This window comes from Streptomyces argenteolus (assembly GCF_042902585.1).
Taxonomy (GTDB): Bacteria; Actinomycetota; Actinomycetes; order Streptomycetales; family Streptomycetaceae; genus Streptomyces; species Streptomyces argenteolus.
Window position 1 is genome coordinate 1 of sequence record NZ_JBIBEG010000006.1, and the last position, 459295, is coordinate 459295.

A 459295-nucleotide genomic window follows, 5' to 3' on the forward strand; every position below is an offset into this window, starting at 1 on the left:
CGTGGCCCCCGTCGTGATGACGACCGTCCCGGTGGCTTCCGCCGTGACGACAGCCGTGGCAGCAGCGGTGGCGGCGGCTTCCGCCGCGACGACCGCAGCCGTGACCGGGACCGTGGGCCGCGTCGTGACGACCACCGGGGCGGCGAGCGCGGTGGCTACCGTGGGCGCGACGACCGTGGCGGTTACCAGGGACGCGACGACCGCGACCGCGAGCCCGTCAAGCGGCTTCCGATCCCCGAGGACGTCACCGGCGACGAGATCGACAAGGACGTACGCCAGGAGCTGTTGAGCCTGCCGAAGACCCTGGCCGAGGATGTCGCCCGGAACCTCGTCATGGTCGCCCGCCTGATCGACGAGGACCCCGAGCAGGCCTACGCGTACTCGCGGATCGCCCTGCGTCTGGCATCCAGGGTCGCTGCGGTGCGTGAGGCCGCCGGCTTCGCCGCGTACGCCACGCAGAAGTACGGAGAGGCACTGGCGGAGTTCCGCGCTTCGCGCCGGATGACCGGTTCCGTGGAGCTGTGGCCCGTTATGGCCGACTGCGAGCGTGGGCTGGGCCGTCCCGAGCGCGCCATGGCGATGGCCGGTGAGCCCGAGGTGCAGAAGCTGGACAAGGCCGGCCAGGTCGAGATGCGTCTGGTCGCCGCCGGTGCACGCCGGGACATGGGGCAGATCGACGCCGCCATCGTCACGCTCCAGAGCCCCGAGCTCGCCTCCAGCGCCGTGCACTCGTGGACGCCGCGTCTGCGGTACGCCTACGCGGACGCGCTTCTCGAGGCCGGCCGCGAGGACGAGGCACGTGAGTGGTTCGGGAAGGCCCTGGAGGCGGACAAGGACGGCGCGACCGATGCGTCCGACCGCCTCGCCGCACTGGACGGCGTCGAGTTCGTCGACGCGCTCGGCGACGACGAGGAGCCGGCCGACGAGCACATCGCCGTACCGGCCGACGAGCACGACGACGAGCGGACGGACGAGCACGACGACGCACCGGCCGACGAGCCGACGGACGAGCACGACGACGCTCCGTCAGACGAGCAGGCCGACGCCGACGCCGACGACGAGCAGGACGACGCGGACGGCCCCGCCAAGGCCTGAGCGCTGATGTGACGGAACACGGCAGAGGGCGGCACCCACCACGGGTGCCGCCCTCTGCCGTTCCGGACCGGACGCCGGACTCCCGCGCCGGCCGCGACGGTTGCGCGTCCGCCGGGGCCCCGTCGGGCGCGCCGTCACCTCACCACCCCCACGGGCCGGGGAAAGCCCTCAGCCGATGTCGAGGCTGCGCAGCACCAGGCCCGTCGCCGGCTTCGGGCCGAACGAGGTCGACTTGCGGGGCATCGTGACGCCCTGCCGGGCCAGGTCCCGGACGACGTCCTCGCGTACCGGGTGCATCAGCACCGCCGTGGCGCCGTGCCGTTCCGCCTGCTCGACCGCCGCGGACGCGTCGTGGATGTAGGCGATGTGCTCCGGTGCGTCGGGGATCTCCCAGACGTCGTCGAGCAGGGTGGAGTGCAGGACGGTCGCGTCGAGCCCGCGCCACGCCGCCGGCCGGTCGGACCGGATCGTGCGTGCCAGCAGTTCCTCGTCCGGCCGGTCGATCAGATGGAAAGAGCCGTCACCGGCGAGCAGGAAGGCGTTGCCCTCAGCGGAGGCCTCCGCGAGTACGCCGAGGGCCGTGGCCACAGGCCCCTCGACGGTCCGGACGCGGAAGCGGCCGTCGAGGGCGCTCAGCGCCCGGCTCACCGGCAGCCGGTGCAGCAGACGGTGGATGGCGCGTACCTGGAGCGGATGGCGGACGGTGTCGACGAGCAGGACGAGGCCGAAGTCCCAGGGGCCCGGGCCCGACCGTTCCCCCTGGAGCCGGAGATAGGTGGCCCAGCGGTGGTGGCCGTCCGCGATCAGCGCCTGCCGGCCGGAGAGGTCCGACTGGATCTCCGCGTGCTCGGCGGGGTCGGTGACCGCCCAGAGGCGATGGCCCACGCCGTCCTCGGTGGTCGTGGTGAGCAGCGGGATGCGTTCCACCACCCGGTCGATCACGGCTGTCGCGCCGCTGCGTCCACCGTCTCCCGCGTAGCTCAGGAGCAGCGGTTCGAGGTGGGCGCCCGCGGCGCGCATGAGATCGGCGCGGTCCGCCACGACGTCCGCCATGACGTCCTCGTGCGGCAGGACGACGCCCTCCGAAGCGGGGGAGAGGGCCAGGGCGCCGATCACCCCGCGCTGGAGGGTGTCGGCGGTCCGCTGCTCGTAGACGTAGAGCGCCGGCACCGGGTCCGGGGCGAGGACGCCCTCCGCGAGCCAGCGCTTCAGGGTGTCGGCGGCCTGCCGGTTGCGTGCGCCGGGGGTGCCCGCCTGCGGGAGGATCAGCCGCACGATGTTGTGCGGGTCCGAGGACTCGAGGTGGTGCAGCCCGTCGGGCCGCACGACCACGTCGTACGGAGGCGAGGTCACCGCCGCCAGGCTGCCGACCCGCTCGGGGACGTACCGCAGTCCGCGGAAGGGGATCAGCCGCAGTCCCCGGCCGACGGCGTGCCCGGTTGTGTTCATCAGGGCATCGTATGTGCGCTTCCGCGATGCGCGATGATCGGGGGAGAGGCTTGGAAAGAGGAGCGCACGCATATGAGTCAGCAGTACAGGTCCCGGCCGCTCGGCAGCGCCGCGGCGCTGAGCGAGGCCTACGACACGGCCCTGCTCGATCTCGACGGGGTGGTGTACGCGGGCGGGCATGCGATCGTCCACGCCGTCGACTCGCTGGTCGCCGCGCGGGAGGGCGGCATGCACCTGGCCTACGTGACGAACAACGCCCTGCGGACCCCGGACGCGGTGGCCGAACACCTGACGGAGCTGGGGGTGCCGGCCGAGCCGTCCGACGTGATCACGTCCGCGCAGGCGGTGGCCCGGCTGATGTCCGATCAGCTGCCGGCCGGGGCCAAGGTGCTCGTGGTGGGCGGGGAGGGCCTGCGGGTCGCCCTGCGCGAGCGTGGTCTGGTTCCGGTGGAGTCGGCCGACGACGAGCCCGTCGCGGTGGCCCAGGGGTACGGGGGGCCCGACCTCCCCTGGGGCCGCTTCGCCGAGGCCGCGTACGCCATCGCGCGCGGCGCCGTGTGGTTCGCGTCGAACACGGACCTGACGATTCCGGGAGCACGGGGCATCGCGCCGGGCAACGGCGCGGCGGTGGAGGTCGTACGGATCGCGACCGGTGCCGAACCCCAGGTCGCGGGCAAGCCGTTGCCGCCGATGCACCGTGAGACGGTCATCCGGACCGGGGCCGAGAGGCCGCTGGTCGTGGGGGACCGGCTGGACACCGACATCGAGGGTGCCTTCAACGGGGGCGTGGACTCGCTGCTCGTGCTCACCGGGGTGACCGATGCCGCGCAGCTGCTCGCGGCCGAGCCCAAGTACCGCCCCACCTTCGTCGACCGGGATCTGCGGGGCCTGCTCACCGGCCAGCCCGAGGTCACGGCGGAGGGCGGTGCCTTCCGCTGCGGTGGCTGGAGCGCCGAGGTGCGCGAGGACGCTCTCGTCGTCGAAGGGGAGGGGGACGCGATCGACGGGCTGCGCGCCCTGTGCGGGGCGGCGTGGACACACGCCGGGGAAGGTTCGTCCGGCCTGGACTCGGGGAAGGCGGTCGCCAGGCTGGGGCTGTAGGCCCCGGCAACCGAGGAGCCGACGGGTGGGGCCAAGCGGAGGATAGGCTAGCCTAACCTGGTGTTGACCGAGAGTCCCCCCGAATCGAGTTCCGGCCCCGTGGCCAGGCCCGGCGAGCCCGCGCGCGCCAGGCGTCACGCGATGCGCGCCGCGGGCCTGCTGGTCGCCGTCGGCCTGCTGGTGCTGGTGTGTCTGGCGAGCATCGCGGTCGGCGCCAAGGCCCTTCCGCTCTCCGAGGTCTGGCACGGCCTGTTCCACCCCTCGGGGACCAACGGTGACGTCCTCGTCCGCGATGTGCGCATACCGCGCACCGTGCTCGGCCTGATCGTGGGAGCCGCGCTGGGTCTCGCGGGCGCGGTGATGCAGGCACTGACCCGCAATCCGCTCGCCGAGCCCGGACTGCTGGGCGTCAACGCCGGGGCGTCCGCGGCCGTCGTGTCGGCCATCAGCTTCTTCGGCGTCACCTCGCTCACGGGATACGTCTGGTTCGCGTTCGCGGGGGCCGCGATCGTGTCCGTGGCGGTGTACCTGCTCGGCGGCAGCCGGTCCGCGAATCCGGTGCGGCTCGCGCTCGCCGGCACGGCGGTCACCGCCGCGCTGTACGGCTACGTCAACGCCGTACAACTGCTGGACGCCGCCGCGCTCGACCGGCTGCGCTTCTGGACCGTCGGCTCGCTGGCGTCCGCGAACCCGGAGACCGTCGGCAAGGTGTGGCCGTTCATCGCGCTCGGGGTGGTGCTGTCGCTCCTCATCGCCCGTCCGCTCAACGCGCTGGAGATGGGCGACGACACGGCCAGGGCGCTCGGCGCCCGGCTGACCCGCACCCGGGTCCTCGCGATGGTGGCCGTCACCCTGCTCTGCGGGGCCGCGACCGCCGCCTGCGGGCCGATCGTCTTCATCGGGCTGATGATCCCGCACCTGGTCCGCACCATCACCGGGCCCGACATGCGGTGGATCATGCCGTACGCCGCCGTGCTCGCACCCGTGCTGCTCCTCGGGGCGGACGTGGTGGGCAGGGTCGCCGCCCGCCCCTCCGAGCTCCAGGTCGGCATCGTCACCGCGCTGCTGGGCGGACCCGTCTTCATCCATCTCGTACGACGCAAGAGGATGGCCCAGCTGTGAAGGCCACGCAGGACACCACCAGGACGGTCCGTGCCGTGCGGACGGCCGGGGGGCTCTCCTTCCGCGTCGAGGCCCGTGCGCTCGTCGTGATCGTTCTGCTCCTCGCGGCGGCGGCCTTCGCGGCCGTGGTGCTCATCGGCAGCGGCGACTTCGCGATGTCCCCCGGCCAGGTCGTCACCACCCTGACCGGCAACGGCACCTTCCAGCAGGAGTTCATCGTCACCGAGCTGCGGCTGCCCCGCGTCCTGGTCGGGCTCCTCGTCGGCGCGGCCCTCGGCATCGGCGGCGCCGTCTTCCAGAGCGTCTCCCGCAACCCGCTCGGCAGTCCCGACGTGCTCGGTTTCGGCCAGGGTTCAGCGGTCGGCGCCCTGATCGTGATCGTCCTGTTCCACGGCGACCCCACCACGGTCGCCGCGGGCGCCGTCGGGGGAGGCCTGCTGACCGGTGCGGCCGTCTACCTGCTCGCCTGGAAGCGCGGGGTGCACGGCTACCGGCTCGTCCTCGTCGGCATTGGCGCGGCGGCGATGCTCACCGCCGCGACCCACTACCTGATCACCAAGGCCAACCTCGTCGACGCCACCCGGGCCGTCGTCTGGATGACCGGCTCCCTGGACGGCAGGGACTGGGCGCAGGTCTGGCCCCTGCTGGCTGTCTGCTGCGTCCTGATCCCCCTGGTCCTGGCGTACGGGCGACCGCTGCGCATGATCGAGATGGGTGACGACGCGGCCCACGCCCTGGGCGTACGCGTGGAACGCACCCGGCTCGTCCTGCTGAGCTGCGCCGTGCTCCTCGTGGCCGTCGCGACCGCCGCCGCCGGCCCCATCGTCTTCGTCTCCCTCAGCGCCCCGCAGGTCGCCCGCAGGCTCACCCGCGCACCCGGCCCCAACCTGGCCGCCGCGGCGGGCACCGGCGCGGCGCTGCTGCTCGTCGCCGACTGGACCGCGATGAACGCCTTCGGCGACCGCCAGCTCCCCGTCGGCGTGGTCACCGGGGTGCTCGGTGGCTGCTACCTGCTCTGGCTGCTGGTGACCGAGCGCAGGGCGGGACGCATATGAGACCGGGTACGCCCCACACCCCGCCGACCCACCCCCTCGAATCCGGGAGTACGACCATGCAGCGCCTCACCGCGGAATCGGTGACCCTCGGCTACGACCAGCGGACCATCGCCGAGAACCTGTCGGTCGCGATACCCGACCACTCCTTCACGGTCATCGTCGGGCCCAACGCCTGCGGCAAGTCCACCCTGCTGCGCGCCCTCTCCCGGATGCTGCGGCCGAGCCGCGGCGACGTGCTGCTGGACGGGCAGTCCATCCACCGGATGCCCGCGAAGAAGGTCGCCAGGACCCTGGGCCTGCTGCCCCAGTCCTCCATCGCCCCCGACGGCATCACCGTCGCCGACCTGGTGGCGCGAGGCCGCTACCCCCACCAGGGTTTGCTGCGCCAGTGGTCGCCCGAGGACGAGCGGATCGTGAAGGAGTCCATGGAGTCGACCGGCGTCGGCGAGCTCGCCGACCGCTACGTCGACGAACTCTCCGGCGGCCAGCGCCAGCGCGTCTGGATCGCCATGGCACTCGCCCAGCAGACCCCGCTGCTGCTGCTCGACGAGCCGACGACGTATCTGGACATCCAGCACCAGATCGACGTCCTCGACCTCTGCGCCGACCTGCACGAGAGCCAGGGGCGCACCCTCGTGGCCGTGCTGCACGACCTCAACCACGCCGCGCGGTACGCCACGCACCTCGTCGCCATGCGCGAGGGCACGATCGTCGCCGAGGGCGCCCCCGGTGACGTCGTCACCGCGGAACTCGTGGAGGAGGTGTTCGGGATGCGGTGCCAGATCATCGAGGACCCCGAGACGGGAACGCCGCTGGTGATCCCGGCCGCCCGCAGGAAGCGCGCCGAGGTCTCCGCCTGAGCGCCCACGGGCCCGGGAAGCCGCGTCACGCCGAGGGAGAGCGCACCCGGAGCCGGGCCCGGCGGCCTACAGCAGCGACTTGAGTTTGAGCAGGTCGCGAAAGCCGGCCTCCAGCCGGACCCGCCCGGACCCCCAGGCCTTCGCGAAGTTCAGCTCGCCGCCGACCAGGGCCACCAGGTCGTCACCCGTCATCGCGAGCCGGATCTCGGCCTTCTCGCGGGGCGGGCCCTCCAGCGTGTCCAGCACCGTGATCCTGCCGTCCGACAGCCGCCCCGTGAACGTGACGTCCAGATCCTTGATGTGGCAGCTCAACGAGCGGTCGAGGGCGGCGGCGCCGCGAACGTCGCCGTCCGCGCCCGCCAGATTGTCGGAAAGTGTGTCGAGTGCGCTGCGGCACTCCGCCATGGTCGCCATCGTCACCGACGGTACACCGGCCCTTCGGGGTAGCGTTCCCGCATGAGCGACTGGATGCCGGGGCCGGACACGGGGCAGCAGGGTGAGGCGGCCGAAGCCGCCGCGGCACCGCCCGCCGCGCCACCCGCGCCCTCCTTCGACCCCGCGCCGCCCGCACCTCTCGGCGTCGCGCGCACCCCCACCGGACACGCCGGTGTCGACGCCCGGCTGGAGCGGCTGGCCGATGCGGACCACCTCGCGGCGGACGGCCACCACGCGGTGTACGAGGATGTACACCGTGGGCTGCGCGACGAGCTGACCGCGCTGGACGCCCGGCCCGCACCCGCACCGACGCCCGCGCACGACAACAGGAGCTGAACCGAACGTGGCAGGAGTGGCACGTCGCCGCCTCGACGCCGAGCTGGTACGCCGCAAGCTCGCCCGCTCGCGCGAACACGCGAGCCAGCTGATCGCAGCGGGGCGGGTGACCGTCGGCGGCAACACCGCGACCAAACCCGCCACCCAGGTCGAGACGAGCGCCGCCGTCGTCGTCGTCAAGGACGACAGCGACCCGGAGTACGTCTCGCGCGGCGGGCACAAACTCGCCGGTGCCCTCGCCGCGTTCGTCCCCCTCGGGCTGAGGGTGGAGGGGCGGCGGGCGCTGGACGCCGGGGCCTCCACGGGCGGCTTCACCGATGTGCTGCTGCGGGCCGGAGCCGGCCATGTCGTGGCCGTGGACGTCGGCTACGGCCAGCTCGCCTGGTCCTTGCAGTCGGATGAACGCGTCACCGTCAAGGACCGTACCAACGTACGGGAGCTGACGCTGGAGCAGATCGACGGGAAGGCGGTGGACCTGGTGGTCGGAGACCTGTCCTTCATCCCGCTCGGTCTGGTGCTGCCCGCCCTCGCGCGCTGCGCGGCGCCCGACGCCGACCTGGTGCTCATGGTCAAGCCGCAGTTCGAGGTGGGCAAGGAGCGCCTCGGCAGCGGCGGTGTGGTCCGCAGTCCCGAACTGCGGGCGGAAGCGGTACGGGAAGTGGCGCGCCGGGCCGGTCTGCTGGGCCTCGGCGTCCAGGGAGTGACGGCGAGCCCGCTGCCCGGGCCGTCGGGAAACGTCGAGTACTTTCTGTGGCTGCGGGCCGGAGCACCTGAACTGGATCCCGCGGATGTCGACCGTGCAGTGGCGGAGGGGCCCCGTTGACGACGCATGCGGCACAACCAGGAAACGCGGAACGCACCGTCTTCCTGCTCGCGCACACCGGCCGCCCGGCCGCGATCCGCAGTGCCGAGCTCGTCGTGCAGGGGCTGCTGCGCAACGGCCTCGGCGTCCGGGTGCTGGCCGCGGAGGCGCAGGACCTGCCGCTGCCGCCCTCCGTGGAGACGGTCACGGACGCGACCCCCGCCGCCGTGGACGGCTGCGAGCTGCTGATCGTGCTCGGCGGGGACGGGACGCTGCTGCGCGGTGCCGAGATCTCGCGCGCTTCAGGGGTGCCGATGCTCGGCGTCAACCTCGGACGGGTGGGATTCCTCGCGGAGGCCGAGCGTGACGACCTGGACCAGGTCGTCGAGCGGGTCGTGACCCGGGCGTACCAGGTCGAGGAGCGGATGACCCTCGACGTCGTCGTGCGCAGCAACGGCGACGTCGTGCACACCGACTGGGCGCTCAACGAGGCCGCCGTGCAGAAGGTCTCGCCCGAGCGGATGCTGGAGGTCGTCCTGGAGATCGACGGACGTCCGGTGACCGGCTTCGGCTGTGACGGGATCGTCTGCGCCACGCCGACCGGCTCCACCGCCTACGCCTTCTCCGCCGGCGGCCCCGTCGTGTGGCCCGAGGTCGAGGCCCTGCTGATGGTGCCGATCAGCGCCCACGCGCTCTTCGCCAAGCCGCTCGTGACCTCGCCCACCTCGGTCCTGGCCGTGGAGGTCCAGCCGCACACCCCGCACGGGGTGCTGTGGTGCGACGGGCGCCGGACCGTGGAGCTGCCCGCCGGGGGGAGGGTCGAGGTGCGGCGCGGCGCCGTGCCCGTACGCCTCGCGCGGCTGCACCGTGCCTCGTTCACCGACCGTCTCGTGGCCAAGTTCGCCCTGCCCGTGCAGGGCTGGCGGGGCGCTCCGCACTGACGCGCGGGGCGGGCGTCCGGGGCCGTGTCCACACCCGCGGGAGTGAATCGGTCACCGGGGTCCGTCGCACACCGGCCGCCGGACCTCGTAAGGTCATGTCCGTGTTGGAGGAGATGCGGATACGGTCGCTCGGAGTCATCGACGACGCGGTGGTGGAGCTGTCACCCGGTTTCACCGCCGTGACGGGTGAGACCGGCGCGGGCAAGACCATGGTCGTCACCAGCCTCGGGCTGCTGCTCGGCGGGCGCGCCGATCCCGCCCTGGTGCGGATCGGTGCCAAGGCCGCGGTCGTCGAGGGGCGTATCACGGTGTCCCCGGGCGACGCGGCCTCGCTGCGCGCCGAGGAGGCCGGGGGCGAGATCGAGGACGGTGCGCTGCTCGTCAGCCGTACGGTCTCGGCGGAAGGGCGTTCGCGTGCCCACCTCGGGGGCAGATCCGTGCCCGTGGGTGTGCTGGCCGAGCTCGCCGACGAGCTCGTCGCCGTGCACGGCCAGACCGATCAGCAGGGACTGCTCAAGCCCGCGAGGCAGCGGCAGGCCCTGGACCGCTACGCCGGTGCGGCTGTCGACGTACCCCACACCAAGTACGCCGCCGCCTACCGCCGGCTGCGTGCGGTCGTCACCGAACTCGACGAACTGACCACCCGGGCCAGGGAGCGGGCCCAGGAAGCGGACCTGCTGCGGTTCGGCCTCGACGAGGTCGCCGCCGTGGAGCCGCTCCCGGGGGAGGACGCCGAGCTCGCGGCCGAGGCCGAGCGGCTCGGCCACGCGGAGGCGCTCGCCTCCGCCGCCGCCCTCGCGCACACGGCCCTGGCGGGCGATCCGGAGGACCAGGAGGGCGTGGACGCCACCACCGTGGTGGCCGCCGCCGGACGGTCCCTGGACGCCGTACGGGCGCACGACCCCGCGCTGGCGGCCCTCGCGGACCGGATCGGCGAGATCTCGATCCTGCTCGGGGACGTGGCCGGGGAACTCGCCGGTTACGCCGACCAGCTGGACGCCGACCCGCTGCGCCTGGCCGCGGTGGAGGAACGCCGCGCCGCGCTCACCGCCCTCACCCGCAAGTACGGCGAGGACATCACGGCCGTGCTCGCGTGGGCCGAGGAGGGGGCCGCCCGGCTCACCGAGCTGGAGGGCGACGACGACCGGATCGGTGAGCTCACCGCGGAGCGCGACGCGCTGCGCGCGGAACTCTCCGCACTCGGGCAGGACCTGACCGACGCCCGGACCGAGGCGGCGGCGCGCTTCGCGACGGCCGTCACGGAGGAGCTGGCCTCACTCGCCATGCCCCACGCCCGGGTCTCCTTCGCCATCGGCCAGACGGAAGCCCCCGACGAGGCCTCCGGCATCGACATCGGCGGCCGGAGCGTCCTCTACGGGCCCTCCGGCGCGGACGAGGTCGAGCTCCTGCTGGCGCCGCACCCCGGCGCCCAGCCCCGGCCTATCGCCAAGGGCGCCTCCGGCGGTGAACTGTCCCGGGTGATGCTCGCCGTCGAGGTGGTCTTCGCGGGCTCCGATCCCGTGCCGACGTATCTCTTCGACGAGGTCGACGCGGGGGTCGGCGGCAAGGCGGCCGTCGAGGTCGGCCGGCGGCTCGCCAAGCTCGCCAGGTCCGCGCAGGTGGTCGTGGTCACCCACCTCCCGCAGGTGGCGGCCTTCGCCGACCGGCAGTTGCTGGTCGAGAAGACGGTGGACGGCTCGGTCACCAGGAGCGGTGTCACGGTCCTGGAGGGCGAGGACCGGGTGCGCGAGCTCTCCCGGATGCTGGCCGGCCAGGAGGACTCCGAGACCGCCCGGGCACACGCCGAGGAACTGCTGGAGACCGCACGGGCCGACGGATAGTTCGCACCGGGCGTCAATTCTGCGCCGCGCCGATCACTCGTACGAGTGGGGTGGCTCCTCCCGCTGTCGCCTGACGGCCGGAAGAACGTTTCGTCGGTGCCGGAACGTGCGTACGGACTGGCATCCTTGGCGCTGTACACAAGCCTTCAGGGAGCCGATCAACGTGCCACAGCTGCGTACGGTCCAAGTACTGGGCGGCGGTGCCGGAAGCAGCGCTCACGTCAGTTCGCTCGCGGCGGGACTCATCGCCAGGGGGGTGCAGGTCACCGTCTGCGCCCCGGCCGGGACGGGCCGCGCCCACGGCCTGCCCGCGACCGGGGCCCGCTTCGTCGCGGTGCCCCACCGCAGTGACCCCGCGGCCGTCGCCGCGCTGCGTACGGCGTGCACCGGCGCGGACGTCGTCCACGCCCACGGGCTGCACGCGGCTCTGCGCGCCGGTCTCGCGCTCAGCGGCCGGGCCACCCCGCTCGTCGTCACCTGGCACACCCGCACCCACGTCGAGGGCGCCCGGGCCAGGCTCCAGCGGCTGCTGGAGCGCAGGGCCGCCCGCGCCGCGGCCGTCGTGCTCGGCACCTCGTGGGACATGGTCGACCGGGCCCGCCGCCGGGGAGCCCGGGATGCCAGGCTCGCCCCGGCGGCGGTCCCGGCCGGCCGCTTCCCCGGCACCGTGGACGACGGCAAACTGCGTGCCGAACTGGGAGCGGTGGGGCGGCCGTTGCTGGTGACGGCGACTCAGCGGGGCCACGACACGCTGCTGGACGCCGCACGCGTGTGGCGCGCGCTGGACCCGGCGCCCCTGCTGGTCGTCGTGGGGGAGGGGCCCGGGACCACGGCCCTGTGGAGCCGCGTCGCCGAGGAAGAGCTGCCCGTCGTCCTCGCCGAGGGCCAGGACGGCTTCGCCGAACTCCTCTCCACCGCCGACCTCGCCGTCGTGGCCGGCCGGGGCGAAGGAGGGCCCGCGCTCGCCCAGGAGGCGCTGCGGCTGGGTGTCCCCCTGGTCGCGGCCCGGTCCGACGGCCTGCCGGAGCTCGTGGGTGACGCCGCGGACACCGTGCCCCACGGCGACGCCACGGCCCTGGCCGACGCCGTCACCCGGCTCCTCGCCGACCCCGTGCGGCGGACGCGGCTCGCCGACGCGGGCCGCGCCCAGGCCGCCGGCTGGCCCACCGAGGAGGACACGATCGCCCATGTGCTCTCCGTCTACGACGAGCTGGCGCAGCCCCTCACGAGCGCCCGCGCCTGAGCCGGGTCCGCAAGGCCCGCCCGGCACCCAGGTCGGGGACCCGAGCGGCCGGAGTCACACGCCGCAGCGCTTTGGCCCGAACGCTCCGTCGTAGCCGTCGTCCTCACCGGGAGGCCGTGCCCGGGAGCGGCGTCGGCGGCCGTGCCTGCGCGCTGTCGCCGCGCCAGGTCGGACATCGCGTGACGATCGCCGTGACGGAGAGCTTCGCCACCACCGGCAGATGGGCGACGTGTGCACCGGCGCAAGGGAAGGGCCGGTGGAGAGTCAGAGCGGCACCGTCCGTTCCTCCCTCGGGGCGGTGCCATCCGGCGGTTTCCGAGGAGCACCGGTGCTTCGCCCCGGCCGAGGAGGGAGACGAGAGCTTGTCCCGGGCCGGGTGGCGAGTGGGGCACGGCGCTCGGCAGCGCCCAAGAAGCGGCACTCCACGGCACTCCAGCTTCTGGTCACGGCTGCCGTTCCCGGGCACGAGCAGCATCCTCAGCCGTCCGCTCACGCGGGCCGGGTCAGGGCCGGGCCCTGGAACGTGCGGGCGGGTCAGGGCCGGACGTGCCGCGTCGGGCCCGCGTGGGCCGGTCCGAGGCGGGGCCTGGGCCCGCGGGGATGCCCGTCCGGGACCGGGCCCTCAGACCGTGTGGCGGCGGGCCCGCAGGGCCAGGCTGAGCGCGAGCACCGACTGCGGGTCGTCCAGATCGGTGCCGAGCAGCTCCCCGATCCGGGCCAGCCTGTTGTAGAGCGTCTGCCGGTTCAGATGCAGATCACGCGCGGCCTCCGCCTTGCGGCCCGCATGGGCGAGATACGACTCCAGCGTCGGCAGCAGTTCGGGACGCGAGGTCCTGTCGTGCTCACGCAGCGGTCCGATCGCGCGGTCCACGAACGACGCCAGGTCCGGGTGGTCCCGCAGCCGCCACAGCAACAGGTCGATGTCCAGACTCCGCGCGTCGTACCACGGGCGCTCGCCGAGCCCCTGCGCCGCCGTCGCCGCCTCCGCCGCGTGCCGAAGGCCCGCTCCCGCGGCTGCCCATCCACCCGGCGCCCCGACCACCACCACGACCGGCGTCCGGCTGCCGGCACCCTCCAGCCCCGCCCGGTGCGCACCGGCCCGCAGCGCCGCGGCCACCCGGTCCGCGACCGCCGGCCGCGCGGTCCCGGGGCGCAGTGCGAGCAGCAGCGGGACCCTGCCCTCCACCGGCCTGACCCCCACCAGCACCGGCACGCCCACCGCCGCGAGCTCCTCCGTCACGGCCCGGGCCAGCAGCGCCCAGCTGCCCGAGGGCGCCGAATCGGGGGAGAGCCGCATCACCACCGGCAGCAGCGGATCCGCGCCCGGCCTGAAGCCCAGCACTCCCGCCTGCGCGGGCGCGTCACCAGGGGCGACCCGTCCCTCGGCGAGATCGGTGAGGAAGTCCCCGCGCCCCCGTGCCGCCACCTCTTCCTCCTGGCGGGCCTGCATCAGCACGACGGCGATGATGCCCGCCGCCCGTTCCGCGGCCATCCGGTGCACCGCGTCCAGCGATCCCGACACCGGGAGCAGCACGAGCCGGGCCCGTACGGCGCCCGGCCCGCCTCCCGGCACCTCCACCAGGACCGCACCGGCCGGAGGCGTCTCGCGGGCCTCGCGCGCCCCGCGCAGCCCCTCCCAGACCTGGAGCGGATCGGCGCCCACCGGCCCGGTCCCGGTGCCCGCCGCGAACAGCAGCCTGCCGTCCGGGGTCTCCAGGAAGACCGGGTTGGCGGCGAAGTCCGCCAGGATCCCCAGTACCTGCGGCACCCCCCCGCCGCCCAGCACCGCCTGTGTGCACCTGCGGTGGACCTCCTCGGCCCGCTGGAGCAACGCGTAGTGGCCGTTGACGATCTCGGTGTGGATGGCCTCGGTCACCGCCACGAACGGCACCTCACGGTGCAGCTGCACGAGCGGCAGTCCCGCCGTCCGCGCCGCGTCCACGATCGCCGCGGGGAGCCGGCTGAAGCGCGGGCCGAGCTCCACCACCAGGGCCGCGATGCCGCTGTCGGCCAGCCTGCGGACGAACGCCCGCTGCTCGGCGGGCCTGGACCCGATCCCGAGCCCGGTCGTGAGCAGCAGCTCCCCGCCCTTGAGCAGGGCGGGGAGATTGGGAGCCTCACCGGCGTGCACCCAGCGCACCGCGCGGTCCAGGCGGTTCTCGCAGGTCAGTACCTCCGGGAGGCCGGCGCGCAGTCCCGGCAGGTCGAGTGCCCGCCGTACGGTGATTCCGCCCTCTGTGCCCACTGATCCGGCCTCGTGTTCCCGCTCGCCCGTGACGGGGCGAACGCCCCGGTCAGGAAGCTACCGGGCCCGGCGCGGCACGTCACACCAGGGCGACGGCGGGCTTCACGTTGTGGTTCAGGTGGAACACGTTGCCGGGGTCGTAGCGGGCCTTGACGCGCGAGAGCCTCTCGTAGGCCTGCTCGCCGTAGCCGGCGACGACGCGCTCCTGGCCTTCGCGCCCGATGAAGTTGAGGTACACGTCCCCGCTCGCCCACGGCATGACCGCGGCCCGCACCTCGCGCACCCACCGCATGGCCCGCTCGTCGTCGGCCGCGCTCTCCCACACACCGAACGGATGGACGGCCCACGGCGAGGAGCGCCAGGGCAGCGGATGGTCCGCGGGTCCCCGGGCCACCGCGCCGCCCATCGGGAACAGCACGTGCTGCGTGCCGGTGGGGACGGGCATGGTCTCGGCGCCGGCGCAGAAGGCAGATGCAGCCTCGTCGGGCAGGCCGCGCAGATACTCGGCCGACCAATAGTTCCGCATCCCGGGCGGGTCGTCGAGCATGCACTGAAGGTCCGCGTACGCGACCGCGTCGATCACCTGGGCGTCGGGCCCCAGCGCGAGCAGGGGCGCCGCCACGTCGCGCGCCTCCGCCTCCGGGCCCGCGTAGGTGAGCAGCACCGCGCACGCGAGACGGCCCACCAGGGCCTCCGGAACCCATTCCTCCGGGGGCCCGGTGAGATAGATGCAGCCGCCGCCGGCCGCGTCCGGGGCGGACTCCATCACGTCGCGGTAGGTCCGGACCACCTCGGGCCCCTTCTCCGGGCGGAAGAGGAGCAGCGCCATCGTCAGCGCGGGCAGGTCGTGCAGCCGCAGCGTCAGCGAGGTGACCACACCGAAGTTGCCGCCCCCGCCGTGCAGGGCCCAGAACAGCTCCGGATTCTCCTCGGCGCTCGCGCGTACGGTGGCGCCGTCCGCCGTCACGACCTCGGCGGCCAGCAGATTGTCGCTGGCCAGGCCCCACGCGCGCTCCATCCAGCCGGAGCCGCCGCCCAGGGTGAAGCCGCCGACCCCGGTGGTCGACACCCGCCCCCCGGTGGTCGCCAGGGCGAAGGGCTGGGTGGCACGGTCCAGGTCGCTCATGACGGCGCCGCCACCGACGCGGGCGGACATGGCGTCCCGGTCCACGGCGACCCCGTGCATCCGGCGCAGATCGATCACCAGGCCGCCCTCGCTCAGGGCCATGCCGGCCACGCTGTGGCCGCCGCCGCGCACGGCGACCTCCAGCTCGTGGTCGCGCGCGAAGCGCAGTGCCCGCGCGACATCCGGCTCGTCCGCGCATCCGGCGACCACCGCGGGTCTGCGGTCGATCATGCTGTTGAAGACGGTGCGCGCCTCGTCGTACCCCGGATCGCCGGGCACGTGGACCTCACCGGTGAATCCGGAACGCAGGCCGGTCAGGGCGGCGTCCGTCACAGGGGCGGGGGGTGTCATGTGGTGCCCCCTTCACAGGGCCTGAACAGGACCTTCCCATCGTAGGCCCGGCCGCGGACATCGGCCGTTCCACAGGGTCGGTCCTGTCACACCCTCCGGGGTCAGCCGGCGTACGCCCCGCTCGCCGTGAGCCGCAGCGCCGTGTCGATCAGCGGCACGTGGCTGAACGCCTGCGGGAAGTTCCCCACCTGGCGCTGGAGCCGCGAGTCCCACTCCTCGGCCAGCAGGCCGAGGTCGTTGCGGAGGGACAGCAGCTTCTCGAAGAGCCGGCGGGCCTCGTCGACCCGGCCGATCATCGCCAGGTCGTCCGCGAGCCAGAACGAGCAGGCCAGGAAGGCACCCTCGTCGCCCTCCAGACCGTCCACGCCCGCGTCCTCACCCTCGGTCGGGTAACGCAGGACGAAGCCGTCCTCCGTGGACAGCTCGCGCTGGATCGCCTCGATCGTGCCGATGACCCGCTTGTCGTCCGGAGGCAGGAAGCCCATCTGCGGGATCAGCAGCAGCGAGGCGTCCAGCTCCTTGGAGCCGTAGGACTGCGTGAAGGTGTTGCGCTCCGGGTCGTAGCCCCGCTCGCAGACATCGCGGTGGATGTCGTCACGCAGCTGGTACCACCGCTCCAGCGGGCCGTCCGTGTCCCCGGACTCGATCAGCTTGATCGTCCGGTCCACCGCGACCCAGGCCATGACCTTGGAGTGCACGAAATGCCGGCGCGGGCCGCGCACCTCCCAGATGCCCTCGTCGGGCTCGTCCCAGTGCTTCTCCAGGTAGCTGATCAGCTTGAGCTGGAGGCCCATGGCGTAGTCGTTGCGGGTCAGACCCGTCATGTGCGCCAGGTGCAGGGCCTCGGTGACCTCGCCGTACACGTCGAGCTGGAGCTGGTTCGCCGCGCCGTTCCCGACCCTGACCGGGCCGGAGTTCTCGTAACCGGGCAGCCAGTCCAGCTCCGCCTCGCCGAGCTCCCGCTCGCCCGCGATGCCGTACATGATCTGGAGGTTCTCCGGGTCGCCTGCGACGGCCCGCAGCAGCCACTCGCGCCAGGCACGGGCCTCCTCGCGGTAGCCCGTGCGCAGCAGGGACGAGAGGGTGATCGCCGCGTCGCGCAGCCAGGTGTAGCGGTAGTCCCAGTTGCGCGAGCCGCCGATGTCCTCGGGGAGCGAGGTGGTCGGGGCGGCCACGATGCCGCCGGTCGGGGCGTAGGTGAGGGCCTTCAGGGTGATCAGCGAGCGGACGACCGCCTCGCGGTAGGGCCCGTGGTACGTGCAGTGCTCGACCCACTCGCGCCAGAAGTTCTCGGTCGCCTCCAGGGAGCTCTCCGGCTCCGGCATGGCGGGCGGCTCGTGGTGCGAGGGCTGCCAGCTGATCGTGAAGGCGATCCGGTCGCCCGGCGACACGGCGAAGTCGGAGTAGGTGGTCAGATTCTGGCCGTACGTCTCCACGTCGGTGTCCAGCCACACCGAGTCGGGGCCCGCGACGGCCACCGTGCGGCCGTCGACCTTGTGGACCCACGGCGTGACGCGCCCGTAGCTGAAGCGCATCCGGAGCTCGGAGCGCATCGGAACCCGGCCGCTCACACCCTCCACGATGCGGATGAGCTGCGGCGCGCCGTCACGCGGCGGCATGAAATCGGTCACGCGGACCGTGCCCCGGTCGGTGTCCCACTCCGATTCCAGGACGAGCGAATCCCCGCGATAGCGGCGGCGATCCGCCGGCAAGGGCTGCGCCCCCTCGGGTCGGGCGGGCCCGATCCGCCAGAAACCGTTCTCCTCGGTACCGAGAAGTCCGGCGAAAATTGCATGGGAATCGAAGCGGGGGAGACACAGCCAGTCCGCTGTGCCGTCCCGGCAGACCAGGGCAGCGGTCTGCATGTCTCCGATGAGTGCGTAATCCTCGATGCGCCCGGCCACGTGCGTCTCCAGTCGAACGGCCATGTCGCCCCGCAGGGCGCTTACTGCTGGTCAAGGGGTCGTTGTAATAGAACCGACGAGCTCTTGCACGGGTGAGCGGGCTGGGGTGGAGCCGCTGGGCCGGCCAACTCGGCAGCGAGTGTCCGAGCAGGATACGACGCACCTGGAAGATCCGCGCGACTGTCTGCAGGTTGTCCGCTCCCTGTCACCTGGAATGGGTGGGAGATGCGAGGAGTGTGGTGATCTTGTGCCGGGGTGGGTGGGGCATGGCCGGAAGCAGCCTCCCTTCGTCGCTGTTACCCTGGTAGCCCGTGGACCGGTGGTCGTCCCGACAGTGGACGAGGCCCCCGAACCGCAGCGACGGCGCCTCCGGAACCCTCCGGACGGCACGCCGGCACGCACCTCACGATCGCGACCACGGGAGCCCCCTTTGGCTATGCAGCCCACATCCACGACGACCAAGCACATCTTCGTCACCGGGGGTGTCGCCTCCTCCCTCGGCAAGGGTCTGACTGCCTCCAGCCTGGGTGCCCTGCTCAAGGCGCGTGGCCTGCGGGTCACCATGCAGAAGCTCGACCCCTACCTCAACGTCGACCCCGGCACGATGAACCCCTTCCAGCACGGTGAGGTGTTCGTCACCAACGACGGCGCGGAGACCGACCTGGACATCGGCCACTACGAGCGCTTCCTCGACGTCGACCTCGACGGCTCGGCCAACGTCACCACCGGCCAGGTCTACTCCCAGGTCATCGCCAAGGAGCGGCGCGGCGAGTACCTCGGCGACACCGTCCAGGTCATCCCCCACATCACCAACGAGATCAAGCACCGCATCCGCCGCATGGCGACCGACGACGTCGACGTCGTCATCACCGAGGTCGGCGGCACGGTGGGCGACATCGAGTCGCTGCCCTTCCTGGAGACGGTCCGCCAGGTCCGCCACGAGGTCGGCCGGGACAACGTCTTCGTGGTGCACATCTCGCTGCTGCCCTACATCGGCCCGTCCGGCGAGCTGAAGACCAAGCCCACCCAGCACTCCGTCGCCGCCCTGCGCAACATCGGCATCCAGCCGGACGCCATCGTGCTCCGCGCCGACCGTGACGTCCCGACCGCCATCAAGCGCAAGATCTCGCTGATGTGCGACGTCGACGAGGCCGCGGTGGTGGCCTGTGTGGACGCCAAGTCGATCTACGACATCCCCAAGGTGCTGCACACCGAGGGCCTGGACGCCTACGTCGTGCGCAAGCTCGACCTGCCGTTCCGCGATGTCGACTGGACCACCTGGGACGACCTGCTGGACCGCGTCCACAACCCCGACCACGAGGTCACCGTCGCCCTGGTCGGCAAGTACATCGACCTGCCCGACGCCTACCTCTCGGTCACCGAGGCCATCCGGGCCGGCGGCTTCGCCAACAAGGCCCGCGTCAAGGTCAAGTGGGTCGCCTCCGACGACTGCAAGACCCCGGCGGGCGCCGCGAAGCAGCTGGGTGACGTCGACGCCGTCTGCATCCCGGGCGGCTTCGGCGAGCGCGGCGTGGTCGGCAAGGTCGGCGCGATCCAGTACGCCCGCGAGAACAAGGTGCCGCTGCTCGGCCTCTGCCTCGGCCTCCAGTGCATCGTGATCGAGGCTGCCCGGAACCTCGCGGGCATCCCCGACGCCAACTCCACCGAGTTCGACGCCGCCACGGGCCACCCCGTCATCTCGACGATGGAGGAGCAGCTCGCCTACGTCGAGGGCGCCGGCGACCTGGGCGGCACCATGCGGCTCGGCCTCTACCCGGCCAAGCTCGCCGAGGGCTCCCTGGTCCGTGAGGCCTACGCGGGTGAGCCGTACGTCGAGGAGCGCCACCGCCACCGTTACGAGGTCAACAACGGCTACCGCGCGGAGCTGGAGAAGAAGGCCGGACTGGTCTTCTCCGGCACCTCCCCGGACAACAAGCTCGTCGAGTACGTCGAGTACCCGCGCGAGGCGCACCCCTACCTGGTCGCCACCCAGGCGCACCCGGAGCTGCGCTCCCGCCCGACGCGCCCCCACCCGCTCTTCGCCGGTCTGGTGAAGGCCGCCGTGGAGCGCAAGGTCGCGGCGCAGGGGACGGGCACCGACGCGTAAGGCGTTACGGTTGACCGGGGTACGGATCCTTCACGGGATGCGTGCCCCGGTTTCTGTTTGTTCGTGGGAGGACGTAGATGGGTTTCCAGGACACGCCCGAGGAGTGGCAGGTCACCGAGACGGTGACGCCGTTCACCGGTAACAAGACCAGCGTCCGCACCGACCACGTCGTGATGCCCGACGGCAGCGTCCACAGCCGCGACTACCAGGTCCACCCCGGCTCCGTCGCCGTCCTCGCGCTCGACGAGGACGGCCGCGTCCTCGTCCTGCGGCAGTACCGCCACCCGGTGCGCCACAAGCTCTGGGAGATCCCGGCCGGGCTGCTGGACGTCCCCGGCGAGAACCCGCTGCACGCCGCACAGCGCGAGCTGTACGAGGAGGCCCACGTCAAGGCCGAGGACTGGCGGGTGCTGACCGACGTCTACACCACGCCGGGCGGCTGCGACGAGGCCGTGCGCATCTTCCTGGCCCGGAACCTCTCCGAGGCCGAGGGCGATCGCTTCGCGGTCGCCGAGGAGGAGGCCGACATGGAGCAGGCCAGGGTGCCCCTGGAGGAGCTCGTCCGGGGGGTCATCGCCGGAGACCTGCACAACAACTGCCTGGTCGTGGGCGTCCTCTCGCTCACGGCGGTGCTCGCGGGCGACGGGCTGGACTCGCTGCGTCCGGCCGATGCGCCGTGGCCGGCGCGGCCGTTCGAGGCCTGAAGGGCCGCTCCGCCCCGCCGGAGCCTGCCCTCCTCCGGGCAGGCCGGCGCGGGGCCGATCGGGGGCCGTACGTCGCAGGATCGTACGAAATGCTGATCCGATCGGGGGACGTACCCGCCGTGCTCGGCCGTGATCGTCCGCACCACTGAACTACGCTCGAAAGGCCCCGTCCGGAGTTCCGGCGGGCAACCGCGTGCAGCGAAGTGGAGCGTGGCCCGTGACCGATCAGGCGGTGGACACCAGCGGCCCGGCCGGAGCGGCGGGGACAGCGGGAGCCAAGGAACCGCCCGACCTGACCTCCTCTCAGTTCTTCGGACGCGAACGCGAGTTGAAGGCGCTTCAGGAGGACATCGAGCGCGCGGGCCTGGACACCCTGGCCGGCCGGAAGGCGGCACGCGCCAGGGTCCTGCTGATCGCCGGCCGGGCCGGATCCGGACGCACCGCCCTCGCCGCCGAGCTCACCCGGCGGCTCGCCGAGCCAGGTGACCAGCCCGACGGAGTCTTCCGGGTCTCGCTCACGGAGCCGGGAGGCGAGCGCGTCCCCGCCGAACGCACCGCACGCGAACTGCTCGACCTGCTCGACGTCGCCGCCCCGCCCGGCGCCGACGAGGACGAACTCTCCGAGATGGTCCGTGAGGCGTTCGCCGTACGCCGCGCCCTGATCCTGCTCGACGACGCGGTGGACGCCGAACAGGTCGATCCGCTGCTGCCGGACAATCCGGACTGCCTGGTCGTCGCCACCTCCACCGGCCCGCTCACCGGCATCCCCGGGGTCCGCCCGTGCACCCTCGGCGGGCTGGACGCGGGCTCCGCGGTGCAGATGCTCGCCCGCAGCATCGGCCAGGTCCGCGTCACCGTCGACCCCCGCGCCGCCGAGACGCTCGCGGAGGAGTGCGGGGGGCTGCCCGCGGCGCTGACCCTGGTCGCCGGCTGGCTCGCCGCCCGTCCCGGCGCCTCGGTCGCGGACGTCACCAAGCAGCTGCGCGAGCAGCAGGAGGATCTCGACCAGCCGACCGGGGCGCGGCCGTTGGCCCGCGCGTTCCGGCTGGTCCACGAGTCGCTGCCCCCCACCGCCGCCCGGATACTGCGACTGCTCGCGCTGGCGCCCGCCGGGCTGGCCGACGCCCACACCGCCTCCGCCCTCGCCGGCTGCTCCGTGTCGGCCGCCCAGACGACCCTGGACGACTTCGTCCGCCTCGGGCTGCTGCGGACGAACGGCGCGCAGCAGCCGCAGTACGAGGTGCCCGGGTGCCTGGCCCCGCTGGTCCGCGCCGCGCTGGAGGAGCGGGAGAGGCCCGCCGAGATCCAGCTCGCGCGCGCCAGGATGCTGGAGCGGACCGTGCGCAGGCTCCAGGCGTGCCGTGCGGTCACCGACCCCGAGGACTCCCCGGCCCGCCGCCGGCTCGCCGGGCTGCCGCGCTCGCTGCGCTTCCCCGATCCGGGGTCCGCCGCCGAGTGGCTGCGGATCCGGGAGCCCGCCCTGCTGGCCTCCGCCCGGCTCGCGGTGCGGGACGGCGAGCTGGACACCCTCGCCCGCCGGCTGGTGGCGGCGCTCGTCCGTGCCCTCGCCGTGCACCGGGGCACCGAGGACGCCGCTCCCGTGCTGTACGGGCTGCACGGGCTGGTCCTGGATGTGGCCGAGCGCCGCGACCTGCCCCGGGAGAAGGCCGCGGCGCTGCTCAACCTCGCCGACCTGGACGCCAGGACCGGCCGTACGCGGGAGGCGCTGGACCGCTACCGGGCCGCGCTCGACGCCGGACGCGCGGCGAACGACCTCTACGCGACCGGCCGGGCGATGGAATCCGCAGGCGGGGCCTACGCGGAGCTGGGCGACTTCAACCGGGCCTCGGACTGGTACGGCCGGGCCCTCGCGCAGCGGCTGACCCAGGGCGAGGCGGCCGACGCGGCACGGCTGTACGGGCGTCTCGGGGCCGTCCACACGTACACCGGCCGGTACGGCGAGGCGCTGCGCAACTGGCGGGCCGCGGCGGCGGGCCACCGCAGGCTCGGCGACCTGCCCGCCCAGGCGCGGGCGCTCAGCGAGGCCGCCCGGGTCCAGGAGTACGCGGGCCGTCCCCAGGAGTGCCTGCACACCTGCCGCGAGGCCGTCGACCTGGCGCGCAGGGCGGGTGACGTACGTCTCCAGGCCGCGCTGGAGCTCAGACTGGCCGACACCCTGGACCGGCTGGGAGACCCGGCGGCGGCCAGGCTGCACCGCTCGACGGCCGACAGATTGCTGGGTGATGAGGCCCCGGCCTACGAAATCCGTAGTGGTTCGATCAAAAGTTAATGCTTTGTAAGGCTGGACAGTGGGAAGTCCTTCATTAATGATGGCTCTGCCGCAGATCTCTGCGGTCTCTCCCTTTATGCTTGGTTCATACGGGTATGACCCGCTATGCACCGGCCAGCCTCCGAGTCAAGGACCGTGATCGACGTGAAGGTCGGCATCCCCCGCGAAGTCAAGAACAACGAGTTCCGGGTGGCGATCACCCCTGCCGGAGTGCATGAGCTCGTACGCCACGGACACCAGGTCGTCGTCGAGCAGCACGCGGGCGAGGGGTCCTCCATCCCCGACGCGGAGTACGTCGCCGCGGGCGCGCGGATCCTGCCCACCGCCGACGAGGTCTGGGCGGAGGCCGATCTGCTGCTCAAGGTGAAGGAGCCGGTCGCCGAGGAGTACCACCGCCTCCGCAAGGGCCAGACGCTCTTCACCTACCTCCACCTCGCCGCCTCCCGCGAGTGCACGGACGCCCTGCTCGCGTCGGGCACGACCGCGATCGCTTACGAGACCGTCGAGACCGCCAACCGCGCGCTGCCGCTGCTCGCCCCGATGTCCGAGGTCGCCGGCCGCCTCGCCCCGCAGGTCGGCGCGTACCACCTGATGCGCTCGGTCGGCGGTCGCGGTGTGCTCCCCGGCGGCGTTCCCGGTACGGGCTCGGCCCGGGCCGTCGTCATCGGCGGCGGGGTCTCCGGCTGGAACGCCACGCAGATCGCCGTCGGGCTCGGCTTCCACGTCACGCTGCTCGACAAGGACATCAACAAGCTCCGCGAGGCCGACAAGATCTTCGGCACCAAGGTGCGGACGGTGGTCTCCAACGCGCTGGAGCTCGAGAAGGCCGTCGTCGAGGCCGACCTCGTCGTGGGTGCCGTGCTGATCCCCGGCGCCAAGGCGCCGAAGCTGGTCACCAACGAGCTGGTCGCCAAGATGAAGCCCGGAAGTGTTCTTGTCGACATCGCGATCGACCAGGGAGGCTGCTTCGAGGACTCGCATCCCACGACGCACGCCGAGCCGACCTTCACCGTCCACAACTCGGTCTTCTACTGTGTCGCGAACATGCCGGGTGCGGTGCCGAACACCTCCACCTACGCGCTGACGAACGCCACGCTGCCGTACATCCTGGAGCTCGCGAACCGTGGCTGGGCCGACGCCCTGCGCCGTGACGCCGCACTGGCCAAGGGTCTCAACACCCATGACGGCCAGGTGGTTTACCGCGAGGTGGCCGAGGCGCACGGGCTCGACCACGTGGAACTGAGCACGCTCGTCGGCTGAGCGGTCAACCCTCTCCGTCAACCTCATGCGTCCGGCCGGACCTTGCCCAGCAAGGTCCGGCCGGACGCATGAGGGGCCCCGGCTCAACTCGCCGGAGACGTAACCCTCTACCCTTTTTGCACCCTGGCGAAAGGTGCGCCCCGGGTGCTCCACACCCTTGACAGCGGGGTGTTCGATTGCCGACACATCGGGCCGGGTCCGGCGGATTGTGTTGCTGCGAACCGGTGACACGCCATAGAGTCGCCAATCGTCGGCATGGTGCCACGCTGACCTATCGATAAGTTTCCTGGTCACATCCAAGGAGGTAAGACGACTTGTGAATGAGTCGACAATTACTCCCGGGGGTGGTCAACCAGGGATGCCTGCACGGGGTCTGAGCCCGATCGGGCTCGAAGCTGTCGGCTCCGTCGCTGTCCGCACCTTCGCCACCCACCAGCACATGACGACAGCCCCCCAGATGATGGACGGCCTACACGTGAACGCCATGGCCGGCAACGAGAGTGGCCGAGAGACCGCCCACTTCGCCGACTTCGCCGAGGTGCCCGAGGGGCACTTCTACGACCCCGATGCCGAATACGAGCCCGATCCGGAGTACGCGGCCACCCTCGCGCCCGACGCCGCTCGCCAGCGCCGCGAGCGGATCGGCCCCACGGGCCGGCCGCTGCCGTACTTCCCGATTCCCGGGCCGCTGACCGATCACGGCCCCGCGAAGATCATCGCGATGTGCAACCAGAAGGGCGGCGTGGGCAAGACCACGTCGACCATCAACCTGGGTGCCGCGCTCGCCGAGTACGGCCGCCGCGTCCTGCTCGTCGACTTCGACCCGCAGGGAGCCCTGTCGGTCGGCCTCGGGGTCAACCCGATGGAGCTCGACCTCACCGTCTACAACCTGCTCATGGAGCGGGGCATGGCCGCGGACGAGGTCCTGCTCAAGACCGCCGTGCCCAACATGGACCTGCTCCCCAGCAACATCGACCTCTCGGCCGCCGAGGTGCAGCTGGTGAGCGAGGTGGCCCGGGAGTCGACGCTCCAGCGTGCCCTCAAGCCGCTGATGGCCGACTACGACTACATCGTGATCGACTGTCAGCCCTCGCTCGGTCTGCTCACCGTGAACGCCCTGACGGCGGCTCACAAGGTGATAGTCCCGCTCGAGTGCGAGTTCTTCGCGCTGCGCGGTGTGGCACTGCTCACCGAGACCATCGAGAAGGTCCAGGAGCGGCTCAACCCCGAGCTGGAGCTGGACGGCATCCTCGCCACCATGTACGACTCCCGCACGGTCCACAGCCGTGAGGTGCTCGCGCGCGTCGTCGAGGCCTTCGACGACCACGTCTACCACACGGTCATCGGACGTACGGTGCGCTTCCCGGAGACCACGGTCGCCGGAGAGCCCATTACCACGTACGCGTCCAACTCGGTCGGTGCCGCGGCCTATCGTCAGCTCGCCAGGGAGGTGCTCGCCCGGTGTCACGCCGAGTGAGTCTGCCGGGGGCCGACGAGTTGTTCCGTACCACCGGGGGCATGGGCCTTCAGGCCTCGTCCCCCGCCGAGAGGCGGCGCAAGGCGAACGGCGAGCCGCGGGTGCCCGCGCCGGCCGGGGCGAACGGTCCGGCGGAGCAGGGCGGTGCGGCCGGGGGTGGCGGTGAGGCGCCCGCCGGGGCGTCCCGGGAGGAGCACTCCGCGGCGGACGCCGACGGCGGCGGCTCACGCAGCCGCGCCGAGGGGGAGGAGCGCGGTGCGCCCGCCCCGCCCCGCACGGCACCGCCCCAGGAGGCGGCAGCCCCCACCGTCCAGCCGCAGCGGTCACGCGGGCAGGGCCGGGGAGCCAACCGGCGGCCCAGCGGCCGGGAGCGGCACGACGAGAAGATCACCGTCTACGTCTCGGCCGAGGAACTGATGGACCTCGAACACGCGCGGCTCGTGCTGCGCGGTGAGCACGGCCTGGCGGTCGACAGGGGGCGCATCGTCCGCGAGGCGGTCGCCGTGGTCCTCGCCGACCTGGAGTCGAGGGGCGACGCGAGCATCCTCGTACGGCGGCTGCGGGGCCGCTGACCGGCGCAGCGCCGGTAGCCTGCCGGGGGAGGGGCGCCGCCGCAGAGGCGGCCCCGCCCCAGGGCCACCGCCCGACCCCCCGCCGGACATCTGGACCCCCGCACATGCCGACAGCCGACGACCCGCCCCGCCCGACCCGCCGTGTTCTCGGCCGCGGGCCGGGGATACGGCCTGCGACGGCCCCCGCGGACCCCGCGGACTCTCCCCGCGGCCCGGCACCGGCGGCCGGTGCGGTTCCTGCGGCGCCCGGGGTTTCCGCAGCGCCTGTGGTCGAGGCGGAGCCCGCAGCCGCCTCGGCGCCCCCTGAGGCGCCTGGAGCCCCGTACGGGCCGTCGGCGGCGGAGGAGCCCCCGCAAGTCCTCCAGGGCCCGCTGGAGCCCGCCGAGAGCCCTCCCGGAGCGGACGGGGGCACGCTCGCGGCCGTAAGGGGGCCAGCCTCCGCAGAGACGGCCCGCACAGAGACCGGCACCGCCGGGACGGCCTCCGCAGAGACGGGCCCCGCCGAAACCGGCGACGACCGCAGGTTCACCGTGCGTCTGGTCAACTTCGAGGGTCCCTTCGACCTGCTCCTCCAGCTGATCTCCAAGCACAAGCTCGACGTGACCGAGGTGGCACTGTCGAAGGTCACCGACGAGTTCATGGCGCACATCCGCGCCATGGGCCCGGACTGGGATCTCGACCAGACCACCGAGTTCCTCGTCGTCGCCGCGACCCTCCTCGACCTGAAGGCCGCCCGGCTGCTCCCCACCGCCGAGGTGGAGGACGAGGCCGACCTCGCCCTCCTGGAGGCGCGGGACCTGCTCTTCGCGCGGCTGCTCCAGTACCGCGCGTACAAGCGGATCGCGGAGATCTTCAGCGACCGCCTGGAGTCCGAGTCCCGCCGCTACCCCCGCACCGTGGGGCTGGAACCCCAGCACGCCGAGCTGCTGCCCGAGGTCGTGATCAGCATCGGCCCCGAGGGGTTCGCCCGGCTCGCGGTGAAGGCGATGCAGCCCAGGCCGAAGCCGCAGGTGTACGTCGACCACATCCACGCCCCGCTGGTCAGCGTGCGCGAACAGGCCGAGATCGTCGTGGCCCGGCTGCGCGCGGAGGGGGAGGTCAGCTTCCAGGACCTCACCGTGGACGCGGCGGACACCCTCACGGTCGTGGCCCGGTTCCTGGCGCTTCTGGAGCTCTACCGGGAGAAGGCGGTCGCCCTCGACCAGGAGGAGGCGCTCGGCGACCTCATGGTCCGCTGGGCCGGGGGAGAGGGAGCCGAGCCCGTGGTCACGGACGAGTTCGACCAAGAGGTGCCCGAGCCGCAGGAGGACGTACAGGCATGAGAACGGACGACGACGGGCACGACGGCACGGTTGCCGGGCTCGACCTCAAGCCCGCACTGGAGGCGGTCCTCATGGTCGTCGACGAGCCCGCCACCGAGGAGCACCTCGCCAAGGTCCTCCAGCGGCCCCGCAGAGCCGTGGCGGACGCCCTGCGCGCCCTGGCCGACGAGTACACGGTCCAGCGCCGCGGATTCGACCTGAGGCTCGTCGCCGGGGGCTGGCGCTTCTACACCCGGCCGGAGTACGCGCCGGCCGTCGAGGGCTTCGTCCTGGACGGCCAGCACGCCCGCCTCACCCAGGCGGCGCTGGAGACCCTCGCGGTGGTCGCGTACCGCCAGCCGGTGAGCCGGTCGAGGGTCTCGGCGGTACGCGGAGTGAACTGCGACGGCGTCATGCGGACCCTGCTCCAGAGGGGTCTGGTCGAGGAGGCGGGCGCGGAACCCGAAACAGGTGCGATCCTGTACAGGACGACGAACTACTTTCTGGAGCGCATGGGCCTGCGAGGCCTGGACGAGCTCCCGGAGCTCGCGCCCTTCCTCCCGGAGGCGGACGCGATCGAGGCTGAGACGCTAGAGGGTGTGCCGTCGTTCGATCCGGACGCACCGGACACCCCGGAAACTCACGCAGACGACAAGACGGATTTTTGATGCGAAGCAGTGGCAGGAACAGCGGAAGCGGCAGCGGCGGCAGCGGCGGTGGCGGCCGGAGCGGCGGTGGCGGCCGGAGCAGCAGTGGCGGCCGGAGCAGCAGGAACAACACCGGCACCGGCAGGAACAGCAACCCGAACCCCCGGGTCTCCGGCTCCGCGCGTGACGACGGTCAGGAGCAGCGCCCCCGCCGTCCCCGTCCCGAGGAGCGCCGCTACGACGTGGGCTCCGACAAGCCGGGCGGCGACGGCGGCCCCCGCAAGGGCCGCGGCGCTGCGGCCCGCGGTGGCGCGAAGGGCGGCCCGAAGCCCGCACAGAACGTGAGCAAGGGCGGACGCCGCCAGGGCGCCCCCTCCCGCCCCCGGGAGCTCGACGCCAAGATCGAGCAGCGCAACCGCGACCGGTACGCCGAGAAGCCCGACATCAAGCTGCCCAAGACCCACCCGGGAGCCGAGCAGGAGGGCGAGCGCCTGCAGAAGATCCTCGCCCGGGCCGGCATGGGCTCGCGCCGCGCGTGCGAGGAGCTGATCGAGCAGGCCAGGGTCGAGGTCAACGGCGAGATCGTCCTCGAACAGGGCATGCGCGTGGACCCGCAGAAGGACGAGATCAAGGTCGACGGCCTGACGGTCGCGACCCAGTCGTACCTCTTCTTCGCGCTGAACAAGCCCGCCGGTGTCGTCTCCACCATGGGGGACCCGGACGGCCGCCAGAACCTCGGGGACTACGTCACCAACCGCGAGACGCGGCTGTTCCACGTCGGGCGGCTCGACACCGAGACCGAGGGCATCATCCTGCTCACCAACCACGGCGAGCTGGCCCACCGGCTGACCCACCCCAAGTACGGCGTGAAGAAGACCTACCTGGCCGCCATCCAGGGCCCTCTGCCGCGTGACCTCGGCAAGCGCCTCAAGGACGGCATCCAGCTGGAGGACGGCTACGCCCGCGCCGACCACTTCCGGGTCGTCGAGAACACCGGCAAGAACTACCTCGTCGAGGTGACCCTCCACGAGGGCCGCAAGCACATCGTCCGCCGGATGCTGGCCGAGGCGGGCTTCCCGGTCGAGCGTCTCGTGCGCACCTCCTTCGGGCCCATCCCGCTGGGTGACCAGAAGTCCGGCTGGCTGCGCCGGCTGACCAACACCGAGGTGGGCATGCTGATGCGCGAGGTCGGCCTGTAGCCCTCGCCCCCTCCGAAAGGCCCGCGGCCGGTTCCTCGTTCAGTTTTTCGAACAGGAACCGGCCGCGGGCCTTTTGCCGTCGCCTTTTCTTCTTTATAGTCAGAGTGACCATTAAGAAGGAGGCGAGGCGCCGTGACGCTCGCGGACATACTCGATCCCCTGCAACAGCCCCTGGTGACCGTCCTCGACACCCCGGTCAGCTGGACCGAGGTGCTCGGGTTCGGCAGCGGTGCGCTGTGCGTCTGGCTCGTGGCCCGCCAGCACCTCGCCAACTGGCCCATCGGTATCGCGAACAACCTGTTCTTCATCCTGTTGTTCGCCCAGTCCGGTCTGTACGCCGACGCCGGCCTGCAGATCGTCTTCATCGCCCTCGCCGCGTACGGCTGGTGGACCTGGACCCACGGGGGTGGACCTGGTACATCCGTCCTGCCGGTGCGCAGCACCACCCGCACCGAATGGGCCTGGCTGCTCGCGGCGGGGGCGGTGGGGACACTCGGGCTCACGCTCCTGCTGTCCCGGGCCACGGACTCGACCGTGCCGTTCTGGGACGCCCTGACCACCTCGCTGTCGCTCATGGCGACGTACGGGCAGTGCCGCAAGCGGGTCGAGTCCTGGTGGCTGTGGATCGCCGCCGACGTGGTCTACATCCCGCTGTACGCCTACAAGGAGCTCTACCTCACCTCCCTGCTGTACGTCGGCTTCCTCACGCTCTGCCTCATCGGGCTGCGCAACTGGAGCGGGGACCTCGACCGGGCCCGCCGGGCCGCAGCGGGGGTGGCGGCGTGAAGCGTCACGGACACGGCCTGGTCCTCGGCAAGTTCTATCCGCCGCACGCCGGCCACCACCATCTCGTCCGCACCGCCCGGGACCGCTGCGAGCGGCTCACCGTGCTGGTCTGTGCCGCGTCCGTCGAATCCGTCCCGCTCGCCGACCGGGTCGCCTGGATGCGGGAAGTCCACCCGGACGTAAGGGTGGTGGGCACGGTCGACGACATACCGATGGACCTCACCGACCCCGCCGTCTGGGACGCGCACATGGCCGTCTTCACCGGAGCCGTGCCCGAACGCGTCGACGCCGTGTTCAGCTCGGAGGAGTACGGCGACGAACTGGCCCGGCGCTTCGGGGCCGAATCCGTCCTCGTCGATCCCGGCCGCACCGTCTTCCCCGTCTCCGGCACGGCGGTCCGCGCCGACCCGGCCGGCTGCTGGGACTTCCTCGAACCGCCGGTCCGGGCGGCCCTCACCCGCCGGGTCGTCGTCCTCGGCGCAGAGTCCACCGGCACCACGACCCTGGCCCGGGCGCTGACCGACCACTACCGCGCGCGCGGTGGGGTGTGGGCGCGGACGCGGTACGTCGCCGAATACGGCCGGGAGTTCAGCGAGGAGAAGCTCGCCTCGCTGCGGGCGCGGTGGCCCGGTGCCCAGTGGGAGGACGTCACCTTCACCACCGACGACTTCCCGCTCATCGCCGAGACCCAGAACGCCAGGGAGGACGCCGCCGCACGGCTCGGCTCCCCGGTGCTCTTCTGCGACACCGACTCCTTCGCCACCACGGTCTGGCACGAACGCTACGTCGGCGGACGCAACCCGCTCGTCGAGAAGACCGCCGACCGCACCGCCCATCACCTGTGGCTGCTCACCGACCACGAGGGCGTCGCCTTCGAGGACGACGGCCTGCGTGACGGTGAGGAGCTCCGGCCCTGGATGACGGACCGCTTCCGCGCCGAACTCTCGCGCACGGGGCGGGAGTTCATCGAGGTCACCGGCGACCGGCAGGAGCGGCTCGCCACCGCGGTCGCCGCCGTGGACACCCTCCTGGCCGCGGGCCCGCACTTCACCGCACCCCTTCCGGAGCGCCGATGAGCACCGTCCCCGACGGCTACGACCCGTACGCCTTCACCCCCTTCGCCGTCACCGTGGACCTGGCCGTGTTCACCGTCCGCGAGGGCCGGCTCCACGTCCTGCTCGTGACGCGCGGCGAAGACCCGTACAAGGGCCGCTGGGCGCTGCCCGGCGGGTTCGTCCTGCCCCGCGAGTCCGCGGAGGAGGCCGCGCGCCGCGAGCTCGCCGAGGAGACCGGCCTGGCCCAGGACACCGTGTGCGGCTTCCACCTGGAGCAGCTGCGCACCTACAGCGATCCGGACCGCGACCCCAGGATGCGGGTCGTCTCCGTCGCCTACGCCGCACTCGTCCCCGACCTGCCGGAACCGCGGGGCGGCGGGGACGCGGCGCACGCCCAGTGGTGGGAGGCGGGCGCCACGGAGCCGCTCGCCTTCGACCATGACCGCATCCTCGCCGACGCGCACGACCGGATCGGGGCCAGGCTGGAGTACTCCTGCCTGGCCACCGCGTTCTGCCCCGCCGAGTTCACCCTCGGCGAGCTCCAGCAGGTCTACGAGACCGTCTGGGGCGTCGAGCTCGACCGGCCCAACTTCAGGCGCAAGGTCCTCACCACGCCCGGCTTCGTCCAGGCCGTGGAAGGGCCGCCGCGCCGCACCGGCGGACGGGGGAAACCGGCCGCCCTCTACCGGGCGGGTGCCGCCAACGCCTTGCACCCACCCCTGCTGCGCCCGGAAGGACGCCCGGAAGGACGGACATCATGATCCCCACGAGGATTCTCACCAAACAGGCGGCCACGGGCGCGCTGACCGGGCTGGCGCTCGGCGACGCGCTGGGCTTCCCCACGGAGTTCAACAACGTCCCCGCGATCCTCGCCACATGCGGACCGTGGCGGCAGATGCGGCTGCCCGAGCCCGCCTTCGTCACCGACGACACCCAGATGACGCTCGCGCTGGGACGCGGCATACGCACCGCGATGGACCGGGGGCTGCTCACCCCCTCGCGGCTGCTGCGCCCGCTGCGGGAGGAGTTCGTCGACTGGTACCACTCCCCGGACAACAACCGTGCCCCCGGCCGCACCTGTATGACCGCCTGCCGGCTGCTCGACAGCGAACGCCCCTGGCAGGAGGCCAGCCAGACCGGGTCGAAGGGCTGCGGCGCCAACATGCGGGTCGCGCCTGTCGGCCTCGTACCCGGCCTCAGCGAGGAACAGCGCGCGGGGGCGGCCCAGCTCCAGGCCGCCCTCACCCACGGCCACCCCACCGCACTGGCCGCGTCCGACCTGATGGCCCGCGCCGTCCTCCTGCTCGCCCAGGGAGCGGAACCGATGGGACTGGTCGGCCAGTTGCGCAGCTACGCGTACGAGAACGGCAGCCGCTACCACGAACGCTGGCTCGGAGACCTGTGGCGCTACGCGGGCGCCTCCTCGCCCGAGGCGTACATCCGGCACGGCTGGGACGAGTGCCTCACCGCCCTTGCCCGGGTCCAGGACGCCCTGCGCGCCCCGTCCCCGGAGACCGACCCATGCGAGGTCACCGGGGACGGGTGGATCGCGGAGGAGGCCCTCGCCACGGCCCTGCACTGCTTCCTGCTCTTCCCGGAGGAACCGGTCACCGCCCTGCGCCGCGCCGCCTGCACCCAAGGCGACTCCGACTCGCTGGGCTGCCTGACGGGCGCGCTGGCGGGGGCCCATCTCGGAGCGGGGGCCTGGCCCAAGGAGTGGTCGGAGCGCATCGAGTACCGCAGCGACCTGCTGTCGCTGGCCGCGCTCTGGGACGCCTGACCCGGGCACACCGACACGGCGCTCCTCGCGCGGTCCGGGCCGCCGGTCGCCGACCCGGCCATCCGCTCTCCCGGCTCGCGGCGCACACCACCGCCCTGCACGCGGAACTCGCGGCGCCGGCAGCGGTGGTGGTGACCCGCAACCGCGAAGAGGGAGGCCGAGCCCGGTGCTGCGCACCGGGTCGCCGGCCTGTCGGCCGCGCGTGAGGTCACATCGCTCCACGGCGTGCCCGACGAGGCGCGGGGCCGCCCCACGGCCCGCGGACGGACCCGCCGGGTACGGCGCCCCGCACGACCTCGTCGCCCGGGGGAGCGCGTCACGTCCTGACGGCCCCGGAACCGCCCTCCTACTCGTTGTCGCGCAGGTGGGAGCGGCGGCCCTCGCGGTCGAAGATGCCGAGGACCTCGGCCGGTCCGCCGACCGCGCCCAGGGCGTGCGGGAGCATCGTGGTGAACTCCGCCGCCTGGCCCTCTTCCACCCGCAGCCGCCGGTCACCCAGCAGCAGCACGACCGTGCCCGACAGCACCGTGAACCACTCCCGGCCGGGGTGCGCCTTCAGCGCCGAAGGACCCTCCGGCGGTGGTTCGGTCAGCCGCATCCGGGCCACGGTGACCCCGGGTTCGCCGCGCATCGCCCATTGGGTCAGACCGCGGGCCGGGATGAGGGTGGGGTTCGTCACCACGTCGTCGGGCGCCGACTCCACGAGCTGGTCCAGCGAGGTGCCGAGGGCCCGGGCGATCGCGGTGAGCTGGTCCAGCGCGATCCTGCGGTGGCCGGTCTCGATCCGGCTCAGTGTGGAAGGGCTGAGGTGGCAGCGGGCTGCGAGGTCGTCGAGCGACCAGCCGTGCGCGGTCCGCAGGGCGCGTACCCGTTTGCGTACGAGGCTGTCGAGATCACTGCCGTCTTGCGTCATGGGCAAGACAGTATGCGCTGCGAGCAATGGTTCGTAAGCTCGGTCCCATGACTCCCACCCCTTCCCACCCCCACGCCCCGGGACCGCACGGCGCCGCCCCGCACGCCCACGGCGCACAGCACGGCCACGACGAGCACGACGGTCACGGCCACGCCCACCCCCATGACCACGGGACCGCCGCCGCGCAGGACGCCCTCGCCACGGTGCTCGACCTCGACGCGGAGCTGTTCGCCGGGTACCTCACCTCGGTGACGGCCCGGGTCGCCGGTGCGGCGGGGGACGGGATCACCCACGTCGTGGACCTCGGCGCGGGCACCGGCACCGGCACCTTCGCCCTGCTGGAGCGGTTTCCCGGCGCCCGGGTGACCGCCGTCGACAACTCCCCGGAGATGCTCGCCCTGATCGCGGAGAGCGCCCGCGCCAAGGGCCTGGACGACCGGGTGAGCACCCTGGAGACGGACGCGGGCGCCGGGCTCGGCGGCATCGAGGGCGCCGACCTCGTCTGGGCCTCGGCCTCCCTGCACCACGTGGACGACCCGGCCGCCGCACTCGCCGGGATCCGTGCCGCGCTGCGCCCCGGCGGCCTGCTGGCCGTCGCGGAGATGGACGGGATGCCGCACTTCCTGCCCGAGGACGCCGCGCCCGGCCGCCCGGGACTGGAGGAGCGCTGCCGTGAGGCGCTGGACGGGCTGCACGCGCGGCAGGTGCCGCACCTGGGCGCCGACTGGGCTGCCCTGCTGGCCGGCGCGGGCCTGACCGTCGAGCAGGAGCACGTGGAGCCGCTGGAGGTGCGCGCCCCGCTCCCGCCCTCCGCGGGCCGGTACGCCTACGTCGTGCTCGACCGCATCCGGGGGGCCCTGGACGGCGTGGCCGACCCCGCTGACCTCGCCGCGCTCGGCGTCCTCCTCGACGGCGGCCCGCACGACGTGCGCCACCGCGACGACCTCGTCGTCCGCTCCACGCGCCGGCTCTGGGTGGCCCGCCGCCCGGCGGACGAGGGCTGAGCTACCCCGCCGACGCCCTCCGGGCCCGGACCAGGAAGGCCTCCACGCGCTCCCGGTCCGGCTCCGGGGGCAGCGGGGAGCGGGTGGCCGCCCGGTCGCTCTCCTCGGCGAGCCGCGCCATCGTGCGCTCCACCTCGTCCCACGGGACCTCGCCCCGCCTGACCGCCAGCAGCCCCTCCCGCCGGTCGCCCACGGCGATCACCAGCTCGCCCGTACGCAGCAGGTTCCGGCAGCTCTCCAGCAGCCGCAGCAGGTGCATCGCGTGTTTCCAGCGCGGGGCGCCGTGCAGCCGGACGTCCGCCTCCAGCTTCCGCCGCTGGCCCCGCGCGTAGCGCACGAAGGTGCTGTGGGCCTGACGGGACAGGAAGGCCTCGCGCAGGGAGACGAGCTCGCGGCCCGTGGCGTCGGCGTGCTCCACCAGTGGCGAGTGCAGGCACTCCAGCACGTTGGGATTCGCCCGCAACGCGAGCTCGCAGAAGCGCTCCAGCTCCCAGGAGAACTGCTCGTCCCCCGGCCCCTCGACATGGGTCGGCGGTTTCGTGAAGCCCCAGAAGAGCGGCGTGGGCGCGAGGAAGACCCCGCGCCGGTCCGTGTCGCTGTCCTCGGTCGCCAGCCCGAAGGCACGGGAGCCCGTCACGCACGAGTAGACGGTGTGATCCCGCACGAGCTGTGTGCCGTCAGGAGTGATCATCCCGGGAGCGTACGCGCGCGCGGCGCGTGCGGGGAAAGGATTTCAGGCCTGACGGATGCTGTCCCCCTCGACCGTGATCCGCTCGGCGGGCAGCGGGCGCGTGGCCGGGCCCGCCTCCACCGCCCCGTCCTCGATGCTGAACCTGCTGCCGTGGCACGCGCAGTTGATGGTGCCGTCGCCGACCGTGGCGACGATGCAGCCCGCATGGGTGCACACCGCGGAGAAGGCCTTGAACTCGCCCTCGGACGGCTGGGTCACCACGATCTTCCGGTCCTCGAAGATCGTGCCGCCGCCGGCCGGCACCTCGGAGGTCCTGGTCAGCTCCCCGCCGGAGGCCGGCGCGGAACTCTCCTCGCTCCCGCCCCCGTCGCCCTCCGACGAGCCGCAGGCGGTCGCCAGCGCCGCGGCTCCCGCCGCCCCCGCGGTCAGGACCGTCCTTCGTCGTGCGTCCATGGCTCTCCTCGCGTGGTCGTCGCTCAGAGGCATCGTGGCGCCGCCGGCCGTCCCGGCGAAGCAACCGCGCCCAAGCCACAAGGACAGCGCCCGCAGGGACGCCCCGCGTGGCCGATGGGCGGCTCTCCGGCACCGGGCCCGACGCCGGCGCGGACCCCGGTGTCTCACGGACAGAGCAGCGGTCACCACCGGCCCCGGCGCCCCTCTAGGCTGAGAAGGCACGCAGCACGAGGCGACGAGAGGTACGACGTGGCGGTACGAGCGGTCCGTGGAGCCGTCCAGCTGGAGCGGGACGAGGCCGGGCACATGGACGAGCGGGTGAGCGAACTGCTCACCGCCGTCCTGGAGCGCAATCAGCTCGTCGCCGACGACCTGATCAGCGTCTGGTTCACCGCCACCCCCGACCTGCACAGCGACTTCCCCGCAGCCGCCGCCCGCGGCCTCGGCATCGTCGACGTACCGCTGATCTGCGCCCAGGAACTCGACATCACCGGGGCCATGCCCCGCGTCGTCCGCGTCCTGGCCCACGTGGAGACGTATCTCTCCAAGTCCGAGATCAGTCACGTCTACCTCGGCGCCACCGGTGCCCTCCGCAAGGACATCGCCCAGTGAGAACAGCCCTCGTCATCGGAACCGGCCTGGTCGGGACCTCCGCGGCCCTCGCCCTGGCCGGGCGCGGCATCCAGGTGCACCTCGCCGACCGCGACCCCTCGTCGGCGCACACCGCCGCCGCGCTCGGCGCCGGCACCGCCGAGGCGCCGGAAGGCCCCGTCGACCTGGCGATCGTCGCCGTGCCGCCCGCCCACACCGCGTCCGTGCTGGCCACGGCCCTGCGGGACGGTGTCGCCCGCGCCTGTCTCGACGTCGCCAGCGTCAAGGGCGGCCCGCGCCGCGAGCTGGAGGCGCTCGGCGTGGACCTCGCGCCGTACATCGGCACGCACCCCATGGCCGGGAAGGAGCGCTCCGGCCCCCTCGCCGCCACCGCCGACCTCTTCGAGGGACGGCCCTGGGTCCTCACCCCCACCCGGGAGACCGACACCGAGGTGCTCAACCTGGCGCTGGAGCTCGTCGCGCTCTGCCGGGCCGTCCCCGTGGTCATGGACGCCGACGCCCACGACCGCGCCGTCGCCCTGGTCTCCCACACCCCGCAGCTGATCTCCTCCATGGTCGCGGCCCGGCTGGAGGAGGCCGACGAGACCGCCGTACGCCTGTGCGGACAGGGGATCAGGGACGTCACCCGCATCGCGGCGTCCGACCCCCGGATGTGGGTGGAGATCCTGTCCGCCAACCCGGGCCCCGTCGCCGACGTGCTGGCGGGCGTCGCCGCCGACCTGGACGAGACGGTACGGGCGCTGCGCGGCCTGGAGTCCGCGGACGAGGACAAGCGCCGGACGGGCACCGAAGGCATCGAGGACGTCCTGCGCCGCGGCAACGCGGGCCGCGTCCGGGTGCCCGGCAAGCACGGGGCGGCCCCGGCGGCGTACGAGGTCGTGGCGGTGCTCATCAGCGACCGGCCGGGCGAGCTGGCCGCGATCTTCGCCGACGCCGGGCGGGCCGGGGTCAACATCGAGGACGTCCGCATCGAGCACGCCACCGGCCAGCAGGCCGGACTCGTCCAGCTGATGGTCGAGCCGAGCGCCGCACCCGCGCTGGGCGCGTCCCTCAAGGAGCGCGGCTGGTCGATCCGCCCGTAACGGCGGCCGGGGTGGCGTGGGGGCGGCCGGGACAGGGGTACAAAGGCGCTTCGCGCACTCGGTAACCTTGGGGGAGGCCGTTCCCTGGCCCCGCTCCGCCCGCCCCCGTGTACCAGGAAGGTGTCCACCACCGTGGAAACCGTAAGCGCCGCCGCCCGGACCGCTCCGGCCGCAGTGATCGTCGCCATCGACGGCCCCTCCGGCACGGGCAAGTCGAGCACCTCCAAGGCCGTCGCCGCCCAGCTCGGCCTCAGCTACCTGGACACCGGCGCCCAGTACCGCGCGATCACCTGGTGGATGCTGAACAACGGCATCGACGTGCAGAACCCGGCGGAGATCGCGACCGCCGCGGGCAAGCCGGTCATCGTCTCGGGCACGGACCCGTCGGCCCCGACCATCACCGTCGACGGCGAGGACGCCTCCGGACCGATCCGCACCCAGGAGGTCACCTCCAAGGTCAGCGCCGTGAGCGCGGTGCCCGAGGTGCGCGCCCTGATCACCGAGCTGCAGCGTTCGATCGCCAAGGAGGCCGAGCGGGGCATCGTCGTCGAGGGCCGGGACATCGGCACGACCGTGCTGCCGGACGCCGACATCAAGATCTTCCTGACCGCCTCCCCGGAGGCGCGTGCCGCCCGGCGCAGCGGTGAGGTCAAGGGCTCCGATCTCGCCGCCACCAAGGAGGCGCTGATCAAGCGGGACGCCGCCGACTCCGGCCGCAAGACCTCCCCCCTGGCCAAGGCCGGCGACGCCGTCGAGGTGGACACCACCGAGCTGACCCTCGCGCAGGTCATCGAGTGCGTGGTGACCCTCGTCGGGGAGAAGCAGGCCGCGAAGTGACCCGAGCCACCGCCGCGCCCACGCTGCGCGGAGCGGCCGTCGGGCGCGGCATCGGCATCGGGCTCATGTACGGGCTCTTCAGGCCCCGTGTGCTCGGCGCGTGGCGGGTCCCCGCCTCGGGACCCGTCATACTCGCGGTGAACCACGCGCACAACATCGACGGGCCGATGCTGATGGGCACCGCGCCCCGGCCCGTCCACTTCCTGATCAAGAAGGAGGCGTTCGTCGGACCTCTCGACCCGTTCCTGCGCGGAATCGGGCAATTGAAGGTGGACCGTACGACCGTCGACCGCACCGCCATCACGCAGGCACTCGGCGTGCTGGAGAACGGCGGGGCCCTCGGGATCTTCCCCGAGGGAACCAGGGGCGAGGGAGACTTCGCCTCGTTGCGCGCGGGGCTCGCGTACTTCGCCGTGCGCGGCGGGGCGCCGATCGTCCCCGTCGCGGTCCTGGGAAGCACCGAGCGGCGCGGACGGTTGATATCAGCACTGCCTCCGCTGCGCAGCCGGGTGGACGTCGTCTTCGGCGAGGCCTTCCAGGCCGGTGACGGCAGCGGCCGGCGGACCAGGAAGGCGCTGGACGAGGCGACACTGCTGATCCAGGGCAGGCTGACCGCGCACCTGGAAGACGCCAGGCGCCTCACCGGGCGCCCGGTCAAGACCTGAGTAGTGGGCCGCGCGATCGTGGCCCATCGATGATGATGCAAAGAGGAACGGACTTCATGAACGACCAGATTCACTCCGACGGCTCGGACCACGAGCACGGAGCACTTGGCGACGCCGAGTACGCGGAGTTCATGGAGCTCGCCGCGCAGGAAGGCTTCGACCCCGAGGACGTCGAGGGCGCGATCGGTGAGGCCGGTCACGGACCGCTTCCCGTGCTCGCCGTCGTCGGCCGCCCGAATGTCGGCAAGTCGACGCTGGTGAACCGGATCATCGGCCGTCGCGAGGCCGTCGTCCAGGACAAGCCCGGCGTCACCCGTGACCGCGTCAGCTACGAGGCCGAGTGGGCCGGGCGCCGCTTCAAGGTCGTCGACACCGGCGGCTGGGAGCAGGACGTACTGGGCCTCGACGCCTCCGTCGCCGCCCAGGCCGAGTACGCCATCGAGACGGCCGACGCGGTCGTCTTCGTCGTCGACGCCACCGTCGGCGCCACCGACACCGACGAGGCCGTCGTCAAGCTGCTGCGCCGGGCCGGCAAGCCCGTCGTCCTGTGCGCCAACAAGGTCGACGGGCAGAGCGGCGAGGCCGATGCCACCGCGCTCTGGTCGCTGGGCCTCGGTGAGCCCTACCCGGTCTCCTCCCTGCACGGCCGTGGCACCGGTGACATGCTCGACGCCGTGCTGGAGGCGCTGCCCGAGGCCCCCGCGCAGACCTTCGGCACCGCGCTCGGCGGCCCGCGCCGCATCGCGCTCATCGGCCGCCCCAACGTCGGCAAGTCCTCCCTGCTGAACAAGGTCGCCGGGGAGGACCGCGTCGTCGTCAACGCCCTCGCGGGCACCACGCGCGACCCGGTCGACGAGCTGATCCAGCTCGGCGGCACCACCTGGAAGTTCATCGATACGGCGGGTATCCGCCGCAAGGTCCACCTCCAGGAGGGCGCGGACTACTACGCCTCGCTGCGTACCGCCGCCGCCGTCGAGAAGGCGGAGGTCGCCGTCATCCTGATCGACGCGAGTGAGTCGATCAGCGTGCAGGACCAGCGCATCGTCACCATGGCGGTCGAGGCCGGCCGCGCCGTCGTCGTCGCCTTCAACAAGTGGGACACCCTCGACGAGGAGCGCCGCTACTACCTCGAGCGTGAGATCGAGACGGAGCTCGCCCAGATCGCCTGGGCCCCGCGCGTCAACGTCTCCGCGGTCACCGGCCGGCACATGGAGAAGCTCGTCCCGGCGATCGAGACCGCCATCGAGGGCTGGGAGACCCGCGTCCCCACCGGCAGGCTCAACGCCTTCCTCGGTGAGATCGTCGCGTCCCACCCCCACCCCGTGCGCGGCGGCAAGCAGCCCCGCATCCTCTTCGGCACACAGGCGGGCATCAAGCCCCCGCGGTTCGTGCTCTTCGCCTCCGGCTTCCTGGAGCACGGATACCGGCGCTTCGTCGAGCGCCGCCTGCGCGAGGAGTTCGGCTTCGAGGGCACACCGCTGCACATCTCGGTCCGGGTGCGCGAGAAGCGCGGCCGCAAGAAGTGACCTGAGGGCATACGGCGAAGCCCCGGACCACCCGCACCGAGCGGGGGGTCCGGGGCTTCGCCGTATGCCCTCAGGCGTCCGTCGATCCGGGCGGCAGCGCCGCCGGCCTGGCACGTCCCGCATGCCGGCCGACCCGCTGCCAGGAACCGGGGTTGCTGCCGCCCGAGGCGCTGTTGCTGCCCTGGGCGTTCGCCGCCGCACGGCCGCTCAGAGGTGCACGGCTGCCGAACATCCCGATGCCGAACGTTCTGAAGCCGAGATTCTCCTCGCCGGTTCGGTCGCCCGGAAGCGCCCGGAACGATCGGCGGTACTCGGCGTACAGCGCGTCGTAGATCGGGGTGGCGGACCTGCCGCCCGACGGGTCCCGCGACGGGCGCATGGCCGGGATCGGGGTCTGCTGCTGGCGGGAAGGGTCGTATGAGTGCACGTAGGTGCCAACGACCTCGCCGCCCGTCGGATGCGGGCCGGACGGAGAAAACGATGTCCGGGGGGCGGGGGAGGGCCTGGCCGGCACGGTCAGGTCCCGGCCAGCGGCATCGTCGCGGCGACCAGCAGACCGTTGACCGCGGCCTTGTCTAGCGCGTCACGGAGCAGGTCCTCCCGCGGCTGCTGGCCGATGGAGCCCGCGGGCGCCGCGAAGACGAGTACGCTCTGTGACTTGTTCGCCGCCGTACGCCAGCCGTCGGTGACCTGGAGCGGCTGATGGGCCTGCCACCAGGCGACCGGGCTGCCGCCGCCCGCACCGGGCTGCAGCACCGCGTGCAGCTGTCCCATGGCGAGGAGGACGGACCAGCCGGGAAGCACACCGGGCAGCCGGTTCAGGTGCGGGGTGGGCTGGAAACCCTGCTCCAGCAGCAGCTGGAGGAACTGGTCCCCGCCGCTGCCGTCCGTGCCGGGCCGCGCGATCGGCCCGGTCGGTTCGACGACCAGGGCCGGGCGCAGGTCGTCCTCGATCAGGACGAGACCGCTGGTGATGCCGAGGACAGCCTGTTCGGGCATGAGGCCTTCCGGATTCTCCGGCTCGCTGCCGGTGATGGACCGCACGGCGCCCTGGAGCTGGTCCTCCGCGACCTGGACGACCTGCGAGGGGATGCAGGTCGCGTGGGCGAAGGCGAGCACGGCGGTCTCCTCGCCCACGAACAGCACCGTGCTGGTGCGTTCCTGGTCGGAGTCGCCGGGCGTGCGGCAGGAGGTGCAGTCGTAACTGCCTGGGGCACTGTCGCCGACGAGCAGCCGGTCGGCTTCGGCATCGCCGATCTCGGCGCGTACGTCCTCGCTGACGTCGAGCATGCGCGGCACGGGTGGCTCCTCGAACTCGGTGCGTGGGCCGGGCGGTTCCCGGCTCATGCAGAGACAACGGGCGACCCGGGGCCGGGGTCACGCGTGAATCGGGAGATTGCGCGGGGAAGTCGGCGATGCGAACGTGCCGTCCGATCGGCGGAGAAATACGGAGCAATGCATTCCGTCTCCAGGGCTCCTCCGCGTGTGCGCCAGTTCGAATTGTCACGACTCTGTGCGACTCCTGCGGGATACCGGTGGCCCCATCTGACGCCGCGTAGGGTCCGTTGCGGACCAGTCGAACAGGGGAAACGACTACGTAATGCACATTTCATTTCTGCTCCACAACGCGTACGGCATCGGGGGAACGATCCGTACCACCTTCACGCTCGCGAGCACCCTGGCGGAACAGCACGACGTGGAGATCGTCTCCGTCTTCCGGCACCGCGAGACCCCGGCACTCGGCGCGCCCGCCGGTGTGAGGATGAGTCACCTCGTGGACCTGCGCAGGTCCACCCCGGGATTCGAGGGGGACGAGGCGGCGCACGCGAGGCCCGCTTCGGTGTTCCCGCGCGGCGACACCAGGTACCGGCAGTACAGCAGGCTCACCGACAGCCGCCTCGCGGCCCATCTGGGAGCCCTGGAGGCCGATGTCGTCGTCGGTACGCGCCCGGGCCTCAACGTCCACATCAGCAGGCAGGCCCGCCGCGGACCGGTGCGCGTGGGCCAGGAGCACCTCACCCTGGAGAGCCACAGCTACCGTCTCCGCCGGGAGATGGGCCACCGGTACGCGCTGCTCGACGCCGTCACGACGGTCACCGAGGCCGACGCCCGGGACTACCGGAGCGGTATGCGGCTGCCCGGGGTACGCGTCGAGGCCATCCCGAACAGCGTGCCCGAGCCGAGCGGACCACCGGCCGACTGCGACGCCCGGTGGATCGTGGCGGCGGGCCGGCTGCACCGGGTCAAGCGGTACGACGTACTGATCCGGGCCTTCGCCGAGATCGCGGCGGCGCGCCCGGAATGGCGGCTCAGGATCTACGGCGCGGGCGACGCGTCCGGCAACGAGCAGCGACCGCTGCGCGCCCTGGTCGAGGAGCTCGGGCTCCGGGAACGGGTGCGGCTCATGGGGTCCGCCGATCCGATGGAGAAGGAGTGGCCCAAGGGCTCCATCGCCGCCGTGACGTCCGAGCGGGAGGCGTTCGGCATGACCATCGTGGAGGCCATGCGCTGCGGAGTGCCGGTGGTGGCCACCGACTGCCCGCACGGGCCCGCGGAGATCATCCGTGACGGGGAGGACGGCCGGCTGGTGCCGCTCGGGGACACGGGGGCGTTCGCCAAGGCCCTGCTCGGCCTGATCGACGACGACGGCCTGCGGCACAGGATGGGCCACGCGGCACGGGTCTCCGCGGCGCGGTTCGATCCGGCGCCGATCGCGGAGCAGCACGAGAGGCTCTTCCGGGAGCTGCTCGCGCGGGGCTCCGGGGGCCGGTCGCAGAGCGCGCTGCGCAACGCCGTGCACCGGTCCCGGGGCGGAGTGCTGGACGGGGTGTACGCGCTGCGTCACATGGCGTCGTCGGCGGTCCGGCGGGGACGGGGCTGAGCGCCGGCGCCCGGACGGCCCGTCCGGGCGCCGCCGCACCTTGCCCGGTGGCATCGGGCCGCCGTATCCCGGACCGTTCCATTCCGGATGGCGGGCCGGTGCGGACGCCCGGCGACCTGGACGCGGCGGGGGCCCGCGACGGGAAAGTAAGGCTGCCGTAAGGGGGAGTGAATTCCAGGTGGCGTGGTCGCGTATTCCTTATTCCGCAGCGGTGGGAAACGCTGGACGCGGGCGGTCTGTGCATTTCCTCCTGAACGCTGATCCGGAGGCTATTCCGTGCGTGCGTGAAATGCAGGTGACGCCGTCCGACTGCGTGTTCGGGCGGCGGGGGGCCAGGTAAACGGGCGTGGGGATCCTGTGACACAAGCGTGACCGCCGGGGTACATACGGTTGCTCCCGGCCACTCCCGCACCACGGCTTCCGCCCCGCCGCGTGACGGCCTACGGTGAGAGGTATGGCACCTGTACCGACCCCTCCCGCTCAGCCGGACGACGCTCCCGACGCGTACGTCGGCCTCGACGCCGAGTCCGCCGAACGCCGGGCCAGAGCGCGCGGCTGGAGCACGGTCCGGGCTCTCCCGCCGGGCACCGTCATCACCATGGAGTTCCGCGGCGGGCGCATCAACTTCGAGGTGGACGCCGCGAAGGTGACCCGCTGCTGGGTCGGCTGAGGCCGGGCCCGGCATGACGAAGGCCCCGACGTCCGTCGGGGCCTTCGTCATGCGCGCAGGCGGGGGAGTGCGCTGTCCCACCGCAGGTCAGGGTGCTACCGAGCCGCCCGTCACCGGACGGACGGGAGACCCGTTGCTCCGCGGGGCGCGGTCCGCGTGCGGCGGGCGGCGTGAGCCCGCCGGGGTGACGGGTGTCCGCTCCGACCGGACGGGGTGCGCCGGGTGGGCGCGGGCGCGCGTGGACGCCCCCGGATGGCCCGCCGCTGCCGGGGAGTCGGGCACCGGCACCATGCCCGCAGCTTCCTGGGCGCCCTCGGCGCCCGACCCGCCGCCCAGCGACTGCGGCAGCAGCACGGGCTCCGGCGCCGTGGGGGCGGCCGGGGCCGAGGCACGCTGCCTCCGGCGGGCCCGCCACTGCTCCCGCACCGAGAGGATCAGGACCTCGGCGCGGGTGATGAGCGGTTCGAACCACGGCAGGGCCAGCAGGATCAGCAGACCGGCCGCCCAGCCCAGCAGGACGTCGCTGAGCCAGTGGGTGCCGATGTAGACGGTGGTGAGCCCCACGCCGAGCGAGACGAACGCCGACAGGGCCGACAGATAGCGCCGCGCGCGGGGGGTGGTGGCCAGGTAGGCGAGGATTCCCCAGGTCACCACGGCGTTGGCGGTGTGCCCGGAGGGAAATATATCGCCGCCGGCGAAGAGCTCGGCCGAGCCGATCTGGGTGGCGTAGTGCGGGCCCAGCCGCCCGAGGCCGAGCTTGACGGCGCCCACCGACACGTTGAGCAGCAGCAGCGAGGTGCCCAGCGTGAGGAGAGGCCGCAGCGTGTGCTGGCGCCAGGAGCGCCAGCCGAGCCAGGAGGCGACCATTACGGCCGTGGGGCCACGCTGGCCGAGCACGACGTAGTAGTCGAGGAAGGCGTGGAGTCCGGGCCACTGCTGATAGGGCCGGAACAGCATGACCTTCCAGTCGAGAGCCACCAGCCAGGACGAGACGAGCACGGCAACGACGATGGCGACATAGAACGCCAAAGTCCCGCCGAAGAGAGCGATGCGGTGACGGCTCATCCGCGGGGTCTCTATCTTCGGCGGTTCCGGCTCCCGGTCCAGACGGGCAAAGATGTCGGTACGCACGCAATGGACGTTACAGCGAGTGAGTGTGCGATCCGGCCGATCCCGCGTCTTTGTGATGACGATGTGATGTGGACTTTGTCTCAGACAGGTATCCATTCCCGGTGCGCCGATGAATGGGTCCGGGCTCCCCGGCTATTCGGTCCCGGCGTTATTCGCAGAAATGTTTGACCGCCGAAAAAAGTGATGCGGCGTGACCGTGGCGCGTATGCGCGGGGCCATTCGGGGCAGTCGCGGCCCGGGGCCGGTGCGGGCGGCCGGGTGCTCCGGCGCGGCGGCGGAGCCGTGCCCCCCCTGCGGCGGGTGAAGTGGTGTACGCCACACTCGGTGGCCGCTGAACGTATGAGCTGCACCACGCGTGACCACCTGGAACTCGCGTACGCTGACGGCTCACTCGCCCGTCGATGCCGGGCCCGGGGGATGCCGAAGCCGGATCCCCAGCAGGTCTGCCGAGCGCGAGGGACTCATTGTGGGAGGTACGTACATGACTGGGACGTCCACGGCCGTGAGCAGGCTGCGCGCGGCAGCCGACGGTGCCAACCGCTGGGTCGTCCTGGTCGTCCTCTGCCTCAGTCTTCTGCTGGTCGCGCTCGACGCGACCGTGCTCCACGTCGCCGTTCCCGCCGTCACCGAGGATCTGCGGCCCAGCGCCGTCGGCCTCCTGTGGATCGTGGACGCCTACCCGCTGGTCTGCGCCTCCCTCCTGATCCTCTTCGGCACGCTCGGTGACCGGATCGGCAGACGGCGGGTCCTCCTCCTCGGGTACGCGCTCTTCGGGATCGCCTCGGCGCTCGCCGCGGCGGCCGACAGCCCGGGCATGCTGATCGCGGCGCGCGCGCTGCTCGGCGTGGGCGGCGCGATGATCATGCCGGCCACGCTGTCGATACTCCGGCAGGTCTTCCCCGACCGGCGCGAGCGGGCCCTGGCCATCGGGGTCTGGACCGCGGTGGCCGCGGTGGGCGCCGCCACCGGCCCGGTCATCGGCGGCTTCCTCGTCGAGCACTACTGGTGGGGATCGGTCTTCCTGATCAACATCCCGCTCATGGCCGTGATCCTCCCGGTCGCGCGCTGGCTGCTGCCCGAGTCGCGCGGCGAGGCCGACGGCCCCTGGGACGTGCTCGGCGCGCTGACGGCGGCGGCCGGTGTGCTCGGACTCGTCCTCGGCGTCAAGCGGATCGGCGGCGACGGGGGAGTGCTGACCCTCGCCACCCTGGGGCCGCTCCTCGCCGGGGTCCTCCTGCTCGTCCTCTTCGTACGCAGACAGCGGCGGCGCGCGCATCCGCTGATCGACATCGCGATGTTCTCCCGGCCCGCCTTCACCACGGCCGTCGGCTGCATCGTGCTGGCCATGCTCGCCCTGGTCGGCCTGGAGCTGATCGCCGTCCAGTACCTCCAGCTGGTCCTGGGCCTGAGTCCGCTGGAGACCGGTCTGCGACTGCTGCCGCTCACCTTCGCGGCGATGGCGGCCGGCGCCACGGGCTCGTACACCCTCAGCCGGACGGGGCCCCGCCGGATGGTCGGCTGGGGCTTCGTGCTCACGGCGGCCTCCGTGCTCCTGCTGACCCTCATGGGCCAGCACGACCGGCCGGTCCTGCTCACCGTCGGCTTCGTGCTGCTGGGCTTCGGGCTCCAGTCCACGCTGTTCGGGGCCTACGAGTCGATGCTGAGCGAGGTTCCCGCCGAGCGTGCCGGTGGCGCCGCGGCGATCGGCGAGACCTCCTACCAGCTGGGCGCGGGCCTGGGGATCGCGCTGCTGGGCAGCGTCATGAACGCGGCCTACGCCCCCGGGCTCTCCCGGCTGCACGAGGAGGGGGTGCCCGCCGCCGCCGGTTCGGCCGCCGCGCACTCCCTGGGCGAGGCCTACCAGGTCGCGGGCAGGCTCGGCGGCCCCATGGGGGATCTGCTGCGCGACACGGCGCGTCACGCCTTCGTCGACGGCCTCCACATCACGCTGCTGGTCAGCGCGGGGCTGCTGCTGCTCGGTGCGCTGGCGGCGCTGCGCCTGCCACGGGTCATGGACTGCCCGCCGGCCGCGAAGGGCTGCCGCGAGCCGGCCGTCGAGCTGCCGGAGCAGGCGAGCGGGCCGGGCTCCCCCGCCGTGCCCGCGACCCGTGCCGGGTCCCGTCCGCCGGGCGTCCCCGAGGCCCGGGGCAGGCGGCTGCCGCGCCCGGCCCGGCGCGAACCCGCCGAGGCAACCGGCTCTGGACGGGCCGCACGCTGAGCCGTAACGTCGGCGGGGCGCCATAACTATCACTGCTAGTTTTAGTACGGAGGCGCGTTTCCGTACCGTGCGAGCCGCCGGAGGCACCCATGTCCACCACCGAGTCCGCGACGCCCTCGAAGCTCCCGCCCTTCGATCCGCGCGACCCCCTCGGCATCGACGATCTCCTCGGCCCGGAGGACCTCGCGATCCGCGACACCGTGCGCTCCTGGGCCACCGACCGCGTACTCCCGTACATCGCCGGGTGGTACGAGAAGGGCGAACTTCCCGGCATCCGCGAGCTTGCCCGCGAACTGGGATCGCTCGGGGCGCTGGGCATGTCCCTGAAGGGTTACGGCTGCGCGGGAGCGAGCGCCGTGCAGTACGGCCTGGCCTGTCTGGAGCTGGAGGCCGCCGACTCCGGAATCCGCTCCCTCGTCTCGGTCCAGGGCTCCCTCGCGATGTACGCCATCCACCGCTTCGGCTCCGAGGAGCAGAAGCAGCGGTGGCTGCCCGGCATGGCGGCGGGCGAGACCATCGGCTGCTTCGGCCTCACCGAGCCCGACCACGGCTCGGACCCCGCCGGGATGCGGACGTACGCCGAGCGGGACGGCGACGACTGGATCCTCACCGGCCGCAAGATGTGGATCACCAACGGCTCGGTCGCCGGGGTCGCCGTCGTCTGGGCGCAGACCGGCGAGGCGGGCGACGGCTCAGGCATCCGCGGCTTCGTCGTGCCGACGGACAGCCCCGGATTCTCCGCGCCGGAGATCAGGCACAAGTGGTCGCTGCGCGCCTCGGTCACCAGCGAGCTGGTCATGGACGGCGTGCGGCTGCCCGCCGACGCCGTCCTGCCCGGGGGCACCGGGCTGCGCGGCCCGCTCAGCTGCCTGAACCACGCCCGTTACGGCATCGTCTGGGGAGCCATGGGCGCCGCCCGCTCCAGCTTCGAGGCGGCGCTCGACTACGCGCGGTCCCGGGAGCAGTTCGGCAGGCCGATCGGGGGGTTCCAGCTCACCCAGGCCAAGCTCGCCGACATGGCCCTGGAGCTCCACAAGGGCGTCCTGCTCGCCCATCACCTGGGCCGGCGGCTGGACGCGGGGAGGCTCCGGCCGGAACAGGTCAGTTTCGGCAAGCTCAACAACGTGCGTGAGGCGATCGAGATCTGCCGCACCTCGCGGACGATCCTCGGTGCCAACGGGATCTCGCTGGAGTACCCGGTGATGCGGCACGCGACGAATCTGGAGTCGGTGCTCACCTACGAGGGAACCGTGGAGATGCACCAGCTGGTGCTGGGCAAGGCGCTCACCGGCCTGGACGCTTTCCGGTAGGACTCCGCGGCGAGCGCCCTGCTCAGCTCTGGTTGAAGAAGCCGTCGGCGGGCCGGCCGGCGGCTTCGCCGTTCACCACCTGCGTGTGGGCGGGGGTCAGCAGGAAGACTCTGGTCGCCACGCGCTCGATGGAGCCGCGCAGGCCGAAGGTCAGTCCCGCGGCGAAGTCCACGACGCGCTTCGCGTCGGAGGGATCCATCGCCGTGAGGTTGACGATCACCGGAACACCGTCCCGGAAGAGCTCGCCGATCCCCCGCGCGTCCCGGAAGCTGTCCGGGGTGACGGTGGCGATCCTGCGTCCCGTGTCCTCGGCCTTCTCGGAGGCCACCTGCACGCGGGGGTCGGTCACCCAGGGCTGGCCAGTGCCGGTCTCCGCATCCTCGGAGTACTCGTCGTCGTAGTACCGCTCGTCGCTGTCGTTGTCCTCCACGAGGCCCAGCCAGGCACTTGCCTTGCGCACCGATCCCATGGACGCCTCCTCTCACCGCGGTTCGTTGGTGTTCCGCATCTCTTTCCTATCCCTATGGTCGTCCATGATGCGGATACAGCGCCAAGGGGATAGTCGGCGCGCAGGCGATTCGTGACGCTACTGGTGCAGAGCATGTGGCGATTCGTCAGGGTTCCTCCCGTATAAGGGGGGTTGCAAAAGGAAAATATGATGCTCCGGCCGTCCGGGTGACATGGCGTGCGTACGGGTGAACGGGACGCTCGGTACGATGCACGCCGCGCGGGCGCACGAGTGCGGCGCATCAGGTGAACGACTCCCGGGGGATCGTCGTGTTCGGAATCGTCAGGCCCTGTACCCATCGGCTGTCCGAGGGTCTCAAGGCCGAGTGGATGGCCCACCTCTGCGGGCTCTGTCTCGCGCTGCGCGCGGACCACGGGCAGTTCGCCCGGGTCGTGACGAACTACGACGGCCTGATCGTCTCCGTCCTGACGGAGGCTCAGTCCGAGCGCACCGACGCCGCGCGCCGCACCGCCGGCCCCTGCCCGCTCCGCTCGATGCGGACGGCTCCGGTCGCCCGCGGCGAGGGCGCCAGGCTGGCAGCCGCCGTGTCGCTCGTCCTGGCCTCCGCGAAGGTCCGCGACCATGTGGCGGACCGGGACGGCCTGTTGAAGCGGCGCCCGGTCGCCGCAGCGGCACGCAGGGTCGCGGCCGGCTGGGACAGGGCCGGGGCGCGCACCGGGGCCGAGCTCGGCTTCGACACGGCGGTCCTGGTCGACGCCGTCGACCGGCAGACCGGGATCGAGTCCCTCGCCGGGCCCGGCACCCCGCTGCTGACGGTCACCGAGCCCACCGAGACCGCCACGGCCGCTGCCTTCGCCCACACCGCCGTCCTCGCGGGCAAGCCGCAGAACGCCGAGGCGCTCGCCGAGGCGGGACGGCTCTTCGGCAGGCTCGCCCACCTCCTGGACGCCGTCGAGGACAGGGAGGCTGACGCCGCGTCGGGTGCCTGGAACCCCCTCACCGCCACCGGTACGCCCCTCGCCGAGGCCCGCCGGCTCTGCGACGACGCGCTGCACGGCGTGCGCCTCGCGCTGCGGGACGCGGAATTCACCGACGGCACGCTGGCGCACGTGCTCCTCGTGCACGAGCTGCGGCGGTCCGTGGACCGGGCCTTCGGCTCCTCGTCCTGCTCGCACCAGCAGGACGGGCAGCCCTCGGGGGCCTTCGGCCCGCCGCCCGGCAACCCCTACGCCCCGGGCGGTCCCTCCTTCCCGCCGGGGCCGCCCCTGCCGCCCGAGCCGCCCCGCAACCGGCGCGGCCTCCTCGCCGGCTGCCTGGTCTGGGCCGGACTCGCCTGCACCTGCCAGATGTGCTGTGCCAGCAACTTCAACGACCCCTGGAGCGGTCAGGAGCGCGAAGGGCTCTGCCACAAGTGTGACTGCGGTGACTGCTGCGAAGGCTGCGACTGCTGCAGCAACTGCTGCGGCGGTGACGACGGCGGCTGCTGCGACTGCGACTGCGGGTGCGACTGCTGAGAGGGCGGTGCGCTGTGCGGCGCGCAGGGGTGCGGCGGCGCACCCCTGCGCTCCGCACCGGCCTCACCTGATCTCGGGCGGGGAGATCCGCGAGGCCGCGATCGCCGACTTGGTGGTGCCCCACTTCCTCAGGATCCGGTCGTAGGTCCCGTCCGCGACGAGACCGTTGACCGCGGCCTGGAAGGCCGGCGCCAGCGGGGTGCCCTTCTTGAAGGCGAAACCGACGTCGAGCCGCTTGTACTCGTTGAGGAAGCGCAGTCCGTCCAGCTGGGTGACGGCGTAGCGCAGGCCGTTGATGGTGGACATCAGGACATCGCTGCGCCCCTGCTGGAGGGAGCTCCAGACCGCGGCCTGATCGGCGTACGTCCTGATCTCGTACGGCTTCTCGCCGGCGTCGCCGCACCGATGCCTGTTCTCCTCCAGGGTCGCCTCGAACGTGGTCCCGGCGGCGGTGCCGACGGTCAGGCCGCAGAGCTGCGTGAGGTCGGTGACCTTCTTCAGGTCGCTGTCGTCGCGGACCGCGAAGCCCTGCCCGTCGTTGATGTACGTCACGAAGTCGATCGTCCTGCGGCGCTCGTCGGTCACGCCGAAATTGCCGGTGCCCACGTCGTACTTCCCGCTGCCGAGCGCGGGCAGGATCGCCTCGAAGGAGGCGACCTCCCGCTTCAGCCTCAGCCCGAGCGCCCTGGCCACCGCGTCGGCGAAGTCGATGTCCGCGCCCGCCAGTGTCTTTCCGTCCTCCTCGTAGAACGCCCCGGGAGGCGCGCCCACGCTGGAGGCGAGGGTGAGTGTCCCGGAGGTGCGGACCGCCGCGGGCAGCAGCTTCGCCGCGGCCTCGTTCTTCTTCACCGAGGAGACCACGTCGGTCTTCGGCGTCTTCCCCCTGACGGCGGAACCGGCCCCGGCCGGGGCGGTGGCGGGATCACCCGACCCGCAGGCGGTCAGCGTGAGCGCGGCGACGGTGATCAGTGCGAAGGCAGCGGTGTGCCGGGTTCGGGGCATGACGGAATTTCTCCGGATTCGTCGACCGCGCTCGCGTGCCGGGGCGGCACGGAGCGGCGGGGCGGGAGATCAGCGGTGCGAGGGGAGGGCCGAGCGGTGTCGTGTACGCGAAGGAACGCTGAGGAAGGTGCTCGAGCGCCGGAAGGGACGCGAGCGGGTGGAGAGAGAACGCAGGGGGGTCAGCTCAACAGGAAGAGGACCACACACGACCGAAGTCGATGTGGGAGCGGGTGACCAGCCACTGCTGCGCATGCATGGCCCAAGTGGAACAGGCATCCGGTGGTACGTCAACCGACGTGAGACGTACGGCTCACACTGTGGACAGGCTTGACAACCCTGCCCAGTTGGGGCTTTTCTCAGGACCGGACCGGCGCTGAGGGGCCCGGTCCACGTCGTGTTCCGCGTCGAAGGCACGCCCCGTGTTCGATCTCTGCATCCACGGAGCCTTCGCATGTCCGCGCAGACAGACAGCCCTTCACCCATCCTCCTCACACCACCCCGCAAGGACGCCGGCGACCCGGTTCCACGCATCGTTCCCGTACGCCGCACCGGCCGGTGGGCTGCGGCCCTCGCCGTCCTGCTGCTCCTGGCGGGGGCGCTCGTGTCCGTCGTACGCAACGACGCCTTCCAGTGGGACGTCGTGGGCGCCTACCTCACGACCGGCTCCGTGCTGCGGGGGCTCGGCCTGACGCTGTGGCTCACCGGCCTCGTCATGGTGCTCGGGTTCGCCCTCGGTACCCTCCTCGCCGTCTTCAGGCTCTCGGGCAACCCCGTGCTCCAGGCGGTCGGCTGGGGATACATCTGGCTGTTCAGGTCCACGCCGATCCTGGTCCAGCTGCTCTTCTGGTTCAACATCGGCGCCCTCTACCCCCAGATCCTCGGCGTCCGGACGGTCGACCTCCTCAGCCCCGTCGCCGTCGCCGTCATCGGGCTGACGCTCCACGAGGCCGCGTACGCCGCCGAGGTGGTCCGCGGCGGAATCCTCTCCGTCGAACGCGGACAGCTGGAGGCGGCCCAGTCCCTGGGCCTCGGGCCCTGGCGGCGGCTGCGCAGGATCGTGCTGCCGCAGGCCATGCGCTCCATCGTCCCGCCGGCCGGGAACATGCTGATCGGGACGCTGAAGGGCACCTCGATCGTCAGCATCATCGCCGTGCAGGACCTCCTGTACTCGGTGCAGCTCGTCTACCACCGCACCTACGAGGTCATCCCGCTCCTGCTGGTCGCCACGCTCTGGTACGTGGGCGTCACCTCGCTCCTGTCCATCGGCCAGCACTACGTCGAGCGCCACTACGCGCGCGGCACGGCGGACACCCGATGAGCCTCACGCCGGCACTCGTCGTCATAGGCGCCGGACCGCGCGGCACCGGCGTCCTCGAACGCATCGCCGCCAACGCCGCCGAGCTGTACGAAGGCCTGCCCCTGGACATCCACCTCGTCGACCCCTACCCGCCGGGCGGCGGCCGGATCTGGCGGCAGGACCAGTCCCCGCTGCTCTGGATGAACTCCATGGCGGAGGACGTCACCATGTTCACCGACGAGACGGTCCTGATGGACGGGCCCGTCCGCCCCGGGCCCGCGCTGCACACCTGGGCCGCGGACGTCCGCCAGGGGCGCGTCCGTGTCCTCGGTGACCCGGCGGTCCTGGAGGAGATCCACGCCCTGGGAGACCAGGACTTCCCCAGCCGGCGGCTGCAGAGCGCCTATCTGCGCTGGGTGTACGAGCGGACGCTCGCGGCGCTCCCGCCCGGCATCACCGTCCACGAGCACACCGGCCACGCCCTGCGGGTCTCCGGGCCCCGCGACGGCCGCCAGCGTGTCCGGATCGAGGGCCGTGCCGATCCGCTCGTCGCCGACCTCGTCGTCCTCACCGTCGGCCACCTCGACGCCGAACCGGACGCCGAGCAGGAGGAACTCACCGCCTTCGCCGCACGTCACGGACTGGTCCACCTCCCGCCCGACTTCACCGCGGACACCGACCTGTCCGCGCTCCCGGCCGGCGAACCCGTCCTCGTCCGCGGCTTCGGGCTGGCCTTCATCGACCTGATGGTGCTGCTCACCGAGGGGCGGGGCGGTCGCCACGAGGACGGGGTCTACATCCCCTCCGGCAGGGAGCCGGTCCTGCACGTGGGCTCGCGGCGCGGCGTCCCGTACCACTCGAAGATCGGCTACACCTGGCAGGGCGAACGCCCCCCGCTGCCACGCCACTTCGGCGCGGCGCAGGCCGAGGAGATCCTGGAGCGCCCCGGCCCCGTGGACTTCCGGCGCGATCTGTGGCCGCTGGTCGCCGAGGAGCTGGGCCACGCCCACTACCACCGGCTCTTCACCGCCCATCCGGAACGCACCGCCGTCGGGTGGGGTGACTTCGAGGAGAAGTACGCCGTCGCCGAGTACGGCAGCCCGGAGCTCGCGGCCCTCGTCGCCTCGGCCGTCCCCGACCCGGCTGACCGGCTGGACCTCGACGCCCTGGACCGGCCGCTCGACGGGGTGCGCCACGCCTCGTACGACGCGCTGCAGGACGGGCTGCGCGCCTATATCTCCGCCGACCTCGAACGACGGCACGACCCCCGTCACAGCCCTGACCTGGCCGTGTTCCTCGGACTGCTCTCCGTGTACGGGCAGTTGACCCGCTTCGGTGACATCGGGGAGCAGTGGCACGGCTTCTTCAGCCATCTCGCCTCCGGCCCGCCCGGCCCCCGGCTGCGCCAGCTGCTCGCCCTCTCGCGCGCCGGGATCGTCCGCTTCGCCGGAGCCGGCATGACCGTGGAGACCGACGAGGCCGAGGGCGTCTTCAGGGCCCGCAGTGTCACCGTGCCGGGCGCGTCCACCGAAGCCCGCGCGCTGGTCGAGGCCCGGCTGCCGGATCCCTCGCTGCGCAGGACGCGGAGCGCGCTGCTGACCGCACTGCACGAGGACGGCGCGGCCGGCACCGGGACCGGGCTGCTCTCCGTCGACCCCGCCGACGGCCGGGTCCTGTACCGCGACGGCAGCCCCCACCCGCGCCGCTTCGCGCTCGGCCCCTACACCACCGCGCGTTCCAGCGGTGCGTTCACCCGGCCCCGCACCGGCGGTCCCGCCTTCCGCCAGAACGACGCCACCGCGCGCACGGCACTCGCGTTCCTGCGCGACCTCTCCTGTCGGGACCGCGTCACCGCCTGAGCACGGCACCCCGTTCCGCACCCCGTCGCAGAAGGAACCCCCTCATGTCGCTGACCAGCGATCCACCCCTCAGTCCACCGGCCGGAGCCGGCCCCCGCCAGGTGACGGCCGACGAGTACGCGGCCCTCACCGTCGTCCCCGTACGCCACCCGTGGCGCTGGGTGGCCGTCGCCGCCACCGCGGTCCTGCTCGCCCAGTTCCTGAACGGCCTGATCACCAACCCGGGCTGGGAATGGGACGTCTTCGCCCGGTTCGTCACCACCGAGACCGTCCTGCACGCCGTCTGGGTCACCCTCCAGCTGACCTTCTACGGCACGGTCCTCGGCTTCGCCCTCGGTATCGTCCTGGCCTTCATGCGGCTGTCCGCCAGCCCGTTCCTCCGGGCCGTCTCGTACGCCTACATCTGGGCGTTCCGCTCGATCCCGCTCATCGTGCAACTGCTGTTCTGGTTCAACCTGGCCTACCTCTACAAGGAGGTGGAGTTCGGCATCCCCTTCGGGCCCGGCTTCGTCTCCTTCGACACGATGAACCTCGTCGGCGCGATGAGCGCCGCCGTCCTCGGCCTCGCCCTGCACCAGGCGGCCTACGCGGCGGAGATCGTGCGTGGCGGCGTACTGGCCGTGGACGGCGGGCAGGTGGAGGCCGCGGCGGCCCTCGGCATCCCCCGGCTGCGGCAACTGCGCCGCATCGTGCTGCCGCAGGCCATGCGCTCCATCCTGCCGAACGCCGCCAACGAGATCATCTCCCTCTTCAAGGGCACCTCGATCGTCTCGGTGATGGCGATCGGCGAACTCTTCTACCAGGTGCAGGTCGTCTACGGACGCAACGGCCGGGTCGTGCCCCTGCTGATGGTCGCCACGGTCTGGTACATCCTCCTGACCACCGCGCTCTCCGTCCTCCAGCACTACGTCGAACGTCACTACGCCAAGGGAGCGGTGCGATGAGCGCAGCCACGGAAGAAGCCACCGGGACCGACGCCATGGTCGAGATCCGGGCCGTGCACAAAAGCTTCGGTCCACTGGAGGTACTGCGCGGGATCGACCTGTCCGTACGCCCCGGAGAGGTGACCGTGATCATCGGCCCCTCCGGGTCGGGGAAGTCCACCCTGCTGCGCACCATCAACCACCTGGAGAAGGTCGACCGGGGCTGGATCAGCGTCGACGGCACCCTGGTCGGCTACCGCAGGTCCGGGAACAAGCTGTACGAGCTGCGCGAACGCGAGGTCCTGCGCCAGCGCACCCGGATCGGCTTCGTCTTCCAGAACTTCAACCTCTTCCCGCACCTCACCGTGCTCGACAACATCGTCGAAGCCCCCGTCGCCGCCCTCGGCCGCCCCCGCAAGGACGCCGTCGCCGCCGCCGGGAAGCTCCTCGCCCGTGTCGGTCTCGCGGACAAGGCAGGGGCCTACCCCAGGCAGCTGTCCGGCGGCCAGCAGCAGCGCGTCGCGATCGCCCGCGCCCTCGCCCTGGAGCCGAAACTGCTGCTCTTCGATGAGCCGACCTCGGCCCTCGACCCCGAACTCGTCGGGGAGGTCCTCGACGTCGTCAAGGACCTGGCGCAGGGCGGCACCACGATGATCGTCGTCACGCATGAGATCGGCTTCGCCCGGGAGGTCGCCGACACCGTCGTCTTCATGGACGAGGGACGGATCGTCGAGCAGGGGCCGCCCGCCGACGTACTCGACCACCCGGTCCAGGAGCGCACCCGCGCCTTTCTCTCCAAGGTCCTCTGACATGTCCCCGCGCTCAAGGAGCAGTCACGTGCCCGTACGCCGCACCCTCACCACCGCCCTCGCCGCCCTCACCACCGCAGGGCTGCTCGCCGCCTGCGGCACCAGCGACGCCACCGAGGACGTGATCCGTCCCGAGGGCCGGAAGGACACCGGCATCAACATCGGCCCCGACCAGAACCGGATCAGAGGCGAGAAGGTGGAGGAGATCGCCGCGGAGGTGCCGGCCGCGGTCCGCGAGCGCGGCACCCTCCGGTTCGGCGCGAGCGCCGACGCCTCACCACCGCTCGGGTTCTACGCGACCGACGACAGGACCCGGATCGGCAGCGAGATCGACATCGCCACCCTCATCGCGGACACCCTCGGCCTGAAGCCCGAGTTCGAGGAGGTCTCCTGGGAGAACCTCTTCGTCGGCCTGGACAGCTCGAAGTTCGACGGGGTCCTGTCCAACGTCACGGTGACCGAGGAGCGCAAGGAGAAGTACGACTTCGCCACCTACCGGCTCGACAACATCGCCTTCGAGGCGAAGAAGGGCTCCGGCTGGAAGGTGAAGGGCCCGGCGGACGTCGCGGGGAAGACCGTGTCCGTCGCCTCCGGCACCAACCAGGAGAAGATCCTCGTCGACTGGAGCGAGGAGAACGTCAAGGCCGGGCGGAAGCCGGTGGACATCACGTACTTCCAGAAGGACACCGACTACTACCTGGCCCTCCAGTCGGGCCGCATCGACGCCTACCTGGGCCCGAGCCCCTCGGCCAACTACCACGTCGCGTCGGCCGGCCAGTCCGAGATCATCGGCACGCTCTCGGGCGGCGGCGACGGCGTCCAGGGCAAGATCGCCGCCACCACCAGGAAGGGCAGCGGCCTGGTCGAGGCGTACGGCGCCGCGATCGACCACATCATCCAGGACGGTTCGTACGCCGAGGTGCTCGAGCGCTGGGGGCTGTCCAGCGAGGCCGTCGAGAAGTCCGAGATCAACCCGCCCGGCCTCCCCAAGACCGAGAACTGACCCGAGAGGTCCGCATGTCCCCCACCAGGCCACTCCACCTCGCCGCCGAGATCGGCGGCCCGCCGCGCTACGACGCCGCGTCCCACGTCACGCTGGCCCGCCTCGCCGAAGGAGGGGCGCTCGACTACGTCACCCTGCACGACTCCTTCGCGCGCCCCGGTCCCGACGCGCTCGCCGTCCTGGCCCGGGTCGCCCCGGCCACCACCCGCATCGGCCTCGTGCCGACCGTCACCACTACCCACACCGAGCCCTTCCACGTCTCCTCCGCCGTCGCCACCCTCGACTGGGTCAGCAAGGGCCGGGCCGGCTGGCAGGCCGACGTGTCGAGCACCGAGGCCGAGGCCCGGCTGTTCGGCCGGCGCCCTGCCGCGCCCGCCACCGCGTTGTGGCGGGAAGCCGGAGAGGCCGCCGACGCGGGGGCGCGGCTGTGGGACAGCTGGGAGGACGACGCGGAGATCAGGGACGCCGCCACCGGCCGTTTCATCGACCGCGACAAGCTGCACCACATCGACTTCGAGGGCAGCACCTTCTCCGTCCGCGGCCCGGCCATCGTGCCCCGGCCCCCGCAAGGCAGGCCCGTCACGGTCGTCGACGGCACGAGCGGCCCGGCCCGTGAGCCCGCCGCCCGGCACGCCGACGTCGTCCACATACGGGCCACTTCCCCCGAACAGGCGGCCTCGCTCGCCGGTGACCTGCGCCGCCGCGCCACCGCCCACGGCCGGGACCCCGAGAGCCTGCGGATCCTGGTCGCCCTCACCGTCGACCTGGGGGACGCCGAGACGGCCCCCGAACCCGGGCTGGAGAGCGGCCCGCAGCTCGCCGGGCGGGGGACCTACTTCCGGGGCGGTCCGGTGGACCTCGCCGAACTCGTCATCCAGTGGCACCGGGGCGGGGCCGTCGACGGCTTCCACCTCACCCCCATCGCCCCGGAGCGCGACCTCGAACGGATCGTCAACGGCACCGTGGCCCTGCTCCAGCACCGCAGCCTGTTCCGGACCTTCTACCCGGGCGGCACCCTGCGCGAGCACCTGGGCCTCGGTCGGCCGGCCAACCGCTACGCGCTCGCAGACACCTCAGGGGCCCAGTCATGAGACAGATGCACCTCGCCGCCCACTTCCCCGGCGTCAACAGCACCACCGTGTGGACCGACCCCCGGTCCGGCAGCCAGATCGACTTCACCTCCTTCGAGCACCTGGCCAGGACGGCCGAGCGGGGGAAGTTCGACTTCTTCTTCCTCGCGGAAGGGCTGCGGCTGCGCGAGCACAACGGCCGCATCCACGACCTGGACGTGGTGGGCCGCCCCGAGTCCCTCACCGTGCTGAACGCCCTGGCCGCCGTCACCGACCGCCTCGGACTCGCCGCCACGGTCAACGCCACCTTCAACGAGCCCTACGAACTCGCCCGCCGTCTCGCCACGCTCGACCACCTCAGCGCGGGCCGGGCCGCATGGAACGTGGTCACCTCCTCGGACGCCTTCACCGGTGAGAACTTCCGCCGCGGCGGCTACCTCGACAGGGCCGACCGCTACACCCGGGCCGCGGAATTCGTCGCCACGGCCCGTGAGCTCTGGGACTCCTGGACACCGGACGGTGAAGCGCGGCCCTTCGCGCACTCCGGCCGGCACTTCGAGATCTCGGGAGAGTTCACCGTCCCCCGCTCGCCCCAGGGGCACCCGGTGGTCATCCAGGCCGGCGACTCCGACGAGGGCCGGGAGTTCGCGGCGTCCGCCGCCGACGTCATCTTCACCCGGCACGGCACCCTGGAGGCGGGCCGTACCTTCTACGCCGACGTGAAGGCGCGCCTGGAGAAGTACGGCAGACAGCCCGGGGACCTGAAGATCATGCCCGGTGTCACGGTCGTCGTCGGCGACACGGACGCGGAGGCACAGGAGTACGCCGCCGAGATCCGCCGGCAGCAGGTCTCCCCGCAGAACGCCATCCTCGCCCTCGAACAGGTCTGGGGCCGCGACCTCTCCTCGTACGACCCCGACGGGCCGCTGCCCGACATCGACCCGGACCCCGGATCGGACCTGGTCCAGGGGCGCGTGCGGGTCGCGGACCCGCTCGCCGTCGCCGCGCAGTGGCGGGCCGTCTCCGAGGCCAAGGGGCTGTCCATCCGCCAGACCGTCATCGAGTCCACGGCCCGCCAGTCCTTCATCGGCTCCCCGGCGACGGTGGCGGCGCAACTGGAGACGTTCGTCGAGGAGGACGCCGCCGACGGTTTCATCCTCGTACCGCACCTCACCCCCGGCGGCCTGGACGACTTCGTGGACCGGGTCGTCCCGCTGCTCCAGGAGCACGGAGCCTTCCGCTCCGAATACGCCGGTCCGACGCTGAGGTCGCACCTCGGCCTGGCCGAGCCGGTATGGAAAGGTTGACCGCATGAGCACGGACGCACAGCAGGACAGCGAGGAGTTCCACGCCTGGCAGCGCTGGCACGAGGGACGCATCGTCGCCGTGGCCGCGCCGCACGGTCCCCTCTCCCTCACCGGCACCCACTGGCTCGCCGATCATCCCGAGGGTCGAATTCCGGCCGTACCGGGGCTGTGGCGCGAGGAGGACGGGGAGGTGGTGCTCGTCGCCGGCCTCGAGGACGGGCTGACGGTCGACGGGAAACCGCTGGCCGGCGAGGTCCGTCTGGGCGCCGACCGGGGCCCCGTCGACACCTCCCGGGTGGCGCGGGGAGAGCGCCGGCTGGTCGTGCTGAGCCGTGAAGGCCTGTGGGCGGTACGGGACTTCGACCCGCAGTCCCCGGCCCGGCACGCCTTCAGGACCATCGACGCCACCCCGTACGACCCGCGCTGGGCGCTGGAAGGCACCTTCCGGCCGTACGGGAGCGACCGCACCATCCGTGTCGCGAACGCGGACGGCCGCGAACGCGGTCTGGGACTCTCCGGCGAGCTCGCCTTCACCGTGGACGGAGCGGAGCACACGCTCCAGGCGGCCGTCGAGCCGGACGGTTCCCTCTGGGCCGTCTTCGCCGACGCCACCAGCGGGAACAGCAGTTACCGCTTCCGCTTCCTGCGGCCCGGGGCGCCCGACGCCGAGGGCAGGGTCCGGGTCGACTTCAACCGCGCGCTGCTGCCCCCCTGCGCCTTCGCCGATCACTTCATCTGCCCCTTCCCGCCGCCCGGGAACACCCTCACGGTGGCCGTCCCGGCGGGGGAGCGGAACCGGATCGACGGCTGACCCGTCCCACCGCCGGACGCCCGCCCCTCCTGGACGCCCGCGCCACCCCGGGGGCCGGGTCCACCGGGGAGCAGGACCGCCACACCGTTTCCGGCAGCCCCACCAGCACCAGGGCTGCCGGGAGCGGTGCCGCCGCTGTGCCCACGCGGCCGAAAGGCGCCCTTGTGCGGCCGGTTGACGGCCCGAATACTCCCGAGCAGCGCCCGTCAGGACCACGACGCATCCGGAATTCGAACACCTTTCGGTACGCGGCGTGCCCCCGACCGCGCCTCACGGGTCCGGCCACCCCACAGGCGGGCCCCCGATTCCCCTCGGGAGGAACGAAAAGTGAGGATCAAGCGCACCAACCCCCGCACCGGTGGCACGGCGAGACGTAGCCGTGTCACAGCCGTCACCGCGGGCCTCGTCGCCGTCGCGGCCCTCGCGGTCCCCGCGGCCAGCGCCGATCAGGCCGCGACCTTCAGCACGGACCAGCTCAGCGCGGCGGGAGAGGCCGTGCTCGAGGCCGATGTCGCCGGCACCGCCTGGAACGTCGATCCGTCGACCGGGCGGCTCCTGGTCACGGTGGACAGCACCGTCTCCCAGGCCGAGATCAAGGAGATCAAGGAGTCCGCGGGAGCCAACGCGGGCGCCCTGCGCATCGAACGCACCCCCGGAAAGTTCAGCAAACTGATCTCCGGCGGAGACGCGATCTACGCCGACAGCTGGCGCTGTTCCCTCGGCTTCAACGTCCGCAGCGGCAGCACCTACTACTTCCTGACCGCCGGTCACTGCACCGACGGAGCCGGTACCTGGTGGTCCAACTCGGGCCGCACCACGGTCCTCGGCACCACCACGGGCTCCAGCTTCCCGACCAACGACTACGGCATCGTCCGCTACACCAACACCTCCGTCACCAAGTCCGGCACGGTCGGCAGCCAGGACATCACCAGCGCGGCCAACGCCACCGTCGGCATGTCCGTCACCCGCAGGGGCTCCACCACGGGCACCCACAGCGGCTCCGTCACCGGCCTCAACGCCACGGTCAACTACGGCGGCGGGGACATCGTGTACGGCATGATCCGCACCAACGTGTGCGCCGAGCCCGGCGACTCCGGCGGCCCGCTCTACTCCGGCACCCGGGCGATCGGTCTCACCTCGGGCGGCAGCGGCAACTGCAGCACCGGAGGGACGACCTTCTTCCAGCCGGTCACCGAAGCACTGAGCGCGTACGGGGTCAGCGTGTTCTGACCCGACCGGGTACCGCCGCACTCCCGTGAGCCCCCGCCGATCCCCGGCGGGGGCTCCCTTCGGACCACGGCTCTTGAGAGAATGCCAGGACGGTCGGTCGCAGAGGCATCACGGGGGCGGACGCTGCGCCGGTCCGGAGGGACGCCCTCCGGAGCCCCCGTCGACACCAGGGGGTTCCAGGTCCGTGAAACGCATCGGAGTGACCGGTCACCGTTCCATCCCCCAGGAAGCCCAGGCCCACGTACGGGAAGGGCTGAGGGCCGCCCTGTGCGGCCACGAAGGCTCCCTGGAGGCACTCTCCAGCCTCGCGGTCGGCGCCGACCAGCTCTTCGCCGACCTCGCGCTCGCCCACGGCGCCGAGCTGACCGTGGTCATTCCCAGCGGTGACTACGAGGCGGGCTTCGACGAGACGGAGCTCGTCCACTACCGGAAGCTCAAGGCCCGGGCCGCCCGTGAGGTCCAGCTGAACTTCCCGTACTCCACCGACGAGGCGTACTACGCGGCGGGCACCTACATCGCCGACCACTGCGACCGGCTGCTCGCGGTGTGGGACGGCCGGCCGGCGCGGGGCCTCGGCGGCACGGGCGACATCGTGACGTACGCCCGCGGCCTCGGACGGCCCGTCACCGTCATCTGGCTCGACGGCGTGGAGCGTGACTGAACCCGCGGGCGCTTCCCTCACATCCGGTGCCTGACCAGCCAGTCCGTGTGCTCCGGCGACACGATCCGCTCGGTCTCGAACACGGCGGCGGCCCACTGACGCTCGGTCAGCGTGGTCTCCATCGCGGCCTGCATGTTCTCCAGGTCGTCCTCCACCAGGGAGTGGGCGGTCACCAGGGGGTGATGACGGCGCATCTCGTTCCAGGCGAGGCAGGCTGCCGCCGCGGCGGAGAGCGTGCCCGTCAGCCCGAACGATCCGGCGCTGCCGAAGGTCTGCAACACGGCGAGGACGAGTGCGGGCAGCGTCAGCGCGGCGATCGTGCTCGACCACACGAGCGCCCCTCGGCGTGACACCAGCCTGCGCCTGCGGTACCACCGCCGCTGCTCGATCAGCCGGTCCCGGATGTAGGTCTCCTTGCGTACGGTGAAGGCCTTGTCCCGTAACTCCCGCATGGACGCGGTGATGAGGCCTCCGCCCGAGTCCGCCATGCCCTCCCGGGGGTCGTCCCACCCCACCTTCCGTAACTCCTGGAGCCCTTCCTCCAGCCGGCTGGCGAACACCGCCTCCGGATGCTGCGTGCCGGTGTCGAAGGGGGAGCCGTGGACGGCGTAGCGCCAGCAGTTGGACTTGATGAACTCCGCTGCGGAGCGGTTGAGTTGCCAATGCGACTTTGCTTTGCGCCGGGAGGCCAGGTAGGTCGTGATCAGGACACCCAGGTAGGCCAACACCGCGATGAGGTCCAGGAGTTGGACCCCCGCGCCGACCGTGACATGCCACGGCAGGGCGGCGGGCACGGTGCCCAGGACGAGCAGGGCCAGCTGGCCGCGGGTGGTGTTCACCGCCTCCCGCTGACGCGCGACGGCGACGGCGTCCGTGTGGTGGAAGAGTGCGGGCAGATCAGCGCTCCTGAAGACCATGCTCTGCAGAGGTCCTGGAATCGCCGTCATTTTTCTCCCCCGTCTGCAGTTGTGGTCGTCGCCGGTCCGGCCCTCGGCGCGGTGGTCCTCGGGTGCGCCGCCCGGGCGCAGGAGTGCGCGTGGGGGGCCTGCCGGGGCCACGAGAGTAGGTCGCGCCCTCGTGTACGGCAATGGTGCCTCCCGGGCGCCGCTGCACTTCCTGCCCGAAAAGCACCCTCGTGCGACCGGGGGCGCCGTGGAAGGATCGTCCACAACATCGTTGTGCCGCACGGAAGTTGATACTTCCCGGACAGCGCACCCTGTGGGGGAGGGGGAACCACATGGCCGACGCGGGTCCTGGAAGCGGCGCTCCGTTCCCTCGGGCCCAGCGCAGGATCCGCCGGAGTCCGTTGCTGTTCACGGCGCCCCTGGTGATGCTGGGGCTGCTGATGCTTGTCCTCGTGTGGGAGTCGATCCGCGGAAACCTCACACCCGAGGCGCGCGAGCACTGGCCCTGGCGCCTGCAACTGCTCGACATGGAGGCGCTCGGCAGCCTGCTGGCCGTAGCGGTCGGTGCCGTCCTCGCGCGGGCCCAGTACGCCCGTACCGTCCGGCCCTACCTGGGGTGGCGGGGCTCGTGGGCCAGAGGCCATCTGCGCGGGGACACACAGGCCTGGGCCGTGGGCATCCTGAACGGCGGTCAGCACATCGCGACCGTCGAGTCCTACGACTGCCAGGTCGTCCTGGCGGGCCGGGAGCGCCGCGCCGGCACCCGATGGACCGACATCACGGTGGCGGTGGAGGAACTGACGGGGGCGGGGCTGGTGGTCGCGGAGGACTTCCAGCTCGCCGAGCTCGGGCCCGGCTTCCCCCTCGTGGGGACCGGCAGCTACGAAACGGTGCTGGTCGGGGCCTTTTCCAAGGAGTTCGTCGACCGTGTCGAAGCGCTCCATGTGCGCATCCGGGTCACCGATCTCGTGGGCGACAGTCATGAGCGCATCGGTGACTGCATGAGGGGTGCGAGGGCGAACACGTTTGCTCCGCCGGACTGATGCGGTCGTCTGCGCGGGGCGGGCCGGCCGCCCGTGAGGATCCCGGCCGGCGCCGAACGGGTGAAAACCGCGCGCGGGAGGGCTCCACGGCCTCCCGTCGAGGCGGGTGGACACCGGCTTCCGGCCCGGTGGTCCACGAGCGCCGGGACCCCGGAGGGTGTACACGGGCGGGCCATCCCGTTCACGACCAGAATCGTGGCCGGATGTGACGGGCCCGGTGAGCAGGGCGCTCCCGGGCTTCCGGACCTCCTGATCCCCCGTCACCCGAGCGGCTCAAAGGGCGCGGTGATTTCCATCTCCACAATTCGGCGTAAACACAGGATTTCCTCTCACGTCGCGTTTGCGAGGGGCCGACGGCAGAGTAAAGTCATGCCGCCGGACACTGTGAATATGCAGATGCCGGCTGTGATCCAGTGTCCGGAAACAATCTCCCAAGGACGGCCGTGAAGACCTACGAAACCTCCCCCTCCTTCGCTATCGCGAAGAAGAGCCGTGTGCCGCTCGCCAAGATCGACGCCCGTGGCGCCGACGCCTCCAGGAAGATCGGGCGGGTATTCGGTACCTCCACGGGTCGTTCCCTGCAGACCTCGACCTTCAGTTCGGCACTCTGAGTTGAGTGCCGAGGTGGCTAGACTGGGGGGATGACAGGACCCCTGGTCCCCTTTCGTGAAGTTGTGCTCAAGGTGCACAGCAGATGCGATCTTGCCTGCGACCATTGCTATATCTATGAACACGCAGATCAGAGCTGGCGCACCCGCCCTAAGTCCATCTCTGACGAGGCCATTTCATGGACTGCTCGACGATTGGCCGAGCATGCCTCGGAGCATGCACTCGATTCGATGTCAGTGATCCTGCATGGAGGCGAGCCGCTCCTGGCCGGTCCGGCGCGACTGCGCCGTGTCTGCGAGGAGCTGACTTCGGCGTTGGACGGTATCGCTGAGCTGGACCTCAGGATCCATACGAACGGCGTCCAGCTCAGCCCCCGCTACCTCGACCTCTTCGCGGAGTTCGACGTCAAGGTCGGAATCTCGCTCGACGGCGACCGCGCGGCGAACGACCGGCACCGCCTCTTCGCCAACGGCCGGTCCAGTCACCCCCTGGTCCTCAGGGCCGTGCAACTGCTGCGTGAGGACCGCTACCGGCACCTCGACCTCGGGCTGCTGTGCACCATCGACATCAGGAACGATCCGGTCGCGGTCTTCGACGCCCTCGCCGAGCTCGATCCACCGCAGGTGGACTTCCTCCTTCCGCACGCCACGTGGGACGACCCTCCGGCGCGGCCCGACGGATCCCCCACCGCCTACGCCGACTGGCTCCTCGCGGTCTTCGACCGCTGGACGGAGCAGGGGCGGACGCTGCCCGTGCGCCTCTTCTCCTCGGTCCTGTCCACCTTGAGCGGCGGTCCGAGCCTCACCGAATCCCTCGGACTCGCCCCCACGGACCTGGTCGTCATCGAGACGGACGGGCAGCTGGAACAGGTCGACTCCCTCAAGAGCGCGTACGAGGGGGCCGCGGCCACCGGGTTCGACGTCTTCTCGCACAGCTTCGACGACGTCGCCGCCCACCCCGGCGTCCGGGCGCGGCAACTGGGCCTGGCCGGTGTCAGCGAGACGTGCCGGACGTGCCCCGTCGTACGCTCGTGCGGAGGAGGCCTCTACACGCATCGCTACCGCTCGTCCAACGGGTTCGACAACCCTTCGGTGTACTGCTCGGACCTCGTGACGCTGGTGCGCGCCGTCGAGGAGCGCGCCGCCGCCTCCCTCGGCTCTCCCGTCGTGAACGAACCCGCCGAACTCGTCAGGGCCGGGCAGGATCTGAACCGCACCCTCCTCGCCGCACTGCACGCAGGAGCCGGCGCACGCGAGCGTGCCCCCTGGGACGAGGCTTGGGAACTGGCTGTCGGCATCGAAGAGAGCGAGCGGGGTGCCGGCGCTCTGGACGAGGTGCTGGGTCATCCGTACACCCGCACCTGGCTGCTCGACGCGCAGGACCGGGTGGACGACAGGGCCGCCGGCCGGCTGGCCGCATCCGTCGCTGCGGCGGCCGTCCGCGCACGCCTCGAGCTGACGGTGCCCGTGCCGTACGACGACGGCAGGCTCTTCCTTCCGACGCTGGGTGAAGTGCGCGTCGGCGAACCCGGAGAGCGGGGGCGGGCCCTGGTACGAGCTGCCGGGGAAGGGTTCCAGGTCCGCTGGGACGGTCCGGGCGGAGCGGTCGACATCGCCGACACCACCGTGGAGGCCGGGGGCTGGAGTCCGTTGCGTCGGGTCGGTGGTGACGGCGGGCCCCGATTCACCCTCGACGATCTGGACCCGTACCGCGCCTGCTTCGACGCCCCGGTGGCCCCGCGGCTCACCCCGCGGGAGGCGCGGGTGTGGGGTACGCGCCTGGACGCGGCGTGGGAGTCGCTGCGGCGGAAGGTGCCTGTACAGGCGGCCGAGGCGGCGGAGGTGCTGGTGGCCCTGACCCCTCTTGCGGCAGGGGCGACCCATGCCGGAACGCACGGGTACGGTGCGCTGGGTCTCGGTGCCGACGGTACGGACGAGGAGCTCGCCCTCGCACTGCTGCGCGGATTCAGACGGACGAAGTTCCGGGCACTCGTGGGTGTCACGGATCTCTACGCGGCAGACGGCGAATGGGAGCACAAAGCTCCGTGGAGTCAGGAAACCGTGCCGTTTTCGAAGCTGCTCTCGGAGACTTTCGAACGGGTGGGAGCGGGGCTGTTCGAACCCCGGATTCTGGACGGTGTCCGGCACGCACTCGACATGATCGAAATGGCTCCTGAACTGACCGTCGACGGAGCCAGGGTCGTGGCCGGACTCCGAAAAGAGCTCGCCGGAAGCACACATGGAACATCTGGGGAAGAAAAGGCGCAAGAGCGTTCCTGATCATGAGCGGGGGTGGTCCGACGTGTGAGTGGATGACCGAAAAGAAGCGGTGAATGACCGAACCTCAGGGGGGTGGAGTTCGGTCCGTTCCGTAATGATGAATTCGCTCGCATCCTTCTTTCCACTCTCTCGATGCGAGTGCCACACAGGACGGGGGTCGTGTGCACGCATCGACGCAGCAGCGAGCGGCGGACCATCGGCCGTACTTCTTTCTCAGCTACGCGCACACACCGGGGTACGGCGGTGGATCGGACCCAGACATGTGGGTCGAACGGCTTTTCCAAGATCTCTGCGGTCATGTGATGGCCATGACCAATCTCCCCGCAGGAGCGCCGGCCGGCTTCATGGACCGCGAGATACGCTCCGGTGAGGGCTGGTCGGAGCGGCTGGGCAGCGTGCTCGCCAACTGCCGGGTCTTCGTCCCGCTGTTCTCGCCCCGCTATTTCGCGAGCGAGATGTGCGGCAAGGAGTGGTATGCCTTCGAACAGCGCGCCATCCATCACCGAGCCCGGTCGAACCAGCCCGCCGAGGCGATCGTGCCCGCGCTCTGGGTTCCGGTACCACCGAGCCAACTGCCAGGGCCCGCCGAGCGGTTACAGTTCAATCACCGTGACTTCGGCGACCGTTACGTCAGTGACGGGCTCTACGGACTGATCAAACTCACGCTGTTCGCCCAGGACTACGAACAAGCCGTCTATCACCTGGCCAAACGCATCGTCCACGTGGCTGACACCGTACGGATCAGCTCGGGCAGACCACTCGACTTCCGCCTCGTTCCCAGTGCTTTCGGAGCGCCGGGCAGCGGAGCGGGTGCCCCGAGGCCCATGCGGATCACCATTGCCGCGCCGACGCGTCACGACCTGCCGGAGGGCAGGAACCCCGAGTACTACGGCGACAATCCGCAGGAATGGAACCCTTACCACCCGGCCTCCGCCAGACCGCTCGCCTATGTGGCGGAAGAGCTGGTCCGCTCGCTCAACTACCAGGCTCACATCACGTCGTTCGACGAGGAGCCCGGACAGCGTGAGGGAAAACAGCCGCCCACCACCCCCGAGATCCTCCTCGTCGACCGCTGGGCCCTGCGGGACGAGGACCTCAGGCGCAGGCTCGCCGCGTTCGACGCGGAGAACCGGCCCTGGGTGACCATGGTCGTGCCGTGGTGCAGGGACGACCACCAGAGCAGGGCGGCCGAAGCCGAACTGACCGAGAAGCTCGAGCAGACGATGCCGGTCAAGATGCGACAGGGGCGGGCCTTCTGCCGCGTCGCGGCCAAGGGGGTACCCAGTATGGAGGCGTTCGGTCAGGTGCTGCCCCAGGTGGTCGAGGTGGCGGCCCAGCAGTATCTGAGGCATGCCACGGTCTATCCACCGGCTGGTGGACGGCAGAGTGAACGGACGCGGCTGATGGGGCCCATGGGCAACACGCAGTTCATACCCGACATGCACGACCCTGCGACGGATGCGGAGGACGTATGACAGCCGGTCGTGACGGGCGCATCGTCACCTTCTACTCGTACAAGGGCGGGACGGGGCGCACCATGGCCCTGGCCAACACCGCCTGGATCCTGGCAGCCAACGGCAAGAGGGTGCTGGCCGTCGACTGGGACCTCGAAGCGCCCGGGCTCCACCGGTTCTTCCACCCGTTCCTCGACCCCTCGACGCTCGGGGCCACCACCGGCGTGATCGACCTGATCACCGAATTCGCCTGGGCCGCCACCAACCCCGCCCAGCGGGCCGACGACTGGCACCGGGACTACGCCCGCATCCAGCCGCACGCGGTCTCGCTCACCCCGGAAGCACTGGGCTGGGAGTTCCCGCGGGGCGGCACCCTCGACTTCGTCTCGGCGGGGCGTCAGAACCGGGAGTACTCCGCCACCGTCTCCACCTTCGACTGGGACAACTTCTACGACCGTCTCGGCGGCGGGCACTTCTTCGACGCCCTGCGGGACGACATGAAGGCCAACTACGACTACGTCCTCATCGACAGCCGTACGGGCCTCAGCGACATCGCCGACATCTGCACCGTCCACCTCCCGGACGTGCTCGTCGACTGCTTCACCCTCAGCGACCAGTCCATCGACGGCGCGGCCTCCGTCGCCCGGCAGATCGCCGAGCGCTACACCGGCCGGCCCATCTCGATCTTCCCCGTGCCGATGCGCATAGACGAAGGGGAGAAGGAGAAGGCGGACGCCGGACGCGCGCTGGCCCGGCTCAAGTTCGACCGGCTGCCGCGGGACCTCTCCGGGGACGAACTCACCGCCTACTGGGGTGCGGTGGAGATCCCCTACCGTCCCTACTACGCCTACGAGGAGACCCTCGCCACCTTCGGCGACGAGGCGGGACTCAGCAATTCGCTCCTGTCGGCCTTCGAACGTCTCACCGCGGTGATCACCCAGCAGGAGGTCACCGCGATGCCTCCCGTGGGGGAGGAGGCGCGGCTGCGCATCCGCGACGCGTTCACCCGGCGCAGGCCCGCGCTCCCCGCCGATCTCTTCCTCAGCTATGTGGCGGAGAACCGCATGTGGGCCGACTGGATCGAGTCGGTACTCACGCGCGCGGGGTTCCGGGTGGTCCCCCGCGACGTCTCCGCCGACCCGGACGCCGCGCACGCTCCGGCCGAGACGGCGGCCCGCACCGTCGTGCTCCTCTCCAGCGCCTACCTCAAGTCCCAGCGGGCCGTCGATCTCTGGGAGCGAGCGGTCTCCGAGGACCCCGGTGGCGGGCGACGGCAACTGCTGCCGCTCAGGATCAGTGACGTCCGGCTCTCCGCGCCGTACATCGACCGCAACCCGGTCGACCTGTTCCGGCTGGACGAGGTGCATGCCACGACCGCCCTCATGCGGGCCCTGGACCGGCCGGTCCAGCTCGGCGACGGGGTGTCACCAGGTCCCCGCTTCCCCGGTACCGTGCCCCGGATCTGGAACGCACCGCCACGCAACCCCGGCTTCACCGGCCGCTCCCTGGTGCTGGAGCGGATGCGTGACCAGCTCGGCGGTGGCATGGCCGTCGTACTGCCGCAGCCCCAGACGCTGTACGGCCTCGGCGGGGTCGGCAAGACCCAGGTGGCCCTGGAGTACGTCCACCGTTTCATGGCCGACTACGACCTGGTGTGGTGGATATCGTCCGAGCAGACCGACGACGTGATCGCGGGTCTCGCGGAGCTGGCCGTCCGGCTCGGCGCTCAGGGGGGCGACGACATGGCCGCGGCCTCGCAGGAGGCTGTCGATCTGCTGCGGCGTGGGGTGCCGTCGGACCGCTGGCTCCTCGTGTTCGACAACGCCGACGACCCGGAACGACTGCGGCGCTACTTCCCCCAGGGCGGTTCCGGCCACATCCTCGTCACCTCACGGAACCAGGCGTGGTCCCAGCACGGTGACGCGCTGCCGGTCGACGTCTTCCTGCGGGAGGAGTCGATCGAACACCTGCAGCGTCGGGCTCCCGGACTCAGCGCGGAGGACGCGGCCCAGGTGGCGACCGCCGTCGGTGACCTCCCGCTCGCCGTCGAGCAGGCGGCAGCCTGGATCGCGGAGACGGCCACGCCCATCGACACCTATCTGGAGCAGCTGGCCCAGCAGGCCCCGGAGGTGCTGGCCCTGAACCAGCCCGCCGGATATCCGAGGCCGGTCGCCGCCACGTGGAACATCTCGATCGAGCGCCTCAAGGAGCGCTCGCCGGCCGCGGTGCGGCTGCTGCAGCTCTGTGCCTTCTTCGCACCTGAGCCGATCTCCGCGAACCTCCTCTACAGCAAGGAAATGATCGAGGCCCTGAAGCCGTACGACTCCTCGTTGCAGGAGAAGCTGGTTCTGGGCCGTGTCATCCGGGAGATCGGCCGGTTCGCCCTGGCCAAGGTCGACCAGGTGTCGAACTCGATCCAGGTGCACCGCCTGGTCCAGGCGGTCATCAGGGCGCAGCTCAGCGAAGAGGAGCAGGCCGAGGCCAGGCACGTCGTCCACCGCATCCTGGCGGGGGCCCGGCCCGACGACACCGAGCCGATCGACAACCCGGAGACCTGGCCGCGCTTCGCCGCGATATGGCCGCACCTCGGCCCGTCCGACGCCCGTAACTGCAGGGACCACGAGACCCGCAGGTTACTGATCGACCGCGTGCGCTATCTCTGGAAGCGCGGCGACGTCAGGACGGCGGCCACCCTGGGGGAGGAGCTGCGTGAGGTCTGGCTCGGCATGCTCGGAGAACGGGACATCCAGTACCTGTACCTCTGCTTCCACCTCTCCAACATCCTGCGCACCCGGGGCCGTTACGTGGAGGCCAAGGAGCTCGACGAGTTCACCCTGCGGCTGCAGCGCGAGGTGCTCGGGCCGGAGCACCCGCACACGTACATGACCACCAGCAGCCTGGCCATCGACCTGGGTCTGCTCGGCGACTACGGGCGGGCGATCGAGCTGGCGACCGAGGCCCATGACGGCTTCAACCAGATCTTCCACGAAAGGCACGCCCGCACGCTCGCCGCGGCCAACAACCTCGCGCTGAACCTGCGCAGCATCGGGCAGTACGCCAGGGCTCGGGAGATCGACCAGGACTGCTACGACCTGCGGTCGGAGGTGCTGGGCCAGGAACACCCGCACAGCCTGTCCTCCGCACTCAACCTGGCCCGTGACCTGCGCGAGGTAGGGCGGTACGAGGACTCCGTCGGGCTGCTCAGCCGCACGTACGACAGTCTGAAGGCCACCCTGGGCCGGACCTACCCGACCACGCTCAGCGCCGCCAAGAGCCTGGCGGTCTCGCTGCGCAGGGCGGGGCAGCTGGAGGACGCGCGGAGGCTGACGGTCGCCACCCGGGCCAGGTACCGGGCCAAGTACACCTCGGCCAACCCGGAATCGCTCGCCTGCGACCTCAACATGGCGGCCGACCTGTTCGCGGCGGGGGAGGCCACCGAGGCCAGGGACACCGCGCAAGAGGTGGTGGACCAGTACATGAAGGTGCCGGGGGAGCAGCATCCGTACACCCTGGCCGCGCAGAACAATCTCGGTGTCTACCTCGCGGGGGCCGGGGCCGCCATGGAGGCGGAGAAGCTCCTGACCCGGGTGGTCGCCTCGATGCGCGACGTGTTCGGGCGCGAGCACCCGAACACGCTGTTCTGCGTCATGAACCTGGCGAACGCGACGGCTGAGCGCGGTGATCTGGAACTCGTCCTGGAGACGGAGCGGCGCGTCGCCGGCCAGCTCAGGGAGGTTCTGGGGGCGCATCACCCGGAGACCCTGGCCATGACGTCCAACCTCGCGGTCACGCTCGACGCGATGGGGCGCAAGGACGAGGTGTTGCGGCTGAGGTCGGAGACGGGTGACGAACTCGCCAGGCAGCTCGGCGACGAGCACCCGCTGACCCGGATAGCGCGCGACGAGCGGAGGTTCTGGAGGGAGCTGGAGCCGATGTCCGTGTGAGGCGACGGGCTCCGGGCTCACCGAGCCCGGGGCCCCGGCCTCAGCAGACCGCCGCCTCCCGCTCGTCGAGCAGCCAGTTGAGCACGCCGGGAAGCACCGACAGCGCGGCGAAGTGCGCCGCCGCCGGTTCCAGCACGGCGGTGGCGCCCGGGATCTGCCCGGCCAGCCAGCGGGAGTGCCCGACGGGGGAGAACACGTCCTGCACGCCGTGCCACAGCATCACCGGACAGGTGATGCCGGCGGGGTCGAACCCCCACGGATTCGAGAAGGCGATCGCGTCGTCGATCCAGCCGTACGCCGACGTGCGCAGCCCCTCGCGGAAGTTGTCGAGGAGCATGGTGCGGATCCCGGCGTCGTTGACCACGGTCCGGTCGGAGTCGGTCAGTTCCCGGCGCAGATCGTCCAGGAGCTGGACCGGGTTCTGCCGGATCGCCGCCGAGCGGCTGATGAAGGACTCCGCCAGCCCGTCCGGGTCCGCGGCGGCCCTGGAGTAGGCGAGCACGTTCGACGCGGCCATCCCCTCGAACCAGTCCAGCCCCTCGGCGTCCCGGGGAGCCAGACTCACCAGGGCGGCGGCACGGGTCACCCGTTCGGGCATCAGCGCCGCGCAGGCCAGGGCGTGCGGGGCGCCGCCGGAGCGTCCGACCACGGCGAAGCGCTCCAGCCCGAGCGAGTCCGCGATGGTCCGTACGTCTTCGGCGACGTCCATCACCCGGCGCCCCGGCAGCCGGTCCGAGCCACCGTACCCGGGCCGGTCGTAGGAGATCAGCTGCATGTTGCGCTGGTAGAGGACCATTCCGCGGGGAGCGGGGCCCAGTCGGCTGCCCGGCATCCCATGGAGGAGGAACACCGGTCTGCCTCGTGGGTCCCCCTGACGTACGACTGTCAGATGCCGTCCGTCCGCCACGCGAACCCGATTCGGCACGCCGCCCCCTCCGCTCGGTCACCAAGTGCCCGGACCGGGCCTCACGTGCCCGGTGATTCCTGCCTGTTCGATGATGGCCTATCGCACGCGATACCGGCACTCCCTGTCGCGACCGGCCGGTGGTGCCGGGGACGTTCGGTGACGTTCGGGGGGCGCTCGCCGGGTGTTCGACTTCAGGGGCGCCCCGCACAGCATGCGGACCGGAAGAGCGATTACCGGACAGGGCCCGTCCTCACCCGCGGGCAGCACCCCGTCGCGCACGGTGTTCGCGAACGGGACCGACGTGGTCCGACACGCTGCTTGTGAACGCGTCGCGGGCGAACGGTCGCCGTCGTGTGCGCGTCCTGAACTCGACCTTGTGTGCTACGGATCGCGTCGGAATAGTGGGCGCCCCATCCTCCGTGCACCAGGCACCCCACATGCCCGGTGCGCGGCCCCACAGGAGGTCGAAGTTGAAGCACCGACGCATGTCCAGGAAGCGCGTGGCGATGGCCGGATCGGCCGTCCTCGCCCTGGTCGCAGCAGGCGTGACGTTCCAGACTGCGAACGCCAGTGAAGACGTACCCCGGTTCACCGCACGGACCCTCGACACCCACTCGGCCGGAAGTCTCGCAGCCACCCTGGACAAGGCACTGGGTGACGACACGACCGGCGCGTACTACGACGCAGGGTCAAGGAACCTCGTCGTCAACGTCGTCGACGAGGCGGCGGCCGAACAGGTCCGCCAGGCCGGCGGCAAGGCCAGACTCGTGGAGCACACGCTCGCCCAGCTGACGGACGCCCGGCAGACCCTCGCCGGGAAGGCGGCCGTCCCCGGCACCTCCTGGGCCGTCGATCCGGTCAGCAACAAGGTGGTCGTCACGGCCGACCGCACGGTCGACGGCGCGGACTGGGACAAGCTGAGCAAGGTGGTCGAAGGGCTCGGCTCCACGGCGGAACTCAAGAAGACCGCAGGGGAGTTCAAGCCTCTGATAGCCGGGGGCGACGCGATCTGGGGTGGCGGAGGACGCTGCTCGCTCGGCTTCAACGTCGTCAAGGGCGGCGAGCCGTACTTCCTGACCGCCGGCCACTGCACCGAGTCGATCACCAGCTGGTCCGACTCGCAGGGCGGCTCGGAGATCGGGGCCAACGAGGGCTCCAGCTTCCCCGACAACGACTATGGCCTGGTCAAGTACACCTCCGACGTGGCGCACCCCAGCGAGGTGGACCTCTACGACGGCTCCACCCAGGCGATCACCCGGGCGGGCGAGGCCACGGTCGGGATGTCGGTGACCCGCAGCGGCTCGACCACCCAGGTCCACGACGGGGAGGTCACCGCCCTGGACGCCACGGTCAACTACGGCAACGGCGACATCGTCAACGGCCTCATCCAGACCACGGTCTGCGCCGAGCCGGGGGACAGCGGCGGCTCGCTCTTCTCGGGCGACACCGCGATCGGTCTCACCTCGGGCGGCAGCGGCGACTGCTCCTCGGGCGGCGAGACGTTCTTCCAGCCGGTGCCCGAGGCGCTGGCGGCGTTCGGCGCCGAGATCGGCTGACGCCGGCCCGCTCCCACGAGTGAGGTGCGCGAGGGCCCGCCCGCCCCTGGAAACGGGGTGGGCGGGCCCTTTGCTGTCAGGGCGTCCGGGATGTACGTCGCGTACGGCCGCGCCGCGCGACCCGAAAGACCGAAGCGGGACGAGCGGGGTGCGCGGCAGCCGGTGGCGTCCTCACGGGAGCAGGGGGCGGGGCCCGGCGGGGGATGACTGTGTGTCAGACCTGTCAGACCCGGTTGGTGTGCTCGTCGAGGAGGGCCCGCAGCCGGTCCAGGTCCCCGGCGTCGTGGGCGCCCCGCTTGGGAAGGACGTCGAGGCACATGATGTTGGGGTCCCGGCTGAGCAGGACGAAGTGGCCGGCCGTCTCCCGGTAGCCCTGGAAGAAGACCCACTGCTGGAACAGGGTGCTGTGGTCGTTGGCGCAGGTGATCCCGGCCGGGGAGACGGAGACCCGGTACTCGCCCTGCCAGCCGACGAGCCGCTGTACGTGAGCGGCCTGGATCCGCGGGTATCCCCACAGCACCAGGACGACGAACACGAACAGGACGGTCGACACCACGTCGGCGGCACCGTGGCGCACGGTGCTGAACAGCCAGTGTCCCACCCACAGAGTGAGGAACACCCAGCGCAGCACCAGCCCTGTCCGTTTGATCCGCTCGCGGACCCGCAGGCCGGCCAGCGTGTCCGCCGGCTCGGGCCGGTATGTCAGCCGGACTTCGGTGTGCTCCTGGCCCGCGGTGCCGTCGATGTCTCTGGTGCTGCGGCCTTCGCCCATGATCTCTCCCCGTCTCCGAAAATCCCGCGGAGCCTATCGAACGTCAGTGCCGGGGCGGACGGCCGCCGTGCTGGGGGAGGCGGCGGCCGAGTATGCCGCGCAGCCGGTCGGTGGTGTCCCGGCCCAGGGCGCGCTTCGGCAGGTAGTGCACGACGAGGAGGTGCGGCGCGGGTGACAGCAGGACGAATCCGGCGACGGTCTCCACGTATCCGCCGAGGCTCCGCCAGCCCCTGCGGGTCTCCATGTCCGTGCACCCGAACCGCACGCCGTCGCCGGAGTCGGCGACGGTCACGTTCCAGGGCCCCAGGGGGGCACCCGTCTTCGTGAGCCGGTGGGCGAGGACGACCGCCCTGAGGACGAGCCCCGACGCGCAGCCGAGGAGGGCGAATCCCGCCAGGAGCGCGTTGCCGGACAGGAGCCACACCGCGCCCACCAGGAGCACCGGCGAGGCCAGTCCTCGCAGCCGGCCCTTGATCCCACGTGCCCGCCCACGGGCGCGGAGCGCGTCGGACCAGTCCGGCCGGCCCAGCTCGTACCGCAACTCGACGACGGTGTCCTCCGTGGCGCTGCTCAGCCCCTCCGTCACGGCCCTGCCCCTCCCTGAACTGCCCTGTGGTAGGCCGTGATCGTAACGGGAGGGGCCCAGGGCCCGTCTGTCCGGTCGGGACATCCGGCCGGGCGCCGGTCCACGGAAGGGCCGTCGGCGCCCGGGCCGGTCGTGCGGGCGGGGTCAGGCAGCTCGGGACAGATCGGCAGGGGTGCCCTGGGCCGGCGCGACGCCGAAGATGTCCACGGCGTGGTAGTAGGTCCAGGCCGTGCTGTTGCAGGCGGTCAGCTGGGCGCCGGTGTAGGCGGCGCAGACGCGTTTCAGGTCCGCGTAGAACGCGGAGTCGATGCGGGACTTGTTCGCCGGGAACGTCCCTGCCGCCTTGTAGTTGCGGTAGCCGAAGTCGTGGCGGGCGCAGGCCTTCTGGAAAGGGAAGCCGAACGGGTTGTCGGGCGAGGTGCTGCAGTAGTCCGTCGTCCAGTCGAAGCCGTACGCGGACCAGGCCCCCTGGTTGTTGCGGGCCGTGTTCCACGCGCTGTAGCTGGACGCGCTCGTCTGGGTCCAGGAGCTCAGGACCTGCGGCTTGTCCGACGGGACGGCCGAAGCGGACGCGGCGGGAATCAGGGCGAGCGGGAGCGACAGGGTGACTGCGGCGAGCGGGACGGTGAAGCGGCGACGCATGAGCAACCTCCGGGGGATGTGAGGGGGTTGTGCCGGCCGTGCTCCTCGCCGGTCTCGCGAGGCCGCTCCAGAATGACGCCATGTACCTGCCATGCACAGGCCTTCGGCAGGTAGCTGCCAACGGGCCGGGAGTGCGCCGCGCGTACCTGGGGCCCGGACGGCCCTTAGGCGGCCTCGGACTCCAGGTGATACGTGGTGTCGACCCAGAAGCCGTTGGTGGCCCTGGCCTTGATCTCCAGTACGTACTGGCCGGGTATCAACGGCGCCACGCCGCCCCAGATCCCCCATGCGTAGCGCTGCGTCAGCCCCGTCCTGAACGGCGCGGTGAACTCCTGCAACGGCAACGAGATGCCGTTGAGCGATGCGGTGGCCTCCGCCACCGGCATGGACCGGGGCACCCTCGAATACGAGCGGGTGTGCTGCATGTTGAGCACCGGGAAGAAGACCGGCCGGTCCGAGGGGAGCGAACAGCGCCGTACGACACGGCCACCGTAGGTGCCGGCCAGGAACCAGAGGTCGTCCGGCTGGTTCCAGGCGGCGTGCTCACCCGTCGTGTCCTCCACCGGGCTGCGGCCCTCCGGTGCGGACAAGGCCCACTGCCACCACCGGCCCGCGAGCCTCCCGCCCTCCTCACCGCTCAGCTTCCACCCGCTGTCGACCGACCCCGTACCGCTCATGACGCCCCTCCCGCGCGAGGCCCCTGACGTGGGGCCCGTTTCGAACGAGCAGACATTACCCGGGGGAACGCCCGGATGCCCGCCGGTTTTGCCGGCCGGGACAGCCCTTAGGCGGCGGGCGTGGGCGACGCCTTGACCACGGGGTCCTTGGTGAGGGGGGTGTTCTCGCAGCCGAGTGCCTCGGTGGCGCGGCGGGTCATGAGGTAGAGGAAGGTGATCTGCTGGTCGATCGTCTTCTGCTGGACCTCGGTCCCCATGAGCAGGGTGTTGGAGGCTTCGCCCTGGAGGAGGACCTGCTGCGACGCCTTTTCGAGGTCGCCGGGCATTCGGCACGACACGGTGAGTTTCGAAACGATGTCGGTGGCCTGCACGGTCGCGTCGTTCACGGTGTAGTGACGGACCGTTCCGGGGAGCGATGCGGTCTTGCTTCCGACTTCACCGCGAGGCAACCAGCCGAACTCGATGCTCAGCATCCGCGCTCCGGCTGTGGTCCCCGGACGGTAGGAGCACATGCGTAGGGGAAGTGCCGACTTCTCCGGCCCGCCCGGCTTCAGCCAAGCACGCATACCTTCGGTGAGATCAGTGGCATCGTTGGAGACATCCGTCTCCACGTCGCCCTGCCCCCACAGCTGCCGCAGCGTCCCGCTCTCGCCGGAATCCGGAGCGAGCCGACACAACTCGTCCTTGGCCTGGGGCTCGGCGGAGTCGTCGGACGTGCACCCTGATGCCGCGATCGCCAGCGCTACGGCCACACATGCAACAGCCGGACGGCGGCGTCCCCTAGCCAAGGTGAGCTTCAGCGGCTCCGCGCCCGCTGGAGTATGCATCGTTCGCCTCGTCCTTGGCCGTCTTGTGAGCCCCGGTGCCGGAGACCCCATTCTGTTCTCCCCATTTGTCCATGAGTTCGTTGGTTCCGTTCTTGCCCTTGGAGTAGTTCTCGCTGGAGTCCTGCTTGCCCTGCTCCTCGGCCGCGTCGGTCACGTCCTTCGTCCAGTCGTATTTGAGGGAGTCGATCAGCGCTCCGCCCGCGGTGCCCACGACGGGAATCTCACCTATGAGCCCGTTGGCGCCGATGGACGAATACTCGGCCATGTCCTCGGCCCACTCGACCTTGTCCTCCTCCTTGTCCTTGCACACGTCGGCGCCGATGCCGTTCATCGCCCCCATCGCCGATCCGACCTCGTGTCCGCGATGGTTCCAGTCCGCACTCATCCCATGGTCGGGATTGCCGTCGTACTTGGGTGCCTCGGCAAGAACGTCGGCCGAGTAGGCCCGCTCCGCCTCGTACAGCAGCGCGTAGGACGGTGCGTCGTCGGAGATGCCTCGCATCACCCGGATGAGGCTTCCCTGACCGACAGCGATATGAGACTTGTCGCCCGACCCGTAGATGGAGGTCTGGCCGTCCGAGCCCCCGTAATCCGACTCCTGGCCGCCGAGGATGATGTGCGTGTCGGCCACGTAGTCCGCCATCGCCTTGGCCATCGGCCGGCGCAGGTTCTCCAGGTCCTCGGGGAACTCGTCGCCGCCCATCTCGTCGTCCAGGTAACGGATGGCGTGGTGCATGACGCGTGCCTGGCCCTCGGTGTGCGGGCCCGCCTCGCCCAGCTTCTCGCCCGGCTCGTGCCCGGTGGCGGCGGCCTGGATGGCCGCGCCCAGCCCCGTGGCCTTTCCCTGGTCCTCGATGTCCATGACCGCGCCGGGGCCCGAGAAGTACTCGTCGGGCCATTCCTTGCGGTCCGTCAGCAGGTACTTCAGGTGGTCGTTCTTGTTTCCCTCGGCCTCGGGGTCGAGGAAGTACGTCGCCGCTTCCGGGTCCTTGCTCATGATGCCCAGGAGCCCGTCCAGCGGGTCGTTCTCCAGGGTGGGGCGGCTGGAGTCGACGTGGTGCAGCCAGACGTTCGGGTTGGCCTTCTCGGCGGCGATGACGTCGTTCGCGACGTCGTTGAGGAACTGCTTCCCGTAACCGTTGCCGTGCTGCATGAGGGTGACCGCGGTCTGGTAGCCGTTCACCGGCCGCAGGTTGTCGCCCATGTTGTCCGTGCCGATGTCCTTGAGCCCCTCGACGAAGGGCTTGTAGGCGTAACCCGACGGATCCTTCGTGCCCGAGGCGACGGTGTTCGCCAGGCTTGTGCTGATCGAGTCGTAGAGCTTCTGGTCCGCCTTCGAAGCGCCCCGTTCGTTGGCCGCGAGCTCCATCCTGTCGGCCAGCTCCAAGGTGCCTTTCGCGCCGAGGCCGTGGATGTAAGCCTCGCCGAAGTGCTTGTCCTCGGAGTTCTCGTTCATGATGTCCCGGTACTGCTTGAGCTCCTTCTCGGAAGCGTCGCCGGAACGCACCTTCTCCGTGAGGTTGAGTGCCTCGACGGCTTCGACGTCGTCGACCGGCTTCGCGTTGAAACCGAAGGGTCCCGGCTTGTCGGCCCCCGACGCCTGGAGCAGAGCCACCTTGATGTCGTGGTCGTACTCCGTCACGGCCTGCACGGCGTCGGCGATCTTCTGCGTGTAGGAGCGCTCCACGTCCGGGAGATCCGGGTCGTGCTGGATGCTGTACTTCGTCTTCGCGTCGACCTTGCTGAAGTCGTAGCTCGCGACGCCCTGACCCGAGACCTTCATCCCGGCCTTCTCGGCCTCGGCCACGGCGGAGGTGACCCGGCCGATCAGCTCGGTGAGCTGGCCATGGGCGTCGCGCAGGAGCGACTCCATGGCTTTGGCCTCCTTCTGCGCGGCGTCGTACTCGTTGCGCGTCACCGAGAAGTTCGTCGAGGAGATGGAGGCGCTCTCGCCCGTCCAGAGCTGACCCTTGGAGATGCTCTGTACGTCGTCCTCGTACAGGTCTTCCAGCGTCTTGAACTTGCCCGCCATCGTCTTCCAGCCGTCCGCGGCCGTGGTGAGCGTGGACAGTTTGATCTGCGTGATCTCTTCGTACGTCGGCATCGGTTCCCCCTAGATACCCGACACCCTGGACGACTTCACCGGCGCGAAGCCGGCTTCGGTCTCCAAGTCGTTGTTGCTGAAAAGGACGGCGGTGTTGCGGAGCGCCGACTTCTCCTGGCTCAGGCGCCCCATCAGCCGCTTGACCTGCTCGTCCCACTGCTCGTGGGCTTTCTTGAGCCCCGTGGCGGTCTCCCAGCCCTTGAACTCGGCGATGGCGCCGCGGACCGACTCGTCGGCGGCGTCGGCGGCGGTCCTGGTCGCCGGCTCGATGGTGTTCTCGATGCTGTTCGCCGCCTTCTTCTTCTTGGCGGGCGTGGTGGCCAGGTCCGGGGAGCTGCTGCCCAGCAAGGGCGGCTGTGTGGTTCCTCGGTCGGCGGGGAGCTGGTTCAACCGCATATGCGACGAGTGGCGCTCGGCCACCTCGCCCTTCTGCTGAGCCCACTCTTCCTCGAACGACACGGGTCCCCCTTGCTGATGCCACTCACCGCCGGACTGTTCAGGCGTGATCACTCTAGCGAGTGACCTGAGCCCTCGGCCCACGTGGCATTGCACATGTAACCGACCCCACTCGCGTTGTATCAGCCGGTCGCCGCCGTGAGGGACTCCCTGGGGTGCGGTCGTCTTCCGTGCCGCGAATTCGCAGAAGCGTCACGGGGTGGGGGATTCGTGAAGAGGGCCGGCGGCCGAGGAGGGGCCGCCGGCGGCCGGGGCGCGGTGGCGCATCGAGAGGAGCAGGGTCAGGGCCGTGCCGACGACCGCCCAGGCGGAGAGCACCAGCAGGGGCCCGGTGACCGCGTTGCCGTGGAAGTACGCGATCGAACGCGCCACCCAGGTTCCCGCGCCCGGCGGCAGGGCGGGCCCGATCGCCCGCCAGAAGTCCGGCAGCATCGGCAGCGGGAAGGCGCCGCCCGCGCTCGGGTTGCCCGCGATCACGATGAGCAGGACGGCCAGGCCGATGCCGACGATGCCGGTCAGTGCCTCCAGGGCGAGCGTGATCATGCCGACGGCGAAGACGACCAGGGCTCCCAGCCCGGCGAGGGCCCAGACGCTGCCCGGCAGCGCGCCGAGGATCGGCCCGATGATGACCGCCCCGCCGATCCCGCCCGCGATCGAGTACAGCGCCATGACCGCGGTGCGGATCAGCGCGCGCTGCCGGTTCGCGGGCTTGGTGCCCGCGCTGATCGCCAGGATCGAGGCGCAGAGGTAACCGCCGACGCACCAGCCCACCACCAGGTAGAACGAGGAGAGCCCGTCGAAGTCGTCGGGGGACGCGGGTGCCACGTCCACGGTGCGTACCGTGCGCTTCCGGGGCCCCTCCGCCTGTTCGATGATCTTGGTCAGTGACGTGGCCAGCACGGTGCCGCCGCCGGAGGCCACGAGCACCGTGTCGGTCGACCCGGTGGGGCTGACGATCAGGGCGCCGTCGATCTCCCGGTTCTGGATCTGTCGGCGGGCCTCGGCCTCGCCGGACACCGCGCGTGGATCGAGAGGGCCGCCCGGCAGTCCGTCCAGCTGGGTGACGAGCTGCCCGGACACCTGCTGCGGGGCGACCACGCCGAAGGGGACGTCCGTCGGGTCCGGCCGGTGCAGCGCGCCGACGTAGGAGGCGATGAACAGCAGCTGTAGTCCCAGCACGCCGATGACCAGCAGTGCGGCCCGTGTGGTGACGGCGTTCTTCACCTCGTCAGCGAAAGTCATGTCCCCCACGGTCCGGGGAGGGCGCTGTGCGCGCAGTCGGGGGCGGGCCGAATGGCTGAGGGGTGGCTGCCCGTCCGGTTATCGTACGAACGTTCGAAACTTGGTCTATGGTGGAGAGCGAGGGGTGGTGAGTACGGATCGGTCCAGGAGGTGCGGATGCCCGGGTTCACGCATCTGCGTACCGTTTCGGGGTTCTCCCTGCGCTACGGGGCGTCTCACCCGGAACGGCTGGTCGAGCGTGCTGTCGAGCGGGGGATGGGCGCCCTCGCGCTGACCGACCGCGACAGCCTCGCGGGCACGGTCCGCTTCGCGCGGGCCTGTGAGAAGGCCGGGATCCGGCCGCTCTTCGGGGCGGAGCTCGCGGTGGCCCGGCAGACGGGCGGCGAGGGGCGTGCGAGCCGGTCGCGCACACCGGCCCGCGGAGGTGTCTTTGTCGATGAATCCGCACCCCGGGTCACCTTTCTCGCCCGGGACGGAGCGGACGGCTGGGCCGAGCTGTGCCGGCTGGTCACCGCCGCCCACGCGGCGGGCCCCGGAGGCGCGGCCGGCGGACAGCCGCTGGTCGGCCGGGCGGCCCTGCCCGCCGAAGGGCTCACCGTGCTGCTCGGCCCCGCGTCCGAGGTGGGCGCGGCGCTGGCCGCCGGCCGGCCCGACCGCGCGGCTGCCCTGCTCGCGCCCTGGCGGGAGATCTACGGCGACGCCCTGCGTCTCGAAGCCGTCCACCACGGCCGTGAGGGCACCGGCCCCGGATCGCTGCGGCTCGCCGCCCGTACGGTCGGCTTCGCCGCCGAGCAGGGGGTGCGGGCCGTGCTGACCAATGCCGTCCGGTACGCCGACCCCGGGCAGGGCCCGGTCGCCGACGTACTCGACTCGGCCCGCAGGCTCGTCCCCGTGGACCCGCGGCGTTCCCCCCTCGACAGCGGGGAGCGCTGGCTCAAGGACGCCCGCGCGATGCGGGAGGCCGCCGGGCGCATCACCTCCGCCGCGGGGCTCGGTCAGGGGGCCGGGGAGCGGCTGCTCGCGGAGACCCGGGCCACCGCCGAAGCCTGCCGGGTCGATCCCCGGGGTGACCTGGGTCTGGGCGGGATCCACTTCCCCGAGCCGCGCCTGGTCGGGGCCGGCCGGCGTACCGCCCAGCGGGTGCTGGCCTCCCGCGCAGCCGCGGGCATGGTGCGGCACGGCTACGAGCGCAGGCGTGACTACTGGGAGCGGATGCACCACGAGCTGGACATCATCGCCCACCACGGCTTCGCCACGTACTTCCTCACGGTCTCGCAGGTCGTCGACGACGTGAAGGAGATGGGCGTACGGGTCGCGGCGCGCGGCTCCGGAGCCGGTTCCCTGGTCAACCACCTGCTCGGGATCGCCCACGCCGACCCCGTCGAGCACGGGCTGCTCATGGAGCGCTTCCTGTCCAAGCGGCGCTTCGTGCTGCCCGACATCGACATCGACGTCGAGTCGGCTCGCCGCCTGGACGTCTACCGCGCGATCATCGGCCGCTTCGGTGCCGAGCGGGTCGCGACCGTCTCCATGCCCGAGACCTACCGGGTGCGCCACGCCATCCGCGACGTCGGCGCCGCGCTCTCCATGGACCCGGCCGAGACCGACCGGCTCGCCAAGGCCTTCCCGCACATCCGGGCCAGGGACGCCCGCGCCGCGATGGAGGAACTGCCCGAACTGCGCGCCGTGGCCGGGCGCAAGGAGAGGTACGGGCGGCTCTGGGACCTGGTGGAGTCGCTGGACGCCCTGCCGCGCGGTATCGCCATGCACCCGTGCGGGGTGCTCCTCTCGGACGACTCGCTGCTGCGGCGCACGCCGGTCATGCCCACCAGCGGTGAGGGCTTCCCGATGGCGCAGTTCGACAAGGACGACGTGGAGCACCTCGGGCTGCTCAAGCTCGACGTGCTCGGCGTGCGGATGCAGTCGGCGATGGCGCACGCGGTGACCGAGGTGAAGCGGGCCTCCGGTGAGGACGTCGACCTGGACGCCGTGCCGCCGGGCGATCCGGAGACGTACCGGCTGATCAGGAGTGCCGAGACGCTGGGCTGCTTCCAGATCGAGTCCCCGGGGCAGCGCGACCTGGTCGGCCGGCTCCAGCCCTCCACCTTCCACGACCTGGTGGTCGACATCTCGCTGTTCCGGCCGGGGCCGGTCGCCGCCGACATGGTGCGGCCGTTCATCGAGGCCCGCCACGGCCGCGCGCCCGTGCGCTACCCGCATCCCGACCTGGAGGGGGCGCTGCGCGACACCTACGGGGTGGTCGTCTTCCACGAGCAGATCATCGAGATGGTGAACATCATGACCGGCTGCGGACGCGGCGAGGCCGACCGGGTCCGGCGCGGGCTCTCCGACCCCGAGTCGCAGGCCCGGATCAGGATCTGGTTCGCGCAGCGGGCGGCGGAACGGAAGTACGCCGCCGAGGTGATCGCCCGTGCCTGGGAGATCATCGAGGCGTTCGGGAGCTACGGCTTCTGCAAGGCGCACGCCGTCGCCTTCGCCGTGCCGACGTACCAGTCGGCCTGGCTCAAGGCGCACCACCCGGCGGCCTTCTACGCGGGGCTGCTCACGCACGACCCCGGGATGTACCCGAAGCGGCTGCTGCTCGCGGACGCGCGACGGCGCGGGGTGCCGGTGCTGCCGCTGGACGTGAACCGGTCGGCGGCCGTCCATCGAATCGAACTGGTGTCTGGCGAAAACGGTGACACATGGGGATTGCGTCTGGCGCTCTCGGACGTCCACGGCATCAGTGAGGCCGAGGTCGCCCGGATCGAGGCCGGGCAGCCCTATGCCTCGCTGCTGGACTTCTGGCAGCGGGCCAGGCCGGGGAAGCCGGCCGCCGAACGGCTGGCCCAGGTCGGCGCGCTGGACGCCTTCGGCGCCAACCGCCGGGACCTGCTGCTGCACCTGTCCGAACTCCACCGTGCCCAGCGCGGCTCCGGCTCCGGGGCGGCGGGCGCCCAGCTCCCGCTCGGCGGCGGGCACCGCACCGGCAGCGTCGGGCTGCCCGACCTCAACGACGCCGAACGCCTCAGCGCCGAGCTCGGCGTCCTCAGCATGGACGTGTCGCGCCACCTGATGGGCGATCACCACGCCTTCCTGGAGGAGCTGGGCGCGGTCTCCGCCAAGCGGCTGCGGGAGGCCAGGCACGGGGAGACCGTGCTGGTAGCGGGCGCCAAGGCGGCCACCCAGACGCCACCGATACGCTCCGGGCGCCGGGTCATCTTCACCACCCTGGACGACGGGACGGGCCTGGTGGACCTGGCGTTCTTCGACGACAGCCACGCCGCCTGCGCGCACACCGTCTTCCACTCCTGGCTGCTGCTGGTGCGCGGGGTGGTCCAGCGGCGCGGCCCGCGCAGCATGAGCGTGGTGGGGTCGGCGGCCTGGAACCTGGCGGAGCTGGCCGAACTGCGGCGTACCGGCGGGCTCGACGCCGTCGCGGCACGGCTCGCGGAGGCGCCCGTCCCCGAGGAGGGGAAGACCCCGGAAGCGGGGGAGACCTCCGGCGGCGGACGCCGCATCCACCTGCCCACCGGCTACGAGATGAACCCCTGGTCCGATCTCCAGCCCGCCGGCGAAGGGGCGCCCACCGGAAGGAAGCTGTGGCACCAGAGCCCGGGGAGTGCGGGATGAACGACCAGCCGGCCGTCCTGTGCCTGCGGTTCCGCCGGATCGGCGGCGGACTGCCGGACAGTGCGGAGTACGAGGGACTGCTCGCCCTGCTCGGGGCGTTCACCCCGGTCGTCGAGGCGGCCCCGCCCGGCGCCGCGCTCGCCGACGTCGGGGGCGCGCTGCGCTACTTCGGGCAGGACGCGGCGGGTCTCGCTTCCGTGATCCGGGTGCGCGCACTCGCCCTGCACGGCGTGGACTGCGCGATCGGGGCGGCCTCCAACCCCATGCTGGCCAGGATGGCCGCGCGGCAGGCGGCGACCGGAACCACCTTCGTGGTGCCCCCCGGTGAGCACGCCGGCTTCCTCGCGTCCAAGCCCGCCGCCGCACTGGACGGCGTCGGGGCGGCGACCGCGCGCACCCTGTGCGGATACGGACTCGACTCCATCGGCCGGATCGCCGCCGCCCCGCTCGCCACCCTGCAGCGGATCACCGGGGTGCGGACCGGGCGCGAACTGTGGGAGCGGGCCAACGGCATCGACCGCGCGCGGGTCGTGCCGAACGCCGCCGCCCGGTCGATCGCCGCGGAGCGGTCCTTCCCCCGGGACGAGCTGGACCCGGAGCAGCACCGCCGGGCGCTCCTCTCGCTCACCGAGGAACTGGGCACCAGGCTGCGCGCCGACGGGCAGGTGTGCCGCTCGCTCGCGGTCTCCGTGCGCTACGCCGACCGGACCGGTTACGCGACACTGACCCGTAGCCGTACGCTCCCGGAGCCCACCGCGCACTCGGCGGCGCTCACCTCGCTCGCGTACCGGATCCAGGACTCGTTCGCCCTCCAGCGGGCGCGGGTGCGGGGGATCGGGCTGCGCGCGGAAGGGCTGCACGACGCGGAACGGGCCGCGCACCAGCTCACCTTCGACCCCGTGGACGAGCGGGCGCGGCGGATCGAGGCGGTCTCCGACAAGCTGCGGGCCAGGTTCGGCCCTCAGGCGGTGAAGCCGGGACGGCTCGCGGCCTGACCCCGCGCCCGAGGGCGGCGACGACGCGAGGGACGGCCGGTGGATTTCTTTACCGACGCGTAACTTCCCCTGGTGACCTTACCCGTGCGTAACTTGGCATGGACACGTTAGGCGTACGTGTACGCCGAGGTCATCCGCTGTGGTCCGGGCCGCAGGGCGCACCGCCATCGCAACTCCCTTGAGCCGCAAGGAGAACACCCGATGCTGCCCTGGACCCGCCCCCCACGCGCACGCCGCACCCTCGCCGCGCTCCTCCTCACCGTCGCCGCGCTCCTCGCCGCCCCCACGGCGACCGCGACCGCGGCGGAAACCGCCGCCCCGTCCCGTGGCTGGAACGACTACTCCTGCAAGCCCTCCGCAGCCCACCCCCGCCCCGTCGTCCTCGTCCACGGCACCTTCGGGAACTCCGTCGACAACTGGCTGGTCCTCGCGCCCTACCTCGTGAACCGGGGGTACTGCGTCTTCTCGCTCGACTACGGACAGCTCCCGGGAGTGCCGTTCTTCCACGGCCTGGGCCCGATCGACAAGTCGGCGGGACAGCTCGCCGTCTTCGTCGACGAGGTGCTCGGCGCGACCGGCGCCCGCGAGGCCGACCTCGTCGGCCACTCCCAGGGCGGCATGATGCCGAACCACTACCTGAAGTTCCTCGGCGGGGCCGACAAGGTGAACGCCCTCATTGGGATCGCCCCCGACAACCACGGCACCACGCTCCTCGGTCTCACCGCGCTGCTCCCGTACTTCCCCGGAGCCGAGGACCTGCTCACGGCCAACACCCCGGGCCTCGCCGACCAGATCGCCGGCTCGGCCTTCCTCACGAAGCTCAACGCGGGCGGGGACACCGTGCCGGGCGTCCGCTACACCGTCATCGCGACCCGGTACGACGAGGTCGTCACCCCGTACCGCACGCAGTACCTGGACGGGCCGAACGTACGCAACGTCCTGCTCCAGGACCTGTGCCCGGTCGACCTGTCCGAGCACGTCGCCATCGGGACCGTCGACAGGATCGCCTTCCACGAGGTGGCGAACGCCCTCGACCCGGCGCGCGCCACCCCCACCAACTGCGCATCGGCCGTCGGCTGAGGAAACCCGACTGGCCCCCGGGAGCTCCCGGGGGCCAGTCGGACCCGGGATCAGGCGCGGTGCGCACCACCCGAGGCCCGGCGCCGGACCGAGACGAACAGGGCACTCGCGCCGAGGGCCAGCGCGGCGGCTCCGCCCATCGCGAGGTACGAGGTGCTGCTGCTGCCACCCGTCTCGGCGAGCACGTCACCGGCGGGGGCCCCGGACGCGGGGGACGCGGCGGCGTTGTTCGGCTCGGGGGCGTTCGCGTCGGTCTCCCCGGTCTCCCCGGCCGGGGCCGCCGCCTCGGTGACTTCCGCGTTGGTCGAGGCGTCGTCGTCGCCGTGGCCGTTGTGCTCGACGGACGACTTGTCGGCGCCCTCGTCGATCTCCTCGTCGGACGGGGCCGAGGCGACCGGCGCCGGAGCCTCCTCGGTGCCGCCCCCGGCGCTCCCACCGCCGAAGACCACGTCGGAGCAGGCGTAGAAGGCCTCGGGGGAGTCCGACCGCTGCCAGACCGTGTAGATCAACTGCCGCCCCGAGGCCTGTGGCACGGTGCCGTCGAAGACGTACGACCCGTTCTCCAGTGTCGGGTCGGTGGCCGTGGCGAACGGCTTCTCCTCCAGGTCCGACCACTTCAGGGGCTGCGTGGGGTCGTAGCCCGCCTTGGTCAGGTACAGCTCGAACGAGCCCTTGTGCGGCGCGGTGGCCCGGAACCGGAAGGTGTGGCCGCCCGCTTCCATGGGCGTGGACGGCCAGTCGGCACGCGGCAGGTCGAGCCCCTTGAACTTGTCGTTGCCGGCGCTGCACAGCTTGCCGTCCGGGATCAGCGAGCGGTGGTTGCCCGCCGCATTGGCGATGTTCACCCCGTTCCAGTCGTACAGCGCCTGGGTCCCGCCCGCCGCCACCGCCGCCTTGCACGCCGCCGACCGCGGGTTCTCCGGGCCCTCCGCGAAACAGGCCGAGACCCGGCTGACCGGATCGCTCAGCGAACCGTGGGCGGCGGCCGGGGCGGCGGAGAGCCCGGTCAGCGCGAGCGGCGCGACGCCGAGGGCCACGATGCTTCCGGCGAGCCTGCGGCGAGCGGTGGTGATGACGGCCATGGTGGTGGTTCTCCTTCGGCGGACACGTCTGGGTGATCAGCAAACTAGCCGCCGCCGAGAGGGGATTCGGGCGTGAAAAGGCGCAGGTGGGGATCGTTATGGTGGGCTTAAGGGACGGTTAGGGGAGGGCTCAGGAAGGACGGTTTCCCGGGCCGGCCGGGCCTCGATCCGCACGGTGCCTGGCGCAGCCGCGGGCCGCAGCGAGGGCCCGCGGATCGTGATCCGTCCCGGCACGAGCGGGCCGGTCCCCGCGCACGCACGGGTCCGACAGCGAGGGGGCCCGCCGGGCGGCCCGGAGGCCCGGACGCCCGGCGGCGCCGGGTCAGACCTGGACGCCCGGCGTGCCGTCCTCCACGACCACACTCGCGCGGGTGCTGATCGGCGCGTCCGGCTTCGTCACGAACGGCAGGACGCGGAAGTCACTCGTCCACCGCTCGCGGTCCACCGTGACGCGCACGTAGCCGCGCTGGCTGTTGAAGAACTTCATGTGCGGGTTCGCCGCGAGGAACGTCTGTCCCTGGGCCGTCATGTCGGCCCCGTCGCCCCCGCTCGTGATCGAGGTGCCCACGAACTCGGAACCCACGGTGGCCGATCCGGGGTCGGCGTAGTCGCGCTTGAGGTCCCACGCGTAGTTCTGGTGACGGTCGCCCGTGATGACGACCAGGTTGCGCACCCCGCGGGTGTCCGCCTCGGCCAGCAGCCGGTTGCGCTCGGCGACGTAACCGTCCCAGGGGTCCATCCAGACCGTCGTGCCGGGACCCGGGTCGTGGTCGGTCTGGCCCATCGGGGCCTGGTTGCCGAGGATCTGCCAGCGCGCCTGCGAGCGGCTGAAGCCCTTGAGCACCCAGTCGCGCTGCCGGGCCCCCAGCAGGGTCCGGTCCGTGTCGAAGCGGTCCGCGCAGTCGGCCGACACCCCGTCGCCGCAGGGCTGGTCGTCGCGGTACTGGCGGGTGTCGAGCATGGTGAAGTCGGCGAGCCGCCCGTAGGAGAGCCTGCGGTACATCTGTACGTCGGGGCCGTCCGGCAGCTGGGTGCGGCGCAGCGGCGCGTGCTCGTACAGCGCCTGGAAGGCGGCGGCGCGGCGCAGCAGGAAGGTCTCCGGGGCCTCGTTGTTCTCGGACGTCTCGTCCGCCCAGTTGTTCTCCACCTCGTGGTCGTCGAACGTCATGATCCACGGGAAGTTCGCGTGCGCCTCGCGCAGCGGTGCCTCGGACTTGTAGAGGCCGTACTGGAGGCGGTAGCGGGCCAGGTCGAGGGTCTCCGTGTGGAACTTCGGGTCGGTGCTCACGCCGCGCTTGTTCGTCTTGACGCCCGACTCGTAGAGGTAGTCACCGAGGTGCACCACCAGGTCCAGGTCCTCCTGCGCCATGTGGTGGTACGCCGTGAAGTAGCCGTCCTGCCAGGCCTGGCAGGAGGCGAAGGCGAACTTCAGCTCGCGGGGGGAGTCCGAGGGGGCCGGGGTGGTGCGGGTGCGCCCCACGGGGGAGATCGCCGAGCCGGCCCTGAAGCGGAACCAGTACGTGCGGTCGGGGGCGAGCCCGTGCACCTCGGGGTGGACGGAGTGCGCCAGTTCGGGAGTCGCCACGACACTGCCGCGGCGCACGACGCGGCGGAACCGCTCGTCGAGCGCCACCTCGTACTGCACGCGGACGGGCGTGGCGGGCATTCCGCCGAGGCCGTCCTGCGCGAAGGGCTCGGGGGCCAGCCGGGTCCACAGCACGACACCGTCCGGCTTCGGGTCGCCCGACGCGACGCCCAGGGTGAAGGGATCTCCCTTCAGGGCGGGCGCGGCGTACGCGGACCGGGTGTCCCACGCCCCCGTCCCGAGCATCAGCGCGACGGCTGCCGCACCGCCGAATCCGAACATCTGCCTGCGGGACACGGAATTCGCGATCACGGGTCCTCCTCGGTCGATCTGCGTCAACCTCGGACACGCTGCCGGGCATTGATGTCATGCTCACGCTCGGCGCATGGCCGGTGGCCGAGCGATACGTGAACAGCACAGCTGGAGCGGTGGGCCGCTCAGGACACCGCCCGGTAGCGGCGCTCGGGCCGGCCCGTGCCGCCGTAGCGCAGCGACACCTCGGCCCGCCCCGTCTCCGCGAAGTACTCGAGATAGCGGCGCGCGCTCACCCGGGACAGGGCGCCCGCCTCGGCGCACTCGGAGGCGGACAGACCCGTGGGGTGCTGACGAAGGATCCGCTCGACCAGGTCCGCGGTGTGGGCGGCCAGCCCTTTGGGGAGCTCGCGGGAGCCAGGGGGCCGGGTGCCGAAGATGCGGTCCACGTCCTCCTGACGGGCTTCCCGGTGCTCCTCGTCCAGCGCGTCCAGACGGTTGCGCAACGAGGCCACGTGCTGCACCTGCTCCTGGAGGGCCGCGCGGTGGAACGGCTTGATCAGGTAGTGCAGGGCCCCGGCCCGCAGGGCCGCCCGCACCACCCCGGCCTCACGGGCCGCCGTGATGAAGAGCGCGTCGGCGCTGTGCGTGCTCCCCTCCCGCTCCTCGGTCGCGCGCAGTTCCCGCAGGACCTGGATGCCGTCCATGTCGGGGAGGTAGATGTCGAGCAGGACCAGGTCGGGACGGAGCAGGTGGGCCGCGCGCAGGGCCTCGGCACCCGTGTGGGCCACACCGACAACCGTAAAACCGTCCATTGCGGACACATAGCGGCTGTGCAGTTTCGCGACCATGAAGTCGTCGTCCACCACCAGCACTTTCGTCACCCCGACACGCTAGGGCGCGACCACAAGGACCACAACGTCCATTGATTGCGGAACGGCGACAGCTCACCGACGCGCAGGCAACATGTGGGCCACCTCACACGCACACACGGCTCGAAAGGCGGCATCCGGTGCGACTGCGCACTCCACTCGCCCTGTTCGGGGCAGCGCTGCTGGTGGTCGTCGGCCCGCCCCTGCTCTCCACCGGCAGCGGCTCCGGCACCGGCACGCAGATCCCCGGACTGCGCTTCATGGTTCCCAACACACCCGGCGGCGGTTACGACATCACCGCGCGCACTGCGGCCAAGAACGCCGAGGACGCCGGACTCACCCACGGCATCGAGGTGTTCAACCTGCCCGGTGCGGGCGGCACCGTCGGCGTCACCCGGCTGGCGGCCGAGCACGGCAACGGCAAGCTCGCCATGTCCATGGGCCTCGGCGTCGTCGGCGCCGTCCACACCAACAACTCGCCCACGACCCTGGCCGACACCACCCCGATCGCCCGGCTCACCGAGGAGCAGGACATCGTCGTCGTCGCCAAGGACTCCCCGTACGAGACGATCGGCCAGCTGCTCACCGCCTGGAAGAAGGACCCGGGCAAGATCCCGGTCGGCGGAGGTTCCTCCCCCGGAGGGCCCGACCACCTGGCGCCGATGCTGATGGCGAAGGCCGCGGGGATCGCCCCCCAGCGGGTCAACTACGTCCCCTTCGACGGCGGCGGCGAACTGCTCGCCTCGATCCTCGGCAACAAGGTCGGCTTCGGTGTCTCGGGTGTCGGCGAGTACCTCGACCAGATCGAGGCCGGTGAGCTGCGCCTGCTCGCCGTCACCGGGCCGAAGCGGGTCCCCGGCCTCGACGCGCCCACCCTCCGCGAGGCGGGCCTCGACACCGACTTCACGAACTGGCGCGGCATCGTCGCGCCGCCCGGACTCTCCGGCGCCGAACGCGACAAGCTCATCGGCCTGGTGAGTGAGCTGCACGACTCCCCGCAGTGGCGGGACTCCATGAAGAAGAACGGCTGGGACGACGCCTTCCTCACCGGCGACGACTTCGGCGACTTCCTGGACGCCCAGGACCGCCGCGTCGCCACCGTCCTGAAGGAGCTGGGACTGTGACCGACGAGACCGGGCCCCGGCCCGCCCCGCGCGCCTGGCTGCGCGAGCACTCCGAACTCGGCGTGTGCGTCATCCTGCTCGCCCTGGGCGTCCTCGTCCTGACTGACGCCCTCACGATGGACGTGGACCTCACCCAGCGCGGGCCCGTGGGTCCCCGGACCGTCCCGGTCGCCGTCGGCATCGGGCTGCTGGCCGTCGCCGTCCTGCTGGCCGTGGACGTCCTGCGCGGCGGGCGCGGCGAGGCGGAGGCCGGCGAGGACGTCGACCTGGCCGAGCCCGCCGACCGGCGTACGGTCGCCCTGCTCACCGGCGTCTTCCTCGCCTTCGCCGCCCTCATAGGCCCGCTCGGCTTCCCGATCTCCGGCGCGCTGCTCTTCTGGGGCTCCGCGTACGCGCTGGGCAGCCGCCACATCGACCGCGATCCGCTCATCGCCGCCGGGCTCTCCCTGGTGACCTACTTCGTCTTCGACAACCTGCTCGGGGTGCCCCTCCCGGGCGGCCCGCTGATGGGGGTGCTCTGACCCGTGGATTCCCTCAACTCCCTCATGGACGGCTTCGGCACGGCGCTCACGCCGGTCAACCTGCTCTGGGCGGCGCTCGGTGTGCTGCTCGGCACGGCGATCGGCGTGCTCCCCGGCATCGGCCCCGCCATGGCCGTGGCCCTGCTCCTGCCGGTGACGTACGGACTCGAACCGACCGGCGCCTTCATCATGTTCGCCGGGATCTACTACGGCGCGATGTTCGGCGGATCCACCACCTCGATCCTCCTCAACACCCCCGGGGAGAGCGCGGCCGTGGTCGCCGCGATCGAGGGCAACCCGATGGCGAAGGCGGGCCGCGGCGCCCAGGCGCTGGCAGCCGCCGCCATCGGTCACTTCGCCGGCGGCATGATCGGCACGATCCTGCTCGTCGTCCTCGCCCCGACCGTCGCGTCGCTCGCCGTCGACATCGGCGCACCCGACTACTTCGCCATCATGGTGCTGGCCTTCATCGCCGTCACCTCGGTCCTCGGCTCCTCACGGATCCGCGGCCTCGCCTCCCTCCTCATCGGCCTCACCATCGGCCTGGTGGGCCTGGACCAGATGACGGGCCAGCAGCGCCTGACCTTCGGCTCGCTCCAGCTCGCCGACGGCATCGACGTGGTGATCGTCGCGGTCGGGCTCTTCGCCATCGGGGAGGCCCTCTGGGTCGCCGCGCACCTGCGCCGCTCCAGCGGGAAGCCGATCCCCGTCGGCCGTCCCTGGCTCGGGCGGTCCGACGTCCGGCGCACCTGGAAGTCCTGGCTGCGCGGGCCCTTCATCGGCTTCCCCTTCGGCGCGATCCCGGCCGGCGGCGCGGAGATCCCCACCTTCCTGTCGTACGTCACCGAGAAGCGGCTGTCCAAGCACCGCGACGAGTTCGGCAAGGGCGCCATCGAGGGCGTCGCGGGACCGGAGGCGGCGGCCTCCGCCTCCGCCGCCGGGACCCTGGTCTCCATGCTCACCCTCGGCCTGCCCACCACGGCGGTCGCCGCCGTGATGCTGGCCGCGTTCCAGCAGTACGGCATCCAGCCAGGACCGCTCCTGTTCGAGCGCGAGCCCGAGCTCGTCTGGGGTCTCATCGCCTCGCTCTTCGTCGGCATGGTGCTGCTGCTCGCGCTGAACCTGCCACTGGCGCCGCTGTGGGCGAAGCTGCTGCGGATTCCCCGCCCCTACCTCTACGCGGGCATCCTGTTCTTCGCCGCCGTCGGCGCCTACGCGGTCGGCGGTGAGGCGGCCGACCTCGTGATCCTGGTGGTGATCGGGCTGATCGGCTTCGGGATGCGGCGGTACGGCCTGCCGGTGCTCCCCGCGATCATCGCCGTCATCCTCGGCCCCTCCGCCGAACAGCAGCTGCGGCGCGCCCTCCAGATCAGCGACGGCAGCGTGACCGGTCTGGTCGACACCCCCTTCTCCGTGACCGTCTACGCCATCGTGGCCGTCATCCTGCTGTGGCCGCTGGTGAGCAAGGTGAGGGGCCGGAACAGGACATGACGGGCTGTCGGTGGCGGCTGCGACAATCGGAGGCATGACCACGACCGACTGGGACGCCGCCGCCGAATCGTTCGACGACGAGCCCGACCACGGACTCCTGGACCCGGTGGTCCGCAGCGCCTGGGCGCGGCGGATGGAGACCTGGCTGCCCCCCACCCGCTCCCAGGTGCTCGACCTCGGATGCGGCACGGGCAGCCTGTCCCTGCTCGTCACCGGTCAGGGGCACCGGGTCACCGCGGTCGACCGGTCACCGCGCATGGCCGAGCGGGCGCGGGACAAGCTGGCCGGCACCGGCGCCGAGGTCCTCGTCGGTGACGCGGGACGGCCGCCGGTCGGCAGGCAGCGGTTCGACGTGATCCTCGCCCGTCACGTGGTCTGGCTGCTGCCCGACCCCGCCGCCGCCCTGCGGCACTGGTTCTCGCTGCTGCGGCCGGGCGGCCGGCTGGTCCTCGTCGAAGGGGTGTGGGGCGGGACGGGCCTCTCGGCGGCCCGTCTCACCGCCCTCCTGAGCGAGCACACCGAGCGCGTCCACCACGAGCCGCTCTCCGGCGACGCCCTGCTCTGGGGCAAGGAGGTCGACGACGAGCGCTACGCCCTGGTGGCCCGAGCCGAACCCCCGCGCAGGCACTCCGAGGTCGTCGACGTCCATCTGATCCTGCGCAGGGGCCCCGATGTGCTGCTCGCCAGGCGTGCGGGCACGGGATACGCCGACGGACTGCTCCACGCCCCCTCCGGCCACGCCGAGGACGGCGAGGACGTCCGGGAGGCGATGGTCCGGGAGACGGCCGAGGAGACCGGGATCCTCCTCGATCCGGACGAGCTACGGGTCGCCCTGGTCATGCAGCACAGGGGGCCGGGCGGAAACCCCCGGATGGGCTGGTTCTTCGAGGCGCACCTCGACCCCGCGCGCCCGCCCCGCAACGCGGAGCCGGACAAGTGCTCCGAGCTCGCCTGGTACCCCCTCGACGCGCTGCCGGACGACATGGTGGCGTACTGCCGGGCCGGACTCGACGGATACCGCGCCGGGGAGCGCTTCCTGATCCACTGGCACGAGGACGGCGACACCGTCGGGTACGCCCCGCAGGGTCCGCGGCGCGCCGTCCCGCTGCCGGTGGCGACGGCCCGCACCGGACGGGTGCACCACATCGAGCTCCGGGTCCCCGACCTGGCGGAGGCCGAGGCGGAGTGGGGCTGGCTCCTCGGCGAGCTCGGCCATCTCCCGTACCAGAAATGGGCGCACGGCCGTAGCTGGCGGCGGGGAGACACCTATGTGGTGGCCGAGCACTCACCCGACCTGGCCGGCGCCGCGCACGACCGGCTGCGCCCGGGCCTCAACCACCTGGCGTTCCACGTCCAGGACCGGGCCACCCTGGACGCCCTGGCGGCCCGCGCTCCCGGACACGGCTGGCGCCCGCTCACGCCCGGCGGGCCCCCGGGCGGGGACAGCGGGCACTACGCGGCGTACCTCGTGAACACTGCGGGGTTCGAGGTGGAGCTGGTCGCCCCCTGAGCGGGTGCGCGCCGGATGCCCCGGCGCGCCCCTGCCCCGGCGGGCCGTCCCCGTGCGGGGCGCCTCAGCCCACCAGCGCGGTCAGCCCCTCGGTGCGGGCCAGGTGCTCCAGCTCGTCCAGCGCGCGCACGGCCTCCTCCGCCGCCGCGGGGTCGTGGCCGGCGAGCCCGCTCGCCTCGAACTCGTCCTCGTCCAGGCGTAGTACGGACGACCCGTCGGCCGACACCCACAGATCGAGATCCAGGTCCTCGACCAGGAGCTCGGCGCCCCTGAGCAGGGCGGGCCGGGTGATGTCGCAGTACCAGCCCTTCAGCTCGCCGTCGCCGGTGCGGACCTCCTTCACCGCGAACCACCGGTCACGCCAGTAGTGCTCGGTGAACACGTCGCCCGGCTCGAACCGGACGAAGCCGAAGTCCCGCACCCCGGGAGCCGCCCAGGGCGCCCGCACGGTGATCCGGGTCCCGTCGTCGCTCACCGTCTCGGCCGGGTAGCTGATCTTGGTGCGGCCGGCCTTGACCAGGACGACCGTCACCGTGGCCGGGTCAGGCGAGCTCGCGGACATGGCGCACCTCCGTGGCACAGATCTCGTAGCCGAACCACCGGTTGATGGCGAGCATCGGACGGTTGCCGGCGTCGTTGCCGGTGTAGGCGTCCGTGTATCCGGCGGCGCGCGACCGGCGCAGCGAGTCGCTCTTGGCGAGCTTGGCCAGACCCCGTCCGCGGAACGCGCGCAGGGTGCCGGTCATGCCCGACCAGTACCGGGTCAGGCCGTCGGTCTGCGCCACGCTGAAGGCCGCGACCTTCCCGTCCACCACGACGACCGTGGTGAGCGCGTGGTCGAAGCCGGGTTGCCGCCAGGTCGTGGCCAGCCAGTTCTCGTAGTCGGAGAACTCCACGGGGGTGTCGCTCGGCTCGTCCGCGGTCGTCTCCGCGTCCGCCTCGAAGAGCGGGCGAGGGTCGTCCTCGTAGTCGGCGGCGGTGCGCAGCTCCACCCCGGCAGGGAGCTCCGGGAGCGGGGGCAGGCTGCCGCCCGCCAGGTCCAGGTGCAGGAAGTGCGCCGGCCTGCGCGGCGCGTACCCGCGCTTCGTGGCGAACGCGCGGTTGGCCGGCTCGTCGAGCACCCAGGTGTACACGGCGCTCGCACCGACTCCCGCCAGATGCTCCTCACCGGTACGCGCCAGCAGGGACCCCGCGCCCCGCCCCGTCCTGTCCGGGCGTACGTACGGGTTGCAGAACCCCTGGCCGGGCTTCGCGCTCTCGTGGGAGATGCCGACCTGCGCGGTGCCGATCACCTCGCCGTCCTCCTCGGCGACCAGCAGCTTGTAGTGCCGGTCGGGGTGGGCGCCGGCCAGATCGCTGAGGACCTGCTCCGGAGTCGTGACCATGTACGGAAGCGCGGCGCGCCTCACCCGCACCCAGGCTTCGGCGTCGGAGGGCAGGAAGTCGCGCACGAGTACCGTCATGGGCGGCACGCTAACGCGGGGCGCGGCCCGCACGCGCGCGAATTTTCCGGGGGTGACCCGCGGTGCCGGGACGCCCGGTACGAGAGGATCGGCACGTGACCCTGAAGATCGCCGTTGACCCGGACTCCGCCACCGCCCCGTACGAACAGCTGCGCGCCCAGCTGTCGGAACAAGCCCGCTCCGGCGCGCTGCCCGTCGGCTTCCGGCTGCCGACCGTACGCGGCCTCGCCGGTGAACTGGGCCTCGCCGCCAACACCGTGGCCAAGGCCTACCGCGCACTGGAGGGCGACGGTGTGATCGAGACGCGGGGCCGCAACGGCACGTTCATCGCCGCGGCGGGCGATGCGGCGGCCCGTCACGCCGCGTCGGCGGCGCAGGAGTACGCCGAACAGGCGCGCCGGCTGGGCCTGTCACAGGCCGACGCCCTCGCGCGGGTCGAGGACGCGGTCCGGGCGGCCTACGCGAGGTGACCCCCGGCCCGGCGCGGGCGGCCCCACTCAGGTGACGTGGGCCGCGTACGCCGCTCCTCCCACGGGGAAGCCGCCCGTCCCACGCGCATCCTCTCCCGTGGGGCCGCCGGCCGGGGCGGGCCTCCCGTCGGGGTGCGCCGCTTGCCGCGCCGTGGGTTCCGCGCCCGCTGCGTCTCCCGTGCGCGCTCCGCCTCCTGCCGGGCCGCGCGTCGCGTGCGCGTCGCCGTGCCATGCGCGCCGCGCGTCCCGCCGGCTCAGAGGTACAGGCCCGCGTCGGCCCCGGCGTCCTGCTTCGGCACGGATGCCGGGCCGTTGCCGCGCCGCAGGGCGTAGAGCTCCGCCAGCGTGGCGCCCTCCCGGCCGAGACCCTCCTCCGTGCCGAGCCAGGAGACCGACTCCGCGCGGGTCAGCGCCCCCACCTCGATGCGCGCCAGGCAGCGTCCCGGCCTGACGACCGCGGGATGCAGCCGCTCCAGATCCTCGTTGGTCGTCACCCCCACCAGCACGTTGCGGCCCTGGCCCAGCAGGCCGTCCGTCAGGTTCAGCAGCCGGGAGAGTGCTTGCCCTGCCGTGTGCTTGGCCTCGCCGCGGATGAGTTCGTCGCAGTCCTCCAGGAGCAGCAGCCGCCACCGGCCCTTCGCCGAACCGTCGTCCTCACCGATGGCGATGTCCATCAGATAGCCGACGTCGTTGAAGAGCCGCTCCGGGTCCAGCACACAGTCGACCTGGCACCAGTCGCGCCAGGAACGGGCGAGGGTGCGCAGCGCGGAGGTCTTGCCGGTGCCCGGTGGGCCGTGCAGCAGGAGCAGCCGCCCCGCGATGTCGTCGGGCGTCACCTTCATCAGCCGGTCCATCGCATCGGCCACGGGAGCCGTGTAGTTGGGCCGGACCTCGTCCCAGGTCCCGGCGGCGATCTGCCGGGTGGTGCGGTGCGGACCGCGGCGCGGGGAGACGTACCAGAACCCCATGGTGACGTTCTCCGGCTGCGGTTCCGGCTCGTCCTGGGCGCCCTCGGTGGCCTCGGAGAGGACCCTCTGCGCCAGTTCGGGGCTGGTCGCCGTCACCGTGACGTCGGCTCCGCGGCTCCAGCGCGAGATCAGCAGCGTCCAGCCGTCCCCCTCGGCGAGCGTCGCACTGCGGTCGTCGTCACGTGCCGCCCTCAGCACCTTGGCCGCAGCGGGCAGCAGGGTCGCCCCCGACTTCACCCGGTCGAGGGAGGAGCTGTGCGAATAGGGCTGCTCGCCCGTCGCGAAGCGGCCCAGGAACAGCGCGTCCACGACGTCCGACGGCGAGTCGCTGTCGTCGACGTTGAGCCGGATCGGCAGGGCGGACTCGGGGTTGGCAGACATGGCGCCCATGATCCGGCACGGCGGCACACCGTGCACCCGGGTTTCGCGAGCTGCCCGTGGTGGGGGTGGCCGCCGTGGCTCCCGCCCCGGACCGGGCCGCCCGGCCCGTGGCCGGCCGCCTCCGGCTCACGCGGCGTGCGCCTGCTCTCTCCGAGCGCGGGTGCGGCCGGCGGGTGACCGCGCCCTGAAGCCCGTTGATCCGCAGGGGCGGCTCCGCCCACCGGTGCGCCGGATGCCGGGCGGTGACGTGACGTACCGCCAGAGGGCTTTCGGCAAGGCCCGATCGAAGCATCTTGGCATGAACACTTCCGAAGACCCGGTCGGTACTGCTACCACGGAGCAGGCAGAGATCCTGCCCAAGGAGGTCTCATGAAAATGTCCAGACTCGTGGCGTTCTCGTCCTCTCTCCTGCTCGGCACCGTTCTCGCTCTGACCGGTGCGGGTGTCGCCCAGGCCCAGGAATCCGTACAGGCCGTCGACTACGTCGCCCTCGGGGACTCGTACTCCTCGGGGGTCGGCGCCGGGAGCTACGACAGCGCGAGCGGCAGCTGCAAGCGCAGCACCCGCGCCTACCCCGCCCTGTGGGCCGCCGCCAACAGCCCGGCCTCGTTCGCCTTCAAGGCCTGCTCGGGCGCCACGACCGGCGATGTGACGGCCGGCCAGCTCTCCTCCCTCACCGCCTCCACCGACCTCGTCTCGATCTCCGTCGGCGGCAACGACGCGGGCTTCGCCGACGTCATGACCACCTGCGTGCTCCAGTCCGAGTCGACCTGCCTGAGCCGGATCGCCACCGCCCGCGCCTACGTCGACTCGACGCTCCCCGGAAAGCTGGACTCCGTGTACGCGGGAATCAGCGCCAAATCGCCCGCCGCCCGCGTGGTCGTGCTCGGCTACCCCCGCTTCTACAAGCTTGCCGGAAGCTGCATCACCGGTCTGAGCGAGAACGAACGTGCCGCCATCAACAGCGCCGCCGACTACCTGAACGCCGCCACCGCCAAGCGTGCCGCCGACCACGGCTTCACCTTCGGAGACGTCACCTCGACCTTCACCGGGCACGAGATCTGCTCGGGCAGCGCCTGGCTGCACAGCGTGAACTGGCTCAACATCGGTGAGTCCTACCACCCCACCGCCGCCGGTCAGTCCGGTGGCTATCTGCCGGTCCTCAGCTCGAAGGCCTGACCGCGCGGGGGTACGTCGCGCCCGGCCCTCCGCCGCCTCGCCCCCGCCGCTCCGGCCGTACGCCCGGAGGAGGCCCCGCGCTGCCGGGGTCTCCTCGCCGTACGTCCGGGCCGCGTGGGACCGGCGGCGCACGGAAGCACTTCGGATCGGCACGGTCCGGGCTCGGGCCCCGGCGTGCGCCCCGGCGCAACCGTCGCGCCGCCCCTGGCGGCAGTGGCCGGTCCGCCGGATCCCCGCCGAGTTGACCATCCCCGTACGGAACCGGCAAGGTGCTGCGACGGGCCGTCAACCCCCGTACGCGCGTGTGCAATCCTGCGGCCGGGATACACGAGTGTCGTCGCGGGACGATAGGGTTAACCTGCCCGGGCCGGGTGCCCTCGTACGGGTGGGGAGTGACATGGAACAGATAACGGTGCGCAGCAGGCCGCGTGTGCCTGCCATCACGTGTGGGAGCGGTGCGACCAGTTCGCGCCTCGACCGCCATCTCGCAGTGCTGGGCGGCCCCGTCGTCCCGCAGCGTGAGTCGGCGGAGGCGACGCTGCTGATGCTCGAACTCACATCGCGCGACGCCGCGCACAGCCGCCGGAGCAGGAGCGCGCGTGTCTCGCTCTTCGCCCCGCTGCGGCGACTGCGGCGCTCGCTCTTCGGCAGCCGCCACTGACCGACGGCTGTCACGACCGGCCCGGCCCTCCGTTCCGGGCCGCGTCCACGATCACTCCGTCCCGGCGCAGTGCTGCTGTCTGCCCGTCCGTCATCCCCAGGGCGCGCAGCGTTGCGTCGGTGTGTTCCCCCAGCGCCGGTACGGCACCCATCGGCGTCGGCGCCCCGCCCGGCAGCGTGATCGGGGGCAGCAGCGTCCGCAGCGCGCCGGCCGGCGTGCTCACCTCCCGCCATCGGTCCCGCGCGGCCAGTTGCGGGTGTGCGGCCACATCCGCGACCGTGTTCAGCCGGGCGCAGGCGATGCCCGCCGCCTCCAGCCGGGCCAGTGCCTCTTCGCCGCTGAGTGCCGCGAGCGCGCCGGCCACGACCGCGTCGGTCCGCCCCCGGTGGGCCGTCCGCGCGGTGTTCGTGGAGAAGTCGGGGTCCACGGCCAGTTCGGGCCGCTCCAGCACCTGCTCCGCGAGCCGCCGCCACTCCCGGTCGTTCTGGACGGACAGCAGCACCCGCTCCCCGTCCGCGGTGGCGTACGCGTCGTAGGGGGCGATGACCGCGTGCGCGAGCCCCGTGCGAACCGGGGGCTCGCCTCCGTGCATGCCGTGGTGCAGAGGGTGGCCCATCCACTCGGCCAGCGAGTCCAGCATCGAGATCTCGACCGGCCCCCCGCGGCCCGTGGTGGCGCGCCTCAGCAGGGCCGCCAGCACGCCGGAGAAGGCGTACATCCCCGCGGCGATGTCGGCGGCCGGAATCCCTGCCTTCACCGGCTGCTCCGGGGTACCGGTCACGGACACCAGACCCGCCTCGCACTGGACGAGCATGTCGTAGGCGCGGCGGTGGGCGTACGGACCCTCCGCCCCGTAGCCGGAGATGTCCACGGCCACCAGCCGGGGATGCGCTGCGCAGAGGGTGGCGGCGTCGAGGCCGAGCCGCCCGGCGGCCCCCTGCGCCAGGTTCTGCACGAACACGTCGGCGCCGGCCACGAGACGCCGCACCACGTCCAGGCCCCTGGGGTCCTTGAGGTCGACCGCTACCGACTCCTTGCCCCGGTTGCACCAGACGAAGTGGGAGGCGAGTCCCCGTGCCGCGGTGTCGTACCCCCGCGCGAAGTCACCTCCGTCGGGACGCTCGATCTTGACGACCCGTGCGCCGAGATCGGCCAGCTGCCGGGTCGCGAAGGGGGCGGCGACGGCCTGTTCGACGGCCACCACGGTGACGCCCTCCAGCGGGAGAGGCTGTGTGCTGCTCATGACCAGCGTGCTTACCGTCTGCGCGGCCGTCTGTCACCCCGGGGGCCGGGCGCGTGGCGTTCACAGGAGGGCGAACTGCCCCTCCGGGCCCTCCTCCTGGTGGTCCAGAACGGACGCGGGGCGCCGGGCCGGGCCGGGCACGGGCAGCACCCCGGCGGCGTACAGCCCGCTCCGGGTCAGGGTGTCCGCACCCTCCAGGGCGGCCCGCAGGGCCTCCTGCCGGGGGCCGAGCCCGTCGAGCAGGGCGAGCACGGTGATCAGTTCGAGCAGCTCCGAGGTCCGTTCGCGCGGCCAGCCGCGCGGCCCCACGGCGGCGAGGCCCTCGCCAGGAGCCGTGCGCCGCCCGAACCAGAGCTCCAGCATCCGCACCCCGCAGACCCGGAAGTCCCACGCCCCCACGGGCACGGGAGAGATGCGCCCCTCACCGATGACCAGCGCCTCGTCACCGGCGTCGTAGCTCAGCGCGTCGGGGCGGGGCGGGATCGCGGCCCGCACGTACGGACGACGGCCGCCCGGCAGCCGTGGCCGTTCCCCGCCCCGCGCCCCGCGCAGCTGGACCCGCAGCAGTTCCTCGCCCAGTGCGACGCCTTCCGCCCAGAGCGCCCCGTCCGCGGGCAGCGGCACGAGCGGCCCGGCGGGGGAGGGCCGGGCGGTGGCCAGGGACCAGGCGAGCACGGATTCGGCGGTGACCGGCTGTCCGTAGCGGGCGGCCAGCAGACCGGACAGGCCCGGGGCGAGATTGGGCTCCAGGCCGCCGGGCCGCCGGTAGAGCGGCCGTACGCGCCCGGGCCGCCCGGCGGGGGAGTGCCCGTCGGGCAGCAGGGCGGACACGGAGAGGGCGGGCCCGGCGTCCCGCGGCACGTACCCGTGCTCGACGGCGAAGAGCTGATGGCCGTCGGCGACCCGCCACAGCTCGGGGCGGGCGGCGTCCAGCAGCCGTTGGTCGGGGATCAGCCACTGTTCGTCGAAGGGGCCGTGCAGGATGCGTACGGGGTCGGGATACGGACCCGGGTCCCTGGCGAACGCGCTCGTCCCGGTGGCCCGGCCCGGCAGGGCGGCGGCCGGGGCCAGCGGCGTACGGGAGCGGCTCGGCGCGAACAGCCGCTCCTGCTCCGCCCCTTCGGCCCCGGCCAGCAGGTCCCACCGGGCCCGGAGCGAGGAGGCGTCCGGCGCGGTCACCCAGGCGCGTCCCGTCCTCAGGGGCCGGACCGACCAGGGCATGAGGTCGTCCAGCAGCGGGGGCGCTTCGTCCCCGCCGGATCCGGCCGCCACCCGTGCTGCCACCGTGTCGTCCTCCCCGTCGCCACGTCCGCCGCCTCCGGCATCGTAACGACCCCGCCCTCGCGGGCCCGCCGTCAGTGCGCCTCGACGGTCACCGAGAAGGAGAAGCGGTCGCCGCGGTAGCGGATGCGCGCCACGTCGACGACCGCGCCCTCCTCGTCGTACGTCACGCCGGTGTAGTGCAGGATCGGGCTGAGCAGAGGCACCTGGAGCAGCTCGGCCGTCACGGGGTCGGCGAGGCGGGCCTCGACGGTGTCCGTGATCCGTGAGATCCGTACGCCGACGGCGTCACGCAGCACCTTGGTCATCGGCCACCGCTCCAGGTCGGCCACGTCGATCCGGGCCGCGAGTTCCGGGCGCACGGCGTTCTCCGCCCAGTTGGTGGGCTCGTCCGTCCCCTCGTCGCAGCGCAGCCGGCGGTAGCTCATCACCTCGGGACAGCCGGGGAAGAACTCGGCCAGGTCCCCGGGGACGGGCGTGCGGCCGTGGCCGAGCACGGTCGTGCGCTCGCCCGACTGCTGCGCGACGATGGCGTCGATCGAACCGAGCAGCCGCACCGGGGAGACCCGGCGGGCGCGCGGCTCGATGAACGTCCCGCGCCTGCGGTGCCTGCTGATCAGCCCTTCGCTCTCCAGCTCCTTGAGGGCCTGGCGCATGGTGAGGACGCTGACGCCGTAGTGGACGGCGAGCTGCTCCTCGGTCGGCAGCCGCGTCGAGGCGTCCTGGGGACGGCCCAGTATGGAGGCGCGCAGCGACTGCGAGACCTGGTACCAGAGCGGCAGCTTCCGGTTCAGCACGAGGGAGTCGGGGGCGAAGCCAGGCGTCCGGCCCGCCTCGTCGACCTGGTTCATCCCGTCCACCTGACCTCCCTGGGCCGCGGCCGGCCGCGCGGTGTCACGGCCGGAAGTTGCGGCTCAGACCCTGCCACACGTCGTCGTACCCGCGCTGGAGATGGTCCGCGCCCGCGGCCTGCGCGGTCGCCGTGACCGGCCACCGCGTCTCGAACATGAACGCCAGGCCGTCGTCGATCCGCTGCGGCACCAGCTCCGCGGCGCTCGCCCGGTCGAAGGTCTCACGGTCGGGTCCGTGCGCCGACATCATGTTGTGCAGGGAACCGCCGCCCGGCACGAACCCGCCCGCCTTGGCGTCGTACGCCCCTTCGATGAGGCCCATGTACTCACTCATCACGTTGCGGTGGAAGTACGGCGGGCGGAAGGTGTCCTCGCCGACCAGCCAGCGCGGGGCGAAGACGACGAAGTCGACGCCGGCCAGCCCGGGGGTGTCGGACGGCGAGGTCAGCACCGTGAAGATCGAGGGGTCCGGGTGGTCGTAGCTGATGGTGCCGATGACGTTGAAGCGGCGCAGGTCGTAGACGTACGGCGTGTGGTTGCCGTGCCAGGCGACCACGTCGAGCGGCGAGTGGCCGTACGTCGCCGACCAGAGGTTCCCGCAGAACTTGTTGACCACCTCGACCGGGCCCTCGCGGTCCTCGTACGCGGCGACGGGCGCGAGGAAGTCGCGCGCGTTCGCCAGGCCGTTGGCGCCGATCGGGCCGAGATCGGGCAGCACGAACGGATGGCCGTAGTTCTCGCAGACGTAGCCGCGGGCCGTGGCGTCCAGCAGCTCCACGCGGAAGCGGATGCCGCGGGGGATCAGCGCGACCTGACCGGGGCCGGCCGCCAGCAGGCCCAGTTCGGTACGGAGCAGCAGGCCGCCGCTCTCCGGGACGATCAGGAGCTCGCCGTCGGAGTCGCTGAACACGCGGTCGGTCATGGAGGAGTTCGCGCTGTAGAGGTGCACGGCCATGCCGGTCCGCTGCGTGGCGTCGCCGTTGCCGCCCAGCGTCCACAGGCCGGTCAGGAAGTCGGTGCCCGGAGCGGGGTCGGGGAGCGGGTCCCAGCGCAGCCGGTTGGGGTCGGGCACCGTCTCCGTGAACGGGGCGCTGCGCAGGGTGCCGTTGTCGATGCGGACGAAGGCGGGGTGGGCCGCCGACGGCCGGATCCGGTACAGCCAGGACCGGCGGTTACGGGCGCGGGGCTCGGTGAAGGCCGAGCCGCTGAGCTGCTCCGCGTACAGCCCGAGAGGGGCGCGCTGGGGGGAGTTGCGGCCGTGCGGCAAGGCGCCTGCGACGGCCTCCGAACTGTGCTCGTTGCCGAAGCCCGAGCTGTGGGCGAGGTTCCGCGCCGTCTTCCTCGCCTGCTCGATGCCACTCATCATGCGCTCCCGGTGGACGATGCATCCCGTGGATCCCCTGACGAAGAATCCTATGCATCACCGTAGGAATCGAAACGTGGCCCGTCAACGGCATACATGCATCATGGAGCCCGTGTCCCACGCTCATACGAACCTCCGACGCGTCCCCGTGCAGCAGCGCAGCGCCGACCGGCTCGCCCGGATCCTCGACGCCGGCGCCGTCCTGCTCGACGAGACCGGCTACGAGTTGCTCTCCACCCGTGCGGTCGCCGACCGTGCCGGGGTCCCGATCGGCTCCGTCTACCGCTTCTTCCCCAACAAGAGAGCGCTGGTCGACGCCTTGGCCGAGCGCAATCTGGAGGTCTACGCGGGGCGGGTCGTCGTCCGGCTGGAGGCGATCCCCGAGCAGGAGTGGCGTGCGGCCATCGACGCCGTGCTCGACGAGTACCTCGCGATGAAGCGCTCCGTGCCGGGCTTCGCCCTCGTCGACTTCGGCCCGCCCGCTCCCGTCGACGGACCACTCGACGAGGTGAACCGGCGGGTGGCCGGGCGCCTGGCCGATCTGCTCTCGCGGCACCTGGCCCGGGGGAGGGAGGGAACGGTCTCCGACGCGGCTCTCCTGCGCACGGTCCTCGTCTGCGTGCAGGCCGCCGACGCCCTGCTCCAACTCGCCTTCCGCTCCGACCCGGACGGCGACCCGGACCTGATCGGCGAGACCCGGATCCTGCTCCAGGCCTACCTGGCGCGCGTCCTGGAATGACCTGAGCGGGGGCGGCGCGCTCCTCCGGCGAGGGCAGCCGGGGCCGCCCGGGCGCGCGCCCGCCACGGGTCCTCGGGCAGCTGAGGCCGGGCTCACACCTCCGCCTCGACCCGGCCGGGGCAGGCGGCGCGCACAACGGTCGCTCCGGCATCTCGCCAGCATCCGTACCGGTCGGTATGCTCGATCCGGCCGCAGCCCGCGCCTGCCGTACGGGGGCGGGTGGCCCGATCACGCCCGCGCGCCACCGCTGCCGCCGCCCCGGGGAGGGCCCATGTCCCACGATTCCCGCACCGCCCTGCGTGTCTGCCCGCTCTGTGAAGCCACCTGCGGACTCACCCTCACCATCGAGGGGACCACCGTGACCGGGGCCCGCGGTGACCGCGACGACGTCTTCAGCCAGGGTTTCATCTGCCCCAAGGGCGCCTCCTTCGGCGGGCTCGACGCCGACCCCGACCGGCTGCGCGCCCCGCTGGTCCGCAGGGACGGCGTCCTGCGCGAGGCGACCTGGGAGGAGGCCTTCGACGTGATCGCCGAGAAGATCCCCGCCCTGATCGCCGAACACGGCAAGCAGGCCGTAGGAGTCTTCCTCGGCAACCCCAACGTGCACACGATGGCCGGAGCGCTCCACCCGCCGCTGCTGCTGTCCACGCTCGGCACGCGCAACGTCTTCACCGCCAGCACGCTGGACCAGATGCCCAAGCACGTCTCCAGCGGGCTGCTCTTCGGCGACGCCCACGCCATCCCCGTACCCGACCTCGACCGCACCGCCCACCTGCTGCTGATCGGTGCCAACCCGCTGGAGTCCAACGGCAGTCTCTGCACCGCCCCCGACTTCCCCGGCAAGCTCAAGGCGCTGCGCCGGCGGGGCGGCACCCTCACGGTCGTCGACCCGCGCCGCACCCGCACCGCCCGCCTCGCCGACCGGCACGCCGCGATCCGGCCCGGTACCGACGCCCTCCTGCTCGCCTCGCTCACCCAGGTCCTCCTGGAGGAGAAGCTCGCCGACCCCGGAGCCCTCTCCGGCCACCTCGACGGCCTGGACGAACTGGCCGAGGCCGTCGCGGACTTCACCCCCGAGGCGGTGTCCTCCGCCTGCGACCTGGACCCGGACCTCATCCGGGAGATCGCCCGCGAACTCGCCGCCGCCCCCGCCGCCGCCGTCTACGGGCGCATCGGCAGCTGCACCGTCGAGCACGGCACCCTGGCCAGCTGGCTCGTCGACGTACTGAACATCCTCACCGGCAACCTCGACCGCCCCGGCGGCGCGCTCTTCCCGCTCTCCGCCACCGCCCGGGCGCCCCGGCCCGCCGGCCCCGGCAAGGGCTTCGCCCTCGGGCGCTGGAGGAGCAGGGTCTCCGGCCACCCCGAGGCCAAGGGGGAACTGCCCGCCGCCGCACTGGCCGAGGAGATCGAGACTCCGGGCGAGGGCCGGATCCGCGCCCTGATCGTGATCGCCGGCAACCCGGTGCTCTCCGCGCCCGACGGCGACCGCCTGGACCGGGCGCTCGCCGAGGGCCTGGACTTCATGGTCAGCGTGGACCCCTATCTCAACGAGACCGCGCGCCACGCCGACGTCGTGCTGCCCCCGCCGCCGCCCTCGCAGAGCGCCCACTTCGACTTCGCGTTCAACTCCTTCGCCGTCCGCAACCAGGTCCGCTACAGCAGGCCCGCCGTGCCGCTGGAGGAGGACAGGATGGACGAGAGCGAGATCCTCGCCCGGCTCGTCCTCGCCGTCGGCGGCAACCACGGGGCGCCGCCCGAGGCCGTCGACGACCTGGTCATCACCTCGACGCTCACCAGGGCGGGGGCGCCCGAGACGCTCGCCGCCGAACTGACCGGCCGCACCGGCGCCGAACGCCGCCTCGACCTGATGCTCCGTCTCGGACCGTACGGCCTGACCCTGGAAGAGCTCCTCGCGCACCCGCACGGCATCGACCTCGGCCCGCTGGAGCCGCGTGTCCCGCAGGTCCTCAAGACCCGATCCGGCCGCATCGAGCTCTTCCCCGAGCCGATCGCCGCCGATCTGCCCCGGCTGCGCGCCGCGCTGGACGCGCGCCCCGCCGGTCTCGTCCTGGTCGGCCGCCGCCATCTGCGGTCCAACAACAGCTGGATGCACAACGTGGCGTCGCTCCGCGGCGGCTCGAACGTCTGCACCCTGCAGATCCACCCCGAGGACGCGGCCCGCATCGGCCTGGCCGACGGGGACACGGCCCGGATCACCGCGGCGGGCGGGCAGGTCGAGGCGCCCACCGAGATCACCGACGCGGTACGGACCGGAGTCGTGAGCCTCCCGCACGGCTGGGGACACAACCGCCCGGGCACCCGGACGGCGGTCGCGGGAGCGGAGCCGGGCGTCAACGTGAACCAGCTCCTCGACGGCAGCCTCCTGGACCCGCTCTCCGGGACCTCGGTGCTCAACGCCGTGCCCGTGTCCGTGACGCCAATTCGCTGACCTGGGGTTTTGCTCGTATTGCTCACACGTCAACATCTTGTTAACGCCACTTCGGGACACCTAACGTCATCCGGACCGCGACTCCGGTCAGAGTTCAAAGGTGAACGTTAGGTATCCCATATGTTGACAATCCTCGGCTTTGCCATGATCGCGACCTTTCTGGTCCTGATCATGACGAAGAAGATGTCCCCGATCGCGGCGCTGGTCCTGATCCCCGCCCTGTTCTGCGTGGCCGTCGGGCAGGGCGCGAAGCTCGGTGACTACGTCATCGAAGGGGTCGGCAACCTGGCGCCGACCGCCGCGATGCTCATGTTCGCCATCGTCTACTTCGGCGTGATGATCGACGTCGGTCTCTTCGACCCGATCGTCCGGGGCATCCTGCGCTTCTGCAAGGCCGACCCGATGCGCATCGTCATCGGTACGGCGCTGCTCGCGGCGATCGTTTCGCTGGACGGTGACGGTTCCACCACGTTCATGATCACCGTCTCGGCCATGTATCCGCTCTACAAGCGGCTGAAGATGAGCCTGGTGGTGATGACCGGTGTCGCCGCCACCGCGAACGGGGTGATGAACACGCTGCCCTGGGGTGGGCCCACGGCCCGTGCGGCCACCGCCCTCAAGGTCGACGCGGCCGACATCTTCGTCCCGATGATCCCGGCCCTCGCCGTCGGTCTGCTCGCCGTCATCCTGCTGGCCTGGGTCCTGGGTCGCCGTGAGCGCAGGCGCCTGGGCACCCTCACGCTCGACGAGGTGCTCGTCACCGAGCCGGAGACCGTCCTCGTCGGTGCGGGCGGCGGTCCCGACCGCCTCACGAAGGCCCCGAGGGCGACCGGCGCGGGAGGCGCGGAGGCCGCTGGCGGTGCCGGCGGTGCGGAGGGCGCGGGCGGCCCCGAGGGCGGCGCGGCGGACGAGGAGTTCAAGGGGCTCGACCCCGACCGGCACACCCTTCGCCCGAAGCTCTACTGGTTCAACGCCGGGCTGACCGTCGCCCTGCTGGCAGCGATGATCCTCGAACTGATGCCGATCCCGGTGCTGTTCCTGATCGGCGCGGCCCTCGCCCTCACCGTCAACTTCCCCCACATGCCCGACCAGCGGGCCAGGATCGCGGCCCACGCCGACAACGTGCTCAACGTCTCCGGCATGGTCTTCGCCGCCGCCGTCTTCACCGGCGTGCTCACCGGCACCGGTATGGTCGAACACATGGCGGACTGGCTCGTCGGGGCCATCCCCGACGGCATGGGCCCGCACATGGCCCTCGTCACCGGTCTGCTGAGCCTCCCGCTGACCTACTTCATGTCCAACGACGGCTTCTACTTCGGAGTCCTGCCCGTGCTTGCCGAGGCCGGCGCCGCCCACGGCGTCTCCCCCCTGGAGATCGCCCGCGCCTCCATCGCGGGACAGCCGCTGCACATGTCGTCCCCGCTCGTGCCCGCCGTCTACGTCCTGGTCGGCATGGCCAAGGTCGAGTTCGGCGACCACACCCGCTTCACCGTCAAGTGGGCTGTGCTCACCTCGCTGGTGGTGCTGGCCGCGGGCATCCTGTTCGGAATCATCTGATGCCTCCGGAACCCCGGCCCGGCAGGGGCTGGCTGCTGCGCCTCGTCATCGCCTTCGCCTTCGCGCAGGGGGCGGTGTCGATGGCGCGGCCGGCCGTCTCCTACCGGGCCCTCTCGCTGGGCGCCGACGAGCGGGCGATCGGCGTCATCGCGGGTGTCTACGCGCTGCTCCCGCTCTTCGCCGCCGTACCGCTGGGCCGGCGCACGGACCACGGCCGCTGCGCGCCCCTGCTGCCCGTCGGGGTGGTCCTGATCGGCGGCGGCTGTGCGCTCAGCGGCACCTCGGACTCCCTGGCCGCGCTCGCCGCGTGGAGCGGGGTGATGGGCCTCGGCCACCTCTGCTTCGTGATCGGCGCCCAGTCGCTCGTCGCCCGGCAGTCGGCCCCCGCCGACCAGGACCGCAATTTCGGCCACTTCACCATCGGGGCCTCCCTCGGCCAGCTCGTCGGGCCGATCGCCGCGGGCTTCGTCATCTCCGAGCAGGACGGTGCGATGGCGCGCACGAGCGCCCTGGCCCTGCTCGTCTCGGCGGTCGTCGCCGCCGTCTCCTTCACCTCGCTCTGGCGCATCGAGCACCGGCGCACCGCCGTGACCACGCGCAAGGAGGCGCAGAAGGTGCCGGTGGGCGCCATCCTGCGGACCCGTGGTGTTCCGGCCGGGATCTTCATCAGCCTCGCCGTGCTCAGCGCCACCGACATCCTCACCGCCTACCTGCCGGTCGTCGGCGAGCACCGCGGCATCGCCCCCGCCACCGTCGGGCTGCTGCTCAGCCTGCGGGCCGCCGCGACCATCGCCTGCCGCCTGGTCATGACGCCGATGCTGCGCAGGGTGGGCAGGACGGCCCTGCTGTCCACGACCTGCCTGCTCGGCGGCCTCCTCTGCGCGGCGATCGCCCTGCCCGTCCCCGTGTGGGGGCTCGCCGTGATGCTGGCCGTGCTGGGCTTCTGCCTGGGGGTCGGCCAGCCGCTCTCGATGACCACCGTCGTCCAGGCCGCACCCGCGGCGGCCCGCTCCACGGCACTGGCGCTCAGGCTCACCGGCAACCGGCTCGGCCAGGTCGCCGCGCCCGCATCGGCCGGCCTGATCGCCGGAGTCGCGGGCACCGCCGCCCCGTTCGTGATGCTGGGCGTGCTGCTCCTCGGAGCGGCGGGACTCGGCCTCCGGGGCGGCGGGCGGACGGCGGTACCGGCGCCGACGGAACCGGATCCCCCGGTACCGGCACCCCGCAGGGGCGCGGCTCGCGCCGAGCGGGACGCCTCCTGACCGCTGGCTCCCGAAATCCCGCCGCGCCGCGCACCCGGACACACACCCGCCCCGCGTGGGACGGTTGCCGTGGTCCGTGCGTGACCTGTGTCTCCGGCCGTTCCCTGGCGCCCAAAAACTAACAGCGCTAGTTTGGGCCGGGGACGGCATCCGTCCGTACGCACGGCTTCGGCGGCAGGCACAGCGAGCCCGGGAGGAACAGCAATGAAGGCGCATGACGGGATGTACATCGGCGGGGAGTGGCGGCCCGCCTCCGGCCAGGACACGATCGCGGTCGTGAACCCGGCGGACGAGCAGGTCGTCGGGCACGTCCCCGCCGGCACCGCCGAGGACGTCGACGCCGCGGTACGCGCCGCGCGCGCCGCTTTCCCCGGCTGGGCGGCCACCCCGCCCGCCGAACGCGCCGCAAGGCTCGGAGCCCTGCGGGACGTGCTGGCCGCCCGTAAGGACGAGATCGCCGAGACGGTCACCGCCGAACTCGGCTCGCCGCTCCCGCTGTCCCAGATGGTGCACGCGGGCGTACCGGTGCTGGTCGCCGGTTCGTACGCCGAACTGGCCGCCTCGTACTCCTTCGAGGAGAAGCTGGGCAACTCCACCGTCCTGCTGGAGCCCGTCGGAGTCGTCGGCGCGATCACGCCCTGGAACTACCCGCTCCACCAGATCGTCGCCAAGGTGGCCCCCGCGCTCGCGGCCGGCTGCACCGTCGTCCTGAAGCCCGCCGAGGACACCCCGCTCACCGCGCAGCTCTTCGCCGAGGCGATCCAGGAGGCGGGTCTGCCCGCGGGCGTCTTCAACCTGGTCACCGGGATCGGCGCGGTCGCCGGACAGGCGCTCGCCGAGCACGAGGACGTCGACCTGGTCTCCTTCACCGGCTCCACGGCCGTCGGCAAGCAGATCGGCGCCACGGCGGGGGCGGCCGTCAAGCGCGTCGCGCTGGAGCTCGGCGGCAAGTCCGCCAACGTGATCCTCCCCGGCGCGGACCTCGCCAGGGCCGTCAACGTCGGTGTGGCCAACGTGATGTCCAACTCCGGCCAGACGTGCAGCGCCTGGACCCGGATGCTGGTCGACGCCGAGCGGTACGAGGAGGCCGTGAGCCTCGCCGCCACCGCCGTCGCCAAGTACGTGCCCGGCGAGCGGGTCGGCCCCCTCGTCAACGCCAAGCAGCAGGCCCGGGTGCGGGGTTACATCGAGAAGGGCATCGAGGAGGGCGCCCGCCTCGTCGCGGGAGGCCCCGAGGCGCCGAAGGACCAGGGCTACTACGTCAGCCCCACCGTCTTCGCCGACGTGACCCCGGACATGACCATCGCGCAGGAGGAGATCTTCGGCCCGGTGCTCTCGATCCTCCGGTACGAGGACACGGACGACGCGCTGCGGATCGCCAACGGCACCGTCTACGGACTCGCCGGGGCCGTCTGGGGAGCGGACGACGAGGAGGCCGTGGCCTTCGCCCGCCGCATGGACACCGGCCAGGTGGACATCAACGGCGGGCGCTTCAACCCGCTGGCCCCCTTCGGCGGCTACAAGCAGTCCGGCGTGGGGCGCGAGCTCGGCCCGCACGGTCTCTCCGAGTACCTCCAGACCAAGTCCCTCCAGTTCTGATCCCCGCCGATCCCACCGATCCACCGAGGAGTCTGTTCGTGGTCCGCGCCGCCGTACTGCCCGCCGTCGGAGCTCCCCTGGAGATCACCGACATCGAACTCCCGGAGCCCGGCCCCGGCCAGGTGAGCATCAGCCTCGCCGCCGCCGGTGTCTGTCACTCCGACCTGTCCCTGTCCAACGGCACGATGCGCCTGCCGGTGCCCGCGGTCCTCGGCCACGAGGGCGCGGGCACCGTGCTGGCCGTCGGCGAGGGCGTCACCCACGTCGCCGCCGGCGACCCCGTCGTCCTCAACTGGGCGCCGTCCTGCGGGGCGTGCTTCCACTGCGGGATCGGCGAGGTCTGGCTCTGCGCCGACGCGCTGAAGGGCGCGGCGAACATCCACGCCCGTACGGCCGACGGCACCGAGCTCCACCCGGGCCTGAACGTCGCCGCGTTCGCCCAGGAGACCGTCGTCGCCGCCAACTGCGTGCTGCCCGCCCCGGCCGGCATCCCGCTCGACGACGCGGCCCTGCTCGGCTGCGCGGTTCTGACCGGCTACGGCGCCGTCCATCACTCCGCCCAGGTGCGCGAGGGCGAGAGCGTCGTCGTCTTCGGGATCGGCGGCGTCGGCCTCGCGGTCCTCCAGGCCGCCCGTATCGCCGGAGCGTCGAAGATCATCGCCGTGGACGTGTCCCCGGAGAAGGAGGAGCTCGCCCGCAAGGCCGGCGCCACCGACTACGTCGTGGCCTCCGACACCACTCCGCGCGCCGTCCGCAAGCTCACCGGGGGCCAGGGCGCGGACGTCGCCGTGGAGTGCGTCGGCCGCCCCGCCACGATCCGTGGCGCCTGGGAGTCCACCCGCCGGGGCGGCCGTACGACGGTCGTCGGCATCGGCGGCAAGGACCAGCAGGTGACCTTCAACGCCCTGGAGATCTTCCACTGGGGCCGCTCCCTCACCGGTTGCGTCTACGGCAACAGCGACCCGGCCCGCGACCTGCCTGTGCTCGCCGAGCACATCCGCGCCGGACGGTTCGACCTCTCGATGATGGTCACGGAGCGGATCTCGCTGGACGGCATCCCCGCGGCCTTCGACAACATGATCGCGGGCAAGGGGGGACGCGCGCTGGTCGTGTTCTAGCGGGCTCCGCCGCCTCGGTGCCGGTCGCGGGTACGGCGGGGCTTCGCTGTCCGCGTGGGCGGGTGTGCCCCCAGGGGCCACCCGCCCGGGTCGTGCTCCGTGCGCAGGAGCACCCCGGCCGCCCGGTGGTCACACCCAGCCCCGCTCCCGCGCCTTCACCCCGGCCTGGAACCGCGTGTCCGCGTTGAGCCTCTTCAGCAACGCCGCCACGCGACGTGTGGCCGTACGCACGCTCACCCCCAACTGACGCGCTATCGCCTGGTCCTTGTATCCGGCGTGCAGCAGCCGGACGAGGACCAGCTCCTCCTCGCTGGGCCCCTCCACCGCACCGAGCCCGTCGGAGAACATGGGCTCGGCCCGTTCCCAGTACGCCTCGAACAACTCCATCAGCCCGTCCAGCAGACCTGACGGATGCACCAGCATGATGGAGTCCTGTATCCCCCCTGCCAGCGGCACCACCGCGATGCGCCGGTCCACGATCCGCGCCTTGAACGGAAGGTGCGGCAACAACCGCGACTGCTCCCCGAGCGCTGCCAGATTCAGGATCGTCTCCAGCCGCCCGGGCGGCTCGATCGACTCCAGGCAGTAGACGCCGCGGATGTCCACGCCGCGCTCCAGCCACTCCCGTGTCGTCGCCGTCTCCATCTCGCCGTGGTGAGGCTCTCCCACCGCCTCCAGATAGGGCGGCTTGTCCAGCGTCCACAGATGCGTGGTGACGGAGCGGCTCAGCTCATCGACCCTGCGCATCGTCTCCTCACGGCCCGTCAGCACCTCCACCAGGGCGCCGGGATCCGACCGCAGCTGCCCGGCCCGGTGCAGACGATGCAGATGGGCGAACTCCGTCTCCAGCCTCGCGAATGCCGTCTCCGTCTCCGACCGGCGTCGGTGCACCAGCGCCGAGAGGGCCGACTGCGGACTCACCGCCTCCCACAGGCTCCGCTCCACCCGCCGTACCAGCCCCAGAGCGGTGAGACGCTTCAGCGCCTGCCGGGTACGGGCCGCCCCGGCCCCCGCGCTCTCCGCGAGATCACGCACCGCACTCCGAGGTTCCGTCAGAACCGCTCGGTAGACCTCTTCGTCGAAACGGCTCACGCCTACTGCTTCCAGCACAACCGGCCTTCCCTGCCACACGCGTCGGGGTGCCCCGGACAGGTACGGGCGGGCAGGTGACCGGCCGAGGTCCCCTCGCAGGTGGCGCGTTTGGTCACGCGCCAAAGACGCCATCAGATTATCTGGACATCAAGTGATCGCAAAGCGTTCACTTCTGTTGAGCCGTCCGTCAATCACCCCATGTGAGAGGCGGTTCACTCACCCCGGCCCCCGGGCCCGCGCCGCAGGCGAGCACCCCCGCTCGCCTATCCGGCATGCCCGTACACCCGTGAGGAAACCCGTGACAATCCAGCCACGAAGAGCACTCCGAAACCGGCGCGGCGCCATCAGCGCCCTACTCGCCACGACCCTCGCCGTCGTCAGCCTGCCCCTCGCCACCCCCGCCGTCGCGACCGGGTCCACCACTCCCCTTGCCGCGGGCACCTACCTGATCACGCTCGCCGACCAGCCCCTCGTCACCTACGACGGCAGCGTCGACGACCTCCCCGCCACCCGGCCCGCCAAGGGCAAGAGGCTCGACGTCACCGCCCCCGGCGCCAAGCGCTACCGCACCCACCTGACCGACAAGCAGAGCCAGGTCGCCAAGAAGGTCGGCGCCACCGTCCGCCAGCACTACGCCGTCACCACCAACACCTTCAGCGCCAAGCTCAGCGCGGCCCAACTCGTCCAGCTGGCCCGCACCAAGGGCGTCACCAACATCGCCCCCGACCGGTTCCACCACGTCACCGACGACAAGACCTCCACCGACTTCCTCGGCCTCTCCGGCCGCAAGGGTCTGTGGGCCGCGCTCGGCGGCACGGCCGAGGCCGGCAAAGGCATCGTCATCGGCGACATCGACACCGGCATCTGGCCCGAGAGCGCCTCCTTCGGGGCCCCCGCGCTGACGGCCGGGAAGCCCACCGGCCCACGCGGCGGGAAACCCACCCGGGACGACCCCTACCGGCCCTACCTCGACGGCACCACCACCGTGATGCACAAGGCCGACGGCACCACGTTCACCGGCACCTGCCAGACCGGCGAGAGTTTCACCGCGACCGACTGCAACCAGAAGATCATCAGCGCCCGGTACTTCGCTGAGGGCTGGTTGCAGAACGTCCCCGCGTCCAACCGCGCCGGCTACATCTCCCCCCGCGACAGCCAGGGCCACGGCACCCACACCGCATCGACCGCGGCCGGCAACGCCGGTGTGCGCGCCACCGCCGACGGCCGCGACCTCGGCACCATCTCGGGTGTCGCGCCCGCCGCAACCATCGCCGTCTACAAGGCTCTCTGGCAGAGCAAGGACGGCAAGAAGGACGGCGGTCTGACCAGCGACCTAGTCGCCGCCATCGACCAGGCCGTCGCCGACGGCGTGGACGTCATCAACTACTCCCTCGGCAGCACGTTCGAAAGCACCTACGACGACCCGGCCCAGACCGCGCTCCGCAACGCCGCCGCCGCAGGCGTCTTCGTGGCGACCGCCGGAGGCAACGCGGGCCCGGAGGCCTCCAGCCTCGACAACACGGCGCCCTGGACCACCACCGTCGCCGCCGGAACCATCGCCCCGCACACCGGCACCGTCACCCTCGGCAACGGGAAGAGCTACACCGGTATCAGCACCAGCGTGCAGGACACCGTCGGCTCCGCACCCCTCGTCCTCGCCGACGCCGTCAGGACCGCGGGGGCCGCCGACGCCGACTACTGCGCGGCGGGCACCCTCGACGCCGCACGTACCGCCGGGAAGGTGGTCGTCTGCACCCGCGGCGTCACCGCCCGTACCGACAAGTCCGCCGAGGTCAAGAGGGCCGGTGGCGTGGGCATGGTCCTCGTCAACAACGGCAAGGAAAGCACCGACGGCGACCTGCACTCCGTGCCGACCGTCCACCTCGGCGGTCCCGCCGCAACCGCTGTACGCGACTACGCGGCAGCGGGCGACGCCACCGTGACCCTCAGCAGGGGCGGCGCGGGTGAAACGTACCCGCAGGTCGCCGGCTTCTCCTCGCGCGGTCCCTCCCTCGTGGGCAACGGCGACCTCCTCAAGCCGGACATCACCGCACCCGGGTCCACCATTCTGGCTGCCGTGGCCCCGCCCGGTAACCACGGCCATGACTTCGACTACTACTCCGGCACCTCGATGGCGACCCCGCACATCGCCGGCCTCGCAGCCCTCTACCTCTCCGAGCACCCCACCTGGTCCCCGATGAGCGTCAAGTCGGCCATGATGACCACCGCCACCCCCACCAGGACCGCCGACGGCAAGGACAGCACCGACGTCTTCGCCCAGGGCGCCGGTGAGGTCGAGGCCGAAGCGATGCTCAGTCCCGGACTCGTCTACGACTCCGGTGATCAGGACTGGCTCGGATACCTCGAAGGGGTCGGCATCGACACCCGGTCCGGTGTCGATGCCGTCGATCCGAGTGATCTCAACTACCCCTCCATAGCCATCGGTGAGCTCTTCGGCTCCCAGACCGTCACCCGTACCGTCACCGCCACCTCCGCCGGCACCTACCGGGCCAAGGTCGACCTGCCGGGCGTGAAGGCCACCGTCTCCCCGTCCGTTCTCCACTTCAGCCACCCCGGGCAGAAGCGCACCTTCACGGTCAGGTTCGACGTGACCACCGCACCGTCGGGCGTCCTCGACACCGGTTCTCTCACCTGGACCTCCGGTCGCACCACCGTCCGCAGCCCGATCGCCGTCACCCCGCAGAGCGTCCACGCGCCCGCCGAGATCAAAGGCACCGGCACCAGCGGCGAGACCACCTACTCCGTCACTCCTGCGACCAGCACCCTCACGGCCACCGCCCGTGGCCCGGTCTCCGCGCCCCCCGTCAAGGGCACACTGACCGGAACCGCCGAGACCTACTACGAGGCGGCCATCCCGGCCGGTACCAAGGCCTCCCAGATCTCCGTCCACTTCGACGTGGCCGAAGGCAATCTCGCGGGCGTCGTCTGGGGGCCGATGATCGACGGGGTCCTGCAGAGCGCCGCGTTCGCCGACCCTGACAGCAACGGCGTCTTCACCGTCAACGTGTCGCGCACGAACGCCGATGCGATCTTCGTGGCCGTGGTCGCTGTCGACTACTCCGACGGCGGCGACAGCGTCACCCCGTACACCTACCAGGTGAACCGCGTCAGCGAGGACAGCCCGGTCACCGGCAAGGCCACCGTCACACCCGGCACCTCCCGTGTCACCCCTGGCACCCCGACCGACCTGACCGCCGCCTGGTCCGGCGTTCCGGCGGGAGCCCGGTCAACCGTCTGGATCGAATACCCCAACGGCGCGGGCACCTTCCTGACGCTCAACTGACACCGGCACCGCCTGCTCCGTACGACGTAGCACAGCCTCCGTACGCGCGAAGCCCTGCCTGTCCACGGGGGACGGCAGGGCTTTCGCGTCCCCGGTACGGGAAAGGGGCCGGGCCGCGCGGAGGGGCTCAGCCCTCGGGAGAGGCGGCAGGGACAGGCGTCCGTGCCGCCCGCGCGCGGGTCCGGGAGACCGCGACCCCGGCCAGGCAGAGCAGCCCGCCCGCGACCGTGAGCAGGGCCGGGACCTCGTCGAGCAGTAGCCATGACATCAGCACCACCAGGGCGGGCACCGCGTACGTCGTCGCGCCCATCCGGCCCGCCGTGGTCCTGGCCAGGGCGTACGCCCAGGTGGTGAAGGCCAGCGCGGTCGGGAACACCCCGAGATAGACCATGTTCAGCGTGGCGGACAGCGGGGCGTCCGCCGCCTCGGAGACCAGCACACCGCTGAAGGGCAGGCAGGCGACCATACCGATCAGGCAGCCGAACGTGGTGATCTGGAGGGCCGATCCGTGCCGGAGCGCGGGCTTCTGGCTGACCACGCCGCCGGCGTACGTCACCGCGGCCACCAGGCACAGCACGACGCCCAGGACCGACGAACTCCCGTGTCCCGACATGGAGAGCCCGACCACCACCGCGCCCGCGAACGAGACGGCCATGCCGACGAGCAGCCTTCTGGGCAGCCCTTCTCCGAGGAGACCGGCGCCGAGGAGGGCGATCAGGATCGGGCCGATGTTCACCAGCATCGCGGCGGTGCCCGCGTCGACCAGCTGTTCACCCCAGTTGAGCACCACCATGTAGAGCCCGAACCAGAGCAGCCCCGAGCCGATGATGCCCGGCCACGCCGCCCGGGACGGCAGCCCCTCGCGGCGTACGAGCAGGATCGCGCCGAGCGTCAGGGTGCCGGCGAGCAGCCGGCCCAGCGCCAGCGCCCCCGGTGAGTACGCCTCGCCGGCGCTGCGGATGGAGACGAATGCGGAGGCCCAGAGGACGACGGTGGTGCATGCGGCGGCAGGGGCCCGCCAGTCGCGTCCCGCGGTGTCCGGCGCGGCGGGGCGCGCTGTAGACGTTGTCATGGCTCGACGGTAGGGCGGGAACCGTTCGGCGCCCACCGAATTGACGGCTCACGTCAAGTGTCCGGGGTCGATGTCCAGGTGCCGCGAGAGCGCCCGCAGCCCGTCAGGGGTGGCGCGCACCGCCCTCCCCGTGCCGACCCGCTCGCACCAGCCCGCGTCCAGCACGTGCCGGCACAGGGCGGCCCCGGAGACGCCCGCCAGATGGGGGCGCCGCTCGGTCCAGTCCAGGCAGCCGCGTGCCAGCGGCCTGCGTGACGCCGTGTCGAGGCGCACACCGAGGCCGCCGAACCATCCCAGGCCCTCGTCGGTCAGGGCGAAGCCGGTGTCCTGCCGCAGCAGTCCGCGTTCGGTCATCGCGTCGGTGATCCGGATGCCGAGCCGCCCGGCGAGGTGGTCGTAGCAGGTCCGGCCCCGGGCCAGCGCGTGCTGGAGGCTCGCCTCGCGCAGGGTGCGCGGGGGTTTCTCCGCGCCCGGGGCGGCGTGGGCGGCCAGCTCCTCGATCAGCTGGGCGGTCCGTCCGTCGGCCAGCCGTACGTAGCGGTGGCGGCCCTGGCGTTCCTCGGTGAGCAGGCCGCCCCCGATCAGCTTGCCCAGATGCTCACTCGCCGTGGAGGGGGCCACCCCCGCGCTCCGGGCCAGCTCACCCGCCGTCCAGGCCCGCCCGTCGAGCAGGGCGAGGCAGAAGGAGGCGCGGGTCTCGTCGGCCAGCAGGGCGGCCAGCGCCGCGAGCCGGGGCGCGGCAGGATCGTTCGGTCTCGTACGGGCCATGGGTCCAGGATGCGTCAGGCACCATGCGGCGCGGGCCGAACCGTGCGGGTGGCGACCGTTTCCTCGTACTGGAGCGCGAGGCCGTCGAGCAGGGCCCGCAGGCCCGTCTCGAAGGCTCCCTCGTCGACCTGCTGGCGCCGGTCGGCCAGCAGGTGGGCCTGGCCGAGGTGCGGATAGTCGGCGGGGTCGTACGCCGTCTCGTCGTCGACGAAGCCCCGGGCGAAGGAGCCGAGCGCGGAGCCGGTGATGAAGTAGCGCATCAGGGCGCCGATGTACGTCGCCTGCGCGGGCGGCCACCCCGCCTCGACCATCGCGCCGAAGACCGCGTCGGCGACCCGCAGACCGGCGGGGCGGCGGCCCGGGCCCTGGGCGAGCACCGGGACGATGTGCGGGTGCTCGGCCAGCGCGGCACGGTAGGAGACGGCCCAGTCGTGCAGGGCTGCGGGCCAGTCCCTGGGGTCGGACCCCTCGAACATCGACAGGTCGACCTGGGCGGACACGGCGTCGGCGACCGCGTCGAGGATCTCGTCCTTGTTCCGGAAGTGGTTGTAGAGCGAGGGCCCGCTGACGCCCAGCTCGGCGGCCAGGCGGCGGGTCGACACCGCGTCCAGTCCCTCGGCGTCCACGAGCGCGCTCGCCGCCTCGACGATGCGGTCTCTGCTGAGGAGGGGCTTGCGCGGTCGGGCCATGCGGCACATAGTAGGGCCTGCACACGAAAAACTAGCAGTGCTAATTAAAAGTGGGGTGTCGCAGGATGAACCTGGAGCTGAGCGAGGAGCAGGATGCCGTCCGGCAGCTCGCCGAGGACTTCGTCGCGCGGGAGATCACCCCGCATGTCGTCGAGTGGGACCGGGCCGAGAGTGTCGACAAGTCGATCGTGAAGAAGCTGGGCGCCCTCGGCTTCCTGGGGCTGACCATCCCCGAGGAGTACGGCGGCTCCGGCGGTGACCACCTCTCCTACTGCCTGGTGACGGAGGAGCTCGGCCGGGGCGACTCCTCGGTGCGCGGCATCGTGTCCGTCTCCCTCGGCCTGGTGGCCAAGACGATCGCTTCCTGGGGCGACGAGGAGCAGAAGCGGCAGTGGCTGCCGCGGCTCACCGCCGGTGAGGCCGTCGGCTGCTTCGGTCTCACCGAGCCCGGCACCGGCTCCGACGCCGGCAACCTCAGCACCAGGGCCGTGCGTGACGGCGACGACTACGTCATCAACGGCTCCAAGATGTTCATCACCAACGGGACCTGGGCGGATGTCGTCCTGCTGTTCGCCCGCACCAACGACACCCCGGGGCACCGGGGCGTCTCCGCCTTCCTGGTGCCCGCCGACGCCCCCGGGCTGACCCGGCGCACGGTCCACGGGAAGCTCGGGCTGCGCGGCCAGGCCACCGCCGAACTGGTGCTGGAGGACGTCCGGGTCCCCGCCTCCACCCTTCTGGGCCCCGAGGGCAAGGGGTTCTCCATCGCCATGTCCGCCCTGGCCAAGGGGCGGATGTCGGTCGCGGCGGGCTGCGTCGGCATCGCCCAGGCCGCCCTGGACGCCGCCGTGCGCTACGCGGGCGAGCGCGAGCAGTTCGGGAAGCCCATCGCGAGCTACCAGCTCGTCCAGGAGCTCATCAGCGACATCTCCGTGGACGTCGACGCCGCCCGGATGCTCACCTGGCGCGTCGCCGACCTGATCGACCGGGGCCAGGACTTCGCCACCGCCGCCTCGACGGCGAAGCTGTTCGCCTCCGAGGCCGCGGTCCGGGCCGCGAACAACGCCCTCCAGGTGTTCGGCGGCTACGGCTACATCGACGAGTACCCCGTCGGCAAGCTGGTCAGGGACGCGCGGGTGATGACCCTGTACGAGGGCACCAGCCAGATCCAGAAGCTGATCATCGGCCGGGCGCTCACGGGGGTCTCCGCCTTCTGAGCCCTGCGGGCGCCCGACTGAGTACCGGGTGAGTACGCCGGCGGATACCGGCGTGCGCCACCGCGCCGGATGCTGTGCGGCATGAGTGATTCCACATCGGTCAAGCAGCAGAGCACCGCGGCCTTCTACGGACAGGCCGTCCTCTCCTTCGGAGTGGCCATGGGCGCGGTGGCCCTCGGTATCTTCTTCCTCGACGCCGACGCCTGGGTGCGGGCCTTCCTGGCCATCGGCGTCCTCTACCTGGTCACCTCGTGCTTCACCCTCGCCAAGGTCATCCGGGACCGCCAGGAGGCGGGCCAGATCATCAGCCGGGTCGACCAGGCCAGGCTGGAGAAGATCCTCGCCGAGCACGACCCCTTCCAGAAGCTCTGACGATCTCACCCCGGTACGCTCTAAGCGCTTGCTCAGGTTCGCGGTATGGTGTTCGTCCTGCCAGCGGAAAGGGGCGCGTCGCGATGAGCACGGCGGAGGAGACCGACGGCGACAACACGCCGTGGAGCGAGGTCACACCCGAGGCGGCGAGGCGGCTGCTCGTCGCGGCCGTCGAGGCATTCGCCGAGCGCGGCTACCACGCGACCACCACCCGGGACATCGCCGGCCGCGCCGGGATGAGCCCGGCGGCGCTCTACATCCACTACAAGACCAAGGAAGAGCTGCTCCACCGGATCAGCAGGATCGGCCACGACCGGGCCCTGCTCCTGCTGGAGACGGCGGCCGACAGGGACGGCACGGCGGCCGAGCGGCTCGCCGACGCGGTCCGGGCCTTCGTCCGCTGGCACGCGGAACGGCACACCACGGCCCGGGTGGTGCAGTACGAGCTGGAGGCCCTCGGCGATGAGCACCGCGCCGAGATCGTGGCCCTGCGCAGGCGGAGCGACGCCGTCGTGCGCCGGATCATCGGCGAGGGTGTCCGGGCCGGCGAGTTCGACGTACCCGACGTGCCGGGCACCACTCTCGCCGTGCTGTCCCTCTGCATCGACGTTGCCCGCTGGTTCAGCGCGCAGGGCAGCCGGACGCCCGAGGAGGTCGGCACCCTCTACGCCGACCTCGTCCTGCGCATGGTGGGCGCCCAGAAGTGACCCAGGGCGCCCCCGGGGCGGCGGCCGGCGCTCAGAAGTAGTAGCGCGACACCGACTCCGCGACACAGGCGGGCTTGTCGCCGCCCTCGCGCTCGACGGTGACGAGGGCGGTCACCTGCACTCCGCCGCCCGCCTCCTCGACGTCCTTCAGAACGGCCGTGGCGCGCAGCCGCGAGCCCACCGGGACCGTCGAGGGGAAGCGGACCTTGTTGGTCCCGTAGTTGATGCCCATCTTCGCGCCCTCGACCCGCAGGATTTGCGGGACGAGCACCGGCAGCAGTGACAGCGTCAGATATCCGTGCGCGATCGTCGTGCCGAACGGGCCGGCGGCGGCGCGCTCCGGGTCCACGTGGATCCACTGGTGGTCGCCCGTGGCCTCGGCGAACTGGTCGATCCTCTTCTGCTCGATCTCCAGCCAGTCGCTGTGACCGAGCTCCTCGCCCACTGCGTCCCGCAGCTCCTGCGCGGACGTGAAGATCTTCGGCTCTGCCATGGTTCTGGTCCCTGCCTTCCGGCTGTCGTCCGCCCTTCCCGGGCGATGTCTAAGCGCTTGCTCAGCATGGTTGGGTCGCGCGTCCCTGTCAACGACGGACCGGCCGGGTTTTCCGGGAGGGCGGCGGGGGCCGAGGTGCGGCCACTAGGGTGGGATGAGTGCCACAGATTCCGCAGTCATACCAAGAACTCACCGTCGGTCAGCTGTCCGCCCGTAGTGGCGCCGCGGTGTCGGCGCTGCACTTCTACGAGTCCAAGGGCCTGATCAGCAGCACCCGCACGAGCGGCAACCAGCGCCGCTACACCAGGGACGCGCTGCGCCGGGTGGCCTTCGTGAGGGCCGCGCAGCGGGTGGGCATCCCGCTCGCCACGATCAGGAAGGCGCTGGCCGAGCTGCCGGAGGAGCGCACCCCGAACCACGACGACTGGGCGCGGCTCTCGCGGGCCTGGCGCTCGGAGCTGGACGAGCGCATCACGCAGCTGGGACGCCTGCGGGACCACCTCAGCGACTGCATCGGCTGCGGGTGCCTCTCGCTGGAGACCTGTGTGCTGTCCAACCCCGACGACGTGTTCGGTGACCGGCTGACCGGCTCGCGTCTGATGCCCGAGCGGGACGTGGCGGACGGCGGCTGAACGGCCGCCCCCCGCGCTCCGGCGGCCTCCCCGGCTGCCGGACGCCCAGCTCCCGCGACCGGCCGCCCGGCCTCCCCGGCTGCCGACCGGCCACCTCGTACCGCCTGAGCGCTCCGGGCGGCCGGCGCCCCCGCGCCGCCCGCGGCGGCCGGCGCCCCACTCCGCGTGGCGCGTGGGTGTTCAGGCGGCCGATGCCAGGTCCCTCGTCCGCGCTCGCCTCGCCTCGGCCAGCGCTCCCGCCGTCAGGACCGGGCGGGGGACCACGATGCCGCACCCCGTGCACACCGGGCCCGACCAGGGTTCGCGGTCCAGGTCCTGGCGCCAGACGATCCCGGCTTCCGTGCAGACCGGGCAGACGGCCCCGGGCTCGGCCCCCAGGGCCGCGATCAGCCGTCCCAGGACCTCGGCCAGCGGGGCGCTCGGGTGGACGTCCGGATCGTCGCAGTGCGCGATACCGTTGCCGCCCCAGGTGCGCCGGTGCCAGTCGTCGAAGGAGCCGGGCCGGCGCAGCCCGTCGTGCTTCTCGCGGCGCCGCCGCTCGGCGAAGCCCGACTCGTAGGCGAGCCAGACGGCCCGTGCCGCCTCCAGCTCCTCCAGCGCGCGGACCAGGCGCGCCGGATCGGGGGCCCGGTCCTCGGGTTCCAGGCCGTGCCGGGCGCACAGATGGTCCCAGGTCGCCCGGTGCCCGTACGGGGCGAATCTCTCCAGGCACTTGCGCAGCGAATACCGCCGCAAGGCAAGGTCGCCCCGCGGATCGCGGACCTGTCTCGCAAGACTCCGGAATCCGGCCATGGCACTGCCACCTCCGTCGCTCGTACTTCGGCGTCAAGGGATGGACGTACGCCTGCCCGATTCGGCTCCATCGAAAGGTGAAACGCGTCCACGGACTGAGATAGACCCTGTGAGGCCCTGCGTGAGACCGTGTATCGGCGTGTGATGATTCTGAAAAAGTGACTGATGTTCATCTTACCGGCGGGTCCTACCGCCAGTAACCTCCGGCGCATCGGCCACCCGGAGGAGCACGCATGCCCCCACGCACCCGCACGCTCAGAACCGCCGCAGCCGCGGCGGTTCTCGCTCTCGGTACGTCCCTTCTCGCCACGGTTCCCAGTGCCGGAGCCGCGGAGCCGGAACCTCTCGCCGTCACCGATCACTGCCAAGGCCGGTGCGCGGACATCCTGCCGCCCGGCGAGAACGGCAACGCCACCCTCGTCGAGATCCTCGGCAACAAGGCGTTCGGCACCCACCCCGCGCACAGCGACGACCAACTCGACCGCTACAACGGCCTGGTCGCGGGCCACACCGGCCTCACCGACCAGAAGCTGACCGACTTCTTCAACGACGCCTCCTTCGGAGTCGCCGCGGACCAGATCGAGTCCGTGACCCGACCGCGCGAGGACGTCACGATCACCCGGGACAAGAAGAGCGGCGTCCCGCACATCAAGGGCACCACGCGCTACGGCACCGAGTTCGGCGCCGGGTTCGCGGCCGGGCAGGACCGCCTGTGGCTGATGGACCTCTTCCGGCACATCGGGCGCGGCGAGCTGACGTCGTTCGCCGGGGGAGCACTGGCCAACCAGGGCCTGGAGCAGCAGTTCTGGCCGCAGGCCCCGTACACCGAGGCGGACCTCGAGGCCCAGGTCGAATGGATCAGGACCACGGAGGGCGCGCGGGGCGAGCAGGCGATGGCCGACGCACAGGCCTACGTCGACGGGATCAACGCCTACCGGGTGAAGTCGAAGGACGGCCGCTACTTCCCGGGTGAGTACGTCCTCACCGGGAAGATCGACTCGATCACGAACGTGGGCGAGATCCAGCCGTTCAAGCTCACCGACCTGATCTCGATCGCCTCGGTCGTCGGCGGCCAGTTCGGCGGGGGAGGAGGCGGCGAGGTCCAGGCCGCGCTCTCGCTGCTCGCCGCCCAGCAGAAGTACGGCGTCCAGGAGGGCACTCGCGTCTGGGAGTCCTTCCGTCAGCGCAACGACCCGGAGGCCGTCCTCACCGTCCACGACGGCACCTCCTTCCCGTATGCCGGCAAGCCCGACACCGCCCGGGGCACCGCCCTCCCCGACCCGGGCTCGGTCACCCCGGAACCCCTGATATACGACCGCACCGGCTCGGCCGGCACCGGCGTCAAGGCCCCCGTGAAGGCGCCGGCCGCCCTCGCTCCGCTCCAGGGCATGTACGACGACGGTGTGATCCCCGAGGGCTCGCTGCCCGGATCGGGTGACGGCGCCCAGAGGCGCGGCATGTCCAACGCCCTCCTGGTGTCCGGCAAGCACACCGCGAGCGGCAACCCGATCGCCGTCATGGGCCCCCAGACCGGCTACTTCGCCCCGCAGCTGATGATGCTCCAGGAGCTCCAGGGGCCCGGCATCAGCGCCCGGGGGGTCTCGTTCGCGGGTGTCGGCATGTACATCCAGATGGGCCGAGGCCAGGACTACGCCTGGAGCGCGACCTCCGCGGCCCAGGACATCACCGACACCTACGCGGTCGAGCTGTGCGAACCCGACGGTTCCGCGCCCACCAAGAACTCCACGCACTACCGGAACGACGGCGCCTGCACGGCCATGGAGAAGCTGGAGCGCAGCAACTCCTGGAAGCCCACCGTCGCCGACTCCACAGCCAAGGGCTCCTACCGCATGCAGGTGTGGCGCACCGACTACGGCATCGTCAGCCACCGCGCCACGGTGGGCGGCAAGCCGGTCGCGTACACCTCGCTGCGCACCACCTACCGGCACGAGGCCGACTCGATCATCGGCTTCCAGATGCTCAACGACCCCGCGGTCGTCACCGACGCGGCCACCTTCCAGCAGGCGGCGAGCAACATCGACTACGCCTTCAACTGGTTCTACGCCGACTCGCGCACCACGGCCTTCTACAACAGCGGGATGAACCCGGTGCGCGCGGAAGGGGTCGACGCCGCGCTGCCGGTCAAGGCCGAGAAGGCGTACGAGTGGAAGGGGTACGACCCGGCGGCGAACACCACCGACTACACCCCCTTCGCCGCGCACCCGCACTCCAGTGGTCAGGACTACTACATCTCCTGGAACAACCGGCAGGCCAAGGACTACTCCACCGCGGCCTTCGGCTTCGGAGCGGTGCACCGGGGCGACCTGCTCGACGACCGGGTCTCCGCACTCGTGGCGGCCGGCGGCGTCACCCGCGCGTCCCTCACCCGCGCCATGGCCGAGGCGGCGGTCACCGACCTGCGCGGCGAGCAGTTGCTGCCCGAACTCCTCAAGGTGCTGCGCTCCCAGCCGGTCACCGATCCCGAAGTGGACGCGGTGATCCAGAAGCTCGACTCCTGGCGGGCCGCCGGCGCCCAGCGCAAGGAGACGGCACCGGGGTCGCACACCTACACCCACGCGGAGGCGGTACGCATCATGGACGCGTGGTGGCCGAAACTGATCGAGGCGGAGTTCCGGCCCGGCCTCGGTGACGGTCTCTACTCGGCGCTGACCGCGAACCTGGCCACGGACGAGTCCCCGGCCGCCAGCCACGGGCCGAGCGGGGCGCACAGCGGATCAGCCTTCCAGTACGGCTGGTGGGGTTTCGCCGACAAGGATCTGCGCCAGGTGCTCGGACAGACCGTCAAGGGACCGCTGGCGAAGACGTACTGCGGCAACGGCGACCTCGCCGCCTGCCGTTCCGCGCTGCTGAGCACCCTGAAGGCGGCGGCGGCCGTCCCCGCGGCCACGGTCTACCCGGGCGACGACACGTGCGGCGCGGGAGACCAGTGGTGCACCGACTCCATCGTGCACCGGCCGCTGGGCGGGATCTCGCAGAAGTCGATCCACTGGCAGAACCGGCCGACGTACCAGCAGGTCGTGGAGTTCCCCTCGCACCGCTGAGGCCGGAGGCCGCGACGGTCGCGACCGCCGGGCCGGGCCCCGTGGCGGCCCGGCCCGGCGGGGCCCGTCCGGTACCGAGGCGTCATCGGCCTCGGTACCGGACGGGTGCTCACCGGTCGAGGGGGACTCCTCTACCGGCGGGTGCTCACCGGTAGAGGAGGTACTCCTTGCGCGTCGCGCGGAAGGCGGCCAGATCCTCCGACCACGCCCCCACCACCTCGTCCGTGTCCGCACCCGCGTCGATCATCGTGCGGACGCGCGTGTTGCCCGTGAGCTTGTCGATCCAGTTGTCCGCACGCCACGCGAACCCGCTCCACGACCGCTTCGCGGTCACCAGCAGCGCGATGCCGGTGCGGACCGGGTCGAAGACCTCGCGGTCCTGGACGTGCACCTGCACCCCGCCGACCGTCCTGCCCTGGAACTTGGAGAACGTCGGCGCGAAGTACGCCTCGCGGAAGGCGACCCCGGGCAGCTCCAGCGCGTTCGCCGCCGCCGCCCACCGGTGGTCGACGCCCTCCGCGCCCAGCAGCTCGAACGGCCGCGTCGTCCCGCGCCCCTCCGAGAGGTTGGTGCCCTCGAAGAGGCAGGTGCCCGGGTAGACCAGCGCGGTCTCGGGCGTCGGCATGTTCGGGCTCGGCGGCACCCACGGCAGGCCCGTCTCGTCGAAGAAGTCGGACCGCCGCCAGCCGGACATCCTCACCACGTCCAGCTCCAGCGGCCGGGCCGTCAGGAACTCCCCGTCGAAGAGCAGGGCCAGCTCCGCCACCGTCATGCCGTGCGCCTGGGAGATCTCCCGGCGCCCCACGAACGTGCCGAAGGCCGGATCGAGCACGGGCCCCAGCGCCGCCCGCCCGGTCACCGGGTTGGGCCGGTCCAGGACGACGAACCGCTTGCCCGCGAGCGCCGCCGCCTCCATGCAGTCGTACAGCGTCCAGATGTACGTGTAGAAGCGGGCGCCCGCGTCCTGGATGTCGAAGACCACGGTGTCCACACCCGAAGCGGTGAAGACGTCGGCGAGCGGCTGACCGCTCTTCAGATACGTGTCGTAGACCGGCAGCCCCGTCGCCGGGTCGTCGTAGCGCCCCTCCGAACCGCCCGCCTGCGCCGTGCCGCGGAAGCCGTGCTCCGGGCCGAAGACGGCGGTCAGGTCCACCCGGTCGTCGGGGTGCATCACATCGACGATGTGGCGGACGTCCGAGGTGATCCCGGTGGGGTTGGTGACGATGCCGACCTTCTGCCCGGCGAGCAGCCCGTAACCGTCGGCGGCCAGCCGGTCGAAGCCGGTGCGGACCCGGGTACGCGCGGAACCGGAAGCCCGGCCCGCGGCCGATGCGGTTCCGGCTCCGGCGGTCGCGGCCAGGGCCCCCATCGCACCGCCGACGGCCAGCACACCACGTCTGGACAGGGTCATTCCGCTACCTCCATGATCGCGCCGACTGTCATGGTCACGCACGCTAGCGCGGGTGCGGGCCGCGCGGAACGGCCACGACTGGGCAGATTCCCAGTCCTGCCCCGAACCCCTTCCCGGATCACATACCGACTGGTTAGTCTGCCGGGGAAGACGGCTGAGAGAGGCGGGACCGATGAGCACGGTGCAGGGCGCTGGCGTAGTGGTGACGGGAGCCGGAGGGGGCATCGGCGCCGCGCTGGCCCGGAAGTTCGCCGCGGAGGGCGCACGGGTCGTCGTCAACGACCTCGACGCCGACCGGATCACGTCCCTTGCCGAGGAGATCGGCGGCACCGTCGTGGCGGGCGACGCCTCGACGATCGTGGAGGCCGCGCGGGAGGCGCTCGGCGGCAGGATCGACGTCTACTGTGCCAACGCCGGTCTCGCCTCGGGCGGCGACGCGTTCGCCGAGGAGGACGTCTGGGCCCGGGCCTGGGACGTCAACGTGATGGCGCACGTCCGCGCGGCCAGAGCCCTGCTGCCCGAGTGGCTGGAGCGCGGCAGCGGCCGTTTCGTCTCCACGGCCTCGGCGGCCGGGCTGCTGACGATGATCGGGGCGGCCCCGTACAGCGTCACCAAGCACGGCGCCGTCGCCTTCGCCGAGTGGCTCTCGCTGACCTACCGGCACCGGGGCGTCAAGGTCCACACGATCTGCCCCCAGGGCGTGCGTACGGACATGCTCACGGCGGCGGGTTCCGCGGGGGACCTCGTCCTCGCACCCACCGCCATCGAGCCGGAGGCCGTCGCCGACGCCCTGTTCGACGCCATGGAGCAGGACCGCTTCCTGGTCCTGCCGCACCCCGAGGTGGCGGGTTACTACCGCGCCCGCGCCAAGGATCCCGACCAGTGGCTCGGCAACATGAACCACCTCCAGCAGAAGTGGGAGGGGGCCGGCGCATGAGCGACTCGATCTACGCGGCCAAGCCCTGGACGGGCCTGCTCACCGAGGCCCAGCTCGCCCCCGTCCACCCGGCCGAGACCATGGTGCACGCCTTCCGCGACGCCGTCGGCCGGGCTCCCGAGCACACCTTCCTCGCCTACTTCGACGGCCGGCTCAGCTACCGCGAGACCGACGAGCTGTCCGATTCCGTGGCCGGCCACCTCGCCGCCGCGGGACTGCGGCGCGGCGACCGGGTCGCCATCATGCTGCAGAACACCCCGCACTTCGTGCTCGCCCTGCTCGGCGCCTGGAAGGCGGGTGCCACCGTTGTCCCGCTCAACCCGATGTACAAGTCCGGCGAGGTCGGGCACGTACTGAAGGACGCCGGGGTGACCGCGCTGATCTGTTCGGACCGGGCCTGGGAGGCCTATCTGCGGGTCACCGCCGAGGCCGCCCCTGGCGTGACGATCGTCCTCACCGCCTGCGAGCTCGACCTCCAGTCGGCCGACGACCCGCGCGTGCTCGGCTTCGAGCGGCTGCCCGCGCCCGGGCCCGACGACCGGGCCTGCGATCTGGTGACCGTCGCCCGCCTCGGTCTCGCGGCGCCCGGGGGCCGGGAGCTCGCCGCGTCGGACACCGCCCTGATCAGCTACACCTCGGGGACGAGCGGTACCCCCAAGGGCGCCATGAACTCCCAGGGCAACATCATGGTCAACGCCGAGCGCCAGCGCGCCGGCCACCCCATCGAGGAGGGCTCGGCTTACTTCGCCCTCGCCCCGCTGTTCCACATCACCGGCATGGTGTGCCAGCTCGCGGCCTGCGTCGCCAACGCGGGCACCCTGGTCCTCGCCTACCGCTTCGAGGCGAGCGTCGTCCTGGAGGCCTTCGCCGAGCACCGCCCGGCCTACACCGTGGGGCCCTCGACCGCCTTCATGGCGCTCGCCGCGCACCCGGCCGCCACCCGTGAGCACTTCGCCTCCTTCCAGGTGATCTCCTCCGGGGGCGCCCCGCTGCCGCCCGCGCTGGTCGAGAAGTTCCGCGAGGGCTTCGGTCCGTACATCCGCAACGGCTACGGACTGACCGAGTGCACCGCGCCCTGCGCCTCCGTACCGCCGGAGCGCGAAGCACCCGTCGACCCGGTCTCGGGGACCCTCTCCGTCGGTGTCCCCGGTCCCGACACGCTGGTCCGGATCATCGACGAGAAGGGTGACGACGTCCCCTTCGGCGAGCAGGGCGAGATCGCCGTACGCGGGCCCCAGGTCGTCTCCGGCTACTGGAACCTCCCCGAGGCGACCGAGGCCGCCTTCCCGGACGGGGAGCTGCGCACGGGTGACATCGGCTTCATGGACACGGCGGGCTGGCTCTACGTCGTGGACCGCAAGAAGGACATGATCAACGCCTCCGGGTTCAAGGTGTGGCCCCGGGAGGTCGAGGACATCCTCTACACCCACCCGGCGGTCAGGGAAGCCGCCGTCGTCGGCGTCCCGGACGCCTACCGCGGCGAGACCGTCCGGGCCTACGTCAGCCTCCGCCCGGGCGCCGACGTGGACCCCCGCGAACTCGGCGCCTACTGCAAGGAGCGGCTGGCCGCCTACAAGTACCCGCGCGAGGTGGAGATCCTGGCCGAGCTCCCCAAGACGGCGAGTGGGAAGATCCTCAGGCGGGAACTGCGTTCCCCCCGTTAGAACAGTTCACGCGGTACGAGAGGGCAGGTGGCGGCAATGGCCAAGGCGACGGACGGGGACGGTACCCCCGTCCCCCAGAGGCTGCTGGCCGCCGCCACCCGGCTGTTCGCCGAGCGCGGCTACGACCGCACGTCGGTCCAGGAGATCGTCGAGGCGGCGGGTGTCACCAAGGGGGCGCTCTACCACTACTTCGGCTCCAAGGAGGATCTCCTCCAGGAGGTCTACGCCCGGGTGCTGCGGCTCCAGCAGGAGCGCCTCGACGCCTTCGCGGACGCCGAGGCGCCGGTCGAGCAGCGGCTGCGCGACGCGGCGGCGGACGTGGTCGTCACGACGATCGAGAACCTCGACGACGCCTCGATCTTCTTCCGCTCCATGCACCACCTGAGCCCGGAGAAGAACAAGCAGGTGCGGATCGAGCGCCGCCGCTACCACGAGCGCTTCCGCGCCCTGATCGAGGAGGGCCAGCGCCTCGGCGTCTTCTCCTCCGCGACCCCGGCGGACCTGGTCGTCGACTACCACTTCGGCTCGGTCCACCACCTGTCCACCTGGTACAGCCCGGAGGGCCCGCTCAGCCAGCAGGAGGTCGCCGACCACCTGGCGGACCTGCTGCTGCGGGCGCTGCGCCCCTGACGGCCGCCCCGGCCCCCGGGCGGCTCAGGAGGCCGGCGGGCACAGGACCAGCAGGCAGCCGCGGACCTTCACGTCGTCGACGACCGGACCGCCGGGGCCGGGACTGGTGCTCGTGAACGTCAGGGTGACGGAGCTCTTCAGCAGGTTGGTGAAGACCGCGGTCTGCCGGGTCCAGCCCATGTCGCGGAAATGACGGCCGGTGACGTCGAAGCCGAAGGTCTTCACGAGTGCCCCGTCGACCCTGAGTTCACCCGTCTTCAGGGCCGGGGCCCATGCCGGGTTGCCGGCCAGCTCGAAGCTGACGACGTACGAGGTCAGCGGGAGCGTCGGTATCACCTGCGAGACGCTGCCGGACGTACTGCCGTTGAGGTCCAGCGACTGACTGCCCTCGGCGGCGTCCCAGAGCCGGTCGGAGGTCACGTCCACGCTGTCACCGCCCACCGCCCAGGCGCCCACGGCCTGTCCGCCGAGGACGTCGGTGAACGGGGCCGGGGCGGGGACGACCGGCACCTCGAAGCCTCCGTCGGCGACGTCCGCCGGGACGGTCCGCGCGTGGGCCGAGGCGGTGGTGGTGGAGGCGGCGGTCAGCAGGAGGGCCGCGGCGAACAGGGCGGCGGAGAGCTGGAGCGGGCGCATGGAGGGCCTTTCGGTTCACGCGACGCCAGGGGCGGGGCTTCCGGCCGGGAGCCCTATCGGAGTGTGCGGCCCCCGGCCTGCCCCGCCCAAGAGGCCGGGCAGCGGCGCGTGAGGCGTGCTGAGCAGGCAGAACACCGCGAAAGCGCGCCCCCGGCGTGTGGCCCCTCACCGCGTGCTCCGGCATGCGCGGGGGTGGACCGCGTGGAGCCGGCCTGCCCGTGCGCGGGGCGAGGAGGACGGCCGGCACTCCCTGACTCCCGGACAGACCCCGTGTCCGTCCGGTGAGCGAACACGCCTGTCCGGATTCCACCTTGACGGTACTCGGTCACCTGCCCGAGCATCGGGGGCGCACGTCCAGCCCCACCGCTCCAGGCCCAGGGCCGTGCACGGCCCTGTGACCCCCCGCACGTTCCGTCAGTCCCCGAACGGAATCCGGAGCCTTCCATGAACCGTGTCCGACTCAGATCCCTTCCCGTGGCCGCGCTCGCCCTGGCGGCCCTGATGGCGACCGCGGCCCCTGCCGCACAGGCCGCTCCCGAGGCCGTCGCCGCGGCCCCCGACATCCCGCTCGCCAACGTCAAGGCGCACCTCACCCAGTTCCAGTCGATCGCCACCGCCAACGGCGGCAACCGTGCCCACGGCCGGACCGGTTACAAGGCCTCCGTCGACTACGTGAAGGCCAAGCTGGACGCCGCCGGATACACCACGGCCCTCCAGCAGTTCACCTCCGGCGGTGCCACCGGGTACAACCTGATCGCCGACTGGCCGGGCGGCGACCCGAACCAGGTCCTCATGGCCGGTTCCCACCTCGACTCGGTGACCTCCGGCGCCGGCATCAACGACAACGGCTCCGGATCGGCGGCCGTGCTGGAGACGGCCCTCGCCGTCTCACGGGCCCAGCTCACACCGGACAAGCACCTGCGCTTCGCCTGGTGGGGAGCCGAGGAGCTCGGGCTCGTCGGCTCGAAGTACTACGTCAACAACCTGGCCACCACCGAGCGCTCCAAGCTCGCCGGCTACCTCAACTTCGACATGATCGGTTCGCCCAACCCCGGCTACTTCGTCTACGACGACGACCCGGTCATCGAGCAGACCTTCAAGGACTACTACGCCGGTCTGTCGATACCCACCGAGATCGAGACCGAGGGCGACGGCCGTTCCGACCACGCCCCGTTCAAGAACGTGGGCGTGCCGGTGGGCGGACTGTTCTCCGGCGCGGACTACACGAAGACCAGTGCCCAGGCCCAGAAGTGGGGCGGAACCGCAGGCCAGGCCTTCGACCGCTGCTACCACTCGTCGTGCGACACGACGGCGAACATCAACGACACGGCCCTGGACCGCAACAGCGACGCGGTGGCCCACGCGATCTGGACCCTGTCCGCCGGCACGGTCACCCCGCCCACCGGCACCGTCTTCAGCAACGCCACCGACGTCTCCGTGCCCGACAACGGCGCCGCGGTGACCTCGTCGGTCGCCGTCACCGGCCGCACGGGCAACGCCCCGACCGCGCTCAAGGTGGGGGTCGACATCAAGCACACCTACCGCGGTGACCTCGTCGTCGACCTGCTCGCACCCGACGGGACCGCCTACCGGCTGAAGAACTCCAGCAGCAGCGACTCGGCCGACAACGTGATCGCGACGTACACCGTCAACGCGTCCGGCGAGATCGCCAACGGGACCTGGAAGCTCCAGGTCAGGGACGTCGCCGCACAGGACACCGGCTACATCGACAGCTGGCAGCTCACCTTCTGAACCGCCGGGGAGGCGCCGGAGGGGCGCCTCCCCGTACGGGTGTCAGAGGTACTTCTTGATCTCACGCCGTGCCAGCGACCTCTGGTGCACCTCGTCCGGACCGTCCGCCAGCCGGAGCGTCCGTGCGGAGGCCCAGAGTTCGGCCAGCGGGAAGTCCTGGCTGACACCCCCGGCGCCGTACAGCTGCACCGCCTGGTCGAGGATGTCCACCACCGCGCGCGGGGTGGCGATCTTGATCGACTGGATCTCGGTGTGCGCGCCCCGGTTGCCGACGGTGTCCATCAGCCAGGCCGTCTTCAGCACCAGCAGCCGCAGCTGCTCCACCGTCACCCTGGCGTCCGCGATCCAGTTCTGCACCACGCCCTGCTGGGCCAGCGGCTTGCCGAACGCCGTACGGGCCACGGCACGCCTGCACATCAGCTCGATCGCCCGCTCGGCCATGCCGATCAGGCGCATGCAGTGGTGGATCCGGCCCGGGCCCAGCCGCGCCTGGGCGATGGCGAAGCCGCCGCCCTCCTCGCCGATCAGATGCGAGGCCGGCACGCGTACGTCGGTGAAGACGACCTCGGCGTGACCGCCGTGGGAGTGGTCCTCGTAGCCGTACACCTGCATCGCCCGGCGCACCTCCAGACCGGGGGTGTCGCGCGGGACGAGGATCATGGACTGCTGACGGCGGATGTCGTCGTTGTCCGGGTCGGTCTTGCCCATCACGATGAAGACGGCACAGTCCGGGTTCATCGCCCCGGAGATGTACCACTTGCGCCCGTTGATGACGTAGTCGTCGCCGTCCCGCCTGATCCGGGTCTCGATGTTCGTCGCGTCCGACGAGGCCACCTCCGGCTCCGTCATCGCGAACGCCGAACGGATCTCACCGGCGAGCAGGGGCTCCAGCCACTGCTTCTTCTGCTCCTCGGAACCGAACTGGAAGAGCACCTCCATGTTCCCGGTGTCCGGGGCCGCGCAGTTCAGCGCCGTCGGCGCCAGATGCGGGCTGCGGCCGGTGATCTCGGCCAGGGGGGCGTACTGGAGGTTCGTCAGGCCGGCGCCGTACTCCGCGTCGGGGAGGAAGACGTTCCACAGCCCCTGCCTGCGGGCCTCGGCCTTGAGGTCCTCCACGATCTGCGGGGTGTCCCACGGCGACGCCAGCGCCGCGCGCTGCTCCTCCGCCACCTCCTCGGCCGGGTACACGTGCTCGTCCATGAAGGTGAGCAATCTCGTGCGCAGCTCTTCGGTCCGGGCGTCGAATGCGAAGTCCATAGGGGTGTTCAGCCTTCCTGGAGGGTGGTGAGGCCGTGCGCGATGAAGACCGGGACCAGGTCGCCGATGCGGTCGAAGCCGGCACCGACGGTCTGGCCCAGGGTGTAGCGGTAGTGGATGCCCTCGAGGATCACGGCGAGCTTGAACCAGGCGAAGGCGGTGTACCAGGAGATGGCGGAGGTGTCGCGGCCGGAGCGGGCGGCGTAGCGCGCGATCAGCTCGGCGGGGTCCGGGTGGCCCGGGGCGCCGCTCGTGGTCGACACGGGGGACGCGGGAAGGCCGAGGTCCGAGCTGTACATCACCAGCAGGCCCAGGTCGGTGAGCGGGTCGCCGAGGGTGGACATCTCCCAGTCCAGGACCGCCTTGATCCGGTCGTCCTGCCCGACCAGCACGTTGTCCAGGCGGTAGTCGCCGTGGACGACGGTGGGGGCGGGGGAGTCGGGCAGCTCCCTGCCGAGCGCCGCGTGCAGTTCGTCGATCCCGGCGAGCTCGCGGTTGCGTGAGGCGTCGAGCTGCTTGCCCCAGCGCCGGAGCTGCCGGTCGAGGAAGCCCTCCGGACGCCCGAAGTCGCCGAGCCCGACCGAAGCCGGATCGACCGCGTGCAGGTCCACGAGGGTGTCGACGAGTCCCAGGACGACGCCCCGGGTGCGCTCGGCGCCGAGCGGCGCGAGCTGCTCGGCGGTGCGGTACGGGGTGCCCTCGACGTACTCCATGACGTAGAAGGGCGAGCCGATGACCGAGTCGTCCTCGCAGAGCAGCAGGGTCTCCGGTACCGGGACCGCCGTCGGGTGCAGCGCGCTGATCACCCTGTGCTCGCGCTTCATGTCGTGCGCGGTGGCCAGCACGTGCCCCAGCGGGGGCCTGCGCACGACCCACCGGCCCGAACCGTCGGTGACGACATAGGTGAGGTTCGACCGTCCGCCCTCGATCACCCGAGCGTCCAGCGGTCCGTTCACCAGACCCGGCCGCTCGCGGTCGAGATGGCCGCGCAGCAGGTCGAGATCGAGACCTGGCGGATGGACTGGGCTCATGGTGGGCACCTCCGGGGCGGTGGGACGTCGGGACCATGATGCCGACCAGTCGGTATGTCGTCCAGTGCCCTTCCGGAATCCGGGAAGTGATCTCCGGCTCCCCGCCTCGGCCGTGCGTCAGTCGTCCCAGCCCTGCGCGGCCACGAACGCCTCCCCGTGCGCGGCCGACCAGCGGCCCAGCGCCTCGATCGGCTCCAGCAGCGTCCGGCCGAGCGGGGTGAGGGCGTACTCCACGCGCGGCGGTGCCTCCGCGAAGGCCCGGCGTTCCACCAGCCGCAGGCCCTCCAGCCTGCGCAGTGTCTCGGTGAGCACCTTCGCGCTGATGCCGCCGATCTCCGTCCGCAGGTCGCCCGGCCTGCGGGGCCCGGCGCCGAGCGCGTACAGCACGACGGGATTCCAGGTGTTGCCCAGCAGGTCGAAGCCGAGTCGCGCCCCGCAGTCCGCGAGCAGCCGGTCCATGAGATCCCCCTTCTCCCGTCCGTCAGGCACCGAACGGTGCGTAACGGATCCCCTAACGTCCCTCGGGCACGACGCTACGGGACGGCACTCAGGGGAGAGAGACATGCGCATCGGCATCATCGGGACCGGCAACATGGCGGAAGCACTGGGCGGACGCTGGGCGGCGGCCGGCCATCACGTGCTGTTCGGCGGGCGGTCGGCGGAACGGGCCAGGGCGCTCGCCGACCGCACCGGCCGGCGCGCCGGCACCATTCGTGAGGCGGCGGCCTACGGCGACGCCACCCTGCTCGCCCTGCCCTACGACGCCGTGGCGGGGGTGCTCACGGCACTCGGCGCGGCGGACGGGGCGCTGCGTGGCCGGCTGCTCGTCGACTGCACCAACGCCGTCGGGCCCGGCTTCCGGCTCACCACCGGCGCGGGACCGGGGGCCGCCCGTACGATCGCGGACCTCACCGGAGCACGGGTCGTCAAGGCCTTCAACCACCTGCCCGACTCCGTCTGGCGTCTCGACCCGCCCGCCTTCGCCGACGGCCCGGTCGCCGTCCCGCTGTGCGGGGACGACGCCGGAGCCCTGGAGACGGTCGGGACCCTCGTCCGGGACCTCGGCTGCGTCCCCCTGCCCGTCGGCGGGCTCGACCGGGCCGCCTACCTGGAGGCGACCACGGCGTTCCTCATCGGGCTCTGGCACACCGGCCACGACCCCCGCACCCTGCTGCCGCCCTTCGAAGCCGTCACGGCCTGAGTTGCGGGGACCCCGGCCCGCGCCGATCGTCGGAGGATGAAGGCGATCAGCTACAGCAGGTACGGCACGGCCGACGTCCTGGAGTACGGCGAGCGGCCCGACCCGAAGGTCGGCCCCGACACGGTCCTGGTGAAGGTGCGGGCCGCGGCCGTGAACCCCGTCGACTGGAAGGCGCGCGAGGGCTACCTCCAGGCCGGGCTGGAGGCCGTCTTCCCCGTGATCCCGGGCTGGGACGTCGCCGGGGTCGTCGTCCAGCCGGGCGCCGCCGTCGACGAGTTCGAGGTGGGGGACGAGGTCATCGGCTACGTCCGTGAGGACTTCCTCTCGCGCGGCACCTTCGCCGAGTACGTCGCCGCCCCCGTGCGCACCCTCGCCCGCAAGCCGCTGAGCCTGAGCTTCGAGGAAGCGGCCGGCCTGCCGCTGTGCGGACTCACCGCGCACCAGGTGCTGCACCGCACCCTGAAGATCCAGGAGGGCGAGACGGTCCTGGTCCACGCGGCGGCCGGCGGGGTCGGCTCGCTCGCCGTCCAGCTCGCCCGGCACGCGGGCTGCCGGGTCGTCGGCACCGCCGGGCCCCACAACCACGACTACGTGCGCGAGCTGGGCGGGGAGCCGGTGGAGTACGGCGACGGGCTCGCCGCCCGGCTGCGGGCCCTGGTTCCGGATGGTTTCGACGCGGCGTTCGACACGGTCGGCGGGGAAGCCCTCCGGGTCTCCGCGCAGACCCTGGCCCCCGGCGGCCGGCTCGCGTCCATCGCGGACGCCGAGGTCTTCTCCTACGGCGGGCGGTACGCGTTCGTACGGCCCGACGCCGCCGACCTCACCCATCTCGCGGAGCTGGCCGAGCAGGGGGTCGTCTCCGTCCACGTCGACCGGGTCTTCCCCCTGGAACAGGCCGGGGAGGCCTACCGGCTCAACGAGCAGGGACGGACCAGGGGCAAGATCGTCGTCACCGTGGACTGGGACGGCTGAGGGGGACGCACGGCGCCGGACGCCCGCTCCGGCCGAGCCGCCGCGGCGAGGTCAGAACAGCGTCGCCGCGGCGAACGCCGCGAGTGCGACCGTGCAGCCCGCCGCCGTGACCGCGAGGCGGGGCGACAGCGTGGCGGGCTCGGAGGGCCCGATCGCGGACACCCGTCGGTGCGCCACCGAGAGGAACCCCAGCCACGCGAGCAGGCTCAGGGCGACCGCCAGCACCCCGGCCGCGGTGGCCCCGTCGTGCAGCGCCTGCCGGATCGCGAGCAGGCCCACCACCGTGCACGCCAGGGTCGTGCGCCGCCACGCCAGCCGCGTCCGCTCGGGTTGCAGCCCCGGGTCGCGCACCGGGCCCGTCACCGGCCCTCCCAGCCGAACAGCACGACCACCACCATCACGACGGCCACCACGGCGACCACGAGGCCGATCAGCGCGGGGAAGCGCGAGACGGGCAGATCCTCGCCGCGCCGCATCGCCCGCTCGCACCGCACCCAGTGGTTGACGGCCCGCAGCGCGCAGAGCACCCCGGCGGCCAGCAGCCCGAGGGCCAGCCCCGCCCGGATGCCCCAGGCCAGGTCCGGCAGGAACTGGTCGACGGCGAAACCACCGCCGATGAGGGCCAGAGCCGTCCGGATCCAGGCGAGGAAGGTGCGCTCGTTGGCGAGGGAGAAGCGGTAGTCCGGGGTGTCGCCCTCCTCCCGTATCCGCCCGGGTGCGAACCACAGACGCAGCCCTCGCACGAAGTCGCCGCTCATGCGGTGGCCCCCGCCCCGCCGCCGGCCCGGAACTCCCGCAGCCGGTGGTACGCGGCCAGCCCGTCCGGCACCCACGCCCACGTACCGAGGCGCTCCTGGAGCTCCGCGTCGGTCAGGAAGGTGTGCCAGGCGACCTCCTCCGGCTGCGGGGCCACGGGCAGTTCGCAGCGCACCTCGTAGACGTACGACCACCAGCTGTGCCCCGGATCCTCGTAGAGGAACTTGAAGAGCGGCACCGGCCGGGGGAGGCCCAAGACCCCCAGCTCCTCCTCGGCCTCCCGCAGCGCCGCCTCGTCGTACGACTCGCCCGCGCCCACGACCCCGCCGACGAACATGTCGTAGTGGGAAGGGAAGACCAGCTTCGACGCCGTCCTGCGGTGGACGAAGAGCCGGCCCGCGGCGTCCCGCGCCTCGATGAAGACGCAGCGGTGTCGTAGGCCGCGCTCGGTCGCCTCGCCGCGGGGCACCTGCCCCACGACCTCGTCGTTCTCGTCGACCATGTCCAGGATCTCGTCAGCCGGAGTCATGGGGCCCATCCAACATCAACCGGTCGGCGGCCGTTGATCCGTGCCGGTCCCTCCCCTCCGGCATCGCGGGATGCAGCCCCAGCAGGACGATCCCGGCGACGACCGCCGCGAGCCCCACGGCCTGCCAGGCCAGGGCCGCGGGGTCGGTGCGCACCTGGTCCCCGAGGAAGCCGATCCCGCAGAGGATGCCCGACAGCGGCTGCGCGGCGGTGAGGGCGGGCAGGGACTCCCGCAGCGGACCCGCCTCGAAGGCGCTCTGGACCAGGAGCAGCCCCGTCAGCCCCATGACGAGGACGGCGTAGGGCTGCCAGCTCGTCATCAGCGCCACCCAGCCGTCCTCGGTCAGCCGCTCCCCGCTGACCCTGGTCAGGGCGTCCTGCAAGCCGTACAGCAGCCCGGCCGCCAGGCCGAGCATGACCGGGGTCCCACGGGTCCGGGGATGTCTGGCGGACGCGGTCAGGATCAGTGCGAGCCCCGCCACCACCCCGATCACCAGCCAGTGCCGCAGCGGCGAGGTCACCGCGTCCCCGCCACGCGGCTGACCCGCCAGCAGGAACGCGGCGACGCCACCCGCGAGGAGGCAGAGGCCGCCCCAGCCCTGACGGCCGAGGGACTGGCCGGTGCGGTGGCGCGACAGGGCCATCGCGAAGAGGAGGTTGGTGGCCAGGAGCGGTTCCACGACGGAGACCTCGCCCTGACCGAGCGCCAGGGCGCCGAGCACCATCCCGCAGACCATCAGGCCGATCCCGACGAGCCAGCTCGGTACCCGCATCAGGTCGAGCAGCAGCCGGGGGGAGAGGAAATCGCGCAGCGGCGCACGCCGGGCGGCGTCCTGCTGGAGGACGAAGCCGAAGCCCAGACAGCAGGCGGCACCCACCGAGAGCACGATCACCAGCACCGACACGGTCCGACGATAGCCCCGCGGCCCTCCGGGATCGGTGAGGGCGCCACCGGGCGGACGGTTGACGTGGGCGCGGCGCGTACCGAAGATCTGACCCACAAGTAACGTGCCGCCGCCGCGCGCAACCGCCCCGAAGGATGGAACCCATGGCGTACGACGCCGACGTGATCGTGATCGGGGCAGGACTCGCGGGGCTCGTGGCCACCGCCGAGCTCGTCGACGCCGGGCGCACGGTCATCCTGCTGGACCAGGAACCCGAGCAGTCCATCGGCGGCCAGGCGCACTGGTCCTTCGGCGGGCTCTTCCTGGTCGACTCGCCCGAGCAGCGCCGCATGCGGATCAAGGACAGTCACGCACTCGCCCTCCAGGACTGGTACGGCACGGCGGGCTTCGACCGCGAGGAGGACCACTGGCCACGGCAGTGGGCCGAGGCGTACGTCGACTTCGCGGCCGGGGAGAAGCGGTCCTGGCTGCACGCGCAGGGCGTGCGGTTCTTCCCCGTCGTCGGCTGGGCCGAACGCGGCGGCTACGACGCGAACGGCCACGGCAACTCCGTCCCCCGCTTCCACATCACCTGGGGCACCGGCCCCGGCGTCGTCGCGCCCTTCGAACGCCGGGTCCGCGAGGGGGTGGCGAAGGGCCTCGTCCAGCTGCGTTTCCGCCACCGGGTCACCGGCCTCGGCCGGTCGGCCGGAGCGGTGGACACGGTCACCGGCGAGATCCTGGAGGAGAGCGGTGCCGAGCGGGGCACCGCGAGCAGCCGCGAGGTCACGGGTGCCTTCGAGCTCAGGGCCCAGGCCGTGATCGTCACCTCGGGCGGCATCGGCGGCAACCACGACCTCGTCCGGGCCCAGTGGCCCGAGCGGCTCGGCACCCCGCCCGAGAAGATGCTCTCCGGCGTCCCCGCCCACGTGGACGGGCTGATGCTCGGCATCGCCGAGAAGGCGGGCGGCCACCACATCAACCGCGACCGGATGTGGCACTACACCGAGGGCATCGAGAACTGGAACCCGATCTGGGACAAGCACGGCATCCGGATCCTGCCCGGCCCCTCCTCGCTCTGGCTGGACGCCCGTGGCAAGCGGCTGCCCGTCCCGCTGTTCCCCGGGTTCGACACGCTCGGCACGCTCGACCACATCATGAAGTCCGGCTACGGCTACACCTGGTTCGTCCTCGACCAGAAGATCATCGGCAAGGAGTTCGCGCTCTCCGGTTCCGAGCAGAACCCGGACCTGACCGGGAAGTCCGTGCGCGACGTGATCGGCAGGGCGCGCGCCGAGGTCCCGGGCCCGGTGAAGGCGTTCATGGACAAGGGCGTGGACTTCGTCGTCGAGAAGGACCTCGGCGCGCTCGTGCGGGGCATGAACGCCCTCACCGGTGAAGCACTGATCGACGAGGACGCCCTGCGCCGCGAGATCACCGCCCGCGACCGGGAGATCGCCAACCCCTTCACCAAGGACCTCCAGGTCACGGCGATCAACGGGGCCCGTGCCTACCTCGGCGACAAGCTGATCCGGACGGCGAAGCCGCACCGCATCCTCGACCCGGCGGCCGGCCCTCTGATCGCCGTACGGCTGAACATCCTGACCCGGAAGTCCCTCGGGGGCCTGGAGACGGACCTGTCCTCCCGCGTCCTGGCCGGGGACGGCACCCCGCTGCCCGGGATGTACGCGGCGGGAGAGGCGGCCGGCTTCGGCGGCGGCGGCGTCCACGGCTACCGCTCGCTGGAGGGCACGTTCCTCGGCGGCTGCATCTTCTCGGGCCGGACCGCGGGCCGGGCTGCCGCGAAGGCGGTCGGCTGAGGCACCTCGGCCCGGCCCGTGAGGGCTGCCGGCGTCCTGTCAGGAGGACCGGCCCGTCGCCGTCCCGGGCACGACCCAGGGACGGCGGCGGCGGGCCGGGGGGCGGGGACCCGGGCGAGGCCGGTGATGACGACGCGCGCCGTGCTGCCGTCCTGTGCCACCGGACACCCGGACGCCTGGGCGCCCGGACGCCCGGACGACCTGTGCGGCGAGGGGCGGCTCCTCGTCGTCCGCCGGGGGCGGCAGGTCGGGCTTCCTGAAGCGCTGCCACGAGTCGCGGGCGCGTCCGGCCGAGTCGATCACGTCCGGGATCCGGTCGAGCAGTCCCCTGAGCGCGAAGAGCAGCACAGAGACAGGCTGAGACAGGTGCAACTGAGGTTGAGCCGCGCCGTGTTCAGCGCGATTCGGTCAGGTCCTGAGCGAGGCCGCCCGGGGTCGTGGCCCGTCGTCCCGGAACGCGAGCCGCGCCCGGTTCCGGCGCTTCGGCTCACGGAACCCGGCCTCGCGTTCGACGACCTCCAGCAACGCGTCGGCAGCGACGTCCGACTCCGCGATCCGGCGCTCAACAGGGCGTCAGAGGAGCCGCTCCGCCACCCGGAAGCGCTCCGCCACCACCATCGTCCCGTCGTCCACGGTGAACTCGGGGTCGCCCAGAGCCTCCCGCATCTCCTCGCTGTGCCAGAACGCCTCGTGGCCCGCCCGCCACTCGGCGACGGAGGCGTAACCCTCGCCCTCGTCGAGGGCGTGTTGCAGGCCCACCGACCCCAGGGGCATCACCCGTACCTCCGTCAGCTCCAGCACGGCGACCTCCCGTCCGTCGGAGTCGATGAGCGCCGACCGCTCGCCCACCGGCGGGAGTTCCTCGCGCTCGACCTCGTACTCCACGAGCAGCCCGGTCGTGGAGACCTTCTCGCCCGAGAGCACGGCCGCCACCAGCCGGTCGCGCAGCGGCCCGGGGAAGGCGAGGAGACAGGGCTTCAGCGGTTCACGGTTCTCCATGGCGGCAGTGTGGCACGCGTCGCGGGCCCGCCCTCCGTGGTGGACGCCGCGACGGACGACCGGCGGCTCTGGTGCAGGACGGCCGCGGGTGTTCGAATGAGCGCGTGAACAGTCGTCCCCCTTCCCCCGCGTCCGAGCCCGGACCCGGCCCCGCCGGGTCCGGGACCGCCCCACCCGAGCCCGGTGCTCCGGTGGGCCGTCGTCTCGTCCTGGCCATGCTCGGTCTCGGGGCCGTGGGCGTCGCCGCCGCTCCCGTTCTCCAGAAAGGCCTGGAGAACGGCCTGGGCGCGGTGGCCGACAAGGACCCGACCGGCCTGACCGGACTCCTGCCCAACGGCGGCGGCTTCCGCTACTACTCGGTCGTCTCCTCGGTCGCGAGGAAGAGCCCCGCCGACTACGGCCTGAAAGTGGACGGCCTGGTGGAGCGCCCGGCGACGTACACCCTGGACGCGCTGAAGGCGCTCCCGCAGACCCGCATCGTGCGGGACGTCCAGTGCGTGACGGGCTGGCGGGTGCCCGAGACGCCGTTCGAGGGGGTCCGGCTCTCCGCCCTGCTCGACGCGGCGGGAGTGAGCCCGGGGGCGAAGGCGGTCCGCTTCACCTGCTTCGACGGCGCCTACAGCGAGAGCCTCACCCTCGAACAGGCCCGCCGCGACGACGTCCTGGTCGCCCTGCGCATGCGGGACGAGCCGCTGGCGCACGCCCACGGGGGCCCGGTACGCCTGTACGTCGCCCCCATGTACTTCTACAAGTCGGCGAAATGGCTCTCCGGGATCACCGTCACCGACTCCGTGCGCCCCGGATACTGGGAGGAGCTGGGTTATGACGTCGACGCCTGGGTGGGCCGTTCCAACGGACGGGACGACGCCCCTACTGTCTGAACACGGGCCGAAGCTGCGACGCTTCAGCACCGCCGAGCGCTGGGTGCACCGCACCACCGCCTGGCTGACCCTGCTCTGCGTGGCCACGGCCGCCTGCCTCTACGTCCCCCAGCTCGCCGAACTGGTCGGGCGCCGCCGCCTCGTGGTGACCGTCCACGAATGGTCCGGGCTGCTGATCCCCGTACCGCTGCTGGCGGGGCTGCTCTCCAGGGCGCTGCGCGCGGACCTCTCCCGCCTCAACCGCTTCGGGCCGCACGACCGGCGGTGGCTGCGGGCCGCCCTGCGCCGCGACCGCACGCCGGGATCGCGGCCGGCCGGGAAGTTCAACGCGGGGCAGAAGCTGTACGCGGCGTGGATCGCGGGAGGGCTGCTCGTCATGCTCGGTACCGGCCTGTTGATGTGGTTCACCGGGCTCACCCCGCTGGTGTGGCGCACGGGGGCGACCTTCGTCCACGACTGGCTGGCACTCGCGATCGGCATCGTGCTCGCCGGGCACATGGCGAAGGCGCTCGCCGACCCGGAGGCACGCCGTGGCATGCGCACCGGGTCGGTCGAGCGCCTCTGGGCGCGTTCCGAGCACCCGCTGTGGCGGGAGCCGGAGGAGTAGCGCCGTTACAGGACCAGCGACAGCAGCAGGATGAAGATCAGCGCGAAGACGGAGATGATCGTCTCCATCACCGACCAGGTCTTGATCGTCTGCGGCACGTCCATGCCGAAGTACTCCTTCACCAGCCAGAAACCCGCGTCGTTGACGTGGCTGAAGAAGAGCGAGCCCGCGCCGACCGCGAGGACGAGCAGCGCGGCGTGCGACGTCGACATGTCGGCGGCCAGCGGGGCGACCAGGCCGGCCGCCGAGATGGTGGCCACCGTCGCCGAGCCGGTCGCCAGGCGTATCGCCACGGCGATCAGCCAGCCGAGCAGCAGGGCGGGGATCGACCAGTTCTCGGAGAAGTCCAGGATCATCTGGCCGACACCGGCGTCGATGAGGGTCTGCTTGAAGCCGCCACCCGCACCCACGATCAGCAGGATGCCCGCGATCGGGGCGAGCGACTTCTCGACGGTGCTGGAGAGACGGCCCTTGGAGAATCCGGCCGCCCGGCCCAGGGTGAACATGCCCACGATCACGGCGGCGAGCAGCGCGATCAGCGGCGAGCCGACGACGTCGGTGACGCGCTGGACCTGGTTCTCCGGGTCGTCCACCACGATGTCGACGAGCGCCTTGACCAGCATCAGCACGACGGGCAGCAGGATCGTCGCCAGGGTCGCGCCGAAGTTCGGACGGCGGTCCAGCTCCTCCGACGGGCGCTGCGGAATCATCTTCTCCGGCGCCTCGATGTCCACCCAGCGGGCGGCGTAGCGGGAGAAGACGGGGCCCGCGATGATCACCGTGGGGATGGCGACCAGGACGCCGAGGGCCAGCGTGACACCGAGGTTGGCGTCGAGGGCGTCGATCGCCACCAGCGGGCCGGGGTGCGGCGGGATCAGCCCGTGCATCACGGAGAGGCCGGCGAGCGCGGGGATGCCGATACGCATCAGCGAGTAGTTGCCCCGCTTGGCGACGAGCAGCACGACCGGAATCATCAGGACGATTCCGACCTCGAAGAACAGCGGAAGCCCGATGATCGAGGCGATGAGGACCATCGCCCACGGCATCGCCCGCCCACTCGCCTTCGCGAGGATGGTGTCGACGATCTGGTCCGCGCCGCCGGAGTCGGCGAGCAGCTTGCCCAGGATCGCGCCGAGGGCGATGAGGACACCGACACTCGCGACGGTCGAACCGAGACCCGTGGTGAAGCTGGTGATGGTCTTCGCCGGGTTGGCGCCGGCGAACGAGCCGAGGGCGAGCGAGCCGATGGTCAACGCGAGGAACGCGTGCATCTTGAACTTGGTGATGAGCAGGACGATGAGGGCGATGCCCGCCAGGACGGCGATGCCCAGCTGCGCGTTGCCGGCCGAAGTGATGGGTTCGACGGCGTCCGCTGCCAGCATCTCGACGCTGAGACTGGTCACGGTGGTGATCCTTAGGTCGCGAGCCGGCGCAGCGCGGCGACGGCCCGTTCGGTGATTTCCTCAGGGGTGCCGGACACGTCGACGGCGATGCCCGCCTCGTCCTCCTGCAAGGGCTGCAGGGTGGCGAACTGGGAGTCGAGCAGCGCGGTCGGCATGAAGTGGCCCTTGCGGTCCGCCATGCGGCGTTCGATGAGGGACCGGTCGCCGGTCAGATGCAGGAAGACGGCACCAGGGGCCTCGGCGCGCAGCCGGTCGCGGTAGGCGCGCTTGAGCGCGGAGCTGCTGACGACGCCGCCGAGCCCCTTCCGGCCGTGTGCCCACTGCCCGATCGCCTCCAGCCACGGCCAGCGGTCGTCGTCGTCCAGCGGAGTGCCGGCGGACATCTTGGCGATGTTGGCCGGCGGGTGGAAGTCGTCGCCCTCGGCGTAGGGGACGCCCAGGGCGTCGGCGAGCAGGGGGCCGATCGTGGTCTTGCCGGTCCCTGCTACGCCCATCACCACGACGACGTGGGGGGTGCTCATTGCTGCCTCGCTGTCTTCATCGACATCGGTCCGCGACATCGGTCCGTCGCGCTACTGAAACCCATTACATACGACTTATTCAAGAGGCTGTGACATAAACGTCGTACTTTTTGCTGCCGTGGCCCTGCCCGTAGGCTTGTGGCCATGACCACACCTGCCCAGGGGCTCCATACGCATGTGCTGGACGCCCTGGGTCTGGAGATCGCCGCGGGGGACTGTCCGCCCGGCCGGGTCCTGCGCACCGACGAGCTCGCGCAGCGCTTCGACGTGTCGCGCACCGTCGTACGTGAGGTCATCCGCGTCCTGGAGTCCATGCACCTGGTCGAGTCCCGCCGGCGGGTCGGGGTGACCGTGCGGCCCACCGAGGAGTGGAACGTCTACGACCCCCAGGTCATCCGCTGGCGCCTCGCCGGAGCCGACCGGCCACGGCAGCTGCGCTCGCTCACGGTGCTGCGGTCGGCGGTGGAGCCCGTCGCCGCGGGTCTCGCCGCCCGCAACGCCACCGCCGAGCAGTGCGCCGCCCTCACGGAATGCGCGCTGGGCATGGTCGCCACCTCGCGCGGCCAGCAGCTGGAGGGCTACCTCCGGCACGACATCGCCTTCCACCGCATCGTGCTCAACGCCTCGGGCAACGAGATGTTCGCGCGCCTCGGCGACGTGGTCGCCGAGGTCCTCGCCGGGCGTACGCACCACCAGGTGATGTTCGAGGATCCCGACCCCGCCGCCGTCACCCTCCACGTCCGGCTCGCCGAGGCGGTGCGGGAGGGGGATGCCGAGGGGGCGGAGCGGCTGACCAAGGAGATCGCCGTCGGCGCGCTGCACGAACTGGACGTACTGGCCCCGTGAGCGCGGGCCCGCCCGGGTACGGTGGGCGGGTTCGATCTTTGGCACGACGGGGCAGTCGGAATGGGAGACCACGGCATGGCGCAGCAGGTACAAGGGGTCATCGCACCGGGGAAGAACGAGCCGGTCCGCGTGGAGACGATCCTCGTGCCCGACCCCGGCCCCGGTGAGGCCGTGGTCAAGATCCAGGCATGCGGTGTGTGCCACACCGATCTGCACTACAAGCAGGGCGGCATCAACGACGAGTTCCCGTTCCTGCTCGGCCACGAGGCCGCGGGGGTCGTGGAGTCCGTCGGCGAGGGCGTCACCGACGTCGCGCCGGGTGACTTCGTGGTCCTCAACTGGCGTGCGGTGTGCGGTCAGTGCCGCGCCTGTCTGCGGGGCCGCCCCTGGTACTGCTTCGACACCCACAACGCCAAGCAGAAGATGACCCTGCTCGACGGCACGGAGCTCTCCCCGGCGCTCGGCATCGGCGCGTTCGCCGAGAAGACCCTGGTGGCCGCCGGCCAGTGCACCAAGGTCGACCCCGATGTCTCCCCGGCCGTCGCCGGACTGCTCGGCTGCGGCGTCATGGCGGGCATCGGCGCCGCGATCAACACCGGCCAGGTCGGCCGCGGCGACTCCGTCGCCGTGATCGGCTGCGGCGGTGTCGGCGACGCGGCGATCGCCGGAGCACGGCTCGCGGGAGCGGCGAAGATCATCGCGGTCGACATCGACGACCGCAAGCTGGAGACGGCGAAGAAGATGGGCGCCACCCACACCGTCAACTCGCGCTCCGGCGACCCCGTCGAGGCCATCCGCGCCCTCACCGACGGCAACGGCGCCGACGTCGTCATCGAGGCGGTCGGCCGCCCCGAGACGTACAAGCAGGCCTTCTACGCCCGCGACCTCGCCGGCACCGTCGTCCTCGTCGGGGTGCCCACCCCCGAGATGCAGCTCGAACTCCCGCTGCTCGACGTGTTCGGCCGCGGCGGCTCGCTCAAGTCCTCCTGGTACGGCGACTGCCTGCCCTCGCGCGACTTCCCGATGCTGATCGACCTGCACCAGCAGGGCCGCCTGGACCTCGGTGCCTTCGTCACGGAGACCATCCAGCTCGGTGAGATCGAGCAGGCGTTCGCCCGGATGCACGACGGTGACGTCCTTCGCTCGGTGGTGGTCCTCTGATGGGCGCGCGCATCGAGCATCTGGTCACCTCCGGCACCTTCGCCCTCGACGGCGGCGAGTGGGACGTCGACAACAACGTCTGGATCGTCGGCGACGACACCGAGGCCGTCGTCATCGACGCCGCACACGACGCCGCCGCGATCGAGGCCGCACTCGGCGGGCGCACGCTGCGTGCCGTCATCTGCACCCACGCGCACAACGACCACATCGACGCGGCGCCCGCCCTCGCGGACGCGGCGAACGCGCCGATCCTGCTGCACCCCGACGACCTGCCGCTCTGGGAGCAGACCCATCCGCACCGGGCCCCCGACGCCGAACTGGCCGACGGGCAGGAGCTGGAGGTCGCCGGCGTCAGGCTGACCGTGCTGCACACCCCTGGGCACGCGCCCGGCGCCGTGTGCCTGTACGCGCCCGAGCTGGGCACCGTCTTCACCGGGGACACCCTGTTCCAGGGCGGGCCGGGCGCCACCGGACGGTCCTTCTCCCACTTCCCGACGATCATCGACTCGATCAGGGACCGGCTGCTCACCCTCCCGCCGGAGACCACGGTCGCCACCGGGCACGGGGACTCCACGACGATCGGCGCCGAGGCCCCGCAGCTGGACGACTGGATCGCCAGGGGCCACTGAGGTCCGGCCCCGCCCCGCCGCCCGAGGGCCCGGGCCCCGTACCACCCTGCGGGGGACGGGCCCGGGCCGGCGGGGGTCTCAGGCCTCGCCCGGCCACGCGGCGAGCCGCAGCGCGCTCTCGAAGCGCCGCGGCCCGCCCGTGAACGGGTCGGTGAACTCCAGCACCCGGGCCAGCAGTTGCAGCGGACGTCCGTAGTCCTCGTGCTCCGGATCGGGCTCCACCACCGGATAGACCGGATCGCCGGCCAGCGGCAGCCCCAGCGCGTTCATGTGCACCCGCAGCTGATGGGTGCGGCCGGTCGCGGGCAGCAGCCGGTAGCGGCCCAGCCCGCCCCGGTGCTCCAGCAGTTCGATCCGGCTCTCGGCGTTCACCGCCCCCGGCTCCTCCCGCGCGGCGATCACCCCGCGCTCCTTCACGATCCGGCTGCGCACGGTGCGGGGGAACGCGAGCCCGGGATCGTACGGCGCCACCGCCTCGTACTCCTTGCGCACCAGCCGGTCCCGGAACAGCGTCTGGTACGCGCCGCGGTCCTCGGCCCGTACGACGCAGAGCACCAGGCCCGCCGTCAGCCGGTCCAGCCGGTGCGCGGGCTGGAGCTCCGGCAGATCCAGACGGTCCCTGAGCCGGGCCACGAGCGTCTCGGTGATGTGACGCCCGCGGGGCGTGGTGGCGAGGAAGTGCGGCTTGTCCGCGACGACCAGGCGTTCGTCGCGATGCACGACCCCCACGGGGAAGGGGACCGGATCCTCGGCGGCGAAGTCCCGGTGGAAGAAGAGGTGACGCCCGGCCGTGTACCCCTCCTCCGCCCTCACCGAGGCGCCGTCGGCGCCGACGAATCTGCCCTCCGCGAGCATGGCGTCCACCCGCTCGGCGCCGATCGCGCCGGCGAACCGGGCCAGCAGATGATCGCGGACCGTGGGCCACGTGGCCGCCGGGTCCGCCGGGAGCCGCACCCGCACCGGGTCGACGCCCGCGCGCTGGGGAAGCGGGGCGGCCGGGGGCTTCGCCCGTCCTCGCATGGCCATCGGTCCTTGTCGCAGCAGGAGCCCGGCACGGAAGGGGCCGGGGGCGCCCGGTCGGGCCGGGGCCGGCCGGTGCGGGCACCGGCCCTCCATCATCCCACCGGCGCGTACGCCGCCAGCAGCCGCTCGTACTCCTGCCGCGTGACCGGCAGTACCGTGCCGTGCCGGGCGCCGGGCGGGAGCGTGTGGCCGGTGCACACGGTCCACCGCCCCGAATCGAGATCGGTGCTCTCGAAGGGGACGTACCCCCGGCCGCCGAACTCGTCGATGAACAGGTACCACTTCCGCGTGGTGCCGGACGCGAAGACCGCGGGACCCTCCCCACGCGCGATCACACCCCTTCCGATGCCGTCGGCGAGGAAGGTGTACGGCGCCGAGATCAGCTCGGGTGACGTCTCGGCGGTGATGAACTTCGAGCCGGGGGTGTCGGACGAGGGGCTGCGCTCGTCCTTGGTGAAGCGGTAGAACCGGCCGTCGTGGCGGATCACCGTCGAGTCGATCACCGAATAGCCCGGATCGTGCCACACGGCGGGCTCACCGAAGGTCCGGAAGTCACGGGTGGTCGCGTACAGCATCCTGTTGTGGGTGCTGCCGGTGTGCTCCGGGTCCTCCTCCGGATAGATCTTCGAGGCCCAGAAGACCACGTACGCGCCGAGCGCCTCGTCGTGACACGCCTCGGGAGCCCAGGCGTTGCCCGCGCCCAGGGGCGCCACCTCGACCATGCGCTGCTCGCCCCAGTGCACCAGGTCGTGCGAATCCCACACCATCACCGACCTGCTGCCGGTGCGCTGGGCCTCGTCCCAGCAGCCCTCGCGCCCGTGCATCCGCAGGTCGGTGGCGATCAGGTGGAAGGTGTCACCCTCGGGGGAGCGGACGAGGAACGGATCGCGGAGCCCTCCGGTGCCGAGCCGGGAGGTGAGCACCGGGCGGCCCCCGTTGAGCTCCTGCCAGTGCAGCGGGTCGTCCCCCCGGCTGAGCGCCATCCGGATCTGCTCGCCGTCCGCCGTGTTCTCTCCGGTGAAGTAGGCCATGAGGTACGCGGCGTACGGCTGCCTCTCCGGCAGCTCGCGCACCGAGGCGGTGAAGACACGGGTCGCGGTCGCACCGCCCCGGGTCACGGTCGCGGTGAGCCGGACACGCGCGGAGCCCTCCCCGCGCGCGGGGCGGTGCACGGTTCCGGCCGGATCGACGACGCCGGGACCGGAGGACGCCCAGGTGACGGTGGTGCCGTGGGCTCCGGTGCCGGGCAGCGTCAGATCTCCGCGTACGTCGTCGAGCCCGTGCAGGGTGAGCTCGGCCGCGGCCCGGGCCGTGGCCCGGACGTCACCGGCGGGATGTGGAGGCATGGCTCTCCCGGCAGAACGGTGTTCGGTATATCGGGCGGCGTCCGTGAAATCGGACTGACGCTAAGGGGCCGGACCGAGGGCGTCAAGGGGTCCGGACGAACTCGTCCGTACCGTAGAAAGCGCTTGCGGGGACCGCTAGGGTTCCGCTGCGTTGAATCCATTCAACGTCCACGTCGCCGTGCCGTTCTTCAGAGGAGCCCGACATGCGCCGAGCCGGTCCCGCACTGCTGGTCACCTGTGCCGCCGTTGCCGCCGTTACCGCCCTGTCCACCCTCGCCGCCCCGCCCGCCCGGGCGCAGGGCGGTGTCCCCGGCGGGGAGGACGGCCTCGGTCACTGCACCGGCACCGCGCCCGTCGTCTGCCACTTCGACGTCACCCCCGGCACCTACCGGGTCCGGGTCCTGCTGGGCGGCGGGGCCGTCGCGGGCTCCACCTCCGTCACCGCGGAGACCCGCCGTGCCATGCTCGCCGAGACACCCAACGCCCCGGGGGAGACCGTCCGGCGCAGCTTCACCGTGGACGTCCGCGACCCGGAGGGCGAGCCCACCGGGGCCATCGGCACCCCCGGTCTCGACCTCACCTTCGGCGGCGCCGCCCCTCAGCTCGCCTCGGTGCGCGTCGAACGCGTCCGCATGCCCCAGATCCTGCTGGCGGGCGACTCCACCGTCTGCGACCAGGCGGCCGAACCGTACACGGGTTGGGGCCAGCGGCTCCCGCAGTACCTCACCGACCGGGTCTCGGTCGCCAACTACGCCGACGCCGGCGAGGGTTCGCAGTCCTTCCGGGACAACCCCGCGCTCTTCCCCGCGCTGCGCTCCCGCATCCACCACGGAGATCTCGTCCTCGTCCAGCTCGCCCACAACGACAAGCAGACCGACCGCGAGACCTACCGGGCCAACCTCACCGCGATGATCGAGGAGGTGCGTGCCGAAGGAGGCAGGCCCGTGCTCGTCACCCCGATCGTCCGCCGCTGGTTCAACGCCGACGGCACGCTCGACAACGGCACCGCCCTGCTGGTCAACGGACTGGGCGTGGACCTGCCGGCCGAGATGCGCACCCTCGCCGCCGAGCACAACACCCCCCTCGTCGACCTCACGGCCCTGACCAGGGCCCGGGTCGAGGAGCTCGGCCCCGAGGGTTCCAAGGCCCTGTACCTCTACGACGAGAAGCGCGACAACACCCACACCTCCGTGCGGGGCGCCACGGAGTACGCGGGCCTCGTCCTGGCCGAACTCCGCACCCTCGGCCTGCTGGCGCCCCGGGCGGTCCGGTGAGCCCGCTGTCCGCGCCGCCGCCCTTCCGCAATCCGCTGGCCGAACAGCGCGCCGATCCGCACATCACCCGCCACGCGGACGGCCGTTACCACTTCACGGCGAGTGTCCCCTCCTACGACCGGATCGTCCTGCGCTCCTCCCGCACCCTGGCCGGACTGGCCTCGGCGGAGGAGTCGGTCGTCTGGACCCGGCACGCCTCGGGCGACATGGGGGCGCACATCTGGGCGCCGGAGCTCCACCGCGCCGACGGCGCCTGGTACATCCACTTCGCCGCGGCACCCGCCGACGACGTGTGGAGGATACGGATGTGGGTGCTGGAGAGCACCCACCCCGACCCCCACCGGGGTGCCTGGATCGAGAAGGGCCGGATCGTCACGGCCTGGGACACCTTCTCGCTCGACGCGCACACCTTCACCCACCGGGGGGACCGCTACCTCGCCTGGGCCCAGCACGAGCCCGGCACGGACTCCGGCACCGCGATCTTCCTCTCGCGGATGGCCGACCCCTGGACCCTGACCGGTCCTCAGGTCCGCCTCAGCGCACCCGAGTACGCCTGGGAACGGGTCGGCTTCGCGGTCAACGAGGGACCCGCCGTCCTCCGGCGCAACGGCCGCGTCTTCATGACGTACTCCGCGAGCGCCACCGACGCGAACTACTGCATGGGCCTGCTTACCGCCGACGACACGAGCGATCTGATGGACCCCGCGTCCTGGGTCAAGTCTCCGGAACCCGTCTTCGCCGGCTGCGCGGAGGCCGGTCAGTACGGCCCGGGCCACAACTCCTTCACCGTCGCCGAGGACGGCCGCACCGACGTGCTGGTCTACCACGCGCGGCCGTACGAAAGGATCGAAGGCGACCCGCTGCGCGACCCCAACCGTCACACCCGTGTGCAGCCGTTCGGCTGGCGCGCGGACGGCACTCCGGACTTCGGGACCCCCGTGCGCACCTGAGGGGGCTTTCCGGCCGGTACCGGCGACGGCGTTGACGCCTGACGCGACCCTGCCTATCTTGCGTTCGAAGTTCTGGGCAACGTCCGATATCTCGAACAATGATCCCTGGAGCGTTCATGCCGCACCCGCACCTGTGGCCGAGACTCACGGTCCCGGTCGTCGCCCTCCTGCTCGGGGCGCTGGTCGCAGCGCCCACCCGCGCCGACGCCGGCGCGCCGGAGGCGGAGCCGACCGACTACACCCTCACCGTCCACCCGGACCGCACGGGCCCCGCCATCAGCGACTCGATGTACGGCGTCTTCTACGAGGACATCAACCACGCGGCCGACGGCGGCCTCTACGCCGAACTCGTCCAGAACCGGTCCTTCGAGTACGACCGCGCCGACAACCCCGCGTACTCACCCATGACCGCCTGGACCGAGACCGCGGTGGCCGGCGGCACGGGACGCGCCGAGACCGTCGACGACGGCGGGCGCCTCGGCGAACGCAACCGGCGCTACCTGCGGCTCTCCCTCGACGGGGCGGGGGAGGGTGGAGCCGGCTTCGGAGTCACCAACTCGGGCTACAACCAGGGCCTGACCCTGCGCAAGGGCGCACGCTACGACTTCTCCGTCTGGGCCCGCACCGACCGGGACACCGGCACGGCCCTGACCGTCGGAGCCACCACGGCGGACGGCACCTCGCTCGCCACACCCCTGCGGATCACCGCCCGCGGCGACCGCTGGAAGAAGTACACCGGGACGCTCACCGCCCGCGCCTCGGCGGCGGACGGCCGCCTGACCGTCACCGCGGGCGGCAGCGGCACCGTACGGCTCGACATGGTGTCGCTCTTCCCCCGCGACACCTACAAGGGCCGGGCCAACGGACTGCGCAAGGACCTCGCGGAGAAGACTGCCGCCCTGCGACCGGGCTTCCTGCGCTTCCCCGGCGGCTGCCTGGTCAACACCGGCAGCCACCAGGCGTACGAGGCACCCGGCTGGGAACGGAAGCGCTCGTACCAGTGGAAGGAGACCATCGGCCCGGTCGAACAGCGTCCGGTCAACGCCAACTTCTGGGGCTACAACCAGACGTACGGCCTCGGCTACTACGAGTACTTCCAGTTCGCCGAGGACATCGGGGCGATGGCCCTGCCGGTGGTCCCCGCCCTCGTCACCGGCTGCGGCCAGAACAAGGCGACCGACGACCCGGCCCTGCTGCGCCGGCACATCCAGGACACCCTCGACCTGATCGAGTTCGCCAACGGGCCGGTGGACTCCACCTGGGGCGCGAAGCGCGCCGCCATGGGCCACCCCGCGCCCTTCGGCCTCACCCACCTGGAGGTCGGCAACGAGGAGAACCTGCCCGACGAGTTCTTCGCCCGCTTCACCGAGTTCCGCGAGGCCGTCGAGGCCGAACACCCCGGCATCACCCTCATCAGCAACTCGGGCCCCGACGACAGCGGCGCCACCTTCGACCGCGCCTGGCAGCTCAACCGCGAAGCGGGCGTCGCCATGGTCGACGAGCACTACTACAACAGCCCGCAGTGGTTCCTGGAGAACAACGGGCGGTACGACGCCTACGACCGCCAGGGCCCGAAGGTGTTCCTGGGCGAATACGCCTCCCTCGACAACCGTTTCTCCAACGCCCTGGCCGAAGCGGCGTACATGACGGGGCTGGAACGCAACGCCGACATCGTGCGGCTCGCCTCGTACGCCCCGCTCCTCGCCGACACGAACGACGCGCAGTGGCGGCCGGACATGATCTGGTTCGACAACGAGACGTCGTGGGGGTCGGCGAACTACGAGGTGCAGAAGCTCTTCATGAACAACGTCGGGGACCGTGTCGTCCCGAGCACCGCCTCGACCACACCCGCCACCACCGCCCCGATCACCGGCGCCGTCGGGCTCTCGACCTGGGCGACCGGCGCGGCGTACGACGACGTCGAGGTCACCGCGGCGGACGGCACGGCGCTGTTCCGCGACGACTTCTCCGGCGGTGACACCCGCTGGACGAAGGCCGCGGGCCGTGGCACCTGGGCCGTCGAGGACGGGGCGTACGTCCAGTCCGACGAGAACGCCGAGAACACCCTGGTCACGGCGGGGGACACCGGCTGGCAGAACTACGACCTGCGGGTCAGGGCGACCAAGACGTCAGGCAAGGAGGGCTTCCTCGTCGCCTTCGGCGTCAAGGACACCGGGAACACCTACTGGTGGAACCTCGGGGGCTGGGCCAACACCCGCTCCGCCGTGGAGAAGACGGTGGACGGGGCCAAGCAGACGATGATCGAGGACACCACCACGATCGAGACCGGACGTGCCTACGACGTCCACGTACAGGTGCGGGGACGGCAGGTCACCCTGTTCCTCGACGGGAAGCGGTGGGGCGGCTTCAGCGACGACAAGCCGGCCGAACCCTTCCGGCAGGTCGTCACCCGGGACGACGCCACGGGCGACCTCGTCGTCAAGGTCGTGAACGCCCAGGCGGCGGACGCCAGGACCCGGATCGATCTCGGTGTGCGGCCCGGCTCGCGGACCGCCCGGCTGACCACGCTCCAGGCGGCCCCGGACGCCGCGAACACCGCCGACGACCGGGCGGTGGCCCCGAGGAGATCCACCCTCCGCGTCGACGGGCCCGTGTTCACCCACACGTTCCCGGCGCACTCCGTGACCTTCCTGCGCGTCAAGGGCTGAGTGCGTCAGGGAGTCCCCCGGGGGCCCGGGGACTCCCTGACGGGATCCCGCGCTGTCCGGAGTCTCCGCGAAGGGGCCGGCCGCCCGGCCGTGCGCGGGGGCACGCGTACGGCTGCGGCCGACGGCCGGGGAAAACAGAAAAACCCCAGATGAACTGGGGTTTTCGCTGGTGTCCGAGGGGGGACTTGAACCCCCACGCCCGATAAAGGGCACTAGCACCTCAAGCTAGCGCGTCTGCCATTCCGCCACCCGGACCGGGTGTGTCTTCCGGGGCCTTGCCCGTTCCGACGTGGAAAACCATAGCAAACATTCGGGGGTGCTCGATCACGCGCCCGGCCATGTGAAAGGCGCATGACGAGGGCCGGGCGGCCTTGGGCGCGCGGGGCGGGCGCGGGAGGATGAGGGGGAGTACGACCGCGACAGTGGAAGGAAGCAGCGTGAGCGAGACCAACCCGGCCCCGGCCGGCATCGGCACCACCGCCGAGAACGAGGTCGTGGACCTCTGTCGTGACCTCATCCGTATCGACACGAGCAACTACGGCGACCACTCGGGGCCGGGCGAGCGGGCCGCCGCCGAGTACATCGCGGAGAAGCTCGCCGAGGTCGGACTGGAGCCCCAGATCATCGAGTCCCACAAGGGGCGGGCCTCCACCGTGGCCCGGATCGAGGGCGAGGACCCCTCCAAGCCCGCGCTGCTCATCCACGGGCACACCGACGTCGTCCCCGCCAACGCGGCGGACTGGACGCACGACCCCTTCTCCGGCGAGATCGCGGACGGCTGTGTGTGGGGCCGGGGAGCGGTCGACATGAAGGACATGGACGCCATGACCCTCGCGGTCGTACGCGACCGCATGCGTTCCGGCCGCAAGCCCCCGCGCGACATCGTGCTGGCCTTCCTCGCCGACGAGGAGGCGGGCGGCACGTACGGGGCGCGCCATCTCGTGGACAACCACCGGCACCTCTTCGACGGCGTCACCGAGGCGATCGGCGAGGTCGGCGGCTTCTCCTTCACCGTGAACGAGAACCTCCGCCTCTACCTCGTGGAGACCGCGGAGAAGGGCATGCACTGGATGCGGCTCACCGTGGACGGCACCGCCGGCCACGGGTCGATGACCAACACCGACAACGCGATCACCGAGCTGTGCGAGGCCGTCGGCCGCCTCGGCCGCCACGAGTGGCCGGTCAGGGTGACCAAGACCGTGCGGTCCTTCCTCGACGAGCTGTCCGACGCGCTCGGCACCCCGCTGGACCCGGAGGACATGGAGGCGACACTCGCCAAGCTCGGCGGGATCGCCAAGATGATCGGCGCGACCCTGCGCAACTCGGCGGCGCCCACCATGCTCGGCGCCGGGTACAAGGTCAACGTCATCCCGGGGCAGGCCACGGCGCACGTCGACGGCCGCTTCCTGCCGGGCTTCGAGGACGAGTTCCTGGCGGACCTCGACCGGATCCTCGGCCCGAAGGTGCGGCGCGAGGACGTGCACGGCGACAAGGCCCTGGAGACCAGCTTCGACGGTTCCCTCGTCGATGCGATGCAGCTCGCCCTCAAGGCCGAGGACCCGATCGCCCGCGCGGTGCCCTACATGCTCTCCGGCGGCACCGACGCGAAGTCCTTCGACGACCTCGGCATCCGCTGCTTCGGCTTCGCCCCGCTGAAGCTGCCGCCCGAGCTCGACTTCGCGGGCATGTTCCACGGGGTGGACGAGCGGGTTCCGGTGGACGGGCTGAAGTTCGGCGCCCGGGTGCTCGACCGGTTCATCGACCACTCCTGACCCGGCCCGGGGGTGATCGCATTCGCCCGCTTGTGCGTGCCTCACCGGAAAGGGTGAAAGGGGTCGCCCGCTCGTAGCCCCCTCACCCCCTCCTCGTTACACGTGATGCGGTCCGCGGCTGGGACCGCACTTGTCAATCAGGAGGAATAATGATCAAGAAGGTCGTCGCAATCGCGGCTGCTACCGGTGGTCTCGTGCTCGCGGGTGCGGGTATGGCTTCCGCCGACGCCGGTGCCCAGGGTGCCGCCATCGGCAGCCCCGGCGTGCTCTCGGGCAACGTCGTCCAGGTGCCGGTCCACGTTCCGGTGAACGTGTGCGGTAACACCATCTCCGTGATCGGGCTGCTGAACCCCGCCTTCGGCAACACCTGCGTCAACGCGTGACGATGCGCGTCAACCCGTGAGGGTTTGAGTCCGGTCGGCCTCGGAGTGCGCGCCATGCACTCCGGGGCCGCTGGGCATTCGGCCCCCCGCACGGATGTGCCGGGGGCACTTCGGTAGGCAGAAGGCAGGAAAGCAACCTATGCGACAGGTCACACGCAAAGGCCTGATCACCATGGCAGCCGCGGGCGGCGTGCTCGCGCTCGGTGGCGGCTACGCGCACGCCGACGCGGGAGCGTCCGGCGGTGCGTCGAATTCACCGGGAGTGCTCTCGGGGAACTCGATCCAGGTCCCGGTCGACGTCCCCGTCAACGTGTGCGGAAACTCCGCGGACGTCGGCGGTCTGCTCAATCCCACGAGCGGAAACGAGTGCGGAAACGGGTCCTCGGAGCCCGCTCACGCGGCCGCCCCTGACGGCGGCTCCGGATCCGGTCACGGTTCCGGCAGCCACGCGTCCGGGCACCAGGACGCCCGCGAGGGCGGCGAGGGGACCGGCAGGCACCGGGCCTCCAGCACCTCCGCACAGGCGGAGACGACCGGTTCGCCCGGCATCCTCTCCGGCAACCAGGTGCAGGCGCCGGTGGAGATCCCCGTGAACCTCTGCGGCAACAGCATCACCGTCGGCGGACTGCTCAACCCGGTCTTCGGCAACGACTGCGAGAACGGCACGGAGACGGCCCCGCCCCCGGTCGTACCGCAGACTCCGCACACCCCGCGGACGCCGGTCACTCCGGGCACCCCCCACGCTCCCGAGACCCAGCTCGTGGCCGGGCCGCAGCTCGCGCACACCGGTGCGGGCGGGCTCGACCTGCTGATCCCGGCGAGCGCGGGCATGCTGCTCGCCGGTGCGGGCGCGGTCCTCTACCGGCGGTCGCGCAGCGCCGCGTAACGGCAGCGCGACCCCGGGTGACGGAGCGGGTTCCGCGCACGCGGAACCCGCTCCGTGCTACCAGGTGGCCCGGAGCTGACGGATGATCCGGCGGCGCAGCCGCACCCGGCGGCTGCCGTCGAGGCGCAGCGTCAGCCGGTCCAACTCCCAGTGCCCGTACTCGGCATGGTCGGTCAGCAGTCGGGCCGCCTCCTGGCGGGACACCCCGCGCGGCACGTACACGTCGATGAATTCGTATTCCGGCATCGCATCTATTGTGCGGGCAGACCCCCGGTACGGATAGCGTCTGTCCCATGTCTGATGCTGCGCAGCCCACCGCTGCCGAGGTACGCGCCGCCGCCGATGCGGTGAAAGCCGCCCTCGACCGCCACCTCGAGGCCGTCGAGCGCCGCACCGGGGACGACGACCCCGCCGTCTACGACGCGTTCAACGCCCTGGCCGCCGCGGCCGAGGTGTACGACGAACTGCTCTACGACCGCTACGACGAGGTCACCCCCTTCGAGATCCCGGGGGCCGAGGACTCCCTGCCGCCGTACGCGGGCCCGGAGGAGCCGCACGCCCTCAGCGTGCTGATCAGGCGCGACTACGCGGTGGCGGAGCCCGCCCGGCTGATCGCCCAGGCCCAGAGGCTCGCCGACCTCGACCCCGACGCCCACGACAGCGCCTCGGTGGCTGTCGCCGGAGCCGGGGTGCATGCCGCCCTGGGGGTGCTGTTCGGCGAGTACGAGGCGGACGAGATCGCCTCCCGGCACAAGGAGTTCGGCCTGGAGGAAGGGGACTCCACCCTGTGGGTCTCCGCCGCGGACGAGCTCCCCGAGCCGGGGGAGTGGCTGGGCGCGCCCTTCGACGACGCCGACCCCGCGCTGGTGGTCTGCCGCTTCGACGTCAGCGCGGTCTTCGACGAGGAGGACGAGCACGACGAGGAGGACACGGACGGGCGCGGGAGCGTCGCGCACCGGTCCTGACGGCCCCGGGGCATCTCGCAGCGCTGCGAGGTGCCCTGACGGGCCCCGGGGCGCTCCGCGGCGCTGCGAGGTGCCCCCGGCGGCCCAGCGTGGCTGCGGGCGGTCCCCACGGTCTCCGGGGCCTACGGGCGGTTCCCGGCACCGCGAGGTCGTCTGACGGCCTCAGGCGGCCTCTGCGGGGTCCCCCGGCGGCGTGGCCGGCGGAATCCCGGCCACGCCGCCGGGGCCCCGAGGGCTACGAGGCGTCCGGCGTCGGCAGTGCCTCCAGCAGAGGGCGCAACCGGGTCGTACGCTCCTGGGCGGGGATCTCGGTCACCGCCCGGGGCAGGGCCTGGTCGACCCCGTGCACCACGGACAGATGACGCTCCCCGCGGCTGAACGCGGTGTACACCCAGGGCCTGCTGAGCCCCTGCGCGGCGTCGCCCGGCAGGACGACGACGGCGGCCGGCCACCGCATCCCGGCCGCCTGGTGCGCACTGAGCGCCCAGCTGTGGCGCACGGAGCTCTCCACCCGGTCCGCCGGCACGACCACGGGGGTGCCCTCGCAGTCCAGGTGCAGGCCCTCCGCGTCGGCCGAGACCACCGAGCCGGGCACCGCCCTGCCGGGAGCGGGGACGTGCACCACGCGGTCGCCCGGATCGAAGCCGCCGAACCTCCCCGGCCCCGGATTGAGCCGCTGCTTCAGCGCCGTGTTCAGCGCCCTGGTGCCCGCGGAACCCCCGTGCCCGACGGTGATGACCTGGGTGTCGGCGGAGGGCACCCCGATGGCGCGCGGCACGGAGTCCGCGACCAGCTGCACGGTGCGGTGCACGGCCTCGCCCGCGTCACGGACGGGCACGATCACCACCTCCTTGCCCGGCGCCTCGACCTGCGCCAGCTCGCCGATGCCGATGCCGGAGACCAGCTCGCCGATCGGTCCGGGATCGGGCGTACGCGAGAGAACCTGAGGGCAGGCGCGCGCGGCGATCACGTCCGCGAACACCCGGCCCGCACCGGCGGACCCCAGGACCCCCGGATCACCGCTCAGCACCAGCCGCGTCCCGTCGGCGAGGGACTCCACCAGCATCGCGGCCGTCTCCACGTCGAGCTGGGGGGCGTCCAGCACGACCAGCAGATCGAGGGCGAAGGCGCCGTCCGCGTCCCGGCCGGGGCCGTCCTCCCCGGAGAGCAGGGCGGACAGGGTGACCGCGCAGCGCGGGTCACCGACGGCGGCGGCCAGCCGGCGCCGCCCGTCGACACTGTGCGTGGTGCCGAGAGCCCGCAGACCGAGAGCCCGCGCGGCGGCGATCAGCGCGGCGGGTTCGGCGCGGGCGCTCTCGCCACCGCTGTGCACGACGAGGCCCGCCGTGGCGGCCGTCCGGATCAGCTCACCCGCCGAGGCGGAGGGGGCCGAGGCCGCCGCCTCGGTCCAGTCGGCGCCCTTCTCGCAGGAGTTGACCAGCCGGCCCAGGCCGTCGGCGAGGCTCTCCTCGGCCAGCGCGTAGCGGTCGAGGCCGAGCAGGACCCGCACCGGCGCCTGCTCGCTCTCCGCCCTGCCCTCGGCGCCCTCGTGGGGCTCCTCCGTCCCGTCCGGCTCCTGCGCACCGGTGGCGTCCACGCCGTCCTGGAAGACCAGCACGACCCCCTCGGCGACGGCGTTCTCCACCGCCGCCTCCGGGTCGGCCACCGCGAACTCGGTCAGCCCCGCGCGGACCTCGTCCGCGTCGAGCGCGGTGTGCCCGCGCAGTGCGGCCCGCTCCAGCAGCCAGGCCACGAGCGCCGACGTACGTCTGCCGTCGCCGGGGCCGCACTCCGGGCCGAGCAGCGCGCGTGCGAAGCCGTCCGCCTGCTCCGGCCACACGCCGGGCACGGACAGCAGCTGCCAGGGGTCCTGGCGGAGGATGTCCGCCGCCTGCTCGCCCAGCGTCACGGCAGCCGGGGCCGCCAGGGTCTCCGGCGCCCCGCCCTCTTTGAGCACCGCCGCGACGGAGGCCGCGGCCTCGGGGGACGCCGCGCGTGCGGCGCCCGGGCGAGGTGCGGGAGAGGGCCGGTGAGGCGTGGGCGCGGCCTCGGGTGCCCGGCGGGGAGCGGGGGAGGGGGAGTCGAAGAAGGCCGTGCCCGGCTTCTCGCCGCTCTCCACGGCCCGCACGGCCGCGAGCAGATCGGCCGCCGGACCGCTCAGCTTGGCCCCCGCCTCGATGGGCCCTTCCTTCTCGGCCTTGCGCTGCTCGATCCGCCGACGCAGCTCCCGCTGCGCGGCCAGCTCCGCCTCGGCCTCCGAGAGCCCGGCCGCGGCGGACGCCTCCGTCGCCTCCTGGGCGCCGTCGGTCTCCGTGACCGTTTCCCGCGTGCCGTCCGTGTCCTGGGTGTCGTCCGCGCCGGTCTCCGCCGCGCTCAGGCCGGTCTCGTCCGTGTCCTGCGCGGTGCCGGCGTCGTCCTCCCCGGCGGGCTCGGGCGCCGCGCCGGGCGTCCGGGCGGCCGGGGCGCCGGTCTCCTCGCGGTCCTCGTCGTTCTCGGCCGCGGGGTCCGGGGCCTCTCCCCGGGGATGCGCAGTCACAGCGTGCTCCAGTCCTGGTCGGGATAGCGGTGCACGGGCGCCGACACGTCGTCGAGCGCCTGGCAGATCTCGTCAGGAAGACTAAGCGCCTCCACTGACAACGCCTCGGTCAGCTGCTGCGCGTTGCGCGCGCCGACCACCGGAGCCACCACGCCCGGCCGGTCCCGCACCCAGGCGAGGGCCACCTGGAGGGGTGTCGTGGCGAGGCCGTCGGCAGCCGTGGCCACGGCGTCCACGATGCTCCTCGCCTGTTCGTCGAGATACGGCTCGACGAACGGAGCCAGGTGTTCCGAGGCGCCGCGCGAGCCCGACGGGGTGCCCGTGCGGTACTTCCCGGTCAGCACTCCCCGGCCGAGCGGCGACGACGGCAGCAGCCCCACCCCGAGGTCCAGCGCCGCCGGGAGCACCTCCCGCTCGACGCCCCGCTGGAGCAGCGAGTACTCCATCTGGGTGCACGCGAGCCGGGTGCGCTGCCCGGGCGCGGCGAGCTGCCAGGTGGCCGCCTTGGCCAGCTGCCAGCCACTGAACTGGGAGACCCCGCCGTAGCGGACGCGTCCCGACGAGACCGCCAGGTCCAGCGCGTGCAGGGTCTCCTCCAGCGGTGTCACGGGATCGAACGCGTGGATCTGCCACAGATCCACGTGATCCGTGCCGAGCCGCCGGAGGGAGGCGTCGAGCGCGGCGAGCAGGTGCCCGCGCGATCCGTCGAAGCGGCGGTAGGGGTCGGGCACGCTGCCCGCCTTGGTCGCGATGACGAGGTCCTGCCGCGGCACCAGGGTGTCCAGAAGCCGCCCCAGCAGGCGCTCGGCCTCACCGCCGCCGTACACGTCCGCGGTGTCGACGAGAGTGCCGCCGGCGTCCCAGAAGGCCTTGAGCTGGTCGGCGGCGTCGTGTTCGTCGGTGTCCCGGCCCCACGTGAGAGTGCCCAGCCCGATCCGGGACACACGAAGACCGGTACGGCCGAGATGCCTCTGCTCCATGGGCGCTGAGATTACTGGCCAAGGCCCCACCGGGTGGAAGCCTGTGGACAACGGCCCGCCCCCGGGCGAGCCTGCCGGATTCCGGCACCCCGCGCTAGAGTCCGGGACACAGGTACGTTACTGATCAGTAGAGGGAGCGTGGGTATGCGGCTCGGCATCAATCTCGGTTACTGGGGTGCGGGCATGGACGGCGACAACCTCGCCGTCGCCCAGGAGGCCGACCGGCTCGGCTACGACGTCTGCTGGGCGGCCGAGGCCTACGGCTCCGACGTACCGACGGTGCTGGCCTGGGTCGCGGCACAGACCGAGTCCATCGACGTCGGCTCCGCCATCATGCAGATCCCGGCGCGTCAGCCCGCGATGACGGCCATGACCGCTGCCACCCTCGACTCGCTGTCCGGAGGCCGGTTCCGCCTCGGCCTCGGCGTCTCGGGACCGCAGGTCTCGGAGGGCTGGTACGGCGTCACGTTCGACAAGCCGCTGGCCCGCACCCGTGAGTACGTCGAGATCGTGCGCAAGGCGATGTCCCGCGAGCGGCTCACCTACGAGGGCGAGCACTGGACCCTGCCGCTGCCCGACGGTCCCGGCAAGCCCATCAAGCTGACCGTCCACCCGCAGCGCGAGCACATCCCGCTCTACATCGCGGCCATCGGCCCGAAGAACCTCGAGCAGACCGGCGAGATCGCCGACGGCGCCCTGCTGATCTTCCCGTCGGCGGAGCACATCGAGGAGACCGCGGTGAAGCACCTGCGGGCCGGGCGCGAGAAGGCGGGGAAGACCATGGAGGGCTTCGACGTCTGCCCCACCCTCCCGCTGGCCGTCGGCGACGACGTCAACGGGCTCGCCGACATGTTCCGCCCGTACACCGCCCTCTACGTCGGCGGCATGGGCAGCCGCAAGCAGAACTTCTACAACCAGCTCGCCCAGCGCATGGGATACGAGAAGGAAGCCGCCGAGATCCAGGACGCGTACCTCTCCGGGGACAAGGCCGGCGCCGCGGCGGCCGTGCCGCACGAGCTCATCGACCGGACCACGCTGCTCGGCCCGGTCGAGCGCATCGCCGACCGGATGCAGGCCTACGCCGCCGCGGGCGTCACGACCCTCACCCTCGCCCCGGCCGGCTTCACGCTCGACGAGCGGATCGCGGCCCTGCGCGCCGGCACCGACGCCCTGGAGCGCTCCGGCCTCGCCGCCTGACCCCGGCAGCACTACGGCCGTGGTGGGGGCTCGGGGGTCCTCCCCGCCACGGCCGTCGTACGGAACAACGCGCCGCGCCGCTCCCGGTTACGCCCCGTCCCCCTCCCGGGCAGCCCGGGGCAGGTCCGGGCGTCACGAGGCGCCCGTTCGGACCTGCCCGGTCCCGCTCGTGTTGCCTACCCACGCGTACGGATTTTGACTGTTCCTCTGCGGACACCGGCGCGAAAGGCGGCAGTGATGCTCTCGGCAAAAAGCCTGTTCCAGGAGATCCTCGACGACGACGCGTCGTTCCGGCTGTTCTGCTCGATCGCCGCCGGCGGGGAGTCGCAGGGCGGCTGGGAGAACGGGCGCATCTCCGCTCTCGTCCCCGCGGGCCTGCGCGAACTGGCCCCCAAGGTCGCCCGGCACGGTGCCGACGAGGACAAGCACGGCCGGATCTTCAACGCCCTGCTGAAGCAGCGCGGACTGGAACCCGTCGCGGTGCCGTACGAGACCGACTACACCCTCCTGCTGGAGCGCCAGGGCATCGGCCTCGCGCACGACCGGCTCAGCCGCGAGGAGCCGCTCACCGAGCGGGACATCATCGTCTACCTCGCCCACAGCCGGGTCACCGAACAGCGGGCGTCCGAGCAGATGCGGCTCCTGCTCAGGCACTTCGCCGACCACCCCACCCTCGGCCGCGCCGTGCGGATGATCTCGCGGGACGAGGACAACCACCTCGCCTACTGCCACGAGGAGCTCCTGCGCTTCGCCCGCGCCGGGCACGGCAGGACGATCCAGGCCGTGCTGCGCGAGTGCGCCCACGCCGAGATCCGGGTCTACAGGGACGTGAGCCTCGCCGTGATGAGCCACATGGGCCGCCTGCTGCGCTGGCCCCGCGCCAAGGCGGCCGTCCTCGCGGCGGGTATCCACGCCATGTACGCCTACGAGCGGCTCGTGGGCTGGCGGCGCATGGTGAGCCTCGAACAGCCCGTGCTCCGCGACGCGCTCGGCGGCCCGGCCGTCCCCGAGACCGAGTACGCCTGAGACAGGGGCGGGCGGTCCGGGAGCACCGCACCCGGACCCGGAGCACCCGGGCCCGGTCCTACAGCCAGCCGCGCCGCTTGAACAGGCGGTGCAGGCCGAATACCGCGACGGCCATCAGGGCTATCACCGCGGGGTACGTCCACACGTAGTCGAGCTCCGGCATGTGGCGGAAGTTCATGCCGTAGATCCCGGCCACCATCGTCGGCACGGCGGCCATGGCGGCCCACGCCGAGATCTTCCGCATGTCGTCGTTCTGCCGCACGCCGACCTGTGCCAGATGCGCCGACAGAATGTCCGAGAGCAGCCGGTCGAGCCCTTCCGCATGCTCGACGGCGCGGGTCAGATGGTCGTTCACGTCCCGGAAGAAGGGCTGTGAGTCCGAGTCGACGAAGGGCACGCCCGCGCTTGCCAGCCTGGCCATGGGGGCGTTCAGCGGGTTGGTCGCCCGGCGGAATTCGAGCACCTGCCGCTTGAAGGTGTAGATGGCCGCCGCGGTGTTGGAGGAGTCCGCCGAGCCGGTCGGGGCGAAGACCTGGGCCTCCAGCTCCTCCAGGTCGATCTGGAGCTCCGCGGCCACCTCGATGTAGTGGTCCACCACCGCGTCGCTGACCGCGTAGAGCACCGACGTGGGCCCGTGCCTGAGGACCTCGGGCTCGGCCTCGAGCCGCCGGCGCACCGCCGCGAGGGGCGCGCCCTCGCCGTGGCGCACCGTCACCACGAACGAGTCACCGATGAACAGCATCAGCTCACCGGCACTGACCGTGTCGTTCTCCGGCTCGTAGACCACCGGCTTGATGACCACGAACAGCGAGTCGTCGTAGATCTCCAGCTTGGGGCGCTGGTGGGCGCGCAGAGCGTCCTCCACCGCCAGCGGGTGCAGGGAGAACTCACTGGTGACGAGGTCGAACTCCTTCTCGGTCGGTTCGTGCAGCCCGATCCAGAGGAACGCGTCCCCGCTCGCGCGTGCCTCGTCGAGGGCATCGGAGAAGTCGGCGGGACCCTCGGTCCTGCGCCCGTCCCGGTAAATTCCGCAGTCGACGATCACCCAGCGCATTCTTCCCTGCCGCGCGCCGTTCACGCACCTCTACGCTGGCAGGTATGCCCACGCTCATCCTCGTACGCCACGGACGCTCGACCGCCAACACCTCCGGAGTGCTCGCCGGGCGGACCCCCGGCGTCTCCCTCGACGAACGCGGCGCCGGCCAGGCCGCCGCGCTGCCCGCGCGGCTGGCCGCCCTGGACCTCGTCGCGGCCGTCAGCAGCCCGCTGCAGCGCTGCCGCGAGACCCTCCAGCCCCTGCTCGACTCCCGCCCGGCCCTCCCCCTGCACATCGAGGAGGGGATCAGCGAGTGCGACTACGGTGACTGGTCGGGCCGCAAACTCGCCGAACTCTCCGACGAGCCGCTGATGAGCGTCGTGCAGCAGCACCCCTCCGCCGCGGAGTTCCCAGGCGGGGAGTCCATGCGGGCCATGCAGGCACGGGCCGTCGGGGCCGTCCGGGAGTGGAACGCCCGCATCGGCGCCGAGCACGGCGAGGACGCCACCTATGTGATGTGTTCGCACGGCGACATCATCAAGGCGCTCGTCGCCGACGCGCTCGGCATGCATCTCGACCTCTTCCAGCGGGTCCACGTGGACCCGTGCTCCGTCACCGCGATCCGCTACACCCGGCTTCGCCCCTTCCTCCTGCGGCTGGGCGACACCGGTGACTTCGCCTCCCTGGCACCCGGCGAACGGTCCATCGGGGCCGACGCCGACGGGGACACGGCAACCGATGCGGCCGTCGGGGGCGGCGCTGGGGCACCGTGATCTCTCCGCGCAGTAGGGTGGACGCGCCGTAGGGGCCTCGTGGGGCATCCCGTGTGGCCGCTCATCCGCCATCAGATTCGCAAGGGAGACAGGACGTGTCCCGTCAGGTGTTCCTCTACGACCCGCCGGACCGCTTCGTGGCCGGTACGGTCGGGCTGCCTGGCCGCCGTACGTTTTTCCTGCAGGCATCCTCGAGGGGACGGGTCACCAGCGTGGCCCTGGAGAAGACCCAGGTCGCCGCGCTGGCGGAACGGATCGACGAGCTCCTCGACGAGGTCGTCCGGCGTACCGGCGGCAATTCACCGGTGCCCGCCGTGGCCCCGATGGACGTCACCGACACCGCTCCGCTCGACGCCCCCGTCGAGGAGGAGTTCCGGGTCGGCACGATGGCACTCGCCTGGGACGGCGAGGAGCAGCGCATGATCGTCGAGGCGCAGGCGCTCGTCGAGCTGGACGCCGACTCCGAGGATGACCTCGCGGAGGCCGAGGAAAGGCTTCTGCAGGACGAGGAGAACGGCCCGCCGATGCTGCGTGTCCGGCTCAGCGGCGCCCAGGCGCGGGCGTTCGCCAAACGCGCCCTGGACGTCGTGAACGCCGGCCGGCCGCCCTGCCCGCTGTGCAGCCTGCCCCTGGACCCGGAAGGACACGTATGCCCGCGCCAGAACGGATACCGTCGCGGGGCCTGACGGAGGCCGGGCTGCTCACCCTGCTGGCCGAGGGCGAGCTCACGGTCCTCGGGCAGGTCAGAGGCGCGTCGAACGCCGTGCTGTACTGCACGGTCGCCCACGACGGCGAGGAGCGCACCTGCGTCTACAAGCCGGTCGCCGGCGAGCAGCCGCTCTGGGACTTCCCCGACGGCACGCTCGCCCAGCGCGAGGTCGCGGCGTACGAGATCTCCGAGGCCACCGGATGGGGCCTCGTCCCGCCGACCGTCCTGCGCGAGGGCCCCTACGGCCTGGGCATGTGCCAGCTGTGGATCGAGGCGGAGGAGAGCGCGGGCGCCCCGGAGACCGAGGGGACGCACGGGCTGCCGCCGCTCCTCGCGCTCGTCGAGGGCGAGGAGCCCGCAGACGGCTGGAAGGCGGTGGGCTTCGCCGAGGTGGGCGAGGGGAGAACCGCCCTGCTGGTGCACGCCGACGACCCTCGGCTGCGCCGTCTCGCGGTCCTGGACGCGGTGATCAACAACGGTGACCGCAAGGGCGGCCACCTGCTGCCCGCGCCCGGCGGCCGGCTGTACGGCATCGACCACGGGGTCACCTTCAACGCGGACGACAAGCTGCGCACCCTGCTGTGGGGCTGGGCGGGCGAGCCGCTTACCCCGGAGGCCGTGGCGGTGCTCGACCGGCTGGCGGCCGACCTGGAGCCAGGATCGGCGCTCGCCACCCGGTTGGGGGAACTGATCACGGCGGCGGAGCTCGACGCCCTGCGGGCCCGCGTGGCGGATCTGCGGGCCTCCGGCCGGCACCCGCAGCCGAGCGGGGAGTGGCCGGCGATCCCGTGGCCGCCGGTCTGACCCTGCCCGCCGGACGGAGGCGCACGGCAGGCCCCGGGGCAGGGATCGCCGGCGCGCAAGACCGCCTCTTCAGCCACGATCTGCCATCCGGTTCGTATCCGGAAGCATCATCCGGTTACGCTCATGACATGCATGCCTGGCCCGCTTCTGAGGTCCCCGCCCTGCCTGGCAAGGGCCGCGACCTTCGGATCCACGACACCGCGACCGGCGGACGGATCACCCTTGACCCCGGTCCCGTCGCCCGCATCTACGTCTGCGGCATCACGCCGTACGACGCGACCCACATGGGTCATGCGGCGACCTACAACGCGTTCGACCTCGTTCAGCGCGTGTGGCTCGACACCAAGCGGCAGGTCCACTACGTCCAGAACGTGACCGACGTGGACGATCCGCTGCTGGAGCGGGCCGTGCGCGACGGCGAGGACTGGACCGAGCTCGCGGAGCGCGAGACGGCTCTCTTCCGGGAGGACATGACCGCTCTGCGCATGCTCCCCCCGAAGCACTACATCGGTGCGGTGGAGGCGATACCGGGCATCGTCCCGCTCGTCGAACGCCTCCGCGACGCGGGCGCCGCCTACGAACTCGAAGGCGACGTGTACTTCTCCGTCGAGTGCGACCCGCACTTCGGCGAGGTCTCCGGCCTCGACGCCGACGCGATGCGTCTGCTCTCCGCCGAGCGCGGCGGTGACCCGGAACGCCCCGGCAAGAAGAACCCGCTCGACCCGATGCTCTGGATGGCGGCCCGTGAGGGTGAGCCGAGCTGGGACGGCGGCAGCCTGGGACGGGGCAGGCCCGGCTGGCACATCGAGTGTGTCGCCATCGCGCTGGACCACCTCGGCGTGAGTTTCGACGTGCAGGGCGGGGGCTCCGACCTCGCCTTCCCGCACCACGAGATGGGCGCCTCGCACGCTCAGGCGCTCACCGGCGAGTACCCGTTCGCCCGTGCCTACGTGCACGCGGGCATGGTCGCCCTCGACGGCGAGAAGATGTCCAAGTCCAAGGGCAACCTCGTCTTCGTGTCCGCGCTCCGCAGGGCCGACGTGGACCCCGCCGCGATCAGGCTGGCCCTGCTCGCGCACCACTACCGGGCCGACTGGGAGTGGACCGACCAGGTGCTCGCCGACGCCGTCGAGCGTCTCGCGCGGTGGCGCGCCGCTGTCTCCCGGCCCGACGGAGTGTCCGCGGACGCCCTGGTCGAAGAGGTGCGGGAGGCACTGGCGGACGACCTGGACGCCCCGGCCGCCCTGGCCGCGGTGGACCGCTGGGCCGCACGGCAGAGCGCAGCCGGCGGGACGGACGAAGGCGCGCCCGGTCTCGTCTCGCGCACGGTCGACGCCCTGCTGGGTGTCGCCCTGTAAACCCGCGTCCACGCACGGAACGGCCCCGGACCTCGCGAGCGATCGCAGGGAAGTCCGGGGCCGTCGTCCGCTCGGGGTCTCCCGGGCCGCGGGGGCTCGGGCCCTCCGGCGCGGTGGCCGGCCGCAGGTGCTGTCGTCCGCCCGTACGGAGCGGACACGGACGCCGGTGACGGGTCAGCCGTCCGAGGAGTCCTCGTCCGGCCCGGCGGCCGGCGGATCGTCCGCTGCGCCGTCGTCGTCCTTCGGCCGTCCCTTGTCGGGGCGCTGCGGCTTGGGCGGTCTGTGACGGCCGCCTGAGGTGTCCCGGAGATAGGGCACGTCCCCGCTCTCCGTGGCGTGACCGCCGGCCTGGCCGGGACCTCCGTCCCTGCGCCGCAGATACCGCTCGAACTCACGGGCGATGGCCTCGCCGGACGCCTCGGGGAGCTCGGCGGTGTCCCGCGCCTCCTCCAGCGTCTGCACGTACTCCGCGACCTCGCTGTCCTCGGCGGCCAGCTGGTCCACCCCGAGCTGCCAGGCGCGGGCGTCCTCGGGCAGCTCGCCCAGCGGGATCCGCAGACCGAGGAGGTCCTCCAGGCGGTTGAGGAGCGCCAGCGTCGCCTTCGGGTTCGGGGGCTGCGACACGTAGTGGGGCACGGCAGCCCACAGGCTCACCGCCGGCACCCCCGCATGCGTACAGGCCTCCTGGAGGATGCCGACGATGCCGGTCGGGCCCTCGTATCTCGTCTCCTCCAGGTCCATGGTCCTGGCCAGGTCGGGGTCGGATGTGACCCCGCTGACGGGCACCGGCCTGGTGTGCGGGGTGTCGCCGAGCAGCGCCCCCAGGATGACGACCATCTCGACGCCCAGCTCGTGGGCGAACCCCAGGATCTCGTTGCAGAACGAACGCCAGCGCATGGAGGGTTCGATGCCCCGGATCAGGACCAGGTCACGGGGTTTGTCGCCGCCGACCCGGACCACGGACAGCCGTGTGGTGGGCCAGGTGATCTTGCGCGTCCCGCCGTCCATCCACACCGTGGGCCGGTTGACCTGGAAGTCGTAGTAGTCCTCGGCGTCGAGCGCCGCGAAGACCTCGCCCTTCCATTCCCGGTCCAGATGCCCGACCGCTGTGGAGGCGGCGTCACCGGCGTCGTTCCAGCCTTCGAACGCGGCCACCATGACCGGGTCGATCAGCTCGGGTACCCCCTCGAGCTCGATCACCCAGGCCTCCTTCCGAAGTTCCCTTGTGTACGGACCAACCTTACGGCTTCCGCCCTGGTGTGCCGCAGCCCGTTTGCCCCGAGAGCTGAACCGTGCCATCTCTGGATTCATCCGAGCTGTATCGACCCGAAGTGATCAAATTTCGCCTGGACCCTGGACTCCAGCCCGTGAACCGGGCTATACATCGGATGACCATGCAGAGATCCGATGTTAATACTTTGGGGGCATCCACATGAGTCCGACCGTCACGGACTTCGAGGTCGACGACATCCGGTTTCCCACCTCGGAACAGCTGGACGGCTCGGACGCGATGAACCCCGACCCCGACTACTCCGCCGCCTACGTGGTGCTGCGTACGGACGGCACAGGCGAGGAGGGGCACGGTTTCTGCTTCACCATCGGCCGTGGCAACGATGTCATGGCCGCCGCCGTAGAGACGCTCCGGTCCTATGTCGTGGGGCGGCCCGCGCCGCGTACCGCCGCCGATCTCGCGGCGCTCTACCGCGCGCTCACACACGACTCCCAGCTGCGCTGGCTCGGCCCCGAGAAGGGCGTGATGCACATGGCGGCCGGAGCGGTCGTCAACGCGGCCTGGGACCTCGCCGCGAAGCTCGCGGGCAAGCCCGTGTGGCAGTTCCTCGCCGGCATGACGCCCGAGGAACTCGTCTCCCTCGTCGACTTCCGCTACCTCACGGACGCGCTCACCCCGCAGGAGGCGCTCGCCCTCCTGCGCGCGGCCGAGCCGGGCCGGGCCGAGCGCGCCGAGCGGCTGCTGGCCGAGGGCTACCCCGCGTACACGACCTCGCCCGGCTGGCTAGGGTACGACGACGACAAGCTCGTACGCCTCGCCAAGGAGGCCGTCGCCGACGGCTTCACCCAGATCAAGCTGAAGGTCGGCGCCGATCGCGGCGACGACGTCCGCCGGCTCGCGCTCGCCCGGCAGGCCGTCGGCCCCGGCATCCGGATCGCCGTCGACGCCAACCAGCGCTGGGACGTGGCGGAGGCGGTGTCCTGGATGACGGCGCTCGCCCCCTACGACCCGTACTGGATCGAGGAGCCGACGAGCCCCGACGACGTCCTCGGCCACGCCGCCGTGCGCGCGGGGCAGCCGGTCAAGGTCGCCACCGGTGAACACGTCGCCAACCGCGTCGTGTTCAAGCAGCTGCTCCAGGCCCGCGCGGTCGACTTCGTCCAGATCGACGCCGCCCGGGTGGCGGGGGTCAACGAGAACCTCGCCGTCCTGCTGCTCGCCGCCAAGTTCGGGGTCCCGGTCTGCCCGCACGCGGGAGGCGTCGGGCTGTGCGAACTGGTGCAGCACCTCTCGATGTTCGACTACGTCGCCGTGTCCGGCACCCGGGAGGACCGGGTCATCGAGTACGTCGACCACCTCCACGAACACTTCGCCGACCCGGTCGTCATCGAGGACGGCCGCTACGTCACCCCGCGCGCACCGGGCTTCTCCGCGCGGATGCTTCCCCAGTCGATCGCCGCGCACCGCTACCCGCAGGGCCCCGTCTGGCAGGCCCGGCGTACCCACGAGGAGACGGACCGATGACCCCTGCACGTGATTTCGACGGACTGTCCGCCCTGGTGACGGGAGGAGCGTCCGGTATCGGAGCCGCCGTGGCGGCCCTGCTGCTCGCCCGCGGAGCGCGCGTGGCCGTGCTCGACCGCGATCCTGAGGGCGCGCCCGGGGGAACGCTCGCCCTGGAGGCGGACGTGACGGACGACACGGCCGTACGCGAGGCGGTCGACCGGGCCGCCGCGGAACTCGGCGGGCTGCACACCCTGGTCTCCAACGCGGGGATCGGCTCGATCGGCACCGTGGAGGACAACGCCGACGACGAGTGGACCCGCGTCCTGGACGTCAACGTCCTCGGCATGGTGCGCACCGCCCGTCACGCCCTGCCCCATCTGCGCCGGGCGGCCACCGGCCGGCCCGGAGCCGTGTCGATCACCCAGACCTGCTCGATCGCCGCCACCGCCGGTCTGCCCCAGCGCGCGCTGTACAGCGCGAGCAAGGGGGCCGTGCTCTCCCTGACCCTCGCCATGGCCGCCGACCACGTGCGCGAGGGGATCAGGGTCAACTGCGTGAACCCCGGCACCGCTGACACCCCCTGGATCGGCCGGCTGCTCGGGCAGGCGGAGGACCCCGTCGCCGAGCGTGCCGCCCTCGACGCCCGTCAGCCCCTGGGACGTCTCGTGTCCGCCGAGGAGGTGGCCGCCGCCGTCGTCTACCTGGCGAGCCCGTCGGCGGCGTCCGTCACCGGGACCGCGCTGGCCGTGGACGGGGGGATGCAGGGGCTGCGTCTGCGTCCCCCCGCGCCGTCACAGGGTTGAGCGGAGCCACTGCTCCACGCTGGCCACGTGCACCGTCGCCCAGGACCGGGCCGCCTCGGCGTCACGGTCCCGCAGCGCGGCGACGATCGCCCGGTGTTCGTGCAGGGTCCGGCTGACGGCGTCCTCCTGGGTGAGCCCCCGCCACACCCTGGCCCGGGTGGTCGGCCCCGACAGGCCGTCCAGCAGGGAGCACAGCACCGAGTTGCCGGACGACTGGACGATGCCGCGGTGGAACTCCAGGTCGCAGGCGACCAGCTCCTCCACCGAGGGGGCGTCGCCCAGGGCGTCCAGCTGGGCGCTCAGCGCGTCCAGCCGGCTCTCCTCGATGCGCAGCGCCGCCATCGCCGTCGCCGCGGGTTCCAGGATGCGGCGGACCGCGAGGAACTCCAGCACGGTGTCGTCGCGGTGGAAGTCCACCACGAAACTGAGCGCCTCCAGGAGGAGTTGGGGGTCGAGGCTGGTGACGTACGTGCCGTCGCCCTGGCGGACGTCCAGGATGCGGATCAGCGACAGGGCGCGCACCGCCTCGCGCAGCGAGTTCCGGGACAGGCCCAGCTCGGCCGCGAGCTCGCTCTCCTTGGGAAGCCGGTCCCCGGGGCCCAGAGCGCCCGAGACGATCATTCCCTTGATCTTCTCGATCGCTTCGTCGGTGACGGCCATGGAGGGCCTCCTCGTACACAAGACATCCGATGTATCTGCCTCATTATGCGGCCCCTGACCGGTGGTGCGCCCCACCCCGTCCGCTTCCGGGCTCCGGGGACGCCCACGCACCGCGGACGCCGGAGCGTGGGCCGGCCCGCCCCTCGCGGCGGCACACTCGACTGCCGGTACGGGAGATGGCTAGTCTGAGCGGCATGAACGACGGACGGAATCTCACGCAGCGGCGTCATGTCGACCTCGCACGTGTGGCCAGCGCGTTCTGTTGTCGCGAAGTCTGAGGGGTTCCTCCTTCGCGCACCGCTCCGTGCCGTCGTGACCAGGGCGGGCTCTCCCACACCGGGGACCATTCCCCACGGGTGAGCGCGTCCGCGTCCGGGTGAACTGGTGCTTCAGCGCCGGGTGATCCGGCGACCTGTGCCCCTGCGCCCGGTGGCCCCCACCGGGCATGGCGCGCCCCCCCTGCGGTCGCCGGTCTGCGCCGCCGTGCGGCTCCGCCTCCCTCCGCCTCTGCTCGGCCCGTCCCGTACCCCGGCGCGCCGCCCGGCGTACGCAACAGGCCCGGCGTTCCGCTCACCCCGCACGCCTTCCCTCCGCGACTCCCCCTCCGCCCCGCCCCTGCCCGCAGTGCCACCCGAGATCGGAGACCACCGGTGACTCTCACCTTCCACTGGTTCCTGCCCACCAACGGCGACAGCCGCCACGTCGTCGGAGGCGGCCACGGTGCCCCCGTCACCGCCACCGGCGGCGACCGTCCGCCGTCCGTCCGCTACCTCGCCCAGATCGCCCGCGCCGCCGAGGACCTCGGCTTCGAAGGAGTCCTGACCCCCACCGGAGCCTGGTGCGAGGACGCCTGGCTGACCACGGCCATGGTCAGCCAGCACACCGAACGGCTGAAGTTCCTGGTCGCCTTCAGGCCCGGCTTCGTCTCGCCCACGCTCGCCGCGCAGATGGCCTCCACCTTCCAGCGCCAGTCCGGCGGACGGCTGCTGCTCAACGTGGTGACGGGCGGGGAGAGCCACGAGCAGCGGGCCTACGGGGACTTCCTCGACAAGGACGCGCGCTACGCCCGTACCGGCGAGTTCCTGGAGATCGTCCGTGACCTGTGGGACGGCAGGACGGTGGACCTGAAGGGCGAACACCTCACCGTCGAGGACGCCCGGCTCACCCGGCTCCCCGACCCGGTGCCCCAGGTGTACTTCGGCGGGTCCTCACCCGCCGCGGGGGTGGTCGCCGCGCGGCACGCGGACGTCTACCTCACCTGGGGCGAACCACCGGCCCAGGTCGCCGGGAAGATCGCCTGGATCCGCGGGCTCGCCGAGCGGGAGGGGCGCACCCCGCGCTTCGGCATCCGGCTCCACGTCATCGCCCGCGACACCTCCGAGCAGGCGTGGGCCGAGGCCGACCGCCTCCTGGCGGGCTTCGACCCGGCCACGGTGCGCGCCGTCCAGGAAGGCCTGGCCCGCAGCGAGTCCGACGGGCAGAAGCGGATGCTCGCCCTGCACGGCGGCGGCCGTGACGGGCTGGAGATCCATCCCAACCTGTGGGCGGGCATCGGGCTCGTCCGTGGCGGCGCGGGCACCGCGCTGGTCGGCAGTCACGACGAGGTCGCCGAACGCGTCGAGGAGTACCACCGCCTGGGGATCGACGAGTTCGTCCTGTCCGGCTACCCGCACCTGGAGGAGGCGTACTGGTTCGGCGAAGGCGTGCTGCCCCGCCTCGCGGCGTGCGGGCTCTGGGCACACCCGGACGCCCCGGCCGGCTCCGGCCCCGTGGAGGCCGCCTCGGCGAAAGCTCCCTGACGCCCGGTTCCGGTCCGCGCGGGGCCCGGCACCGGCTCCGCGCGGACCTGTGTCACTCCCACAGCGGCGAGGGCACCTCGCGCCGCAGGACCGGCGCGATCTCCTCGGCGAACCGCTGGAGGGTCTCCAGCTGTTCGCCGAGCGGCAGCCCGAAACCGTCCACGGTGATCGACTGCAGATCGTGCCGGTACACCGCGTGGAAGCCGAGGATCTTGTCGATGATCTGCTGAGGTGAGCCGATCAGCTGGGGCCCGTCGGCGATCGCCTCCTCGATCGTGCGGAAGGGCGTGTTGTAGCCCGCCTTCCCTTCCAGCCGCGGCCGGAAGGACTGGGCGACCTTGGCCTCGTACAGCTCCTTGTATCGCGTGACGGCCTGGCGCGGGGTGTCCGCGATCAGCAGTCCGCCGGATCCCGCCGCCACCCTCGCCCCGGCCGGATCGTGTCCGTACGCCTCGAACCGTTCCCGGTAGTACGCGATCAGCCGGGCGTAGGCGGCACGGGGCTGGATCGCGTTCGCGGTGAAGAGCGGATCGCCGTGCTTCGCCGCCAGCTCCGGGGAGTTGAGGCTGGTCGCCGAGCCGTGCCAGACGCGCGGCGCACCCGCGTACGGTCGCGGCAGGGTCGTCACGTCCTTCAGCGCCGGACGGAACTCACCCTCCCAGTCCACCCCCTCCTCGCTCCAGAGCCGCCGCAGCAGTTCGTACTTCTCCTTCTGCAGATCCCACTGCCGCTCCTCGTCCAGCCCGAACAGGTCGAAGTGGCCCGCCTCGGCGCCCTTGCCCACGACCAGCTCGATCCGGCCCCGGGAGATCTGGTCGAGGGTCGCGAAGTCCTCCGCCACCCGCACCGGATCGAGGATCGCGACGACGGTGACGCCGGTCAGCAGCCTGATCCTGGAGGTCCGCGCCGCCAGCGCGCCGAGGACCACGCCGGGACTCGACGACAGGAACGGCCCGGCGTGCCGCTCACCGACGGCGTACGCGTCGAAGCCGAGGCGCTCCGCCTCCACGCCGGTCCCGATCACCTCGTCGAACCGCTGCGCGGCCGAGGGGAGTTCGCCCGTGAGCGGATGCGGGGAGTGCCCGAGGAGGGAGAGCACGGAGAACTTCAAGGGGGGTTCCTTCCGTCGTGGCGAGCGCAGGTGGGCGGCGGCGTCAGACAGCGGCGAGGCCGAGGTGGCCGCGCAGGGTCCGGGCGGTGTAGCCGGTGCGGAAGAGCCCGCGCCGCTGCAGGACGGGCACCAGCCCGGTGACGATCACGTCCAGGTCGTCGGGGAGCACCGCGGGCCGCAGCCGGAAGCCGTCGGCGCCCCCTTCGCGGAACCACTCCTCGAGAAGGTCCGCCAGATCCTCGGGGGCGCCGGTGAACACGGTCGCGTCCGAGGTGAAGGGGGCGCCGGCGGCCTCGTCCAGCGCGGCCAGGCGTGCCTCGGCCGCCTTCGCGCTCCCGGCCAGTACGACGGCGACATCGGCGAACACCCGCAGGGCCCCGTCCGGCCGCCCCGCCTCCCGGCGCAGCGCCTCCACCTCCTCACGTACGGAGATCAGATGGGCGGTGTCCGCCGGAGTCACGAAGACGACGTCGCCGTGCGTGGCCGCCAGACGGTAGGGGACGGTGGCGTGCGCGAGCAGGGCCATCGGCGGCCTGCCCTGAGCGGTGGGCACGTCCTTCTCCCAGGCGGCCGTGGCCTCCGTGAGGAACTCCGACGCCCGTGCGAACAGTTCGGCCACCCGCGCGTCCCCCTCGGGGGTCCCCAGCAGCGCCGACAGCCGGGCGTGGTCCGGTCCGCTCGTCGTCGCCCTCGGCCGCACCCCCGCCCGCCCCCCGCTCAGGTGGTCGAGTGTCGCGACCCGCGTCGCCCAGGCGGTGGGGTCACCCGTGGTCGGCCCCAGCGGGACGAGGCCGATCCGTTCGGTGACCTGCGCGGCCAGGGCGAGCAGCAGGCCGGAGTCCAGGCGGCCGGGGCCGTCCTCCACCGTGATGAAGTCGAGCAGACCGGCCTCGGCCGTGCGCACCAGTGACGCGTACTCACCGGGCGTGAACGGCCGTGCGGAGGCCGCGGGATGGGACCCGGCACCGTTGAGCGCCGCCGACAGATGACATTCCTCTTGTACGGTCATCACTCCACTGTCCCCGCGCCGTATTGCACCGGTGTGGCGGCGGTGTGGCACGGCTCCGGAGCACGACGGAGGGGCGGCTCCTGTCAGGAGCCGCCCCTCACCTCCTTCGGGCGGTCAGCGCCTGTCGGCCAGCATGGCCTCGACGTCCGCGCGGATCTCGTCCGTCGCCAGCCCGCGGATCGTCAGCGTCGTCCGGCGGCGCAGCACGTCGTCAGCGGTCTCGGCCCACTCGCGGTCGCGGGCGTACGCCACCTGCGCCCAGATCTCAGGGGCGTCGGGGTGGACGCGCTCGGCCAGCGCCGGGTTCTCCTCCGCCATCCGCGCGATGTCGAAGGAGAGCGAACCGTAGTGCGTGGCGAGGTGCCGGGCCGTGTCGGCGGCCATCCGCGGCCCGGGAGTTCCGCCGCCGGCCAGCAGCCGGTGCGCGACCGCGTTCGGGCTGGCGATGCCCGGCAGCGGCATCTTCCTCGGCAGCCGGGCCATCGGCTCCATGTCCTCGGCGAGGGGGTGCCCGGGCAGCTCGGCCAGCTTGTTCATCACCGTGCGCCCGATGTGGCGGAACGTCGTCCACTTGCCGCCCGCGACCGACAGCATCCCGCCCCGGCCCTCGGTCACGACGGTCTCCCGCTTGGCCTTGGACGTGTCACCCGGACCGCCCGGCAGGACGCGCAGCCCCGCGAAGGAGTACGTGATCAGATCGCGGGACAGCTGCTGGTCGCGCACCGAGAAGGCGGCCTCGTCCAGGATCTGCGCCGTGTCCTTCTCGGTGACCGCCACGTCGGCCGGATCGCCCTCGTACTCCTCGTCGGTCGTACCGAGCAGCAGCATGTCCTCCCACGGCAGGGCGAACGTGATCCGGTACTTGTCGATCGGCGTCGCCAGCGCGGCCCGCCACGGGCGGGTGCGCTTGAGGACGAGGTGGGCGCCCTTGGACAGACGTATGGAGGGCGCCGCGTTCGGGTCCTCCAGCTTGCGCAGGTGATCGACCCACGGACCGGTGGCGTTCAGCACGAGCCGGGCGTCGACGCCGAACTCCGTGCCGTCCTGGCGGTCCTCCAGCTCGGCCCCGGTGACCCGGCCCCTGGTGAACCGCAGTCCGGTGACCGCGGCGTGGTTGAGCACGACGGCGCCCGCGTCCACGGCCGCCCGGACCGTCATCAGCGCCATCCGGGCGTCGTTCATCTGGTCGTCGCCGTAGACCGCGACGGCCTTCAGGTTGTCCGTACGCAGTTCCGGCACGTCGCGCCGCGCCCGGGCAGGGCTGATCACGTGGCCGACACCGTCACCGAACGCGGACAGGGCGGAGTAGGCGAAGACGCCCGCGCCGAGTTTGGCGGCGCCGTGCGGCCCGCCCTTGTAGACGGGCAGGTAGAAGGTGAGCGGATTGGCCAGGTGCGGGGCGACCTGGCGGGAGACCGCGCGCCGCTCGAAGTGGTTCTCCGCGACCAGCTTCACCGCGCCGGTCTGGAGGTAGCGCAGACCGCCGTGGAGCAGCTTGGAGGAGGCGGAGGAGGTGGCGCCGGCGAAGTCGCCGGCGTCCACCAGGGCCACCCGCAGCCCGGACTGCGCCGCATGCCAGGCGGTGGAGATGCCCAGGATGCCGCCGCCGATCACCAGGAGGTCGTACGTTGCCTCGGAAAGCCGCTCCCGGGTCTCGGCGCGGCTCGGGAGGGAGCCGGAGGCCGGATGCGTCCCGAGGGCGGGGACGCTCTGCAGGGTGGTCATGTCGATTGCTCCTCAGCTCTCTTCGTCCTCGATCCAGCCCATGGTCCGTTCGACGGCCTTGAGCCAGCTCTTGTACTCGCGGTCACGCGTGGCCGCGTCCATGCGGGGGGTCCACTCGGCGGCCCGGCGCCAGTTGGCGCGCAGCGCGTCGGTGTCCGGCCAGAAGCCGACGGCGAGACCGGCGGCGTAGGCGGCGCCGAGGCAGGTGGTCTCGGCGACCATGGGGCGCACCACGGGCGCGTCCAGGAAGTCGGAGAGGGTCTGCATCAGCAGGTTGTTGGAGGTCATGCCGCCGTCGACCTTGAGCGCGGTCAGCTCGACGCCGGAGTCCTTGGTCATGGCGTCGCTGATCTCGCGCGTCTGCCAGGCGGTCGCCTCCAGCACGGCACGGGCGATGTGCGCCTTGGTGACGTAGCGGGTGAGCCCGGCGATCACACCGCGGGCGTCGGGACGCCAGTACGGGGCGAACAGGCCGGAGAACGCGGGCACGAAGTACGCGCCGCCGTTGTCCTCGACGGAGGAGGCGAGTGTCTCGATCTCGGCCGCGGACTTGATCAGGCCCATCTGGTCGCGCATCCACTGGACCAGCGAACCGGTGACGGCGATGGACCCCTCCAGGGCGTACACCGCCTTCTGGTCGCCGATCCGGTAACCGACGGTCGTCAGCAGCCCGTTGTACGAGTTCACGGGGGTGTGGCCGGTGTTGATCAGCATGAACGTGCCGGTGCCGTACGTGGACTTGGCCTCGCCCTGGGCGAAACACGTCTGGCCGAACAGTGCGGCCTGCTGGTCACCGAGGGCGGAGGCGACCGGGACACCGTCCAGTACCCCGCCCTTGGCGGCGCCGTAGACCTCGGCGGAGGACCGGATCTCCGGCAGCACGGCGGACGGGATGCCGATGGAGTGGAGGATCTTCTCGTCCCACTGCATCGTGTGCAGGTTCATCAGCAGGGTGCGCGAGGCGTTGGTGACGTCGGTGACGTGCACGCCCCCCTCGGTGCCTCCGGTCAGATTCCAGATGACCCAGGAGTCCATGGTGCCGAAGAGGATCTCGCCCCGCTCGGCCCTCTCGCGCAGCCCCTCGACGTTGTCGAGCAGCCAGCGGACCTTGGGCCCCGCGAAGTACGACGCCAGCGGCAGCCCGGTCTCACGGCGGAAGCGGTCCTGGCCGACGTTGCGGCCGAGCTCCTTGCAGAGCGCGTCGGTGCGGGTGTCCTGCCAGACGAGCGCGTTGTGCACGGGCTCACCGGTGTTCTTGTCCCAGAGCAGGGTGGTCTCACGCTGGTTGGTGATCCCGATCGCCTTGACGTCTGCGGCGGTGATGCCCGCCTTGACGATCGCCCCGGCGACGACCTCCTGGACGTTCTCCCAGATCTCCTTGGCGTCGTGCTCGACCCATCCGGGCTTGGGGAAGATCTGCTCGTGCTCCTTCTGGTCGACCGAGACGATCCGGCCGTCCTTGTCGAAGACGATGCAGCGGCTGGACGTGGTGCCCTGGTCGATGGCCGCGATGAACGGGCCGGTGGTGTGTGCGTCGGTCACGGTGTGCTCCCGGTAAGTCTGTGTGGTGTGCGGGCTGTGGCTCAGGCGAAGGCGAGGTTGTAGAGACCGCCCGCGAGTGCGGCCCCGATGAGCGGTCCTACCACCGGTACCCAGGCGTAGCCCCAGTCCGAACCGCCCTTGTTCGGAAGCGGCAGCAACGCGTGCACGATCCGCGGACCCAGGTCGCGCACCGGGTTGATGGCGTAACCGGTCGGGCCGCCGAGCGACAGGCCGATGCCGACGACCACCAGCGAGGTGATCAGCGCACCGAGAGTGCCGAGGCCGTTGCCCTCGTTGTTGAGGCCCTGCGTGAGGATCGCCAGGATCAGCACGGCGGTGGCGATGATCTCCGTGACCATGTTCTGCACGGCGTTGCGGATCTCCGGGCCCGTGCTGAAGATGCCGAGCACGGGGCCGGCCTTCGGAGCCGCGGTCTGGTCGACCATGCCTTCCTCGCCCGGCTGGTTCCGCACGATCTCCGGATCGGTGAGGTGCGCGTGGAACTGCCCGTAGTACACGGCCCAGACCAGTACGGCGCCGATCATCGCGCCGAGCAGCTGGGAGGCGAGGTACAGGGGTACGTCGCTCCACGGCGTGCCCCCCTGGATCGCCAGGCCGAGCGTGACCGCCGGGTTGAGGTGGGCGCCGGACACTCCGGAGGCGATGTAGGCGCCGGTCAGCACGGCGAATCCCCACCCGAAGGTGATGGCCAGCCAGCCGGCGTTCTGCGCCTTGGAGCGCTTGAGCGTGACGGCGGCACAGACACCGCCGCCGAGCAGGATGAGTATGGCGGTACCGATGGTCTCGCCGATGAAGATGTCGGAGCTGGACACCCGCGACTCCTTTGTCCTTCGTCCAGGGGAAGGCGAAACACCGGGTCCCTCCGGTGGATCGCGGCCCGAGGTGGGTACCCCTCAGCAGAGGGGGACACCGCCCGTAGGGCTTGACCGGCCCTCGGCACTGTCACACCTTAACGCGTATTGCCGTTAGGTGTTCGGCAATGCCGACCGGTGAGCGGCAATGTTTCTCCCCGAGGGAGGGTGCGTCAAGAGGTGTGTGACGTGCGACTCGATCGTTACCGGCGCCGGGGGCGTCCATGGGAGCCGTCCGGCGGTACGCCGCGGCGCGGCTGTGCCCCCCGGCCGGGCGTGTCGCGACGCGGGGCAGAGGCGTCCGGTACGGCGTCGCGAAGGCGTGCGGCACCTGGTGCGGCGGGGCGTGAGGTGCCGGGGGATGCGGCACCTGGTGCGGCGGGGCGTGAGGTGCCGGGGACGCGGTACCCGGCGCGGTCAGACGTGAGGTGCCGCGGGTGCCGGCGTCGTGGCGCCGGTCAGAAGCGTCCGGCGCCCAGGTCCCGCGAGACGGCCCGCGCGCAGTCCCGCACCGCCGCGATCAGCTCGGGGCGCAGCTCGCCCCCCGTGCAGACCCGTTCCACCGCGCCCGTCACCGCCACGGCGCCGACGGGCATCCTGCGCCGGTCGTGGACGGGGGCGGCCACCGCCGCGACGCCCTCCCAGGTCTCCTCGATGTCGGCCGCCCAGCCCCGTGCCCTGATCAGGTCGAGGAGTGACTCGAACTCCGTCTCGTCCGTGACGGTGCGCGGGGTGAAGGACCGCCGTTCCACCTCGGTGACCTCGCTGTGCGCGACCGGATCGTAGGCGGACAGGACCTTGCCCAGAGCGGTGGAGTGCAGCGGCTGCATGGCCCCGACCTCCAGCACCTGGCGGCTGTCGTCCGGCCGGAAGACGTGGTGGACGATCAGGACGCCGTGCTGGTGCAGCACCCCCAGGTGCACGCTCTCGCCGCTGGAGCGGGCCAGGTCGTCGGTCCACACCAGCGCCCGTGCGCGCAGCTCGTGCACGTCCAGGTAGCTGTTGCCCAGCCGCAGCAGCTCGGCGCCCAGCTGATACCGGCCCGACGCCGTGTCCTGCTCCACGAAGCCCTCGTGCTGGAGCGTGCGCAGGATGCCGTGCGCGGTGCCTTTGGCCAGGCCGAGCGAGGACGCGATGTCGGAGAGGCCGAGCCGGCGCTCGCCGCCTGCCAGCAGACGCAGCATCGCGGCTGCCCGCTCGAGCGACTGGATGTTCTTCGCCATCGCGCCGTACTCCTCCACCTCGGTTCGACAATGCTGAACACTATCGGTCGATGCCGACTGCTGTCCGGTGGCGCGAAGATTATGCGTCACAGCCGTGAGTGGGCCCGTTCCCCGCACAGCATGCAGTCCGCCCCGTGGGACACGACGACCGCCCCGGTCTCCTCCCGGCTACGCTGGCCGCGTGCCCCCTCTGCAGAAGGGCGCAAAGCCGACAGCCGTCGCATCCCAGGGAGAACATCCATGGCCTCGTCGCCGACCCCCACAGCCGACAGCCGGAACCGAGCCGCAGCGCTCCGTGAGGCGCTCGCCACCCGGGTGGTGGTGGCCGACGGCGCCATGGGCACCATGCTCCAGGCGCAGGACCCCACCCTCGAGGACTTCCAGAACCTCGAAGGGTGCAACGAGGTCCTGAACGTCACGCGGCCCGACATCGTCCGCTCGGTGCACGAGGAGTACTTCGCGGTCGGCGTGGACTGCGTCGAGACCAACACGTTCGGAGCAAACGCCTCCGCCCTGGGGGAGTACGACATCCCCGGCCGGATCCACGAGCTCTCCGAGGCCGGCGCGCGCATCGCCCGCGAGGTCGCCGACCGGTTCACCGCGGAGACCGGGCAGCAGCGCTGGGTGCTCGGCTCCATCGGGCCCGGCACCAAGCTGCCGACGCTGGGACACGCCCCGTACACCGTCCTGCGCGACGGCTTCCAGCAGAACGCCGAGGGCCTGATCGCGGGCGGCGCGGACGCCCTCATCATCGAGACCACCCAGGACCTCCTGCAGACCAAGGCCGCCGTGCTGGGTGCGCGTCGTGCCCTGGAGGCGATGGGCAGCGACCTCCTGGTGCTGTGCTCCCTCGCCTTCGAGACGACCGGCACCATGCTGCTCGGCTCCGAGATCGGCGCCGCGCTGACCGCGCTCGAACCGCTCGGTGTCGACATGATCGGCCTGAACTGCTCAACCGGCCCCGCCGAGATGAGCGAGCACCTCCGCTACCTCACGCGCCACTCCCGTATCCCGCTGCTCTGCATGCCGAACGCAGGGCTGCCGGTGCTCACCAAGGACGGCGCGCACTTCCCCCTCGACGCGCAGGGCCTGGCCGACGCCCAGGAGACCTTCGTCCAGGAGTACGGCCTCTCCCTCGTCGGTGGCTGCTGCGGCACGACGCCGGAACACCTGCGACAGCTCGTCGAGCGGGTCCGGGGTTCCGAGCTCACCCCCCGCGACCCCCGCCCCGAGCCGGGTGCCGCCTCGCTCTACCAGAGCGTGCCGTTCCGGCAGGACACCTCGTACCTCGCGATCGGGGAGCGTACGAACGCCAACGGGTCCAAGAAGTTCCGCGATGCCATGCTCGAAGCGCGCTGGGACGACTGCGTGGAGATGGCCCGCGACCAGATCCGCGAGGGCGCGCACATGCTCGACCTCTGTGTCGACTACGTGGGCCGCGACGGCGTCGCCGACATGGAGGAACTGGCCGGCCGCTTCGCCACCGCCTCCACCCTGCCGATCGTGCTGGACTCCACCGAGGTGCCCGTCCTGCGCGCCGGTCTGGAGAAGCTGGGCGGCCGGGCCGTCCTGAACTCCGTCAACTACGAGGACGGCGACGGCCCCGAGTCCCGCTTCGCGAAGGTGGCCGGACTGGCCGCCGAGCACGGCGCCGCGCTGATCGCGCTGACCATCGACGAGGAGGGCCAGGCACGGACCGTCGAGCACAAGGTCGCCATCGCCGAACGTCTCATCGAGGACCTCACGACCAACTGGGGCATCCACGAGACGGACATCCTCATCGACTGCCTGACCTTCACGATCTGTACCGGTCAGGAGGAGTCCCGCAAGGACGGGATCGCCACGATCGGTGCCATCCGCGAGCTGAAGCGCCGCCACCCCGACGTGCAGACCACCCTCGGCCTGTCCAACATCTCCTTCGGCCTGAACCCGGCCGCCCGCGTCGTCCTGAACTCCGTGTTCCTGGACGAGTGCGTGAAGGCGGGTCTGGACTCCGCGATCGTGCACGCCTCCAAGATCCTGCCGATCGCCCGGCTGGAGGAGGAGCAGGTCAAGGTCGCCCTCGACCTGATCCACGACCGCCGGGAGGAGGGCTACGACCCCCTCCAGCGGCTCATGGAGCTCTTCGAGGGCGTCAACATGAAGTCGATGAAGGCGGGCAAGGCCGAGGAACTCCAGGCCCTGCCGCTGGAGGAGCGGCTCCAGCGCCGCATCATCGACGGCGAGAAGAACGGCCTGGAGGCCGACCTCGACGAGGCGCTGAGCACCACGCCCGCCCTCGACATCGTGAACAACACCCTCCTGGAGGGCATGAAGGTCGTCGGCGAGCTCTTCGGCTCCGGACAGATGCAGCTGCCCTTCGTGCTGCAGTCGGCCGAGGTCATGAAGAGCGCGGTGGCCTACCTCGAGCCGCACATGGAGAAGACGGACGCCGAGGGCAAGGGCACCATCGTGCTCGCCACCGTCCGGGGCGACGTCCACGACATCGGCAAGAACCTCGTCGACATCATCCTGTCCAACAACGGCTTCAACGTGGTCAACCTGGGCATCAAGCAGCCCGTCTCCGCCATCCTGGAGGCGGCCGAGGAGCACCGCGCCGACGTGATCGGGATGTCGGGCCTCCTGGTGAAGTCCACCGTGATCATGAAGGAGAACCTGGAGGAGCTGAACCAGCGCAAGCTGGCGGCCGACTACCCGGTGATCCTCGGCGGCGCCGCCCTCACCCGGGCCTACGTCGAGCAGGACCTGCACGAGATCTACGAGGGCGAGGTCCGCTACGCCCGCGACGCCTTCGAGGGCCTGCGCCTGATGGACGCCCTCGTCGCCGTCAAGCGGGGCGTGCCGGGCGCCAGTCTCCCCGAGCTGAAGCAGCGCCGCGTCCCCAAGCGGGACACCGCGCAGATCGAGGTCGTGGAGCCGGAGGAGGGGGTGCGCTCCGACGTCTCGGTCACCAATCCCGTCCCCGAACCGCCGTTCTGGGGCACCCGGGTCGTCAAGGGCATCCAGCTCAAGGAGTACGCCTCCTGGCTGGACGAGGGCGCCCTCTTCAAGGGCCAGTGGGGTCTCAAGCAGGCCCGCGCCGGCGACGGCCCCACGTACGAGGAGCTCGTGGAGCGGGAGGGCCGTCCGCACCTGCGCGGCTGGCTCGACAAGCTCCACACCGAGAACCTGCTGGAAGCCGCCGTCGTCTACGGCTACTTCCCCTGCGTCTCCAAGGGCGACGACCTGATCCTGCTGCACGAGGACGGCTCGGAGCGGACCCGCTTCACCTTCCCGCGCCAGCGCAGGGGCCGGCGCCTGTGCCTCGCGGACTTCTTCCGCCCCGAGGAGTCGGGGGAGACGGACGTGATCGGTCTCCAGGTCGTCACGGTCGGGTCGAGGATCGGCGGGGCGACGGCCGAGCTCTTCGAGTCGAACTCCTACCGCGACTACCTGGAGCTGCACGGGCTGTCCGTACAGCTGGCCGAGGCCCTGGCCGAGTACTGGCACGCGCGGGTCCGCAGCGAGCTCGGCTTCGCGGGGGAGGACCCCGCCGACGTCGAGGACATGTTCGCGCTGAAGTACCGGGGGGCGCGCTTCTCCCTCGGCTACGGGGCCTGCCCCGACCTGGAGGACCGGGCGAAGATCGCCACGCTCCTGGAGCCCGAGCGGATCGGCGTGCACCTGTCCGAGGAGTTCCAGCTGCACCCGGAGCAGTCCACGGACGCCATCGTCATCCACCACCCCGAGGCGAAGTACTTCAACGCACGGTAGGACTCCGTTCGACGCGCGGTGAGCACCGCTCCGCGCGCTGTTCGCGGACGCGTCGTAGAATGGTCGGTCCAGTGCAGGCCGGTCGCCGTTCCCACCGGGAAGGCGGCCGGCCTTCTCGTCCCTCATGGAGGTGTGCCGGATGACCAGTACGGTCCCCGCGTCCCTGACCCGTACCGCCGAAGGGTCGGCGCTGCAAGCGGTCCTTCTCGACATGGACGGCACCCTGGTCGACACCGAAGGATTCTGGTGGGACGTGGAGGTCGAGGTCTTCGCCGACCTCGGGCACCGGCTGGACGAGGCCTGGCGGGACGTGGTCGTCGGCGGGCCGATGACGCGCAGCGCCGGATACCTCATCGAGGTCACCGGCGCCTCCGTCACGCTCGAGAAGCTCACGGTGCTGCTGAACGACCGCTTCGAGGAGCGCATCGGGCACGGCGTGCCGCTCATGCCCGGCGCGGCCCGGCTGCTCGCCGAGCTCGCGGCGCACGAGGTGCCCACCGCGCTCGTCTCCGCCTCGCACCGGCGCATCATCGACCGGGTCCTGGACTCGATCGGCCGCCACCACTTCGCCCTCACGGTCGCGGGCGACGAGGTCACTCGCACCAAACCGCACCCCGACCCCTATCTCGCGGCGGCGGCGGGCTTCGGGGCGGACCCCTGGCGCTGCGCCGTCGTCGAGGACACGGCGACGGGTGTCGCCGCCGCGGAGGCGGCGGGCTGCCGCGTCGTCGCCGTGCCGTCCGTGGCGCCGATCGCCCCGGCGCCGGGAAGAGCCGTCGTGCCCTCCCTGGAGCAGGTGGACCTCGCCTTCCTGCGGGGCCTGATCACCTCCGGCTGAGAGAGCGGTTTCCTCGCGAGGGGAAGGGGGCGCGGGGCTGCCGGCCCCTGTACCACCCCGGCGCACAAAGCAGGTCCATGTCAATGAGTGCGCCGACGCGTCGGCGTGATGTTCGTCACTCCACGTGACGTCGCACGCTCCTCAAGATCGACCCGCCTGCCCGTTTTGGGCGTCCATACGTCCGGGTTGGTGGAGTCGTGCACGAAACATTCCCGGACGCGACATGGACAACCCGTGAGCGGTGATCACCGAGTGGATACGCCGGTGACGGGCACCGGTCAAGCCCCCCTGCGGCGCCTACTAATCTCAGTTTTCTCACATGCCGGAATGAGGGAGAACGTCCAGATGAACCGCAAGACGCTGGTGTTGCCGGCCGTAGTCGGCCTGCTCGCGCCTGTGCTCGCCGCCTGTGGTGGGTCGGACGACGGGGGCGATGCCATCGTGGTCGGGACGACGGACCAGTTCATCGCCTCGGCGGACAACCCCGCCCCGCTCGACCCGGCGATCGGCTACGAGGCGGGTGTCTGGAACGTGCTGCGCCAGACGGTGCAGACCCTGACCCACATACCGCGGGGCGGCGGGGAGCCGGTCCCCGAGGCGGCCGAGAGCTGCGCCTTCACGGACACGGAGAACGAGAGCTACCGCTGCACGCTGCGCGACGGCCTCACGTTCGCGGACGGCACCCCCGTCACGCCGGAGGACGTGAAGTACTCCATCCAGCGCGTCATCGACATCAAGGACGAGAGTGGCCCGGTCGGTCTGCTCGCCAACATCGACACGATCGAGACCAAGGGTGAGAACCAGGTGGTCTTCCACCTGAGCACCCCCGACGCGACCTTCCCGTACAAGCTCGCCACGCCGCCCGCCGGCATCGTCCAGAAGGACAAGTACCCGGCGAAGTCGGCCCGTGAGGGCTTCCAGGTCGACGGTTCCGGCCCTTACACGATGAAGCCCGAGGTCGAGGGCGACCAGGTCGTCAAGGTGGTCTTCACCCGGAACCCCAAGTACAAGGGCGACCTCAAGGTCAGCAACGAGAAGGTCGAGCTGGACCTCTTCCCCGACGCCGCGGCGATGGGCAAGGCGCTCGACGAGAAGAAGATCGACATGATGACACGCACCATGTCGCCCGAGCAGGCCCAGCAGATGCTGGTGAAGCCGAAGGAGGGCCAGAAGCTCACCGAGATGCCCGGCCTCGCCATCAGCTACCTCGCGTTCAACACCGAGGACCCGGCGGTGAAGGACAAGGCCGTACGCCAGGCCATGGCCCAGGTCATCGACCGCGGATCCATCGCGAGCAAGGTCTACGGCAGCACCGCCGAACCGCTGTACTCGCTCATTCCGTCCGGCATCACGAGCCACACCAACTCGTTCTACAACAAGTACGGCGAGCCCAGCGTGGAGACGGCCGCCGGGATCCTGGACAAGGCCGGCATCAGCACCCCGGTGAAGTTCACCCTGCACTACACGACGGACCACTACGGCCCCGCCACCAAGACCGAGTTCGAGGCGCTGGCCAAGCAGCTCAACGCCACGGAGCTCTTCGAGGTCGACGTCGAGGGCACCCCGTGGGCCAAGTACCGTCCCGCCCAGAAGAAGGGCGAGTACGCGGTCTACGGCATGGGCTGGTTCCCCGACTTCCCCGACGCGGACAACTACACCGCGCCCTTCCTCGACGAGAACAACTTCCTCAACTCGCCGTACAAGTCGGCCACCGCCCAGGACACGCTGATCCCGCAGTCCCGCCGCGAGGCCGACCGCAGCGCCGCGACCCCGGCCTTCGAGAAGCTTCAGGACATCGTTGCCAACGACGTTCCGATCCTCCCGGTCTGGCAGGGCAAGCAGTACGTCGCCTCGCTCGACGGGCTGACCGGTGTCGAATGGGCCGTCAACTCCTCGGCGGACCTCCAGCTCTGGGAGCTGGGCCGCGGCGAGTCCTGACGCGGACGCCCCACGAGACCGGCGCGGGGCGGGGGGGGGGGCCCGCCCCCCCCCCCCCCCGGGGGGGGGGGGGGGCGGCCCCCCGCCCCCGCCCCGCGCCGGTTCGTCGTCAGGGAGCCGTCTCACTGGGCTCCGGGGCGCACCAGGCCGCTCTCGTAGGCGTACACGGCGGCCTGCACGCGGTCGCGCAGGCTCAGCTTCGTCAGCACATGGCCCACGTGCGTCTTGACCGTCGTCTCGCTCACGAACAGATCAGCCGCGATCTCCGCGTTGGACAGGCCGCGCGCCACCAGCTTCAGCACCTCCACCTCGCGCTCGGTGAGCGTCTGCAGAGCGTCCGGGACGGGCTCCTCGCCCGAGGGCAGATGGTCGGCGTACTTGTCGAGGAGCCGGCGCGTGATGCTCGGCGCCAGCATCGCCTCTCCGGCGGCCACCACCCGGATGGCCTGCACCAGCTCGTTGGCGGGTGCGTCCTTCAGCAGGAAGCCGCTGGCTCCGGCGCGCAGCGCCTCGACCACGTACTCGTCGAGGTCGAACGTCGTCAGCACCAGGACCTTCGCCGGGCCGTCACGGCCGGGACCGGTGATCTGGCGCGTCGCCTCGACCCCGTCCATCCGCGGCATCCGGATGTCCATGAGCACGACATCGGGCTGCAGCGCCCGTACCTGGTCGATGGCCTGCAGGCCGTCACCGGCCTCGCCGACCACCGCGAGGTCCCCCTCCGCCTCCAGAATCATCCGGAAGCCCGTGCGCAGCAGCGGCTGGTCATCCACCAGCAGGACGCGGATAGCCACGTGATCTCCTTAAGGGCCTTCGAGGGCCGCCGGTCGGCCGGCCTCGGACGGCACCGGCTCCATTCTGCCCTGCACACCCTCCACCGATTCGGCAGGGCGGACCGACAGGGGATAGACCGGGGGAGTCCCACCGAACTCGGGGCAGACCGCCTGGTGATCGCACCAGCCGCACAGCTTCGTCGGCCTGGGGCGCCACTCGCCCGTCTCGGTCGCCTGGCGGATCGCGTCCCACAGCGCCAGCAGCTTGCGCTCGACCCGTTCGAGGTCGGCGGGCACGGGGTCGTACGTCAGGACGTCGCCGCTGCCGAGATAGACCAGCTGGAGCCGGCGCGGCACCACGTTCTTCAGGCGCCAGATCACCAGTGCGTAGAACTTCATCTGGAACAGTGCGCCCTCGGCGTACTCCGGCCGCGGGGCCTTGCCCGTCTTGTAGTCCACGATGCGGACCTCACCCGTGGGGGCGACGTCGATCCGGTCGATCACCCCGCGCAGCCGCAGCCCGGAATCGAGCTCCGTCTCGACGAACAGCTCCCGCTCCGCCGGCTCCAGGCGGGTCGGGTCCTCCAGCGAGAACCACCGCTCCACGAGCCGCTCCGCCTCGCCCAGCCACCCCGCGAGCCGCTCGCCCTCCGGGTCCCCCGCGAACAGCTCCGTGAGCTCGGGCTTCGACTCCAGCAGCCGGTTCCACTGCCCGGGGATGAGGGCCTTGGCCTTCGGCGCCGTACGGTCCACCGCCGGGGCGTCGAAGAGCCGCTCGAGCACCGCATGCACGAGCGTGCCCCGGGTAGCAGCCTCACTGGGCTTCTCGGGCAGTTTGTCGATGACCCGGAAGCGGTAGAGCAGAGGGCACTGCATGAAATCGCTCGCGCGCGACGGCGACAGGGACGAGGGTGGCTGAGGCGGGCGCGGTACGGACGTCATGTCGCAGACCCTACGGCCCGCCACCGACATCCAGCGGCATACCATCGACCACAGAGCTTGCGCACAGCCTGATCGTGGCACAGGCCACCGACCGAAGGGACCCCGTGGACGAGAGCGGCGACAGCGGGCGCCCGCAGCCCGGCGCAGGGGGAACGGACCCCGGCACCGGACCGGACAAGGGCAGACCGCGACGCCCGGAAGATCCCGGCGGCGGCCTCCTCATGGGCCGCCCCTTCGGCGTGCCCGTCTACGTGGCGCCCAGCTGGTTCGTCGTCGCGGCCCTGATCACCTGGGTCTTCGGAGGCCAGCTCGACCGGGTCCTGCCCGAGCTCGGCGGGGCACGCTATCTGGTGGCGCTCTTCTTCGCGATCGCGTTCTACGCCTCCGTCCTGGTCCACGAGCTCGCCCACACCGTGGCCGCGCTGCGCTACAAGCTCCCCGTGCGCCGCATCCAGCTCCAGTTCTTCGGCGGTGTCTCGGAGATCGAGAAGGAGTCCGAGACCCCGGGCCGTGAGTTCGTCCTGGCCTTCGTCGGCCCCCTGCTCTCGCTGGTCCTCGGCGGGGTCTTCTACATCCCGCTCCAGTTCGTCGAGGCGGGGACCGTGCCCGGTGTGCTCCTCGCCGGCCTGATGATCTCCAACCTCATCGTCGCCGCGTTCAACCTGCTGCCCGGTCTGCCCCTGGACGGCGGCCGGATGCTCCGCGCCGTCGTCTGGAAGATCACGGGCAAGCCGATGAGCGGCACCGTCGCCGCCGCCTGGGTCGGCAGGGGCCTGGCCGTCACGGTGCTCATCGGCCTGCCCCTCCTCACGCACACCGGCGCCCTCGGCAACGCCGCCGGCGAGGTCAGCGGCGTGGAGACCGTCACCGACGCCCTGCTCGCCGCGATCCTCGCCGGAATCATCTGGACCGGAGCCGGCAACAGCCTCCGCATGGCACGGCTGCGTGAGCACCTCCCCGACCTGCGGGCCCGCACGCTCACCCGGCGCGCCGTGCCCGTCGAGTCCGCCACCCCGCTCTCCGAGGCCCTGCGCCGCGCCAACGAGGCGGGGGCCCGCGCCCTGGTCGTCGTGGACGGACAGGGCAGCCCCAAGGGTGTCGTCCGGGAGGCGGCCATCGCCGGTGTCCCCGAACACCGCAGGCCCTGGGTGGCCGTCAGCGGCCTCGCCCAGGACCTCACCGAGGGCATGAAGGTCCCCGCCGAGCTCGCGGGCGAAGCCCTCCTGGACCGGCTGAAGGCCACCCCGGCCACCGAGTACCTGGTCGTCGAGGACACCGGTGAGATCTACGGAGTCCTGTCCACGGCCGATGTCGAGCACGCGTTCGTCAAGGCCATGGCCCGTCCCTCGGCCTGACACCCCGGGAACCGGCCCCCGAATTACCGGTAGGCTGGTCACATGTCCGAACCGACCGGTGCCGCCCGCCGTCGCGGCCCATTCAAAGTCGGGGACCAGGTCCAGCTCACCGACCCCAAGGGACGCCACTACACCTTCACGCTCGAGGCCGGAAAGAACTTCCACACCCACAAGGGTTCTTTCCCGCACGACGAGCTGATCGGTGCTCCCGAGGGCAGTGTTGTCCGTACCACGGGAAACGTCGCCTACCTCGCGCTGCGCCCCCTGCTCCCCGACTACGTCCTGTCCATGCCCCGCGGTGCCGCCGTGGTCTACCCCAAGGACGCGGGGCAGATCCTGGCCTTCGCCGACATCTTCCCCGGCGCACGCGTCGTGGAGGCGGGCGTCGGCTCCGGAGCGCTCAGCACCTTCCTGCTGCGCGCCATCGGTGAGCAGGGAATGCTGCACTCCTACGAGCGCCGCGAGGACTTCGCCGAGATCGCCCAGCAGAACGTCGAGCGCTACTTCGGCTCGCCGCACCCCGCCTGGGAGCTGACCGTCGGCGACCTCCAGGACAACCTCTCGGACACCGACGTCGACCGCGTCGTCCTGGACATGCTCGCCCCCTGGGAGTGCCTGGAGGCCGTCTCCAAGGCCCTGGTGCCCGGCGGCATCCTCTGCGCCTACGTCGCGACCACGACCCAGCTCTCACGGACCGTCGAGTCCATCCGCGAGATCGGCTGCTTCGCGGAACCGCAGCCCTGGGAGTCGATGATCCGTAACTGGCACGTCGAGGGACTGGCCGTGCGGCCCGACCACCGGATGATCGGCCACACCGGCTTCCTCGTCACCGCCCGACGTCTCGCGGACGGCGTCGAGCCGCCGCTGCGCCGCCGCCGCCCCTCCAAGGGCGCCTACGGCGAGGACTACGACGGTCCCGGCAGCCGCAGCGGATCAGCCGCCCGCGACTGACCGCACAACGCGCAGGCGCCGCCGCCGAGTTCCCCGGACCGACCCGGGGGCCCGCCGGCGGCGCCTTTTCCGTGGCATCCGGGCGGCCCCGCCGTTCCCCTCGGGTGTGAGGTGTGGCACGATGCTGGCCACCCCCCGCCCGCCGGACCCGTCCGGCATCGCCTGTCCAGGCCCTCCAGGAACCACAGGAGACATACCGCGTGCAGACCTCCGCGCTCCCGGACCTCGCGCACACGGACGCCAAGCCCGTGCACTGGCTCGCCACGGCCACCGCGATGGCCGCCGTCGTCGCCCTCGCGGGAATGCTCCAGCCGGACGCGGCCACCGCGACGGCCTCGGCGTCCGAGCACCGCGTCACCACGCAGCAGGGCGGCGCCCCGCCCGCGAAGGCACCCGACCCGGCCGACGCCGCCTTCCCGCTCGACTGCGGCGCCTCCGGGCGGACCGTGGCCGACAGCGTCCCCGGAGACCTGGACGGCGACGGCGGGCCCGAGACCGTCGCGGTCGTCCACTGCTCCGCCGGGTCCGGCACCCCGCCCCAGGGCGTCTACGTCCTGACACAGCCGAGCGGGGCCGCACCCCGGGTCGTGGCGACCCTGGTGGACCCCGCTCAGAAGCTGACGGTGACCGATCTCACCGTCCACGACGGCCTGGTCTCGGCGACCCTGCTCGGTTACTCCTCGACCGACGTGCCCCGCTGCTGCCCCGACGAGCGCGAGAGCGCGACCTGGCAGTGGAAGGGCAACGCCTTCATCAGGTCCGCCGGGAGCGCCGCGCGGGCCGCCTGAGCGCTCACTCCGCGTCCGGCCCGAAGACCTCCACGCTGTCCGCGACGCGGCGCACGTGGATGCAGTCGCCCGGGCACTCCTTGGCCGAGTCGACCACGTCCTGGAGCAGCGGCAACGGCACGGGTGTGGTGGCGCCCTTGTCCTGGAGCAGCTCGTCGTCCGCGCTCTTCACGTACGCCAGGCCGTCGATGTCCAGCTCGAACACCTCGGGCGCGTACTGCACGCAGATGCCGTCGCCCGTACAGAGGTCCTGGTCGATCCAGACCTCCAGATCCTGGGTGTCGCTGTCGCCCGGAGCGTCCTGCTGCACGGTCATGTGTCCTGCCGTTCCCTGCGTGTCTGCACCAATTGAAGCCAGCCCTGACGGGTGTTGAACGCTTCGACGATACAACCGGCGGCTTTCCGGTGCCCAAGGGTGGGTATTCCCTTGGCGTGAGGGAGGGCGCAAGGGTGAAGATCGGACAGACTCCCGGGTCTTTGTGATCTAGGGGTTTCAATCATCACCCACCCAGGTAGGGTCAGGAAGCGTCCAGCTCCCCTTGGAGGAGGTGAGGACCGTGGCAGCCCACGACGACGACATCAACCGCGGCATCCGGCCCGGGCGGGGGTCAGAAGACCCAGCCGGCCAGGTTGCCTTTCTCGAGCAGGAAATCGCCGTCCTGCGACGTAAGCTCGCCGACTCTCCGCGTCATACGAGGATTCTCGAAGAGCGGATCGTCGAGTTGCAGACCAACCTGGCAGGCGTGTCCGCACAGAACGAGCGGCTCGCCAACACACTCCGGGAGGCCCGCGACCAGATCGTGGCCCTCAAGGAGGAGGTCGACCGGCTCGCACAGCCACCGGCCGGCTTCGGTGTCTTCCTGCAGGCGAACGAGGACGACACCTGCGACATCTTCACCGGGGGCCGCAAGCTCCGGGTGAACGTCAGCCCCAGCGTCGAGCTGGAAGGCCTCCGGCGAGGCCAGGAAGTCATGCTCAACGAAGCGCTCAACGTGGTCGAGGCCATGGAATTCGAGCGGGCCGGGGACATCGTCACCCTCAAGGAGATCCTCGAGGACGGCGAGCGCGCCCTGGTCATCGGGCACACCGACGAGGAACGGGTGGTGCGGCTCGCCGAGCCCTTGCTGGACATCACCATCCGTCCCGGCGACGCCCTCCTGCTCGAACCCAGGTCCGGCTACGTCTACGAAGTGGTCCCCAAGAGCGAGGTCGAGGAGCTCGTCCTCGAAGAGGTCCCGGACATCGACTACGACAAGATCGGCGGTCTGGGCGACCAGATCGAGCTGATCCGCGACGCGGTCGAGCTCCCGTACCTCCACCCGGACCTCTTCAAGGAGCACGAACTGCGCCCGCCCAAGGGCATCCTGCTCTACGGTCCTCCGGGCTGCGGCAAGACGCTCATCGCCAAGGCGGTCGCCAACTCGCTGGCCAAGAAGGTCGCCGAGGTCACGGGGCAGCCGGCGGGGAAGAGCTACTTCCTCAACATCAAGGGGCCCGAGCTCCTCAACAAGTACGTCGGTGAGACCGAGCGGCACATCCGCCTCGTCTTCCAGCGTGCCCGGGAGAAGGCGAGCGAGGGCACCCCCGTCATCGTCTTCTTCGACGAGATGGAATCCCTCTTCCGCACCCGTGGTTCCGGTGTCAGCTCGGACGTGGAGAACACCATCGTCCCCCAGCTGCTCGCCGAGATCGACGGTGTGGAGGGCCTGGAGAACGTCATCGTCATCGGCGCCTCCAACCGTGAGGACATGATCGACCCCGCGATCCTGCGGCCCGGCCGTCTCGACGTGAAGATCAAGATCGAGCGTCCGGACGCGGAGGCGGCGAAGGACATCTTCGCGAAGTACCTCACGCCCTCGCTGCCGCTGCACGCGGACGACCTGGCCGAGCACACCGGCTCGAAGGAGGCGGCCGCCCACGCGATGATCCAGTCCGTCGTGGAGCGGATGTACACGGAATCCGAGGAGAACCGCTTCCTCGAGGTCACCTACGCGAACGGCGACAAGGAAGTCCTGTACTTCAAGGACTTCAACTCCGGAGCGATGATTCAGAACATCGTCGACCGGGCGAAGAAAATGGCCATCAAGGCATTCCTCGAGCAGGGCCAGAAGGGCCTGCGCGTCTCCCACCTCCTCCAGGCCTGCGTGGACGAGTTCAAGGAGAACGAGGACCTGCCCAACACCACGAACCCGGACGACTGGGCCAGGATTTCCGGAAAGAAGGGCGAGCGGATCGTGTTCATCCGTACGCTCGTCACCGGAAAGCAGGGCGCGGACACCGGTCGCTCCATCGACACGGTGGCAAACACCGGACAGTACCTGTAAAACGCAGACCGGCTGCGGATTCCCGGAAGGGCATCCGCAGCCGGCCGTTTTCCCGGAAGTCGGGCCACACCCGAACAATGACGTAATTGATCTCCCCACCGGCGCAGAGGCGCTCTAGGCTCTGCGGTACCGCCGAGTCGCGCAGCGCGGGTACGGACACCGCACGCGTACCGGACCAGCAGCGGTACGTGAGCGCCGCTCCCGGACGGGAGCGACGCCGGGCAAGGAGGGCCGCATGACCGTACGGCGAGTAATGGGCATCGAGACGGAGTACGGGATCTCCGTCCCCGGTCAACCCAACGCCAATGCCATGCTCACCTCGTCCCAGATCGTCAACGCCTACGCGGCGGCGATGCACCGGGCGCGCCGCGCCCGCTGGGACTTCGAGGAGGAGAATCCGCTGCGCGACGCGCGAGGCTTCGACCTCGCCCGCGAGACCGCGGACTCCAGCCAGCTCACCGACGAGGACATCGGCCTGGCCAATGTCATCCTCACCAACGGTGCGCGGCTGTACGTCGACCACGCGCACCCCGAGTACAGCTCACCCGAGATCACCAACCCGCTGGACGCCGTGCTCTGGGACAAGGCCGGCGAACGGGTGATGGCCGAGGCCGCCGAGCGGGCGGCCGCCATCCCCGGTGCCCAGCCGATCCACCTCTACAAGAACAACACCGACAACAAGGGCGCCTCCTACGGCACGCACGAGAACTACCTGATGAAGCGGGAGACCCCCTTCTCGGACATCGTGCGCCACCTGACCCCGTTCTTCGTCTCCCGCCAGGTCGTCACCGGCGCGGGCCGGGTCGGCATCGGCCAGGACGGCCACGAGCACGGCTTCCAGATCAGCCAGCGGGCCGACTACTTCGAGGTCGAGGTCGGTCTGGAGACCACGCTCAAGCGCCCCATCATCAACACGCGCGACGAACCCCACTCCGACGCGGAGAAGTACCGCAGGCTGCACGTCATCATCGGTGACGCGAACCTCTCCGAGATCTCGACCTATCTGAAGCTCGGCACCACCTCGCTGGTCCTGGCCATGATCGAGGACGGCTTCATCAAGGTCGACCTGGCGGTCGACCAGCCGGTGCGCACCCTGCACCAGGTCTCGCACGACCCGACCCTGAAGCAGCTGGTCACGCTCCGCAGCGGCCGGACACTGACCGCGGTGCAGTTGCAGATGGAGTACTTCGAGCTCGGCCGCAAGTACGTCGAGGAGCGGTACGGGGCCGACGCCGACGAACAGACCAAGGACGTCCTGGCCCGCTGGGAGGACACCCTGAACCGTCTGGAGAACGACCCGATGAGCCTGTCGGGCGAGCTGGACTGGATCGCCAAGCGGGAGGTCATGGAGGGCTACCGGCGCCGTGACGGCCTGGACTGGGACGCCCCCCGCCTGCACCTCGTGGACCTCCAGTACGCCGACGTACGGGCCGAGAAGGGCCTGTACAACCGTCTGGCGGCCCGCGGGAAGATCAAGCGCCTGCTGGACGAGGCCGACGTCGAGCGGGCCCGCACGAAGCCGCCGGAGGACACCAGGGCCTATTTCCGGGGCCGCTGCCTCGAGCAGTACGCGGACGACGTCGCCGCGGCCTCCTGGGACTCGGTGATCTTCGATCTGCCCGACCGTGACTCACTCCAGAGGGTGCCCACGATGGAACCGTTGCGGGGTACACGTAGTCACGTCAAGGACCTCCTGGACCGCTGCCGCACGGCGGAGGAGCTGGTCCGCACGCTCACGGGGGGCTGAAAGGCGCTCCGGCTGGGAATCAATGAGATGACCTCCGGACGTTGAGGAAAGTACCGGGCCAATGTCGGACCCCGTAGGTAGGGTCTGATCAAGTGCTTCGAACCGAGCGGGGTGAGCTACATGGCGACCAAGGACACCGGCGGCGGACAGCAGAAGGCCACACGTTCCACCGAGGAGACCGAGGAGCAGGCGCAGGAAGCGCAGGCGTCCGAGGACCTCGCGGAACGACAGGAGAAGCTCAGCGAGGACGTGGACGACGTCCTGGACGAGATCGACGACGTACTCGAGTCCAATGCCGAGGATTTCGTACGCTCGTTCGTCCAAAAGGGTGGCGAGTAGCAGTCGGCGATCTGACCGCCGGCCGACGGCCCGTCGCCGTCGGCCGGCGCACCCCGCCGGACGCCCTCGTCCGTACGCGGGCATCCCGCGGAGCGCGCTTCCGCACCCCGGATCATGTTGATCACCGTCACGGTGCGGGTAGGGTCCGTGGCGTAGTGCTTCAACTGCAATCCGGCCATCGGCAAGTTGGGGATGATCCTGACTCCTTGCGCAGGGCCATCGCATACCTGGAGGGAAACGCGTGGAAGCCAACACTCGTAGCACCGGGCGTCTACCAGCTGCCTTCCTGACGCCGGGTTCGTCCTCGTTCATGGACTTCCTGTCCGCCCACTCACCCGAGATCCTCCCCGGCAACCGCAGCCTTCCGCCGCTGCAGGGCGCGATCGAGGCGCCGCACGGCACCACCATCGTGGCCGCCTCGTTCCCCGGCGGAGTGGTGCTGGCCGGTGACCGGCGGGCCACCATGGGCAACATGATCGCGCAGCGGGACATCGAGAAGGTGTTCCCGGCCGACGAGTACTCGGCGGTGGGCATCGCCGGCACGGCGGGCCTGGCCGTGGAGATGGTCAAGCTGTTCCAGCTGGAGCTGGAGCACTTCGAGAAGGTCGAGGGCGCCACGCTCTCCCTGGAGGGCAAGGCCAACCGGCTCTCCACGATGATTCGCAGCAATCTGGCGATGGCCATGCAGGGCCTGGCGGTCGTCCCGCTGTTCGCGGGGTACGACCTGGACCGCGAGAAGGGCCGCATCTTCTCGTACGACGTCACGGGCGGGCGCTCCGAGGAGCACGGCTACGCGGCCACCGGTTCCGGCTCGGTGTTCGCCCGTGGATCGATGAAGAAGCTGTACCGCGACGACCTGACGGAGGAGCAGACGCTCACCCTGGTCGTGCAGGCGCTGTACGACGCGGCAGACGACGACTCGGCGACCGGCGGCCCGGACGTGGCCCGCAGGATCTACCCGATCGTCACCGTCATCACCGACGAGGGCTTCCGCAAGCTGAACGACACGGAATCCTCGGAGATCGCGCGCGCGATCCTGGAGCGCCGGCTGGAGCAGCCCGACGGCCCCCGCGCCGCGCTGCTCTGACCGGTCCGATGCTTCTCCGACGCACTCGTCACTGACAGAAAGGGACGGATAGCCGGTGTCGACGCCGTTCTATGTCTCACCCCAGCAGGCGATGGCCGACCGGGCGGAATACGCCCGCAAGGGCATCGCCCGTGGTCGCAGCCTGGTTGTGCTGCAGTACGCCGACGGCATTGTGTTCGTCGGCGAGAACCCGTCCCGCGCGCTGCACAAGTTCAGCGAGATCTACGACCGGATCGGCTTCGCCGCCGCCGGCAAGTACAACGAGTACGAGAACCTCCGGATCGGGGGTGTGCGCTATGCGGATCTGCGTGGCTACACCTACGACCGGGACGACGTGACGGCGCGTGGGCTGGCCAACGTCTACGCCCAGACGCTCGGCACCATCTTCTCCAGCGCGGCCGAGAAGCCGTACGAGGTGGAGCTGGTGGTCGCGGAGGTCGGCGCCGGCCCCGAGGGCGACCAGATCTACCGGCTGCCGCACGACGGCTCGATCGTGGATGAGCACGGCTCGGTCGCGGTCGGCGGTAACGCCGAGCAGATCAGCAGCTTCCTGGACCAGCGCCACCGTGACGGGATGTCGCTCGCCGAGGCGCTGAAGCTTGCGGTGCAGGCGCTGTCCCGCGAGGCCAACGGCAACGAGCGGGAGATTCCCGCCGAGCGGCTGGAGGTCGCGGTCCTGGACCGCACGAGGCCCCAGCAGCGCAAGTTCAAGCGGATCGTCGGACGGCAGCTGACCCGCCTCCTGGAGGCGGACGGTGCGGGAGCCACCCCGACGGACGCTCCGTCCGACACGGAGGAGCCGGAAGGCACCGCGACGCCGGAGACCGGGAGCGGCACCCCGGCGAAGGGCCCCGAGAGCCCCTCCGGGGACGCCGACGGGTCCGCCAAGGAGTAGCAGCCGACCCTCATGGCGGGTGCCCCCGGACGCGCGCCGCGTCTCCGGGGGCACCCGTCATGCGGTCGGCGGGGGCGCGGTCGAGTCGCGTACCACCAGGCGCACAGGCAGGTCGGGATGCTCCGCGGGCCGCCCCTCCAGCACGTCCAGCAGGGCCGTCATGCCCCGTTCGCCGACCTGTTCGGCCGGGAGGCGCACCGTGGTGAGCTCCGGCTCTACCGCCGTGGCGAGCGCCAGGTCGTCGAAACCGGTCACCGAGATGTCGCCGGGGACCCGCAGGCCCCGTCGGCGGACGGCCTTGCACGCGCCGGCGGCCAGGATGTCGTCGTCGCACACGATCGCCGTGGGCGGCGGGCCGGGGGCGGACAGGACGGCCTCCACCGCCTCGCGCCCTGCCCCGACGTCCAGCCGGGCCGTGACCGTGCGAAGGGTGGCGCCCGGCACGTCCCGGACGGCCTCGCGCAGCGCCCGGGCGCGCACCGCGAAGGTCCAGGTCTCCACCGCCGAGGCGAGATGGACGATCCGGCGGTGCCCGAGGCCCAGCAGATGACCGGCCACCTGGTGCATGCCGTGGGCGATGTCGAGATTCACCCGTGCGGCGGCTTCGCCGTCCTCGGGGTCGCTGTCCAGCATCACCAGCGGCAGCCCCGCGCCCCGCAGCGCCCCGAGCGCGCCGGTGGCCATCGACGAGGCGATCACCCCGTCCAGCGCGGCCCGTGCCGAGGCGAACGGGTCCCTGGCGGGGCCCGTGCCGTCGGGGGAGGGGTAGAGGACCACCCCGAAGTCGTGCTCGGCCGCCACGGCGGCGGCGCCGGTGTACACCCGGGCGAAGAACTCGTTGGTCAGCGCGGGGACGACGAGCAGAGCCGTACGGGTGCGGCCCATCCGGAGGCTTCGGGCGGCGAGGTTCGGCCGGTAGCCGAGCTCCCTCGCACTGTCGCGGACCCGGTCGGCGGTCGACGACGACACGCGGCCCCGCCACTTGTCGCCGAGCACCAGCGAGACCGTCGCTTGGGAGACGCCCGCGGCCCGTGCCACGTCACGGCTGGTGGGCCGGGGTGGGGCGGGCTGCTGCGCGCTGCTCACTCGTGCCTCCGTGCGGGCCGGTCGGTTGCGGTGGGATGGACTCGCGGACTGCCCACATGGTACGTATGAACGCTGACGTTATACGTAAAACCCCGAGGTGGTGACGCCGCGGGGGAGAGGGGCGGACATGGCCGCGGGATATCTGGACATCCTCCGGGCGCGGCACGCCGCCCGGCTGCTCGCGGGGACCCTGGTGGGGCGGCTGCCCAACGGCACCGCGCACATCGCCATCGTCCTGTTCACCCGGGCGGAGGGCGGCAGCTACACCCTGGCCGGCGTCCTCGCCGCGGCGTACGGCCTCGCCACCGCCGTGGGCCAGCCCCTGCTGGGCCGGGCCGTGGACCTGTACGGCCAGCCGCGCGTGCAGCTGCCCGCGGCCGTGGTGTCCGCGCTCGGCATGGCCGTGCTCGCCCTGGCCGGACTCGGCTCGCTCCCGGTCGCGTACACCGCGGTCGTCGTGGCCGGCCTGTTCACACCCCCGCTGGAGGGCGGTCTTCGCGCGCTGTGGCCCACGGTCCTCGGCCGTGAGGACCGGGTGCACCGCGCGTACGCCATGGACGCGGTCGCGCAGGAGATCATGTTCACCGTCGGCCCGCTGCTCGTGACCGTCCTGGTGTCGCTCCGATCCCCGGCCGCCGCTCTCCTCGTCATCAACGCCCTCGGGGTGCTGGGTGCCCTGTCCGTCGTCCTGTCCGAGCCCTCCAGGGCCTGGCGCTCCGAGCCCCGTGAGGCGCACTGGCTGGGCGCGCTGCGCTCGCCCGGACTGCTCGCCCTGCTGGGTGCCTTCTTCTTCGTGGGGCTCGCCCTCGGCTCGATCACGGTGGCGGGGGTCGCCTACGCCGACGACCGGGGCCAGGAGTCCGTGTACGGCTGGCTGATGGCCGCACTGGGCTTCGGCGCCCTGATCGGCGGGGTGGTCTACGGGGCGCGCCAGTGGGCCGGGCCTCCCGAGCGCAGGCTCCGGGGCATCGTCGCGCTGCTGGCCCTGGGCTACCTGCCGTTGACGCTGACGCCCGGCGTGCCGGCCATGACCGCGCTCGCGGCAGTGGCCGGTGTCTTCCTCGCCCCCGCCATCGCCTGTTCCTTCATCGTCGTGGACAGGCACGCGCCGCGCGGCACGGTGACCGAGGCGTTCTCCTGGCTCGTGACCACCTTCGGGGTGGGCGCCGCGGCCGGAACGGCGGTGGCCGGACCCGCCGTCGAGCTCGGCGGGACGTCGTGGAGTTTCGCCGTCGCGGGGGCCGGTGGAGTGGCGGCTCTGCTGGTTCTGCTGACCACCGGAAGGGTCCTCGCAGCTCCCGGGCATACGCCCGCGGTCGTGGCCGGTTCGGAAAATGATCGAAACGGTGCTGCCGAACCCGGTTTCAGCTCAGGCCATAAGGCGTAATGTTCAGTCATGGACCGCCGCATTTTCGGGCTGGAGAACGAGTACGGCGTCACGTGCACGTTCAGGGGACAGCGCCGACTGTCACCTGACGAAGTGGCGCGCTACCTCTTCCGCCGTGTTGTGTCATGGGGCCGCAGCAGCAATGTCTTCCTGCGGAACGGCGCCCGCCTGTACCTCGACGTGGGATCGCATCCGGAATACGCAACCCCCGAATGCGACAACGTGACCGAACTGGTCACGCACGACAAGGCAGGCGAGCGCATTCTCGAGGGCCTGCTCGTCGACGCCGAACGCCGCCTGCACGAGGAGGGAATCGCGGGCGACGTCTATCTCTTCAAGAACAACACCGACTCGGCAGGAAACTCCTACGGATGCCACGAGAACTACCTTGTGGCCCGGCACGGGGAATTCTCCCGGCTCGCGGACATCCTCATTCCGTTCCTCGTCACCCGTCAGCTGATCTGTGGCGCGGGCAAGGTGCTCCAGACGCCACGCGGCGCGGTCTACTGCGTCAGTCAGCGGGCCGAGCACATCTGGGAGGGCGTCAGCTCCGCGACGACGCGCTCCCGGCCGATCATCAACACCAGGGACGAACCGCACGCCGACGCGGAGCGCTACCGCCGTCTGCACGTCATCGTCGGTGACTCCAACATGTCCGAGACGACCATGCTCCTGAAGGTCGGCGCCACCGACCTCGTGCTGCGCATGATCGAAGCGGGCACCGTGATGCGTGACCTGACCCTGGAGAACCCGATCCGGGCCATCCGCGAGGTCAGCCACGACATCACCGGACAGCGCAAGGTGCGCCTCGCCAGCGGCCGGGAGGCCTCGGCCATCGAGGTCCAGCGCGAGTACTACGAGAAGGCCGTCGACTTCGTCGAGCGCCGGGGCATCCGGACCGGCACGGTCGACCAGGTCCTCGAGCTGTGGGGCCGCACCCTGGACGCCATCGAGGCGGAGGACCTCGACCGGATCGGCACCGAGATCGACTGGGTCATGAAGTACAAGCTCATCGAGCGGTACCGGGCGAAGCACAACATGACCATGTCGAACCCGAGGGTCGCTCAGATAGACCTCGCCTACCACGACATCCACCGGCGGCGCGGGCTCTACTACCTGCTGGAGCGCAAGGGCCAGGCCGCCCGCATCTGCAACGACCTGAAGATCTTCGAGGGCAAGTCGGTGCCCCCGCAGACGACCAGGGCGCGGCTGCGCGGCGACTTCATCCGCCGGGCCCAGGAGCAGCGACGGGACTTCACCGTCGACTGGGTCCACCTCAAGCTCAACGACCAGGCGCAGCGCACCGTCCTGTGCAAGGACCCCTTCCGTTCCGTCGACGACCGGGTGGAGAAGCTGATCGCGGGCATGTGATCCGGGACGTGCGCGTCCCGCCCCTCGCGCGACCGGGCCCCGTACGTTCCTCGTACGGGGCCCTTCGCTCGGCCTAGAGTGTCGGGGACCATTCACGTGTCGTCTGAGATCTGAGGAACCAGTGCGCCGACTTGCCGGCCTTCTCGTTGTCCCCCTTCTGCTGCTGTCCGCAGTGGCATGCGGCGACGACAAGGCCTCCGACTCCGCCTCGTCCATGAACGGCGTTCCCGCGATCACCGCGGGAGCCGAGTTCGGCGAGAAGCCCACTCTGGCGAAGGGCGAAGGTGATCCCCCCAAGGAACTGAAGACCGAGGTCATCAGTGAGGGTGACGGCGCGAAGCTCAAGAACGGCGACGCGATCCAGGTGAACTACCTCGGGCAGGCGTGGGACTCCACCAAGCCGTTCGACAACAGCTTCGACCGCAAGCAGCCCTTCGACCTGACGCTGGGCGCGGGCATGGTCATCCAGGGCTGGGACAAGGGCCTCGTGGGCCAGAAGGTCGGCAGCCGCGTCCAGCTGGTCATCCCGCCGGACCTCGGTTACGGCGAGCAGGGCCAGGGCGACATCAAGCCCAACGCCACCCTGGTCTTCGTCGTCGACATCGTGAAGGCCACGCAGATCCCCGCTTCCGCCAAGGGCACGGTGGTCGCCCAGGACAACATCGACCTGCCGAAGGTCGGGACGAACACGGACGGCAAGGCACCGACGGTCACGATCCCCAAGACCGACCCGCCGAAGAAGCTGGTCTCCACCTACGTCCTCGAGTCCAAGGGTGAGGTCATCAAGGAGACCGACAGCGTCGTCGTGAACTACGTGGGGCTGCTCTGGAAGGGCAGCAAGGCCTTCGACAGCACCTACCAGGCGGGCAAGACCCAGACCTTCCCGCTGGCCCAGGTGACCCTGAAGGGCCTGAAGAACGGCCTGGTCGGCAAGAAGGTCGGCAGCCGTGTGCTGCTCGTCATCCCGCCGGACCAGGGCTTCGGCTCCGAGGCGCAGCAGACCGTCCCCGCCAACTCCACGCTCGTCTTCGCCGTGGACCTCCTGGCAAAGATGTAAGACTGTCCCGGTTGCACAGTTCATCGTAGGAGGAGCAGTTCAGTGAGCATCGAGAAGCCCGAGATCGACTTCCCGGGTGGCGAGCCGCCGGCCGACCTGGAGATCAAGGACATCTGGGAAGGTGACGGCCCGGTGGCCCAGGCGGGCCAGACCGTCTCCGTCCACTACGTGGGCGTGGCGTTCTCCACCGGCGAGGAATTCGACGCCTCGTGGAACCGCGGCACCCCGCTGCAGTTCCAGCTCGGTGCCGGTCAGGTCATCGCGGGCTGGGACCAGGGCGTCCAGGGTATGAAGGTCGGGGGCCGTCGTCAGCTGACCATCCCCGCGCGCCTCGCCTACGGCGACCGCGGCGCGGGCGGCGGCGCCATCGCCCCGGGCGAGACGCTGATCTTCGTCTGCGACCTCGTCGGCGTCTGATCCGTCCGTCTACCGCAGTCAGGGCCCGTGCCGCAAGGCGCGGGCCCTCGCTTTGGCCCGGACACCCCGGGGCGGTACGGTCGACGGTCAAGGAGCACGTCGAGAAAGGGCGTCGATGGCGATTGCCAAGGCCGAACGGCTGATGAACCTGGCACTGTGTCTGCTGGGTACCCGGCGCCCGCTCAGCAAGCGTGAACTCCGTGGGTCGATCGAGGCCTACCTGGAGGCGGGCTCCGACGAATCCTTCAACCGGATGTTCGAGCGCGACAAGGACGATCTGCGCGAACTCGGCCTGGTCATCGAGACCGTGGAGAACCTGGACGGCGACACCGGCTACCTCGCGCGCCGCGACAGCAACCGGCTGCCCCCCATCACGCTCGACGCCGAGGAGGCCGCGGCCCTCGGGCTGGCCGCCAAGGTCTGGCAGCAGGCCCGGCTCGCCGGGGCCGCCAGCGGTGCCCTGCAGAAGCTGCGGGCCGCGGGCATGCCGGAGGCCGAGGACGCCTACGAGGTCCACAGTGCCCTCGAACCCCGGATCCCGGTCCACGAGGCCGCGTTCGAGCCGCTGATGCTCGCCTGCCGGGACCGCCGCCCGGTCACCTTCGACTACCGCAAGGGCAACGCCGCGCGGCCCGAACAGCGCCAGGTCGAACCCTGGACGCTCGAGTGCTGGCGCGGCCACTGGTACCTGGCCGGCTGGGACCGGGAGCGCGGGGCCGAGCGGGTCTTCAGGCTGTCCCGGATCTCGGGGAAGGTCCGCTCCCGCGCGGGCGCCTTCACGGCGCGGGTCCCCGACGTCGTGACCGTACGGGAGACCGTCGAGAGCTGGGCGGGAGAGACCGCCACCAGGACCGCCCGCATCAGGCTGCGCACCGGCGCCGGCTACCCCCTGCGTTCCCGCGCGATATCGGTACGGGAACTCGGTGACGGCTGGGACGAGCTGGAGATTCCGTACGGACACGGACTGGACGCCTGGCTCGTGGAGTTCGGCGCGGACGTGATCGTGAGCGAGCCCGCGGACCTGCGGGCCGATGTGATGGACCGGCTGCGCGCCGTGGCCAAGGACTGAGGGGGAGACGTACTCGTGGCCACGAACGCGATCGACCAGACCCGGCGGATGCTCTCCCTGGTGACGTATCTGCGCGAGCGCCCCGGCGCACATGTGCAGGACGTGGCCCGGGCCTTCGGTATCACCGAGGACGAGCTGATCTCCGACCTCGACGTCCTGCCCATGTGCGGCACCAGCTTCCGCGGCGGTGACCTGCTGGACATCGACACCGACGGGGACCGGATCTGGTGGCACAACCCGGACGACGTCGCCGAGCCGCTGCGGCTCGCCGCCGACGAGGCGACCGCCCTGCTCGTCGCCGCCCGGGCCGTCGCCACGCTCCCCGGCCTGCGCGAGAGCGACCGGCAGGCACTCGTGCGCGCGACCGCGAAGCTGGAGACGGCGGCGGGGGAGGTCGGGGCCGCCAGTTCGAGGCTCTCGGTCACCTTCGAGTCCGAGGGCGGCGTCTTCGCCGAGGTGGACCGGGCGATCTCCGAGCGGCGCCGGCTCTGGCTGCGCTACTACTCGCCCGCACGCGACGAGCTCACCGAGCGGGAGGTGGACCCGATCCGGCTCTTCGCCGTCGGACACACCTACATGGAGGGCTGGTGCCGGCTCACCGAGGCCCGGCGCACCTTCCGGCTCGACCGGGTGGCCGAGATCAGACTGCTGGACGCCCCCTCCGCCCCGCCCGAGCTGGAGCTGCGTGACCTGTCCGAAGGGCTGGTGCAGCCCGCCGCCGAGGACCCGGAAGTCGTGGTCGAGGTCGGCCCCGGTGGCCGGTGGGTGGCCGAGTACTACCCCCACGACAGCGCGGAGGAACTGCCCGACGGCGGCCTGCGCATCACGCTGCGCACGCCCGACCCCGCCTCCCTGCGCAGGCTCGCCCTGCGGCTGGGCGGCGAAGGACGCATCACCGCCCCCGAGGAGCTGGCCGAGAGCGCCCGGCTGGCGGCGCGTGAGGCACTGGCCGCCTACGACGGCGCGCTCTGAAGGGCGGCTGTCGGTGCACCGAGGAGACAGAGGTCACATGAGTGCGATATCGAGCACCACGACCGGGCCGGCCACGGCCCCGGTGCCCGCCGCCGTACGCTTCCGGGCCGCGTGCCCGGACTGCCGTGAACGGTTCGAGCTCCCGTCGGCCGCACTGCGCCTCGCCATAGGAGCCAGCCGGCGTACGACCTTCTACTCCTTCACCTGCCCCGTGTGCGGGTCCGCGGTCCGCAAGCCGGCCGGGGAACGCATCATCGAGCTCCTGAGCGGCGGCGGAGTGCGCACCCTGCGCCTGCACACCGCTCTGGGGTGACGAGACGACATCGAGGATCCGTCCATGTTCTGGCCCATGCTCGCCATCGCCCTGGGTTTCGCCGGCCTGGCCGTGCTCGGCGTACTGGCCGTCAAGGTCTTCGTCGAGGCACAACGGCTCGCAGGTCAGGTCGCCGAGACCACCCGCCGGATCAACCGGGCGGCCGAGGATCTCGAACGAGCGGCGACGACGCTCGCCGACACCGGTGAGGCCCTGAGATAGCGGGGCGCGCCCTCCAGATTCACTGGTTCGGGGGGTACGCTGCTGGAGCGGCCCAGGCAGGGAGGTGCGGGCCGCAAGCGGGAGTACGCACGGGCATTGCCTCGTGTTCACCCCTGCGGGTTACGATCGCTGCCAGCGCGAAGGTCGGACACGTGTCCGGTCACACGGGTAGCGAGCCCACCCTCCAGACGCCTCAGTGAGAAGGAAGTCGCACATGATCGGCAATCTGAAGCCCCTCGAGATCGTTCTGATCATCGCTGTCATCCTGCTGCTCTTCGGTGCCAAGAAGCTTCCCGACATGGCGCGTTCGCTCGGCAAGTCGGCTCGCATCCTCAAGAGCGAGGCCAAGGCCATGAAGAAGGACGACGCGGAGTCCGCGGCGCCCACCACGGAGACCGTCGCGGACCCGACCCCGCCCGCGGCCACCGCCCGCACGATCCAGGCCGCCCCGGGAGACGTCACCAGCGCCCGCCCGGTCAGCGACGCCAAGCCCACCACCCAGAGCTGACAGCCGACCCGTACCACCGGAAGCTGCCGCACGAGACGAGGGAAGTGGGTTGCTCAAGTCTGCCCGCAAGCAGGAGAAGGACGACGAGGGGCGGATGCCCCTCCTCGATCACCTGCGTGAGCTGCGCAACCGGCTGCTGAAGTCGGTCCTGGCGATCGTCGTCGCCGTGATCGTGGCAGCGTTCTTCCAGAAGGAAATCTTCGAGTTCCTGATGAAGCCGATCCTTGACTCGGTCGGCTGCAAGAACGGCGCCCTGACCATGGTCAACGGCCGGCCGTGTGCGGAGATGACCACCAACGGTCTGCTCTCGCCGTTCACCATCGCGCTGAAGGTGTCCCTGATGGCGGGCGTGCTGGTGGCCACCCCCGTGTGGCTCTACCAGCTGTGGGCGTTCGTCGCCCCCGGCCTGCACAAGCAGGAGAAGCGCTACTCGATGGCCTTCGTCGCGGCGGGGGTCCCCCTCTTCGTCGGCGGCGCCTACCTCGCCTACGCGATCCTGCCGCAGACCGCCGAGATCATGCTCGGCTTCACGCCCGACAACGTGAAGAACCTGCTGCCGCTCGACGACTTCCTGGACCTGATCACCCGCATGGTGATCGTCTTCGGGCTGGCCTTCGAACTGCCGCTGCTGCTCATCCTGCTCAACATGACCGGTGTCCTGACCGGTGCCCGCATGCTGCGCTGGTGGCGCGGGATGCTTGTCGGTCTCACCGCCTTCGCGGCCATCGCGACGCCCGGCGGCGAGCCCATCTCGATGCTGCTGCTCGCCGGTCCGCTGGCGGTCCTCTACTTCATCGCGGTCGGTATCTCCCTCCTCAACGACAAGCGCAGGCAGCGGGCGAACCCCGACGCCGAGCTCGACGACGACGAGGCCTCGCGGCTGGACCTGACTCCCGAGGCCGTCGGCGCGGTCGAGCCGGTGTCCTCCCGGCCCGCCCTGCCCGAGCAGTCCGACGGTGGCCGTTCCCACCGGCTCAACGGTTACGACGACATCACCTGAGCTTGTAGGGTCCGGCGGGTGACCAGCGAGATCACCCTCTTCGTCAATCCCACCGCGGGAAGCGGCCGGGGCGCGCGTGCCGCGCAGCCGGCCGCTTCCGCGTTGCGGGACGCCGGCTTCTCCGTACGGACGGTCCTCGGTGAGGACGCCGACGACGCCCTGAGGCGGGCGCGGGAAGCCGTGGCCGGCGGGACCGGAGCCCTCATAGCCGTGGGCGGGGACGGCATGATGTCCCTCGCCCTGCAGGCCGTGGCGGGGACGTCGACGCCGCTCGGCGCCGTGGCCGTGGGCACCGGGAACGACTTCGCCCGAGCCCTGGGCCTGCCGGTCAGGGACCCGTCGGCCGCCGGGCGGCTGGCCGCAGAGGCGCTCAAGGCCGGGGCGCTGCGCCCGATCGACCTGGGCCGGGCCGGGGAGCGCTGGTTCGGCTCCGTCCTGGCATCGGGCTTCGACTCCCGGGTCAACGACCGGGGCAACCGGATGCGCTGGATCGGCGGGCGCTTCAAGTACGACCTGGCGATCCTCGCCGAACTGGCCGCCTTCCGCCCGATCCCTTACCGCGTACGGCTGGACGGCGGCCCGGTGCGCGAGATCGAGGCGGCACTGATCGCGGTGGGCAACGGCACCACCTACGGCGGCGGCATGCGGATCTGTGCGGACGCGGTCATGGACGACGGGCTCTTCGACGTGACCGTGGTCGGGGACTGCAGCCGGACCACGCTGCTCAAGGTGTTCCCGAAGGTCTACCGGGGCACCCACCTCGCCCACCCCGCGGTGACCGTGCACCGCGTCTCCTCGATCGAACTGGCAGCCGCCGGGATCACGGCCTACGCGGACGGCGAACCGCTGGGCGCGCTGCCGCTCACCGCCACCTGCGTACCCGGTGCCGTCAGGGTCCTCGCGCCCTGAGGGGACGGGGCCCATGCACCGTGAAACAAAGATCGGGCTGACTGTCATACGAGGCGGGTAGGCTCGTATCAAGATGACAGAGGACCTCTCACCAGCTGAGCGATACCAGGCGTCCCGGGTCCGTGCGGCCGAGCAGGCCACAGCACTCGGGCCCTTCCGCGAGATGTACGAATTCGGGCTGGACCCGTTCCAGACCGAGGCCTGCCAGGCCCTGGAGGCGGGCAAGGGGGTGCTGGTCGCCGCTCCCACCGGGTCGGGCAAGACGATCGTCGGTGAGTTCGCCGTGCACCTGGCCCTGTTGCAGGGGCGCAAGTGCTTCTACACCACGCCGATCAAGGCCCTGTCCAACCAGAAGTTCACCGATCTCGTGCGGCGCTACGGCGCGGACAAGGTCGGTCTGCTGACCGGTGACAACAGCGTCAACGCGGACGCCCCGGTGGTCGTCATGACCACCGAGGTCCTGCGCAACATGCTGTACGCGGGCTCCCAGGCGCTCACCGGCCTCGGCTACGTGGTGATGGACGAGGTGCACTACCTCTCCGACCGCTTCAGGGGCGCGGTGTGGGAGGAAGTGATCATCCACCTGCCGGAGTCGGTGACCCTGGTGTCCCTGTCGGCGACGGTGTCGAACGCCGAGGAGTTCGGCGACTGGCTGGACACCGTCCGCGGAGACACCCAGGTGATCGTCTCCGAGCACCGGCCCGTGCCGCTGTGGCAGCACGTCATGGCCGGGCGGCGGATGTACGACCTCTTCGAGGAGGAGACCGACCACGGCGGCCGGGGTACAGGCCGCCGTGAGGTCAGCCCCGACCTCGTCCGCCTCGCCCGGATGGAGAACCAGCGCGGGTACAACCCGCGTGACCGCCGGCGCGGGAAGATGGTCCGCGAGGCGGACCGTGAGCGCGAGCGCCGCCAGCGCAGCCGCATCTGGACCCCCTCCCGGCCGGAGGTCATCGACCGCCTCGACGCCGAGGGGCTGCTGCCGGCCATCACGTTCATCTTCAGCCGGGCCGCGTGCGAAGCCGCCGTGCAGCAGTGCCTCCAGGCCGGGCTCCGGCTGAACGACGAGGACAAGCGCCGGCTGGTGCGGGAGATCGTCGAGGAGCGGACCGCGTCGATTCCGCCCGAGGACCTCCACGTCCTCGGCTACTACGAGTGGCTCGAAGGCCTGGAGCGGGGCATCGCCGCGCACCACGCCGGAATGCTGCCGACCTTCAAGGAGGTCGTGGAGGAGCTGTTCGTCCGGGGCCTGGTCAAGGCGGTCTTCGCGACCGAGACGCTGGCGCTCGGCATCAACATGCCGGCCCGTTCCGTGGTGCTGGAGAAGCTCGTCAAGTGGAACGGCGAGCAGCACGCCGACATCACCCCGGGCGAGTACACCCAGCTGACCGGCCGGGCGGGCCGCCGGGGCATCGACGTGGAGGGACACGCGGTCGTCCTGTGGCAGCGGGGCATGGACCCCGGCGCGCTCGCCGGGCTCGCGGGCACCCGTACGTATCCACTGCGTTCCAGCTTCCGGCCGTCGTACAACATGGCCGTGAATCTGGTGCAGCAGTTCGGGCGGCACCGTTCGCGTGAGCTGCTCGAGACCTCGTTCGCGCAGTTCCAGGCGGACCGCTCCGTCGTGGGGATCTCCCGGCAGGTGCAGCGCAACGAGGAGGGCCTCGCGGGCTACAAGGAGGGCATGACCTGCCACCTCGGGGACTTCGAGGAGTACGCCCGCCTGCGCCGCGACCTCAAGGACCGCGAGACCGAGCTGGCGAAGCAGGGCGCGGCCCAGCGCAGGGCGGCGGCGGCGTCCTCCCTGGAGAAGCTGAAGCCCGGTGACGTCATCCACGTCCCCACCGGCAAGTTCGCGGGACTCGCGCTGGTCCTCGACCCGGGGCTGCCCGCCGGGCGGACCAACGGCCATCGCGGCCTGGAGTACCACGACGGGCCGAGGCCCCTGGTGCTCACCGCCGAGCGGCAGGTCAAGCGGCTGGCCCAGATCGACTTCCCGGTGCCGGTCGAGGCGCTGGAGAGGATGCGGGTGCCCAAGTCCTTCAACCCGCGCTCGCCGCAGTCCCGCCGGGACCTGGCCTCGGCGCTGCGCAGCAAGGCCGGCCACATCGACCCGGGCCGCCACCGCAAGCAGCGGGCCGCGGCGGCGGACGACCGGGAGATCGCCCGGCTGCGCACGGAGCTGCGGGCCCACCCCTGCCACGGCTGCGACGAGCGTGAGGACCACGCCCGCTGGGCGGAGCGCTACCACCGGCTGCAGCGTGACACCCGGCAGCTGGAGCACCGCATCGAGGGGCGGACGAACACCATCGCCCGGACCTTCGACCGCATCGTCGCGCTCCTGACCGAGCTGGACTACCTGCGCGGCAACGAGGTCACCGACAACGGCCGGCGGCTGGCACGGCTCTACGGAGAGCTCGACCTGCTGGCCAGCGAGTGCCTGCGCGAACGCGTCTGGGAAGGGCTCAACCCGGCCGAGCTCGCGGCGTGCGTCTCGGCGCTGGTCTACGAGGCCCGCCAGGCGGACGACGCGGTGGCGCCCAAACTGCCCTCCGGCCCGGCGAAGGCGGCGATGGGCGAGATGGTCCGTATCTGGGGCCGGCTCGACGCCGTCGAGGAGGACTTCAAGATCAGCCAGACGGAAGGGGTCGGCCAGCGGGAACCCGACCTCGGCTTCGCCTGGGCGGTCTACATGTGGGCCTCCGGCCGGACACTGGACGAGGTGCTCCGCGAGGCGGAGATGCCCGCGGGTGACTTCGTGCGGTGGTGCAAGCAGGTCATCGACGTGCTCGGCCAGATCGCCGCAGCCGCGCCCCGGGAGGGGAGTTCGGTCGCGAAGAACGCCCACAAGGCCGTCGACGCGGTCCTGCGGGGCGTGGTGGCGTACAGCTCCGTGGGCTGAGGTCCGAGCGGTGAGGTGAGCGCGCCCCGGGGGAGCGGGACGCCATCGGCGGACGAGTGGCCACAGGCAGAACATGGACGCCTGTGGCCACTTCCGTGCGCCCTCCCGTCAGGTCTTCCTGCTGTTCTTCATCGAGAGTCCCGCACAGGCGGCCCCCAGCACGATCGCCAGACCACCGACGATGACGTTGTTGAGGATGACGCCCGTGTCAGGGCTCTGGCCCACGACCCATGTCGACACGATGAGCCACGCCCCCAGGGCGACGATGGCCATGCTCATGCCGGTCATCCGCTCCGGCATGGCGGTGAAGCAGAGGGCCAGCACGGCGATGGCGATCCCGATGACGAGGTTGTGCGTCACCAGGGAAGGCTGGCTCGCGGTGAAGTGCAGCACCCACGGCGAGACGGCGCAGTACAGGCCGAGCAGGAACACCGGTGCGTCCGCCATGGCAGTGGTCCGGCCACCGCTCATCACACGGTCGTGGCGTGCCCGCATTTCTTCGGCATCAGGATGGCCGGAGATGTCCCTTCCGGTGTGCGAGATGTTACTCATGAGGATGGTCTCCTTCGCACTTGCTGGAGCGACCGCGCTGAGGATCACGGTCATCAGCTCTCCTGACCAGTGTGCTCTTATATGTCCCTTATGTGTAGTTTTCCGGGTGGTCGGATTCTGCGGATCCCTCCAGCCGGAGAGCCAGCGTCACCAGGTCGTCCGCCCGCAGGACTCGGTCCCCGTATCCCGGCAGCGGTACGTGCAGAGGGCGCGTCCAGCGCTCCGGGACCGCGTCGATCCCGTACACCGCTCCGGCCAGTCCGCCCGTGACCGCCGCCACCGTGTCGGTGTCCCCGCCCACGTCGACCGCGGCGGCCAGGGCGGACTCGAAACCGGTGGTGGTGCGCAGCGCCCAGACCGCGGTGCCCAGACACGGCCAGACCGCCCCGTTGAACTCCGTGGCGTCGTCCGGATGCCAGTCCGGCACGAGGACGGCCGACCAGCGGGCCCGGTGGTCCTCGTGGACGGAGGCCAGCGCCTCGCCCACGGCGGCGAGCGGATCGCCGCCCTCCAGCGCCACGCGCACCAGTTCGTGGAAGAGCGCGGTGCCTTCCCAGGCCGCCCGGTCCCCGTGCGTCAGGGCCGCGATCCGGCGCGCAGCGTCCATCGTCGCCGCCCGTCCCGCGCGGGCGAAGTACACCGCCGACGTGGTGGCACGCATCAGTGAACCGTTCCCGGCGGCACGCGTGTTGACCTGGAAGTGCAGCGCTGCCGCGAGGTCCCAGGGATCGCCGCCGGTGAGGACGTCCTCGGTCTGCAGGCCGATGTCCTTCGGCTCGGAGGCCGCCCACCGCCTGAACCGGCCGAAGATGTCCGGGAGGTCCAGTCCGCCGTTCTCCAGCAGCGACTCCCCGACCAGGACGGCCATCTGCGTGTCGTCCGTCGCCTCGCCCGGGTCCCAGCCGCCGCCTCCGCACATCGCCCCCGCCCCGTCCGGGAACCGGGCGCCGTACGCACCGGGGGCGCCGAACTCGAAGGGCGCGCCGAGCGCGTCGCCCACCGCGGAGCCGACCACCGCACCCACGGCACGAGCCCCGCGGTCCGGCCCGCTCCGGTCGGGGCGGAGGGCGCGGTCCTCGGGGCTCGTCGGTGTCATTCCGTCAGCTTAGTGACGGCACGACGGGTCAGGCGGCCGGCATCAGGACGGTGTCGACGATGTAGACCGTGGCGTTGGAGGTCGGGACGTTGCCGCAGACGACCTTGGAGGAGTCGTTCACGGTGTACTGCTCGCCCGAACCCGCCGTCGTCAGCTCGGTCTTGGCCAGGGTGTCGAACGAGCCCTTCTCCAGCTGCGCCGGCGTCAGCCGCTCGCCGACCACGTGCGCGGTGAGCACCTTGGTGAGCTCGGCCTTGTTCGCGAGCAGCTTGTCCAGGTCGGCCTTCGGGATCTTGGCGAAGGCGTCGTTGGTGGGGGCGAACACGGTGATGTTCTCGGCGCTGTTCAGGGTGTCGACGAGGCCGGCCTGCTTGACGGCCGTCACCAGCGTGGACAGCGCCGGGTTGTTCGACGCGGCCGTGGCGACCGGGTCCTGCGCCATGCCCTCGAACGAGCCGGCGCCCTCCTTCGGGACCGAGGCACAGCCGGGGCCGAAGGGCTTGCTCATGGCAGCGGCGCTTTCGGGCGCCTCGGCAGGCGCGCTCGACGCGGCCTTGTCCGCACCGGCGCCGGACGAGGAGGTGCCGGAGTCGTCGGAGCAGGCGGTCAGCGCGAAGGGCAGCAGGGCCGCGGCGGAGACGGTGACGGCGACGCGACGAAGGTGACGGGTGTTCATGAGGTGCTCCTGAATTGATCGTTGTCGAGAGAGAGAAGGAAAGGAGAGGTCCGGTGGAGGCCGCGGTGGTCAGGTCACGTCGACCACCACCGAGTGCCATCCGGTCGCACCGTCGGGGACGGTGCCGACCCGCTCGTCGGTCTGTGTCGCGCCGGTGCGGTCCGTCGCGCGGACCTCGAGGGTGTGGTGGCCGGTCGTGGCGGGCCACTCCCACACCCACTGGCGCCAGGTGTCACGTCCGGTCTCCGCCGCCAGCCGCGCGGTGTGCCACGCGCCGCCGTCGACCCGGACCTCCACCCGGGCGATGCCCCGGTGCTGGGCCCAGGCGACACCGGCGACCGGGACGGTCCCCGCTCGCGGTGCGGCGAAGGGGCGGGGCGTGTCGATGCGTGACTGCGTCTTGATCGGTGCCTCGCGGGACCAGTCGCGCTCGACCCAGTAGGCGTCGTACGCGTCGAACGTCGTGAGCTCGATGTCCTCGATCCACTTGCACGCCGAGACGTAGCCGTACAGGCCGGGGACGACCATCCGGACGGGGAAGCCGTGGTCGAACGGCAGGGGTTCGCCGTTCATGCCGACCGCGAGCAGGGCGTCCCGGCCGTCCATGACGTCCTCGACCGGGGTGCCGATCGTCATCCCGTCCACGGAGCGCGACACGATCTGGTCGGCCGGTCCCCCCTTCGACGGGGGCTTCACCCCGGCCTCGCGCAGCAGATCGGCCAGACGCACGCCGATCCACCGCGCGGTGCCGACGTACGGACCGCCCACCTGGTTGGACACGCAGGTCAGCGTGATGTCGCGCTCGACGAGCTCGCGCCCCAGGAGGTCCTGGAAGGTGAGGGTGACGGGTCGCGCCACCCCCTTCCCGTGGATCCGCAGCCGCCATCTGGCGGCGTCGACGCGCGGGACCACCAGAGCGGTGTCCACCCGGTAGAAGTCCTTGTTCGGTGTGGTGAACGAGCTCAGGCCACGGATCTCCAGATCGGCCCCGCCCGGTGTCGCCGGGGCGGGTGAGGCAGGCGCGGGGAGCACGAGGTCACCCCGCGAGGCGGAGACCCCGGCCAGCCGGGACTCCTGGAGCCGTCGCCCCAGGAGCCCCGCCCCGGCCGAGGCCGCCGCCGCCGCGGTCGCCGCGAGGACGAATCCGCGGCGGTCGAAGGCGCCCTGGTCCCCGTCGCCGCCCGTCTCCCCAGCCGCGGGAGGCGGGACGGTGACGGGCGCCAGCCGTCCGGCCAGGAGATACAGCACCCCTGCGGCCGCCAGCGCGCCCACGACCGAAGGCAGTACGTCGGCCGGGCGGCCCTCGGGCCGCCCGGCCGCGGACACTGCCCCGACCACACCGAAGACCAGGACGGCTGCAGCGCCTGCCCACCGGTGCCGCAGCGCGAGGATCCCCACCGCCATGGCGAAGACCGCCAGGAGGACGAGGATCCCGAGCTGCAGGACCAGCTTGTCGGCGGTGCCGAAATTCCGTACTGCGAAGTCCTTCACGGCCGGGGGAGTGCGGTCGATGACCGCCCCGCCCACGGCCGTGACCGGACCCGCCTCGGGACGCACGGCAGCCGCGACCAGTTCGGCGACGCACAGGGCGGTGAACCCGGAGATCAGACCGCTGAGCGCGGCGCACGAGGCGCGCGCCCAGCGGGATCGCCGGGAACGGACGGCCCCTTGCTTCTGCGCAACGTCGTGGTCTGTGGTCACGTCGGGGATTCGGCGCGGATCGCCCGGCGGATTGGTCGTTCACTCGATCGAAGGAAGTCTGATCATCGGCCAATCCGCGAGGCCTGCTGCCTCGAATGACCTCTGAGGGGCACTGGAGAACGGCCCCGGCCAGTCAGGCGAGACCGGAGGGAACCCGAATGGCAGGGGAGCGGCGGCGAACAGCCGTAGTGGGCAGCGGGGTGGCGGGACTCACCGCCGCGCACGTCCTGGGGAAGGCGCACGACGTGACGCTCTTCGAGGCGGACGGGCGCCCCGGCGGACACGCCCACACCCACGACCTGACCTCCTCGGACGGCCGGACACACCGCGTCGACTCGGGGTTCATCGTGCACAACCGGCGGACCTATCCGCACCTGCTCCGGCTCTTCGGCGAACTGGGCGTGGCCACGCAGGAGTCGGAGATGAGCATGTCCGTGCGCTGCGAGGGGTGCGGACTCGAATACGCGGGCGCCAAGGGCGCCGCCGGCCTGTTCGCCCGGCCCGGCTCCGTGGTGCGCGGCCCGTACCTGCGGATGCTGACCGAGGTGCCGCGTTTCCACCGGGCGGCCAGGGCGCTGCTCGCCCTGCCGGAGGGGACAGCGGGCGTGACCCTCGGAGAGTTCGCCGTGCGGGGCCGCTTCACCCCCTACTTCCGCGCGCACTTCCTCACCCCCATGGTCTCCGCCGTCTGGTCCTGCGACCCCGTGACCGCGTTGCGCTACCCCGCCCGCTACCTGTTCCGGTTCCTGGAGCACCACGGGATGCTCTCGATCGGGGACTCGCCGGTCTGGCGGACCGTCACCGGCGGCTCGCGCGAGTACGTCGACCGCGTCGTCAAGCAGGTGCACTCCGTACGGACCTCCACCCCGGTCAGGGCCGTGCGCAGACACAGCGACGGCGTGGAGATCGTCACGGAGGACGGCGCCACCGAGGAGTACGACGCGGTCGTCCTCGCCACCCATCCCGGCCAGGCGCTCCGGCTGCTCGCCGACCCGGCCGAGGAGGAGCGGCGGACACTCGGGGCGTTCCGCTACTCCCGCAACCCGACGCTGCTGCACACCGACACCACACTGCTGCCGCACAGCCGGGGGGCCGCCGCCTCGTGGAACTACCTGATGCCCTCCTGCGCCGCCGACGCCGACCGGGTCACCGTCAGCTACGACATGAACCGCCTTCAGCGGCTGGACGCCCCCGAGCGGTTCGTCGTCACGCTGAACGGCGCCGACCGGGTCGACCCGGACCTCGTACGCGCCCGGACGGTGTACGAACACCCCGTCTTCACCCCGGAGTCGGTCGCCGCCCAGGCCCGGCTGCCCGCGCTCTCGGGACCGGTCACCGCCTACGCGGGGGCCTACCACGGGTGGGGGTTCCACGAGGACGGCTGCCGCTCGGGTGCCGAGGCCGCCGCGGCGCTCGGGGTCGCCTGGTGAGCAGCGCCCTCTACCCGTGCACCATCACCCATGTGCGGACCGCGCCCCGCAGATACGCCCTGCGGCACCGCACCTATATGTGGCTCATCGACCCGGACCGCCCGCCACGGCTGCCGGCACCGCTGCGCCCGCTGGCCGGGTTCGACGCCCGTGACCACTTCGGCGGCACGGCGCCCACCGTACGGGCCGGGCTCGAACGGTTCCTGCGCACCCGGGGCGTCGACCTCGGCGACGGCAGCGTCACCATGCTCACCCAGGCCCGGGTCCTCGGCCACGTCTTCAATCCGCTGACCGTCTACTGGTGCCACCGCCCCGACGGCAGCCCGCTCTGCGTGGTCGCCGAGGTGCACAACACCTACGGCGGGCGCCACTGCTACCTGCTCCGCCCCGACGCCGCGGACCGGGCGCAGACCCGGAAGGACTTCTACGTCTCGCCGTTCTTCCCGGTGGACGGGGAGTACCGCATGCGGCTGCCCGTGCCGGACCGCCGCCTGAGCCTGACGGTCCACCTGGAGCGCGAGGGGGCCCGCCCGTTCACGGCGACCGTGCGCGGGACCCGGCGCCCCGGTACCCCCGGTCAGCTGCTGCGGCTCTTCCTCCGGCACCCCTTCTCGACCGCGGTCGTCTCCGCCGCCATCCGGCTGCACGGCATCCGGCTGTTCCTGCGCCGGCTCCCCGTCCAGCCCCGTCCCGCTCACCACACCCAGGAAGGCATGCAGTGAAGGTGCCCACCTCTTCCACCCCTCCCTCCTCGCCCGCCCGCAGCCGCACGATTCCGGCGCAGGCACGGGGCGCGACGGCCCCCCTCACCGCCGTGGACGCGGCCCGGTGGCCCGATGTCGCCGCCCAGCCCCGCGCCGGGGAGATCAGGACCGCCGTGGCCGAACGCCTCGTACGGCACGCGCTGTCCCGACTGCCCCTGCGCGTCCGGCTCGTGGGCCGGGACAGCATCGGGCTCGGCGGACCGCTCATGGAGATCCGCCGGCCCGACGCGTTCTTCCGGCGCATCGGCGCGGGCGGGCTCGTCGGCTTCGGCGAGTCGTACATGGCGGGGGAGTGGGACTCTCCCGACCTCGTCGGGGTACTGAGCGTCCTGGCGGGGAACGCGGCGGACCTCGTCCCCGCACCGCTGCAGAAGCTGCGCGGACTGTGGGCCCTGCGGCAGCCCGCCTCGCAGGCCAACACCCCCGAGGGGTCACGCGACAACATCAGCCACCACTACGACCTGTCGAACGACCTCTTCGCCCTCTTCCTCGACGAGACGCTGACCTACTCCTCCGCGGTCTTCCGCGGTTTCCCGGCCCAGTACGACCTGCTGCCCGCCGCCCAGCACCGCAAGATCGACCTGCTGCTGGACCTGGCCCATGTGGGCCCCGGCACCGAGCTGCTGGAGATCGGCACCGGCTGGGGCGAACTCGCCCTCCGCGCCGCCGCGCGGGGCGCCCGCGTCACCACCCTCACGCTCTCCAGGGAGCAGCAGGAGCTGGCCAGGGGCAGGATCCGGGAGGCCGGTTACGAGGACCGTGTCGACGTGCGGCTCTGCGACTACCGGGACGTCACCGGGGAGTACGACGCGATCGTCAGCGTCGAGATGATCGAGGCCGTCGGCGAGGAGTTCTGGCCGGTGTACTTCCGGACGCTGGAGCGCTGCCTCGCCCCCGGTGGCCGTGTCGCGCTCCAGGCCATCACCATGCCCGACGACCGGATGCTCGCCAGCCGCCGCACCTACACCTGGATCCAGAAGTACATCTTCCCCGGCGGACTGCTCCCCTCCACCGAGGCCGTCGAACGCGTCACCACCGCCCACACCGCACTGCGGACGCGGCAGCGCAGCACCTTCGGCATGCACTACGCCGAGACGCTGAGGCTGTGGCGGGAACGCTTCGAGGAGCGGGCCCCCCAGGTCGGCGCACTCGGCTTCGACGCGACCTTCCGCCGCATGTGGACCTTCTACCTCGCCTACTCCGAGGCCGGATTCCGGTCCGGTTACCTCGATGTGCAGCAGCTTCTCCTGACCCGTGAGGACACCGCGTGAACACCTTGACCGACACCCTGGGAACCGGAGCGGCGCAGCGGATCGCGCCCGTCGTCGAGCAGTTCCTCGGCGGCCCGCCGCCGGTCAGGATCAGGATGTGGGACGGCAGCGAGACCGGCCCCGAGGACGCCCCCACGGTCCACGTGCGCTCCCGCAGGGCGCTGCGCCGGCTGCTGTGGCAGCCGGGCGAACTCGGCCTCGCCGAGGCCTACATCACCGGTGACATCGACATCGCCGACGACCTCGCCGAGGGGCTGCGCGCGATGCGCCGCGCCTCCCGGGAGCAAGGGCTGGACCTGCCCCGTCCCGGCGTCGCCGACCGCCTCCGGGCGGCCGGGACCGCGTTGCGCCTCGGTGCGGTCGGCCCCCGCCCGCCGGTTCCCGCCGCCCGGGCCGGGCTCAGCGGCGCCCTGCACAGCAAGGCACGCGACCGGGCGGCCGTCAGCCACCACTACGACTTGTCGAACGCCTTCTACTCCCTGCTGCTCGACGAGACGATGGCGTACTCCTGCGGCTACTGGACCGGCACCGGCCCGGACTACGGGCCGGCCGACGCCCAGCGCGACAAGCTGGAGCTGATCTGCCGCAAGCTGGGACTGACCCCGGGCGCCCGCCTCCTCGACATCGGCTGCGGCTGGGGATCCCTGACGCTCCACGCGGCGGCCCGGCACGGGGTCCGTGTCACGGCGGTCACCCTGGCCAGGGAGCAGGCGGCGTACGTACGCGGACAGGTGGCGGAGCGCGGGCTGGAGAACCTCGTCGAGGTGCACTGCTGCGACTACCGCGACGTCACCGGCCTGGCGGACTTCCGCGGCGGCTACGACGCGGTGTCCACCGTCGAGATGGGGGAGCACGTCGGGGACGCCGAGTACCCCGCCTTCACCGCGCTCCTGCACTCCGTGCTCCGGCCCCGGGGCCGCGCCCTGGTCCAGCAGATGTCCCGGGGCTCCACCGCTCCCGGCGGCGGAGCGTTCATCGAGTCGTACATCGCCCCGGACATGCACATGCGCCCGCTCGGTGAGACGGTCGGCCTCCTCGAAGGGGCGGGACTGGAGGTCCGCGACGTGGAGTCGTTGCGTGAGCACTACGTGCTGACCGTGGAGGCCTGGCACCGGACCCTGGAGGAGCGCTGGCCCGAGTTCGTGGCCCTGGTCGGCGAGGAGACGGCCCGGGTGTGGCGCCTGTACCTGGTGGGCGGAGCCCTCGCCTTCGAGGAGCGGCGCATGGGGGTGGACCAGATCCTGTCGGTCCGGCCCGACGCGCAGGGGTCCGTCGGCATGCCCCTCACCCGTCACGACTGGTACGAGGGCCTCGGGGTGACGGCCGGACAGGAAAGCCGGTCCCCGGCCGGACCGGTCGTCGCGGGGGCGCGCACGGGGGCGGGCCGATGAACGGCTTCGCCTGGGCGGCGTTCGCCACGAACCTGGCGGCAGCCGCGGGCGCCGCCCTCGCCGTCATGCTCGTGACGTTCCTGATCGCCCTGCGCAAGCGCGTGCACCGGATCGTGGACGTCGCGTGGGGCCTCGGCTTCGCGGCCGTCGCCCTGGTCTCGTACGCCGTGTCGGCGGGCGAGGGGGACCCTGGGCAGCGGCTCCTGGTGACCGCGCTGACCGTGGTCTGGGGTGTGCGGCTGGCCGTGCACATCGGCCGGCGGGGCAGGGGTCACGGCGAGGACCCGCGCTACGAGGCCATGCTGGCCAAGGCGCCGGGCAACCCTGACCTGTACGCCCTGCGCAAGGTGTACCTGCTCCAGGGCGCGCTGGTCTGGCTCATCTCCCTGCCGGTACAGGCCGGGTACTACCTGCCGGGGCCGCCGGGCGCCTGGGCCTGGGCAGGCGTGGTGCTGTGGGCGGTGGGGCTCGCCTTCGAAGCGGTGGGGGACGCACAGCTCGCCCGGTTCAAGCGCGATCCGGCGAACAAGGGCCGGATCATGGACCGGGGGCTGTGGTCCTGGACCCGGCACCCGAACTACTTCGGCGACTTCTGCGTCTGGTGGGGTCTCTTCCTCGTCGTCTGCGCGGAGCCCGCGGTGGCGGCGGCCACGCTCGTCTCGCCGGTGGTGATGAGCCTCCTGCTGACCAAGGGCAGTGGCAAGGCACTGCTGGAGCGGCACATGGAGGGACGGCCGGGATACGCCGAGTACACCGCCCGCACCAGCGGCTTCTTCCCCCTGCCTCCGGGCTCGCGGCGCCGGGGCTGAACCACGGCACGAAGGGCGTGCCCCCGGGGTGGGGGCACGCCCTTCGTGCCGTGGTTCAGCCCTGACGGTTTCGAACGTGCTCGGCGGGACCGGCTCAGGCCGCCTCGAACGTGCTCGCCGGGACCGCTCAGGCCGTCTCGAACTCCATCAGCGCCACCGGCGCCGAGGTCGGCCGGTCCGATCCCCCGGCCGGCTCGACGGTGATGCCCATGCCGGACGCGCGGTCCAACGGCCCGTCCATCAGCACCGCGTCGTCCGTCGCGGCCGGGTTCATCAGCCCGGCCGACCGCATCGTGCCGCCTTCGTCGAACCAGAGCTGGTAGACCTTGCCGTCCGGTGGATGCGCCATGTCCGAGGCGAGGAACACCGCCTTGTTCACGCTCCGCGAGACGACCACGGTGCCCCGGGCGCCGTCCCCGAGATCCGCGGCGGTGGTCCTCGCGTCCGGTGCGGTGAGCACCCGGGCCACCTGCTCGTTGTGCCGCTGGGCCCGGTCGGTCTCCTGCCGGGCGTCCTGAGCGACCTGGTTCTGCCACACCGCGACCCCGCCGAACGCGGCAGCGGCGGCGACACAGGCGGCGAGCGCGTACGTCGACCAGCGGCCCGCCCGCCGGGCCGATGACGTGGGCCGGGCACCGCGGCCGTGGGGAGGCGGCTCCTGGCGTACGGTCGTGATCTTCCGCAGCACCCGCTCCCGGAGAGCGGGCGGCGGGGTGGCGGACACCGCGAGCCCCAGCCGGGCGGCGGTGGCGGACAGTTCCCGCACCTCCTGGGCGCACGCCTCGCAGGCGCCCAGATGCCGTTCGAACGCGACGCGTTCGTCCTCCGGCAGTGCGTGCAGGGCGTAGGCCCCGGTCAGTGTGTGCAGCTCGGCCGTGCTCATGCGCTCACCCCCAGGCAGTCACGCAGGCGGATGAGCCCGTCGCGCAGCCGTGTCTTGATCGTCCCGAGCGGTACCGACAGCAACTCGCCGACCTCGCGGTAGGTCAGACCGCGGTAGTAAGCCAGCGTCACCGACTCCCGCTGGAGCTCGGAGAGGGTCCGCAGACAACGCCGGACCTGCTCCCGCTCCAGCCGGCTCTCGACCTGTTCGGACACCTCGTCGAAGTCCGGGGTGCGGTCGAGCAGCGCCGCCTTGTGCTCCCGCGCCGCCGTCGCCTCGGCCGACCGGACCCGGTCGACCGCACGGTGGTGGGCCAGTGTCAGCACCCAGTTCATGGCACTGCCGCGCGAGGGCTGGAAGCGGGGGGCGGTGCGCCACACCTCGACCAGAACCTCTTGGGCCACCTCCTCGGACTGGGCCGGGTCCCGGAGCACGCTCCGCACCAGGCCGAGCACGGGCCCGCTGACCTGGTCGTACACCTGGGTGAAGGCGTCCTGGTCGCCACGGGCGACCTGCACGAGCAACTCCTGCAGGCCAGGTCCCGGCGCGGGGACCCCACTGATGTGTACGGCTTCTTTCACGCGGACGATCCTCCAGGAGCACGCATCGGTTTCCTCGGTGATTCGGAGCCGGTGCCCCTCCGGATTGGTCGAACAGGCTACGGATTCGCCGACCGGACCGTACCTTCGTGCGAGGACGGTGCCGGACCCGGCCCGCGCAGCCCCGGGAAGATGAGCAGACCGGTCGCGCAGGCGATGATCCGCGCCCGGACCGCGACCGGGACCCCGGACCACGTTCCTGGTCAGGCCCCGCCGCGCTCCCCGGTGCGGAGGTCGGGCCTCCCCGGCTCCCGGGTGCGGAGGTCAGGGCCTGCCGCACCCAGGGAGGTGCCGGAGCTCCGGGGCGGAGCCGGAACGCGCGGACCCCGGTCACCGCTCGGGGCGGTGACCGGGGTCCGGGGCGGGGACGTCAGGCCGTGCTCTCCTGCTCGCGCTCCACCTGCTCGTTCCACTCGCGCTTGACCGCGCGCCAGGCGTCGTCGTTCTGGCCGAGACGCCAGTAGCCGGAGATCGACAGCTGCTGGAGCGGGATCCCGCGCTCCAGGCGCAGGTGGCGCCGGATCTCCTTCACGAAGCCCGCCTCCCCGTGAACGAAGGCCTGAACCGCCCCTTCGGGGAAGTCCAGCCCGCTCACCGCCGCGACCAGTGCCTCGCCCACCGGGCGGTCGCCGCGGTGCAGCCAGGTCACCGAGACGCCGTCCGGAGCCACGAGCTTCTGCTCCTCGGAGGCGTCGGACACCTCCACGAAAGTGTGCACCAGGGCGCCCTGCGGCATCCGCTCCAGCGACGCGGCGATCGCCGGCAGGGCGCTCTCGTCGCCCACCAGCAGGTGCCAGTCCGCCGACGCGTCGGGGGCGTACCCACCGCCGGGGCCCAGGAACGTCACCTGGTCGCCGGGCTGCGCCCGTGCCGCCCAGGGGCCCGCAAGGCCCTCGTCGCCGTGGACCACGAAGTCGATGGCGAGCTCCCCGGTGCCGGCGTCCCAGGAGCGCACGGTGTAGGTGCGGGTGGTCGGCCACAGCTCGCGCGGGTACTCCTCGCGGATCCGGGCCATGTCGAAGGGGTGGGAGTAGTCCGCGCCCTCCGGGGCGAAGCACAGCTTGACGTAGTGGTCGGTGTAGCCCTCGAGGGTGAAACCGGCCAGGCCGTCGCCACCGAGGATCACGCGCACCATGTGCGGGGTGATCTGCTCGGTGCGCAGGACCTGCGCCCCTTGCGCCTTCGGTGCCCGGCGTTGCGGCCGCTCTGCCACGACGTTCTCCCTGCTCGACATGTGTGAAGCTCTGCATACTTAGGCTTACCTAAGCTAGCACCTTCACGCCTGGAGCGTCAGGAGCAGGCGCTGCAGCGCACCGCCCAGCCCCCAGCGCGTCGCGAGCTCCTCCAGTGCGGCGGGGTCGCGCGGTTCGCGGGGGAGGGCGGCGTCGAACGCGGGCAGGGGCACGTCGTCGGCGACGCGGACCACCTTGGGGGCGACGGCCACGTAGTCGCGGGCCTCGTCCAGCCGCTTGCGCTGGGACGGGGTGAGCCGGGCGGACGGATCGTCCACCGCCGCCATGATCCCGGCCAGGTCGCCGAAGGCGTCCAGCAGCTTCGCCGCGGTCTTCTCGCCGATCCCGGGCACCCCCGGCAGGCCGTCGCTCGGGTCGCCGCGCAGCAGCGCCAGATCGACGTATCCCGCGCCGTCGACGCCGTACTTCTCACGCAGCCAGGCCTCGTCCGTCAGCTGGAGCGAGCCCACCCCCTTCAGCGGGTAGAGGACCCGCACCCCGCGGGCGTCGTCGACCAGCTGGTAGAGGTCGCGGTCCCCGGTCACGATGTCCACCGGTCCGGCGGCCCGCCGGGCCAGTGTGCCGATCACGTCGTCCGCCTCGTAGGGGGCGACGCCCACCCGGGCGATGCCCAGGGCGTCCAGCACCGCCTCGATGACGGGGACCTGGGGGGAGAGCGTGTCCGGGGTCTCCTCCACGTCGGGCACGCCGTCGGGGGTCTCGGCCGCCACCCGGTGCGCCTTGTACGTGGGGATCAGGTCCACCCGCCACTGCGGGCGCCAGTCGGCGTCCATGCAGGCCACCAGATCGTCGGGACGGTGGTCCTGCACGAGCCGGGCGATGAAGTCCAGCAGCCCGCGCACGGCGTTGACCGGGGTGCCGTCCGGTGCGCGCACCGAGTCCGGGACGCCGAAGTAGGCGCGGAAGTAGAGGGAGGCGGTGTCGAGGAGCATCAGGCGTCGCGTCACACCCCGATGATGCCGTACCCCTCCGACAGCGAGTGCGGGAGAAGCGCACGGTTCCCGCCTCGGGGCGTTCGTACGAGTGAACTGGATCACACACGTGTTTGCCTTGTGTAAGTGAGGGCAGGCGCGCCACCGGAGCGGACCACGTCCATTTTTCGACTGATGCGCGTGCCCTGCGGGCCGAATCCGCACCGCTCCACGGTCTGCCGCGGGGGTGGCAGACCGTTTCGGTTCAACGCGTGAGGTGTATGTGTCAAGGCTGCAAGCGGAACACCTGTACAAGGTGTTCGGCAGACGACCCGATCAAGCCGTGCGGAAGCTCGAGGGCGGTACCCACCGCGACGAGCTGCGCGCCGACGGAACGACCGCAGCGGTGATCGACGCCTCGTTCACCGTGGAACCGGGCCAGATCTTCGTCGTCATGGGGCTCTCCGGATCCGGTAAGTCCACCCTGCTCCGGATGCTCAACGGCCTGCTGGAGCCCACTGCCGGACGGGTGCTCTTCGACGGTCAGGACCTGACCGCCCTGAGCCCCCGTGAGCTGCGCAGCGTCCGCTCCACCAAGATCAGCATGGTCTTCCAGCACTTCGCGCTCTTCCCCCACAGGAGCGTCCTGGAGAACGCCGCCTACGGGCTGGAGGTCCAGGGCGTCCCACGCGCCGAGCGTGAGGAGCGCGCCGCCCAGGCGCTGGAGCTGACCGGTCTCGCCGGCTGGGAGAAGTCCTGGCCCGACGAGCTGTCCGGCGGTATGCAGCAGCGTGTGGGCCTGGCCCGTGCGCTCGCCACCGACGCCGACCTGCTCCTGATGGACGAGTCCTTCAGCGCCCTCGACCCGCTGATCCGCCGTGACATGCAGGACCAGCTCCTGGAACTGCAGAAGCGGCTGAAGAAGACGATCGTCTTCATCACCCACGACCTCAACGAGGCCATGCGCCTCGGCGACCGTATCGCCGTGATGCGTGACGGCGAGATCGTCCAGCAGGGCACCGCCGAGGACATCCTCGTCCGGCCGTCCAACGACTACGTCGCGTCCTTCATCCAGGACGTCGACCGGTCCCGGGTGCTCACGGCGGGTTCGATCATGGAAGCCCCCCAGGCCGGCCGCTCCGACGCCGACCTGATGGCCGAGGCCCCCGCGACGGTGACCTCCGAGACCCCGATAGCCGAGCTCTTCACCCCCTGTTCCACCAGCGGGGTGGCCGTCGCCGTCACCGGTGAGGGCGGCGGAGTCGTCGGTGTCGTGCCGCGCGACCGGCTGCTCGCCGCGCTCGGCGAGGAACCGCAGGTGGAGACCCCTGTGCCGGCCCAGCGTGAGAAGAAGGTGATCGCCGGTGCCTAGGCTCTCCTTCGGCAGCTGGGTGGAGGACGCGGTCGACTGGCTCCAGTCGAACCTCACCTTCATCTTCGACTTCATCAAGACCGTCCTCGGCGGCATGTACGACGGCGTCAACGCCGTCCTCGGGGGCGGCGAGCCGCTGCTGATGGCCGGCATCTTCGCCGTCATCGCCTTCTGGCTGCGCGGGGTGATCCCCGCCGTCCTCACCTTCGCGGGCTTCGCGCTCATCGACTCCCTCGCCTTGTGGGGCGAGGCGATGGCCACGCTCTCGCTGGTCGTCGTGGCCGCCGTCATCACCATCGTGATCGCCGTCCCCACGGGTATCTGGGCGGCCCGCAACAACCGGGTCGGCGCCGCGCTGCGGCCGGTGCTCGACGTCATGCAGACGATGCCCGCCTTCGTCTACCTGATCCCCGGCGTCATGTTCTTCGGTGTCGGCGTCACCCCCGGTGTCATCGCCACCATCGTCTTCGCGATGCCGCCCGGCGTCCGTATGACCGAGCTGGGCATCCGCCAGGTCGACAGCGAGCTGGTGGAGGCCGCCGAGGCCTTCGGCACGACGCCCGGGCACACCCTCACCCGGGTGCAGCTGCCGCTCGCGCTGCCGACGATCATGGCCGGGATCAACCAGGTCATCATGCTGGCCCTGTCGATGGTCGTCATCGGCGGCATGGCGGGCGCCGGCGGTCTGGGCGAGAAGGTCTACGCCGCGATCACCCAGCTCCAGGTCGGCCTCGCCGCCGAGAGCGGGATCGCCGTCGTCATCCTCGCCATGTACCTGGACCGGATGACCGGCGCGCTCAACGAGCGGGTCTCCCCGCTCGGCCGCCGCGCCGCCGCCAAGGCCGCTGCGGGGGCGCGCCGGCTGAAGTTCGCGCACTACAAGCCGGGGACCGCCGTCGCGATGACCGGCGTCATCGTCCTCGCGCTCGTCGCGGGAGGCCTCAACATCGCGGGTTCCGCCGACTCGAAGGCCACCGCGTCCGACAGCACCGACGTCGGCAAGGGCCAGAAGATCAACATGGGGTACATCCCGTGGGACGAGGGCATCGCCTCCACGTACCTGTGGAAGGAGATCCTGGAGCAGCGCGGTTACGAGACCGGGATCACCCAGCTCGACGCCGGCCCGCTCTACTCCGGTGTCGCCCGTGGTGACATCGACTTCCAGACCGATTCCTGGCTGCCGACCACGCACAAGGACTACTGGGACAAGTACAGCGACCAGCTGGACGACATGGGCGCCTGGTACGGCCCGACGTCCCTGGAGCTGACGGTTCCGTCCTACGTCAAGGGCATCGACTCGCTCGAGGACCTCAAGGGCCAGGGCAAGAAGTTCGACGGCAAGATCATCGGTATCGAGTCGAGCGCCGGGATGATGGGCACCCTGAACAAGAAGGTGCTCAAGGAGTACGGCCTCGACGGTGAGTACAAGGTCGTGTCCTCCAGCACCTCCTCGATGCTCGCCGAGCTGAACGCCTCCATCAAGAAGAAGGAGCCGGTCGTGGTGACCCTGTGGTCGCCGCACTGGGCCTACGGCAAGCACGACCTGAAGAAGCTCAAGGACCCGAAGGGTGCCTGGGGCAAGGGTGAAGAGGTCCACACCGTCGCGCACAAGGGCTTCGCGAAGAAGGCGCCCGCCGTCGCCGCGTGGCTCAAGGACTTCAAGCTCACCGAGAAGCAGCTCACGAGTCTCGAGAACGAGATCCAGAACGCCGGCCAGGGCAAGGAGCAGGACGGCGTCCGCGCCTGGCTGAAGAAGAACCCCGGCCTGGTCGACAAGCTCGCGCCGGTGCCGGGCGGAGGCTCGAAGCAGGGCAAGGACGCCGGCAAGACCGTCAACCTGGGGTACTTCCCGTGGGACGAGGCCATCGCCTCCACCTACCTGTGGCAGAACATGCTGGAGGACCGGGGGTACAGCACGACGGTCAAGCAGCTCGACCCGGGCCCGCTGTACACGGGCCTCGCGCAGGGGCAGCTGGACGTCCAGTTCGACTCCTGGCTGCCGACGACGCACAAGGACTACTGGGACCGGTACAAGGACAACCTGTCGGACCTCGGTTCCTGGTACGGCCCGACATCGCTGGAGCTGTCCGTTCCCTCGTACGTCAAGGGCATCGACTCGCTCGAGGACCTCAAGGGCCAGGGCAAGAAGTTCGACGGCAAGATCATCGGCATCGAGTCGAGCGCCGGGATGATGGGCACCCTGAACAAGAAGGTGCTCAAGGAGTACGGCCTCGAAGGTGAGTACAAGGTCGTGTCCTCCAGCACGTCCTCGATGCTCGCCGAGCTGAACCGGTCGATCAAGAAGAAGGAGCCGGTCGTGGTGACCCTGTGGTCGCCGCACTGGGCCTACGGCAAGCACGACCTCAAGAAGCTCGAGGACCCGAAGGGTGCCTGGGGCGAGGGCGAGCAGATCCACACGGTCGCCAAGAAGGACTTCGCGAAGGACTTCCCGGAGCTGACCGGCTGGCTGAAGGACTTCGAGCTCAGCGAGGCGCAGCTGGCCTCGCTCGAGGTGGAGATCCAGAAGGGCGGCGCCGGCAAGGAGAAGGAGTCCGCGCGCCGCTGGATGGACGCCAATCCGGACGTGGTCGAGAAGCTGACACCCGTCACCGGCTGATCCACCCGCCCGTCACGGCGACGTGACCGGCTGATCCACCCGCCCGTCACGACGAAGGGGACGGCCCCGGTAGCGAACCGGGGCCGTCCCCTTCAGGCTGGTCGGAGGGAGTCCCCGAAGGTTTCTCCGTCCGTCCCCGTCCGCCCGCTTCCCCTCCATCGCGCGAAGGACATGCGTAGGGTGCTGGCAACCGGGAGGATGGCGATCCGGGGAGGGAGCCGGACATGGACGACAAGGAAGCCCTTCGAGTGGGTGCCGCGGTCCGTCGACGCCGCAGGACGCTCGGACTCACCCTGGCCGCGGTGGCCGGGCGCAGCGGCCTGTCCGTACCGTTCCTCAGCCAGATCGAGAACGAACGGGCCAGACCGAGCCCCCGGTCCCTGGACCGGGTGGCGGAGGCGCTGGAGACCACGACCGAACGGCTGCGGGCCGCGGCGGACTCGGCGCGTGCCGTGGAGGTCGTGCGGGCGGACGACGAGGACGGTGTGCACCGGCTGGTGCGCGGACGGCACCAGATCAGCGCCCTGGAGTTCGTCGGTGAGCACGATCTCGGGCGCGAGTTCCAGCACCGCAACGACGAGGTGATGTACGTCGTGGAGGGCGCGGTCGAGGTGGAGGCCGAAGGCCGGGCCCACCGGCTCGGCCGGGGCGACACCCTCTTCCTCTCCGGCGGGGTCCGGCACCGCTGGCGGGCCACCGTGCCGAACACCCGTCTGCTGGTCGTCTCGGTCGCCGAGCACATCGACGCGACGTACGACTCGCGCCGCTGACGGGGGAGTGCCCGTGCGTGTCGTCTCCCTGGTCCCCTCGCTCACCGAGGCCGTCGCCGTCACCGCCCCCGGTCTGCTCGTCGGTGTCACCGACTGGTGCACCCGCCCCGGAGGGCTGGGCGCGGCGCGGATCGGCGGCACGAAGAACCCCGACACCGCGGCCGTCGCCGCCCTGCAGCCCGATCTGGTCCTCGCCAACGAGGAGGAGAACCGGGAGGCGGACCTGGAGGCCCTGCGCGCGGCCGGCCTGGACGTCCTGGTCACCGAGATCCGCACCCTCGACCAGGCCTTCGCCGAGCTGGAACGGGTCCTCGGCGCCTGCGGCCTGCCCGGACCGGGCTGGCTGGAGGAGTCCCGCGCGGCCTGGTCGGCGCTGCCGCCTGCGCCCGCCCCGCGCGCCGCGATCGTGCCGGTCTGGCGCAGACCCTGGATGGTCCTGGGCCGGGACACCTTCGCCGGAGACCTGCTGAGCCGTCTCGGGGTGCGGAACGTGTACGCGGACCACCCGGAGCGCTATCCCCGCGTACCGGTGGCCGAGCTGAACGCTTCCGGCGCCGAGCTGGTCGTGTTGCCCGACGAGCCGTACCGCTTCACCCCGGCCGACGGGCCCGAGGCCTTTCCCGGGCTGCCCGCAGTACTCGTCGACGGGCGTCACCTCACGTGGTACGGGCCGTCGCTGGCCGAAGCTGCCCCGGCCCTGCGAGCAGCGCTCCGCTGACCAGTCCGCCCAGCGTCCGCAGACCGGCGAACGCCCAGGCGGCCACGAGCAGTGCGTACAGCGCCGCCGCGAGCCAGGTGAACGCGTGGAGCCCGGTGTGCCGGGCCAGCCCGGCCGCGCCGGTGACGCACGTGCCGACCGGGAAGGTGAACCCCCACCACGTCATCGTGAACCGCATGCCGCGCCGCACCGCGCGCACCACCATCGCGGCGGACAGCGCGAGCCACAGCAGGGCGAACCCCATGACCGGGACGCCGTAGAGCACGGCGAACGCGCCGAGGGCGGAGGCGTACGGCGCCGCGATCGCCCCGGGGGCCACATCGGCGAGCTGGTTGACGGCGGTCGTCGACTGGCCCAGCGGACCGAGCACGAGGAAGAGTGCGGGCGTCAGCGCGAGGGGCAGCGGGCCCTCGTGGACCAGCCGGGCGAAGACCAGCGGGAGGACCACCAGGGTCGCCAGCAGGGACAGTCCGAACATCGCGTAACAGGCCAGCAGAAGCGCCTCGCGCCCCTGGCCGGGCGACAGCTCCGGGATCAGCAGCGGGCCGACCGCGGCCGAGACCATCGGGGCCACCAGCGGAAGCAGCCAGACCGGCGAAGCGGTGCCGCGCGCAGGCCGGTGGCGCACGACCATGAGGTACGGGATCACCACGGCGGTGGCGAGCCCGGCCAGCGTGCCCGCCGAGAACAGCACCGCGTCCACGGCGACGGCCGCCGGACGCCCGAGGACGTCCCGGCCGACCACCAGGGTGCCCGCGCCGACGGCGAGCAGGGCCATGGACAGGCAGCCGTGGAACGGGGCCACGGCGGGATCCAGCAGATGGGCGCGCGCCTGGTCCGGGTGGAGGATCCAGTGGCCGGCGCGGGCCGCGAGCACCAGGACGAGCAGCACCGCGGACAGGGCCCAGACCGCGAGGCAGGCGGTGCGCAGGCCCGGCACCTCCAGTGGCAGCGCGGCGCCGGCCGTGGCCACGATGGCGGTGCCCATCACCGTGGCGTACCAGTTCGGGCCCAGGTGCCGCAGGGCGGGGAGTCGGACGGCTGCGGGCCGGAGGGCGGGTGCCCCGGTCCTGGTCTGCGGGAAGATGGCCATGCCACGATTCTCCGGGGGCGAGGCCCGGCCCACCAGGGAGCACGCGGCTATGAGGCCATAGGCTGCGCTTATGACCAGCCCGGTACCCTCGTCCTCCTCCCTGCCGCACCGCGTTCCCGACCTGGGAGCGATGGTGCTGCTGCTCGCCGTCGCGCGGCACGGGAGCCTGGGTCGGGCCGCGCGGGAGGTCGGCATCAGCCAGCCCGCCGCCTCCGGCCGCATCCGGTCCATGGAGCGGCAGCTCGGGGTCGCGCTGCTGGACCGTTCGCCGAGCGGCTCCCGGCTGACCGACGCGGGAGCCCTGGTCACCGACTGGGCGCGCCGGGTCGTGGAGGCGGCCGAAGCCTTCGACGCGGGCGCCCAGGCACTCCGCGACCGGCGGGACTCCCGGCTCCGGGTGGCGGCCAGCATGACCATCGCGGAGTACCTGATGCCCGGCTGGCTGATCGCCCTGCGCGCCGGCCGCCCGGACACGGCCGTGTCCCTGCTCGCGGGGAACTCGGCCGTCGTCGCCGAGCGGCTGCTCTCCGGCGAGGCGGACCTCGGATTCGTGGAAGGCCTCTCCGTGCCGGAAGGACTCGACGGCACCGTCGTCGCGCACGACCGGCTCGTCGTCGTGGTCGCCCCGTCCCACCCGTGGGCCCGCCGGCGTACGCACCTCACGCCCGGCGAGCTCGCGGCGACCCCCCTGATCCTGCGCGAACGCGGCTCGGGCACGCGGCAGGTCCTGGACGCCGCCCTCGCCGTGCACGGCGGACTGGCGACCCCGCTGCTCGAACTCTCCTCCACCACCGCGGTGAAGGGCGCCGCGGAGAGCGGGGCGGGGCCCTGCGTGCTGAGCGAACTGGCGCTCGACGAGGAGCTCTCGGCCAGACGCCTCGTCGAGATCCCGGTCGCGGGCATCCGGCTGCGACGGCAGTTGCGCGCCGTCTGGCCCGCCGGTCACCGCCCGTCCGGCCCGGCCCGCGACCTGCTGTCCCTGACGGCTCACCCCTCGGGCCCGGCGCGCGGCTGAGAGGTGGGTGGTCGCGCCGCCGGGGCGGTTCATGTGCCGGACACCTCTGCTTGACCTCATGTCCGGGCGGTCGTCCCCAGCCGGATTCCCATGAGACGAAGGTCACTTTCGCTTTTGGGTCCGGCGTGTAGGTGTTGGGTGAATGTACCCATCTGCGCAGGTGGACGCGTTCATCCGCTGTCCCTACGGTCACTTGGCAGTCACAACATGTGATCTTTTTCTGTGGGCTCTGGGGAGGGCTGGGGGATGTTTCGTCGTGCCCGCGCACGCGGGGGAGCGGGGAGACCGGCGGCGTGGGCGCTCGCCGTCGCACTGGTGGGCGGTACGGCTTCGGTGGCGGGCGTCGCACCCGCCCGGGCGGAGGTGCCGTTCGCGGCGCCCCGCTCCGCTGCGGCCGCCGAGGGGGCGCCGGCGTCCGAGGACGAGGCGCTGGCCGAGGCCCTGCGCACCGGCAAGAAGGTGGAGGTCACCACGGCGCGCGGCGAGAGCCGCGACGTGTTCGCCACGCCCGAGGGACGTTTCGAGGCGCGCGAGTACATGCGCCCGGTCCGTACGCGTGTCGGCGGCGCCTGGGTGGCCATCGACACCACCCTCGCCGTGACCGGAGACGGGGCGGTCGAACCGAAGGCCGCATCCGCGGGCCTCACCTTCTCCGGGGGCGGGGACGGGCCACTGGTGCGCCTGGAACGTGCCGGCCGCACGCTGGAGTTCACCTGGCCCGCGGACGTGCCGAAGCCGACGCTGGAGGGCGACACCGCGACGTACACCGACATCCTGCCGGATGTGGACCTGCGGCTCGGGGCCCAGGAGGACGGCTTCACGCAGCTGCTCGTCGTCAGGACCGCCGAGGCTGCCGGGAGCCCTGAGCTCGCCGAGCTGCGGATGGGCCTGGCCGCCGACGGCATGACGGTGCGGGAGACGGTGGACGGCGGGCTGGCCGCCGTCGACGACGGAGCGGGCACACCCGTCTTCGAGGCCGCCGAGCCGATGATGTGGGACTCCAGCCCGGGCGCCACGCCGGCGGCCGGCCTCGCGCGGTCCGCCGCCGAGGAGCCCGCCGCCGCGACGGGGGAGGAGCCTGGGGCCGGGGAGTCGGGTCAGCTGGCCGCCGTGGGCGTCGAGGTGGCGGCCGGCGGAGAGGAACTGATCCTCACCCCGGACCGGGAGGTCCTGGCGGGTGAGGACACGGTCTACCCGGTGTTCATCGACCCGCAGTGGTACTCACCGAAGACGACGGCGTGGACGATGGCCTCCAAGTACTGGGCCGGTTCGCCCCAGTGGAAGTTCAACGGCGACCCGGACGCGGGCCTCGGGTACTGCGGCTGGGCCTACTGCAAGCCGTACGACACCAAGCGGCTCTTCTACCAGATCCCCACCTCGCAGTTCGCGGGCAAGTCGATCCTGTCGGCGGAGTTCGTGGTGCGCGAGACGCACGCGGCCTCCTGCGACAAGCGCGAGGTCCAGCTGTGGCGCACCAAGGGGATCAGCTCCTCCACCACCTGGAACTCGCAGAACGCGTCCGGCTTCTGGGTGGACCACATCCAGACCCGCAGCTTCGCCTACGGCTACGACGGCTGCTCGGCCGCCGACGCGGAGTTCGACGTCAAGGCAGTGGTGGCGCAGGCCGCGGCCGGGAAGTGGCCGACCCTCACCTTCGGGATGCGTGCCTCTAATGAGTCCGACATCTACACCTGGAAGCGGTTCTCCGACGACGCCTTCCTCCGGGTGAACTACAACCGTCCTCCGGCGCAGATCAAAACCTCCCAGCTTACGCAGGACCCGGGCGGCGCGTGCGGCAAGCCCGGCGCGCCCAAGCGCGTACGGACGCTGCCGACGATGCGGGCGAACGACGTGACCGACCCGGACAAGGACCGGGTCCGCGTGCAGTTCGAGGCGTCCTGGGACAGCGGGGACGGCAAGGGCTTCACCACCCGGTGGACCTCGGCCGCCTCCACCTACAAGGCGTCGGGCTCCGACTTCTCCCTGTCGCTGCCCAGTACGCTTCCGAAGAACAGGACCATCGGCTGGGCCGCCCGTTCGAACGACAGCGCCCAGTGGTCGCCCTGGTCGTGGGTCGGATCCGCGACTGCGTGCAACACCGTCTACGACACCTCCGTACCTGCCGGACCGTCCATCACGTCGGCCCAGTACCCCGCCTCCGACCCGGAGGACCCGCAGGACCCCTGGCTGGACGGTGTGGGGCGCTACGGCACGTTCACCGTCGACTCCACCTCCACGGACGTCTCGAAGTACTGGTTCGGCATCAACGGCGACCCGAGCAGCGCACACACGCTGACCACGTCCGGCGGGGGCGCCAAGGCCCTGAAGTTCATGCCGACCAGACCCGGCGTCAACTTCATCACCGCGCAGGCCTTCGACACCGCGGGCAACGGCAGTGAGATCCGCACCTACCAGTTCCGCGTCCGGGCCGGCCAGCCGGACCGGCTGACCTGGGACCTCGACGAGCCCGCGGGAGCCACCGGTGTCGCGGGCGAGGGCGGTGCCTGGCCGGCGGACCTGGCGGGCGGCGCGCAGCCGGGCGTCGAAGGCGTCACCGGCAAGGGCCTTCGTCTCGACGGGGTGGACGACGTCGGGGCGACCGTGTCCCCCGTGCTGAACACCGGCAAGAGCTTTTCCGTGTCCCTCTGGGCCAAGCTGCCCACGGACAAGCCGGACGCTGCCACCGTCGCCGTGTCCCAGGCGGGGCACAACACGAGCGGGTTCGAGATCTACCACTCCAGTGCGATGGGTGGCTGGGTCTTCCTGCGCCACTCCGTCGACTCCGCCGGTGCCACGTCGGTGCGCGCGGCCCAGCCCGCCTGCCCGGCCGGTGACACCGCGTGCGTGAGCGGGCGGCTCGGCGTCTGGACCCATCTCGTCGGGGTGTTCGACAACCCCGCTCAGCAGCTGAGACTGTACGTCGACGGAAAGCAGGTCGGCACGGCCTCCTTCACGTCCCCGTGGGACGCGCGCGGCCGCACCCTCCTGGGAGCGGCCAGGCATTACGGCACCATGAGCAACTTCTTCCAGGGCGACCTGGACGAGGTACAGCTCTTCGACTACCAGCTCTCACCGGACCAGGTGTCCGGCTTGCACTCCAAGCAGCCGGTGAGCACCAACCGCCCCGCCAAGCTGGCCTGGCCCCTGGACGAGGACGCCACCGCCACGGCGGTGACCGGCCGCGCTCAGCTGGTGGTCGCCACGCTCAAGGGCGGAGCCACGAGCGGCGCGACGGGCGTGGACGGCAAGGGCCTGCAACTCGACGGAGTCGACGACCACGCCACCAGCGGCCGTCCCCTCCTGGACACCTACCAGAGCTTCGCGCTGTCCGCCTGGGCCCGGCTCCCGAAGGACAAACCCAACAAGGCCATGGTGGTGGCCCATCAGAGCGGGGACGTCAACCGGGGCTTCGAGCTCTACCACACAGGCACCGGCTGGGTCTTCCAGCGGGCCACCGCCGACACCGGCGACGCCAGCCTGGTCCGGGCGCTGGAGAACGCCACCAGCGACCCGAAGTGTCCGATCGCCCCCCTGGGCGAGTGGGCCCACGTGGTCGGCGTGTACGACATGGACGCCCAGCAGATCCGCCTCTACGTCAACGGGTGCCTGAAGGCCACCCAGCCCTTCACCACCCCCTGGCTCGCCTCCGGTTCGCTCACTCTGGGCGCCTCCGGATACCCGAGCGGCGTCGCCAACTTCTTCCAGGGGAACCTGGACGACGTCCGCCTCTATGACCGCACCGTCACAGACGACGAGGTACGTCAGCTCTTCAAGCAACGCCCCCTGATCAAGTCCCGCTGGCTCCTCGACTCCGCCACCGGCACTCCCGCCGTCTCACCGAACGCGCTCGGTGGGGCTCCCGCCCTGACCCTGGGTGGTCAGGCGGCCGTGGGGCCGGGCTGGGTGGACGACGCGGCACTGTTCCTCGACGGCGTCGACGACTACGCGTCCACCACGGGCGTCCCGGTGGACACCGGAGCCAGCTACACCGTCACCGCCTGGGCGCAGGCCGCGGCGGCACCCGGCCGACCGGCCACCGTGATCAGCGCCGAGGGTGCCACGAGGAGCGCGTTCGCGGTCCGCTACGCGCCGGCGGCCGACGCCGAGGCGGGCACGGGAAGCTGGCAGATCCAGCTACCGGGCGCCGACTCAGCGACGGCGACCACGGTGACCGTGGAGAACCACCAGTTCTACGACCCCACCGAGTGGAACCATCTGGCCCTGGTGTACGACGGTTTCGCCGACCAGGTACTGCTCTACGTCAACGGGCAGCTCGAACAGGTCGCCTGCGCCGACGACGACGCGGACGGCAGCCAGGACGACGCCGCGTGCAGCGAACAGGTGTCCTGGGCGTCCAACACGCCCGCGTTCACCGCGACCAAGTCCCTGCAGTTCGGCCGCAACAAGGCCGGCTCCACCGTGGGCGACCACTGGTCGGGCGGGATCGACGACGTGTGGGCGTTCCAAGGGGCCCTGAGCGAGGCGCAGATCGCCCATCTGTCACTGGGCATGCCGGGTGTCGCCACCGAGGTGCCCGGCACCGACTGACCGGAAACGGTGCCGGACCGTCGCCCAGGGGCACGGTCCGGCACCGCGTCGCGGCTGCCGCCGCACCGAACCCATGCACCAGGCCAACCGCCCAGAGCCGACGGGTCCTGTCCCGCGCGGCCGGGCGCGATCGGATCCGAGGGAATCAATGAGGCATTCGTCATCAAAGGGATGGGCGGTGCGGTGGAGACACCGGGCCGCGCTGGCCTCCGCCGTCGTCATGACCGCCACGCTGCTCCAGGGCGTCGTCGCCCCCGACGGTTCGGGAGCGGTCGCCGACGACGGGCGCGGACGGCCGGCGCTTCCGAAGACGGAGCGGCCCGTGGCCGGTTCCGCCGCCCCGAAGGCGAAGGCGCGCACCGTGCAGCGTGGGCCGCGCACCCCCCGGACCGCGCCCCGCGACGCGTGGCCGGCGGCGGGCTCCGCCGAAGTGACACTCCGCCGGGCCTCGGTGGGCGCGAAGGCGGTGGCACCTGAACAGGCCGGTGGCCTGCCCGTTTACGTCGGCCGGAGCAAGGCATCATCCGCGCACGCGGCGAAGACGGACCGGAGGGCCGTGGCCGCCGAGCCCGCCTCCGGCCGGGTCCGGGTCCGGATGGCCGGCCACGAGCAGGCCCGGCGTGCCCAGGTCGACGGCCTGGTCCTCGCGCTCACCCCGAACCGGGAGGAGTTCACCGACGGTGCCGCCCTCGTCCGGGTCGACTACCGCCGCATCGCCCAGGCGTACGGCGGCGGCTACGGCGCGAGGCTGACGCTTGTCGAGCTCCCCGCCTGCGCACTGACCACGCCCGAGGCGGCCCGGTGCCGCACTCGCACGCCGGTCGAGACGGTGAACGACACGGAGAGCGGCACACTCACCGCCCCGGCCGTCCGCGTCGCCGCCTCGGGAGCCACCGTGCTGGCCGCGGTGGCCGACGACACGGCCGCCACCGGCGACTACAGGGCCACCCCGCTCTCCCCGTCCGCCACCTGGCAGACCCACCTCAACACGGGCGATTTCGCCTGGTCCTACGAGATGACCGTCCCCGACGTACCGGGCGGGCTGAAGCCGAGCATCGGTCTCGGCTACTCCTCCGGGTCCGTCGACGGCCGGACGGGGGAGACCAACAACCAGTCCTCCTGGATCGGCAGCGGCTTCGACCTGTGGCCGGGCTACATCGAGCGCCGGTACAAGCCGTGCGCGGACGACGGGGTCGAGAACAGCGACGGCATGAAGCCCGGGGACCTCTGCTGGGGCTACGACAACGCCGTCATCAGCTTCAACGGCAAGGGCGGCGAGCTGGTCCCCCTCGGCTCCGACCAGTTCAGGCTTCGCCAGGACGACGGAACCCGGATCGCGCGGCTCACCTCCACGGACCGGGGCAACGGTGACGACAGCGGCGAGTACTGGCGGCTGACCGACCCCGAAGGTGTGCAGTACTACTTCGGATACAACCGGCTGCCCGGCTGGACCGACGGGAAGAAGACCACGGAATCCACGTGGACCGCCCCCGTCTTCGGTGACGACCCGGGAGAGCCCTGCCATGCGGCGGCGTTCGCGGACTCGTGGTGCCAGCAGGCTTGGCGCTGGAACCTCGACTACGTGGTCGACCCTCGGGCCAACGCCATCTCATACACCTACGTCCAGGAGAAGAACTCCTACGGCCGCAACCTCAAGGCCGCCGACGACACGCGCTACACCCGCGGCGGTTACCTCGACGAGATCCAGTACGGCCTGAAGTCCTCTTCGATGTACACCACCCCCGCCCTCGCCAAAGTGGTCTTCGCCAACGCCGAGCGCTGCCTGCCGGACGCCCTCACCACCTGCTCGTCCATCGGCACCGACTCCGCGTACTGGTACGACACGCCCTACGACCTCAACTGCGAGCAGGGCAAGGACTGCGACCAGGGCCGTCTCTCGCCCTCGTTCTGGACGCGCAAGCGCCTCGCGGAGGTGACCACCCAGGTCCGCGACGCCTCCGGCGCCTACCAGAAGACCGACTCCTGGAAACTGGCCCACCGCTGGGGAACGGCGGACATCGACTACCAGCTGCTGCTCGACTCGATCCAGCACACCGGCCACACCACGACCCCCGCGATCACCCTGCCGAAGACCACGTTCGCCTACACACAGCTGGCGAACCGGCTGGACCGGACCGGTGACGGCTACGCGCCGTTCATCAAGGACCGGCTGTCCACGATCGCGGACGAGTACGGCGGCCAGACCGATGTCGACTACTCCGCCGCCACCTGCGACTGGTCCGCACTGCCCACCCCGCAGAGCAACTCCACGCGCTGCTTCCCGCAGTACATCGGCGGCAGCTCCACCGTCGACCCCGAGATCCACTGGTTCAACAAGTACGTCGTCACCTCCGTCACGGCGACCGACCGCACGGGCGGCTCGCCCGACCAGGTCACGGCCTACACGTACATGGGCCCGGCCGCCTGGCACTACGACGACGACGACGGCCTGACCAAGGAGAAGTCCAAGACGTGGTCCCAGTGGCGGGGCTACGGGCAGGTTCGCGTCAAGACAGGCGGCCAGGGCGGCGACGCTGCCATGAAGTCGCAGACCGACTCCTTCTTCTTGCGCGGGATGGACGGTGACCGGGAGACCCCGTCCGGGGGCACCAAGAACGTCGCTGTGACCCTCGGCGACGACGAGGGCGACCCGATCACCGACCACGAGGCCTTCGCCGGCTTCGCGTACAGGACCGTCAGTTACTCCGGCAGCGGCGGCAAGGTCCTCACCAAGACCGTCAACCGTCCCTGGCGCCACGAGACGGGCAAGAGGACCCGGGACTGGGGCACCATCACCTCCAACTTCACCGGAACCGGACGCACCACCACGTGGACGTCCCTGGACGACGGGGCGGGAGCGTCCTGGCGGACCACGTCCAGCTCCTCCACCTACGACACCGTGGCCGGGCGGGTCACCCAGACCGACGACCGCGGTGACGAGTCCACCGCGACGGACAACCGCTGCACCCGCACCAGCTACGCCACCAACGACAGCGCCAACATCCTCACGCTGCCCGCCCGGGTCGAGACCGTGTCGAAGGCGTGCGCCGACACCGTCGACCGGGCGAAGGACGTCATCGCCGACGTCCGCTCGGCGTACGACGGCGGAGCCTACGGAGCGGCTCCCACCAAGGGGGACGCCACCGCCACGGCCCTGCTGAAGAAGCACGACGGCACCACGGCCACCTACTTGGAGTCCGGTGCGACCTTCGACTCCTACGGCCGGGTCCTGACCAGCACCGACCTGACCGCGAACGTCACGGTCACGGGCACGGCAGCGCCGGTGCGCACCGCGCGCACCGACGGGCGGACGACGACCACGGTCCGCACCCCGGCCACGGGGTTCGTCACGAAGACGGCGACGACCACGCCCCCGGCCAAGGTCGGTGACGCGACCACGGCCCTGACCAGCTCGGCCACCCACGATCCACTGCGCGGGCTGCCGCTGACCCAGACCGACGCCAACGGGAAGGTCACGACCTTCACCTACGACGCGCTGGGCCGCTCCTCCAAGGTCTGGCTCGCCGACCGGCAGACCACGCTGTCGCCGAGCTACGAGTTCGGCTACCTGATCACCGAGGGGCAGCCGGTCGCGGTCGTCACGAAGGCTCTCGGCACCAACGGGAGCCAGGTCGCGGCGTACAGCCTGTACGACGGGTTCCTGCGGCAGCGGCAGACGCAGAAGCCGGGACCCGACGGAGGGCGGCTGCTCTCCGACGTGTTCTACGACGAACGCGGCCTCCAGGCGAAGACCTTCGACACCTACTACGCCACGGGCGCGCCTTCACCGGCCCTGTTCAAGCCCGCCGACGCACTCGCGGTCGAGACCCAGACCCGCACCTCGTTCGACGGCACGGGCCGCCCGACGGTCACCGAGCGGATCGCGGGCAACGGTGACGGCGGCGCGGTGCTCGCCACCACCCGCACGCTCTACGGCGGCGACCGCTTCACCGTCATCCCGCCGGAGGGCGGCACAGCGACCACCACGGTGACCGACGCCCGTGGGCAGACCACTGAACTGCGTCAGCACCTCACCCGTTCGGCGGACGCCGCCTACGACACCACCCGCTACACCTATACCCCGCGCGGTGAACTGGCGAAGCTCACCGACCCGGCCGGCAACGACTGGACGTACACCTACGACCTGCTCGGCCGCCTCACCGCGACGACCGACCCCGACAAGGGCGCGGGCTCCACGGCGTACGACGACCGTGGCCAGGCCGTCTCCGTGGCGGACGACCGGGACACCGACCTGTACTACGCCTACGACGGACTGGGGCGCCAGACGGAACTGCGCGAGAACAGCCCCACCGGTCCGCTCCGGGCCCGGTGGACCTACGACACGGTCAGCGGTGCCAAGGGACACCTCACGGAATCGACACGCTTCGCGGACGGCCACGAGTACACCAGCAAGGTCGTGGCGTACGACCGGTTGTACCGCGTGCTGCGCTCGACCGTGACGGTCCCCGAATCCGAGGGCGCGCTGGCAGGCACCTATCTGTCGGCCTCGGCCTACAACGTCGACGGCTCCGTGCGCACCACGGGATCCCCGGCGGCGGGCTCCCTGCCCGCCACCACGGTGGCGTTCACCTACGAGGAGCAGACCCAGCGGCTCGTCGCACTCAGCGGCAGCCAGGGGATCGACGCGACCACCCGCTACAGCCTCACCGGCAGCCCGCTCCAGCACGAACTCTCCGACGACGGGGGCAAGAAGGTCTGGGCGACCAGCACCTACGAGTGGGGCAGCAGGCGCCTGTCCACCGCCCGGGTCGACCGCGAGGACGTGCCCGGTGTCGACCGGATGAACACCTACCGCTACGACCAGGCGGGTAACGTCCTGTCGGTCTCGGACGTCTCCCGCTCGGGCACCGACACCCAGTGCTTCGGGTACGACCACCTGCGCAGGATGACGTCGGCCTGGACCCAGGGCACCACCACCTGTGCCGGTGCACCGGCCGGGGGGCAGGCCGGCGGCCCCGCGCCGTACTGGCACTCATACACCTACGACAAGGTGGGCAACCGGAAGACCGAGACGCTCCACGACGTCACCGGTGACGCCACGAAGAACACCGTGCGCGACTACGCCTACCCCGCACCTGGGGCACCGCGACCCCACGGCGTCACCTCCGTGACACAGAGCGGACCGGGCGGCACCGCCCGGGACTCCTACGGCTACGACGCGGTCGGCAACACCGACACGCGCACCCTGGCCGGCACGACCCAGAAGCTCGACTGGGACGCCGAAGGCCGTCTGGCCAAGGTGACCGAACCGGTGGAGGGCGGGGCGGACGAGGTCACCTCGTACGTCTACGACGCCGACGGCAACCGGCTCATCGCCCGTACGGCGAAGGAGACCACGCTCTACCTCGGTGCCACCCGCGTCACGCTGGCCAAGGGCAGCACCGCTCCCGAGGCCACACGCACCGTCGATCTCGGGGGCGGCAACCAGGCGGTGATCGAGGACGACGGTTCGGTCTCCTTCACGATCGCCGACCACCAGGGCTCAGGACAGCTGGCCGTCGACGCGGCCGGCCAGCAGCTGACCCAGCGCCGCACGCTCCCGTTCGGCGGCATCCGGGGCACCCGCCCGAGTGCCTGGCCGGGTGTCCAGGGATTCGTCGGCGGGGTCGACGACTCCGAGTCCACCGGGCTCACGCACCTGAGCGCCCGTGAGTACGACCCGGCGACCGGCCGGTTCATCTCGGTCGACCCCCTGCTGACGCCGGACGACCCGCAGGCCCTCAACGGCTACGCCTACAGCAACAACAGCCCGGTCACCTTCAGCGACCCCGACGGGCTGGGCTGCATCCACGGCGCACCCGGCGGCGGGGCCGACGGCATCTGCGCGGGTGTCGACGGTGACACCGACGGGGTCATCGGCCCCGATTCCAACAACTGCCAGCGCACCGCCGCCTGCTACGACACCGCCGTACAGATGTCCAAGAAGGCGAGGAAGAACGGCACGTACGGCAAGAAGCCGATCATCATTCAGCCCAAGGGTGACTCGATCACCATCCAGGGTGTCTACGTCCCGACCCAAGCAGAACTGGCCGAGTACTTCCCCTACTACCACGAGCGACTGGACTACCAGCACAACGTGCAGAACTGGGCACGCGCCCGCTGCTCCAATCTGGAGGCCTCCGGCTCGGAGTTCTGCAACGCCGTGGGCAAGCTCGGCTGGTTCGGTGACCAGAACGGTCCCGGCATCCTGGAGGTCCTGGGTATCGACGACTACGTCGGCTGCGTCCAGGGTTCCGGCAGCGCCTGCAAGGCGGCAGCGGTCGACGCGGCCGTCTCGGCGGGCACCGGTCTGCTCGGCAAGGGCGCCAAGGTGGTCTTCAAGGGCTTCAAGGCAGCCCTGAAGAAGGCCGACTCCGTACCTGTCCAGTGCCTCGTCGGAGGCGGTCGGCACAGTTTCACGCCCGGCACGCACGTCCTGATGGCCGACGGTTCCACCCGGCCGATCGAGGACGTCAGGATCGGCGACGAGATCGTGGTGACCGACCCGGAGAGCGGGCTCACCACGACCCGCACGGTGGTCGCCACCATCGTCACCGAGGACGACAAGGACTTCGTCGACCTCACTGTCTCCCGCGCCGGAGCCCGCAGCCCGCAGGCGCTGACCTCCACGGCCACGCACCCGTTCTGGTCCCCGTCCGAGGGCGCCTGGGTGGACGCCGGGCACCTCGATCCCGGCATGACGCTGCGCACCGTGGACGGCGGTACCGCGGCGGTCGAGAAGACCGAGGAGTTCCGTGAGCGGCAGCGCACGTACGACCTCACCATCGACGACATCCACACCTACTACGTGGTCGCCGGCACGACTCCGCTCCTCGTCCACAACGACGACGGCGGATTCGACTGGGAGAAGGGTCTGGAGGACCTCAGGAACGACTGGGACACGGGCGATCTGGATGACGACGGCTACCACGCGCCGCGCGGCAACCAGGCGGAGAACAGGGAGTTCAAGGACGCGCTGAAGGAGATCGAGCGCGGTCTCGGACGCGACGTCACCCCCGCCGAGCGTCGGATGCTGCACGACCGGATCACCGGTCAGGGCTACGGTTACCACCGCATCATCGAGGAAGGCAGGGGGTTGTTCGGTGGCTGCTGAGACACCGGCCGGTGCGATCACCGCGCTCCTGGAGGGCGCTGTGGTCCGGTCCGTCGGCAGGGCCGCGGACATGGGCGTGATCGAGTTCGCCGGCTCGGCGGGCGAGAAGGTCATGGTCCATGTGCAGTGCCCCTTCAGGATCACGCACGAGGGAAAGGCCCTTCTCGGGTCCGCCGACATGAGATACGCGCAGAAGGGAGCGGGGGCCACCGCCTTCGACGACTTCCGCACGGTGTACGACGCCCGCGCGGCCACGCTCGACGGGGTACTCGGACGACTGTGCCCCACCGTCGACGCCGTGACCGTCGGCGAGGCCGGGGAGTTCACCGTGACCTGGGCGCCCGCCTTCCGGCTCACGGTGTTCCCCGACTGCTCGGGCGCGATGGAGGCCTGGCGGGTGCTCGTACCGGGCGGCGCACACCACGGTTTCCCGCCGGACGCGGTCTGACGCGAACTGGCCCCCTGTTCCGCCACGCGCGCGGAACAGGGGGCCAGGTCGTGCGTGCGAGACGCGTGAAGCCGGAGGGCCGGGCCACCCGTGCGTGACGCGCGGAGGTCCCCTCAGCCCCGGTCCGCGACCGACCGGGACGCCCCCGCACGGGTGCGGGCCGCGTCCACCAGGGCCCGCATGAGCCGTGGGTCGTCGCCCATCTCGGGATGCCACTGCACCCCGAGCACCCACTGGGCGCCCGGCAGTTCGACCGCCTCCACCGTGCCGTCCGCGGCGTAGGCGGACGCCACCAGCCCCGGTGCGAGCCGGTCCACGGCCTGGTGGTGGTAGGTCGGGACGGACGCCTCGTCGGGCACGAGCGAGGCGTACAGCGTGCCCGGGACCGGCGTCACCGTGTGCTCGCCCAGGACCCCCGCCTTGCCGAAGGGCCCGGCGTGGCCGTCCAGATGCTGGGTCAAAGTCCCGCCCAGCGCGACGTTGAGCAGCTGCATCCCCCGGCAGATCCCGAGCACCGGGGTGCCCGCCTCGCGCGCCGCGCGCAGCAGGGCCACCTCCCAGGTGTCGCGCTCGTGTGCCGGCGGGCCTGTCCTGAAGTCGCGCTCCGCGCCGTACAGTCCGGGATCGACGTCCGCGCCGCCCGCGATCACGAGGCCGTCCAGCCGTGCCACCACCTGACCGGCCCGGGCGGGAGCGTCCGGAGGGAGCAGCGCGGCCAGGCCGCCGGACCGCTGGACCAGGCGTGGATACGCGGAGGGGAGCACCGCCGCGGGGAGTTCCCAGACGCCCCAGCGAGCCACCGGCTCCAGATAGGTCGTGACGCCGATGAGCGGTTCGTGCATGGTGCGGTCCCTCCGGCGGCCGGTCTGCGGACCGGCCCGGTGCAATGGTGTCGCGTCATACCTTTGTTCGTGGGACGCCACGGCGCAAGAGCGGGGATCCGGAAAGGCAAGATCAAGCCAGAAAGCCCCGGAGCAGCGCCGCGGTCCCCGCGCAGTGTTCACGGACCACCGCTCGCGCCGCCTCCTCGTCGCCGCCGAGCACCGCCTCCACCAGGGCCGTGTGCTGTTGCTGCGAATGCTCCAGATTGCGGACCAGCAGGGGTATGCAGTCCAGCAGGTCGTTGACCGTCGCCCGTACGGTCGCGTAACGGGCGGTGAGGGAGGGCGACCCGGACAACTCCGCGACCGTCAGGTGGAAGAGGGTGTCGAGCCTGCGGTAGTCGGGCAGAGGTGCCTCGTGTGTCGCCGCCAGAGCCGTCCGGAGCCGGTCCGCCCCCTCGTCGTCGAGGCCGCGCGACGCGCACAGTCCCGCCGCTCCCGTCTCCAGCACCTCACGGAACAGCAGGACGTCCTCGATGTCGACGCCCGCCACCCGGCGGCGCAGTTCGTCGCCGTCGGCCGGTCCGGTGCGGGGCAGCACGAACGTGCCGCCGTACCGGCCGCGCCGCGCCTCCACCAGCCCCTGGTCCTGAAGCACCCTCAGCACGTCGCGCAGGGTGACGCGGCTGATCCCGAGGAGGGCGGCGAGATCCCGCTCGGCCGGCAGCCGGCCGCCCGCGGGCACGAGACCGAGCCGGACCACCTGGAGGATCTGCTCCAGTGCCTCCTCGAAGCCGTTGCCCACGCGGACCGGCCGCAGCGCGGGCAGCAGCGGGCCGGAGGGCCCTGGTTCCCCGGTCTCCTCCGCCACGTCCCGATTCCCTTCCCCCCAATGGTTTTCTCCCATACCTTAAGCCTTCCGGCTGACCGAACGAGGAGTATCCCGTGGCAGACCGAACACCCCCGCTCCAGGTCGAGGAGCTCCGCGTGCTCGTGGAGAGCGGTGAGATCGACACCGTCGTCCTCGCCTTCCCCGACATGCAGGGCCGGCTGCAGGGCAAGCGCTTCGCCGCGCCGTTCTTCCTGGACGAGGTGCTCGAACACGGCACGGAGGGCTGCAACTACCTGCTCGCCGTCGACACGGACATGAACACCGTCGACGGATTCGCCATGTCGTCCTGGTCCAACGGCTACGGCGACTTTGCGATGCACCCCGACCTCAGCACCCTGCGCCGCATCCCCTGGCACGAGGGAACGGCCCTGGTCATGGCCGATCTCGCCTGGGAGGACGGCTCGCCGGTCGTCGCCGCGCCCCGCCAGATCCTCCGGCGGCAGCTGGAGCGGCTCGCCGCGCACGGACTGACCGCCCATGTCGGCACCGAGCTCGAATTCATCGTCTTCAAGGACACCTACGAGCAGGCGTGGGACCGCCACTACCGCGACCTCACCCCGGCCAACCAGTACAACATCGACTACTCCGTGCTCGGCACCGGCCGCGTCGAGCCGCTGCTGCGCCGCATCCGCAACGAGATGGCGGCGGCGGGCCTCACCGTCGAGTCGGCGAAGGGCGAGTGCAATCCGGGCCAGCACGAGATCGTCTTCCGCTACGACGAGGCCCTCGTCACCTGCGACCAGCACGCGGTCTACAAGACCGGTTCCAAGGAGATCGCCGCCCAGGAAGGCGTCGCCCTCACTTTCATGGCCAAGTACAACGAGCGCGAGGGCAACTCCTGCCACATCCACCTCTCGCTCCGGGACGCCGGCGGACGCAGCGTCATGGCGGGCGAGGACGGGGCCATGTCACCCGTGATGCGGCGTTTCCTCGCCGGACAGCTCGCGGCCCTGCGCGACTTCTCCCTGCTCTACGCGCCGAACGTCAACTCCTACAAGCGCTTCCAGCCCGGCTCCTTCGCCCCGACCGCCGTCGCCTGGGGACACGACAACCGCACCTGCGCCCTGCGCGTGGTCGGACACGGCCGCTCGATGCGCTTCGAGAACCGGCTGCCCGGCGGCGACGTCAATCCCTACCTCGCCGTCGCCGGACTCGTCGCCGCCGGACTGCACGGCATCGAGAACGAGCTGGAACTCCCCGAGGCCTGCGAGGGCAACGCCTACACCGCCGGATACGAACAGGTGCCCACCACCCTCCGCGAAGCCGCCGACCTCTGGGAGCACAGTGCGACGGCCCGTGCCGCCTTCGGCGACGAGATCGTGGCGCACTACCGCAACACGGCGCGCGTCGAACTGGAGGCCTTCGACGCCGCGGTGACCGACTGGGAACTCCGCCGCTCCTTCGAACGCCTGTGAGGCACCCCGTGATCCACGAACACCGCGTCCTGAATCCGGCGACCGAGCAACTCGTCGCCACCGTCCCCGCCACGAGCGCGGCCGAGGTCTCCGCCGCCGTCACCCGCGCCGCCGCGGCCCAGCGCACCTGGGCCGCGCTGGCACCGGCCGACCGCGCCCGGCTGCTGCGCCGGTTCGCCGTGCTCGTCGACGAGCAGGCCGAGCGACTCGCCCTGCTGGAGGTCACGGAGGCGGGCCACACCCTCGGCAACGCCCGCTGGGAGGCGGCCAACGTCCGGGACCTGCTGGACTACGCCGCCGGGGGAGTGGAACGCCTGACCGGGCGCCAGATCCCCGTGCCGGGCGGCATCGATCTCACCCTTCTGGAACCGCTCGGTGTCGTCGGGGTGATCGCCCCGTGGAACTTCCCCATGCCGATCGCCGCCTGGGCCACCGCCCCCGCCCTCGCCGCCGGGAACGCGGTCATCCTGAAGCCGGCCGAGACCACCCCCCTCACCGCTCTCCAGCTGGCCCGTATCGCGCTCGACGCCGGGCTGCCCGACCACCTCTTCCAGGTGCTGCCCGGCGCGGGGGACGTGACCGGCAGCGCCCTGGTCGACCACCCCGGCGTGGCCAAGATCGTCTTCACCGGGTCGACCCGCGTGGGCCGGCAGATCATGGCCAGGTGCGCGGACCGGGTGAAGCGGCTGACCCTCGAACTCGGCGGCAAGAGTCCCAACATCGTCTTCGCCGACGCCGACGTCGAGGCCGCCGCGGCCTCCGCGCCCATGTCCTTCCTCGACAACGCCGGTCAGGACTGCTGCGCCCGCACCCGCATCCTGGTCCAGCGGTCCGTGTACGAGCGCTTCCTCGAACTCCTCGTCCCGGCGGTCGCCTCCGTCGTCGTCGGAGACCCCTCCGACGAGAAGACGCAGATGGGCCCGCTGATCTCCCGGGTCCAGCGGGAGCGCGTCCGCGCCCTCGTCCCCGAGGACGCCGACGGCATCCGGGGCAGCGCGCCCTCGGGGCCCGGCTTCTGGTTCCCGCCCACCGTCCTCACCGGTGTCGCTCCGGACGCCCCCGTCGCCACCGAGGAGGTCTTCGGCCCGGTCGCCGTCGTCCTGCCCTTCGAGGACGAGGAGGACGCCGTACGCCTGGCCAACGCCACCGACTACGGCCTGGCGGGCTCGATCTGGACCCGCGACCTGGGCCGCGCCCTCCGGGTGTCGCAGGCGGTCCGGGCCGGGAACCTGTCCGTCAACTCGCACTCGGCAGTCCGCTACTGGACCCCCTTCGGCGGGTACGGGCAGTCCGGACTCGGCCGTGAACTGGGGCCCGACTCCCTCGCGGCCTTCACCGAGACCAAGAACGTCTTCATCGGCACGGAGGCCTGACCACACATGAGCACCGACACCGGAAACATCTGCCGCCGTCTCACCGGCCGCACCGCCGTCATCACCGGAGCCGGCAGCGGCATCGGCCTCGCCACCGCACGCCGGCTGGCGTCGGAGGGGGCGCACGTCGTCTGCGGTGACATCGACGAGACCGCGGGCCTGGCCGCCGCGACGGAGGTGGGAGGCACCTTCGTACGCGTCGACGTCACCGACCCCGGCCAGGTCGACGCGCTCTTCGCGGCGGCGGACGACACCTACGGCTCCGTCGACATCGCCTTCAACAACGCGGGCATCTCGCCGCCCGACGACGACTCCATCCTCACCACCGGGCTGGAGGCGTGGAAGCGTGTCCAGGACGTCAACCTCACCTCCGTCTACCTCTGCTGCAAGGCCGCCCTGCCCTACATGCGGCGCCAGGGGCGCGGCTCGATCATCAACACCGCCTCGTTCGTGGCCAGGATGGGCGCGGCCACCTCACAGATCTCCTACACCGCGTCCAAGGGCGGCGTGCTCGCCCTGTCCCGGGAACTCGGGGTGCAGTTCGCCCGCGAGGGCATCAGGGTCAACGCCCTGTGCCCGGGGCCGGTCAACACCCCCTTGCTCCAGGAGCTGTTCGCCAAGGACCCGGAACGCGCCGCCCGCAGGCTCGTGCACATCCCTCTCGGCCGGTTCGCCGAGGCGACGGAGATCGCGGCCGCCGTCGCCTTCCTGGCCAGCGACGACTCCTCCTTCGTCAACGCCACCGACTTCCTGGTCGACGGCGGGATCTCGGGGGCGTACGTGACCCCGCTCTAGGCCCCGGGCCGCCCGATCCGTGACCGCGGCCCCGGCCGCCCTCCCTACAGTGGTGGGATGAGCCATACGACCCCGCCCGGCTGGTACCCGGACGCGAACGTGCCGGGCACCGAGCGCTGGTGGGACGGCACGGCCTGGACGGCGCACACCCGCGCGGCCCCGGCGCCGCTGTCCGTCCCCCACCCGCCCGCCGGCCCCGCGCCCGCCGGTGCCCGCCGCACCACCAGGGCCGTCGTCCTCGCGACGGCCGGTCTGGCGGTCCTGGCGTCGGCCGTCGCGGGCTTCCTGGTGCTGGGCGACGACGGCGGCCGGGGCCCCGGCCCCGGATCGGGCGCGGGCGCGCCCTCGCCCACCGCCACGGCCGGGGCGAGCACGGCCGCCCCGTCACCCGCCGGCGGCCCGGACGAGAACCCCTCGGTGCTGGTCGACCAGCTCAACGGCGTCACCCTGGACGTTCCCGAGGGCTGGGAGAAGCCGGAGCACACCCTCGACGACACCTCCACGATGCGTACGGTCGGCTCCTACACCTGCCCCGGCGACTCGGGGAACTTCTGCTACCACGGCACCGTCACGGTCCGGACGGCCGGCGGCACCGATCTCACGGACATGAAGGAGCTGGCCGAGCAGGACATCGGGACGGCCGCGGACCACGCCTACGGCGAGGACTTCGCCGGCGGCCTTCCCCACGGAGGCATCAGGTCCCACGAGCAACTGGCGTCCAGGTCCGTGACCGTGGCCGGACGCACCGGCCACCTCGTGCGCTGGAAGGTCACCACGGGCAAGGGACCGGGCGGGTACGTGCAGTCGCTCGTCTTCCCCTCCGCGGTGGGCAGCGAGACCCCGGTCGTCGTGCGCTTCGCGTTCGACGCGGGCCAGGAGGATCTGCCGCTCTCCCTCATGGACACCGTCACCGAGGGCATCCAGCCGATCGGTGACGCGACGAACGGCGGTGTGGGCAGCACCGTGGCGCCCTGACCCCCGCGACGCTCACCCGGGATCGGGCCTCTAGAGGAAAGTGCGTCCCTCCCCGCGGTACGTCGGCACCGTGGCCGTGATCCGATCGCCCTCGATCAGCCGCAACTCGTCGAACCGCTCGCACAGTTCACCGGCCTTGGCGTGCCGGAACCACACCTTGTCGCCGATCAGCAGATCGTCCGCGGGGGAGCCGAGCAGGGGCGTCTGCACCTCTCCGGGGCCCTCCTGCGGGTCGAAGCGCAGGCCCTCCGGGAGGTAGGGCACCGGCAGCCGGTCCGGGCCCGCCGCCCCCGACGCCGGATAACCGCCGCCGAGCACCGTCACCACGCCCACGCCGGGACGGCGCACCACCGGCTGGGCGAACAGCGCCGCCGGACGGCCCGTGAACGACGTGTAGTTGTCGAACAGCCTCGGGACGTACAGCCCGGACCCCGCGGCGATCTCGGTCACCGCGGCCTCGGCGGCCGTGTGCTGCACACTGCCGGTACCGCCGCCGTTCACGAACTCCAGGCCGGGCGCCACCGCCCGCACCGCCCGCACGACCTCCGCCCGCCGGGCCGCCAGCTCCCTGCGCGCCGCAGCCTGCATCAGCCGCACCGCGCGCGACCGCAGCGGCCGGCCCGCCACCGAGTCGCCGACCCCGGCGACATGGCCCTCGTACGCCATCAGTCCCACCAGCCGGAATCCCGGCCTGCGCTCCACCGAGCGGGCCAGCTCCGCCAGTTGGCCGGGGGAGCGGAGCGGGGAGCGCAGCGCGCCGACCCTGACCCGGCCGCCCAGCAGCCGCAGCGACGTGTCCAGCTCCAGGCAGACCCGGATCTCCTCGGTGCCACCGGACCGCGCCGCGTCGATCAGCTCCAGCTGCGCCGGATCGTCCACCATCACGGTCACGGCCGCCGCGAGTTTGGGGTCACCCGCCAGTTCGGCGTACGCGGCGCGGTCGGCCGACGGATAGGCCAGCAGCACGTCGTCGAAGCCCGACCGGGCCAGCCACAGCGACTCCGCGAGGGTGAACGACATGATCCCGGCGAATCCGGGCCGCGCGAGCACCCGCTCCAGCAGGGCACGGCAGCGCACCGACTTGCTCGCCACCCGGATGGGCTTGCCTCCCGCCCGGCGCACCAGATCGTCGGCGTTGGAGTCGAACGCCTCCAGATCGACGACGGCCACCGGGGCGTCGAGATGGGCGGTGGCCCGGTCGTAACGGGTCCGGTCAGCGGCGCGGGCAGTCATGGCCGCAGCTTGCCAGACGGCCGTACCACTGGGTAGGGGACGTTCGGTGCAGATCGTCCCGCACCCTCCGTCCCCGTCCCACGGGGCGCCCTCCACCCCGTAGAGTGAACGCCACGCGAGCGAACGACGGGCCCGTGCGAAAGCGCCGGTCCGCGGGCGGTACGGGGACGTGGACCAGGGGGACGGATGAGTACCGAAGCGCAGCGCGCTCCAGTGCCGCCCCGCCCGGGTGTCCCGCCCGTCCCGCCGCCCCTCCCCGGACACCCCCCGGCACCACCTCTCCCGCGGACGGAACCCACGCCTCCCGCACCGCGGACGGAACCCACGCCTCCCGCACCGCGGGCGGAACCCACGCCGGCGGAGACGACCACCCGGCTGCGCGCCGTCCCGCCCGCGCCCCCCGCCGCGTCGCCACCCCCGCCTCCCGGCCACCCCGGGCCGCCCGCCGTCACCCGGCGCAGGCCGGTCGGTGCCGTGGACCTCACCCCCCGCCCCGGTGCCACTCCCGCCCCGCCCGGCGCCTACCACGCCTACGCGGAGACCCCCGCCGAGACCACCACCCGGCTCCGCCCCGTCCCGGCCGGGCGGCCGTTCAGGACCGCGGCGGCGGCGGTCTGCGCCGTGCTCGGCCTCGGGCTCATCGGCGGCGCCGTCACCGGCAGCTGGCTCACCGGCGACTCCGCCGCCGAGCCCGGCCAGGACAGCGCGTACACGGTCAGCCGCTCCGTCTGGCACAGCGTGCCCGTCGGCACCCTGTTCCCGCGCACGCTCAAGGGCGAGGGCGCGGGGCCGGGCGCCACCGACCGGATGTGGACCCGGGTCGCCGTGGCGGGCGACAGCGACTGCGCGGCCGGTCTCGACCCGCTGCTCCTGAAGGCGCTCCGCCCGGTCGGCTGCGAACGCCTGCTCCGCGCCACCTACACCGATGCCACCCGCAGCAGCGTCACCACCGTGGGGATGGTCTTCACGGAGGCGAACGCCGAGGGGATGGACGCGCTGAGCGGCCGGTTCACCGCGCAGAAGCTCGCCGTGCGCTCCGACCTGATGCCCCGTGCCTATCCGGCCCGCGACACCGTGGCGGCCCACTTCACGGACGCCACGCGCGCGAGCTGGACCGTCCACGTGCTGACCGAGGTGCCCGTCGTCGTGTTCGCCGTCTCCGGCTTCGCCGACGGCCGTGCGGTCGCCGAACCGCAGCCCGCCGCCGAGGCCATGGCCGCCGGCGCCACCACCGCCGTCGCCCAGGCGGGACTCGGCCACGAGGCGAAGGGCGTCGCCGACCGCGTGGAGCGCGCGTTGCGCAGGACCGTCACCGACCTCACGGAGAAGCCGGAGTGAGCGCAGCAGCCCGCCCGCGCCGGTCCCGCCCGCTCCGGACGCTCGCCGCAGTGACCACGGCCGCCGCCTTCGCGCTGATCCCCGCCGTCCCCGCCCGTGCGGACGCCATCCGCGACCAGCAGTGGGGCCTGGAGGCCCTGCACACCGAGCAGGCCTGGCGGACGACGAAGGGTGAGGGCGTCACCGTCGCCGTCCTGGACACCGGGGTGGACGACCAGCACCCGGACCTCGCGGGCCAGGTGCTCCCCGGCAAGGACCTCATCGGCTTCGGCGCGGGGCGCGGCGACAGCTCGTGGGCCCTGCACGGCACCGCCATGGCCGGCATCATCGCGGGCCGTGGCAACGGACCCGGGCGGGCCGACGGGGTGCTCGGCGTGGCCCCGGAGGCCAAGATCCTGCCCGTCCGGGTCATCCTGGAGTCCAACGACCCCTCCCGCGGCAAGGCCCGTGAGTCACGCGGCACCGCGCTCGCGGACGGCATCCGCTGGGCGACCGACCAGGGCGCCGACGTCATCAACCTCTCCCTGGGCGACGACAGCAAGTCCGCCCACCCGGAGCCCGGTGAGGACTCCGCCATCCAGTACGCCCTCGGCAAGGGAGTCGCCGTCGTCGCGTCGGCGGGCAACAGCGGCGACAAGGGCGACCGCGTCTCCTACCCGGCCGCCTACCCCGGTGTGATCGCCGTCGCCGCCGTCGACAGGTACGGCACGCACGCCTCGTTCTCCACCCGTCGCTGGTACGCGACCGTCAGCGCCCCCGGCGTCGACATCGTCGTCGCCAACCCGGACCAGCACTACTACATCGAGTGGGGCACCTCCGCCGCCTCGGCGTTCGTCTCCGGAGCCGTCGCCCTCGTGCGCGCCGCCCACCCGGGGCTCTCTCCCGCCCAGCTCAAGACCCTGCTCGCCGACACGGCCCGCAACGCCCCCGAGGGCGGGCGTGACGACGCCCGTGGCTACGGCCTGGTCGACCCCGCCGCCGCGATCGAGGCCGGGGCGAAGCTGTGCCCCGAGGGTGCCGAGGCCCGGTCCGCCGTGGCCGGCTACCGCAAGCAGTACTTCGGGGCGGGCCCCGAACCCGAGCGGGAGGACGAGGACCCGGCCGGCTGGCTGGCCCCGGCAGCGGGCGGCCTCGGAGCCGTACTCCTCGCCCTGGCGGTGGTGCTGTGGCGCGGCGGCAACTCCGTCAGCCGGGCCCGCTGACCGCACCCGTCACGCCGGCCGCGGTCTTCGCGACGGACTCCACCAATGCGATGCCCGCCTCCTTCGTCGTGTGCCCCCGCGAGAGCACGGCGACCAGCAGGGTGTGCCCGCCGCTCTCCACCCGCCCGATGCTGTTGACGTCCCACAGCCCGGTCGTGGTCCGGGGCATCCAGCCGTTCTTCAGCACCGCGCCGGTCCCCGCCGCGGACACCCCCCACCGCTGGCCCGCCTCGACGTCGCCCATCAACTCCGTCACATAGGCGCGGGAAGCCTCCGTCAGCACCGGCCCCGCACCGCACACCGCCTCCAGCAGCCGCACCTGGTCGGCGGCCGTGGTCTGGGTCAGCCCCCACGCGTGCACGGCCCCGGTCTCGGTCAGGCCCAGGCGCTCGTTGGCCGCGTCCAGTCCTTCGGCGCCGCCGATCACCCTGAGCAGCTGGGTCGCCGAGGTGTTGTCGCTGCGGCGGATCATGGCCTCGGCGTACGCGTGCTCCGTGCCGCTCAGCTCACGGCCCTCGTCCTGCGCGAGCAGCAGCAGCGCCGCCAGGATGTCGACCTTGACGATGCTGGCGGTGTCGTACGTCCCGTCGCCGTACGTCGCCCGCGCTCCCGTCTCCGTGTCCAGCACCGACACCGAGACGTCGGCACCGTCCGCCGGGACCGCCAGTGCCTCGGCCAGTTCCGCGTCGAGATCCACCTCGGGCTCCTCGCTCACGCCCGTCGTGGCCGGCGGGCTCGACGCGGAGGATACGGCGGCCACGGCGGCCGGAGCGTCATCCGCGGAACGACCCACCAGATACGCGCCACCCACGGCGGAACAGGCCAGGAGCAGGCCGGCGGTCACCGAGGCGGACAGCGTGGACCTGCGGGTTCTGTGACGGGGCACGGCCCGGACGCCAGGCAGCGCACCTGGCAGCAGCCTGTGCCCGACCTGTCGCCCAGGTGGGAGACGCCAACGACTACGCTCGTCGTGTGGAGCTCAAGAACATCCCGGACCCAGGTTTCTCAGACGACGACGGCACCGCCGCCCCCGAGCTGACGGCCGCCCTCGCGGCGTGGGCCGGGGACCGCACGGCTGTCGGCCCGGTCCTGACGGCGCTCCGCGACGCCCGGCTGCTCGTCCCGGTCGTCGCCGTCCTCGGCGAGGTCGAGGAGGACGAGAACGGCCTGCGCCGGGAGAAGACCAGCGACATGGCCGTGCCGACGCTTCAGGCCGGTGACCGGCGCGCGCTGCCCGCCTTCACCTCCACCGCCTCCCTGGCCCGCTGGGACCCGCAGGCGCGCCCCGTGGCCGTGCCCCTGCACCAGGCGCTACAGGCCGCCGCGCACGAGAAGGCGGACACCGTGGTGCTCGACCTCGCGGGGCCCGTCGCGTTCGAGCTGACCGGGGCCGCGCTGCGGGCCCTGGCCGAGAACCGCGTGAGCGCCGACCCGCTCGACGACCCCGCCGTCGTCACCGCTGTCCGGGACGTGGTCGCGGCCGAACCCGCCGTGCTCCGCGCCCACCTCGGCCCCGGCTCGGCCGACGGCACCCTGGCGCTGGTCCTGTCCGAGGGAGCCGTGGTCGCCGAGGCCGCCCGCCGGGTCGCCGAAGCGCTGTCGGCCAGTGAGGTGCTGCGGGCCCGGTTGGTGCGCGGCATCGATCTCGCGCTGCTGCCCGCCGGGGCCGAGGCGCCGGGCGAGCCGCTGTTCAGCCGCTGACGCGGACGAGCCCGCCGCCTGGTCGCAGGCGGCGGGCTCGGGTGCGTCAGCCGTGGACTCCGGGGTGCGCGACCCCGGCACGATCCTGACGGGGACCTAGCCGTAGACGGGGCCCGTGTACTTCTCGCCGGGACCCTTGCCGGGCTCGTCCGGGACGAGCGAGGCCTCACGGAAAGCGAGCTGGAGCGACTTCAGGCCGTCGCGCAGCGGGGAGGCGTGGAAGGTGCTGATCTCCGTGGCGCTCGCGTCGAGCAGCCCGGCGAGGGCCTGGACCAGCTTGCGGGCCTCGTCGAGGTCCTTGTGCTCCTCGCCCTCCTCGGTCAGGCCGAGCTTCACGGCCGCCGCGCTCATCAGGTTGACGGCGACGGTCACGATCACCTCGACCGCGGGAACCTCCGCGATGTCGCGGGCCATGTCGTCGAAGCCGGGGTTCTCGGTGCTGGGGGTGGTCGCGTCGCTCATGCCCCACACGATAAGGCCAGGCGGCACCCGTCCTTCCCGCGGGAGCACCCTGGACCCGCCAGGCCCCGGCGGACGGGCCGGGAGCCACGGCGAGGAGGTCGCGGGACGCAGCGGGAGCACCCCGGGACACGGGATTAGCGCCCGCGTCGGCGGGCTGCTAACCTTGTGTAACGACCGGCCGGACACCTATGTGCTCGGCCCACAAGTGGAGGCTCCGATCTCCCACCTGACCGTCCTCCGGGACGGCGGGTCACCGGTCAGGTGGCAGCCATCGTTCCGTACGGACGATGGGGCCGCCCGATGCGCCCCGCGTGACACGCGGCCGTGTTCCGGTAGTTCCTGGAGCCCCGCCTGTGTCCCGTCCGGGGCATTTTTGCTTTCCCGGCTCGGTTGGTCTTACGAAAAGACGTTACGTGGCTGTCCGCCAGGCGGTCACGTGGTGCTACCGAGGAGGATCCATCAGCGCCGAGCCCCGCATCAACGACCGGATTCGCGTTCCCGAGGTGCGACTTGTCGGTCCCAGCGGCGAGCAGGTCGGGATTGTTCCGCTTGCCAAGGCCCTGGAGCTCGCACAGGAGTACGACCTCGACCTGGTCGAGGTGGCGGCGACAGCCCGTCCCCCCGTGTGCAAGCTCATGGACTACGGGAAGTTCAAGTACGAGTCGGCCATGAAGGCCCGTGAGGCGCGCAAGAACCAGGCGCACACGGTCATCAAGGAAATGAAGCTCCGGCCGAAGATCGACCCGCACGACTACGACACCAAGAAGGGTCACGTCGTCCGGTTCCTCAAGCAGGGGGACAAGGTCAAGATCACGATCATGTTCCGCGGTCGTGAGCAGTCCCGCCCCGAGCTGGGCTTCCGGCTGCTCCAGCGTCTCGCTTCGGATGTCGAGGACCTCGGCTTCATCGAGTCCAACCCGAAGCAGGACGGCCGGAACATGATCATGGTTCTGGGCCCGCACAAGAAGAAGACCGAAGCCATGGCCGAGGCCCGCGAGGCCCAGGCCGCCCGCAAGGCGGAGCGTCAGGGACCGACCCCCGACGCCGAGTCCGCGGGTGAGACCGCTGAGGCCCCGGCCGCAGCGGACGAGGCTCCGGCCGACACACCTTCCGAGGCGTGACCTCCGGGGGCAGCCATCCAGGCGCCCCCGGGTCCCTCGGAACCACCCAAAGATCTGACGCCCCTGCAGTCCGGTGCCCGCACCGTGAGGGGCGCCACTGACGAGGAGATAACGGCGCGATGCCGAAGAACAAGACGCACAGCGGTGCCAGCAAGCGCTTCAAGATCACCGGCTCCGGCAAGGTGCTGCGCGAGAAGGCCGGCAAGCGCCACCTGCTCGAGCACAAGTCGTCCAAGAAGACCCGCTCGCTGACCGGCACGGTCGTCGTGGCTCCGGCCGACGCCAAGAAGATCAAGAAGCTTCTCGGCAAGTGAGGCGCTGCCTCCGGTGACCCCGGAGGCGCCCTCGATCCGACCGGGACCTATTCGTTTCCGGGTCAGGTGAGTCTGACTTCCGACCACCCGGCCCCGCTGCAAGGAGTTTAAAAGTGGCACGCGTCAAGCGGGCGGTAAACGCCCACAAGAAGCGCCGGGCGATCCTCGAGGCCGCCAGCGGTTACCGCGGTCAGCGTTCGCGCCTGTACCGCAAGGCCAAGGAGCAGGTCACCCACTCCCTGGTCTACAACTACAACGACCGCAAGAAGCGCAAGGGCGACTTCCGTCAGCTCTGGATCCAGCGCATCAACGCGGCCGCTCGCCAGAACGGCATGACGTACAACCGCCTCATCCAGGGTCTGAAGGCCGCCAACATCGAGGTGGACCGCAAGATCCTGGCCGAGCTCGCGGTCAACGACGCCAACGCGTTCGCCGCCCTGGTGGAGGTCGCTCAGAAGGCCCTCCCGAGCGACGTCAACGCCCCGAAGGCCGCCTGACCCAGGCAGTACTTCTGGCATCGCGTTCCGAGCCGGACCCGCAGGCGTGCGCCGTCTGCGGGTCCGGTGCGTTGCACCACGTGCCGCGTACGTAGTCAGCCGTACGCAGGCCAACGTACGCAGAGAAGCTGACTTACGCAGAGAGGCTCGCCGCCGACCATGGGCACCCCCGAACTGATCTCCGCGCGATCGCCGCGAGTCGCCGCCGCACGCCGGCTGGCCAGACGCAATTTCCGCGGCAAGGAGCGCAGGTTCATCGCCGAGGGGCCGCAGGCCGTGCGGGAGGCCGCCGCGCACCGGGGCCGCGACGGCGAGCCCACCCTGACCGAGCTCTTCGCCACGGTCGAGGCCGCCGAGCGCTACACCGGCATCATCGACGCCGCACGGGCCGCCGGAGCCCGCGTGCACCTCGCGGACGGCGACGTGCTGGCCGACGTCTCGCAGACCGTCACCCCTCAGGGGCTCATCGGGGTCTGCCGCTTCCTGGACTCCCCCTTCACGGACATCCTCGCCGCGAAGCCCACCCTGGTCGCCGTCCTCGCCCACGTACGCGACCCCGGGAACGCGGGCACCGTGCTGCGCTGCGCGGACGCGGCCGGCGCGGACGCGGTGGTGCTCACCGACGCCTCGGTGGACCTCTACAACCCAAAGTCCGTCCGGGCGTCCGTCGGCTCGCTCTTCCACCTGCCGGTGGCCGTCGGCGTACCCGTCGAGCAGGCCGTGCAAGGGCTGCGTGACGCCGGGGTGCGCATCCTGGCGGCCGACGGCGCGGGCGAGGACGACCTCGACGACGAACTCGACGCGGGCACCATGGGCGGGCCCACCGCCTGGGTCTTCGGCAACGAGGCGTGGGGCCTGCCCGAGGAGACCCGCGCCCTGGCCGACGCCGTGGTCCGGGTCCCGATCCACGGCAAGGCCGAGAGCCTCAACCTCGCGACCGCCGCCGCCGTCTGCCTCTACGCCTCCGCGCGGGCGCAGCGCCCCCGCCGCACCGGCTGACCCCCCGGGTGCCCCGCCGGTCGATACGGGCCACACCCCGCCGGAGGCCGCCCACAGGGTGTCGCCCGGCCGCCGGCGCCTAGTAGGGTGACGAACTCGGGGGCCCACTGCACCGGTTCGAGAGGTGGGGTACGGGAAGATGGCTGTCGGCACGAGCAGGCCGCGAGCGGCACACACGGCCGCCACGCGCGCCCTCTCCGACGAGGCCGGCACGAGCCCGGCCGCCGGTGACCTCGGCACGGGCATCGACCCCGACGACCTGCCCGACGGTCTCGTCGTCGCCGACGAGAACGGCAAGGTCGTCTGCTTCAACCGGGCCGCCGCCCGGATCACCGCCACCCCCCGCGCCGCCGCGCTCGGCAGCTCCCTGGAGCAGGCCCTGCCGCTGGAGGACCTCAAGGGGCGGCGCTGGTGGGAGCTGACCGACCCGTACGGCGGGCTCGCCACCCGGGTCGGCCAGCCGGAGCGGAATCTGCTGCTGCCCGGCGGCCGTGAGGTCCTCGTCTCCGCCCGGTACGTGAGGCAGACCCCGACCGGCCCCGTCCGCCGGCTCGTCGTCTCGCTGCGGGGGACCGAAGCCCGGCGCCGCACCGAGCTCAGTCACGCCGAGCTGATCGCGACCGTCGCCCACGAGCTGCGTTCCCCGCTCACCTCGGTCAAGGGGTTCACCGCGACGCTGCTGGCCAAGTGGGAACGGTTCACCGACGACCAGAAGCGGCTCATGCTGGAGACCGTCGACGCCGACGCCAACCGGGTCACCCGGCTCATCGCCGAGCTGCTCGACATCTCCCGTATCGACTCCGGCAGGCTGGAGCTGCGCCGCCAGCCCGTGGACGTCTCCGCCGCCGTCGAGCGCCACATCCAGGCCCTCATGGCCACCGGCCTGCCCCCGGACCGCTTCCTCGTGCACACCCGCCAGCCGCTGCCCGCGCTCTGGGCGGATCCGGACAAGGTCGACCAGGTCCTCGGGAACCTCCTGGAAAACGCGGTGCGCCACGGCGAGGGAACCGTCACCATCGAGGTCGCCCCTGCACCCGCACCGGGCAAGAGCGACGAGAGCGGAACGGCGGTCACCGTGAGCGACGAAGGCCCCGGCATCCCCGAGGAGTCGATGGCCCGCGTCTTCACCCGCTTCTGGCGGGGGAGCAAGCGCGGCGGGACCGGCCTGGGCCTCTACATCGTCAAGGGCATCGTCGAGGCCCACGGCGGCACCATCACCGTCGCCCGCGCCCCCGGCGGGGGCGCCGAGTTCCGATTTATCCTGCCCGTGAGCGCGCCGGCCTACCTGACATGAGGAGTGACGGGAGGGCCTGAGCAGCCCACGGGCTCCTTCGCCCCCCGGCGGCCCGTAGACTCGACTTTTGGCACCTTTGCGTCCTCAGTCGTCGAACCAGGTCGCCACCAGCCAATCGGAAGCACGGGAAGAGATGTCGGCACCGAACAAGTCGTACGACCCAGTCGAGGTCGAGGCACTGAAACCGGAAGAGATCGAGCGCATGCGGGACGAGGCGTTCGCCGCCTTCGCCGCCGCGGGCGACCTCGACGCGCTCGCCCAGGCGAAGACCGCGCACACCGGTGGAACCTCGCCCCTGTCGCTCGCCAACCGGGAGATCGGCGCCCTGCCGCCGCAGGCCAAGGCCGAGGCGGGCAAGCGCGTGGGCCAGGCCCGCGGCGCCGTCTCCAAGGCGCTGGCCGCCCGCCAGAGCGAACTGGAGGCCGAGCGTGACGCCCGGGTGCTGGTCGAGGAGGCGGTGGACGTCACGCTGCCCTACGACCGCACCCCGGCCGGTGCGCGCCACCCGCTGACGACCATCATGGAGCGCGTCGCCGACGTCTTCGTGGCCATGGGCTACGAGATCGCCGAGGGCCCCGAGGTCGAGGCGGAGTGGTTCAACTTCGACGCCCTGAACTTCGTGCCCGACCACCCGGCGCGGCAGATGCAGGACACCTTCTTCGTCCAGGGCGCCGACGGCGCCAGGAACGACGAGTCCGGTGTCGTGCTGCGCACGCACACCTCGCCGGTCCAGGCCCGCTCGCTCCTCAGCCGCAAGCCCCCCGTCTACGTGGTCTGCCCCGGCCGGGTCTACCGCACCGACGAGCTCGACGCCACGCACACCCCGGTCTTCCACCAGATCGAGCTGCTCGCCGTCGACGAGGGCCTCACCATGGCCGACCTCAAGGGCACCCTCGACCACATGGTCCAGGCGCTCTTCGGCCCGGACATGAAGACCCGGCTGCGGCCGAACTTCTTCCCGTTCACCGAGCCGTCCGCCGAGATGGACATGGTCTGCTACGTCTGCCGCGGCGAGTCCGTCGGCAACCCGGACCGCCCCTGCCGCACCTGTGGCAGCGAGGGCTGGATCGAGCTCGGCGGCTGCGGCATGGTCAACCCCAAGGTGCTCGTCGCCTGCGGTGTGGACCCCGAGAAGTACAGCGGATTCGCCTTCGGGTTCGGCATCGAGCGGATGCTGATGTTCCGCCACAACGTAGAGGACATGCGAGACATGGTCGAGGGTGACGTCCGGTTCACCCGGCCGTTCGGGATGGAGATCTGATGCGCGTCCCGCTTTCCTGGCTGCGGGAGTACGTCGACCTGCCGGTGACGGAGTCCGGCCGTGACGTACAGGCCAAGCTCGTGTCCGTGGGCCTCGAGGTCGAGACCGTCGAGCGGACCGGCGCCGGCCTCAAGGGCCCGCTGGTCGTCGGACAGGTCCTGACCATCGAGGAGCTGGAGGGCTTCAAGAAGCCCATCCGCTTCTGCACCGTCGACGTCGGCACCGCCAACGGCACCGGCGAGCCGCAGGAGATCGTCTGCGGCGCCCGCAACTTCTCCGTCGGCGACAAGGTCGTCGTGGTCCTGCCGGGCGCCGTCCTGCCCGGGGACTTCGCCATCGCCGCGCGCAAGACGTACGGCAAGACCTCCCACGGCATGATCTGCTCCACCGACGAGCTCGGCATGGGCGACGACGGCACGCACGGCATCATCGTGCTGCCGCCGGAGTACGAGCCCGGCACCGACGCGATCGAGCTCCTGGAGCTCGTCGACGAGGTCCTCGACATCGCCGTCACGCCGGACCGGGGCTACTGCCTCTCGATGCGCGGGGTCGCCCGCGAGACCGCCATCGCGTACGGGCTGCCGCTGCGCGACCCGGCGCTGCTGGACGTGCCCGCCCCCAACGCGTACGGCTACCCGGTGAAGGTGTCCGACCCGATCGGGTGCGGCACGTTCACCGCGCGTACGGTCACGGGCCTTCAGCCCGAGGCGCGCTCCCCGATCTGGATGCAGCGCAGGCTGCAGAAGGCCGGGATGCGCCCCGTCTCGCTCGCCGTCGACGTCACCAACTACGTGATGCTGGAGCTCGGCCAGCCGCTGCACGCCTACGACCGCTCCCGCGTGCAGGGCCCCATCGGGGTGCGCCGCGCGGAGCAGGGCGAGAAGCTCACCACGCTCGACGGCGTGAAGCGCGTCCTGGACGCCCAGGACCTGGTCATCACCGACGACCGCGGGCCGATCGGCCTCGCGGGCGTCATGGGCGGCGCCGACACCGAGATCGCCGACCACGCCGAGGAGGCCGGGACCACCGAGGTCGTCATCGAGGCCGCGCACTTCGACGCGATCGCCATCGCCCGGACCGCACGCCGCCACAAGCTGAGCTCGGAGGCGTCCAAGCGCTTCGAGCGCGGCGTCGACCCGCAGGCCGCGTCCGCTGCCGCGCAGCGCACCGTCGACCTGCTGGTCCTGCTCGCCGGCGGCACCGCCGAGGCCGGGGTCACGGAGATCACCGCTCCCTCCGCCCCCCACACCATCGCGATGCCGGCGGACCACCCGGACCGGGTGGCCGGTGTCGCGTACGGACGCGAGACCGTCGTCCGCCGCCTCCAGCAGGTCGGCTGCGACGTCTACGGGCAGGACGAGCTGATCGTCACCGTGCCGTCCTGGCGTCCCGACCTCGCCGAGCCGAACGACCTGGCCGAGGAGGTCATCCGGCTGGAGGGGTACGAGAACCTCCCCTCCACGCTGCCGACCCCGCCGTCCGGGCGCGGGCTCACCGACCGCCAGCGGCTGCACCGCCGCGTCGGCCGGGCGCTCGCGGGCGCCGGTTACGTCGAGGCCCTCAGCTACCCGTTCATCGGCGACGCCGTGCTCGACCAGCTCGGCCTGGAGAAGGACGACGCCCGCCGGCGTACGGTCACGCTCGTCAACCCGCTCTCCGACGAGGAGCCCGCGCTGCGCACCACGCTGCTCCCGGGCCTGCTCGGCGCGCTGCGGCGCAACGACGGCCGGGGCAGCCACGACCTGGCGCTCTTCGAGACCGGCCTGGTCTTCAGGCCGACCGGCGAGGAGACCAAGGCCGTACGGCTGCCCGTCGACCGCCGTCCCACCGACGAGGAGATCGCCGGGCTGGACGCGGCACTCCCGCGTCAGCCGCGCCGTGCCGCGGTCGTCCTCGCGGGCGCCCGGGAGCAGGCCGGCTGGTGGGGCAAGGGCCGCCCCGCGACCTGGGCGGACTCCGTCGAGGCGGCGCGGACCATCGTCCGCGAGGCGGGCGTCGAGCTGACGGTCCGTGCCGACCGGCACGCGCCGTGGCACCCCGGCCGCTGCGCCGCGCTGTACGTCACGGTCGACGGCGAGGAGACCCTGTTCGGGCACGCGGGCGAACTGCACCCGCGCGTCGTCAAGGAGCTCCACCTGCCCGAGCGGACCTGCGCCATGGAGGTCGAGCTCGACGTCCTGGAGCGGGCCGTGGACGGCGCGCTCCAGGCGCCCCGGATCTCCACCTTCCCGGTGGCGACCCAGGACGTCGCGCTCGTCGTCGACGCGGGCGTGCCCGCCGACGCGGTGGAGAAGGCCCTGCGCGAGGGCGCCGGCGACCTCCTCGAATCGCTGCGGCTGTTCGACGTCTTCACCGGCGAGCAGATCGGTGAGGGCAAGAAGTCCCTGGCGTACGCGCTGCGGTTCCGTGCCGCGGACCGCACGCTGACCGTCGACGAGGCCTCCGCGGCCCGCGACAGCGCGGTCGCCCTGGCCGCCGGGCGCACCGGCGCGGTGCTGCGCGGCGCGTAGCCTGCGAGAACGGTGAGAAGGGGCGTATCCGGCCACCGGATACGCCCCTTCTGTTCTCGCCGGACGGCCTGGGGACCGCACACGGCCCCTCTGTCATCGGGGCAGTGGGCCGCGCGATCCGGCGCCGCCCGCCCTGCCACGGAGTGTCGGGCAGGCCGGCAGGACGAACGGCGCGGGTGCGGGTCGCCGAGCTGTTACGAGGGGGAGCCGGCGACCCGGCCGCCTCTTGCGAGGCACTTATTCAACCGAGCGGGATCCCGGCCCGGCAGAGCGCACAGCAGGATGGTTCGGGCATTACGTTCACACCCCGTGTGAATCGTGCTCCACTAGGCTCATCGCGACACGCACATGGGGGGGCAATGGAGCCCAACATCCTGCTCGAATCCCTGATCGACGAGGCGGGGGTGTCCCGGGCGGGGCTCGCCGGACACGTCAACCAGGCCGGCCGGGTCCGCGGGCTGTGCCTGCGGTACGAACACACGGCGGTCTCCCGCTGGCTCAAGGGGCAGCGCCCGCGAGGTCAGGTGCCCGACCTGATCTGCGAGGTCCTCGGTGCACGGCTGCGCCGGCCCGTCACGCTCGACGACATCGGCATGGGGATCGCCGGTTCCCACCCCGCTCCGGGCGGCGCCGGTCTCTCCGGCTTCGTCGAGCACGCCACCGCCCTGTGGCGCTCCGACGACCAGCAGCGCCTGCACCTCGCCTCCGCGCCCGCGGTCACGGGCACCGGTGCGGTGGTGCCGGTCTGGGAGTGGGAGAACCCACCCGAGGACACCGATGTCTCCCGCCCCGGGCCGGCCCGCGTGAGCATGGCGGACATAGCGATGCTCCGGGCGGCCCGCGCCCACTACGAGCAGATGTACCGGAAGACGGGCGGCATCGCGACCAGGGCACGCGTCGTCGGCTTCCTCAACGCCGAGACCGCACCGCTGCTGCGCGGCGGATACAGCGACGCCACGGGCCGCCGTCTCCATCGCGCGATCGCCGGTCTGGTCGCCGTCGCGGGCATCTGCGCGTACGACTCCGACGCCCACGGCCTCGCCCAGCGCTACTTCCACCAGGCCCTTCGCCTGGCCAAGGCCAGCGGGGACCGCGGCCTCGGCGGATACGTGATCGCCCTGCTGGTGAACCAGTCGCTCCACCTGGCCGAATTCCGCAGGTCCGTCGCCTTCGCCGAGGCGGCGCTGCGGGCCGCGGGCCCGCACATCACCCCGGCGCTGGCCACGGACCTTCACGCGATGCAGGCCAAGGCCTACGCCGAACTCGGCGACCCGCGCAGCGCCCTGGAGTGCATCCGCCGCGCCGAGAGCGAGGCCGACCGCATCCACGCGCTCCGCGAGCCGGACGAGACCGGGTACGTGCAGCCGGGCCTCGTCAACGTCCAGGTGGCGGAGGCGCTGCTGAGCCTCGGCGATCTCGCCGGGGCGCGGGAGCACGCCACGGCGGCCGTACGCACCCCGGCGCACGACCGGGGGCAGGTGCACCGGCTCGGGCTGCTCACCCGTCTGCAGTTGCTCCAGGGAGAGGCGGACAAGGCGGCCCGCACCGCCTCGGAGATGGCGGAACGCGCTCGGGGCATGGAGTCCCGGCGGTTGCGTGACCGGCTGCGCTCCGTACGGGAGCCCCTGGCCGCCAGCGGCTGCGCGGACGCACGCGAGGCGGCCGGACTCATCGACGGGGCGCTGCGCGTGCCCCTGTGAGCTTCCGCCCAGGAGGTTTGCCGCGTTCCGCTTCGCGGCTGTCCCTGCTCCGATGTTGCCATCAACCAGTCGGAAGGTGGCATCACCGTGCAGTGGACGAACTTAAACGAACAGACTGTGTATGAGAACCGCTGGTTCCGCGTCAACCTGGCGGACGTCGTTCTCCCCGACGGACGGCATCTGGACCACTTCCTCATCCGGCTCCGCGCCGTGGCCGCGGCGACGGTGGTCAACGAGGCCGACGAGGTGCTGCTCCTGTGGCGGCACCGGTTCATCACCGACAGCTGGGGCTGGGAGCTCGCCGCGGGGGTGGTCGAGGACGGTGAGGACGTCGCCGTGGCCGCGGCGCGGGAGATGGAGGAGGAGACGGGCTGGCGCCCCGGCGAACTGAGCCCCCTGATGACCGTCGAGCCCGCGAACGGGCTGATCGACGCCCGGCACCACTTCTTCTGGTCCCGCGAGGCGGCGTACATGGGACATCCGGCCGACGACTTCGAGTCCTCGCGACGGGAGTGGGTCCCGCTCAAGCTCGTGCCGGACATGGTCGCGCGCGGTGAGATCCCGGCGGCCAACATGGCCGCCGCGCTGCTGATGCTCCATCACATGCGCCTGGGCTGACCGGTCACGGGTCCGGCCGGGCCTGCCGGCCGGACCCGTGACGGCACCCGGCCCGATGCCCCCGTCGGCCGGACTCGGGCAGCGGCGGACCAGGCATAGAATCGTTCGATAGTTGCAGGTCGGAGACGGTGTGGCGACATTCACCCGGCCTGACGGACAGTCGTGCGCGACAGGTGTGAGGGGGAGGGCTCCGTGGGGATCCACAGACGCCGGGCAGGGGAGTACGTCAGGCCCGCGGGCCGCGTGCTGCTGGACGACTACTGCCGGCCCGAGGGGGAGTACTACGCCTCCGGGGCGTACTACCTCCAGGATTCGCTGAGCAGGTTCGAGGCCGGACAGAAGGTCGAGGCCGAGCTCGTGCCCGAGCCGTGCAACCCCTGGGACGCGCGGGCGGTGGCCTACGACGTGGAGGGGCAGAGGGCCGCCTACCTCCCCGCGACCGCCGCCAAGATGTGGCACGACGTGGTGCGGGGGTGGAACGCCGCCGGCTTCGCGGTGTACGTGGCGGCGGAGGTGAACCGCTGGGAGACCGACGGGGAGGTCCGGTTCGGCCTCACCGTACCCAAGTGGGACTGGCAGACCCTTCTGGCGATGGCGGAGACGGTCGGCCTGAAGGAGGCCTCACGCGCCGCGCTGGAGGAGCTGACGGAGGAGCAACGGCTCCTCATGCGGGAGGACGGCGGTTACACCCCGCACGAGACCGCCCTCGAGGCGCTGTGGAGAAAGCGCGGGCAGCACCCCGCCTGCGCGTGGGGCGGGAAGCGCGACGGGGGCCTGAGCGAGCGGATGCCGTTCTGGTACGGGTACGTCGTGCGTGAGCGGATGCGCGAGGAGGAGGAGCGGCTCCGCTTCGCCAGGTCCGTGAAGTCGGCCCTGACCCGTGGGTTCAAGGACGAGATCCGCAGGCGGAAGGAGCGGGAGAGCGAGCGGGAGCGCCTGCTGCGCAGGGAGCAGGTGGAGTACGCGCTCCGGCTGCACGGCGAGGGCCGGCGCCACCAGGAGATCGCCGCCGAGCTGGACCTGACGCCCAAGCAGGTCGAGGGTCTCCTGCACCGTGCCCGCAAGGCGGCGGGAATCACGCTCCAGCGCAACGAGGACCTGCGCAAGGAGCGGTACGGCGCGGCGGCGGAGGCCCTCCGTCACAAGAGATCCGGCATGGCGCGGGCTCAGATAGCGCGGGCGATGGGCCGATCGGTCGAATCGGTGAAGGAACTGCTGCAGGACGCGGTCTTCTACGAAGCCCCCGACGCTCATCCGGAGCGACTGGAACTGGCACGGCACTGCGCCGAACTCCGGGGCGCGGGTCTGGTGAAGGACCAGGTCCTGGAGAAGCTGGGCGTCACCCGGGTGAAGGGGCTCCGGGCCTTCCGGGACGCGTCGTTCCTCGAAACCCTTGGCGCGGCACAGGGCGAGGCGGCCCCGTCAGGTCTCTGAGCGCCGGCTCCGAGCCCCCCGGCACGGCCGGGCGGAGCAAGCCGTCCGCCCACCCGCGTCAGCCTTCCGGACGCTACGTCGTGCCATCCAGCGGTGCGTCGTCCATGGACGCGATTTTGCGGAGGATGTCCGTGGCCAGAGCCCGTTCGCTCTCCGACAGGGACTCCAGGAGCTGTTCGTTGATGCGTTTCGCCGGAGGGATGAGGGTGTCGAGGAGCTCGGCGCCTCCGTCGGTGAGGCTGACCAGCGTGCGTCTGCGGTCTTCCTCGTCCCGCACCTGGTCCAGATAGCCCTGGTCCGTCAGACGCCGGACCATCTGGTTGACGGTGGACCGGTCCAGGGAGGTGCGGTGACCGAGGGTGCGCTGGTCGATGCCGGGTTCCTGGCGCAGCGCGTTGAGGACGGCGAACTGCTGCGAGGTGATCTCGCGGGACACGTGCCGGAACCACAGAGCGGTGTGCACCTGTTCAGCGCGCCGGAGCAGATGTCCTACGTAGGTGTGCAGCTCCAGCGCGCGCGCCACGGTGCTCCGTTCGTCGAGCCGGTCAGGTGGTGCCGGTGAGGAGGCCGGCCGGTCCCCGGCAGTCTACGAGCGCCCGGCACCACCTCGCGTCCCGCGCAGCCGTCAGCGGACCCTGCTCCCGGGGCGATGCGCGTAGGGGAGGGCGCGGGAGCCGTCGACGCCCACCTCCAGGCGGCCGACCTGCTCGATGTCCAGGACGATCCTGTCACCGTGGCTGAGCGGCCCCACACCGGCAGGTGTGCCCGTCGCGATCACGTCGCCGGGGTGGAGGGTCATGACGGAGGACGTGTAGGCGATCAGTTCGCGGACCCCGAAGATCAGGTCCGCGGTGGTGGTCCGCTGCCGGGTCTCACCGCCGACGTCGCACCGCAGACCGAGGGTGTCCGGGTCGGCGATGTCGTCCGCGGTGACGACCCACGGGCCGAGGGGGGTGAAGGTGTCGAACGACTTGCGGGTGGAGCGGTCCTCGCCGGAGCGGACGGTGATGTCCAGCACACAGGTGTAGCCGAAGACGTGGTCCAGGGCCTTGTCGGCGCTGACATGGCGGGCGGTGCGTCCGATGACGACGCCCAGTTCGCCCTCCTGGTCGGTGCGCTTGTCGGTGTAGGGAAGGAGGACGTCCTGGCCCGGCCCGATGACGGACGAGTTGGCCTTGAGGAAGACGCCGAGGTCGGCGATGGAGGTGGTGTACTCCATCTCGGCCTTGTGGTCGAGGTAGTTGACCGGTGCCCCGATGATCTTGCCGGGGCGCGGCAGCGGGGCTTCCAGGTCCACTTCGGTGAGGGGGACTCGCGGGAGACCGGTGAGGTCGAGGGCGACGGCCCCGTCCCGCACCGTGGTCTCGATGTAGTGGTGCAGCGCTCCGGCAGGGCCGGGCGTCCCGCGGTCGGCGAGCCGCTCGGTCACGTCCACGAGGTCGTCACCGTCGACGACTCCGAGCCGCCCTTTGTCGAACAGGGCCAGACGCATCAGGGCCTCCTTGTGAGATGTCGGATGGGGGGCGGATCAGGCGCCGGGGTCGGCGTCCTCCGTGCGGTACAGGCCGAGGGACCGCATGACGGGCTCGTCGCTGTAGGAGAAGAGGACGGCGTCGTCGGAAGCCGAGGTGTTGAGGTGCCGGTAGGAGGCCCAGCCGGGCACGGCGAAGGTGTCCTTCTCCGACCATTCGAGCCGTTTGCCGTCCACGATCGTGGCGCCTTCGCCGCGGACCACGCTGAAGACCGTGGAGGCGGTGTGCCGACGGCCGGCCCCCTGGAAGCCTGGGCGAAGCCGCTGGACACGGCAGCCGATGGTGGGCATGACCGGGCCGCCCGTCCACGGGTTGGTGTACTCCAGGACGACGCCGTCCACGTCACTGCCGTCGGCGGTGTCCGCGATGCCGTCCAGGGCGCGCTGTGTCTCCTCCCAGGTGTACCGGGTCACCGGCGAGTGGGGGCCGTCCTGGGTGAGCCAGACCGGGGTGAGCCGGCCGTGCAGGAACTGCCTGCTGCCCGCGTCGTCCGGGCGGGTCACGGGCTGGAGGCGCCGCGGGTACTTCTCGTAGAACCCTGCCTCCAGCGCGTTGACGAGAGGGTAGTCCAGCGCGTCGAGCCAGATCATCGGCGCGTCACCCTCATGGGTGTGGTCGTGCCAGTGCCAGCCGGGTGTCAGCAGCAGGTCGCCCGGCGTCATGAAGACCCGCTCTCCGTCCACCGTAGTCCAGGCGCCGCTGCCCTCCAGAACGAAGCGGAAGGCGTTGGACGTGTGCCGGTGCGCCTGGGCGGTCTCGCCGGGCAGGATGATCTGCAGGCCCGCATAGAGGGTGTTGACCGTGGCGGGGGGATCGGTCAGGCCGGGGTTGACCAGCATGAGCACCCTGCGTTCGGCCTCGTCCAGCGACAGGGTCCCGGAGAAGTGCAGGAGGTGCGGGCGCAGTTCCTGCCAGCTCCAGCGGCAGGGCACGGCCCGGCTCTTCGGCTGAGCGGGGAACAGGTTGCCGTAGAACCGCCACAGCGGCGCCGCGCCCGCCTCTTCCAGGGCCGTGTAGACCACATCGTCGGTCGTCATGATGTCCTCCTTCGGTGCCGGGTTCACCGGGCGGGGACGAAGGCGGCGGCCGGCGTCCACACCCATGACATGTCGTCGAATTCGTCGGACCCGCGAGATCTGAGGTGGAGGTTGCGGAAGGTGGCACCCATGCCCTCCAGATGGCAGATCTCGCCGAAGCGACGTGCCTGGGTCTGGATGTCCGCCGCCCGCTGCGTGCGCTGCGCGGCGTAGGCGGCGAAGGCCTCGCCCGGGTCGCCGTACCGGCCGAGAGCCTGCCCCAGGGCCACGGCGTCCTCCAGCGCCTGGCACGCCCCCTGCGCCAGGTACTGCAGCATCGGGTGGGCCGCATCGCCGAGGAGGACGATCCGGCCGTGCACCCAGGTGTCGACGGGCAGCCGGTCGTAGAGCGGCCAGCGGCGGTCGCGCGAGACGAGGGGGAGGGCGTCCCGTACGGTCCGGCAGGCGCCGGCGAAGCGTTCCTCGAGTTCTGCTTCGGTGCCCCAGTCGTCGGAGTCCGGCGTGTAGTGGTCGCTCTCGAAGACGGCGACCTGGTTGTACAGCTCGCCGCGGCGCACGGGGTACTGCACCAGGTGCATACGGGGCCCGGCCCAGACCATCACCGCCTCCGAGGCGGCGTGCTGTGACATGCGGCCGGTCATCCTCCGCGTCGGCAGCGCTCCGCGGAAGGCCACGTAGCGGGAGCAGACCGGGTCCCCGTCGCCCACCAGGGCCTGGCGCAGGCGGGAGCGGAGGCCGTCGGCGGCCACGACCGCGTCCGCTGCCAGGACCGCGGGAGACTCGGCGAAGTGCAGCCGGGCCCCTGACTCGTCCTGGTCGACGTGGGTGACGGTGTGCCCGGTGCGCAGGGTGACCGAGGGGTGCTCCTGGCACGCGGTCAGCAGTGCGGCGTGCAGATCCGTGCGGTGGGTGACGAGGTAGGGGTGGGCGAAGCGCTCGGTGTAGGCCGCACTGCGCAGGTCCAGCGAGGTGACCTCGTCGCCGGTCAGGGCGTCCATCATGACGAGTCGGGGCGGGGCGACCGCTGTGCGCCGAACGGCAGGGAGGACGCCGAGTTGCTCCAGGGCGAGGGAGGCGTTCGGCGCGAGCTGCAGGCCCGCTCCGATCTCGCCGAACCGCGAGGCGCGCTCGACAAGGGTGACGTGGTGCCCGGAGCGGGCCACGGCCAACGCCGCGGCCAGTCCACCTATGCCTCCGCCGACCACGGCGACGCGGAGAGGATCTGGGGTGACGGACATACGGCCTCCCGGCCTGTAAGGAGTGGAGGGCAGTGAAAAAGGAGACCAGCGAGGGCAAATGATCAGTAGGCCAATCATTGGTCTACTGATTATATTGGGACCGTTGTCTCCCCGATGTCAATGAGGCGGCGGGGGCGGGCTCTTCGCGTGCCGGGCACCGCCCGGTCAGCAGGCGGCGGCGACGCTGTCCAGGCGTAGGGGAGCGCTCGTCCGTGCGGTGATGTCCTCGACGGTCACTCCCGGGGCGGTCTCGACGAGAGCGAGGCCGTCGTCGGTGACGTCGAGGACGCCGAGGTCGGTGATGACCCGGTGGACGCATCGCCGGCCGGTCAGCGGCAGCGTGCACTCCTGGACGAGCTTCGGCGTGCCGTCCTTGGCGGTGTGCTCCATGAGGACGATGACCCGGCGGGCGCCGTGGACGAGGTCCATGGCGCCGCCCATGCCTTTCACCATCTTCCCGGGGACCATCCAGTTGGCGAGGTCCCCCTGGGCCGACACCTGCATGGCGCCGAGGACCGCGGTGTCGATGTGACCCCCACGAATCATCCCGAAGGAGAGCGCGGAGTCGAAGAAGCTCGCTCCGGGCAGGACGGTGACCGTCTCCTTGCCGGCGTTGATCAGGTCCGGGTCGACCTCACTCTCCGTCGGACAGGGGCCGGTGCCCAAAATGCCGTTCTCGGAGTGCAGCACGACGTCCACGCCCGGTGGGAGGTGACCGGGGATCAGGGTGGGCAGACCGATGCCCAGATTGACGTAGGAGCCGTCGGTGAGTTCGGCGGCTGCGCGGGCGGCCATCTGGTCGCGGTTCCAGCCCAGGGTGCTCATATGCGTACGGTCCTCTTCTCGATCTGCTTGCCGGCCGCCTCGGCCGGGGTCAGCTCCACCATTCGCTGCACGTAGATGCCCGGCAGGTGCACCTCGTCGGGCTGCAACTCGCCAGGTTCGACGAGGTGTTCCACCTCAGCGACCGTGATGCGGCCGGCCATCGCCGCCAGCGGGTTGAAGTTGGCGGCGGCGCGGCGAAACACGAGATTGCCGTGCCGGTCGCCGCGCACGGCCCGTACGAAGGCGAAGTCGGTGGTTATACCGTGCTCCAGCACGTACGAGCGGCCGTGGAACTCCCGGGTCTCCTTGGGCGGGGAGGCGATGGCCACTGCCCTTCCCCCGGACTCCGGCCGGGAGGCACCCCCAGGGGCGTAGCGCCAGGGCAGGCCGCCGTCGGCCACCTGGGTGCCCACGCCGGCCGGGGTGTAGAAGGCGGGGATGCCCGCGCCCCCCGCGCGCAGGCGCTCGGCGAGCGTGCCTTGGGGGGTGAGCTCGACCTCCAGTTCGCCGGCCAGGTACTGACGGGCGAACTCCTTGTTCTCCCCGACGTAGGAGCCGGTGACGCGGGTGATGCGGCCGGCGGCCAGCAGCACGCCGAGGCCGCGGTCGTCCACACCGCAGTTGTTGGAGACGACCCGCAGAGCGGCCGTGCCCTGCGCGAGCAGGGCGTCGATGAGTACGGCGGGGACCCCGGAGAGGCCGAAGCCTCCGACGGCGAGCGAGGCGCCGTCCGGTATGTCGGCGACCGCCTCGGCGGCGCTGCCGTAGACCTTGTTCACAGCACGTTCCCTTCAGGTGGAGGAGCCGCCGGGCAGGACCGTTGACCAGCCCCCGTCGAGGACCATCGGCGCCGGTGAGGTGGGCGGACTGGGTGGAGCCGGGAAAGACGGCGGTGTCACCGGGGGCGGCCCGGGGCCGGAGCCGTTCTGCCTTCGGGCCGCTTCAGGAGCCGCTGTCCGGCCGCAGTGCGTCGGAGACGGATTTCACGCCGCCGTGCGCCGTCATACCGCCGTCCACCGGGATCTCGGCGCCGCTGATGAACGACGACTCGTCCGACAGCAGGAAGACGACCAGCGGGGCGACGTCGTCGACGCCGCCGGTGCGGCCGAGGGGAGTCTCGCGGAGGTTGGCCTCCCGGAAGGCGGGTGCGGCCGATGCGGTCATCTCGGTCTCGATATAGCCCGGGTGGATGGTGTTGACGCGGATGCCACGGGGGCCGAGCTCCAGTGCCGCCGTCTTCGACAGGCCCCGCAGCGCCCATTTGCTGGTCGTGTAGGCGACCGGGTAGTGGGCGGTGAGAGCGGCCGAGGAGCCGACGTTCACGACGGAGGAGCCGACGGGCATGAGCGGCGCGAGGTGCTGCATACCGAGCAGCGGTCCGGTGACGTTGACCGCGTGGACGCGTGCCATGTCCTCGGGCCGTACGTCCCCGATCCTGGCCCGCCAGGTGATGCCCGCGTTGTTCACCAGGCCGTGCACCTCGCCGTACGTCTCGCGCAGTTCGGCGGCCAGGCCGGCCCAGTCCTCCTCGCTGCTGACGTCGAGACGGCGGCACCCGTCAGCGGATTCGACGTCGGTGGCGATGACGCGGGCGCCCTCACGGGTGAGTGCCGCGGCCTCGGCTGCTCCCTGGCCGCGTGCTGCGCCCGTGACGACGACGACCTTGCCCAGGAGCTTCCTGCCGGCCCCTTCGTTCACGGCCGCTCCCGGTCGCGGCGGCGGCCGGCGGGCAGCGGCAGCGGCTCCACACCGGGGACGACCGTGCTGGTCAGGGTGCCGATGCCCTCGACGGTGAGGCTCACTGTGTCGCCCGGCCCGAGCGGCGGCGGGGTCTTCTCGCCGCGCCGGCCCCAGAGTTCGGCGAGGCAGCCACCGTTGCCGCAGGTACCGGAGCCCAGGACGTCACCCGGCACGATCCGGGTGCCGCGTGAGGCGTAGGCGGCCATCTCCTCGAAGGTCCAGCTCATGTTGGAGAGGAGGTCCTTGCCGATCACCTCACCGTTCACCTCGGCGGTCAGCGCGAGGCGCAGCAGTCCCTCGGCGTCCCGGTACGGCTCCAGTTCGTCGGCGGTGACGAGGTAGGGGCCGAGGGTGGTGGCGGTGTCCTTGCCCTTGCAGGGGCCGAGGCCGACCTTCATCTCCGCGGACTGGAGGTCGCGGGCGGACCAGTCGTTGAAGACGGTGTAACCCACGATGTGGTCGCGGGCCCGGCCGGGGGTGAGGTCGCGTCCCTCGCGGCCGACGACCGCGCCGACCTCCAGTTCGAAGTCGAGCACCGACGAGCCGGGGGGCATCGGGACCGTGTCGTGCGGGCCGTACACGGCGTGCGGGTTGGTGAAGTAGAAGGTCGGCGCCGCGTACCACTGCTCGGGGACGCCGGCGACGCCGTCGACGGCGCGGCGAACGCCCTCCACGTGCTCCTCGAAGGTCACGAAGTCCCTTATGGACGAGGGGTGCAGGGGAGGGAGCAGCCGTACCTGCGAGACGTGCGGGCCGGGCGGTACGTCGAGGGCCGCCGCACCGGCGGCGAGCAGCCCCGGCAGCCCGTCGGTCTCCTCCAGGAGAGTGGTGAGAGAGGTGACACCGGGGAGGGGATACAGGGTGCCGTCCTCTTCCACGACGGCGACGCGGGGGCGGTGCTGATGCTCGTAGCTGGCGAAACGCATGTGCGGCTCCTGAGAGTGGGGAGGATCGGTCGAGGCGGATGCGCATCAGGTGGTGGCCCACGGTGATGCGGCAACGGCGAGTCGCCGAGCGGACGGAGGCGCGGGCGGCCGTGGCCCCCTGGTGGCCCGGGAGCTGGGGGAGGGATCGGTGGGGCCGGCGGACCGACCACGTGGCTGGTCGTGCGGCGGCGGCCTCACCGCTCCCGGTGACGCCGGTCGTGTACCCGGCGCATGTGCTCGACGACCGAAGGGGGCATGCCCTGCTCCTCGCACCACGTCGTGCCGACGACCTCAGGGAAGAGGAGAGGGCGGTCCCGGGCCGGACGACCCCGATTGTGGCCGTCGAGCCGGTCCTTCGACCGTCCTCGGCCCGGGAGTCGTGTGGGGTCCTGCGGGAGAGAGCCGGGGACGCGGCCGAGTGAGCCAGGGCATGGACACCGGCCGCGCCCCCGGGGACGAGTGCCCTTCCGGCTAGACGGGCGGGGCGATGAACACGCCGCGGTCGGGGTCGTTGAAGGACTCCTTGGCGACGATCTCGCTCATCGGGTTGGCCGTTCCCCACTGGTCGGTGACCTCAGGCTCGGAGAAGTCGTAGACATGCGGGTGCCAGGTGTCCTCGTCGAGGTTCTCCAGCTCCGTCGTGTACTCGACGGTGTTGCCGTGCGGGTCGAGGAAGTAGGTGAAGGTGTTGTCGCCCGCCATGTGCCGCCCGGGGCCCCAGATCTTGCGGAAGCCCGCCCGCATGACGCGGCCGGAGCCGCGCATGTACTCGTCGATCCCGCGCATCTCGAAGGAGACGTGGTGCAGGGCGGTGTGCGGTCCTTGCGCGATGGCCATGGAGTGGTGCTGGTTGCTGATCCGCATGAAGTGCATGACCTCGCCCATGTGCGGTGAGGACAGGGTGTCGGAGAGGGCGAAGCCGAGGTGGCGCTCGTACCACTCGCGGGTGCGGTTGAGATCGGGGGAGTTGAGCACGACGTGGGAGAGCTTGACCGGGATGGCTTCCTTCTCCTCGATCTTGCGGTGCTGCCGGACCTGGACGTCGGCGGAGACCTCGATGGTGCGGCCGTCGACGTCGAAGAAGCGGAAGCCGTACCCGCCTCCGGGGGTGTCCACGGCACCGGGGCGCGAGATCAGCTGAACGCCGCCGGCGAGGAGCCGCTCGGCCAGGGTGTCGACGTCGGCGGCGTTCGCGGCCCCGTAGGAGACGAGGTCGAGACGCTTCTCCTCGGCCTTGCGCAGCCGTACGACGTACTGTTCGGGGGAGCCCTCGGCGGCCAGGAAGGAGATCCCGGAGTCCTCGGAGACCTTGGTGAGGCCCCAGACGCCGGCGTAGAAGTCGAGCTGCTTGTCGTAGTCCGGCACCGCCAGGTCGACGTGGCGCAGATGGGTGAGCAGGCGTGCGCTCATGGTGGGTTCCTCCTCGTTGAGGTCAGGCGAGTCGCAGCAGGGGGGCGGCGTTACCGCCGCGTACGGCGTCGAAGTCGGCCACGGACAGCCGCGCGGCGCGCAGGGCACCGACCGGGTCATCGACGCCCATGTCGAAGGGGAAGTCGGAACCGAGCAGGACCCGGTCCGCTCCCGCGGCCTCGATCAGCGAGCCCAGCACCCGCGGGTCGTGGACGAGCGAGTCGAAGTAGATCCGCCTGAGATAGCTGCTGGGCAGGTGGGCGCATCCGGCACCGGCGTCGGTGCGCGCCGACCAGGCGTGGTCGGAGCGGCCGATGTGGGTGGGGAGGTAGCCACCGCCGTGGGCGGCGATCAGCTTCAGTCCGGGATGCCTGTCCAGGACGCCGGAGAAGATGAGGTGGGAGAGGGCGACGGCGTTCTCGGTGGGCTGGCCGACCGTGTTGGACAAGTACCACCGGTCCAGGCGCTCGTCGAGGGTGCACCCGAAGGGGTGCAGGAAGATGAGGGCGCCCGCTTCCTCGGCCTGCGACCAGAACGGCTCGTACGCGGGGTCGGACAGTTCCCTCCCCGGGGCGTGGCTGGAGATCTCCACACCGGCCAGCCCCTGGTCGAGGGCGTGGCCGAGGGCGCGCACGAGGAGAACGGGGTGCTGGAGGGGTACGAGTCCCAGCCCGCGCAGCCGCTCCGGCGCCCGGGCGCAGTGCGCGGCCGTCGCCTCGTTGGCGAGCCGGTACACCTTCTCCGCCGTGTTCTCGTCCGCCCAGTAGTGGTAGTGCGAGGGGGAGGGGCTGACCAGCTGGACATCCACGCCCTGGGCGTCCATCGCCGCGAGCCGTACGGCCACGTCCGTCATCCGCGGGATGCGCTCGCGGACCATGGGACCGCTGACGGCCAGGGCGTCGGGGCCGTTGCGCCGGGCGTCCAGTTCCCTGGCCGCGGCGAGCCCCGGGAGGCCGGATACGAGCGCCTCGATCTCGGGGAGCAGGACGTGCGCGTGCACGTCCACGGTAGGGATGGTCACGGCAGCTCCCTGAGCATCGTCATGGTGCGGCCCATCAGGCCCGGCACATCGGCGTCGCGTACCCCGTCGAGCTGCCACTGCCCGATCTGCACGGAGGCATCGACGACCGGGCGGACGCGAGCGATGCGGCGCTCGTAGTACGCCTGGAGCAGCGCGTCGTCCCAGGTGTCGGAGGCGCTCAGCATCCGCGCGAGGACCCAGGCGTCCTCCAGGGACAGGGCGGCGCCCTGGGCGAGGGTGGGCGGGCAGCAGTGGGCGGCGTCGCCGATGAGGACGACCCGGCCGCGGTGCCAGGAGTCCTCGACCAGCATGCGGTCGAACCAGGTGTAGTTGACCTGTGCCGGGTCGGTGATGTGCTCCGTGATCTCCGGCCAGTTGCCGCCGTAGGCCGAGACCAGGCGGCGCATCTCGTCGGCGTACGACGTGGGCGGGATGGAGGCGCGGTCGCGGTTCGCCTCCACCACGTAGGCGTAGAGGGTGGTCTCGCTGGTGGGGCAGTAGCCGGCGATGAAGGCCGGGCCCCCGTAGGCGAGGTCGGTGCGCTCCACGGCGGCCGGGCGGGGCGCGGCGATGCGCCAGATGGCCATGCCCGTCGGCTCGGGCTTCGCGGTGATGCCGATGGCGGCGCGGGTGGTGGAGCCCAGGCCGTCGGCGGCGATCACCAGGTCGTAGCGGCCTTCCGTGCCGTCGGTGAAGCGGGCGCTGACGCCGTCGCCGTCCTGGTCCAGAGCGGTGACCCTGACGCCCAGGCGGACCTGGGCTCCGCTCGCGCGGACCGCGTCGATGAGGATCCGCTGGAGCTGGGGCCGCTGCATGCCGACGGTGGCGGGGAGGTCGTCGCCTCCGCTGCGGATGTCGTCCTGGACGTGCAGCACGGTGCCGTCGGGGGCGGTGATGCCGACGGATCCGAAGCCGTAGCCGGACGTCTCCACCTGCTCCCACACCCCCAGTTCGCGAAGTACGCGCAGGGCGTTGCCCTGGAGGGTGATGCCGGAACCCGCGGTGGCGTTCCAGTCGTCCTTGGCCTCGATCAGGTCGACGCCGAGGCCGGCCCGGCGCAGCAGGACGGTGACGGCGTTGCCGGCCGCGCCGCCGCCGATCACCAGGACGGTACGGGCATTACTCATGGGAACTCCCTTGTTCCGTGTGCTACTTGACGGCGATCGGGTTGACCGGGCTGCCGACCGCACCGGTGATGGGAAGGGGAGCGGCGGTGAGGGAGAACTCGTACACCCCGTCCGTCGCACAGTCCTCGGCGAGTGCGTCGAGGTCCCACATCTCGCCGATCAGCAGGCCCATGTTGGGGATGGCGACCTGGTGCAGCGGCTGGAAGGCGTGATCGAACTCGTTGGGCCGCACCTCGAAGCCCCAGGTGTCCGTCGCGATCGCGGCGATCTCCGTGCGGTGCAGCCAGCCCGCCGCGGTGAAGGACAGCCCGGGGGCCGGTCCGCCGGCGTACTCGCCCCAGCCGTCACGGCGGGCCCGGGCGAGCTGCCCGGTACGCACCAGGACGATGTCCCCGCGTCCCACAGCCACGCCCTGGGTCTGCGCCGTCGCCGTCAGGTGCTCCCCGGTGATCGCGAACCCGTCGGGCAGCTCTCCCTCGTCGCCGATGACCCGGCCGACGTCCAGGAGCACGCCGCGGCCCGCGACGTGCGGCGCCATGTGCTCGATACCGGTGACCAGGTCGCCCTCCGAGGTGACGACCTTCTCCGCCGGGCGCCCGTTCCACGCCTTGCCGTGGTCGAAGATGTGCCCGAGCCCGTCCCACTGGGTGGAGCACTGCAACGGCATCGCGATGACGTCGTCGGCGCCGCCGAGTCCGTGCGGGAAGCCCTGTCCGGTGACGACGGCGTCCGTGCCGGTGTCGAGCATGGTGTGCACCGGATTGGTGCGCCGGCGCCAGCCCTTCTGCGGGCCGTCCATGTCGAAGCTCTGGGAGAGCGAGAAGCTGACACCCCGGCGGACGAGCGCCGCGGCCTCGCGGCGCTTGGCCGCGTCGAGGAAGTTGAGCGTGCCGAGCACGTCGTCCTCGCCCCAGCGGCCCCAGTTGGAGTACGCCCGTGCGGCCTCGGCGATCGAGCCCTCGGGGTCCGTGCGGTCCAGGGTCATGAGGTCTCCGCGACACAGCGGGTGCGCTGGACGCCGAGGCCGGTGACCGACCCCTCCATGACGTCCCCGTCGCGCAGCAGCCGGCCCCAGTGCATGCCGTTGCCGGCCGGACTGCCCGTCAGCACGAGGTCACCCGGGAGCAGACGCGCGGACTGCGACGCGTAGGAGACCATGCGCGCCACGTCGAAGATCATGTCCTTGGTGGACTCGTCCTGCATGGTCTCGCCGTTGAGCTTCAGCGTGAGCCGCAGGTCGCCGGTCTCCGGGAGCGACTCCGCCGGCACGATCCAGGGGCCGAGGGGGGTGAAGCCGGGGGCGTTCTTGCTGCGCAGCCAGTCGGTGCCGATCTGCGGCATGTCCCGCCGGAAGACGGTGGCGCGGTCGGTGAGGTCGTTGGCGATCGTGTATCCGGCTACGTGGTCGAGCGCCTGCGCCACCGGGACCTGGTGGGCGGGACGGCCGATGACGACGGCCAACTCCAGCTCCCAGTCGGGCTTCTCCGCCCAGGCGGGCAGGACCACGTCGTCGTAGGGTCCGGTGATCGCGCTCGGCAGCCCGATGAACACGTACGGCAGGTCCTCCGCGGCCCGCCGGTCCATGATCCCCGCCGCCTCCGCCCTCCGCTCCTCCTCGGGGCGGTCGTCGCCCGGGGCGCGGTGCGCGACATGCAGGTCGATCACGTGCTGCCGGTAGTTCGCCCCGGACTGGAACACCTGCCGCGGTTCGACGGGCGCGTGCACCCGGAAGCCGGCCAGCGGCCTCGTGGAGCCGGCGTCCTCGGCGAGCGCCCGCAGCCGGGGGAGCGCGGTCTCCCAGCCCTCCAGGAGATCCCGGACGGTCAGCCGATCGTCCTCGAAAGCGGCTCGCAGGTCGGCCACCTGGGCGTCGGGGGTGACGAGAGCGGGGAACGCGGGCCCGTCCGGAGCCGACAGCGTGGCGAGGGCGAACGGTCCGGCGAAGAGCGCGGACGCGGCGGATGCAGGTTTCACGAACATGTCCTCCTGATTGCGATGTGACTAATCTGGACCTGCCACCTGAGATCATGGAAATAGATTGTGTGGATGCACGCCATCCATGGTGTTTATTTCTCCTGGTCGGCGCCGCATCGCAAGGGGGAAGCCCGTGAATCTGTCCCGTCTGGACCTCAATCTCGTCGTGGCGCTGCGTGCCCTGCTGGAGGAGCGCAACGTGACGCGCGCCGGACAGCGCGTCGGGCTCAGCCAGCCCGCCATGAGCGCCGCGCTGGCCCGGCTGCGTCGCCACTTCGACGACGACCTCCTCGCCCGGGTCGGCGGCCACTACGAACTCACCGCCCTCGGCCAGGTGCTGCTCGACCGGACCTCCACCGCCTACGACGTACTGGAGCGCCTGTTCGCCAGCCAGGCCGACTTCGACCCGATGGGGGAGAGCCGGGAGTTCAAGCTCATCGCGTCCGACTACGCCGTCGCCGTGTTCGGCACCGAGCTCGCCCGGGTCATGCACGAGGAGGCTCCCGGCATCCGCCTGCGTTTCACCCAGCCCCCGACCACCGTGGTCGACGACACCGCCACGCTGCTCAGTACCACCGACGGCCTGCTCATGCCGCACGGAGTGGTCAGCGACTTCCCCGCCACCGACCTCTACCAGGACAGCTGGGTCTTCCTCGTCGCGGACGACCACCCCAGTGTGGAGGACCGGCTCACCCGCCAGGACCTGGCCCGGCTGCCATGGGTCACCTACCAGCGCACCTACGACGCCCCGGCGGTGCGCCAGCTCGGCATGCTCGGCGTCGAACCACGGGTGGAGGTCTCCGTCGACAGCTTCCAGGTGCTGCCGCTGCTGGTGGCCGGCACCCGGCGCATCGCTCTGGTCCAGGCCCGCCTCGCCCGTCTGCTGACGCCGCTCGCCGCCGTACGGGTACTGGAGCCTCCCTACGAAGCGGTGCCGTTGCAGGAAGCGATGTGGTGGCACCCGGTGCACACGCACGATGCCGCCCACATCTGGTTGCGGGAAACGGCTGCCCGGGTCGGCAGGCGCATGGCCGAGGCGAAGGAGGAGCCGGGGACCTCCTGAGGGCACTGGGGTGGCGAGCGGACCCGGATCCATCCACGGGATGGATCCGAGGCATCCGAAAATCGGATCGCAGCGGGACTGGGCAGGTCATCGAGGGGACCGCATAGTCGTGTCACATCACCGTGCCCGCGCACCGGCGTCCTGACCGAAGGACCGGGCGCCCCGCACCCCTTCACGTCTCGCGCTCCGGAGTGCCGCCATGCCTGTTCCCGCCGCCCCGCTTTCCCCTGACTGCGACTCCCCGGACGTTCAGGGCAGGCTGCCGGCCGCTCTGCTCATGGCCGGCAGCTGCCTGCCCGTCCTCGGCGCCGTCCTGCTCGCACCGGTTCTGCCCCGCATGCAGGAACACTTCGAGGGCGTCGCCGGGAGCGCGGCACTGGTCCCTCTCGTGCTGACCGTTCCCGCGCTGTCGTTGGCCCTGCTGGCTCCCTTCGCGGGCGTCATCGTCGACCGTCTCGGCCGCAAGCGCCTCCTGGTCGTGGCGACGGTCCTGTACACCCTGTTCGGTACGGTTCCGCTGTACGTGGACTCGTTGCACGGCATCCTCGTCAGCCGCGTGCTGGTCGGTGTGGCCGAAGCGGCGATCATGACGGCGTGCACGACGCTGATCGGCGACTACTACACCGGGCGCGTCCGCGACCGCTACCTCGCCCTGCAGACCATGTGCGCGTCGGCGTCCGCCACCGTCTTCTTCGTACTCGGCGGCGCTCTCGGAGGTGCGGGCTGGCAGGCACCGTTCTGGCTCTACGGAATCGGGCTCGTGCTCGCCCCCGCCATGGCCCGCATACTGCCGACGCCGCGGACCCCGGCCGCGACCCCGAGCGGACCGACGGCCTCCACGGCGGAACGGCGCCCCTTTCCGGTACGCCGCATGGCCGGGATCTGCCTGCTGACGGCGTTCGGCGCTGTCGTCTTCTACACGGTGCCCGTGGAGATGTCGTACCTCCTCGACGACCTGGACGTCGACTCCACCGGTGGAATCGGCGCCGTCACCGCCGTCGCGAGCCTGGCCACCGTCCTCGGATCCGTGCTCTTCACCCGGCTCACGGGCCGGCCACAACGCCGTCTGCCCGTCGTCCTCCTGCTGTGCGCGGCCGGATTCCTCGTCATGGGGGTGAGCGACAGCCTGCCCCTGCTGATCCTCGGCGCCGTGCTGAACTGCGTAGGCACCGGTCTGCTGCTTCCCTCCCTGCTGACCCTGGCCATGTCCCGCCTCGCATTCGCCGACCGGGGTCGCGGCACCGGCCTGTGGACCTCGGCGTTCTTCCTGGGCGAGTTCGCCTGCCCGCTGATCCTCCTGGGAGGCGAGCAGGCCCTCGGTGACCTCGGCACGGCCGTCGGAGCGCTCGGCCTGGTCACCCTGCTCGTCGCGGGTGTGCCGTTCCTCCTCGGGCGCGCGACGCCGGCTCCACTTCCGCACCGTGTTCCCGAGCAGCCCTGACCCCCGCCCGCGAGGTCACCGCGGCGGACGAGGGCAGGGTGGACCGCCGTACGGTCAGTTCCGGCCGAAGGACGACGCGGGCATGGCTCGTGACCGGCGTCCGGCGCCGTGTCCGCGATGAGGAGGCGGGCGGCTTGTCGTTCCAAGGCGACAGCCGGCCGCCACCGGACATCCGCACGGCACCGTCAGCCCGGATTCCGGTGCCCGGACCGCGTGGGACGTGGCTGCGGGCGCCTGCCGGGCCGTGCTTCAACGGCTCCCCGGGGCTGCGGTGCTGCCGCGTTGTACGAGGCGGGGGGTCATCGTCGTCCGCATCGCCCGGTCCCTCCTGCCTTCCACTCGCTCGATGAGCATGCGGGCGGCGGTGGAGCCCATGGTGTGTCCGGCCTGGTCGACGCTGCTGAGCTGCACAGGGGCCAAGGCGGCGAGGGCGGTGTTGTTGTAGCCCACCAGCGAGAGGTCCTCGGGGATGCGCAGGCCGAGTTCGTGGGCCGCGCGGTAGATGCCCAGCGCCGCGACGTCGGCGCCGGTCATGACGGCGGAGGGCCGATGGTCCCCGGTCAGCAGGGTCATTCCCGCGGTGAAACCGCCTTCGTCGGAGTACGCGGCGTGCAGCACCTGGGCGTGCGCGGACAGCCCGTGCCGTTCCATGGCCTCGAGATAGCCGGCGGTCAGGACGATCTCGGGGGTGCGCCTCCAGCGGTTGGCCTTGGTGCCCGGGGCCGAGACCAGCGCGATGTCGCGGTGGCCGAGCGAGACCAGGCGGTCCACGACCAGGCCGGCCCCGACGTCGTCGGCGTCGACCACCGAGTCGTGTGTGTCGGAGCCGTCGTGATGTCCGAGCACCACGGTCGGCGTCACCGCGGCCGTGGCGAGGACCTCGTCGCGGGAGGTACCGGGGGCGATGAGGATCAGGCCGTCCATCTGACGGTCGACCATGGAGCGGATGGTCTTGGCCTGCTCCTCCGCCGAGAATCCTGCTGCGCCGATCAGCACGGTGTACTCGCTGTCGCGGAGTTCGTCCTGGATGCCGTCGAGAATGTCGGCGAAGAAGGCGTTGCGTACGTTGTCCAGCAGCACGCCGATCGTGTAGGTCCTGCCGCGCATGCCGCGGGCCGCCGCGTGCGGCCGGTAGCCGAGATCCGCGATCGACGCCTTGACCTTCTCCTGCATGCCAGGGCTCACGCCGTAGGCGTTGCGCATCACCTTGGAGACCGCGGCGGTGGACACGCCGGCATGCCGAGCGACGTCGGTGATGGTCACACGTCTGTTCTGCCTGGGTGTCGAAGCCGGGTCCATCGTCAGTGCTCCGGATCTGTAGTCGTGAGTGTAACGGTCTACACCGAACACCCTGGGCGTCGTCAAGTGTTACGCCGGGGTGCAGCAGCGTTACGTCTCTGTGTCTTGACGGGGTGGTGGGGGAGGTGCAGGGTGTTGCCCAATCTTAGTGGAGAACGTTTTACACGCTCTCCTCGCGGCAGGGCCCGCCCGCTGCCTTTCGTGCCGCTCCATGCCCTCGCCTTCTCTCCATCCTTCTTGGGAGTCTTCCGTGTCCCCTCGTATGTCCCGTGCCCACCGCGCACGTCTGAGCCTGTTCACCGCCGGGACCGCCTCCCTGGCGCTCCTGGCCACTGCCTGCGGCGGCAGCGGCTCCGGTTCCTCCTCCGCTCCGAAGGACTTCAGCTACCTCAGCGTCACGGAGAACACCGCCGTCAAGACGGCGCTGACCACCCTGTCCAAGGGTGCGTGCACGAAGGAGAACAAGGCGCTGCCGCTGAAGACCGAGACGGTCCCTCAGGCGAGTCTCGACCAGAAGCTCCAGCTCCTGGCCGGACAGGACGCCCTGCCGGTGCAGTTCGCCGCCGGCAACGCCCCCGCCCTCACCAACCAGCTCGAAGGATCCGGGAAGATCGCCGACCTGGAGAAGGAGCTGAAGGAACTCGGCGTCCTGGACCAGATCGAACCCGCCGCCGTCTCGACGGTCAAGGCGCTGTACGACGGCAAGCTGGCGGTACTCCCGTACGAGTACAACATCGAGGGCATCTTCTACAACAAGAAGCTGTTCAGCGACAACGGCCTCTCCGAGCCCGCCACCTGGGACGCCCTGGTCGACGCCTCGGCGAAGCTGGAGAGCAAGGGCGTGCAGCCGTTCTCCGCGTCCGGGCAGCAGGGCTGGCCCCTCACTCGCCTCATCAGCGGGTACCTCTACCGCAGCCTCGGTCCCGACGCGCTCCAGAAGGTCGCTGACGGCAAGGCCGCGCTGACCGACCCCGAGTACGTCAAGGCCGCCGAGGAAGTCGCCGATCTCGGCAAGAAGGGCTACTTCGGCAAGGGCCTCGGCTCCATCGACTACGACACGGCGATGAACCAGTTCCTCAACGGCAAGGCCGCCATGTTCTACATGGGCAGCTGGGCGCTGACCAACATCTCCGACGCCGGGCAGAACAAGATCGGCGTCGAGAACGTCGGGTTCATGCCCTTCCCGGCGGTGACAGGAGGCAAGGGCGCGATCGACCAGTACCCCTCCAACGTCGGCCTGGGCATCACCCTCGCGAGGAAGTCCTTCGACGACAGGACGGCTGACTGGACCGCCTGCATCGCGAAGAACTACGGCGCGACCGTGCTGAAGGACCAGGGTGCCATCTCCGGATTCAAGGTGAACGCCGACGTCAAGGACGCCAACGCGGTCACCACGCAGGTCAGGGACACCATCGGCGCGTCCGGGCAGAACGTGCTGTGGTTCGAAGCGCTCTTCAGCACCAAGGCCACCACGATCAGCCAGACCAACGCCGCGTCCCTGGTCAGCGGCAGCATGGCCCCGCAGAAGTTCATGCAGACCGTGCAGGACGCCCTGACCGCCCGGTGACCGGTGGGGGCGGCTCACCTGGCCTCCTCGCGCACCCCGCACCCCGGGTGTGCCGCCCCGGTCCCGTACGGCAGGTCTCTTCAACGGAAACGAAGTGGACACCACTCATGCACCGCGTCCTCGGTGACCGCAGGGCCATCCTGATCCTGCTCGGTCCCGCTCTCCTCGTGTACTCCCTGATCATGCTCGTCCCGATGGTGTGGTCGCTGGGCTACTCCTTCACCAAGGGCAACACCATCGACGGCTTCACGGGCAACGGCCTGGACAACTTCCAGCGTCTGTTCTCCGACGGAGCCGCACGGGACGCTCTCTGGTTCACCCTCAAGTACGGCGCTGTCGTGACGGTGGGACAGGTCCTCGCCGGCTATCTGCTGGCCCTGCTGTACGTGTTCTTCCTGAAGAGGTCCTCGGCGCTCATCCGCACCCTGGTCTTCTTCCCCGTCGTGCTGCCCACGGTCGCCGTGGGCCTGCTGTTCCAGAAGTTCTTCCAGGTCGCCCCGCAGACCGGCCCGGTCAACTCGCTGCTCAACGCGGTCGGTATCGACTCGGTCGACTTCTTCGGAAGCGCGGGGAGCGCCTTCTGGGTGCTGATCGTCATGGACATCTGGCGTTCCATGGGCTTCTACGCCGTCCTGCTCTTCGCCGGCCTGGTCGACATCCCCGACGAGGTCCTGGAATCGGCCCGTCTGGACGGGGCCTCGGGGGTCCGGCTGATCCGCCACATCGTGCTGCCGCTCTCCCTGCCGGTGCTGATGTCGTCCCTCATCTTCAGCATCAACGGCACCCTGAAGGTCTTCGACTCGGTCGTCGCCCTCACCAACGGCGGTCCCGGCAGCGGCACCACGCCCCTGACCCTGTACATGTTCCAGACGTCGTTCACCTACAGCGACTACGGCTACGGCAGCACCATCGCCCTGCTGCTGACCGTGGTCTGCCTGCTGGTGAGCCTGGTCGTCTACCGCGTCTCGCAGCGCGACCTCACGGAGGGCTGAGCGCCATGGCCATCGACACACCTGTGAAGACCTCCGCGGGCCACCGGCGCCGGGGACCCTCGGCAGCCGCCGGCCCGGCCCGCAGGGCCCGGGCACCGCGCCGGCTGTGGGTGAAGACCGTCGTCGCCCTGCTGCTGGTCGTCGAGATCTACCCGCTGATCTGGATGTTCCTGACGTCGCTGAAATCCAACGACGACTACCTGAACAACTCCACCTGGAGCCTGCCGACGACGTGGGAGTGGGGCAACTACTCCGAGGCGTGGACCACCGGTCACCTGGGCCTCTACGTCCAGAACAGCCTGCTCGCGGTCCTGCCCGCCCTGGCGCTCATGCTGCTCCTGGGAACGGCCGCCGGATTCGCCCTCCAGATCATGGTGTGGAAGGGCCGCAGCCTCACCCTTCTCGTCTTCCTCGCGGGCATGATGGTGCCCCCGCAGATGATCCTCCTGCCGTTGTTCACCGTGTACTTCCAGACAGGCATGTCCGGCACGCTGTGGCCGCTGGTCCTCACCTACACCGGCACCGGCCTGCCGCTGACCGTCTTCATGATGGCCACGTACTACCGCACCGTGCCCCGCGAACTCTTCGAGGCCGCCACCATCGACGGCGCCGGCATCCTCCGCGCCTTCTGGACCATCAGCGTGCCCCTGGTCCGCAACGCCCTGCTGACCGTCGGTCTGGTCCAGTTCTTCTTCATCTGGAACGACCTGCTCATCGCGCTCACCTTCACCAACAACCAGGACCTGCGCACCATCCAGGTCGGCCTGCTCAACTTCACCGGTGACTTCGGCGCCACCCAGTACGGGCCGCTCTTCGCCGCCATCTGCATCAACGTGTTCGGCACCCTCCTGATCTACCTCTTCCTCAACCAGAAGGTCATGAAGGGCCTCACCTCGGGAGCGGTCAAGGGCTGACCCCCACCCCTCACCGCGCTCACTCCCGTACGTGCAAGAAAGGTCCCCTGTGCTCCCCCCTCAGCCCTCCCCGGTATCCGTCGAGCACCTTCCGGACGGTCTCGGCGTCGGAGTCGCCAGACCCCGCCTCACCTGGACACTCCCACCGGGCGCCGGTCGGCAGCGGGCCTACGAACTGGAAGTGGACCGCTCGGGCACGGTCCGCCGGACAGGACGGGTGGACGACGAAGGCCAGGTGCTGGTGCCCTGGCCCGGCGAGCCCCTCGCCTCCCGGGAAAGAGCGGCCGTCCGGGTCCGCGTCTGGACCACGGGCGCCGATGACCCGTCCGCGTGGAGCGAACCCCGGGCCGTCGAAGCCGGCCTCCTGGACCCCGCCGACTGGCAGGCGGTCCCCGTGGGCGCCGGATGGGGCGAGGACCCGGAGGCCGAACGCCGCCCGGCACGCGTCCTCAAGGACTTCCAGCTCGACCGCCCTCTCGCCCACGCCCGCCTGTACGTCTCCGCGCACGGCCTGTACGAGGTGGAGATCAACGGCCGCCGGGTCGGAGACGAGACGCTGGCCCCGGGCTGGACGGTCTACCCGCACCGGCTGCGCTACCGCACCCACGACGTCACCGGCCGGCTCACCGAGGGCGCCAACACCATCGGCGCCTGGCTCGGTGACGGGTGGTACCGCGGCAAGTACGGCTTCGACGGCGGGACCCGCAACATCTACGGCACCGACCAGGCCCTCGTCGCGCAACTGGAGGTGACGTACCGCGACGGCACCACCCACGTCGTCGCCACGGACGGCACCTGGAGCGCGGCCCCGGGACCGATCCTGACCAGCGGCCTCTACGAAGGTGAGACGTTCGACGCCCGGCTGCACGACCCGGACTGGTGCACGCCGTCGCGTACCGCGTCCGACGACTGGACCCCGGTGCGAACCGGCCGCCGCGACCCCGGAACCCTCGTCGCACCGACGGGACCACCGGTGCGCTGCACGGAGGAGATCGCACCGGTCTCCGTCACCCGCGCCGAGGACGGCCGGTATCTCCTCGACTTCGGGCAGAACCTCGTCGGCCGCCTCCGTGTGACGGCCGACGGCCTGGCAGGAACCACCATCACCCTGCGTCATGCCGAGGTGCTTCAGGACGGTGAACTCGCCACCCGCCCCCTGCGCGAGGCGTACGCCACCGACACCCTGGTCCTCTCCGGGCGTGGCCCGATCACCTGGGAACCCCGCTTCACGCTTCACGGCTTCCGCTACGCAGAAGTCACGGGCTGGTCCGGCGAACTGACCCCGGACAAGGTCACCGCGCGCGTCCACCACACGGACATGCGTCGCACCGGGTGGTTCGAATGCAGCGACGAACTCGTCAGCCGTCTGCACGAGAACGTCGTCTGGAGCATGCGCGGCAACTTCGTCGACATACCCACCGACTGTCCCCAGCGCGACGAACGCCTCGGCTGGACAGGCGACATCCAGGTCTTCGCCCCCACCGCCAGCTACCTCTACGACTGCGCGGGCATGCTCGACTCCTGGCTCACCGACGTCGGCCTCGAACAGCTTCCCGACGGCACCGTCCCCTGGTACGTACCAGTCATACCGGGCAAGCCGATGTGGACGCCCATCCAGCCCGGTGCGGCGTGGGGAGACGTTGCCACGCTCACTCCGTGGACCCTGTACCAGCGCTTCGGCGACGTCGACCTCCTCCGCCGCCACCACCCCATGGCCAAGAAGTGGGTCGACCTCGTGGAACGCCTCGCCGGACCGAGCCGCGTGTGGGACACCGGCTTCCAGCTGGGTGACTGGCTCGACCCCGCCGCTCCGCCCGAGGACCCGGCGGCCGGCCGCACCGACCGGTATCTCGTCGCCACCGCGTACTTCGCCCACTCCGCTCGCCACCTCGCGCTCTCCGCCGCCGAGTTGGGAGACGAGGCCGAGGCCGCACGGTACTTCGCCCTGGCCGATGAAGTGGGTGAAGCCTTCCGCCGCCGGTACGTCCTGCCGTCCGGCCGCATGACCAGCGACAGCCCCACCGCCCATGCCCTGGGCATCACCTTCGGCCTGCTCACCCCCGAGCAGAAGCGCGGCGCGGGAAACCGGCTCGCCGAGCTCGTCCGCGCGGACGCGGCCCGGATCGCCACCGGTTTCGTGGGGACTCCTCTGATCTGCGACGCACTCACCGACACCGGACACCTGGACGTCGCCTACCGGTTGCTCCTGCAGACCGAGTGCCCCTCATGGCTCTACACCGTGACCCAGGGCGCCACCACCGTCTGGGAGCGCTGGGACAGCCTGCGGCCCGACGGCAGCCTCAACCCCGGCGGGATGACGTCCTTCAACCACTACGCCCTCGGGGCCGTCGCCGACTGGCTGCACCGCGTCGTCGGCGGCATCACCGCCTCTGCCCCCGGCTACCGGGAGATCACCTTCCGCCCACGGCCCGGGGGCGGCATCACCTGGGCCCGCACGCGCCACGAAACCCCTTACGGGAGCGCCTCCTTGTTCTGGGAATTGACCGGCACCGGTATGACGGCCCGCTGCACGGTTCCCGAAGGGTGCCTGGCGATTGCCGAGCTGCCTGGTTGTGAGCCGATCACCCTGTATCCGGGTGAACACGTCATCGGCACCGAAAAGATTGCCGAAGCCGCTGTCTGACCATTCATCTCGTTCATCCCGGACGGCCGGGCGCAGAGATTTCCTGCGCCCGGCCGTCCGGGTTTTCGGACCATTTCTTGGGCGCTTTGTATTCCTCTCGTGGATGCGTGGCATCCAGCAGAACGATGAGAAAGAAATCTCCCTCGGTGTTCCATTGGAAATTTCGCGTCCCATTCGGCGGAGGCCGGTTGTTTCCGCTGTTCAGTGGCTTATTTGAAGAGTTGGTGCCCGAGGGTTGACCTCCGCATGGGCAGGCAATAGCTTTCCGGATGTTGGGGCGACGATTCGCGTGCCGGCGTCTGTGTGAGCCAGGGATCGCTGTCGTGGGACGCGGCAGATTTATTTCGATCCGCTGAATAATGCCACTTCGCATGTTCAGTACCCGCGCATACATGTCTCCCAGCAGCCGGGGCCGGTCAGGAACCTGACCTCCTGTCCGGCCCCCATTCCCCCTACGGCGGCGCGTCGGACAGCCGCCACTACGTATCCGGAGAGCCGCTGTGAACAGACGAAAATTTCTCTCTGCCGCCACGTCCACCGCTCTGGCCGTGAGCATGGCTCCCGTCATGCGCGCTCAGGCGGTGGCCGCGTCCGGAGCCGCTCCGCAGGACCGGGCCTCCGCCCTGCTGGCCAGGATGTCGGCGGCGGAGAAGGAAGCCCTGGTGCGCTGCGACTTCGCGGCCGTGGCCCACCTGGGTGTCCCCGCCCTGACCATGGTCGACGCGTCCGCCGGCCTCCGGGGTGAGAAGGGAGTGACGGCCTTCCCCGTGCCCGTGGCCCAGGCGGCGACCTTCGACGAGGACCTGGCACGCCGCATCGGCCGGGCCATCGGCGCGGAGGGCCGGGGCAAGGGATACAACAACATGCTCGGCCCCACCGTCGACCTGACCCGGACCTGGCACTTCGGGCGGCAGTCCGAAGGCATGGGAGAAGACCCGTTGCTCGCCGGGTACCTGGGGGCAGCCGTCACGGTGGGTATGCAGAGCCAGAAGGTGGCCGCCACCGTCAAGCACTTCGCCGCGTACACCCAGGAGACCAACCGCTTCTTCACCGACACCGAGGTCTCCGACCGAGCCCTGCACGAGATCTACGAGGCTCCATTCCGCCGTGTGGTCCTCGCCGCGCCGACCACGTCGGTGATGATGGCCTACCCGAAGATCAACGGCACCTTCGCGACCCAGGACCCCGCCCTGTTCGACGACCTGAAGAAGGGCCTCGGACTCCAGGGCTACACCGTGCCGGACTTCTGGGCCGGCGACGACCAGGTCGCAGCGGCCCGGGCAGGCATGGACCTTGCCGGACTCGGCCCCGGTGCGGTGAGGATCCCCGCGGGCGGCCTCACGGGTGGCGCGATCTCGGGCGCCCGGCTCGACGATGCCGCGCGGCGCGTCCTCGTCACGATGTTCGCCAACGGCCTTTTCGACAGCCCCGTCCCCGCTCCCGCCGACAACGTCAGCACGCAGGAACACAGGGACCTCGCCCACGAGGCCGCTGTCGCCTCCACGGTCCTGCTCGCCAACCGCTCCTCGGCCCTGCCGCTGCCTGCCTCGGTGAAGTCACTGGCTGTCATCGGCCCGGCCGGCGCGGACGTCTTCACCGGTGTCGCCGGATCGAGCTACGTCGACCCCGGCACCTGGACCACCCCCCTGGACGCCATCCGCAACCGAGCCGGAAGCTCCGCTGCGGTCACCCACTCACAGGGCACCAAGGGCGACCTGCCCCTGCCCGTGGTTCCCTGCGGAGTGCTGCGCGACAGCACGGGCGGGTCCGGCCTGAGCGCCGCCTACTTCGCGGGCGCCGATGCCACCGGGACTCCGGTCGTGACCAGGACCGATGCCACCGTGGACTTCACCACCGCGCCCGCGGCGGATCTGCCCGCGGTGTGGTCGGCGGAGTGGACCGGCACGCTCGTCCCGACCGCCACCGGGCTGCACCGCTTCTCCCTGCTGCCCGCGGGCACGGCCACACTGAAGATCAACGGTGTCACGGTCGTCTCCGGCACCCGTCAGATGCGCCGCTTCTTCCTCGGACCGTTCGACTACCCGCTCCAGGGCACGGCCCAGTTGACCGCCGGCCGCGCGGTCACCGTCGAACTGACCTACACCAACGCCACCGCCGAGACCGGCACCTGCGGCCTCACCCTGGGATGGCAGCCGGAGTCCCTCATCCCCGCCGCCGTCGCGGCGGCGGGGGCGGCCGACGCAGCCATCGTCTTCGTCAACAGGGTCGCCGGCGAGGCCATGGATCACGAGCGACTCGACCTGCCCGGCGACCAGGATCAGCTCATCACCGCCGTGGCCGCCGCGAACCCACGCACGATCGTCGTCCTCAACACCGACGGTCCCGTCGCCACTCCATGGCTCAACGACGTGGAAGCCGTGATCCAGGCATGGTATGGAGGCCGGGGAACGGGCACCGCACTCGCGGCCGTCCTCTTCGGCGACAGCGACCCCTCCGGCCGCCTCCCCGTCACCTTCCCCGCCGACGCCGGCCAGGGACCGGGCACCACCCCCGCGACCTACCCCGGGACGAACGGCGCCGTCTCCTACGAGGAGGGCATCGCCGTCGGCTACCGCTACTACGACGCCACGGGGCAACAGCCCCGCTTCCCCTTCGGACACGGCCTGTCCTACACGTCCTTCGCCCACGGCTCCCTCGAAGCGGCCTACGACCCGGCGACCAGGAACGTCACCCTCTCCGTCGGCGTCACCAACACGGGCCGACGCAAGGGCACCGAAGTGCTGCAGATCTACGTCACTCCGCCCGGCGCGGCAGCAGCGGAGCCACGGCGCCTCGTCGCCTTCCGGAAGGTCACACTCGAGGCCGCGAGCTCACAACGGCTGACCTTCACGGTGCCGGCACAGGACCTGACGGTGTGGAAGTCGGGTGCCTGGGCTCTCGTGCCCGGCTCCTACACCTTCGCCACCGCACGGTCCTCCCGGGACCTGACGGCCCAGCGCGTCCTCACCATCCGCTGACCGAGGCCGACGGCCCGGGTGCGGTCGCTCCGTGCCGAGCCGGGGAGGGAGCGACCGCCTCGACACGGGTGTGCTGCCGGCCACCGAGGCAGTCGGCCACCCCCCGGCCGCATCGCCCCTCCACCGACGTCGGCGGACGGCCGCCGGCCACCGGACGCACGAGGGCCCGGCGGCGTGCGCCGCCGGCCCTCGGACGGACGAGTCAGTCGTACGGGTAGAACCCCGACCCCGTCTTGCGGCCGAGCCGGCCCGCGTCCACCATCCGCTGGAGCAGCGGGGGAGCGGCGTACAGGGGCTCCTTGTACTCCGCGTACATCGAGTCGGCGACCGAGGCCACGGTGTCCAGGCCGATCAGGTCGGCGAGCTTGAGCGGGCCCATCGGGTGGGCGCAGCCCATCTCCATGCCGTTGTCGATGTCCTCACGGCTGGCGATGCCCGACTCGAACATCCGGATCGCCGAGAGCAGGTACGGGATGAGCAGGGCGTTCACGACGAAGCCCGACCGGTCCTGGGCGCGGATGGCGTGCTTGTCCAGCACGTCGTGCACGACGGCTTCGGCGCGCTTTATCGTCTCGTCGGACGTCGTCAGCGCGGGAATCAGTTCGACGAGCCGCTGCACCGGGGCCGGGTTGAAGAAGTGGATGCCGATGACCTGGTCGGGGCGGGAGGTCGCGACGGCCAGCTTCACCAGCGGGATGGACGAGGTGTTCGAGGCGAGGATCGCGTCCGGCCGGGTCACCACCTGATCGAGTACCTGGAAGATCTCGGTCTTGACCTGCTCGTTCTCCACGACGGCCTCGATCACCAGATCGCGGTCGGCGAACTCGCCGAGGTCGGTGGTGAAGCTGAGGCGGGCGAGCGTCTCGTCGCGCTCCTCCGCGGTGATCTTGCCGCGTTCGGCGGCCTTCGAAAGGGAGTTGTGCAGGCGGGTACGCCCTATCTCCAAGGCCTCGCCGGTGGTCTCGGCCACCTTGACCTCGAGGCCGCTGCGGGCGCAGACCTCCGCGATACCTGCGCCCATCTGGCCACAGCCGACCACTCCGACGCGTGCAATGTCGGCCATAGAGTCCGTCACCTCGTGCCTTTCGCTGATCTTCGTGCGGCGTTCCCGTTTGATTCCGGTGCCCGCCTCGACCCCACGACGTTACTCCGCGATCCGGCTCCGGTGAGCTGCGGGTCGTGCGGCGTGGGGGTGGGCATGATCTGCGTCACGCACTGCCGGCGTGGCTCACGGGAAGAGCGGAACGAAAGGTATGCACATGCGTGGTTTGGGCCGGAGATCTTTTGTGGTGGGCGCGGCGGGGACGGTCGCCGCGATGATGACCGCGGGTGACGCCGTCGCGGCGCGGCGGCCGGGCGGCCCGCCCCGGCGGCGCGGGGCCGGACAGGGAGAGCTGCGCGGCATGTGGGTCGCCACCGTCGCCAACCTCGACTGGCCCTCGGCGACCGGCCTGAGCGCCGCCGCCCAGGAGGCCGAGCTGATCGCCCATCTGGACCGTGCCGTGGAACTGCGGCTGAACGCCGTCGTCCTCCAGGTCCGGCCGACCGCCGACGCCCTGTGGCCCTCGTCGTACGAGCCCTGGGCCCAGTGCCTGACCGGCGTGCAGGGCAAGGACCCGGGCTGGGACCCGCTGGGGACGGCGGTGCGCGAGGCGCACGCGCGCGGGCTGGAGCTGCACGCGTGGTTCAACCCGTACCGGGTCGCCAACCACACGGACCCCTCCCGGCTCGTCGCCTCGCACCCCGCCCGGCTGCACCCCGACTGGGTCCTGCCGTACGGCGGGAAGCTCTACTACAACCCGGGACTGCCGGAGGTCAGGACCTTCGTCCAGGACGCCATGCTCGACGCGGTGAGCCGCTATGCCGTCGACGCGGTGCACTGGGACGACTACTTCTACCCCTATCCGGTGGCCGGCCAGGTCTTCGGCGACGACGAGACCTACGAGCGGTACGGCGGGGCCTTCGCGAACAAGGCGGCCTGGCGCCGGGACAACATCGACCGGCTGGTGCGTGAGACGGGCGAACGGATCAAGGAGGTCAGGAGCGGCGTCCGCTTCGGCATCAGTCCCTTCGCGGTCTGGCGCAACGCCGCGACCGACCCGCTGGGCTCCGCCACCTCGGCCGGCGTGCAGACGTACGACGATCTGTACGCCGACACCCGTAAGTGGGTGAAGGAGGGCTGGATCGACTACATCTGCCCGCAGATCTACTGGAACATCGGCTTCCCCGCCGCGGACTACGCGAAGCTGCTCCCGTGGTGGGCCGAGACCGTGCGGGGCACCGGCGTCGGGCTCTACGTGGGGGAGGCGCTCCACAAGGCCGGCGACCCGGCGCAGCCCGCCGCCTGGCAGGACCCGGCCGAACTCTCCCGGCACCTCGATCTCGCCGCGGACCATCCGGAGGTGGGCGGCCACGTCTACTTCTCCGCGCGGCACGTGAAGGCCGACCCCATCGGGGCCATGGCCCGGGTGGTGGCCGACCACTACCAGCTGCGGGCCCGCGTCCCCCGCTGAGCCGGACCGCCGCGCCCGGACGGCCGGAGCGCGTGCGCCGGGAACCACTCGTGCCCCCGGCGCACGCGCGCTCTACCGGTCCTGGTCCTCGGGGACGGTGTGCTGGACGACGCTGTCGGGGCCGGGGGACCTGATCGACTCGTGGCCGTCCGCGAAGCGCAGGCGGTACGGGGGGCCGCCCCGGTCGCCGAGCACTTCGATGATCTCTGCGACCCTGTCGTGCTGCCCCACGGTCCTGCCGTGCGTCAGCAGCCGGTCGCCCGCGTGTGCCTCCATCGGGAGTGACCTCCTCACGGGTGGCGGTCCATGTCGACAAGTCTATGACCGGATGCCGTCGCCGTCCTTCGTGCGGCCACTCCCGGCGCGCTGGGTGACGGCGATGCACACCAGCACCGCCACCGCCGCCGCCGGCGCGGCGGCGGAGATCTCCTCGCCGAGGGCCAGGAACGACCAGACCAGGGTGAGCAGCGGCTGCGCCAGCTGGAGCTGGCTCGCCCGGGGCACCCCGATCTCCGCCATGCCCCGGTACCAGACGTACAGCCCCAGGAAGGTCGACCCGGCGGCCACCCAGACCAGCCCGATCGCCCCGTGCGCCGTGAGACGGACGGGCTCGAAGGACAGCGCCACGGCCGCCCCCGCCACGGCGAGCGGCAGGCAGAGCACGAGGGCCCAGCCGATGACCTGCCAGCCGGGCATCACCCCGGCCAGTCTGCCGCCCTCGGTGTAGCCCGCAGCGCAGACCAGCAGCGCCCCGAAGAGGTACAGATCACCGGAGGAGAGCACCCCGCCGCTCTGCTGGACGGTGAAGGCGATCACCACGGCCGCCCCGGCGAGGGCGGCGATCCAGAAGGCGCGGGGCGGACGCGAGCCGGTGCGCATCGCGGAGAAGAGCGCGGTCGTCAGCGGGAGCAGGCCCACCACCACCGCCGCGTGCGAGCTGGTGGAGGTCTGGAGCGCCAGCGAGGTCAGCAGGGGGAATCCCACGACCACACCGCCCGCGACGACCGCGAGACCGGCCCAGTGGCGGCGCGCGGGCAGCGGTACCCGGCCCGCGAGCAGGGCGCACCCGGCGATCAGTGCCGCGAGCACGCTGCGCAGTGCCACCAGGGACCAGGGGCCGAAGCTCTCCAGCCCCCACACCGTGGAGGGGAAGGTCAGTGAGAAGGCGAGGACGCCGAGTCCGGCGAGGAGGACGCCGCTTCCGGGGCCGCGGCGCGCCACGGGCGGGGCCGCCGGGACCGCTATCGTGGTTCGTCCGATAGCGCTATTGTGTGCTCTCATGCATGAGCGTAGCAGTGTGGCGGAACTGGCCAAATCCCTGCGAGGAGAGCTCGACCGCTACTCCCCAGGTGGAAAGCTGCCGTCAAGCCGCACCCTCGTCGAGCGCTTCCGGGTCAGCCCGGTCACGGTCTCCCGGGCCATCGCGCAGCTCGCCGCCGAAGGTCTGGTGGTCACCCGCCCCGGCGCCGGGGCCTTCCGGGCCGAGGCCCGCACCCCGCTCCCCGACCCCGGTGACACCTCCTGGCAGGAGGTGACGCTGAGCAGCGACAGCGGGCCCGAGGCCGTGCCGCGCACCGTCGACGCCTCGGGAGTCCTCGTCACGCTCTCCGCGCCCCCGCCGGGCGTCATCGAGTTCAACGGCGGTTATCTCCACCCCAGCCTCCAGCCCGAGAGGGCCATGGCCGCCGCCCTGGCCCGGGCGGGGCGCCGGCCGGGCGCGTGGGACCGGCCGCCGACCTGCGGCCTCGCCGAGCTCCGCGCCTGGTTCGCCCGGGAGATCGGCGGGACCCTCACCGGACCCGACGTCCTGGTCACGGCGGGCGGGCAGAGCGCCCTGGCCACCGCGCTGCGCGCGCTCGCCCCGCCCGGCGCCCCCGTGCTCGTCGAGTCGCCCACCTATCCGGGCATGCTGGCCGTCGCCCGCGCCACCGGCCTGCGGCCCGTACCCGTGCCCATGGACGCGGACGGGGTGCGGCCCGACCTGCTGGAAGCCGCCTTCCGCGCCACCGGGGCCAAGGTCTTCGTATGCCAGCCACTCTTCCAGAACCCGACCGGCGTCGTCCTCGCCCCCGAGCGGCGCGAACGCGTCGTGCGGGCCGCCCGGAAGGCCGGGGCGTTCGTCGTCGAGGACGACTTCGCCCGCCATCTCGTCCACCACGACGCCGGGCCGCTGCCCGAGCCGCTGGCCGCCCACGACCCGGACGGCGTCGTGATCCACGTGCGCTCCCTCACCAAGGCCACCTCGCCCAGCCTCCGCGTCGGGGCGCTCGCCGCCCGGGGGCCCGTCAGGGAACGACTGCGGGCCATCCAGGTCGTCGACAGCTTCTTCGTACCGAGACCGCTCCAGGAGGCAGCGCTGGAACTCGTGGGCGCCCCGTCCTGGGACCGGCATCTGCGAGCCGTCTCCGCGGAGTTGGGCAGTCGCCGCACCGCCGTGACGGCGGCGGTGCGCACCCGGCTGCCCGAACTCACCCTGACGCACGTGCCGTCGGGGGGCGGCAGCGTCTGGCTGCGGCTCCCCGGCCCGGCGGCCGACGAACCCGCCCTGGTCTCCGCCGCCCTGCGGGCCGGCGTCGCCGTCGCCCCCGGCAGCCCCTACCACTGCGCCGAGCCCCCGGCCGGCCACATCAGGCTGAGCTACGCGGCCCTCTCCGGGCCCGCCGAGATCGCCGAAGGGGTACGCAGGCTGCGCGCCGCCTGGGACGAACTGCCACCGTCCGGGCGGTAGTCCCCGCTCGCCGCAGCCTCCTGCGGATCGCCGTGGGCCGGGCGATAGCCTCCGCCCATGACTGACACCGACACTCCCGGCCGGGGGTACGAGATCTCGCGCGACCCGGCCCGCCTGGACGCCGCCCGTATCCACCACTGGCTCTCCACGGACGCCTACTGGGCGCTCGGCCGCACCCGCGAGTACCAGGACCGTGCGATCGCGGGCTCGCTCAACTTCGGTGCGTACGACGTCGCGTCGGGCGAACAGGTGGCCTACGCCCGGGTGGTGACCGACCACGCCTCCTTCGCGTGGCTCTGCGACGTGTACGTCGACCGCGACGCCCGCGGCCACGGCCTCGGGACCCGCATCGTCACCACCGCCCGAGACCACCTGGCCTCCCTCGGCGTGCGCAGGCTCCTGCTGGCGACCGAGGACGCCCACGGCGTCTACGCGAAGATCGGGTTCGCCCCGCTCGCCGATCCCGGCATGTGGATGGCTCTCCAGCTGAACTGAGCCGAGTACACGTCGCCCCGGTCGCCCTCTTGACCGGCGCCGCGTTCGGCTCCACGATCGCGCCCATGAGTGTTCGCGTCTCACTGGTCGCCGCAGCACGCAGCTCAGCCCTGCTCGCCGAGCGATTCGACGACGACCGGCCGCTCGACGACACGGGCTGGCACGAGGTGAGGCTCGCCGCGCACTCCCTGATCCCGCTGGCCGCTGCCGAACTGCGCTACTGCTCGCCCACCCCGCGCAGCCGCGCCACCGGCGCCGCCCTCGGCTTCGCGCCGCTGGTCCAGCCCGCGCTGCGCGACTGCGACATGGGCCGGTGGCGCGGGCTGACGCTGGCCGACGTGGCCGCCCGCGAACCGGCGGGGGTGGACGCCTGGCTCGCCGATCCGCGCTCCGCCCCGCACGGCGGCGAGTCGCTGCTCGGCTTCATATCCCGCATAGGCGGCTGGCTGGACACCCGGCCGGTGCGGGAGGGCTGGATCGTCGCCGTCGCCGAACCCGCCGTCGTCCGCGCCGCCCTCGTGTACGCGCTCAACGCCCCGCCGCCGACGTACTGGAACGTCGACGTGCGCCCGCTCTCCACCGTGACGCTCATCGGGCTGCCCGGCCGCTGGAGCCTCAGCCTCGGTGTCTTCCCGGGCTGAGGCTCCGCCCTCGTACGGCCCGGTGTCTTCCCGCCAGTCCGACCAGTCGGTATGGTGCGTGCCACCGAGACGAGGAGAGACCCGTGCCGCAGATCCATGGCCACTGTGACGACCGGTTCGCGGCGGTGCGCGACGCGTTCGCGGCGAACTTCGCCGAGCGCGGCGAACTGGGCGCCGCGGTCACCGTCCTGCTCGACGGGGCCCCGGTGGTGGACCTCTGGGGCGGCTGGGCCGACGGGGACCGGACCCGCCCGTGGGAGCGCGACACCGTGGTCAACGTCTGGTCCACGACCAAGGGCCCGACCGCACTCTGCGCCCATGTCCTCGTCGACCGGGGACTCCTGGACCTGGACGCCCCGGTGTCCGCCTACTGGCCCGAATTCGCCGCCGCGGGCAAGGAGTCCGTCCGCGTGCGCCACCTCCTCTCGCACCGCTCGGGCGTCGCCGGGCTGCGCGACCCGCACACCCTGGCCGAGCTCTACGACTGGGAGCTGACCACCGCCCGGCTCGCGGCGACCGAACCCTGGTGGGAGCCCGGCACCCGCTCCGGCTACCACGCCATTTCGTACGGCTTCCTCGTCGGCGAGGTCGTCCGCAGGGTCACCGGCCTGCTGCCCGGAGAGTTCCTGCGGCAGGAGATCACCGGCCCGCTCGGCATCGACTTCACCGTCGGACTGCCCGAGAAGGACGCGGGCAGGGTGGCCGAGCTCGTCCAGCCGAAGGCCGTCTTCCGCGAACAGGCCGCTCTGTTCGCGCAGATGGAGCCGCTGGCCATCGCCTCGCTGCTCAACCCCGGCACCGGCACCGCCGCCGCCAACACCCCCGAGTGGAGGGCCGCCGAGATCCCCGCCGCCAACGGCCACGGCACCGCCCGCGCGGTCGCCGCCCTCTACGGCATCGTCGCCGGGCGGGGCAGCCTCGACGGCCGCCGCATCCTGTCCGAGGAGGCGGCCGAGCGGATCCGGGAGGGCCAGGGCAGCTGCCGGGACCTGGTGCTGGGAGCGGGCTTCGCCCACGAGACGGAGCTCGGCCTCGGTCTCTGGCTGAGCGGCCCGAACTCCTCGTACGGTCCCAACCCGCGTGCCGTAGGCCACGACGGGGCGGGCGGCTCCTGCGGTCTCGCCGACCCGGAGGCGGGGGTCGCGCTCGGTTACGTCATGAACCGCATGGGTCCCCACATCGCCGACGACCCGCGCAAGATGGCGCTGATCGACGCGGTGTACGGCGCCCTCCCGGCAGCCCGGTAACCGGCCGGCTCACCAGCCCCGCCCGTACGCGTCCTCCGCGGCTCGGGTGCGGCGCGTGGGCCCAGCTTCACACGGATCCGGCTCGCACGGATGGGTGCCGGAGGCACCCGGGCGCAGCGGGCCGGTGCCGGAACACGGCGGCGTGCTGGACGACGGCGAAAGGCCACAGCGGGTGCAGCCGGGCCGCCAGCGGGTCACCGCGGTCAGTGCCGCGAACACCGGCAGGAACCAGAAGTCCGGGAGCGGTCCGTGGGGGCCGGCGTCCCGCCGGGGAGCACACCTGGCGCGTCGCTCCGGAGCCGCACGGGTGGGGGAGCGGTCACAGGGGTGCGGGAGCACCTTCCCGCCGGGGGCTCTGCCGCCGCGGGCTTCCGTGGTGCGGCGTCCCGCTGCGCGGGCCCCCGGCGTGCGGGCCGTGCGTCACGGCCGGCGGCGGGGCTTTCCGCGCTTGGCCGCCGCCCTGGGGTTCTTCGCGCCTCCCTTGGCGCTCTTCGCCCCGCCCGCGGCCGGTTTGCGCGGGGTGCCGCTCTTCTTCGCAGCACCGCGACCTGCCTTGGGCTGCGGCGGTGTCGGGGGTCGGCCACGGGTGCTGTTCACCGTGCGCCCGCGGACGATCCCGATGAACTCCTCCACCAGGTCGGTCGTCTTCTCCTCCGGCCACGACAGCGCGATCCGCGACTCGGGAACCCCCGTCAGCGGGCGGTAGGTGAGGTCCTTGCGGTGGTGCAGACGGGCCAGCGACTGCGGTACGACGAGGAGCCCGACCCCCGCCGCCACCAGTTCGATCGCGTCCGCCGTCGTGGCGGGCCGCTCGAACGCGGGCCGGCCCGGCGGACGCTCCCAGTCGAGGACGTCGTCCAGGGGATGCAGCACGATCTCCTCGGCGAGATCCTCGGCCGTCATCTCCTCGACGGCCGTCGCGGCGTGATCCTTGGGGATCACGACCACGGTCGTCTCGGTGTAGAGCGGGATCGCGCTCAGGTCCGTACGGTCCACGGGCAGCCGCACGAAACCGGCGTCGGCACCGCTGTCACGCAGCAGACCGGCCGCCTCGGCGGCGGGCACGCCGACCAGGGTCAGGGGGGTGTCGGGCAGCCGCTCGTTCCAGATCCGCACCCACTTGGTCGGGGTCACGCCGGGAACGTAGGCGAGCCGGAACGCAGGGGGTGCTTCGGAGCCTGTCACCCCGCCAGGTTACCGGCCGTGGTCGGAGGGGGCGCACATGCTCGATACCCTGGACACCATGACGTCGCACCAGACCACCCAGACGATGAAGCCCGCCACCGCGGCGAAGAAGCTGGGTGTGTACCTCGAAGCCACCCCCGCCGAGTTCCAGGAGGGCGTCGTCTCGCGCGCCGAGCTGAACGCGCTGCAGTCGGACCCGCCCCAGTGGCTGCAGGAGCTGCGCCGCAACGGACCCCACCCCCGGCCCGTGGTCGCCTCGAAGCTGGGCATCTCCATCGCCGGCCTCGCGCGCGGCGGTGTCACGGAGCCGCTCACGACCGAGCAGATCGACGCGCTGAAGCAGGAGAGCCCGGAGTGGCTCCAGAAGGAGCGCGCCACCCAGGCCGAGGTCCGCAAGGAAGCCGTCCGTATCAAGGAGCGCAACGCCGCTCGCGCCGAGCAGGCCGACCGCGACTGACGTTCCCGCCGGGCACCCCCACGTCCGTGCCGCCGTCCCCGCGCGGGACGCCGGGGCGGTGGCGGTGGTCCTTGCCGCAAGCGCCGATCCGGACACCTCGGGGAGGACGGCCCGCCGGCCCTGAAGCGGTGGGCCTCTCCCTCCTCACACACCGGTCCCGGACGTGCGTGGCATGGTGCCCTCCACGCTGCCGTCGGCGGAGAGGCTGCCCACGACGCCCGAGGCGCTGGGGCCGAGTACCCGGGGGACACAGACGCGTGGCGGCGGCTGCGGCTGACTCCCGCAGGGCTCATCGGCGGCGGCTCCGGGGCGGCACGGGCTCGTCAGGGGCCCTGAGTGCCCCCGCTCGCACGGACGGGCGACGGACGGCCTGGGGCGGCGGTCTATTCCCCCGTGTAGAACGCGATCGTCGCCACCGTCGTGGCGGTCACGAGCTCCGGATCCGCGCCGGAGGCGGCGAAGGCGCGTCCCCACTCCTCGCCCGAGCGGGCCACGAAGGCCTTCGCCTCGGGTGAGTTCTGCCATTCGGCGGCGTCCTCCGGGTCGAGCCCGCCGCCCGTCAGGTGCCAGCCGAGCCCCAGGAGGGCCAGGTCCCAGCCGATCCCGACGGCGCCCGGCCCGTACTGACTCCGGAACTCCTCCGGGACCACGGACGCGTGCTCCAGCTCGAACAGCGTGCCACCGCCGCTCTCCGGTGTCAGGCGCACCTCGACCTCGCTGAAGCCGGGATCCGGCCCGAACTGCCAGGACACCCGGAGCCGCTCCGGGGGCACGCACTCCAGGATCTCGCCGCCCGCGTTGCCCTCCAGCTGGTAGCGTCCGCCCACCCGGAACTCCCCGGTCACCGGGAGGAACCACCGGGGGATGCGGTCCGGCGAGGTCAGCGCGTCCCAGACGTCGGGGGGCGCCACGTCGAACGTGCGCCGCAACAGGACCGTCCCGGCCTCGTCCGACCCCACCCGGCGCGTGCCGACCTTCCGGTGCACGCGCTCGATCTCCTCGAAAATCTCGCTCACGGCCGCTCCCTTCCTCCGCCTGCCGGTCCGCTCCGTGGTGCCGGGCACCGGAGCCCATGTAACCGAAGTTCGGCCGGTACCGCCTCAGCGGGCGCAGGCGCCCGCCTCGGCCCAGCGGCTGAGCGTCCCGGTCGTGTCGTCGTAGGTCAGCCAGGTGCCGTCACCCAGCGGGCGCACGTAGCTGTCGACGGCGCCCCCGGGGTACTCGACCTCTCCGCGCACCTCCAGGGTGCGGGCGTCGAGCAGCCGGTGGCGGGCATGCTCCGGACCGCCGGAGCCGGTCACGGAGGAGATGAGGGTGTGGGCGTCGACGAAGCCGCCGTCGTACTCCCAGCGGGGCGGGTCGTCCTCCTCGTCGTCGTCAGGATCGAGGCACGCCTCGGCGATCGGCGTGCCGTCAAGGGCGTGCAGCTCCAGGTCCGTCCCGTAGTGCTCGACCGTGAGGAAGCCCGGGTGCGCCGGGTGCGCGTCCAGCAGGATGCGGTCCGTGCGCCGGCCCAGGTCCCAGCCGGTCAGCTGTTCACCGTCCCAGCGCGCCCAGTGCAGCAGGACGCCGTCCTGGCCCATGCCGATGCACAGCCCCATGTGGACGCCGTCCGGGTGGGGCAGATGGCGAGAGCCCGAGGCGGCGCTGTCGAGCGGGATCCGGCCGAGCTCCCGGCCGTCCCCGGCGTCCAGGAGAACCCAGCGCTCCTGCCAGTTCCCCACCTCCGGCTCCACCACCACATGGGCCCAGACGAACCGGCCGTCCGCGGAGACCTGACAGGATCCGTGTTCGAGGCCGCGGCACACCTCCTGCTCGTCCCCGGTGTGCGGGTGGCCGATCTCGGGTCCCCAGCAGGCGTGCCGGTATTCCCACAGGAGCTCCCCCCTCCGGCCGACGGCGCGGACCGCGCGCTGACCCGAGAAGACCGCGAACGTGGCGTCGGGGCTGACCGAGTGAACACCCCTGTCCCACCCCGGCCACGGCAGGGGGAAGACGGCGGCAGGGGCCCGTTCGCCGGCGAACACCTCGTGGAGGTCGTGGACCTCCAGCTCGTGCCCGTGCCGCAGGAGCGCGCGGGGCAGGCGCTCCCCGTCGACCTCGAAGGCGTAGCCGTTGACCAGTGCGCCGCCCCCCGGCAGCGTCACCGAGTCGCGCAGTTGTGCGGTGATCGACATGGCGGCAAGGTAGCGGACCCCACTGACACCTCCCGCCCCCGCACCGGCGCCCGTGCCTCCGGCGGTCCGCGCCGTCACGCGGTGGCGGCGCCGAACCACCTGGTCAGGGGGCCGGCCAGGTCCTGCTGGTCCTCACCCACCCACGCCACATGGCCGTCCGGCCGCAGCAGCACGGCGGGCACGTCCAGTTCCTTGCTGCTGTCGACGACATGATCGACCCGGTCCGCCCAGCCCGCCACGGAGAGCTGTCCCGCCGGGTCGAGCAGCAGCCCACGTCCGCCGTGCATCAGCCCGTAGAGGCGGCCCCGCTCCAGTTCGACGTCCCGGAGCCGCCGGCCCAGCAGCTCGTGGCCCTCGCCGAAGTCGTAGCGGATGCCGATACCGATGATCTTCGAGATCACGTGCCGGTTCACGTCCTCGATCTCCATCAGCTCCGCCATCAGCCGGCGTACCGCCCGGGGGCCCGGTGCGTCGGCCATCAGCTCCATCTGCGCCCGGGTGTTGTCCAGGACGGCGGCGGCCACCGGGTGCCGTTCGGTGTGGTAGCTGTCCAGGAGCCCTTCGGGGGCCCAGCCGTTCACCTCGGCGGCCAGCTTCCAGCCCAGGTTGAACGCGTCCTGGACCCCCAGGTTGAGACCCTGGCCGCCGGTCGGCGGGTGGATGTGCGCCGCGTCGCCTGCCAGCAGCACCCGGCCGGCCCGGTAGCGCTCGGCGAGCCGGGTGGCGTCGCCGAAGCGGGAGATCCAGCGCGGGGAGTGCACACCGAAGTCGGTGCCCGCGAACGCCCTCAGCTGCACCTTGAGTTCGTCGAGCGTCGGCGGGGCCGTACGGTCCTCGGCCACGCCTTCGGCAGGCACGACCACCCGGTACACCCCGTCCTTCAGGGGCGCGAAACCGAACCGTTTCTGGGTCTTGCGGACCTCGGCCGTCGCGGCGGCCAGCGCCTCGGGTGAGGCGTCCGTCTCCACCTCGCCGAGCAGCGTCTCGACCCGGGAGGGCTCCCCGGGAAACCCGATACCGAGCAGCTTGCGCACCGTGCTGCGCCCGCCGTCGCAGCCGACAAGGTGACGGGAGCGCAGGTGTGTGCCGTCGGCCAGCTCCACGCTCACCCCCTCGTCGTCCTGGCTCAGCCCGGTCAGTTCCTGGCCCCGCCTGATTTCCACGCCCAGTTCGGCGGCGCGCTCCGCCAGCAGCCGCTCGGTGACCTGCTGCGGGATGGCGAGGACGTAGGAATGTGCCGTGTCCAGCCCGTCGGGCCACGCGTCGCTGAGCCCCGCGAAGAAGCCACCGACCTCGAACTTCCTGCCGAGGGCGAGGAACCGCTCCAGCAGGCCGCGCTGGTCCATCACCTCCACGCTGCGCGCGTGCAGGCCCTGGGCCCGCGACTGCACGGTCGGCTCGGTCTCCTTCTCCAGCACGAGCACGTGCACGCCGTGCAGCCGCAGTTCGCAGGCCAGCATCAGGCCGGTCGGTCCGCCGCCTGCAACGATCACGTCGATCATGAAAACCCGCCCCATTCATCGCACTTGCTCTTCGGCCGGCCGCTCCACGCGGTCCGCGGGCACGCATCCCCGCCGTTTTCCGCCGGTGGTTCGCCACCGCACGGAACCGGTACGCCGACAAAACGCGCGTACGGAGCGAACCCCGGATTTCCCCAGGTTCCGGCTTCGAGCGGATATTCTGCGGCACCACCCGGGCCTTGCCGCAAGGCCCCCCATGCGCTATATGTTGAGAGTGGCGAGGAGAGGGTGAGCTCCTTGCCTTTCTCTTTTTCGCGCCCTCCCCGTCACTGCTCGGCAGGGCCCCTGCTCCTGGCTGCTTCTCCTCGGCGTGACCCGGCGCCTCTCGCGTGGCCCTCGGCGGCGCAGTCCCGGACGCTCCGTCCCCGCCCGACCGCTGGTGCCCGGCCTCGCGCCGCGACGCTCGCACCGTTGCTGCGCCCGGCGGGCTCCCTCTCGCGCCGCCCAGCCCTCTCAGGGCCGTACGAGCATGCCCGAAAGTCTTTGCATAAAACTGCATAGGTGCGTATAGTCATGCCATCGACGAGGAGGATTTCCGATGGTGGTACGTGCGGCAGTGGCAGGAGCGAGCGGATACGCCGGCGGGGAACTGCTCCGCCTGCTCCTCACCCACCCCCAGGTCGAGATCGGCGCCCTCACCGCCCACTCCAACGCCGGAGAGCGGCTCGGTGCCCTGCAGCCCCATCTGAGGCCGCTCGCCGACCGTGTCCTGCAGCCGACGACGGCCGAGGTGCTCGACGGGCACGACGTCGTCTTCCTGGCGCTCCCGCACGGCCAGTCCGCGGCCGTCGCCGAGCAGCTCGGTGACGAGGTGCTGGTCGTCGACATGGGCGCGGACTTCCGGCTGAAGGACGCCGCCGACTGGGAGGCGTTCTACGGCTCCCCGCACGCGGGCACCTGGCCCTACGGACTGCCCGAGCTCCCCGGGGCCCGCGCGGCGCTCGAGGGATCCAAGCGCATCGCGGTGCCCGGCTGCTATCCGACCGCCGTCTCCCTCGCCCTCTTCCCGGCGTACGCCGCGGGGCTCGCCGAGCCCGAGGCCGTCGTCGTCGCCGCGTCCGGCACCTCAGGCGCGGGCAAGGCCCTCAAGCCGCACCTGCTCGGCTCCGAGGTCATGGGGAACATGACTCCCTACGGCGTCGGAGGGGGGCACCGGCACACACCCGAGATGATGCAGAACCTCGGGGCCGCCGCCGGCGAGCCCGTCACCGTGTCCTTCACCCCGACCCTGGCGCCCATGCCCCGCGGCATCCTCGCGACGTGCAGCGCCAAGGCGAAGCCCGGCGTGAGCGCCGAGTCGCTGCGGGCGGTGTACGAGAAGGCCTTCGCCGAGGAGCCGTTCGTCGACCTGCTGCCCGAGGGCCTGTGGCCGTCCACCGCGGCGGTGTACGGATCGAACGCCGTGCAGATCCAGGTGGCCCACGACGGGGCGGCCGGGCGGATCATCGTGATCAGCGCCATCGACAACCTCGCGAAGGGCACCGCGGGCGGCGCCCTTCAGAGCATGAACATCGCCCTCGGGCTCCCCGAGGACACGGGTCTTTCCACGATCGGGGTCGCGCCTTGAGTGCCCCGCACGCAGCCGCCGTGCTGCGGCAGACGACGAAGACCGCACCGCCGCGCCGCGCGGCCGGAGAAGCGAACGAGGAGATGCAGTGAGCGTCACGGCAGCCAAGGGATTCACGGCGGCGGGGATCGCCGCCGGGATCAAGGAGAGCGGCAACCCGGATCTGGCCCTCGTGGTCAACAACGGCCCCCGCCGCGCCGCCGCGGGCGTCTTCACCTCCAACCGGGTCAAGGCCGCGCCCGTCCTCTGGTCGGAGCAGGTGCTCAAGGGAGGCGAGGTGACCGCCGTCGTCCTCAACTCCGGGGGCGCCAACGCCTGTACGGGCCCCCAGGGCTTCCAGGACACCCACGCCACCGCCGAGAAGGCCGCCGAGGTCCTCGGTGGCCACAGCGCGGGCGAGATCGCGGTCGCCTCCACCGGGCTGATCGGGGTGCTCCTGCCCATGGACAAGCTCCTGCCCGGCATCGAGAAGGCGGCGCAGGCCCTCAGCGAGTACGGCGGCGAGAAGGCCGCCATCGCGATCAAGACCACGGACACGGTGCACAAGACCGCCGTCGCGGGCGGCGAGGGCTGGACCGTCGGCGGCATGGCGAAGGGCGCGGGCATGCTCGCCCCCGGTCTCGCCACCATGCTGGTCGTCCTCACCACCGACGCCGACGTCGAGGCACCCGCTCTGGACGCCGCGCTGCGTGCCGCCACCCGCACCACCTTCGACCGGGTCGACTCCGACGGCTGCATGTCGACCAACGACACCGTGCTGCTGCTCGCCTCGGGTGCGAGCGGAACCACCCCCGGCCGGGCCGAGTTCGAGCAGGCCGTGCAGCACGTCTGCGCCGATCTCGCGCGCCAGCTGATCGGCGACGCCGAGGGCGCCTCGAAGGACATCCGGATCGAGGTGATCAACGCGGCGACCGAGGACGACGCCGTCGAGGTCGGCCGGAGCATCGCCCGTAACAACCTCCTGAAGTGCGCCATCCACGGCGAGGACCCCAACTGGGGCCGGGTCCTGTCCGCGATCGGCACGACGCGGGCCGCCTTCGAGCCCGACCGGCTGAACGTCGCCATCAACGACGTCTGGGTGTGCAAGAACGGCGGCGTCGGCGAGGACCGCGAGCTGGTCGACATGCGCTACCGGGAGGTCCGGATCACCGCGGACCTCGCCGCCGGCGACGAGTCGGCCGTGATCTGGGCGAACGACCTCACCGCCGAGTACGTCCACGAGAACAGCGCGTACAGCTCATGAGCGCCGCGAGGAAGCACACCGCGCTGCCCAAGGCACAGATCCTCATCGAGGCGCTGCCCTGGCTCACCCGGCACAACGGCAAGAACGTCGTCATCAAGTTCGGCGGCAACGCCATGATCGACGACGAACTGAAGGCCGCCTTCGCCCAGGACGTCGTCTTCCTGCGGCACGCCGGCCTCAAGCCCGTCGTCGTGCACGGCGGCGGCCCGCAGATCAGCGCCCAGCTCGACAAGCAGGGCCTGGTCAGCGAGTTCAAGGCCGGGCTGCGGGTGACCACGCCCGAGGCCATGGACGTCGTACGGATGGTGCTCGCCGGACAGGTCCAGCGTGAGCTCGTCGGGCTGCTGAACCAGCACGGCCCGCTCGCCGTCGGCATGACCGGCGAGGACGCGCACACGATCACCGCCACCCAGCACCGCCCGGTGATCGACGGCGAGGCCGTGGACATCGGCAGGGTGGGTGAGATCACCGCCATCGACACCGGAGCGATCCAGGCGCTGCTGGACGACGGCCGCATCCCGGTCATCTCCTCCATCGCCCGCTCCGCCGAGGACAACCACGTCTACAACGTCAACGCCGACACTGCCGCCGCCGCGCTCGCCGCGGCGCTGGGCGCCGAGACGCTGATGGTCCTCACCGACGTCGAGGGCCTCTACGAGGACTGGCCGAACAGCGACGACGTCATCAGCAGGCTCACCGCCACCGAGCTGGAGAAGCTGCTGCCCGACCTCTCCAGCGGCATGGTGCCCAAGATGCAGGGCTGCCTCCACGCCGTACGCAACGGCGTCGAGACCGCCCGTGTCATCGACGGCCGGGTCCAGCACTCGATCCTGCTGGAGATCTTCACCGACGAGGGAATCGGCACGATGGTCGTGCCCGACGCGACACCCGCCGCACAGACCGGCGACGAGGGGGAGTCATGAGCAACGAGGAGATCACACAGCGCTGGCAGGACGCGCTGATGGACAACTACGGCACGCCGCAGCTCCCCCTGGTGCGCGGCGAGGGCGCCCGGGTGTGGGACGCGGACGGCACCGCCTATCTCGACTTCGTCGGCGGCATCGCGGTCAACGCGCTCGGCCACGCCCACCCCGCTGTGGTCGACGCCGTCTCCACGCAGATCGCCCGCCTCGGCCACGTCTCCAACCTCTTCACCGCCGAGCCGCCGATCGAGCTCGCCGAACGGCTCCTCCAGCTCTTCGGCCGCAAGGGCAGGGTCTACTTCTGCAACTCCGGCGCCGAGGCCAACGAGGCGGCCTTCAAGATCGGCCGGTTGACCGGGCGCACACACATGGTCGCCACTGACGGCGGCTTCCACGGCCGGACGATGGGCAGCCTCGCCCTGACCGGCCAGCCCGCCAAGCGCACCCCCTTCCTGCCGCTGCCCGGCGACGTCACCCACGTGCCGTACGGCGACATCGAGGCGCTCCGGGCCGCCGTGACGACCGACACCGCGCTGCTGATCATCGAGCCGGTGCAGGGCGAGATCGGCGTCGCCGTACCGCCTGCGGGCTACCTGGAGGCGGCCAGGGAGATCACCCGGGCCACCGGGACCCTGCTCGTGCTGGACGAGGTGCAGACCGGGATCGGACGCTGCGGCCACTGGTTCGAGCACCAGGCCCACCAGGGGGTCGAGCCCGACGTGGTCACGCTCGCCAAGGGGCTCGGCGGCGGGCTGCCGATCGGTGCCACCGTCGCGTTCGGCCCCGCCGCCGACCTGCTGAAGCCCGGTCAGCACGGCACGACGTTCGGCGGCAACCCCGTCGCCTGCGCCGCCGGCCTGGCCGTCCTGGACACGCTCGCCGCCGACGGCACCCTGGACGACGTGAAGCGCCTCGGCGAGCGGATCAGGGAGGGCGTCGAGGGCCTGGGGCACCCGTTGGTCTCCCACGTCCGCGGCTCCGGACTGCTGCTGGGTATCGTGCTCACCGGGCCCCACGCCGCGAAGGTGCAGCAGGCGGCTCAGGGAGCCGGACTCCTGGTGAACGCGCCCGCCCCCGACGTCGTACGGCTCATGCCGCCGCTGATCATCGGTGACGCCGAGGTGGACGAGTTCCTGCGGATTCTGCCGGGAGCTCTCGACGCGGCTTACGGGGAAGGACGATCCGGGGAGTGACGATCCGGAGAATGAGGCGACGACGATGACCGAGGCGCAGGACACCGATCACGGCGGGCCGTCGGTGCCGCAGACCCGCACCGCACGTCACCGCAGGATCGTGGACATCCTGAACCGGCAGCCGGTGCGCTCGCAGAGCCAGCTGGCCAGGCTCCTGTCCGACGACGGGCTGAGCGTCACCCAGGCGACGCTCTCGCGCGACCTGGACGAGCTCGGCGCGGTGAAGATCCGCAACACCGGCGGCGAGCTGATCTACGCGGTGCCGAGCGAGGGCGGCTTCCGCACCCCGCAGGCGCCGCTCGGCGGGTCGGCGAAGGAGGAGCGGATGCGCAGGCTCTCCGCGGAGCTGCTCATCTCCGCCGAGGCCTCCGCCAACCTCGTGGTGCTGCGCACGCCTCCGGGCGCCGCCCAGTTCCTCGCCTCGGCCATCGACCAGGCCGAGCTCCAGGCGATCCTCGGCACCATCGCGGGTGACGACACGCTGATGCTGATCAGCCGTGACCCGAACGGTGGCCAGGCGCTGGCCGACCATCTGCTGCGCCTGGCGCAGAACGACCGCTGACCGGTCCTCAGTAGAGGGTGATCGCGGTCGGTCCGGACGCCGTGCCGACCGCGATGTGCGGCCGGCGTGCCGGATCGGCCCAGGCCAGGATGCGTTCCATGGCGACCGCCGGCACGGACACACAGCCGGCGGTCGCGCCCTTCCCGTCGACGTGGAGAAAGATCCCGGCGCCCCTGCCCCGCTCCGGCCGGTGGTAGTTGAAGCCGATGACGAGCGCACGGGCGTACTGCGTCCGGTAGGTGATCAGGTGCTCGGCCTCGCCGGCCCGGCAGTCGGCGGGGCGCGGCTCCACCCAGCGGTTGTACGCGGCCGAGGCGTTGTCCTGGCACCACCAGGAGGCGTCGGTGACCCGGCGGTACGGGTACCGGGTTCCGGGCGCCGCCGCCTCGATCCCGAAGGCGTACGGCAGGTCGTAGAGCCCGGTGGGCGTCGTGTTCGTACCCTGCGTGCGGGTCCTGCCCTCGGTCAGGCCGGCGGCCCCGAAGCGCCCCGGCGCCGAACCCGCGGCCACCCATCCGCCCGGGCGCAGGTCCCACCAGGTGACGGTGCCCGTGGTGGAGCCCGGGCCGGGGGCCTCGGCGGTGACGAGCTGGGTGCCGCCGCCCGTGTCGGCCAGCCGCTCCGGCAGCGGCGGCGGCGCGGCGGGCCGCGCCGCGAGCGAACCGGCCAGGGCCAGCAGGACCGACGCGGTCACCAGGAATCTGCGCATGCTCGGGACCGTACGGGGTGCGGCGCCTGGCCCCCACCGCGCCTGCTCCGTACGGCCCAGCGCCTCACTCCGGCGACGGCGCGGGCAGGGCGGGGAGAGGGAGGGGGAGCCCCGGCAGGCCGTCGATGCTGGTGCCGATGTCGGGCTTCTTCTCGAAGTACTCGCTCAGGCTCTCGTCGTCCTCGCGCGCGAAGCGGTCCGCGTGGAGCGAGCGGTCCTCGTCGTAGGACATGAACGGCACCGCGAAGCCGCAGGTGTCGCGGATGAGTTCCGCGGTCACCACGATGATCGCGCGCAGCCCGTGCGGGGAGGGATCGACGCCGGTGAAGCGCCCCAGCAGGCCGGGGAACCTCGGGTCGTCGCGGAAGACCGGCTCGCCGCGGCCGTGCACCCGGACGATGTTCGGCGGGCCCTGGAAGGCACACCACATCAGCGTGATGCGGCCGTTCTCGCGGAGATGGGCGACGGTCTCGGCATTGCTGCCGGCGAAGTCGAGGTAGGCCACGGTCCGTTCGTCGAGCACGGCGAACGAGCCGCTGACCCCCTTGGGGGAGAGGTTGACCGTGCCTTCGGCGTCCAGAGGCGCGGTCGCGGTGAAGAACAGAGGCTGCTCCTCGATGAAGGTCCTGAGCCGGCCGTCGATGCGGTCGTGTGTCTTTCCCATGGCGGCATTGTCGTGCGAACAGCTGTACGCGACCGGGTGTTTCACCATCCGGGCAGGCCCCGCGCGCCGGCGAGGTCCTGCTGGGCCAGAAGCCGCCGCGCCGCTGCCCGTGTGGCCCGGAGCCGGTCCGGAGCGAGCCGTGCGCGCAGCCGGTCCCGGTCGAGCCCGGCGGCGTGCGGGCGCAGCGCGTGGGCCGCGGCGCGGACCACGGCGGGCGCCGGGTCGTCGAGCAGCGGCTCCACCCGGTCGGAACGTACGGCGTCGAGCGCGCGCAGTCCCGACACCGCCTGGGCACGCACGGCCGCCAGGGGGTGGCCTGTCAGGGCCCAGAGGATCCCCGCGTCCGCACGGGTGCCGCACTCGCCGAGTCCGGCCGCCGCGGCGGGGTGCTTCGCCGGTGCGGTGCACAGCGACCGGTACAGCGGGAGCGGATCGGTGCCGGCCTGGCGCACGACGTACCGGGCGCAGGCCCGGACGAGCGCCGACCGGTCGCAGAGGAACGGCACGGCTTCGCCGTGCCGTCCGGTCCGCCGCAGCCCCGTCACGCCGACCGACCGGACCTGGGGTGACCGGGCGGCCAGGAGATGTGCCAGGACGTCCTCCTCGCGCAGGCGGCACTCGCCCGACCGGGCGAGCACCGCCTCCGCGAGGAGGACCTGGAGGCGCACGTCGTCCGTGGCGTTCGCCGCGGTGCGGGCGAGCTCCACCGGGGTCAGCAGGTGCCGGTCGACCGCCACGCGGTACGCGAACCGGCGCACCGCCCGGTCCCGGCTGGTCAGCAGGGCCACGACATCCGCGGGCGGGCCTTCGCGCAGGACGCGCTCCAGCACGTCCCTGGCGAAGCCGCCGCGCTCGCGCCGGGCCAGGAGCAGGACGAGCCCTGCCAGCGGGGCCAGCCGCGATCCGCCGGCGTCCGCGAGGACTTCCCTGGCCCTCTCGCGCACCGGGCCGACCCAGTCGGAGCAGCGGATCACGAGCAGCGGCCACAGCGCCGGGGCGCCTGCCGCCGGGGCCAGGGCCGCCTGGCGCACCCGGCCGTCCGGGTGGCACAGGGCCAGGGCGATCATTGATTCGTCCGAGACGGAGAGCGGACCGTCCGCAACGTCTCCGATCCGGCGGCGGGCCGGCACCGGGCTCGCGCTCCGGAAGGCGAGCCGCCGCACCTCCGTGTCCAGCGCGAGCCAGGCCGCGGGGTCGGTGGTGTCCAGCGCCTCGCGCAGCGGGAGCCCCCGGGCCAGACGCCCGGCCGGACCGTCCTCGTCGTCCATCCGTCCCCCCGTGTGCCGCTTGCGCCGAGGGCCGATCGTAGAGGCGCACGGGGCTCCCAGCCCACCGGTTTCCGCTGCGCCGACCGGCAGCTTTGACAAACCATGCAGACCCTTGCATAGTTATGCCACTACGGATCGCGCGCCGTGAGGCGGACGCACACCCCTTGCACTCCCGAGGAGCACGCAGTGAGCAACGGCACCGGAAACAGCGACGTACGCCTCTGGGGCGGGCGTTTCGCCGACGGTCCGGCCGAGGCGCTGGCCAAGCTGTCCGCGTCCGTCCACTTCGACTGGCGGCTCGCGCCCTACGACATCGCCGGATCCCGCGCCCACGCGCGCGTGCTCAACAAGGCGGGGCTGCTCACCGACGACGAGCTCGCCCGCATGATCGAAGGACTGGACTCGCTGGAGGCCGCCGTCGCCGACGGCTCGTTCACCGGCACCATCGCCGACGAGGACGTCCACACCGCGCTGGAACGCGGCCTCCTGGAGCGCCTCGGCCCCGACCTCGGCGGGAAGCTGCGGGCAGGCCGGTCCCGGAACGACCAGGTCGCCACGCTCTTCCGGATGTACCTGCGCGACCACGCCCGGATCATCGGCGGACTGATCGCCGAGCTCCAGGACGCGCTGGTGGGGCTCGCCGAGGCGCACCCCGACGTGGCCATGCCCGGCCGCACCCACCTCCAGCACGCCCAGCCCGTGCTCTTCGCCCACCACATGCTGGCGCATGTACAGCCCCTCTCCCGGGACGCCGAGCGGCTGCGCCAGTGGGACGAGCGGACCGCCGTGTCCCCGTACGGCTCCGGAGCCCTGGCCGGGTCCTCCCTCGGGCTGGACCCGGAGGCGGTCGCCGCCGACCTCGGCTTCGAACGGGGCTCCGTGGGCAACTCGATCGACGGCACCGCCTCCCGTGACTTCGTCGCCGAGTTCGCCTTCATCACCGCGATGATCGGGGTCAACCTCTCCCGGATCGCCGAGGAGATCATCATCTGGAACACGAAGGAGTTCTCCTTCGTCACCCTGCACGACGCGTTCTCCACGGGCTCCTCGATCATGCCGCAGAAGAAGAACCCGGACATCGCCGAGCTCGCGCGCGGCAAGTCCGGCCGGCTCGTGGGCAACCTGACCGGTCTGATGGCGACCCTGAAGGCCCTCCCGCTCGCGTACAACCGCGACCTCCAGGAGGACAAGGAGCCCGTCTTCGACTCCTGCGACCAGCTGGAGGTCCTCCTCCCGGCCTTCACCGGGATGATGGCCACGCTCACCGTCAACCGGGAGCGCATGGAGGAGCTGGCCCCGGCGGGCTTCTCGCTCGCCACGGACATCGCCGAGTGGCTGGTCAAGCAGGGTGTGCCGTTCCGCGTGGCCCACGAGGTCGCGGGGGAGTGCGTGAAGGTCTGCGAACAGCAGGGCATCGAGCTCGAGGAGCTGACGGACGAGCAGTTCGCGAAGATCTCCGAGCACCTCACCCCGGAGGTGCGCACCGTGCTGAACGTGCCCGGCGCGCTGGCCTCCCGCAACGGGCGCGGAGGGACGGCCCCCTCTGCCGTCGCCGTCCAGCTGGCCGAGGTGAAGGCCGACCTGGTGACGCAGCACGCCTGGGCGAGCGCGCGCGGCTGATTCGCGGGCATCGCGGGCTACGTTGACGGGAAGGCGTTCGGAACCGACCCAGAGGAGCCCGCGATGCCCTTCGCCCGCCTGAACCGAGCGACCACCCCGACCTCCCACATCGGGCTCGGCCTGGCCGCCGTCGGCAGGCCCGGCTACATCACCCCGCACCGTGACCGGGATCTGCCCGGGGACCGCAGTGCCGACGCCCTGCGGGCGCACACCCACGAACTCCTGGACGCCGCCTACGCGCAGGGAGTCCGTTACGTCGACGCGGCCCGCTCCTACGGCCGCGCCGAGGAGTTCCTCGCGTCCTGGCTCACTGCCCGCCCCGACGTGACGGACGTGGTCGTCGGCAGCAAGTGGGGCTACACCTACACCGCCGACTGGCGCAGCGACGCCGAGACGCACGAGGTCAAGGACCACAGCCTCGCCGCCTTCGAGCGCCAGCACGCCGAGACGGCCGGCCTGCTCGGGGACCGGCTCGACCTGTACCAGATCCACTCCGTGACGGCCGACAGCCCCGTGCTGAGCGACAAGGACCTGCACGCCCGGCTCGCCGAACTCGCCGCGAAGGGCACCACCGTCGGCTTCTCGGTGAGCGGGCCCCGGCAGGCGGACGCCATCCGCTCCGCGCTGGCCGTGACCGTGGACGGTGAACCCCTCTTCCGGACGGTCCAGGCGACCTACAACGCCCTGGAGACCTCCGCCGGGCCCGCACTCGCGGAGGCCCACGACGCGGGCCTCACGGTGATCGTCAAGGAAGCCATGGCCAACGGCCGGCTCGCGGGGACCGAGGCCCCCGCCGTCGTCCGGGAGATCGGCGCCGAGGCGGGACTCGACGCGGACGCCGTCGCCCTGGCCCTGGTGCTGCACCAGCCGTGGGCCGGAGTCGTCCTGTCCGGCGCGGCGACGGTCACCCAGCTGGCCGCCAACCTCCACGCGCCGCTCCTGGACCTGGACGCCGACCGGCTGGACCGGCTGGCCGCACTGGTGGAGGAGCCGGAGGCGTACTGGCGTCACCGGGCCTCGCTGCCCTGGAGCTGAGCCCGGGTCGCAGGCGGCGGGCGGGACCCCTGTCGGCCCGGGCCCCGCCACGCCCCCGCGCCGCGGGTCCGGTTCACGCCCACTTCGCGAGTGCGTCGAAGTCCTCCCGCGTCAGCCCCACCCAGGGGTCGATCCGCCGCAGCAGGGCCCGCCCCGGATGGTGCGCCGCCACCCAGTCGGTGTCGGGCGCGGCGATCTCGTCGTCGACCCAGGCGAAGGGCCTGCCGTCCGCGTAGTCGACGACGTACCGCGTCTTCCAGTACGTCCCGTCCGCCGTCTGCGCGTGCATCGCGGGCCAGTCGATGTACGGCAGGGGCGGCAGCCCGAGACGCGGGCCGACCCACTCGTTCGCCTCGTCCTTCCAGGTGGTCGCCCAGACGAGCTCGTAGCGGCCGGCGAGCGCCAGCAGCTCCTGGCCGTGCTCGGGACTGAGCAGGACGGGCAGGGGCGCTCCCACCGTCCACCCCGTCGGCCGCATCCGGTGGAGGTGGTAGCCCGCCGGAGGTGCGGGGCGGGCCAGCGCCGCGTACGGGTTGAGCGGACCGTCGATGTCGAGCAGCAGCAGCGGCTTCATCCCGTCATGGTGCCCCCGATCCGCCGCGCGCCCGGGCATAGGGCAGCGGCCTGTCAAATGGGACGTGTGCGTCTCATTTGAGTTAGTGTCGTCTCATGACTCTTGATCGTGAGCAGGTGCTGCGGAGCGCCGCCGCACTGCTGTCCCGCAAGTCCACGGCGACCATGGACGAGGTGGCCCGGTCCGCGGGTATCGGCCGCGCGACCCTGCACCGGCACTTCGCCGGCCGGGACGCCCTCGTGGGAGCGCTGGAGGATCTCGGGATCCGGGAGTTCGAAGCCGCCCTGGATTCCGCCGGGCTCGACGAGGGCAGCGCCGAGGACGGCCTGCGACGGCTGATCGCGGCCGTCGAGCCCAGCGCGGGACTGCTGGCCTTCCTCGTCACGGAGAACCAGCTCTTCGAGGGGGACGACGTCAACGAGGGCTGGAACCGGCTCGACGCCCGCGTCTCCGCCCACTTCCGGCGCGGACAGGAGCGCGGCGAGTTCCGGATCGACCTCACCCCGGCCTGGCTGACCGAGGCACTGTACGGGCTGATCGGCAGCTGCGCGTGGTCCGTGCAGACGGGGCGAGTCGCCGCCCAGGACTTCCCCTACATGGTCGTCGAGTTGCTGCTCGGCGGAGCACGCCGGAGCGTGGAGAAATGAGCAGCACCTCTCAGCACGCGGGCGTCACGGGCGATCCCCACCATCCGGGCCGGTGGATCGCCCTCACCGTGCTCGTCCTGGCCGTGCTGCTCGTCGCCGTCGACGCCACGGTCCTCGGGCTCGCGACACCGTTCCTCAGCGAGGACCTCGAACCGACCGGAACCCAGTTGCTCTGGATCGGTGACGTCTACTCCTTCGTCATCGCCGGGCTCCTGGTCTCCATGGGCAGCCTCGGCGACCGCATCGGCCGTAAGAAGCTGCTGCTGACCGGTGCCACGGCCTTCGGGGCGGTCTCCGTGCTCAACGCCTACGCGACGAGCCCCGAGATGATGATCGTGGCCAGGGCGCTGCTCGGTGTCGCGGGTGCCACGCTCATGCCGTCCACGCTCGCCCTGATCCGCAACCTCTTCCACGACCCGCGCGAGCGCAGCCTCGCCGTCGGCATCTGGGGTGCGATGGCCTCCGCGGGCGCTGCCGTCGGCCCCGTCGTGGGCGGCCTCCTGCTGGAGCACTTCTGGTGGGGATCGGTCTTCCTGATCAACCTGCCCGTGATGGCGGTCCTCGTCGCCGTCGGCATCAAGATGATCCCCGAGTCGAAGAACCCCGCGCCGGGCCCCTGGGACCTGCCCAGTGTGGGGCTCTCCCTGGTCGGCATGATCGGTGTCGTGTACGCCATCAAGGAGGCCGCCGCCCACGGGGTGAGCGGGGTGACCGGGGTGGCGGCCCTCGGCGGTGCGGGAGCGCTGACCTGGTTCGTGCGCCGCCAGCTGAAGCTCCCCGCCCCGCTGCTGGACATGCGGCTCTTCCACCACCGGGGGTTCTCGGGCGCGGTCCTCGCCGACCTCCTGACCATCCTCGGCCTGTCCGGGATCGTCTTCTTCCTCTCCCAGTTCCTGCAACTCGTCCAGGGCCGCGGGCCTCTCGAAGCGGGGCTCGCCGAACTCCCCGCGGCCGTCGGCGCGGTGACCGCCGGGTTGCTGGCCGGGAGGGTCGCACGCCACTACTCCGTGCGCTCCGTGGTCGCCGTAGGGCTGGCGGCCATCGGCCTGTCGCTCGCGGTGGTCACGCTGATCCACAAGGAGACCGGCTATCCCCTGATCGGGGTCCTGCTCCTGGTGGTGGGCGTCGGCGCCGGATTCGCGTTCACCGTCACCTCCGACGTCATCCTCTCCAGCGTCCCGAAGGAACAGGCGGGCTCGGCGTCAGCGGTGTCCGAGACGGCGTACGAACTCGGAGCCGCCCTCGGTATCGCGCTGCTCGGATCCATCGTCACGGGCGTCTACCGGGGGTTCGGCACCCCCGAGGGCGTGCCTGCCGCCGCCGAGGCGGCGGCCCACGAGTCGCTGGGCGGTGCCGTGGAGACGGCGGAACACCTTCCGGCCCAGCAGGGGAGCGAACTCGTCGTCGCGGCCCAGGAGGCCTTCGTCAACGGCTTGCGGGTGTCGGCGGCGGTCGGGGCCGTCGTGCTGCTCGCGACGGCGGTGGCCGCGTGGTTCATGCTGCGCGGCCAGAAGCTGGAGGACGGCATCATCCCCGACGAGTGAGCCGCCCCGGAACAGGCGTGAGGGTGCCGCGCCGAGGGCCGGAGGGACCGGGGGTGCGCTGCCCACCGGGGCGCGACAGGCCCTGGGGGCCGGGCCCCCGGCCCCCAGGCACACGGCGCGGCCCGGCGCGCCCGGCCCTCGGAGGCCCGAGCGGCCAGGGGTCCGGTGCCCCGGTAGCGCTCAAGCCCATGGTTCCGGCGCCCCGGCCCGGATGCGCGAGCGGCCCGGGACCCTCGGACCCCACGCGCGAGCGGCCCAGGAGTGCCGGGCCCGGGCACACGAGTGGCCCGGCGCGAGCGCGCCGGGCCACTCGAAGAACACCCGTACGGCTCAGGCGGCCTTGGCCTTCGTGGCGTAGACGTCCACGTACTCCTGGCCGGAGAGCCGCATGACCTCGGCCATCACCGAGTCCGTCACCGCCCGCAGCACATAGCGGTCGCGGTCCATGCCCTCGTAGCGCGAGAACTCCATCGGCTCACCGAAACGGACCGTCACCTTGCCCGGGCGGGGCAGGCCGGCGCCGCCCGGCTGCAGCTTGTCCGTGCCGATCATCGCGAACGGCACCACCGGCGCGCCCGTCATCAGGGTCAGCCGGGCGATACCCGTACGGCCCCGGTAGAGACGGCCGTCGGGGGAGCGGGTGCCCTCCGGGTAGATCGCGAACGCCTTGCCCTCCTCCAGCACCCGGCGGCCCGTCATCAGGGCCGCGACGCCGCCGCGTCCGCCGTCCCGGTCCACGGGGATCATCCCGCAGCCCGTGAAGAACCAGGCCATCAGCCGGCCCTTGAGACCCTTGCCGGTCACGTACTCGTCCTTGCCGATGTAGAACACCGGCCGGTCGCAGCAGATCGGCATGATCATCGAGTCGATGAAGGTCAGGTGATTGCCGGCGAGGATGACCGCGCCCGTCCCCGGGATGTTCTCCGCGCCCTCCACGCGGGGCCGGAAGAGCAGCCGCAGGATCGGTCCGAGCACTGCCTTGATGACCGTGAGTCGGGACAACGCGTCCTCCGGTGTCGTGGCCGGGCGGCCGGGGCGGGAATTCGTGAGGGTCTGTGCAGGTGAGGACGATACTCGCGGGTACCGCCCTCGCGCACATCGGGTTCATCGAGCCGATACGCAGTGTTGACGTGTGTTTCCGCCATGTTCGTCCACAGGCCGCCCCACCGATGGCGTAGCTGCCTACGATCAAGCCTCCCCCGAAGGTGCCGGACATCACACGCGAGGAGCATTCATGACAGAGCGCGCGCAGACTGCACCCGGACGGCGGACACTTCTGGGGGCCGCGGTCCTCGGGACGGCCGCCCTCGGACTGTCGGGCACCGCGAACGCCGCCGGGCCCGGCGGCCGGAGCGGCAGGCACGGCTCCTACCGGGACCTGCCCGTGCCCACCGTGATCGGCCACCGCGGCGCCAGCGGCTACCGGCCGGAGCACACCCTCGGCTCCTACCAGCTGGCCCTGGACATGGGTGCGCACATCGTCGAGCAGGACCTCGTGCCGACCAAGGACGGCCACCTCGTCTGCCGCCACGAGAACGACATCACCGGCACCACGGACGTCGCCGACCACCCCGAGTTCGCGAGCCGCAGGACGACCAAGCAGGTCGACGGCGTCTCGCTCACCGGCTGGTTCACCGAGGACTTCACCCTCGCCGAGCTGAAGACCCTCCGGGCGAAGGAGCGCATCCCGGGCACCCGCCAGGAGAACACGCTGTACGACGGCCGCTGGCAGATCCCCACCTTTGAGGAGGTCCTGCGGTGGGCCGACGAGCAGGGCCGTGAGCGGGGCGAGCCCGTCTGGCTCTACGTCGAGACCAAGCACCCCTCGTACTTCCGGGGCCTCGGGCTCGGCCTGGAGGAACCGCTCGCCCGGCTGCTGCGCCGCCACGGCCGTCACCGCGCGGACTCCCCGCTGATCCTGCAGTCCTTCGAGCCGAGCTCCGTGCAGCGGCTGGCGAAGCTCGTGTCCACCCCTCGTGTCGTCCTGCTGTCCGGGCCGAAGGAGCGGCCCTGGGACTTCGTGGAGGCCGGTGACCCGCGTACGGTCGCGGACCTGGTGAAGCCCGCCGGGCTGACGTGGATCGCGTCCTTCGCCCAGGGCATCGGGCCGACGCTGGACCTGGTCGTACCCAAGGACGCGGCGGGACGGCTGACCACGCCCACCGCCCTGGTCGCGGACGCGCACGCGCGAGGCCTGGTCCTGCACCCCTACACACTGCGCAACGAGAACTCCTTCCTGCCGGCGGACTTCCGGCGCGGAACCGACCCGAACGCCTACGGCGACGCGTTCGGCGCGCTGCGGACCTACTTCGAGGCGGGCATCGACGGGATCTTCTCCGACAACCCGGACACCGCCCTGCTCGCGGCGGCCGACTTCGCCCAGGACTGAGACGGGGGTCCCCTGACGCCGCCGGCCCGGGCGGCTCGGTCCTGGGCCGGCCCCGGCGTCAGCCGCCCGGCCGCGATGCCCCGGTCGGGTGGAGCTGCTCGTGCGCGGCAACCGGGCGCGCACGGCGGCCGTTGACGGGGCATGACTCTTCTTGATCATGTTTTGCGGGTCCCCGCCGACGGGCCGGAGGACGGCGGGCGGGCCGTCGTCGACGCCCTGCACGCACTCGTGCGCGCCGAGGCCGGAGCCGAGGCGCAGGCCGCGGGTGTCGAAGCCGCGGACCTGGAACAGGCGGTGTGGCTGCGGCTGCTGGAGCGCCGGACGGGCTCGGACGGGCCCGCGGACCCGGCCCGCTGGGTGCGCTCCGCGGTGCGGGCCGAGGTCCGCGCCGCCCGCCGCAGGGCCCGGCGTGAACGCTCCTACACGGGCGGCGAGTCGCCGGGGGACTGGGCCGGCTGCCCGGAACGCCTCATCCTCGGGGCGGCCGAACGCCGGGCGCTGCGCACCGCGGTGGGCCGGCTGCCCGGGAGGTGCCCGCGCTTACTGGAGGCGATGCTGGCGCCCCACGATCCCACCTACCGGGAAATCGCAGGGGAGTTGGGTATGTCACAGGGCAGTTTGGGTCCTATGCGTTCCCGATGCCTTGGATGTCTGCGCAGAATGCTCGCGGCGGAGGTTGTAGCTCCTGAACTGCGGGGAAAGGAGCGGTAGACAACCGGCGGACCAGGTGAGCGGGAGGCATGCACACATGGGCATGAGCGTGACCATCTCGGCGGCGACAGCACAGGACGTCGAGCAGATCTTCAGACTCCAGTACCTCTGCTTCCAGAGCGAGGCGGAGCTCTACGGCAACTACCGGATCGACCCACTCGTCCAGACCCTCGACTCGGTCCGGGACGAAGTCGCCACGGACCTGGTGTTCGTGGCGCGGCTCGGCGACGAGGTCGTCGGCTCGGTGCGCGGCTTCACCGACGAGGACGGTGCGGGCCGGATCGGCAAGCTCTGCGTCCACCCGAGGCTCCGTAACCACGGGCTCGGCGGCCGGCTCCTGCGCGCCGCCGAATCGGGCCTGGCGGACGGGCGTTCGGCCACCCGCTTCCGGCTGCACACCGGCGAGCGCAGCGAGGGCAATCTGCGGCTGTACCGCAAGGCCGGCTACGCGCGGGTGGGCAACGCCACCGGAGGGGACGGGGTCAGGCTGGTCCTGCTGGAGAAGGACGCGACGGCGCCGGCCTATGTGACCAGTGCCTGAACGGTCCCTGTGAGGCCCCGCGTCACGCGGTACGCGCGCGGCGCAGCCAGATCATCCCGGTGACCGGAAGGATCACCGGGATGAGCAGGTACCCCAGGCCGAACCCGGACCACACCGTGCTGTCCGGGAAGGCGGAAGGCTCCACGAGCGTCCAGGTGCCGACGATCAGTACGCCCGCGAGCTCGGCGGCGCAGCACATCAGCGCCGCCCTGCGCGCCTTCTCCCCGCCACGCACCAGCGAGTAGGTGATGAAGCCGTACACGACGGCGGCGAGCGCCGAGAGCACGTACGCCAGGGGTGCCTTCTCGAAGTCCAGGATCATCTCGACGATCGACCGGGACGCGGCGGCCACCGTGAACACGCCGTAGAACCAGACCAGTACCCGCCCCGGCCCGCTGCCGAGCTCGAACTGCTGCTTCTGCCCCGAGGACGAGGGGCCGGCCGGTGTCCGGGTGCGTTCGGTGTCGCTCATGGTCAGTTTCCCCAGATGTCGTAGAGCCGCACTTCGAGGACGGCGAGCACGACCGCCCCGGCCGACACCGTCACCGAACCCCAGCGGGTCCGTTCCGACAGCGACAGGAAGGCCGCCGCCGGCACGGCGGCGAAGGCACCGACCAGATAGGCGATGAAGATCGTCATGCCCTGGTCCGGCCGCTCGCCCCGCGCGAGCTGCACGATTCCCACGAGCAGCTGGGCCAGTGCGAGGACGGAGACGATCGCCATCCCGATGAAGTGCCAGTCCTTCGTGGGCTGGTCCCGGTAGGCGGCGAGTCCGCACCAGGCGGCGAGGGCGAGCGCGGTCACGGCGACCGCGACCGTCAGGGCGTCGAGCATGCAGTGAGGGTATTACGGCCGGCGGGGGCACCCGCGTGCGGGCCCGGCCCCCGGTGCGAGGACCCGGGGGCCGGGGGAGGGGTGCCGGGCCGGGGGCGGAGGGAGCGAGCCGGGCCGGGGGAGCGTGGGCGAGCCGGTTCCGGGAATCGTGGCCTTTGCCACAGCATGCCCCCGGTGTGATCGTCCCGAGCCCGGTGGACACCCGGGAGTGTGCCCACGTTTCCGCAGGTCAAGGCGGCGATCGCAGGCAGTCCGGCAGGCGGTGCACACGCCCTGCGCTGTCCGCTATCCGGACAGTCCGGCTCGGCGGAACGTTACGTCTGTTTTACTTGGGCCATGACCACGACGAGCTACCGCAGCCCTGCGACCGAGGCGATCCCGACGCCCGGTGCTCGTTGTATGTGTCGAATGCGCGCCTTCTGAGGGCCCCTGCCTGAGCCTCGCGCCCCGAAGCGAGACCGAGCCCGTGCCGTCCGTGTCCAGCGGATCGAGCCTGCCCTGGCCTGTGCCACCCCCGGCCTCCGCCGGTCCGCTCACACGCCGAGACTCCCACCGGTCGACCACTGAGAACAGTCTCATCAGATGAATGCCCCGTGCCCGGCGGACACCGCGCCGTGCACTCGACAGTGACGGAAACCCCTGTGATCACCACTTCGGGCCTCACGAAGGTCTACCAGTCACGCGGCCGTGAGGTCACCGCCCTGGACGGCGTGGACCTGCACGTCCGCGAAGGCGAGGTCTACGGCGTCATCGGACAGAGCGGCGCCGGCAAGTCCTCCCTCATCCGCTGCGTCAACCTCCTCGAACGTCCCACCTCGGGCACCGTGACGGTCGCCGGTCAGGACCTCACCGCCCTCGCCGGCCGCGGCCGGCGCGCGGGCAAGGAGCTGCGCCAGGCGCGCAGCCGCATCGGCATGGTCTTCCAGCACTTCAACCTGCTGGACTCGCGCACGGTCCGGGACAACGTCGAGCTGCCCCTCGAGATCCTCGGCATCTCGGGCCAGGCCCGCACCCGCAAGGCCCTGGAGCTCCTCGACCTCGTCGGCCTCGCCGACAAGGCGAAGGCCTACCCCGGGCAGCTCTCCGGAGGCCAGAAGCAGCGCGTCGGCATCGCCCGCGCCCTGGCGGGCGACCCGAAGGTGCTGCTCTCGGACGAAGCGACCTCGGCGCTCGACCCCGAGACGACCCGTTCCATCCTCCAGCTGCTGCGCGACCTCAACCAGGAGCTCGGCCTCACCGTCCTGCTCATCACGCACGAGATGGACGTCGTCAAAACGGTCTGCGACTCCGCCGCCCTGATGCGGAAGGGCCGCATCGTCGAGGCGGGCACGGTCGGCGAGCTGCTCGCCACCCCCGGTTCCGAGCTGGCCCACACGCTGTTCCCCGTCGGCGGCTCCCCCTCCGCCCCCGACCGCACCGTCGTCGACGTCACCTTCCACGGTGAGGCCGCCGCGCGCCCGGTGATCTCGCAGCTCTCCCGTACGTACAACATCGACATCTCGATCCTCGGCGCCGCGATGGACACCGTCGGCGGGAAGCAGATCGGCCGCATGCGCATCGAGCTGCCCGGCGGCTTCGAGGAGAACGTCGTACCCATCGGCTTCCTGCGCGAGCAGGGCCTCCAGGCCGAGGTGGTCGACGGCGGCCCCGCCGACGCCACGGACATCCCCGCCCAGACCCCCGCACCGCTCACCGAGGAGGTGGCGAAGTGACCTGGTCCGAAATGCAGCCACTGCTGACCCAGGGAACCATCGACACCCTCTACATGGTGCTCTGGTCCACGCTCGTCACGGTCGTCGGCGGACTTCCGCTCGGCATCCTGCTCGTCCTCACCGACAAGGGCGGACTGCTGCAGAACACCGTGGTGAACAAGGTCATCGGCGTGATCGTGAACATCGGCCGCTCGCTGCCCTTCATCATCCTGCTGATCGCCCTGATCCCCTTCACCACCTGGGTCGTCGGCACCTTCATCGGTCCCTCCGCGATGATCGTGCCGCTCGCCGTCGGCGCCATCCCCTTCTTCGCGCGACTCGTCGAGACGGCGGTGCGCGAGGTCGACCACGGGCTCGTCGAGGCCGTCCAGTCGATGGGCGGGTCCATCCCGACGATCGTCCGCAAGGTGCTGCTTCCCCAGGCCCTCCCCTCGCTGGTCTCCGGCGTCACGACCACCGTGATCGTGCTCATCGGCTACTCCGCGATGGCCGGTGCGGTCGGCGGCGAAGGACTCGGGTCCAAGGCCATCACCTACGGATTCCAGCGCTTCGACGACCAGTTCATGCTCATCACCGTCGTGCTGCTCATCGTCATCGTGACCGTGGTCCAGCTCATCGGCGACGGCGCCGTACGGCTGCTGGCCCGCCGGGGCCGCACCGCCTCCTGAACCTCATCTCCCCCCGAGCCCGAACTCCTTGTCCGGGCGCACCACCATCACCACCGGAAAGAGGCACTCTTCGTGCGTAAGAACATCAAGATCACCGCTGCCGCAGCCGCCACCGCCGCCCTCGCCTTCGGGCTCAGCGCCTGCGGAACGGACTCCGACCCGGCCGCCAAGGGCGGGTCCGGTGCGAGTGCGGACACCTCCAAGGCACTCGTCGTCGCGGCGTCCCCGACGCCGCACGCCGACATCCTGAACTTCGTCAAGGACAACCTGGCGGACAAGGCCGGCCTGAAGCTGGAGGTCAAGGAGTTCACGGACTACGTCCTGCCCAACACCGCCACCGAGAGCGGCCAGGTCGACGCCAACTTCTTCCAGCACCGGCCCTACCTGACGGACTTCAACGAGAAGAACGACACCCACGTCGTCCCGGTCGTCGACGTCCACCTCGAGCCCCTCGGTCTCTTCTCCAAGAAGATCAAGGACGTCAAGGACATCAAGGCCGGCCAGACCGTCGCCGTCCCGAACGACACCACCAACGAGGGCCGCGCGCTCCAGCTGCTCGCCGAGAACGGCCTGATCACCGTCAAGGACGGCGTCGGCACCAACGCCAAGCTCAGCGACATCACGGACAAGAAGGGCCTGGAGTTCAAGGAGGTCGAGGCCGCGACCGTGCCCCGTGCCCTGGACGACGTCGACGCCGCCGTCATCAACGGCAACTACGCGATCGAGGCCGGGCTCCAGCCGGGCAAGGACTCCCTGGTGCTCGAGAAGGCCGAGGGCAACCCGTACGCCAACATCCTCGCCGTCAAGGAAGGCAACGAGAAGGACCCCCGGGTCCAGAAGCTCGCGAAGCTCCTGAACTCCGACGAGGTCAAGAAGTTCATCGAGGACACCTACAAGGGCTCGATCGTCCCCGCCTTCGGCGAGGACGCCAAGTCCTGACGTCCGGGCGCCACTTGCCCCAGGAGCCCCGCACACCCCCACCGGGTGTGCGGGGCTCCGCCGTGCGGCGACCCGGCCATGCACATCATCGGCCCGATGCTGCATGCTGTGTCTTTACACGGTCTTCGGCATGGAGCTGCGCATGACTTCCACCTTCCCGTCCATCTCCATCAGCACGGACAGGTTGGTGCTGCGCCCCTTCGACATGGCCGACGTCCCCGCGTACATCGAGATGATGAACGACGAGCTGGTCACCGCCTGGACCGACGCCCCGTACCCCTACACCCAGGTCGACGCGGAACGGTGGGTCCGCAGGATCGCCCCCGCCGAGCGCACCCAGGGCAACGGCATCGTCTTCGCCGTCACCGAGTTCCTCACCCAGCGGCTCGTCGGATCCGTCCGCCTCCTCAACACCGACCGGCGCACCCTGGCCACCGAGGTCCGCTACATCACCGCCCCCTGGGCGCGCGGTGAGGGATACGCGACCGAATCCGTGCTGGCCCTCGCCGAATGGCTCTTCCGCGACCAGGGCTTCGAGCGCATCGAGCTGCGCACCCCCGCGGGCAACACCGCCTCCCAGCAGGTCGCCCAGAAACTCGGCTGCATCAGCGAGGGGGTCCTGCGCAACGCCCGCATAGCGCGGACCCGCACGGAGAACGGCACGGACGGCGGCTGGACCGACATCAGGACCGATCTCATCGTGTGGGGACTGCTCCCCGAGGACCTGGAGGGCGTCGCCGAACAGCTGGCCGACGCGGGCGGCTACGGCACGTACAACGACTGGGACTGACCTCCCCGCCCCGTCCTGGGGAGCCCCCGGCAGGGCGTTGGTACGGACCGGATACGCTCACCCTTGCTCCGCCCCCCAGGAGCGCCCCGCCTGCTACACCCCCAGGAGACTGACGACGATGGCCGACCGGGTCACGGTGATCGGCTGGGACGGCTCGCCGCTGACCAGAGCGGCCACGGCCGCGCTCTCGGCCGCCACCCTTGTCGCCGGCGCCGCCCACCACCTCGAACTCCCCGAGGTGCCCGAGCGTGCGGAACGCATCCGCCTCGGCAGCGTCGACCTGGCCGCCCGCAGGATCGCCGGTCACCGCGGCAGCGCCGTGGTCCTCGCCGACGGGGACCCCGGCTTCTTCGGCGTCGTACGCACCCTGCGCGCCCGCGAGCACGGCCTCGAGGTCGAGGTCGTCCCCGCGGTCTCCTCGGTCGCCACGGCGTTCGCCCGGGCGGGCATGCCCTGGGACGACGCGCAGATCGTGGTCGCCCACCCCCGCACCCTGCGCCGCGCGGTCAACGTCATCCGCGCCCATCACAAGGTCGCCGTCCTCACCTCTCCGGGAGCCGGTCCCGCCGAACTCGCCCTGCTGCTCGAAGGCGTCCACCGCACCTTCGTGATCTGCGAGGAACTCGGCACCGCACGTGAACGGGTCACCGTCCTCACCTCCGACAAGACCGCCGACCACACCTGGCGCGACCCCAACGTCGTCATCGCCGTCGGGGGCGGCCCCGAGACCACCGCCAACGGCGCCTGGTTCGCGGGCCGTCGCCCCGCCCAGCCGGAGGGTGTCCGGGGGTGGGCGCTGCCCGCCTCGGCCTACGGCGCGGCCCCGGACGGCGCGGGGGAGTGCGGCGAGGGCGAGTCGCCCGGGCTGCGGGCCGCCCAACTGGCCCGGCTCGGACCGCGTACGGGGGACCTGGTCTGGGACATCGGCTGCGGCGGCGGAGCCCTCGCCGTGGAGGCGGCCCGGTTCGGGGCGGCCGTGCTGGCCGTGGACAGCGACCCCGGTGCCTGCGAGCGTACGGCGGCGGCCGCCCGTGACTTCCAGGTAGGCGTCCAGGTCGTCAGGGGCACGGCGCCGCACGTGCTGGAGCGCCTGCCGGAACCCGATGTCGTGCGGATCGGGGGCGGCGGTGTCAGGGTCGCGGTCGCGGTCGCCGACCGGCGGCCGGAACGTATCGTCACCCATGCCTCGAACCGTGACGAGGCGGAAGCCCTGGGCGCGGCCCTCACGGAGAACGGCTACACGGTCGAGTGCGCGCTGCTCCAGTCCGTCGAACTGGACACCTCGGACTGGGCGGAGCGCGAGCGCTCCGTCGTCTTCCTGCTCTCCGCCGTACGTTCCGACCTCGCCCCCTGAGCTGCCCGCACGCAGGCGCGAGGTAGGCTGACCGATTGTTGTACCGCAGCCGGGCGTTCGATCTTTCGTTCGTCAATGTCCGGAAAAGTGGACCGTTTTGGTCCGCGATGTGGTACAGCGCAACCGGGGGACGCGCAACGTGGCGCAGTCCACAGCGAGCCGTGGCGGAACTGTCTTTCGCGGTGGCGAACGACCGCGAGAATGTATACCTCCGCGCGCGTTTCGTGCCGCGCGGCGAGCCCGCTCGTTCTTGTTGACGAGCACCGGCGTGCCGTGGTTCGGGCATCCCGGGCGAAGGGCGAAGGAGCACTGACGATGGGCGAGGGGTACGCATGACTGACACCGGCCAGATCCCGGGCGAGGGACTGCCGGAGAACGCAGGCATGGTGGAGCAGCCGGGCATCCCCGCCCAGGACGCGTACACCTACCTCGAGCCCTCCGAGCACCCCGCCACCGAGGACGACGACCTCCTCCTGATGCCCGCGGCCCAGGGTGCGTGGAGTGACGCACCCGCCGCACCCGCGGGCCAGCCCGAGTCGCACGCGGCGCAGGTCCCGGCTGCCGCCGCTCCGGCACGCCGCCCGCTGCACCGCGGCCCCTCGGCCACGGAGGCCCCCACCTACGGTGGTTCGGCCACCGGGGGAGTGGTCCGCTCGCTCGCGGACCGAGGGCCGGCCGGTACGCCGCAGACCCCGATGCCCGTCCGGCACGCCGGACCGCCCACGACGGGTCCCGAGTACTTCGACCTCCCGGCGGACGACGCGGCCCGGCTGCCCGGGCCGCAGCTGGGCGAGATCCCGCCGCAGAGCGCACCCGCGTGGGGTGCACCGGAGCCCGCGCCCGAAGCGGTGGTCGCGCCCGAGCCGGTCGCCGTACCCGAAGCGGTGGCCGCTCCGGAGCCGCAGGCCGTCCCGGAGCCGGTCGCTGTCGAGCCCGTGGTGCCCGCCGAGGCTGCCGTGCCCGTCGAGCCCGTGGTGCCCGCCGAGGCTGCCGTGCCCGTCGAGGCCGTTGCGCCGGTCGAGGCCGCCCCTCACGTCGTACCCGTCGAGGCCGTTGCGCCGGTCGAGGCCGCCCCTCACGTCGTACCCGTCGAGGCCGTTGCGCCGGTCGAGGCCGCCGCTGAGGCCGCGCCCGTCGAGACCCTCGCGCCGGAGACCGGCCCCGCGCCCGCAGAAACGGTCGCCCTGGACGCCGCGCCTGTCGAGACCGTCGTGGAGACGGCCGAGGAACACGTCCAGGAGCCTCCGGTCCGGCTTCCGGCGCAGGGACAGGTCGCCGTACCCACCGAGGCTCCTGCCGAGGCCCCCTTCGAGCCGGGTGCGGAGACCGCCGTCGCCCCGGCCCCGCAGACAGAGCAGTTCGTGCCGGTGGAGGGCTCCGTACCGGCCCCTTCCCCCCTCGCGCCCACCCCGGCCGCGGGCACGCCGGTCGCTGAGGCGGCCGTCAGCCCGGTGGCAGCGCCCGAGCCCGATCAGCCGGTGGCCCCCACGGCGGAGCCGGTCGCAGACGTCGCGGGCGAGCCCGCGCCTGCGGAATCCGTACCCTCCGAGCCCGAGATCCTCCAGGCTCCGGAGCCGGTGGCCGCCCAGCAGCCCGCGGGTGCGCCCGAGCCGGCCGTGGAGACCGTCGCCGTCGCGGAGACCGCCCCGGCGGCCGAGCCCGCCCCTGCCGAGGAGCTGGAGCAGGCCACCGGGCCCGAGATCATCGAGACCCCGGAAGCGGAGACCCCTGAAGCAGGGATCCCGGAAGCGGAGATCCCGGCGGCGGAGTTCCAGGAGGCCCCGCAGACAGCGGCGCCCCAGGCGCAGGATCCGGAGGTCCCGCGGGCCGAGGTGCCCGCCGTGGCCGAGGAGACCCCGCTCGCCGAAGCCGAGGCGCCCGAAGCAGCCGAGGCCCCCGAGGCGGTGCCCGTCTCCCCGCCCGCGCCCGGTTACGACGACGCCGAGCGCGAAGCCGTGCTGCGCGTCATGCGTGAGCGCCGCGACATCCGTAACGGCTTCCGCAGCGACCCCATCCCGCACGAGGTCCTCCTCCGTGTCCTCGAAGCCGCACACACCGCGCCCAGCGTCGGCCACTCGCAGCCCTGGGACTTCGTCGTCATCCGTTCCGCGGAGACGCGCCGCTCCATGCACGAACTGGCACAGCGTCAGCGCGAGGCGTACGCCAAGTCGCTTCCCAAGGCGCGCGCCAAGCAGTTCAAGGAACTGAAGATCGAGGCCATCCTCGACACCCCGGTGAACATCGTCGTCACCGCCGACCCGACCCGGGGCGGCCGGCACACCCTCGGCCGGCACACCCAGCCGCAGATGGCCCCGTACTCCTCGGCCCTCGCCGTGGAGAACCTCTGGCTCGCCGCCCGCGCCGAGGGCCTCGGGGTGGGCTGGGTCAGCTTCTTCGACGAGCGTGAGATGGTCCGCGCGCTCGGCCTGCCCGAGCACCTCGAAGTCGTCGCCTACCTCTGCGTCGGTTACGTCGACGAGTTCCCGGAGGAGCCCGAACTGATGCAGGCGGGCTGGTCCAAGCGCCGCCCCCTGTCCTGGGTGGTCCACGAGGAGACGTACGGCCGCCGTGCCCTGCCCGGCGAGGAGCCGCACAACCTGCTCCAGGAGACCATCGCCACCATCCGGCCCCTGGACGCCAAGGCACTCGGCGAGGCTTGGGAACGCCAGAAGCGGATGACGAAGCCCGCCGGTGCGCTCGGCATGCTGGAGATCATCTCCGCCCAGCTGTCCGGGCTCTCGCGGCTCTGCCCGCCACCGATCCCGGAGCCCGCCGCTGTCGCGATCTTCGCCGGGGACCACGGGGTGCACGCCCAGGGCGTCACCGCCTGGCCGCAGGAGGTGACCGGCCAGATGGTCGCCAACTTCCTCGGGGGCGGCGCGGTCTGCAACGCCTTCGCCGCCCAGGTCGGCGCCGAGGTCTGCGTCGTGGACGTGGGCGTCGCCACGGAGCTCCCCGCCACCCCCGGCCTGCTGCCGAGGAAGGTCCGTCCCGGTACGGCCGACTTCACCACGGGCCCCGCCCTCACCCGCGAAGAGGTGCTCGCGGCGATCGAGGTCGGCATCGAGACCGCCCGCGACCTGGTGGCGGCGGGCAACAAGGGCCTGCTCACCGGTGAGATGGGCATCGCCAACACCACCGCGTCGGCCGCACTGATCTGCGTGTACACCGGCATGGACCCGGCGGAGGTGACCGGTCGCGGCACCGGCATCAACGACGAGATGCACGCCCGCAAGGTCGATGTGGTCCGCCGGGCCCTGGATCTGCACCAGCCCGACCCCACCGACCCGATCGGGGTGCTCGCCGCGGTCGGCGGCCTGGAGCACGCCGCCATGGCGGGCTTCCTCCTCGGCGGAGCGTCCCTCCGTACGCCGGTGATCCTCGACGGCGTGAGCGCCGGAGCCGCCGCCCTGGTCGCCCGGGCGATCGCCCCCGAGGCGCTCGCCGCGTGCATCGCGGGCCACCGCAGCGCGGAGCCCGGCCACGTCGCCGCCCTGAACAAGCTCGGACTGCGCCCGCTGGTCGATCTGGACCTCAGGCTCGGCGAGGGCACCGGCGCACTGCTCGCGCTCCCCATCGTGCAGAGCGCGGCCCGCGCGATGCACGAGGTGGCGACCTTCGACTCCGCGGGCGTCACGGAGAAGTAGCCGGCCCCCGTGCCCGGACGTGCCCACCGGCCGTCCCGGGCACGGCCCCGCGCGGGGCGGCGGACCCCGCCCCGCGCGCGTGGAACGGTTCCCGCCCCGGAGGACCTTCGGCCGTCGGGCGTACGAGAACCAGGAACCAGGGCGCGCCCCGGCCCGCCCGGTCCGCGGCGAACGCACCGCGGAACCCCCCGGCAGGGGCACCCCGTATCGTGGTCCCACGCCCCACCGCTCCACCTCACGTCACAGCCGCTCCACCGCCGCAGCGGCCCGCAGCACACCGCACCCTGCACGAGGAGCCCGCCCGACCATGGCCGAGCATGACGATCACCCTGCCTACCCCGTCGGACTGCGCCTGAACGGGCGCCGCGTCGTCGTCGTCGGCGGCGGCCAGGTCGCACAGCGCCGGCTGCCCGCCCTCATCGCGGCCGGAGCCGACATCACCCTGGTCTCCCCGTCCGCGACGCCGTCGGTCGAGGCGATGGCCGACGCGGGCGAGATCCGCTGGGAGCGCCGCAGGTACCAGGACGGGGACCTGGCCGACACGTGGTACGCCCTGGTCGCCTCGTCCGACGCCGCCGCCAACGACGCGGCGTCCGCGGAGGCCGAGCGCACCCGCACCTGGTGCGTCCGCAGTGACGACGCGGAGGCGGCCACCGCCTGGACCCCCGCGACCGGCCGCAGCGAGGGCATCACCGTCGCGGTGCTCACCACCACCTCGCAGGGCCGTGACCCCCGGCACTCCGCCGCGGTCCGCGACGCGATCGTGGAGGGCCTGCGCGACGGTACGCTCGCCGCCCCGCACCACCGCACCCGGGCCCCCGGCGTGGCCCTGGTCGGCGGCGGCCCCGGCGACCCCGACCTGATCACGGTCCGTGGCCGCCGTCTCCTCGCCGAGGCAGACGTCGTCATCGCCGACCGGCTCGGCCCGCGCGACCTGCTCGACGAGCTGCCCCCGCACGTCGAGGTCATAGACGCCGCGAAGATCCCGTACGGCCGCTACATGGCTCAGGAGGCGATCAACCAGGCGCTCATCGACCACGCCAAGGCCGGCAAGTCCGTGGTCCGCCTCAAGGGCGGTGACCCCTTCGTCTTCGGCCGGGGCATGGAGGAGGCCCAGGCGCTCGCCGCCGAGGGCATCGCCTGCACCGTCGTCCCCGGCATCTCCAGCTCCATCTCCGTGCCGGGCGCCGCCGGGATCCCCGTCACCCACCGCGGGGTCGCCCACGAGTTCACGGTGGTCAGCGGTCATGTGGCGCCCGACGACCCGCGCTCCCTGGTCGACTGGCAGGCCCTCGCGCAGCTGCGCGGAACCCTCGTCCTCCTGATGGCCGTCGACAAGATCGGCGCCATCGCGCAGGCGCTCATCAGCAACGGAAAGTCCCCGGACACGCCCGTGGCCCTGGTCCAGGAGGGCACCACCGCCGCCCAGCGCAGGGTCGACGCGACCCTCGCGACCGTCGGTGAGCGGGTCGTCTCGGAAGAGGTCCGGCCCCCGGCCGTCATCGTCATCGGCGACGTCGTCGCCGTCGGCGTGGACATACCCGCACCGCTCGAAGACTGAGCGGCGGGCCTCCGCCGCACCCCACCACCCGACAAGGCAGCAGCAGACCCGTGGCTGAACTCATCACCGTCGACGACCCGGACGACCCCCGGCTGGCCGACTACACCGGCCTGACCGACGTCGCACTCAGGCGCAGGCGGGAACCCGCAGAAGGCCTCTTCATCGCCGAGGGCGAGAAGGTGATCCGGCGCGCCGGGAACGCCGGGTACGCGATGCGGTCCATGCTGCTCTCCGCCAAGTGGATCGACGTCATGCGTGATGTGATCGACGAGGCCACCGCTCCGGTGTACGCGGTGACACCGGAGCTTGCCGAGCGCGTCACCGGCTACCACGTGCACCGGGGCGCCCTCGCCTCCATGGAGCGCAGACCGCTGCCCGACGCCCGGGTCCTGCTGGCCCCGGAGCGGGGGAGCGTGCGGCGGGTCGCCGTGTTCGAGGACATCGTCGACCACGCCAACCTGGGCGCCGCATTCCGCAACGCCGCCGCGCTCGGTGTCGACGCCGTCCTGCTCACCCCGCGCTGCGCGGACCCGCTCTACCGCAGGGCGGTGAAGGTCTCGATGGGCTCGGTCTTCCACGTCCCCTGGACCCGCCTGACCTCATGGCCCGAGGACGCCGGCCTGCTGCGCGAGGCCGGATTCACCACGGCCGCGCTCTGCCTCAGCGACCGGTCGATCACCTTGGACGAACTGGTCGCACGGCGGCACGAGAAGCTGGCGCTCGTCTTCGGCACGGAGGGCGACGGCCTCACGCCCGCGGCGCTGGCCGCCGCCGACGCCCACGTACGGATCCCGATGGACGCCGGGGTCGACTCGCTCAACGTCGCGGCGGCATCCGCCGTCGTCTTCTACGCGACCCGGCCCGACCCCTCCTGACGGGAGGGCAGCCCTCAGGACCCGTCCGCGCGCACGGACTGCGCGGCAGCGCCGTCGTACGTCCGTGCCGGTGAGTCGTCCAGTCCGCGGGCCGGCCCCTGGCATCCCTGGGCCGCCGCGATGCCCAGGGCCACCAGCAGCGTCACCACGACGAAGACGACGAGCCGCTGCCGCAGCAGCCGCGGATTGGCGGGCCGCCGCTTGCCGCCGTTGCCCGCCGAGGTCGTGCGGACACCCGGCCGGGAGGCGGGCCTGCCGTTCGTCCCGTTCGTGCCCTTCGGCGCGTGCGGCTGCTGACCCGGCCGTGTGCCGCTACGGGACCCCCGGGGCTGTGATCCGCCGGTACGGGGAGGGGCCGGACGCGAGGACGCCGGGCGCCGCCCCGGCGCGCGCGAGGGCTGAGCGGAGCCTCCGGCCGTACGCCGGGTGGACTGCTCGGTGTACGGACCCTCCAGCCGGCCGGTCGGCCGGTCCAGCTCCTGCTCGCCGCGCTGCGCGGGCGGGCGGCGCTCCTGCAGTCCTTGGGCCTCACGGGCCGCGATCTCCTTGAGCCGCATGGACAGCTGCAGCGTGCTCGGCCGCTCCTCGGGGTCCTTCGCCAGACAGGCCCGTACGAGCGGGGCGAGCGCGTCGTGCACGTCGAACAGGTGCGGTTCCTCGTGGACCACGCGGTAGAGCATCACCTCGGAACTGCCGTGCCCGAAGGGCGAGTCCGCCATGGCCGCGTAGGCCAGGGTGGCGCCCAGCGAGAACACGTCGGTCGCGGGGGTCACGGCGGCGCCGCGCACCTGCTCGGGCGCCAGGAAGCCGGGGGAGCCGACCGCCGTCCCGACATGGGTGAGCGTGCTGGCGCCGGTCGCCCAGGCGATGCCGAAGTCGATGATCCGGGGGCCCTTGGGGGATAGGAGGATGTTCGACGGCTTCAGGTCCCGGTGGACGACCCCGGCCTCGTGCACCGCCACCAGACCCTCGGACAGCGCCGCCCCGATCGAGGCGACCTCGGCGGCCGTCAGAGGGCCCTCCTCCACGACCTTGTCGTGGAGGGACGGTCCGGGTACGTACTGGGTGGCGAACCACGGGCGGTCCGCCTCCAGGTCGGCGGCCACCAGGCGCGCCGTACAGCCGCCGCGGATCCTCCGTGCGGCGGACACCTCGCGCGCGAAGCGCGAGCGGAACTCCTGATCCTCCGCCAGGTCCGGCCTGATCACCTTGAGGGCGACCCGCTGGCCCCGCCGGTCGGAACCGAGATAGACGACGCCCATGCCGCCCGCGCCGAGCCGCCGGTGCAGCCTGAACGAGCCGACGACACGCGGGTCCTCGCGCCGGAGCCGCATCATCGCCATCGTCTGCCCATCCCCGCTGCCGGTCCGCCTGACGAGGCACAGCTTACGTACCCGTGGCGCGGCGCGCTCAGAGGCCGCGCCCTCGCCGCCCCATCGATTGTCAGTCCCCGGTGGGAGAATTGAGGAGTGGTCAAGGAGCCGGAGATCCAGACTCCATGACCGGTGCGAGATCTCAAAGGTCCGTCGCTGAAGGGGGAGTTGGATCAATGAAGGGCGATCGTGTGGAAATAGTCGTGGACGCGGGTGACACGACGAGGACGTACGAAGTGGTGGCCTCCAGGGCAGGCCGCCGGGTGGAGACAGCGGTCCGCCGGGGTGTGGTGGAAGTGAGTGAAGTCACCCGAAGTGGATCAGTTGTCCGTACCGCCCGCTTCATGGCGACCAGGGTGCTCGCCCTGGTCGAACAGCCGGTCCCCAGGGAGGACGCCTCCGAGGGCCCGCCCGCAGGAGGCCCCGACCCCCGGTAGTGCCGCGTCAGGTTCTGGCCCGGGGCGGTCCCGGCCGTGAACCTCCGCGCATCGGCCCCGGCGCCGGCGACCCCACAGGGTGGCCGGCGCCGCGCCGGACAGGAATACCTCCGCGGTGCGCCTTCGGGGTGCGCCTCCGGCGTGCGGTGAGCTCGGACGCCTTCACCACACCGCGGAGGCCTGCACACGCGGCGGCCTGGGCAAGACGGCCCGCGCGCCATCCTGGGGCCAAGGGCTCCGGGCGGGCGTGCTGCCCGTCGCGCCGGGGGGACGCTCTGCGCCGACGCCGGGCCCATCTCCGGCGCCCTGTGAGCGCCCGCCCGCGCTCCGGGCCCGGGCCCGGCTGGGCTCCGATCCGCGATGCCTACCGCGACGATCTGTGCCCTCCGGGCCGCCCGTCGCGGGCCGCCTGTGCCCTCCGCCATGCCCGCGTTCTGCGCTTCCCGGACCCCGAGTTCCGCGCCCACCCCACCTGCCCCCGGACCACGGGCCGGGGTGCCGCGTCCCGCGCCCGCGTCGCCCATAGCGACCCCGACGCCCTGACGCCCGAACGCCTGCACGCCCAGGCCCTGCCTTTTCGGGCCTCGCGCGCCACCCCGCGTCGGCCCCCGAGCCGCCTGCCCAGGCCGCGCCGCCCGGGCCCCGCGCGCCACCCCGTCCCCTGCCCCGAGCCGCCTGCCCGGACCCGCGCACGGACGCCCACACCCCTGGGCGCCTCCCGCCGCGGCGCCCCGCACCCTGCGTGCCATCCGCCGCCCCGCGCCCGCCGTGATGCCCGCGCGGGCCGCCGCGCCCCGCGCCCACCGTGTTGCGCGCGTCCCGGCCCTCCGCTCCGCCTTCCGCCTCGCCCCGGGACGGAGCCGCTGGTCAGCCGTGGGGCGCGTACCCCGGAGGGCGGGGTCCGTGCAGTCGCCACGAATCTGCGGAACACCCTTGACACCCGCGCGGTGCAGCAGCATCCTTTCGCCAGAAAACGCAACGGCGTTGCGATTTCCGCACCGAACGGCTCTCCGGACACGCACCGGGGGCCCCCGGAAACCTCCCCAGGACACCGGTCGGCGCTCACGAACCACCCGCACGCGAGAAGGAGGCCGGCCCATGGCGGACCACGGCACCGACACCACCCCTGTCGCAGCCGCTTCCCAGGCACCCGGCGTCCTGCAGACCGTGGACCGGGCCCTCGTGGTCCTGCTCACCTTCACCGAGCAGCGCCCCGAGTGGGGCGTCAGCGAGCTCGCGCGCCATCACGGCTGGGACAAGGCGGTCGTCCAGCGCCTGCTCACCACCCTGACCGCCCGCTCCTTCCTGATGTGCGACGACGTCAGCCGCCGCTACCGGCCCGGCCCCGCACTCTCCCGGCTCGCCCGGGTCGGCGAACACAGCGGCGTGCTGCCGTCCCTCGCCCGCCCGATACTCGCCCGGCTGCTGCGCGAGACGGGCGAGAGCATCGTGCTGAACGTCCCGCACGGCTCCGGTTACCGCTGCGCCGCCGCCGTGGACGGCACCGGGCCCGTCCGCTACACCGCCATCATCGGAGCGGTCATGCCCGGCCACGCCGGAGCCTCCGGGCACACCATCTTCGCGTACCACCCCGAACGCGAGATCCGGCAGATGTTCGGTCCCACCGGTCTCGCCCGGTTCAACGATCGCACCATCACCGACCTGGACGCCCTGCTCACCTGCTACGCCCAGGTCCGTACCGACGGGCACTGCGTCAGCTACGGCGAGTACGACGAGGCCGTCACCGCCGTCTCCGCCCCCGTCCTCCAAGGCGGCGCCGTCGCCGCCTCCCTCACCGTGATCGGCCCCTCCCACCGTGTGGACCGGGCCGTCGACACCCTCGTACCGCTGGTGCGCGCCGGAGCCGCGGAGATCACCGCGGCACTGGGCGGCTGAACCGGCCCCGACCGCACACCGCTCGATCCCGCGGCGCTCCGCGCCGCCGGTGCGCTCCGCCCTGCCCGCGCACCGATGAGGAACGGCGTCTTCCCAGTCCTGCTCACCGAAGGGGGTGCCCCATGGCGCACCAAGCCTCCGCCCCGCACCGCGTTCCGCCGCCGTCCGGACCCCGGTCGGACGACACCGGGTCCCACCCCCGGGTCTTCGAACCCGTGCTGCTGGTCATCCTGGTCCTGCTCGCCGCCGTCGGCGCGGTGATCGGCATCGACCTCGTGTCCAAGCTGGGCATCTCCGCCAACACCTCGGTCGTCGGCGCCCTCGTCGCCATGCTGATCGGCCGCATCCCGCTGGGCTTCCTGCGCCGGATGCGGTCCGTGCACCGGCAGAACCTCGCCCAGAGCGCCATCTCCGCGGCGACCTTCGCCTCGGCCAACGCGCTGCTGACGTCCGTGGCCATCCCGTACGTCTTCGGACGGCAGGACCTGGTCTGGCCCATGCTCGCCGGATCGTTCATCGGTCTGCTCGTGGACGCCTGGGTGCTCTACCGGGCCTTCGGCTCCCGGCTGCTGCCCGCCGACGCCGCGTGGCCGCCCGGAACCGCCGCCGCCGAGACCATCAAGGCCGGCGACCGGGGAGGCCGCCGGGCGCTGATCCTGGCCGGCGGCACCGCGATCGGGCTGGCCGGGACGCTTCTCAGCCTGCCGCTGTCCGCCGCGGGCGTGGCCTTCCTGGGCAACGTCTGGGCGCTGATGATGTTCGGTGTCGGCCTGATGCTGCGCCAGTACAGTCCTGACCTCTTCGACACCGACCTCGGGGCCGGCTTCATCCCGCACGGCGTCATGGTCGGCGCGGGCGTCGTCGCCCTGGGGCAGGCGGTCCACATGCTGGTGGGCCGGCGTGCCCGCAAGAAGCAGAAGGCGGACCGGGAGCCGGCGAGCACCCGCGTGGTGACCGACCCGACCGTCGAACACACCGTCGACGAGAGGGGCCTGCGGCTCGCCCTGATCCGCGGCTACGCGCTCTTCACCGCGGGCGCCGTCGTCCTGGCCGTACTCGGAGGGCTGATCGGCGACATGAGCCCGCTGGGCATCGTCGGCTGGGTCCTGTTCGCCGCCTTCGCCGCGCTCGTCCACGAACTGATCGTCGGCCTCGCCGCCATGCAGTCCGGCTGGTTCCCGTCCTTCGCCGTCACCCTGATTTTCCTGGTCCTCGGGCTCGCGATGGGCATTCCCTCCGTACCGCTGGCCCTCCTGATCGGTTACGTCTCCGCCACCGGCCCCGCCTTCGCCGACATGGGCTACGACCTCAAGGCGGGCTGGCTGCTGCGCCGCGACCACCGCCCCTGGGACCCGTACGAGCGTGAGGGGCGCCGCCAGCAGTTCCTGGCCGCCCTGATCGGCTTCGGTGTCGCGCTGCTCGTCGTCGCCGTCGCCTGGCGCTCGTACTTCGGGCAGGGGCTCATCCCGCCCGTCGCCAAGGTGTACGCCGACACGATCAAGACCGGCCTCAGTGACCCCGACGCGGTGCGCACCATGCTCCTGTGGGCCATCCCCGGCGCGGTCATCCAGCTGATCGGCGGCACCCGCCGGCAGATGGGCGTCATGCTCGCCACCGGCCTCCTCATCCTCACCCCGCAGGCCTGCTGGCTGGTCCTCGGCGCACTGGCGGTACGCGTCGTCTACCGCAAGCTGCGCGGCCCCGCCGCGGACGAGGAACTCAACCTGGTCGGCGCCGGTGTGATCGCGGGCAGTTCGCTCGGCGACTCCGCCCAGATCCTCAAGACCTGAGCCCGCCGGCCCCCTCAAGCCACCACCCGTACCACCCCGCACCACACTGCAAGGCAAGGAGAACCCCCACCGTGGACATGTACAGCAGGCTCGAACCGCGTCCCGAGTACCTCAGCTTCGAACTGGCCCTGGCCGCACGGAAGCTCGTCGAGGAGGTCATGCTCGTCAAGCGGGGCGAGCACGTCGTCCTCACCGGTGACACGAGCAGCGACCGCCGGGTCGTCGAGGCCACCGCCCAGGCCGTCGCCGCCGCCGGCGCCCACCCCGTCATCGTCTGGTACGAGACGATGCCCGGCGCCTCGATGGAGCCGCCCCGCCCCGTGGCCGGTGCGATAGCCGACGCGGACGTGTGGATCGAGTTCGCGGTCTCCTACGTCATGCACTCCGACGCCTTCCGCGCCGCCATGGCGAACGGCTGCCGCTACACCAATCTCACCGCCATGGACGTCCAGATGCTGGTCGCCACCGTCGGGCGCCCCGACTTCCAGGGCGTCATCCGCCTGGGCAAGGCTCTCGTCGCCCTCCTGGAGGCCGCCGACGAGGTCCGTATCACCTCCGCCAACGGCACCGACCTCGTGGGGCGCAACGGCGACCGCCCGATCAACCTGCGCGGCAAGCCCGCCGAGAAGCCCGGTGAAACGGTCATGCTGTCGGGCCAGATCTCCTGGAACCCGCTGGAGGAGACCCAGGACGGCATCCTGGTGTTCGACGGCGCCCTGTGGCCGCCGGACGAGATCGGCCTGCTGCGCTCCCCGGTCCGCTGCACCGTCGAGAAGGGTGTCGTCACGAAGATCGAGGGCGGTGCCGACGCCGACACCTTCCGCCGCTGGATGGAGTCCTTCGACGACCCGAACATGTTCCGCGTCGCCCACTGGTCCCTCGGCTTCAACCCGGGCGTCCTCGCCCCGACGGGCCGCATCGTGGAGGACGAGCGGGTCTTCGGGTGCGTCGAGCTCGGCATCGGCACGAAGGGCGCCTGGATCGGCGGCGAACCGTGGGTCGCCGCCGCGCACACCGACGGCAGTGTGCTCGGGCCGTCCATCTACCTGGACGGTGTGGCGATCGAGGAGAACGGGCGCTACGTGCACCCCGAACTCGTGGAGATCTGCCGCGAACTCGGCGTCGCCGGTTACTGACCCGAGCAGCCGCGGGCCGGGCACCCACCGTCCGCCCGGCCCGCGTCCCCCGCAGGGTGCGCCCTGTTCACCCCGGCCCCCGGAGCACACGTGCCCGGCGGGCCCTACGCCCGTGCGTCGGATCCGTCCGGCCCGTGCCCCACGTCCCGCCACCCCGCCCGTGCGGCCCGTCCGTCCCGCGCACCCCGCCCGGCCCCATGCCCGTGCGACCGTCCGCAGCCCCGCGCCCCTCTCGCGCAGGCCGCCGGAACCGCCTCGCACCGGTGGCACCCGACGCCGGCCCCGTCCCCTGCCCCCTCCCCGCGACAAGGAGCGCCCATGTCCTCGCCCGTACCCGTCTCCTACCGCCACGGCGGTCTGGTCTGCACCGACCACACCATCGACGTACCGCTGGACCACGGTGATCCCGGCGGTCCGTCCCTCAGCCTGTTCGCCCGCGAAGTGGTGGCCGAAGGCCGGGAGCACGAGAAGCTGCCCCGGCTGCTCTGGCTCCAGGGCGGCCCGGGCGGCCGGGCGGAACGGCCGAACGCCGCGGGTGCCTGGCTCCGGCGTGCCCTCGCCGGTCACCGCGTCGTCCTGATGGACCAGCGCGGGACCGGGCGCTCCACCCCCGCCGACCGGCTCACCCTCGCCCGGTTCGGCACGGACCACCATGCCGCCGCCGGGTTCCTCGGCCACTTCCGCGCGGACTCGATCGTCCGGGACGCCGAACAGCTGCGCCGCCACTTCCAGGGCGAACAGCCGTGGAGCGTCCTGGGACAGAGCTTCGGTGGCTTCGCGACCCTCACCTACCTCAGCCTCGCGCCCGAGGGACTGAGCCAGGCCTACATCACCGGGGGCCTGCCCACGCTGACCGGCCACGCCGACGACGTGTACCGGGCGGCCTACGCTCGCACCCTCACCCACAACGAGCGCTATTTCGCGCGCTATCCGGACGACCAGCGCCTCGCCGACGCCGTCGCCGCGCACCTGGAGACGCACGACGTACGCATGCCGACCGGCGAACGCCTCACCGTGCGCCGCTTCCAGACGCTGGGCATCACCTTCGGCACCTCTGCGAAGTTCGACTCGCTCCACTACCTCCTGGAGACCGCCTTCACCGACGGCGTCCGCGGCCCCGAGCTCACCGACACCTTCCTGCGGGGCGTCGACGCCGCGGTGTCCTTCGCCGAGCGCCCCCTCTACGCGGCGCTCCACGAGCCGATATACGCCCAAGGAACGCGCCCCACCGCCTGGTCCGCGCACCGGGTCCGCCAGGAGTTCCCCGCGTTCGACGCCGAACAGGGCGGCCCGGTCCGCTTCACCGGGGAGATGGTCTACCCCTGGCAGTTCGAGGAGGACCCGGCCCTCGTCCCGCTGAAGGGCGCGGCGGAAGCCCTCGCCGCGCGCACCGACTGGCCCGCGCTCTACGACCTCGACAGGCTTGCGGCCAACAAGGTCCCCGTGGTGGCCGCCGTCTACCACGACGACATGTACGTGGACCGCGAGCACGCGCTCGCCACCGCCGGAGCCGTGCGCGGGCTGCGCACCTGGGTCAGCCACGACCACGCCCACGACGGTGTCCGGGCCGACCCGGCCGTCCTCGACCGGCTGCTCGCGATGGCGGACGGCCGGGACTGACGAGGCACGGAGAGGACCGCCCCTGCCCGACGACCACCGTCCCCGCCCCGGCCGTCGTCCCCACTCCCGTTCCGCGTCCGGACGGGGAGTCCACGCCGGACCCCTAGGTGCCCGGTACCGCAACCAGCCCCGTTTCTCCACCCAGGGGAGTACACGGGAGGACACCGGCTCATCCTCCGGGAGGCCCGGTATTCGGTACGCGGGCATGACGCCGCGTGGCTCCCGCCTGCCTAATGTTGCAGTCATGCGGCGGGCGAGGAACTCGTCCCCCGAGGCCACACGCCCGCCGCTCCGGAACAGGTCAGGAGAGGAACCATGGCGGACGCCGCCACGCGGACGATGATCCGCACGCAGGGACGCAAGGCCTACGCCGCGTTCGGCGCACGCCCGTCCGGCCGTCGTCACCCGCTGGTGGCGACGGCGATGGTTCTTCCTCTGGCGGCCCTGCTCGTGGTCGTCTTCGGCGGCTGGGACGCGGTGGTCACACAGGCGTCGTCCGTGGGCGTGATGCTGGGGCGCTGAGCGGCGCCCCGGGTCCGGAAGAGCGGTCCGGGCCGGGGCATCCGGCCAACAGCCCCGTGGGGACGGGGGTGCGGCGGGCGGCAGCGTTTGTCCGGCCAGCTGGGGAGCTGGCCGGGCATCGCGCTGTCCGGGGCCTTTCCACCGGCTCCCGCCGGCCCGCGTACGATCGCCGGGGCCGGCCGCGCGGCCGGCGGATCACCGTCGGGGGAGCCGAGCAGATGACCACCACCCCTGTCGTACGCGTGCTGGGCGGCCTCGCGCACGACGCCGCCCACCCCCTCACCACCGCGTGCGTCTGCGCTCCGCCCGAGGTACTCGCGGACCGGCCGGACGGCACGGTGGTCCGCAGCGGCTCCGTCGTCGCGAAGGCCCACGCCCCCGGAACCGAGGTCCCGGCCCTGGCCGAGCGCCTCTCCCTGGCCGCGGCTCCCCGGCTCGCGGGCATCCTGCTCCCGCCGCTCCCCGGCCCGGACGCGCCACCCCGCGGTGCGGCAGACCGGGTGGTGAGCCTGTGGCCGTACGGCGAGCCCGTCGACCCCTCCGACCCGGACGCGGCCCCCTGGGAAGACGCGGCCGTCCTGCTGGCCCGGCTGCACAGCACCCCGCCTCCCCTTCCGCTCCCCGCGATGCGCGGACCCGCCAAGGCCGCCCGGGCCGTCGCGCGGATGCGCGCGGCCCTCCCCGGGGCCCCGGCCACCGCGCCGGTGCTCGCGGCGTGGCACGGGCTTCCCCGCTGGGCCCGCGCCGAGGACCGAACGCCCGAGGACAGGGCCGGCTTCCTCTGCCACGGGGACCTCCATCTCGGCCAGCTCGTCCGTCATCCCGCGCCGCACGGCCCCTGGCTGCTCATCGACGTCGACGACAGCGGTCTCGGCGACCCCGCGTGGGACCTCGCGCGCCCCGCCGCCTGGTACGCGGCCGGGCTGCTGCCCTCCGAGGTCTGGACGCGATTCCTGGACGCCTATCGCGCAGCGGGCGGTCCCGCCGTGCGTGCCGAAGGGGACCCCTGGCCCGACCTCGACGTGCCGGCCCGTGCGCTCACAGTGCAGACCGCCGCCCTCGCCCTCGCCAAGTCCGCGGCGGAGCAACGCAGTCCGGATGAGGTGGAACAGTTGATGATCGACGCATGTGTCCGTATTGCCTCCCTCCCGCCCGAGTTGGTGTCCGAACCCTCGTCGTAGGGTGAAGCGATCGCCGCCGGGCATGCATCCGGCGACGTCTCTCGACTGAGGAGCCGATTCGATGATCCAGTGCCCCAAGTGTCACGCCCAGATGCACACCTACAACCGCAACGGTGTCCAGATCGAGCAGTGCAGCGGCTGCCGGGGGATATTCCTGGACTACGGCGAGCTGGAGTCCCTGACCCGCCTGGAGTCCCAGTGGGCCCAGCAGGCGCCGCCCGCCCCGCCCGCCCCGCAGGCCTACCCGTCCGCCCCCGCGCCCGCCTGGGGGGCGCCGCACCAGGGCGGCCACTACGGCGGCCACCACCGGCAGAAGAGCTTCGGCCGGATGCTGTTCTCCTCCTGACCGGTCTGCCGCGCGGCCGACGCCGCCGGACGGGTCCGGGCCCCGCGCCCGGACCCGCATTGCATACGGTCGACGGACTTCCGCCGGTGATCTAGTCATGACCATGACTGATGCCTAGAGTGCGGGATCATGAACTTCCTCGACAGGTCCCGGACTGTCGCGCCCCCGGGGTGGAGCCGCTGGCTCGTACCACCCGCCGCGCTCGCCGTACATCTCTCCATCGGACAGGCCTACGCCTGGAGCGTGTTCAAGCCGCCGCTCGAATCCGCGCTCGGCCTCTCGGGCACCGCGAGCGCCCTGCCGTTCCAGCTGGGCATCGTCATGCTCGGGCTCTCCGCGGCGTTCGGCGGGACGCTCGTCGAACGCAACGGTCCCCGCTGGGCGATGTTCGTCTCGCTCGTCTGCTTCTCCTCCGGCTTCCTCGTCGCCTCGCTCGGCGCCGCGACCGGCCACTACTGGCTGGTCGTCCTCGGATACGGCTTCATCGGCGGAATCGGGCTCGGCATCGGCTACATCTCCCCGGTCTCCACCCTCATCAAGTGGTTCCCCGACCGCCCGGGCATGGCCACCGGCATCGCCATCATGGGATTCGGCGGCGGAGCCCTCATCGCGTCGCCCTGGTCCACCGGGATGCTGGAGAGCTTCGGTACGGACCGCTCCGGCATCGCCACCGCCTTCCTCGTCCACGGGGTCGTCTACGCCGCCTTCATGGCGCTCGGCGTACTCCTCGTGCGGGTGCCGCCGGAGGGCTGGCTCCCCGACGGCTGGGAGCCCAGGCAGGAGACGCGCCGGCTCGTCACCAACGCCCAGGTGTCCGCGCGCAACGCCCTGCGCACACCGCAGTTCTGGTGCCTGTGGGTGGTCCTGTGCATGAACGTCACCGCGGGCATCGGCATCCTGGAGAAGGCCGTGCCCATGATCCAGGACTTCTTCGCCGGCACCTCCGCCCCGGTCTCGGTCCCCGCCGCGGCGGGCTTCGTCGCCCTGCTCTCGCTGGCCAACATGGGCGGCAGGCTCCTGTGGTCCTCCACGTCGGACCTGATCGGCCGCAAGAACATGTACCGCGTATACCTCGGCGTCGGCGCGCTCATGTACGTCGTCATCGCGCAGCTCGGCAACGACTCCAAGCCGCTCTTCATCTGCTGCGCGCTGGTGATCCTCTCCTTCTACGGAGGGGGCTTCGCGACCGCGCCCGCCTATCTGCGGGACCTCTTCGGCACGTACCAGGTCGGGGCCATCCACGGCCGTCTGCTGACCGCCTGGTCCACCGCCGGCGTGCTCGGCCCGCTGATCGTCAACCGCGTCGCCGACGCGGGGGAGAAGGCCGGTCACAGCGGCCCCAGCCTCTACACGACCTCGCTGACCATCATGATCGGCCTGCTGGTCGTCGGCTTCGTCGCCAACGAGTGCATCCGCCCCGTCCACGCACGCTTCCACGAGGCACCGGAAGGGAGCCCCCGTGTCCACCAGCAGTCGTAAGCCGCTCATGGTGTTCGTCTGGCTCTGGGTCGCCGTGCCGTTCGCCTACGGGCTGTACGAGCTCGCCCGCAAGGCCACCCAGCTCTTCACCGGCTGACCCGCCCCCACCCACGACGAAACCCCCGGTCGTCGAGACGACCGGGGGTTTCGGCTGGTGCGCGATACTGGGATTGAACCAGTGACCTCTTCCGTGTCAGGGAAGCGCTCTCCCGCTGAGCTAATCGCGCAGGGTGACCCTGCGTGTACTGCGTGCGCGATACTGGGATTGAACCAGTGACCTCTTCCGTGTCAGGGAAGCGCTCTCCCGCTGAGCTAATCGCGCGGGGATCCTTGCGGATCGGTGGACGATACTGGGATTGAACCAGTGACCCCTTCCGTGTCAGGGAAGTGCTCTCCCGCTGAGCTAATCGTCCTTGGAGGTGGAGACGGGATTTGAACCCGTGTAGACGGCTTTGCAGGCCGTTGCCTCGCCTCTCGGCCACTCCACCAGGGGTGGGGGTTCGGGAAGATCCCCCACCTTCTGCGAGCGGACGACCAGGTTCGAACTGGCGACCTCAACCTTGGCAAGGTTGCGCTCTACCAACTGAGCTACGTCCGCTTGTCTTTCCCGGTCCGCTTGCGCGTCCCGGCGACGTGTTGAACTCTAGCGGATTCCCGGGCCAGCACAAAAACGCGTTTGCGCAGCGTGCTGCGCCGCCGTCGCGCCACCACGGGCCGACGCCCGCCGTCCTAGACTCGACGGCGTGCACGACCTCACCCCCCTCGCCCGCTTCAGCGGCCTCGTCGCCACCGGTCTGCAGGACGTGACCAGCGATCCGGCCGCTCTCGGATCGTCCGGTTTCTGGGCCGTGTCCGCCGACTTCGAAGGCCGTCTCGTCTGCGCGCGCTTCGCCACCGTACGGTCCGAGCCGGTCCCCCTCCCCGTGCCCGGAGCCTGGCGCGGCCCCGCCCCCGACGACTGGACGACATCACTCGACGAGGACGCCTACACGGCGGGCGTGCGGCGGATCCGTGAACACATCGCGGCAGGTGAGGTCTACCAGGCCAACCTCTGCCGGGTCCTCTCCGCCCCGCTGCCCGACCCGGGCGCCGACGTGGACGCCCTCACCGCGCTGCTCGCACGGGGCAACCCGGCACCGTACGCGGGGACGGTCCGGCTGCCCGCGCACGGCGTGGAGATCGCCACCGCGTCCCCCGAACTCTTCCTCGCCCTCGACGGCCGGACCGTCGAGTCCGGTCCGATCAAGGGGACGGGACGCACCGAGGACGACCTGCTGGAGAAGGACCACGCGGAGAACGTCATGATCGTGGACCTGGTCCGCAACGATCTCGGCCGCGTCTGCGCGACCGGCAGCGTGAGCGTCCCCGACCTCTGCGTGGTCGAGAAGCACCCCGGGCTCGTCCACCTCGTCTCCACCGTGCGCGGGCGGCTCGCCGACGACGCCGGCTGGCCCGACCTGCTCTCCGCCGCGTTCCCGCCCGGTTCCGTCACCGGTGCGCCCAAGTCCAGCGCGCTGCGGATCATCGACGCCCTGGAGACCGCGCCCCGCGGCCCCTACTGCGGAGCGGTCGGCTGGGTGAACGCCGACCGCGGCGCCGCCGAACTGGCCGTCGGCATAAGGACCTTCTGGATCGACCGCACCGGGCCCGAGCCGCTCCTGCGCTTCGGTACGGGCGCCGGCATCACCTGGGGTTCCGACCCCGCCCGGGAATGGGCGGAGACCGAGCTCAAGGCCTCCCGGCTGCTCGCTGTAGCGTCAGGCGCCTACGAGTAGACAGGAAGGACCGCGTCATGAGGATCTGGGTCAACGGCGGGCTGCGCGATGCCGATGACGCACGGCTGTCCGTGCTCGATCACGGGCTGACCGTCGGGGACGGCGTCTTCGAGACCGTCAGGGTGGCGCAGGGCCGCCCCTTCGCCCTCACCCGGCACCTCGACCGGCTGACCCGCTCCGCCACGGGCCTGGGCCTGGCCGAGCCCGACCAGGACGAGGTCCGCCGTGCGGTGGCGGCCGTCGTCGAGGCCAACCCCATGGAGCTCGGCCGGCTGCGCATCACCTACACGGGCGGTCTCTCCCCGCTCGGCTCCGACCGGGGTGACGCGGGCCCCAGCCTGATCGTGGCCCAGAGCGAGGTGGCCCGCCGCCCCGACAGCACGGCCGTGGTCACCGTCCCCTGGACGCGCAACGAACGCGGCGCGGTGACGGGTCTCAAGACCACCTCGTACGCCGAGAACGTCATCGCCCTCGCGCGCGCCCACGAGCAGGGCGCGTCGGAGGCGCTCTTCGCCAACACCGTCGGCCGGCTCTGCGAGGGCACCGGTTCCAACGTCTTCGTCGTCCTGGACGGCCGCGTCCACACGCCCCCCGTCACCTCCGGATGCCTGGCCGGAATCACCCGCGCCCTGGCCGTCGAGTGGACGGGCGCCCAGGAGACCGACCTCCCCCTGGACGTGCTGGAGCGGGCCGACGAGATCTTCCTGACCTCGACACTGCGCGACATCCAGGCCGTCCACCGCGTCGACGGCCGGCAGCTCCCCGGCGCCCCCGGGCCGGTGACGGCGAAGGCCATGCGGATCTTCGACGAGCGCGCCGCCGACGACCTCGATCCGTGACCCGGCCGGCGGCCCGGCTTCCGTAATCGGGGTGACGGGCCGCCCTCCAGCGGATAGAACACCCTGATGACCACCACGCTCCGGCCGGCCGGGCCGATCCAGCAAGGCGCCGACGGCGCGCGGGCACGTACGTACGACGTCTGTGACAACGGACGCCCCGTGGGGAGCGTCGCCATCTCCACCGACCCCGCGTTCGGGCCGACGGCGGGGATACTCCACTCGCTCACCGTCGAGGAGCCGGACCGCAGGCGCGGCCGGGGCACGATCGCCGCGCTGGCGGCGGAGGAGGCGCTGCGGAGCTGGGGCTGCACCCAGGTCCGTACGGTCGCCCCCGCCGGCAACGAGGCCGCCCGGGCGCTGGCGTCCGTGCTCGGCTACACCGAGCGCAGCCGGAACATGCTGAAGACGCTCCGGCGGACGGCCCCCGCGCTCCCGGCCGACGTCACCAGCCGTCCCATGACCGAGGGGGAGTACGGCGAGTGGGCGGCCCACGGCGTCGAGGCGTACGCGCGGAACTGGGTGGAACGCGGGGTCCCCGAGGAGCAGGCCAGGCTCAAGTCCGAGGCCGACCACGCGACGAACCTGCCGGACGGGCAGCACACCCCGGGCATGTACTTCCACGTCCTCGTCCACGAGGGAGACGTCGTCGGCCACGTCTGGGTCGCGCGGCGCGAGACCCCCGACGCGGAGGACCTCGGCTACGTGTTCGACGTGGAGGTGCGCGAGGGGCACAGGGGCCGCGGGTACGGCCGGGCACTGATGCACCTGGCGGAGGACATCACGCTCGACGCGGGCCTCGGGCTGCTGGGCCTGCACGTCTTCGCCTCCAACACGCCGGCCCTGCGGCTGTACGAGTCGCTCGGCTACGAGGTCACCCAGTACAACCTGGCCAAGGCGCTGTAGGGAACACGGCGACCCGGCCGGCGCGCGACGGACACACGCCGGGCGGCCACGGCCGGGAGGCCGCGCGCGGCCCGGCGGACGGGGAGGGCCCTGGCCGGCAAGGGCTCACAAACCCTGCCCGGCTCGCGGCCGGGACGGCCCGCCGCCCACCGGCCGGCGGGCGGCTCAGCCCTCGGCGGCGAGCAGCCGGTCGGCGATCTCCTCGATCCGCGCGCGCAGGCCTTCCTGGCTCTTCCCGCCGTCCAGCCGCTCGTCGCCGATCACGTACGTCGGTGTCCCGGTGACCCCGATCGCCTTGCCCTCGGCCTGGTCCGCGTCCACGATCAGCAGGTGCCGGCCGTCGATCAGTGCCGTGTCGAACTCCTCGGCGTCCAGCCCCAGTTCGCGGGCCACCTCCAGCAGCACGGGCTCCCCGCCGCGCGCGAGGTCGGCGGTGCGGGCCAGGACGGCCTCGATGTACGGCCACCCCTTGCCCTGGACGACGGCCTCCTCGGCCGCCTGGGCCGCCGCGTACGCGTGCTTGTGCTTCTCCAGCGGGAAGTGGCGCAGCCGGATCTCCAGCCGGTCGCCGTAGCGGGCGCGCAGGGCGTGGACGTCGGAGAGAGCCTGGTGGCAGTCGGGGCACTCGAGCTCGCACCAGAGGTCGAGGACGACGGGCGCTGCGGAGGGGGAATCGCTCATGGAATCAGTCTTCCAGGCCGGGCCCACGCGTCCCAATCGGGACCTGGGGAGGAGCGCGGCCCTGAAATGTCCCTGATGTGGTCCTGAACCGTGGCCCCGTGGACGGCGACCGGTGCAGGATGGAAGAACAGATTTCCGATCGCTGGAGGCCCCGATGCTTGCCGAGACCATCTGTTCCGCGGTGTCGGCGGCCGGCCTGGGCATCGCCGCGATCACCGCGTACCGCAAGCGCTTCCTCACGGCGACCAGGATCGCCGCCTATGCGCTGGTGCCCGTCGGCCTGGTCATGACCGGCGTCGTCGAGTGGCTGTCCGGCATCGTCTTCAAGCCGAGCGTCTGGATCGGCTTCGGTCTCCTGGGTGTGGCCTGGCTGCTCTTCATGACCACGCGTGCCGTGGAGCGCCGCGCCGGATCGACGCGCAAGGAGCGCAAGGCCGCGAGGAACGCGGAGAGGGGCGCCGCCGTCGCCCCGGCGGCCTCGTCGTCCGCGCTGACCTCCGGAACCGGTGCGACGGCCCCGCAGGGGCGGCCCGAACCGGGCGGCAAGCGGCGGGAGACCGCGCCGGGCGACGACTTCAGCGACATCGAGGCCATCCTGAAGAAGCACGGCATCTGAGAGCCGTCTCTGGCGTCCACGGGATATGAATCGATTCACCCCGGAGCGAGACGCTGCGAGAGCCGCGTAAGCGCCGCACGTCGGTATATTTGGGAGAGGCCGTCGGGATCTTGACGGTGTCCCGGGGATATGGTTACCGTCCCGAGCGGATTGAAACAATTCAAACGGCGGGTGCGGCAGGGTGACGGTGCGACGGATCGGGCCGGAGGCCCGCCCGCGGCCCAGGAGACCCGGCGCCGACCCGCGGCGGCCGAACGCATCAGTGGGGCAGGACAAGTGGGGCGTGTGGCAGGCATCAAGGACGTGGCCCGGCAGGCCGGAGTCTCGGTGGGCACGGTCTCCAACGTGATCAACCGTCCCGAGGCGGTGCTCCCCGACACCCGTGCCCGGGTGCTGGCGGCGATCGAGGAGCTCGGCTACGTACGCAGCGAGTCGGCCAGGCAGCTCAGGGCCGGCCGGAGCCGCATCATGGCTCTGCTCGTGCTGGACATGGGCAACCCCTTCTTCGTGGACATCGCTCGTGGTGCCGAGCGCGCGGCCCGGGAGGCCGGTCTCGGCGTGATGGTCTGCAACAGTGGCCAGAGCCAGGAGGAGGAGGCCGAATACCTCGGGCTCTTCGCCGAGCAGCGGGTCTGCGGCGTGCTCGTCACGCCGGCCGACGCCACCGGTGGCAACCTCGAGGCCTTCGCCCGCCACCGCATCCCCCATGTGCTGGTCGACCGGGTCGCGTCGTCCACCGACGTCTGCGCCGTCTCGGTGGACGACGTGCGCGGAGGCATGCTCGCGGTCGGGCACCTCGTGTCGGCGGGTCACCGCTCCGTCGCCTACGTCAGCGGGCCGGGAGATCTCCACCAGATCCGGGACCGCCGTCAGGGAGCCCTCACCGCGCTCACCGAGGCCGGGCTGGGCCCCGAGGCCCTGGTCGAGATTCCCTCCGAACGCCTGGACGTGGCGGCGGGCCGCGACGCGGGAGCCCGGCTGCTCGGCCTCGTACCCCGGCCCACGGCCGTCTTCTGTGCCAACGACCTGCTGGCGCTCGGTGTCCTGCAGTCGCTGTACGCCGCCGGTGTGCGGGTCCCGCAGGACGTCGCCATCGTCGGCTACGACGACATCGAGTTCGCGGCGGCGGCCGCGGTGCCGCTCACCTCGGTCAGGCAGCCCGCCGTGGTCATGGGCCGTATGGCGGCGGAGCTGCTCCTGGAGGAGGCGGACGACGAGGACCGCAGCCACCGGCACCGCTCCGTGGTCCTCCAGCCGGAACTGGTGGTGCGCGCGTCCAGCGCGGCCCCGCGCTGAGCTGCGGGGGCGGGGGCGCGGATCCGCGAGGCGCCGGTGGTGCGAACACCTGGGTGGCGTTCGCGCGCGGGAGCGATTTCACGGGTCCTGGAGAGGGTGAACCAGCCCTGGAAAAGGGTCTGTTGATCGCCAACGGGGTCCGCTCTGCGTCATGATCACTGCGAGATGGTGGACACATCCCGGGGCGAGGCCCCCGCACCCCCTGCCGAAGAGCCGCGTGGCTGCCTCTTCGCGCTTTCCCAGCCGCCCCTGATGATCTTCCTGACGGTGGTCGGCGGCCTGCTGCTGATGGCCGCCCTGCACGATCTCTTCCTGCTGTGAGGCCGGGTGATCAGCCGGCGGCCTCACGGCGCCGCGCGCGGTACGCGGCGACATGGAGCCGGTTACCGCAGGTGCGGCTGGAGCAGTAGCGGCGCGAGCGGTTGCGCGACAGGTCGACGAAGGCGTCCAGGCAGTCCGGCGCCTCGCAGCGACGCAGCCGCTCCTGCTCGCCCGCCACCACGATGAAGGCCAGAGCCATGCCGCAGTCGGCCGCTAGGTGGTCCGCGACGGAGGCGTCCGGTGCGAAGTAGTGGACGTGCCAGTCGTAGCCGTCGTGGTTCGTGAGCTGCGGAGTGGTGCCGGCGGCGGCGACCAGGCCGTTGACGAGGTCCGCTGCCGTACGGGCGTCGGGCGCCGCGAATATCTCGGCGAAGCGGCTCCGCACGTCCTGCACGGCGCGCAGGTCCTTCTCGCCGAGGGTGCCGACGCCGCTGATGTGGTGGCGCTCCGCGAAGTCGTAGAGCGCCGCGAGGTCGGCGAGCCCTTCGCCCGTGCCGCTCTCCGGTGAGGTGTTCACCAGATCGACCACCGTGTCGAGGGCGATCCGGGTGTCGTGGGGGATCAGCACGCTTCGCTCCCTGGCCTCCGGCGGGCGGGCGCCCGCCGATGCGGGCTGACTCTACTGGCTCGGCGGAGGCGCTCAGGGTCCGGTGTGGCTTACGGGCGCCCGGGAGGCCGTTCGATGGCCGTGGAGCGGCTCTCGGAGGCCCTGGGGCGCCCTGAGGCCCTCCGGGTAGCCCGGAGGGCCGTCGTGGGGCGTGTGGGGCGCGTGGTGCGGAGGGTGCCCGCGCGACCCGCGCGACGGGAGTGCCGTGACCGGCCGCCGGCCGGGGCGGGTCCGGCGGCCCGGCCCCCAGCCGCCGAAAGGCCGCCTGGCGGCTTCCCGACCGCCCGGCGGGCGCCCCCGCCCCACGACGCGCGCCGCTCGAAGGCCGCCCGACGCCGTCCTGGCAGCCCGCGGGGCGTCGGGCCGCCGACGCTGCCCGGCCGTCAGGGCGCGGTCCGATCCGGGCGCATGGCCGTACCGCCACGCTCCTCCCCGGGGCAGCCCCGGGGAGGGGGCTACGCCCCGCCGCGCGCGCCGGCGCCGCCGCCGCGGTGGGTTCCGCGGCGACGGCGCCGGTGTCCGCCCTATGAGGTTGTCCGCGCGACGCCGTCTCCCCGAGTCGGACGGCGTCCCGCAGCTCTCGACCTGGCTCAGCTCTCGGCCAGGATGTGTGAGAGCTCCGTATCGAGGTCGAAGTGACGATGCTCGGTGCCCGGCGGGACCGCGGCGTCGGTCCTTTTCAGGAACGACTCCAGGGCCCGTGCCGGGGCTTCCAGCAGGGCTTCGCCCTCCGGGGAGCTCAGCGCGATGCAGACGACGCCTTGGCCGTGACTACGAGATGGCCAGACGCGGACGTCTCCGGTGCCGGTGGGCCGGTGCAGCCCCTCGGCGAGGAGGTCACGGGCGAAAACCCACTCGACCGTCTCCTCCGCTCCGGTGTGAAAGGTGGCGTGCACGGCATAGGGATCGGCCGTGTCATACCGCAGGCCCGCGGGTACAGGCAGTGAGGACTCGCTCGACACAACGAGGCGCAGGTGCAGCTCGCAGCTGACCGTGGTGTTCATAAGCGCCAGGGCCTTTCGCTCAGTGTGCGCTCGGGGATTCGCACGTCGGCGAAATCGACATGCCACCTACGGTGGCGTTGTAAACCCCTCTGACCTATTTGTGATGCTTCGGGTCCCTCGTGCGGCGGTGTGTAACTTTGGGTCATGCGTCCATTCCGGTGACGATCGCCGTTCGGGTAAGTTGGCTCCATGAACGCGGAGAGTGACGAGCGGAAAGTGGTCGCCGCGACGTCGGCGTCCGACTCCGCCACGGGGGACGAGCAGGCGTCGGAGCGGGAGCTGGGGTCCCGGGCACCTCGGTACATCCAGGCGTCGCGGGTGCTTCACCTGAGCTGGCAGGTCGGGATCTTCGTCGTCGGTCTGGCCGTGGTCGGGGCGGGCATCGTGATGCTGCCGTTGCCGGGCCCCGGCTGGCTGGTGATCTTCGGTGGCATGGCGATCTGGGCGACCGAGTTCGTCTGGGCGCAGCTCGTCCTGCGCTGGACCCGCCGCAAGGTCACGGAGGCCGCCCAGCGTGCCCTCGACCCCAAGGTCCGGCGGCGCAACGTCATCCTCACCACGCTGGGCCTGCTGATCGTCGCGGTGCTGGTCGGGATCTACGTCTGGAAGTTCGGCATCGTGATGCCGTGGAAGATCGACCAGTGATCCCGTGGTGGTCTCAGGGCGCCGCTGACATGGGGTAATGTATGCCGTGCGCCGGGGCGATTAGCTCAGTGGGAGAGCGCTTCGTTCACACCGAAGAGGTCACTGGTTCGAACCCAGTATCGCCCACCCCGGATCGATGGCCCGGAAGCTTCCGAGAAGCTTCCGGGCCATCGGCGTTTCCAGGGGCGCCCGTCGCGGCGCCCGGCCCCGGGGCTGTTCGGCCCGCCGACAGCCGACCGAATTTTCGTCCGAACCGTTGACGTGCTGGGTGCGGCTCCTTACTTTGACCCAGCAAGCGCTTTCTAAAACGATTCAATGCGAATGGATGGGGGCGAGCCATGTCTCGGAACAGCGGCATCGACCGTCGGCAGATGCTGAAGCTGGCCGGCTTCTCGGCGGCCGGTCTCGGATTGACAGCGGCCGGTTGCGGCTCGGGCGGAGGCAGCGGCTCCGGAGGTCCGGTCACCATCCGGCACTCGTGGTGGGGCGCCGACGACCGGGCCAAGAAGGTCCAGCAGTGCGTCACCCTCTTCGAGAAGAAGCACCCGAAGATCAAGGTGAAGACCGACTTCCAGCAGTACCCGGACTTCTGGAAGAAGTTCAACACCCAGGCGGCAGGCGGCAACCCGCCCGACGTCATCCAGAACGCCGTGACCTTCCTGCGCAAGTACGAGGCGAAGAACGTCCTCCTCGACCTCAACCCCCAGGCGAAGGCAGGCAACCTCGACCTCACCGGCTTCCGCTCCGGGCTCGAGAAGTTCGCCGAGATCGACGGCAAACTGCTCGGGGTGCCGGTCGGCAGCAACTCGATGGCCCTGGTCATCGACGAGAAGGTCTACGAGAAGGCCGGCATCGTCCCCGAGATCGGCTGGACCTGGGACGACTGGTACGCCGGTCTCCAGAAGATCAAGAACGGCCAGAAGATCGCCGGCGACGCCGGGCCGCACGGGGTCATGTACCTCTACGACCTGATACTCCGCCAGAACGGCAAGGCCTTCTTCACCGAGGACGGCATGGGCTTCGGCGAGGCCGAACTGCTGCCGTACTGGACCGAGGCGCTGGAGCGGGTCAAGGCGGGCATCTACGCCGACCCGAAGAAGGTCGAGCAGCTCAAGCCGGCCTCCGCGACGGCCAAGGGCCTGTCCGCCGGTGAGTTCACCTGGGACAACTTCTCGGTGCGCTACAGCGCGGAGGGCAAGAGCAGCTACGGCCTCGCGCCCATCCCCAGCACCGACGGCAAGAAGACCGGCCAGTACCTCGGCTCGCTGATGCTGAGCGGTACCGCCCGCACCAAGCACCCCGCCGAGGTGGCGACCTTCATCAGCTTCATGACGCACGACCCCGAGGTCGCCCGGATCATGGGATACGACCGGGGAGTGCCCGCGACCACCGCGCAGTTCGAGGCATACGAGCCCACCGACGCCCCCAGCAAGGCCATCGGCGCGTACGAGACCGCGATCGCCGAGGCGGGCGTGCTGGAGCCCATCACCCCGCACCCGGCCGGCGCGGACGTCGTCGAGGCGGCCTTCCTGCGCATCGGTGCCGACCTGGCCCTGGGCAAGACCTCGCCGAAGGACTCCGTGCAGCAGTTCTTCTCCGAGGCGAAGACCGCCCTCGCCTCGAACTGAGAGGACCGTGGTGACTCACATCCACATCTCCCCGGGCGTCGTCGCCCCCGGGGACGACCGTCCCGTCACCGAGCGGGCCGGTCCCGGAGGAAGCGCGCCGCCCGCCGCCCCCGTGCGGCGGGACCGCGGGGAGAACCTGGCCGGCTATCTGCTCATGTCGCCCTGGATCGCGGGCTTCCTGTTCCTGATCGCCGGGCCCATGGTCTTCTCGCTGTACCTCTCGTTCACCGAGTACAACCTGTTCGAAGCGCCGCGCTGGATCGGTCTGCAGAACTTCACCGACATGTTCGCCGACCCGCGCTGGCGCCAGTCGGTCAAGGTGACCTCCTGGTACGTGCTGATCGGCACCCCGATCAAGCTGGCCGCCGCACTCGCCGTGGCCATGCTGCTCGCGCAGAAGCGGTGGGGCCAGTCCTTCTACCGGGCCGCCTTCTACGCGCCCTCGCTGATCGGGGCGAGCGTCTCGGCGGCCATCGTCTGGCGTGCGCTCTTCTCGGACGACGCGATCGTCGACCGTACGCAGAAGGCGTTCGGGGTCGAGACCGGCGGCTGGATCGGTGACCCGTCGATGATCATCTACGCGCTGATCGCCCTCACCGTCTGGCAGTTCGGCGCGCCGATGGTCATCTTCCTGGCCGGCCTCAAGCAGGTCCCGCAGGAGCTGTACGAGGCGGCCGACATGGACGGAGCGGGCCGCTGGCGGAAGTTCTTCAACATCACCCTGCCGATGATCTCGCCGGTGCTGTTCTTCAACGTGCTGCTGGAGACCATCCACTCGTTCCAGATCTTCGGGTCGGCCTACATCGTCAGCAACGGAAGCTGCGGCCCGGCCGACGCGACGCTCGTCTACACCTGTTACCTGTACGAACAAGGCTTCGTGAACAGCCGCATGGGCTTCGCCTCCGCCATGGGGTGGCTGCTGCTCGTCGCGGTCGGCCTGGTCACCGCCGTGCTGTTCTGGTCCCAGAGGCGCTGGGTGCACTACGAGGAGGGCGGCCGATGAGTCTCCTGACAGCTGCGGTACGCCGCAGGGGTCCCGGTGCGCTCGCCTGGCACCTCGGCGCGCTCGTCATCCTCGCCGTGGTCCTGTACCCCGTGGTGTGGACCATCGGCGCCTCGTTCAAGCCGAGCGCCGAGATCATCGGCGCCCTGGACCTGCTTCCGGCCGACCCCATCGGTGACAACTACACCCGGCTCACCGAGGGCATCGCCGACATCCCGATCTCGACCTTCTTCCTGAACTCGGCGTACATCGCCGTCGGTTCCGTGATCGGTGTCGTGCTGTCCTGCTCGCTGACCGCCTACGCCTTCGCCAAGGTGCGGTTCGCGGGGCGCAACGCGATGTTCGCCATCATGATCGGCACGCTGCTGCTGCCGTACCACGTGCTGATCATCCCGCAGTACGTGATGTTCCAGAAGCTGGAGCTGATCAACACCTTCACCCCGCTGCTGATCGGCAAGTACCTGGCCACCGACGCCTTCTTCGTCTTCCTGATGGTGCAGTTCATGCGCGGGCTGCCCAAGGAGCTCGACGAGGCGGCACGGCTGGACGGCTGCGGGCACCTGCGGATCTACTGGTCGATCGTCATGCCGCTGTGCCGGCCCGCGCTCGTCACCAGTGCGATCTTCACCTTCATCAACGCCTGGAACGACTTCATGGGCCCGCTGCTCTACCTCAACGAGCCGGACAAGTACACCGTCTCCATGGGCCTGAAGATGTTCATCGACCAGGACGCGGTGGCGGACTACGGCGGCATGATCGCCATGTCCCTGGTGGCCCTGCTGCCGGTACTGGCCTTCTTCGTGGCCTTCCAGCGCTATCTCATCGACGGCATGGCCACCTCGGGCCTGAAGGGCTGACGGCATGGCGACGAAGGCCCGCACCCAGGCACGGCGCACGCGCGCCATGGACCGCTTCGCCCTGTTCTCCGAATGTCTGCTCGTCGGTGTGTGGATCGCCGTCGCCGCCCTGCCGCTGTTCACCTTCCCCGCGGCGTTCGCCGCGGGGACCCGGCACCTGCGCCGCCATCTCGACGGCGAACAGGGCGGCCTGCGCGCATTCGCCGCCGATGCCCTGTCCGCCGCCCGCGGCGGGTGGCTCGTCGGCGCGGCCGTGTGGGCCGCCGGAGCCCTGCTCTGGCTCGACCTCGCCGCCGTGCGCGCCGGGCTGCCCGGCGGTCCCCTCGTGGGCGCCGTCGGCATCCTCGCCCTGATCGGCTTCCTGGTGGACGTGCTCCGCGCCGCCACCTGCTGGCAGCCCGGCGCCCTCTGGCGCACCCTCCTGGCCGAAGCCGGCCGCGAGACGGTCCGCGACCCGGCGGGTTCCCTCCTGCTGGTCTGCGGGATGGCCGTCGTCGCGCTGTCCGGCGCCATGATCCTGCCGCTGGCCGTCCCCGTCGTCGGGGCCGTCGCCGCAGCGGCCACCGCGGTGCACGCGCGCCGACTCTCGCGCTGACCCGCACCCACACCCGTACGTCTCCTGTCCCGATCCCCGCACGGAGAGAGGCACCACCACCATGTCCAGGATGCCCCGCAGAACGCTCCTGAAGGCCGCAGCGGCGGCCGGCGCGGCCGCACAGCTCAGCTGGTCCCTCGGCACCACTTCCGCATCCGCCGCTCAGAGCGCGGATCAGGCCGCCGCACCGGTGGACCTGACCTGGCTGGAGTCCGGCGGCCTCGGAGCCGCCCCCGGTTCCACGCTCGGCGTGCCCTGGCCCAAGGGGCAGTACGCCAAGGACCAGACCTTCGCGCTGACCACCGAGGACGGCAAGGACGTCCCCGTCCAGACCTGGCCGATCGGCTACTGGCCGGACGGCTCGCTCAAGTGGACCGCGCACGCCGTCGGCCCCGAGGTCACCGCCAAGAAGTACTCCCTCACCGCCGGCGCCCCCGCGGCCCCGTCCAAGAAGGTCACCGCCGTGCGCAGCGGCGGCACCATCACGGTCTCCACCGGGGTGATCACGGCCCGGCTCGGCACCAACGGCTCCGCCCTCGTCAAGAGCGTCACCCGGGGCTCCACCGAGATCGCGCGGAACGGCCGCCTCGTCCTCGTACGCCAGGGAGAGATCGAGGACGGCGACCAGGGCAGCGAGAAGTTCGAGCGCTTCGAGAGCGTCGTCGAGGAGGCCGTGGTCGAACAGGACGGTCCCGTACGGGCCGTCGTGCGCATCGACGGCAAGCACCGCAAGGGCTCGCGCTCCTGGATGCCCTTCTCCGTGCGCTTCTACTTCTACGCCGGCGCCGAATCCTTCCGGATGGTGCACACCATCACCTACGACGGCACCGTGGAGCCCGGCAAGGCCTCGGGCGACTTCGTCCGGGGCCTCGGGGTCCGCTTCGGCGTGCCGATGCGCGACGCCGCCTACGACCGTCACATCCGCATCGGCGGCGAGGGGACCGGGCTCCTGCGCGAGGCCGTACAGGGCATCACCGGACTGCGCCGCGACCCGGGGGCGGCCGTACGCGAGGCGCAGTTCGCCGGCCGGAAGCTCCCCGACCCCGCCACCTGGGACCAGCGGGTCACCAGTCGGCTCCAGTACATCCCCGAATGGGGCGACTACACCCTCTCCCAGCTCTCCGCCGACGGCTTCGGCCTGCGCAAGCGCACCAAGAAGGGGCACGGCTGGATCGGGGCGGGCGGCGGCAGGAGGGCCTCCGGATTCGGCTACGTCGGCGGCCCCAGCGGGGGATTCTCCTTCGGCCTGCGGGACTTCTGGGAGAAGCACCCCGCCCAGCTCGACATCCGTGACGCGCACACCGACGAGGCCGAGGTCACCCTCTGGCTCTGGTCGCCCGAGGCCCAGCCCATGGACCTGCGCTTCTACCACGACGGCATGGGACAGGACACCTACCCCGAGCAGGTCGAAGGCCTCAACATCACCTACGAGGACTACGAACCCGGTTTCGGCACCCCGTACGGCATCGCCAGGACCAGCGAACTCCTCTTCTGGGCCAACGAATCCACCCCGGCCCCCGAGAAGCTCGCCCAGCAGGTCGACGCCGTACGCACACCGCCCCAGCTCGCCGCCCCGCCCAAGCAGCTCGTCGAGGCGAAGGTCTTCGGCGGTCTCTTCGCCGAACCCGACCGCTCCACCGCCGCCAAGTCGAAGATCGAGGACCACCTGGACTTCCTCTTCACGTACTACAAGGACCAGGTGGAGATGCGCCGTTGGTACGGCTTCTGGGACTACGGCGACATCATGCACACCTACGACCCCACCCGCCACCAGTGGTGCTACGACGTCGGCGGCTACGCCTGGGACAACTCCGAGCTCTCGCCCGACCTCTGGCTCTGGTACGCCTACATGCGCTCCGGCCGGGCGGACATCTACCGCTTCGCCGAGGCCATGACCCGGCACACCGGCGAGGTGGACGTCTACCACCTCGGCAAATGGGCCGGCCTGGGCACCCGTCACGGCGTCCAGCACTACGCCGACAGCGCCAAGCAGCAGCGCATCGCCAACACCACCTACCGCCGCATGTTCTACTTCCTCACCGCGGACGAGCGGGTCGGCGACCTCATGCACGCCAACGTCGACTCCGACGAGACCTTCCTGGCCCTCGACCCCATCCGCAAGATCCGCACCGAGCCGTACACCCCGGACCGCCACGCCCTGTCCATCGGCTTCGGCACCGACTGGAGCGGGCTCGTCTCCGCCTGGCTCACCGAGTGGGAGCGGCGCGGGCCCAAGTGGGAGAAGGCAAGGGACCGCGTCCTGTCCACCATGGAGACCATCGCCGCCCAGCCCAACGGCTTCGTCCAGGGCACCGGCCTCTACGACCTCGACACCGGGAAGTTCGCGATAGCCGAGAAGCCCGCGGTCGGCGTCTCGCACCTGTCGGCCATGTTCGGACTGGTCGAACTCAACGCCGAACTCATCGACATGATCGACATGCCGGCGTTCGAGGCCGCCTGGATCGACTACTGCCGCTACTTCAACGCCACCAAGGCCGAACAGACCGCCCGCTACGGCAGCAACTTCGGCACCCTCCTGCTGTTCCAGGGCCACTCACGGCAGGACGCCTACGCCGCTGTACGGACCGGCGACGTCACCCTGGCGACCCGGGCGTGGAAGCAGTTCTACAGCAGCGCCGACGCCTGGGACTACAAGGAGAGCACCGACTGGAGCACCAAGAAGGTCGAGGGCCCGACCGGTCCGGTCCCGGGGAGTGAGGCGTCCTGGGTCAGCACCAACACGACGGCCCTGTACGGCCTGGCGGCCATCCAGAACCTCGCGCTGGTCGGCGACAAGATGCCCTAACGCATCCGGCCGAAGCTCTCCCGCACCCGGCGCGCGTCGCGCAGCCGCTGTTCGTACGTCGCACCGACGGCGAGCAGCAGCAGCCCGGCGAGCGCCGGGGGAGCCCAGCGCGGGAGCGCGTCGAAGACCTGGACCACATGCGGTGCCAGCTCGTGCAGCCCGTCCAGCGCGAGGACCGCACCACCGATCACCAGGGGCGCCCGCAGCCGCAGGCGGGCGCCCGCCAGGGTGACGGCCAGCGCCGCGATCCCCAGCAGCAGAGGCCGCAGCCAGTGCGGATCGCCCCAGGCCACGAGAAGGCTCGGCACCATCGTCATGGACAGGGCCGGACCGTAGGCCACCCACGAGGAGGCGGACGGATCCCTGCGCAGACGCAGATGTCCCACCACGAACGCGGCCACCGAGACCGGCAGCGTGTAGGCCTCAGGATCCGTCACCCCCGAGGCCGCGAGCCGCACCCAGGCCGCCGCCAGGAACAGCGCCGCCGCCGGGTATCCCGCCGCCCGGCGGCGCTCCGGCCGCAGCGCCGAAGCGGCGGCCAGCACTCCGCACAGGGCCAGGACCAGGGAGAGGAACGGCGCGTCGGCCACCGCGAGCAGCACGGCCACCAGAGCGGCGAACGCCCCCGTGAGCTCCACCGCGACCGCCACGGCGGGCACCCGCGACCGCGCCCCCAGCAGCACCGTCGCCGCGGTCACCACCAGCACCAGCGGGGCCGTGTGCGGGGCGCTCCAGCCCAGCGAGGCCCCGGCGGCCACGGCGATCACCGTGGCGCACAGGACCGAGCCGCAGACGAGCAGCGACCGTACCGTGGTCACCCCCGACCGGGCGGCGGCACCGCCGGACAGCACCGCCAGGGTCCCGAAGACCGCGTACGTCGCGGGCTCGGCGGCCAGGCCGAGCACCCCCACGCTCGCCGCCCCGGCGAGCGCGCAGACCAGCCCGGTCACCGCGAGAGCGTCGCCGCCCCGCCGTACGGAGGCCGCCAGCAGCGCCGCCACCAGCAGCAGTTCGGCACCCACCGCCACCGCGTACGGCGCGTCGGTCACCGCGAGCAGGGCGGGTACCGCGCCCCAGCCCAGGACCGTGGCCACGGACCCCGCCACCGCACGTCCGCTCCCCTCCGCGAGGGTGCGCGGCCATCTGACGTACACCACGGCGGTCAGGCCGGCCGCCACCGCCAGCACGACGGGCTCGGAGGCCGAGGCCGACCAGGGCAGCGCGATCCCCAGGGCCTCGCGCAGAGCCTCCGGAGCGCCTGACCACACGCCCGCCGACAGGGAGACCGGGCCCAGCAGCGCCGCCGCCGCCACCGGCGCCGCCCACAGCACCGCGGCCCCCACCACGGCGGCCGAGGCCGCCAGTAGGCCCCGGCTCACCGGCCGGGGGACCCGGAGCCGCAGCACGGCCGACAGCCCCGCACCGCAGAGCAGATACACGACGACCGCCCAGCTCCACGGCAGGGCCGCCGCCGGCACACCGCCCACCGAGGCCACCGCCGCCAGACCCGCCACCACGCCCCCGAACACAGCAGCTTCCGTGCGTGCCCGCCACGCCCCGGCCAGCGCCAGCGCCCCGCCGGCCAGCAGCAGGGCCCCGGGGCCCACGGCCCCGAGCGCGTCACGCGCCGACACGGACAGCCCGAGCCCGAGACCCAGGGCGGTCAGTCCCGTCAGCACCGCCCCGGCGCACGCGGTGACCCGCACCGCGAGCCCCCGGCCCCACAGCGCCACCGCCACATCCGCCGCCGCCGTCACCAGGAGCGCCCAGCCGAAGCCCGCCACCGGCGCCTCGACGGCCCACGCCGCGAACACCAGCGGGAACTGCCCCGCCACCACGGCCGAGGGCAGCGGGACCCGCAGCCGGCCCAGCGAGAGGCCGTACGCGGTCCAGATCACCACCAGCACCGCGGCGGCCACCGCCGAGAACGCGAAGCCGTCCGTGCCGGGCGCCGCCACCGCGTGCAGGGCGACCGCGTCCAGCACCGTCAGCACCAGGGCGAGCGCGGCCACCGCCTCCGCAGTCGAGGGAAGCCGGCGGCCGAGGAGCGGAGCGGGCACCACCAGAGCGCCGGCCGTCACCACAGCGAGCACAGCCGAACGGCCCGCGATGCCCATCTCGCCCCAGCTGAACAGGGTGAACGCGATCGCCGCCACCGTGAGCAGCAGCCCGCCGAGGACCAGCAGCACGTTCTGCGTGCCGTGCGCCGGTGCCGCCGGCGCGAACGGCCGGGTGGAGGGCGCCGGGGCGAACGGCCGGGCGGGCGGCGGAGGAGGCGGCACGACCGGCGTACGCAGCACGCCGAGCAGCCAGGCGCGGCGGTCGAGCAGCTGGACGCGGCGCGCGTCGAGCCAGGCCAGTTCACGGTCGAGGAGGGCCAATTCCTCTGCGGGCGGCGGCACATGTTCCATGAACGGGAGTGTGGCGGGGACCACACCGGCGTACATGCGTTCTCCTACTCAGTTCCGTGTCTGAGTAGCGATCCGGTGTCGCGGACGCTCGAAGCGGAGACGAGCGGTGACCTCGACGGCTGGGCGCGCTGGACCGTCGTCCCCCACCGGGGCGGCAGCCGGGTGGTCCAGGAGCAGGAGGCCGTCGTACGCAAGGCGCTGCTGCGCAGGCTCGCCGTGCCCGGGCGGCTCGTCTTCCGGGCCGACCACGCGCTGATGATGCGGGCCGGACGCCGCGGACCGAGGGCGTGGCTCGAAGCGGTTTGAACGCAGACCGCCGAGCCCTGTATGGTTCAACCCGTTCCCGGGCGATTAGCTCAGTGGGAGAGCGCTTCGTTCACACCGAAGAGGTCACTGGTTCGAAACCAGTATCGCCCACCCGGGGAGAGCCGGTCCGTCAGCATCACCGACGGACCGGCTCTCGCGTACCCGGACCGGATCAGGCCGCCGCGGGAAGCTCCGGGCGCAGCGGCCAGGCCGGGTCGACCACCTCCGGCGTGCCGCTCTTCTCGAACCACGCCTGCAGCCCACGCGCCTGCGCCGCGTGCCACACCGCCTGGAGCGAGTGCACCTCGGCCGGCGACAGCCGCTCCAGCCGGGCGGAGAACCGCCGCCCCACCGCGCGCACCAGCTCCAGGGACGCCGCCGCGTCCGCCGCCGCGTCGTGCGCGCCGTCCAGCGTCACCCCGTACAGCTCGCACAGGTCCGTCAGCGTGCGGCGGCCCTTGCGATAGCGGTCCAGGTGCTTGTCCAGGACTCGCGGGTCCAGCACGCACAGCGGTTTGTTCCGCAGATACCCCGCCAGCGACGACGCCCGGTGCCGCCTCAGCTCCCGGTCCAGCAGCGTCAGATCGAACGGAGCGTTCATCACGACCAGCGGCCGTCCGGTCGCGCACTGCTCCGCCAGCGCCCGGGCTATCTCCTCGACCACGGGAGCGGGCCAGCGGCCGTTGCGCTGCAGATGGTCGTCGGTCAGACCGTGGATCTCGGTGGCGCCCGGCGGCACCGGAATCCCCGGATTGACCAGCCAGCGGGTGACGCGGAGCCGCCCGCCCGCCGCGTCCTGGAGGACGAGAGCGGCCGAAACGATCCGGTCCTCCTCGACGTCCACGCCTGTCGTCTCGGTGTCAAAAGCCGCCAGCGGCCCCTCGAACCAATGCATCATCCCCGAACTCCTCGCGCCTGCACGGCAGATGACGGGATTCCTCTGCCCGGTTCGGTGATACCCGCACCCTATGCCTGATACGCCGTTTACGGGCCCTCTCCTGCGGTGACAACACAAGGGACGGGCACGGAAGTTGACCAGCCCGGCAGCGGAGACCGGGCAACCGGTCGGCACAGCCCGGAAGGCACGGAGCCATGGCGCTCGCGCAGCCGAACCCAGGGAGTCCCGCCCGCACCGAGGACCACGGGGGAAAGCCGCCGTCGCAGCGGAACGCACCACCGCTGCGCGGCACTCTCGCCACCACCGCCTGCATGGAGACCCTCCAGGTGGGCTACCTCCACGCCGTGGCAGCGGCGGCGGGTTGCTCGCTCTCGCAGCCCTTTCCCGACAACGGCATCGACTGGCACGTCAGCCACGGCGCCCCCGACCACACCGTCGACGACGAAGTGACCATCAAGGTGCAGCTCAAGTGCACCTACCAGATCCCCGCGCACCCGCCCGGCTCCGCGTTCTCCTTCACCCTCGACAACGCCCATCTGGTGAAGCTGGCCCGGACCCCGGTCTCGGTGCACAAGATCCTGGTCGTGATGCTCGTGCCCCGCAGCCAGGACGACTGGCTGCGGGCCGGACACGACCGGCTCGACCTGCGGCACTGCTGTTACTGGACGAACCTGGCCGGCCACCCGGTGACGGGCCGGTACCGGACCACCGTGCGGATCCCGACCTCGCGGATCTTCGACGACCGCGCGCTCTGCGACATCATGGCCCGGGTCGGGGCGGGAGGGAGACCCTGATGCACCGCTCGACCGAGGAGCCCACCGGAGCAACGGTCCCGGCGGGACCACGCGCCCATCCGTACGCCGGGGAACCCGGACCCGGCCAGGTCCCGGACCCCGCACGCGTCGATCCCGCCGTCCTCGCCGCACTGCTGCGCAGGCACGGCTGGCACCGGCGCGGAGGCGCCCCGGGGAGGTACAGCCGCTGGGTCCCGCCCGGCCCCGCCGCCACCGGCACCAGCCTGCTCGTGCCGGACACCACCGCCTTCCCCGACAGCGAGGACCTGCTCGCCGAGGCCCTCACCGCCCTCGCCCGCAGCGCGGCTCCCTCCGCCCGCGACATCCTCGTCGCGCTCACCGTGCCGAGCGACGAGATCCGTTGGTGGCGCCACCTTCCCGAGGAGACCGCCGGCGCGGCCGACTGGACCGGCACGGACCAGCTGCGCACCGCGGCCCGGCAGATCCTCCTGGCCGGGGCCCTCGCCGTCCGGGGCCGGGCGGGCTACCACGGCGCCCGGCACAGCAGGAAGGCCCGTGCGGCGCTCGACGGGACACTCGTCGGGCCGGTGTCCTCGGGCCGCGGCCTCACCGCGTTCGTCCCCGTCGCCGAGGGACGGCCCGTCGCCGTACAGCTCTACGCGGCGCTCAACGCCACCCGCGAGGCGGTCGACTACCAGCGTGCCACCGGCGGCACGGAGGCCTTCGACGCCGCCGTGGCCGCAGGAGTCAGCAGAGAGCTCACCGAGGCGGTCGTCGCCCTGGTCCGGGGCTCCGAGGGCGCCAGGATCACCCTGGCCTGGGCCCCCGCCGCGGGCACCCCCGAAGGCTGTCCCGCGCGCCCCGAGCCCGTGGAGTTCTCACCGGGAGACCTGCCCGCCCTGCGTCTCGCCGGGGTGCGCTACCTCCAGGACGAGCCGGCCGTGCCGGTACGGATCACCGGGGCCGTCGTCCGGCTGCGCCGTTCCGCGCCACGCGGCCCCGGCGTCGTACGGCTGCGGGTGCTGGCGGGGGCGGAGGTCGCGCACGTACGGATCGAGCTCGACGAGGAGGCCTACCGGATAGCGGGCCACGCCCACCTGGTCGGGCTGCCGCTGCGGGTGGAGGGGAGACTGGAGAACCGCGGCGGCTTCCGGCGGCTCACCGGCGCCTCCCAGGTCGCCCCCGTCCAGGTGGACGAGGCGGAGCGTGACCGGCTGATGAAGTCGCTCCAGGAGAACGTCGACTTCTTCGAGGAGGCGTGCACGGGGGACGAGGAGTAGGCGGCCCGGTATCCCTTTCGCGTCGAGGCCCCCCGGCTCGGTACGATTCCTCTTGCGCGCGCAGGAGGAAAGCGCCGCACCCCCTCAGTCAGGAGAGACCGGTGTCAGACGTCCGTGTGATCATCCAACGCGATTCCGAGCGGGAAGAGCACGTGGTGACGACGGGCACGACGGCCGCCGAGCTCTTCCCCGGGCAGCGCACCGTCGTCGCCGCGCGGGTGGAGGGTGAGCTGCGGGACCTCGCGTACGAGCTCAGGGACGGCGAGGTCGTCGAGCCCGTCGAGATCTCCTCCGAGGACGGCCTCAACATCCTGCGCCACTCCACCGCGCACGTCATGGCGCAGGCGGTGCAGGAGCTCTTCCCCGAGGCCAAGCTGGGCATCGGCCCGCCGGTCAAGGACGGCTTCTACTACGACTTCGACGTCGAGAAGCCGTTCACGCCCGAGGATCTCAAGGCCATCGAGAAGAAGATGCAGGAGATCCAGAAGCGGGGCCAGAAGTTCTCCCGCCGCGTCGTCACCGACGAGGCCGCCCGCGAGGAGCTCGCCGACGAGCCGTACAAGCTGGAGCTCATCGGCATCAAGGGCTCCGCGTCCACGGACGACGGCGCGGACGTCGAGGTGGGCGGCGGCGAGCTGACCATCTACGACAACCTCGACGCCAAGACCGGCGACCTGTGCTGGAAGGACCTCTGCCGGGGTCCGCACCTGCCCACCACCCGCTTCATCCCGGCGTTCAAGCTGATGCGGAACGCCGCGGCGTACTGGCGGGGCAGCGAGAAGAACCCGATGCTCCAGCGCATCTACGGCACCGCGTGGCCCACCAAGGACGAGCTCAAGGCGCACCTGGAGTTCCTGGAGGAGGCCGCCAAGCGCGACCACCGCCGCCTGGGCAACGAGCTGGACCTCTTCTCCTTCCCCGACGAGATCGGCCCCGGTCTCGCCGTCTTCCACCCCAAGGGCGGCATCATCCGCCGGGCCATGGAGGACTACTCGCGGCGCCGCCACGAGGAGGAGGGCTACGAGTTCGTCTACAGCCCGCACGCCACCAAGGGCAAGCTCTTCGAGAAGTCCGGCCACCTGGACTGGTACGCCGACGGCATGTACCCGCCCATGCAGCTCGACGACGGGGTGGACTACTACCTCAAGCCGATGAACTGCCCGATGCACAACCTGATCTTCGACGCGCGCGGCCGGTCCTACCGCGAACTGCCGCTGCGCCTGTTCGAGTTCGGCACGGTGTACCGGTACGAGAAGTCGGGTGTGGTCCACGGGCTGACCCGCTCGCGCGGCTTCACCCAGGACGACGCGCACATCTACTGCACCAAGGAGCAGATGGCGGAGGAGCTCGACCGGACGCTCACCTTCGTCCTGAACCTGCTCCGTGACTACGGCCTGACCGACTTCTACCTGGAGCTCTCCACCAAGGACCCGGAGAAGTTCGTCGGCTCGGACGAGGTCTGGGAGGAGGCCACCGAGACGCTGCGTCAGGTCGCGGAGAAGCAGGGCCTCCCGCTCGTCCCGGACCCGGGCGGCGCCGCCTTCTACGGGCCGAAGATCTCGGTCCAGTGCAAGGACGCCATCGGCCGGACCTGGCAGATGTCGACCGTGCAGCTCGACTTCAACCTGCCGGAGCGCTTCGACCTGGAGTACACCGGCCCGGACGGTTCCAAGCAGCGCCCGGTCATGATCCACCGCGCCCTGTTCGGTTCCATCGAGCGCTTCTTCGCGGTGCTTCTGGAGCACTACGCGGGCGCCTTCCCGGTCTGGCTGGCCCCGGTCCAGGCGGTCGGCATCCCGATCGGCGACACGCACATCCCGTACCTCCAGGAGTTCGCCGCCGAGGCGCGCAAGAAGGGGCTGCGGGTCGAGGTGGACGCCTCCTCCGACCGGATGCAGAAGAAGATCAGGAACCACCAGAAGGCCAAGGTGCCGTTCATGGTCATCGTCGGCGACGACGACATGAACGCCGGCACGGTGTCCTTCCGCCACCGCGACGGCTCGCAGGAGAACGGCATCCCGCGCGACGAGGCGATCGCCAAGCTCCTCGACGTGGTGGAGCGCCGCGTACAGGTCTGACCCACGGCCGAGGAGAGGCCCCCGGAGAGCTACGCGCTCCCCGGGGGCCTCTTCTTCTCGTCCTCCCGCTTGAACACCTCCACGAGCCACGAGGAGAACGACCCCGTCACGGCCCCCAGCAGCGCCAGACCGCAGGCCATCAGGAACGCCGCGATCACCCGGCCCGTCACCGTCACCGGCACGGCGTCGCCGTATCCCACCGTCGTGAGCGTCGCGCACGCCCACCACACCGAGTCGCCGAACGTACGGATCGAGGCGCCCGGGGCCCCCCTCTCCTGGTAGTACACCGCGAGCGCCGCGGAGAAGCCCAGCAGCGTCGCGGTCAGGCCCGCGTAGGTCATCACCCGTGCGTAGAGGCTCAGCCTCGGCCGGTCGGTGCGCTTCTGGACCGCTGTGTAGACCTTGACCATGCGCAGTGGGCGCAGCAGCGGCAGGAGCAGGACCACGGTGTCCAGCCAGTGGACATGGACGAAGCGCCTGCCGAGGCCGCTGAGCCGGAGCCGCACGACGTAGTCCACCGCGAAGAGCAGCCAGGTCGCGGCGACCAGGGCGAGGGCGATGTCGCGCCAGGGCTGGGCGCCGACGGGGGCGAGGACGCGGACCGCGTAACCGGCGAGGAAGACCAGTGCCGCGACGAAGAGCGGCACTTCGGTTCGCTGCTCCCATTCCTTGAGCCGGTCGGGTACGGGGGCCGGGGTGCGGTCGCTCATGGCGTCAGCATCGCGGTGCGTTGAAGGGGACCGCCCCGGCGACACGCGCCGCGGGAGTGACGCAATATGCTGGCCGGCATGACGAGTGAGCCGGAGCAGCAGTTCGGAGTGGGGACGCCCGACGCGTTCCAGCGCCTGTGGACGCCCCACCGGATGGCCTACATCCAGGGGGAGAGCAAGCCGAGCGGCCCGGGAGCCGGGGACGGCTGTCCGTTCTGCGAGATTCCGTCGAAGTCGGACGAGGACGGGCTGATCATCGCGCGCGGTGAGAAGGTCTACGCGGTGCTGAACCTGTACCCGTACAACGGCGGGCACCTGATGGTGGTGCCCTACCGCCACGTGGCCGACTACACGCAGCTGGACGGCGCCGAGACGGCCGAGCTGGCCGACTTCACCAAGCGGGCCATGGTCGCGCTGCGGGCCGCCTCGGGGGCACACGGCTTCAACATCGGGATGAACCAGGGTGCCGAGGCGGGTGCCGGCATCGCCGCCCACCTCCACCAGCACGTGGTGCCCCGCTGGGGCGGGGACACCAACTTCATGCCGGTCGTCGGTCACACCAAGGTGCTCCCGCAGCTGCTGGGCGACACCCGGACGATGCTGGCCGGTGTCTGGCCGGCCGGGCTGCCGTCCGTCTGACCGGCCGGCAGCTGCCCCCGGCGGCGATCACGCGTCGTAGACGTCGGCCTTGCGCGGTGCGGGGTCCTGGACCAGGCCGCTGAGGATCATGGAGCGGTTGTCGAAGCGCTCGGTGTCGACTCCGTGCTCCTTGAGGACCCGCATCGTCGCCGCGTGGACGACACGCAGGACCGGGGTGGCCGTCCTCATGGCGTCGTCGGCCATGAAGCGGTGACCCCACGGCTTGGCCGCCCAGGCGTGACGCAGCCCGAACGGCTCGGGCAGCACGATCTTGCCGCCCAGGTAGTCGAGCAGCGGCGGGTACCAGGTGAAGGGGGCGCGCAGCGCGAGCCTGACGACCTCGCCGGCCGTGACGAGGGGCAGGGAGATCTTGCGGGTCTCCCAGAACCTGACCGCCTTCTTGACCGTCTTGGTCGGTGCCTCGGGCTTGGTGAGGAACAGACCGTGGACGGGGCCCAGCGCGTGCCCGGTGACCTCGATCCGCAGGGTCTCGTGGAGCACGGTGACGCTGATCAGCATCGTGATCACCAGCTGGCCCTCCCAGAGGGTGAACTGGACACCTAGGTAGTGCCGGTCGCCGCTGCCGAACTGCTGGTGGTTGCAGATGCGCTGTATCTCGTGCGGCTTCACCTGGAAGGTGGCGACGTCCTCGCCCTGGGGCCGCGAGACCGAGTCCGCGTTCTCACCGACGGGGGAAACGATCCAGTGCTTGACCGACGGTGTGGGGAACCCGCCGGTGTTCAGAGGGCCGCGCTCCAGCAGCTTCAGCTGGTCGTGGACCGCGCGCACGACGTCCCAGCTGCGGAACTGGTGGATCTCCCTGGTGGGGTCCTCCGGGGTGAGCTCCTCGGCGAGCTGCCAGCTGCCCCAGCGGGTGCCCATGCCGAGGATGCCCTTGGGGCCCGCGTAGAAGACGGAGTTGGACTGCTGCTCGGCCGAGAGCTTCTCCAGGCCCTGGCGCAGCGCCTCACGTGCGGTCTCGTTGGGATTCTTCGGCACGGCCTCGGGGATCTTCGCGCTGACCCCGGCGCCGGTCAGGAGCCCTTCCCAGCGGGCCCGCAGGTCTCTGGTCGAGGTCTCGGCGATCCGTTTGGCGAGCAGCCAGCCGATCAGCGGCGCGACGGCGGCGGCCCGCAGGTAGAGAGCCAGGAAGCCGGTGAGCGGCATGGTGATCAGGAAGAACGCGGCGGCTCCGCCGAGCACCACGAGCAGTACACCGCCCAGAGCCTGGAAGAACTTGTCCTTGGACTTGGCGAGGAAGTCCCGCAGCCGGAAGGCGAGGACCCACATGACCAGGCCGGGCAGGAACAGGAAGCCGCAGACGGCGGTGATCAGGGTCAGCTTGGTGTCGCGTGCCTTGCGCAGCCGGGAGGCGGACAGGCAGTGCTCGACGACCGTCTGGGGGTCGGTGCCGAAGGACTGGATGAGCGCGGCGCGGTCGCCGCCGAGCATCCGCTCCTGGACGGCCCGGGAGAAGGCCTCGCCCAGATTCGGCTTGAAGTAGTCGGACTTGAACAGCGTGGACGAGCCCGGTTTCACCTCGGACTTGTGCCACTCGCTGTTGGCCTTGAGGATCTCCGTCACGTCGCTGTCGCGGTATGCCGCGGAGGCGAGGGCGTTGGTCGCCACCGCCTGTCCGCCCGCACCCTGGAGCGGGATCTGCGCTCCGGGAGAGAAATCGAATCCGTCGTTGGCCACTGTCGCCCCCACTCGCCCGCACGGCCTGCTCCTGCGGCTTTTCCCAACTACCGTACGTCGCACACCTTCTGAGCTGGGACCACAGCGTATCGTCCGGGCCCGCCGCCCGTCCTCACGACGCGGCCGGGGGTGGGCGGGAGGCGCCATATCCGGTCAGCTAGCCGGCATTTGCGGTGGTTTCCTGTGTTTCGCGGATGCGGTCGGCCAGATGCGGCGGCATGGGTTCGTGCCGGGCGTACGCCCGGTCGAACCGGCCCGTGCCGTGCGTCAGGGAGCGGAGGTCCACGGTGTACCTGCCGATCTCGATCTCCGGGACCTCGGCGCGGACGAGTGTGCGTTCCCCGGTCGCCTGTTCCGTGCCGGCGAGCCGGCCGCGCCGGCCCGCGAGATCGCTCATGACGGCTCCCACGTAGTCGTCGGGAACCAGGACGGACACCTCGGCGACGGGTTCGAGGAGCTGGACACGGGTGCCCGCCGCGGCCTCGCGCAGCGCCAGCGCGCCCGCCGTCTGGAAGGCGGCGTCGGAGGAGTCCACCGAGTGCGACTTCCCGTCGAGCAGGGTCACGCGTACGTCGACGAGCGGGTGCCCGGCCGCGAGCCCGCGGGCCGCCTGGGCGCGTACGCCCTTCTCCACCGAGGCGATGAACTGGCGCGGTACGGAGCCGCCGACCACCTTGTCGACGAACTCGATGCCGGCCCCGGGCGGCAGCGGCTCCACCTCGATCTCGCAGACGGCGTACTGACCGTGGCCCCCGGACTGCTTGACGTGCCGGCCGCGCCCCACGGTCCGCGAGGCGAGGGTCTCGCGCAGCGGGACACGATGGGGCTCGGCGTCGACCTGGACGCCGTACCTGGTGCGCAGCCGTTCGAGCGCGACCTCCGTGTGGGCCTCGCCCATGCACCACAGGACGACCTGGTGGGTGTCCGGGTTCTGTTCGAGGCGCATGGTGGGGTCCTCGGCGACCAGGCGTGCCAGGCCCTGGGACAGCTTGTCCTCGTCGGCCTTGCTGTGGGCGCGCACCGCCTGCGGCAGTAGCGGGTCGGGCATGCTCCAGGGCTCGATCAGCAGGGGTTCCCCCGCGCCCGTGAGGGTGTCTCCGGTCTCCGCCACGCCCAGCTTGGAGACACAGGCCAGGTCTCCGGCGATGCAGCTGTCCAGGGGCCGCTGCTGTGCGCCGAAGGGCGCCGAGAGGGCCCCGACGCGTACGTCGGCCTCGTGGCTCGGGCCCGTCCCGCCCCCGGGTTCGGTGAGGCCGTGGCCGCACACGTGCACGGTCTCGTCCGGGCGCAGCGTCCCCGAGAAGACGCGTACCAGGGAGACTCTGCCCACATAGGGGTCGGAGGACGTCTTCACGACCTCGGCGACCAGCGGCCCCCCGGGATCACAGGCCGGGGCCGGCCGTGGCGCGCCGTCGGGGGCCGTGAGGGCGGGGAGGGTCCGCTCCAGGGGGGAGGGGAACCCGGCGCTGATCAGGTCCAGGAGCTCCACGGTGCCGACGCCCTGGCCCGCCCCGTCGGCCGCCGGGGCCGCGGTGAGCACGGGGTGGAAGGAACCGCGCGCCACCGCGCGTTCGAGGTCACCCATGAGGGCCGGCACGTCGAGCTCCTCGCCGGCGAGGTAGCGGTCCATCAGCGTCTCGTCCTCACTCTCGGCGATGATCCCCTCGATGAGCCGGTCGCGGGCCTCCTGGAGCGGCCCCTCCTGGTCGCCCGAGGGCGGCAGCCGGTGCCGTTCCCCCGAGGAGTAGTCGAAGATCTCCCGGGTGAGGAGCCCGGTCAGCCCGGTGAGCCGGGCGTGTCCGTCAGGGCCCTCGGGGCCCTGTACCGGCAGGTGCAGGGGCAGCACGGCGTCCGGGTCGTCGTGCCCGAAGATCCGGCCGCAGACCCGGGTCATCTCCTCGAAGGACGTCCGCGCGGTGTCGAGGTGCGTGACGACGATCGCCCGCGGCATCCCGACCGCAGCGCACTCCTCCCAGACCGCACGGGTGGTCCCGGCCACGGCATCGGCCTCCTGAGCGGCCGACACGACGAAGAGGGCCGCGTCCGCCGCGCGCAGACCGGCCCTGAGCTCCCCGACGAAGTCCGCGTAGCCGGGGGTGTCCAGAAGGTTGATCTTGTGACCGTCCCATGCGACGGGGACCAGCGAGAGCTGTACGGAGCGCCGGCGGCGCTGTTCGATCTCGTCGTGGTCCGAGACGGTCGCGCCGTCCTCGACCCGTCCGGCCCGGTTGAGCGCCCCGGCCGTCAGGGCGAGTGCCTCGACCAGGGTGGTCTTGCCCGAGCCGCTGTGGCCGACCAGCACCACGTTCCGTACGGAAGCGGGCCCGTCGGCCGTCGTCGCCCTGCCGGCGGCCCCGGTGTGTGTATGAGTCCTGTCGCCCATGATGCGTGCCTCCCGATCGGTGGCAGTGCCGCGAGAACTGGGGAGTGGATGCACGGGCGGAGACGAGCCGTGGCGGCGGCTCTGCGACGCCCGCGGTCTTCCGAGCTTTTCACCCGTGCCCGGACCCGTCCATACGTCGCACCCGCCGGCGCGTGACTTCCGGGACATCCGGCGGGACGGGGTGCCCGGCCGCTGCGCGGCACGGCTCGTGACTACGATGGGCCAGCCGGTGGCCGAAGGGGCCGCGCGGCGCCCACCGAACCTCGGGAAGGCCATGCTGAACAAGTACGCGCGTGCATTTTTTACGCGTGTCCTCACACCGTTCGCCGCTCTGCTGCTCCGTCTCGGGGTCAGCCCCGACGCGGTCACTCTCGTCGGCACGGCCGGAGTGATGGCAGGTGCGCTGGTCTTCTTCCCGATGGGGGAGTTCTTCTGGGGCACGATCGTGATCACGGTCTTCGTCTTCTCGGACCTCGTCGACGGCAACATGGCCCGTCAGGCGGGCATCTCCAGCCGGTGGGGCGCGTTCCTGGACTCGACGCTCGACCGGGTGGCGGACGGGGCGATCTTCGCCGGGTTCGCGCTCTGGTACGCCGGCAGCGGTGACGACAACGTGCTGTGCGCGGTCGCGATCTTCTGCCTGGCCAGCGGTCAGGTCGTCTCGTACACCAAGGCGCGGGGCGAGTCGATCGGTCTGCCCGTCGCGGTGAACGGCCTGGTGGAGCGCGCCGAGCGGCTGGTGATCTCACTGGTCGCCGCCGGTCTCGCGGGTCTGCACGGCTTCGGCGTACCCGGCATCCAGGTCCTGCTGCCCATCGCGCTGTGGATCGTCGCCGCGGGCAGCCTGGTGACGCTGATCCAGCGGGTGGTGACCGTGCGGCGGGAGTCGGCCGAGGCCGACGCCGCCGCGGCTCTCGCCCCGGGCGGGAGCGAGTCCGCACAGTGAGCGGCACCCGGACGGACCTGAAGGAACGCCTCACCGACGGGCTCTACGGCCTCGGCTGGGGCGCCGTCAAGAAGCTCCCCGAGCCTGCGGCGGCAGCGCTCTTCCGTACCCTCGCCGACCAGGTGTGGAAGCGGCGCGGCAGGTCCGTGCTGCGCCTGGAGTCGAACCTCGCCCGGGTGGTGCCCGACGCGGACGCCGCCCGGCTCGCCGAGCTCTCGAAGGCCGGTATGCGCTCGTACATGCGCTACTGGATGGAGTCCTTCCGGCTGCCCACCTGGAGCCCGGAGCGGATCAAGGCGTCCATCGACGTACGCGACGTCCACCGGCTCACGGAGGGCCTGGACGCCGGTCAGGGGGTCGTCCTCGCGCTGCCGCACCTCGGGAACTGGGACCTGGCGGGCGCGTGGGTCACCACGGACCTCAAGGTGCCGTTCACGACGGTCGCCGAGCGGCTGAAGCCGGAGACCCTCTACGACCGCTTCGTGGCCTACCGCCAGGGCCTCGGCATGGAGGTCCTGCCGCACAGCGGCGGGGCCGCGTTCGGGACCCTGGCGCGACGGCTGCGCGCGGGCGGGCTGGTCTGCCTCGTCGCCGACCGCGACCTGTCGGCCTCCGGCGTCGAGGTGGACTTCTTCGGCGACACCGCGCGGATGCCCGCAGGCCCGGCGCTGCTGGCCCAGCAGACCGGCGCCCTGCTGCTGCCCGTCACCCTCTGGTACGACGGCACCCCCGTCATGGGGGCGCGGGTCCATCCGCCGGTCCCCGTACCCGAGACAGGTACGCGCGCCGAGAAGACGTCCTCCATGACACAGGCGCTGGCCGACGCCTTCGCCACCGGGATCGCCGAGCATCCGGAGGACTGGCACATGCTTCAGCGGCTCTGGCTCGCCGATCTGGACCCCCGGGGGGAAACCCCGTGAAGATCGGCATCGTCTGCCCGTACTCCTGGGACGTGCCGGGCGGCGTCCAGTTCCACATCCGCGACCTCGCCGAGCACCTCATCCGCCTCGGCCACGACGTCTCGGTGCTCGCGCCCGCCGACGACGAGACGCCCCTGCCGCCGTACGTCGTGTCCGCGGGCCGGGCCGTGCCCGTGCCCTACAACGGCTCGGTCGCCCGCCTGAACTTCGGTTTCCTCTCCGCCGCGCGCGTCCGCCGCTGGCTGAACGACGGCACCTTCGACGTCATCCACATCCACGAGCCCACCTCGCCCTCGCTGGGTCTGCTCGCCTGCTGGGCCGCTCAGGGGCCGATCGTCGCCACGTTCCACACGTCCAATCCGCGCTCCCGGGCCATGATCGCGGCGTATCCGATCCTCCAGCCCGCGCTGGAGAAGATCAGCGCGCGCATCGCGGTCAGCGAGTACGCGCGGCGGACCCTGGTCGAACACCTGGGCGGGGACGCCGTCGTCATCCCCAACGGCGTCGACGTGGACTTCTTCGCCCGTGCGGAGCCGAAGGCCGAATGGCAGGGCGGCACGCTCGGTTTCATAGGGCGCATCGACGAACCGCGCAAGGGGCTGCCCGTCCTGATGAGGGCGCTCCCCGCGATCCTCGCCGCCCGCCCGGAGACCCGGCTGCTCGTCGCGGGGCGCGGCGACGAGGAGGAGGCCGTCGCCTCGCTGCCCCGGGAGATGCGTGCGCGCGTCGAGTTCCTCGGCATGGTGAGCGACGAGGACAAGGCACGGCTGCTGCGCAGCGTCGACGTGTACGTCGCGCCGAACACCGGCGGCGAGAGCTTCGGCATCATCCTGGTCGAGGCGCTCTCGGCGAGCGCGGCGGTGCTCGCCAGCGACCTGGACGCGTTCGCGCAGGTGCTCGACCAGGGTTCCGCCGGCGACCTGTTCGCCAACGAGGACGCGGACGCGCTGGCGAAGGCAGCGATCCGGCTGCTCGGCGACGCGGACCGGCGCGCCGGGCTGCGGGAGCGGGGCAGCGCGCACGTGCGCCGTTTCGACTGGACGACGGTCGGCGCCGACATCCTGGCGGTGTACGAGACGGTGACGGACGGGGCGGCAGCCGTGGACACCGACGAACGGACCGGACTGCGCGCCCGCTTCGGCCTCGCCAGGGACTGAACCGGCCAGGGCGCCGCCTCCGCGCCCTCCCGGCGGACCCGGCCGGGTGGCACCGACGGTAGCCTGTGCGCCCGTGATCGAAATCCTCATCTGGACCGTCGTCGCGCTCGTCGCGATCGGCCTGTACCTCAGCTGGACCGCCGGGCGGCTCGACCGGCTCCACGCCCGCATCGACGCGGCCAGAGCGGCGCTGGACGCCCAGCTGCTGCGCCGCGCCTCGGTCACCCAGGAACTGGCCACGTCCGGTGTCCTGGACCCCGCTGCCTCCATCGTGCTGTACGAGGCGGCGCACGCGGCGCGGCAGGCCGAGGAGGAGCAGCGCGAGGTCGCCGAGAGCGAGCTGAGTGCCGCCCTGCGCGCGGTCTTCGGCGAGACCGCGCAGGTCGACGCGGTGAAGGAGGTCCCGGGCGGCGAGGACGCGACGAGGGAGCTGGGCGCCGCCGTGCGTCGCGTGCCGATGGCGCGCCGCTTCCACAACGACGCGGTGCGCGCCGCCCGCGCGCTGCGCAGGCACCGGACGGTGCGGCTGTTCCGGCTGGCGGGGCACGCCCCGTTCCCCCTCGCGTTCGAGATGGACGACGCGCCGCCCGTCGCCCTGGCCGACCGCCCCGGCAGCTGAGGGTCCCAGGGAGAGGGCGTCCGCAGCGGGGCGCCGGGCCCCGACGGCGCGCGAAACGATCCACAGGGTCCCCATTGGCCCTTGCTGTGGACTGCTTCCGGAGCGTTTGCTCAGGGCTGCAGTAGTCAGTTCTTCCACCCCAGTGAGGTCGATCCGTGTCCACGCTTCCCAGCACCCCGCAGTCCACCGACTCCCCGGCCACCGGCACCGCCCGCGTCAAGCGCGGCATGGCCGAGCAGCTCAAGGGCGGCGTGATCATGGACGTCGTCAACGCCGAGCAGGCGAAGATCGCCGAGGACGCGGGCGCCGTGGCGGTCATGGCCCTGGAGCGGGTCCCGGCCGACATCCGCAAGGACGGCGGCGTGGCCCGGATGTCCGACCCCAACATGATCGAAGAGATCATCGAGGCCGTCTCCATCCCCGTGATGGCCAAGTCCCGCATCGGCCACTTCGTCGAGGCCCAGGTGCTCCAGTCCCTCGGCGTCGACTACATCGACGAGTCCGAGGTGCTCACCCCGGCCGACGAGGTCAACCACAGCGACAAGTTCGCCTTCACCACGCCGTTCGTGTGTGGCGCCACCAACCTGGGCGAGGCCCTGCGCCGTATCGCCGAGGGCGCGGCGATGATCCGCTCGAAGGGCGAGGCGGGCACGGGCAACGTCGTCGAGGCCGTCCGTCACCTGCGCCAGATCAAGAACGAGATCGCCCGGCTGCGCGGCTACGACAACAACGAGCTGTACGCCGCCGCCAAGGAGCTCCGTGCCCCGTACGAGCTGGTCAAGGAGGTCTCCGAGCTCGGCCGGCTCCCCGTCGTGCTGTTCTCGGCCGGTGGTGTGGCCACCCCCGCCGACGCCGCGCTGATGCGCCAGCTCGGCGCCGAGGGCGTCTTCGTGGGCTCCGGCATCTTCAAGTCCGGCGACCCGGCCAAGCGCGCCGCCGCCATCGTGAAGGCCACGACCTTCTACGACGACCCGAAGATCATCGCGGACGCCTCCCGCAACCTCGGCGAGGCCATGGTCGGCATCAACTGCGACACGCTCCCCGAGGGCGAGCGCTACGCCAACCGCGGCTGGTAAGCACCGATGACCGACACCCCTGTCATCGGAGTCCTGGCTCTCCAGGGCGACGTACGGGAACATCTGATCGCCCTGGCCACGGCGGACGCCGTGGCCAGGCCGGTCCGGCGGCCCGAGGAGCTCGCCGAGGTCGACGGCCTCGTCATCCCCGGCGGCGAGTCCACCACGATGTCCAAGCTGGCCGTCCTCTTCGGCATGCTGGAACCCCTGCGCGAGCGGATCGCGGCCGGGATGCCGGTCTACGGCACCTGCGCCGGAATGATCATGCTCGCCGACAAGATCCTCGATCCGCGCTCCGGCCAGGAGACCCTCGGCGGCATCGACATGATCGTGCGCCGTAACGCTTTCGGGCGGCAGAACGAGTCGTTCGAGGCGGCCGTCGAGGTCGAGGGCGTACCCGGCGGGCCCGTCGACGGGGTCTTCATCCGGGCCCCCTGGGTGGAGTCGGTCGGCGCCGCCGCGGAGGTCGTCGCGGTGCACGGCGGGCACATCGTGGCCGTACGCCAGGGAAACGCCTTGGCGACGTCGTTCCACCCGGAGCTGACGGGCGACCACCGGGTGCACGCGCTCTTCACCGACATGGTGCGCGCCGTGGGCTGATCCGATCCCGGTAGGATCTCTCGGGTTCGGATCGATTTTGGTGACGCGAAGGAGAAGGCAGATGTCCGGCCACTCTAAATGGGCTACGACGAAGCACAAGAAGGCCGTGATCGACGCCAAGCGCGGCAAGCTCTTCGCGAAGATGATCAAGAACATCGAGGTCGCGGCCCGCACGGGTGGCGCCGACGTGTCCGGTAACCCGACCCTCTTCGACGCCATCCAGAAGGCCAAGAAGAGCTCGGTCCCGAACAAGAACATCGACTCCGCGGTCAAGCGCGGCGCCGGCCTCGAGGCCGGTGGCGCCGACTACGAGACGATCATGTACGAGGGCTACGGCCCGAACGGCGTCGCGGTGCTCATCGAGTGCCTCACCGACAACCGCAACCGTGCCGCGTCCGACGTGCGTGTCGCCATGACGCGCAACGGCGGCTCGATGGCCGACCCGGGCTCGGTCTCGTACCTGTTCAACCGCAAGGGCGTCGTGATCGTGCCCAAGGGCGAGCTGTCCGAGGACGACGTGCTCGGAGCGGTGCTCGACGCGGGTGCCGAAGAGGTCAACGACCTCGGCGACACCTTCGAGGTGCTCAGCGAGGCCACCGACATGGTCGCGGTCCGCACCGCGCTGCAGGACGCCGGCATCGACTACGACTCGGCCGAGGCCAACTTCGTCCCGACCATGCAGGTCGAGCTCGACGAAGAGGGCGCCCGCAAGATCTTCAAGCTCATCGACGCGCTGGAGGACAGCGACGACGTGCAGAACGTCTTCGCCAACTTCGACGTCTCCGACGAGGTCATGGAGAAGGTCGACGCCTGAGACGGTGGCGCGGTACGCCGACGGGCCGACGGGACACACCCCGTCGGCCCGTCGCATTGTCAGCGGGAGCCGATAGCCTGCGGGAACAGATGACCGAGCGGCGGCGGAGGGGGCCCTTTCATGCGGGTGCTGGGCGTGGACCCGGGGCTGACCCGGTGCGGTGTCGGAGTCGTCGAGGGCGTCGCCGGACGGCCGCTCACGATGGTCGGCGTCGGCGTGGTCCGGACCCCCGCCGACGCGGAGCTCGGCCACCGGCTCGTCGCCATCGAGCAGGGCATCGAAGCGTGGCTGGACGAGCACCGGCCCGAGTTCGTCGCCGTCGAGCGGGTGTTCAGCCAGCACAACGTGCGTACGGTGATGGGCACCGCCCAGGCCAGCGCGGTCGCCATGCTCTGCGCCTCCCGGCGCGGCATCCCGGTGGCCCTGCACACCCCCAGTGAGGTCAAGGCCGCCGTCACCGGTTCGGGCCGCGCCGACAAGGCCCAGGTCGGAGCCATGGTGACCCGCCTCCTGCGGCTCGACGCGCCCCCGAAGCCCGCCGACGCGGCCGACGCCCTCGCCCTCGCCATCTGCCACATCTGGCGCGCGCCCGCGCAGAACCGACTGCAGCAGGCCGTCGCCGCCCACCGCACGCTGAAAGGCCGTACCGCATGATCGCCTTCGTCTCCGGCCCGGTGGCCGCCCTCGCCCCATCCACGGCCGTGATCGAGGTCGGCGGCATCGGCATGGCAGTCCAGTGCACACCCGGCACCCTCGCCGGCCTGCGGATCGGGGAGGAGGCCCGGCTGGCCACATCCCTGGTCGTCCGGGAGGACTCGCTCACCCTCTACGGCTTCGCCGACGACGACGAGCGCCAGGTCTTCGAGCTGCTCCAGACCGCCAGCGGTGTGGGTCCCCGGCTCGCCCAGGCCATGCTGGCCACCCACAGCCCCGACGCCCTGCGCATCGCCGTCGCCACCGGCGACGAGAAGGCCCTCACCGCCGTGTCCGGCATCGGCAAGAAGGGCGCGCAGAAGCTTCTCCTGGAGCTCAAGGACCGGCTCGGCGAGCCGGCCGGGGCGCACATCGGGCAGCAGGGTGCCGGTGCCGCCGTCAGCTCCTCCTGGCGCGACCAGCTGGGCGCCGCCCTGATCGGCCTCGGCTACGCGACCCGGGAGGCCGACGAGGCGGTGAGCGCCGTCGCGCCGCAGGCGGAGGCCGCGATCGCGGACGGCGGCCAGGCCCCCGTGCCGCAGCTGCTGCGTGCGGCCCTGCAGACACTCAACCGCGCACGCTGAACCCCAGGGGCCCACACGCCCCGTACGCCCGCCGGAACACCGCACGGACCGGCACCGAAACACCCGAGGCGGGACTGACGAGATGAACTGGGACGAGACCGGGCCCGACACCGGCGAACTGACCGACGAGCGGCTCGACGACCGCCTCGTCGACGCCGGGGCGGACGGCGAGGACACCGCCGTCGAGGCCGCCCTGCGCCCGAAGGACCTCCATGAGTTCGTCGGCCAGGAGAAGGTGCGCGAACAGCTCGACCTGGTCCTCAAGGCGGCCCGCGCCCGGGGCGCCACCGCCGATCACGTCCTGCTCTCCGGCGCTCCCGGCCTCGGCAAGACGACTCTCTCCATGATCATCGCGGCGGAGATGGGCGCCCCCATCCGCATCACCTCCGGCCCCGCGATCCAGCACGCCGGAGACCTCGCGGCGATCCTCTCCTCGCTCCAGGAGGGCGAGGTCCTCTTCCTGGACGAGATCCACCGCATGTCGCGGCCCGCCGAGGAGATGCTCTACATGGCGATGGAGGACTTCCGTGTCGACGTCATCGTCGGCAAGGGCCCCGGTGCCACGGCCATCCCCCTGGAACTGCCCCCGTTCACCCTCGTCGGCGCCACCACGCGGGCCGGACTGCTGCCGCCCCCGCTGCGCGACCGCTTCGGCTTCACCGGCCACATGGAGTTCTACGCCCCCACCGAGCTGGAGCGGGTCATCCACCGCTCCGCGGGCCTGCTCGACGTCGCCATAGACCCGGCGGGCGCCGCCGAGATCGCCGGCCGCTCCCGGGGGACCCCCCGCATCGCCAACCGGCTGCTGCGCCGGGTCCGGGACTACGCCCAGGTCAAGGCCGAAGGCCGGATCGACCGGGACATCGCGGCGGCGGCCCTGCGGGTCTACGAGGTCGACGACAAGGGCCTGGACCGGCTCGACCGCGCGGTGCTGGGCGCCCTGCTGAAGCTCTTCGGCGGCGGCCCCGTGGGGCTCTCCACCCTCGCGGTCGCGGTGGGGGAGGAGCGCGAGACGGTCGAGGAGGTCGCCGAGCCCTTCCTCGTACGGGAGGGACTGCTCGCCAGGACCCCGCGCGGCCGGGTCGCGACCCCCGCGGCATGGGCCCACCTCGGGCTCGTCCCCCCTCAGCACGGCGTAAAGGGACAACAGGGCCTGTTCGGGGCGTGAGACAGGACAGGTTGGCCAGCAGGGGAACCAGGGTGCGATGCTGGACGTTGTTCCAATGATGCGGACTCGCTTAGACTCCGCCGATGCCGCCCGTACAGGTCGGTGTACCCACCCCCGTAGACCAGGCCGCGTGAGTTCAGCGTGGTCGTGCGAAGGAAGTTCCGTCCCGTGAGTCTCGTGACCCTCCTCCCCTTCATCGTGCTCATCGGGGCCATGTTCCTGATGACCCGCTCCGCCAAGAAGAAGCAGCAGGCGGCTGCGCAGATGCGCGACGACATGCAGCCCGGCACGGGCGTCCGGACGATCGGGGGCATGTACGCCACCGTCAAGGAGATCCAGGACGACACGGTGATCCTCGAGGTCGCCCCCGGCGTCCACGCCGTCTACGCCAAGAACGCCATCGGTGCCGTCCTGGACGACGCGGAGTACAACCGCATCGTCCACGGCGACGACGAGCTGGAGACCGAGGGCACCCTCGTGCCCGACGACGCCTCCTCCCTCACCGCTGGTGAGCACGCGGACGCGGACGACGACGTCGCGAAGATCGACCTGGGCAAGAAGCCCGAGGACGACACCGCCGCGAAGGACGCCGAGGTCAAGGACGCCAAGGCCGACGGCGAGGGCGACGCGAAGTAGTTCCACGACCCGAGACGCCGGACACCCACGGGTGTCCGGCGTCTCACGGGCCGTGCGGTCTTCTGCGGGGGCGGGTCCCCACAACACTTCGTGGCCGCTCGGGCGCGTACCCGGCGCGGGGCGGTTGGACAGGGAGAAACGAAAAGGTGGCAGCACCGAAGAAAGGCCGGGGCTCAACCGGTGGACAGGGCAGGCCGGGCCGTGCCCTGGCTCTGATCCTCATCGCCATGGTCGCCCTGACCGGTGGGATGTTCCTGTCCGGGCACACCACGCCCCGGCTCGGGATCGACCTGGCCGGCGGCACGTCGATCACACTCAAGGCGAAGAGCCAGCCCGGCAAGCCTGAGGCGATCAACGAGACCAACATGAACACCGCGGTCAGCATCATCGAACGCCGTGTCAATGGTCTGGGTGTCTCCGAGGCAGAGGTTCAGACCCAGGGCGCATCGAACATCATCGTCAACATCCCCAAGGGCACGAACTCGAAGCAGGCCCGGGAGCAGGTCGGCACGACCGCCCAGCTCTACTTCCGGCCCGTGCTCACCGTCACCGGCGGGGGACCGACGCCCGAGGGCTCCGCGAGCCCGTCCGCGAGCGGCTCCGGATCGGCGAGCGCCACGCCCAGCGCGAAGGCGACCGACCCGGAAACGGCCTCGGACTCGAAGAAGACGCCCTCCGCGAGCGCGACCACCCAGGGCCGTGCGGTCACCGACGCCCTGAAGAAGGACGCGACGCCGACCCCCTCCGCCAGCACCTCCGGCAAGGCGGACGCGTCGAAGACCCCCGCGGCGACCGACGCCCCCGACGCCGCCACCGCGGCGCTGGAGAAGAAGTTCACCGCGCTCGACTGCACCGACGAAGCGGCCCGCGCCAAGGCCGGCGACGGCGTCAAGCCCGAGGACTCCACCGTCGCGTGCAGCTCCGAGGGCGACGCCAAGTACCTCCTCGGCCCGGCCGAGGTCTCCGGCACGGACGTCGACGACGCCAAGGCCCAGTTCGACCAGCAGCGTGGCATCTGGCTCGTCTCCATGGAGTTCACCGACAAGGGCTCCAAGAAGTTCCAGACGATCACCAAGAAGCTGTCGACGCAGACGTCGCCGATGAACCAGTTCGCGATCTCGCTCGACGGTGAGGTCGTCTCCGCGCCCCAGGTGAACGAGACGCTCAGCGGCAGCGCCGAGATCTCCGGCAGCTTCACCCAGCAGTCCGCCGAGGACCTGGCCAACGTCCTGTCCTACGGCGCGCTCCCGCTGTCCTTCAGCGAGGACACGGTCACCACGGTCACCGCCGCGCTCGGTGGCGAGCAGCTGGAAGCCGGTCTCATCGCCGGTGCCATCGGCCTTGCCCTGGTCGTGATCTACCTCGTGGCCTACTACCGAGGCCTGGCCCTCATCGCGCTGCTCAGCCTGCTGGCCTCCGGCATCCTGACCTACACGATCATGGCGCTGCTCGGCCCGGCCATCGGCTTCGCGCTGAACCTCCCGGCCGTCTGCGGTGCCATCGTGGCGATCGGTATCACGGCGGACTCGTTCATCGTGTACTTCGAACGCATCCGTGACGAGATCCGGGAAGGCCGCACCCTGCGGCCCGCCGTCGAGCGTGCCTGGCCCCGGGCCCGGCGCACCATCCTCGTCTCCGACTTCGTGTCGTTCCTCGCCGCGGCCGTGCTCTTCCTCGTCACCGTCGGCAAGGTCCAGGGCTTCGCGTTCACGCTCGGCCTCACGACCCTGCTCGACGTCGTCGTGGTGTTCCTCTTCACCAAGCCGGTCATGACGCTGATGGCCCGCACGAAGTTCTTCGGCGGCGGTCACCCGTGGTCCGGCCTGGACCCGAAGCGGCTCGGCGCCAAGCCCCCGCTGCGCCGCTCGCGCCGCGTCAACGTCCGTACCGACCACCCGAAGGAGGCGTGAGATGTCGCGACTCGGCAATCTCGGCGCCCGGCTCTACCGTGGCGAGGTCGGTTACGACTTCATCGGCAAGCGCAAGATCTGGTACGGCGTCTCGATCCTGATCACCATCACGGCCATCCTCGGCCTGGCGGTCAGCGGCCTGAACATGGGCATCGAGTTCAAGGGCGGGGCGGTCTTCACGACCGACACCCAGGCCAAGGTGTCCGTCACCCAGGCCCACGAGGACGCGGTCGCGGCCTCCGGCCACGAGGCGATCGTCCAGGAACTCGGCAACGGCGGCCTCCGCATCCAGATCACCGAGGTCGACACCGACAAGGCCGACCAGATCAAGGCCCAGCTCTCCGAGGACCTCGGCATCCCCGAGGCGAAGATCAACGCCGACCTCGTCGGTCCCAGCTGGGGCGAGCAGATCGCCAACAAGGCGTGGACCGGCCTCGGCATCTTCATGGTCCTGGTCGTGGTCTATCTGGCCATCGCCTTCGAGTGGCGGATGGCCATCGCCGCCCTCATCGCGCTGATCCACGACATCACCATCACGGTCGGCGTCTACGCCCTCGTCGGCTTCGAGGTCACGCCGGGCACCGTGATCGGTCTGCTCACCATCCTCGGTTACTCCCTCTACGACACGGTCGTCGTCTTCGACAGCCTCAAGGAGGGCACGAAGGGGATCACCAAGCAGACCCGCTGGACCTACAGCGAGATCGCGAACCGCTCCATCAACGGCACCCTGGTGCGTTCCATCAACACCACGGTCGTGGCGCTGCTGCCGGTCGCCGGTCTGCTCTTCATCGGCGGCGGTGTGCTCGGCGCCGGCATGCTGAACGACATCTCGCTGTCGCTCTTCGTCGGCCTCGCGGCCGGTGCGTACTCCTCGATCTTCATCGCCACCCCGCTGGTCGCCGACCTCAAGGAACGCGAGCCGCAGATGAAGGCGCTCAAGAAGCGGATCCTCGCCAAGCGCGCCGCCGCGGCGGCCAAGGGCGAGTCCCTGGAGGACGAGCGCGACGACCGGGCGCAGGACCTCGACGAGGACTCCGAGCCCGCCGGTGCGGTGATCGGCCAGCGCCGCCAGCCCGGAGGGCACGGCCGGAGCCCGAGGAACCGCCGATGAGCGCCACGAGCGTCGACGAGGCGACCAGGGAGCTCCTGCTCAGCCGGATCCGTGACGTCCCGGACTACCCGAAGCAGGGCGTGGTGTTCAAGGACATCACCCCGCTGCTCGCGGACCCGGTGGCCTTCACCGCACTCACGGACTACTTCGCGGAGCTGTGCGTCCGGCACGGAGCCACCAAGATCGTCGGACTGGAGGCGCGCGGGTTCATCCTCGCCGCCCCGGTCTCGGTGAAGGCGGGCCTGGGCTTCGTACCCGTGCGCAAGGCCGGGAAGCTGCCCGGTGCCACGCTGGGCCAGGCGTACGAGCTGGAGTACGGCACGGCCGAGATCGAGATCCACGCCGAGGACCTGTGCGCCGACGACCGGATCATGGTCATCGACGACGTCCTGGCCACCGGCGGCACCGCCGAGGCATCGCTGGAGCTGATCCGGCGGGCCGGTGCGCAGGTCGCCGGGGTCGCGGTCCTCATGGAACTCGGCTTCCTGGCCGGCCGCGCCCGGCTGGAGGCAGGGCTGCGGGACGCTCCGCTGGAGGCTCTGATCACCCTCTGACCCGCGCCGCGACACCCCAGGGCGTGTAAGGACGGACAGGACGGGCACCCGGGAACACCGGGTGCCCGTCCTGCGTTGTGAGGGGTTCCACAGTCCCCGGGCGAGGTCCGGCCCAGGGGTCGATACCATGGGCTTTCCGGTAGCCCGGATCCGCACGAGGAGCGCTCTTGCCAGACGAGGCCCAGCCAGTCGCCGCCCCGCAGCCCGACAAGCCTGCGGCGGACTCCGCCACGCCCGGGAAGGCGCAGCCCGGCGCGGCGGCGGCCGAGACCGGGTCCTCCGGCGAGCACACGCAGGGCCCCGCCCAGCCTCCGGCCCCCGGGTCCTCCGCCGGTCCGGCCAAGCCGGCCCCGCCTCCGGGGACGAAGGCCGCGCCCGTCGCCGGGGCCAAGCCGCCGCCCCCTCCCGAGGCGAAGCAGCCGCCCCCTCCCGTGACGCAGCCGGCGCAGCCCGCCTCCGGGGCGGCGGTCCCCGCCGCTAAGCCCCCGGCCAAGCCCTCCGCGACGCCCCCGGCTCCGCCCGCCCGCTCCGGCGGGTCCTCCAACCGGGTCCGCGCGCGCCTCGCACGCCTGGGCGTACAGCGCTCCAGCCCGTACAACCCCGTCCTCGAACCCCTCCTGCGCACGGTCCGCGGCAACGATCCCAAGATCGAGTCCGCCACCCTGCGTCAGATCGAGAAGGCCTACCAGGTCGCCGAGCGCTGGCACCGGGGCCAGAAGCGCAAGAGCGGCGACCCGTACATCACCCATCCCCTCGCCGTCACCACGATCCTGGCCGAGCTGGGCATGGACCCGGCGACGCTGATGGCCGGGCTGCTGCACGACACGGTCGAGGACACCGAGTACGGCCTGGACACCCTGCGCAAGGACTTCGGCGACCAGGTCGCGCTGCTCGTCGACGGCGTCACCAAGCTGGACAAGGTCAAGTTCGGCGAGGCCGCCCAGGCCGAGACCGTGCGCAAGATGGTCGTCGCCATGGCCAAGGACCCCCGGGTCCTGGTCATCAAGCTCGCCGACCGGCTGCACAACATGCGCACCATGCGCTACCTCAAGCGGGAGAAGCAGGAGAAGAAGGCCCGCGAGACGCTCGAGATCTACGCGCCCCTGGCTCACCGCCTGGGCATGAACACCATCAAGTGGGAGCTGGAGGACCTCGCCTTCGCGATCCTCTACCCCAAGATGTACGACGAGATCGTCCGCCTCGTCGCCGAGCGCGCGCCCAAGCGGGACGAGTATCTCGCCATAGTGACCGACGAGGTCCAGGCCGACCTGCGCGCCGCCCGGATCAAGGCCACCGTCACCGGCCGGCCGAAGCACTACTACAGCGTCTACCAGAAGATGATCGTGCGAGGCCGCGACTTCGCGGAGATCTACGACCTGGTGGGCATCAGGGTCCTCGTCGACACGGTCCGCGACTGCTACGCGGCGCTCGGCACCGTCCACGCCCGGTGGAATCCGGTGCCCGGGCGGTTCAAGGACTACATCGCGATGCCCAAGTTCAACATGTACCAGTCGCTGCACACCACGGTGATCGGCCCCAGCGGCAAGCCCGTCGAGCTCCAGATCCGCACGTTCGACATGCACCGCCGCGCCGAGTACGGCATCGCGGCGCACTGGAAGTACAAGCAGGAGGCCGTCGCCGGCGCCTCCAAGGTCCGCACGGACGTCCCCAAGAACACGGGCGGCGGCCGGGGCCAGGACACGGTCAACGACATGGCCTGGCTGCGGCAGCTCCTGGACTGGCAGAAGGAGACCGAGGACCCCGGCGAGTTCCTGGAATCGCTGCGCTTCGACCTCTCGCGCAACGAGGTCTTCGTCTTCACGCCCAAGGGCGACGTCATAGCGCTGCCCGCCGGTGCCACGCCGGTCGACTTCGCGTACGCCGTCCACACGGAGGTCGGCCACCGGACCATAGGGGCACGGGTCAACGGCCGGCTCGTACCGCTGGAGTCCACGCTCGACAACGGTGATCTCGTGGAGGTCTTCACCTCCAAGGCGGCAGGCGCCGGGCCCTCCCGGGACTGGCTCCAGTTCGTCAAGTCGCCCCGGGCACGCAACAAGATCCGCGCCTGGTTCTCCAAGGAGCGCCGGGACGAGGCGATCGAGCAGGGCAAGGACTCCATCGCGCGGGCCATGCGCAAGCAGAATTTGCCGATCCAGCGCATCCTCACGGGGGACTCCCTCGTCACGCTCGCCCACGAGATGCGCTACCCCGACATCTCCTCGCTGTACGCGGCGATCGGTGAGGGCCATGTCGCCGCGGCCGGCGTCGTCCAGAAGCTCGTCCAGGCACTCGGCGGCGAGGACGCGGCCAACGAGGACCTGGCGGAGAGCTCGCCGCCCTCGCACGGCCGCAACAAGCGCCGGGCCAAGGCGGATCCCGGCGTGGTCGTCAAGGGTGTCGAGGACGTGTGGGTCAAGCTGGCCCGCTGCTGCACGCCCGTCCCCGGCGATCCGATCATCGGATTCGTCACCCGGGGCAGCGGGGTCTCCGTCCACCGCGCGGACTGCGTCAACGTCGACTCGCTCTCCCAGCAGCCGGAGCGCATCCTCGACGTCGAGTGGGCGCCGACCCAGTCGTCGGTCTTCCTCGTCGCCATCCAGGTCGAGGCGCTGGACCGGTCGCGGCTGCTCTCCGACGTCACGCGCGTCCTGTCCGACCAGCACGTCAACATCCTGTCGGCGGCCGTGCAGACCTCGCGCGACCGGGTGGCCACCTCGCGGTTCACCTTCGAGATGGGCGACCCGAAGCACCTGGGACACGTCCTGAAGGCCGTACGGGGCGTGGAGGGCGTCTACGACGTCTACCGCGTCACCTCGGCGCGCCGGCCGTGAACGGTGCCGTCCTGGGCGGGTCCGGCCGGACCGCCCAGGACGGCACCGGGGCCGTGCGGGTGTCAGCCGTCGATCTCGTACTGCCCGTACTCCAGGAAGTGACGCATCTCCTCCGGTGTGCCCTCGATCGCCTCGGTCACGGCCGCGCGGAGCGCGTCGCTGATGCCCGGGCGGGCCAGGATCCGGAAGAGGGCGACGCGGTCGTCCTCGGCCTGGGCGAGCCGGTAGCCGGTCTCCAGCCACTGGCGGATCTCCTGCGGGGTGCCGCTGTCGAGCAGCGCGTTGATCTCGTTCGTGACGCGCCGGCCCGAGTCGGGGTCGGCGAGGATGCGGAAGGGGGCGACCTGGTCGTCCTCGGCCTGGGCGAGGGGATAGCCGGTCTCCAGGAAGGACCGCATGGCTTCCGTGGTGCCGTTGTCGAGTGCCTCGTTCGCCTCCCGGATCACCCTCCTGCCGCTGTCCTCGTCGGCCAGGATGCGCAGGATCGCGACGCGGAGATCGTCGTCGGACATGTCGCCCACGGAGGAGGCGGGGACAGCGGGCACACCCGCAGGCGCGACGGCCGGTGACGGGGACGCCGGGCCCGCCGCGACGGCCGGTCCGGCGAGGAGAAGGGCCGGGAGCAGGGCGGTGGCCGCGACGGTCAGAACGGTACGGGTCGGTCTCATGGTGAAGCCTGCCTCGAAGTCGTGGTGATTCCGGCGGATCCGGCAGACGCACGCCCTCTGCCGTGTGCCGATCCTCGCTCCCCGCGGGCGCGGATTCACTGCGGTGTTCCGGCAGTCACGACGCCCGTTCGCTGCCGTCCACGCACCGGACGGCCCGACGCTCCGCCTGCCTCCTCCGCACGAGAGGAGCCGAGCCCTGGGCCCCACGGGCCGGCCCCCCGCACGGAGAGGACCCCCGCACGCAGCGCGTACGGGGGCCCTCGCCTCGTTCCGGCGTGACCGTCGTCAGCCGCCGAACTCCTCCAGGCCCTTCAGCGCCTGGTCCAGCAGTGCCTGACGGCCCTCCAGTTCACGGGAGAGCTTGTCGGCCCTGGCGTTGTTGCCCGAGGCGCGCGCCGTGTCGATCTGCGTACGCAGCTTGTCCACGGCGGCCTGGAGCTGACCGGTCAGACCCTCGGCGCGTGCCCGCGCCTCCGGGTTTGTCCTGCGCCACTCGGCCTCCTCGGCCTCCTGGAGCGCACGCTCCACCGCGTGCAGCCGGCCCTCGACCTTCGGGCGGGCGTCCCTCGGAACGTGACCGATGGCCTCCCAGCGCTCGTTGACCGAACGGAACGCGGCCCTGGCCGCCTTCAGATCCGTCACCGGGACCAGCTTCTCGGCCTCGGTGGCGAGCTCCTCCTTGAGCTTGAGGTTCTCGCCCTGCTCCGCGTCCCGCTCGGCGAAGACACCGCTGCGGGCCGCGAAGAAGACGTCCTGGGCACCGCGGAAGCGGTTCCACAGCTCGTCCTCGGCCTCGCGCTGCGCGCGTCCCGCCGCCTTCCACTCGGTCATCAGGTCGCGGTAGCGGGCGGCCGTCGCGCCCCAGTCGGTCGAGCCGGAGAGCGATTCGGCCTCGGCGACCAGCTTCTCCTTGGCCTTACGGGCCTCCTCGCGCTGGGCGTCCAGCGCGGCGAAGTGCGCCTTGCGGCGCTTGGAGAAGGCGGACCGGGCGTGCGAGAAGCGGTGCCACAGCTCGTCGTCGGACTTGCGGTCCAGACGAGGCAGCCCCTTCCAGGTGTCCACGAGCGCCCTCAGGCGCTCACCCGCCGACCGCCACTGCTCGCTCTGCGCCAGCTCCTCCGCCTCGACGACGAGAGCCTCCTTGGCCTGCCGCGCCTCGTCGGTCTGCTTCGCCTTCTGGACCTTGCGCTCCTCACGGCGTGAGTCGACGGTCGCGACGAGGGTGTCCAGCCGCTTGCCGAGCGCGGCCAGGTCGCCGACGGCGTGGTGCTCGTCGACCTGCTGACGCAGATGGTCGATCGCCGCCGTGGCGTCCTTCGCCGAGAGGTCGGTGGTCTTCACCCGCCGCTCGAGGAGGCCGATCTCGACCACCAAGCCCTCGTACTTGCGCTCGAAATAGGCCAGAGCCTCCTCGGGGGAACCGGCCTGCCACGATCCGACGACCTGCTCGCCCTCGGCTGTACGCACGTACACGGTGCCCGTCTCGTCGACACGGCCCCACGGGTCGCTGCTCACAGCGCCTCCTCCACCTGATGCATCGAGGGGGTTCGCCCCCCGTGCATCGTCCACAGTTTCCTGGGGCGGGCAGCGCCCGCCCTGCACAACGCCAATCTAGGCGACCGGCCGCCCGGCTGTCCGCACTCAGCGCGGCTGAAATTCTCCGGTCCGCCCCGGGGGGCGGCCACCGGGCGGCCACCGGACGGTCAGGCCTTGTCGACGGTCACCTTCTCCACCGTGACGGTCTTCTTGGGAGCGCCGTCACCCGCGCCGTCGGCGACTCCCGCCTCCGCGACCTTCTGGACGGCCTTCAGACCAGCCTCGTCCATGGTGCCGAACGGCGTGTAGCTGGGCGGCAGTTTGGTGTCCTTGTAGACCAGGAAGAACTGGCTGCCGCCGGTGCCCGGCTGGCCGGTGTTCGCCATCGCGACGGTGCCCGCCGCGTACGTCACCGCGCCGTCGTCGCCCGCCTTGCCCAGCGAGGTCAGGTTCTCGTCGGGGATCGTGTACCCCGGACCGCCCGTGCCGTCGCCCTTCGGGTCACCGCACTGCAGGACGAAGATGCCCTCCGTGGTCAGCCGGTGACACTTCGTCCCGTCGAAGTACTTCTTGTCCGCGAGGGCCTTGAAGGAGTTCGTGGTGTGCGGGGTCTTCGCCGCCTCCATCTCGATCGCGATGTCGCCCTGGCTCGTGTCGAGCGCCATCGTGTAACGGGCCTTCTTGTCGATCGCCATCTTCGGCTCGGGCGCGCTGCTCTCGCTCGCCGAGGGGGATGCCGAGGGGCTGGCGCTCGCGGCCGCGTCCGCGGAGCCCTTCGAGCCGTCGTCGTCGAGGAAGACGTACGAGCCCACTCCGATGACCGCCACCACGGCCACCGCCGAGGCGATGATCGCCGTGAGGCGCCTGGTCCTGCGGCGTGCCTCCTCCCGGCGCTGCTGCTGCCGCTCGAACTTCTCCCGGGCGAGCTGCCGCCGCCGCTGATCGCTGCTGACCACCGGATGGTCTCCTTGTACGTCGTGTGATCGGGCCTGGATTGCCCCGTACGGTATATGGGTTAGCTGTGGAATGAGGAGCGCCGGTAGGCTCTGATCTGCCGCCTTCCTCTCCGCGGCCCTTCCCGTCGGACGAACACTAAGGACGATCGTGCTCATTGCCGGGTTCCCCGCCGGGGCCTGGGGGACCAATTGCTACCTGGTCGCCCCCGCCGCAGGCGAGGAGTGCGTGATCATCGACCCGGGTCACCAGGCCACCCAGGGCGTCGAGGAAGCGCTGAAGAAGCATCGGCTCAAGCCCGTCGCCGTCGTGCTCACCCACGGCCACATCGACCACGTCGCCTCGGTCGTCCCCGTCTGCGGCGCCCACGACGTCCCCGCCTGGATCCACCCCGAGGACCGCTACATGATGAGCGATCCTGAGAAGGCCCTCGGCCGCTCCATCGGGATGCCGCTCATGGGAGAGCTCACCGTGGGCGAGCCCGCCGACGTGGAGGAGCTGACCGACGGCGCCCTGCTGAAGCTGGCGGGTCTGGAGTTCGGCGTCGCGCACGCGCCCGGCCATACGAAGGGGTCGGTGACGTTCAGGATGCCCGAGGCCGCGGACGTGCCGCAGGTCCTCTTCTCGGGCGACCTGCTCTTCGCCGGCTCCGTCGGACGCACCGACCTGCCCGGCGGCGACCACGCCGAGCTGCTCGAGTCGCTGGCCCGTGTGTGCCTGCCCCTCGACGACTCGACCGTGGTGCTGTCCGGCCACGGCCCCCAGACGACCATCGGCCGCGAGCGCGCCTCCAATCCGTATCTGCACGGCCTGGACGCGCCCCGCCGAGGAATGTGACGAGAGAAAAACACCGTGAGTACCTTCCAGGCCCCCAAGGGCACGTACGACCTGATCCCGCCGCGCTCCGCGAAGTTCCTCGCGGTGCGCGAGGCGATCTCCGCACCTCTGAAGAACTCCGGCTACGGCTACATCGAGACGCCCGGATTCGAGGACGTCGCCCTGTTCTCCCGCGGTGTCGGTGAGTCCACCGACATCGTGTCCAAGGAGATGTACGCCTTCGAGACCAAGGGCGGGGACCAGCTCGCCCTGCGCCCCGAAGGCACCGCTTCCGTGCTGCGCGCGGCGCTGGAGGCCAACCTCCACAAGGCGGGCAACCTCCCCGTCAAGCTCTGGTACTCCGGCTCGTACTACCGCTACGAGAAGCCGCAGGCCGGCCGCTACCGCCACTTCTCGCAGGTGGGCGCCGAGGCCATCGGCACCGAGGACCCCGCGCTGGACGCCGAGCTGATCATCCTCGCCGACCAGGCGTACCGCTCGCTCGGCCTCAGCCGGTTCCGCATCCTGCTGAACTCGCTGGGCGACAAGGAGTGCAGGCCGGTCTACCGGGAGGCGCTCCAGACCTTCCTGCGTGACCTCGACCTGGACGAGGAGACCCGGCGCCGCATCGAGATCAACCCGCTGCGCGTGCTCGACGACAAGCGGGCCGAGGTCCAGAAGCAGCTGACCGGCGCCCCGATGCTGCGCGACTTCCTCTGCGACGCCTGCAAGGCGTACCACGAGGAGGTCCGTGAGCTGCTGACGGCGGCCGGCGTGGTCTACGAGGACGACGAGAAGCTGGTCCGGGGGCTCGACTACTACACCCGCACCACCTTCGAGTTCGTCCACGACGGCCTGGGGTCCCAGTCGGCGGTGGGCGGCGGCGGCCGGTACGACGGCCTGTCCGAGATGATCGGCGGCCCGTCCCTGCCGTCCGTCGGCTGGGCCCTCGGCGTGGACCGCACGGTCCTCGCCCTGGAGGCCGAGGGCGTCGAGCTCGGTATCCCCGCCACCACCAGCGTGTACGCGGTGCCGCTGGGCGACGAGGCCCGGCGGGTGCTCTTCGGCCTGGTGACCGAGCTGCGCAAGGCGGGCGTCCCCACGGACTTCGCCTTCGGCGGACGTGGTCTGAAGGGCGCGATGAAGAACGCCAACCGCTCCGGCGCCCGCTACGCGATCGTGGCCGGCGAACGCGATCTCGCCGAGGGCGCGGTCCAGCTCAAGGACATGGAGTCGGGCGACCAGGAGGCCGTGGCGCTCGACGCGCTCGTGGCCACCGTACGGGCCAGGCTGGCCTGAGCGCCGTCCCGTTCCACTCCCTGTGCCCGCCCGGTCCGCCGGGCGGGCACAGGCGTGCCGGGGGAGCGGGTCACACCCCGCCGTCAACGTGGCCGCAGCGAACTAATCCCGCCAGGTGATGCGGATCTTGGGGCGCCACGAAGGGCGGGCGACGCCCGGGTGCGCGCCGGGCGCCCGCGCCGGGCGGCCGTCCCCGCTGCGTACGCCCACCTCGGGCTCCTTCGTCGCGGCGGGCGTCCCGCGGTGCCGCAGATTCGGGACGGGCCGCACGGACACCTTTACGCCGATCGAACAGCTGGCCGCGACGGCTGTGCGGCACAATGACCGTGCCCGGCTGGCTACTCAGTGATGGAACGGCGATATGACGATGGCAGCGGTAGATCATCCCTCCTCCCGGCAGGACGAGGACAGCGGAGCCAGGACCTTCGGCGGCAGTCGCGCGCTCGCGCTGCTGCTGGTGATCACGGGCGCCGCCGGACTGCTCGCCGCCTGGGTGATCACGATCGACAAGTTCAAGCTGCTCGAGGACCCGAGCTTCACGCCGGGCTGCAGCCTGAACCCCGTGGTCGCGTGCGGCAACATCATGAAGAGCGAGCAGGCCTCCGCCTTCGGCTTCCCCAACCCCATGCTCGGCATCGCCACCTACTCGGTGGTCATCGGCATCGGGATGGCGCTCCTCGCCGGTGCCCGCTTCCGTGCCTGGTACTGGCTGGGTCTCAACGCGGGCACGCTGTTCGGGGTCGGCTTCTGCACCTGGCTCCAGTACCAGTCGCTCTACAACATCAACTCGCTGTGCCTGTGGTGCTGCCTGGCCTGGGTCGCCACGATCTTCATGTTCTGCTACGTCACCACGCACAACATCAAGCACGGCATCCTGCCCGCGCCCGCGTGGCTGCGGAACACCCTCACCGAGTTCCACTGGGTGCCGCCGGTGCTGTGGATCGGGATCATCGGCATGCTGATCCTGACCCGCTGGTGGGACTTCTGGACCAGCTGAGGGCCAGGCGGTCCTGTCGGTGGGGTGACATAGGCTTCATGACGTGGAGCCCGACCTCTTTACCGCAGCCGCCGAAGACCGCCAGGAGAAGGACCCGTCCAGCAGCCCCCTCGCTGTCCGGATGCGTCCTCGTACGCTGGACGAGGTCGTGGGCCAGCAGCATCTGCTCAAGCCGGGCTCCCCTCTGCGGCGCCTGGTCGGGGAAGGCAGCGGAGGCCCCGCCGGCCCTTCGTCGGTGATTCTCTGGGGCCCGCCCGGCACGGGGAAGACGACCCTGGCGTACGTGGTCAGCAAGGCCACCAACAAGCGTTTCGTCGAACTCTCGGCGATCACCGCGGGGGTCAAGGAGGTCCGGGCCGTCATCGAGGGCGCACGACGCGCCACCGGCGGCTTCGGGAAGGAGACCGTCCTCTTCCTCGACGAGATCCACCGCTTCTCCAAGGCCCAGCAGGACTCGCTGCTCCCCGCCGTGGAGAACCGCTGGGTCACGCTGATCGCGGCCACCACGGAGAATCCCTACTTCTCGATCATCTCCCCGCTGCTGTCGCGCTCCCTGCTCCTCACCCTGGAGCCGCTCACCGACGAGGATCTGCGCGCGCTGCTGCGCAGGGCGCTGACGGACGAGCGCGGACTGGGCGGTGCCGTCACGCTGCCCGAGGACGCCGAGGCGCATCTGCTCCGGATCGCCGGCGGTGACGCCCGGCGCGCACTGACCGCACTGGAGGCGGCCGCCGGAGCAGCCCTCGCGACGCACGAGCGGGAGATCACGCTCACGACGCTCGAGGAGACCGTCGACCGGGCCGCCGTGAAGTACGACCGTGACGGCGACCAGCACTACGACGTGGCGAGTGCCCTGATCAAGTCGATCCGCGGCTCCGACGTGGACGCCGCACTGCACTACCTGGCCCGGATGATCGAGGCGGGGGAGGACCCGCGCTTCATCGCGCGACGGCTGATGATCTCCGCCAGCGAGGACATCGGGCTCGCCGACCCGACGGCCCTGCCCCTCGCCGTGGCGGCGGCCCAGGCCGTGGCCATGATCGGTTTCCCGGAAGCGGCGCTCACCCTCAGCCACGCCACGATCGCGCTCGCCCTCGCCCCCAAGTCCAACGCGGCGACCCTGGCGATCTCGGCGGCGCAGGACGACGTGCGCCGGGGCCTCGCGGGCCCCGTCCCGCCCCATCTGCGCGACGGCCATTACAAGGGCGCCGCGAAACTGGGCCACGCCCAGGGCTACGTCTACCCGCACGACGTGCCCGGCGGGATCGCCGCCCAGGAGTACGCCCCGGACGCCGTCCGGGGCCGCCGCTACTACGAACCCACGCGCTACGGCGCGGAGGCGCGCTACGCCGACGTGGCGGACCGGGTCCGCGAGCGTCTCGGCCGCGGGGAGCAGGGTGGTGCGGCGCCTTCGTGACCGGCGGGGCTCAGCAGGCCGCGGCCTCGAAGAGCGTGTGCATCGCGCGGCGGAGCCCGGCGATGTCGCGGACGGGCTCGGGGAACTCGAAGCGGGCGTCGAAGCAGGCCCCGCCGCCCTCGACGAACCGCACCCGCAGGCCGAAGCGGTCGAGCGCGAGCGGCACCGCGCCGGTCCCGCCCCCGGCGCAGCCGCAGTCGCCCCGCTCACCGAGCAGCGCCCGGAGCGTCGCCATCCGATCGCCGTGTGCGGCGTGCAGATGCTGGAGCAGCTCGGCCTCGTGGGTCACCAGCGGGTCGGCCACCGCGTCCCGGAAGTCCTCGTGCTCGACCTCCTCGTACCCCCACAGGTCGTCCACCGACGCCTCGCCGAACTCCAGCCGGAGCGTCATCCGGCCAGGCTGTGCCGGCCCGGGCACCGCGGTGAGCCACCCGGCGACGCGGGCACGGCCGCGGACGCGGTGCGGGACGGAGACCGGTGCCACGTCGGTGATCTCCAGCACGGCGGTCAGTTCGTCGCCCTGGGCACGCGTCGCGGCCCGTACGACCGGCGAATCCGCGGGGAAACCGAGGAACACGTCCCCCTCGGGGCCGACGCTCCTGGACTCGGGCATGAGCTGGCCGGGGTGGGCCACCGACAGCCCCGGTACGAGCAGCACCGCGGAGCAGGTACTCTGTACGAGAGTTCGTGTGCGCTCGGCTGCTGACGGCATCCGAGTGTTATCAAGCCCGCTGGGACGCGGCTGACCACGATCAGATCGGCCTTCCGTCGTAGCAGCACTTTTCTGTGTGCTGCCGCTGTCTGTGCTGTCCGTGACGTGTGTGGTGTTCCCAGGGCGAGACATGCGATCTCCTTGAGTAAGGTAAGCCTAACCTAACCTACAACGGAGGTCTGGAGAACGTGCCTAACCAGTCGCGTCCCAAGGTCAAGAAGTCGCGTGCCCTCGGCATCGCCCTGACGCCCAAGGCTGTCAAGTACTTCGAAGCCCGCCCCTACCCGCCGGGCGAGCACGGCCGTGGCCGCAAGCAGAACTCGGACTACAAGGTCCGTCTGCTCGAGAAGCAGCGTCTGCGTGCGCAGTACGACATCAGCGAGCGCCAGATGGCGCGTGCCTACGACCGCGCCCGTAAGGCCGAGGGCAAGACGGGCGAGGCGCTGGTCGTCGAGCTCGAGCGCCGCCTCGACGCCCTGGTTCTGCGTTCGGGCATCGCCCGCACCATCTACCAGGCCCGTCAGATGGTCGTCCACGGCCACATCGAGGTCAACGGTGGCAAGGTCGACAAGCCGTCCTTCCGCGTGCGCCCCGACGACGTCGTGCAGGTCCGCGAGCGCAGCCGCTCCAAGGTCCCCTTCCAGGTGGCCCGCGAGGGTGGTTACGACACCGACGGCGAGACCCCGCGCTACCTCCAGGTGAACCTGAAGGCCCTGGCCTTCCGCCTGGACCGGGACCCGAACCGCAAGGAAATCCCGGTCATCTGCGACGAGCAGCTCGTCGTCGAGTACTACGCCCGCTGATCCGGACGTAGCTCTCAACCGAGCTCGGGCCCGCCCCTCCCTGTCGTACGGGAGGCGGCGGGCCTTCGCTTTTCTCCCGCACGACCGCCGCCGGGCGCGGCCTCCGGGGCCGCTCCGGCGTCCACGGCCGAGCCGAGTGCCCGCGCCACCGCGGCCTGGGTGCCCAGCAGACGGCCCGCCCCGCGAGCGGCGTCGTACCGCGCGTCACCCAGCGCCGTCCTGGCCCGCTCCTCGCACTGGAGCCGGGGCCGTCCGTAGTGGGCGGAGCCGAACAGCGGCAGGCCGACCGAGGGCCAGATGCGGTCCGCCGCGCCCTGCAGCACCGCCGCCTCCGTCGCGTCGCCCTCGACCACCGTGATGAGGGCGAGCAGCTCCAGGCAGAGGGCCGTGCCGAGCAGGTCGTCGAAGGTGTGCCCGATGGCCAGGGCCTCCTCGAGCATCCGGCGCGCCCGTCCGCTCAGTCCGCCCTGGAGTGCCACGAAGCCGAGGACGTACAGCGCGTAGGCCATGGCCCACCGCTCGCCGTGGTCCTCGCAGATCTCACGGACCTCGTCACAGATCGCCTCGGCGCCGTCCAGGTCGCCGAGGAAGGCCACGGCCATGCCCAGTTCCACCTGGGCCATCAGCACGTTGCTGTTCAGCTCGCCGATCTCCCGGTAGCGCGTGAGCGCCTCGCGCAGCAGTTCCTCGGCGCGAGCCGCGTCGTCCGTGACGAGCGAGAGGCAGCCCGTGCGGTGCACCGCGTAGGCGACGGCGCTCGCGTCCTGCGAGCGCTCGCCCTCCTCGCGGCACTCCTGCAGCGCCGAGACCGCGCCCACCGGGTCGCCCTGGAGCACCGCGACGTACCCGAGGACCCACAGGGCCTTCAGACGCGCGTGGTCGTGGGGGGACTCCTCGGCGAGGACGTGGTCCAGCCAGTGCCGGCCTTCGGAGAGATGTCCGCAACCGGTCCAGTAGAACCAGAGCGTGCCCGCCAGGTACTGCGCGAGATGGATCTCGTCGGGACTCTCCAGCGAGCACTCCATCGCCTGGCGGAGATTGGGCAGCTCGCTGTCGATCCTGGCCGCGGCGTCGGCCTGTCGCGGGCTGAACCAGTCGAGCTCGCACCAGGTGGCGAGGCCCAGGTACCAGTCCCGGTGTCTGCGGCGCAGCCGCTCGGCGTCCCCGGTGGCCCGCAGCCACTCGGCGCCGTACTCCCGCACGGTGTCCAGCAGCCGGTACCGGCCGCCCAGGGCGGAGTCCTCGCGCAGCACGACGGACTGCGCCAGGAGTTCGTCGAGGACGTCGAGCACCGAGTCGGCGGGCAGCCCGCCGCCGCTGCAGATGTACTCGACGGCCTCCAGGTCGAACTGCCCGGCGAACACCGAGAGCCGTGCCCACAGCAACCGCTGCTCCGGAGCGCACAGCTCGTGGCTCCAGCCGATCGCCGTACGGAGCGTCTGGTGGCGGGGCAGCGCGTTGGGGCTGCCTCCCGTCAGCAGCCGGAACCGGTCGTCGAGACGGTGGAGCACCTGCTCCATCGTGAGGGCGCGCAGCCGTCCCGCCGCGAGCTCAAGGGCGAGCGGGATGCAGTCGAGGCGGCGGCAGAGCTCCCGGGCGGTCTCCCGGTCGGCGTCCGTCAGCCTGAACCCCTGCCGCACCGCGGCGGCGCGCCGGGTGAAGAGTTCCAGGGCGTCGTCGTCCGCCATCGGCGCCAGGGGAAAGGTGAGTTCGCCGTCCACCCGCAGGGGGCACCGGCCGGCGGCGAGCACCCGCAGGCGAGGAGCCCGGCGCAGCAACTCCCGTACGAGCTCGGCGCACACGTCGCGCAGGTGCTCGAAACCGTCGAGGACGAGCAGGAGGCTGCGGTCGGCGCAGTGCTCGACGAGAACGGTGCGTGGAGGCCGGTGGGTGTGGTCGGTCAGCCCCAGTGCGGCGACCAGGGCGTGTTCGAGCAGCTCGGGGTCACGCACGGCCGACAGCTCGGCGATCCACACGCCATCGCAGTACCGTTTCTCCATGAGTGCCGCCGCCCGGGAGGCGAAGCGGGTCTTGCCCACCCCCGCCACTCCGGCGACCGTGACCAGCCTGGACTCCCGCAGAAGTGCGTCGAGTTCGGCCAGCTCGTCGTCGCGGCCGACGAAGGTGTCCAGCTCGGCCGGGAGATTCCCGCGTACAGGGACGGGCTCCGCGTCGTCGGGGGTGGGGGAGGGGCGCTGAGGGCGTCGCATGAAACACGCAGAGTACTGGGACATAAGCTCTCCGTACAATCTCCCCGCTTCCGGCGCCCGCCTCACCACCCGCCCCGCCACCCGCACCACCCGCCCCGCCACCCGCACCACCCGCCCGTAATGCGGTACGGCGCGTGACGCCCGGCGCGATAGGCTCGGGGGACGACGATCGGCAGTGGTGGCGGTAGGCGCCGGCCGAGCAGAGACAGGCAGAACGCCGGCCGGGAGATGCCCCGGCCGATGCGGGCGACGAACAGAGAGCGGTGCACTGTGTCCGGTGGAGAGGTGGCCGGCATCCTGGTGGCTGTCTTCTGGGCGATCCTGGTGTCCTTCCTCGCCGTGGTACTGGTGAGGCTGGCCCAGACGCTCAAGGCGACCACGGCGCTGGTGGCGGACGTGACGGAGCAGGCGGTTCCCCTGCTCGCCGACGCCTCCGCCACGCTGCGCTCCGCGCAGACCCAGCTCGACAAGGTCGACGCGATCGCGAGCGACGTGCAGGAGGTCACCTCCAACGCCTCCGCGCTCTCCACCACGGTGGCCTCGACGTTCGGCGGTCCGCTCGTGAAGGTCGCGGCCTTCGGCTACGGAGTGCGGCAGGCGATCGGCCGCCGTACCGCCGGAGAGCCGGAGCCCGCGCGCAAGGCCGCCCGCCGCACCGTGATTGTCGGCCGTACCGTGCCGTCCGCCCGTGACAGGAAGCGGACCGGCCGAAGCTCCCGCGGACAGAAGGACTGACGCAGCGATGTTCCGCCGTACGTTCTGGTTCACCGCCGGCGCAGCCGCCGGTGTCTGGGCCACCACCAAGGTCAACCGCAAGATCCGCAGCCTGACCCCCGAGAGCCTCGCGGCGCAGGCCGCCGACAAGGCGATCGAGGCCGGTCACAAGCTGAAGGACTTCGCCCTCGACGTCCGTGAGGGCATGGTCAGGCGAGAGGCGGAACTGGGCGGGGCCCTCGGTCTCGAGGCACCGGCCGACCCCGAACTCGTCGTCCACCGCGCACTTCCCCACCACCCGAACAACCGGAATGAGGACTACTGATGGAGTCGGCTGAAATTCGCCGCCGCTGGCTGAGCTTCTTCGAGGAGCGCGGTCACACCGTCGTGCCTTCGGCGTCGCTCATCGCGGACGACCCGACTCTGCTGCTGGTCCCCGCGGGCATGGTCCCCTTCAAGCCCTACTTCCTCGGCGAGGTCAAGCCGCCCGCCCCGCGCGTCACCAGCGTGCAGAAGTGCGTGCGTACGCCGGACATCGAAGAGGTCGGCAAGACCACCCGGCACGGCACGTTCTTCCAGATGTGCGGCAACTTCTCGTTCGGCGACTACTTCAAGGAAGGCGCCATCGAGTTCGCCTGGGCCGCTCTCACGAGCTCCGTGGCGGACGGCGGCTTCGGCCTCGACCCCGAGCGGCTGTGGATCACGGTCTACCTCGACGACGACGAGGCCGAGGCCATCTGGCGCGACAAGATCGGCGTCCCGGCCGAGCGCATCCAGCGCCTGGGCAAGAAGGACAACTTCTGGTCCATGGGCGTGCCCGGCCCCTGCGGCCCGTGCTCGGAGATCAACTACGACCGCGGCCCCGAGTTCGGCGTCGAGGGCGGCCCCGCCGTCAACGACGAGCGCTACGTGGAGATCTGGAACCTCGTCTTCATGCAGTACGAGCGGGGTGCCGGGGACGGCAAGGAGGACTTCCCGATCCTCGGTGACCTGCCGTCGAAGAACATCGACACGGGACTCGGTCTCGAACGCCTCGCCATGATCCTGCAGGGCGTGCAGAACATGTACGAGACCGACACCCTGCGCGTCGTGATGGACAAGGCCACCGAGCTCACCGGCGTGCGGTACGGCGCCGAGCAGGGCTCCGACGTCTCCCTCCGGGTCGTCGCCGACCACATCCGCACGTCCGTCATGCTCATCGGCGACGGTGTCACCCCCGGCAACGAGGGCCGCGGCTACGTCCTGCGCCGCATCATGCGCCGGGCCATCCGCAACATGCGCCTCATGGGTGCCACCGGTCCCGTCGTGCGTGAGCTCGTCGACGTGGTCGTCGACACCATGGGGCAGCAGTACCCGGAGCTGATCACCGACCGCAAGCGCATCGAGACCGTCGCCCTCGCCGAGGAGGCCGCCTTCCTCAAGGCCCTCAAGGGCGGCACGAACATCCTCGACACCGCCGTCAGCGAGACCAAGGCCGCCGGCGGCAAGGTCCTGGCCGGCGACAAGGCCTTCCTGCTCCACGACACCTGGGGCTTCCCGATCGACCTCACGCTGGAGATGGCCGCGGAACAGGGCCTCTCGGTGGACGAGGACGGCTTCCGCCGCCTGATGAAGGAGCAGCGGGAGCGCGCCAAGGCCGACGCCAAGGCCAAGAAGACCGGGCACGCCGACCTGTCTGCCTACCGTGAGGTGGCCGACAACTCCGGCGTCACCGAGTTCACCGGCTACACCAGCACCGAGGGTGAGTCGAAGATCGTCGGCCTCCTCGTCGACGGCGTGCCCTCGCCCGCCGCCTCCGAGGGCGACGAGGTCGAGGTCGTCCTCGACCGCACCCCCTTCTACGCCGAGGGCGGTGGCCAGCTCGCCGACCAGGGCCGGATCAGGCTCGACAGCGGCGCCGTCATCCAGGTCCGGGACGTGCAGCAGCCGGTCCCGGGCGTCTCCGTCCACAAGGGCTCGGTCCAGGTCGGAGAGGTGACGGTCGGCGCCTCCGCCTACGCCGCCATCGACAACACCCGCCGCCGTGCCATCGCCCGCGCCCACAGCGCCACGCACCTCACGCACCAGGCGCTGCGGGACGCCCTGGGCCCGACGGCCGCCCAGGCCGGTTCGGAGAACTCGCCCGGCCGCTTCCGCTTCGACTTCGGCTCGCCCGCCGCCGTACCCGGCACGGTCCTCACCGACGTCGAGCAGAAGATCAACGAGGTCCTCGCCCGGGAACTCGACGTCCAGGCCGAGGTCATGTCCATCGACGACGCCAAGAAGCAGGGCGCCATCGCGGAGTTCGGCGAGAAGTACGGCGAGCGGGTCCGCGTCGTCACCATCGGCGACTTCTCCAAGGAGCTGTGCGGCGGCACGCACGTCGGCAACACCGCCCAGCTGGGTCTGGTGAAGCTGCTCGGCGAGTCCTCCATCGGGTCCGGCGTGCGCCGTATCGAGGCCCTCGTCGGCGTCGACGCGTACAACTTCCTCGCCAAGGAGCACACGGTCGTCGCCCAGCTCCAGGAGCTGCTCAAGGGCCGCCCCGAGGAGCTCCCCGAGAAGATCTCCGGCATGCTCGGCAAGCTGAAGGACGCCGAGAAGGAGATCGAGAAGTTCCGCGCGGAGAAGGTGCTCGCCGCCGCCGCCGGGCTCGTGGAGTCGGCCAAGGACGTACGCGGCGTCGCCCTGGTCACCGGGCAGGTGCCGGACGGCACCACGGCCGACGACCTGCGCAAGCTGGTCCTCGACGTGCGCGGGCGCATCCAGGGCGGCCGGCCGGCCGTCGTGGCCCTGTTCACCACGGCCAACGGCCGCCCGCTGACGGTCATCGCCACCAACGAGGCCGCCCGCGAGCGTGGGCTCAAGGCCGGTGACCTGGTGCGCACCGCCGCCAAGACCCTCGGTGGCGGAGGCGGCGGAAAGCCGGACGTCGCCCAGGGCGGCGGCCAGAACCCGGACGCCATCGGTGACGCCGTCGCCGCTGTCGAACGCCTCGTCACCGAGACGGCGTGACGCCGGAGATGTCGCAGATGCGCAGAGGGCGCCGACTCGCGATCGATGTCGGTGATGCCCGGATCGGGGTCGCCTCGTGCGACCCCGACGGGATCCTCGCCACGCCGGTGGAGACCGTGCCGGGACGTGACGTCCCGGCCGCCCACCGGCGGCTCGGCCAGATCGTCGAGGAGTACGAGCCGATCGAGGTCGTCGTCGGGCTGCCCCGCTCCCTCGGGGGCGGGGAGGGCCCGGCCGCCGCGAAGGTCCGTGCGTTCGCCCAGGTGTTCGCCCGTGCGATCGCACCGATTCCTGTACGTCTCCTGGACGAGAGGATGACCACAGTGACGGCCACTCAAGGGCTGCGCGCTTCGGGCGTGAAGTCCAAGAAGGGCCGGTCTGTCATCGACCAGGCTGCCGCTGTGGTGATCCTTCAGAACGCTCTGGAGTCCGAACGGGCGTCAGGCACCGCTCCGGGCGAGGGCGTCGAAGTGGTTGTCTGATCGCGATACGGTAACGTTCCGCGCGATGCGGCGGTGTTCGAACAGACACCGCACAGCAAAGCGAAGAGACGGAGCGTCGTCTCGCGGCTCAAGGGGATCGATGACTGAGTATGGCCGGGGCCCCGGCTCCGAACCGTGGCATCCCGAGGACCCCTTGTACGGGGACCAGGGATGGGGAGGCCCCCAGGCCGCCCACGGCCAGGGCCCGTACGAAGGCCAGCAGCAGCCCTACGCACAGGACCCGTACGCCCAGCAGGGCTACCAGCAGGACCCTTACGCGCAGCAGCAGCAGCATCAGCAGGACCCCTACGCCCAGCAGGACCAGCAGCACCAGCAGGACCCGTACGGCCAGCACCAGCAGCAGCAGGACCCGTACGCCCAGCAGCACCAGCAGGACCCGTACGGCCGGCAGCACCCGCAGCAACCGTACGGCGGCGGGCAGGACCCGTACGGGCAGCAGCCTCCCCAGCAGCCCGCCTACGACGGTGGCTGGGACACCGGCCAGCAGCCGGCGATGCCGTACGGGGTCCAGCCCCCGTACGGCAGCGCCCCCGGTGGCTACGGCGAGCAGGCCGACCACTACGGCACCCCCGAGGCCTACCCTCCGCCGCAGCCTCCGGGGCGACGGGAGCAGCAGGCCCAGCAGCAGGGCCAGGACTGGGACCCCGAGGTGCCGCAGGAGGAGACGCATCCTTTCTTCACGGGTGCCGACGAGCCGCAGGCGGACCGTGCTTCCAGGGACGCCGGGCAGGACGAGCGCCCCGACGACGAGTACGACGACGACCCGCGCGAGGGCAGGCGGGGCGGTGGTGACCGCCGGGGCAAGAACAAGAAGAAGAACCGCAGCGGCTGCGCGTGCCTGGTCGTGTCCGTGGTCCTCGTCGGTGGTCTCGGGGGAGTGGGCTATCTCGGCTACTCCTACTACCAGTCCCAGTTCGGCGAGGCACCCGACTACTCGGGCAGCGGCAGCGGTTCGGTCGAGGTGGAGGTTCCCGAGGGTGCTCTCGGGAACGAGATCGCGAGCATTCTGAAGAAGGCGGGCGTCGTGAAATCCGCCGACGCCTTCATCTCGGCGCAGAGCGGAAATCCCAAGGGCAAATCGATCCAGGCCGGTGTCTATCTTCTGAAGAAGGAGATGTCGGCGGACAGCGCTCTCGACATGATGCTGGACCCCGCCAGCCAGAACGCGATGATCATTCCCGAGGGAACGAGCACCCTCGACGTCTACAAGGCGATCGACAAGAAGCTGAAACTCAAGTCGGGCACCACGGCCGGTATCGCGAAGACGAAGGCGGAGAGCCTCGGACTGCCCGAATGGGCGGACGACGACCCGGGGATCAAGGACCCGCTGGAAGGATTCCTCTTCCCGGCGGCGTACGCGGTCTCCGAGGGGTCGAAGCCCGAGGACGTGCTGAAGAAAATGGTCACGCGGGCCAACAAGGAATACGCGAAGCTGGACCTCGAGGAGAACGCGGAGAAGCTGAATCTGGATTCTCCGCTCGACGTCGTCACCGTGGCGAGCCTCGTCCAGAAAGAGGGCAAGTACAAGCACGACTTCGACAAGGTCGCGAGGGTCGTGTACAACCGGCTCAAGCCGGACAATCTCGAAACGGTCGGCAGGCTCGAATTCGACTCGACCATCAACTACATCCGGGCGGAGAGCACCCTGGACGTGGGCGCCGTCGACGATCTGCGGAAGATCGACGACCCGTACAACACGTACAGCATCAAGGGGCTGCCGCTCGGCCCGATCTCCAATCCGGGTGCGGACGCCCTGCAGTCGGCCATCAGCCCCGCGTCCGGTCCCTGGTACTACTTCGTCTCCGTCACCGAGGACAAGACGCTGTTCGCCGTGACGAACGAGGAGCACGAGCGCAACCGCAGGCAGTACGAAGAGAACAAGGCAGACCAGTGAGCACGCCCCGCCGCGCCGCCGTCCTCGGCTCGCCCATCGCCCATTCGCTCTCCCCCGACCTGCACCGGGCCGCCTACGCGGAGCTCGGGCTCGGGAACTGGTCGTACGACCGCTTCGACGTCGACGAGGCGGGGCTCCCCGGCTTCGTCGAGGGGCTGGACCCCTCGTGGGCGGGTCTCTCCCTGACCATGCCGCTCAAGCGGGCGATCATCCCGCTGCTGGACGGGATCAGCGACACGGCGGCGGCGATCGAGACCGTCAACACGGTCGTCCTCACCGAGGACGGCCGGCGCCACGGTGACAACACGGACATCCCCGGCATGGTCGCCGCGCTGCGTGAACGCGGCGTCGAGAAGGCGGAGTCGGCCTCGGTCCTGGGCGCCGGAGCCACGGCGTCCTCGGCGCTGGCCGCCCTCGCCGAGATCTGCACCGGGCCCGTCACGGCCTATGTGCGCAGCGCCGCGCGGGGCGACGAGATGCGTGGCTGGGGCGAGCGCCTCGGCGTCGACGTCAGGATCGCGGACTGGGACCGCGCCGGCGAGGCCCTGCGCGCCCCCCTGGTCATCGCCACCACTCCGGCCGGTACCACGGACGCCCTGGCGGACGCCGTCCCCGAGGCACCCGGAACCCTGTTCGACGTGCTGTACGAGCCCTGGCCGACGGCGCTGGCCTCACGCTGGGAGGCGGCCGGAGCCGCGGTGGTGGGTGGCCTGGACCTCCTGGTGCACCAGGCCGTCCTCCAGGTGGAACAGATGACCGGACGCGACGCTCCGCTCGCCGTGATGCGGGCCGCCGGCGAGGCGGCCCTCGCGGCCCGCGGCCGTCAGGCATAAGGACCCGCGGGGCGGCGGCGCGTCCCCGGCCGGACCACCGCACGACGCCGGTTGTCCACCGCTTCCACGCGGCCCGGCGGCGCCCGCGCACGCCCTCGGCGGCCCGTCCCGCACCGCAACCCGTGTGACCTGCGGCTGACCGCCCGCCGCACGCTCCGGCCCACTCCCTTCACTCCCACGAGACACGGCCGAAACGTCCGTCTGCTGGACCGGCGGCAGGTCAGGCCCTTCGGTCGTGGGAGGATCGGAGACGGCGGGCCAGGGCCGCGCACCCGGTCGCGCCGTCGCAGTTACAGGCGCGAGCATGAGGAGCACCGTTGAGCAGGTTGCGCTGGCTGACCGCCGGAGAGTCGCACGGCCCCGCACTGGTGGCGACGCTGGAGGGTCTTCCCGCCGGTATCCCCGTCACCACGGAGATGGTGGCGGACGCGCTCGCCCGTCGACGGCTCGGTTACGGGCGCGGCGCCCGCATGAAGTTCGAGAGGGACGAGGTCACCTTCCTCGGCGGCGTCCGGCACGGCCTGACCATGGGCTCGCCCGTCGCCGTCATGGTGGGCAACACCGAGTGGCCCAAGTGGGAGCAGGTCATGTCGGCCGACCCGGTCGACCCCGAGGTGCTGGCCGCGCAGGCCCGTAACGCCCCGCTGACCCGCCCGCGGCCCGGCCACGCCGACCTCGCCGGTATGCAGAAGTACGGTTTCGACGAGGCCCGGCCCGTCCTGGAGCGCGCGAGCGCCCGCGAGACCGCCGCCCGCGTGGCCCTCGGCGCCGTGGCCCGCTCCTACCTCAAGGAGACCGCGGGCATCGAGATCGTCTCCCACGTCGTCGAACTGGCCGCGGCCAAGGCGCCTTACGGCGTCCACCCCAAGCCCTCCGACGTCGAACGGCTCGACGCCGACCCGGTGCGCTGCCTGGACGCGGACGCGTCCAAGGCGATGGTCGCGGAGATCGACCAGGCCCACAAGGACGGCGACACCCTCGGTGGGGTCGTTGAGGTGCTCGCGTACGGCGTCCCTGTCGGCCTCGGCTCGCACGTCCACTGGGACCGCAGGCTCGACGCCCGCCTCGCCGCCGCGCTGATGGGCATCCAGGCCATCAAGGGCGTCGAGGTCGGGGACGGCTTCGACCTCGCCCGGGTGCCCGGCTCCCAGGCGCACGACGAGATCGTGGCCACCGAGGACGGCATCAGGCGCACCTCCGGCCGCTCCGGGGGCACCGAGGGCGGACTGACCACCGGCGAGCTGCTGCGGGTCCGTGCCGCGATGAAGCCCATCGCGACCGTGCCCCGCGCGCTCGCCACGGTCGACGTCGTCACCGGTGAGGCAGCCAAGGCGCACCACCAGCGCTCCGACGTCTGCGCGGTCCCCGCCGCCGGGATCGTCGCCGAGGCGATGGTCGCCCTGGTCCTGGCCGACGCGGTCGCGGAGAAGTTCGGCGGCGACAGCGTCGCCGAGACCCACCGCAACGTGCAGTCCTACCTCTCCCACCTCCAGATCCGGTGAGCGGCCCGCTGATCGTCCTGGTCGGCCCGATGGGCGTCGGCAAGTCGACGGTGGGCGAGCTGCTCGCCGGGCGGCTCGGCACCACCTACCGCGACACCGACGCGGACATCGTGGCCACGGTCGGCAAGTCGATCCCGGAGATCTTCTTCGACGAGGGCGAGGAGCACTTCCGCGCCCTGGAGCGCCAGGCCGTGCAGGACGCGCTCGCCCACCACACCGGCGTCCTCGCCCTCGGCGGCGGCGCGATCCTCGACGGGTCCACCCGTGCGCTGCTGGCGGACCACCGGGTCGTCTACCTCTCCATGGGCGTGGACGAGGCGGTCAAGCGGGTCGGGCTGAACACCGCACGCCCCCTGCTCGCCATCAACCCGCGACGGCAGTGGCGCGAACTCATGGAGGCCAGGAGCCTGCTGTACGAGGAGGTCGCCGGTGCGACCGTCGCGACCGACGAACGTACCCCCGAAGAGGTCGCCCAGGCGATCCTCGACACCACGGATCTGCCGGAGCGCACGGGCCAGGCCGTGCCGCCCGGCCAGGAGAACACACGCATGAGCGAGCAGGGCACCACGCGCATCCAGATCGCCGGCACGGCAGGCACCGACCCGTACGAGGTGCTCGTGGGCCGTCAGCTCCTCGGTGAGCTGCCCGGCCTCATCGGTGACCGCGCCAAGCGGGTCGCCGTCCTGCACCCCGAAGCGCTCGCCGAGACCGGTGAGGCGGTCCGTGAGGACCTCGCCTCCCAGGGGTACGAGGCCATCGCGATCCAGCTGCCGAACGCCGAGGAGGCCAAGACCGTCGAGGTCGCCGCCTACTGCTGGAAGGCCCTCGGCCAGACGGGCTTCACCCGCACCGACGTCATCGTCGGGGTCGGCGGCGGCGCCACCACCGACGTGGCCGGCTTCGTCGCCGCCTCCTGGCTGCGGGGGGTGCGCTGGATCGCCGTGCCGACGACCGTGCTCGCCATGGTCGACGCGGCGGTCGGCGGCAAGACCGGCATCAACACCGCCGAGGGCAAGAACCTCGTCGGCGCCTTCCACCCGCCGGCCGGAGTGCTCTGCGACCTCGCCGCCCTGGACTCGCTGCCGGTCAACGACTACGTCTCCGGCATGGCCGAGATCATCAAGGCCGGCTTCATCGCCGACCCGGTCATCCTCGACCTCGTCGAGGCGGACCCCCAGGGCGCCCGCACGCCCGCCGGGCCGCACACCGCTGAGCTGATCGAACGCTCCATCCGGGTCAAGGCCGAGGTCGTCTCCAGCGACCTCAAGGAGTCCGGCCTGAGGGAGATCCTCAACTACGGCCACACCCTCGCCCACGCCATCGAGAAGAACGAGCGCTACAAGTGGCGCCACGGCGCGGCCGTCTCCGTCGGCATGGTCTTCGCCGCCGAGCTGGGCCGTCTCGCCGGACGCCTGGACGACGCCACCGCCGACCGGCACCGGGCCGTCCTGGAGTCCGTCGGGCTGCCGCTCACCTACCGCGGCGACCAGTGGCCCAAGCTCCTGGAGAACATGAAGGTCGACAAGAAGTCCCGCGGCGACCTGCTGCGCTTCATCGTCCTCGACGGCATCGGCAAGCCCACGGTCCTGGAGGGCCCCGACCCGGCGGTCCTGCTCGCCGCCTACGGGGAGGTCTCCGCGTGACCGCCCGCAGGGTCCTCGTCCTCAACGGGCCGAACCTCGGACGTCTCGGCTCCCGTGAGCCCGATGTCTACGGGGCGACCTCCTACGCCGGTCTCGTCGACACCTGCCAGGCCCTCGGCGAGGAACTCGGCTTCGAGGTCGACGTCCGCGAGACCAACGACGAGGGCGAGCTGATCCGCTGGCTGCACGAGGCGGCGGACGGATCGATTCCGGTCGTTCTCAACCCGGGTGCGTTCACGCACTACTCGTACGGCATGCGGGACGCGGCAGCCCAGCGCACCGCCCCGCTGATCGAGGTGCACATCTCGAATCCGTACGCACGGGAGGAATTCCGCCACACCTCGGTGGTCGCCCCCGTGGCCACCGGCACCGTGGCAGGGTTCGGCATCGGCTCCTACCGGCTCGCCCTGCGCGCCCTGGCCGACGAACTGACGGGCTGACACCGGGCACTTCGTGCCTTCCCCGCCCGTTCACAGCCTGGCGGCCGGGGAAGGTACGGTTGCCGACGACCAGCGCCAGTTGCCTGCACGAGACGGAGTGGCACCGGATGCAGCACGCAGTGGGGGCCCCGCTGCCGCCGCCCCAGGGTCCCGGGAACGGGCCGTGGACGCACCAGGCCCAGCACGCAGACCGCCCCGGCCCACAGGGGCCGCCCCTTCCTCCCATGGCGCCCCAGGTGCCGATGCCCCAGGCACCGATGCCTCAGGCACCGGCCCCGCAGCACACCCTGGTGCCGCCGCCGTCCCCGGAGACCACCGGGCACGTCCAGCTGCCGCCGGGCGGCCCCGTACCGCTGCCCGCGCAGCCCGCCGAGCCGGGCACGGGAGCCGCGACCCTGGCCGTCCTCCTGATCGGCCCCGCAGGAGCGGGCAAGACCACGGTCGCCAAGCTCTGGGCCGGACGTCGCCGGGTCCCGACCGCGCACGTCTCCCTGGACGACGTCCGCGAGTGGGTCTGTTCGGGTTTCGCCGACCCGCAGGCAGGGTGGAACGACCACTCGGAGGCGCAGTACCGGCTGGCCCGCCGCACCTGCGGCTTCGCCGCCCGTAACTTCCTGGCCAACGGCATCTCCTGCATCCTCGACGACGCCGTCTTCCCCGACCGGCCCGTCGTCGGCCTCGGAGGCTGGAAGCGGCACGTCGGGCCCGGGCTGCTGCCCGTCGTCCTCCTGCCCGGCCTGGAGGTCGTCCTGGAGCGCAACGCGGCCCGCAGCGGGAACCGCAGGCTCTCCGACGAGGAAGTGGCCCGCATCCACGGCCGGATGGCCGGCTGGTACGGCTCGGGACTGCCGATCATCGACAACTCCACCTACGACGTCGAGACCACCGCACGCGTCCTGGACGACGTCCTGGCCCGCTCCATAGCCAGCCCTCCGGCCTGGTAGCACCGCTTCCGTTCCCGGTCGGGTGCGCTGGCCGGGCGGGCGGGCGCCGGCGCTCGTAGGCTCGAAAACATGTCAGAGGTGTACGCCGTCCGACGCGGGCTGCTGCGCGACCGGTACGCCGCCGCCGGATCCGCGGCAGCCCTGGTCTCCCGCCCCGCGAACGTCCGTTACCTGGCGGGCGCGGCCCCGCCGGGGGCCGTGCTGCTGCTCGGAGCGGGCGAGGACGTCCTGCTCTGTCCGCACGCACCCACCGGCGACCCCTCCCACGGGCGCCCCGACGAACAGCTGCGGGTGGACGTGCTGCCCGAGGCCGCCGGGGACCCCGTCGTCGCCGCGGCGGGACTCGCCCTCTCGGCCGACGCCGTGTCGCTCGCCGTCGAGGAGCACGACCTCACCGTCGCCCGGCACCGCGCCATGCTCTCCGTCGCCCCGCACCTGCGGCTGGCCGACCTGGGGCACACCGTGGAGCAGCTGCGGATCGTCAAGGACGAGGAGGAGATCGCCTGCCTCCGGATCGCCGCCGAGATCACCGACCAGGCGCTCGGAGAGCTCCTGGAGTCGATCCTGGTGGGCCGCACGGAGCGCCACCTCGCCCTGGAGCTGGAGCGGCGCCTCGTGGACCACGGTGCGGACGGTCCCGCGTTCCCCACCTCCGTGGGGACCGGGCCCCACTCGGGCCGGGGGCGCCACCGGCCTTCGGACCGGAGGGTCGAGGAGGGGGATTTCCTCTCCGTGTGCCTCGGGGCGAACTACCGCGGATACCGGTGCGAGATCGGCCGGACGTTCGTCATCGGGACCAGCCCCGCGGACTGGCAGATCGAGCTCTACGATCTCGTTTTCGCCGCTCAGAGGGGTGCCAGGGAGGCTCTGGTGCCCGGAGCCGCCTACCGTGACGTCGACCGTGCAGCCCGCCATCTCCTGGACTCGGCGGGTCACTCGGACGGCCTTCCGCCGAGCACCGGGCACGGGGTCGGGCTCGAAATCGACGAGGACCCGCAGTTGGCACCGAGAGCCATGGGTAAACTGGACGCTTGTGTGCCGGTCACCGTCGAACCGGGGGTCCACCTCCCGGGCCGGGGCGGTGTCCGGATCGATGACACGCTCGTCGTGCGCCCAGAGGCGGACGGCGGACCCGAGCTACTCACCATTACGACCAAGGAGCTGCTCGCGCTCTAGCGCGCGTTCGTTGGTTGTCCACCAGCTTTCAGTCCAGGAGATTCCGCAACCGTGGCTTCCACGAACGACCTCAAGAACGGCCTGGTGCTCAAGCTCGACGGAGGCCAGCTCTGGTCCGTCGTCGAGTTCCAGCACGTCAAGCCCGGCAAGGGCCCCGCCTTCGTGCGCACCAAGCTCAAGAACGTGCTCTCCGGCAAGGTCGTCGACAAGACGTTCAACGCCGGTGTGAAGGTCGAAACGGCCACCATCGACCGCCGGGACATGCAGTTCTCGTACATGGACGGCGAGTACTTCGTCTTCATGGACATGGACACGTACGACCAGCTCATGGTCGACCGCAAGGCCGTCGGCAACGCCGCCAACTTCCTGATCGAGGGCTTCACCGCCTCTGTCGCGCAGCACGAGGGCGAGGTGCTGTACGTCGAGCTGCCCGCCGCGGTCGAGCTCACCATCCAGCACACCGACCCGGGCGTCCAGGGTGACCGCTCCACGGGTGGCACCAAGCCCGCCACCCTGGAGACCGGCTACGAGATCGGTGTCCCGCTCTTCATCACCACCGGCGAGAAGATCAAGGTCGACACCCGCTCGGGCGACTACCTCGGCCGGGTGAACAGCTAACCGTGGCTGCCCGGAACAAGGCCCGCAAGCGCGCCTTCCAGATCCTTTTCGAGGCCGACCAGCGCGGTGAGTCCGTGCAGACGGTCCTCGCGGACTGGGTACGGCTCTCGCGGACCGACGACCGTCAGCCGCCGGTGGGTGAATTCACGATGGAGCTGGTCGAGGGGTACGCGCAGTACGCGGACCGCATCGACGACCTCATCGTCACCTACGCCGTCGACTGGGAGATCGACCGCATGCCGGTCGTCGACCGGAGCATCCTGCGGCTCGGCGCGTACGAGCTGATCTGGATGGACTCCACCCCGGACGCCGTGGTGATCGACGAGGCGGTCCAGCTCGCCAAGGAGTTCTCCACGGACGACTCCCCGGCCTTCGTGAACGGCCTGCTGGCCCGGTTCAAGGACCTCAAGCCGAATCTCCGCCGGGAGCAGTGACCCCGGCGGCGTCGAGCCGGACGAAGGGCCCACGGTCGACGACCGTGGGCCCTTCGGCGTTCCCGCGAGCGGCTGACGCATGCGGCCACGCGGGCATGAGAACGCCGGCCCGGCGGAGCCCTTGTTCAGGGACCCGCCGGGCCGGCGGCAGGCTTCTCGCGAGAACCGGCGGCTCTCCCGGCGTCAGCCCTCTTCGTGGGCGACGGCGCGGCGCGCGTCCGCGTCCAGGACGCCCCAGCTGATCAGCTGCTCCGTGAGCACGGAGGGCGACTGGTCGTAGATCACGGCCAGGGTGCGCAGGTCGTCCTGGCGGATCGAGAGCACCTTGCCGTTGTAGTCGCCGCGCTGGCTCTGGATCGTCGCGGCGTAACGCTGCAGCGGTCCGGCCTTCTCCGGCGGAACGTGGGCGAGGCGCTCCAGGTCGAGGACCAGCTTCGGCGGCGGCTCGGCGGCGCCGCCGGGGGTCGTGCCGGGCAGGAGCTCCTGCACCGGGACGCCGTAGAAGTCGGCCAGCTCGGCAAGGCGCTGCACGGTCACGGCACGGTCGCCGCGCTCGTAGGAACCGACCACGACGGCCTTCCAGCGGCCCTGCGACTTCTCCTCCACGCCGTGGAGGGAGAGGCCCTGCTGGGTGCGGATGGCGCGGAGCTTGGCCCCGAGCTGCTTTGCGTATTCGCTGGACATAAGGCTCCCCGGACGCTGGAACATTCTGCGGCTGGGCCGCGTGGCTGGTAACTCACTGTGAGGTTACGCAGCGTTACTTGGCTGCGTCAAGCCGAAAGGTCCGGACTTCCACCTCCTGGGGGCGGGGCCTGGGCCTCACACAAGCCCTGGTAACGTGGATGACGCAATTTCGACGTCCTTTAACGTCCGTCCAGTGAGGCGGAGAAGGAGGTCCGTTTCTTATGGACGCACAGCATGACCACACCGGCAATGCGGCACGCCCTGTTCTCGAGGCTCCCGACATCGCCCGGGTTCTGACCCGCATCGCCCACGAGATCGTCGAACGCGCCAAGGGCGCCGACGACGTGGTGCTGCTCGGCATCCCGACCCGCGGGGTCTTCCTCGCCCGCCGGCTCGCCGGGAAGCTCGAAGAAATCACCGGCCGAAAGACGCCGGTCGGGTCGCTCGACATCACGATGTACCGCGACGACCTGCGCATGCGCCCCGCGCGCGCCCTGGGACGCACCGAGATCCCCGGCGAGGGCATCGAGGACCGGCTGGTCGTCCTGGTCGACGACGTGCTCTTCTCCGGCCGCACGATCCGCGCCGCGCTCGACGCGCTCGGCGACATCGGCCGGCCCCGTGCCGTACAGCTCGCGGTCCTCGTCGACCGCGGCCACCGCGAACTCCCGATCCGTGCCGACTACGTCGGCAAGAACCTCCCCACGTCGCTGCGGGAGACGGTCAGGGTCCAGCTCGCCGAGGAGGACGGCCGCGACGCCGTGCTGCTCGGCGTCAAGCAGACCGTCCCGGCGGGCGAGCAGTAGCCGCCTCCCTTCCCGTGCGCCCCCAAGGCCGCACGGCTGCTTCGGCACGCCCGCCTGCCTGATCCCTCCACCTTTCACGGAGACCCCAGATGCTGCGCCCTCCCGGGGGAAGCCCCCGGACCCCCCGTCACCTCATCTCCGCCGCAGACCTCACCCGCGACGACGCCGTCCTGATCCTCGACACCGCCGAGGAGATGGCCCGGGTCGCGGACCGGCCGATCAAGAAGCTCCCCACCCTGCGTGGACGCACGGTCGTCAACCTGTTCTTCGAGGACTCGACGCGGACCCGCATCTCGTTCGAGGCCGCCGCCAAGCGCCTCTCCGCCGACGTCATCAACTTCTCGGCGAAGGGCTCGTCCGTCTCCAAGGGCGAGTCGCTCAAGGACACCGCCCTGACCCTGGAGGCCATGGGCGCCGACGCCGTCGTCATCCGGCACGGTGCCTCCGGCGCCCCGTACCGCCTCGCGACCTCCGGCTGGATCGACAGCGCGGTCGTCAACGCGGGTGACGGCACCCACGAGCACCCCACCCAGGCCCTGCTGGACGCCTTCACGATGCGCCGCAGGCTGGTCGGGCGCGACGCCGGGATCGGCCGGGACCTCGAAGGCCGCCGGATCACGATCGTCGGTGACGTCCTGCACAGCCGGGTGGCCCGCTCCAACGTCCACCTGCTGCACACGCTCGGCGCCCACGTCACCCTCGTGGCCCCGCCCACCCTCGTGCCGGTCGGTGTCGAGCAGTGGCCCTGCGACGTCAGCTACCGCCTCGACGACGTGCTGCCGAAGTCGGACGCGGTCATGATGCTGCGTGTGCAGCGGGAGCGGATGAACGCCGCCTACTTCCCGACCGAGCGGGAGTACTCGCGCCGCTACGGCCTGGACGGCGAGCGCATGGCGCGGATGCCCGAGCACGCCATCGTGATGCACCCCGGCCCCATGGTCCGCGGCATGGAGATCACGGCCGAGGTCGCGGACTCCGACCGCTGCACCGCCGTCGAGCAGGTCGCCAACGGCGTCTCCACCCGCATGGCCGTCCTGTACCTGCTCCTGGGCGGCTCCGAGACCGCTCTGCCCTCCGCCTCCGCCCGTACCGAGGAGAACAAGTAATCATGAGCAAGATCCTGATCCGCGGTGCGAAGGTCCTCGGCGGCGAGCCGCAGGACGTCCTCATCGACGGCGAGACGATCGCCGAGACCGGCACCGGCATCGAGGCCGCAGACGCCACCGTCGTCGAGGCGGCCGGCCAGATCCTGCTGCCCGGCCTCGTCGACCTGCACACGCATCTGCGTGAGCCCGGCCGTGAGGACAGCGAGACCGTCCTCACCGGCACCAAGGCGGCGGCGGCAGGCGGCTTCACGGCCGTCCACGCCATGGCCAACACCTTCCCCGTCGCCGACACCGCCGGCGTCGTCGAGCAGGTCTGGCGGCTGGGCAAGGAATCCGGCTACTGCGACGTGCAGCCCGTCGGCGCCGTCACCGTCGGCCTGGAGGGCAAGCAGCTCGCCGAGCTCGGCGCCATGCACGACTCCGCCGCAGGAGTGAAGGTCTTCTCCGACGACGGCAAGTGCGTCGACGACGCCGTGATCATGCGCCGCGCCCTGGAGTACGTGAAGGCCTTCGACGGGGTCGTCGCCCAGCACGCCCAGGAGCCCCGCCTCACCGAGGGCGCCCAGATGAACGAGGGCGTCGTCTCGGCCGAGCTCGGTCTCGGCGGCTGGCCCGCCGTCGCCGAGGAGTCGATCATCGCCCGGGACGTGCTGCTCGCCGCCCACGTCGGCTCCCGCGTGCACATCTGCCACCTCTCGACCGCCGGGTCCGTGGAGATCGTCCGCTGGGCCAAGTCCAAGGGCTGGGACGTCACCGCCGAGGTCACCCCGCACCACCTGCTGCTCACCGACGAGCTCGTGCGCTCCTACAACCCCGTCTACAAGGTGAACCCGCCGCTGCGCACCGAGGCCGACGTCATGGCCCTGCGCGAGGCGCTCGCCGACGGCACCATCGACTGCGTGGCCACCGACCACGCCCCCCACCCGCACGAGGACAAGGACTGCGAGTGGGCCGCCGCGGCCATGGGCATGGTGGGCCTGGAGACCGCCCTCTCGGTGGTCCAGCAGACGATGGTGGACACAGGCCTCCTCGACTGGGCGGGCGTCGCCGACCGCATGTCGTTCCGCCCCGCGGCCATCGGCAGGCTCGAAGGACACGGCCGGCCCGTCTCGGCGGGTGAGCCCGCCAACCTCACGCTGGTCGATCCGGCATACCGTGGAGCTGTGGACCCCGCGGGCTTCGCCTCCCGCAGCCGCAACACTCCGTACGAGGGTCGCGAGCTGCCCGGCCGAGTGACCCACACCTTCCTGCGGGGCCGTGCCACGGTCGTCGACGGGAAGCTCGCGTGACAACACTTCACCCCCCTTACCAGCTGTACCGACTGGCAGCCGAGCAGAAGTCGGCCGAGGTGACGGACTGGTCCGCCCGCATCAGCTGGGTCGTCGGACTGGTCGTCTTCGTCGCCTTCGTCTACTGGCTGATGCGCCAGGGATGGAAGTGGCGAGGACGCCTCCAGTCCGGCCTGCCCGAGCTCGCCACCACCCCCGAAGGGTTCCCGGGCGGGGAGAGCCTGCTCACACTGTCCGGGCGCTACCACGCCTCGACGACCGCGGGGCAGTGGCTGGACCGCATCGTCGCCCACGGCCTCGGGACCCGCAGCAGGGTCGAGCTGACCCTCACGCAGCAGGGCCTCGACGTCGTACGCCCCGGTGCCGCCGACTTCTTCGTCCCGGCCGGCGCGCTGCGCGAGGCCAGGCTCGACAAGGCGCTCGCCGGCAAGGTGCTGCCCGAGGGCGGCCTGCTGGTCATCACCTGGGCGCACGGCGACCAGCTGATCGACTCGGGCTTCCGCTCCGACCACGCGGCCGAACACCAGGCCTGGGTCGACGCCGTCAACCGGCTCGCCGGCACCACTGACAACAACCTCACCAGCACGACGGAAGGCACCGCACGATGACCATCTCCACCCGGGGAGCCGGAAAGGCTCCCGCCGTACTCGTGCTGGAGGACGGCCGCTCCTTCCGCGGCCGCGCCTACGGGGCCGTGGGGGAGACCTTCGGCGAGGCGGTGTTCTCCACCGGCATGACCGGCTACCAGGAAACGCTGACGGACCCCTCGTACCACCGCCAGGTCGTCGTCATGACGGCCCCGCACGTCGGCAACACCGGAGTGAACGACGAGGACCCCGAGTCCGCGCGGATCTGGGTCTCCGGCTACGTCGTGCGCGACCCCGCACGGGTGCCCTCCAACTGGCGCTCCCGCCGCACGCTCGACCAGGAACTCGCGCAACAGGGCGTCGTCGGCATCAGCGGCATCGACACCCGCGCGCTCACCCGCCACCTGCGCGAGCGCGGCGCGATGCGCGTCGGCATCTTCTCCGGCAACGCCGTCCAGGACGAGGGCGTGCTGCTCGCCAAGGTGCGCCAGGCCCCCGAGATGAGCGGCGCCGACCTCGCCGCCGAGGTCGCCACCGAGGAGGCGTACGTCGTCCCCGCGGTCGGCACCAAGAAGTTCACCGTCGCGGCGATCGACCTCGGCATCAAGGGCATGACCCCGCACCGCATGGCGGAGCGCGGCATCGAGGTGCACGTCCTGCCCGCCACCGCCACCCTGGAGGACGTGTACGCGGTCGAGCCCGACGGCGTGTTCTTCTCCAACGGCCCCGGCGACCCTTCCACCGCCGACCACCCGGTCTCCGTCATGCGCGGAGTCCTGGAGCGGAAGACCCCGCTCTTCGGCATCTGCTTCGGCAACCAGATCCTGGGCCGTTCGCTCGGCTTCGGCACCTACAAGCTGAAGTACGGCCACCGCGGCATCAACCAGCCCGTGCAGGACCGCACGACCGGCAAGGTCGAGGTCACCGCGCACAACCACGGGTTCGCCGTCGACGCGCCGCTCGACAAGGTGTCCGACACCGAGTTCGGCCGCGCCGAGGTCTCCCACGTATGCCTGAACGACCAGGTGGTCGAAGGACTCCAGCTGCTCGACCAGCCGGCCTTCAGTGTCCAGTACCACCCCGAGGCAGCCGCGGGCCCGCACGACGCCGCGTACCTCTTCGACCGTTTCGTCACCCTGATGGAGGGCCAGCGTGCCTAAGCGCTCCGATATCCAGTCCGTCCTGGTCATCGGCTCCGGTCCGATCGTCATCGGGCAGGCAGCCGAGTTCGACTACTCCGGCACCCAGGCCTGCCGCGTGCTCAAGGCCGAGGGCCTGCGCGTCATCCTGGTGAACTCCAACCCGGCGACGATCATGACCGACCCGGAGATCGCCGACGCCACCTACGTCGAGCCGATCACCCCCGAGTTCGTCGAGAAGATCATCGCCAAGGAGCGCCCGGACGCGCTGCTCCCGACCCTCGGCGGGCAGACCGCGCTCAACACCGCGATCTCCATGCACGACAACGGTGTGCTGGAGAAGTACGGCGTCGAGCTCATCGGCGCCAACGTCGAGGCCATCAACAAGGGCGAGGACCGCGACCTCTTCAAGGGTGTCGTCGAGGCCGTCAAGGCCAAGATCGGCTACGGCGAGTCCGCCCGCTCCGTCATCTGCCACACCATGGACGACGTCATCGCCGGCGTGGACACGCTCGGTGGCTACCCCGTCGTCGTCCGCCCCTCCTTCACCATGGGCGGCGCCGGCTCCGGCTTCGCCCACGACGAGGAGGAGCTGCGCCGCATCGCCGGACAGGGCCTCACGCTCTCGCCGACCACCGAGGTGCTCCTGGAGGAGTCCATCCTCGGCTGGAAGGAGTACGAGCTGGAGCTGATGCGCGACAAGAACGACAACGTCGTGGTCGTCTGCTCCATCGAGAACTTCGACCCGATGGGCGTCCACACCGGCGACTCGATCACGGTCGCCCCCGCGATGACGCTCACCGACCGTGAGTACCAGCGGCTGCGCGACATCGGCATCGCGATCATCCGCGAGGTCGGCGTCGACACCGGCGGCTGCAACATCCAGTTCGCGATCGACCCGGCCGACGGCCGGATCATCGTGATCGAGATGAACCCGCGCGTCTCCCGCTCCTCGGCGCTCGCGTCGAAGGCCACCGGCTTCCCGATCGCCAAGATCGCCGCCAAGCTGGCCGTCGGCTACACGCTCGACGAGATCCCCAACGACATCACCGAGAAGACGCCGGCCTCCTTCGAGCCGACGCTCGACTACGTCGTGGTGAAGGCCCCGCGCTTCGCCTTCGAGAAGTTCCCGTCCGCCGACTCCACCCTCACCACCACCATGAAGTCGGTGGGCGAGGCCATGGCGATCGGCCGCAACTTCACCGAGGCGCTCCAGAAGGCCCTGCGCTCCCTGGAGAAGAAGGGCTCCCAGTTCGCCTTCACCGGCGAGCCCGGCGACAAGGCCGAACTGCTCGCGGAGGCGGTCCGTCCCACCGACGGCCGCATCAACACCGTGATGCAGGCGATCCGTGCCGGCGCCACCCAGGAAGAGGTCTTCGACGCCACGAAGATCGACCCCTGGTTCGTCGACCAGCTCTTCCTGATCAAGGAGATCGCCGACGAGCTGGCCGCCGCCGAGCGCCTCGACCCCGAGCTGCTCGCCGAGGCCAAGCGGCACGGCTTCTCCGACGCCCAGATCGGCGAGATCCGCGCGCTGCGCGAGGACGTCGTCCGCGAGGTCCGGCACGCGCTCGGCATCCGCCCGGTCTACAAGACGGTCGACACCTGCGCCGCCGAGTTCGCCGCGAAGACGCCGTACTTCTACTCCTCCTACGACGAGGAGAGCGAGGTCGCGCCGCGCACCAAGCCCGCCGTGATCATCCTCGGCTCCGGCCCGAACCGCATCGGCCAGGGCATCGAGTTCGACTACTCCTGCGTCCACGCCTCCTTCGCCCTGAGCGACGCGGGCTACGAGACCGTGATGGTCAACTGCAACCCGGAGACCGTCTCCACCGACTACGACACCTCCGACCGGCTCTACTTCGAGCCGCTCACGCTGGAGGACGTCCTGGAGATCGTGCACGCCGAGTCGCTCGCGGGCCCGATCGCCGGTGTCGTGGTCCAGCTCGGCGGACAGACGCCCCTCGGCCTCGCGCAGGCGCTCAAGGACAACGGCGTGCCGGTCGTGGGGACCCCGCCCGAGGCCATCCACGCCGCGGAGGACCGCGGCGCGTTCGGCCGGGTGCTCGCCGAGGCCGGACTGCCGGCCCCGAAGCACGGCACCGCCACCACCTTCGCCGAGGCCAAGGCCATCGCCGACGAGATCGGCTACCCCGTCCTCGTCCGCCCGTCGTACGTGCTCGGCGGCCGTGGCATGGAGATCGTCTACGACGAGGCCCGCCTCTCCTCGTACATCGAGGAGTCCACCGAGATCAGCCCCACCCGGCCGGTCCTGGTCGACCGCTTCCTCGACGACGCGATCGAGATCGACGTCGACGCGCTCTACGACGGCACCGAGCTCTACCTCGGCGGCGTCATGGAGCACATCGAGGAGGCCGGCATCCACTCCGGCGACTCGGCGTGCGCGCTGCCCCCGATCACCCTCGGCGGCTACGACATCAAGCGGCTGCGCGCCTCCACCGAGGGCATCGCCAAGGGCGTCGGCGTACGCGGGCTGATCAATATCCAGTTCGCGCTCTCCGGCGACATCCTCTACGTCCTGGAGGCCAACCCGCGCGCCTCCCGGACCGTCCCCTTCACCTCGAAGGCGACCGCCGTCCCGCTCGCGAAGGCCGCCGCCCGCATCTCGCTCGGCGCCACCATCGCCGAGCTGCGCGAGGAGGGCCTGCTGCCGCGGACCGGCGACGGCGGCACCCTGCCGCTGGACGCGCCGATCTCCGTCAAGGAAGCCGTCATGCCGTGGTCGCGCTTCCGCGACATCCAGGGCCGCGGCGTCGACACGGTCCTCGGCCCGGAGATGCGCTCCACCGGTGAGGTCATGGGCATCGACTCCGTCTTCGGCACGGCGTACGCCAAGTCGCAGGCCGGCGCCTACGGTCCGCTGCCCACCAAGGGGCGTGCCTTCATCTCGGTCGCCAACCGGGACAAGCGCACGATGATCTTCCCGGCCCGCGAGCTGGTCGCCCACGGCTTCGAGCTGATGGCCACCTCCGGCACCGCCGAGGTACTCAAGCGCAACGGCCTCAACGCCACGGTCGTGCGCAAGCTCTCCGAGGGCGAGGGCCCCAACGGCGAGAAGACCATCGTCCAGCTGATCCACGACGGCGAGGTCGACCTCATCGTCAACACCCCGTACGGGACGGGCGGCCGGCTCGACGGCTACGAGATCCGCACCGCGGCCGTCGCCCGGTCCGTGCCGTGCCTCACCACGGTCCAGGCGCTGGCCGCCGCGGTCCAGGGCATCGACGCGCTCAACCACGGCGGCGTCGGCGTGCGTTCCCTCCAGGAACACGCGGAACATCTCACCGCGGCCCGCGACTAGGAAGCCCACAGGGGGACACCGGAAACGGTGTCCCCCTCTTCATGAGGACACCCGTGATCTACACACTCTTCTTCCGCCTCGTCTTCAAGCGGATGGACCCGGAGCAGGCCCACCACCTGGCCTTCCGCTGGATCCGCCTCGCCGCGCGCATCCCCGTGCTGCGCACCTTCACCGCTGCCGTGTTCGCCCCCCGCTACGAGGAGCTGCGCACCGAGGCCCTCGGCCTGCGGATGCACGGACCCTTCGGGCTCGCCGCCGGATTCGACAAGAACGCCGTCGCGATCGACGGCATGTCGATGCTCGGCTTCGACCACGTCGAGATCGGCACGGTCACCGGCGAGCCGCAGCCCGGCAACCCGAAGAAGCGCCTGTTCCGCCTGGTCGCCGACCGGGCCCTGATCAACCGCATGGGCTTCAACAACGAGGGCTCCGCGGCCGTGGCGGAGCGCCTCGCCGCCCGCACCCCGGTCTTCCGCACGACCGTCGGCGTCAACATCGGCAAGACCAAGGTGGTCCCCGAGGACGAGGCCGTGGGCGACTACGTGAAGTCCACCGAGCGGCTCGCCGCCCACGCCGACTACCTCGTCGTGAACGTCTCCTCGCCGAACACCCCCGGCCTGCGCAACCTCCAGGCCACCGAGGCGCTCCGCCCCCTGCTCACCGCCGTGCGCGAGGCAGCTGACCGCACCGTCACCGACCGCCGGGTGCCGCTGCTCGTCAAGATCGCTCCGGACCTCGCGGACGAGGACGTCGACGCGGTCGCGGACCTCGCCGTCGAACTCGGCCTGGACGGCATCATCGCCACCAACACGACCATCGCCCGGGACGGTCTCGGCCTGGCCTCCCCGGCCTCCCTGGTGGGGGAGACCGGCGGGCTCTCCGGCGCACCCCTCAAGGTGCGCTCCCTGGAGGTCCTGAGCCGCCTGTACGCCCGCGTGGGGACCCGGCTCACCCTCGTGGGCGTCGGGGGCATCGAGAACGCCGAGGACGCCTGGCAGCGCATCCTCGCCGGCGCCACGCTCGTCCAGGGCTACAGCGCCTTCATCTACGAGGGCCCGTTCTACGCCCGGGCGATCCACAAGGGCCTGGCCGCCCGGCTGGCCGCATCCCCGTACGCCACCCTCGCCGAGGCCGTCGGCGCCGAGACACGGAAGGCCGTGCAGTGACCCCTGAACCCTTCGGCGCGCGTCTGCGCCACGCCATGGACACCCGCGGGCCGCTCTGCGTCGGCATCGACCCGCACGCCTCGCTGCTCGCCTCCTGGGGCCTGAACGACGACATCGCGGGCCTGGAGCGCTTCACACGTACGGTCGTCGAGGCCCTGGCCGACCGGGTCGCCGTGCTGAAGCCGCAGTCGGCCTTCTTCGAGCGCTTCGGCTCGCGCGGCATCGCCGTCCTGGAGAAGGCCGTCGAGGAGGCCCGCGCGGCCGGGGCCCTGGTGCTCATGGACGCCAAGCGCGGGGACATCGGCTCCACGATGGGCGCCTACGCGGCCACCTACCTCGACAAGGACTCGCCGCTCTTCTCCGACGCGGTCACCGTCTCGCCCTACCTCGGCTTCGGTTCGCTGCGCCCGGCGCTCGACGCCGCGGCGGTCTCCGGCGCGGGTGTCTTCGTGCTCGCCCTCACCTCCAACCCGGAGGGCGCCGAGGTCCAGCGGGCCACCGCGGCGGACGGGCGCTCGCTCGCGCAGCTGATGCTCGACCACATGGCGGCCGAGAACGCGGGCGCGACGCCGCTCGGGTCCGTCGGCGCGGTCGTCGGCGCCACCCTCGGGGACGCGGGCGCGGATCTGTCGATCAACGGTCCGCTGCTGGCTCCCGGCATCGGCGCCCAGGGAGCGACCCCCGCGGATCTTCCCCGCGTCTTCGGCGCCGCCGTGGGCAATGTGGTGCCGAGCGTGAGCCGGGGCGTGCTGCGCCACGGACCGGACGCGTCAGGGCTGCGCGAAGCCGCCGGACGGTTCGCGGACGAGGTCCGTGCGGCCGTCTCGGAGGACTGACGATGCCACGTAACTGGCTGTTGACGGAATCCTGACCAAAATTCCGGGTTGTTATGGCCGAAATGTCCCGGTCGGCCAAGGCTGACCAGGACTTTTCGTCTGTTCTCGCTGACTCAGGCGGCCATGGCCGCTAGTCTCCGTCGAGAGCCAACGAGTACGTGTTGTTCGTTGCTCACCAGGTGGGGGGCTACAGGGTTCCTCACCGGTCCGTATCCGACAGATCGACATCCGAGGTGACGTAGGCGTGGCTCTTCCGCCCCTTACCCCTGAACAGCGCGCAGCCGCGCTCGAAAAGGCCGCCGCGGCTCGCCGGGAGCGGGCCGAGGTCAAGAATCGACTCAAGCACTCCGGCGCCTCCCTCCACGAGGTCATCAAGCAGGGCCAGGAGAACGACGTCATCGGCAAGATGAAGGTCTCCGCCCTCCTGGAGTCCCTGCCGGGCGTGGGCAAGGTCCGCGCCAAGCAGATCATGGAGCGGCTCGGCATCTCCGAGAGCCGCCGGGTCCGGGGTCTTGGCTCCAACCAGATCGCATCCCTGGAGCGTGAGTTCGGCGGCAGCGCCGCCTGACGTTCTCAGGCACTCCTGAGAACGGGGATAATCGCCCCATGGCTGCAACATCCCGGGGGACGTCCCCCGTACCCCCGGACGCACGTCCGCGGCTGACCGTGCTCTCCGGCCCCTCCGGGGTCGGTAAGAGCACGGTCGTCGCTCATATGCGCAAGGTTCACCCCGAGGTCTGGCTCTCGGTGTCCGCCACGACCCGTAAGCCCCGCCCCGGCGAGCGCAACGGCGTCCACTACTTCTTCGTGGACGACGAGGAGTTCGACAAACTGGTCGCCAACGGCGAGCTGCTCGAGTGGGCGGAGTTCGCGGGAAACCGGTACGGCACCCCCCGCCGGGCCGTGCTCGACCGCCTGGAGGCGGGCGAGCCGGTGCTGCTGGAGATCGACCTGCAGGGCGCCCGGCTGGTCCGCCAGTCGATGCCCGACGCGCGGCTCGTCTTCCTCGCGCCGCCGAGCTGGGAGGAGCTGGTGCGCCGGCTCACCGGCCGGGGGACCGAGGCGCCCGACGTGATCGAGCGCCGGCTCGCCGCGGCGAAGGTCGAGCTGGCCGCCGAGGCCGAGTTCGACACCACGCTCGTCAACACCTCCGTCGAGGACGTCGCACGCGAGCTGCTAACGTTGATGCTGCAGGCTTCCGGCCTCCGTGGTACCGACGGCTGACCTCACCGGTCCGCACCGGGCCACGGGCGCAGAGCATCACCACTGCGGAACCCAGCATGATCAAAGATCTCTTTGATCTCTATCCCCTTCGGAAGGCAGAGAGTGTCCTCTTCCATCACCACGCCCGAGGGCATCATCAACCCGCCGATTGATGAGCTCCTCGAGGCCACCGACTCGAAGTACAGCCTGGTCATCTACGCCGCCAAGCGCGCGCGTCAGATCAACGCGTACTACTCGCAGCTCGGTGAAGGCCTCCTCGAGTACGTCGGTCCGCTCGTCGACACCCACGTGCACGAGAAGCCGCTCTCGATCGCGCTCCGCGAGATCAACGCGGGCCTGCTGACCTCCGAGGCCATCGAGGGCCCCGCGCAGTAGTCAGGCGGTATGCGGTAGACGCACCTTCACCCCAGGCCCGGCGGCCCGTCCGCCGGGCCTGGGGTGTGTCCGGGGCCCGGCGCGGCGCCCGCGGCGCCGTGAGGCAGCATGGAGTACGTACGTCACGAGGCCGCACGCGAGTGCGCGGAGACACGAGTGCGGGGAGACGCAGTGGAGAAGCCGAAGGTCGTCCTGGGTGTCAGCGGGGGCATCGCCGCGTACAAGGCGTGCGAGCTGCTGCGCAGGCTGACCGAGTCCGGCCACGACGTACGGGTCGTCCCGACCGCCGCGTCGCTGAACTTCGTCGGAGAGGCCACCTGGTCCGCCCTTTCCGGGAACCCGGTGTCGACCGAGGTCTGGGACGGCGTGCACGAGGTGCCGCACGTCAGGATCGGCCAGGCGGCCGATCTCGTGGTGGTCGCCCCCGCGACCGCGGACATGCTCGCCAAGGCCGCTCACGGCCTCGCCGACGACCTCCTCACCAACACCCTGCTCACCGCGCGCTGTCCGGTGGTCTTCGCGCCCGCGATGCACACAGAGATGTGGGAGCACCCCGCCACCCAGGAGAACGTCGCCACCCTCCGCCGCCGGGGCGCCGTCGTCGTCGAGCCCGCCGTGGGCCGGCTCACCGGGGTGGACACGGGCAAGGGCAGGCTGCCCGACCCCGGGGAGATCTTCGAGGTCTGCCGGGGTGTCCTGGCCCGTGGCGCCGTGGCCCCCGACCTCGCCGGCCGGCACGTGGTGATCAGCGCCGGCGGGACGCGTGAGCCGCTCGACCCGGTCCGTTACCTGGGCAACCGCTCTTCCGGCAAGCAGGGCTACGCCCTCGCCCGCACAGCGGTGGCCCGTGGTGCCCGGGTGACCCTGGTCGAGGCGAACACCGGGCTCCCCGATCCCGCGGGAGCCGACGTCCTGCACGCCGGGACCGCCCTCCAGCTGCGCGAGGCCGTCCTGAAGGCCGCGGCCGACGCCGACGTGGTGGTGATGGCGGCGGCGGTCGCCGACTTCCGGCCCGCCGCCTACGCCTCCGGCAAGATCAAGAAGAAGGACGGCCAGGAGCCGGCGCCCGTCGCCCTCGTCCGCAACCCCGACATCCTCGCCGAGGTCGCCGGGGAGCGCGCCCGGCCGGGGCAGATCGTCGTGGGCTTCGCGGCGGAGACCGACGACGTCCTCGCCAACGGCCGCGAGAAGCTCCGCCGCAAGGGCTGCGACCTCCTCGTCGTCAACGAGGTGGGGGAGCGCAAGACCTTCGGCTCCGAGGAGAACGAGGCGGTCGTGCTCGCGGCCGACGGAGCGGAGACCGCCGTTCCGTACGGCCCCAAGGAGGCCCTCGCCGACACGGTGTGGGACCTGGTCGCGGCCCGTTTCGGCCAGATCGCCTAGCAGAGACCGACTGGGAGGAATCTCACGATAATCAGCCATATTGTGCCCCCGAAAAGACGGATTTTCGTACCGCCGTCAACGGTGCCGCAGGTCACAGACCCTCCAAGGGGCGAGACGTGTCGCCCATTCACCGGGAGCGACCGATAAACTGGTCGACGGAATGTGCCGGGCGCAGCTCCCGGCGGTCCACCAATGATCAGCCAGCAGCCGCTGCAACCCCAGGGAGCGATGTGTCCCGCCGTCTCTTCACCTCGGAGTCTGTCACCGAGGGCCACCCCGACAAGATCGCTGACCAGATCAGCGACACGATTCTGGACGCGCTCCTGCGCGAGGACCCTTCCTCGCGCGTCGCCGTCGAGACCCTGATCACCACTGGTCTGGTGCATGTCGCGGGTGAGGTCACGACCAAGGCCTACGCCGACATCCCCAACCTTGTGCGCAACAAGGTCCTGGAGATCGGCTACGACTCCTCCAAGAAGGGATTCGACGGAGCCTCCTGCGGCGTCTCCGTGTCCATCGGGGCACAGTCGCCGGACATCGCTCAGGGCGTCGACACCGCGTACGAGAAGCGGGTCGAGGGTGCTTCCCGGAGCGAGGAGGACGAGCTCGACAAGCAGGGTGCCGGCGACCAGGGGCTGATGTTCGGCTACGCCTGCGACGAGACGCCCGAGCTGATGCCGCTCCCGATCTACCTGGCGCACCGCCTCTCGCGCCGGCTGTCCGAGGTCCGCAAGAACGGGACCATCCCGTACCTGCGCCCCGACGGCAAGACCCAGGTCACCATCGAGTACGACGACGACAAGGCCGTCCGCCTCGACACCGTCGTCGTCTCCTCGCAGCACGCCTCCGACATCGACCTCGACTCGCTGCTCGCGCCCGACATCCGCGAGTTCGTCGTGGAGCACGTCCTGGCGCAGCTCATCGAGGACGGCATCAAGCTCGACACCGAGGGGTACCGCCTCCTGGTGAACCCGACCGGCCGCTTCGAGATCGGCGGCCCGATGGGCGACGCCGGCCTGACCGGCCGAAAGATCATCATCGACACCTACGGCGGCATGGCCCGTCACGGTGGCGGCGCCTTCTCCGGCAAGGACCCGTCCAAGGTCGACCGCTCGGCCGCCTACGCCATGCGCTGGGTCGCCAAGAACGTCGTCGCGGCCGGCCTCGCCACCCGGTGCGAGGTCCAGGTCGCCTACGCGATCGGCAAGGCCGAGCCGGTGGGCCTGTTCGTCGAGACCTTCGGCACCGCCGCGGTCGACACGGAGAAGATCGAGCACGCCATCGGCGCGGTCTTCGACCTCCGCCCGGCCGCGATCATCCGTGACCTCGACCTGCTGCGCCCGATCTACGCCCAGACGGCGGCGTACGGGCACTTCGGCCGTGAGCTCCCCGACTTCACCTGGGAGCGCACCGACCGCGTGGACGCGCTGCGTCAGGCGGCGGGGCTCTGAGCCGAGCCCCTCGTTCCTCCCCCGGGGCGCGGGCCCCCCCCCCCCCCGGGGGGGGGCCCCCCGGGGGGGGGGGGGCGGCCCCCCCCCCGGGGGCCCCCCCCGGGGGCCCCCCCCCCCGGGGGGGGGGCCCCGGGCCCCGGGGTGTGTGCGCCGGACGGCCCGGAAAACGACGTGCGGGGCGCGGGCCCGGTGCCCCGTCATGGCTCCGGCCCCCGGTGCGCAGGCCGCGGATACTTCTGGAGCGGGGCGGTGTCCCCGCGGTGAGAGATTCCCGCCGCGGCCGGATCCTGATCTCGGGGGCCGTTTCGCCGTCCGGCGCCGCTGTCGGTGGCGTCTGGTAGGAATTTGGCTGTGAGCAGCGACGACGAGCGGCCCGACGAGCCCGGCGCGGGAACCCCGGAGCAGCTTGCGCTCATCCGGGAGACGGTGCGCCAGGCCAAGGTGCCGCGTGCCAAACCCCGGACCTGGCGAGGAGCCGCGCTCGCCGCGGAGCTGCCCGTCGCCCGCGTCCTGGTGAACAAGGGCGCGCTCCACCTCGACCAGTACTTCGACTACGCCGTCCCCGAGGAACTCGACGCCGAGGCCCAGCCCGGTGTCCGCGTCCGGGTGCGGTTCGGCGCCGGGGGGCGGCAGGTCCGCGGCGGGCGGCGTGAGGGCGGCGGCCTCATCGACGGCTTCCTGATCGAGCGGCGCGCCTCCTCGGACTACCAGGGCGCACTCGCCGCCCTGGCCTACGTCGTCTCGCCCGAGCCGGTGCTCGGGCCCGAACTGCTGGAGCTCTCGCGGGCCGTCGCCGACCGCTATGCCGGCAGCCTCGCCGATGTGCTGCAGCTCGCCGTGCCGCCCAGGAACGGCCGGGCGGAGTCCAAGCCGTCGCCCGCACCCCTTCCGCCCCCGCCCGCTCCGGACCCAGGGACCTGGGAGCGCTATGCCCAGGGGCCCGGTTTCCTGCGGGCGCTGGCGGAGGGCGGGGCGCCGCGTGCCGTGTGGACCGCGCTGCCGGGACCGCACTGGCCCGAGGAGATCGCCCGTGCCGTGGCGGCCACCCTGGCGTCCGGGCGCGGTGCTCTCGTCGTCGTACCGGACGGGCGCAGCGCGGGGCGGGTCGACGCCGCTCTGACCGGTGTGCTGGGGGAGGGGCGGCACGCGGTGCTCACCGCCGACTCGGGCCCCGAGAAGCGCTATCGGCAGTGGCTCGCCGTCCGGCGCGGATCGGTGCGGGCGGTGGTCGGCACGAGGGCCGCGATGTTCGCTCCCGTCGCCGATCTCGGCTTGGTGGCCGTCTGGGACGACGGGGACTCCAGCCACAGCGACGACAACGCCCCCTTCCCGCACGTCCGGGAGGTTCTGGAGCTGCGGGCCGCCCACGGCCGCTGCGCGTTCCTGCTGGGCGGGACGAGCTGCACGGTCGAGGCCGCGCAGCTGGTGGAGAGCGGCTGGGCCCTCCCCTTGCGCGCGGACCGGGACCAGCTGCGGATCGCCGCCCCCCTGGTGCGTACGGTCGGCGACGGAGAGCTCGCGCGGGACGGCGCGGCCCGCTCGGCGCGGCTGCCCAGCCTGGCCTGGCAGACCGTGCGGGACGGACTGCGCAGCGGCCCGGTGCTCGTCCAGGTCCCGCGCCGGGGGTACGCGCCCCGGCTGGCCTGCGAGCGCTGCCGTGAACCCGCCCGGTGCCGGCACTGCGCGGGCCCTCTGGAGGCACCGGACCAGCGGCAGCTCGACTGCGCCTGGTGCGGGCGCGCCGAGACGGCCTGGAGCTGTGCCGCCTGCGGTGGGGTGCGGCTGCGGGCGCAGATCGTCGGGGCCCGCAGGACCGCCGAGGAACTGGGGCGGGCGTTTCCGGCAGTCCCCGTGCGGACCTCGGGCCGCGACCACGTACTGGACTCCGTGCCCGGTCAGCCCGCCCTGGTCGTGAGCACCCCCGGGGCTGAGCCGGTGGCCGAGGGCGGGTACGCGGCGGCCCTGTTGCTGGACGGCTGGGCCATGGTCGGCCGTCCCGATCTGCGGGCGGGTGAGGAGGCCCTGCGGCGCTGGACGGCGGCTGCCGCCCTGGTGCGGGGCCAGCCGGAGGGCGGCACGGTGGTGATCGTGGCCGAACCGACCTTGCGGCCGGTCCAGGCGCTGGTCCGCTGGGACCCTGTCGGGCACGCCCGCCGTGAGCTCGCGGAACGGGCCGAGCTCGGCTTTCCGCCGGTGTCCCGGATGGCTTCGGTGACGGGCCCCGCGGAGGCGGTCGCCGCCTTCCTCGCGGGCGCCGAGCTGCCACCGGAGGCGCAGGTACTCGGCCCGGTGCAGGTGCCGGTCGCGACCCCCGGCAGGCCCCGCAGACAGGGTGACGCCCCGACCGGCGACCTCTGGGAGCGGGCGCTGATCAGGGTCCCGACGGGGCGGGGCGCCGCCCTGGCGACCGCACTGAAGACGGCGCAGGCGGCCCGGACGGCCCGGGGCACCGGAGATCCGGTACGGATCAGGATCGACCCTCCGGACATCGGCTGACGACGCCCGGCCCGGGTTGCGCGACAGGGGGCCGCGGCTCCGGGCCTCGTCGCGGAGCCCTCGCGCGGGCCTCGGCCGACGCCGTGCGCGGGGTGCGGGCCGCAGCCGTCGCACGCCCGGTCCATGCCGGTGAGGCGGGGCCGCATACGCCGGCCGGCGGCGCGGTGTGCCGAGCGCGGGCCTCGGCCGGTGCCCGCGCCGCCCGCCTCGGCGCGTCAGAGGGCGCCTCAGCCGTCGGTCCTCCGTGTGAGCCGTCCCGCGTCCAGGACCCGGCTCACCTCAGCCGTTGCGCGGACCTGGGAACGCGCCCGGGCGCTCCGAGGGCTGCGGGGGCATGGAGCGGGCCGCGGGCACGGAGGGCAGGGCGGGCGGGGTGCCCTGCGCGGCGGGCAACGGGCGGTTCACGGCCTCGGGAGCCGTCTCCCCGGACCCTTGCTGGGGGGCGTTGCGGCGTGCGCCGTAACGGCGGTGCACGGCCTGCTTGGTGACCCCGAGGGCGGAACCCACCGCGTCCCACGAGAAACCCAGCGAACGGTCGAAGTCCACCGCCGCCGTCACCAGCGTCTCGACGCTGTCCCGCAGTTCCTGGGCCAGCCGCACCGTCGGGGCCGGCGCCCTCCCGTACACGACGAAGCCCGCGGACGGGCCGGAGCGGCGCGGACGGTAGACGTTGCCCAACTGCGCAGTGAGGGTGCGCAGGGCGTCCACCTGCCGCCGGACCCGCTCGATGTCCCGCACCAACAGGTGCAGGCTGGCACGCGCTTGGGCGTCGTGGGTTGCGTGGTCGGCCATGAAGAAGCCTCTCGAACCGGCGTTGAAAGGGATCGGACCGCGCGAGGGCGGTCCACTTCGGTCAATCTCACTTGACCAACGCGTCACCCGGCCTTGTGGTCACGCAACAGGGGCGTATGTGCATGCGCGCGGGGCGCGCGCGGCCCGCGTACGCTCCCCGTGGCCGCTTTCACGCGAGGGCCTAGACTGGTGTGCTGCTCGCCACGTACGTTCCGGCCCGAGAGGCAGTCCGCCACCCATGAAGCTCGTCTTCGCAGGCACCCCCGAGGTCGCCGTTCCCGCCCTGGACGCCCTGATCGCCTCCGGCCGCCACGAGGTGGCCGCCGTGGTGACCCGCCCCGACGCCCCCGCCGGGCGAGGGCGCCGGCTCGTCGCCAGCCCCGTCGCGGAACGTGCCGAGGAGGCGGGCATCGAGGTGCTCAAGCCGGTCCGGCCGCGCGACGAGGACTTCCTGGCACGCCTGCGGGAGATCGCACCCGACTGCTGCCCCGTCGTGGCGTACGGCGCCCTGCTCCCCAAGACCGCGCTGGACGTGCCGGCCAGGGGCTGGGTGAACCTGCACTTCTCCCTGCTGCCCGCCTGGCGCGGGGCCGCGCCCGTGCAGCACGCGGTGATGGCGGGCGACGAGGTCACCGGCGCCTCGACCTTCCTGATCGAGGAGGGGCTGGACTCGGGACCGGTCTACGGCGTCCTGACCGAGGAGGTCCGGCCCACCGACACCAGCGGGGATCTGCTCACCCGGCTCGCGTTCGCCGGCGCCGGGCTGCTCGCGGCGACCATGGACGGCATCGAGGACGGCACCCTGCACGCCGTTCCGCAGCCCGCCGAGGGCGTCACTCTCGCCCCCAAGATCACCGTCGAGGACGCCCAGGTGCAGTGGTCCGCGCCCGCCCTGCGCGTCGATCGCGTCGTGCGCGGCTGCACCCCGGCCCCGGGCGCGTGGACCCTGTTCCGGGGGGAGCGCCTGAAGCTGGTGCAGGTCGTGCCCGTCCTCGACCGCACCGACCTGGCCCCGGGCGAGCTGTCGGTGGGCAAGAACAACGTGTACGTGGGCACCGGCTCGCACGCCGTGGAGCTCCTGTGGGTCCAGCCGCAGGGCAAGAAGCCGATGCGCGCCGCCGACTGGGCCCGCGGCGTGCGCATCGCCCACGGGGAGCTGCTGGGCCTCTGAGCCCGCACCGGCGCCCGGGCCTCAGGACCGGCTGGGCGCCCAAGCCCCGTACCGGCGCCCGGGGCCTCGGGACCGGCGCGCGGGGCACGGCGACGTACGCTGGACGGGATCGCCCTCTCACCATCAGCGGAGCACCTTTCACGTGAACGACCAGCAGCCTCGCCGTCCTGCCAAGCCCCACCGCCGCCCCAAGAAGGACCCCGTCCGCTTCCTCGCCTTCGAGGTGCTCCGGGCCGTCGACGAGCGTGACGCCTACGCCAACCTCGTCCTGCCGCCGCTGCTGAAGAAGGCACGCGCCAAGGGCGACTTCGACGGCAGGGACGCCGCACTGGCGACCGAGCTGGTCTACGGCACGCTGCGCCGCCAGGGCACCTACGACGCGATCGTCGCCGCCTGCATCGACCGCCCGCTGCGCGAGGTCGACCCTCCGGTGCTCGACGTGCTCAACATGGGGGTGCACCAGCTGCTCGGCACCCGCATCCCGACCCACGCGGCCGTCTCGGCCAGCGTCGAGCTGGCGAGGGTGGTGCTGGGCGAGGGGCGCGCCAAGTTCGTCAACGCCGTACTGCGCAAGGTCAGCGCGCACGACCTCGACGGCTGGGTGGAGCGTGTGGCCCCTTCGTACGAGGAGGACGCCGAGGAGCACCTCTCCGTCGTCCACTCGCACCCCCGCTGGGTCGTCTCCGCGCTCTGGGACGCCCTCGGCGGAGGCCGCGCGGGGATCGAGGACCTGCTGGAGGCGGACAACGAGCGGCCCGAGGTCACGCTGGTGGCCCGCCCCGGCCGCTCCACCACCGGCGAACTGCTGGACGCCCTCGGCGAGGAGAGCGGCCTGCCCGGCCGCTGGTCGCCGTACGCCGTGCGGATGGCCGAGGGCGGCGAGCCGGGGGCGCTGGCCGCCGTGCGCGACGGCAGCGCCGGTGTGCAGGACGAGGGCAGTCAGCTCGTCGCCGCCGCCCTGGCCGCCGCGCCCGTCGAGGGCGAGGACAGCCGGTGGCTCGACGGCTGCGCCGGGCCGGGAGGCAAGGCCGCGCTGCTGGCCGCGCTGGCCGCGGGGCGCGGCGCGACCCTGCTCGCCGCGGAGAAGCAGCCGCACCGGGCCCGGCTCGTCGAGCGCGCGCTCGCCGGCAACCCCGGGCCGTACCAGGTGATCACCGCGGACGGCACCCGGCCGCCGTGGAGGTCCGGCTCCTTCGACCGGGTCCTGATGGACGTCCCGTGCTCCGGCCTCGGCGCGCTGCGCCGGCGCCCCGAATCCCGCTGGCGGCGCCGCCCCGAGGACCTGGAGAGCTTCGCACCCCTGCAGCGTGGTCTGCTGCGCGAGGCGCTGAAGGCCGTTCGGATCGGCGGGGTCGTCGGCTACGCGACCTGCTCGCCGCATCTCGCGGAGACGCGCGTCGTGGTCGAGGACGTGCTCAAGGGGCGGGGCGGCGCCGCCGTCGAGGCCGAGTGGATCGACGCCCGTCCGCTGCTGCCCGGAGTGCCCGCGCTGGGCGAGGGGCCCGACGTCCAGCTCTGGCCGCACCTGCACGGCACGGACGCGATGTACCTCGCCCTGCTGCGCCGCACGGGCTGACGAGGTACGGGGGCGACCGGCGCCACACGGATGAACCGGGCCGGCGCCGCACGGGCACGGCCCCGCACGGGCCGACGCCGCACGGGTCCGCACCGCGAGGATGGACCGGGACGGTTCCGTACGGGCCGGGTTAGGGCCTCACCCCGCCGCCCGCCCGTGGTCAGTGCGGGCGGTCACCGGCGACGGCGACCCGCTCGGCCACCCTGCGGTGCGGGGCGTAGTCGTTCACCGCGTAGTGCTGCGTCGCCCGGTTGTCCCAGAACGCGACGTCGCCGGCGCGCCAGGTGAAGCGCACCTGGTACTCGGGCACGTGCGCCTGCTGGAAGAGAAGGCGCAGCATCCGGTCGCTGTCCTCCTGGTCCCAGCCCACGATCCGGGTGGTGAACGAGGTGTTGACGAAGAGCGTCCGGCGCCCGGTCACGGGATGGGTCCTGACCACCGGGTGCTCGACCGGCGGGAAGCGGTCCTGGAAGGGGACCAGCCGCTCCGCGGGGGTGAACCGTGCGAACCCCGGCACGAAGTCGTGCACCGCAAGAGCCCCCTCCAGGCGCGCCCTCACCTGCCGGGGAAGGTTGTCGTACGCGGCGGCCATGTCCGCCCACATCGTGTCCCCGCCGTGCGGAGGCACCTCGCGCAGGTGGAGGACGGCGCCCAGCGCGGGCCGTTCGCGGAAGGTCACGTCGGTGTGCCAGACGTTCTCGAAGCCCGGCGTGGACGAGCGGTCGAAGCGCGCCACCTCGGGATCGTCCCCTGCTGCCAGCAGGGGATTGGTCTCCAGCTCGCCCCAGTTGCGGGCGAAGGCGCGCTGCTCGGCCGAACTCGGGTGGCAGCCCCGGAAGAAGAGCACCTTCCACTCCAGCAGCGCCCGGTCGAGCTCCGCGTGCACCGCCGGGGTGAGCGGACGGGTCAGGTCGACACCGCCGATCTCGGCACCGATGACCGGGCCGAGCGGAACGAGATCGAACAGCGTGTAGGGACGGTCGGGCTGTCCCGGCGCCAGCCTGCGCAGCTCGCGGGGGCCCTCGTACAGCCCGTCCGGAGGCAGGTGACAGGTGCGCAGCGCGGGGCCGGAACCGAGGGGCGTGGTGAGGGACATGGGAACTCCTGTCTGCGTCGGGATGTGCGGGGCCGCCCGCCGGGGACGGGCGGCCCCGGGGTCAGCGGGCCGCGTCCCGCACCGCCGCGCCGATCTCGGCGCGCAGCGCGGCGTACTCCGGCAGTCCGCGCAGCCCGTCCGGGTCGTCGTCGACGGCACGCGGCAGGGGAATCGGGACGTCCAGGGCGACGGTCCCCGGGCCGGCGCTCAGGACGACCGCGCGGGTACCGAGGAACACGGCCTCGTCCACGCTGTGCGTGACGAAGACCGAGGTGATCCCCGTCCGCGCGCTCACCGTCCGCAGGTCCTCCTGGAGCCGCTCACGGGTCAGCGCGTCCAGGGCGGCGAACGGCTCGTCCAGCAGCAGCAGGTCCTTGCCGCCGGCCAGGGCGCGGGCGATGGCCACCCGCTGCTGCTGGCCCCCGGAGATCTGCCACGTCCGGCGACGGGCGGTGCCGGCCAGCCCGACCCGCTCCAGCAACTCCTCGACGCGTGCGGGGCGTTCGGTCCGGGGGACACCTGCGTAACGCAGGGCCAGGGAGATGTTCTCCCCGACCGTGCGCCAGGGGAACAGCCGTGGCTGCTGGAAGACGACACCCGCCTGGCGCCCCGGCTCGGGTGTCCCGCCGTGCACGGAGACGGCACCGGAGGAGGGTTGTTCGAAGCCCGCGATCAGCCGCAGCAGCGTGCTCTTGCCGCTCCCGGACGGTCCCACGAGCACGAGGAACTCTCCGGCCGGGACGTCGAGCGACAGTGGGCCGAGGGCGATGACGGCATCCGCGCCCCGACCGTAGCGATGGATCACCTCGTGTACTGACACGGCGGGCGTGACGGTCGCGGGCCTGGCCGTGCGCGCCCCGTCGAGGGGGTCCTCCCGGCGGTCATCCGGAGACGGCATCGCTGAGTCCTTCCACGTAGAGGGCCTTCTCCAGCTCCGCGAGCTCCGGCGCGGCCGGAATCTGCTTCTGGCCGACCAGGAACTCCGCCGCGCTGTGCAGGTTCTCCGCCAGAGCGCCGACCTTTCCGGGGCGGCCCAGCCACGTGTCGTCCGCCTGCTCGGCCGGCTTCAGGAAGATGCCCTTCTCCAGCTGGGCGGCGGCCTCCGCGGGGGCGATCCCGAGCTGCTTGCCGACGGCCTTCGCGGCAGCCTCCGGATCCTCGTGGATGACGTCCAGTGCCTGGGCCTGGGCCGTGCGCCAGGCGGCGATCACCTCGGGCTGCTTCTCGATGAAGGCGGTGGATGCGACCCCCAGGTCGAGCGTGGGCTTCCCGGAGGCGGCCAGCTCGCGGCTGGAGAGCAGCGTCTCGCCGGTCCTGCCGAGTTCGTCGAGCGTCGGCAGCCAGACGTAGGCCGCGTCGATGTCCCCGCGCGACCAGGCCGCGACGATGTCCTGCGGTTCGAGATCGAGCAGTTCGACCTTCGACGCGTCCACGCCCGCCCTGTCGAGCGCGGCGAGCAGACTGTAGTGCGAGGTGGAGCTGAAGGGGGTGGCGACCTTGTGGCCCACCAGGTCCTCGACGTCCTTGATGCCGGAGCCGTCACGGGCCACCAGCGCCTCGTTGTCACCGGCGACGTCCAGCACCCAGGTGACCTGGTACGGGATGTTCAGCGGCTCGGACAGGCCGCGTGCGACCGGGCTGGAGCCGATCGCGGCCAGATCGATCGAGCCCGCGACGAACGCGGTGTTGATGCTCGCCCCGGAGTCGAACTTGATCCACTTGACGGTGCGGTCCGGGAGGGCCTTCTCCAGCAGACCCTTCTCCTTCACGATCAGGTCACCGCTGGGGAAGGCCTGGTAGCCGATCCGGATCGTGGCGCCGCCCCCCTGGTCGTCACCGCCTCCGCCACCGCCGGTACCGCAGGCCGTGGTGACGACGAGTGCCCCCAGAGCGGCGACGAGCAGGGAGGTGCGCAGCGGACCGTGTGTGCGGGGCATGGCGTAGTCCTTCGTTCGTCGGTCGAGGTGGGATCGGTACGGGGGAGAGCGGAGGAGGCGAGGCGCGGGAAGGGTCACGAGAGCCTGCGCCAGGGCGCGAACCGGGTCTCGGCGCCTCGCAGCAGGGCGTCGATCAGCAGGCCGGAGACACCGATGGCGAGGAGCCCGAGGATGACCACGTCGGACTGGTTGTAGCGCTGGGCGTCGCGGATCATGCCGCCGATGCCGGGCAGTCCGTTGACGGTTTCGGCGGCGACCACCGAGGAGTACGCGATGCCGAACGCCAGCCGTACGCCCACCAGGATCTCCGGCAACGCCGACGGCAGGACGACGGCGGTCACGACCTGGGAGCCACGTGCCCCGACGGCCCGGGCCGCCTCCACCAGGGAGGCGGGTGCGGAGGCGACGGCGGACGCGGTGGCCACGGCCACGGGAGGCATGGCGGCGATCGCCAGCAGCCAGAGCTTGGGCGCCTCGTCGATGCCGAACCAGATGATCAGCAGGCTGAAGTAGGCGAGCGGCGGAAGCGTGCGGAGGAAGGCGACCGCCGGTTCGAACACCACCCGCACCCACGGCAGCGTGCCCATCAGCACCCCGGCCACGAGCCCGGCAAGGACACCGGCGCCCGCACCGATCGCGATCCGCCGCAGGCTGATGCCCAGATGCTCGATCAGGGTGTGGCCCTGGTAGCCCCGTACCCCGTCATGGGTGCCGGACGTCGTGACGAACGCGTCCCAGACGGCCGACGGCGGCGGTACGAGCAGCGGCGGCCACACACGCAGGGCGGTGACGAGCTGCCAGAGAGCGAGCAGCACGAGCAGCGCGAGGAGCCGCAGCCCCACGCGCCGCAGGCGTGCGTTCCTCCCGGGAGAGGTGCGGCGGGGCGCGGGTGCGGGGGAGGGGTCAGCGGAGTGCGCAGGGCCGGGCGGCCGTTTCTCCGTGGTGGGTGCGGTCATGGCGGGCTCCGTCGAGAGGTGCCCGGCGCGCCCGGCCGCCAGGGAGGGCGGACAGGGGCGGGCAGGCGGATGCGGGGCGCGGACAAGGGTGGCCGCGGAAAGGGGGAAGGGGTCTCTCAGAACGTGGGTACGCCGGTGCGCCGTACACGGACGGGAGCAGTCCGGTCCGGTTCGCGGACAGAGTTCTGGAGGGGCCGCCGGCTCACCCGAGGGGCGGCGGGACGGCGGGCGGACGACGCCGCAGGGTTCTGGAAGCGCTCAGCGCTGCCGGTCCAGGCTCAACAGGAGGAGCTGGTCACGCGGCAGAGATCGATGCTGAGACGCTGCTGCCTCAGGAACTGGTCGCTGATCACGCAGCGTTTCTAACACAGCCTCAAGGCGGGCACCAGAGGCTGTCCGCGCCCTGGTACGGCCGGGAGCCGGCCCGCCCGGTTCCGTGCGGCGCCCGTCGGTACCGCGCGCCGCGCGGGGCCGGGGAGCCGAAGCGTTCGGGCCGCACGCGCCGGAGCCGGCGGGCGGCCCGGGCCCGGGAGGCGGATGCGAGGGGCGAAAAGACCGGGATCGCGAGAACCGTAATGATCCCGTGAGGCTTTGGGGCGCACCGAGGCGGGGAAGTGGCGCCGGGCATGGCAGGCTTGGGTGCATGGCCCAGATCAACCCCAGCATCCTGTCCGCCGACTTCGCCCGCCTCGCCGAGGAGGCGAAGGCCGTCGAAGGCGCCGACTGGCTCCATGTCGATGTCATGGACAACCACTTCGTGCCCAACCTGACGCTCGGCGTGCCCATCGTGGAGGCCCTGAGCAAGGCGACGGACACGCCGCTGGACTGCCATCTGATGATCGAGGACGCGGACCGCTGGGCGCCGCAGTACGTCGAGGCCGGCGCGGGGTCGGTGACCTTCCACGTGGAGGCCGCCGCCGCACCCGTGCGCCTCGCGCGGGAGATCAGGGCGAAGGGGGCCCGCGCCTCCATGGCGCTGAAGCCCGCCACGCCCATCGAGCCCTACGAGGACCTGCTCCCCGAGCTCGACATGCTGCTGATCATGACCGTGGAGCCGGGCTTCGGCGGCCAGGCGTTCCTGGACATCATGCTGCCGAAGATCCGCCGCACCCGGGAGCTGATCTCCAAGCACGGCCTCGAACTGTGGCTCCAGGTCGACGGCGGCGTCTCCGCCACCACGATCGAGCGGTGCGCCGAGGCGGGTGCGGACGTTTTCGTCGCCGGCTCGGCGGTGTACGGGGCCGAGGACCCGGCCCAGGCGGTGCGGGCGCTGCGCGTGCAGGCGGACACGGCCACGGCCGCGGCCGCCTGGGCGTGCGGCCACTGAGACAAGAGCAGATGAACGCGGCCCGACGGGCCGGATCAAGGATCGCCGGATCTGACAGGATGAGCGGCGTATCGGGCGTGTGAACAGCAGTGAGGAGATCGCGGTGTCTGGCATCTCGGCGGGTCGGTCAGCCATGCGGATGGGACCCGCGGAGCTGGTGCAGGCGGCGGCCATGGCCCGCCGGTTCTACCTCGAGGGAAAGTCGAAGATCCAGATCGCCGAGGAGTTCGGCGTGAGCCGCTTCAAGGTGGCCCGGGTTCTGGAGACGGCCCTCGAGCGTGATCTCGTACGGATCGAGATCCGGGTACCGGCGGAGCTGGACGCGGAGCGCTCCGACGCGCTCCGGGCGCGCTACGGCCTGCGGCACGCTGTCGTGGTCGAGTCCCCGGCGGAGGAGCAGGACGACGCCGCCGATCCGGAGAACCTCGGTGAGGTGGCGGCCGAGCTGCTCGGCGAGCTGGTGAACGAGGGGGACGTGCTGGGGCTGGCCTGGGGCCGCTCCACCATCCACATGGCGGCGGCGCTCGACCGGCTGCCGCCGTGCACGGTCGTGCAGCTGACCGGCGTCTACGACGCGGGGACGGCGGAGCGCGGGTCCGTGGAGGCGGTCCGCCGCGCCGCGCAGGTGTCCGGCGGCGAGGCACATCCCATCTACGCCCCGATGCTGCTGCCCGACCCGGCCACGGCCGCGGCGCTGCGCCACCAGACGGGGATCGCCCGCGCCTTCGAGTACTTCGACAAGGTGACGGTCGCGGCGGTCTCGATCGGTTCATGGGAACCGGGCATCTCCACCGTCCACGACATGCTCTCCGACGAGGAGCGGGGCCACTACGCCTCGCTCGGTGTCGCCGCGGAGATGTCGGCGCACCTCTTCGACGCGCAGGGCCGCAGGGTCGGCCGGGACCTGGGCGAGCGGTGCATCACGGTGGAGGCCGACCGGCTGCGCCGGATCCCGGAGGTGGTGGCGATCGCGGGGGGCCAGCGCAAGGCGGCGGCGATCGGCGCGGTGCTGCGCTCGGGCCTGGTCACCAGCCTCGTCACGGACACGGCCGCTGCCGACTACCTCCTGACGGAGTCCGCCGCGGGCCAGCGCCCGGCGCTGGAGCGGGCCGACCCCGACGACTGAGACGGGACCCACGCCCGCTGAGGGCGGGCAGCACGGAGGCCGGGCACCGATGAGGGCGCCCGGCCTCCGTGCTGCCCGCCCTCAGCGGCTCTCGCCCGCCGTCTGCCGCGCGTGTTCCGCGCGTACGCCCAGCACGGCCTCCTCCAGATAGGCCGCCGGTTCCTCGTACTGGCTGACGGCATCGGGGTTGTAGCGCGGGGTCTGCCGCGACCAGTCGAGATTCCCCCGCATCCAGCTCCGCATGCCGTCGAGGTAGGGGACGAGCACCCCCGCGAGCTGCGGATACAGTTCGAGCAGCTCCTCCTCGGCCGTGAGGAACCGTTCCGTCTCGGTGGCTATCTCCGCGCACACGTGCTCGAGCGCCTGCTGCTTGCCGTAGCCGCGGTGGTGCCGGACCAGGTGGACGAGATTGTGGATCTCTCCGAGCACCTGCTCCTTCTCGTAGGAATAGACGTCGTTCGCCCAGCACACCACGTTGCAGGAGGCTTCCAACGCCGTGATGAACCGGGGCTCGTTGTGGACCCACTCGGGCGCGCCGATGCCGGCCACGATCTCGATCAGGTCCATGCAGACGTGGATGGCCCCCGTGTGCCGGCGCCGGGTGATGTAGGTGGCCTCGGACGGCACCACGTTGCCGGCGCGGTTGCCCGCCTCCCAGGTGGTGGCGGTCGTCAGATAGGCCATGAGATGCCACGAGAACCGGCTGCGCCAGTGCGGGGCGGCCTTGGGAACCGTACGATCCCACAAGTCGATCAGCGCGACGACGGCGGCGGGGGCCTCCTCGCCCGGCAGGAGGCCGGGAGCCGTGCCCTCGACGACGGCGCGCATGCGTTCCACCACATGGCGTACCCGCTCGGGGTCGCGTCCGAGGTGGCCGTCGTCCAGCTGGTCGTCGACGAGGAAGAGCCAGACGAACCAGTCGGCGACCAGATCGAGGTGCTCGGCGTTCGCCGTCGGGTAGACCATGCCGACGAAGGCGCCGAAGTCGGCCTGCTCGAACCGCTCCCTGGCGGACTCCCGATGGACCAGGCCGGTGGCGCGCGTCCAGGTGTCGAGGTGTGCGCGGGTGTGTTCCACGTGCGGATTGCTCCGCTGGGGGAACGGGCAGTAGATGTCCGGAAGTTCGCTCTCCACAGGCAGACCCCACATTCTCTCCGGTCGAGCGTGTGGCAGGTGTTCCGGTGGGTGGGCGGCGTTGCCTTTACCCCAGAGACCTGCGGATTTGAAGCTACCTGACCCTTCGTCACCTGGTCCAGGGATAATGATCGGGAGTGCGCGAATCCTGTTCGGGTAAGGTCCCTGGGTAAGGCAGGGTTCCACTTGCCCGGTCCCCGACGCTGCTCCTTGGAGGAACCGACGAACGCGGGGACGCATTGCTGTGTCTTCGTGGAAGCGACCTGCACCGATTCGTATGAAAAAATGGGTGTTATGCGTTTTCTTGAACCCGGCACCGGTCGTTACACGGCCTCTCCCTCGGTCCCCTACGACCTGACCTACGACGATGTCTTCATGGTTCCCGGCCGTTCCGCGGTCGGTTCCCGGCAGGCCGTCGACCTCTCCTCGCCCGACGGCAGCGGCACCACCATCCCCCTCGTCGTCGCGAACATGACCGCCATCGCGGGCCGCCGGATGGCCGAGACGATCGCCCGGCGCGGAGGCCTGGTCGTCATCCCCCAGGACATCCCGATCGAGGTCGTCACCGAGGTCGTCAGCTGGGTCAAGAAGCGCCACCTCGTGCTCGACACGCCGATCGTGCTGGCCCCCGGCCAGACCGTCGCCGACGCGCTCTCCCTCCTCCACAAGCGGGCCCACGGCGCGGGTGTCGTCGTCGACGCCGAGCACCGGCCGGTCGGCGTCGTCACCGACCACGACCTGAGCGGCGTCGACCGCTTCACCCAGCTGTCCGAGGTCATGTCCAAGGACCTGGTCGTGCTCGACGCGGAGATCGACCCGCGCGAGGCCTTCAACAGGCTGGACGGAGCCAACCGCAAGCTCGCTCCCGCGGTCGACGCGGACGGACGGCTCGTCGGGATCCTCACCCGCAAGGCCGCGCTGCGCGCGACGCTCTACACCCCTGCGACCGACGCGAACGGCAGACTACGCATCGCGGCGGCCGTCGGCATCAACGGCGACGTCGCCGGCAAGGCCAAGCAGCTCCTCGACGCCGGCGTGGACACCCTGGTGGTGGACACCGCGCACGGCCACCAGGAATCCATGATCAGTGCGGTCGCCGCCGTGCGGGCGCTCGACCCGCAGGTCCCGATCGTCGCGGGCAACGTCGTGGCGGCGGAAGGGGTGCGGGACCTGATCGAGGCCGGCGCCGACATCATCAAGGTCGGTGTGGGCCCCGGCGCGATGTGCACCACCCGGATGATGACCGGTGTCGGCAGGCCGCAGTTCTCCGCCGTGCTGGAGTGCGCCGCCGAGGCGAGGAAGCACGGCAAGCACGTCTGGGCCGACGGTGGCGTCAGGCACCCGCGCGATGTGGCGATGGCCCTCGCCGCCGGTGCGTCCAACGTGATGATCGGATCGTGGTTCGCGGGCACGTACGAGTCGCCCGGCGACCTCCAGCAGTCCGCCGACGGGCGGTACTACAAGGAGTCGTTCGGCATGGCCTCGGCACGTGCGGTCAAGAACCGCACCTCGGAGGAGTCCGCCTACGACCGCGCCCGCAAGGGGCTGTTCGAGGAGGGCATCTCCACCTCGCGGATGTTCCTCGACCCCACCCGCCCGGGTGTGGAGGACCTGATCGACTCGATCATCGCCGGTGTCCGTTCCTCCTGCACCTACGCCGGTGCCGCCTCGCTGGAGGAGTTCGCCGAGAAGGCGATCGTCGGTGTGCAGAGCGCCGCCGGTTACGCGGAGGGCAAGCCGCTGCACGCCAGCTGGACCTGACGGCGCGGCGGCTGCCGGCCGTCCCTGTCCCGCAGGCGCCCCTCCCTGGAGTTCGCTCCCGGGAGGGGCGCCTGTTCTTGTGCGGGTCGGCGACTGCCGGTTCCCGTACGCCGGGGACCGCCGCTCGGGCGTTCGTCGTCACGCAGGAGCGAGCGGGGCTTCCCTCAACTGGGTTGAAGGGTAAGTAATATGAGCGCCAATCAACCGCCCCCTCGTCTCTGCGGTAAGGGATCTCATGACCTCCTTCTTCACCGAACTGGCCCAGCAGTACATCGACGGCGAGTGGAGGCCGGGGAAGGGGTCCTGGGACATCATCGACTTCAACCCGTACAGCGGGGAGAAGCTCGCCTCGATCACCGTCGCCACGGCGGGCGAGGTCGACCAGGCGTACCGGGCCGCCGAGCGCGCCCAGGAGCAGTGGGCCGACACCAACCCGTACGCCCGGCGGGCTGTGCTGGAGAAGGCGCTCCGCGTCGTCGAGGAGCGCGAGGCCGAGATAGCCGACGCCATCGTCGCGGAGCTCGGTGGCACCCTGCTGAAGGCCGGCTTCGAGCTGCACCTGGCCAAGGAGTTCCTCCGCGAGGCCGCCCAGCTCACCCTGCGGTCCACGGGCCAGATACTCGCCTCGCCGACCGACGGCAAGGAGAACCGTGTCTACCGGCTGCCCGTCGGCGTGGTGGGCGTCATCAGCCCCTTCAACTTCCCCTTCCTGCTGTCCCTGAAGTCCGTCGCGCCCGCCCTCGCCCTCGGCAACGCCGTGGTGCTCAAGCCGCACCAGAACACCCCGGTCTGCGGCGGCACGCTCATAGCCAAGGTGTTCGAGGAGGCGGGGCTCCCCGCCGGCCTGCTGAACGTCGTGGTCACGGACATCGCCGAGATCGGGGACAGCCTGCTGGAGCACCCCGTCCCGCAGGTGATCTCCTTCACCGGCTCCGACAAGGTCGGCCGGCACGTCGCGACGGTCTGCGCGGCCAACCTCAAGCGCGCAGTGCTCGAACTGGGCGGCAACAGCGCCCTGATCGTCCTGGACGACGCCGATGTCGACTACGCCGTCGACGCGGCCGTCTTCAGCCGCTACATCCATCAGGGCCAGGTCTGCATGGCGGCCAACCGCATCCTGGTGGACCGCGCGGTGGAGCGGGAGTTCACCGAGAAGTTCGTGGCCAAGGTCGCCTCCCTGCGCGTCGGCGACCCCGCCGACCCCGCGACCCACATCGGCCCGCTGATCAACTCCTCGCAGGCCGACGCGGTGTCCAGGCTCGTCGACGAGACCGTGGAGGCCGGAGCCACGGCGCTGCTGCACGGCCGTGCCGACGGCAACGTGGTGAGCCCGTCCGTTCTCACCGGCCTCGCCGCCGACTCCCCGGTGCTCCAGCAGGAGATCTTCGGCCCCGTGGCCCTCCTCGTCCCCTTCGACGGCGAGGACGAGGCCGTACGGATCGCCAACGACACCCCGTACGGACTGAGCGGAGCCGTCCACACCGCGAACGTCGAGCGTGGCGTGCGCGTCGGGCAGCGGATCCGCACCGGCATGGTCCACATCAACGACGGCACGGTGCACGACGAGCCCATCGTCCCCTTCGGCGGCGAGAAGAACTCGGGTCTCGGACGGCTGAACGGCGATTCGATGCTGGAGGCCTTCACCACGCAGAAGTGGATCTCGGTCCAGCACGGGCGTTCGCAGTTCCCCATCTGACCCACCTCCCTGCGGCGGGCGCGCCCCGCGCGGCGGACCCGTGGTCTACTTCGGGGGCGGCCCTCGCCGCCCCCGAACCGTCCTCCGTCGCAGAGAAGTGACCCAACCGAAGTGCGCCTGAACGACCTCGACGAACGCATCGTCCACGCCCTCGCCGAAGACGCCCGACGGTCCTACGCGGACATCGGCGCGCTCATCGGCCTCTCCGCCCCCGCGGTGAAACGCCGGGTGGACCGGCTGCGCGCGGAAGGCGCCATCACGGGCTTCACCGTGCGGGTCGACCCGGCGGCGCTCGGCTGGGAGACCGAGGGCTTCATCGAGATCTACTGCAGCCGCAACACCGCCCCCGAAGCGATCAAGCGCGGGCTGTCCGCCTACCCGGAGGTCGCGTCCGCCTCCACCGTGACCGGCGAGGCCGATGCGATCGTGCAGGTCTTCGCCGCCGACATGCGCCACTTCGAGCAGGTGCTGGAGCGGATCGCGGGCGAGCCGTACATCGAGCGGACCAAGTCCGTGCTCGTACTCTCACCGCTCCTGCGGCGCTACACCTCAGGCCCGCCCGCCTGAGGCCGCCACCCCTCGGCGGACCTAGGGACGGACGGGGCGCGCCGAGACCGAAATCACTCGCCTGACCTGCGGCGACGTCGCACGCAACGAATCTTCGCGCAGCGGCCCCGGCACGCAACGGATCGACGGTACACGCGCAACAAACGCGTCTTGTCGGCCGTGCGGCCCGCGCCGTACCTTCGATACGTCTCCCACCCCGCCCGCCCCGCCCGAGGTCAGCCATGCCGCCGTTGCGTACCGCCCTGCTCCAGAGCTCCGGACGTCCCGGCTCGGTGGCCGGCAACCTCGCGGCACTCGACGAGGCCGCCGGACGGGCCGCCGCCGCCGGCGCCCGGCTGCTGGTCTGCCCGGAGCTGTTCCTCACCGGGTACGCCGTCGGTGACGCGCTCCCCGACCTCGCCGAACCCGCCGACGGCCCCGGCGCGAAGGCCGTCGCGGACATCTGCGTACGCCACGGCCTCGCCGTCCACTACGGCTACCCGGAGCGGGCGGGCGCGGCGCTCTTCAACGCGGCCCAGCTGATCGGTCCCGACGGCGAGGTGCTCGCCGCCTACCGCAAGACCCACCTCTTCGGCGCGTTCGAGCAGAAGTGGTTCACCCCGGGCGAGCTTCCCGTGGTGCAGGCCGAGCTGGACGGTGTCCGGATCGGGCTGCTGATCTGCTACGACGTCGAGTTTCCGGAGAACGTCCGCGCGCACGCCCTGGCCGGGACCGAGCTGCTGCTCGTGCCGACCGCGCTGATGCACCCGTACCCGTTCGTCGCCGAGTCCGTTGTGCCGGTCCGCGCGTTCGAGAGCCAGATGTACATCGCCTACGTCAACAGGACCGGCGCCGAAGGCGAGTTCGAGTTCACCGGGCTGAGCTGCCTCGCCGCCCCCGACGGCGCCGTCCGCACGCGCGCCGGCCGGGGCGAGGAACTCCTGATCGGCGAGGTGGCCCCCGCTCTGCTCTCCGCGTCCCGCACCGCGAACCCGTATCTGCGGGACCGTCTGCCCGGTCTGTACGGCTCCCTCGTCTGAGCCCCGCCCCGCCGTCCCACGCTTCCCCGCTAGGAGTCCGTACCCCATGACGTCCACGGTGCCCACCGCCGTCCAGCACACCGACGCGCAGCCGCCGATCACCATGTTCGGGCCGGACTTCCCGTACGCCTACGACGACTTCCTGGCCCATCCGGCGGGCATCGGGCAGATACCGGCGA

General features: G+C 71.7%; 403 protein-coding genes, 8 tRNA genes and 2 pseudogenes (1 of these 413 cut by a window edge). 274 read left to right on the plus strand and 139 right to left on the minus strand.

Annotated features, from left to right (window positions below; all coding sequences use genetic code 11):
• The first annotated feature begins 285 nt into the window (after positions 1-285).
• Positions 286-1095 (plus strand): hypothetical protein, encoded by an 810-nt coding sequence (locus ACFY8O_RS21290; RefSeq protein ID WP_387905358.1) that lies wholly within the window; start codon positions 286-288, stop codon positions 1093-1095.
• 168 nt (positions 1096-1263) lie between these two features.
• Here the strand turns inward: ACFY8O_RS21290 and ACFY8O_RS21295 are convergent, their stop codons facing one another.
• A complete protein-coding gene (locus tag ACFY8O_RS21295) occupies positions 1264-2544 on the minus strand; it encodes a DUF1015 domain-containing protein (RefSeq protein WP_387904598.1) in 1281 nt (426 codons plus the stop codon).
• A 72-nt stretch (positions 2545-2616) separates the two neighbouring features.
• On the opposite strand from ACFY8O_RS21295, the gene ACFY8O_RS21300 reads away from it, so the two are divergent.
• The 4 genes from ACFY8O_RS21300 to ACFY8O_RS21315 are packed head-to-tail and all read left to right on the plus strand — an operon-like array spanning position 2617 to position 6682.
• Positions 2617-3645: an HAD hydrolase-like protein gene (locus ACFY8O_RS21300; protein WP_387904599.1), complete on the plus strand. Its 1029-nt coding sequence runs from the start codon at positions 2617-2619 to the stop codon at positions 3643-3645.
• A gap of 60 nt (positions 3646-3705) precedes the next feature.
• Entirely contained in the window at positions 3706-4767 is a 1062-nt protein-coding gene (locus tag ACFY8O_RS21305; RefSeq protein WP_387904602.1) for a FecCD family ABC transporter permease, read from the plus strand.
• Positions 4764-5822, plus strand: a complete 1059-nt coding sequence (locus tag ACFY8O_RS21310; RefSeq protein ID WP_387904605.1) for a FecCD family ABC transporter permease — start codon at positions 4764-4766, stop codon at positions 5820-5822. The genes ACFY8O_RS21305 and ACFY8O_RS21310 overlap by 4 nt, the downstream gene beginning before the upstream one ends.
• Before the next feature lie 56 nt (positions 5823-5878).
• Entirely contained in the window at positions 5879-6682 is an 804-nt protein-coding gene (locus ACFY8O_RS21315) for an ABC transporter ATP-binding protein (protein WP_387904608.1), read from the plus strand.
• A gap of 66 nt (positions 6683-6748) precedes the next feature.
• On the opposite strand, the gene ACFY8O_RS21320 is transcribed toward ACFY8O_RS21315, so the two are convergent.
• Positions 6749-7096 (minus strand): SCP2 sterol-binding domain-containing protein, encoded by a 348-nt coding sequence (locus ACFY8O_RS21320; RefSeq protein ID WP_145806840.1) that lies wholly within the window; start codon positions 7094-7096, stop codon positions 6749-6751.
• Between the two features lie 42 nt (positions 7097-7138).
• Here ACFY8O_RS21320 and ACFY8O_RS21325 point away from each other — a divergent pair, with 42 nt between their 5' ends.
• The 5 genes from ACFY8O_RS21325 to ACFY8O_RS21345 all read left to right on the plus strand — a co-directional run bounded on the left by ACFY8O_RS21325 (position 7139) and on the right by ACFY8O_RS21345 (position 12280).
• On the plus strand, positions 7139-7453 hold the full coding sequence (locus tag ACFY8O_RS21325; protein WP_145806838.1) for a hypothetical protein: 315 nt from the start codon (positions 7139-7141) through the stop codon (positions 7451-7453).
• A 7-nt stretch (positions 7454-7460) separates the two neighbouring features.
• Positions 7461-8276 (plus strand): TlyA family RNA methyltransferase, encoded by an 816-nt coding sequence (locus ACFY8O_RS21330; protein ID WP_145806836.1) that lies wholly within the window; start codon positions 7461-7463, stop codon positions 8274-8276.
• Positions 8273-9196, plus strand: a complete 924-nt coding sequence (locus tag ACFY8O_RS21335; protein WP_387904613.1) for an NAD kinase — start codon at positions 8273-8275, stop codon at positions 9194-9196. Before ACFY8O_RS21330 ends, ACFY8O_RS21335 begins: the two co-directional genes overlap by 4 nt.
• A gap of 95 nt (positions 9197-9291) precedes the next feature.
• Positions 9292-11037, plus strand: a complete 1746-nt coding sequence (gene recN / locus ACFY8O_RS21340; protein WP_387904616.1) for a DNA repair protein RecN — start codon at positions 9292-9294, stop codon at positions 11035-11037.
• 163 nt (positions 11038-11200) lie between these two features.
• On the plus strand, positions 11201-12280 hold the full coding sequence (locus ACFY8O_RS21345) for a glycosyltransferase family 4 protein (protein ID WP_387904619.1): 1080 nt from the start codon (positions 11201-11203) through the stop codon (positions 12278-12280).
• Positions 12281-12902: 622 nt separating this feature from the next.
• Here the strand turns inward: ACFY8O_RS21345 and ACFY8O_RS21350 are convergent.
• The 3 genes from ACFY8O_RS21350 to ACFY8O_RS21360 form a co-directional block, all read right to left on the minus strand.
• On the minus strand, positions 12903-14525 hold the full coding sequence (locus tag ACFY8O_RS21350) for a PucR family transcriptional regulator (protein ID WP_387904622.1): 1623 nt from the start codon (positions 14523-14525) through the stop codon (positions 12903-12905).
• A gap of 79 nt (positions 14526-14604) precedes the next feature.
• A complete protein-coding gene (locus ACFY8O_RS21355) occupies positions 14605-16002 on the minus strand; it encodes an FAD-binding oxidoreductase (RefSeq protein ID WP_387904625.1) in 1398 nt (465 codons plus the stop codon).
• Positions 16003-16103: 101 nt separating this feature from the next.
• A complete protein-coding gene (locus ACFY8O_RS21360) occupies positions 16104-17906 on the minus strand; it encodes a glycoside hydrolase family 15 protein (RefSeq protein ID WP_387905361.1) in 1803 nt (600 codons plus the stop codon).
• A 436-nt stretch (positions 17907-18342) separates the two neighbouring features.
• Here ACFY8O_RS21360 and ACFY8O_RS21365 point away from each other — a divergent pair, with 436 nt between their 5' ends.
• The 13 genes from ACFY8O_RS21365 (at position 18343) to ACFY8O_RS21425 (ending at position 33084) form a co-directional block, all read left to right on the plus strand.
• Entirely contained in the window at positions 18343-20013 is a 1671-nt protein-coding gene (locus ACFY8O_RS21365; RefSeq protein WP_145806822.1) for a CTP synthase, read from the plus strand.
• Between the two features lie 77 nt (positions 20014-20090).
• Positions 20091-20717, plus strand: coding sequence for an NUDIX domain-containing protein (locus ACFY8O_RS21370; protein WP_387904629.1), 627 nt, complete (start codon positions 20091-20093; stop codon positions 20715-20717).
• Positions 20718-20934: 217 nt separating this feature from the next.
• On the plus strand, positions 20935-23007 hold the full coding sequence (locus ACFY8O_RS21375; RefSeq protein ID WP_387904632.1) for a tetratricopeptide repeat protein: 2073 nt from the start codon (positions 20935-20937) through the stop codon (positions 23005-23007).
• 144 nt (positions 23008-23151) lie between these two features.
• Entirely contained in the window at positions 23152-24267 is a 1116-nt protein-coding gene (ald, locus tag ACFY8O_RS21380) for an alanine dehydrogenase (protein WP_145806895.1), read from the plus strand.
• 358 nt (positions 24268-24625) lie between these two features.
• The gene (locus ACFY8O_RS21385; protein WP_073751114.1) at positions 24626-25744 is read left to right on the plus strand and encodes a ParA family protein; all 1119 of its coding nucleotides are present in this window, start codon (positions 24626-24628) and stop codon (positions 25742-25744) included.
• Positions 25729-26316, plus strand: a complete 588-nt coding sequence (locus tag ACFY8O_RS21390; protein ID WP_145806816.1) for a hypothetical protein — start codon at positions 25729-25731, stop codon at positions 26314-26316. The genes ACFY8O_RS21385 and ACFY8O_RS21390 overlap by 16 nt, the downstream gene beginning before the upstream one ends.
• A 104-nt stretch (positions 26317-26420) precedes the next feature.
• Positions 26421-27638 (plus strand): segregation and condensation protein A, encoded by a 1218-nt coding sequence (locus tag ACFY8O_RS21395; RefSeq protein WP_387904636.1) that lies wholly within the window; start codon positions 26421-26423, stop codon positions 27636-27638.
• A complete protein-coding gene (gene scpB / locus ACFY8O_RS21400; RefSeq protein ID WP_145806812.1) occupies positions 27635-28285 on the plus strand; it encodes an SMC-Scp complex subunit ScpB in 651 nt (216 codons plus the stop codon). The genes ACFY8O_RS21395 and scpB overlap by 4 nt, the downstream gene beginning before the upstream one ends.
• Complete coding sequence (locus ACFY8O_RS21405) at positions 28285-29463, plus strand: pseudouridine synthase (protein ID WP_387904640.1); 1179 nt, start codon at positions 28285-28287, stop codon at positions 29461-29463. Before scpB ends, ACFY8O_RS21405 begins: the two co-directional genes overlap by 1 nt.
• 132 nt (positions 29464-29595) lie before the next feature.
• The gene (gene pnuC / locus ACFY8O_RS21410) at positions 29596-30249 is read left to right on the plus strand and encodes a nicotinamide riboside transporter PnuC (protein WP_387904642.1); all 654 of its coding nucleotides are present in this window, start codon (positions 29596-29598) and stop codon (positions 30247-30249) included.
• On the plus strand, positions 30246-31325 hold the full coding sequence (locus ACFY8O_RS21415) for an AAA family ATPase (RefSeq protein ID WP_387904645.1): 1080 nt from the start codon (positions 30246-30248) through the stop codon (positions 31323-31325). The genes pnuC and ACFY8O_RS21415 overlap by 4 nt, the downstream gene beginning before the upstream one ends.
• On the plus strand, positions 31322-32065 hold the full coding sequence (locus tag ACFY8O_RS21420) for an NUDIX hydrolase (RefSeq protein WP_145806804.1): 744 nt from the start codon (positions 31322-31324) through the stop codon (positions 32063-32065). The genes ACFY8O_RS21415 and ACFY8O_RS21420 overlap by 4 nt, the downstream gene beginning before the upstream one ends.
• A complete protein-coding gene (locus ACFY8O_RS21425; RefSeq protein WP_145806802.1) occupies positions 32062-33084 on the plus strand; it encodes an ADP-ribosylglycohydrolase family protein in 1023 nt (340 codons plus the stop codon). The genes ACFY8O_RS21420 and ACFY8O_RS21425 overlap by 4 nt, the downstream gene beginning before the upstream one ends.
• A gap of 346 nt (positions 33085-33430) precedes the next feature.
• Here ACFY8O_RS21425 and ACFY8O_RS21430 read toward each other — a convergent pair whose 3' ends face one another.
• Positions 33431-33997 (minus strand): helix-turn-helix domain-containing protein, encoded by a 567-nt coding sequence (locus ACFY8O_RS21430; protein ID WP_387904649.1) that lies wholly within the window; start codon positions 33995-33997, stop codon positions 33431-33433.
• Between the two features lie 47 nt (positions 33998-34044).
• On the opposite strand from ACFY8O_RS21430, the gene ACFY8O_RS21435 reads away from it, so the two are divergent.
• The gene (locus tag ACFY8O_RS21435) at positions 34045-35001 is read left to right on the plus strand and encodes a class I SAM-dependent methyltransferase (protein WP_387904652.1); all 957 of its coding nucleotides are present in this window, start codon (positions 34045-34047) and stop codon (positions 34999-35001) included.
• A gap of 1 nt (position 35002) precedes the next feature.
• Here the strand turns inward: ACFY8O_RS21435 and ACFY8O_RS21440 are convergent, their stop codons facing one another.
• Entirely contained in the window at positions 35003-35692 is a 690-nt protein-coding gene (locus tag ACFY8O_RS21440) for a nucleotidyltransferase domain-containing protein (RefSeq protein WP_387904654.1), read from the minus strand.
• 42 nt (positions 35693-35734) lie between these two features.
• A complete protein-coding gene (locus ACFY8O_RS21445) occupies positions 35735-36145 on the minus strand; it encodes a Rieske (2Fe-2S) protein (RefSeq protein WP_145806794.1) in 411 nt (136 codons plus the stop codon).
• Between the two features lie 249 nt (positions 36146-36394).
• Between ACFY8O_RS21445 and aroH the strand changes: the two genes are divergently transcribed.
• From aroH to der, 5 genes are all read left to right on the plus strand, one after another.
• The gene (gene aroH, locus ACFY8O_RS21450; RefSeq protein WP_356740372.1) at positions 36395-36757 is read left to right on the plus strand and encodes a chorismate mutase; all 363 of its coding nucleotides are present in this window, start codon (positions 36395-36397) and stop codon (positions 36755-36757) included.
• Entirely contained in the window at positions 36754-37839 is a 1086-nt protein-coding gene (locus tag ACFY8O_RS21455) for a prephenate dehydrogenase (protein WP_387904657.1), read from the plus strand. Before aroH ends, ACFY8O_RS21455 begins: the two co-directional genes overlap by 4 nt.
• 120 nt (positions 37840-37959) lie before the next feature.
• Complete coding sequence (cmk, locus tag ACFY8O_RS21460; RefSeq protein WP_145806788.1) at positions 37960-38676, plus strand: (d)CMP kinase; 717 nt, start codon at positions 37960-37962, stop codon at positions 38674-38676.
• Entirely contained in the window at positions 38673-39341 is a 669-nt protein-coding gene (locus ACFY8O_RS21465) for a lysophospholipid acyltransferase family protein (protein WP_145806786.1), read from the plus strand. The genes cmk and ACFY8O_RS21465 overlap by 4 nt, the downstream gene beginning before the upstream one ends.
• Positions 39342-39397: 56 nt before the next feature.
• Positions 39398-40867, plus strand: a complete 1470-nt coding sequence (der, locus tag ACFY8O_RS21470; protein ID WP_145806784.1) for a ribosome biogenesis GTPase Der — start codon at positions 39398-39400, stop codon at positions 40865-40867.
• Between the two features lie 70 nt (positions 40868-40937).
• Here der and ACFY8O_RS21475 read toward each other — a convergent pair whose 3' ends face one another.
• The gene (locus ACFY8O_RS21475; protein WP_145806782.1) at positions 40938-41246 is read right to left on the minus strand and encodes a hypothetical protein; all 309 of its coding nucleotides are present in this window, start codon (positions 41244-41246) and stop codon (positions 40938-40940) included.
• Between the two features lie 137 nt (positions 41247-41383).
• Positions 41384-42166, minus strand: coding sequence for a hypothetical protein (locus ACFY8O_RS21480; RefSeq protein WP_145806780.1), 783 nt, complete (start codon positions 42164-42166; stop codon positions 41384-41386).
• Between the two features lie 301 nt (positions 42167-42467).
• On the opposite strand from ACFY8O_RS21480, the gene ACFY8O_RS21485 reads away from it, so the two are divergent.
• Both ACFY8O_RS21485 and ACFY8O_RS21490 read left to right on the plus strand, forming a co-directional pair.
• A complete protein-coding gene (locus ACFY8O_RS21485) occupies positions 42468-43748 on the plus strand; it encodes a glycosyltransferase family 4 protein (protein WP_387904662.1) in 1281 nt (426 codons plus the stop codon).
• Between the two features lie 454 nt (positions 43749-44202).
• On the plus strand, positions 44203-44418 hold the full coding sequence (locus tag ACFY8O_RS21490) for an I78 family peptidase inhibitor (RefSeq protein ID WP_145806775.1): 216 nt from the start codon (positions 44203-44205) through the stop codon (positions 44416-44418).
• 87 nt (positions 44419-44505) lie between these two features.
• Here the strand turns inward: ACFY8O_RS21490 and ACFY8O_RS21495 are convergent, their stop codons facing one another.
• A complete protein-coding gene (locus ACFY8O_RS21495; protein WP_387904665.1) occupies positions 44506-45549 on the minus strand; it encodes a phosphatase PAP2 family protein in 1044 nt (347 codons plus the stop codon).
• Positions 45550-46030: 481 nt separating this feature from the next.
• On the opposite strand from ACFY8O_RS21495, the gene ACFY8O_RS21500 reads away from it, so the two are divergent.
• Entirely contained in the window at positions 46031-47767 is a 1737-nt protein-coding gene (locus ACFY8O_RS21500) for an MFS transporter (RefSeq protein ID WP_387904666.1), read from the plus strand.
• A gap of 89 nt (positions 47768-47856) precedes the next feature.
• Positions 47857-49077, plus strand: a complete 1221-nt coding sequence (locus ACFY8O_RS21505) for an acyl-CoA dehydrogenase family protein (RefSeq protein WP_387904668.1) — start codon at positions 47857-47859, stop codon at positions 49075-49077.
• A gap of 22 nt (positions 49078-49099) precedes the next feature.
• Here the strand turns inward: ACFY8O_RS21505 and ACFY8O_RS21510 are convergent, their stop codons facing one another.
• On the minus strand, positions 49100-49546 hold the full coding sequence (locus ACFY8O_RS21510) for a cell division protein SepF (RefSeq protein ID WP_387904671.1): 447 nt from the start codon (positions 49544-49546) through the stop codon (positions 49100-49102).
• A gap of 308 nt (positions 49547-49854) precedes the next feature.
• On the opposite strand from ACFY8O_RS21510, the gene ACFY8O_RS21515 reads away from it, so the two are divergent.
• Complete coding sequence (locus ACFY8O_RS21515; RefSeq protein ID WP_387905365.1) at positions 49855-51060, plus strand: DUF5685 family protein; 1206 nt, start codon at positions 49855-49857, stop codon at positions 51058-51060.
• 63 nt (positions 51061-51123) lie between these two features.
• On the opposite strand, the gene ACFY8O_RS21520 is transcribed toward ACFY8O_RS21515, so the two are convergent.
• Positions 51124-52062, minus strand: coding sequence for an ABC transporter substrate-binding protein (locus ACFY8O_RS21520; RefSeq protein WP_145806765.1), 939 nt, complete (start codon positions 52060-52062; stop codon positions 51124-51126).
• 451 nt (positions 52063-52513) lie between these two features.
• Here ACFY8O_RS21520 and ACFY8O_RS21525 point away from each other — a divergent pair, with 451 nt between their 5' ends.
• The 10 genes from ACFY8O_RS21525 (at position 52514) to ACFY8O_RS21570 (ending at position 63032) form a co-directional block, all read left to right on the plus strand.
• Positions 52514-53380: an amino acid ABC transporter permease gene (locus ACFY8O_RS21525; protein WP_145806763.1), complete on the plus strand. Its 867-nt coding sequence runs from the start codon at positions 52514-52516 to the stop codon at positions 53378-53380.
• Positions 53377-55218, plus strand: coding sequence for an FAD/NAD(P)-binding protein (locus ACFY8O_RS21530; protein ID WP_387904675.1), 1842 nt, complete (start codon positions 53377-53379; stop codon positions 55216-55218). The genes ACFY8O_RS21525 and ACFY8O_RS21530 overlap by 4 nt, the downstream gene beginning before the upstream one ends.
• Before the next feature lie 44 nt (positions 55219-55262).
• Positions 55263-56162 (plus strand): amino acid ABC transporter permease, encoded by a 900-nt coding sequence (locus ACFY8O_RS21535; protein WP_145806761.1) that lies wholly within the window; start codon positions 55263-55265, stop codon positions 56160-56162.
• 35 nt (positions 56163-56197) lie between these two features.
• Positions 56198-56950 carry an amino acid ABC transporter ATP-binding protein gene (locus ACFY8O_RS21540; protein WP_387905367.1) on the plus strand — a complete coding sequence of 251 codons (753 nt, stop codon included), beginning with the start codon at positions 56198-56200 and terminating at the stop codon, positions 56948-56950.
• 28 nt (positions 56951-56978) lie between these two features.
• Positions 56979-57953 (plus strand): ABC transporter substrate-binding protein, encoded by a 975-nt coding sequence (locus tag ACFY8O_RS21545; protein WP_387904678.1) that lies wholly within the window; start codon positions 56979-56981, stop codon positions 57951-57953.
• Between the two features lie 14 nt (positions 57954-57967).
• Positions 57968-59044, plus strand: a complete 1077-nt coding sequence (locus ACFY8O_RS21550) for an LLM class flavin-dependent oxidoreductase (protein WP_387904680.1) — start codon at positions 57968-57970, stop codon at positions 59042-59044.
• Positions 59041-60330, plus strand: a complete 1290-nt coding sequence (locus ACFY8O_RS21555; RefSeq protein WP_387904683.1) for an NtaA/DmoA family FMN-dependent monooxygenase — start codon at positions 59041-59043, stop codon at positions 60328-60330. Before ACFY8O_RS21550 ends, ACFY8O_RS21555 begins: the two co-directional genes overlap by 4 nt.
• Positions 60331-60334: 4 nt before the next feature.
• Positions 60335-61141, plus strand: coding sequence for a DUF1684 domain-containing protein (locus ACFY8O_RS21560; RefSeq protein WP_387904686.1), 807 nt, complete (start codon positions 60335-60337; stop codon positions 61139-61141).
• Between the two features lie 327 nt (positions 61142-61468).
• On the plus strand, positions 61469-62371 hold the full coding sequence (locus tag ACFY8O_RS21565; RefSeq protein WP_145806755.1) for a S1 family peptidase: 903 nt from the start codon (positions 61469-61471) through the stop codon (positions 62369-62371).
• Positions 62372-62555: 184 nt separating this feature from the next.
• Positions 62556-63032: a hypothetical protein gene (locus ACFY8O_RS21570; RefSeq protein ID WP_387904689.1), complete on the plus strand. Its 477-nt coding sequence runs from the start codon at positions 62556-62558 to the stop codon at positions 63030-63032.
• A 17-nt stretch (positions 63033-63049) separates the two neighbouring features.
• Here the strand turns inward: ACFY8O_RS21570 and ACFY8O_RS21575 are convergent, their stop codons facing one another.
• Complete coding sequence (locus tag ACFY8O_RS21575; protein WP_387904691.1) at positions 63050-63949, minus strand: DUF4231 domain-containing protein; 900 nt, start codon at positions 63947-63949, stop codon at positions 63050-63052.
• A gap of 389 nt (positions 63950-64338) precedes the next feature.
• Here ACFY8O_RS21575 and ACFY8O_RS21580 point away from each other — a divergent pair, with 389 nt between their 5' ends.
• The 5 genes from ACFY8O_RS21580 (at position 64339) to fxsT (ending at position 73266) form a co-directional block, all read left to right on the plus strand.
• Positions 64339-64980 carry a hypothetical protein gene (locus tag ACFY8O_RS21580; protein ID WP_387904693.1) on the plus strand — a complete coding sequence of 214 codons (642 nt, stop codon included), beginning with the start codon at positions 64339-64341 and terminating at the stop codon, positions 64978-64980.
• A 443-nt stretch (positions 64981-65423) separates the two neighbouring features.
• Positions 65424-65591: an FxSxx-COOH cyclophane-containing RiPP peptide gene (gene fxsA / locus ACFY8O_RS21585; protein ID WP_208766030.1), complete on the plus strand. Its 168-nt coding sequence runs from the start codon at positions 65424-65426 to the stop codon at positions 65589-65591.
• Positions 65592-65621: 30 nt separating this feature from the next.
• Positions 65622-67868: a radical SAM/SPASM protein FxsBH, inactivated beta-hydroxylase extension form gene (fxsBH, locus tag ACFY8O_RS21590; RefSeq protein WP_387904696.1), complete on the plus strand. Its 2247-nt coding sequence runs from the start codon at positions 65622-65624 to the stop codon at positions 67866-67868.
• 161 nt (positions 67869-68029) lie between these two features.
• Positions 68030-69343, plus strand: coding sequence for an FxsC protein (gene fsxC / locus ACFY8O_RS21595; protein ID WP_387904699.1), 1314 nt, complete (start codon positions 68030-68032; stop codon positions 69341-69343).
• Positions 69340-73266, plus strand: coding sequence for an FxSxx-COOH system tetratricopeptide repeat protein (gene fxsT / locus ACFY8O_RS21600; protein WP_387904702.1), 3927 nt, complete (start codon positions 69340-69342; stop codon positions 73264-73266). Before fsxC ends, fxsT begins: the two co-directional genes overlap by 4 nt.
• Positions 73267-73306: 40 nt before the next feature.
• On the opposite strand, the gene ACFY8O_RS21605 is transcribed toward fxsT, so the two are convergent.
• Positions 73307-74191, minus strand: coding sequence for an alpha/beta fold hydrolase (locus ACFY8O_RS21605; RefSeq protein WP_387904705.1), 885 nt, complete (start codon positions 74189-74191; stop codon positions 73307-73309).
• A gap of 452 nt (positions 74192-74643) precedes the next feature.
• Here ACFY8O_RS21605 and ACFY8O_RS21610 point away from each other — a divergent pair, with 452 nt between their 5' ends.
• Complete coding sequence (locus ACFY8O_RS21610) at positions 74644-75729, plus strand: S1 family peptidase (RefSeq protein WP_387904708.1); 1086 nt, start codon at positions 74644-74646, stop codon at positions 75727-75729.
• Positions 75730-75952: 223 nt separating this feature from the next.
• Here ACFY8O_RS21610 and ACFY8O_RS21615 read toward each other — a convergent pair whose 3' ends face one another.
• From ACFY8O_RS21615 to ACFY8O_RS21650, 8 genes are all read right to left on the minus strand, one after another.
• A complete protein-coding gene (locus ACFY8O_RS21615) occupies positions 75953-76501 on the minus strand; it encodes a YcxB family protein (protein ID WP_387904711.1) in 549 nt (182 codons plus the stop codon).
• A 43-nt stretch (positions 76502-76544) separates the two neighbouring features.
• Positions 76545-77087, minus strand: coding sequence for a hypothetical protein (locus tag ACFY8O_RS21620; RefSeq protein WP_387904714.1), 543 nt, complete (start codon positions 77085-77087; stop codon positions 76545-76547).
• Between the two features lie 144 nt (positions 77088-77231).
• Entirely contained in the window at positions 77232-77729 is a 498-nt protein-coding gene (locus ACFY8O_RS21625) for a phospholipase (protein WP_387904716.1), read from the minus strand.
• Between the two features lie 164 nt (positions 77730-77893).
• Positions 77894-78406, minus strand: a complete 513-nt coding sequence (locus ACFY8O_RS21630; RefSeq protein WP_387904720.1) for a hypothetical protein — start codon at positions 78404-78406, stop codon at positions 77894-77896.
• A gap of 107 nt (positions 78407-78513) precedes the next feature.
• Positions 78514-79158: a hypothetical protein gene (locus tag ACFY8O_RS21635; RefSeq protein ID WP_387904722.1), complete on the minus strand. Its 645-nt coding sequence runs from the start codon at positions 79156-79158 to the stop codon at positions 78514-78516.
• 28 nt (positions 79159-79186) lie between these two features.
• Entirely contained in the window at positions 79187-81337 is a 2151-nt protein-coding gene (locus ACFY8O_RS21640) for a hypothetical protein (protein WP_387904725.1), read from the minus strand.
• 9 nt (positions 81338-81346) lie between these two features.
• The gene (locus ACFY8O_RS21645; protein WP_145806738.1) at positions 81347-81796 is read right to left on the minus strand and encodes a hypothetical protein; all 450 of its coding nucleotides are present in this window, start codon (positions 81794-81796) and stop codon (positions 81347-81349) included.
• A 189-nt stretch (positions 81797-81985) separates the two neighbouring features.
• Entirely contained in the window at positions 81986-83035 is a 1050-nt protein-coding gene (locus ACFY8O_RS21650) for a DUF3533 domain-containing protein (RefSeq protein ID WP_387904728.1), read from the minus strand.
• 156 nt (positions 83036-83191) lie between these two features.
• On the opposite strand from ACFY8O_RS21650, the gene ACFY8O_RS21655 reads away from it, so the two are divergent.
• The 3 genes from ACFY8O_RS21655 (at position 83192) to ACFY8O_RS21665 (ending at position 88743) form a co-directional block, all read left to right on the plus strand.
• Entirely contained in the window at positions 83192-86668 is a 3477-nt protein-coding gene (locus tag ACFY8O_RS21655; protein ID WP_387904731.1) for a DNA polymerase III subunit alpha, read from the plus strand.
• The gene (locus ACFY8O_RS21660; RefSeq protein ID WP_145806735.1) at positions 86665-87663 is read left to right on the plus strand and encodes a DNA polymerase Y family protein; all 999 of its coding nucleotides are present in this window, start codon (positions 86665-86667) and stop codon (positions 87661-87663) included. The genes ACFY8O_RS21655 and ACFY8O_RS21660 overlap by 4 nt, the downstream gene beginning before the upstream one ends.
• Positions 87664-87864: 201 nt before the next feature.
• Positions 87865-88743 carry an esterase/lipase family protein gene (locus tag ACFY8O_RS21665; protein WP_145806734.1) on the plus strand — a complete coding sequence of 293 codons (879 nt, stop codon included), beginning with the start codon at positions 87865-87867 and terminating at the stop codon, positions 88741-88743.
• Positions 88744-88793: 50 nt separating this feature from the next.
• On the opposite strand, the gene ACFY8O_RS21670 is transcribed toward ACFY8O_RS21665, so the two are convergent.
• The 3 genes from ACFY8O_RS21670 to ACFY8O_RS21680 form a co-directional block, all read right to left on the minus strand.
• Positions 88794-89825 carry a lytic polysaccharide monooxygenase auxiliary activity family 9 protein gene (locus tag ACFY8O_RS21670; protein WP_387904736.1) on the minus strand — a complete coding sequence of 344 codons (1032 nt, stop codon included), beginning with the start codon at positions 89823-89825 and terminating at the stop codon, positions 88794-88796.
• Positions 89826-90147: 322 nt separating this feature from the next.
• On the minus strand, positions 90148-91722 hold the full coding sequence (locus tag ACFY8O_RS21675) for an alkaline phosphatase D family protein (RefSeq protein WP_387904739.1): 1575 nt from the start codon (positions 91720-91722) through the stop codon (positions 90148-90150).
• Between the two features lie 125 nt (positions 91723-91847).
• Positions 91848-92546, minus strand: coding sequence for a response regulator (locus ACFY8O_RS21680; RefSeq protein ID WP_145806726.1), 699 nt, complete (start codon positions 92544-92546; stop codon positions 91848-91850).
• 128 nt (positions 92547-92674) lie between these two features.
• On the opposite strand from ACFY8O_RS21680, the gene ACFY8O_RS21685 reads away from it, so the two are divergent.
• The 4 genes from ACFY8O_RS21685 to ACFY8O_RS21700 are packed head-to-tail and all read left to right on the plus strand — an operon-like array spanning position 92675 to position 97180.
• On the plus strand, positions 92675-93658 hold the full coding sequence (locus ACFY8O_RS21685) for a Bug family tripartite tricarboxylate transporter substrate binding protein (protein ID WP_145806724.1): 984 nt from the start codon (positions 92675-92677) through the stop codon (positions 93656-93658).
• A complete protein-coding gene (locus tag ACFY8O_RS21690; protein WP_387904742.1) occupies positions 93655-94179 on the plus strand; it encodes a tripartite tricarboxylate transporter TctB family protein in 525 nt (174 codons plus the stop codon). The genes ACFY8O_RS21685 and ACFY8O_RS21690 overlap by 4 nt, the downstream gene beginning before the upstream one ends.
• A gap of 3 nt (positions 94180-94182) precedes the next feature.
• Positions 94183-95670: a tripartite tricarboxylate transporter permease gene (locus ACFY8O_RS21695; RefSeq protein WP_387904744.1), complete on the plus strand. Its 1488-nt coding sequence runs from the start codon at positions 94183-94185 to the stop codon at positions 95668-95670.
• Positions 95671-95704: 34 nt separating this feature from the next.
• On the plus strand, positions 95705-97180 hold the full coding sequence (locus tag ACFY8O_RS21700; RefSeq protein ID WP_387904747.1) for a trifunctional class I SAM-dependent methyltransferase/NUDIX hydrolase/VOC family protein: 1476 nt from the start codon (positions 95705-95707) through the stop codon (positions 97178-97180).
• Between the two features lie 64 nt (positions 97181-97244).
• On the opposite strand, the gene ACFY8O_RS21705 is transcribed toward ACFY8O_RS21700, so the two are convergent.
• Both ACFY8O_RS21705 and ACFY8O_RS21710 read right to left on the minus strand, forming a co-directional pair.
• A complete protein-coding gene (locus ACFY8O_RS21705) occupies positions 97245-97742 on the minus strand; it encodes a DUF402 domain-containing protein (protein WP_387904750.1) in 498 nt (165 codons plus the stop codon).
• The gene (locus ACFY8O_RS21710; RefSeq protein WP_387904753.1) at positions 97723-98643 is read right to left on the minus strand and encodes a GNAT family N-acetyltransferase; all 921 of its coding nucleotides are present in this window, start codon (positions 98641-98643) and stop codon (positions 97723-97725) included. Before ACFY8O_RS21710 ends, ACFY8O_RS21705 begins: the two co-directional genes overlap by 20 nt.
• 95 nt (positions 98644-98738) lie before the next feature.
• On the opposite strand from ACFY8O_RS21710, the gene ACFY8O_RS21715 reads away from it, so the two are divergent.
• The gene (locus ACFY8O_RS21715; protein ID WP_145806712.1) at positions 98739-99113 is read left to right on the plus strand and encodes a GntR family transcriptional regulator; all 375 of its coding nucleotides are present in this window, start codon (positions 98739-98741) and stop codon (positions 99111-99113) included.
• A gap of 254 nt (positions 99114-99367) precedes the next feature.
• Here ACFY8O_RS21715 and ACFY8O_RS21720 read toward each other — a convergent pair whose 3' ends face one another.
• The gene (locus ACFY8O_RS21720) at positions 99368-100462 is read right to left on the minus strand and encodes a DUF5925 domain-containing protein (RefSeq protein WP_387904756.1); all 1095 of its coding nucleotides are present in this window, start codon (positions 100460-100462) and stop codon (positions 99368-99370) included.
• Between the two features lie 369 nt (positions 100463-100831).
• Between ACFY8O_RS21720 and ACFY8O_RS21725 the strand changes: the two genes are divergently transcribed.
• Both ACFY8O_RS21725 and ACFY8O_RS21730 read left to right on the plus strand, forming a co-directional pair.
• Positions 100832-101641 carry an SGNH/GDSL hydrolase family protein gene (locus ACFY8O_RS21725; protein ID WP_387904759.1) on the plus strand — a complete coding sequence of 270 codons (810 nt, stop codon included), beginning with the start codon at positions 100832-100834 and terminating at the stop codon, positions 101639-101641.
• Positions 101642-102038: 397 nt separating this feature from the next.
• Positions 102039-102302 carry a hypothetical protein gene (locus tag ACFY8O_RS21730; RefSeq protein ID WP_145806706.1) on the plus strand — a complete coding sequence of 88 codons (264 nt, stop codon included), beginning with the start codon at positions 102039-102041 and terminating at the stop codon, positions 102300-102302.
• Between the two features lie 10 nt (positions 102303-102312).
• Here the strand turns inward: ACFY8O_RS21730 and ACFY8O_RS21735 are convergent, their stop codons facing one another.
• The 4 genes from ACFY8O_RS21735 to hmgA all read right to left on the minus strand — a co-directional run bounded on the left by ACFY8O_RS21735 (position 102313) and on the right by hmgA (position 107040).
• On the minus strand, positions 102313-103545 hold the full coding sequence (locus ACFY8O_RS21735; RefSeq protein WP_387904762.1) for a CaiB/BaiF CoA transferase family protein: 1233 nt from the start codon (positions 103543-103545) through the stop codon (positions 102313-102315).
• A 60-nt stretch (positions 103546-103605) separates the two neighbouring features.
• A complete protein-coding gene (locus ACFY8O_RS21740) occupies positions 103606-104829 on the minus strand; it encodes a type ISP restriction/modification enzyme (protein ID WP_387904765.1) in 1224 nt (407 codons plus the stop codon).
• A 71-nt stretch (positions 104830-104900) separates the two neighbouring features.
• Positions 104901-105677, minus strand: coding sequence for a GntR family transcriptional regulator (locus ACFY8O_RS21745; protein ID WP_387904768.1), 777 nt, complete (start codon positions 105675-105677; stop codon positions 104901-104903).
• A 43-nt stretch (positions 105678-105720) separates the two neighbouring features.
• Positions 105721-107040: a homogentisate 1,2-dioxygenase gene (gene hmgA, locus ACFY8O_RS21750; protein WP_387904770.1), complete on the minus strand. Its 1320-nt coding sequence runs from the start codon at positions 107038-107040 to the stop codon at positions 105721-105723.
• Between the two features lie 103 nt (positions 107041-107143).
• Here hmgA and ACFY8O_RS21755 point away from each other — a divergent pair, with 103 nt between their 5' ends.
• The 6 genes from ACFY8O_RS21755 (at position 107144) to ACFY8O_RS21780 (ending at position 115767) form a co-directional block, all read left to right on the plus strand.
• Positions 107144-107779 (plus strand): TetR/AcrR family transcriptional regulator, encoded by a 636-nt coding sequence (locus ACFY8O_RS21755; protein WP_387904772.1) that lies wholly within the window; start codon positions 107144-107146, stop codon positions 107777-107779.
• A gap of 271 nt (positions 107780-108050) precedes the next feature.
• Positions 108051-110231, plus strand: coding sequence for a molybdopterin oxidoreductase family protein (locus tag ACFY8O_RS21760; RefSeq protein WP_387904774.1), 2181 nt, complete (start codon positions 108051-108053; stop codon positions 110229-110231).
• A gap of 120 nt (positions 110232-110351) precedes the next feature.
• A complete protein-coding gene (locus ACFY8O_RS21765; protein WP_387904776.1) occupies positions 110352-111788 on the plus strand; it encodes a CitMHS family transporter in 1437 nt (478 codons plus the stop codon).
• Positions 111788-113050, plus strand: a complete 1263-nt coding sequence (locus tag ACFY8O_RS21770) for an MFS transporter (protein ID WP_145806690.1) — start codon at positions 111788-111790, stop codon at positions 113048-113050. Before ACFY8O_RS21765 ends, ACFY8O_RS21770 begins: the two co-directional genes overlap by 1 nt.
• Before the next feature lie 204 nt (positions 113051-113254).
• On the plus strand, positions 113255-114649 hold the full coding sequence (locus ACFY8O_RS21775; protein ID WP_387904778.1) for an aldehyde dehydrogenase family protein: 1395 nt from the start codon (positions 113255-113257) through the stop codon (positions 114647-114649).
• A gap of 38 nt (positions 114650-114687) precedes the next feature.
• Positions 114688-115767 carry a Zn-dependent alcohol dehydrogenase gene (locus ACFY8O_RS21780; RefSeq protein ID WP_145806686.1) on the plus strand — a complete coding sequence of 360 codons (1080 nt, stop codon included), beginning with the start codon at positions 114688-114690 and terminating at the stop codon, positions 115765-115767.
• 129 nt (positions 115768-115896) lie between these two features.
• Here the strand turns inward: ACFY8O_RS21780 and ACFY8O_RS21785 are convergent, their stop codons facing one another.
• On the minus strand, positions 115897-116898 hold the full coding sequence (locus tag ACFY8O_RS21785; RefSeq protein ID WP_387904782.1) for a helix-turn-helix domain-containing protein: 1002 nt from the start codon (positions 116896-116898) through the stop codon (positions 115897-115899).
• Positions 116899-117157: 259 nt separating this feature from the next.
• Between ACFY8O_RS21785 and ACFY8O_RS21790 the strand changes: the two genes are divergently transcribed.
• Positions 117158-120163, plus strand: a complete 3006-nt coding sequence (locus ACFY8O_RS21790) for a S8 family serine peptidase (RefSeq protein ID WP_387904785.1) — start codon at positions 117158-117160, stop codon at positions 120161-120163.
• A 127-nt stretch (positions 120164-120290) separates the two neighbouring features.
• Here the strand turns inward: ACFY8O_RS21790 and ACFY8O_RS21795 are convergent, their stop codons facing one another.
• From ACFY8O_RS21795 to ACFY8O_RS21805, 3 genes are read right to left on the minus strand one after another with little or no spacing between them, the layout of a single operon-like run.
• Positions 120291-121235 carry a DMT family transporter gene (locus ACFY8O_RS21795; RefSeq protein ID WP_387904788.1) on the minus strand — a complete coding sequence of 315 codons (945 nt, stop codon included), beginning with the start codon at positions 121233-121235 and terminating at the stop codon, positions 120291-120293.
• Positions 121236-121283: 48 nt separating this feature from the next.
• Positions 121284-122003 carry an ArsR/SmtB family transcription factor gene (locus tag ACFY8O_RS21800; RefSeq protein WP_387904790.1) on the minus strand — a complete coding sequence of 240 codons (720 nt, stop codon included), beginning with the start codon at positions 122001-122003 and terminating at the stop codon, positions 121284-121286.
• A gap of 14 nt (positions 122004-122017) precedes the next feature.
• Positions 122018-122692 (minus strand): TetR/AcrR family transcriptional regulator, encoded by a 675-nt coding sequence (locus ACFY8O_RS21805; protein ID WP_387904791.1) that lies wholly within the window; start codon positions 122690-122692, stop codon positions 122018-122020.
• A 65-nt stretch (positions 122693-122757) separates the two neighbouring features.
• Between ACFY8O_RS21805 and ACFY8O_RS21810 the strand changes: the two genes are divergently transcribed.
• The 3 genes from ACFY8O_RS21810 to ACFY8O_RS21820 all read left to right on the plus strand — a co-directional run bounded on the left by ACFY8O_RS21810 (position 122758) and on the right by ACFY8O_RS21820 (position 124988).
• Positions 122758-123909 carry an acyl-CoA dehydrogenase family protein gene (locus ACFY8O_RS21810; protein ID WP_387904793.1) on the plus strand — a complete coding sequence of 384 codons (1152 nt, stop codon included), beginning with the start codon at positions 122758-122760 and terminating at the stop codon, positions 123907-123909.
• 81 nt (positions 123910-123990) lie between these two features.
• A complete protein-coding gene (locus tag ACFY8O_RS21815) occupies positions 123991-124281 on the plus strand; it encodes a YiaA/YiaB family inner membrane protein (RefSeq protein ID WP_145806665.1) in 291 nt (96 codons plus the stop codon).
• Positions 124282-124364: 83 nt separating this feature from the next.
• Positions 124365-124988 (plus strand): TetR/AcrR family transcriptional regulator, encoded by a 624-nt coding sequence (locus ACFY8O_RS21820; RefSeq protein ID WP_145806663.1) that lies wholly within the window; start codon positions 124365-124367, stop codon positions 124986-124988.
• A 31-nt stretch (positions 124989-125019) separates the two neighbouring features.
• Here the strand turns inward: ACFY8O_RS21820 and ACFY8O_RS21825 are convergent, their stop codons facing one another.
• Positions 125020-125481, minus strand: coding sequence for a MaoC family dehydratase (locus tag ACFY8O_RS21825; protein ID WP_387904797.1), 462 nt, complete (start codon positions 125479-125481; stop codon positions 125020-125022).
• Between the two features lie 158 nt (positions 125482-125639).
• On the opposite strand from ACFY8O_RS21825, the gene soxR reads away from it, so the two are divergent.
• Entirely contained in the window at positions 125640-126113 is a 474-nt protein-coding gene (gene soxR / locus ACFY8O_RS21830; protein WP_145806659.1) for a redox-sensitive transcriptional activator SoxR, read from the plus strand.
• Positions 126114-126293: 180 nt separating this feature from the next.
• On the opposite strand, the gene ACFY8O_RS21835 is transcribed toward soxR, so the two are convergent.
• Positions 126294-126905: a hypothetical protein gene (locus tag ACFY8O_RS21835; protein WP_145806657.1), complete on the minus strand. Its 612-nt coding sequence runs from the start codon at positions 126903-126905 to the stop codon at positions 126294-126296.
• 233 nt (positions 126906-127138) lie between these two features.
• Here ACFY8O_RS21835 and ACFY8O_RS21840 point away from each other — a divergent pair, with 233 nt between their 5' ends.
• Positions 127139-129967 carry a penicillin acylase family protein gene (locus ACFY8O_RS21840; protein WP_387904801.1) on the plus strand — a complete coding sequence of 943 codons (2829 nt, stop codon included), beginning with the start codon at positions 127139-127141 and terminating at the stop codon, positions 129965-129967.
• A 145-nt stretch (positions 129968-130112) separates the two neighbouring features.
• Here the strand turns inward: ACFY8O_RS21840 and ACFY8O_RS21845 are convergent, their stop codons facing one another.
• Entirely contained in the window at positions 130113-131378 is a 1266-nt protein-coding gene (locus tag ACFY8O_RS21845; protein ID WP_387904804.1) for an exo-beta-N-acetylmuramidase NamZ family protein, read from the minus strand.
• A gap of 172 nt (positions 131379-131550) precedes the next feature.
• Here ACFY8O_RS21845 and ACFY8O_RS21850 point away from each other — a divergent pair, with 172 nt between their 5' ends.
• From ACFY8O_RS21850 to ACFY8O_RS21860, 3 genes are read left to right on the plus strand one after another with little or no spacing between them, the layout of a single operon-like run.
• The gene (locus ACFY8O_RS21850; RefSeq protein ID WP_145806651.1) at positions 131551-132315 is read left to right on the plus strand and encodes an SDR family oxidoreductase; all 765 of its coding nucleotides are present in this window, start codon (positions 131551-131553) and stop codon (positions 132313-132315) included.
• Complete coding sequence (locus tag ACFY8O_RS21855) at positions 132312-133979, plus strand: AMP-binding protein (protein WP_387904806.1); 1668 nt, start codon at positions 132312-132314, stop codon at positions 133977-133979. Before ACFY8O_RS21850 ends, ACFY8O_RS21855 begins: the two co-directional genes overlap by 4 nt.
• Positions 133980-134015: 36 nt before the next feature.
• A complete protein-coding gene (locus ACFY8O_RS21860) occupies positions 134016-134609 on the plus strand; it encodes a TetR/AcrR family transcriptional regulator (RefSeq protein WP_145806647.1) in 594 nt (197 codons plus the stop codon).
• 24 nt (positions 134610-134633) lie between these two features.
• Here ACFY8O_RS21860 and ACFY8O_RS21865 read toward each other — a convergent pair whose 3' ends face one another.
• The gene (locus ACFY8O_RS21865) at positions 134634-135245 is read right to left on the minus strand and encodes a DUF642 domain-containing protein (RefSeq protein WP_387904808.1); all 612 of its coding nucleotides are present in this window, start codon (positions 135243-135245) and stop codon (positions 134634-134636) included.
• Between the two features lie 444 nt (positions 135246-135689).
• Between ACFY8O_RS21865 and ACFY8O_RS21870 the strand changes: the two genes are divergently transcribed.
• Complete coding sequence (locus tag ACFY8O_RS21870; protein WP_387904810.1) at positions 135690-136997, plus strand: M28 family metallopeptidase; 1308 nt, start codon at positions 135690-135692, stop codon at positions 136995-136997.
• 42 nt (positions 136998-137039) lie between these two features.
• On the opposite strand, the gene ACFY8O_RS21875 is transcribed toward ACFY8O_RS21870, so the two are convergent.
• The 3 genes from ACFY8O_RS21875 to ACFY8O_RS21885 all read right to left on the minus strand — a co-directional run bounded on the left by ACFY8O_RS21875 (position 137040) and on the right by ACFY8O_RS21885 (position 139744).
• Complete coding sequence (locus tag ACFY8O_RS21875; protein ID WP_145806641.1) at positions 137040-138254, minus strand: acyl-CoA dehydrogenase family protein; 1215 nt, start codon at positions 138252-138254, stop codon at positions 137040-137042.
• An 8-nt stretch (positions 138255-138262) separates the two neighbouring features.
• Positions 138263-139285 (minus strand): phosphotransferase family protein, encoded by a 1023-nt coding sequence (locus ACFY8O_RS21880; RefSeq protein ID WP_387904814.1) that lies wholly within the window; start codon positions 139283-139285, stop codon positions 138263-138265.
• A 117-nt stretch (positions 139286-139402) separates the two neighbouring features.
• Positions 139403-139744 carry a winged helix-turn-helix transcriptional regulator gene (locus ACFY8O_RS21885; RefSeq protein WP_145806882.1) on the minus strand — a complete coding sequence of 114 codons (342 nt, stop codon included), beginning with the start codon at positions 139742-139744 and terminating at the stop codon, positions 139403-139405.
• Positions 139745-139847: 103 nt separating this feature from the next.
• Here ACFY8O_RS21885 and ACFY8O_RS21890 point away from each other — a divergent pair, with 103 nt between their 5' ends.
• Together ACFY8O_RS21890 and ACFY8O_RS21895 are read left to right on the plus strand one after the other, a co-directional pair.
• On the plus strand, positions 139848-140486 hold the full coding sequence (locus ACFY8O_RS21890; protein WP_387904816.1) for an NADPH-dependent F420 reductase: 639 nt from the start codon (positions 139848-139850) through the stop codon (positions 140484-140486).
• A 36-nt stretch (positions 140487-140522) separates the two neighbouring features.
• Positions 140523-141458 carry an NADP-dependent oxidoreductase gene (locus tag ACFY8O_RS21895; RefSeq protein ID WP_387904819.1) on the plus strand — a complete coding sequence of 312 codons (936 nt, stop codon included), beginning with the start codon at positions 140523-140525 and terminating at the stop codon, positions 141456-141458.
• A 51-nt stretch (positions 141459-141509) separates the two neighbouring features.
• Here ACFY8O_RS21895 and ACFY8O_RS21900 read toward each other — a convergent pair whose 3' ends face one another.
• The 4 genes from ACFY8O_RS21900 to ACFY8O_RS21915 are packed head-to-tail and all read right to left on the minus strand — an operon-like array spanning position 141510 to position 143647.
• Positions 141510-141821 (minus strand): DUF202 domain-containing protein, encoded by a 312-nt coding sequence (locus ACFY8O_RS21900; protein ID WP_145806634.1) that lies wholly within the window; start codon positions 141819-141821, stop codon positions 141510-141512.
• On the minus strand, positions 141818-142216 hold the full coding sequence (locus ACFY8O_RS21905) for a YidH family protein (RefSeq protein WP_387904822.1): 399 nt from the start codon (positions 142214-142216) through the stop codon (positions 141818-141820). Before ACFY8O_RS21905 ends, ACFY8O_RS21900 begins: the two co-directional genes overlap by 4 nt.
• Complete coding sequence (locus ACFY8O_RS21910; RefSeq protein WP_145806631.1) at positions 142213-142743, minus strand: NUDIX hydrolase; 531 nt, start codon at positions 142741-142743, stop codon at positions 142213-142215. Before ACFY8O_RS21910 ends, ACFY8O_RS21905 begins: the two co-directional genes overlap by 4 nt.
• Complete coding sequence (locus ACFY8O_RS21915) at positions 142730-143647, minus strand: DMT family transporter (RefSeq protein ID WP_145806629.1); 918 nt, start codon at positions 143645-143647, stop codon at positions 142730-142732. Before ACFY8O_RS21915 ends, ACFY8O_RS21910 begins: the two co-directional genes overlap by 14 nt.
• Before the next feature lie 143 nt (positions 143648-143790).
• On the opposite strand from ACFY8O_RS21915, the gene ACFY8O_RS21920 reads away from it, so the two are divergent.
• On the plus strand, positions 143791-145446 hold the full coding sequence (locus ACFY8O_RS21920) for an FAD-binding dehydrogenase (protein WP_145806627.1): 1656 nt from the start codon (positions 143791-143793) through the stop codon (positions 145444-145446).
• Between the two features lie 39 nt (positions 145447-145485).
• Here ACFY8O_RS21920 and ACFY8O_RS21925 read toward each other — a convergent pair whose 3' ends face one another.
• Positions 145486-145794, minus strand: a complete 309-nt coding sequence (locus ACFY8O_RS21925) for a hypothetical protein (RefSeq protein WP_387904825.1) — start codon at positions 145792-145794, stop codon at positions 145486-145488.
• Between the two features lie 225 nt (positions 145795-146019).
• Positions 146020-146445, minus strand: coding sequence for an ASCH domain-containing protein (locus tag ACFY8O_RS21930; RefSeq protein WP_387904828.1), 426 nt, complete (start codon positions 146443-146445; stop codon positions 146020-146022).
• 104 nt (positions 146446-146549) lie between these two features.
• On the opposite strand from ACFY8O_RS21930, the gene ACFY8O_RS21935 reads away from it, so the two are divergent.
• Entirely contained in the window at positions 146550-147326 is a 777-nt protein-coding gene (locus tag ACFY8O_RS21935) for a molybdopterin-dependent oxidoreductase (RefSeq protein ID WP_387904830.1), read from the plus strand.
• Complete coding sequence (locus tag ACFY8O_RS21940; RefSeq protein ID WP_387904832.1) at positions 147268-147933, plus strand: cytochrome b/b6 domain-containing protein; 666 nt, start codon at positions 147268-147270, stop codon at positions 147931-147933. The genes ACFY8O_RS21935 and ACFY8O_RS21940 overlap by 59 nt, the downstream gene beginning before the upstream one ends.
• A 5-nt stretch (positions 147934-147938) precedes the next feature.
• Here the strand turns inward: ACFY8O_RS21940 and ACFY8O_RS21945 are convergent, their stop codons facing one another.
• Positions 147939-149336: a GntP family permease gene (locus ACFY8O_RS21945; RefSeq protein ID WP_145806622.1), complete on the minus strand. Its 1398-nt coding sequence runs from the start codon at positions 149334-149336 to the stop codon at positions 147939-147941.
• A gap of 11 nt (positions 149337-149347) precedes the next feature.
• The gene (locus tag ACFY8O_RS21950) at positions 149348-149857 is read right to left on the minus strand and encodes a gluconokinase (protein WP_387904835.1); all 510 of its coding nucleotides are present in this window, start codon (positions 149855-149857) and stop codon (positions 149348-149350) included.
• Between the two features lie 144 nt (positions 149858-150001).
• Here ACFY8O_RS21950 and ACFY8O_RS21955 point away from each other — a divergent pair, with 144 nt between their 5' ends.
• From ACFY8O_RS21955 to ACFY8O_RS21965, 3 genes are all read left to right on the plus strand, one after another.
• The gene (locus ACFY8O_RS21955) at positions 150002-150703 is read left to right on the plus strand and encodes a FadR/GntR family transcriptional regulator (RefSeq protein WP_145806618.1); all 702 of its coding nucleotides are present in this window, start codon (positions 150002-150004) and stop codon (positions 150701-150703) included.
• A 75-nt stretch (positions 150704-150778) separates the two neighbouring features.
• Positions 150779-151864, plus strand: coding sequence for an S-(hydroxymethyl)mycothiol dehydrogenase (locus ACFY8O_RS21960; protein ID WP_387904838.1), 1086 nt, complete (start codon positions 150779-150781; stop codon positions 151862-151864).
• Positions 151864-152493: an MBL fold metallo-hydrolase gene (locus tag ACFY8O_RS21965; RefSeq protein WP_145806614.1), complete on the plus strand. Its 630-nt coding sequence runs from the start codon at positions 151864-151866 to the stop codon at positions 152491-152493. The genes ACFY8O_RS21960 and ACFY8O_RS21965 overlap by 1 nt, the downstream gene beginning before the upstream one ends.
• A 78-nt stretch (positions 152494-152571) precedes the next feature.
• On the opposite strand, the gene ACFY8O_RS21970 is transcribed toward ACFY8O_RS21965, so the two are convergent.
• On the minus strand, positions 152572-153513 hold the full coding sequence (locus tag ACFY8O_RS21970; RefSeq protein ID WP_387904842.1) for a pseudouridine synthase: 942 nt from the start codon (positions 153511-153513) through the stop codon (positions 152572-152574).
• A 95-nt stretch (positions 153514-153608) separates the two neighbouring features.
• On the minus strand, positions 153609-154862 hold the full coding sequence (locus tag ACFY8O_RS21975) for an immunoglobulin-like domain-containing protein (RefSeq protein ID WP_387904843.1): 1254 nt from the start codon (positions 154860-154862) through the stop codon (positions 153609-153611).
• 203 nt (positions 154863-155065) lie between these two features.
• Here ACFY8O_RS21975 and ACFY8O_RS21980 point away from each other — a divergent pair, with 203 nt between their 5' ends.
• From ACFY8O_RS21980 to ACFY8O_RS21990, 3 genes are all read left to right on the plus strand, one after another.
• Positions 155066-156136, plus strand: coding sequence for a rhamnogalacturonan acetylesterase (locus ACFY8O_RS21980; RefSeq protein WP_387904846.1), 1071 nt, complete (start codon positions 155066-155068; stop codon positions 156134-156136).
• Positions 156133-157086 carry a glycoside hydrolase family 43 protein gene (locus ACFY8O_RS21985; protein ID WP_387904848.1) on the plus strand — a complete coding sequence of 318 codons (954 nt, stop codon included), beginning with the start codon at positions 156133-156135 and terminating at the stop codon, positions 157084-157086. Before ACFY8O_RS21980 ends, ACFY8O_RS21985 begins: the two co-directional genes overlap by 4 nt.
• Positions 157087-157202: 116 nt before the next feature.
• Positions 157203-159755 carry an alpha-L-arabinofuranosidase C-terminal domain-containing protein gene (locus ACFY8O_RS21990; RefSeq protein WP_387904850.1) on the plus strand — a complete coding sequence of 851 codons (2553 nt, stop codon included), beginning with the start codon at positions 157203-157205 and terminating at the stop codon, positions 159753-159755.
• 167 nt (positions 159756-159922) lie between these two features.
• Here ACFY8O_RS21990 and ACFY8O_RS21995 read toward each other — a convergent pair.
• Positions 159923-160010 (minus strand) — tRNA-Leu (locus ACFY8O_RS21995).
• Between the two features lie 182 nt (positions 160011-160192).
• On the opposite strand from ACFY8O_RS21995, the gene ACFY8O_RS22000 reads away from it, so the two are divergent.
• From ACFY8O_RS22000 to ACFY8O_RS22010, 3 genes are all read left to right on the plus strand, one after another.
• Positions 160193-161527: a M20/M25/M40 family metallo-hydrolase gene (locus ACFY8O_RS22000; RefSeq protein ID WP_145806603.1), complete on the plus strand. Its 1335-nt coding sequence runs from the start codon at positions 160193-160195 to the stop codon at positions 161525-161527.
• 149 nt (positions 161528-161676) lie between these two features.
• On the plus strand, positions 161677-161910 hold the full coding sequence (chpH, locus tag ACFY8O_RS22005) for a chaplin ChpH (RefSeq protein ID WP_014157166.1): 234 nt from the start codon (positions 161677-161679) through the stop codon (positions 161908-161910).
• Positions 161911-162049: 139 nt separating this feature from the next.
• Entirely contained in the window at positions 162050-162796 is a 747-nt protein-coding gene (locus tag ACFY8O_RS22010; protein ID WP_387904855.1) for a chaplin, read from the plus strand.
• A gap of 57 nt (positions 162797-162853) precedes the next feature.
• On the opposite strand, the gene ACFY8O_RS22015 is transcribed toward ACFY8O_RS22010, so the two are convergent.
• Complete coding sequence (locus ACFY8O_RS22015; protein ID WP_145806600.1) at positions 162854-163042, minus strand: DUF5703 family protein; 189 nt, start codon at positions 163040-163042, stop codon at positions 162854-162856.
• A 47-nt stretch (positions 163043-163089) separates the two neighbouring features.
• Here ACFY8O_RS22015 and ACFY8O_RS22020 point away from each other — a divergent pair, with 47 nt between their 5' ends.
• On the plus strand, positions 163090-163761 hold the full coding sequence (locus tag ACFY8O_RS22020; protein WP_387904857.1) for a hypothetical protein: 672 nt from the start codon (positions 163090-163092) through the stop codon (positions 163759-163761).
• Positions 163762-163996: 235 nt separating this feature from the next.
• On the opposite strand, the gene ACFY8O_RS22025 is transcribed toward ACFY8O_RS22020, so the two are convergent.
• Complete coding sequence (locus ACFY8O_RS22025) at positions 163997-166297, minus strand: helix-hairpin-helix domain-containing protein (RefSeq protein ID WP_387904859.1); 2301 nt, start codon at positions 166295-166297, stop codon at positions 163997-163999.
• Positions 166294-167277 (minus strand): aldo/keto reductase, encoded by a 984-nt coding sequence (locus tag ACFY8O_RS22030; protein ID WP_145806594.1) that lies wholly within the window; start codon positions 167275-167277, stop codon positions 166294-166296. Before ACFY8O_RS22030 ends, ACFY8O_RS22025 begins: the two co-directional genes overlap by 4 nt.
• A 144-nt stretch (positions 167278-167421) precedes the next feature.
• On the opposite strand from ACFY8O_RS22030, the gene ACFY8O_RS22035 reads away from it, so the two are divergent.
• Together ACFY8O_RS22035 and ACFY8O_RS22040 are read left to right on the plus strand one after the other, a co-directional pair.
• Positions 167422-168474, plus strand: coding sequence for an LLM class F420-dependent oxidoreductase (locus ACFY8O_RS22035; protein WP_145806592.1), 1053 nt, complete (start codon positions 167422-167424; stop codon positions 168472-168474).
• A 237-nt stretch (positions 168475-168711) separates the two neighbouring features.
• On the plus strand, positions 168712-169500 hold the full coding sequence (locus ACFY8O_RS22040; RefSeq protein ID WP_387904864.1) for a ferritin-like domain-containing protein: 789 nt from the start codon (positions 168712-168714) through the stop codon (positions 169498-169500).
• 58 nt (positions 169501-169558) lie between these two features.
• Here the strand turns inward: ACFY8O_RS22040 and corA are convergent, their stop codons facing one another.
• A complete protein-coding gene (gene corA / locus ACFY8O_RS22045) occupies positions 169559-170554 on the minus strand; it encodes a magnesium/cobalt transporter CorA (protein WP_387904866.1) in 996 nt (331 codons plus the stop codon).
• A 44-nt stretch (positions 170555-170598) separates the two neighbouring features.
• On the opposite strand from corA, the gene ACFY8O_RS22050 reads away from it, so the two are divergent.
• From ACFY8O_RS22050 to mshC, 4 genes are all read left to right on the plus strand, one after another.
• Complete coding sequence (locus tag ACFY8O_RS22050) at positions 170599-171309, plus strand: histidine phosphatase family protein (protein WP_387904869.1); 711 nt, start codon at positions 170599-170601, stop codon at positions 171307-171309.
• 95 nt (positions 171310-171404) lie between these two features.
• Positions 171405-171995: a DUF3090 domain-containing protein gene (locus ACFY8O_RS22055; protein WP_033304581.1), complete on the plus strand. Its 591-nt coding sequence runs from the start codon at positions 171405-171407 to the stop codon at positions 171993-171995.
• Positions 171959-172822 (plus strand): SCO1664 family protein, encoded by an 864-nt coding sequence (locus ACFY8O_RS22060; protein WP_145806584.1) that lies wholly within the window; start codon positions 171959-171961, stop codon positions 172820-172822. The genes ACFY8O_RS22055 and ACFY8O_RS22060 overlap by 37 nt, the downstream gene beginning before the upstream one ends.
• 128 nt (positions 172823-172950) lie before the next feature.
• Positions 172951-174180 (plus strand): cysteine--1-D-myo-inosityl 2-amino-2-deoxy-alpha-D-glucopyranoside ligase, encoded by a 1230-nt coding sequence (gene mshC / locus ACFY8O_RS22065; protein ID WP_387904872.1) that lies wholly within the window; start codon positions 172951-172953, stop codon positions 174178-174180.
• 174 nt (positions 174181-174354) lie between these two features.
• Here the strand turns inward: mshC and ACFY8O_RS22070 are convergent, their stop codons facing one another.
• Complete coding sequence (locus tag ACFY8O_RS22070; protein ID WP_387904873.1) at positions 174355-175380, minus strand: PAC2 family protein; 1026 nt, start codon at positions 175378-175380, stop codon at positions 174355-174357.
• 232 nt (positions 175381-175612) lie between these two features.
• Here ACFY8O_RS22070 and ACFY8O_RS22075 point away from each other — a divergent pair, with 232 nt between their 5' ends.
• Together ACFY8O_RS22075 and ACFY8O_RS22080 are read left to right on the plus strand one after the other, a co-directional pair.
• Positions 175613-176935 carry an L-fuconate dehydratase gene (locus ACFY8O_RS22075; RefSeq protein ID WP_387904876.1) on the plus strand — a complete coding sequence of 441 codons (1323 nt, stop codon included), beginning with the start codon at positions 175613-175615 and terminating at the stop codon, positions 176933-176935.
• Positions 176932-177720: an SDR family NAD(P)-dependent oxidoreductase gene (locus ACFY8O_RS22080; protein ID WP_387904879.1), complete on the plus strand. Its 789-nt coding sequence runs from the start codon at positions 176932-176934 to the stop codon at positions 177718-177720. The genes ACFY8O_RS22075 and ACFY8O_RS22080 overlap by 4 nt, the downstream gene beginning before the upstream one ends.
• Here ACFY8O_RS22080 and ACFY8O_RS22085 read toward each other — a convergent pair.
• Positions 177709-178380, minus strand: coding sequence for a FadR/GntR family transcriptional regulator (locus ACFY8O_RS22085; RefSeq protein ID WP_145806574.1), 672 nt, complete (start codon positions 178378-178380; stop codon positions 177709-177711). The two genes, ACFY8O_RS22080 and ACFY8O_RS22085, sit on opposite strands and share 12 nt — an antisense overlap.
• 194 nt (positions 178381-178574) lie before the next feature.
• Here ACFY8O_RS22085 and ACFY8O_RS22090 point away from each other — a divergent pair, with 194 nt between their 5' ends.
• Entirely contained in the window at positions 178575-178658 is an 84-nt protein-coding gene (locus ACFY8O_RS22090; protein WP_387905370.1) for a putative leader peptide, read from the plus strand.
• A 372-nt stretch (positions 178659-179030) separates the two neighbouring features.
• Positions 179031-180179 (plus strand): LLM class flavin-dependent oxidoreductase, encoded by a 1149-nt coding sequence (locus ACFY8O_RS22095; protein ID WP_387904883.1) that lies wholly within the window; start codon positions 179031-179033, stop codon positions 180177-180179.
• 52 nt (positions 180180-180231) lie between these two features.
• Here the strand turns inward: ACFY8O_RS22095 and ACFY8O_RS22100 are convergent, their stop codons facing one another.
• The 6 genes from ACFY8O_RS22100 to ACFY8O_RS22125 form a co-directional block, all read right to left on the minus strand.
• A complete protein-coding gene (locus ACFY8O_RS22100) occupies positions 180232-181290 on the minus strand; it encodes an LLM class flavin-dependent oxidoreductase (protein ID WP_387904885.1) in 1059 nt (352 codons plus the stop codon).
• Between the two features lie 43 nt (positions 181291-181333).
• Entirely contained in the window at positions 181334-182299 is a 966-nt protein-coding gene (locus ACFY8O_RS22105; RefSeq protein ID WP_387904888.1) for an LLM class flavin-dependent oxidoreductase, read from the minus strand.
• A 114-nt stretch (positions 182300-182413) separates the two neighbouring features.
• Complete coding sequence (locus tag ACFY8O_RS22110; protein WP_387904890.1) at positions 182414-184024, minus strand: glycerol-3-phosphate dehydrogenase/oxidase; 1611 nt, start codon at positions 184022-184024, stop codon at positions 182414-182416.
• Positions 184025-184036: 12 nt separating this feature from the next.
• Entirely contained in the window at positions 184037-185566 is a 1530-nt protein-coding gene (glpK, locus tag ACFY8O_RS22115) for a glycerol kinase GlpK (RefSeq protein WP_145806564.1), read from the minus strand.
• Positions 185567-185607: 41 nt separating this feature from the next.
• Positions 185608-186399 (minus strand): MIP/aquaporin family protein, encoded by a 792-nt coding sequence (locus ACFY8O_RS22120; RefSeq protein ID WP_145806562.1) that lies wholly within the window; start codon positions 186397-186399, stop codon positions 185608-185610.
• Positions 186400-186896: 497 nt separating this feature from the next.
• Positions 186897-187661, minus strand: coding sequence for an IclR family transcriptional regulator (locus ACFY8O_RS22125; RefSeq protein WP_387904895.1), 765 nt, complete (start codon positions 187659-187661; stop codon positions 186897-186899).
• A 240-nt stretch (positions 187662-187901) separates the two neighbouring features.
• Here ACFY8O_RS22125 and metH point away from each other — a divergent pair, with 240 nt between their 5' ends.
• From metH to ACFY8O_RS22140, 3 genes are all read left to right on the plus strand, one after another.
• A complete protein-coding gene (metH, locus tag ACFY8O_RS22130; RefSeq protein ID WP_387904898.1) occupies positions 187902-191414 on the plus strand; it encodes a methionine synthase in 3513 nt (1170 codons plus the stop codon).
• Between the two features lie 139 nt (positions 191415-191553).
• The gene (locus tag ACFY8O_RS22135) at positions 191554-192252 is read left to right on the plus strand and encodes an HAD family hydrolase (RefSeq protein WP_145806556.1); all 699 of its coding nucleotides are present in this window, start codon (positions 191554-191556) and stop codon (positions 192250-192252) included.
• Between the two features lie 345 nt (positions 192253-192597).
• Positions 192598-194190, plus strand: coding sequence for an ABC transporter substrate-binding protein (locus ACFY8O_RS22140; protein WP_387905373.1), 1593 nt, complete (start codon positions 192598-192600; stop codon positions 194188-194190).
• A 122-nt stretch (positions 194191-194312) separates the two neighbouring features.
• On the opposite strand, the gene ACFY8O_RS22145 is transcribed toward ACFY8O_RS22140, so the two are convergent.
• Both ACFY8O_RS22145 and ACFY8O_RS22150 read right to left on the minus strand, forming a co-directional pair.
• Positions 194313-194984: a response regulator gene (locus ACFY8O_RS22145; RefSeq protein ID WP_387904901.1), complete on the minus strand. Its 672-nt coding sequence runs from the start codon at positions 194982-194984 to the stop codon at positions 194313-194315.
• Between the two features lie 9 nt (positions 194985-194993).
• Positions 194994-195839 (minus strand): RecB family exonuclease, encoded by an 846-nt coding sequence (locus tag ACFY8O_RS22150; protein ID WP_387905375.1) that lies wholly within the window; start codon positions 195837-195839, stop codon positions 194994-194996.
• Positions 195840-196009: 170 nt separating this feature from the next.
• On the opposite strand from ACFY8O_RS22150, the gene ACFY8O_RS22155 reads away from it, so the two are divergent.
• The 3 genes from ACFY8O_RS22155 to ACFY8O_RS22165 all read left to right on the plus strand — a co-directional run bounded on the left by ACFY8O_RS22155 (position 196010) and on the right by ACFY8O_RS22165 (position 198999).
• Positions 196010-197260 (plus strand): site-2 protease family protein, encoded by a 1251-nt coding sequence (locus ACFY8O_RS22155; protein ID WP_145806873.1) that lies wholly within the window; start codon positions 196010-196012, stop codon positions 197258-197260.
• Between the two features lie 42 nt (positions 197261-197302).
• Entirely contained in the window at positions 197303-198211 is a 909-nt protein-coding gene (locus ACFY8O_RS22160; RefSeq protein ID WP_145806550.1) for a tRNA (adenine-N1)-methyltransferase, read from the plus strand.
• 200 nt (positions 198212-198411) lie between these two features.
• A complete protein-coding gene (locus ACFY8O_RS22165; RefSeq protein ID WP_387904904.1) occupies positions 198412-198999 on the plus strand; it encodes a hypothetical protein in 588 nt (195 codons plus the stop codon).
• Between the two features lie 4 nt (positions 199000-199003).
• On the opposite strand, the gene ACFY8O_RS22170 is transcribed toward ACFY8O_RS22165, so the two are convergent.
• Positions 199004-199315, minus strand: a complete 312-nt coding sequence (locus ACFY8O_RS22170) for a ferredoxin (protein WP_145806547.1) — start codon at positions 199313-199315, stop codon at positions 199004-199006.
• Positions 199316-199556: 241 nt separating this feature from the next.
• Between ACFY8O_RS22170 and arc the strand changes: the two genes are divergently transcribed.
• The 6 genes and pseudogenes from arc (at position 199557) to prcA (ending at position 205391) form a co-directional block, all read left to right on the plus strand.
• Positions 199557-201323 (plus strand): proteasome ATPase, encoded by a 1767-nt coding sequence (gene arc / locus ACFY8O_RS22175; protein ID WP_145806545.1) that lies wholly within the window; start codon positions 199557-199559, stop codon positions 201321-201323.
• A 235-nt stretch (positions 201324-201558) separates the two neighbouring features.
• Positions 201559-203070 (plus strand): depupylase/deamidase Dop, encoded by a 1512-nt coding sequence (dop, locus tag ACFY8O_RS22180; protein WP_387904907.1) that lies wholly within the window; start codon positions 201559-201561, stop codon positions 203068-203070.
• Positions 203071-203190: 120 nt separating this feature from the next.
• Positions 203191-203409 carry a ubiquitin-like protein Pup gene (locus ACFY8O_RS22185; protein WP_033304546.1) on the plus strand — a complete coding sequence of 73 codons (219 nt, stop codon included), beginning with the start codon at positions 203191-203193 and terminating at the stop codon, positions 203407-203409.
• A 113-nt stretch (positions 203410-203522) separates the two neighbouring features.
• Positions 203523-203699: pseudogene (locus ACFY8O_RS22190) on the plus strand (endonuclease domain-containing protein); the annotation flags it as partial.
• Positions 203651-204496 carry a proteasome subunit beta gene (gene prcB / locus ACFY8O_RS22195; RefSeq protein ID WP_145806539.1) on the plus strand — a complete coding sequence of 282 codons (846 nt, stop codon included), beginning with the start codon at positions 203651-203653 and terminating at the stop codon, positions 204494-204496. The pseudogene ACFY8O_RS22190 and the gene prcB, both read left to right, overlap by 49 nt.
• A 55-nt stretch (positions 204497-204551) precedes the next feature.
• On the plus strand, positions 204552-205391 hold the full coding sequence (gene prcA, locus ACFY8O_RS22200) for a proteasome subunit alpha (protein WP_387904912.1): 840 nt from the start codon (positions 204552-204554) through the stop codon (positions 205389-205391).
• Between the two features lie 57 nt (positions 205392-205448).
• Here the strand turns inward: prcA and ACFY8O_RS22205 are convergent, their stop codons facing one another.
• On the minus strand, positions 205449-206477 hold the full coding sequence (locus ACFY8O_RS22205) for a LacI family DNA-binding transcriptional regulator (RefSeq protein ID WP_145806535.1): 1029 nt from the start codon (positions 206475-206477) through the stop codon (positions 205449-205451).
• 127 nt (positions 206478-206604) lie between these two features.
• On the opposite strand from ACFY8O_RS22205, the gene ACFY8O_RS22210 reads away from it, so the two are divergent.
• The 12 genes from ACFY8O_RS22210 (at position 206605) to ACFY8O_RS22265 (ending at position 218604) form a co-directional block, all read left to right on the plus strand.
• Complete coding sequence (locus ACFY8O_RS22210; RefSeq protein WP_387904915.1) at positions 206605-207864, plus strand: MFS transporter; 1260 nt, start codon at positions 206605-206607, stop codon at positions 207862-207864.
• A gap of 9 nt (positions 207865-207873) precedes the next feature.
• Positions 207874-209235: a Pup--protein ligase gene (pafA, locus tag ACFY8O_RS22215; protein WP_145806531.1), complete on the plus strand. Its 1362-nt coding sequence runs from the start codon at positions 207874-207876 to the stop codon at positions 209233-209235.
• A 121-nt stretch (positions 209236-209356) separates the two neighbouring features.
• Complete coding sequence (locus tag ACFY8O_RS22220) at positions 209357-210292, plus strand: FKBP-type peptidyl-prolyl cis-trans isomerase (protein WP_387904919.1); 936 nt, start codon at positions 209357-209359, stop codon at positions 210290-210292.
• A gap of 42 nt (positions 210293-210334) precedes the next feature.
• Positions 210335-210709 (plus strand): FKBP-type peptidyl-prolyl cis-trans isomerase, encoded by a 375-nt coding sequence (locus ACFY8O_RS22225; protein ID WP_145806528.1) that lies wholly within the window; start codon positions 210335-210337, stop codon positions 210707-210709.
• 115 nt (positions 210710-210824) lie between these two features.
• Entirely contained in the window at positions 210825-211778 is a 954-nt protein-coding gene (locus ACFY8O_RS22230; protein WP_145806526.1) for a helix-turn-helix transcriptional regulator, read from the plus strand.
• A gap of 15 nt (positions 211779-211793) precedes the next feature.
• Positions 211794-212750: a helix-turn-helix transcriptional regulator gene (locus ACFY8O_RS22235; protein ID WP_145806524.1), complete on the plus strand. Its 957-nt coding sequence runs from the start codon at positions 211794-211796 to the stop codon at positions 212748-212750.
• Positions 212751-212787: 37 nt separating this feature from the next.
• Positions 212788-213063, plus strand: a complete 276-nt coding sequence (locus tag ACFY8O_RS22240; RefSeq protein WP_145806522.1) for a hypothetical protein — start codon at positions 212788-212790, stop codon at positions 213061-213063.
• 24 nt (positions 213064-213087) lie between these two features.
• Complete coding sequence (locus ACFY8O_RS22245) at positions 213088-213285, plus strand: hypothetical protein (RefSeq protein WP_145806520.1); 198 nt, start codon at positions 213088-213090, stop codon at positions 213283-213285.
• 214 nt (positions 213286-213499) lie between these two features.
• Entirely contained in the window at positions 213500-213793 is a 294-nt protein-coding gene (gene tatA, locus ACFY8O_RS22250; protein WP_145806518.1) for a Sec-independent protein translocase subunit TatA, read from the plus strand.
• Between the two features lie 49 nt (positions 213794-213842).
• Entirely contained in the window at positions 213843-214793 is a 951-nt protein-coding gene (gene tatC, locus ACFY8O_RS22255; protein ID WP_387904924.1) for a twin-arginine translocase subunit TatC, read from the plus strand.
• An 18-nt stretch (positions 214794-214811) separates the two neighbouring features.
• Positions 214812-215702, plus strand: a complete 891-nt coding sequence (locus ACFY8O_RS22260) for a diacylglycerol kinase (RefSeq protein ID WP_387904927.1) — start codon at positions 214812-214814, stop codon at positions 215700-215702.
• Between the two features lie 73 nt (positions 215703-215775).
• Positions 215776-218604 carry a DEAD/DEAH box helicase gene (locus ACFY8O_RS22265; RefSeq protein ID WP_387904930.1) on the plus strand — a complete coding sequence of 943 codons (2829 nt, stop codon included), beginning with the start codon at positions 215776-215778 and terminating at the stop codon, positions 218602-218604.
• A 108-nt stretch (positions 218605-218712) separates the two neighbouring features.
• Here ACFY8O_RS22265 and ACFY8O_RS22270 read toward each other — a convergent pair whose 3' ends face one another.
• From ACFY8O_RS22270 to ACFY8O_RS22285, 4 genes are all read right to left on the minus strand, one after another.
• A complete protein-coding gene (locus ACFY8O_RS22270) occupies positions 218713-219156 on the minus strand; it encodes an SPW repeat protein (RefSeq protein ID WP_145806871.1) in 444 nt (147 codons plus the stop codon).
• An 88-nt stretch (positions 219157-219244) separates the two neighbouring features.
• On the minus strand, positions 219245-220252 hold the full coding sequence (locus ACFY8O_RS22275) for an ADP-ribosylglycohydrolase family protein (protein ID WP_387904932.1): 1008 nt from the start codon (positions 220250-220252) through the stop codon (positions 219245-219247).
• A 28-nt stretch (positions 220253-220280) separates the two neighbouring features.
• Positions 220281-220928, minus strand: coding sequence for a fasciclin domain-containing protein (locus ACFY8O_RS22280; RefSeq protein ID WP_387904935.1), 648 nt, complete (start codon positions 220926-220928; stop codon positions 220281-220283).
• Positions 220929-220997: 69 nt separating this feature from the next.
• Positions 220998-222536 carry a molybdopterin-dependent oxidoreductase gene (locus tag ACFY8O_RS22285; RefSeq protein WP_387905378.1) on the minus strand — a complete coding sequence of 513 codons (1539 nt, stop codon included), beginning with the start codon at positions 222534-222536 and terminating at the stop codon, positions 220998-221000.
• 251 nt (positions 222537-222787) lie between these two features.
• On the opposite strand from ACFY8O_RS22285, the gene ACFY8O_RS22290 reads away from it, so the two are divergent.
• The 5 genes from ACFY8O_RS22290 to ACFY8O_RS22310 are packed head-to-tail and all read left to right on the plus strand — an operon-like array spanning position 222788 to position 228294.
• A complete protein-coding gene (locus ACFY8O_RS22290) occupies positions 222788-224059 on the plus strand; it encodes an NAD(P)/FAD-dependent oxidoreductase (protein WP_387904937.1) in 1272 nt (423 codons plus the stop codon).
• Positions 224056-224781 carry a DUF1365 domain-containing protein gene (locus ACFY8O_RS22295; RefSeq protein ID WP_387904940.1) on the plus strand — a complete coding sequence of 242 codons (726 nt, stop codon included), beginning with the start codon at positions 224056-224058 and terminating at the stop codon, positions 224779-224781. Before ACFY8O_RS22290 ends, ACFY8O_RS22295 begins: the two co-directional genes overlap by 4 nt.
• A 50-nt stretch (positions 224782-224831) precedes the next feature.
• On the plus strand, positions 224832-226094 hold the full coding sequence (locus ACFY8O_RS22300) for a class I SAM-dependent methyltransferase (protein ID WP_387905381.1): 1263 nt from the start codon (positions 224832-224834) through the stop codon (positions 226092-226094).
• Complete coding sequence (locus ACFY8O_RS22305) at positions 226091-227485, plus strand: class I SAM-dependent methyltransferase (protein ID WP_387904942.1); 1395 nt, start codon at positions 226091-226093, stop codon at positions 227483-227485. The genes ACFY8O_RS22300 and ACFY8O_RS22305 overlap by 4 nt, the downstream gene beginning before the upstream one ends.
• The gene (locus ACFY8O_RS22310; protein ID WP_387904945.1) at positions 227482-228294 is read left to right on the plus strand and encodes a DUF1295 domain-containing protein; all 813 of its coding nucleotides are present in this window, start codon (positions 227482-227484) and stop codon (positions 228292-228294) included. Before ACFY8O_RS22305 ends, ACFY8O_RS22310 begins: the two co-directional genes overlap by 4 nt.
• 127 nt (positions 228295-228421) lie before the next feature.
• Here ACFY8O_RS22310 and ACFY8O_RS22315 read toward each other — a convergent pair whose 3' ends face one another.
• The 4 genes from ACFY8O_RS22315 to ACFY8O_RS22330 all read right to left on the minus strand — a co-directional run bounded on the left by ACFY8O_RS22315 (position 228422) and on the right by ACFY8O_RS22330 (position 231961).
• Positions 228422-229177 carry an anti-sigma factor gene (locus ACFY8O_RS22315; protein WP_387904948.1) on the minus strand — a complete coding sequence of 252 codons (756 nt, stop codon included), beginning with the start codon at positions 229175-229177 and terminating at the stop codon, positions 228422-228424.
• On the minus strand, positions 229174-229758 hold the full coding sequence (locus ACFY8O_RS22320) for a sigma-70 family RNA polymerase sigma factor (RefSeq protein WP_387904951.1): 585 nt from the start codon (positions 229756-229758) through the stop codon (positions 229174-229176). Before ACFY8O_RS22320 ends, ACFY8O_RS22315 begins: the two co-directional genes overlap by 4 nt.
• 388 nt (positions 229759-230146) lie before the next feature.
• Positions 230147-230989, minus strand: a complete 843-nt coding sequence (locus tag ACFY8O_RS22325) for a siderophore-interacting protein (RefSeq protein WP_145806493.1) — start codon at positions 230987-230989, stop codon at positions 230147-230149.
• A 63-nt stretch (positions 230990-231052) separates the two neighbouring features.
• The gene (locus tag ACFY8O_RS22330) at positions 231053-231961 is read right to left on the minus strand and encodes a 5'-3' exonuclease (RefSeq protein ID WP_145806867.1); all 909 of its coding nucleotides are present in this window, start codon (positions 231959-231961) and stop codon (positions 231053-231055) included.
• A 262-nt stretch (positions 231962-232223) separates the two neighbouring features.
• Here ACFY8O_RS22330 and ACFY8O_RS22335 point away from each other — a divergent pair, with 262 nt between their 5' ends.
• From ACFY8O_RS22335 to ACFY8O_RS22350, 4 genes are all read left to right on the plus strand, one after another.
• On the plus strand, positions 232224-233312 hold the full coding sequence (locus tag ACFY8O_RS22335) for a quaternary amine ABC transporter ATP-binding protein (protein ID WP_145806491.1): 1089 nt from the start codon (positions 232224-232226) through the stop codon (positions 233310-233312).
• Positions 233305-235929: an ABC transporter permease/substrate binding protein gene (locus ACFY8O_RS22340; RefSeq protein ID WP_387904956.1), complete on the plus strand. Its 2625-nt coding sequence runs from the start codon at positions 233305-233307 to the stop codon at positions 235927-235929. Before ACFY8O_RS22335 ends, ACFY8O_RS22340 begins: the two co-directional genes overlap by 8 nt.
• Positions 235930-236153: 224 nt before the next feature.
• On the plus strand, positions 236154-236699 hold the full coding sequence (locus ACFY8O_RS22345) for a helix-turn-helix domain-containing protein (protein WP_387904960.1): 546 nt from the start codon (positions 236154-236156) through the stop codon (positions 236697-236699).
• Between the two features lie 13 nt (positions 236700-236712).
• Positions 236713-237417 carry a helical backbone metal receptor gene (locus tag ACFY8O_RS22350; protein WP_387904963.1) on the plus strand — a complete coding sequence of 235 codons (705 nt, stop codon included), beginning with the start codon at positions 236713-236715 and terminating at the stop codon, positions 237415-237417.
• Here the strand turns inward: ACFY8O_RS22350 and ACFY8O_RS22355 are convergent.
• On the minus strand, positions 237356-238510 hold the full coding sequence (locus ACFY8O_RS22355) for a TDT family transporter (protein ID WP_387904965.1): 1155 nt from the start codon (positions 238508-238510) through the stop codon (positions 237356-237358). The two genes, ACFY8O_RS22350 and ACFY8O_RS22355, sit on opposite strands and share 62 nt — an antisense overlap.
• 70 nt (positions 238511-238580) lie before the next feature.
• Here ACFY8O_RS22355 and ACFY8O_RS22360 point away from each other — a divergent pair, with 70 nt between their 5' ends.
• From ACFY8O_RS22360 to ACFY8O_RS22375, 4 genes are all read left to right on the plus strand, one after another.
• Positions 238581-239525, plus strand: a complete 945-nt coding sequence (locus ACFY8O_RS22360; protein ID WP_387904968.1) for a LysR family transcriptional regulator — start codon at positions 238581-238583, stop codon at positions 239523-239525.
• A 246-nt stretch (positions 239526-239771) separates the two neighbouring features.
• The gene (locus ACFY8O_RS22365; RefSeq protein ID WP_387904970.1) at positions 239772-244073 is read left to right on the plus strand and encodes a LamG domain-containing protein; all 4302 of its coding nucleotides are present in this window, start codon (positions 239772-239774) and stop codon (positions 244071-244073) included.
• Positions 244074-244293: 220 nt separating this feature from the next.
• Positions 244294-251187, plus strand: coding sequence for a polymorphic toxin-type HINT domain-containing protein (locus ACFY8O_RS22370; protein WP_449341825.1), 6894 nt, complete (start codon positions 244294-244296; stop codon positions 251185-251187).
• On the plus strand, positions 251177-251635 hold the full coding sequence (locus ACFY8O_RS22375) for a hypothetical protein (protein ID WP_145806477.1): 459 nt from the start codon (positions 251177-251179) through the stop codon (positions 251633-251635). The genes ACFY8O_RS22370 and ACFY8O_RS22375 overlap by 11 nt, the downstream gene beginning before the upstream one ends.
• A gap of 113 nt (positions 251636-251748) precedes the next feature.
• Here the strand turns inward: ACFY8O_RS22375 and ACFY8O_RS22380 are convergent, their stop codons facing one another.
• Positions 251749-252477 (minus strand): gamma-glutamyl-gamma-aminobutyrate hydrolase family protein, encoded by a 729-nt coding sequence (locus tag ACFY8O_RS22380; protein WP_387904976.1) that lies wholly within the window; start codon positions 252475-252477, stop codon positions 251749-251751.
• 112 nt (positions 252478-252589) lie between these two features.
• The gene (locus ACFY8O_RS22385; protein WP_387904979.1) at positions 252590-253327 is read right to left on the minus strand and encodes a FadR/GntR family transcriptional regulator; all 738 of its coding nucleotides are present in this window, start codon (positions 253325-253327) and stop codon (positions 252590-252592) included.
• A 74-nt stretch (positions 253328-253401) separates the two neighbouring features.
• On the opposite strand from ACFY8O_RS22385, the gene ACFY8O_RS22390 reads away from it, so the two are divergent.
• From ACFY8O_RS22390 to ACFY8O_RS22405, 4 genes are read left to right on the plus strand one after another with little or no spacing between them, the layout of a single operon-like run.
• Positions 253402-254763, plus strand: coding sequence for a glutamine synthetase family protein (locus tag ACFY8O_RS22390; RefSeq protein WP_145806471.1), 1362 nt, complete (start codon positions 253402-253404; stop codon positions 254761-254763).
• An 8-nt stretch (positions 254764-254771) separates the two neighbouring features.
• Positions 254772-256136, plus strand: coding sequence for an aldehyde dehydrogenase family protein (locus ACFY8O_RS22395; RefSeq protein WP_145806469.1), 1365 nt, complete (start codon positions 254772-254774; stop codon positions 256134-256136).
• 6 nt (positions 256137-256142) lie between these two features.
• Positions 256143-256931, plus strand: coding sequence for a 3-oxoacyl-ACP reductase (locus ACFY8O_RS22400; RefSeq protein WP_387904984.1), 789 nt, complete (start codon positions 256143-256145; stop codon positions 256929-256931).
• Between the two features lie 57 nt (positions 256932-256988).
• Positions 256989-257906 (plus strand): DUF2510 domain-containing protein, encoded by a 918-nt coding sequence (locus tag ACFY8O_RS22405; RefSeq protein ID WP_387904986.1) that lies wholly within the window; start codon positions 256989-256991, stop codon positions 257904-257906.
• 30 nt (positions 257907-257936) lie between these two features.
• On the opposite strand, the gene ACFY8O_RS22410 is transcribed toward ACFY8O_RS22405, so the two are convergent.
• Complete coding sequence (locus tag ACFY8O_RS22410; RefSeq protein WP_387904989.1) at positions 257937-259139, minus strand: amino acid deaminase/aldolase; 1203 nt, start codon at positions 259137-259139, stop codon at positions 257937-257939.
• A gap of 474 nt (positions 259140-259613) precedes the next feature.
• Between ACFY8O_RS22410 and ACFY8O_RS22415 the strand changes: the two genes are divergently transcribed.
• Positions 259614-260477: a hypothetical protein gene (locus ACFY8O_RS22415; protein ID WP_387904991.1), complete on the plus strand. Its 864-nt coding sequence runs from the start codon at positions 259614-259616 to the stop codon at positions 260475-260477.
• Entirely contained in the window at positions 260474-261679 is a 1206-nt protein-coding gene (gene mycP, locus ACFY8O_RS22420; protein WP_387904993.1) for a type VII secretion-associated serine protease mycosin, read from the plus strand. Before ACFY8O_RS22415 ends, mycP begins: the two co-directional genes overlap by 4 nt.
• Here mycP and ACFY8O_RS22425 read toward each other — a convergent pair.
• On the minus strand, positions 261663-262565 hold the full coding sequence (locus ACFY8O_RS22425; protein WP_387904996.1) for a serine hydrolase: 903 nt from the start codon (positions 262563-262565) through the stop codon (positions 261663-261665). The genes mycP and ACFY8O_RS22425 overlap by 17 nt on opposite strands.
• Positions 262566-262651: 86 nt before the next feature.
• Between ACFY8O_RS22425 and ACFY8O_RS22430 the strand changes: the two genes are divergently transcribed.
• Positions 262652-263380 carry an SseB family protein gene (locus ACFY8O_RS22430; RefSeq protein ID WP_145806455.1) on the plus strand — a complete coding sequence of 243 codons (729 nt, stop codon included), beginning with the start codon at positions 262652-262654 and terminating at the stop codon, positions 263378-263380.
• Positions 263381-263476: 96 nt separating this feature from the next.
• Here ACFY8O_RS22430 and ACFY8O_RS22435 read toward each other — a convergent pair whose 3' ends face one another.
• Positions 263477-263842 (minus strand): DUF1844 domain-containing protein, encoded by a 366-nt coding sequence (locus ACFY8O_RS22435; protein WP_145806453.1) that lies wholly within the window; start codon positions 263840-263842, stop codon positions 263477-263479.
• 413 nt (positions 263843-264255) lie between these two features.
• Between ACFY8O_RS22435 and infC the strand changes: the two genes are divergently transcribed.
• The 10 genes from infC to ACFY8O_RS22485 all read left to right on the plus strand — a co-directional run bounded on the left by infC (position 264256) and on the right by ACFY8O_RS22485 (position 275590).
• The gene (infC, locus tag ACFY8O_RS22440) at positions 264256-264963 is read left to right on the plus strand and encodes a translation initiation factor IF-3 (protein ID WP_387904999.1); all 708 of its coding nucleotides are present in this window, start codon (positions 264256-264258) and stop codon (positions 264961-264963) included.
• Between the two features lie 119 nt (positions 264964-265082).
• Positions 265083-265277: a 50S ribosomal protein L35 gene (gene rpmI, locus ACFY8O_RS22445; RefSeq protein WP_030918579.1), complete on the plus strand. Its 195-nt coding sequence runs from the start codon at positions 265083-265085 to the stop codon at positions 265275-265277.
• Positions 265278-265390: 113 nt separating this feature from the next.
• Positions 265391-265774 carry a 50S ribosomal protein L20 gene (rplT, locus tag ACFY8O_RS22450; protein ID WP_003970214.1) on the plus strand — a complete coding sequence of 128 codons (384 nt, stop codon included), beginning with the start codon at positions 265391-265393 and terminating at the stop codon, positions 265772-265774.
• Between the two features lie 159 nt (positions 265775-265933).
• Positions 265934-266773: a TrmH family RNA methyltransferase gene (locus ACFY8O_RS22455; protein ID WP_387905004.1), complete on the plus strand. Its 840-nt coding sequence runs from the start codon at positions 265934-265936 to the stop codon at positions 266771-266773.
• A 139-nt stretch (positions 266774-266912) separates the two neighbouring features.
• The gene (locus ACFY8O_RS22460) at positions 266913-268067 is read left to right on the plus strand and encodes a sensor histidine kinase (protein WP_145806447.1); all 1155 of its coding nucleotides are present in this window, start codon (positions 266913-266915) and stop codon (positions 268065-268067) included.
• Between the two features lie 133 nt (positions 268068-268200).
• Complete coding sequence (gene pheS, locus ACFY8O_RS22465) at positions 268201-269328, plus strand: phenylalanine--tRNA ligase subunit alpha (protein WP_145806445.1); 1128 nt, start codon at positions 268201-268203, stop codon at positions 269326-269328.
• A complete protein-coding gene (gene pheT / locus ACFY8O_RS22470; RefSeq protein WP_387905007.1) occupies positions 269328-271838 on the plus strand; it encodes a phenylalanine--tRNA ligase subunit beta in 2511 nt (836 codons plus the stop codon). The genes pheS and pheT overlap by 1 nt, the downstream gene beginning before the upstream one ends.
• 359 nt (positions 271839-272197) lie before the next feature.
• On the plus strand, positions 272198-273538 hold the full coding sequence (locus ACFY8O_RS22475) for a transcriptional regulator (protein WP_387905009.1): 1341 nt from the start codon (positions 272198-272200) through the stop codon (positions 273536-273538).
• 87 nt (positions 273539-273625) lie between these two features.
• Complete coding sequence (locus tag ACFY8O_RS22480; RefSeq protein WP_387905012.1) at positions 273626-274156, plus strand: NUDIX hydrolase; 531 nt, start codon at positions 273626-273628, stop codon at positions 274154-274156.
• A 192-nt stretch (positions 274157-274348) separates the two neighbouring features.
• Positions 274349-275590 (plus strand): hypothetical protein, encoded by a 1242-nt coding sequence (locus ACFY8O_RS22485; RefSeq protein WP_387905014.1) that lies wholly within the window; start codon positions 274349-274351, stop codon positions 275588-275590.
• Positions 275591-275663: 73 nt separating this feature from the next.
• Here the strand turns inward: ACFY8O_RS22485 and ACFY8O_RS22490 are convergent, their stop codons facing one another.
• From ACFY8O_RS22490 to ACFY8O_RS22550, 13 genes are all read right to left on the minus strand, one after another.
• Complete coding sequence (locus ACFY8O_RS22490; protein ID WP_145806435.1) at positions 275664-276113, minus strand: MarR family winged helix-turn-helix transcriptional regulator; 450 nt, start codon at positions 276111-276113, stop codon at positions 275664-275666.
• Positions 276114-276215: 102 nt separating this feature from the next.
• A complete protein-coding gene (locus ACFY8O_RS22495) occupies positions 276216-277082 on the minus strand; it encodes a fumarylacetoacetate hydrolase family protein (RefSeq protein WP_387905017.1) in 867 nt (288 codons plus the stop codon).
• A gap of 36 nt (positions 277083-277118) precedes the next feature.
• On the minus strand, positions 277119-278159 hold the full coding sequence (locus ACFY8O_RS22500; protein WP_387905020.1) for a cupin domain-containing protein: 1041 nt from the start codon (positions 278157-278159) through the stop codon (positions 277119-277121).
• 23 nt (positions 278160-278182) lie between these two features.
• On the minus strand, positions 278183-279397 hold the full coding sequence (locus ACFY8O_RS22505) for an FAD-dependent monooxygenase (RefSeq protein WP_387905022.1): 1215 nt from the start codon (positions 279395-279397) through the stop codon (positions 278183-278185).
• A 165-nt stretch (positions 279398-279562) separates the two neighbouring features.
• Complete coding sequence (locus ACFY8O_RS22510; RefSeq protein ID WP_145806863.1) at positions 279563-280213, minus strand: CoA transferase subunit B; 651 nt, start codon at positions 280211-280213, stop codon at positions 279563-279565.
• Positions 280214-280218: 5 nt separating this feature from the next.
• A complete protein-coding gene (locus ACFY8O_RS22515; RefSeq protein WP_387905025.1) occupies positions 280219-281001 on the minus strand; it encodes a CoA transferase subunit A in 783 nt (260 codons plus the stop codon).
• Between the two features lie 163 nt (positions 281002-281164).
• Entirely contained in the window at positions 281165-281920 is a 756-nt protein-coding gene (locus ACFY8O_RS22520; protein WP_387905027.1) for an SDR family NAD(P)-dependent oxidoreductase, read from the minus strand.
• Entirely contained in the window at positions 281917-282888 is a 972-nt protein-coding gene (locus ACFY8O_RS22525) for a fumarylacetoacetate hydrolase family protein (RefSeq protein WP_387905029.1), read from the minus strand. The genes ACFY8O_RS22520 and ACFY8O_RS22525 overlap by 4 nt, the downstream gene beginning before the upstream one ends.
• 471 nt (positions 282889-283359) lie before the next feature.
• On the minus strand, positions 283360-284298 hold the full coding sequence (locus tag ACFY8O_RS22530; RefSeq protein WP_387905031.1) for a VOC family protein: 939 nt from the start codon (positions 284296-284298) through the stop codon (positions 283360-283362).
• Between the two features lie 22 nt (positions 284299-284320).
• Complete coding sequence (locus tag ACFY8O_RS22535; RefSeq protein WP_387905033.1) at positions 284321-285319, minus strand: amidohydrolase family protein; 999 nt, start codon at positions 285317-285319, stop codon at positions 284321-284323.
• Complete coding sequence (locus ACFY8O_RS22540; RefSeq protein ID WP_387905036.1) at positions 285316-286446, minus strand: FAD-dependent oxidoreductase; 1131 nt, start codon at positions 286444-286446, stop codon at positions 285316-285318. Before ACFY8O_RS22540 ends, ACFY8O_RS22535 begins: the two co-directional genes overlap by 4 nt.
• 22 nt (positions 286447-286468) lie before the next feature.
• Positions 286469-287431, minus strand: coding sequence for a cyclase family protein (locus tag ACFY8O_RS22545; protein ID WP_387905039.1), 963 nt, complete (start codon positions 287429-287431; stop codon positions 286469-286471).
• Positions 287428-288426 (minus strand): fumarylacetoacetate hydrolase family protein, encoded by a 999-nt coding sequence (locus tag ACFY8O_RS22550; RefSeq protein WP_387905042.1) that lies wholly within the window; start codon positions 288424-288426, stop codon positions 287428-287430. Before ACFY8O_RS22550 ends, ACFY8O_RS22545 begins: the two co-directional genes overlap by 4 nt.
• 127 nt (positions 288427-288553) lie before the next feature.
• Here ACFY8O_RS22550 and ACFY8O_RS22555 point away from each other — a divergent pair, with 127 nt between their 5' ends.
• Positions 288554-289483, plus strand: a complete 930-nt coding sequence (locus ACFY8O_RS22555) for a LysR family transcriptional regulator (protein ID WP_387905045.1) — start codon at positions 288554-288556, stop codon at positions 289481-289483.
• A gap of 199 nt (positions 289484-289682) precedes the next feature.
• Positions 289683-290924, plus strand: a complete 1242-nt coding sequence (locus ACFY8O_RS22560) for an MFS transporter (RefSeq protein ID WP_387905047.1) — start codon at positions 289683-289685, stop codon at positions 290922-290924.
• 249 nt (positions 290925-291173) lie between these two features.
• Here the strand turns inward: ACFY8O_RS22560 and ACFY8O_RS22565 are convergent, their stop codons facing one another.
• The gene (locus ACFY8O_RS22565) at positions 291174-292187 is read right to left on the minus strand and encodes a LacI family DNA-binding transcriptional regulator (protein WP_387905050.1); all 1014 of its coding nucleotides are present in this window, start codon (positions 292185-292187) and stop codon (positions 291174-291176) included.
• Between the two features lie 286 nt (positions 292188-292473).
• Between ACFY8O_RS22565 and ACFY8O_RS22570 the strand changes: the two genes are divergently transcribed.
• The 5 genes from ACFY8O_RS22570 to ACFY8O_RS22590 all read left to right on the plus strand — a co-directional run bounded on the left by ACFY8O_RS22570 (position 292474) and on the right by ACFY8O_RS22590 (position 301318).
• Positions 292474-293790 (plus strand): ABC transporter substrate-binding protein, encoded by a 1317-nt coding sequence (locus ACFY8O_RS22570; protein WP_387905053.1) that lies wholly within the window; start codon positions 292474-292476, stop codon positions 293788-293790.
• 107 nt (positions 293791-293897) lie between these two features.
• Positions 293898-294782, plus strand: coding sequence for a carbohydrate ABC transporter permease (locus tag ACFY8O_RS22575; protein WP_387905056.1), 885 nt, complete (start codon positions 293898-293900; stop codon positions 294780-294782).
• 5 nt (positions 294783-294787) lie between these two features.
• The gene (locus ACFY8O_RS22580) at positions 294788-295696 is read left to right on the plus strand and encodes a carbohydrate ABC transporter permease (RefSeq protein WP_145806400.1); all 909 of its coding nucleotides are present in this window, start codon (positions 294788-294790) and stop codon (positions 295694-295696) included.
• Positions 295697-295745: 49 nt separating this feature from the next.
• A complete protein-coding gene (locus ACFY8O_RS22585; protein WP_449341824.1) occupies positions 295746-298340 on the plus strand; it encodes a family 78 glycoside hydrolase catalytic domain in 2595 nt (864 codons plus the stop codon).
• Positions 298341-298894: 554 nt separating this feature from the next.
• Positions 298895-301318, plus strand: coding sequence for a beta-glucosidase H (locus tag ACFY8O_RS22590; protein WP_387905384.1), 2424 nt, complete (start codon positions 298895-298897; stop codon positions 301316-301318).
• Positions 301319-301520: 202 nt separating this feature from the next.
• Here the strand turns inward: ACFY8O_RS22590 and ACFY8O_RS22595 are convergent, their stop codons facing one another.
• The gene (locus ACFY8O_RS22595; protein WP_145806394.1) at positions 301521-302381 is read right to left on the minus strand and encodes a 3-hydroxybutyryl-CoA dehydrogenase; all 861 of its coding nucleotides are present in this window, start codon (positions 302379-302381) and stop codon (positions 301521-301523) included.
• A gap of 196 nt (positions 302382-302577) precedes the next feature.
• Here ACFY8O_RS22595 and ACFY8O_RS22600 point away from each other — a divergent pair, with 196 nt between their 5' ends.
• A complete protein-coding gene (locus ACFY8O_RS22600) occupies positions 302578-303831 on the plus strand; it encodes a glycoside hydrolase family 10 protein (RefSeq protein ID WP_387905062.1) in 1254 nt (417 codons plus the stop codon).
• Between the two features lie 72 nt (positions 303832-303903).
• On the opposite strand, the gene ACFY8O_RS22605 is transcribed toward ACFY8O_RS22600, so the two are convergent.
• Together ACFY8O_RS22605 and ACFY8O_RS22610 are read right to left on the minus strand one after the other, a co-directional pair.
• The gene (locus ACFY8O_RS22605; protein ID WP_145806390.1) at positions 303904-304107 is read right to left on the minus strand and encodes a DUF1918 domain-containing protein; all 204 of its coding nucleotides are present in this window, start codon (positions 304105-304107) and stop codon (positions 303904-303906) included.
• A gap of 42 nt (positions 304108-304149) precedes the next feature.
• Complete coding sequence (locus ACFY8O_RS22610; RefSeq protein ID WP_387905065.1) at positions 304150-305112, minus strand: DMT family transporter; 963 nt, start codon at positions 305110-305112, stop codon at positions 304150-304152.
• On the opposite strand from ACFY8O_RS22610, the gene ACFY8O_RS22615 reads away from it, so the two are divergent.
• The 4 genes from ACFY8O_RS22615 (at position 305111) to ACFY8O_RS22630 (ending at position 308942) form a co-directional block, all read left to right on the plus strand.
• Entirely contained in the window at positions 305111-306559 is a 1449-nt protein-coding gene (locus ACFY8O_RS22615; RefSeq protein ID WP_387905068.1) for an aminotransferase-like domain-containing protein, read from the plus strand. The two genes, ACFY8O_RS22610 and ACFY8O_RS22615, sit on opposite strands and share 2 nt — an antisense overlap.
• A 57-nt stretch (positions 306560-306616) precedes the next feature.
• Entirely contained in the window at positions 306617-307054 is a 438-nt protein-coding gene (locus tag ACFY8O_RS22620) for a GNAT family N-acetyltransferase (RefSeq protein ID WP_387905070.1), read from the plus strand.
• Positions 307055-307119: 65 nt separating this feature from the next.
• Positions 307120-307695 (plus strand): histidine phosphatase family protein, encoded by a 576-nt coding sequence (locus ACFY8O_RS22625; RefSeq protein ID WP_145806384.1) that lies wholly within the window; start codon positions 307120-307122, stop codon positions 307693-307695.
• Positions 307696-307778: 83 nt separating this feature from the next.
• A complete protein-coding gene (locus tag ACFY8O_RS22630) occupies positions 307779-308942 on the plus strand; it encodes a serine hydrolase domain-containing protein (RefSeq protein WP_387905074.1) in 1164 nt (387 codons plus the stop codon).
• 420 nt (positions 308943-309362) lie between these two features.
• On the opposite strand, the gene ACFY8O_RS22635 is transcribed toward ACFY8O_RS22630, so the two are convergent.
• Entirely contained in the window at positions 309363-310127 is a 765-nt protein-coding gene (locus tag ACFY8O_RS22635) for a LysR family substrate-binding domain-containing protein (protein ID WP_387905077.1), read from the minus strand.
• Positions 310128-310185: 58 nt separating this feature from the next.
• Between ACFY8O_RS22635 and ACFY8O_RS22640 the strand changes: the two genes are divergently transcribed.
• Positions 310186-310584 (plus strand): DUF5997 family protein, encoded by a 399-nt coding sequence (locus ACFY8O_RS22640; RefSeq protein ID WP_208766023.1) that lies wholly within the window; start codon positions 310186-310188, stop codon positions 310582-310584.
• A 383-nt stretch (positions 310585-310967) separates the two neighbouring features.
• Here the strand turns inward: ACFY8O_RS22640 and ACFY8O_RS22645 are convergent, their stop codons facing one another.
• From ACFY8O_RS22645 to rox, 3 genes are all read right to left on the minus strand, one after another.
• Complete coding sequence (locus ACFY8O_RS22645; protein WP_387905080.1) at positions 310968-311600, minus strand: SRPBCC family protein; 633 nt, start codon at positions 311598-311600, stop codon at positions 310968-310970.
• An 84-nt stretch (positions 311601-311684) separates the two neighbouring features.
• Positions 311685-312761, minus strand: coding sequence for a hypothetical protein (locus tag ACFY8O_RS22650; RefSeq protein WP_387905083.1), 1077 nt, complete (start codon positions 312759-312761; stop codon positions 311685-311687).
• 74 nt (positions 312762-312835) lie between these two features.
• Positions 312836-314263: a rifampin monooxygenase gene (rox, locus tag ACFY8O_RS22655; protein ID WP_387905085.1), complete on the minus strand. Its 1428-nt coding sequence runs from the start codon at positions 314261-314263 to the stop codon at positions 312836-312838.
• A gap of 556 nt (positions 314264-314819) precedes the next feature.
• Between rox and argC the strand changes: the two genes are divergently transcribed.
• From argC to ACFY8O_RS22680, 5 genes are all read left to right on the plus strand, one after another.
• On the plus strand, positions 314820-315848 hold the full coding sequence (gene argC, locus ACFY8O_RS22660; protein WP_145806368.1) for an N-acetyl-gamma-glutamyl-phosphate reductase: 1029 nt from the start codon (positions 314820-314822) through the stop codon (positions 315846-315848).
• A gap of 88 nt (positions 315849-315936) precedes the next feature.
• The gene (gene argJ, locus ACFY8O_RS22665; protein WP_145806366.1) at positions 315937-317091 is read left to right on the plus strand and encodes a bifunctional glutamate N-acetyltransferase/amino-acid acetyltransferase ArgJ; all 1155 of its coding nucleotides are present in this window, start codon (positions 315937-315939) and stop codon (positions 317089-317091) included.
• The gene (gene argB, locus ACFY8O_RS22670; protein WP_387905089.1) at positions 317088-318014 is read left to right on the plus strand and encodes an acetylglutamate kinase; all 927 of its coding nucleotides are present in this window, start codon (positions 317088-317090) and stop codon (positions 318012-318014) included. The genes argJ and argB overlap by 4 nt, the downstream gene beginning before the upstream one ends.
• Positions 318011-319207, plus strand: coding sequence for an acetylornithine transaminase (locus ACFY8O_RS22675; protein WP_387905091.1), 1197 nt, complete (start codon positions 318011-318013; stop codon positions 319205-319207). The genes argB and ACFY8O_RS22675 overlap by 4 nt, the downstream gene beginning before the upstream one ends.
• A gap of 25 nt (positions 319208-319232) precedes the next feature.
• A complete protein-coding gene (locus ACFY8O_RS22680; protein WP_073751528.1) occupies positions 319233-319769 on the plus strand; it encodes an arginine repressor in 537 nt (178 codons plus the stop codon).
• A 7-nt stretch (positions 319770-319776) separates the two neighbouring features.
• Here ACFY8O_RS22680 and ACFY8O_RS22685 read toward each other — a convergent pair whose 3' ends face one another.
• The 3 genes from ACFY8O_RS22685 to ACFY8O_RS22695 all read right to left on the minus strand — a co-directional run bounded on the left by ACFY8O_RS22685 (position 319777) and on the right by ACFY8O_RS22695 (position 322410).
• The gene (locus ACFY8O_RS22685) at positions 319777-320478 is read right to left on the minus strand and encodes a L,D-transpeptidase family protein (RefSeq protein WP_387905094.1); all 702 of its coding nucleotides are present in this window, start codon (positions 320476-320478) and stop codon (positions 319777-319779) included.
• A gap of 64 nt (positions 320479-320542) precedes the next feature.
• Positions 320543-321142, minus strand: coding sequence for a pyridoxamine 5'-phosphate oxidase family protein (locus tag ACFY8O_RS22690; RefSeq protein ID WP_387905096.1), 600 nt, complete (start codon positions 321140-321142; stop codon positions 320543-320545).
• Positions 321143-321183: 41 nt separating this feature from the next.
• Positions 321184-322410: a hypothetical protein gene (locus ACFY8O_RS22695; protein ID WP_387905098.1), complete on the minus strand. Its 1227-nt coding sequence runs from the start codon at positions 322408-322410 to the stop codon at positions 321184-321186.
• Positions 322411-322596: 186 nt separating this feature from the next.
• Here ACFY8O_RS22695 and argH point away from each other — a divergent pair, with 186 nt between their 5' ends.
• Positions 322597-324030: an argininosuccinate lyase gene (gene argH, locus ACFY8O_RS22700; protein WP_387905101.1), complete on the plus strand. Its 1434-nt coding sequence runs from the start codon at positions 322597-322599 to the stop codon at positions 324028-324030.
• Between the two features lie 63 nt (positions 324031-324093).
• Positions 324094-325065 (plus strand): aldo/keto reductase, encoded by a 972-nt coding sequence (locus ACFY8O_RS22705; protein WP_387905104.1) that lies wholly within the window; start codon positions 324094-324096, stop codon positions 325063-325065.
• Between the two features lie 73 nt (positions 325066-325138).
• Here the strand turns inward: ACFY8O_RS22705 and ACFY8O_RS22710 are convergent, their stop codons facing one another.
• The gene (locus ACFY8O_RS22710; protein WP_387905105.1) at positions 325139-325639 is read right to left on the minus strand and encodes an HAD domain-containing protein; all 501 of its coding nucleotides are present in this window, start codon (positions 325637-325639) and stop codon (positions 325139-325141) included.
• Between the two features lie 95 nt (positions 325640-325734).
• Here ACFY8O_RS22710 and ACFY8O_RS22715 point away from each other — a divergent pair, with 95 nt between their 5' ends.
• Both ACFY8O_RS22715 and ACFY8O_RS22720 read left to right on the plus strand, forming a co-directional pair.
• Positions 325735-326286, plus strand: a complete 552-nt coding sequence (locus tag ACFY8O_RS22715; RefSeq protein ID WP_145806349.1) for a TetR/AcrR family transcriptional regulator — start codon at positions 325735-325737, stop codon at positions 326284-326286.
• On the plus strand, positions 326283-327830 hold the full coding sequence (locus tag ACFY8O_RS22720) for an MFS transporter (RefSeq protein ID WP_145806347.1): 1548 nt from the start codon (positions 326283-326285) through the stop codon (positions 327828-327830). Before ACFY8O_RS22715 ends, ACFY8O_RS22720 begins: the two co-directional genes overlap by 4 nt.
• A 330-nt stretch (positions 327831-328160) precedes the next feature.
• Here ACFY8O_RS22720 and ACFY8O_RS22725 read toward each other — a convergent pair whose 3' ends face one another.
• Complete coding sequence (locus tag ACFY8O_RS22725) at positions 328161-328832, minus strand: lysophospholipid acyltransferase family protein (protein WP_145806345.1); 672 nt, start codon at positions 328830-328832, stop codon at positions 328161-328163.
• A 232-nt stretch (positions 328833-329064) separates the two neighbouring features.
• Between ACFY8O_RS22725 and ACFY8O_RS22730 the strand changes: the two genes are divergently transcribed.
• From ACFY8O_RS22730 to ACFY8O_RS22740, 3 genes are all read left to right on the plus strand, one after another.
• Entirely contained in the window at positions 329065-330219 is a 1155-nt protein-coding gene (locus tag ACFY8O_RS22730) for a glycerophosphodiester phosphodiesterase (RefSeq protein ID WP_387905110.1), read from the plus strand.
• Positions 330220-330360: 141 nt separating this feature from the next.
• Positions 330361-330930: a sigma-70 family RNA polymerase sigma factor gene (locus ACFY8O_RS22735; protein ID WP_387905112.1), complete on the plus strand. Its 570-nt coding sequence runs from the start codon at positions 330361-330363 to the stop codon at positions 330928-330930.
• Between the two features lie 37 nt (positions 330931-330967).
• Positions 330968-331471, plus strand: a complete 504-nt coding sequence (locus ACFY8O_RS22740) for a GNAT family N-acetyltransferase (protein WP_145806339.1) — start codon at positions 330968-330970, stop codon at positions 331469-331471.
• Positions 331472-331493: 22 nt separating this feature from the next.
• Here the strand turns inward: ACFY8O_RS22740 and ACFY8O_RS22745 are convergent, their stop codons facing one another.
• Positions 331494-331943 (minus strand): hypothetical protein, encoded by a 450-nt coding sequence (locus ACFY8O_RS22745; RefSeq protein ID WP_145806337.1) that lies wholly within the window; start codon positions 331941-331943, stop codon positions 331494-331496.
• A 2-nt stretch (positions 331944-331945) separates the two neighbouring features.
• Positions 331946-332305, minus strand: a complete 360-nt coding sequence (locus ACFY8O_RS22750) for a hypothetical protein (RefSeq protein WP_145806335.1) — start codon at positions 332303-332305, stop codon at positions 331946-331948.
• Positions 332306-332946: 641 nt separating this feature from the next.
• Between ACFY8O_RS22750 and ACFY8O_RS22755 the strand changes: the two genes are divergently transcribed.
• The 8 genes from ACFY8O_RS22755 to ACFY8O_RS22790 all read left to right on the plus strand — a co-directional run bounded on the left by ACFY8O_RS22755 (position 332947) and on the right by ACFY8O_RS22790 (position 343851).
• Positions 332947-334017 carry a methionine ABC transporter ATP-binding protein gene (locus ACFY8O_RS22755; protein WP_145806333.1) on the plus strand — a complete coding sequence of 357 codons (1071 nt, stop codon included), beginning with the start codon at positions 332947-332949 and terminating at the stop codon, positions 334015-334017.
• Positions 334014-334685, plus strand: a complete 672-nt coding sequence (locus tag ACFY8O_RS22760) for a methionine ABC transporter permease (protein ID WP_145806330.1) — start codon at positions 334014-334016, stop codon at positions 334683-334685. Before ACFY8O_RS22755 ends, ACFY8O_RS22760 begins: the two co-directional genes overlap by 4 nt.
• A 72-nt stretch (positions 334686-334757) precedes the next feature.
• Complete coding sequence (locus ACFY8O_RS22765; RefSeq protein ID WP_145806328.1) at positions 334758-335624, plus strand: MetQ/NlpA family ABC transporter substrate-binding protein; 867 nt, start codon at positions 334758-334760, stop codon at positions 335622-335624.
• Positions 335625-335727: 103 nt separating this feature from the next.
• Entirely contained in the window at positions 335728-336414 is a 687-nt protein-coding gene (locus ACFY8O_RS22770) for a GNAT family N-acetyltransferase (RefSeq protein ID WP_145806325.1), read from the plus strand.
• A 118-nt stretch (positions 336415-336532) separates the two neighbouring features.
• On the plus strand, positions 336533-337768 hold the full coding sequence (gene cbiE / locus ACFY8O_RS22775) for a precorrin-6y C5,15-methyltransferase (decarboxylating) subunit CbiE (protein ID WP_387905121.1): 1236 nt from the start codon (positions 336533-336535) through the stop codon (positions 337766-337768).
• A 332-nt stretch (positions 337769-338100) separates the two neighbouring features.
• Entirely contained in the window at positions 338101-341415 is a 3315-nt protein-coding gene (gene cobT, locus ACFY8O_RS22780; protein WP_387905124.1) for a nicotinate-nucleotide--dimethylbenzimidazole phosphoribosyltransferase, read from the plus strand.
• A gap of 307 nt (positions 341416-341722) precedes the next feature.
• Positions 341723-342976 (plus strand): uroporphyrinogen-III C-methyltransferase, encoded by a 1254-nt coding sequence (cobA, locus tag ACFY8O_RS22785; protein WP_387905126.1) that lies wholly within the window; start codon positions 341723-341725, stop codon positions 342974-342976.
• Between the two features lie 50 nt (positions 342977-343026).
• Entirely contained in the window at positions 343027-343851 is an 825-nt protein-coding gene (locus tag ACFY8O_RS22790; protein WP_387905129.1) for a TrmH family RNA methyltransferase, read from the plus strand.
• Positions 343852-343865: 14 nt separating this feature from the next.
• Here ACFY8O_RS22790 and ACFY8O_RS22795 read toward each other — a convergent pair whose 3' ends face one another.
• The gene (locus ACFY8O_RS22795; RefSeq protein WP_387905134.1) at positions 343866-345194 is read right to left on the minus strand and encodes a serine/threonine-protein kinase; all 1329 of its coding nucleotides are present in this window, start codon (positions 345192-345194) and stop codon (positions 343866-343868) included.
• Positions 345195-345400: 206 nt separating this feature from the next.
• On the opposite strand from ACFY8O_RS22795, the gene ACFY8O_RS22800 reads away from it, so the two are divergent.
• The 10 genes from ACFY8O_RS22800 to ACFY8O_RS34465 all read left to right on the plus strand — a co-directional run bounded on the left by ACFY8O_RS22800 (position 345401) and on the right by ACFY8O_RS34465 (position 355728).
• Positions 345401-345661: a hypothetical protein gene (locus tag ACFY8O_RS22800; protein ID WP_145806312.1), complete on the plus strand. Its 261-nt coding sequence runs from the start codon at positions 345401-345403 to the stop codon at positions 345659-345661.
• Positions 345662-346759: 1098 nt separating this feature from the next.
• Positions 346760-347557: an IclR family transcriptional regulator gene (locus ACFY8O_RS22805; protein ID WP_387905137.1), complete on the plus strand. Its 798-nt coding sequence runs from the start codon at positions 346760-346762 to the stop codon at positions 347555-347557.
• Between the two features lie 122 nt (positions 347558-347679).
• Positions 347680-349347 (plus strand): OPT/YSL family transporter, encoded by a 1668-nt coding sequence (locus tag ACFY8O_RS22810; RefSeq protein WP_208766022.1) that lies wholly within the window; start codon positions 347680-347682, stop codon positions 349345-349347.
• A gap of 77 nt (positions 349348-349424) precedes the next feature.
• On the plus strand, positions 349425-350483 hold the full coding sequence (locus ACFY8O_RS22815; RefSeq protein WP_387905387.1) for a hypothetical protein: 1059 nt from the start codon (positions 349425-349427) through the stop codon (positions 350481-350483).
• Between the two features lie 318 nt (positions 350484-350801).
• The gene (locus tag ACFY8O_RS22820; protein WP_387905140.1) at positions 350802-352103 is read left to right on the plus strand and encodes an alpha/beta fold hydrolase; all 1302 of its coding nucleotides are present in this window, start codon (positions 350802-350804) and stop codon (positions 352101-352103) included.
• Positions 352104-352418: 315 nt separating this feature from the next.
• Positions 352419-352625 (plus strand): hypothetical protein, encoded by a 207-nt coding sequence (locus ACFY8O_RS22825; protein WP_145806304.1) that lies wholly within the window; start codon positions 352419-352421, stop codon positions 352623-352625.
• A 218-nt stretch (positions 352626-352843) separates the two neighbouring features.
• Positions 352844-353806 carry a phosphotransferase family protein gene (locus tag ACFY8O_RS22830; RefSeq protein ID WP_387905142.1) on the plus strand — a complete coding sequence of 321 codons (963 nt, stop codon included), beginning with the start codon at positions 352844-352846 and terminating at the stop codon, positions 353804-353806.
• A gap of 61 nt (positions 353807-353867) precedes the next feature.
• A complete protein-coding gene (locus tag ACFY8O_RS22835; RefSeq protein WP_387905145.1) occupies positions 353868-354152 on the plus strand; it encodes a TFIIB-type zinc ribbon-containing protein in 285 nt (94 codons plus the stop codon).
• A gap of 129 nt (positions 354153-354281) precedes the next feature.
• Positions 354282-355631, plus strand: a complete 1350-nt coding sequence (locus ACFY8O_RS22840; protein ID WP_387905148.1) for an L-lactate MFS transporter — start codon at positions 354282-354284, stop codon at positions 355629-355631.
• A 7-nt stretch (positions 355632-355638) separates the two neighbouring features.
• Positions 355639-355728 carry an MFS transporter small subunit gene (locus tag ACFY8O_RS34465; RefSeq protein WP_413251899.1) on the plus strand — a complete coding sequence of 30 codons (90 nt, stop codon included), beginning with the start codon at positions 355639-355641 and terminating at the stop codon, positions 355726-355728.
• Positions 355729-355783: 55 nt separating this feature from the next.
• Here ACFY8O_RS34465 and ACFY8O_RS22845 read toward each other — a convergent pair.
• The 5 genes from ACFY8O_RS22845 to ACFY8O_RS22865 form a co-directional block, all read right to left on the minus strand.
• Positions 355784-355858 (minus strand) — tRNA-Val (locus ACFY8O_RS22845).
• Positions 355859-355881: 23 nt separating this feature from the next.
• A tRNA-Val gene (locus tag ACFY8O_RS22850) sits at positions 355882-355953 on the minus strand.
• A gap of 19 nt (positions 355954-355972) precedes the next feature.
• Positions 355973-356044 (minus strand) — tRNA-Val (locus tag ACFY8O_RS22855).
• 1 nt (position 356045) lies between these two features.
• Positions 356046-356119: transfer RNA gene (locus tag ACFY8O_RS22860), tRNA-Cys, on the minus strand.
• 37 nt (positions 356120-356156) lie between these two features.
• Positions 356157-356229: transfer RNA gene (locus tag ACFY8O_RS22865), tRNA-Gly, on the minus strand.
• Positions 356230-356374: 145 nt separating this feature from the next.
• Between ACFY8O_RS22865 and ACFY8O_RS22870 the strand changes: the two genes are divergently transcribed.
• The 3 genes from ACFY8O_RS22870 (at position 356375) to ACFY8O_RS22880 (ending at position 359148) form a co-directional block, all read left to right on the plus strand.
• Positions 356375-357406, plus strand: a complete 1032-nt coding sequence (locus ACFY8O_RS22870) for a chorismate-binding protein (protein WP_387905151.1) — start codon at positions 356375-356377, stop codon at positions 357404-357406.
• Between the two features lie 17 nt (positions 357407-357423).
• A complete protein-coding gene (locus ACFY8O_RS22875; RefSeq protein ID WP_387905153.1) occupies positions 357424-358245 on the plus strand; it encodes an aminotransferase class IV in 822 nt (273 codons plus the stop codon).
• A 66-nt stretch (positions 358246-358311) separates the two neighbouring features.
• Positions 358312-359148: a GNAT family N-acetyltransferase gene (locus ACFY8O_RS22880; RefSeq protein ID WP_387905156.1), complete on the plus strand. Its 837-nt coding sequence runs from the start codon at positions 358312-358314 to the stop codon at positions 359146-359148.
• A 165-nt stretch (positions 359149-359313) separates the two neighbouring features.
• Here ACFY8O_RS22880 and ACFY8O_RS22885 read toward each other — a convergent pair whose 3' ends face one another.
• A complete protein-coding gene (locus ACFY8O_RS22885) occupies positions 359314-359829 on the minus strand; it encodes a DsbA family protein (protein WP_145806290.1) in 516 nt (171 codons plus the stop codon).
• A 154-nt stretch (positions 359830-359983) separates the two neighbouring features.
• Here ACFY8O_RS22885 and ACFY8O_RS22890 point away from each other — a divergent pair, with 154 nt between their 5' ends.
• The 3 genes from ACFY8O_RS22890 (at position 359984) to ACFY8O_RS22900 (ending at position 362062) form a co-directional block, all read left to right on the plus strand.
• A complete protein-coding gene (locus tag ACFY8O_RS22890; protein WP_387905159.1) occupies positions 359984-360445 on the plus strand; it encodes a hypothetical protein in 462 nt (153 codons plus the stop codon).
• Between the two features lie 285 nt (positions 360446-360730).
• Positions 360731-361741, plus strand: coding sequence for a LacI family DNA-binding transcriptional regulator (locus ACFY8O_RS22895; RefSeq protein ID WP_387905162.1), 1011 nt, complete (start codon positions 360731-360733; stop codon positions 361739-361741).
• A gap of 165 nt (positions 361742-361906) precedes the next feature.
• Complete coding sequence (locus ACFY8O_RS22900; protein WP_167526178.1) at positions 361907-362062, plus strand: hypothetical protein; 156 nt, start codon at positions 361907-361909, stop codon at positions 362060-362062.
• Between the two features lie 10 nt (positions 362063-362072).
• Here ACFY8O_RS22900 and ACFY8O_RS22905 read toward each other — a convergent pair whose 3' ends face one another.
• Both ACFY8O_RS22905 and ACFY8O_RS22910 read right to left on the minus strand, forming a co-directional pair.
• On the minus strand, positions 362073-362630 hold the full coding sequence (locus ACFY8O_RS22905; RefSeq protein ID WP_145806284.1) for a CGNR zinc finger domain-containing protein: 558 nt from the start codon (positions 362628-362630) through the stop codon (positions 362073-362075).
• Between the two features lie 629 nt (positions 362631-363259).
• Positions 363260-363673: an SsgA family sporulation/cell division regulator gene (locus ACFY8O_RS22910; RefSeq protein WP_003959770.1), complete on the minus strand. Its 414-nt coding sequence runs from the start codon at positions 363671-363673 to the stop codon at positions 363260-363262.
• A 189-nt stretch (positions 363674-363862) separates the two neighbouring features.
• Here ACFY8O_RS22910 and ACFY8O_RS22915 point away from each other — a divergent pair, with 189 nt between their 5' ends.
• The 7 genes from ACFY8O_RS22915 (at position 363863) to ACFY8O_RS22945 (ending at position 371207) form a co-directional block, all read left to right on the plus strand.
• Positions 363863-364318: a TIGR02611 family protein gene (locus ACFY8O_RS22915; protein ID WP_145806281.1), complete on the plus strand. Its 456-nt coding sequence runs from the start codon at positions 363863-363865 to the stop codon at positions 364316-364318.
• Positions 364319-364372: 54 nt separating this feature from the next.
• Positions 364373-364444, plus strand: a tRNA-Val gene (locus ACFY8O_RS22920).
• A 212-nt stretch (positions 364445-364656) separates the two neighbouring features.
• Positions 364657-365946: an ABC transporter substrate-binding protein gene (locus ACFY8O_RS22925; protein ID WP_145806279.1), complete on the plus strand. Its 1290-nt coding sequence runs from the start codon at positions 364657-364659 to the stop codon at positions 365944-365946.
• A gap of 10 nt (positions 365947-365956) precedes the next feature.
• A complete protein-coding gene (locus ACFY8O_RS22930) occupies positions 365957-366949 on the plus strand; it encodes a carbohydrate ABC transporter permease (protein WP_387905390.1) in 993 nt (330 codons plus the stop codon).
• Positions 366946-367806: a carbohydrate ABC transporter permease gene (locus tag ACFY8O_RS22935; RefSeq protein WP_145806275.1), complete on the plus strand. Its 861-nt coding sequence runs from the start codon at positions 366946-366948 to the stop codon at positions 367804-367806. The genes ACFY8O_RS22930 and ACFY8O_RS22935 overlap by 4 nt, the downstream gene beginning before the upstream one ends.
• A gap of 4 nt (positions 367807-367810) precedes the next feature.
• Positions 367811-368401, plus strand: a complete 591-nt coding sequence (locus ACFY8O_RS22940) for a hypothetical protein (RefSeq protein ID WP_387905167.1) — start codon at positions 367811-367813, stop codon at positions 368399-368401.
• Between the two features lie 61 nt (positions 368402-368462).
• Entirely contained in the window at positions 368463-371207 is a 2745-nt protein-coding gene (locus tag ACFY8O_RS22945) for an exo-rhamnogalacturonan lyase family protein (RefSeq protein ID WP_387905169.1), read from the plus strand.
• Here the strand turns inward: ACFY8O_RS22945 and ACFY8O_RS22950 are convergent.
• On the minus strand, positions 371204-373618 hold the full coding sequence (locus tag ACFY8O_RS22950) for an SCO7613 C-terminal domain-containing membrane protein (RefSeq protein ID WP_387905171.1): 2415 nt from the start codon (positions 373616-373618) through the stop codon (positions 371204-371206). The genes ACFY8O_RS22945 and ACFY8O_RS22950 overlap by 4 nt on opposite strands.
• Before the next feature lie 69 nt (positions 373619-373687).
• Between ACFY8O_RS22950 and ACFY8O_RS22955 the strand changes: the two are divergent.
• Positions 373688-373924: pseudogene (locus ACFY8O_RS22955) on the plus strand (SRPBCC family protein); the annotation flags it as partial.
• Between the two features lie 39 nt (positions 373925-373963).
• Positions 373964-374035, plus strand: a tRNA-Val gene (locus tag ACFY8O_RS22960).
• A gap of 61 nt (positions 374036-374096) precedes the next feature.
• Here ACFY8O_RS22960 and ACFY8O_RS22965 read toward each other — a convergent pair.
• Positions 374097-374822, minus strand: coding sequence for a 3'-5' exonuclease (locus ACFY8O_RS22965; RefSeq protein ID WP_145806261.1), 726 nt, complete (start codon positions 374820-374822; stop codon positions 374097-374099).
• Positions 374823-375016: 194 nt separating this feature from the next.
• Between ACFY8O_RS22965 and ACFY8O_RS22970 the strand changes: the two genes are divergently transcribed.
• From ACFY8O_RS22970 to thrS, 3 genes are all read left to right on the plus strand, one after another.
• A complete protein-coding gene (locus ACFY8O_RS22970; protein WP_387905174.1) occupies positions 375017-375616 on the plus strand; it encodes a DUF4365 domain-containing protein in 600 nt (199 codons plus the stop codon).
• Positions 375616-376857 (plus strand): hypothetical protein, encoded by a 1242-nt coding sequence (locus ACFY8O_RS22975; protein ID WP_387905177.1) that lies wholly within the window; start codon positions 375616-375618, stop codon positions 376855-376857. The genes ACFY8O_RS22970 and ACFY8O_RS22975 overlap by 1 nt, the downstream gene beginning before the upstream one ends.
• 101 nt (positions 376858-376958) lie before the next feature.
• Complete coding sequence (gene thrS / locus ACFY8O_RS22980) at positions 376959-378935, plus strand: threonine--tRNA ligase (RefSeq protein ID WP_387905180.1); 1977 nt, start codon at positions 376959-376961, stop codon at positions 378933-378935.
• A 29-nt stretch (positions 378936-378964) separates the two neighbouring features.
• On the opposite strand, the gene ACFY8O_RS22985 is transcribed toward thrS, so the two are convergent.
• Positions 378965-379645: a potassium channel family protein gene (locus ACFY8O_RS22985; RefSeq protein WP_145806258.1), complete on the minus strand. Its 681-nt coding sequence runs from the start codon at positions 379643-379645 to the stop codon at positions 378965-378967.
• A gap of 66 nt (positions 379646-379711) precedes the next feature.
• On the opposite strand from ACFY8O_RS22985, the gene ACFY8O_RS22990 reads away from it, so the two are divergent.
• Positions 379712-380284, plus strand: coding sequence for an HIT family protein (locus tag ACFY8O_RS22990; RefSeq protein WP_145806257.1), 573 nt, complete (start codon positions 379712-379714; stop codon positions 380282-380284).
• A gap of 27 nt (positions 380285-380311) precedes the next feature.
• Here the strand turns inward: ACFY8O_RS22990 and ACFY8O_RS22995 are convergent, their stop codons facing one another.
• Both ACFY8O_RS22995 and ACFY8O_RS23000 read right to left on the minus strand, forming a co-directional pair.
• Positions 380312-381982: a hypothetical protein gene (locus tag ACFY8O_RS22995; RefSeq protein WP_145806256.1), complete on the minus strand. Its 1671-nt coding sequence runs from the start codon at positions 381980-381982 to the stop codon at positions 380312-380314.
• A gap of 157 nt (positions 381983-382139) precedes the next feature.
• On the minus strand, positions 382140-384365 hold the full coding sequence (locus ACFY8O_RS23000; protein WP_387905182.1) for an elongation factor G-like protein EF-G2: 2226 nt from the start codon (positions 384363-384365) through the stop codon (positions 382140-382142).
• 274 nt (positions 384366-384639) lie between these two features.
• Between ACFY8O_RS23000 and pgsA the strand changes: the two genes are divergently transcribed.
• The 15 genes from pgsA (at position 384640) to ACFY8O_RS23075 (ending at position 399987) form a co-directional block, all read left to right on the plus strand.
• Positions 384640-385311 (plus strand): phosphatidylinositol phosphate synthase, encoded by a 672-nt coding sequence (gene pgsA, locus ACFY8O_RS23005; protein WP_145806855.1) that lies wholly within the window; start codon positions 384640-384642, stop codon positions 385309-385311.
• Positions 385308-386231 (plus strand): phosphatidylinositol mannoside acyltransferase, encoded by a 924-nt coding sequence (locus ACFY8O_RS23010; protein ID WP_145806253.1) that lies wholly within the window; start codon positions 385308-385310, stop codon positions 386229-386231. The genes pgsA and ACFY8O_RS23010 overlap by 4 nt, the downstream gene beginning before the upstream one ends.
• Positions 386228-387388, plus strand: coding sequence for a glycosyltransferase family 4 protein (locus ACFY8O_RS23015; protein WP_387905185.1), 1161 nt, complete (start codon positions 386228-386230; stop codon positions 387386-387388). Before ACFY8O_RS23010 ends, ACFY8O_RS23015 begins: the two co-directional genes overlap by 4 nt.
• Positions 387389-387461: 73 nt before the next feature.
• Complete coding sequence (locus tag ACFY8O_RS23020; RefSeq protein ID WP_145806248.1) at positions 387462-388007, plus strand: hypothetical protein; 546 nt, start codon at positions 387462-387464, stop codon at positions 388005-388007.
• Positions 388008-388162: 155 nt separating this feature from the next.
• Positions 388163-389083: a pyridoxal 5'-phosphate synthase lyase subunit PdxS gene (gene pdxS / locus ACFY8O_RS23025; RefSeq protein ID WP_145806246.1), complete on the plus strand. Its 921-nt coding sequence runs from the start codon at positions 388163-388165 to the stop codon at positions 389081-389083.
• Positions 389084-389089: 6 nt separating this feature from the next.
• Positions 389090-389683 carry a pyridoxal 5'-phosphate synthase glutaminase subunit PdxT gene (gene pdxT / locus ACFY8O_RS23030; RefSeq protein WP_145806244.1) on the plus strand — a complete coding sequence of 198 codons (594 nt, stop codon included), beginning with the start codon at positions 389090-389092 and terminating at the stop codon, positions 389681-389683.
• A gap of 61 nt (positions 389684-389744) precedes the next feature.
• On the plus strand, positions 389745-390497 hold the full coding sequence (locus tag ACFY8O_RS23035) for a YebC/PmpR family DNA-binding transcriptional regulator (RefSeq protein ID WP_014044843.1): 753 nt from the start codon (positions 389745-389747) through the stop codon (positions 390495-390497).
• Positions 390498-390617: 120 nt separating this feature from the next.
• The gene (ruvC, locus tag ACFY8O_RS23040) at positions 390618-391151 is read left to right on the plus strand and encodes a crossover junction endodeoxyribonuclease RuvC (protein WP_387905190.1); all 534 of its coding nucleotides are present in this window, start codon (positions 390618-390620) and stop codon (positions 391149-391151) included.
• A complete protein-coding gene (ruvA, locus tag ACFY8O_RS23045; RefSeq protein WP_387905193.1) occupies positions 391148-391774 on the plus strand; it encodes a Holliday junction branch migration protein RuvA in 627 nt (208 codons plus the stop codon). Before ruvC ends, ruvA begins: the two co-directional genes overlap by 4 nt.
• A gap of 82 nt (positions 391775-391856) precedes the next feature.
• Positions 391857-392942, plus strand: a complete 1086-nt coding sequence (gene ruvB, locus ACFY8O_RS23050; RefSeq protein ID WP_145806237.1) for a Holliday junction branch migration DNA helicase RuvB — start codon at positions 391857-391859, stop codon at positions 392940-392942.
• A 168-nt stretch (positions 392943-393110) separates the two neighbouring features.
• Positions 393111-393578, plus strand: a complete 468-nt coding sequence (yajC, locus tag ACFY8O_RS23055; RefSeq protein WP_145806232.1) for a preprotein translocase subunit YajC — start codon at positions 393111-393113, stop codon at positions 393576-393578.
• A gap of 146 nt (positions 393579-393724) precedes the next feature.
• A complete protein-coding gene (secD, locus tag ACFY8O_RS23060) occupies positions 393725-395488 on the plus strand; it encodes a protein translocase subunit SecD (RefSeq protein ID WP_145806230.1) in 1764 nt (587 codons plus the stop codon).
• Between the two features lies 1 nt (position 395489).
• On the plus strand, positions 395490-396599 hold the full coding sequence (gene secF, locus ACFY8O_RS23065) for a protein translocase subunit SecF (RefSeq protein ID WP_145806228.1): 1110 nt from the start codon (positions 395490-395492) through the stop codon (positions 396597-396599).
• The gene (locus ACFY8O_RS23070) at positions 396596-397153 is read left to right on the plus strand and encodes an adenine phosphoribosyltransferase (RefSeq protein WP_145806226.1); all 558 of its coding nucleotides are present in this window, start codon (positions 396596-396598) and stop codon (positions 397151-397153) included. The genes secF and ACFY8O_RS23070 overlap by 4 nt, the downstream gene beginning before the upstream one ends.
• 167 nt (positions 397154-397320) lie before the next feature.
• Positions 397321-399987: a RelA/SpoT family protein gene (locus ACFY8O_RS23075; RefSeq protein ID WP_387905197.1), complete on the plus strand. Its 2667-nt coding sequence runs from the start codon at positions 397321-397323 to the stop codon at positions 399985-399987.
• A 62-nt stretch (positions 399988-400049) separates the two neighbouring features.
• Here the strand turns inward: ACFY8O_RS23075 and ACFY8O_RS23080 are convergent, their stop codons facing one another.
• From ACFY8O_RS23080 to ACFY8O_RS23090, 3 genes are all read right to left on the minus strand, one after another.
• The gene (locus tag ACFY8O_RS23080; protein WP_387905199.1) at positions 400050-400655 is read right to left on the minus strand and encodes an ALF repeat-containing protein; all 606 of its coding nucleotides are present in this window, start codon (positions 400653-400655) and stop codon (positions 400050-400052) included.
• Between the two features lie 285 nt (positions 400656-400940).
• Entirely contained in the window at positions 400941-402170 is a 1230-nt protein-coding gene (locus ACFY8O_RS23085) for a DUF349 domain-containing protein (protein ID WP_145806219.1), read from the minus strand.
• 188 nt (positions 402171-402358) lie between these two features.
• Positions 402359-403147 (minus strand): peptidylprolyl isomerase, encoded by a 789-nt coding sequence (locus tag ACFY8O_RS23090; protein WP_387905202.1) that lies wholly within the window; start codon positions 403145-403147, stop codon positions 402359-402361.
• A 148-nt stretch (positions 403148-403295) separates the two neighbouring features.
• Between ACFY8O_RS23090 and ACFY8O_RS23095 the strand changes: the two genes are divergently transcribed.
• From ACFY8O_RS23095 to ACFY8O_RS23110, 4 genes are all read left to right on the plus strand, one after another.
• Positions 403296-403982: an MBL fold metallo-hydrolase gene (locus ACFY8O_RS23095; RefSeq protein WP_145806215.1), complete on the plus strand. Its 687-nt coding sequence runs from the start codon at positions 403296-403298 to the stop codon at positions 403980-403982.
• A 15-nt stretch (positions 403983-403997) separates the two neighbouring features.
• A complete protein-coding gene (hisS, locus tag ACFY8O_RS23100; protein ID WP_387905205.1) occupies positions 403998-405260 on the plus strand; it encodes a histidine--tRNA ligase in 1263 nt (420 codons plus the stop codon).
• A 361-nt stretch (positions 405261-405621) separates the two neighbouring features.
• Complete coding sequence (locus ACFY8O_RS23105; protein ID WP_145806211.1) at positions 405622-406257, plus strand: vitamin K epoxide reductase family protein; 636 nt, start codon at positions 405622-405624, stop codon at positions 406255-406257.
• 43 nt (positions 406258-406300) lie between these two features.
• The gene (locus tag ACFY8O_RS23110) at positions 406301-407674 is read left to right on the plus strand and encodes a replication-associated recombination protein A (protein ID WP_145806209.1); all 1374 of its coding nucleotides are present in this window, start codon (positions 406301-406303) and stop codon (positions 407672-407674) included.
• A 10-nt stretch (positions 407675-407684) separates the two neighbouring features.
• Here the strand turns inward: ACFY8O_RS23110 and ACFY8O_RS23115 are convergent, their stop codons facing one another.
• The gene (locus ACFY8O_RS23115) at positions 407685-408386 is read right to left on the minus strand and encodes a DUF2470 domain-containing protein (RefSeq protein WP_387905208.1); all 702 of its coding nucleotides are present in this window, start codon (positions 408384-408386) and stop codon (positions 407685-407687) included.
• Positions 408387-408574: 188 nt separating this feature from the next.
• Between ACFY8O_RS23115 and rpsD the strand changes: the two genes are divergently transcribed.
• Positions 408575-409189, plus strand: coding sequence for a 30S ribosomal protein S4 (rpsD, locus tag ACFY8O_RS23120; RefSeq protein ID WP_014157362.1), 615 nt, complete (start codon positions 408575-408577; stop codon positions 409187-409189).
• A gap of 14 nt (positions 409190-409203) precedes the next feature.
• On the opposite strand, the gene ACFY8O_RS23125 is transcribed toward rpsD, so the two are convergent.
• Entirely contained in the window at positions 409204-411399 is a 2196-nt protein-coding gene (locus tag ACFY8O_RS23125) for an ATP-binding protein (RefSeq protein ID WP_387905211.1), read from the minus strand.
• On the opposite strand from ACFY8O_RS23125, the gene ACFY8O_RS23130 reads away from it, so the two are divergent.
• The 14 genes from ACFY8O_RS23130 (at position 411398) to nusB (ending at position 425094) form a co-directional block, all read left to right on the plus strand.
• The gene (locus ACFY8O_RS23130) at positions 411398-411520 is read left to right on the plus strand and encodes a hypothetical protein (protein ID WP_387905214.1); all 123 of its coding nucleotides are present in this window, start codon (positions 411398-411400) and stop codon (positions 411518-411520) included. The two genes, ACFY8O_RS23125 and ACFY8O_RS23130, sit on opposite strands and share 2 nt — an antisense overlap.
• 164 nt (positions 411521-411684) lie before the next feature.
• Complete coding sequence (locus ACFY8O_RS23135; RefSeq protein WP_145806853.1) at positions 411685-412134, plus strand: DUF948 domain-containing protein; 450 nt, start codon at positions 411685-411687, stop codon at positions 412132-412134.
• Positions 412135-412141: 7 nt separating this feature from the next.
• Complete coding sequence (locus tag ACFY8O_RS23140; protein ID WP_145806203.1) at positions 412142-412438, plus strand: DUF6167 family protein; 297 nt, start codon at positions 412142-412144, stop codon at positions 412436-412438.
• Positions 412438-415107 (plus strand): alanine--tRNA ligase, encoded by a 2670-nt coding sequence (gene alaS / locus ACFY8O_RS23145; RefSeq protein ID WP_387905218.1) that lies wholly within the window; start codon positions 412438-412440, stop codon positions 415105-415107. The genes ACFY8O_RS23140 and alaS overlap by 1 nt, the downstream gene beginning before the upstream one ends.
• An 8-nt stretch (positions 415108-415115) precedes the next feature.
• Positions 415116-415589 carry a Holliday junction resolvase RuvX gene (gene ruvX, locus ACFY8O_RS23150; RefSeq protein WP_208766031.1) on the plus strand — a complete coding sequence of 158 codons (474 nt, stop codon included), beginning with the start codon at positions 415116-415118 and terminating at the stop codon, positions 415587-415589.
• Positions 415590-415689: 100 nt separating this feature from the next.
• Positions 415690-417504 (plus strand): endolytic transglycosylase MltG, encoded by a 1815-nt coding sequence (mltG, locus tag ACFY8O_RS23155; protein ID WP_387905220.1) that lies wholly within the window; start codon positions 415690-415692, stop codon positions 417502-417504.
• Positions 417501-418337 carry a shikimate dehydrogenase gene (locus ACFY8O_RS23160; protein ID WP_145806195.1) on the plus strand — a complete coding sequence of 279 codons (837 nt, stop codon included), beginning with the start codon at positions 417501-417503 and terminating at the stop codon, positions 418335-418337. Before mltG ends, ACFY8O_RS23160 begins: the two co-directional genes overlap by 4 nt.
• 317 nt (positions 418338-418654) lie before the next feature.
• On the plus strand, positions 418655-419839 hold the full coding sequence (aroC, locus tag ACFY8O_RS23165) for a chorismate synthase (RefSeq protein ID WP_145806193.1): 1185 nt from the start codon (positions 418655-418657) through the stop codon (positions 419837-419839).
• Positions 419836-421482, plus strand: coding sequence for a 3-dehydroquinate synthase (aroB, locus tag ACFY8O_RS23170; RefSeq protein ID WP_145806191.1), 1647 nt, complete (start codon positions 419836-419838; stop codon positions 421480-421482). Before aroC ends, aroB begins: the two co-directional genes overlap by 4 nt.
• Positions 421479-421922, plus strand: coding sequence for a type II 3-dehydroquinate dehydratase (gene aroQ / locus ACFY8O_RS23175; RefSeq protein WP_145806189.1), 444 nt, complete (start codon positions 421479-421481; stop codon positions 421920-421922). The genes aroB and aroQ overlap by 4 nt, the downstream gene beginning before the upstream one ends.
• Before the next feature lie 107 nt (positions 421923-422029).
• Entirely contained in the window at positions 422030-422866 is an 837-nt protein-coding gene (locus tag ACFY8O_RS23180; RefSeq protein WP_387905223.1) for a Pro-rich N-terminal domain-containing protein, read from the plus strand.
• A gap of 69 nt (positions 422867-422935) precedes the next feature.
• The gene (locus ACFY8O_RS23185) at positions 422936-424042 is read left to right on the plus strand and encodes a M24 family metallopeptidase (protein ID WP_387905225.1); all 1107 of its coding nucleotides are present in this window, start codon (positions 422936-422938) and stop codon (positions 424040-424042) included.
• Positions 424043-424093: 51 nt separating this feature from the next.
• On the plus strand, positions 424094-424660 hold the full coding sequence (gene efp / locus ACFY8O_RS23190; RefSeq protein WP_145806183.1) for an elongation factor P: 567 nt from the start codon (positions 424094-424096) through the stop codon (positions 424658-424660).
• A gap of 2 nt (positions 424661-424662) precedes the next feature.
• Positions 424663-425094, plus strand: a complete 432-nt coding sequence (gene nusB / locus ACFY8O_RS23195) for a transcription antitermination factor NusB (protein WP_031097763.1) — start codon at positions 424663-424665, stop codon at positions 425092-425094.
• A gap of 183 nt (positions 425095-425277) precedes the next feature.
• On the opposite strand, the gene bldD is transcribed toward nusB, so the two are convergent.
• A complete protein-coding gene (bldD, locus tag ACFY8O_RS23200) occupies positions 425278-425778 on the minus strand; it encodes a transcriptional regulator BldD (RefSeq protein ID WP_014044812.1) in 501 nt (166 codons plus the stop codon).
• Between the two features lie 221 nt (positions 425779-425999).
• On the opposite strand from bldD, the gene pyrR reads away from it, so the two are divergent.
• The 14 genes from pyrR to ACFY8O_RS23270 all read left to right on the plus strand — a co-directional run bounded on the left by pyrR (position 426000) and on the right by ACFY8O_RS23270 (position 442958).
• Entirely contained in the window at positions 426000-426584 is a 585-nt protein-coding gene (pyrR, locus tag ACFY8O_RS23205; protein WP_145806181.1) for a bifunctional pyr operon transcriptional regulator/uracil phosphoribosyltransferase PyrR, read from the plus strand.
• Between the two features lie 89 nt (positions 426585-426673).
• The gene (locus ACFY8O_RS23210; RefSeq protein WP_145806179.1) at positions 426674-427690 is read left to right on the plus strand and encodes an aspartate carbamoyltransferase catalytic subunit; all 1017 of its coding nucleotides are present in this window, start codon (positions 426674-426676) and stop codon (positions 427688-427690) included.
• 2 nt (positions 427691-427692) lie between these two features.
• On the plus strand, positions 427693-428979 hold the full coding sequence (locus ACFY8O_RS23215) for a dihydroorotase (protein ID WP_145806177.1): 1287 nt from the start codon (positions 427693-427695) through the stop codon (positions 428977-428979).
• Positions 428976-429587, plus strand: coding sequence for a PH-like domain-containing protein (locus tag ACFY8O_RS23220; RefSeq protein WP_387905232.1), 612 nt, complete (start codon positions 428976-428978; stop codon positions 429585-429587). The genes ACFY8O_RS23215 and ACFY8O_RS23220 overlap by 4 nt, the downstream gene beginning before the upstream one ends.
• Entirely contained in the window at positions 429584-430726 is a 1143-nt protein-coding gene (gene carA, locus ACFY8O_RS23225; protein WP_387905234.1) for a glutamine-hydrolyzing carbamoyl-phosphate synthase small subunit, read from the plus strand. Before ACFY8O_RS23220 ends, carA begins: the two co-directional genes overlap by 4 nt.
• Positions 430719-434027: a carbamoyl-phosphate synthase large subunit gene (gene carB, locus ACFY8O_RS23230; RefSeq protein WP_145806172.1), complete on the plus strand. Its 3309-nt coding sequence runs from the start codon at positions 430719-430721 to the stop codon at positions 434025-434027. Before carA ends, carB begins: the two co-directional genes overlap by 8 nt.
• 56 nt (positions 434028-434083) lie before the next feature.
• Entirely contained in the window at positions 434084-435193 is a 1110-nt protein-coding gene (locus tag ACFY8O_RS23235) for a quinone-dependent dihydroorotate dehydrogenase (protein ID WP_387905393.1), read from the plus strand.
• Positions 435190-436029, plus strand: coding sequence for an orotidine-5'-phosphate decarboxylase (pyrF, locus tag ACFY8O_RS23240; RefSeq protein WP_145806170.1), 840 nt, complete (start codon positions 435190-435192; stop codon positions 436027-436029). Before ACFY8O_RS23235 ends, pyrF begins: the two co-directional genes overlap by 4 nt.
• Before the next feature lie 244 nt (positions 436030-436273).
• Positions 436274-436597 carry an integration host factor gene (locus tag ACFY8O_RS23245; protein WP_014157387.1) on the plus strand — a complete coding sequence of 108 codons (324 nt, stop codon included), beginning with the start codon at positions 436274-436276 and terminating at the stop codon, positions 436595-436597.
• A gap of 38 nt (positions 436598-436635) precedes the next feature.
• Positions 436636-437253 carry a guanylate kinase gene (gene gmk, locus ACFY8O_RS23250; RefSeq protein WP_145806168.1) on the plus strand — a complete coding sequence of 206 codons (618 nt, stop codon included), beginning with the start codon at positions 436636-436638 and terminating at the stop codon, positions 437251-437253.
• Between the two features lie 102 nt (positions 437254-437355).
• Positions 437356-437628 carry a DNA-directed RNA polymerase subunit omega gene (gene rpoZ, locus ACFY8O_RS23255; RefSeq protein WP_003970369.1) on the plus strand — a complete coding sequence of 91 codons (273 nt, stop codon included), beginning with the start codon at positions 437356-437358 and terminating at the stop codon, positions 437626-437628.
• Between the two features lie 171 nt (positions 437629-437799).
• Entirely contained in the window at positions 437800-439011 is a 1212-nt protein-coding gene (gene coaBC, locus ACFY8O_RS23260) for a bifunctional phosphopantothenoylcysteine decarboxylase/phosphopantothenate--cysteine ligase CoaBC (RefSeq protein WP_387905238.1), read from the plus strand.
• Positions 439012-439241: 230 nt separating this feature from the next.
• Positions 439242-440462: a methionine adenosyltransferase gene (metK, locus tag ACFY8O_RS23265; RefSeq protein WP_145806164.1), complete on the plus strand. Its 1221-nt coding sequence runs from the start codon at positions 439242-439244 to the stop codon at positions 440460-440462.
• A 351-nt stretch (positions 440463-440813) separates the two neighbouring features.
• Positions 440814-442958, plus strand: a complete 2145-nt coding sequence (locus tag ACFY8O_RS23270; protein ID WP_387905241.1) for a primosomal protein N' — start codon at positions 440814-440816, stop codon at positions 442956-442958.
• A gap of 279 nt (positions 442959-443237) precedes the next feature.
• Here ACFY8O_RS23270 and ACFY8O_RS23275 read toward each other — a convergent pair whose 3' ends face one another.
• Positions 443238-443750 carry a hypothetical protein gene (locus tag ACFY8O_RS23275; protein WP_145812433.1) on the minus strand — a complete coding sequence of 171 codons (513 nt, stop codon included), beginning with the start codon at positions 443748-443750 and terminating at the stop codon, positions 443238-443240.
• 238 nt (positions 443751-443988) lie between these two features.
• On the opposite strand from ACFY8O_RS23275, the gene fmt reads away from it, so the two are divergent.
• Both fmt and ACFY8O_RS23285 read left to right on the plus strand, forming a co-directional pair.
• Positions 443989-444921 (plus strand): methionyl-tRNA formyltransferase, encoded by a 933-nt coding sequence (gene fmt / locus ACFY8O_RS23280; RefSeq protein WP_145812435.1) that lies wholly within the window; start codon positions 443989-443991, stop codon positions 444919-444921.
• Positions 444922-445063: 142 nt separating this feature from the next.
• The gene (locus ACFY8O_RS23285; RefSeq protein ID WP_387905243.1) at positions 445064-446497 is read left to right on the plus strand and encodes an RsmB/NOP family class I SAM-dependent RNA methyltransferase; all 1434 of its coding nucleotides are present in this window, start codon (positions 445064-445066) and stop codon (positions 446495-446497) included.
• Between the two features lie 160 nt (positions 446498-446657).
• Here ACFY8O_RS23285 and ACFY8O_RS23290 read toward each other — a convergent pair whose 3' ends face one another.
• The 4 genes from ACFY8O_RS23290 to ACFY8O_RS23305 all read right to left on the minus strand — a co-directional run bounded on the left by ACFY8O_RS23290 (position 446658) and on the right by ACFY8O_RS23305 (position 450486).
• A complete protein-coding gene (locus ACFY8O_RS23290; RefSeq protein ID WP_387905246.1) occupies positions 446658-447593 on the minus strand; it encodes a TauD/TfdA dioxygenase family protein in 936 nt (311 codons plus the stop codon).
• A gap of 61 nt (positions 447594-447654) precedes the next feature.
• Positions 447655-448491, minus strand: coding sequence for an ABC transporter ATP-binding protein (locus ACFY8O_RS23295; RefSeq protein WP_387905249.1), 837 nt, complete (start codon positions 448489-448491; stop codon positions 447655-447657).
• Positions 448475-449530, minus strand: coding sequence for a taurine ABC transporter substrate-binding protein (locus tag ACFY8O_RS23300; RefSeq protein WP_387905251.1), 1056 nt, complete (start codon positions 449528-449530; stop codon positions 448475-448477). The genes ACFY8O_RS23295 and ACFY8O_RS23300 overlap by 17 nt, the downstream gene beginning before the upstream one ends.
• 74 nt (positions 449531-449604) lie before the next feature.
• Positions 449605-450486, minus strand: coding sequence for an ABC transporter permease (locus tag ACFY8O_RS23305; RefSeq protein WP_387905254.1), 882 nt, complete (start codon positions 450484-450486; stop codon positions 449605-449607).
• A gap of 643 nt (positions 450487-451129) precedes the next feature.
• Here ACFY8O_RS23305 and rpe point away from each other — a divergent pair.
• Both rpe and ACFY8O_RS23315 read left to right on the plus strand, forming a co-directional pair.
• Positions 451130-451813: a ribulose-phosphate 3-epimerase gene (gene rpe, locus ACFY8O_RS23310; RefSeq protein WP_387905257.1), complete on the plus strand. Its 684-nt coding sequence runs from the start codon at positions 451130-451132 to the stop codon at positions 451811-451813.
• 139 nt (positions 451814-451952) lie between these two features.
• A complete protein-coding gene (locus ACFY8O_RS23315; protein ID WP_208766144.1) occupies positions 451953-452939 on the plus strand; it encodes a sugar-binding transcriptional regulator in 987 nt (328 codons plus the stop codon).
• A gap of 81 nt (positions 452940-453020) precedes the next feature.
• Here ACFY8O_RS23315 and ACFY8O_RS23320 read toward each other — a convergent pair whose 3' ends face one another.
• A complete protein-coding gene (locus ACFY8O_RS23320; RefSeq protein WP_387905259.1) occupies positions 453021-454073 on the minus strand; it encodes a terpene synthase family protein in 1053 nt (350 codons plus the stop codon).
• Between the two features lie 294 nt (positions 454074-454367).
• Between ACFY8O_RS23320 and ACFY8O_RS23325 the strand changes: the two genes are divergently transcribed.
• The 5 genes from ACFY8O_RS23325 to ACFY8O_RS23345 all read left to right on the plus strand — a co-directional run.
• The gene (locus ACFY8O_RS23325) at positions 454368-455834 is read left to right on the plus strand and encodes a GuaB1 family IMP dehydrogenase-related protein (protein ID WP_145812448.1); all 1467 of its coding nucleotides are present in this window, start codon (positions 454368-454370) and stop codon (positions 455832-455834) included.
• Between the two features lie 235 nt (positions 455835-456069).
• On the plus strand, positions 456070-457530 hold the full coding sequence (locus ACFY8O_RS23330; RefSeq protein ID WP_387905262.1) for an aldehyde dehydrogenase family protein: 1461 nt from the start codon (positions 456070-456072) through the stop codon (positions 457528-457530).
• 111 nt (positions 457531-457641) lie between these two features.
• On the plus strand, positions 457642-458097 hold the full coding sequence (locus ACFY8O_RS23335) for an Lrp/AsnC family transcriptional regulator (protein WP_145812453.1): 456 nt from the start codon (positions 457642-457644) through the stop codon (positions 458095-458097).
• A 221-nt stretch (positions 458098-458318) separates the two neighbouring features.
• The gene (locus ACFY8O_RS23340; protein WP_387905265.1) at positions 458319-459116 is read left to right on the plus strand and encodes a carbon-nitrogen hydrolase family protein; all 798 of its coding nucleotides are present in this window, start codon (positions 458319-458321) and stop codon (positions 459114-459116) included.
• 46 nt (positions 459117-459162) lie between these two features.
• Positions 459163-459295 carry the start of a flavin monoamine oxidase family protein gene (locus ACFY8O_RS23345; protein ID WP_387905268.1) on the plus strand. The gene runs 1559 nt beyond the window's last position, so 133 of the gene's 1692 nt are visible here — the first part of the coding sequence; it begins with the start codon at positions 459163-459165; the stop codon falls past the right edge of the window.

Excerpts from the sequence above, each read along its gene's own strand:
- ACFY8O_RS21660 (WP_145806735.1), top strand. The coding sequence starts at position 86,665 with ATGAACGACCAGCCGGCCGTCCTGTGCCTGCGGTTCCGCCGGATCGGC.
- ACFY8O_RS21540 (WP_387905367.1), top strand. The coding sequence starts at position 56,198 with ATGGTCGAGATCCGGGCCGTGCACAAAAGCTTCGGTCCACTGGAGGTA.
- ACFY8O_RS22990 (WP_145806257.1), top strand. The coding sequence starts at position 379,712 with ATGCTGGCCGGCATGACGAGTGAGCCGGAGCAGCAGTTCGGAGTGGGG.
- ACFY8O_RS21970 (WP_387904842.1), bottom strand. The coding sequence starts at position 153,513 with ATGCGAGGACGGGCGAAGCCCCCGGCCGCCCCGCTTCCCCAGCGCGCG.
- pheT (WP_387905007.1), top strand. The coding sequence starts at position 269,328 with ATGCGCGTCCCGCTTTCCTGGCTGCGGGAGTACGTCGACCTGCCGGTG.
- rpmI (WP_030918579.1), top strand. The coding sequence starts at position 265,083 with ATGCCGAAGAACAAGACGCACAGCGGTGCCAGCAAGCGCTTCAAGATC.
- ACFY8O_RS22945 (WP_387905169.1), top strand. The coding sequence starts at position 368,463 with ATGTCCAGGATGCCCCGCAGAACGCTCCTGAAGGCCGCAGCGGCGGCC.
- ACFY8O_RS21555 (WP_387904683.1), top strand. The coding sequence starts at position 59,041 with ATGAGACAGATGCACCTCGCCGCCCACTTCCCCGGCGTCAACAGCACC.
- ACFY8O_RS23330 (WP_387905262.1), top strand. The coding sequence starts at position 456,070 with ATGACCTCCTTCTTCACCGAACTGGCCCAGCAGTACATCGACGGCGAG.
- ACFY8O_RS22410 (WP_387904989.1), bottom strand. The coding sequence starts at position 259,139 with ATGACTGCCCGCGCCGCTGACCGGACCCGTTACGACCGGGCCACCGCC.
- ACFY8O_RS22810 (WP_208766022.1), top strand. The coding sequence starts at position 347,680 with ATGGCGCACCAAGCCTCCGCCCCGCACCGCGTTCCGCCGCCGTCCGGA.
- ACFY8O_RS21975 (WP_387904843.1), bottom strand. The coding sequence starts at position 154,862 with ATGCCTCCACATCCCGCCGGTGACGTCCGGGCCACGGCCCGGGCCGCG.
- ACFY8O_RS22690 (WP_387905096.1), bottom strand. The coding sequence starts at position 321,142 with ATGGGAAAGACACACGACCGCATCGACGGCCGGCTCAGGACCTTCATC.
- ACFY8O_RS22840 (WP_387905148.1), top strand. The coding sequence starts at position 354,282 with ATGAACTTCCTCGACAGGTCCCGGACTGTCGCGCCCCCGGGGTGGAGC.
- ACFY8O_RS21765 (WP_387904776.1), top strand. The coding sequence starts at position 110,352 with ATGTTGACAATCCTCGGCTTTGCCATGATCGCGACCTTTCTGGTCCTG.
- ACFY8O_RS22030 (WP_145806594.1), bottom strand. The coding sequence starts at position 167,277 with ATGGAGCAGAGGCATCTCGGCCGTACCGGTCTTCGTGTGTCCCGGATC.
- ACFY8O_RS21425 (WP_145806802.1), top strand. The coding sequence starts at position 32,062 with ATGATCCCCACGAGGATTCTCACCAAACAGGCGGCCACGGGCGCGCTG.
- ACFY8O_RS22835 (WP_387905145.1), top strand. The coding sequence starts at position 353,868 with ATGATCCAGTGCCCCAAGTGTCACGCCCAGATGCACACCTACAACCGC.
- ACFY8O_RS21730 (WP_145806706.1), top strand. The coding sequence starts at position 102,039 with ATGGAACAGATAACGGTGCGCAGCAGGCCGCGTGTGCCTGCCATCACG.
- dop (WP_387904907.1), top strand. The coding sequence starts at position 201,559 with ATGACCGTACGGCGAGTAATGGGCATCGAGACGGAGTACGGGATCTCC.
- ACFY8O_RS22550 (WP_387905042.1), bottom strand. The coding sequence starts at position 288,426 with ATGTTCGTGAAACCTGCATCCGCCGCGTCCGCGCTCTTCGCCGGACCG.
- ACFY8O_RS22925 (WP_145806279.1), top strand. The coding sequence starts at position 364,657 with ATGTCTCGGAACAGCGGCATCGACCGTCGGCAGATGCTGAAGCTGGCC.
- ACFY8O_RS22795 (WP_387905134.1), bottom strand. The coding sequence starts at position 345,194 with ATGGCGATGATGCGGCTCCGGCGCGAGGACCCGCGTGTCGTCGGCTCG.
- cobT (WP_387905124.1), top strand. The coding sequence starts at position 338,101 with ATGACTGACACCGGCCAGATCCCGGGCGAGGGACTGCCGGAGAACGCA.
- ACFY8O_RS22890 (WP_387905159.1), top strand. The coding sequence starts at position 359,984 with ATGCTTGCCGAGACCATCTGTTCCGCGGTGTCGGCGGCCGGCCTGGGC.
- ACFY8O_RS22750 (WP_145806335.1), bottom strand. The coding sequence starts at position 332,305 with ATGCTCGACGCCCTGACGGTCGCGGTCGCCGTGACCGCGCTCGCCCTC.
- ACFY8O_RS21445 (WP_145806794.1), bottom strand. The coding sequence starts at position 36,145 with ATGGACGCACGACGAAGGACGGTCCTGACCGCGGGGGCGGCGGGAGCC.
- ACFY8O_RS21920 (WP_145806627.1), top strand. The coding sequence starts at position 143,791 with ATGGCGTACGACGCCGACGTGATCGTGATCGGGGCAGGACTCGCGGGG.
- ACFY8O_RS22355 (WP_387904965.1), bottom strand. The coding sequence starts at position 238,510 with ATGGCCATCTTCCCGCAGACCAGGACCGGGGCACCCGCCCTCCGGCCC.
- ACFY8O_RS22740 (WP_145806339.1), top strand. The coding sequence starts at position 330,968 with ATGGGCATGAGCGTGACCATCTCGGCGGCGACAGCACAGGACGTCGAG.
- ACFY8O_RS21905 (WP_387904822.1), bottom strand. The coding sequence starts at position 142,216 with ATGAGCGGCGACTTCGTGCGAGGGCTGCGTCTGTGGTTCGCACCCGGG.
- ACFY8O_RS21755 (WP_387904772.1), top strand. The coding sequence starts at position 107,144 with ATGGAGCCCGTGTCCCACGCTCATACGAACCTCCGACGCGTCCCCGTG.
- ACFY8O_RS22820 (WP_387905140.1), top strand. The coding sequence starts at position 350,802 with ATGTCCTCGCCCGTACCCGTCTCCTACCGCCACGGCGGTCTGGTCTGC.
- ACFY8O_RS21725 (WP_387904759.1), top strand. The coding sequence starts at position 100,832 with ATGAAAATGTCCAGACTCGTGGCGTTCTCGTCCTCTCTCCTGCTCGGC.
- ACFY8O_RS21575 (WP_387904691.1), bottom strand. The coding sequence starts at position 63,949 with ATGGTCTTCAGGAGCGCTGATCTGCCCGCACTCTTCCACCACACGGAC.
- ACFY8O_RS22880 (WP_387905156.1), top strand. The coding sequence starts at position 358,312 with ATGACCACCACGCTCCGGCCGGCCGGGCCGATCCAGCAAGGCGCCGAC.
- cbiE (WP_387905121.1), top strand. The coding sequence starts at position 336,533 with ATGGCCGACCGGGTCACGGTGATCGGCTGGGACGGCTCGCCGCTGACC.
- ACFY8O_RS21430 (WP_387904649.1), bottom strand. The coding sequence starts at position 33,997 with ATGACGCAAGACGGCAGTGATCTCGACAGCCTCGTACGCAAACGGGTA.
- ACFY8O_RS21880 (WP_387904814.1), bottom strand. The coding sequence starts at position 139,285 with ATGAGCCCAGTCCATCCGCCAGGTCTCGATCTCGACCTGCTGCGCGGC.
- ACFY8O_RS21990 (WP_387904850.1), top strand. The coding sequence starts at position 157,203 with ATGCCGCACCCGCACCTGTGGCCGAGACTCACGGTCCCGGTCGTCGCC.
- ACFY8O_RS22330 (WP_145806867.1), bottom strand. The coding sequence starts at position 231,961 with ATGCTCCTCGACACCGCCTCCCTCTACTTCCGCGCCTACTTCGGCGTC.
- ACFY8O_RS22685 (WP_387905094.1), bottom strand. The coding sequence starts at position 320,478 with ATGCGCAGATTCCTGGTGACCGCGTCGGTCCTGCTGGCCCTGGCCGGT.
- ACFY8O_RS23210 (WP_145806179.1), top strand. The coding sequence starts at position 426,674 with ATGCTGCGCCCTCCCGGGGGAAGCCCCCGGACCCCCCGTCACCTCATC.
- ACFY8O_RS21475 (WP_145806782.1), bottom strand. The coding sequence starts at position 41,246 with ATGCGCCCGTCGCGGGACCCGTCGGGCGGCAGGTCCGCCACCCCGATC.
- ACFY8O_RS23215 (WP_145806177.1), top strand. The coding sequence starts at position 427,693 with ATGAGCAAGATCCTGATCCGCGGTGCGAAGGTCCTCGGCGGCGAGCCG.
- fxsT (WP_387904702.1), top strand. The coding sequence starts at position 69,340 with ATGACAGCCGGTCGTGACGGGCGCATCGTCACCTTCTACTCGTACAAG.
- rpe (WP_387905257.1), top strand. The coding sequence starts at position 451,130 with ATGGCCCAGATCAACCCCAGCATCCTGTCCGCCGACTTCGCCCGCCTC.
- ACFY8O_RS21815 (WP_145806665.1), top strand. The coding sequence starts at position 123,991 with ATGAGTGATTCCACATCGGTCAAGCAGCAGAGCACCGCGGCCTTCTAC.
- ACFY8O_RS22230 (WP_145806526.1), top strand. The coding sequence starts at position 210,825 with ATGGCGATTGCCAAGGCCGAACGGCTGATGAACCTGGCACTGTGTCTG.
- gmk (WP_145806168.1), top strand. The coding sequence starts at position 436,636 with ATGGCTGCAACATCCCGGGGGACGTCCCCCGTACCCCCGGACGCACGT.
- ACFY8O_RS23300 (WP_387905251.1), bottom strand. The coding sequence starts at position 449,530 with ATGCCCCGCACACACGGTCCGCTGCGCACCTCCCTGCTCGTCGCCGCT.
- ACFY8O_RS21860 (WP_145806647.1), top strand. The coding sequence starts at position 134,016 with ATGGCCAAGGCGACGGACGGGGACGGTACCCCCGTCCCCCAGAGGCTG.
- ACFY8O_RS22590 (WP_387905384.1), top strand. The coding sequence starts at position 298,895 with ATGGCTCCCGTCATGCGCGCTCAGGCGGTGGCCGCGTCCGGAGCCGCT.
- ACFY8O_RS21890 (WP_387904816.1), top strand. The coding sequence starts at position 139,848 with ATGCGCATCGGCATCATCGGGACCGGCAACATGGCGGAAGCACTGGGC.
- ACFY8O_RS21295 (WP_387904598.1), bottom strand. The coding sequence starts at position 2,544 with ATGAACACAACCGGGCACGCCGTCGGCCGGGGACTGCGGCTGATCCCC.
- ACFY8O_RS22695 (WP_387905098.1), bottom strand. The coding sequence starts at position 322,410 with ATGGACGACGAGGACGGTCCGGCCGGGCGTCTGGCCCGGGGGCTCCCG.
- alaS (WP_387905218.1), top strand. The coding sequence starts at position 412,438 with ATGGAGTCGGCTGAAATTCGCCGCCGCTGGCTGAGCTTCTTCGAGGAG.
- ACFY8O_RS22275 (WP_387904932.1), bottom strand. The coding sequence starts at position 220,252 with ATGACACCGACGAGCCCCGAGGACCGCGCCCTCCGCCCCGACCGGAGC.
- ACFY8O_RS22140 (WP_387905373.1), top strand. The coding sequence starts at position 192,598 with ATGAACCGCAAGACGCTGGTGTTGCCGGCCGTAGTCGGCCTGCTCGCG.
- ACFY8O_RS22085 (WP_145806574.1), bottom strand. The coding sequence starts at position 178,380 with ATGGCCGTCACCGACGAAGCGATCGAGAAGATCAAGGGAATGATCGTC.
- ACFY8O_RS22825 (WP_145806304.1), top strand. The coding sequence starts at position 352,419 with ATGGCGGACGCCGCCACGCGGACGATGATCCGCACGCAGGGACGCAAG.
- ACFY8O_RS21325 (WP_145806838.1), top strand. The coding sequence starts at position 7,139 with ATGAGCGACTGGATGCCGGGGCCGGACACGGGGCAGCAGGGTGAGGCG.
- ACFY8O_RS22460 (WP_145806447.1), top strand. The coding sequence starts at position 266,913 with ATGGCTGTCGGCACGAGCAGGCCGCGAGCGGCACACACGGCCGCCACG.
- ACFY8O_RS22105 (WP_387904888.1), bottom strand. The coding sequence starts at position 182,299 with ATGACCGTACAAGAGGAATGTCATCTGTCGGCGGCGCTCAACGGTGCC.
- ACFY8O_RS23290 (WP_387905246.1), bottom strand. The coding sequence starts at position 447,593 with ATGTCCCTCACCACGCCCCTCGGTTCCGGCCCCGCGCTGCGCACCTGT.
- ACFY8O_RS22210 (WP_387904915.1), top strand. The coding sequence starts at position 206,605 with ATGGCCGCGGGATATCTGGACATCCTCCGGGCGCGGCACGCCGCCCGG.
- ACFY8O_RS22650 (WP_387905083.1), bottom strand. The coding sequence starts at position 312,761 with ATGTCGATCACCGCACAACTGCGCGACTCGGTGACGCTGCCGGGGGGC.
- pafA (WP_145806531.1), top strand. The coding sequence starts at position 207,874 with ATGGACCGCCGCATTTTCGGGCTGGAGAACGAGTACGGCGTCACGTGC.
- ACFY8O_RS21845 (WP_387904804.1), bottom strand. The coding sequence starts at position 131,378 with ATGACCCTGTCCAGACGTGGTGTGCTGGCCGTCGGCGGTGCGATGGGG.
- ACFY8O_RS22040 (WP_387904864.1), top strand. The coding sequence starts at position 168,712 with ATGCTCTCGGCAAAAAGCCTGTTCCAGGAGATCCTCGACGACGACGCG.
- ACFY8O_RS22135 (WP_145806556.1), top strand. The coding sequence starts at position 191,554 with ATGACCAGTACGGTCCCCGCGTCCCTGACCCGTACCGCCGAAGGGTCG.
- ACFY8O_RS22595 (WP_145806394.1), bottom strand. The coding sequence starts at position 302,381 with ATGGCCGACATTGCACGCGTCGGAGTGGTCGGCTGTGGCCAGATGGGC.
- ACFY8O_RS22075 (WP_387904876.1), top strand. The coding sequence starts at position 175,613 with ATGAGTCCGACCGTCACGGACTTCGAGGTCGACGACATCCGGTTTCCC.
- ACFY8O_RS22525 (WP_387905029.1), bottom strand. The coding sequence starts at position 282,888 with ATGCGTTTCGCCAGCTACGAGCATCAGCACCGCCCCCGCGTCGCCGTC.
- ACFY8O_RS21940 (WP_387904832.1), top strand. The coding sequence starts at position 147,268 with ATGACGTCGACGCCTGGGTGGGCCGTTCCAACGGACGGGACGACGCCC.
- ACFY8O_RS21980 (WP_387904846.1), top strand. The coding sequence starts at position 155,066 with ATGCGCCGAGCCGGTCCCGCACTGCTGGTCACCTGTGCCGCCGTTGCC.
- ACFY8O_RS22405 (WP_387904986.1), top strand. The coding sequence starts at position 256,989 with ATGAGCCATACGACCCCGCCCGGCTGGTACCCGGACGCGAACGTGCCG.
- ruvB (WP_145806237.1), top strand. The coding sequence starts at position 391,857 with ATGAACTGGGACGAGACCGGGCCCGACACCGGCGAACTGACCGACGAG.
- ACFY8O_RS21810 (WP_387904793.1), top strand. The coding sequence starts at position 122,758 with ATGAACCTGGAGCTGAGCGAGGAGCAGGATGCCGTCCGGCAGCTCGCC.
- ACFY8O_RS21365 (WP_145806822.1), top strand. The coding sequence starts at position 18,343 with ATGCAGCCCACATCCACGACGACCAAGCACATCTTCGTCACCGGGGGT.
- corA (WP_387904866.1), bottom strand. The coding sequence starts at position 170,554 with ATGCGCTGGGTGATCGTCGACTGCGGAATTTACCGGGACGGGCGCAGG.
- ACFY8O_RS21655 (WP_387904731.1), top strand. The coding sequence starts at position 83,192 with ATGCCCGGGTTCACGCATCTGCGTACCGTTTCGGGGTTCTCCCTGCGC.
- argB (WP_387905089.1), top strand. The coding sequence starts at position 317,088 with ATGAGCGCCGCGAGGAAGCACACCGCGCTGCCCAAGGCACAGATCCTC.
- ACFY8O_RS21525 (WP_145806763.1), top strand. The coding sequence starts at position 52,514 with ATGTCCGCGCAGACAGACAGCCCTTCACCCATCCTCCTCACACCACCC.
- ACFY8O_RS21775 (WP_387904778.1), top strand. The coding sequence starts at position 113,255 with ATGAAGGCGCATGACGGGATGTACATCGGCGGGGAGTGGCGGCCCGCC.
- ACFY8O_RS21355 (WP_387904625.1), bottom strand. The coding sequence starts at position 16,002 with ATGACACCCCCCGCCCCTGTGACGGACGCCGCCCTGACCGGCCTGCGT.
- ACFY8O_RS22380 (WP_387904976.1), bottom strand. The coding sequence starts at position 252,477 with ATGCACGAACCGCTCATCGGCGTCACGACCTATCTGGAGCCGGTGGCT.
- ACFY8O_RS23340 (WP_387905265.1), top strand. The coding sequence starts at position 458,319 with ATGCCGCCGTTGCGTACCGCCCTGCTCCAGAGCTCCGGACGTCCCGGC.
- ACFY8O_RS23070 (WP_145806226.1), top strand. The coding sequence starts at position 396,596 with ATGAGCGCCACGAGCGTCGACGAGGCGACCAGGGAGCTCCTGCTCAGC.
- ACFY8O_RS22125 (WP_387904895.1), bottom strand. The coding sequence starts at position 187,661 with ATGGCGAAGAACATCCAGTCGCTCGAGCGGGCAGCCGCGATGCTGCGT.
- ACFY8O_RS23000 (WP_387905182.1), bottom strand. The coding sequence starts at position 384,365 with ATGGGCGACAGGACTCATACACACACCGGGGCCGCCGGCAGGGCGACG.
- ACFY8O_RS21300 (WP_387904599.1), top strand. The coding sequence starts at position 2,617 with ATGAGTCAGCAGTACAGGTCCCGGCCGCTCGGCAGCGCCGCGGCGCTG.
- ACFY8O_RS21490 (WP_145806775.1), top strand. The coding sequence starts at position 44,203 with ATGGCACCTGTACCGACCCCTCCCGCTCAGCCGGACGACGCTCCCGAC.
- ACFY8O_RS22035 (WP_145806592.1), top strand. The coding sequence starts at position 167,422 with ATGCGGCTCGGCATCAATCTCGGTTACTGGGGTGCGGGCATGGACGGC.
- ACFY8O_RS22185 (WP_033304546.1), top strand. The coding sequence starts at position 203,191 with ATGGCGACCAAGGACACCGGCGGCGGACAGCAGAAGGCCACACGTTCC.
- ACFY8O_RS21665 (WP_145806734.1), top strand. The coding sequence starts at position 87,865 with ATGCTGCCCTGGACCCGCCCCCCACGCGCACGCCGCACCCTCGCCGCG.
- ACFY8O_RS23035 (WP_014044843.1), top strand. The coding sequence starts at position 389,745 with ATGTCCGGCCACTCTAAATGGGCTACGACGAAGCACAAGAAGGCCGTG.
- ACFY8O_RS22310 (WP_387904945.1), top strand. The coding sequence starts at position 227,482 with ATGAACGGCTTCGCCTGGGCGGCGTTCGCCACGAACCTGGCGGCAGCC.
- ACFY8O_RS34465 (WP_413251899.1), top strand. The coding sequence starts at position 355,639 with ATGGTGTTCGTCTGGCTCTGGGTCGCCGTGCCGTTCGCCTACGGGCTG.
- ACFY8O_RS22010 (WP_387904855.1), top strand. The coding sequence starts at position 162,050 with ATGCGACAGGTCACACGCAAAGGCCTGATCACCATGGCAGCCGCGGGC.
- ACFY8O_RS22605 (WP_145806390.1), bottom strand. The coding sequence starts at position 304,107 with ATGGAGGCACACGCGGGCGACCGGCTGCTGACGCACGGCAGGACCGTG.
- ACFY8O_RS21855 (WP_387904806.1), top strand. The coding sequence starts at position 132,312 with ATGAGCGACTCGATCTACGCGGCCAAGCCCTGGACGGGCCTGCTCACC.
- ACFY8O_RS22540 (WP_387905036.1), bottom strand. The coding sequence starts at position 286,446 with ATGAGTAATGCCCGTACCGTCCTGGTGATCGGCGGCGGCGCGGCCGGC.
- ACFY8O_RS22365 (WP_387904970.1), top strand. The coding sequence starts at position 239,772 with ATGTTTCGTCGTGCCCGCGCACGCGGGGGAGCGGGGAGACCGGCGGCG.
- ACFY8O_RS22875 (WP_387905153.1), top strand. The coding sequence starts at position 357,424 with ATGAGGATCTGGGTCAACGGCGGGCTGCGCGATGCCGATGACGCACGG.
- ACFY8O_RS21820 (WP_145806663.1), top strand. The coding sequence starts at position 124,365 with ATGAGCACGGCGGAGGAGACCGACGGCGACAACACGCCGTGGAGCGAG.
- ACFY8O_RS22290 (WP_387904937.1), top strand. The coding sequence starts at position 222,788 with ATGGCAGGGGAGCGGCGGCGAACAGCCGTAGTGGGCAGCGGGGTGGCG.
- ACFY8O_RS21625 (WP_387904716.1), bottom strand. The coding sequence starts at position 77,729 with ATGCGTCGCCGCTTCACCGTCCCGCTCGCCGCAGTCACCCTGTCGCTC.
- ACFY8O_RS23185 (WP_387905225.1), top strand. The coding sequence starts at position 422,936 with ATGTCAGAGGTGTACGCCGTCCGACGCGGGCTGCTGCGCGACCGGTAC.
- ACFY8O_RS22615 (WP_387905068.1), top strand. The coding sequence starts at position 305,111 with ATGCATGAGCGTAGCAGTGTGGCGGAACTGGCCAAATCCCTGCGAGGA.
- ACFY8O_RS22900 (WP_167526178.1), top strand. The coding sequence starts at position 361,907 with ATGGTGGACACATCCCGGGGCGAGGCCCCCGCACCCCCTGCCGAAGAG.
- ACFY8O_RS22910 (WP_003959770.1), bottom strand. The coding sequence starts at position 363,673 with ATGAACACCACGGTCAGCTGCGAGCTGCACCTGCGCCTCGTTGTGTCG.
- ACFY8O_RS22280 (WP_387904935.1), bottom strand. The coding sequence starts at position 220,928 with ATGAACACCCGTCACCTTCGTCGCGTCGCCGTCACCGTCTCCGCCGCG.
- ACFY8O_RS23130 (WP_387905214.1), top strand. The coding sequence starts at position 411,398 with ATGAAACACGCAGAGTACTGGGACATAAGCTCTCCGTACAATCTCCCC.
- ACFY8O_RS22950 (WP_387905171.1), bottom strand. The coding sequence starts at position 373,618 with ATGGAACATGTGCCGCCGCCCGCAGAGGAATTGGCCCTCCTCGACCGT.
- ACFY8O_RS22270 (WP_145806871.1), bottom strand. The coding sequence starts at position 219,156 with ATGAGTAACATCTCGCACACCGGAAGGGACATCTCCGGCCATCCTGAT.
- ACFY8O_RS22500 (WP_387905020.1), bottom strand. The coding sequence starts at position 278,159 with ATGACGACCGACGATGTGGTCTACACGGCCCTGGAAGAGGCGGGCGCG.
- ACFY8O_RS21735 (WP_387904762.1), bottom strand. The coding sequence starts at position 103,545 with ATGAGCAGCACACAGCCTCTCCCGCTGGAGGGCGTCACCGTGGTGGCC.
- ACFY8O_RS22080 (WP_387904879.1), top strand. The coding sequence starts at position 176,932 with ATGACCCCTGCACGTGATTTCGACGGACTGTCCGCCCTGGTGACGGGA.
- ACFY8O_RS22815 (WP_387905387.1), top strand. The coding sequence starts at position 349,425 with ATGTACAGCAGGCTCGAACCGCGTCCCGAGTACCTCAGCTTCGAACTG.
- tatA (WP_145806518.1), top strand. The coding sequence starts at position 213,500 with ATGATCGGCAATCTGAAGCCCCTCGAGATCGTTCTGATCATCGCTGTC.
- pgsA (WP_145806855.1), top strand. The coding sequence starts at position 384,640 with ATGCTGAACAAGTACGCGCGTGCATTTTTTACGCGTGTCCTCACACCG.
- ACFY8O_RS21320 (WP_145806840.1), bottom strand. The coding sequence starts at position 7,096 with ATGGCGACCATGGCGGAGTGCCGCAGCGCACTCGACACACTTTCCGAC.
- ACFY8O_RS21395 (WP_387904636.1), top strand. The coding sequence starts at position 26,421 with ATGCCGACAGCCGACGACCCGCCCCGCCCGACCCGCCGTGTTCTCGGC.
- ACFY8O_RS21385 (WP_073751114.1), top strand. The coding sequence starts at position 24,626 with ATGCCTGCACGGGGTCTGAGCCCGATCGGGCTCGAAGCTGTCGGCTCC.
- ACFY8O_RS22360 (WP_387904968.1), top strand. The coding sequence starts at position 238,581 with ATGACCAGCCCGGTACCCTCGTCCTCCTCCCTGCCGCACCGCGTTCCC.
- ACFY8O_RS22345 (WP_387904960.1), top strand. The coding sequence starts at position 236,154 with ATGGACGACAAGGAAGCCCTTCGAGTGGGTGCCGCGGTCCGTCGACGC.
- ACFY8O_RS23080 (WP_387905199.1), bottom strand. The coding sequence starts at position 400,655 with ATGAGACCGACCCGTACCGTTCTGACCGTCGCGGCCACCGCCCTGCTC.
- ACFY8O_RS21700 (WP_387904747.1), top strand. The coding sequence starts at position 95,705 with ATGACCACGACCGACTGGGACGCCGCCGCCGAATCGTTCGACGACGAG.
- ACFY8O_RS21885 (WP_145806882.1), bottom strand. The coding sequence starts at position 139,744 with ATGGACCGGCTGCTCGCGGACTGCGGGGCGCGACTCGGCTTCGACCTG.
- ACFY8O_RS22680 (WP_073751528.1), top strand. The coding sequence starts at position 319,233 with ATGACCGAGGCGCAGGACACCGATCACGGCGGGCCGTCGGTGCCGCAG.
- ACFY8O_RS21370 (WP_387904629.1), top strand. The coding sequence starts at position 20,091 with ATGGGTTTCCAGGACACGCCCGAGGAGTGGCAGGTCACCGAGACGGTG.
- pyrR (WP_145806181.1), top strand. The coding sequence starts at position 426,000 with ATGGACGCACAGCATGACCACACCGGCAATGCGGCACGCCCTGTTCTC.
- ACFY8O_RS22435 (WP_145806453.1), bottom strand. The coding sequence starts at position 263,842 with ATGAGCGACGCGACCACCCCCAGCACCGAGAACCCCGGCTTCGACGAC.
- ACFY8O_RS21550 (WP_387904680.1), top strand. The coding sequence starts at position 57,968 with ATGTCCCCCACCAGGCCACTCCACCTCGCCGCCGAGATCGGCGGCCCG.
- hmgA (WP_387904770.1), bottom strand. The coding sequence starts at position 107,040 with ATGAGTGGCATCGAGCAGGCGAGGAAGACGGCGCGGAACCTCGCCCAC.
- ACFY8O_RS21805 (WP_387904791.1), bottom strand. The coding sequence starts at position 122,692 with ATGGCCCGACCGCGCAAGCCCCTCCTCAGCAGAGACCGCATCGTCGAG.
- carA (WP_387905234.1), top strand. The coding sequence starts at position 429,584 with ATGACCATCTCCACCCGGGGAGCCGGAAAGGCTCCCGCCGTACTCGTG.
- ACFY8O_RS21710 (WP_387904753.1), bottom strand. The coding sequence starts at position 98,643 with ATGACGGTACTCGTGCGCGACTTCCTGCCCTCCGACGCCGAAGCCTGG.
- ACFY8O_RS21910 (WP_145806631.1), bottom strand. The coding sequence starts at position 142,743 with ATGACTCCGGCTGACGAGATCCTGGACATGGTCGACGAGAACGACGAG.
- ACFY8O_RS22475 (WP_387905009.1), top strand. The coding sequence starts at position 272,198 with ATGGAGCCCAACATCCTGCTCGAATCCCTGATCGACGAGGCGGGGGTG.
- ACFY8O_RS22505 (WP_387905022.1), bottom strand. The coding sequence starts at position 279,397 with ATGTCCGTCACCCCAGATCCTCTCCGCGTCGCCGTGGTCGGCGGAGGC.
- ACFY8O_RS21795 (WP_387904788.1), bottom strand. The coding sequence starts at position 121,235 with ATGACAACGTCTACAGCGCGCCCCGCCGCGCCGGACACCGCGGGACGC.
- ACFY8O_RS22975 (WP_387905177.1), top strand. The coding sequence starts at position 375,616 with ATGCACCGCTCGACCGAGGAGCCCACCGGAGCAACGGTCCCGGCGGGA.
- fxsBH (WP_387904696.1), top strand. The coding sequence starts at position 65,622 with ATGACAGGACCCCTGGTCCCCTTTCGTGAAGTTGTGCTCAAGGTGCAC.
- ACFY8O_RS22940 (WP_387905167.1), top strand. The coding sequence starts at position 367,811 with ATGGCGACGAAGGCCCGCACCCAGGCACGGCGCACGCGCGCCATGGAC.
- metH (WP_387904898.1), top strand. The coding sequence starts at position 187,902 with ATGGCCTCGTCGCCGACCCCCACAGCCGACAGCCGGAACCGAGCCGCA.
- recN (WP_387904616.1), top strand. The coding sequence starts at position 9,292 with ATGTCCGTGTTGGAGGAGATGCGGATACGGTCGCTCGGAGTCATCGAC.
- ACFY8O_RS21835 (WP_145806657.1), bottom strand. The coding sequence starts at position 126,905 with ATGGCCGGATTCCGGAGTCTTGCGAGACAGGTCCGCGATCCGCGGGGC.
- der (WP_145806784.1), top strand. The coding sequence starts at position 39,398 with ATGAACGACCAGATTCACTCCGACGGCTCGGACCACGAGCACGGAGCA.
- ACFY8O_RS21840 (WP_387904801.1), top strand. The coding sequence starts at position 127,139 with ATGCCCCCACGCACCCGCACGCTCAGAACCGCCGCAGCCGCGGCGGTT.
- ACFY8O_RS21950 (WP_387904835.1), bottom strand. The coding sequence starts at position 149,857 with ATGAGCACCCCCCACGTCGTCGTGGTGATGGGCGTAGCAGGGACCGGC.
- ACFY8O_RS21965 (WP_145806614.1), top strand. The coding sequence starts at position 151,864 with ATGGGCGCGCGCATCGAGCATCTGGTCACCTCCGGCACCTTCGCCCTC.
- ruvA (WP_387905193.1), top strand. The coding sequence starts at position 391,148 with ATGATCGCCTTCGTCTCCGGCCCGGTGGCCGCCCTCGCCCCATCCACG.
- ACFY8O_RS22545 (WP_387905039.1), bottom strand. The coding sequence starts at position 287,431 with ATGACCCTGGACCGCACGGACCCCGAGGGCTCGATCGCCGAGGCCGCA.
- ACFY8O_RS22265 (WP_387904930.1), top strand. The coding sequence starts at position 215,776 with ATGACAGAGGACCTCTCACCAGCTGAGCGATACCAGGCGTCCCGGGTC.
- ACFY8O_RS23105 (WP_145806211.1), top strand. The coding sequence starts at position 405,622 with ATGACGATGGCAGCGGTAGATCATCCCTCCTCCCGGCAGGACGAGGAC.
- ACFY8O_RS22020 (WP_387904857.1), top strand. The coding sequence starts at position 163,090 with ATGTCTGATGCTGCGCAGCCCACCGCTGCCGAGGTACGCGCCGCCGCC.
- ACFY8O_RS22935 (WP_145806275.1), top strand. The coding sequence starts at position 366,946 with ATGAGTCTCCTGACAGCTGCGGTACGCCGCAGGGGTCCCGGTGCGCTC.
- ACFY8O_RS21630 (WP_387904720.1), bottom strand. The coding sequence starts at position 78,406 with ATGAGCGGTACGGGGTCGGTCGACAGCGGGTGGAAGCTGAGCGGTGAG.
- ACFY8O_RS22370 (WP_449341825.1), top strand. The coding sequence starts at position 244,294 with ATGACCGCCACGCTGCTCCAGGGCGTCGTCGCCCCCGACGGTTCGGGA.
- ACFY8O_RS23305 (WP_387905254.1), bottom strand. The coding sequence starts at position 450,486 with ATGACCGCACCCACCACGGAGAAACGGCCGCCCGGCCCTGCGCACTCC.
- ACFY8O_RS21315 (WP_387904608.1), top strand. The coding sequence starts at position 5,879 with ATGCAGCGCCTCACCGCGGAATCGGTGACCCTCGGCTACGACCAGCGG.
- secF (WP_145806228.1), top strand. The coding sequence starts at position 395,490 with ATGTCGCGACTCGGCAATCTCGGCGCCCGGCTCTACCGTGGCGAGGTC.
- ACFY8O_RS22970 (WP_387905174.1), top strand. The coding sequence starts at position 375,017 with ATGGCGCTCGCGCAGCCGAACCCAGGGAGTCCCGCCCGCACCGAGGAC.
- ACFY8O_RS22110 (WP_387904890.1), bottom strand. The coding sequence starts at position 184,024 with ATGACCACCCTGCAGAGCGTCCCCGCCCTCGGGACGCATCCGGCCTCC.
- pheS (WP_145806445.1), top strand. The coding sequence starts at position 268,201 with ATGTCGGCACCGAACAAGTCGTACGACCCAGTCGAGGTCGAGGCACTG.
- ACFY8O_RS23315 (WP_208766144.1), top strand. The coding sequence starts at position 451,953 with ATGGGACCCGCGGAGCTGGTGCAGGCGGCGGCCATGGCCCGCCGGTTC.
- ACFY8O_RS22160 (WP_145806550.1), top strand. The coding sequence starts at position 197,303 with ATGTCCGAACCGACCGGTGCCGCCCGCCGTCGCGGCCCATTCAAAGTC.
- ACFY8O_RS21825 (WP_387904797.1), bottom strand. The coding sequence starts at position 125,481 with ATGGCAGAGCCGAAGATCTTCACGTCCGCGCAGGAGCTGCGGGACGCA.
- ACFY8O_RS21505 (WP_387904668.1), top strand. The coding sequence starts at position 47,857 with ATGTCCACCACCGAGTCCGCGACGCCCTCGAAGCTCCCGCCCTTCGAT.
- ACFY8O_RS21745 (WP_387904768.1), bottom strand. The coding sequence starts at position 105,677 with ATGAACCAGGTCGACGAGGCGGGCCGGACGCCTGGCTTCGCCCCCGAC.
- ACFY8O_RS23180 (WP_387905223.1), top strand. The coding sequence starts at position 422,030 with ATGCAGCACGCAGTGGGGGCCCCGCTGCCGCCGCCCCAGGGTCCCGGG.
- mshC (WP_387904872.1), top strand. The coding sequence starts at position 172,951 with ATGCATGCCTGGCCCGCTTCTGAGGTCCCCGCCCTGCCTGGCAAGGGC.
- ACFY8O_RS22015 (WP_145806600.1), bottom strand. The coding sequence starts at position 163,042 with ATGCCGGAATACGAATTCATCGACGTGTACGTGCCGCGCGGGGTGTCC.
- ACFY8O_RS22710 (WP_387905105.1), bottom strand. The coding sequence starts at position 325,639 with ATGAAGCCGCTGCTGCTGCTCGACATCGACGGTCCGCTCAACCCGTAC.
- ACFY8O_RS22060 (WP_145806584.1), top strand. The coding sequence starts at position 171,959 with ATGCCCGCGCCAGAACGGATACCGTCGCGGGGCCTGACGGAGGCCGGG.
- ACFY8O_RS22600 (WP_387905062.1), top strand. The coding sequence starts at position 302,578 with ATGCGTGGTTTGGGCCGGAGATCTTTTGTGGTGGGCGCGGCGGGGACG.
- ACFY8O_RS22090 (WP_387905370.1), top strand. The coding sequence starts at position 178,575 with ATGAACGACGGACGGAATCTCACGCAGCGGCGTCATGTCGACCTCGCA.
- ACFY8O_RS21800 (WP_387904790.1), bottom strand. The coding sequence starts at position 122,003 with ATGGCCCGTACGAGACCGAACGATCCTGCCGCGCCCCGGCTCGCGGCG.
- ACFY8O_RS22575 (WP_387905056.1), top strand. The coding sequence starts at position 293,898 with ATGCACCGCGTCCTCGGTGACCGCAGGGCCATCCTGATCCTGCTCGGT.
- ACFY8O_RS22735 (WP_387905112.1), top strand. The coding sequence starts at position 330,361 with ATGACTCTTCTTGATCATGTTTTGCGGGTCCCCGCCGACGGGCCGGAG.
- ACFY8O_RS21705 (WP_387904750.1), bottom strand. The coding sequence starts at position 97,742 with ATGTCCGCGAGCTCGCCTGACCCGGCCACGGTGACGGTCGTCCTGGTC.
- bldD (WP_014044812.1), bottom strand. The coding sequence starts at position 425,778 with ATGTCCAGCGAATACGCAAAGCAGCTCGGGGCCAAGCTCCGCGCCATC.
- ACFY8O_RS21760 (WP_387904774.1), top strand. The coding sequence starts at position 108,051 with ATGTCCCACGATTCCCGCACCGCCCTGCGTGTCTGCCCGCTCTGTGAA.
- ACFY8O_RS22770 (WP_145806325.1), top strand. The coding sequence starts at position 335,728 with ATGCTGTGTCTTTACACGGTCTTCGGCATGGAGCTGCGCATGACTTCC.
- ruvC (WP_387905190.1), top strand. The coding sequence starts at position 390,618 with ATGCGGGTGCTGGGCGTGGACCCGGGGCTGACCCGGTGCGGTGTCGGA.
- cobA (WP_387905126.1), top strand. The coding sequence starts at position 341,723 with ATGGCCGAGCATGACGATCACCCTGCCTACCCCGTCGGACTGCGCCTG.
- ACFY8O_RS22965 (WP_145806261.1), bottom strand. The coding sequence starts at position 374,822 with ATGATGCATTGGTTCGAGGGGCCGCTGGCGGCTTTTGACACCGAGACG.
- ACFY8O_RS22715 (WP_145806349.1), top strand. The coding sequence starts at position 325,735 with ATGACTCTTGATCGTGAGCAGGTGCTGCGGAGCGCCGCCGCACTGCTG.
- ACFY8O_RS21930 (WP_387904828.1), bottom strand. The coding sequence starts at position 146,445 with ATGGAGAACCGTGAACCGCTGAAGCCCTGTCTCCTCGCCTTCCCCGGG.
- ACFY8O_RS22805 (WP_387905137.1), top strand. The coding sequence starts at position 346,760 with ATGGCGGACCACGGCACCGACACCACCCCTGTCGCAGCCGCTTCCCAG.
- ACFY8O_RS22745 (WP_145806337.1), bottom strand. The coding sequence starts at position 331,943 with ATGAGCGACACCGAACGCACCCGGACACCGGCCGGCCCCTCGTCCTCG.
- ACFY8O_RS23115 (WP_387905208.1), bottom strand. The coding sequence starts at position 408,386 with ATGCCGTCAGCAGCCGAGCGCACACGAACTCTCGTACAGAGTACCTGC.
- ACFY8O_RS21440 (WP_387904654.1), bottom strand. The coding sequence starts at position 35,692 with ATGATCACTCCTGACGGCACACAGCTCGTGCGGGATCACACCGTCTAC.
- ACFY8O_RS22985 (WP_145806258.1), bottom strand. The coding sequence starts at position 379,645 with ATGAGCGACCGCACCCCGGCCCCCGTACCCGACCGGCTCAAGGAATGG.
- ACFY8O_RS22610 (WP_387905065.1), bottom strand. The coding sequence starts at position 305,112 with ATGAGAGCACACAATAGCGCTATCGGACGAACCACGATAGCGGTCCCG.
- ACFY8O_RS23275 (WP_145812433.1), bottom strand. The coding sequence starts at position 443,750 with ATGGCCGACCACGCAACCCACGACGCCCAAGCGCGTGCCAGCCTGCAC.
- ACFY8O_RS21435 (WP_387904652.1), top strand. The coding sequence starts at position 34,045 with ATGACTCCCACCCCTTCCCACCCCCACGCCCCGGGACCGCACGGCGCC.
- ACFY8O_RS21895 (WP_387904819.1), top strand. The coding sequence starts at position 140,523 with ATGAAGGCGATCAGCTACAGCAGGTACGGCACGGCCGACGTCCTGGAG.
- ACFY8O_RS21870 (WP_387904810.1), top strand. The coding sequence starts at position 135,690 with ATGAACCGTGTCCGACTCAGATCCCTTCCCGTGGCCGCGCTCGCCCTG.
- ACFY8O_RS22720 (WP_145806347.1), top strand. The coding sequence starts at position 326,283 with ATGAGCAGCACCTCTCAGCACGCGGGCGTCACGGGCGATCCCCACCAT.
- ACFY8O_RS21500 (WP_387904666.1), top strand. The coding sequence starts at position 46,031 with ATGACTGGGACGTCCACGGCCGTGAGCAGGCTGCGCGCGGCAGCCGAC.
- ACFY8O_RS21960 (WP_387904838.1), top strand. The coding sequence starts at position 150,779 with ATGGCGCAGCAGGTACAAGGGGTCATCGCACCGGGGAAGAACGAGCCG.
- ACFY8O_RS22240 (WP_145806522.1), top strand. The coding sequence starts at position 212,788 with ATGAGTGCGATATCGAGCACCACGACCGGGCCGGCCACGGCCCCGGTG.
- ACFY8O_RS21640 (WP_387904725.1), bottom strand. The coding sequence starts at position 81,337 with ATGCCGACGTACGAAGAGATCACGCAGATCAAACTGTCCACGCTCACC.
- ACFY8O_RS21530 (WP_387904675.1), top strand. The coding sequence starts at position 53,377 with ATGAGCCTCACGCCGGCACTCGTCGTCATAGGCGCCGGACCGCGCGGC.
- mltG (WP_387905220.1), top strand. The coding sequence starts at position 415,690 with ATGACTGAGTATGGCCGGGGCCCCGGCTCCGAACCGTGGCATCCCGAG.
- ACFY8O_RS21865 (WP_387904808.1), bottom strand. The coding sequence starts at position 135,245 with ATGCGCCCGCTCCAGCTCTCCGCCGCCCTGTTCGCCGCGGCCCTCCTG.
- ACFY8O_RS21510 (WP_387904671.1), bottom strand. The coding sequence starts at position 49,546 with ATGGGATCGGTGCGCAAGGCAAGTGCCTGGCTGGGCCTCGTGGAGGAC.
- ACFY8O_RS22675 (WP_387905091.1), top strand. The coding sequence starts at position 318,011 with ATGAGCAACGAGGAGATCACACAGCGCTGGCAGGACGCGCTGATGGAC.
- ACFY8O_RS22400 (WP_387904984.1), top strand. The coding sequence starts at position 256,143 with ATGAGCACCGACACCGGAAACATCTGCCGCCGTCTCACCGGCCGCACC.
- ACFY8O_RS23140 (WP_145806203.1), top strand. The coding sequence starts at position 412,142 with ATGTTCCGCCGTACGTTCTGGTTCACCGCCGGCGCAGCCGCCGGTGTC.
- ACFY8O_RS22170 (WP_145806547.1), bottom strand. The coding sequence starts at position 199,315 with ATGACCGTGCAGCAGGACGCTCCGGGCGACAGCGACACCCAGGATCTG.
- ACFY8O_RS21560 (WP_387904686.1), top strand. The coding sequence starts at position 60,335 with ATGAGCACGGACGCACAGCAGGACAGCGAGGAGTTCCACGCCTGGCAG.
- ACFY8O_RS21420 (WP_145806804.1), top strand. The coding sequence starts at position 31,322 with ATGAGCACCGTCCCCGACGGCTACGACCCGTACGCCTTCACCCCCTTC.
- ACFY8O_RS21535 (WP_145806761.1), top strand. The coding sequence starts at position 55,263 with ATGTCGCTGACCAGCGATCCACCCCTCAGTCCACCGGCCGGAGCCGGC.
- ACFY8O_RS22800 (WP_145806312.1), top strand. The coding sequence starts at position 345,401 with ATGAAGGGCGATCGTGTGGAAATAGTCGTGGACGCGGGTGACACGACG.
- ACFY8O_RS22640 (WP_208766023.1), top strand. The coding sequence starts at position 310,186 with ATGACGTCGCACCAGACCACCCAGACGATGAAGCCCGCCACCGCGGCG.
- ACFY8O_RS22885 (WP_145806290.1), bottom strand. The coding sequence starts at position 359,829 with ATGAGCGATTCCCCCTCCGCAGCGCCCGTCGTCCTCGACCTCTGGTGC.
- ruvX (WP_208766031.1), top strand. The coding sequence starts at position 415,116 with ATGTCGCAGATGCGCAGAGGGCGCCGACTCGCGATCGATGTCGGTGAT.
- ACFY8O_RS21520 (WP_145806765.1), bottom strand. The coding sequence starts at position 52,062 with ATGCCCCGAACCCGGCACACCGCTGCCTTCGCACTGATCACCGTCGCC.
- ACFY8O_RS22530 (WP_387905031.1), bottom strand. The coding sequence starts at position 284,298 with ATGAGCGCACGCCTGCTCACCCATCTGCGCCACGTCGACCTGGCGGTG.
- ACFY8O_RS21670 (WP_387904736.1), bottom strand. The coding sequence starts at position 89,825 with ATGGCCGTCATCACCACCGCTCGCCGCAGGCTCGCCGGAAGCATCGTG.
- ACFY8O_RS21955 (WP_145806618.1), top strand. The coding sequence starts at position 150,002 with ATGACCACACCTGCCCAGGGGCTCCATACGCATGTGCTGGACGCCCTG.
- ACFY8O_RS21405 (WP_387904640.1), top strand. The coding sequence starts at position 28,285 with ATGCGAAGCAGTGGCAGGAACAGCGGAAGCGGCAGCGGCGGCAGCGGC.
- ACFY8O_RS23325 (WP_145812448.1), top strand. The coding sequence starts at position 454,368 with ATGCGTTTTCTTGAACCCGGCACCGGTCGTTACACGGCCTCTCCCTCG.
- chpH (WP_014157166.1), top strand. The coding sequence starts at position 161,677 with ATGATCAAGAAGGTCGTCGCAATCGCGGCTGCTACCGGTGGTCTCGTG.
- ACFY8O_RS22730 (WP_387905110.1), top strand. The coding sequence starts at position 329,065 with ATGACAGAGCGCGCGCAGACTGCACCCGGACGGCGGACACTTCTGGGG.
- ACFY8O_RS22455 (WP_387905004.1), top strand. The coding sequence starts at position 265,934 with ATGGGCACCCCCGAACTGATCTCCGCGCGATCGCCGCGAGTCGCCGCC.
- argC (WP_145806368.1), top strand. The coding sequence starts at position 314,820 with ATGGTGGTACGTGCGGCAGTGGCAGGAGCGAGCGGATACGCCGGCGGG.
- scpB (WP_145806812.1), top strand. The coding sequence starts at position 27,635 with ATGAGAACGGACGACGACGGGCACGACGGCACGGTTGCCGGGCTCGAC.
- ACFY8O_RS22495 (WP_387905017.1), bottom strand. The coding sequence starts at position 277,082 with ATGCGTCTGGCCCTGTTCGACAAAGGGCGGCTCGGAGTCGTCGACGGT.
- ACFY8O_RS22580 (WP_145806400.1), top strand. The coding sequence starts at position 294,788 with ATGGCCATCGACACACCTGTGAAGACCTCCGCGGGCCACCGGCGCCGG.
- ACFY8O_RS21650 (WP_387904728.1), bottom strand. The coding sequence starts at position 83,035 with ATGACTTTCGCTGACGAGGTGAAGAACGCCGTCACCACACGGGCCGCA.
- ACFY8O_RS22050 (WP_387904869.1), top strand. The coding sequence starts at position 170,599 with ATGCCCACGCTCATCCTCGTACGCCACGGACGCTCGACCGCCAACACC.
- rox (WP_387905085.1), bottom strand. The coding sequence starts at position 314,263 with ATGATCGACGTGATCGTTGCAGGCGGCGGACCGACCGGCCTGATGCTG.
- ACFY8O_RS21875 (WP_145806641.1), bottom strand. The coding sequence starts at position 138,254 with ATGGACTTCGCATTCGACGCCCGGACCGAAGAGCTGCGCACGAGATTG.
- ACFY8O_RS22915 (WP_145806281.1), top strand. The coding sequence starts at position 363,863 with ATGAACGCGGAGAGTGACGAGCGGAAAGTGGTCGCCGCGACGTCGGCG.
- ACFY8O_RS22150 (WP_387905375.1), bottom strand. The coding sequence starts at position 195,839 with ATGCAGTGCCCTCTGCTCTACCGCTTCCGGGTCATCGACAAACTGCCC.
- ACFY8O_RS21615 (WP_387904711.1), bottom strand. The coding sequence starts at position 76,501 with ATGGGCGAAGGCCGCAGCACCAGAGACATCGACGGCACCGCGGGCCAG.
- ACFY8O_RS23125 (WP_387905211.1), bottom strand. The coding sequence starts at position 411,399 with ATGCGACGCCCTCAGCGCCCCTCCCCCACCCCCGACGACGCGGAGCCC.
- ACFY8O_RS22245 (WP_145806520.1), top strand. The coding sequence starts at position 213,088 with ATGTTCTGGCCCATGCTCGCCATCGCCCTGGGTTTCGCCGGCCTGGCC.
- ACFY8O_RS22620 (WP_387905070.1), top strand. The coding sequence starts at position 306,617 with ATGACTGACACCGACACTCCCGGCCGGGGGTACGAGATCTCGCGCGAC.
- ACFY8O_RS21720 (WP_387904756.1), bottom strand. The coding sequence starts at position 100,462 with ATGTCTGCCAACCCCGAGTCCGCCCTGCCGATCCGGCTCAACGTCGAC.
- ACFY8O_RS23295 (WP_387905249.1), bottom strand. The coding sequence starts at position 448,491 with ATGCCGTCTCCGGATGACCGCCGGGAGGACCCCCTCGACGGGGCGCGC.
- ACFY8O_RS22315 (WP_387904948.1), bottom strand. The coding sequence starts at position 229,177 with ATGAGCACGGCCGAGCTGCACACACTGACCGGGGCCTACGCCCTGCAC.
- ACFY8O_RS21485 (WP_387904662.1), top strand. The coding sequence starts at position 42,468 with ATGCACATTTCATTTCTGCTCCACAACGCGTACGGCATCGGGGGAACG.
- ACFY8O_RS22705 (WP_387905104.1), top strand. The coding sequence starts at position 324,094 with ATGCCCTTCGCCCGCCTGAACCGAGCGACCACCCCGACCTCCCACATC.
- ACFY8O_RS22830 (WP_387905142.1), top strand. The coding sequence starts at position 352,844 with ATGACCACCACCCCTGTCGTACGCGTGCTGGGCGGCCTCGCGCACGAC.
- pdxT (WP_145806244.1), top strand. The coding sequence starts at position 389,090 with ATGACCGACACCCCTGTCATCGGAGTCCTGGCTCTCCAGGGCGACGTA.
- ACFY8O_RS22625 (WP_145806384.1), top strand. The coding sequence starts at position 307,120 with ATGAGTGTTCGCGTCTCACTGGTCGCCGCAGCACGCAGCTCAGCCCTG.
- ACFY8O_RS21850 (WP_145806651.1), top strand. The coding sequence starts at position 131,551 with ATGAGCACGGTGCAGGGCGCTGGCGTAGTGGTGACGGGAGCCGGAGGG.
- ACFY8O_RS21770 (WP_145806690.1), top strand. The coding sequence starts at position 111,788 with ATGCCTCCGGAACCCCGGCCCGGCAGGGGCTGGCTGCTGCGCCTCGTC.
- ACFY8O_RS22560 (WP_387905047.1), top strand. The coding sequence starts at position 289,683 with ATGCCTGTTCCCGCCGCCCCGCTTTCCCCTGACTGCGACTCCCCGGAC.
- fmt (WP_145812435.1), top strand. The coding sequence starts at position 443,989 with ATGAAGCTCGTCTTCGCAGGCACCCCCGAGGTCGCCGTTCCCGCCCTG.